This window comes from Streptomyces sp. NBC_01460, from assembly GCF_036227405.1.
GTDB lineage: Bacteria > Actinomycetota > Actinomycetes > Streptomycetales > Streptomycetaceae > Streptomyces.
The window spans coordinates 8,339,839-8,666,566 of the sequence record NZ_CP109473.1 but is presented as its reverse complement, the minus strand read 5'-3'; the positions used below and the strand labels follow the sequence as shown (position 1 = coordinate 8,666,566).

Genomic DNA, 326,728 nt, shown 5'->3' with positions numbered 1-326,728 from the left:
TCTTCAGTTGGGCCTGGCGGCCCAACCCCGGCCTGACGGCCGGATGGTGACGCGTCGTCATGCCTGGCGGCATGACTGTGGGTTGGGGTGGGTTGGGGCTTGCCCCTGGCGGGGCAAACGGGGTGGTGTTCGGGCCTGACGGCCCGATGGGTGGTGGGGTGTCATGCCTGGCGGCATGACTGGGGGTTGGGTGGGCTTGTTCCCCTTCCCTGGCGGTCGGGGGTGTTGAGGTTGGGCGCCTGTCGGCGCTGTTGATGTCATTTTGGTTTTTGGGCAGGGATTTGATTCGGTGTCTCCCCTGGCGGAGAGTCTGGGTGTGTCTTGTGAGCTGGGCGTTGTGTTGGTTGGCCTGACGGCCTGGATGAGTGGTGGTTGGGGTGGGTTGGGCCTGAGGGTGCGGGGCTACGCCCTCGCGGTAGTCGAACTGTCTGTCTTCCGGGCCTTCCTGGCGGGAGTTTGTGCGGGGCCGAGTATGACGCTCGGTCTTCTGCCCCTTCGTTGCCTTCGGCCCGGCCTGGGCATCCCGTGGGCAAATCCTCTTGATGTTCCTTGTCCTGCCGGACTGCCCGTGGATCGTGTCCTTCTGAGCTCCTCGCTACTCGGCGAACTGCCTATGAGGATGGCCGTCCGCTTCTCCCCCGTCCTACCGATCTAGGCGTACACGTCTCCCTTGGGTTACCTGGTGCGGGGGGGCGCAGTGGGGAGCTTCTCCGGCCCTCAGTCCTGCCACTTTCCTGCCCGCCATGTCGAACTCATGCCGGAGGCAGTACCGATGACCACCCGCCAAGCACCCGGGGCACCACCCGCGCCGATCGCCGCTACGCTGAACACGCCACCCTGGGCCAGGGCCGAAGCCCCACAGGGACGCGCTCACGCAGAGAGCCGCAGCAGGACCGCCGACCGCGCGGCGCACACCCCCGCGGACGACACCACGCAGGTGTCCGCTGTCCTCGATCCCTCTGCTCAAGGGAGCAGCATCATGACCCGGGACAACGATCCCGCGCGCGTCCAGCCGCCCAACCTCGCGCCCATCCCGCAGCAGCCCGCTGTCGGTGCCGGTGCCGGCCTGACCGCCGCGATGGCCCAGGGCGCCGCTCAGGGTGCCGCCCGTTCCATCACGGCTCGGCTGGTGGACAAGTGCCTCACTAACCCGCCCGACTGGCTCAGAGCCCTGTGGCACGCCCTACCGAGACCCTGGGAGTAGCCACTGCGGCCGGGCAGGACCACCTGCCCGGCCGCTCGGACATCAGGCGGTGCCGAATTCGTGGGCGGGGCCGCCGCGCCATTCCACCCACTGCGGTCGTCCAGAAGGGCCTCGGGATCAGTGAAGCCAATGCCCTCAAGGAACGTCCTTGCCCAAGAACAGCTCGTACCTCAAGGTGCTGGAAGACCTGCGCCTGCTGCCGCTTCTGATGCGCATTCGGTGGGAGGTGAATCTCGTTCCCGTTCCACCCCGTAAATCGGTGAGGAACCGGCCCAAGGCATACCGTCCCAGTGCCAGCCGCTACTGACAGCGGAGGCTTGCCCAGGGTCAACGCGAGCGGCGCGACGACGCGGAGTACTGGTGCGCCGTCAGAAGTTCATCGCTCTCCAGCGCTCGATCCCCTCGGCCTGCCAGTTCTTCACAGGCTGCCGTGGAGTCCCGTGGGCGGTCGCCGCCGTGTTGCCGTCGCCTTTGGGCTGGCCCGCGTCGGAGTCTTCGCTGGACGAAGCGGTCGCGCGTACGGAAGTAGTTGGATGGAGGAGCTGTCCTCCGAAGATGGTCTGCAAGCTTGAGGGGTCCGTGCCCTTGCCCAGCGGGAGCCACGCCTCGGGCGGTGAGGTCGTCGCAACCGATGGCGGCTCCGTTCCGACGGGAGCGAAGAACACCTGAGCAGGCTCTTCCCACACCGTCGACTTCAGGGCGACCTGCGCGTCGAAGACTTCCGGCCTGAGCCGCAGAACACCGTCCTTCCACAGAGCTTCGATGTAGGAGAGGAGCTCGATCGTCGCGACCATGGTCCAGGCGACCAGCCGGGAGGGAGTTTTGCGGTAACCGTCCCTACGGGCTGCAGGAGCTGGCCCGGCACGCCGGCTACAGCTTCTCCGGTGTGCGTACCGCGTACGGCGAGAAGGAAGTCGAGGCAGTTGCCGAGCAGATCGGGCGGGCACCAAACCGGCCAAGCCGCCACCACACCGCCGAGGAAACACGGGGATGACGATGACCCGGGCCTGTGTGACCGGGAGTGATGCGGCCGCTGGCGTCGGGGCGAGCGCTATGGTCCTTGGCCGTGGACGCTCCTGATCTTGACTACCGGGCCCGGACGAGGTCCGGCTGCATCCCGCCGGAGCTGGTCTCGCGGCTGCTCGAACGAGGCATAGCGACGTGGTGGAGTTGCAGGCCGGACGCAGGGAGTGGTTCTGCGCGCTGGCGTGGGCTCGGGTGCTGGGTGGTCAGGGCCGAGAGGCCGACGCGTGGGAGACGCTCGCCCCGTACGTGGCAACGCGCTGGTGGACGGCTGTTGTTGCCGCGGCCGAGTTACTGGAGGGCTGGGGCCGCATCGACGAGGCGATCGACCTCACCCGGACCGGCATGGAAGCCGGACACCCGATGGCTTTGGAGGCCTACACGAGGCTACTTGCCCGGCACGGCCGCGCCGGGGAGGCGTTCGACCTGCTCGTGCCGCACATCCATGACTGGGTGCTCGCCACCGCCTTGGTCGACGTCGCCTCCGTTGCCGGCCGCGACGAGTAGGCTGCCGCGCTGTTCGCCGACCGGATTCGGGCCGAGCTCACTGCTGCGAGGGCCCGTAGTGCTGCCGCGGCCTCGATCCCGACACAGTGCTCGGCCTGCTCGCGACGATCCGCGAGCGCCAGGGCCACATCGATGAAGCCATCGCCCTGCTCCGCCGCCGGCAGATCACCTCGGTCAACAGCCGAGACCAACTCGACGACCCGTTGGCCCGGCACGGCCGGATCGAGGAACTGCAGGCCTACGCCGCGCTGGACAGTCATGAGGAGGCCGTACAGCAGCTGGCGGAGGCCGGGCGCTTGCACGAAGCCGATACCGTCCTCCAGCAGCGGCTGGATCACAAGAACAGCCACGACCTCGCCGGCTCCCTCATCGACCTCGGCCGCGTGGAGGAGGCGCTGAGCACCCTCCCCACAGCCCCCGCCACCGCTCACGCCAACAACACACCTGTGGTCCGACAAGCCACCGTTCTGAAACCCTCACCACGTACGGGCGATGACAGCCCCTCATCCGCTGGCAGAGGAGGCGGCCATGCGGTTGACGGCAGCCCGCGGCTGGGCACTCAGGAACGTGGGGTGCCGCCTCGCAAGTCACCGGCCGGAGCCAACCTGAGGCAGCCACCGGCGCGGCCCGTCCAGTCGACGTACGAAGGGCCCCGGACGCGCCCCGCATCCACGATGCCTTCAGGTCACCACATAAAGGCGTGGCGTAGCCCGGGGCCCACCCGAACGCGTAGACCGCCATCAACTGATCACAAAGGCCAATCCTGGACAGCCGCGCTCGCCGCCCTCGGACTGGAATGGGCGGCCTGACGGACCAACACGGCGCCCTCTGGAGATTTCCTCGGCGGGGCCGTGCCGGTTCTGCTACCCGTGGCGGTTCGGCTGTGTCTGGGTGTCTGGGTGTCTGGGTGTCTGTGAAGTTCTCGTTGCCGGTTTGTTGTGTCGCGGGGTGGGGACTGCTGGCGCAGCAGGGATGGTGATGGAAGTTGCTGGGTCTGTGCCCTGTGGTGGGCTTCGGTGGTCCAGGGAGGTGGGCATGGTGGATGGGCATCGCGGTTGGCGCGGTGTTCGGCGCTGGGGAGGCTGACGTGGTTGGTGCTTCGTGTTCTGAGTGGATGCAGGCGGGTCGGAGGCAGTGGGTGATGCAGGCGGGTCGGAGGCAGTGGGTGATGCAGGCGGGTCGGAGGCAGTGGGTGATGCAGGCGGGTCGGAGGCAGTGGGTTCGGGAGTGCGCTTCGTATGCGTTTACTGAGGTGCAGCGGGCGGATGTGAAGGCGACGGTGCTGTGTGGGGTGGCCGGGGCTCTGTTGGGTGTGGGGGTTGTCGGTCTGACGGGTGCGTGGGGTGTTCGGTGGGTGTTGGCCTGTTCTCTGACGGTGGCGTGTGTGCTGCTGGGGTTGAGTGTCGGGGTTTCGCTGTGGGCCATAAGGCCAGTGATTCCTGCTGGGGGGTTTCAGCGTGAGTTGGCGGGGTGTGGGGGTGTGCGTGGTCTTGAGGAGTTTGTGGCTGCGGTGGGGCGTGGGGGTGCGGTCGATGAGCAGTGGTGGGAGGTGCGTCGGTTGTGGGTGCTGAGTGTGCTGGCTGGTCGTAAGTTGATGTGGGTGCGTCTAGGGGTTGATTTGGTCATTTCGGCTCTGGTTGTGGCTGGATTGGGTGTGTTGATCACCTACGTGTTGGGTTGAGACGATGCATGACGTGTGCTCGTGAGCAGGCGTGATGGGGGGCATGTGTATCAGTCGCATCTCGAACTGATTGGCGGATCTTTGTGGTCTGCGTTGCAGGGTCTGGCTCCGCAGCGTGTGCGGCCGGCCCGGAGTCTGTTGTTGCGGCAGGGGGATCCTGCAACGCACGTGATCATGCTTGATGCTGGCTCGACTCTGGTGACGCTGACTGGTCAGCGGGGTGAGCGTGCTCTGCTTGCGGTGCGGGGCGCTGGGGCTCTTCTGGGTGAGCTGGCTGTACTGGATGAGCAGCCGCGTACTGCTTCGGTCATCGCAGCTGAGGCGTGTCACGTTCGCATCGTTCCGGCCTCTGACTTTCTGGCGTTTGTCGAGGAGCATCATCTGCTGGCGCCGTTGCTGCGTCACGCCATTAATCGGGTGCGGGAGGGACAAGCGGTCCGGCTTGAGCTGTCGACGGCGTCGGTGCCGGTGCGTCTGGCGTCAGCTCTGGGGCGGCTGTCCGATGCAGCGTCTTCTGCGGCTACGGGCCTTGTCGTGCGTCTGACGCAGACGGAGCTTTCCCAGATGATCGGGGCCTCTCGCAACGCGGTGGGAAATGCTCTCCGGCCCTGGCGTGAGGAGGGGTGGGTGGCCACGGAATCGGGGGGCGGGCTCCTCATCCGCAACATTGGTGCCATCCAGTCACACGCCCATACACAAGCGTGATGAGGGGCACGCCGGTGGTGCCCCCTGGTGGGCACCACCAGCCTGACAGGGGGAACAGCATGAGGTCTTCGTGCACGCCTGTCCCCCTTTGGAGGGCCCCTCATGGCATCACCGATCCCTCAAGACCGTCTCGTGCCCGCGGAACACGCGCTGGTGGTCATCGACATGAAGGAGTACAGCAAGTTCCCTGAGGCGAAGATGGCCCCGGTCCGCTCCGATGTGGACGACATCCTGGCCACCGTGCTCGCTGAGTGCGGGCTCAAGGACCCTCGCGAGGAAGCGAATGCGTTCAAGGACCGTGGTGACGGCGCCATTTTGGTTTTTCCGGCCCCGTACCTGGCTCGGCTCGTCGATCCGCTGTTGGGACGTCTCAACGCAGCGCTGACGCGCTACGACCAGCAGCGGCTGAGTAGTGCCCCTGCTGTCTACCTCCGGGCCAGTGTGCACGTCGGGCCGCTGTCCCTGCCGGATCACCGGGGTGATGCCATCAATGACGCGTGCCGGCTGGTCGACAGCCAGGAGGTGCGCGGGGCGCTGGCCGCGGCGGTCGAGGGGGGTGCCTTTCTGGCAGTCGCGCTCTCCGAGACTGCATATCGGCGTACCGTGCGTGCCGGGCGGACACCGGGGCTGGACCGGCAGCATTTCCTTGAGACCCTCGCCCACGTCAGCGACAAGCCGCACTTCACGGAGCCGTGCCGCCTTCATGTGCCGGGGCTGACCGGCAAGGCGGTACTCCCCCACCTCGTCGAAGCTCCGCCACCGGCCTCGCAGCCGGCGAGCGCTCCCATCGCTGCGCCGGCCGCAGGCAGTGGCGGCATCTTCCAGTTCCACGAGCAGGTCGTCGACTCCACGATCGCCAACCACATCGGCAAGCTGCGGATCGACCGTCGCCCGCGCTGAGACGGCCCGTCTCTCATCGCCTCCTGCACCCTCGCGTCCACCTCACCCTGGAGTGCCCGCATGTCCGACACCCCCATCGATGCCTCACGGCCCGAGCCCCCAGCACCGGAAGATGAGTCCGGCCCCGGCGGCTGGTTGCGCAGGCTGCGCCCAGAAGGCCAGCCTCCCCAACCGGTGCGGGACACGCCGGGTGAGCGCTCTCACGCGCCTCTGACGGGGCCGGCCGGGTCGGTAGATCCGCACCACAACGCGCCGAGTCTGCTGCGCACCGACGGGGCGGCTACGCACCTATACGGGGAGGTCGGTGTGGTCGCCAACGTCGTCGAGGAACTGAACCTGCAGACGAGCACACATAAGCGGGATGTGCTCGAGGGTGTCGAGATCGACCGCGGACGGCTCCTGGATCAGCCGTTCGTCCGTGGCCCCCACTGGGACGCCGTCTGGACCCAGGCGCTGGATGCCGTCAGCGGCCGCCCGCAGCAACCCGTACTTGTCATCGTGGCGCCGCGCTCGTTCGGGTCGACGACGTTCGCCCTGCGGCTGCTGGCGCAGCACACCGATAGTCATGTGGGTCTCGTCAAACTGGATGCGGACTGGAGCTTTCCCACCAAGGGGCGCCTGCCGCTGGAGAAAGAGCATGCCTTCCAGCTCGACCTCAAGCACCCGGAGAACGACCAGCTGTCCTCGGACTTCCTGAACGCGCTGTCGTCGCACGCCTCCCAGCTTCGTGCGATCGGCTCCTATCTGGTGCTGACCGTGGCGCAGGAGTTGTGGCGCGATCACCGCCTGGGCGAGCGTGAGGGGGTCCATGTCGTTCATCTGCGGGAGGCGCCCGACGCCCAGAAGGTGGTCGAGGCGCATCTAGAAGCTTATGGCTATGAGCGGCTGATCACGTCTCTGCAGTCCTATTCCAAGGCACAAGCGTCCTTACGGGGGCTGACCGCTGTCGCCGCCGAGCGCGCAGCTCACACCATCGTGATGGTATGGCAGGAGCACTCCCATCTGGAGCAGTCGCCAATCCCGGCCCGCGTCGGTGAGCAGCCCGCGATGAGCCTGGAAGACCGTCTTACCGCGGCGCTGACCGACTGGCGCAGCGAACTCGACGCTCTGTTCGGCGAAATGACGCATTTGCATAGCCATGGCAATCCCTCGCTCACGGTGGAGGACCGCTGTCTGCTGCTGGCTCTCGCCGTGCAGCAGTCCGCGCCCATGCCCGATGTCGCGCGCGGCGCGCAGGAACTGCTGACACGGGCTGCCGGCCAGTCCTCCGCCTCGTCCGGTGCAGGCGGTGCGTTCGCTGCGGCCCCCAGCGCCCTTGCCGGTCGGGGGCTGCGCCGCCGCATCCTGGACGTGGGGGCCGATGTAGACGGTCAGGACAGGGTCGTCTTTGACCGACCCGCGTACGGGCGGGCGGTGCTGGAGTACGTCTGGGACAACTACGACACGATGCGTGAGCCGCTGCTGGCCTGGCTGGTCGATGCGGCGCAGACGCCCAGCCTTGAGGACCCGACGGTCAGTGCGCTGGCCGAACTCACTCTGCGGCACGGAACGATGGGCTACCTCACCGCGCTGGGAAAGACGGCGTGCGCCAAGAAGCCCGAGGTGCTGGGCGCGGTCATGGAAAGCGCGGTGCGCAACGAGCACATCGGCCGTCTGGCGTGGGAGGCGCTCTACCGGTGGGCGGAGCAGGACGAGTACGCGCCGGCGGTGATCGTGTTGTGCCGGCGCATCCTGGAGGACACGACCGTCGCTCCTTCCGTGGCGAAGCGGGCCATGGTGCGTCTGCGCCGGATCGCGCACACCACTGGTGAGAGTGCCAACCGTGAGTTGGTCCTGGCTGCCTATACCGAGCTCGCTCAGCAGCCCGTCGGTGCCGTGCGTCTGGCAGCTGAGGTCCGTGAGTGGCAGCAGAGCAAGGGCTCTGCCCGGGGCGGGAGTCTGGCTTTTCTGGCGCTGATGGCGGCCCAGGACGACGGCGCCCCGTGGCTGCTGGCGCAGTCTTCGCTGGATATCGACGTGTCGCGTGGGGTGCATGATCTGCTGGGCAACCCGCGTACGGTCGCGGAGATCATTCCGCGGCTATCCCATTGGATTCGCGCCAGCACCACCGATCCTGTGGCCTATGGCCGGCTGCGGGACCAGCTCCTTCCGGCGCTGCGCGGCCACAACATGTTCGAGGCCGGCATGAATCTCATGCGGGAATTGCGTGGCATCTCCACCGCCGAGGGCACCAGCGTGGCAGACGACTTCTACCACCACCTCGTGGACACCCGTCTGCACGCTGTCTTTCCGCTGCAGGACGGCGCATGAGGTGGCCGTGGCAGCGTGCTGCCCGCACCAGTGCATCGGCCCAGCCCCGGTTGCTGCCCAGCGTAAGCGAGGGGGTCTGTTTCGAGGCGGTCTACACCATCGTGTGGCGTCCGCGCTGGCGCGCCGGTCCCCAGGTGGAGGAGAGCGTGCGGGCCCATGTTCACGCGACGGCGATGGGTGCAGCGGCAGCCCAGCCGGTGGTCGATCTGCCTGCCGCCCAGGACCAGGTCAATGCCGCCTTCTGCCTCCCCCACCTCAGCCCGTACTACCGGCTGCTGAGTGCGCGGGCAGTGCTGGGCCTGCCTACTGGTGCCCAAGAACTGCTCGCTCAGCAGCAGGCCGACGAGCAGCGCATCCGGCGTCTGTGCTTCCTCAAGAAGAACCTCTACGACCGTCCCGACCTCGTCGTCCTGGACCAGATGGAGCGCCGCGCAACAGGGGCACTGGACGAGGAGCTGGTAGGTGAGCTCCAGCGCCTGGCCCGTCTGATCAGTTCCTGTGACCAATGGTGGTTTCCCCTGCTGCAGCAGTGGGAGCTAGTGGGCCAAGGCTTCAAGGATCCGGAGAAGCAGAAACAGGCTCTGATCCTGCTGACAGAATCGCTCACCGCTCTCAACGGTGGCACCTTGCCTGAGGCTCTCACGGGCACTCAGAGCGAGGCCGCTGCGCGAAGGGCCCATCCGTGAAACTCCTTCTGTGGCGGATGGTGCTCTCCCCCCTCACCTGTGTGCAGGCCTTACGCATACGCCAACGCAGCACCGTGTCCCTGTCGTTCGATGCTGCCTGGCGTCAAGCCCGTATGAACCGCCATCCCGACGAGATGGTCTACCGGCATCACGGACACCGGGCAACGGCTCCCCGCACGGGCCCGGATCAGAATCCGCACGACAGGTCTCCGTCAGCCCCTCTCTGAAGACGTCAAAAGCCTCGATACGCCGCTGCGAGGGCAGAGAATCCCCGGAATCCGCCAGGGAGAGCCGTCGCGTCCGCAACACGTCCCGTAGGCGGGCAGCCCGCCACAGGCGTACGTAGGTACCAGCCGCCAGCCCACCTACTGATCGCGGGAAAGTCCCAGCGGCGCACCGCCATCGGCACAGCCACGAAGTTGCTGAGCAGTGCCGAGCTGCCCAGGCCGCCCACGATGGAGGCAGCCGTCACGTTTGCACGAGGGGCTGCCCTATTCGCGTGTCAGCGACCTGCTGCGCAGGAGCTGTGCGAGCCGATCACTGGTGATTCTCGACGCGTGCACCAGCGGCAGCGCGCTCCCCGACTTCATCGATGCACGGGATGGGGAGCAGACGCCTTCCCGAGGTCCGAAGGAGGAGTACATCCTGACGGCGACAGGCCCCGACGGATGGGCGTTGGACCGCGACCCGGCCAACCCGAGCAGTCGCTACACGGCCTTCCTCCACGTCCCGAACGACAGGGGCGATGACACATCCCTGTCCCTAGACGTTCCCACGCTGCAGAGGTCGCTTACCCGTCGCCTCGCTCAGGACGCTCTACCGAAGCCACATCTGTTCGCACGAAACAGCAGTCCGCAGTCGTTCCCCCTCATCTTTCCCTGCAAGTCCGCCGACCACTTCCCTTCCAACAGTCCGGGGTTGGATCCGTGAACTGGCCGACTTACGGCAGGCTGGCGCCACTTCCCGGGCCGGGCACCCCGCACCGGGCGGATGGACCGTGGTGCTGCCCGTAGCGGCTGCTGAGGCTGGTCCCGGTGTCAGCCGCCCCGCCCCCCGGCCATCCTGTGATCCCACTGTCGTCGTGATGTTCGGCTCTGGTGGTTCTGTGGGCAACGGGCGCGCCCCTGCCTGGTTTGCGCGAGACTTGGCGCAGCACGCCCCCGCCTCTCGGTTGAAGCGAGCGACACGGCCGGGCCGGGGTCCTGGCCAGACAGCACAGGAACGTGAGGGGTGCGGCATGGTGACGATCAAAGGGGTGGGGCTTGAGGCGTTTTGTGAAGAAATGGATTGTGCGCGGCCCGCTCCTTCTGGGCGGGCTGGCCTTCCTCATATCGACAGTCCTGGAGGAGGGATGGAGCGAGGGCGACCAGGTCGCCAGCGTCTTGGGAGGCGCATTCCTACTGGTCTCGACGATATGGCCCAAGCTCAGCCCGGCAGCAGCGGCGGCTGGGCCTGCCGCACCTGGTCCCGTGACTGTCCCGGACGGGTGGGTGGAGCGGGCGGAAGCCCGCCAGGTGGTCGACGCCGTCCTGGCAGGCACCCGCGGACGCTGGCGCGGGGGCGGAGGTGCTGTGGCCATCACTGCTGGGCTGCATGGGCCGGGCGGTTTCGGCAAGACGACACTCGCCCGGTTTGCCGTTGCCCAGTCGAAGGTCCGCGAGAGATTCCCCGGCGGGATCTGGTTCATCACGATCGGCCGTGGCGTGAGGGGCAGAGCCGGGGTTGCGGCCAAGGTCGCAACGGAGATGGTGCGTATCACCGGGGTCGAGTGCACGGCCGGCGACGATCCGGAGCAGGCCGGCGTTCAGCTGGGCAAGCTCCTTGCCGCAATGCCGCAGACCCTGCTGGTGATTGACGACGTATGGGAGGCGGAGCAGCTGCGGCCGTTCCTCATGGGTGCAGAGCGGCGGTGCGTCCGGCTGATCACCACACGCAACGCGAGCGTGCTTCCCGCTCATGCCTCGCGGATCACTGTGGACCGCATGACGTACGCCCAGGCCCAGCTGGCCCTGACGAAGGGGTTGCCGCATGTGCCGGAACAGGTGGTGATCGACGACCTTGTCGAGGCGACCGGCCGGTGGGCGCTCTTGTTGCGGATCGCCAACCGTGTCCTGAGCGAGCAGTTGTCAACCGGGGCGGACGCGAATGAGGTCGGCCGACGCCTTCTCCACCGGCTGCGCGTACACGGGCCGGCGGCGAGCGACCCTCAGAAAGATTTCAACCTCGACGACACCGACGAGCGGAACCGGGCTGTGCGCGCCAGCCTCGCGGCCGCCACCGAACTCCTTCCCCCAGATGGGGGCGCAAGGTTCGCGGAACTTGGAGTCTTCGCCGAGGACGAGGCCGTCCCGATCACGCTGGTAGCCCGCCTGTGGGAGGGGGCGGCCGGTCTCGACGAGACCACTGCGCGCAGCCTGTGCAGGCAGATGGCCGACCTGTCCCTGCTCAGTCTCGACTCAAGCGTCCCAGGCGGGACCGTGGCCCTGCACGACGTGATCCGCGATCATCTCCGGGCAGAGCTGTCAGCCCGGCTGTGGGCAGTGAACAGAGCCTTTCTCGACACCCTCACCTCGGCCGGCGAGGGCGGGCCTGATTGGTGGACAACGCGCTGCGGGTACCTGCGGGACTTCCTCATCGCGCACCTGGTGGACGGGGACCGCACCCCTGATGCGGTCGCTCTGGCCACGGATTTCCGCTGGGTCAGCATGCGCCTGCACCACCACGGCCCCACCGCGCCTCTTCGGGACCTCGCCCTCGTCCCTCACGCTGATGCCGCCATTCTGGCTTCCCATCTGGAACGCGCCGCGCACCTCATGACCCCCACTACACCGCCCCAGGCCCTCGATGCCGTACTGCGCAGCCGCGTTCCTGGAGGTGCGGCATGGCTGGCGGCCGCCGATAGTGCTTTGTCGAGGCCAGCGCTCATCGACCGATGGTCCCCGCCTGATCTGCCCAGCTCTGCGCTCCTGCGGACCCTTACGCATCAGGCACCCGTTGAGGAGATGGCCTTCAGCCTTGACGGGACACGCCTCGCCACCATTGACATCAGTGGCCGAGTCCGGGTCTGGGATGCCTTGAGCGGGGCGCAGGTAGGGGAACTGCCGCGACACAGCCGAATGAAGGAACTGGCTTTCGGTAACGATGGAGCACATCTGCTCACCGTCGATGGCGATGGCATCGTCGACGGCTGGGATCTGACCACGGGCTCGGAGCTGAACCAGTTCTTTCCAGGCAAATGCCGTGCTGCCGCCTTCAGCGCTGACGGGTCTCGTCTCTTCACCGCACTGGAGGACGGCGTAGTTACGACCTGGGACACGGCTACCGGCGCCAGTCTCAATGAGTTTCAGACGCCTGTCAGTAGCTCAGGCCGGCTTCTGGTGAGTCAGGACGGCACGACGCTGGTCTTCTCAAGGCGTGGTGGCATGCGTTCCTACTACTGCGACGCCGACACCGGCAGCAACCTGAAAACTCTGCAGGGCCGACCTGTGGCGGTTACAGCGGACGGAGCTCACGTTGCCACAGTTCAGGGGGGAAGTGTCAGCATCTGGAGTACATCGTCCAGCGTTCGTCTGCAGGAGCTCCGCGACTGCCTCGACGTCACTGTGGCAGCGTTCAATGCCGACGGCACGGCACTTGCTACCGGGAACCACGAGGGCGTCGTGGAGGTGTGGGACCTCGCCACGAGGACACGGGCCCGTCGTTTCCACCATGGATCGCTGTGCTCATCGCTGGGCTTCAGCGCGGACGGTCTGAGGCTCACAAGCGCCAGCATGGACAAAACTGTCCGGATCTGGGACCTCGCCACTAGTTCGGTGCAGCCGCAGGAGGCCCCTGTCGGTGTCGCGGCGGTCTCCACTGATGGGTCCCGCATCGCCACCGTGAGCCGTGAGGGGTTCTCCGTCTGGGATTCCACGAGCGGTGTGCAAGTCCAACGCTTCGCAAGAGGCGATGGATCCGCCGGGCAGGAGCTGTGGTTCACCCCTCCCTTGTACGGAGACCCGGCCGATCTGCTCTCGGCAGCTTTTACGGCGACAGGCATCCACTTCGCCGCGGCCGCGGATCGCCAGACAGTTGGCGTGTGGGACGCCGCTGGGACGCTGCTTGTACAACTCGCCTGTGCCGGGCCGCTGGAGAAAGTGGAACTCAGCCCGCCAGGAGATCTTCTTGCCACGGTCGACCGGCAGGGAACTGTCGGTGTCTGGGACATCGCCAGCGGCATGCAGATACATCAGTTCCCTCACCACAGATCGCGCAGGATTGTGTTCAGCCCAGACGGATCCCGCCTCGCTACAGCCGGAACCCTCGTCTGGGACACTGCGTCAGGCGTACAGGTCTCGCATGTGGCGCACCACTCAGCGCGAGCGTGGGCCTTGGCATTCACTCCGGACAACGGTCGGCTTGCCGTCGTTGATGGCAGCGTCGGATTCCGGGTAGTGGACATCGCCACCGAATCCGTCATTCACAGGTTCCGCGGCACTAGGGTCAGGGCGGCAGCCTTCAGCTCCGACGGCAAGTACCTCGCTGGCGCGGGAGGCGACACAATCTTCGTATGGGACGCCACGACAGGTGAACTCCTCACCAGCATGCGGGCCGACAGCGACCTTGAATCCGTGATCTGGCATCCCGACAGTCGAGCCCTCTTTGCTGGCGGCCGTGGCCTCCTCGGCTACGAGTTCACCGTATAGGCCAACAGACTGCGCGGAGATGAGCACTGGCTCTCGGGCGGAGGTGGCGTGCGTTTGGCATGCCAATGCTGCCGCCCGTCCCGCGAGCAGCAGGAAGGGGGCCCAGCTTCGCTCTGGCCCCTTCCCGTCCCCGTGGCTCTCTCCCCCGCTGATTCCGGCCGAATGCGGGCGGGTTGCGGTGCGATGTCGGCACGGCGGCGTTCGCACAGCCAGCGATCACGGCCTGGCGCCAGCACGAAACGTCTCGCATGAACTCCCAGCCCGGCGTCGCGGCCTGGGCCGTCCACGAGGCTATCCCTCACGCTGTGCCTGAGGGCGAAGGTCCGTGGTCCGACACCCCTGCCAGTCTGGTCAGCCAACGACTGCAGAAGACACTTGAAGCCTGGCAACAGGGACTCGGGCCGGCAGGTGACCGGATCTTCCTCTCCACCGGGGATGGTCTGGCCCCGGCACGGTCGATGCCCGCCTGAAGGGCAACAAGCTCGCACTGCACATCCTGCGTCGCCATACCGACCACACTCCGGGACTCACTGCCCCAGTCGCCCATCGCTGGGCGGAGCCGCGTGGAAGCCGCCCCCTGACAACGTCGGTCGGGCCGGTTACGGCGGGCTATGCCGCCTGGCCGTGGCAGAAAACCCTGGGCATAGTCTCCTTCTACCTGCACACGCTGTGCGAACGCAGAGACTTTGACCTGGCCGACTGCGACGCCTACACCAAGGAGCGGCTGTGGTTGGCGAGCACCGGTCTGCTGCGACGTCCTCCCCACCGCCATACACCGCTACCGCGACGCGTCAGGTGATCAAGACGCTCGTCTGCCCCGCCACGCATGTTGCACGTGACCTGACGGCTCGAGCGCCGCTTTCTGCTCATGAGCGCCCCCGAGTCCAGCTGGTTCAATGCCTCCTACAACAACGACACGGGCGGTTCCTGTATCAAGATCGCACCCCTGCTCGACCAGGTCGGCTTCCGCGACTCCAAAAACAAGAAGGGCCCCGCCGTCGTTGTCCCGCAGGCCGCATGGAGTGCTTTCCTCGGCCCCGCCACCGAGTCGAACATCACGGTGTAGCGCTCCGAGTCGTAAGCCGCGGTGTAGAAATCCGCGGTGAACGCAACGGGTCCCCCTCAGAGGAATTGAGGGGGACCCATTTTGCGCTTGACCTGGGCCATCCTACGGCCGACTGCTCTTTGCCCGAAAGACAGTGGTCGTCATGGGCGTGGCCCCCTCCGGGCCTTGGTCGCGAATCACGTCGCAACTCAGCAACTCGAATCCGTACCCGTCCAGCAACTTCTCCCACACGGGCGTGTCGAGCACCCACCGCTGCATGGTGCTGGCGGTGCCGTCCGCGAGGCGGGCAGGAACATCAGCTGGCTGGCACTCGGTGGCCGGCGGAGTGCCGTTCTTGTAGTGGCCGAGCGTGGAGAAGACCAGTCGACCGCCCGGCCTGAGGGCCGCCGCGACCGCGGGGAGCAGCACGTGCGGATCGCAGAAGTCCACGGCGCCGAACAGCGAGTAGGCCACATCGAGAGTGCTTGGGCGATCGGACAGGTACGTCGCTGCGTCGGTGTGGACCAGCTCCAGGCGAGGGACGTCACCGTGCATGGCCGTGCTGCGGGCATGCTGCGCTTCGGAGCTGTCCAGTGCGATGACGCGAGCCGGTCCCATGGTCCGGGCCACGTACGCGGCCTGGCAGGCCGATCCAGCGCCGAGCTCGGCGACGTCGCGATCGACGACGTCGCCTAGGAGTTCTTCGCCTGGCCCCGTGCGCTGGTACCAGTCCCAGTGCAGCCTGGTGAGCGCTGGACGGTCCGGCGAGGCCGATGCCCCGTAGTGGTGCCAGAGGTCGGAAGCGGCCGTTGAGGTCGGTGAGGTTGGAGTCACGGGCACATACTGGCCCGCTCCTCATGATCGACGTTGTGGCCATGCATGATCTGCACTCGTCCGCGTGACGCCGGCCCCGCCCGGCCGGGAGCTCCGGGCGGGGCCGTGACCGATGGTCAGTGGCCGTCCTCGCCGGGTCGGCACGGCGTGCAGGCTGACGAGTCGGCTGCCCACAGGGGCCGGTCCACGTCCCAGCCGGCCGCAGCAAGGATGTCGGCCGTGCGGGCAACGGAGCCGTCGCCCTTCATCTCGACCTCGGGCACGTGGTGCATGTAGGCACCCCCGTTGAACCGCTCGCACAGGGCGAAGTACTCGACCGTGTCGAGCATGACCATGTGGACGCCGATGTCGACGATCTTGCCCGGCCCCATGCCGAGGCCGCGGCCCTTGTTCTCCATGGCCGTGATCAGGTAGGCGACGGCCTGGCCGAGGACGCGCTCGGCCATGACGGAGTCGAAGGGGTAGTCCCGCATGAGCAGGCCGACCAGCTTCGCCCACTGGGTGTCGCCGATGTAGTCATGCGGGCTGCGGGCGGGAGAGAGGGGGTCGGTGGTTCCACGGACGGGGGTCTCAAGGATCGCGGTCATCGTGGGTCTCCTTGGGCCGGCCCCCGGCTGGGGGCGTTGGTAAGAGGACACCGCGAACAGCTGGGTCGCGGGGGTCAACGCCCGTGGTGCGCAAGCCGTTTGCACGTCCTGCACACGCCGTATACGCGGGCCGGGAGAACGCCTACCGTGGGGAGACGGCTCTCCGTGACCGCTCGGCCGATGGAGGCGCGATGCGTACCGTTGAACCCTCGTGGGACTCGCCGCAGGTGAGCAGACTCGCCTCTGCCCGTGACCTCGGTGGACTCATCCGGCTGGGCCGGGACCGGTTGGGGTGGCGGCAGGCCGATCTCGGCAGACGGATCGGCTGCTCGGCCTCCACGGTCTCCCGGCTAGAACAGCGTGGGAGCCGCGCTGACCTGCGACTTCTCAAGCAGGCAGCCCTCATGGTCGGTATGCCTGCAAATGTCCTAGCGGAGTCTCTGGGGTTAACGGAACCTGCGACCACTAGAGTGACGGCGGTAGGTCCACGAGTGGAGGAGGACCCCATGCGCCGCCGTACCCTGCTCGCTGCGGCAGGCCTGGCCGCACCGGTCGGACTGCTCGCTGGGATGGACACAGCCCTGGCGAACACACCCGACCCCACCGGCTCGCCCGTCCCCCTCGACCAGCGCCTGGCCGCCGCCCGAGCCGCGTTCGACGCTGGGCGCAATGAACAGCTGCTGCGTACGCTCCCGGAACTCATCGGCGACGGCCACGACGGCGTTCGTCGAACCCGTTCCGCTCTGGCGTACGCGCGGCTCTCTTCCACCTACAGTCTCGCCTCGCAGGTGCTGGTGAAGGTCGGTCGCTACGACCAGGCCCGCCTCACCGCCGATCGGGCCACCGTCTACGCCGAGCTGTCCGATTCCCCTCTCGCCGCCGCAGCAGCGGCCCGTGAGCTGAGCATCGTGCTCCGCCATCAGGACCAGCCCGCAGCAGCGGAGCGCCTCATCCTCGACGCAGTCGCAAGGGTTGGAGCGACCGGGTTGAAGAGCGACGCGCAGGCCTCCGCATTCGCACAGATGCTCTGCACGACCTCCTACACCGCGGCGGTCGCCTGAGACCGGCCGCAGGCCCTCAGCCTGATTCAGGATGCCTCCAGGGCCGCCCGAGACCTGCCTGACGAGGCGCCGGCGGGACGGCTGTTCCCCGTCACTCCCGCATCCGTGGACCTGTACGCCGTCAGCGTGCACTGGGCCCTGGGTGATGCGGGCTCGGCACTCGAAGCGGGCCGGGGACTGAGGCCGGGACAGTTCAAGACCGCGGAGCGACGCGGCAGGATGCACACAGATCTTGCCCGGGCCTGGTGGCAGTGGGGCAAGCCCGAACAGACGGCTGCCGAGCTCCTCTCCGCAGCTCAGGTCTCTCTGAGCGAACTGCGCGACCGCCCCGCGATCCGACAGATCGCGGCCGAGGTCTACGGCCGCTACCCACGCACCGCCGGCGTCCGGGAGATGGCGGCGGCGGCCGGCCTGCGCACTGCCTGACCACCGCCGTACACCTCAGCCTGTCGCCCCGGCCTCCGCAACGGCCTGGTCAGCAGGCCCGCCGAGGCAGCACAAGTGGCAGGACCCAGGGGCGGGCGGCGAGCCAGTCCATCAGCTCGGAGACCACCCACACGATGGCGCTGACGCTGCGGAGCACCTCGCCGCCGGTGTAGGCCTGCTGTGCGTGGCCGAGGCTGTGCGCGTCCCCGGGCGGGGCGGCGGGCGGTCATCCGCTATTCCGGTCCCACGGGACCAGGTACGTCGCCCTGGACCGCGCTGGTCTTACCCGCTAAGAGCTGATCGGGCAGGGACACGTCTACCGCGGCCTGACGGAGGTCGTGTACGAACACGCTGCTGTTTACGGTGCCTACCACGCCCCGCCGTGCCTTCCGGTCCCGCACCGAGCTTAGCGGGAGTGCTCGGCGCGGCTGAGCAGCAGCGGACTCCGGCCGTAGATGGTCGGAGTGTGCTCCTGCCGGATTGAGTCTGCGGCCCCGCACGAAGTGTTCGCTGGCGTCGAGGTTGACGAAGCGGTGGTTCAGGGCGTGGTGAGGATAGCGGCGGTTGGCGGGGAGCAAGCGTTGCGTTGAAGAGTGGAGCAGGTGCGATGCCGATGCCGGAGTGGCCTATGCCGGGGCGGCGTCCGGCGCGGAGGTGCCAGAACTCTGTGGCACGGTCGTAACGTGAGTGCGTGGCGACGACCGGGCCACGGAGCGTGGCAGTGGCGAGTGCCGTGAAGAGGGTGGCGAAAGCGTCACGCGGTGCGGCCATCTGGAAGAGCAGCATGCTGTCCGCGGTGAACGGTTTGCCAGGGACGGCGGGGAGGTCCCCCCAGCCGAGGGTGTCGCCGCCGTCATGAACCACATGAACCCGTCTCTCGCGGCATAGGCGAGCGTCCCGGACGCGACCAGCGCCGACCAGGAGTACGCGATCAGCACCGCTCGGTTGTGGGAGTAGCCGATCTCCAGCAGGCGATGGTGCAGGTGTCCTCGGTCGACCGGGTACGACAACCTGTCCTTCCGCGTGCGGCGGACAATCATCAGCGCCAAGTCGGCGGCTTGAAACGCGATGATGAACAGCGGAAGCAGCAGCGGAAGACAAACCGGCAGCATTTCACGCACGGCTGCGTCCTCGGACCCAGCGAGTGACTTCAGTGTGCCCGGATCGACCTGCCCCGTCATCGAGATAGTGCCCGCGGCGAGCACCAGGCCGAGCAGCATCAAGCCGGAGTTGCCGAGGAAAATCCGCGCCGGGTGCGCATTATGCGGCAAGAAGCCCAGACACATTCCTATCAAGATGGCCGCGAACAGCATGGCCGGGGCGGCGGTCTCGATGCCGTTCGACGCCCGGACGCGGCAGGCGAACAAGAAGAACGCGACCGCCGTAAGGCACACCATGCCGGTCGCGAGACCGTCGAGACCGTCCACAAAGTTGACCGCGCTCTTCGAGACGGCAACCAGCAGCACCGTCAGGAGGGCGCCCTGCCACTGGGTCAGCTCGACCGTGCCGACGCCCGGGACTGGCAACCACAGAATCGTCATCCCCTGCATGACCATCGCGCCGGCAGCAGTTGTCTGGCCGCCCAGCATGATCAGGGAGCTGAGCTCGAACTTGTCGTCCAGCACGCCGCACAACCAGATCAGTGCTGCCCCTGAGAGCAAGGCCCGCGATTGATCGAATGTATCGAAGGCCGCGCCAAGACCAGTGAGGCGACCGGCAACCAGCAGGCCCGCGCACAGGCCGAGGAACATGGAGATCCCGCCGAGCCGCGGAGTGGGCTCCCGATGCACGTCACGTGCCCGGATCTCCGGCATCGCCCTCACCTTGATGGCGAACTTTCGTACCGGTCCTGTCAGCAGGTATGTTGCGGCAGCCGTCACGCACAGGACGAGGAGATAGTCACGCACGAGTGCCTCGCAAACGGCTCACGACGAATTGTCGTTGTCGTTCAATGGCTACCTCATGCACATAAAGTCCCCCGGCCAGCTGTCCGTCGGCGTAGGAACGCGGTCCCGCTGACGCGCAACACCATACTCACCTGCCGTGCGGCCCGGCCTGATCTTGATCAGTTCGTGCCTCCCAGTGAGGTTTACCCGGGCCTCCGAGACCGGCTCTACGGCCCCAGGTGATGGCGATCGAGTCGCCTGTGGGCGTCGACACCCCCTTCCAGGGCATCCGGCTACTGGCCCCACGCGCCCCTGCTGTCCTTCGACATCGCCCCGGCTCACTGGACCAGCATGTCTACTGGCGCCTTGCCGACCGGCAGCCGTTCACCGGGACCTGCGCGAGGCTCTGGCGAAGTTCTCCGTCGTCCTGGCCGAGCAGGTCCCGCTCAGGGGCCCCTCCTGCGACTTCGCTCTCTTACTCTCCGGCGGGCTGGACTCCTCGGTGGTGGCCTATCTGCTGCGGCCGCCGATCTGCGTCAACCGTCCGCTACCCCGGCCAGGAGCGACTCGACGAATCGCGGATCGCGGCCCGGCTCGCGGCGGACAATTGAGGTCGGCACCTGCGGGAGGCGCAGCAGGAAGACCGGCGAAGCCTCGAACCGTGGATGAGCCCCAGGCGGGCGCCCGAGGGGTGCCCACCAGGGGTTAGGGGCCTGTAAGGACGAGGGCGCTCCGTGGCGGAAATCCATGAGTTCGGCGTCGTAGCACCTTGCAATCCCAGACGTGGGGGCGCAGCGGTGCCTTCGATTGCCTGGCTTGCGTACTTCGCCCTGGGGGCTGGCGGACCTCAAAGGTCCCGCCTCGGTTGTCACCTGGGACTGCCGTGCACACATCACGGGACGTTCAACGGTTGCGGCGAGAGCCGGCCGACGGATCTGAACGGCATCCCGCTCCGCCGGCAAGGTGCGTCTACCAGCGCATGTCGAGAGCGTCGAGTGCGTGGACCCGGTCGGCGGGCAGGCGTTCCTTGCGGCGGCGGGTGTTGCTGATCCACTGTCCGAGTCGTACGGGTTCTCCGTCGAGGTGTTCGACGTGGCGCTGAGGAACCTCGAGGTGACCCTCCCGCTGGTGGAAGGCGCGGGCGGCGGCCAGGCCCTGGTCTGGCTTGCGGGCGGGTGGTTTGCGTTTCTTAGGGGACGGTCCGGTGTTCTGGGTCAGGCTGAGGCCGGCCAGGAGCTGTTGCTGGGTGGAGTGCAGGCGTTCGGGGTGCAGCCACTGGTGGTGGAGCCACTCCCCCAGGCGGTGCCCGTCTTCGGTGGTGTAGTTGCGGGGCACGTCGGTCAGCTGGTTTCCGGCTTCCTGGTGTCTGCGGGCAGCGTGGTAGGTGCGGTGCCAGGTCAGTGGCCAGGGCGGGTTCCAGTACGGGTCAAGGTCTTGGAGCGCCTGGGATCTGGCGGGGGTGAGGGTGTCGGCGCGTTTGCGTTGGGTGGCGAGCCAGCGGCCGAGGGCGAAGCCGTCCTGGTGGTGGTCGACGGGGGCGGCGAGGTGGCCGTGCACGGCGGCGTAGACGGTGGCGTGGACGAGGCCGCGGTCGAAGGCGTGCTGTTGAGGGTTCCAGATGATGCCGAGGCGTTCGAGGGCGTGGGTGCGGGCGGGGTCGAGGGCGCCGGTGGTGTGGAGGTGGCGTTGCCAGGTGAGCCAGCGGCCCAGGGGGTAGCCGTCGGGGTCTTCGTGGGTCTGGGGGGCGTCGAGGTGGTGGTGGGTGCGGTGGTAGCGGCGGGCTGCGGTGAGGCCGCGGCGCCATTCGGCGCTTTTGGGGTTGAGGACGCGCAGGGTGAGGGCGAGGGCGACTTCTTCTTGCTGGGTGGGGCGTTCGAAGTGGAGCCAGGCGCCTGGGTCTTCGGTGCCGAGGGTGGGGCGGTGGGTGCGGGGGTCGGCGAGGCGGGCGGTGAGGCGTTCGTCGTGGGCGCGCAGGGCTTGGACGGTGCGCCACAGGGGGGTGTAGGCGTCGGCGCCGAGGAGGTCGTCGGGGTCTTCGTCGGGGGTGAGGTAGACGGGCACGACGAGGGTGGCTTTTTTGCCGGCGCCGGGGGTCTGGCGCAGTGCGCGGCCGACGGCTTGGACGGTGTCGACGGGGCTGTTCTTGGGGTCGGCGAAGACGACGGCGTCGATGGCGGGGACGTCGATGCCTTCGCCCAGGACGCGGGCGTTGGACAGGACGGCGGGTTGTTCGGGGTGGGTATGGGTGGCGAAGTCGAGGAGGATGCGGCGGCGGGTGCGGGGCGGGTGGGTGCCGCTGATCCACTGGGACCACAGGCCCTGGGGCTGCAGATGGGTGGGGAGGGCGGCTGCGGTGTCGGGGAGGGTGGTGGCGAACGCGCGGGCGTCTTGGACGCGGTGGTGGAAGGTCAGGACGCGGCGTAGCTGGTGGTCGTGGATGGCTCTGAGGACGGCGACCTGGTGTCCGGCGAGACGTAGGCCGTCGGCGCCGGCGCCGGGGCTGGTAGCGAGCCAGTCGCGCAGGTCGGTGTTCTGGATGACGGGGACGAGGATCTGGTAGTCGGCGAGGAGGCCGAGGTCGATGGCGTCGGAGAGGGTGAGGCGCCAGGCGACGGGGCCGAAGAGCGTTTCGTCGTCCATGGACGCGACGGGGGTGTCGCTGTGGTCGGTGTCGGGGTCCCAGATGCGGGGGGTCGCGGTGAGGTAGAGGCGGCGGGTGGCGGGGACCTGGTCGTCGTGGTGGATCCCGGCCCAGGCTTTCCCGAGGCGGCCGGCGGTGCGGTGGGCTTCGTCGACGACGACGAGGTCCCAGGGCTGCAGGTGGTGGTCTCGGTGGGCGGCGATGACGGTGGGCAGGGAGGCGTAGGTGGCGTAGACGGTCACCGGGCCGGTGGGCGGTGCGAGTTCGGACAGCTCGGCGGGCTTCGTCGTCATGGGGAGGTTGCCGGCGGAGGGGTGTTCCATGGCCTGGCGGGCGGAGCAGACGGCTACCGCCGGGCCTTTGTGGCCGGCCGTGTGCCAGGAGCGCACCGTCTGGGAGAGCAGGTCCAGTGTCGGGACGAGGACCAGGACCCGCCCGCGGGGGGTGAGGCGGGCGGTGGTGCGGGCGGCGATCAGTGTTTTTCCGGTGCCGCATGCGGCGATCACGCTTGCCCGCGGATGGGTGCGCAGCGTTTTGACCGCGGCGGTGACGGCTTCTTTCTGGTGGGGGCGGAGTTCGATCGCGGTGCTCTGCATGCTCTCCTGGCCGGTTCTGGTTCGGGATGGTCTTCTTGCGTGCCGCGGGTGCGGCGGGGGTGCTGGTGGGTTTTCTGTGCGGTGGGTCTGACGTTACAGATCGGTGCTGATGAGCGGGCGGAGGGTGGAGCCGTTGCGGTTTTTCAGGACGTTGAGCTGGCTGGGGATTCGGCGGCTGAGTTCGGCGACGTGGCTGACGATGCCCACCGCGCGGTTCCCGGCGCGTAGTTGGTCCAGGACGTCCATGACTTCTTGCAGGTTCTGTTCGTCGAGGGTGCCGAAGCCTTCGTCGATGAAGAGGGTTCCCAGGGGGCGGCCGCTGGCTTCCTGGGTGACGACGTCGGCCAGGCCGAGGGCGAGGGCGAGGGAGGCGGTGAAGGTTTCGCCGCCGGAGAGGGTGGAGGTTTCGCGTTCGGTGCCGGTCCAGGTGTCGAGGATTCTCAGTCCCAGGCCGGACTTGAGGCGTCCGCGTCGGCCTTGGTCCTTGTCGGCGGTGTGCTGGAGGAGGTAGCGCTCCGAGGTCATGGCCTGGAGCCGGATGTTGGCTGCCTCGGCGATCTCTTCGAGTCGGGCGGCCAGGACGTAGGCCTCGAGTTCCATGCTGAGGGTGTTCGCGGTGGTGGTGGCGGAGGCGATGCCGGCCAGGCGATCAACTAGGGCGTGGCGGGCTTGCAGGGGTTCCAGGTCGTTGAGGCGGGCTGTGAGGGTGGAGATCAAATCGGTCAGAGCGGTGACCCGGTGGCCGGCCTGCTGGCGGGTGGCCGCAGTCTTCTTCATGCGATCTTCGGCCTCGAGCAGGGCTTTGGCGGCTGCTGGGAGGTCGGCGGGGGGCTGGAGGCCGGCTTCCTGCAGGTTCGGGGTTTTCAGGAGGTCGGTGACGACGGCGTCGTCCTTGCCCCACTGGTCGAGTTCCTGGCTCCACTGGTCCAGGAACTGCGGGTCCTTGAGGGCGGCGGTTGCCTCCTCGAGAGTCAGGAACCCCGCGTCGTGGGCGGTAGTGGTGGCGGTGGTCGTAGCGTCATGGTGGCGGGAGGTTGCGTCGGCTGCCTTCTGGGCGGCGTCGATCGCGCCGGACAGGATTTTGGCGGTGCGGGTGAGTTCGGTGATGCGCTCGCCGAGGGTGGTGGCGGTGCCGCGTGCTGCGGCAAGGGTGTCGGCGAGAGCGCTCTGCTGCTGGGCCAGGGTTTTGATGCGTGCCAGGCATTCGGTCACGCGGTCCTGGGCTTGTTGGCGCTGCTGGGTGCGGGTGTCGTGCTCTGTGCGGAGGTGGGTCAGGGTTTCCTGGGCTGCGGGCAGTGCGCCGGCGGCGTCGCATGCGGCCCGGTGGGCTGCCTTGGCCGATTTGAGCTGGGCCTTGAGCTCGTCGCTGGGAGTGGGGCCCGCTGCTCCGGCTGCTTCGGCATGCTGGGTGGCGAGCTCGTTGCGGCGACCGCCGGCCTGAGTGTGCAGCGTGTCGGCCTGCTCGTAAAGGGCGCGGGCCTTCTCCTCGTCCTGACGTGTGGGCTGGTCGGGAAGGAGTCGGGCCCGGTTCGGGTGGTCGGGCGAGCCGCAGACCGAGCACGGCGCACCGTCGATGAGTTCAGCGGCCAGCTCGCCGGCCATGCCCTCTAGGCGGCGTTCACGCAGGTCGAGCCACCGCGTTCTGGCTTCGAGGGCTTCAGCGGCACGATCGGTTTCCGCTTGTGCGGCCGAAGCGAGTTCGGTGGTGAGCGTGTCGCGGAGGCGTGCGGCTTTGAGGTGGGCGTTGAGTGTCTGGATGACCTGTTCGTGTTGCGGCACCTGGTCGGCGGCTTTGGTCATGTCGCCGAGGAGGCTGGTGTGTTCGGCCTCCAGGTCAGGCCATGCGGCCAGCCATTGCCCGGCTTCCTCGAGGTCGGCTTGCGCCTGCTCTGCCTCGGTGCCGAGCTCGGTGATCTGGGCACCGAGCTGTGCGTGGCGCTGCTCGTCCGGCAGCAGCCCTTCGACGCGGCCCCTGTCGGCGTGGTGCTGTTCCAGGGTGGCCTGCAGCTGGGGAATGCCGGTGCGACGGTCTTCTTCGGGCAGCTGGGTGCGGGCCTGGTCTTCGGCTGTCGTGGCCGTGTCCAGGGCACGTGAGGTGTGCTTCACGGCCTCCAGGAGGGGGCGCAGCGGTTCGGCGCGCCGGCCGTTGTCGAGTTCGTCGCGCAGGTGTGGGTGGTGGGCGGCCTTGTCGTCGAGTGCTGTACGGCGCGCTTGGGCTTGGGCGTGCTGGGTCTGCCGGCCTGCGAGTTCGTGCGTGTGCTGGTGTTCGGTCTTGGCGTGCTGGTGTTCGGTGTCGCTGCGTTCCTCGTCGGCCACCGCCTCGGTGTGGGCGTTGACGGCGAGGGTGCGCAGGTGCTGGGCCCGGGGCAGGAGGTCGGCGGGGTCCTGGGTGTCGGGTAGGGCGGCCTCGTCGGTGCTGGTGCCGTCTTGGTGGAGGAGGGGGCCGGCTTCCTGGTGGATGCGTTCGCTGAGGTGCTGCAGGGTGGCCGTGACGTCGTCGAGGTCCTTCTTGGTGGCTTTGCTCCGGTCGGTGAGCCACGCCTGGAGTTCCTGGAAGCGTCCGGTGTCGAAGAGGCGGCGCAGCAGCACGGTGCGGTCCTTGGCGTCGGACCGCAGGAAGGTGGCGAAGTCGCCTTGTGGCAGGAGGACGACCTGGCAGAACTGTTCTTTGGACAGCCCCAGGGATGCTTCGATCTCTCTGGCGGTGTCCTGGTGGTTAGCGCTGACCGGCTCCCACCCTGTGACGCCGTCGGTGTCACTCCACTGGTGGAGTTCGACGGTGGCTTCGGCGGTGGCGGTGCCGGTCTTGGCGCGTCTGCTGGGGTAGGTCTGCTTGGGCTTTCGTGTGATCCTGAGGCGGCGGCCTGCGGCGGTGAACTCCAGGATGACGTGGGTGCGTGTGTCGGTGGGGGCGTGGTCGCTGCGCAGGCGGTGGGTGGGGCGGATGCCGGGCACGGTGCCGTAGAGGGCGAAGCAGACGGCGTCCAGGATGCTGGTCTTGCCTGCGCCGGTGTCTCCGCGCAGGAGGAACAGGCCGTTGCTGGTCAGGGTGTCGAAGTCGACGGCTTCTGTGCGGGCGAAGGGTCCGAAGGCCTGGACGGTCAGGTGGTGGAGGTACATCAGCTGGCCTCTCGTGCGGCGGCTGCGGTACGGACGCTTTCGAGTCCGTCTTGCAGCAGGTTCTGCTCCGGGACGGTGGCGGGGACGCCGGTGACGTGGTCGAGGAACCCGAGTGTGATCTCGTGGTCGCTGCGGCCGTTGACGCGGGAGCGGTAGGACTGGGTGTCGTTGTCCCGCGGGTGGGAGAAGCTCAGCTTCAACGTGTGGGGGAACCGCTCTCGCAGACGTTCCATGGCCATGTGGGGCCGGTCGGTGTCGGTGAGCGTGATGTGCAGCCAGCAGTCCTCGTAGTCGGCGTGCTCGGGCTGGGTGAGGAGGTCGTTCAGCATGCCGGTCAGCTGGCGCAGGCGGCGGGGCACGGGGCACAGGATCTTGCGGGCCGTCAGGTCGGTGCCGGCGCCCAGGTCGATCAGCCAGGTGGCTTTGGGGTGGTCGGCTTCGGAGAAGGAGTAGGCCAGCGGGGAGCCGCTGTAGCGGACGCGTTGGCTGATCTGCTGGCATCGGTGCAGGTGCCCCAGTGCCACGTAGTCGACTCCGGTGAACACGGAGGCGCTGACCGAGGGGACGCCGCCGGCGGTGATGTCACGCTCGCTGTCGCTGGTGTCGGCTCCGGTCACGAAGGCGTGGGCCAGGACGACGGAGCGGGTGTCGGCCGGGCGGGCCGCAAGGTCGGTGCGGACCTTGTTCATCGCCGCGCTGAGCACAGCGTGATGGCTGGGCTTCTCGGCCCCGAGATGCGTGTGGACGAGGCCGGGCTCGAGGTAGGGCAGACCGTAGAAGGCGACCGGTCCGTGTTCGTCGTGCAGAACTGCGGGGCGGCCACAGTCCTCCACGCTGGTACGCAGGTGGATTCCCGCGCGCTCGATCAGCCGCGAGTTGACGCCCAGCCGGCGCGGTGAATCATGGTTCCCGCTGATCATGACCAGGGGAACCTGCAGGTCGGCCAGTTCTCCCAGGACCCAGTTGAACAGGTCGATCGCGTCCAGAGGGGGGATGGCACGGTCGAACACGTCGCCCGCCACGGCCACCGCCTCGACGCGCTCTTGGCGCACCGTGCCCAGCAGATGTTCGAGGAAGGCGCGCTGCTCCGAGAGGAGGGACACCCGATGCAGTTGACGGCCGAGATGCCAGTCCGAGGTGTGCAAGATCCGCATAGACGCAGACGGTAACCACCTGGACGGGTGTTACGGACGGCTTTCCCGATAAACGACCTTCGTCGTACCTCTGAACAGGTACGCGAAGCAAGACTCCCCTCCAGGTACCAGAAGAGAAGGCGCTCAAGGGCGCTGGCCGCGACCTCACAGTCACACCGGGCACACAAGGCTGACGTGGCGTTCGGCGTCGGCACGGACCGCCCGCCATAAGCGGCATGGCAGTCGCCTGGACCGTTGGCACCACCCAGGGCACCCTCATCGCCGGCGGTACGCCTGTGCGGCGTGGCCAATACCGCTCGCACTGTTCCCGCTGCTGGCAGAATCGATCAAGATTTCGACATCCGCGGGGGAACATGTCTGTTCAACGTGCTCAAGCACCCATGCAAGACCCAGAAGGAGACAAGGAGTTCAGAAGCGCAGTTTGGAAGCAAGGTTGCGTTGGGTTGCTGCTCCTTGCGGTTGGTCTCTGGCTCATGGGCAAGGGGGGCGTGGAGTTCTCCAGGACAGATGGCGAATACACGCTGTGGGCCGTTGCTCCGTTCCTCGGGCTGGCCATCGCACCTCTCGGGTGGACCTTTCTGCGCGATTTGGTCCGCGTCAGTCAAGCCCGTCGGCAACCAGAGATCAAACCGGCCCCTCCGGCCGCCGTGGTCATCACCCACTGGAGGGATGCCGAGTTCCTGGCCATGGCGCACATGCAGCTGATCGGCTATCCCGACGCCCGGGAGACAGGCCCCGGCAGCGATGGGGGCATCGATGTGCAAGCGACCAGAGGGGTCGCCCAGGTCAAGATGCTTGCACGGCCTGTAGGCCGTCCAGCGGTACAAATGCTCGTTGGGGCCGCCGGGCAGGGACGAGAGCGCGACCTGCTGTTCTACAGTAGGCGGGGATACACCAAACAAGCCGTGCAGTTCGCTGATGGTGAAGGAGTCATGCTCTTTCAGTTCAACGAGGCGTGCGATGTTTGGGCGGTAAACGGCGCCGCCCGAAACGCGCTTCGGGCCGTCGGATGAAGCTCGGCTCATAGCCTCGCTGCGGGTCGTGGTGGGGTGGTCGCACCCGCCGCTAACCTGCCGTAGTGAGTGGCCCGCCGGAAACTCACCACGCCCCGGGTCCACTCACCACGTGCGCGTCACGCTCACCACGGGATCTCACCACAGCAGGTGAGGCAGGTGCGGGTGCAGTTGGTGCTGACGCCCTGAACCCGCGCCTGCGCCCTGGCCCACCCTCCTGACGGGTAGTCGGCAGACTGCGCGGATCAGCCACCATGCCGGGTCCGCCCTACTGCCCTGCCTCCTCGAACTCGACTGTGGTGTCGGGGCAGTCCTTCGCCAGCTCGAGCAGGGCGCCTCGTTCGTTCTGATCGGCGCTCAGCTTCCATCGGAGCTTGGTGGCGGTCCAGTCAGCAGCATAAATACAACGGGCGCCCTGGGCCGGGGGCAGCCATTGGTCGGGGTCCTTGTCGCCCTTGGAGCGGTTGGTCTTCGCGGTGACGGCGCTAGGGACCGCTTGGAGCCGAGGTCGTTGGCATAGGCCTGGCGGCGTTCGGGGGTCCAGTTGCAGGCGGTGCTGGAAACACTGTTGCCGAAGGGTGCCAGGGCGGGGCGGCCACCGATCTGGCCTCGACGGCAACTGATCGACGGCATACGGTTCCGGGTCCGAACCGGAGTGCCGTGGCGATACATCCCGGTCGGATACGGACCGTGGAACCGGGTCTACGACCTGTTCCGCCGGTGGCAGCGGGACGGCACGTGGCACCGGATCCTCACCCGGCTCCAGTCCCTGGCCGACGCGAAAAGCGCGATCACGTGGGAACTGAGCGTCGACTCCACAGTGTGCCGCGCTCATCAGCATGCGGCCGGGGCCCGCAAGCAGGGTGATCTGCAGAAGGAACCACCGGGCGGTGTGTTCACCGAGCCAATGATCACGGGTTGGGACGCTCGCGCGGCGGGTTCACCACCAAGCTGCACCTGGCCGTCGAGCAAGGCCAGAAGCCCATGTCGATCGTGGTGACCGCCGGGCAGCGCGGGGACTCACCGCAGTTCGAACCCGTGCTGGAGAAGGTTCGCGTGCCTCGCATCGGGCCGGGCCGGCCACGCGACCGCCCCGATCACGTGCGGGCCGACAGGGCGTACGCCTCCCGCAAAAACCGCGCCTCCCTGCGCCGACGCGGGATCCGCTGCACCATCCCCGACAAGGCAGACCAGGCACGCAGCCGCCAGAAGCTCGGCTCCCGTGGCGGCCGGCCGCCGCATTTCGATCCGGCCGACTACCGCGAGCGCCACGCGGTCGAGTGCGGGATCAATCGCCTCAAGCGACACCGAGCCGTGGCCACGAGATACAACAAACCCGCCGTCCGCTACGAAGCCACTGTGCTGGTCGCGGCGATCAACAAATGGATATGAATGGCTCCGGCGTACTCGTAATCGCTAGCCTCACCGGCTATGAAGCAGCGCCGGCAGAAGAAGCTCTCCCGCCACCTCTTCGAAGCAGTCCTGGCAGGTGACGCCATGCGCACGAAGGCCCTGCTGCGCAGTGGAGCACGTCCAGAGAGACGGAACAGTGACGGCACCACTCCGCTGTACCTGGCTTCAGTGCAGGGCGAAGCCGAGATAGCTCGTTTGCTCATCGAAGCCGGGGCTTCTCCCGACACCGAAAGCAGCGGCCTCGGCTCTGAGGGCACACCGCTCTGCGCAGCCGCCTGCTGGGGGCACACCGAAACGGTCCGGCAGTTGCTGACGCATGGCGCCGATCCCAACCTTCGCGAAGACCACGGCACAGGCAAGTCCCCGCTGGACTGGGCGAACAGCGGCCCTCACCCTGACACTGCCGAGATCCTTCGGGCAGCAGGGGCACAACCGGCAACTCCCCCAACTCCGTAGCTAGCGCACCTCAGCACTCACTTTCGCAACAGGGCCCAGGAGGCCCTGCTTTCACGCGCGTAAGCCGCCGCAGTCACCCGATCAAGACTCCCGGACGATCGACAGCCTTCGAGATCGGTACGGGCAACAGACACTTACGTGTCGGGATGCTCCGGCAGGGCAAGCCAGTCCGACCAGGAGATCTCGCGGCCGAGGAAGCGAGGCTGCTCGAACGGCCAGTCGGCGGCGATCCACTGCGGCACCAGCGCGTCGAGGGCCTGCTCGACCTTGCTGCCCACCAGATCATCCACCACCCACCAGGAGATCTCGCCGTCCGCGCCGGCCCTCTCCGGTGGGTCGATGTAGACACAGCCGAGCAGAGCTGTCTCCGCCGCGTCGAACAGCGCGTAGTTGAAGGACTGGTGTGCGGCGATCTCCTTCTCGTGCCGCAACAGGTCGGCCTGGTCGGCCTCGTAGGTCATGGTGGCCGCGGGCCAGCCCCAGGCCGGGCCGAAGATGGTCCACAGCCGCTCGCGTGAACCCATCACAGCCGGATAGTCGAGCGGGGTGTCCGCCTCCCGGATCGGCCGCAGGTGATGGCCACCGCCCGGCAGCGGTACCAGGACGGGGTGGACGAAGTCATCGGGAAGCCAGCTCATGGCGCCCGACCGTAGCAGCGCGCGGCCGTCCCCTCCCCTGGATTTTCCCCGTATACCGCCAGGCCCTGCTCTCATGCCGGGCAGAGCCCGCGATCACCCGATCGAGACTCCCGTTCGATCGACAGACTCCATGATCGGTATGGCAACGGCTTTGCAGGCAAGCCGCGATGGTGGGCAGCGTCTTGTCGAAGACGGGGATCACGACCCGGAACCGAGACCAGGACAGCCACGCGCACCACAGAGATGTGCGGCGCCCGTTGAGACGTGGACCCTCGCCCCAGTCGAACTGCAGCCAGAGCGCCGGCTCTGGGAGCCAGGGCCTGTAGACCCGGTGGTGCTCCGTGCGCCACCGGGACTTGACCTCGGCGACGGTGCGGCGTGTGGTGCGCTCGACCCCGGCAAACCCCATCGCCGTGATCCGTCGGTGCACGATGCCCGCACGGATCCGGCCACGAGCCACAGCCACCAGTTCCTCGATCTTCTCAAGATAGGGGCCGATCGGGCGGGCCCTACGGGTTCGCCCGACAGGACGCTCACCTTGCTCACACGGCTGCACATAGCGGGCCACGGTTTGGTGGTCGCAGCCAGCCAGCTCGGCTGCCGCCCGATAGCTGCCGGTGAGGTCGTACGCCTCCACAATGTCCATGATCTACTTGCTGCTCTTCACTCTGCTGAACGCTCTCCGCGGCCCCGCCTCCCGTCCTCGTCCTGCCCCTGGCCCCGCCGGGCGGGCCCGCCACCCACGCCCCGTGCTCCCGTGACGTTCGCGAGAGCACGGCACCAGCGGGCTGCCCGCTGGTGCGGCGGCGGCCTCTCAAGCGAAACGTCGGTCAGACCACGCAGGGTAAACGCCCCGGCGAGGACCTCGTCCAGGACGTGGGCGAGCTTGAAGTGCGGAGAGTCTCCACGCTGCCCGGCTGTGACCACGATCGACATCAGTTTCTGGCCCTGCTCGACGGCCAAGTGCAGCTTGGTAGTGAATCCGCCGCGCGAACGTCCAAGTCCGTGATCACGAGGCTCGGTGAAGACACCGCCCGGCGGCTCCTTCTGCAGATCGCCCAGCTTCCGGGCCCCAGCCGCATGCTGATGGGCGCGACATACCGTGGAGTCAACGCTCAGGTCCCAGGTAATCGCACCTTTCAGGTCGGCCTGGGACTGAGGCTGGGTGAAGATCCGGTGCCAACTGCCGTCCCGCTGCCACCGGCGGAACAGGTCGTAAACCCGACCCCATGGCCCGTACTCGGTGGGTACGTCCCGCCACGGAACACCCGTCCGAACCCGGAACCTTATGCCGTCGATCAGCTGCCGCCGAGACCAAACAGGTGGCCGCCCCGCTCTCGTGCCCTTCGGCAACAACGGCTCCAGCACTGCCCACTTGCTCGTCCGTGAGATTTCCCCGCCCCATGCTCAGAGATCATCCGTCACTCAAGATCCACTTTCGATACACGGCCTAAAGGTTGTTGCAGAAGGTCTGGGATAGGGCATTCCTCTTGTATGGGTGGGGTGTTGCGGGCTGAGTCGTTGTGGGTGGAGACGTTCACTGGCTTGCGGATGGGCCGGTTCGAGAAGTTGGTGAAGGTAGTACGGGAGCGGGGCGGAAATGGTCCCGGTGGAGGGCGCCTGTGGTGCCTGCCTCTGGCGGACCGGGTCCTCCTGGTGGCCGTCTACTACCGGACCAACCTCACGATGCGCCAGCTCGCCCCGCTCTTCGGGATCTCCCCGGCCACCGTCTGCCGGGTCATCCATCGTCTGCGGCCGCTTCTTGCGCTGGAGCCGGCGCCGGCCCGTCGCGGATGTCGAACGGTTGTGGATCGTGGACGGAACCCTCGTCCCGGTCCGCGACCGCAAGGTCGCCGCGTCCTCCCGTAACTATCGGTTCTCGGCGAACGTGCAGGTCATCATCGATGCGGATAGCCGCCTGGTGATCGCCTCAGGCCGCCCGTCCCCGGGAACACGGCCGATGCCCACGCCTGGCGAGAAACGGACCTGCCCGCCGTCGCGGCCGGGACAACGGTCATCGCAGACGGCGCCTACCTGGCAACCGGCTTGATCGTCCCGCACCGCAGAAGAGCCGGACGCCCACTTCTGCGCGGCCAGGAGGAGGACAACGCCGAACACCGGCGCGTCCGCGCCCGCGTCGAGCACACCTTCGCCCGCATGAAGAACTGGAAAATCCTCCGCGACTGCCGCCAGAAAGGAGACGGACTCCACCACGCCGTACAAGCCGTCGCCACGATGCACAACCTCGCCATGACAGGCTGAACCAGCAGGTCAAACGCCATCCCGGCCCGCCCACACCCACCCTTCTGCAACAACCTTTAGGAGCTCTGGTGAGGCAGCAGGTCGGGGCACAGGCAACTGGGATCGGCTCAGCGGGGGCGCCAGGTGCGGATCTCCAAGTGGGTGATGTGTGCGCCAGGGTGGACACGGCCAGTGTCGAGGAGCCATTGGTGGATGGCTGCGGTGACGTCTCCGGCGCTCTGGTCGACTCGGCGGGCGAAGTCCGCAGCATCGAACCCGCCGGTGGCAGCGGATCCGTAGGAGCGCTCTTCGGTGTGGTCGGTGCGCTGGATGACGTCGCGGCGGATACCGGGCGAGTCGGTGCGGCTTCCGGAGGCGTGGACGTAGCCGCTCCTGGCAAGGCGCACAGTGAAGGCCAGGCGCAGGCCCTGACGGGCGGCTTCGGCGATCAGGGGGCGCAGTCGTGCGGATCCGGAGGCGATGGCCTGTGCTCCGGCGCGGCCGGTGCCGGTGCCGGTGGGCGTGATCAGGAGTGCTTTGGTGCGGACGCGGGCTTTGGTGCCGGCGGCAGTGGTGCGCCGGGTGATGTGCCCGGCGGCGATGGCCGCGAGTTCGGCGGTGTCGGTGATACCTGCGCTCTGGACAGCGGCGAGGACCTGGGTGAGGGCGGGGACGAAGGCTGCGCCTTTGTTCTTTGTGTAGAACTGGGAGACGAGGGAGGGGTCGCGGTTGATGATGTGGGCGATGTCGCGTTTGGTATAGCCGGCTGCCTGGAGCTGGTCGGCGAGCTGGGCTGCGTCGTTGAGTTGTGGTGCGGGGGCGCGTCGGCGGCGGGGCGGCATCAGGAGCCCTCGTTGTTACTCGCGGTCTGCGGTGTGGTGCGGCCCTTGTCGCGCAGGGTCAGGAGTTCGTCTTCGGTGGTGGGGGCGGTGAGGTGGCCGGTGAGGTGGCCCTTGTTCAGGTAGTCGCCGGGCTGGCCGTGGTAGGGCCAGGCCTGGGGCTGGGTGAGGTAGACGGCGTCGGTGCGGAAGGCGACGACGCTGCCGGGCGGGGCGTGGAGGGCTCCTGCGTAGGTGTTGTCGTCGCGGTGGCGCTGGGAGAGCAGGGCGGCTCGGGCGGAGGACCAGATGTGGGCGGCCCATTCAGGGTGGGCGTTGGGGTCGCGGGTGAAGCCGGTGGGGCGTTGCCAGGTGATGGTCTGGTCGTCGAAGCCGATGATCTCGGCATCGGTGGGGACGTCACGTTCTGCGGTGCGGGGGGTGGTGCCGGTGACGGTGCGGGGGCGTTGGGCGAAGGCGCCGATGCCGTAGAGGAGGATGGCGCGCACCGCCCGGGCTGCGAGGTGTGCGGCGGTGCGCTGGGCGGGATCGCCGTTGAGGTCGGCCTGGGCGGTGAGGGAGGACCAGGCTTCTTTGAGCTTCTTGGACCAGTCGTCCAGGGGCTTGCCGTCGTCGAAGAGGATGCCGTCGAGAATTTCGACCTTCCACGGGCTGCGTGGGTTGGACAGAGCGGTGTGGATTTCGGGCCCGCCCGCCCAGGTTGTGAACGTGGTGCCGGGGGTGGCGGGGTAGTGCCAGGCCCGGTCGCCGGGGGCGGGTGCGGGGAGAATGCCGACGTGGTCCCAGGTCTGGGGGACGGTGACGCGGACGTGCCAGTGCCCGCAGGCGAACAGCGCTTTGGCCTGTTCCTTTTCCGACCAGGCGGCGAACCTGGCGGCGGTGACACGGCGGGGGGTGCCGATGCCGGCTTTCCAGGTGTGCTTGGCGTAGGCGAAGGTCCGGTCGTACTCGACCAGGGCCGGGAGCTGCTCAGGGACACGGGGCGGGGTGATGAGTTCGGTGCGTCCCTGTCCGGCGGTCGCGTGGAAGAGGCCGCGCAGCTCTTCGGACAGGACGGGGTAGCCGTCGGTGTACTGGCCCTTGGTGGGGATGGTCCGGGTCCACAGGTCCCGGCCTGTCTGGGACGGTGAGCCCATCAGGACGGCGTCGGGCCAGTGGCGGCGCAGGGCTTTCCACAGCAGGACGAACGCGTCGCGGATGACGGCGGGCTCGGTGCCCTCGGTGTCGAACCACTCCCCCGCCGATCGGATCTCGACATGCTGTTCGCCGTGTTCGCGCTGGTAGCGGCCCACAGGGTTGCGGGGGTGGACGAAGTGGCCGGCCATGCGGTCCTTGCCGCGGCCGGTGTCCGTGCGCCAGCCGGGTGTGGGGGCGTTCAGCCAGGCTCCGACGGCGTCCTTGAGGAAGGAATACTGGTCGGCCTGGCGGTGCCAGGGGGCGCCCGCGGTGATGTAGATCCGCTCGACGCCGTCCGGCAGGGCGTGGAAGACGGCGTTCAGGATTTCTGCGGCGCTGGCGGTCGGCAGGTCGAGGCGGAACGTCTGGTCGCGGTGGACCAGCACACCGGCCTCGGTGTCGAAGAAGACGGTGCTGCGGGCCTGCTGGGTGAAGTTCGGGTGCGTGGAGGCCAGGTTCGCCGTGTGGGCGAACCAGCGGTCCCCGTCAGGGCCTTCCGGGATGCCGGGCAGGGTGCGCTGCGCCCCATGGGCCGCGAGAGGAGCGGCTGCGCCAGGGGCCGGCTCAGAAGGCGGCGCTGAAGGGGCTGCGGGCTGTTCGGATTCCGCTGCCGGTTCGGGGCTGGGGCGGGTCATGGCCGGGGCGGCCGTGCCCGCCTGGGGCGGGGTCTGTCCGTGTCCGGTCCCGCTGGGCGGTGCTGTCTCCCTGGCGGGCACTGGCGGTGAGACAGCTGCGGCGGTCTGGGCTGTTGGTGCAGCGTTGGTGAGCTGGTCGGGGGCAAGGATCGGGGCGATCGCCACGACGTCAGCGAGGCTGAGTCCGGCCGCGGGCGCGATGCGCTCCGCCTTCGCCTTCTCGTATCCGGCCAGCGCGGTGATCTGCCGGGCACGGTCGGTCTCGAGTTTGGCGAGGGTGGCCTGGGTCTTCTTGATGTCGTCGCGCAGGGCACGCAGCTCGGCCAGCTGTGCGGTGTAGGTCTTTGCGTCCATCACGATCCCTTGTGCCTGCAGGTCAGTTGGCGGAACTGCTACGAGTGGAGACGTACGCGATCGCGCCGCTCGACTGCGAGGGCAAGCGGCCCCCCAGAAGGAGATCCGCAATGTCCCGGTCATTTTGCTGCGGTGCGGTCAGGCGCTTTACAGGGGTGGCCAGGTCGGTGATGTGTCCGGCCAGGACTGCGTCCGGAAAGGCGTGCCGTCCCCCGTCGTCTTTCTCCCACCTGTCCAGGCCGGTAAGGACGGCCACCACGTAGCCCGACACTGTCACCGGCAGCACCCCCCCGGCTGCCACGCTCGCGGCGTCACAGCGCCACCAGCCCCTCAAGCCCTTGAGCAGGTCATCGGGGCCAAGACCTGCCGCGTAGCCGGCCCAGTTTCGGTCGTTGTCGTGGACCTGGCGTGCTGCGTCGACACGCAGGACCCCGAGCAGGCCGGCGTCCAGGCGGTCCACGAGTGCAGGGGCGCGTTTCTGCAGTGCCTGGACGACCCAAAGCGGCGTCATCACGCGAACACCACGCCGGGAAAGTTCGGGCAGTACGCCTGCCCTGATGAGACGCCGGTAAGTGGTGATCGCACAGCCCAGTTCCTCAGCGGCCTGGCCGGTGGTCAGCAGCATGGCCTGCCTCCTCGGATCTGGGCGTTGCCGCGCTTGGACGCTATCGGCACACCCACCACCCATGCAAGTCTGATCAGATAACTGAGCTTACCTGTTCGATGTGAGGAGTCGACCGCGAGCTCCATAGCCCCGCAGACCGAACAACCCGACTCCTAGCCGCAGCCACTCCGCCCGGGCCAGGCCGGGTCGGGCCGGGTCGGGCCGGGTCGCTGGACAGACCGCGAGGAGCCGCAGCGGATGCTCGTCGGGGTGGCGGCGTTGAAACGGCTGCTCCCTTCTTCACCACCTCGAAGGGCAGGCCGCTCGACCCCACCAACCTCACCCGCCGCTTTCGGCGCCTCCTCCACTGCGCGGAACTCCGGACGATCCGCTTCCACGATCTCCGGCACTCGACCGCGACCCTGCTCCTGGAGCAAGGCGTCGACCTCGTCGTCAGCAAGGAACTCCTCGGCCACGCCCACATCGGCGTCTACACCCACGTCCGACTCCGCCTCCAACGCCAGGCCATCGACACCCTCGGCACGACCGACGAGCCGCCCTCCGCAGCCGTCGTCCGCTGACGTTGCCGTCACCGTTGCCGTCAAACGGCACAGGGGCCCCGCTGGAACATTCCAGCGGGGCCCCTGTGATTTCACCCTCTATTCGCCTGGCGTCGAGTCCAGCCATTCCGGCGAGAACCGCTGAACTACTGGGTTATCGGCCAGTCCGGGGACATTCACGGTCAGACGATCATGTGCCTCTCGCAGGAAGTCGACGAAAGCACCAACGAGCTCTTCCTGTTCCACGAAGACCTGCCACTGATGCTTCGATGACGTGATTGCGACTAGATCAGCCTCGCGTCGCAAGCGCATTACTTCATCATCTTCCGTGAAGCCGATCGCCGTATCTTCTCCTGCCGAGAGACGGCTCAATGCGTGGCAAAGAGACAGGGCTAGATCGACGAGGGTCACATGCCCGTCGCTGGAGACGACCTCAACCTCGTCAACCACAAGTTCGACATTTACCCCGAAGTACTTGTAGCAGAGGTCTATCTCGCTGATGGCCTCCGGGTTGACCTGGAAAGCCCTGTCCCAGGTATCACGCCAGGCCGACTCAGCGTTCGGTACCTCGAAAGAGAAGCGAATCACAAATTCCTCAGATCGCCGTTACTCAAGGGTGCGTGGAGTAGCGGGCCTCGCGGAACAGAGCGGTGAGCGCGGCGGCGGCCGCCTCTGTGGGCAAGCCGCCGGCGACGGCCCGCTCCAGCAGGTCCTGCGGGCTGTCCGAGGCGCGCCGGGTTACGCCGGAGCCGGCGAGCGACTCCTCCATGGCGGCATAGCCGGCGATGACGGCCGCGCGGGCGTCGGTTCCGTCCAGCAGGGCATGGCGCCCGGAGTCTACGGCCTGAGCCAGGCGTTCCTGCTCGTCGTCGAGTGTGGCGTAACTCGCCGGGGCTTCGGGTGCCGGTGGCCGGGTCAGATACCGCCACAGATGCAGTCCGGCGATCATGACGACCACGACAAGCAGGGCGATGCCGAGACCGAGCAGAGTGCGCGTCAGCCCGAAGTGCATGCTGTGGCCAGCGTGTTCGGCATGCTGTGCGGGTGGCGGGGTGGGTAGCGGGTCTTGCTGCGGGCTGGGAGGTGGTAACGACTCGTGGTCGTCCCCGTGGCTGCTGCGGGGTGGACCGAACTGGTGCAGGACCATGATGAGCAGTGTCGCGGCCAGCAGGATGCGACTCACGCCGTCGGCCATCCGCTGTTCCACCGGGTTGAGTTCCCGGGCGGCCCCGACCTGCTCCCTGTACTTCCCGCGCAGCGCCAGGCCGCCAAGGAGTGACAGCAGGGCGAGGCCGACCACGAGGACGGCATTGGCGCCGAGTGGCCCGCGCCCCTTGGCCAACAGACTCGTATCGGGGCGCAGCAGCAGCGCTCCCAGGGCCGCTCCGCCCACCACCAGCACCGTCAACTCGGCCTGTACGGCGCCGATCGTGCTGTCCCGGCGCCGCCCGCCCGCCGCCTGCTGCAGCCTCACGCCACCCCCTCCCCTGTGATCGGACCGGCCATGCGCGCCGTCTCCGGTCACCTGTCGCTGATCCCCCAACTTGACGGAATCCTGAAACGGCGAGGCACGCCGCTTCATTGCCGCCTTCCGGCAATCCTTACGGACCTTTTCTGCCGTCTCTCGGTTACGGCCGGACGGGCCGGCAGCGGCGGTGCCCGGTGAGGTGTCGCTAATGGCTGACAATCAGGCGCGTGCGACCTGTGAGGCCAAGGGGGTCTTCACTCAGACATGAAAGTTCCCGCTCTCCGGCACGGCCTCGCCCGGATGCCATGACGTCTGTTCCTCGCTCATCTTCCCTGTGTACGACCACCCGCCGCAGGGCGCGGCGCGGGGACTTGCCCGACATGCTGCGATGGGGCCCGGCCGGTCCCTCCACCAGGTCGTCGGCCTGGTCACCGGTCCGGAGCCCGGCGACGGGCCGCGAGGCAGGGCGCAGCGCCGTCCCCGCCTTCCCCGAGACCACGCCCGCCCACCACCACCCCACCCCCAGAGCCAGGCAGCCAGGTAGAAGAGGGGAAGTCTGAGCACTCACGACGGAAAAACCGGGGCGTGACCTGCCGTTATGCAGAGGTCCGCTCCCCGGAGTTGTCGGCCGTAGGGCGTGTCCACTCACCACGGCTCACTGTGCTCACCGCGGAAACTCACCACCACAGATCAGCGGCTGGGACAGGGCAAAAGCGTTCGTCGAAGCCGCCAGCACGCACCTCAACGGCTCCGATGACTGTTGATCATCGCTGAACGGCGGCACATCTGCTTTCGGGCGACAGCAGATTGTCAGTCGCGGCGACATGAGAGGTGTCAATGGCGAGAGCTGTTGGTCGTGGCCTTTCGAAGGCCGTAGACGGCTGTCCCAAAGATGAGGACTGCGGCGCCGGAGATGACGGTGCTCAGGGGCAAGGCGAAGGCGAGGGCCGCGCAGCCGGCGAGGCCGATGATGAGGACGAGGCGGTTCGGTCGGCCCTCTTCTGGGGTGAGGGTCCAGGCGGAGGCATTGGCGATGGCGTAGTAGGCCAGGACGCCGAAGGAGGAGAAGCCGATCGTGCCGCGTACGTCGGAGGTTGCGGCGAGCAGGGCGACGATGGTGCCGACGGCGAGTTCGGCGCGGTGCGGGACACCGAAGCGGGGGTGGACGGCGGCCAGGGTGTGCGGCAGGTGCCGGTCGCGGGCCATGGCCAGGGTGGTGCGGGAGACCCCGAGGATCAGGGCGAGCAGTGAGCCCAGCGCGGCGATGGCGCCCCCTATCCGAACGACGGTTACGAGCCGGTCGGCGCCTGCGGCCCGTGCGGCGTCCGGCAGCGGAGCGGTGGCGTTCGCGAGCCCGGCCGGGCCGAGCACGGTCAGGACGGCCATGGCGATGGCGACGAGGGTGTAGACGGCGAGGGTGATGCCGAGCGCGATCGGGATGGCGCGCGGGATGGTGCGGGCCGGGTCGCGGACTTCCTCCCCGAGGGTTGCGATGCGGGCGTATCCGGCGAAGGCGAAGAACAGCAGACCCGCCGCCTGGAGAACGCCGCCGACGGTGGCGTTCGCGCCGATGTCCAGCCGCGCGGGGTCTACGGAAGCGGAGGTCAGGGCGGTGACGGCTACGGCGGCGAGCATGGCCAGGACGACCGCGACGATGGCGCGGGCCAGGAGCACGGACTTCTGCACCCCGGCGTAGTTGACCGCGGTCAGTGCCACTACTGCGGTCACCGCCACCGCGTGCGCCTGGCCGGGCCACAGGTATGCGCCGACGGTGAGGGCCATGGCCGCGCAGGAGGCGGTCTTGCCGACGACGAATGCCCAGCCGGCCAGGTAGCCCCAGAAGGGGGCCAGGCGTTCGCGGCCGTAGACGTAGGTGCCGCCGGACTGCGGGTAGAGGGCGGCCAGCCGTGCCGAGGACGTCGCGTTGCAGTAGGCGACGACCGCGGCCAGGCCCAGGGCGAGCAGGAGCCCGGAACCGGCGGCGCCGGCGGCCGGGCCGAGCGCCGCGAAGATCCCGGCCCCGACATCGAGCCCAGGCCGATCATCACTGCGTCGGACACCCCCAGCCGGTGCTTCATCGCGCCCGCGCCCATCGGGGCTCCCACCGTGTTCATCACAGATTCCTCTTCGCACCGGTCTTCGACTCGGCGCACCGTAGCCGAGGAAGATGTCGGGATGGGGTGGGCGCCGAAGCATCGACGCTGGTCGGTACGGGGCGGGGCGCTGCCCGATCCGGGGCAGCGCTCAGGACCACTCCCCGAGAGCTGTTCAGCACCGAACGGACACCGGGCCCCTGGGCGCTCCCGCCAGCTCGCCAGCCTCAACGCGCTCGGCGCTGCAGCTTCCCTCCCGCCGTCCCGGACGGCAGGGGCATCCTGCCCCGCACCGTCACGTACCGCTCGACCGCAGCAAGGGCACCATCTTCAGGAATGTCCATGCGCTGCGGGTGGCGGGCATTGCGGCGCCGTTGGAGAGCGACCCCGGCAGGGAGTCAGGGGCATCTTGTCAGTGCGCCAACCGGCAGCGAGCATGGGACGACTGACCTGCCGACCACGGAGAAGTGATGACGGATCTCCCCGCAACGGCCGTCGGCAGCCGATCCGCTGCCCCGTCCACCGAGCCGGAGGCGGCAGAGGACCAAGGGCCGCTCGGGGAGGTGGCAAATGCCCTCTGGGGCTCCCTCGTCGCACTAGCGGGTCTACTCACCGTCCTGGGCATGAACAGCGAGAGGCTCTTCGTCGCACTGAACAACCACACCTGGTTAACCCTGCTCGCGCCCGCGCTGGCCATCACTGCGGTCGCTCTGAGCTTCTACGCGTACTTCGCCAGGCAGAGAGTGCTGTTGCTCATCGGCAGTTCGGCCTACGTCGCCGGGCTCGTGGCCTCGTTGATCGTCGCCACGCTCGCGGCGGGGGGCAACGGCAGGCCCACCGTGACCAGTGTGAGCATCAAGGGCCAACGTCCCCATGTCTCGCTTGCTTTCACTGTCCGTGCGGTCGGCGTCGACCGCAACGACCACGTAGCCGCCTTCGCGCAGACCCTGTACACCAGTCACGGCGACCAAGGGACCACGGAACTCTATTCGGGTTCGCTCAGGCCAGACGACATGGGGCAGATAGACCAGACGGTCACCATCCCTCTGACGCTGAAGCAGGGCGAGACACACCTCACGATCAACGTCTCCAACAGCGGAGACAAGGGCAAGAGCCAGTGCACGACGCGCTCCCCGACTGCTCCTGCCTGCGTGACGGTCAGGCTGCCGTAGTCGGGGTACCAAGGCACAGCATGATCCAAACGAGAGGTTCTAGGCCGGTGACCTGCCCAACTCGGTGCAGGACACCGCGTGGGGCTGGCTGATCCCCGCCGACGACCTGCCCGCGGCCGGACTCCGGCTCCACGTGCCTCTCCTGCGGAGGCGGAGGCCTCTCCTGGGCCGGAGGGACACCCGGTGGCTGGGGAGCCGGGTAGCGCTGGTCCGTACGCACGGCGGGGACAAGCGGACGTGGGGCGGGCCGTCACCGGTGCCTGGGCTCTGTACGCCGCCGAGACCAGCTGGCAGCGGCCGGTTCGCAGTCGGAGTAGGACCATCACCGGGGGCGTTTCTTCAGGTCGGGGCTCCGGAGCTTCCGGAGCCGTCCTCTTCGCGAGGGGGCTGCGGAATCCCGACCCCCGCGGCCGGGGCTCCGCGCCCTGTTCTACGCTCCTGCCTGCACGGGCCGTTCGCGCCCGTGCCCCGTGCAAGGTCCCGAGGTGTCGTATGCGTTCCCGCTGGTCATTCCTGGTGCTCGTCCCCCTCGCGTTCTCTCTCGCCGCCTGCGGGAGGCTCGCCGTGCCACCGGTCCCCAAGGGCAAGCCGGTCGAACTGTCCCTGTCCCGGGCAGCTGTGACGTGGACCGACAAGAAAGGCGGCACGCTGGAGCTGAAGCCGGACGGAACGATCACCGCCACCCACGTCTGCAGCGACTACGACATCATCGACGGCACCGACGAACCCAGGTCGGGATCGGGCACGTGGCGCAACGAGTCCGGGCTGGCCGGGCAGGCCGGGACCGTGATCCACGTGGACTTCGAGACCAGCCAGGGTGAGGTGACCTCTTCCTACGACGCGCTGCAGAACGGCAGGACACTCAAGCTCTGGACCTACGTCGGCGACCCCGACGAAGGCAGCCCTCTCTGCATCCTGGCCGCCCCCGCGGGGTGAAACGCCCGCAGCGCATGACGACGCCGGCCCCCGGGAACGGCCGGCGTCGCACGGATGCTGTGGGTACCGCCTGGAGCTGCTGATCCGAGGATCAGAAGCCCCTCGAGACCACCGTTGCCGGCGATCTGCTGGAGCGGGGCCTCCAGCGCCAGCTTCACGGCGTTGGCGATCCCGCAACGCTTCGTCGGGCTCCGGGACCCCGCCCGTCCGGACTCAGCCGATCCGCGCGCACACGTCGTCGGCCCACCCGTGGACCAGGTGCACCGACTTGTGGCCGGTGGCACTGATGTCCATGGTGTACACGCCGTCGAGCACATACAGACCCCGTGCCAGGTTCCCGGCATTCGCGCCTACGCCCGCCAGCACCGGGCCGACGACGTACCACCTCTGCGAACCGTCCACGTGGTAGTCGACGATCGCGCTGCCGCTGACATCGGCGTCGTAGAAGGCCCCGGTGGCCGTGTTGGTCACCCGGACGACAAGGGCACCGCGGTAGGCGACCCGGGAGGGCGAGCCGTCCGGCCGCCGGTCCAGGACCCGCTGCACGACCTCGTCCACCACGGGCTCGGTATGGACCGGGACGTCGCAACGCGCTCCGGCCGGCAGGTCGTACGGGGGCGTCGGGGCCGGCTCCCACCCCTGTGACCCGGGCAACGCGGACGCGGGCGCCGTCCCGAGCACCAGGGTCACGAGAACGGTAGCGGCAAGGAACACACGTCGCATGGGACCTCCGTCAGGGAGGCACGGCCGGCACGGCAAACCCGCCTCCCCACCGGTCTGCCGCACAGCAGATTGTGCCGCGCCCAGCGCCGACTGTCAGCGGAGGTGGCAACCCTTCCCGAGCCGTCGCCCTGAAAGTCTCCGTGCCTGTGGCCAAGCCTGGCCACCCGGCGCAGGATTGCTCAAGGGGCGGTGGTGTCTGTGGCCTTCCACAGGTCGTCGAGGGCGTGGCCGAGGCGTTCGTCGACCGCTCGTAACGCGTACGGCGCCCATCAGTCACGGTGACGACCAGACGGCAGTCACGCAGGGACGCCAGATGATTGGACAGCCGGTGCCTCAGGTGGCGGTTGTCGTTTCAGCCTTGCAGCCCGGTCTCCAGGCCGGCAGACCTCGCACGGCTTCAGCTCGGGAGTGCTGGGCAGGTCGGCCGACCTGCTGAGCAGAGCCGGTCGGCGTGGGCTGCCGCATGCCGATCAGGACACCTGTGGCGACGATCAAGGCGCCGGGAACATCTGCAGGGCCCGCCTCGCCGAGTCCGAGTGCAATGGTGGTGACCAGTGCACCCACCGGGACGAGCCCGGCGAAGAGCCCGGCATGTGCGGCGCCCAGTCGGCGCAGGGCGTCGTACCAGAGGAAGAAGGCAGTGGCGGTGACGAGTACACCGAGGTAGCCGAAGGCGGCCGCTTCGGTGAGGGTGGGCAGGCGAAGGGAGTTCGTTCCGTCCAGGGTGATGCTGGCGGTAAGAAGTACGGGCACGGCCAGCGCCGCGGGGTAGGCAGCGACTCTTATGGGGCCGAGTTTGGGCAGCAGGGGAAGAGCGAGCAGCGAGAAGGCCACTTCTCCGCCGAGGGCGCCCAGCGAGAGCAGTACACCGCGCAGGCTGCCGCCGCCGAGCCCGGCGGCGACGGCAGCGCCCAGGGTGACGACAGCTGCGGCGCCGACGGTCCGCGCGGCTGGCCGGCGGCGTTCGGTCAGGGGTCCGACGAGTGCGAGGACGATGGGGATCGCTCCGACCACCGTGCCGATCATCGCGGGGCTCGCATGCCGCGTGGCTTCGACCAGGAAGATGTTGAAGCCCGCCAGGCCGGTGGCCGCCAGCGCCAGAAGAAGCAGATAGTCACGGGGGGTCAGGTGGGCGCGGGGTAAACGGCGGTGGCGTACCACGGCGAGGAGTATCGCCGCGGCGAGCGCGTAGCGCAGGGCCTGACCGTTGAGGACGGGGTAGTCGGCGATCGTCGCGGAGACGGCCGTCGAGGTACCGACGAGCAGCATCGCGGCGGCGGCGCCCGCGGCGGGGATTGTGGAGGAATTCATGCCGTGTACTCCTTCGACTGTGCGGTGGTGCCTGCGGGGCTGAGGACCTTGCGGGTGACCTGCTTGGCGATGGCGGCGACCAGGGTGCGCGGCCGGCGCGGCAGCAGGTGCGCGGCGAGGGAGTTGCCGAGTCCGGGGGTGACGTAGCCGCGGTCGCGGTCGAGTGCGCGCAGAGCGGCGCGGACAACCGGCCCTGGGGTGGTCATCGAGCCGTTGACGGCCGCCTTGCGGGTGCCGATGGCCTCGAAGAAAGGGGTGTCGACCGGGCCGGGGCACAGGGTGGTCACGCGAATGCCGCGCCCGCGGTACTCCTGGCGCAGGGCGAGGCCGAAGTTCAGCACGAAGCCCTTGGCCGCGCTGTAGACGGCGAAGTACGGGGAGGGCTGGAAGCCCGCGGTCGAAGCGACGTTCAGGACCGCGCCCGTGCCGCGCTTCAGCATGGCGGGGAGCAGGGCGTGGGTGAGGCCGACGAGCGTGACAACGTTGACCATCAGCTGGTCGTGGTCGCGGTCCGCGGCGATGTCCTCGAAGCGACCGCAGGTGCCGAATCCGGCGTTGTTGACCAGCAGGTCGACGCTCAGGCCGCGGGCAGTGAGGCCGTCGGCAATGCGTTGGGCCGCCTCGGGCTCGGCGAGGTCCTGGACCAGGACGTGGGCGCGGATTCCGTGCTCCGCGGCAAGGCGCTCGGCGAGGGCAGTGAGCCTGCCCTCGGAACGCGCCACCAGAACCAGGTCGTGTCCGCGGGCGGCAAGCTGCCTGGCGAACTCCGCCCCGAGTCCGGATGAGGCACCAGTGATAAGCGCTGCAGGGTGCACGAGATCTCCTCCGCTGATTGAAGAACTAAGGCAAGAGAGTACTCTTTTCTCTCTTAACTGCAACAGAGTTGATGCAGTTAAGCAGGGATTCGCCCAGAGGTGTATTGTTTAGAAGCTCAAGTGGATGAGCGGGAGGCGCCATGGGTGAGACAGCGGCACGGCCGTTGCGAGCGGACGCGGAGCGCAGTGTGCGCGCGATTCTGGAGGCAGCCGAACGCGTTCTGTCGGTGGATCCCGGCGCGTCGATGGAGCAGATCGCGACTGCCGCAGGGGTGGCCAGGACCACGATCCACCGGCGATTCGCCCATCGGCAGGCATTGATCGACGCCCTGGCCGTGTCAGCCGCCCAGCAGCTCGTCCTAGCCGTGGAGGACGGCAGGCCGGACACCGCCCCTCCCCTGGTGGCATTGCACCGGATCACGGCCAATGTGCTCGAGGTGAAAGGCGCCTGGGCGTTCGCCCTGGAACTTCCGGCCGCTCCCGGCAGCGAAGCGGCGGCCCTCCACGAAGACATCGGCCGACGCTGCATCACAGTGCTGGAACGGGCCCAGGCGGACAAGCTCATCGACGAGGCAGCCGACCTCCATTGGCTACGGCGGGTCTACTACGCGCTCCTCGGGGAGTCACTGCGCGGAAGCCCGGACGATGCCGGCATCGACACCGACGCCCTCGCCGCCCGCATCATCGACACCCTGCTGCACGGCGCGGGCCCACGCGCCTGAGCCGCCGCCTACCGGCAGACCGGATTAACGAACAGGGCTTCCAGGACCTCGCTGCGACACGCGAATGGGGCGTCCAAAAGCTCCTGGCCGTCGCTCTGCATGACATCGAAGGCGATGAAATGGGAGGGCATCTCGGCCGCCAGGACCCGGGCGTTGCGGCCGGCGGTCACGCGGCGTTGCAGGGCGGTGAAGCTGAGCTGGCCGTGGGGTCGAGGACGGCGAGCTCGCCGGCGAGGACGAGACCGGCCGGGAGACTTTGGGCGGCGGCGGCAAGGTCGTCGAAGCGGTCCTGGACCAAGGCCCCGCGCCTCATCTGCAACAGCATTGGGTCGCCGTCCCGGAGCGGAGTGAGGAGCCGGGCCCGGAACCCGTCGAATTTGGGTTGCACCGCCATGCGGCCGGGGCTGGTGCAGAGGGGTGGGAGGGTCTCGCGGGCCTGCGCGAGCATCGGCTCCACAGGTGGCTTGAGGACCACGCGGGCTCCCTCCCGGCTGGTCGGGCGCCGGTGTCAGGAGTCGGGGTGCGCGTCCGTCCGGAGCATCCACGCGGCCCCGGAGCATCCTGCCGAGAGGGGCGGGAAGCGGTGGCCTTTCACGTCGGTGCTCCAGTGGTGGCCCTCGCCGCAGTAGCACTCGTAGATCCCGCTCTCCGGCACGACTTCGCCCGGATGCCATGACCTCTGTTCCTAGTGCCGCATCAGACAACCTTCGCCCTGTTGTGCGGTTGTGACCTGTACGGTCCTCGGATCGGGAGAGTAGGTCCGACTTGTGGATCGAGTCCTAACTGCTGGTTCCGTAGGCGGCCATGAACATGTCCAGCAGTCCGTCGACCGCGTGCTCGTCGATGGGGCGGGTTGACAGCAGGCTGCGGTAGTACAGCGTGCCGCACAGCACCTCGGCGGCGAATTCCAGATTGGCTTCCGCGGTCAGTTCACCGGTGCGCTGGGCGCGGGTGATTCGGTCGAGGGTGCTCTGCTCGACGGTGACCAGGAATCGCTCGTGCAGGGTCGCCCGCAGCATTGAATCGGCCTGCGCCTCGGCGATGACTGCGCGGTAGACGGGGCCGATCGGCGGGCTGGAGAGGGCGAGGCCCGAGCGTAGGAACTGTTCGCGCAAATCCGCGCGGACGTCCCCGGTGTCGCGGTAGTCCAGGTCGCTGGTCCACACGCAGCTGAGCGCGTCGAGCAGCAGCGCCGACATGGACGGCCAGCGCCGGTAGATCGTGTGTTTTCCGACCCCGGCCCTTCGGCCGACCGCCTCGATGCTCAGGCCCGCGTATCCGACCTCCGCAGCCAGATCGAGGGTTACCTGCAGCAGCGCTTCGGTGCGCGCGGCGCCTCGGCGCCTCGGCGTGGCGGGCGTGTCGGTCATGCCGCCATCCTAACGGCACATGGCGTGCCGTTGACAATGTCGAGGGCTGCGCGCAGTATTCAGACTCGATCGGCACGCCGCGTGCCGATGTCGGATGTGGCGGCACGTCGCCACCCACGCGCCCAAGATCCAGCACATCAGACCCTCAAAGGGAGATCTGCCATGAGCAGCACCGAAAGCAGCACGCACGAGGGATTCACGGCCGAGGAGCGGGCCGCGATGAAGGACCACGCCCAAGAGCTGAAGACGGCAGCCCGCCGCAGCTCGCGCGCGGACAAGGCCGCGGAGGCGGAGCGGGACGTGCTCGCGAAGATCGCCGATATGCAGGACTCGGACCGGATCATGGCTGAGCGGGTCCATGCAGTCATCACAGCCAGCGCCCCGGCCCTCGCGCCGAAGCTCTGGTACGGGATGCCCGCCTACGCACTGGACGGCAAAGTCGTGTGCTTCTTCCAGAGCGCGGAGAAGTTCAAGGCGCGCTACGCGACGCTCGGGTTCAGCGACCAGGCGAAGCTGGACGAGGGCACGATGTGGGCGGCCGGTTTCGCCCTGACCGAGGTGACGGCCGAGGTGGAGGCGCGGATCGGTGCGCTCGTAAAGCAGGCGGTGAGCTAAGGCGCGCCCGGTGAACGGGCTGGGCCTGTGGCACCTTGGCGTGCTCGGCGGCCTGGCGCTGCTGGCACAGCATCTCCTGCGCGCCTTCACTGACGACGTCGAGGCGCCAGGCTGACCAGAGCAGGTGGCAAATCCTGCTGCTCAGTCGCAGATGTGACGCGCCGTCCGGGTGCCGCTTCGGACGGCGCGCGTGCGCCAGGCTGGGCCGATGGCAGAGCGAGTGCGGGTCCGCGAGATCGATGACGCCGAGGGCAGACGGCTGCTGCGGATCATCCGCAGGGGAATCGGGTCGGTGGTGACCTGGCGGCGGGCCCAGATGGTGCTGCTGTCCGCCCAGAGCATGCCCGTGGCGAAGATCGCCGAGGTCACGTTCACCAGCGCGGACCGGATCCGGGACGTGATCCACAACTTCAACACCGACGGCTTCGACTCGCTCTACCCCAAGTACAAGGGCGGGCGGCCCAAGACCTTCACCCTCTCGGAACGCCGCGAGATCAAGAAAATCGCCAAGTCCAAGCCGGCCGAACACGGCCTGCCGTTTTCGACCTGGAGCCTGGCCAAGCTGGCCGACTTCCTGGTCTCCGAGGGGGTGGTCGACGACATCAGCCACGAGGGCCTTCGAGTCCTGCTTCGTGAGGAGGGCGTCTCGTTTCAACGCGTGAAGACCTGGAAGACCTCCCGCGACCCCGACTATGCCGCCAAGAAGGCCCGCGTCGAGCACCTCTACGCGATCGCCGACCGCGAGGTCATACCCGAGGAAGGCGAGCCCGAAGTCATCTTCTGCATGGACGAGTTCGGCCCGCTCAACCTCCAACCCCACCAAGGGCGGCAGTGGGCCGAGCGCGGCGGCCGGCACAAGGACCCCGACCGGGAACCCCGGCCCCGCCGACGGGCGACCTACACCCGCCCGCACGGGGTCAGGCACCTGTTCGCCGCCTATGACCTGGCCCAGGACAAGCTCTACGGCCACATCAAGCCGAAGAAGAACCGCACGAGGTTCCTGGAGTTCTGCCGCTACCTGCGCAGTCTCCACCCGCCCAAGATCCGCATCGCGATCGTGCTCGACAACTTCTCCCCGCACCTGACCACCAAGAAGGACACCCGGGTCGGCGACTGGGCGGCAGCCAACAACGTCGAGTTCGCCTACACGCCGACCAACAGTTCCTGGCTCAACCGCATCGAGGCCCAGTTCACCGCCTTGCGCCACTTCACGCTGGACGGCACCGACCACGCCAGCCACAAGGAGCAGGGCAGCATGATCCGCCGCTACATCATCTGGCGGAACAAGCACGCCAAGGACGAGCGCCTACGCGCAGTCGTCGACAGGGCAAACGTTGCCTGACGCGGCACTAGCTCATGTCTCCGGTGTCCGACCACCCGCCCTGCGGCGCGACCCTGAGGCTCGCCCGGAACGCTGTGACCACCGGTCCGCTTGCGCCACCGAGGCGATCACGTGGCCGGTCATTGGCCGCTTGGTCTCGTCGGTGTCTCGGCCTTGCTCAGGCGGTCCGCGATGAAGGCGACCAGCAAGCCGATCAAGACTGCCCACAGCAGCACACCGGTTTTCGCGACAACCCAGCCGGCCCCCGCGGTCAGAACGAAGGCCACAGCACCGGCTATCAAAGCGGCGCGGTTTCGCAGGAACAGCCACTGCTGATGCGTGCTCCCCGGGTGCCGCACCTCTCCGACGAGGAGACGGAGCAGCAGCATGGCCAGAATTATCAAGGCGGGCAGCAGCACGGCACATCTCCGGGATGGATCGACGACAGAGCCGCCGACCAGGCTTCCCGGCACACCGCACACCCTCTCTGGTGTGTTCCCGCCACCCTACCCACCCACGCCCAGGTCTCAAGGCCCGCAATCGTGCCGGGGTTGACCGGCGCAGCGGGCAGGTGGGGCTTCCTGTTGCAGGTCCAGCAGCGCGGTGGCCGGGCACGCCAGTTCGCGGCGGCATGGAGGGTGGCGGAGCGGGTTTGCGGGTGCCGTCGGTTCAGTTCGTTGGTGGCTTTTGCGTGTGGGCGTGGCGGAGTTTTTCGATGGCTCGTTCGAGGTCGTCGAAGGCCCGTTGTTCCTCCAGAGGGAGGCCCGGGGGCCGAAGAGCAGGCCGCTTCGTGCTCCGCGGGCGCGGTTGTAGGCGTCGAAGCAGGACAGTAGGACCGACCAGCACCGCCGCCTGGCCGTCGGTCTCGTCGCCGGTCCGGAGCCCCTGCGACGGGCCGGAAGACGGGCCGGTGCAGCGCCGCCCGCCTTCCCCTAGACCGCGCCCAACACCAGCCACCACCCCATAGCCAGGCAGCCAGGTAGAAGAGGGGAAGTCTCAGAGGACATTCTGAACCGGTATGCCCGATTCCCGCAGTTGGCTTGGGCCAGACACCGTCCTGGCGGTCACGTGGCCCTTCGGCGGCTTCTACAGTGTCCCGAGGTAAAGGGGGCGGGCGAGGCCGGTGGATCGGAAGGGCTGACTCGAGAACGTGGTGCGGATCGAGCGATTGACGGACCTGAGGCCCGTCCACCAGCGTCAGGCTGCCGTCCTGGCCCTGTGGCGGTGGCGCGCGCCGATACTCGCGTTCGGATTGGATGCAGAGTGGGGCGTCGACCAGTCTGTGCTGGAGTCGCTGTTCCGACTGGCAGCATCACCCGCTGGTGAAGAGTCGGATCGCGCATACCGGCGAGCAATCGCCGAGCTGTGCACCGCCCCGCTCTTCACATCTGAAGTTGACCCGGACACGGTCCAGCTCTTTCAGTTGGAGACCATCAGCAACCTGCTGACCTTCGGCGAACTGCTGGACAAGTCTGGCGTGGACGAAGTCGAGCGAGTGGTCGAAGCCTCGGCCGGCCTGGCGAACTACCTCGACGGTCTCGTCGAGGGCTCCTTCTACTCTCACCCCTCGAAGAAAGCCCACCGCCAGTACCTCGCCGACCTGGCGGGCCGAGCGAGCGAGGGCTATTTCGCATCGCGCCACTTCGCTGTCGAGACCGCCTGCCACGGTGCTCTCGGGGTTCTCCCCGATTCAGCAGGGCTGCTCGACTCGTCCACCGGTCGCGAGTTGCTCGCGCTCTGCGAGGACTTCGGCGAAGAGCTCGTCACAACGATGCAGTGGCTCCGCATGACGGGTCACTAGCGATCGCAGCGTGAGCCGGATGGCAAGTGCGGCAGCTGTGACGGACGGGAAGACACCGCCAAGGCCCCATGCGGGGGCGACAGGATTCCGGAGGCTACTGCACCCGGAGAGCCGCGCGTCGAGGTTCTGCGAACTGCCCAGACTCCCTCGCCGCCTGCCACATAGAGGACGGTCACCACCAGCGGGGCGCAGAGACCCCCGAACGGCAACCGGCCCGAACCGGAATGACCCAGCCGGTCAGCGAACGCCTGGCACCGGCCGAAGCGAAGCCGGACGAGACGCAGTCGATTTCAAGCTCCTCCGCCCCGCACCCGCTGTCCACACCCAGGTCCTGGAGCCAGAGAAGGCGTGCTTCACCGAGCAGCTCCGCTTCACCCACTGGGTCGCCGCCCGCCCCGGCCAGCCCCGCCTGGCCGACCTGACCCTCGACGACTTCGGCGCGACGCGCTGCTACCTGCACGCCGTACTACCCGGCGAAGCCAGCCGCGAGGTCGCACAGAGCTCGGTCCGAATGCTCTACCGCTACCGCACCGTGCTGCCTGGCGACCGCATCACCGTTGATCCGCTGGACTGCGAGAACTGAGGCAACAGCACCCGCCGCACCCGCGCCGAGAACACCACCCAGCGCATCCCCGAACACGTCATGGGCCCGCTCCTGGCCTGGTGCCTGCGGATCATCGACGACCTGGCCCCCGACATCCTCATCGCACTCGACGCCTACCGCGTCCGACGGGAAACCGGCCGCCCCGGATGGCGCCACGCGGCTGGCCGGGTCGGTCGGTAGCGGGCTCAGCAGCGGAAGATGTCGCCGAGTTCGCCGCGTACGAAGGCCCGGATGATGTCGGCGACCTGGGAGGCTCCGACCTCGGTGGCCGGGGCGACGATCGGCGCGACGGGCGCCGGCGCCCTGTACTCGGCGAAGGCGAAGGCCCATCCGCCGTCGATGTAGATGTGGACCTCGATGTCGGCGTCGCCGTGGAAGCCTCCGCGCGGGGTGTCGGGGCCACGGTCGACGATGACGGGGCCGCTGATCCGGGCGGTGAGCCCGAACTCCTCCAGGGCGGTGATCAGGTGGCCCTGCAGGGAGACGGCTTTCGCCATGGTGCCCTCGGGATCCGAGAACCGCCCGTACTTCTTGGTGACGATGTTGCGCGCGACGACCGCGAGATTGACTACCGATGCCCAATCGGCCGGGGCAACGCCGCGGCGCGCGCCGGCGGCCCACAGGTCGGTCAGCAACTCGGCCGCTTCCGCCAGGACGATGGGCACGTAAAAGCCTTGGGATTCCACCGCCTTCTCGACTGCGGCGTATGCCTCGGCGGAATAGGTGAGCCCCTCGGCGGCGTCGGTGGTAGGCATGCTTTCCTCTCGTCATGAGCCCGGGGCCGGTTCCGGCGGCCCCGGGCTCATGCTGTCGTGCCGCACTGACAGTGAGAGCGGGTTCCAGGTTGTTCCTCCCGCTGGTGGCTCTGTCGATGACCGGACAGCCCCGGCTACACCCCCTGACAGGCCAAGCGTCTCGCCGGGTACCGGGCGCGGATCCTGGAGCTCACCACTCTTGTGATCACTCACCCGTACTGGGCGACCCTGTCGGGCCCGGACCGGGTGCAGGCCCGCACCGCCCTCACGCACGTTCACGACGCGGCCGGCCCCGAGGCGTAGCCAAATCTGACGCCGCCCCGCGCTCCGGCACCATCAGTGACCTGGAGGCGAACCGGGTCCTGCTCGACTGACTGCGTCGGCAGGCCGAACGCCGCGTCTATGAAATGGAGATCCAGGAAGCTCAGGCACAAGCACGGGCGCGCTGTGAGCGGGCGCGGGCGGAAGTTTCGCCGATCTGACCACCTCCTCCAGCCGGGCGGCCAGTTTCCGCAGTACCGGATCAACCTGGCTCGGCCCCTGCCCGGCCCCCTTTGGAGCAACGGCGGCCGGGGACACCTTCCTCGCACCGGCAGCGTGCTGGTGGGCTCGAACCGCTATCGAGTCCACCGAAACGTCCCTCCCCTCATCACGCTCCTGCCAGACCGCTTGATTGAGAGCGCGGGCGTAGGCGGCCGTCGGTGAGTGAAGGCCAGGAGCACACAGCAACTCGATGCTCTTCTCGGCTATTCGAAGACCGTCCATCGCGGGCCTGCCGCTTTACGACCGGGGCGGGATACCGACTTAGCACTTCAGCCGTACTTCGGCATTTCCCCTGGTCAACGGTTTGGCGGTGGGGAGTGTGGCGGGAGCACCGCGCCGCTCCCGACGAACGGCCGTACGAGCACGTCGAACTGCTCCGCAGTCAGGTTCCGACCCTTCAGTATCGCTCGGGCTGCCGTGAAGATCGCGGCACCAGCAGCGAAGTGCAATCCGGCTAGGTGCGCGTTGAGCTCGTCGGTGCGAGGGCGGAGGGCAGCACGGATCCGGTGGTCAAGTTCGGAGTTCTCGGCAGCGGACGGCACCGCCGCCCGGCTCGCTTCCTTGCCGCCCTTGGTGCGGAGGTCAACCATCCGGTCAAACGCCAAGGCGAGTGCTTCCGGCGACAGGGCGGTTGCCGCATCGACGAATTGCTTGGTCACTGCACTCAGCATGGGAACTCTCGATTCTGTGATTCTGCGATGAGCGTACCGTCCACAAGTTGAGCGGCTCGGAGTCCGGTCGGACTTCGGTGCATGTCCTGTTCAACAACATGAGCGTGGGGACTGCAGCGGGGTGCTGCCTCGTGCAGGCCGAGTTCGTCCGGCACGCACCGCGAAGGAGTGACCGCGCCGTGTGTAGTGACAGCGGCGGACCCGACCTGGTGCCGGCGGCGCTACCTTGACCAGTTCGTCGTGTGTTGTGGTTGTCCTGTCGATCAGGAGCGGGTGAGCAATCGCCAGTAGATAGTGGATCTCGGCCGGGGTGAAGCCCACGAAGTCGGGCGTACCGAAGTCCGGCTGGAGTACTAGTCCATCGGCTGCGTCGGCTCGGCCACCTCGTCAGTCGATCCGGCCTGTTCGCCGCCGAACACCTCATCGACGAGCCTCTCCATCGCCGTCAGGAACGCCCCGGCCAGGGACATCGCGGCGTCGTCCACATAGTTGAGCGAGGCGGTGAGGGTCTTGCTGCCGTCGGTCGTGCTGTACATCAGCGCCGCGTGGCCGGCGGCGCCGCCGTTGTGGAAGAGGAGGGTGCCGCCGTTGGGGCCCGCGTCCTGCACGCGCAGCCCCAGGCCGAAGCCGCTCTTGGGATGCGGCGTGCGCATCTCGGCCAGCAGCCCGGCCGGCAGGAGCTTGCCGCCCGCCAGTGCGGAGATGAAGGTGTGGAGGTCCTGGGTGGTGGAGATCATGTCTCCGCCGGCGGAGATCCAGGAGGGGTTCTGGCGAGTGATGTCGACCGTCTTCTGCTGGCCGGCTTCCTCATACCGGTAGTAGGCGTGGGCGTGCGGTTCGGGGATCTCCGGCGAGGTGTACGGCGTCACGGTGTCCGACATTCCGAGCGGCCCCAGGATCCGCTCCTGCGTCTCCTCGGCACACGAGCGGCCGGTGACCTTCTCGATCAGCAGCCTTGCCAGCACGTAGTTGGTGTTGGAGTAGCTCCAGTCCGTCCCCGGCTCGAATCGCGCCGGCTTGGACAACGCCAGCCGTACCAGCTCTTCCGGCGGGTAGGTCTTGAACCGGTTGTCCACCCACTCCTGGCCCGAGATGGTGGAGGGGATCCCCGCGACGACCGCCCCGTCCTCGAAGAGCTCGCCGGTGAAGTTGAACACCCCGCTGGTGTGCTGCAACAGCATTCGCACCGTTATCCGCCGATCAAGCCCGAAATCGGGGAGGTAGTCGGCCGCCGCAGTGTCCAGTTCGATCTTGCCTTCGGCCACCAGTTGCAGCACCAGAGTCGCGGTGAAGGTCTTGGTGTTGCTACCGATCCGGACGTACCCGTCGACCGGCGGCTCGGCAACCTTGTTTAGCTCGGCCACCCCGCCACTGCCGACCCACTCGCCCCGCTCATCGTTCACGCGCAGCGACACCCCGGCAATACCGGAATCCACGATCTCCTGGATGGCCTCCCGCAACTCCGGGCGATCCTGTCCGGCAGCGGAGTTCTCTGTGGTGTGGAGGGACTCGCTCATGGTCATTCCTCAATCTCGCGACAGTTGGCCTGGCGGCTACCGGCCCCTTCGAGGCGGCCTCGCGATGAGCGTGCACCCTGACCCAAGGTCAAGGTCAACCTCCATCGCGACCATGGGCTGACCCGCACCGATCATTGCGCGCTACCCTCGCCCCTGTGATCGCCCGCGACCCGTACCCCGAGGCCGCGGCCGCGGCCGCCCACGATCTGGAGGTGTGCTGAACCGATGACGAACGGGCTCACGATCGGTCAGGCGGCGGCGTTCGTCGGCATCACGATCAAGACGGTGCGGCACTATCACCGGCTCGGCCTGGTCGCCGAGCCGGACCGTGACAGTTCCGGCTACCGGCGGTACGGGTCGGCCGACCTGCTCCGGCTGATCCAGGTCAGGACCCTGGCCGGGGCCGGCGTACCGCTGGCCGAGATCAGCGGCCTGCTCGGCGCCGATCCCGAGCGGTTCGCCGCCGCCCTGGACGACGTCCATCGCCGCCTCACCGAACGGATCGAGGACCTGACCGCACGCCGCGACACGCTGCACCGGCTCGAACACAGCGACCGGACCCTGCTGCCCGACCGGGCCTGCGCGATCTTGGACCGACTCACCCAGCTCGGCTTCAGCACCGACTACATGGCCGTGCAACGCGAGGGACTGGTGCTGGCCCGGGCACTGATCCCGGAGATCTTCGACAGCTTCCTGACACACCTCGAGCACTCGCTCGCCGACCCCGAGTTCATCGCGCTGACCAAGCGCAGCTGGGACGCCAGATCTTGGGATCCCGACGACCCACGGATCGACGGGCTCGCCTCCGAGGTGGCCGCCAATCTGCTGACCAGCCGTGCGCTGCAGACGATGCCGACCGGGTTTCAGAGCCAGTCAGACGCCGCCGCCCGGTACGGACTGGTCAACCACCACCGGGAAGACCAGGGACCCTCCATCGCCCGATTGAACGCCCTGGTCGAAGCGAACCTGCGCGCGGCCGGCATCCACATCCCTCATCAGTAACGCCCTCTCAGCTTGAGAGCGCGTCAGGCGCTCGGAGTGATGAGCACCGCGCCTGCGGCCCGCCCGCAGCCCGATATCGGCCGCCAACGCGGTACCCAGGAGCTGCCAGAACTCGGCCGCGGTCGTAGGGTCGGTGATCGAGAGACACAGCGTCCACGGCGGCCCGAGCCGATGGTCGACGAACAGCTGCCACTGGCACCCCACCAGCGCCTCGTGGTGAGTGGCAGTAGACGTCGCTGATCTGCCGTGGTAGGTCGCCGACCGGAAACCCACCACGAACCCGAGAGCTTGCTCACCAAGGGTCCTGTCCACTCACCACGGCCCAACGCACTCACCACAGAACCTCACCACCGCAGGTCAGAGGTGCCGATTGCGCAAATTGCGCAATCGAGTTCGCCGTAGCCTCGACTGGAAGTACGGCCAGGCAGCTATGCGGCTACTGCGTCTCGCCGAACGGCGGAACGTCGACTTCGGCGGTATCCACGCGTAGGCGTTCGTAGCGCAGCGGGTGGCGTCACACGCCGTGGTCCTGTGACACGTCGGCACTGATCTCCGCGACGAGGACGGGTCGACGAGGACCGGTTCCAGGGGGGTGCGGCTGTTCCAGGAGGCGGTGAAGCGGATGCCGGTCCAGGGGTGGTCGGGGCCGGCCGCGGTGAGGTGGTCGGCGAGGTCCGGGCCGGGCCGGGCTTGAGCGGGGTTGTCTTGCCGACCAGTCGTAGGCGGCCGGTGGTGTCGTAGCGGCCCAGGAGCAGGACCTGAGGGCGGTGCAGAGTGCCGGTGACGGCGCCAATGAGTGCTTCGGTGGTGTTCCTGCGGCGGACCTTGGTTCAGCCCCGTACGCCGGGCCGGTAGCGGCCCGTCAGGCTCTTGGCTGCAACGCCTTCGACACCGGGTACGTCGGTCCAGTCATGCAGCCACTCGTCCGCGACCGATGGTCCGTGGTCGACGGGCACAGCGTCCAGGGCGGCCCGAGCCGGTGGTCGGCGAACAGCGCTTCCAGGACCTCGCGGCGGCGCGCGAACGGTTCGTCCAGGAGCTCCTGGCCGTCGTGCTGCAGGACGTCGAAGGCGATGAAGTGGGCGGGCATCTCGGCTGCCAGGGCGCGGTCGTTGTGGCAGGCGGTCGCACGTCGTTGCAGGGCGGTGCGGTGAAGCTGAGCTGCCCGTGGGGGTCGAGGACGGCGAGCTCGCCGTCGAGGACGAGACCGTCGGGAGGGTGCGGGCGGCGGCGGCAAGGTCGGGGAAGCGGTCCTGGACCAGGTCCCGCGCCTCGTCTACACCCCGCTCCGGGTCACCGTCCCGGAGCGGGGTGTAGAGCAGTGCCCGGAGGCCGTCGGACTTGGGCTGCACCGCCACCACGCCAGGGCCGGTGCCCAGGGGTGGGAGGGTTTCGCGGGCCTGCGCGAGCATCGGCTCCACAGGTGGCCTTTTATTTGGGGTGTTGGGGCGCGACGCAGCACCCGGTGCTCCCCTTGGTGCAGCACCCGGGCTTTGTCGCGCTTGGGGCAGGCTTTGACCTCGCGAGTCAGCTTTGAGTCCCACGAGCCCCAGTAGCCGCCGGGGAGGAACGCTCCGCCGGCCTCGTCCAAGTGGTCCTCGAGGTAGTGCGGGGAGGCGTCGCAGTCCTCACGCGTGTTGCTGTTCACCTCGAAGAAGCTGATGGTGGCCGGGTCGAGGTGGTAGCTGAAGGCCGGGTTGTAGGGCACCTTCTTCTTCACGATCCTTCCTCCGACGTGGGTCTCGCTCCGCTCGTCACCGCTCAGGACCTCGCGGACGTGGGCGATCAGGGCGTCATTGGTCAGTTCGAAGATGAACTCCTCACCTCGGCCGGGCGGCGCCTGGAAAGCGAAACGAGCGGTTGCCATGGAGATGCCCCTCATCGGAGTCGGCGGGTGCGCCGGGTTAGATCAGACCGAGCCATCATGACTCTAGGTATGGATCCCATGGCGCTGTGCATTCATTCGTCAGTGAGTCGGGCGGTCCAGATCACTCGTCACGGGGACACGCAGGGCTGTGGCGTCCATGGAAGGGCGTGGGGACGGGCAGGCTGGGCGTCTCCGGGCGTAAGAACGGTGCGGGGCAGGGGGGAGAGCCCGGGGAGGGCGTCCGGTGTCCCAGGAGCGCGCTCGGGCCGTCGAGATCGCCCTCGGCGAGCTGCGCCGGGCCGGCGGCAACGAGCGGGGCCTGGCCGCCCGGCTGGCCCGGACGCACGGGGCGGCACCCGGATGTGGCCACGGGCTGTCACCGACGCCCGGGCGAAGTACGCCACCGCGCTCGGCGCGGACGACGAGGCGCAGCGGCCGGCGGCGCAGCCGGAATGAGATCACCTGGGCGCTGCGGTTTCGGGCCGTGGTGCTGGTTCTCCATGGCTGCTTTACGGGCGGCGAGCGGGGGTGGTGGTGGGCCTGACGCGGGTGTGGCGGGGGCGGCACCCCGGCATGGGGGTGCCGCCCCACGTCAGACGGACGGGCGGTTGGGTGCCCCTCGATGGAGAGCGGGGTTGCCCGGTGCCCGGTGGGACATGTGGGTCAGACCGTCGCGGCCATCCAGCCGATGGTTTCGGTGGTGTGCTTGCCATCGCTCCTGGTGGTGCCGGCGTATATCTCGTTCAGGCGGATGAGGAAGCCGGTGTTGGTGACGTCGTGGATGCGGATGCCCGGCGTCTCGGGGCCGTTGAAGGTCTGGGTCAGCGGGAAGACGACGACCTCGGAGCCCGACGGGAACGGGGAGGGGAACGTGACCCGTGTGAAGGTCGAGGTGTTCCCGCCGCTCGTCTCGATCGCGTTGTCGGATCCCAGATTGATCTTGCCGGTCTGGATGAAGCTCATCGTCGATTTCCCTCGCTGAATTTTCCGGTTGCTCAGCCGTCCTCGACGGCCGTCTGGACTCTGGTCACGAAACGGTCCTTGCATGCCGAATTCCCACAAACGAGTGATCATCTTTCGGCCAGCACAGCCACATTTGTCTGGGCTGCACCGGAAACCCCGTACTGCTAGGAGATGTTCGGGCGTGGGAGCAGGCCCGGGTACGAACAGCCTGGGGGAGGTCACCCGGTGTCCGCGGAGCGCGCTCAGGCCGTCCAGGTCACGCTCGCCGAGCTGCGCCGGGCCGGTGGGCACCAGCGGGGCCTGGCCGGGCGGCTGGCCCGTACGCACGGCGTGAACGAGCGGACCTGGGCGCGGGCGGTCACCGACGCCAGGGCGATGTACGCAGCCGAGACCACCCAGGACAAGTGCGAGGCGCCGCCCCCCGGAGCAGGGCCAGCTGTGCAGGCCCGGCTGCAGGCTCCATTCAGAGGCGGGCTGCCCTCGGAGCGAAAGCTGACCCGAGGGCAGCCCGAAACCTGAACCTGCGGATCTGGGGCCAGTCCGACGAGTCGTGGCGGGGTGCACAGTCGCCAGTTCGGTCGATTGTTGTAGCCGGAATCCAACTCGCGATAGGTTTTGTTCGAACGGGGCTGGGGGCGTTCGGATGTGCCCGCTGTCCCGATGATGTCGCGCACGAGTGCAGTGCGCTGGGGGGGACTCTGATGATCGCTGCTTCGTTCTTCTTTTTCGTGGTCGCCGTCCTGGCCCTCTTGGTCCTCGGCTTGCCCTTCCTGTTGCAGGCTCCGTTGCGCAAGCGCGGGGTGCAGGTCATGGCTTCCGAGGTGAGCAGGACAATTCCTAGGGACGGCAAGATCGACGTGCAGTACGGGTATCTCGTAAAGGACGGGGGGCACCACACCGTGTGGCGCCGCGGGGTGTCCACGGAGCCGGCGGTGCTGACGGGGGTGGTCTACGACCCGAACAAGCCGAAGCGGGCCGACTTCAACGACCGCATGCCGGAGAACGTGCAGCGCAGGCGGATTGTTCTGCTCTGTCTGACAGCGGTGGCAGTCGTCATGCTGGTGCTGATGGCGGTGGGCACGCTGTCGTGATGGCTGAGGGATGCGCGACGCGGAAGGCGGCCGCGCGGACGACGCGATCGACTGCGCTCGTGTCTAACGACCTCGTGCACGATAAGCGCTGATTATCGCTGCAGGTCAAGGGCTCGGGCACCAAAACGCCACAAGCCCCTGACCTGCAGCGATTCTTATCGCGCACGAGGTCGTAAGGGTTGTCCCGTAAGTGATCTCCCTGCTGGCACGTGCCGCCCCGCCCTACAAAGTGCGGGTCCGCACCTGCAAGACTTGCGTGAAAGCAGGTTCGCTGAGTAGACGGGGTGGGCGCATAGAGCGCATCGGTGGATTGTTGACGGGCTGCGGGCCCTCGGTGTTGGAAGCGCTCAGGGCTGCCGGGTGGAGAGCAGGACGACGGATCGACACCGAGACCTGGACACAACGACTCGTGGCGGTGGGATTCGAGTTCAACGACGTGGCGATAGCGGTTTGGGCAGAGTTCGGCGAACTGACGATCAAGAGTTCTCCGGCTCGCGCCTCTTCCGCGTCGCTGCGCCTGGATCCCGTTGACGCCTGCATCGACGCGTCTGCGGAGGCTCAGAGGCTGAGGCGCCGCTACGGGGAGAATTACAGCCCTCTGGGTATGTGGTCAATCCAGTACAGGTCATACGTAGCGGCGAGCGGGCGTGTCATCGCCGTGGGACCGGGCTTCCTGTGGCAGCTGGGCACCAGCTTCGCAGAGGTACTGTCCTTCGTGGTGGATGGTGATGGCGGTCCCGATCGTACCGAGCGGGCACCCTGGCTGCGACCCCGTCACATACCGTCTCAGGAACGCTCCCACCAGGTGGGATGATCCTGCGATGTCTGGTGTGATCACGGCGTCGGAGCCGTCCTGGATTAGCCCCGTTCACCGGGCTGAGCCCGCGTGTCTTCGGCAACGACCTCGTGCATGGTTGGGGCGAGGGCGTGTGAGGTTGCGGTCGGCGTTTTGATCATGCGGGTGTGGCGGGCAGTGCGAGTGCCTTCGTGAGGGGTGGCTTGTTGGTCGGTCAGGAGTCCGGCGACGGCTCGGATGGTGTCGGGCAGGTTCTCTCGTCGGGTGTGATGCCGGGCGAGGGCCCTCCAGTTCTTGAGGTGGGCGATGCCGTGTTCGACGGGGATTCTGGCTGAGGGGTGGGCGAAGCGGGCGGCCTCGTGGTGTGCCATCAGCCATTGCAGGTGTTCGAGGTGTTTGCCGCGGCGTTTGCGTGGCGGGGTGACGACCTGGCCGTAGGTTTGCGCCGCGAGGCCTCGATAGCCGGCGTCGGCAAGGATCTGCAGGTCAATGGTGTCAGCGAGCAGGTCGACCAGGCCGGCGTCACGGGCTTGGGTGATGTCGGCGATGGATCCGGCCCGGACCTCGCCGCAGAACAGTGGTCGTCCGCGCTGGTCGGTGACGACGAGGGCTTTCATGGCGTTGATGCGGCTCTTGCCGGAGATGAACCGGCTGAGTCCGCCGCGATGTGCGCTTGGGCGACGGACTCGGACCTCGGTGGCGTCCATCAGTGCGGTCTGGCCGGTGGCGCCGAGATGGGCGATCACATCGGCAAGCGTGCGAAGTCGCAGACCACCCTCGATGCGACAGCCGCGGTCGGCCAGTAGAGGCCGGATCTCGCCGACCGCACGGGTGATGGTCGACCGGTCCACCTGGAACCAGCAGGCCAGCACGTCGTGGGTAACGCCGTGCCTCATGCCAGACCGGACTCAACTCCGCTACCAGATCGGCAATCACAGCCACTGGAAGGCCCGTGACCCGACGCACCGACATGATCAACCCACGCGCCTGCATCCCCACCACGAACGGCCTAACGAACCGGCAGGGCCAACGTCACCGCTAACCGTGCACGAGCTCGTAAGGGCTGCGGTGCGGTGGTCGTGGTCGGGTTCCCCTCGATGTCGTGGTGACTGCGGACGGACGCTGCCGAGAACTTTTGGGAGAGGCAGTCCCGCACCGGCACCTGAGGGGCCCGGCTCGTTGAGTCCGTATGGACACCCAGCCGCCCGAACCGGGCGTAGCCGACATGGCAACCGCCCGCGACCTTACCCGGCAGGCGTCAGACGCCCTTGACCAGGGCAGTCCGGATGCCGGCCGCGCGCTCGCGGATCTCGCCCTTGTCTACTTCCGCCTCGGATTCCCCGCCCGGCCCCGTCATCGCACCGGCCCCTGGCCCCACCCCGTTCCGGACACAGTCCCAGCAGACCTGGAGTCGGCCGCCAAGCCTCCGGCGGCCCTCTCCCAACCCCGCGGCACACAGGACTGGGACCAGCACCGGTCTGCCTCGACGACCACTGCGTTCCCGGCCGCGCCCGCGCACTCCGAAAAGAAGTGAGCCCGTAATAGCCCGGGCAGCGACTTGGCAAGGACGACGGCGCCGATCTGCTGCACCGATCCGGCTGCGGTGGTCACTGGGCCAACACAGCCCCTCGGAGCCAGCGCAGCGCCCTCGTTTCCCCGAGACCACGCCCAACACCGGCCACCACACCGCCACCCCATAGCCGGCAGCCGGGTAGAAGAGGGAAAGTCTGAGCACTCACCACGGGAAACCAGGGCCTGACCTGCCGTTATACAGGGGTCCGCTCCCGGGAGGTGTCGGTCATGTTGTCGGGATTGTTGTCGGGCCCCATGCCGGCCCCGCCAGGCATTCAGCGCGAGAGGTGAGCCAGGGCCGCGGTCAGGCCCGGCTGGACCTCGAGGACCCTCGCTGCGCCGGTGAGGGCGAAGCGACACTGGAGCTGGTCACTCGACGGACCCACCAGTATCAGTGTCCTTCGGAGACGGACAGCAAGCAGGTGCCCCAACAGGCGCGCATCGCAGAAAGCCAGCCCTGCCAGATCCACTATCACCGGGAGTTCTGAAGCGATGGCCTCGTCGAAAACGGCGTCCAGCCGCTCGCTCGTTTCCAGGTCGGTTCTCCCCCACATGGCCACCACGAACGCCCGGGGAAAGTCGAAACGGGTACTGATCACCATCAGTTCGTCAGGGGCTGGACAAGGGGAATGCACCCCTCCAGGATCCCACCCCAGCGCCTGCTCCAGACCAGGGGCCAGGACAGGACACTCATCCCGGTGATCGGCAGCGCCTCCCATAGGCAGACGACAGCCCCCGGGTACCGCCCCGCACCGACGGAAGACCGGCCGGTGGACCGGTGCCCGGGACCGGTCGGCAGCCGTAGCACGCCAGGCCCAGGCCCCGTCGGGTGGTGCGACAGCTCCTACCCACGCGGCACAGGACGCCTTCGTGGGTGCGAGCGGATGGGCAAAATAGCTGCGGCCGCTTCCAGCGCGGGCGTGAATTCTGCGGCTCCCAGCTGGTGCGCGCCTCGCCTCCCCGGCAGCCGCCCCGCTACCAGCCGACAGGGCCAGACGGGGCTTACAAGTGTCAGGTCGCTGCCGGGTTGGGGCGCGCAACTGCAGGAGGCCATCAATGCGGAGGGCAGCAAGACGGGGTTACAGCCCTGTCAGACCGCGGCTGTTGGTCCAGTCGGTTCGCCAGTGCGGCGGTGTTCGGCGTTGATGCGCTGCGCTTCCTCGAGCTGGTCCTCAAGGATGACGATGCGACAGGCCGCCTCGATCGGGGTACCGCCGTCGGCGAGTTCACGGGCGCGGGCGGCGATGCGCAGCTGGTAGCGGGAGTAGCGGCGGTGGCCGCCCGGGGAGCGTAGGGGTGTGATGAGGCGGGCTTCGCCGATGGCGCGGAGGAAGGCCTGGGTGGTACCGAGCATGTCTGCGGCTCGGCCCATGGTGTAGGCGGGGTAGTCGTCGTCGTCGAGACGGCCGAAGGAGACCTCTGCTGTCACTTGCACCTCTCTTGTGGAACACGCTGGAGGGGCCCCGGCGCCAATGGCACCGGGGCCCCGAAGGAACTGCTACACCATCTGCCGGCCCTGGTCCTGCGCCGGCCTTCTGTTTCCGCGAACCCGACCTGAATGCTGTGGTCGGGGGTGCGGGGATCGCGGTTGCTTGACCGGAGACCACCTCACTATCGATGTCCTGCGGTACCCGGACTCGCGTGGCGTCCGGGCGATCCTGATGGCGCTCTGTTCCTCCGTTCATCCCTCTGGGATCACTACTGCTACTGCTGGTACGGCGAACTGTGATGCGTACTACTCGGTGGCCTGTGACAGCGCCACGCTCTCCGGCAGCCAGCCCCGTCGCCCGTCCTGCGATCCACTCTGGCTCAGAACCCCACTGCCGAACTTCCCGGTGCGCGCGCCCGCAGCAGACGCCTTCACCGAGGTACTTCCTGATCACTGCTACTGCATTACTGCTCATGGCGGCCCCTGATCACTGCGGGCCGCCCGGCCCGGTCGCCAGTCCCGTCGCCCCAACAAACCTGGCTTCGAAACTCCACCACCGCACCGTCCTGCGAACTGCAACTACCTGTACTGCTGCCGGGCAGTTCGTCTCTGCCCGGCCCTGCTGTCCTTCTGGCTACGAGAGAAACCATAACCACACCACCACCCAATGTCTACTCCGCCCAGTACAGATTTTCACTCTCGTTCCAGCTAGGTAGTCGCCCGTCTCGCCAGCAGGAGCAGAGTTCTCCGCGCCAACAGCAGAACGTCGTTCGCGCCACCTCCGATCGCAGCCGCCGGCCCAGGGGGGCCACATCCGCCCGGCCCAGGCGGGGCGGATGTGTAAAACGGTTCAAGGGGCAGAAGAGGGGCCTCAACCGCTGCGATGAGGACGAGGGCGGCAAAGTGCTTTCAGTGGTAAGCGGAACCGAAGGCATGCCGGGCGCACCGACGAGCCATCGCCCTCCTCGAAGCCTTCCTCGCCGACCGAGAACGCATCATCGGCACCGAACACCCCGACACCCTCACCACCCGCGACAGCCTCGCAACCGCCTACCGGCGGGCGCAACGGTAGGTAGCGGCACGGTGCACCCTCGCGTGCCGTTCCAGCAGTGAACGTCCGCTTCGGCGGCGTCGAGGCGGAGCCGTTCATAGCGCAGCGGAGGGCGCCACACTCCGTGGCCCTGTGACACGTCGGCGCCGATATCCGCGACGAGGACGGGGTCGACGAGGACCGGCTCCAACAGGGTGCGACTGGTCCAGGACGCGGTGAAGCGGACATCGATCCACTGGTGGTCGGAGCCAACCGCCGCGCGATGGCCGGTTTCTGGCGTGAACCCCAGCACGTCTGCCCTCAAGGACGCTTTTCGGCCCTTTCATGGTGATCTCATCAGAACAATTTTCCGGGCCGGCCGCGGGCTTGGGCTGGCAAGATCTGGACCATGCCGATAAATCCGTTACTGGTCAGAGCGCGAGAGCTGTGGGAGGACCTGGCCCGGGTGCCGGTTTCGTTCCCGCCGGTGGGTGGTGTCAGCGTGGCCGTCTCGCCGGAATCGGGATTGTGCCCGGTCGGCTGGATCGGCGTTGTGACTCTGGGCGGGTCGGCGATCGCCACCGCGCCGAGCAAGGATGCGGCTCTGGTCGTTCGGGACGAGCTGGCGGCCCTGCCGGTGGCAGCTTTCGCGGATGCCGAAGCGGTCCGAGAAGTGCTGTCGGTGGCTCGGGTGCTCGGTCCGGCAGCGTTGTCGTATGTCTCCACGGCGGGCTTCCGCCCGGTGGAGCACGGTGCACTGACGGGAGAACAACTGCCGGGCAGTCATCCCGACCTGCTGAGTCTGGAACGACTGGCAAGCCATGAAGACGCGGCCGAGGCCGCGCTGCAGGAGATCGGCTCACCCGCATTCGTGTTCCGCGAGCACGGTCAAGTAGTTGCCGCAGCCGGATACGAGATCTGGCCGAGTCGAACCGCCCACATCAGCGTGCTGACCGCTCCCGAGGCGCGAGGGCGAGGGCTGGCCCGGTTGACCGCTTCGGCGGCGGTAGCGGCCGCTCTCGCGGCCGGGCTGCTGCCACAGTGGCGCGCTCGCCCACCTGCCTCCCGGCGCGTCGCGGCAGCCCTGGGGTTCGAGGAACTGGGTACGCAGCTCAGTATCGACATCACCCAAGACATTGAGGGCGCGCCAGGCAGCACCTCCTCCGGCACCGGACTGTAATGACCCTTCTTCAGGTGAACCGTGGTCGTCGACGACCAAGAACACCACGCGAAACTCAGTGTGCTCCTCACGATTCCCAAGACACGGAGAGCAAAGCTCGCCGCCCTCGGCCTGGAGCCGGCGGCCTGACAGACCACGCCTTCACGTCTGCTCGGCCCCGCCTGGAACGCCTGCGTCGTCCCATCGCAGTGGACTGCATCACGCTCACGCAATCCCGCGGGATCCCCCTCAGCCCGGTCGAACCACAACAGGCCCGGCCGAGAACTGCAACGGCACCACCGTCACGTACGAGCCCGCACCGTAGTCCTCCACCACACAGGAGACCTGCACAGGTCACGCCCCGCCCCCTCGGCAGACCATGCCGAGGGGGCGGGGCGTGGGGCTACGGCCAGGGTCAGGCGGTGGGTCAGGCGAGGCGGAACGAATCGTCCGTGCAGGGTAACGCCGCATCGTCGGGACTTCGTCGGGCGTGTGGCCGAACGGGCCGCCTTCACGTGTGGTCATGAGCGGCGTCTCACACAGCGCGAGTGGTCCGCACCGCTCCTTTCCGGCCCTCTCTTAATGACAGGTGCATGATAAGTGCGGAGCGATGGGCATAGTTCTGAGGCCCCCGGAGAACCTGCGCCCGGCCACTCCGCCTGTCGCGGCACCTCTCCGCTCTCGGTTCGGAGCGAGCCGAGTCCCCCACGAGTGAAGGGACAGCAATGCCGCACTCCTCATGGCTGAAGGCGGCCGGCGCCGCCTTCGCGGTCGCCCTGGCCACAGCAACAGCAGCCCACGCCGCACCCGCACCCGCACCCGCACCCGCACCGGAGTTGACCGCAGTAACAAGCGTGGCTGCCGTGGTGACACTCCACTACGACGACAGCCGCGCAGGCGGCTGGGAAGCGGCGATCGCCGCCGGAGTCGCCTCGTGGAACCGGAACGTCAGCAACGTCAGGCTCGTCGAAGCCGCACCCGGCACCCGGGCAGAAATCCAGATCGTCGCCACCAGTGGCTGGCCTCAGGCAACACTCGGACCGGTGCGCCCGGGTGGCCAGGTGCGTGTCGAACTCGGCAGCCAGGCGGTGTCCCAGGGCTATGACAAGACCCGCATCGCCACTCACGAGATGGGGCACAGCCTGGGCCTGCCCGACACCAAGCCCGGCCCGTGCTCCCAGCTGATGTCAGGATCGGCCGCGGGCACCAGTTGCACGAACGCGGTTCCGAACGCGACTGAACGATCCCGCGTCGAGTCCGCCTACGCCGGTGGCCTCGCCTCGCTCGTTCCCGCCGACGGCCGCACTCTGGTCGACGCGCCTTAGCCGGCGGGACGACCATCGCGCGTGAGGTGTCCGGCCCACTTCGTGCGGCCGGACACCTCGCGCGCGTCGGATCACACCGCTGTCGCCCGATCCGGGTCGTCAAGGGGGGTGTTGACCCTCAGCCACCGGTAGCCGTACGGGTCCAGCGCGACATCGACGAGGCCGGCGGCCGCCGACTTGAGGGTGTCACCGGTGAAGACATCGGTGAGCAGCCGGCCGCCCCTCAGTCCCGGGACCTCGACGGAGGCGGTGACGGACCGCTCGGAGAAATTGTGCAGCACGAGCACCGCGCCGCCCTCCAGCGAACTGAGGTGGACCAGCACGCCCGGATCGTCCGCGTCGATGACCCGGTAGTCGCCCCAGGCCAGCTCGGGGGTCTCCCGGTAGCGTTCGATCAGCGTCCGCATCCGTCCCAGCGGCGAAGCCGGGTCGTGCGCCTGGTCGTGCGCGTTGACCTTGGTCGGGCCGAACGCACCCGTCACGACGGGATTGGGCAGCTCCACTCCCTCCCCCGCGGTGAAACCGCCACTCTTGTCGGACGTCCACTGCATCGGGGTGCGGACAGCCTGCCGGCCCTCGGCGGCGAGGTTCTCGCCCATGCCGATCTCCTCGCCGTAGAACAGCACCGGTGTGCCGGGCAGGGAGAAGAGCAGGCTGTACGCCAGGTCCACGCGCCGCCGGTCGCCGTCGACCATCGGCGGCAGGCGGCGGCGCAGGCCCCGGTCGTAGAGCTGCATGTCCTTGTCGGGGCCGAAGGCGGCGAAGACCTCGGCGCGCTCGTCGTCGTCGAGTTTGTCGAGCGTGAGCTCGTCGTGGTTGCGGACGAACGTGGCCCAGTGCGCGTCTCGGGGCGCCGCGGGGCGCTCCCGGAGAGCCGCCGCCAGAGGGGCCGCCTCGCCCCGCGCCATCGACAGGTACATCTGCTGCATACCGATGAAGTCGAAGCACATGGTCAGCTCGTCACCGCGGGAGGACTCCGAGTCGCCGAAGAACTTCGCGGTGTCCGGGTAGGGCAGGTTCACCTCGCCCAGCAGCACCGCGTCACCGCTGCGACGTCCGAGGAAGGCCCGCAGGTCGGCGAGGTACTCGTGCGGGTCGGGCAGCTGGTCCGCGTCCTCCTGGCCGTCGGTCTCCAGCAGGAACGGCACCGCGTCGACCCGGAACCCCGACAGTCCGAGCTGCGTCCAGAAGCCCATGATGCGCGCTATCTCGTCACGGACCGCCGGGTTGGCGACGTTGAGGTCGGGCTGCTGCTTGTAGAACCGGTGCAGGTAGTACTGCTCGGTGGTCTCGTCGTACTCCCAGACGCTGTTCTCGACGTCGGGGAAGACCACACCCTCGGGGCCGTCCTCCGGCGGGCTGTCGCACCAGACGTACCAGTCGCGGTGCTTCGACGTGCGGCTGGAGCGGGCGTCCTGGAACCACGGATGCTGGTCGGAGGTGTGGTTGACGACCAGGTCGGCGATGACCCGGATGCCCCGGTCGCGGGCGGTGCGCACGAACTCGGTGAAGTCGCCCAGCGTGCCGAGCCGGGGATCGACGGCGTAGAAGTCGGTGATGTCGTAGCCGTCGTCGCGCTCCCGCGTCGGGTAGAACGGCATCAGCCACACGCAGGTGACGCCGAGGCGCACCAGGTGGTCGATCCGCTGGGTCAGGCCCGCGAAGTCGCCGGTGCCGTCGCCGTCGGAGTCCTGGTACGTCTCCACGTCCAGGCAGTAGACGACCGCGTTCTTCCACCACAGGTCGGAGGTGCGGGTCAGCCTCATCGGACACCCTCCGCGACCGCGGCCGGGGGCCGGGTGACATCCAGCTGCGGCAGCACCTTCGCGCCGAACGCGTCGATGAAGGCACTCTGCTCCTTGCCGACATGATGCAGCATGACGGCGTCGAAGCCGAGGTCGGCGTAGTCCTGGAGCCAGGCCGCGTGCCGGCCGAGATCGTCGGAGATGTTGACGGACTCCGCGACCCTGTCCGGGGAGACGTGCTCGCTGACGTTGTCGAACAGCTCGGCAGAGTCGAGGTCCCAGCTCGCCGGAGGCCCGTGCACGTTGGTACGCCACTGGTCGTGGGCGAGTTCCTGGGCGGTTTCCAGGTCGGCGGCCCAGCTGAGGTGCACCTGGAGGTGCAGCCGGCCGACGCCGCCCGCCGAACGGTAGGCGTCCACGATCCGGCGCAGTGTCTCGCGCGGCGCGTTCACCGTGATCAGGCCGTCCGCCCACTCCGCGCACCACCGCGCGGTCGCCTCGCTGCACGCGGCCCCCACCAACGGTGGCACCGTCTCCGGACGGGTCCACAACCTGGCCCGGTCCACGGTCACCAGCCCGTCGTGGCTCACCTCCTCGCCGCGCAGCAGCGCCCGGATGATGTCGACGCACTCGCGCAGCCTCGCGTTCCGGACGTCCTTACGCGGCCAACGGTCGCCGGTTATGTGCTCGTTGGACGCCTCACCGCTTCCCAGCGCCGCCCAGAAGCGGCCTGGGTACATCGCGGCGAGGCTGCCGATCGCCTGCGCGACGACCGCCGGATGGTAGCGCTGGCCCGGGGCGTTCACCACTCCGAAGGGGATCCTGTCGGTGGCCTGGAGCGCCGCGCCGAGCCAGGACCAGGCGAAGCCGGACTCCCCCTGCCTGACGCTCCACGGTGAGAAGTGGTCCGAGCACATCGCGGCGGTGAAGCCCGCGCCTTCCGCGCGCACGACGGCTGCCAGCAGGTCGGCGGGAGGTACTTGTTCATGGGAGGCGTGGAATCCATAGACGGTCATGGGATCCGCGTACCCGGCACAAGAGGGATCATCGGTCGCCGTCCCCGCCCGCTCGGCTCAGTCGTCGCGCCGGTGCACCCGCGCCTCCCACGGGGCGAGCACCAGGCGGCCGGACCGCGGGGGGACCGACGGACCGTTGCCCATGACGAGTTCGGCGTCGTCCCATCCGGCGGGCATCACGGCGGAGGCCGTGTCGCCGGTGAAGTTCCCGACGACCAGGAGCACCGTGCGGCCGTACCGGCGGGTGAACGCGTAGATCCGCTCGTCGTCCGGCAGCAGCATCGTGAAGTCGCCGTGCACGACGGCCGGTTCCTGGTGCCGGAGGGCGATCAGCCGACGGTAGTGGTGGTAGACGGAGTCGGGATCCGCGAGGGCCGCTTCGGCGTTGACCTCGGTGTGGTCCGGGTTGACGGGGATCCACGGGGTGCCTGTGGTGAACCCCGCATGCGGGGACGCGTCCCACTGCATGGGTGTACGGGCGTTGTCGCGGCCCATCGCCCGTAGTCCCGGGAGGACGTCTTCGGGTTCCGCCCCCGCGCGCAGTGCCTCCGTGTAGTGGTTCAGGGACTCGATGTCCCTGAAGTCCTCGATGGTACGCAAGGGCGCGTTGGCCATGCCGAGTTCCTCGCCCTGGTAGACGTACGGCGTGCCCCGGTGCAGGTGGAGCACGGTCGCGAGCATCGTCGCGGACCGGGTCCGGTGGCTCGGTCGGTCGTCACCGAACCGGGAGACCACCCGGGGCTGGTCGTGGTTGTTCCAGTACAGGCTGTTCCACCCGACGTCGGCGAGGCCGGACTGCCAGCGGCCGAGCGAGGCCTTGAGGTCGGTGAGCCGCAGCGGGCGGGGATCGAACTTGCCCCGCCCGTGGTCGAGCCCCACGTGCTCGAACTGGAAGACCATGTCGAGCTCGGCACGCACCGGGTCGGTGAACAGGCGGGCCTGCTCGACCGTCACCCCGGGCATCTCCCCGACGGTCAGCAGCCGGCCCGGGTAGCGGGCGATCACCTCGCGGTGCATCTCCTGGAGGTAGTCGTGTATGCGGGGTCCGCAGACGAAGTAGGGCGAGCCGTCACCGTACGGCCCCTGTCCGTGCACCTCGCCGTCGGGCAGGGCGGGGTCCTTGGAGATGAGGTTGACGACGTCCATCCGGAAGCCGTCCACTCCCCGGTCCAGCCACCAGCGCATCATCGCGTACACGGCCCGACGCATCCGAGGGTTCTCCCAGTTGAGGTCGGGCTGCTTCGGCGAGAAGAGATGGAGGTAGTACGCGTCGCTCGCCGCGTCCAGCTCCCAGGCGGAACCGGAGAAGAAGGAGCCCCAGTTGTTGGGTTCGCGTCCCTCACATGGCGGACGCCACCAGTACCAGTCGCGCTTCGGGCTCGCCGGGTCGCGTGACTCCTGGAACCACGGATGCTCGTCGGAGGTGTGGTTGACGACCAGGTCCATGACGAGTTTCATCCCGCGCTCGTGCACGGCGCCCAGCAGCCGGTCGAAGGCCGCCAGGTCACCGAAGACGGGGTCGATGTCCTGGTAGTCGCTGATGTCGTACCCGTTGTCGGCCTGCGGGGACGGGTTGACGGGTGACAGCCAGAGCACGTCGACGCCGAGCCCGGACAGATGGTCCAGGCGTCCGGTGAGGCCGTCCAGGTCGCCGACGCCGTCACCGTCGGAGTCGGCGAAGCTGCGCGGATAGACCTGGTAGACCACCGCGGACCGCCACCACGCTTCCTCGGCGTGCTCCATGTCGTCGGCTGCCATCGGTGGACTCCTCTCGCCCGGGGTGGGGAATGTCAGTCTCCTTTCCCCGGGGGCTGAGGTCATACCGGTCAGGGCGGCACCGTCGGCCGGGCGCCCCGACTCCCCCGGGACGAACCGACCCGCTGGGCCCGTCCCCGCACGCACCGGCCGGCGCCTTCTCGGTGCCGCCGACCGCGCCGCGTGCCCTTTCGTCGCGGGGTGCCCGCAGGCCACACGTGTTGCTCCACACGGCCCCGCGGGCGCCGCTTGCTCGGGGAACGGGGCGGGGCATGAACGGGGGGCCACAATCGGCGGCCACGGTCTACGCGGCCGCACTTCGTGAGGCACCCAAGCCGTGCAGGGACGGCGGCCCGGACCCAGGCCGCCCTCGCGTCGAACTGCTACGTGTCCCGTGCGGCGATGTCTCGGCACCTGAGCGGCGAGCGCCTGGTCGAGCGGTTCTTCGTGGCCCGACTCCGTGAGGTCCTCGCCGACCAGGGCCATCCGCTGACCGCCGCGGAGTGCGAGCGGCTGATCGAACTGTGCGGTGACAGCCACCGGGCGAGCGGATCGCCCTCGGTGCAGCTCGCGCAGCTCCGTGAGGAACTCACGGAGCTCAAGCAGGCGCAGGACTTGAGCGGGAGGCGGCTGGCAGCGGTCGAGGAAGAGGCCGCCGGCCTCTTCCAGGAGTTGTTCCAGGCACGTGAGCGAGCCCAGGCCTCGGAAAGCAGGGAAAGTGAACTGGCCGAGTTGGCCGCCTGCCAGCGCGACCAGCTCCGCCAGACGCAGAAGTACACCCGGCAGCCTGAAGCCGAACTCACCGAGCAGACCGAACAAGCAGCCATGCTGCTCCGGGAAGTCAGTGTGCTGCGTGCGCAGAACACGAAGCTGCTCGACAGCACGACTCCGGCGGTGTCGCTCATGGACACCAGCGTCGACGCCACCCTCGCCCGACGCGCGGCCCGCCTCAAAGGGACGGCTGTGACCGGGGCTCCAGCGGCCCCGACAAGATCCCTGGTGCCGTCACTCCCGCCCGAACCTCCCCGACCGCTGCCAAGACCCCCGGCAAGAAGGACCGCCCCGCCGAACAATCCGCGCCAGCACCTTCTGCCCCTCCTGCTCAGGACACCGCGGCCCGGATCGTCGGCCGGTACGTCGTGATAGGCGTGCCCCTCGCATGGACCTTCATCATGACGGGCGTCATAGGAGTCACCGCAGCAGCGGGGTTGCTGATCCCGGGTCCCGCTTGCGCGGTTCCGGCCCGCCCCGAGGTCAGCGCCTGTCAGGGGGACGGGCGGCCGGTGCTGTGCGCAGGCGCGCGGCGATGGGCTGGAATCGCTGGACGAAGCCAGGGCTCTTCATCTGCTCGGGCTCGGGCTCGGGCAGCTGCTTGTGCGGGAGGGGCCGGCGCCCGGCGAGCGACCAGCCCAAGGGCGCAGCCGGGCGCGGTTCATGTCCCGGTCGACGCCCTCAAGGCAGTCCGCGTCGACGGGCAGCACCCACTCGATTGCCGGATCACCCCGTCCAGAGCGATGAGGAGGTGAGGGAAACCGAAGAGGAACCCCAGACAGCACTCGCGCCGAACCGCCTCGCTCTGCTCGGGGCTCACCGCAACACCCTTCTCTTCGCCTCCGGGGCCCGGGGAGCACGATCCTGCAGTCGGTGTCCGGGAAGATGTCGATCTCACCGAGAGCGACGTGCACCGTCGCGATCTCACGGTCGGGGCAGGACGCGTACCTCGAGGAAGGACGATCACGTCGTGGGCGCCGATGACATCGGCCACCCGCCGCCGCGAGCGGGCTGCGGTCGGTGGGGTGATGACGCCACGGTTACTGTCCTGCGCGGCGGGTCTCCCACATGCACGTGTGGCGGGTCAGGAGGCCGGGACCGTCCGGTGAGGACCACAGCGTGCTGAGGCCAGTGCATGCGGCTCAGGCGCTGCCCAACCCGTACGAGTACGCCCAAGGCCCGCACCATGGTTGGTGCGGGCCTTGGGCGCGCTCAGGCACCGGCAAGTTCGACTACCGCAGTCCGACGGATCCCGAGTTCGAGCCGTTCTCCATCGAGGCTGACGCCGGAGCCCGGCTTCCACCTGATTGATTGCGCCGAGTGCGGCCCGATTGCCCGCCCGGCGCCCGGCGCCCGGCGCCCGGAATAACGGTCTGGCAGAGAGCTACCTGAGGCCGCCAACGCCTCCTGGTCGCCCTGGCGCCGTCCGGCACCACCTGTTCGGTAAGAGCCCCTCTGGCCGCTCCTTCACAGAACCCTCGCGCCCGGCCCAGGCTCAGACGGTGTGCCAGCTACCGAGATAGATGGTCAGGTCTCCATTCTGCTGGATGAGGCGCACTTTGGTGATGACCACACCAGTCGGAGCAGTACCCGAGCCGCATCCGGCCGAAGCTCCGTTACCGTCGCTGATAATCCCGCTCTTACCGTCGGACCGCTGGTACGCCGTCCGGAACCCCAGCCCGTCCGCCTCTTCGTCGCACACCTTCAGAGTTCGGTGGCTGTTACTTATGTAGGCGGTCCCACAGTTCTGCGCAACAGCGCCGCAGGCATACCATTGGAATTTGGTGTCATGAGCCTGAGCCGCAGTCCCGCCCCCCAAGGTAAAGGCAACTGCAGCAAGCCCGATGGCGGCAATTGAACGCTTTCGCAACGCATCCCCCTAGAAGGTCTCAGGATCGAACGCACCTGGCGTGCCGCCAGCATGGGTGCCCTACGTCGCCGTCGTACTCGGCCCCGTAGCGCACCGCGTGCGCCGCTTGAGAACGAGCATCGCTGACGCGAGCACGACCAGCGAGGCCTTTGCGCCCTGGCGCAGAAACGCAGGTCAGGCCCGGAACGCCGGTGTCTACGGCGAAGGGAACTTTCCGGGATCCCTGAACACCTCCGCTCGACGGCACTCTGGACGCGAGGACTGAGCCGTCCCGGTACGCCGCCTCCCTCACGCGAGCTGTGGCCGAGGACATCGGGGCGGGCGCGCTCGGCACTGTGCAGTTACCGCCTCTCACCGAGCAGCAGAACATCGGCTTCGGCCACGTCCAGGCGGAGCCGTTCGTAGCGCAGCGGGTGGCGCCACACGCCGCGGTCTCCTGTAACACGTCGGCGCCGATCTCCGCGACGAGGATGCGGTGAAGCGGATGCCGGCCATGGGTGGTCGGGGCCGGCTGCGGTGAGGTGGTCGGCGAGCTCGCGGGCCGTGCCGGGTCTCAGCAGGGTGGTCTTGCCCACCATGGTTAGGCGGCCGGTGGTGTCGTAGCGGCCCAGGAGCAGAACCTGGGGGCACCCACACCCTCGTCCCGCATCGCGTCGACGAACGAGACCGCCTCGGCCACCCCGTCGGCCCACGCCCCGTCCTCCCCCGGCGCGCCCAGGCCACCGAAGAACACCGCGACGTCGACGGTGCGCTCGGTCGACTTCCACCGCGGTACCGCGCTGTCCGCCGTCACCCCTCCGGAGCAGCCGCCGATGCCCACCGCCTCACACACGTGAGATTCCGGATCCACTTGCCGAGGCGCGGGGCGCCGGCCCCGCGGATCCTTCCCTTGTGTGCGGTAGCGGCCTCTTCTCCAGCTCTCCCGTCACCGGTGTAGCGCCGCGGTGAGCATCGGCAGTGCGTGGCGCAGTTCTCTGTAGCCGTAGGTGCCGGTGTGCCCGCCTGGATAGATGTGGGTGGTCACGGGTGCACCCAGAGCTGTGAGACGGTCGCTGAGCATCCGTGTCTCCTCGCCACATACGGCCTCGGTGACGGATACGACGCCCTTGTCGGCGAGCGCGACCCATTTCTCGGTGCCCGGGATGTGGGGGTCGGGCTCGTCGCCGTCGAGGGGACCGGGCGTTCCGTCACCGGAGGCGAGGTAGACGGGCGTGTGGCGTAGGCCCTGGGCGTGATGGTACGGATCCCAGTCGAGCCACGTCTTCCACTGCTTCCACGGATCGCCGAAGATCGCGTAGCTGTCCACTCCGACGAACCTGGCACCTGAAAGCCACATCTCCGAGTGCCGGACCGGGTGTACGGGTGCCCCGAAAGCGGCGACGGCGCTGAACAGTCCCGAGACACGGGCGGCGAGTCCCAGGGCGCCGAATCCGCCCTGGGACTCGCCGGCCGCCGCTCTTTCGGGCCCGGCGCCGTAAGCCTTTTCCACCAGGGGCAGGACCTCTCGGAGGAAATAGGTACGCACCTGGGGCGCGCCGCCCTTGCCGTGGTTCCACCAGTCGGTCCAGAAGCCGAAGAGTGGCATGGCCGGCATCACCACCAGGACATCACGCAGTTCCGCCAGGTCCTGCACTTTGAACAGGCTTGTCCAGGTCGTATGGTCGCCGTCTCCGCCCGCGAACAGATAGAGCGTGGGCCAGCGGTCGCCGGGGCGGCGCCGATCCCAGCCGCGTGGCGTCAGCAGCGCCACCGTGCTCCGGCCGCCGAGGGCCGGGGAGTCCATGGTCAGTTCGACCAACCGGTCGTTCAGGCGGCGTTCCGCGAGAACTCTGCCGGTATCGCCGGTCGGAGCGGCGGCGCCCAGCAGGGCCCCGGCACCCAGAAGGGCCCCAGCCGTGAGAACGGTACGGCGTGTGCGCGACATGACCGAGTAATCGGCCAGAGTCTCGCCGACCTTTAACCCACAGCTCACGCCGTACGCGGAGTACGCATAGATCCCTCGCGGCAGACGGCCCCGGGAAGCCCCGGGGATGGCGTGTCGCCGGTAGTGGCGCCGGCCTCCACAGTCTTCGGACGCAGCAGGAGGCTGATGCCTTCGGGCCGCACACCGCATCGCGGACGCAGTCACTTCACCCGATGTGGGCGTCGCAGCGGTTGAGGTAGGCGGCGGCCAGTTCCGCGAGGGCGGGACCGCTGCCTTCGTAGGCCAGAGGGGAGAAGTCCGGCGGAGGGACGTATCCCTCGGGCATGGCCGCGTAGGTGCGGTCCATCAGGCTCTGATAGGCGTCAGTCAGTGTTCGGGGCCAGATTCCGGTCAGGGGAGGGCGCATCCGGGCTTCGGCTGCGAGTGCCGCGTGGTGCGCTGCGGCCTCGGCGGCTGCCTCTTTGATGGTCAGGTCGGTGATCAGGGGGCGGCCGGGAGGCTGCTGCCGGAGGCGATGGGCCAGCCGGAGGGCGCCTGGCGCCATGTGATCCTGCGGACCCGGCCGGTGGTGCGCGAGTCGGCCTGAACCGCCCTCGCGCACCCGGCCGGTGGCCGGCGGACCGGCTCGGTGTGGAGGCGCCGCAGCTCCCAGGGCGGCACGCATGGGGAGCGCTCCCAAAGTCGCGCGGCTCAACCACTGCCCCTGACCTGCCCCTTCGGAATCCGTTTGCCGCATTCCGTCCCGATAGGTTGTCAGGGACACATCGACGCTCCTACAGTCCCCTACGAACCTCGGGTGGGAGCGCTCCCAGTTCACGACGGCTGGGCGCTCCCGATTCCCTGATCGCCCCACCCGGTCATCCCTCCTGGAGAGGCCCCGCATGCGAGCGTCACCGCACGGCCCCAGAACCTCGCGCAGCCTGCTCGGCGCGCTGCTCCTCGCTCTCGCCACCGTGGCGGCCTTCCTGGCCGCTGCTCCGGCGGCCCACGCGGACACCCTGATCTGCGAACAGTACGGCTCGACGACGATCCAGGGCCGCTACGTGGTCCAGAACAACCGCTGGGGCACCAGCGCCCCCCAGTGCGTCACCGCTACCGACAGCGGCTTCAGGGTGACCCAGGCCGACGGCTCCGTCCCCACGAACGGCGCCCCGAAGTCCTATCCCTCGGTCTTCAACGGCTGTCACTACACCAACTGTTCGCCCGGGACGAACCTCCCGGCGCAGGTCAGCGGTATCGCCAGCGCCCCCAGCAGCATCTCCTACGGCTATGTCGGCGACGCCGTGTACAACGCGTCGTACGACATCTGGCTGGACCCCACGCCCAAGAAGGACGGGGTGAGCCGCACCGAGATCATGATCTGGTTCAACAAGGTCGGCCCGATCCAGCCGATCGGCTCGCAGGTCGGCACCGCCTCCGTGGGTGGGCGCACCTGGCAGGTGTGGACGGGCAGCAACGGCTCCAACGACGTCATCTCCTTCGTCGCCCCGTCGGCCGTCGCCGGGTGGAGCTTCGACGTCATGGACTTCGTCCGGAACACCGTCTCCCGCGGCATGGCCCAGAACAACTGGTATCTCACCAGCGTCCAGGCCGGCTTCGAGCCATGGCAGAACGGTGCCGGGCTCGCGGTGAACTCCTTCTCCTCGGCCGTGAACCTCGGGACTCCGGGCACCGGCGATCCGGGTGGGCCCGGGGACCCGGTGACGGCCTGCAAGGTCACCTACGCGACGAACGTCTGGACCGGCGGCTTCACCGCCGACGTCACGGTCGCCAACACCGGTTCGATGCCCGTCGACTCCTGGAAGCTGTCCTTCACCCTGCCCTCCGGGCAACGCGTCACCAACGCGTGGAACGCCACCGTCAGCGGAGCGTCCGGAGCGGTGACGGCGACCGGCCTCGCGCACAGCGCCCGGATAGCGGCCGGAGCCAGCCAGACGTTCGGTTTCCAGGGAACCTACAGCGGCACGTTCTCGCAGCCGTCCGGATTCAGCCTCAACGGCGCCCGCTGCGCCTGAGTCCGGCGCACGACCACGGCCCGCCCTCTCACCGTCCCGCACGTACAGGGCGGGCCCCGCGCTCCCCGCTCGCCTCGCCGCCGAGCCGCCCCGGGCCCACCGCCTCCCCGGTCCGTGCACGGCATCCCCAGATCCCTCGCCCGTCAAGGCGACGCCTTCCCCACAGGGCGAGAGTTCCCTCACCGGACGGTGACAGAAGGAGACAGGCGCAATCGGAAGAAGTCCCCACACAGGCACAGGAGACACCATGGCTCGACGCAAGAGACAACTTGTTTCCCTGGCGGCGGTGTTCGCCACCCTGCTCGGCGGAATCGCCCTGACCCTGCTGGGCCAGGGCAACGCCCAGGCTCACGGCGTGACGATGACTCCGGGCTCGCGTACCTACCTCTGCTGGCTGGACGCCAGGACCAGCACCGGTTCCCTGGACCCGACCAACCCGGCGTGCAAGGCCGCGCTCAGCGAGAGCGGCTCGACGGCGCTGTACAACTGGTTCGCCGTGCTCGACTCCAACGCGGGCGGACGAGGGGCCGGTTACGTCCCGGACGGAAAGCTGTGCAGCGCCGGCGACCGGTCGCCGTACAATTTCACCGGATACAACGCCGCCCGCTCCGACTGGCCCCGGACTCACCTGACGGCCGGCCGGACGATCCAGGTCAAGCACAGCAACTGGGCCGCGCACCCGGGCTCCTTCCGGGTGTACCTGTCCAAGCCCGGCTACTCGCCCAGCACCGAGCTGGGCTGGGACGACCTGGACCTGATCGAGACCGTCACCAACCCGCCCCAGACGGGCTCCCCGGGCACGGACGGCGGCCACTACTACTGGGATCTGGCCCTGCCCTCGGGCCGCTCGGGTGACGCGGTGATGTTCATCCAGTGGGTGCGCTCGGACAGCCAGGAGAACTTCTTCTCCTGCTCCGACGTCGTCTTCGACGGCGGCAACGGCGAGGTCACCGGCATCCGGGGCTCGGGCAGCACCCCGAACCCGACGCCCACGCCGACCCCGGACCCGACCCCCACGCCGACCGACCCGCACAGCGGGTGCATGGCCGTCTACCAGGTGACCAACTACTGGAGCGGTGGATTCCAGGGGTCCGTCGAGGTCATGAACCACGGCACGACGGCGCGTGACGGCTGGGCGGTGAAGTGGACGCCCGGCGCCGGAGCCAAGGTCAGCAGTGTGTGGAACGGCGCGCTGACCTCCGGGTCCGACGGCACGGTCACGGTCAGGAGTCTCGACTACAACCGGTCCATCCCACCGGACGGAAGCGTCACCTTCGGATTCACAGCGACATCGACCGGCAACAACCTCCCGGTCGGCTCGATCGGCTGCGTCAACCCGTAGCCGCTGACGGAGGCAGCGCCGGCTCCCGCCTTCCGGGGGCCGGCGCTGTCGTGCTTCCCTGCTGACAGGCCCACCGTGGCGGCGGCATGCGGGCGGCACAGCCGCTGCCGCCGGTCAACGTGCGTGAAGCTCCTGGTGGACCCCGTACGTGCCTTCCCGAGGGGTGAGGTCGCCGGTTGCGATACTGCGCACGACCTTCGGGTCGCCCGCGGTGAGACTGCCGGGGTGCGCGCGCTCACCGAAGTGGATCTCTCCGCTGAACTCCCAGGTGGTGCGGTCGTCGCTGCGAACCGGAAACGGCGTTGCGCCACCGACACGGGAGCCCTGGATGCACCGGCCTGGCCCTCCGCTCGCTCGGCCCCTGTCTTGAGGGCCTGCGCCTCGGCCGTCGTAGCGTGCCTGGCTCTTGAACTGCACGTCGCAGTCGACGTTCGCGTTCCGTCACTGATCGGAGGCGAAGCCGAGGTCCGCGAGCCGTTCGACGGCCGAGGTCCGCGAGTCGTTCGACGAGAGCACGGGCGCTTCCGGATCCGGAGGCGGGTGACCGACCGGCATGTCCGCTTCCTCTTCGGCTACGCGGGCTCCTTCACCGCCGGGTACCTCGACGCAGTCGGCAGCGGACTCCGCTCCGGCCTGCGGCCCGTCCGCGAGGAGGCCCGCGCGTGAGCGCGTCCGGCGGGGCCACTCGTCTCGAACTCCTCGAAGGGGCGCTGCGCACCCTGGCCGAACAGGGCATCGCCACGACCTCGGCCCGCTCGATCGCGACCGCTGCCGGGGTCAACCAGGCACTGATCTTCTACCACTTCGGTTCCGTCGACGAGCTCCTCGCCGCTGCCCGCGTCCACGGCGCCGAAAGGCGCGTCTCCCGCTTCCGCGAGCGATTCGCCGCCCTGGACTCCCTCACGTCCTCCTGACCTTCGCCCGCGCGATGCACGCCGAGGAACGGGCCGTCGGCCCGGGGGCCGCCCTCGGCCAGCTGCTGGCCGCCGGCCAGACCGCGCCCGCCCTCGCGGCCGCGACCTCCGCCGGGCCGGCCCGTGCTGCGGCCGCCTCCTACGCTCTCGCCACCGCGGCCGACCCCGACCACACGGTCGAACGCGCCTTCGCCATCCGATTCGACTTCGACAAGGAACAGGATCTCGTGGCCCTGGCTGCCTTGGTCCTCGCCACCGCAGAGAGCACCCGCGCCTACCCGCACAGGCCGGACGCCGCATGGGTCCGGGCGCTGTGGCAGGACCGGACACAGGCCCCCGGAGTCGCCTTGCCGCTGCGATCGGCTGGCTCTGCCTCACCAACGAACCCGTCCCCGACGCCCTGCACACCACGGTCGACGCCCTGGGCACCCAAGAGCGCGCTCGCGCCATGGACACGGTGCCCTGGATGACCGCCGCCGGCTGCGGCGAACCAGGGCTCCTGCGCTGCGTCCACCGCATACTCCACTCGGAAGAGCCCGAACCATGTGACGCCCCCTGGGCCCCACTGCCCTGAACGACGACCGGCATCCCTCGACCAGTCGCTCGTGCACCCGTCCGCCTTCTTATGCATTGCATCTGTCTACTGGGGCAACTGTCGCGCTCAGTCACACGCGGCACCAGGCGCCTCGGATGAACCCGAGCGAGGAACGGGCGGGGCGTACGGCAGAATCACGCTATGACGTCCGTGGGGGTCCTGGCCGAGCTGGAAGCCGGCATGGCAGAACTGTCCACGCCGATGCGGGTCTTCGTAGCGGCGGGGCGGTTCACCGAGCCGGAACCCGACCTGCCGCAGTTGGCAGCCCGAATCCGCATGCTTCTGGCCTCGGCCACGGCGGACGAGGCCTGGCGGCGCTTCCTGCCCAAGTACGCCCCACCGTCTGTTCCGGAGGTCTGCGCCGCTCTGGAAGCGGTGGAGACGCACGCAGCTGCCTCGCTCCTGGCCCAGGTCGCAACCGTCGACCTGGTCTGGCCGAGCCACCGACACCTGCCTGTCGAGACCGCCGAGCGCACGGCGGCCCGGGTGGTCTCCCTGCTCGGACCAGCGGCCACATGGTGGACCAACCACGACAGCGAATGCGGCGCTGTGAATGGACTCACCCCACTGTTCGACAGTCTGCTCGCAGGGACGGATGGCGAGCACTTCACGCTGGCCCTCCAGATCGCCGACGACTGAGCGCCTTGCCCCGCAGGGGCTAACCATCAGTGTCTCTGCGTGCGGGCGGGCCCGGTGTCTCCGCAGACGTCGCCCGCCTGGGGCGGTGACAGCCACGTCCGCAAGCTTGTGACTTCACGGGGCTTCGCCGAACTGTGGTTCGCCCGCGAAGCCGCCGAAGCTGCCGGGGGTGAGGCGATGCGGCGGCGGGCCTTGGCAGCACAGTGTCGAACAGTTTCGAGGATTGCCGGCACAGGTTACACAGGACGAACCCGGAGTCGGTCGGCCCGAGCTGGCTGAACAGTTCCCCGTCATCGTCTCGTTGACCGACCTGGGCGAGCAGGGAGATCGCGCCTTGAGGCGGTGGGGGTAAGCAGACCGATTCCTGACAGATGACGGGGCCCGTGTGCGTGGTTGACGTGGGTCGTGTCGGGTGCCGGGTCCGGTCGTTGATCAAGAGACGGGTGCTAATGCCAGACAGGGCAGGCTCCATCCCCGGATACAGGAGTTGACGATGAGCAGGGAAACGCGGAGCAGTGGTGTGCGGGCCGTGGTGCTGGGGGCGGTCGCCGGGGCGGCGCTGCTTCCCTCCGGGACTGCTGAGGCGAACGTCGTCGGGATCGGGAACGCGGCCTTCGGCAACACGTGTGCGAACCAGGGCGGTGCGCGCGCCGAAGGTGCCACGGTTGCCGGGAGCGGCCTGGGCGGTGGTAACCATGCCGGGCTGCCTCTGAGCCTGACGCGCAATCACTGCGGCAACAGCGGAATCATCTGCACGGCTCTGTTCAGGGCCGCATACTGATGCGCACTGCGGGCGGACCGGCGATGGTGGGCCCGGGACGGTGACGGGCGCGGTGGCGGCTGACGTGCCGGTCGGTGAGCGGGCGGTGGCAGAGTTTCTGGCCCTCAGCGGGGAGACGCTGCCCCTGCTGCGGAGGTGGGTGGCCGAGGATCCCGGTTGCGGTCTGGCTCGAGGCCTCCTGACTCTCGCGACATCCGAACGGATGAACGACACGCTCCTCAAGCAACAGTTGGTCACCGCCCACCGAGACGCGCAGAGCGCCGGTGAGCGGGAAGCGAGTCTGGTGTACGGGGTGTACCTGCACACCCACCGCCAGTACCGGCTGACCGCAGATCACCTGGTGGCGCACTTCGAGCGCTGGCCCGCCGACGAGGTCGCGGCACTCATGCTCGACGCCTTCCCCGCCAGCGGAGACGCCGCCTACCGCGCACACGGAGACGCACTGGTGGAACAGCAGGCCACGCTTGCGGGGCCGGACAGCTGGCCGTGGACGAGCTGCCTCGCCTCGGCCAGGGCGGAGCAGGGCAGGGTGCGCGAAGCGCGCCGGCTCGCCGAACAGGCGCTGTCCCTCAACCGCCGCTCAGGAGTGGCCGTGCATGCCCTGGCCCATGCCGAGCACGAACTCGGTGCGGGCCCGGCATCCACCCGGATGCTGGACGAGTGGCTGGCGGACGACTCCCAAGCGGTGCAGTCGGGGCATCTGAACTGGCACGCCGCTCTGCAGTCCATCGCCTGCGGAGACTTCGCTGATGCCCGCCACCGGGCCGATTCGGCGTTGCGGCGTGAGGACGTGGGCATGCGGGCGGCGACGAACTGGCGCCTGATGCTCGTCGGACAGGAGCCGGCCGGCCGCAGCGACCCGGATCACGTAGGGGAGCTGCTGGAAGCGCCGGGGGGATGGCGGAAGTCTTCCACACCTTCAACCTGGCCCTGGCCCTCGCCGTGGAGGCCGCGACCGAGGACCTGGAACAACTGGCCGGCCGGGCTGCCGCCGACCCGCGCCCCGACTATCACGAGGTCCTGGCCCCCGTCCTCCGGGCACTGGCCCACCTCACAGCCGGCCGCCCCCGCGCCGCGGCTGACACGCTCGCCGCCCTCGGCGACCAGGCCGAACGCATCGGAGGAGTACGCGTGGAACGAGAGATCATCCAAGACACCCTGGCCCGCGCCCTCATCGAATCCGGATACCCCGCCCGCGCGGCCGCTCTTCTCCACCACCGCACCACCACCCGCCGCCACCACCACTACGAGGACCTCCTTCTGCGGAGCGGTCCAGGCACAGTCCGGTGCCCTGGCGAACCAGCACTTCCGGTCTGACAGGGACCGGCTGCCGGACGCCCGTTTGCGGTGCTGGGGATTTCGCCCGATGTGGGGCTGTATGCCGTCTCCGAAGATGGGCACGTCGGCTGCGGTCATGTCTCGGCGGAGCCGCACGTATGCCCGATCGCATGGAAGCGGCCCAGGAGGAGGACTTCGAGTACGGCCAGTTCGCCGTCGTGGATCAGGCCCCGGAGCAGCTGGGGCGGCCGCGGCAACCAGATCGGGGAAGCGCGGCTGGTACATCGAGCCGCGCCGCGTCTGCAGCACCACTGCCTGTCCGTCTGTGGCTTCTGATCGCGCCGGTCCGACCGCGCAGTCGGGTGATCGGTTCCTGTCCTCCGGCAACGGAAAGGTCAGCCGTTCTGGCTCCGGCGGTGGAGCCCTCGATCCGCCGCGTGGACCGTCAGTGGACGGCGTCGAGCCGGGCTCGCTGATCGTCTGTCAGCTCCAGGTCCACCGCGGCCAGGTTCTCCTCCAGTTGCACCAGGGACGACGCCCCGGCCAGCGGGACGACCGGCAGCTCGCCGCCCATCTGCCAGGCGAGGACGACCTGGTTGACGGTGGCGCCGGTCTCCCGGGCGACGGAACGCAACTCGGCGAGCCGGGCCGGGGTGCCCGGGTGGTCGTAGTCCGGCGGCAGAGGCTTGTCCTCGCGTACGTACGCGCCGGCGAGCAGCGGGGAGTAGGCGACCAGGGTCAGGGCGGGCTCGGCCCGCAGGTAGCCGAGCAGTTCGGGGCCGGCGTGGCCGAGGCTCCCGTCCGGGAAGAGGTCGCTCGGCACGTCGAACCGGGGGCGCAGGTGGCTGTGCTGGTACTGGAGCACCTCGTATCCGGGCAGTCCGGCCGCCGCGGCCAGCGCCCGGGCCCGTTCGACCCGCCACATCGCCTGGTTGCTGACGCCGAGGAGTCCGACCGTGCCCTCCGCGACGAGTGCGCCGAACCCCTCGACGGTCTCCTGCTGCGGTACGGAGTGGTCGTCGATGTGTGCGTACAGCAGGTCCAGTCTGTCGACGCCGAGTCGTTCCCGGCTGGCCTCGGCGGCTTCGCGGATCACCTTGGCCGACAGGCCCTCCGGGTTGTCGACGAAGCCGGTTCCGGGAGCCAGGGGGCGGGCGCCGAGCTTGGTGGCGATGACGATCTCGTCACCGACGCCCCGGCTGCGCCGCCACCGGCCGAGGACGGTCTCGCTGTGGCCGCCCTGTCCCCCGTCGGTCCAGAAGGCGTAGTTGTCGGACGTGTCGACGAAGTTCCCGCCCGCTTCGGCGTAGCGGTCGAGAAGGTCGAAAGAGGTCTTCTCGTCGGTGAGCGAACCGAACAGCATCGCGCCGAGCGCGAGCACGCTCACCTCGCGCCGGTGGGCGGGGTCGGTGCCTATGGTGCGGTACTTCATGGTGTTCTTCCTCCCCTTCGGCCCGGTCGTCCGGGCTCGAAGGTGAGTCTGCATTTTGAAGTGCACTCCAGGTCAAGCGTTGCCGGGGCGTCCCAGGGACGGAATCCCCGGGGCGCCCGTCGACGGATGTCGGCCTGCCGCCGCCGATTGCCTGGCAGGTGTCAGGTGCTGAAGGCACGGTAGGTGCCGGTGGTGAGGCCGGAGAAGGTGATGAGCTGTCGGGGCTTGAGACCGGTGAACGCGGTGTGCACGGCGATGCCGACTGCCACTGCGTACGCCATCGTCCGCGGGACAAGGAGCGCTGGGGCAGGGCGACCTCCGCCGCGATGGCGGCGGCCGAGGCCAGACGCCAGAGGCGGATGTCCCGTGCGGTGAGGTTGCCGGTGAAGGTGGCGGACGAAACCGGGGACGGCGTGCTGGCGGCGGTGGGGCAGTCGGTCCTTGACCTGGACGTGGACGTGAATCCACTGGGTGAGGCAGAGTCCGGTCCGGAACTGGGGCGAGCGGAGTTCTGCCAGGCGCTGTTCCAGTAGAGGTCGGCGGTGCTGGGCTGGTGCTCGATGTGGAGGCCGGAGCGGAGGTCGCCGGTCAGCAGGAGGCAGGTGCCGGTCAGCAGGGTGAAGCGCACCGCGTTCGGGCTCTTGAGGTACAGGAGTTCCATGGCGGCGCCTGTCAGGACCAGGACCAGGACGAGGACGAGGACGAGGGACAGCCGGGGCATGCGGCATGCGGCATGCCGCATGCGGCAAGGGTGACGGCGGCGGCTGTACGGATGATCAGTGCGGGCCGGTAGGGGCGGGCCAGGATGCGAGCCCGGGTGGCGCCGAAGCGCTGTTCTGCACGGTGGGTGCTGAGCGAGTCGGGGGGGGGAAGCAATCCCAGCCGCCGTGACCGCAGGACGGGCGAAGCGCGAGGTGGCGGGGAGGAGCAGGTAGCGACGAGGGCGCCGAGGCCGGCCAGACCGCCGAGGATTGCCGGGTGGGCACCCATGGCGGTAGCGAGACGGGTGGTCGGGTCGTCACGAGCTGGCCACCCGGGCCCAGGACGCGGCCCAGCTCGGCCACCGCCTGGTCGCGGTCCCTCGCACGGCCGAGAGCGCCGATGCAGACGATGCCGTGGGTGGCGGAGGTGGGCAAGGCGGTGTTCTGCAAGTCGGCGACGCGGAAGGTGGCGCGGGTGTGGGCACTGGCGAGGAAATGGGCGGCGCGGGGCGGCCTGGTCGACAGCGACCGGGGAGAGGCCGAAGCCGTCCAGGCGCAGGGCCAGGGCACGGGCCGGCCGGAGGCCGATGCCCCGGTTCCGCAGCCGGCGTCGACGAGGAGCTGCCCCGGTCGCATGCTCAGCCGCTCGGTGATGAGCCCCGGCAGGGGCCAGTCGCGGCAGCTCGAAGCGCCGATCTCCACCGGGCAGTCGGCGCCCGTCTCCGCGGCGTACATCCGGGCGACGAGATCGGCGCGGGAGCGGGCGGTGTGGAAGGCGTCGCACTGGGCGGAACCCGGCAGCGCGGGCACGAGGCGTGCGCGGCGCTTGGCCGGGCAAAGCTTCCCAGGGAACCGTTCCGGCGCGGTTTCTCGAGCAGCCGCCGAACGGAACAATCAGGCGTCAGCAGGGAAAAGCGCGAGGAGACGCTCCCGCTGGCGGGTTCCGAGCCCTTGAACGCGACGGGTCTCCGAGATGCCGAACTCGTTGAGGATCTGGCCGGCACGAATCTTTCCGATGCCAGGCAGTGCCTCCAGGAGGCGGCGCACGGGAGTCCTGGCAACGACAGGATCGTCCCGTCGCAGGACGTCCTGCAGCGTTACCTCGCCGTTCTTGATGTCGACGAGGAGATCGGCGCGCTCTTGTCTCATAGCGAGAGCCTTCTTCAGCGCACTGTTTCGGGCCTCGGCTGTCAGGTTGGGCAGAGTCATGAACATCGCTCCTGTTCATCTCGTGTCCGGACGCGGAATCAGCGTCGACACGTCCTTGGTCTGGTGCTTTGACTAGTGCCCTCGCGGGGCGGCCGTATGACTAGGTGGCCGTTTTCCATCATCAGCGGCTACCGGGTGTCCGCCCGGCGTGGGGTCTCCGGTGAGGGGAGGCGGTGTCTGTCAAGGGCGTTGCCTCACTCCGTATCGGTAGCATCAGCTGCCAGAGGATTTTCAGCCACAACGAGAGGCCGGGATTGCATGTCCAAAACCCCTGATACGTCCACCATCAGTGCGGATTACGCCCAAAGGATCACTGATGATCTTTCAACGAACCGGCGTGAGCAGGAGCGGGTACGCACTGAGCTGACCCGACTGCAGGGCGAGCTCCTCCAACTGGAGGAGGGTGAACAGGTTCTGGTCAAGATGCAGGAAGTCCTGGGTGACAGCGGTAAGCCAGCTGCCCGTCAGGGCAAGGGCCGCACGACAGCGTCCGTTCCCACTGCCCGTCGCCCTCGGAGCAAAACGACGCCGCAGAAGCGGAGTCGGACGTCCAAGCCTCAGACCCCCACTGATACGGAGGCTCCCGCAAGCGGGGCCACAAGGGCGAAGGGATCCAGCGAGCCGACGTGGCGTGAGCTGGTCACCGCATACCTGAACGATCAGCGAGAACCGAAGTCCGCAGCTGAAGTGACCGCGGCCCTGACCGAATCGAACCCTCAGCGCAGGACCCAGGTCACGGTGGTACGCAACACCCTCGAGCAAGGTGTCGCCCACGGGCTGTTGGAGCGCTCCAAGCAAGGACGCTCCGTCTACTACAGCCCCGTCTCGACGCCCACTGCAGCCACCTCAGTGACACCTGCGGAATCGGCCCAGTAAGCCCGGCTTCGAGATCTGGCAGGGCGTACCCATCGCGCGCGAACCGCCCGTGCAGGGCTCGTTCCGACCCGCGATCGGTGCAGGGAGTCAGCTGCCTCGGTACGCCCGGTGACGGGCTCTCCCGCGATTGGTGTTGAGGCGCATTGGCCTAGGGTTGGGCTGGCGGGTGATTCAGCAGGTCACCAGCAACCTCCGTGCCGGCACCCTCGTCCTGCTCGCCCTCCCCGTACCCGACCTCGGCCTGCGCCTCGTGTGGCGCAAGGACCGTGAGGCCCTGCCCGAACTGCGCGACGTCCTCCATGCGGCCGCCCGCACCTGAACAGCCTCGGTGAGTGTTCTCGAAACGTGGCCGTGGTGGTTCTGGTGCCGGTGCAGTAGGAAGCGAGGAACTGGGATTCAGGGGCGTCCCGCGGCGCGCTTCGAGATGTGGGAGTTCCTTCGCGTGTGGAAAGCAGAGCGAGCACCGTCGGAGGGTCCCGAAACTCCATCGAGGAGACCCGTGAGCAGGCGGATCGTGCTGGTGCCGATGCCAAGGAAAGGGAGCACATCCGGGTGGTCGCGCTGTCCCATGCGGAGGACGCGCGTCTCCCTGACGGTTTGCGGAAGCAGCGGGCCAGCTGTCGCTTCAGGCCAACGCCCGCGTGCACGGCGACAGCTCGTGGGACCAGGCGCGAATGGCCACGCCCCTGATACCCCGTCATGAGCACGCCCGGGGGGGGTGATGAGCAGCTCCGGCGCGAGCGGAGCGCCGTCGGCGCCGGCGCCGGCGCTCCGCTCGCGGGGTGAGATGTGCTGACGGGAGATCAGGTCGACTCGCGCACGACGAGTTCGTTCGGCATGATCACCGGCACTGTGGGGCCGCCGTCGATCAGGCCGAGGAGCAGGTGGACCGCGGCGGTCGCCTGGTCGGCCATCGGGCTGCGCACCGAGGTGAGCGCGGGGCTGGTGTAGGACGCGGCTTCTATGTCGTCGAAGCCGATGACCGCCACGTCTTCGGGGACACGTCGGCCCGCCTGATGGAGGGTGCGCAGGGCCCCGATCGCCATCAGGTCGTTGGCTGCGAACACCGCATCGAGGTCGGGATCGTCCTCCAGGAGCTGTCGCATGGCTTCGGCGCCGGAGGCTCTGGTGAAGTCGCCCAGGGCCACGATGGAGCGACGGCCGGTGTCACGCAGCGTCTGACGGTAGCCATCGAGACGCTCACGCGCCTCGTACAGTTCGAGCGGCCCGGTGATGGTGGCGATCCGGCGCCGGCCGCGCTCCAGGAGATGACGCACGGCCAGCGCCGCTCCACCGGCGTTGTCCAGCGCCACGTACGGGACGTCCTGTGCGGAGGTGCGGTTGAAGGACACGACAGGCAGGCCCTGCCGGGCCAGTGCGGCCGGCAGCGGATCCGTGCCGTGCAGGGCGACCAGGAGCACGCCGTCCACATGCCCGCCGGCGATGTACTGCACGACTCTGGTCCGGCTCCGGTCCGATTCCGCGAGCATGAGCACGAGCCGTTTGCCCGCCGTCTCGAGCTCTCTGCTGACGGCGCGGACCACGGCGGAGAAGAGGGGATCGTCGGATACGACTCCTTGAGGCGGGTCGGAGACCACCACGGCGAGGGTGTCCGTGCGGCGCGTGACGAGATTGCGTGCCGCACCGTTGGGCACGTAGCCCAATTCGTTCACGGCGCGCATGACGACGTCTCGGATCTGCGGGGCGACAGTCGTCTCACCGTTGATGACCCGGGAGACACTCGATTTGGACACGCCCGCTCGGGCGGCCACCACATCGAGAGTGGGGCGTTTCATACCTGTCCGTCCCCTGTGCGGCCGCCCAGGTCCGTGCGCGGGGCGGGTTTTCTCATCAGGGCGACCTCCGGCTCTGCGTCATGGCGATGCGAGCAGCGTATCCGCAGGCCGGGGCGACATGAGCGTGCTCGGAAAGGCGTCTCCCTCAGCGCCGTCCCCGGGGCTGTCGGCGCGCCGCGTAGGCCATGAGAGACCGCTCCCTCCATACGTCAGAGCTGTTACGTCCCTGTTTTATCGAGGTGAAAGAGCTCTTGACAGCCTTCACCAGCCCCTCCATCCTCCCTCTCAGGGAGCGCTCCCTGACCTCCCCCACATGAGGAGTCGCCCATGCAAGCGCCGCTGCGTCGCTTCAGCTTATTTCTGGCCCTCGCGGCCGCACTGCTCGGTTTCATCGCTCTCCCCACCCCTTCCGCGCAGGCGGCGGAGGTGCTGCTCTCTCAGGGAAGGCCCGCCACCTCCTCGAGTACCGAGGGACCCTTCAACGCTCGGAGCGCCGTCGACGGCGACCCCGGGACGCGCTGGTCCAGCGCCTTCGCCGACCCGCAGTGGATTCAGGTCGACCTCGGGACAAGTGCCGGGATCAGCCGAGTCGTCCTCAGCTGGGAAGCCGCGTACGGCACGGCGTTCAGGATCGAGGTGTCGAGCGACGCGGAGAAGTGGACCGTCGTCCACCAGACGGCCACGGGCACGGGCGGCACCCAGAGCCTGGCCGTCTCCGGCACCGGCCGATATGTGCGCATGTACGGAACGCAGCGCGCCACTTCTTACGGCTACTCGCTGTGGGAGTTCCAGGTGTACGGCACCGCCGGTGGTCCCGGCGGTGACGCCGCCAAGCTGCTCTCCTACGGCAGGCCGGGCGCGGCTTCCTCATCCCAGAGTGACCAGAACTGCTGGGAATGCACGCCGGCCAGGGCTTTCGACCGGGATCCGGCCTCCCGCTGGTCCACAAGCTCCACCACGGGATGGACCGATCCAGGCTGGATCTCCGTCGACCTCGGGGCGACGGCGCAGATCGACAAGGTCGTCCTGCAGTGGGATCCCGCCTACGCCAAGTCCTTCCAGATCCAGGTCTCGTCGAACGGAGCCGACTGGACGCCGATCTACTCGACGACGTCCGGCACGGGCTTCAAGCAGACACTGGCCGTCTCCGGCACCGGCCGCTATGTGCGCATGTACGGGACCCAGCGCGCCACCCCGTACGGCTACTCGCTCTGGGAGTTCCAGGTGTACGGCACCGGTGGCGCTCCGATCCAGGCTCCGCCCTTGCCGAGTGACCCTGCGAACCCGCCGCGGCTGGTGTGGAGCGACGAGTTCGACGGCGTCGCGGGCAGCAGACCCGACTCCTCGAAGTGGAGGGCCGACCCGGGCACCGGGCCGAACAACGAGCTGGAGAACTACACCGACCACCGCAACGCCGCGCTGGACGGGGCCGGACACCTGGTGATGGAAGCACGCAAGGAGGTCACGGCCGGATCGTCGTGCCCACGTGACCCGCTGAGCGGCAGCACCACATGCCAGTACACCTCGGCGCGGATGAACACCGGCGCGACGTTCCAGTTCACCTACGGGCGCGTCGAAGCACGCATCAAGGTACCCAAGGGCAACGGTCTGTGGCCCGCCTTCTGGATGATGGGCGGCGACTTCCTGACGGGCCGGCCGTGGCCGTACAACGGCGAGATCGACATCATGGAAATCCTCGGCAAGGACGTGAAGACCGCGTACTCGACCGTCCACGCGCCCGCCTACAACGGCGGGGGTGGAATCGGCGCGCCGTACACACTGCCCGGGAACGCCGATTTCTCCGACGACTTCCACACCTGGGTCGCCGACTGGAACAGCAAGGGCATCACCTACAGCCTGGACGGCCGGACCGTTCTGACTCTCGACAAGGAGCAGGTTGAGCAGACACGCGGACCGTGGATCTTCGACCACCCTCACTACCTGATCCTCAACCTGGCGGTCGGAGGCGACTGGCCGGGCCCGACAGACGCCGGCACCCCCTTCCCCGCCAAGATGCTCGTCGACCACGTGCGCGTCTACCAGTAACCCCTGGCCGCCCGGTGCCCGCGAGGTCCCGGGCGGCCCGCCCGCCCCCTGTGGGCGGCTCCCCGAGACACCCGGACTCCCCCGCGGGCGCACACCGCTGTCCGCCTTCTGCTCTCCCCTCGCCGCACTTCGGCGAGCAGACCCGTCGCCCCTGATGCCCGTAAGGAAGTGAAATGCGCAGATATCCCGTCCATCTGTACACACTGTTGGCGAGCACGCTGGCGGTCGTGCTGGCCGCCGCCCTCAGCTTGACCGTATCGACCCAGCAGGCCCAGGCCGCGACGGTCACCGTCCAGGCCGAGTCCTACGCAGCCCAGTCGGGTGTCGTGTCGGAGACGACCGGGGACATCGGGGGCGGCCAGAACGCCGCGTTCCTCGCCGCCGGCGACTGGATGCGCTTCGACAACGTCGACCTCGGCGCAGCCGGCCGGCTGACGGTGTCGGCCCGGATCGCGTCCGCCGTCGGCGCGGGCACGGTGGAATTCCGCACCGGCAGCCTGACCGGACCACTGCTCGCCGTCATACCGGTCTCCCCGACCGGCGGTTGGCAGACCTGGGCGACCCAGGCCACCGACGTCACCACCCATCCCACCGGCCCACAGACGGTGTTCACCGTGCTCCGCAGCACCGCCACCGGTGACTTCGTCAACATCAACTGGTTCTCCTTCGTCGGCGCGGGCGACAGCCCGGCAGCCGGATGGGTCCCCATCGACCAGGCCAAGTGGGACGCCCAGTTGGCGCAGTTCCGTGCGATGACGCCCGCCGCGGTGCCCGCCGGCATCGTCCGGGTCCCGGAGTTCAACGCCACCTGCTCCTACAGCCACTCCAAGCCGGACGACCCCATCGTCCTGCCGGGCCTGCCCGGCGCGTCCCACATGCACAGCTTCTTCGGCAACAAGAGCACCGACGCGTTCTCCACACCCCAGTCGCTGCTGACCAACACACCCACCAGTTGCACCCCTGCCAACGACCTCTCGGCGTACTGGATCCCGACGCTGTACGAAGGCGACAAGGCCGTCGAGGCCGAGGGCATGATCGTGTACTACGGTTCCCGGCTCGTCGACCCCTCGGCGACCGTGCCCTTCCCACAGGGGTTCCGCATGATCGCGGGCAACGCCAAGACCCAGACGCCCACCCCGGCCGGCTCGCCGGGCCAGTACTGGTGCGCGGGCGAGGGCGGTGAGATCGGCCGCAGCGCCGACGGCAACTGGCCCCGCTGCGCCCCGCAGGCTCATCTCACCCACCAACTCGTCTTCCCCGACTGCTGGGACGGCAAGAACCTCGACAGTCCCGACCACAAGTCGCACGTGGCGACCACCTACGACGGCAAGTGCAGCGGCGCCTACCCTGTCGCCATCCCCAACCTCTCCTTCGTCGTCAGCTATCCGACCAGCGGCAGCGCCGCGGGTTTCCGGCTGGCCTCGGGCATGGCATCGTCCATCCACGGCGACTTCTTCAACGCCTGGGACAACGCCGGTCTCGGGCACCGCGTGAAGGACTGCATCACCCAGAAGGCCAAGTGCAACTCCGCCGGCACGTTCTGACCCTGTGGTCGGCATGCGCCATGCTGGTGGCGCTGCCGGCCGTCGGCTGCACCTCGCAGCCGACGGCCGGCGCGTCGCCGGGACCGGCCTTCAACACCACCGACACCGCTTGGATCCTGTTGATGATCCCCATGGCCGAGCGTGCACGACTCCTGACCGATCTGGCTCCCTCCCGCACGGCGGACCCGAGCCTGGCCGAGCTGGCGGCGAAGACGGGATCGACACTGCGCGGAGACCTCCGCAGACTGCGCGCGGTGCTGCGTCTCGCAGGCGTCCCCGACACCCGCCCCCACGACGGGCACGACATGCCGGGCATGGTGAGTCTCGGCACCCTCGAGAAGGCGGCAGCCACGAACGGCCAGGCGTTCGACCGGATTCTCACCGACGCGCTGCGTGCAGGCTTCACGCAGTACCGGTTGCTCTGCGCCGGCGAACAGGCCCATGGCCAGGCCGACGAGGCGACGGAACTGGCCGCAGCCATCGCGAGGAGGACGGCCGAGCAGGCCTCCCGGCTGGAAAAGCTGCGAGCAGCACAGCCTGCCGGACGCGCACGCCGGGGTGGAATCCGGACGGCTGGTCACCTCATCACAACACAAGCGTCCCTGACGCGGCGCTAGCCGAGGTCCAGAACCTCATCGTCCGCGTGTGTGCCGAACTCGGCTACGCGCACCTCCGCGATGCGCTCGTACCGGCTGATCCGGTCGGTCCACTCCGCGTCCACGCCGAACGCCACCTGCGCGAAGCCCACCCGCCCGACAGCCTCGGTCAGGCCCGGATCGCCAGGGGCCAGCAGCCGCACCGGCTCATCGAGCGCCACGGTGTGGGGCGGTACGAAGTACCCCTCCGGCAGGACGGTGCGCGCATGGACGAGCGCGCCGACAGCGACAACCGAGCCGGCCCCCAGCCGTGCGCACTGCAGGACCGTGGCCGCGGTCGCCACATAGACGCATCTGCCGACCTCGCAGCCCAGCAGCGTGGCGTGCGGCCCCACGAAAACGTGGTCGCCGACAATCACCGGCTGATCGCCGGCGATCGCGGACCCGCGCAACACCGCGTTCTCGCAGATCACCGCCGCCTCCCCGACCTCGATCCGGGCCCCCTCGGCATCGAGCACCGCGCCGTACATCACCCGCGCCCTCGGCCCCACGTGGACATCACCGACGAGCGTGGCTGTCGGGGCGACATAGGCGGTGGGATGGACCTGCGGTTCATGCCCACGGTGACGGATGCGGATTCCCTGCGCTTCAGCGGTCATGAGCGGATTCTCGCCCGACCGACCAGGAACGTGCTGGCGGATTTCCGACATCGCGTTCGCTGGACCATGTGTCATCCGCGATCCGGGGTCTGTTCGAAAACTCGGGCGACGCAGTAGCTCGGGCCCGGTGATCGCGGGTCCGCGGGGCCTGCGGTTGCAGGCAAAATGGTCCGTGGAGGTAAGGAAGGGGGCCGGGCATGGACACCAGGGGGACAGCGCGGCTGCTGCTCCGCAACGGTGGTGAGGCTGCGCTCGAGCTGACCGTGGAGCCCTGGGCGCAAACGCAACGGATTCCGCCGAAGCAGACGTGGGCGGTTGTCACCCACTTGCCCGCAGCGGATGGATCATGGTCAGGGACGCTGCGCGGGGACGAGCCGTTCCAGGTCGACCATCGGCCCGCATCGGTCACGGTGTGGGTCAACGGCGACTGCTTCCACCTCAGCGACAGGGACGGGAACTTGGTCGACTCGGCCGACTGGCACTGCCCTGTTCAGGGTTCTGACTTCTGACCTGATCAGGAGTCGCGCCCGTGCGGTGTGGACTCATGGGCGAGCCGTCGGCTCGTGAGGTCGACCATCGCGTCCTTGATCATGGCGTCGGAGCGGTGGGGGGTGACTCTCGTAGTCGCGGGCGAGGCGGCGGTGCACGAGCCGGCGGAAGGTCCGCTCGACAACCCAGCCTCGCGAAATCGCCTTGAAGCGGAATCACCTTGAAGCCGAGTCCCACGGATGGCCCGCGGGCCCGGACATCCGCAGCCCTTCGACCAGCGCCCCGCCGTGCCCGATCACCTCGGCTGCCCGCCGCTGCAAGCCGGATCTCCTCGTACGCCGTCGGCCGTGACGTGTTGGGAGTGTCCTCGGCGGAAGCCTCGAACGTGGGGTGCGCCGTGCGGTAGAGACGTCGGGCGTTGGGCGTAGGCATCGAGCCGTTTGAGTCTCCGGTCAACCCTTCAGCGGCCCCTTCGCGGTCTCGGGCAGGACCAGGTAGAAGCAAGCCGATACGAGGCAAAGTCCTGCCACGTACCAGGGAAACCCTCCGGCGTGGCCGGCTTCCTTGAACCAGGTGCCGACATACGGGGCTGTACCGCCGAACAAGGCCACAGTCAGCGAGTAGGGAAAGCCGATCCCTGCGGCCCGTACGCGTGCGGGAAAGATCTCGGCGTTCACGGCCGCTGCCACGGAGGTGTAGCCGGTGAGCAGGACCATCCCCGCACACTGCACCAGAAGCAGGGAGGCGAAAGCGTCGGTGACCGAGTCGAGCAGGGGAACGACGAGCGCCGCGAATCCGAGCGCGAAGAAGAGCAGGAGCGGCTTACGGCCGATCCGGTCGGACAGCATGCCGCCCAGGGGCTGGAGCAGCGCGAAGAAGGCGAGGGAGATGGTACTGACGACCAGCGCGTCTCCCTTGTCGAAGTTCGCGTTCACCTGGGCGTAGGTGGGCAGGTAAGTCGTCCACGTGTAGTAGGCGATGGTGCCGCCCGCAGTGATGCCGCAGATCAGGAGAGACTCGCGGGGATGGCATCGCAGGGCCTCGAAGAGACCGGGGCGGGGGCCGGACCTCTGTTCCGCGGGACGGGTCTCGTGGGCTCCTCTGCGGATCCAGAGGCCGACGAGGCTGAAGAGCGCGCCGATCAGGAAGGGAACGCGCCAGCCCCATTCGTTCATCCGGTCGTTGGTGAGGAGAAGCACGAGAAGCGCGGCGACGCCGGATGCGATGAGCTGGCCGATGGTGGTGGAGACGTACTGGAAGCTGGAGAAGAGTCCGCGCCTTCCAGGACCGGCCGATTCGACGAGGAAGGTCGTCGAGGCGGCGAACTCGCCGCCCACCGAAAGCCCCTGTACCAGCCGTGCGATGACAAGAACGACAGGAGCGAGGACGCCGACGGCATGGTAAGTGGGGGTCAGGGCGACGAGAAGGCTGCCGGCACCCATCAGCAGGATGGTCGCGGTGAGGGCAGCGCGCCGGCCATGGCGGTCGGCTACGGCTCCCATGAGCAGGCCGCCGATGGGCCGCATGAAGAAGCCGACGGCGAAGACGGCGAAGGTGGCAAGCAGAGGGACCAGGGAGTTGCTCGTGCTTTCCGGAAAGACCTGGTCAGCGATGTAGACGGCGAGGAAGGAGTAGGCGTACCAGTCGTACCATTCGGCCGCGTTGCCGATGGAGGCAGCAGCCAGCTGACGGGCCGACGAGCCTGGTGGCGCCCCTGGGGGCCGGCTGTGACCGTTCGCGACATGATCGGTACTCGTCATGATCCGCTACTCCCCCGACGCAGCGGTCCACTAACCCGACAGTTCGTGGACGACACGAGGACGAAGCACTTCTGGAGTTGGCGGGCGGCCCGTCCCAACGACTCATGAACGAAGTCGCGTTCGCCCTCCATCCCCTCATCGGCAGCGGCCTCACGCCGGTCCGGGTTGGATCTTCCAGCGCCGGAAGGTGTTGTCGTCCGCAGCGCCGTCGACATGCAGATGGACCATCACGCAGAGCGCGAAGAGAAGACAGATCGGGGCAGTCACCGCGTAGAGCAGCCATGCGTATCAGGTGCCGACCGGACCTGTTGCGAGCGGCGCACGTCGTGCACCTGCTGCCGGACGCCGCAGGTGGCGAGTACCAGGAGGACGTGCTGGACGTGCTGCTGGTGGTCCTCGCGGGCTGCCGGGCCTGCTCACGGGCGGCGCCGTCCTGGACCTCGCCCCGACCACGGTCACCTGTCTGCCGCGCACCTCCCGCCGCACCCTGGAGGCGGGTCCCGTCCGTGCTGGATCCGGTCTGCCCGGAACGCGAACGGCTCTCAGCGGACCGGACCCCAGGTTCCGCGGTGCCCGTGGGGGGGGCGTACCCGGAGCGTTGACCGCCGTCCGGGTACGACTCCCGGGCTCAGGCGATCGCGCCGGCGATCTCGGTCGCGCCCGACTCCGTGCCGTCCGCGTACACGACGGTGAAACGGTAGAAGAGCGTGGTCGACTTCGGCTGGTCGGCGTCGTGCCACGACATGAAGCCGGAGATCTCGCCCGTGCCGAGGAGGTCGAACGTCCCTGTCGCCGGGTTCCAGCGGCGGACGTGGAACCCGGTGGCCTCGCTGCCGTTCTCGTTCGTGGTGTCTTCGAGGTACAGGTTGAAGTCTCTCGGCCCGTTGGGGCGGATCCAGGTGAACGGCGAGCCGGTGGCGGGCGGGGCGGTCGGACGGAGGTCCAGCTCGGTGACGCCGGTGACGGTCGCGCCGGTGTCCGGGGTGAGCTGGTTGCCGTACTGGTCGACGCCGACGACGGCGTAGCGCACCTGCTCACCGTCGGCGGGTGTCACGTCGTGCCAGGTCGTGCCGGTGAGCCACGGGCGCTCGTTGGTGCGGTCGCCCACCGGGGTCCAGTCCCATTTCCCGTCGACGGACGTGCCGCGCAGCACCCGGTAGTGGTCGAGGGACGGGTCGCCGCTCGCCTTCCAGGAGACAGTGACACCGTTCGCCTTGGGGACCGTGGTGACGCCCTGGATCGCGGCGGGCGCGGTCGTGTTGCCCGCGACGGTGACCGGGAGGTCGGTGGACGAGGTGCCCGGGTTGCCCTCCCAGTCCTTGGCGACCACCCAGTAGTAGTAGGTGGTGCCGGGCTTCACGGTGTTGTCGACGAACTTGGTGGTGCCCCTCAGCCCTTGGGCGACCTCCCACACCGTGATTCCGGAGGCGCGCGGCTTGAGCGACCGGAAGACCGACCAGCCCGCGAAGTCGGTGCTGGTCCCTTCCGAGGCGTCCCAGGTGACGGTGACGCCGGTCTCGCCCTCCGTGACCCGGGTGCCGAGCGGGGTGTCGACCGGGCCGGTCAGGTCGTCGCTGTAGTACTCGGCGGAGCCCGAGGCCGGGGACTCGTTGCCGTGCGTGTCGACGGCGGTGACGACGTAGTAATAGGTGTCACCGGTCTGCGGCAGCGGTCCGCTGTAGCCGCCGCCCGAGGAAGCCAGGCGGTTGGCGGGGGTGAGGGCGACCGGCAGGGAGGTCGAGCGGTAGACGCGGTACTCGGCGAGGTCGGGCTCGGTGTTGCTGTCCCAGTAGAGCGTGATCCTGGTGGGGTTGCCGATGGCCCAGTTGTCCTCGACGCCCTTCGGGGCGGCGGGGGCGGTGCGGTCGACGGTGGTGATGCCGAGGTCCGCGGTGCCGGAGGAGGTGTTGCCGGCCTTGTCGTAGGCGCGGACCTCGTAGTAGTAGACGTTGCCGTCCTTCGGGACGGTCGTGTCGGTCCACGAGGTCGCCGTCGTGGTCGCGAGCGGCTTCGTGGGGTAGTCGGCGCCCTTCAGCCGGCGGTACACGCGGTACCCGGCGAAGTCCATCTCCTTGTTCGCCGCCCAGCTGACCTTCGTGGACGTGGTCGCCGTGCTGTAGGCGACGGTGGTCCCGGTGGGCACGAGCGGCTTGACCTTGTCGACGGTCGCCGTGGTGCGCGGCGTGTACGCGAACGTGACGTTCGCGGCGCCCGTCCAGTTGACGAAGTCGACGCGGAGACTGTGCTTGCCCGACGGGATGGTCAGGTTGACGGTCTTGGAGACGGTGTCGGCGACGTTCTTCCACAGGTCGACCTTGCGGACGCCGTCGACGTACACACGGATGCCGTCGCGGGAGGACGCGGTGAAGGTGAAGGGCCCGCCGGAGCCGAAGTCTCGGCTCATGGACCAGCGGACGCCGAAGTCGTTGGCGGGCATCCCCTTGTAACCGGGCGCGCCCGTGCCCCAGTTCTGGTCGATCACGGAGTCGCAGTCCGTGCCCTTGGGGGTCCCGGTGAAGGTGGTGTTCGCGTAGAACGTCCGCGTGAAGACGGGCGATGCACAGGTCACGGCGGCGGACGCGGGGGCTGCCGCGGTGAGCAGGCTGCCCGCGGTGGCGAGTACGACGGCGCTCGCGGTGGAGACCGTCGTTCCTCTGGGTCGGTTCATGCGTTCCTTCGGTCTTGATCGTGCGGGGCAGCGTGCGACTGCCTCGGAAGATCAAGACTCTTGACGACCACGCTTGGTTGTAGGCCACAGGGAACCGGCGCTCCGGACCTGCCGACCCCGCGGACGCCCGCCGCACGCAGGTCCACGAACTCGCCCGGGTGACCGACGGCAGGTGACATGCCGCCGATGGCGCAATGGGGCCCCTGGACTGCCTGGCTGGGTCACGCTGTGGGCGTTCGGCCGCTGTCACGTCGGGATCCCGCGGGTGTCCGGTGCGGCAGGTTTCGCCGGACCGCTGTTGCACAAGAGGCGAAGGGCGTCGTGAAGCACTCCGGAATCGACTACGAGGCGGTTTTCCAGGCCTTGCCGGCCGCGGCGGCCCTGCTCACCACCGACCTGGTGTACGCAGACGTCAACGAGGCGTATCTGCGCGCGTCGGGGCGCACCCGTGGCCAGATCGTCGGCCGCTACATGTTCGATGTGTTCCCGGACAACCCCAACGATCCCGCCGCGACCGGCACGCGCAACCTCCAGGCGTCGCTGCTGCGGGTGGCGGCCACCGGGGAGCGCGACGCCATGGCGCTGCAGCGCTACGACGTCGAGGACCCCGACCGGCCCGGCCGGTGGGAGAAGCGGTACTGGAGCCCGGTCAACGCCCCGGTCGTCGACGCGGACGGACGGGTGGCGCTGGTGCTGCACCGGGTGGAGGAGGTCACCGAACTGCTCCGCGCCCGTGGCGGGCGCTCCGGCGGGGACCGGACCAGGGCCCTGGAGGCCGAGCTGTACACCCGCGCCCGGGAGCTCCAGGAGGTCAACGAGCGGCTGCGCCGGGCCCACGCCCGCGAACGCGAGGTCGCCCTGAGCCTGCAGTCCGCGATGCTCCCCGCGCCCGGACCGCTGGGCCGCCACCGTGGCGCTGTGCGCTATCAGCCCTCAGTCGGGTCGCTGAACGTGTGCGGCGACTGGTACGACCTGGCCGAACTGTCCGGCGGCTGCTTCGCCGTCGCGGTGGGCGACGTCGTCGGCCACGGCCTCACCGCGGCGGGCGTCATGGGTCAGCTCCGCAGTGCGCTCAGCGCAGCCGTCCGGGTGGCCGACGGCCCCGCGGCGGCGCTCGACGCACTCGGCCTCTACGCCCGCTCGGTGGAGGGCGCCGAGTCCACCACCGCTCTGCAGACGGTGATCGACTGTGACCGCCGCACCGTGACCTACAGCAGCGCCGGCCACCCCCCGCCCGTCCTGCTGCACGCCGACGGGACAGTCGAGTTCCTCGACCGGGCCACCGACCCGCCGCTCGGCGCCCGCTTCGAGCACGTTCCGAGAATCCAGGCCGAAGCGGCCTTCTCCGAGGGCGCAACTCTCGTTCTCTACACCGACGGCCTCATCGAACGCCGCTACGAGGACATCGACACCGGTCTGAACCGGCTCGCCGACTGCCTCGGCCGTCACGGACAGGCGGATGCGGACACCCTGGCGGACACCCTGCTGGCGGAACTGATCCCCCAGGGTGGCAACACGGACGACACCGCGCTGGTCGTCGTCCGCCTGTGACCGAGCCGCGCGGCAGCGTCCCGGACCCGCCCGCACACGCCGTGACGTGCCCTCGCACGACAGGCTTCGGGCGAGGCCCTCGTCATTCGTCAGCAGTTGCCCGTCGACCCACTGCCCCGACGACGACTGCGCCGAGCAAGGTGCCGAGTACGGCGTGACGGTAGCCGACATGATGTCCCTCCGGGCTGGATGCTCGGGCGGTGTCAGGGCCGGTGTGTGCTGTTCGCCGCGAGGAGCACACGGGCTTCGGCGGTAGCTGCCTCGCTGGTGAGGTGTCGCGCGTCGCCCTGGGCGCCGTCCTTGTCCTCGGCGGACCAGCGCCACGTTTCGGCAGTCCGTGCCGAAGCCTCCGTCGGTCACTCTGAGCCGTCAGCCCTCACGCACGGACACCACGTCGTAGACGAGGGCGGAGCTCTCCTCCGGCCCACGGCAGGTCAGCCGAAGCTGCGGCGTGCGCCGGGCCCGAACCACTACGTCAAGCGCTCTTCCGTGCGACGGCCCTCCGCTGACCTTGACGTTCCACGCGTCCTTGCCGCGAACCGTGCCGACGACGGTGTAGTCGTGTTGACCTGCGGGACCGAAGCGCTTGAGCACCGCCACCACCGCTGCCTGCTGCGGCGGGTACAGGGTCGTGAAGCCTCGAAGGTGATCAGCACGGATACGGCCGGCCAGATGCTCCTCCACCACCGTCAGCGAAGAGGCGGCGTCGAGACCGCCGTAGTAGACCCCATCAGGTACGACGATGACGTTGGCAGCGAACCTGTCCCCACCCACATGCGTACACTCCCACACCAGGTCGGGCCAGCGCTCGCTGAGGACCCGGGCCACGGGCCGCCCGCGCACAGCACAACAGGCATCGTGCAGGCCATGGGCGCAGACGAGGACGACGGGTGGTCCGTCCCGCTCCCCCGGGGATTGCAGAGCGTTCATGATCTGGGCCAGGTCCTGGTCCAGTCGCCAACTGCCCCACTGCTGCCGCAGGGCACCGGAGTCGTCGTGGCGCAGCACCGCCCAGCGGCCACTTCCGTCGGGGCGGCGGCGGCCGGGACGCCTGACCAGAAGCACTCGGGCCCGGCTCGCCTGGGCCGCCGAGAACACGAGCGCCTTGATCTCAGGGTCGAGGTCGAGGCCGTCGAAGCCGTTGACCGGCCAACCGCGCCTGTATTCGATGAGTACCCAGACACGACCGTACGGAGCTGTTCCCCCGAACGCATCGCCTCGTGCGCGGGCGGCGTCGGCGCAGAAGAATCGCGCTCCCTCGGTCACCGGTTGCCGGGCAGCAGCACCCCGGCGCGCAGCAGCCGCCCGGCGAGGGGGAGCCCGAGTTCACCGGCCGTGCGAACGTGGCCGTCGAGCAGTCGAGTCACGGATTCGAGGTCGGATTCCGGCAGGTCGACGTAGCCCACCCGGGTGAACAGCCGTGTCCCTGCCAGCCGTGCCTCCAGCGCCTCCCGCAGCCGTACCGGTGACGTCGGGCGCAGGCCGTTCACGGCGGACAGCTGGGCCAGGGGTCCCAGCGGTGCGGGGCGGCCCTGGGCCCGTCGGGCGCGCTCGAACGACGGAGCGGGGTCGGCCTCCGCCAGGGCAGCCAGCAGACGCTCACGGATCAGTTCCCGCTCGCCTTGTGGGCCGCTGCGCCCCAGGGGCAGGGAACGGCGCATCGGCGCGTCTTCGCGCAGCGAAGCAAGGGCGGCCCGGGTCATTTCCTCGGCCAAGGCGTAGCGGGTCCAGGTGTGGACGCCGAGGGTCAGGTGAATCGACACCTCTCCCCGCGCCTGTGCGGAGTGCAGCCAGCCACGCGGCAGGTAGAGCACATCACCAGGGCCGAGCACCGTGTCCAGATGAGGCTTGTCGTGTGCTGCCTTGTCGGCAACGGCCGATCGGTGATCAGTCCATGGTTGATCACGCAACGGGTCGGGCAGCACGGGCTCATGGATGGTCCACCGCTTCGTCCCTTCGATCTGGAGGACGAAGACGTCGTGGACGTCGTAGTGGGCGTCGAATCCGCGGTTCTGCGGAGGCGTCACATAGGCGTTGGCCTGCACAGGATGGCCCAGTTCCGTGCTGAGATCGGATACGAGGTCCGCAACTGGTTCCCAGGTGCGGTGAAGGGCCTGAAGAACGAGCGTGGCCCCGTCGGCGAAGGCGCGCCACAGAGCGGTGTCATCGAGTTGGTCGGCGATGGTGGCACCGACTCCTGCGGGCGCGGTGAACGACGACGGGGGGTGTGTCGAGCCGCCCTTGGCCACACGCAGGAAAGGAGTGCGCAAGCCACGACGAGAGATCAACTCGTCCACGGCGGAGGGAGAGAACACGTCCGAGAAATCACTCGCACCCCGGGTGAGCGCCGTGGTCCGCGCCCAGACATCACGGGCGAACTCCTCCCGGCTCAGCTCGGTCAGGCGGGATTCCAGGACGCCGACGCCCCGCTCGGCGCCGACGTCCTGGATGTGGGTCCGGAGCACGCTCAAGAGCCGCTGCCGGCGCCGCCATCGGCTCCGCCGTCGTGGACACCGGGAGTACCAGCCGCACCGCCGTCCGCAGGACCCTCGGCCCCGCCATCGGCCCCACCGTCAGCGCCGCCGTCGGCACCTCCGTCGGCGCCGCCATCGGCTCCGCCGTCGTGGACACCGGGAGTACCAGCCGCACCGCCGTCCGCGGGACCCTCAGCACCCCCGTCGGCGCCGCCGTCGTGGACACCCGGAGCGCCGTCCGCACCGCCGTCCGCAGGACCTTCGTTCTCGTTCGCGTCGTGCTCGGGGTGGGCCATCGTTCCTCCTGTGGTCGCGCCGTGCAGCAAGGTTTCCGGTATGCGGAAGCCAGATCGCCATAAATACACATTCGAGCCGATATGAACCTCGACCACCGTATCCCCGTAGCCGGGAAACCTCGATTCGTGGCCGGCATGCTCGTCGTGCCCGCGGACATCACTGCCCGGGACCGGGCGCACGTGGTCGGCGATGTCGATGCCCTGGGAGCTGGTGAGTAGGGGTCTGCAACGGAGCGGTGTTGGTCGGACGTGGACCGGTTGCTCCTCGCCGTGACCGCCACCAGGGACCTCTCGGCACTGAGGTCGCAGGCGTGGGCCATGCGCAGCTCGGCAGTCCAGTCATAGGCGCCGGCCGGCGGGGAGCGTCATCGAAGCGTGCGGTATCCCCCGCTTCCCTGGCGGCTGACCGGCCAGGGCGGTGGTGTCAGCGGCCGTCGCGGCGCCACCCGTATCGCCACATCGATGCGCGTTCCGGTCAGCCGGTGCCCACCGGTACGGCCGCCCGCTCGGCGATCATGCGGAGGATCTCCTGCTGGTGCGCGACGAGGTAGAAGTGGCCGCCTCCGAAGACGCGGAACTCGAAGGCCTGTTCCGTGTGCCGTGACCAGGCCCGTGCCTCGTCGAGGGAGACCTTGGGGTCGTTGTCGCCCACGAGGCTCCACACCGGGCAGTGCAGCGGCGGGCCCGGCTCGTAGACGTAGGTCTCGGCGGCGCGGTAGTCGGCGCGGATCGCCGGGAGGGCCATGCGGATCAGTTCAGGGTCGTCGAGGATGGCCGAGTCGGTACCGCTCAGAAGCCTCATCTCCTCGACGATGCCGTCGTCGTCCCGCAGGTGAACGGTCTCCGTGCGCGGCGCGGCGGGGGCCCGGCGCGCGGAGGCGAACAGGGCGTGCGGCACGACGCCGTGGTCGCGCTCGAGGCGACGCGCGACCTCGAAACCGAGGGTCGCTCCCATGCTGTGCCCGAACAGGACCAACGGGCGGTCCGTCCACTCCAGGAGTACGGCGGTCACCTGGTCGGCCAGTTCGGCGATCGTGGCGACGCAGGGTTCGGCCCGCCGGTCCTGGCGCCCCGGATACTGCACGGCGAGCACGTCCGTGTCGGCGGGCAGGCCCGCCGACACGGGCCGGTAGAAGCTCGCCGAGCCGCCCGCGTGCGGCAGGCACACCACCCTGACCGCCGCGTCCGGGCGGGGGTGGTAGCGGCGTATCCACAGGCGGTTGAGCTCGGCCGACGTGGTCATGGGGTGCGGTTCCCTTCGTGGCGGCGGCGCGGACCGGCCGCGCCGGGCGTGCCCCAGCAGTCTCACCGTCCGGGCGCGCGGGCCACACCCCTACCGCCCCCAGGCCCGGGGGCGGCGGGCGGGACTCAGGCGTTGAGGTAGGCCAGGACCGCCAGGACGCGGCGGTTGCTGTCGCTCGACGGGGGGAGCATCAGTTTGGAGAAGATGTTCGAGATGTGCTTGGCCGCCGCGCCCTCGGAGACGGTCAGCCGTTGGGCGATGGCGGTGTTGGAGCATCCCTCCGCCATGAGTTCCAGCACTTCGCGTTCCCGGGCGGTCAGCGCGGACAGCGGCTCGTCGCGGGAGTGGGAGGTCATCAGCTGGGCCACGACCGTGGGGTCCATGGCCATGCCGCCGGCCGCGACCCGGCGGACGGCGTCGATGAACTGCCCGTCGTCGAGGACGCTGTCCTTCAGCAGATAGCCGATGCCGCCGGTGCCGTCGGCCAGCAGTTCGCGGGCGTACATCTGCTCGACGTGCTGGGAGAGGACGAGGATCGGCAGACCGGGCTGCTCGCGGCGGGCGAGCAGCGCCGCCTCCAGGCCCTCGGTGGTGAACGTCGGTGGTAAGCGGACGTCCACCACGGCCACGTCGGGGTGGTGTTCCGCGATGGCCTGTCTCAGATCCGTGCCGTTGTCCACGGCGGCGACCACCTCGCAGTCGTAGGCCTCCAGCAGCTGGATGATTCCCTGCCTCAGGAGGAAGAGGTCTTCGGCGAGGACGACACGCACGGCAGCTCCATTTTCATGACGGTCGGACCGCCCGGGGGACTGTTGATCTCCAGGACGCCGTCAAAGGATGCCAGCCGCCGCCGGATGCCCTCCAGACCGCTCCCGGCCGACATCTCGGCGCCCCCTCGGCCGTCGTCGGTGACCTGCCCGTGCAGGGCGCCGTCCGCGTACCGGAGAGCCACCTCGACCTGTCGGGCATCGGCGTGCTTGAGCGCGTTGGTCAGCAGCTCCGACACCGAGAAGTAGACCGCGGACTCCACCGGATCGGGCAGCTTCCCCGGCAGGTCCGCCGTGACCGTGACAGGCAGCGGGCTGGCCAGGCCCAGAGCCCTCACGGCGTCGGCGAGTCCACGCTCGGCCAGCACCGGGGGGTGGATGCCCCGGACCAGGCCGCGCAGCTCACGCAGCGCCTGTACGGAGGAGCTGCGTGCGTCGTGCAGCAGGCGGCGGGCCTCTTCGGTGTTCCGGTCCAGCTGCCGGTCGACGGCTCCGAGGGTGAGGCCGAGGCTGACCAGCCGGGCCTGGGCGCCGTCGTGCAGATCGCGTTCGATGCGGCGCAGTTCGGCGGCCTGGATGTCGAGCGCACCGGACCGCGTCTCCGCCAGGTGCCGCACCCGGGAGGCCAGACGCCCGCGCTGGGTCGGGCCCAGCAGGAACAGGGCGAAGTAGGCGTAGCCCTTCAGCACCCAGGGGCTGAGGTGGAGCCAGGCGGCGAATACGACGAGTGCCGCCAGGGCCGCGGCGACGGCGGCAGGCCAGCTGTCGACGGTGATGAACGCGTACCAGCGGCCCACACCGTCGGCGGCGACGGGGCGCCACAGCCCGCAGGCCAGCGCCAGCCCCTCCCCCGCGTAGTACAGCATCGCGGCCGGCGCGCAGCCGAGCAGCAGGCCGACACCGCTGTTGAGGAGCAGCCACAGCAGGTCCCGCCAGGTCGCCGGGTCGGCCAGGATCCACTTGCAGCGGCGCACCCAGCCGACGATGTCCCGTTCGATCTCCTCGGGTTCCGGCCGGTACGGCCGTTCCACCGGGACTCCGGAGCGGGCGGCGGCACGCCGGTTCAGGTCGCAGACCCAGCGCACCGCGGTGGTCAGGTGGGGCAGGGCGAGGAAGCCGATCCCGATGAGGCACAGGACGACGAAGTACGTGGTCGTGACGAACAGGGCGATCGAGGCGAGTGCTCCGGCGGCGATCAGCGCGCCGACCACGGTGTCCTGGGCGGACCGGACCAGCCGCGTGCGTCCGCCCTCCCACCTGCGGGGAAGGGCGGGGGAAGGGCCGTCCCCGTTCGGGGGTGCCGGGGACGGCCCGGTTCGGATACGGCTCACGCGGCCTTCACCGTGTCGACGGCGGGCGTGCGCATGCCGCGCCACGAGGGCAGGAGCGTGGCGCCGAAGACCAGCACCAGGGACCCGCCGACGATGGCGAGGTAGATGCCGGGGGATCCGGCGGGCAGATACGAGTCGGACTTCACCATGCTGTAGGGCACGATGGTGGTCGCGGCGGCGATCGTGCCGAGGACGGTGGCGATGATTCCGATGAGTACGCCCTCGACGGTCAGCATGCCGAGCACCTGACGGCGCGTGGCCCCCGTCAGTTGCTGGAGGCCGAACTCGGCGCGGCGCTTGCGCGTCACCGCCACGAGGGTGTTGACGACGGTGATGGCGGCGTATCCGACGATCATGGCCACGATCGTATAGTTCGCGGCGACCAGGATCTGCTGGATCTGGTTGTTCCGGCCGGCCAGTGAGTCGCCGTCGTCCAGCTCGGTGCCCGGCACGCTCGCCGCCAGCCCGGCCAGTGCGTCGCGGACTCCGTCCGGGCCACCCGGTCCGGAGCGGACCAGGATCTGGAGCGGGAGCCCTTCGCTCGTGTGCGGAGCCAGGGTCGCCACGGGCAGGGTCACGTACTGCTGCTTGGGGTTGTCGGCGTAGAGAGCGACGACGGTGGGGCGTACGGCGGTGCCGTCGCCGAGGCGCAGCGGCAGCGGGTCACCGATCCCCACGCCGTATTCCTCGGCCTTCTTGTCGGAGAGCGCGACGGTGTCGCCGCGCAGAGCGGACAGCGACCCGGCGACGGGCCGCAGATCGAGGCTCTGCCGCACGCCGTCGGCGGACACGCCCCGCAGTTCGGTGTCGGCCGGCCCGTCGGGGGCGTCGACGAATCCGCGGCTGGTGACGAACTCGGAGGCCGCGGCCACGCCGGGGGTCGCCCGGACCCGGTCGACGACGCCGGGGGCGAATCCGCCCGTGGTGGAGTCGAGGACGTAGTCGGCCAGGACGTTCTGGTCGTAGGAGCTCTGGGAGACGTGGTCCTCGGTCGCCTGCATGTAGAGGGTCCCGGTGGCGATGCCGATGAGGAGGACGATGGGCGCGACGGCCCCCGCCATACGGACGTTGGCCGTGGTGGCGTTGCGCAGGGCGAGCATCCCGGGGATGCCGGAGAAGGCGCGCACCGGGAGCTTCAGCAGGAAGACCATCGCCTTGGTGATCCCGGGGGCGAGCAGCGCCAGGCCGATGCAGAACAGTACGGAGGCGGGCCCCGCGGTACTGGCGAGCGTGGGGCCGTCCTCCATCACCGTGGCGGTGGCGACGGCGAGGCCGATGCCGTTCGCGAGGAAGAACAGGGCGATCAGCAGCCGCGGAACGCTGAACCAGCGGGTGCCCACGGCGCTCTCGGCCAGGGCGGCGACCGGCTCGGTGCGGGCGGCGCGGCGGCCGGCGAAGCGGGTGGCCCCGGCTGCGGCAAGCACGGTGACGACGGCGCCGACGGCCATCGGCATCCAGCCGGCGTGGTAGACGATCGCCGGCGAGACGACGCCACTGGAGGTGAGCACGCCGAAGAGCAGCCGGCCGAGCAGATATCCCGGGTACAGGGCGAGCAGTACCGAGCCCACCGAGAGCACCGCCGTCTCGGTGAGGATCATGCGGCGCAGTTGCTGAGGGGTGGAGCCCACAGCCCTCAGGAGGGCCATCTCCCGGGTGCGCTGCTGGAGCGACAGCCCGAGGGTGGAGGCGACGCCGAACATCACGATCAGCACCACGGACGAGCCGAAGATGGCCGCCAGGATCACGACGGTGCGCTGGCTGGAGAGGGTGCCGGGCAGTTCCGCCAGGCCCCGCCGCTCGCCGGTGAGCACCTCGGCCCGGTCGCCGACGGCGGACCGCACCGCGTCGGCGACCACCGCCGTGTCCGCGCCCTTCTCCGGCAGTACGCCGATCGAGTCGATCCGGCCGCCGGCCAGGGTGCGGGCCTGCTCGTCGCTGAAGAACACCGCGGCGTCCGGGTTGTCGTCGCCGCGTTGGCCGGCGACACCACTGACCGTGAACCGCCGGGTGTCGCCGTTGACGACGATCCGGACGGCCGAGCCCGGGCGTGCACCGGCGCGCTCGGCGAGTCCGGAGTCGAGGACGACCTCGCCGCCGGCAACGGGGGATTCACCGGCGGCGAGGGTATAGGGGGTGAGCCGGGCACCGGCCCAGCCATGGCCGTACGAGGCTTCCTCGCCGGTCAGCGCCTTGCCGTCCTTGAGGACGGTGGCGGGGAAGGACACGTCGCCGACGGCCTCGCGGACGCCCTTGGCCCGGGCCACCTCATCGACCAGCGCGGGGTCGATACGGTGCCGTTCCGTCAGGGCGGCGCCCTCGTAGGACTGTTCGCCGGTCACCACGACCGGGGCCCCGTTCAGGCGCAGCGGGTCGGCGGCCATCCGGACGCCGGTCTCCATCAGGCCCCCGCAGCCGATGACGATCGCGGCGCCGAGGAACATCGCGAGGAAGGTCGCGACGAAGCTGGTCCGCCGGAACTTCAGGGTGCGCAGGGCGAGCCGCCACATCAGTACATCCCTCCGGACGTCATCGGTGCGGCCTGCGCGCGGTTCTCGTCCTCCCAGGCGCCGAGCCGTGTCATCCGTGCCGCGACGGCGTCGGCCGTCGGCCGGTGCAGTTCGCCGGCGAGGGCGCCGTCGGCGAGGAAGACCACGTGGTCGGCGTACGAGGCGGCCACCGGGTCGTGGGTGACCATGACCAGGGTCTGGCCGGCCGTGTCGACGGACTCGCGCAGCAGGGAGAGCACGGCCGCCGCGGTGCGGGTGTCCAGGGCACCGGTGGGCTCGTCGGCGAAGACCACCGCGGGCCGGGTGACCAGGGCGCGCGCGATGGCGACGCGCTGCTGCTGGCCGCCGGACAACTCGGAGGGCAGGTGGCCGAGGCGGTCGGCGAGGCCCACGCGCTGCACGACGTTCTGGATCAGCTTCTTGTCTGGCCGCTTCCCGGCGAGTTGCAGCGGGAGGGTGATGTTCTGCATCACCGTCAGCGCGGGCAGCAGGTTGAACGACTGGAAGATGAAGCCGATCCGGTCGCGGCGGAGCATGGTCAGCTGGGTGTCGTCCAGGCCGGCGAGATCGGTGCCGCCGACGGTGACGGTTCCGGAGGTGGGCCGGACCAGGCCTGCGGCGCAGTGCAGGAAGGTGCTCTTGCCGGAGCCGGAAGGTCCCATCACCGCGGTGAAGGTGGCGTTGGCGAAGCTCATGGAAAGTTCCCGGAGCGCGGCCACCTGACTGTCGGCTCGTCCGTAGATCTTCGACACGGTGTCCAGCCGTACCGCCTCCGACCGGCGGAGGTCATGTGATGTGTGCATCGGGCTCTCCAATGAAATGACGCGCTTCGAACGCGGTGTCTGCGGATCAGATTAGGAGGATCGGGACCGCCGCACATTGGCCTTGTACCGCCGATTCGAGGTAGAGGTTTCTCTACCCCCGCACCACATGTATGTGGAGTCGTGCGACGGTTTTATGTCATGGCGCATAGTGCGTGGTGTTGCCGGTGGCGAGCCGGATGCAGGTGTCCCCGCACTGCGGATGAGTCGGTCCGGCCGGGCCCCGGCGGCGGGAGGAATCCGTCGCCGGTGGGCCCTGACCTGGTGTTGACGGACCAGGAGGCATTCGGTCGGCTACAGCGGGAGGTCGTGGGAATCCCGCCCGCCCGCGACGGACACAGGTCGGAAAAATTACGGTGCAGCGCATTTCTTCGAGAATATTGCTACTGCTCTGTCAAGGTGGCAGAAATACCCGTAGGACAGTACATCTGGCGGCCCCCTGTCCGAATCGTTTACCCCACCGTAAAAATGCGGTCACCGCCAGTGCCACGGTGTGGATGAACGGGTAACGTCGAAGTATCCGAAAAACCGTCGAGGGATGGGATTCTCTGTGTCCAGGACAGCCGGCCTCCCCACGGCCGAGAGGCATTACGGCACCGCACACACCGCACACGCAAGGTCGGTGCGGCATGGGGCGTGACCACGGGCTGATCGCCAGCGTGCAGCCCGACGGGTACCTGGAACTCTTCGTACCGCTCACCGGAAAACGCCACAGATGCGGCCCTCGCGGCACGACGATGTGGCTCGCCCTGCAGCGCAGTGATTGGCAGACGGAAGTGGCCGCGGAGGAAATCGCCGTGCGATTGGGTGTGGATCCGGACAGTATCCGCTGCGATATCGAAGCATGGATGTCGCATTTCCGTGAGGCGGGTGAGTGACCGAGCCGCGGGGCGGCGGCCTTTCGGCCGCCGCGTCCCGCGGCGGGTCCGGTGGCTGGTGCCTGCGGCACGGCCCACGGTCGCCTTCCGGCGCCGTCCGTGTCAGGGCGCCGCGATGCCGGACAGCCACTTCTCCACCGCTCCGGCGGTGGACTCGGCTCTGTCCTCCATGATCGTGAAGTGTGTGCCGGGCACCTCGGCGAGTTCGTGCGTGCCGTCCCAGACCGCCTGCCAGCCGTCGAGGCCGGGTGCGAAGGGCTCCTCGGGCCGGACGAAGAGCACCGGAGACGTCAGCGCGCCCGGCAGGCAGTGCGTGATCAGACCGCTGTAGCGGCTCATCGCGGCGAGGCGCGCGGTACCGAAGCCGCCCACCGACGATTCCCGGTCGAGCATCCCGTTGAACATCTCGCGCCGGAGCTGTTCGGTGCCGTCGTCGGCGAGCAGATAGGTGTCCAGCAGCACCACGCCGGAAGCCGGCCGGCCGGCCTTCTCCATCGCCTCGGCCGCCGCGTGGGCGAACTGCCCGCCGGAGGAGTAGCCGAGGAGCACGTAGGGCCGCCCGTCGGCGCAGGCCCGCTGGATGCCCTCGACCACGACCTCCACGACCGCCTCGACGGAGCGCGGCAGCGGCTCCCCGGGGACGAAGCCGGGCACGTCCGGTACGAGGACGTCGCGTCGGCCGTGGAAGTGCCGGGCGAACCGCACGTACTGGTGGGCTCCGCCCAGCGCCATCGGGGAGGGCAGGCAGAGCAGGCGGGGCCCCTCGTCTCCCGTGGACAGGCGGACGGGATCGCTCACGTCGCCGAACTCGGCCGCCGACGAGAAGCCCGGCAGGATGTCCGCGGCGCTGTGCAGCAGCGTCATGGCTCGTTCCCAGGTGCCCCCGGCCGCCGCGCGCCGCACCAGCCCGCTGACCGATTCGATGTCGTCGTCCGCCGGCTCGGGGGCGCCTCCCCCGGCGAGGTGCGCGCGCAGGTGGCCGGCGAGCGCGACGGGCGTGCGGTGGTCGAAGACGGCCCCGGCCGCGACGGTGACGCCGAGTGCCTTGCCGAGGGCTCCGCGCAGTTCGGCCGCGGAGACCGAGTCCATGCCGATCTCCAGGAAGGCGTCGTCGGGTTCGACGGCCTCCGGCCCCTCGTGTCCGAGGATCGCGGCGGTCTGGGCGCGCACCAGGTCGGCCAGCAGGGCCTCCTGCTCGGTCTCCGGAGCCGCCGCCAGCCGCTCCCGCAGACTCTGCGCGTCCGGGGCCGCGGCGGGTGCGGCGGGTCCGCCGGGATGCGCGGCGGCCGGCTGCGGGGTGGGCCGGTCCAAGGTGAGGGGGACATCGGCGTTCAGCCAGAACCGTTCGTGCCGGAACGCGTAGGTGGGGAGCTCGGCGCGTGCCGTACCGGGGAAGAGCGCCGCCCAGTCCAGGGGCAGGCCGTCGGCGTGCAGCCGGGCGAGCCCGGACAGCAGGGCCGTCGGTTCGGCGCCGTGGCGCCGGCCCAGGGCCACGAAGGCCGCGTCGCCCTCGCCGACGCACTCCCGGACGAGCCCGGTCAGGACGGCGTCGGGACCGACCTCGACGTAGCGGGTGACCCCTGACCCGGCGAGGGCGGCGACGGCGTCGGCGAAGCGGACGGTGCCGCGCACGTGCCGTACCCAGTAACGCGGGTCGCGCAGCTGGTCCCCGGTGGCGGGGCGTCCGGTGAGCGCCGAGACCACGTCGACGCGGGGTTCGTGGAAGGTCAGCCGCTCGACGACCGCGAGGAAGTCGTCGAGCATGCCGTCCATCAACGGGGAGTGGAAGGCGTGCGAGACGCTGAGCCGCCTGGTCTTCTCGAACGTCGCGGCGGCGGAGAGGACGGCCTCGCGCTCGCCGGACAGGACGACCGCCGCAGGTCCGTTGACCGCCGCCAGGCCCACCCGTTCGTCCAGCAGCGGGCGGACCTCGTCCTCGCCCGCCCGCACGGCCACCATCGCGCCGCCCTCGGGGAGGGCCTGCATGAGCCGGCCGCGTGCGGCGACCAGGGTGCAGGCGTCGGCCAGGTCCAGCACTCCGGCGACGTGGGCGGCGGCGATCTCGCCGACGGAGTGCCCGGCCAGCACATCGGGCCGTACCCCCCAGGACTCCAGCAGCCGGAAGAGGGCCACCTCGTAGGCGAAGAGGGCGGTCTGGGCGTACTGGGTGCGGTGCACCGCCTCGGTGTCGTCGCCGCTCAGCACGCCCGCCAGGTCCAGGCCGAGGTGCGCGTCGATCGCGTCGAACGTCTCGGCGAACACCGGGTAGCGGGCGCGCAGTTCGAGCCCCATGCCGGGACGCTGCGCTCCCTGCCCGGTGAACAGGAAGGCCGTGCGGCCACCGGTGCGGGCCCGGCCGGTGACGGCGGCGGCCGACGGACGTCCGGTGGCGAGGGCGTCCAGGCCGGCCCGGAGCTGGTCCCGGTCCCCACCGACGACGGCGGCGCGGTGGCCGAACGCCGCGCGCCGGGTGCCCAGGGCTCTCGCGACGGCGGACAACGGCAATTCGGGGCGGGCGTCGAGGAAGTCACGCAGCCGCTCGGCCTGTGCGGGGAGGGCGCGCGCGGAACGGGCGGAGAGAGGCAGTAGCACGGCCGGTGCTGCGGGTTCGGGCTCCGTGTGGGGGCCGGTGTCGTCGGTGGGGGCCTCCTCCAGGATCACGTGTGCATTGGTCCCACTGATCCCGAACGACGACACCCCCGCACGACGCACCCGCTCACCCCGCACCCACGGACGCTCCACCTCCAGCAACCGAACCCGCCCCGCACCCCACTCCACCTTCCGCGACGGCACACCCACACCCAACGTCCGCGGCAACACCCCCTCCCCCAACGCCAACACCATCTTCATCACACCCGCCACACCCGCAGCCGCCTGCGCATGACCGATATTCGACTTCACCGACCCCAACCACAACGGACGATCCCCCGACCGATCCCGCCCATACACAGCCAACAACGCCTGAGCCTCGATCGGATCACCCAACTCCGTCCCCGTCCCATGCGCCTCCACCACATCCACCTCAGCAGCCGACACCCCCGCCGACACCAACGCCTGCCGCACCACCCGCTGCTGAGACGGACCATTCGGCGCCGTCAGACCATTCGACGCACCATCCTGATTCACCGCACTCCCCCGCACCACCGCCAACACCCGATGCCCCGACCGCCGAGCATCCGACAACCGCTCCAACACCAGCACACCGAGGCCTTCGGAGAACCCGGTGCCGTTCGCGTCGTCGGAGAAGGACCGGCACCGGCCGTCCGGGGAGAGGGCACCCTGCCTGCTGAACTCGACATAGGTGCCGGGTGAGGCCATGACCGTCACTCCGCCGGCCAGCGCGAGGGTGCACTCGCCCTGGCGCAGTGCCTGCGCGGCGAGGTGGAGTGTGACCAGTGACGAGGAGCAGGCCGTGTCGACCGTCAGGGCGGGACCCTCCAGACCGAGCGTGTAGGCGACCCGGCCCGAGACGACGCTGCCGGAGCCGAAACTGCCGAAGTAGTCGTGGTACATGACACCCGCGAACACCCCTGTGGGGCTGCCGCGCAGCGACGTCGGGTCGATGCCGGCGTGCTCCAGCGCCTCCCAGGACCCTTCCAGCAGGAGCCGCTGCTGCGGGTCCATCACCAGTGCCTCGTGCGGGGAGATACCGAAGAAGGCGGCGTCGAAGTCCCCGGCGTCGTAAAGGAATCCTCCCTCACCCGTGGAGGAGCGGCCCGGGGTGCCGGGCACCGGGTCGTACAGGTCCGGATCCCAGCCGCGGTCCTCGGGGAACGTGCCGATGCCGTCGCGGCCCTCGGCGACGAGACGCCACAGGTCCTCGGGCGAGCGGACTCCACCCGGGTAGCGGCACGCCATGCCCACGATCGCGATGGGTTCCCGGGCCGCGGCGGTCTGAGCCCTGTTGCGCTCCCGCAGCCGCTCGATCTCCTTGAGCGAGGCGCGCAGCGCCTCGACCATCCTGGTGTCCGGCTTCTCGGACTCGGCCATGGTCCTCTTCCTTCTCACAGGGCGTCGTCGTCGCCGACGAGGTCGTCGAGCGCCAGGGTGATCAGGCTCTCGGCGTCCATCGCGTCGATCGCGGGGCGGCTGGGCGCATCGTTCGCGGACTGCTCCCGCGCGGGCCGCAGCCCAGCGAGTTCGAGCAGGCTGTCCAGCAGTCCGGCTTCGCGGAGCCTGGCCACCGGGAGGGCCGCCAGGGCGGCGCGGACGGTGTCCTCCTCGCGCGGGCCGTCGACGGCCGCCGGCGTCAGCTCCGCGGCGAGGTGATCGGTGAGGGCGGCCGGACTCGGGTGGTCGAAGACGAGCGTGGCGGACAGCCGCAGCCCGGTCGCCTCGTTGAGCCGGTTGCGGAACTCGACGGCGGTCAGTGAGTCGAAGCCGAGGTCCTTGAAGGGCAGCTCCGCCTCGAACTCCTCGCTCCCGAGCACCTGCCGGGCCTCGTCCCGCACCAGTTCGAGCAGCAGCGCGGTCCGTTGCTCCGGCGTGCGGGCGGCCAGGTCGCGGCGGAGCGCCGCCGAGGCCACGGACGCGGTGGCACCGGTGCGTCGGGGCGTGCGCACCAGGCCGCGCAGCAGCGGGGCGATACGGCCGGCGTCCCGCGGGGCGCCCAGGTCCAGGCGGGCCGGCAGCAGGACCGGCTCCTCCCGTCCCACGGCGGTGTCGAACAGCTCCAGACCCGCAGCCGTGTCGAGGGGGAGCACTCCCCCGGAGGCCATGCGCCGCGTGTCGGTGTCGCTGAGACGGTCGGCCATGCCTCCGCCGCCCGCCCAGGCGCCCCAGGCGAGCGAGACGGCGGGCAGCCCCAGGGAGTGCCGGTGCGTGGCGAGGGCGTCGAGGAAGGTGTTGCCCGCGGCGTAGGCGGCCTGGCCCGGACTTCCGAGGAGTCCGGCCGCGGACGAGAACAGCACGAACGCGGTCAGCGGACGGTCCGCGGTGAGTTCGTGCAGATGCAGGGCGGCGTCCAGCTTGGGCCGCAGCACGGTGTCCAGTTGCCCGGGCGTGAGTGAGGTGAGGACGGCGTCGGCGAGGACACCTGCGGTGTGCACCACCGCGGTGACGGGGTGCTCGTCCAGGACGCGGGCGAGGGCGGCGCGGTCGGAGGCGTCGCAGGCGGCGAGGGTGATCCGCGCGCCGAGGGTGGTCAGTTCCTCCCGCAATTCCGCGGCGCCGGGGGCGTCGGCTCCGCCTCGGCTGAGCAGGACGAGCCGCGTGGCGCCGTGTCGGGTGATCAGGTGGCGGGCCACCTCCCGGCCGAGAGCGCCGGTTCCACCGGTGATCAGCACGGTGCCCGTCCAGTCGGCCGGGGTGTGCCCGTCCCGGCGCGGGGCTCGGATGAGCCGGGGGGCGGCCACCGTTCCCACACGGAGCACCAGTTGGGGTTCGCCGGAGGCGACGGCGGAGGGCAGCAGGCGTCGGGACGCGTCGGTGTCGTCGAGGTCGGCGAGGACGAGCCGGTCGGGGTGCTCGGACTGGGCCGAGCGGATCAGGCCCCACGCGGCGGCGGCACCGGGGTCGGTGACCGCGGCGGCATCGGGGCCGGCGGCCCCCCGGGTGGTGACGACGAGGCCGGTGCCGGCGAACCTCTCGTCGGCCAGCCAGTCGCGGACCACGGCGAGCAGCCGCCGGGCCCCCGCCCGGATCTCCTCGGGGCTCCGTCCGCCGGGGTGCGGGACGACCAGCGTGTCGGGCACCTGGGCGGCTGCCTCCGGCAGTCCGGTGACGGTCGTGACCTCGGCCACCTCCCCGGCGAGCACGGCGGCCAGTTCGTCGTGGCCGGAGCCGAGGACGGCCCACCGGCCGGCCTGGGGGGCGGGGGGCACGGTGACGGGAACCCAGTCCAGGGTGAACAGGTCCTCGTGCCCGCCGGCGGCCGCCGCGGCGATCCGCGCGGGGTCGACCTCCCGCAACGTCAGTGACGCGACCCGGGCCACGGGCCGGCCGTCGGCGTCGGCGGCGTCGATGCGTACGGCGCCGGAGTCCAGCGGCGCGATCCGCACGCGCAGGGCGGTCGCTCCCGTGGCGTGCAGTTCGACGCCGTTCCAGGCGAACGGCAGCGCCATCCGCTCCGGGGTTCCGGCGCGCAGTCCGATGGCGTGCAGCGCGGAGTCGAGCAGCGCCGGGTGCAGTCCGAACGCGACGCCGTCGGTGTCGACGGCGACCTCGGCGTACACCTCGTCGCCGAGGCGCCAGGCCGCACGCAGGCCCTGGAAGCGGGGCCCGTACTCGGCGCCGAGTGCGGCGAGCCGTCCGTAGACGTCGTCCAGGTCGACGGGTTCGGCTCCGGGCGGCGGCCAGGACGTCAGGTCGTGGGCGGGTGCCGGGTCGGCGGGGCGCAGCGCACCGGTGGCGTGGGTGGTCCACGGGTCGTCGTCGGCCGTCGCGGCGTACACGGTGAATGCCCGGACGCCGCCGGCGTCCGGTTCGCCGACGGTGCACTGGAGGCGGACGCTGCCGTGCGCGGGCAGCACCAGCGGTTCGGCGACGGTCAGTTCCTCCACCACGGGGCAGTCCAGCCCGGCACCGGCGGCGAGGGCCATCTCGACGAACGCCGTGCCCGGCAGGAGCGGCACACCGCCGACGGCGTGGTCGGCCAGCCACGGCTGGGCGGAGAGCGAGAGCCGGCCGGTGTGCAGGGCCGCGTCCGCGTCGGCACGTTCGACCGCGGCGCCCAGCAGCGGATGGCCGACTGCGGGCCCGGGCTGCCCCGGGTCGCCGGTCATCCAGTAACGGTCGCGCTGGAAGGCGTAGGTGGGCAGGTCCGAGCCGTCGCGGTGGGGCAGCAGGTCCGTCCAGTCGACGGTGACGCCGTGCACGTGCAGCGCGGCGAGCCCGGTCACCAGTGCCTCGGTCTCCTCGCGGTCCCTGCGCTGGAGCGCGACGACGGCGGCCGTGTCCTCGGGCAGGCAGTCACCGGCGGCGGCGGTGAGCGCGCTGCCGGGACCGACCTCGGCGAAGTGCCGGGCGCCCGCGTCGTGCAGGGCGGACACGGCGTCGGCGAAGCGGACCGCCTCGCGGGCGTGCCGCACCCAGTACTCCGGGGTGGACAGTTCGTCGGCGACCGCGGGGGCGCCGGTGAGGGTGGAGACCAGCGGGATGCGCAGCGGCCCGTAGGACAGTGACTCGGCGACCTCGCGGAACTCCTGGAGCATCGGTTCCATCAGGGCCGAGTGGAAGGCGTGGCTGACGGCCAGTTCCTTGCTCCGGTCGAAGCGGGCGGCGAGGGCGCGGGCCGGGCCGGCCGGGCCCGAGACCACCACGGACCCGGGTCCGTTGACTGCGGCGAGGCCGACCCCGTCCCCGAGCAGCGGCGTGACCTCGTCCTCCGCCGCGCGTACGGCGATCATGACGCCGCCGGTGGGGAGAGCCTGCATCAGCCGGCCCCGGGCGGCGACGAGCCGGCAGGCGTCCTGGAGGCCGAGGACGCCCGCCACGTGGGCGGCGGCGAACTCGCCGACGGAGTGGCCCGCAAGGAGGTCGGGCCTGACGCCGAACGACTCCAGCAGCCGGAACAGGGCCACTTCGAAGGCGAACAGGGCGGGCTGGGTGTACTCGGTGCGCTCCAGCAGTTCGGCGGAGCCGAGTACGTCGCCGAGCGGCCGGTCCAGCAGCGGGTCCAGGTGCGCGCTGACCTCGTCGAAGGCGGCGGCGAAAGCGGGGAACACGGCGCTGAGCCGGGCCCCCATGCCGGGCAGTTGGGAGCCCTGGCCGGAGAAGAGCAGGGCCAGCTTGCCGTCGGTCGCCGGGCCGGCCGTGCCGACGGGAGGTGTGCGGCCCTCGGCCAGCGCCCGCAGCCCGGCGGTCAGGTCCTCGTCGGTGTGCCCGACGACGGCGGCTCGGTGGCCGAGTGCGGTACGGGCGTGGGCGAGGGCTCCGGCGATCCGGTGCGGGTCGGCGCCCGGGTGGCCGGTCAGGTGGTCCAGGAGCCGGCCGGCCTGGGCCCGCAGCGCCTGGGGTGTGTGGCCGGACAGCAGCCACGGCACGACGCCCACCGCGGGCCCCGCGGGCGGCGCGGCGGGGGCGGACGGCGCGGCGGGCGGCGCCTCCACGATCACGTGGGCGTTGGTGCCGGAGATCCCGAAGGAGGAGATGCCCGCGCGGCGCGGCCGGCCCGGGTCCGGCCAGGGCAGGGACTCGGTCAGCGGACGGACGTTGCCGCCCTCCCACTCCACGTGCCGGGAGGGCTGGTCGATGCCGAGGGTGGCAGGCAGGGTCTCGTGGTGGATCGCCTGGACCATCTTGATGACGCCGGCGACACCGGCGGCGGCCTGGGTGTGGCCCAGGTTGGACTTGACCGAGCCGAGCCACAGCGGGCGTTCCTCGGTGTGCTCCGCGCCGTAGGTGGCGATCAGGGCCTGGGCCTCGATGGGGTCACCGAGGGTGGTGCCGGTGCCGTGGGCCTCGACCACGTCGACGTCGGCCGCGCCGACGCCCGCCGCCTCCAGGGCGCGGCGGATGACGCGCTGCTGGGCGGGGCCGTTGGGGGCGGTGATGCCGTTGGAGGCACCGTCCTGGTTGACGGCGGTGCCGCGGAGCACGGCGAGGATCGTCCGGCCGTTGCGGCGGGCGTCACTGAGCCGCTCCAGCAGCAGCACGCCGGCTCCCTCGCCGAACCCGGTGCCGTCCGCGGCGTCGGCGAAGGGACGGCAGCGGCCGTCACCGGAGAGGCCGCGGTGCCGGCTGAACTCCACGAATGTGCCGGGGGTGGCCATGACGGTCACTCCCCCGGCCAGGGCCAGGGAGCACTCGCCCTGGCGCAGTGCCTGAGCGGCCAGGTGCAGGGCCACCAGTGAGGAGGAGCAGGCGGTGTCGACGGACAGGGTCGGCCCTTCCAGGCCCAGGGTGTAGGCGACCCGGCCGGAGACGACGCTGCCGGAGCCGAAGCTGCCGAAGTAGTCGTGATACATGACACCCGCGAAGACACCGGTGTCCGATCCGCGCAGGGTGGCCGGGTCGATGGAGGCCCGCTCCAGGGCCTCCCAGGAGGTCTCCAGCAGCAGCCGCTGCTGGGGGTCGGTGACGAGGGCTTCCTCCTCGTCCATGGCGAAGAAGGCCGGGTCGAAGTCGGCCGCTCCGTACAGGAAGGCGCCGTGCCGGGTGTAGCTGGTGCCCGGCCGGTCCAGGGTCGGGTCGTGGAGGGTCTCGACGTCCCAGCCCCGGTCCGCGGGGAACTCCCCCACGGCGTCGCGGCCTTCGGCCACGAGGCGCCACAGTTCCTCCGGAGAGGAGATGTCGCCGGGGAAGCGGCAGCCGATGCCGACGATCGCGATGGGCTCGTCGGCGCCGGCCCGTGCCGGGGTGGCGGGCGCCGCCCGGTCGAGTGCGCCGGTCAGTTCGCCCAGAAGGTACCGGGCGAGTTCGGCCGGGGTCGGGTGGTCGAAGACCAGGGTGGCGGGCAGGCGCAGTCCGGTCGCGGCGGCGAGCCCGTTGCGCAGTTCGACCGCGGCCAGTGAGTCGAAGCCGAGTTCCCGGAAGGGCAGCGTGCGGCCGACGTCCTGGGCGGAGCGGTACCCGAGGATGGTGGCGACCCGGCTCCGCACGAGTTCGGTGAGGAACGGTTCGCGCTCCGGCTCCAGCAGCCCGGCGAGCCGGTCGCGCAGCGAGTCGGCGCCGCCCGCGGCCGCCTGGCCGGCGGTGGCGCGGCGTACGGGGACCAGGCCGCGGAAGAGCGGGGCCAGGGCATCCGCCTGGCCACGCAGCGCCGCGGTGTCCAGCCTGACCGGGAGGACGACGGGTTCGGTGCCGCGCAGGGCGGCGTCGAACAGGGCGAGTCCCTCCTCGGTCGGCAGCGGGGCGACACCGCCGCGGGCGATGCGTGCCCGGTCGGATTCGTCGAGGGTTCCGGTCATGCCGCTCGCCTGGGCCCACAGGCCCCAGGCCAGGGAGTGCGCGGGCAGGCCGAGGGAGTGGCGGTGGGCGGCGAGGGCGTCGAGGTAGGCGTTGGCGGCGGCGTAGTTGCCCTGGCCCGGGGAGCCGAGGGTGGCGGCCGAGGAGGAGAAGAGCACGAACGCCGACAGGCCGAGGTCCGCGGTGAGTTCGTGCAGGTTCCAGGCGGCGTCGACCTTGGGCCGGAAGACCGTGTCGACACGTTCGGGGGTGAGGGACGCGAGCACACCGTCGGCGAGGACGCCGGCCGCGTGGATCACGGCGGTCAGCGGCCGGTCGGCGGGGATCCCGGCCAGCACCCCGGCGAGGGCCTCGCGGTCGGCGGCGTCGCAAGCGACGCCGGTGACCTCGGCGCCCAGCTCGGTCAGCTCGGTGATCAGGTCGTCGTCGGGGCCGCTCCGGCTGAGCAGCAGCAGGTCGCGCACGCCGAGGCGGCCGGCCAGGTGGCGGGCGATGATCCCACCGAGGGCGCCGGTCGCGCCGGTGAGCAGGACGGTGCCGGTGCCCAGACCGACGCCGGCGCCGGCGCCGGTGCCGGTGCCGGTGCCGGAGTCGGCGTCCGGGGCGGCGGCCTCGGCTGCGGGCGCCGTGTCCGGGACACGGGCCAGCCGCGGCACGTACCAGGCTCCGTCGCGCAGCGCGAGGTGCGGTTCGCCGCTCGCGACGGCCTCGGCGATCCGGTCCGGGCCGGGGTCCGTCCCGCTCTCGACCAGGACGATGCGGCCGGGGTTCTCGGACTGGGCCGAGCGGACCAGCCCGCCTGCCGCGGCGCCGGCCGGATCGGGCCCGGCGAGGACGACAAGAGTGCTGTCGTCGGCGAGCCGGTCGCGCAGCGCGTCGAGGACGGTGGCCACGGCCTCGCGCGTCTCGGCGGCACCGATGCCCGCAGGGGCGCGCAGCACGTCTCCGTGCTGCGGTGTGAGCGCGGTCTCCGCCGGCGCGGGTGCGGGGATCCAGTCGACGCGGTGCAGCGCGCCGGACCGGGAGGTCCTGGCTGCCGCGTCCACCAGGTCGGTGCGCAACGGGCGCAGGGTGAGGGAGTCGACCGTGGCGACGGGGGCTCCGGCAGGGTCGGCCAGTGTGAGGGCGACGGTGCCCTCGCCGGTGGCGCGGACCTTCACGCGCAGCGCGGTGGCCCCGCTCGCGTGCAGTCGCACCCCGGACCAGGCGAACGGCAGCAGCGCCTGGTCGCCGGCGGCGTCGGTGAGGCCGACGGTGTGCAGGGCGGCGTCGGAGAGGGCCGGGTGCAGTCCGAAGCCGTCGACCGGTGCGTCGGTCTCCACCTCGGCGTACACGGCGTCCTGAGTGCGCCAGGCGGCGCGCAGGCCCTGGAACAGCGGCCCGTAGCCGAGTCCGAGGGCGGCGAGTTCGTCGTAGAGGCCGTCGAGAGGAATCGGTTCGGCATCGCGCGGCGGCCACGACGTGAGGGGTTCCACGACGGCCGGGAGAGATCCGGTCGGAGCGAGCAGGCCGTCGGCGTGCCGCGTCCAGGGAAGGTCCTCGTCGGTGCTCTCGGGACGGGACCACAGGGTCAGCGGGCGGGTCCCCCCGTCGGGCGGGCCGACGACGGCCTGGAGCTGGACGGCCCCGTGGTCGGGCAGGACCAGCGGGGCGTGGAGGGTGAGTTCGGCCAGGTCGCCGCAGCCGACCTGGTCGCCCGCGCGCAGGGCGAGTTCGAGGTGTCCGGTGCCGGGGAACAGCAGCCGGTCCCCGACCCGGTGGTCGTTCAGCCAGGGGTGCGTGCTCGCGGAGAGCCGGCCGGTGAGGACGGCCTCCTCGCTGCCGGCCCGTGCCATGGCGGCGCCGAGCAGGGAGTGGTCGGTGGCCGCGAGGCCGGCGGCCGTGACGTCGGCGCCGGTGGTGGTGCTGTCGAGCCAGTACCACTCGCGCTGGAAGGCGTACGCCGGCAGGGGGACGAGGCGGGTGCGACGGCCCTCCGCGACCGCGGCCCAGTCGACACCCGCGCCGTGGGTGAAGGCCTCACCCAGACCGACGAGCAGCCGGTCCCGGCCGCCCTCGTCACGGCGCAGCGAGCCGATGGCGGCGACCGCGTCGTCGGTCTCCTGGATACCGACGGTCAGCACCGGGTGGGGGCTGGACTCCACGAACAGGGTGTGGCCGCCGGCGACGGCGCCGCGTACGGCCTGCTCGAACAGCACGGTGCTGCGGAGGTTGGTGTACCAGTAGTCGGCACCGAGTTCGGCCGTGTCGATCGGGGCACCGGTGACGGTGGAGTAGAACGGCACGTCGGTGCTGCGCGGCTCGATGCCCGCGAGGTCCTCGGCGAGGCGTTCACGCAGGGACTCCACGTGGGCGCTGTGCGAGGCGTAGTCGACGGGCAGCCGTTTGGCGCGTACCTTCTCGGCGCGCAGCCGCAGGAGGAGTTCGTCGAGGGCGTCGGAGTCCCCGGAGACGACGGTGGAGGCGGAGCCGTTGACCGCGGCGACCGAGAGCCGGCCGTCCCAGGCCGTGAGCCGGTCACGGACCGCGTCGGCGCCCTCGCCCACGGACATCATGCCGCCGGAGCCGGACAGCAGTTCGGCGATGGCCTGGGAGCGCAGGGCGACCACGCGCGCGCCGTCCGTCAGGGAGAGCGCGCCGACGGCGCAGGCGGCGGCGATCTCGCCCTGGGAGTGGCCGATGACAGCGGCCGGGGTGACGCCGTAGCCGCTCCAGGTGTGCGCCAGGGACACCATCACCGCCCACAGCAGGGGCTGGACGACGTCGACCCGGTCGAGCCCGCCGCGCAGTTCGGTGGCGAAGTCCCAGTCGACGTAGGGTTCCAGGGCGGCGGCGCACTCGGCCATGCGGGCCGCGAACACCGGTGATGCGTCGAGGAGTTCCGTGGCCATGCCGGACCACTGCGAACCCTGGCCGGGGAAGACGAAGACGGGGCGGGCCCGTCCGGTGGCGGTGCCCACGGCGAGGTTGCGGGCGGTGCCGCCGTCGGCCAGTGCGGCGAGCGCCCCGCGCAGTCCGGCGGGGTCGGTGCCGGTGACGGCGGCACGGTACGCGAAGTGGGCGCGGCCGGTCGCCAGTGACCAGCCGACGTCGCGGGGGTCGAGATCGGGATGCGCGTCGAGGTGGCCGAGCAGCGCGGCGGCCTGTCCGGCGAGCGCGGCGGGCGACTTCGCCGACAGCAGCCACGGGACCGGTGTCTCCGGGGTGACGCCGTCGTCCGGCGCCGCGGCGGGCTCCGGGGCCGAGGGGACCTGTTCGAGGATGACGTGGGCGTTGGTGCCGCTGATCCCGAAGGACGACACCCCGGCGCGGCGCGGTCGGCCTGCCTGGGGCCAGGACCGCTCCTCGGTCAGCAGGCGCACCTGCCCCGCCTCCCAGTCGACCTTGCCGGACGGCTCGTCGACGTGCAGGGTCCTGGGCAGGCTGCCGTACCGCATCGCCATGACCATCTTGATCACACCGGCGACACCGGCCGCGGCCTGGGTGTGCCCGATGTTGGACTTGACCGACCCCAGCCACAGCGGCCGGTCCTCGGGCCGGTCCTGCCCGTAGGTGGCCAGCAGGGCCTGCGCCTCGATCGGGTCGCCGAGGGTCGTACCGGTGCCGTGCGCCTCCACCGCGTCGACATCGGCGGTGGTGAGGCGGGCGTTCTCCAGGGCCTGGAGGATGACGCGTTCCTGGGACGGGCCGTTGGGCGCGGTCAGGCCGTTGGAGGCACCGTCCTGGTTGACGGCGGTGCCTCGGACGACCGCGAGGACCGGGTGGCCGTTGCGGCGGGCGTCCGAGAGACGCTCGACCACGAGGACGCCGACGCCCTCGCCCCACACGGTGCCGCCGGCCGCGTCGGCGAACGCGCGGGTGCGGGCGTCGGGGGCGAGGGCGCCCTGCCGACTGAACTCGATGAAGGTCTCCGGCGTGGCCATGACGGCGACGCCCCCGACCAGCGCGAGTGAGGACTCACCCTGGCGCAGTGACTGCCCGGCCAGGTGCAGCGCCACCAGCGACGAGGAGCAGGCGGTGTCGACGGACAGCGAGGGGCCCTCCAGGCCGAGGGTGTAGGCGACCCGGCCGGAGATGATGCTGCCGGAGCCGAAGCTGCCGAAGTAGTCGTGGTACTGCACACCCGCGAACACGCCCGTCGGACTGCCCTTGAGGGAGTGCGGGTCGATGCCGGCGTGCTCCAGTGCCTCCCAGGAGGCCTCCAGCAGCAGTCGCTGCTGCGGGTCGGTGACGAGCGCCTCCTTGGGGCTGATGCCGAAGAACGCGGCGTCGAACTCGCCCGCGTCGTAGAGGAACCCGCCCTCGCCGACGTAGGAGGTGTCGGGGCGCTGCCGCGTGGGGTCGACGACGCGGTCGACGTCCCAGCCGCGGTTGACGGGGAACGGGGCGATGGCGTCCGTCCCGTCGGCGACCAACCGCCAGAGGTCCTGCGGCGTGCGTACGCCGCCCGGGTAGCGGCAGGCCATGCCGACGATCGCCAGCGGCTCGTCGGCGCGGACGCGCCCGGTGCGCCGGGTACGGCGTACGGCGCCGCCCGCTCCGGCGACCAGGGTGCCGAGGTGGAGGGCGAGCGCCTCGGGTGAGGGGTGGTCGAAGACGAGTGTGGCGGGCAGCCGCTGGCCCGTCTCGGCGGACAGGGAGTTACGCAGTTCGATCGCGGCGAGCGAGTCGAAGCCGAGGTCCTTGAAGGCCCGGTCGGTCTCCACGGCGTCCGGTCCGGCGTGTCCGAGGACGGCGGCCACATGGGCGCGGACGGTGTGCAGCAGCGCCTCGGCCCGCTCCGTCCCGCCGAGGGCGGCCATGCGCTCCGCGAAACCGGACCCGGTGCCCTCGGCGGCGGCCTCCCGGCGCGCCGGGCGCCCGGCCAAAGCACGGAGAACGGGGGCGAGTTCGCCCCCCTGGGCGCGCAGCGCGGACAGGTCGAGCCGTACGGGGGCCACCGCGGGGCGGCCGGTGCGCAGCGCCCGGTCGAAGAGGGCGGTGCCCTCCTCGGCGGACAGGGGGATCATGCCGCCGCGGGACAGGCGGGCGAGGTCGGCCTCGTCCAGGGCGCCGGTCATGCCGCCGGTCGGGGCCCAGGGGCCCCAGGCCAGGGCAAGGGAGGGCGATCCGTTCGCGCTGCGGTGGAAGGCGAGCGCGTCGAGGCAGGCGTTGGCGGCGGCGTAGTTGCCCTGTCCGGGCGCGCCGACGGTGCCGGCGACGGAGGAGAACAGCACGAAGGCGGAGAGGCCGTGATCCCGGGTCAGTTCGTGCAGGTGCAGGGCGCCGAGTGCCTTGGGGGCGAGGACGGTGTCGAGGCGCTCGGGCGTCAGGGAGGACACCACTCCGTCGTCGAGGACACCCGCGGCGTGCACGACCGCGGTGAGCGGACGGTCCGGTCCGATGCCGTCGATGAGGGCGGCGAGGGCGTCGCGGTCGGCGACGTCGCAGGCGTACGCGGTGGCGCTCGCGCCGAGAGCGGCGAGTTCGGCGACCAGTTCGTCGGCGTGGCCGCGGCGGCTGACCAGGGCGAGGTGGCGTACGCCGTGGGTGGTGACCAGATGCCGGGCCAGTACGGGGCCGAGCCCTCCGGTGGCACCGGTCAGCAGCACGGTGCCCTCCGGGTCGAGGACGGGGGCAGCCGCGTCGTCGAGCGGCTCGGCGCGTACCAGCCGGGCCGCGCGGGCGGCGCCGGAGCGGACGGCGACCTGCGGTTCGCCGGAGGCGAGAACGGCGGGCAGCAGGGTGCCGGGGTCGGTGCCGGGTTCGAGGTCGAGCAGGACGCACCGGCCGGGGTTCTCCGACTGCGCGGAGCGCGCCAGTCCCCACACGGCGGCGCCGGCCAGGCCGGGCACGTCCTCACCGGAGGTGGAGACGGCGCCCCGGGTGACGACGGCCAGCGGCCGGGGGTCGTCGTCCTGGAGGGCGGCGAGGGCGGTGTGGAGCGCCGCGCGTACCGCCCCGGCGTCCGAGGCGGACGGGATCTCCAGCAGGCGGTGGTCGGCGGCGGGGGCATCGGTGTCGAGCGCCAGCGGCTGCCAGTCGAGGGCGAACAGGGCCTCGGTGGCGGTGTCCTGCCCGGTCGTCAGCCGGGTCAGCGGACGGGAGGCCAGCGAGTCGACGGTGGCGACGGGGGCACCTGTGGCGTCGGCCAGGTCGACGGCGAAGGTGTGGTCGCCGGCGGGTGTCATGCGGGCCCGCAGGACCGAGGCGCCGACGGCGTGCAGGGTGACGCCGGCGAACATGAACGGCAGCCGGGCGGTGTCGTCTCCGGATCCGTCGCCGAGCAGGGCCAGGGAGTGCAGGGCGGCGTCGAAGGCGGCGGGATGGAGGCCGAAGCGGGGGGCGTCCGTGGCAGGCCCCTCCGGAAGGCGCACCTCGGCGAGGACCGCGTCCCCGTCCCGCCAGGCGGCGGTCAGGGCGCGGAAGGCGGGCCCGTAGTCCAGGCCGGCGGCGGCGTGCCGCTCGTACAGGCCGGTGAGGTCGAGCTCCTCGGCGTCCCGCGGCGGCCAGACGTCCAGCCGGGCGCCGGGGGGTGCCGTGCCGTCGGTGAGCAGACCGGAGGCGTGCAGGGTCCAGGGTCCGTCGGCGGGCGTGTCCTCGGCGCGCGCGTAGATCTGGACCGTGCGGGCCCCGGCCGGATCGGGGGTACCGACGGCGACCTGGACACGGACGCCGTCGGCGGGCGGCAGCACCAGCGGTATCTCCAGGGCCAGTTCCTCCAGCCGGCCGCAGCCGACCTGGTCGCCCGCGCGGACCGCGAGTTCCACCATGGCGGTGCCGGGCACGACGACGGAGCCGCCGACGACGTGGTCGGCGAGCCAGGGGTGGGTACGCACGGACAGCCGGCCGGTCAGGACCGCGCCGTCGGAGCCGGCGAGCACGGTGGCGGCACCGAGCAACGGGTGGTCGGCGGAGTCCAGTCCGACGGAGCCGACGTCGCCGGCCGGGGCGGTCGTCTCGGGCCAGAACCGCTCCCGCTGGAAGGCCGTGGTGGGCAGGTCGACGGTGCGGGCCCCGGTGAACAGCGCCTCCCAGCGCGGTCCGGCGCCGCCGGCGTGCAGCTGGGCCAACGCGGTGAGCAGGGTCTCGGTCTCGTCCCGTCCACGGCGGGTGGCTGCGGCCAGGACGGCGCCACCGCCGGCGGTCTCGTCCTCCGTGGCGGCCAGGCACTCGCGGGCCATGGCGGTCAGTACCGCGTCGGGGCCGATCTCCAGGAACCGGGTCACGCCCTCGTCGGCGAGGGTGCGGATCCCGTCGTGGAAGCGGACGGCCTCGCGCGCGTGCCGGACCCAGTACCCGGGGGTGCCGATGTCCTGGGTGGCGAGCCGGCCGGTGACGCCGGACACCAGGGGCAGAGTCGCGCGGCGGAAGGTCAGGGACGACACCACGGACCGGAACTCGGCCAGCATCGGTTCCATCAGGGGCGAGTGGAAGGCGTGCGACACCGTCAGCCGGCGGCTCTTCTCGAAGTGCGCGGCGACCGCCTCGGCCTCGGCGGCGTCGCCGGAGATCACGACGGAGTCCGGCCCGTTGACGGCGGCGACGTCGACCCCGGAGGTCAGCAGGGGGCGCACGGCCTCCTCGGAGGCGCGCAGGGCGATCATGGCCCCGCCCTCGGGGAGCGCCTGCATGAGCCGGCCGCGCGCGGCCACCAGCGTGGTGGCGTCCGGCAGGTCCAGTACGCCCGCGACGTGGGCGGCGGCGATCTCGCCGATGGAGTGGCCCGCGAGGTAGTCGGGTGCGAGGCCCCAGGACTCCACCAGCCGGTACAGCGCCACCTCGAAGGCGAACAGCGCGGTCTGGGTACGGGCCGTACGGTTCAGCGGCTCGGGATCGTCGCCGAGCACCAGCTCCCGCAGGCCTCCGTCGCCGGACAGCCCGCAGATCTCGTCGAAGGCCCGCGCGAAGACCGGGAAGTGGGCGCGCAGTTCGCGGCCCATGCCGGGGCGCTGGGAGCCCTGGCCGGTGAACAGGAAAGCGGTCTGGCCCTTGCGGACGCGGCCGAACGCGGTGGCCCGGCCGCCCTCGGCGACCTGGGTCACGGCGTCGAGCAGGGTGTCCCGGTCGGAGCCGAGGACAACGGCCCGGTACGGATGGGCGGTGCGGGTGACGGCCAGCGAGTGCGCCACGTCCACGGGGTCGGCCTCGGTCACGGCCGCCGCCAGGCGGGCGGCCTGCTCGCGCAGGGCCCGCTCGCTGCGGCCGGAGAGCACCCACGGCACCAGCGCCGGCGCGGTGCGCGGCGCGGGTTCCTCCGCGGGTTCGTCCGCGGGCGCCTCTTCCAGGATGGTGTGGGCGTTGGTTCCGCTGGCGCCGAAGGAGGAGACCGCGGCCCGACGCGGGCGCCCGGGATCCGCCCAGGGGCGGTTGGCGGTGAGCAGGCGGACGTTGCCCTGGCTCCAGTCGACCTTGGCGGACGGCTCCTCGGCGTGCAGGCTCCGGGGCAGCACGCCGTGCCGCATCGCCATGACGACCTTGATGATGCCGGCCACGCCCGCGGCGGCCTGGGTGTGACCGATGTTGGACTTCACCGATCCCAGCCACAGCGGTGCGTCCTGCGGCCGGTCCTGCCCGTAGGTGGCGAGCAGGGCCTGCGCCTCGATCGGGTCACCGAGCGTGGTGCCGGTGCCGTGCGCCTCCAGCAGGTCGACGTCGGCCGCGGTGAGGTGCGCGCCCGCCAGCGCGGCGCGCACGACCCGCTGCTGGGACGGGCCGTTGGGGGCGGTCAGACCGTTGGAGGCGCCGTCCTGGTTGACGGCCGAGCCCCGGATGACGGCGAGGACCTCGTGTCCGTTACGGCGGGCGTCGCTCAGCCGCTCCAGCAGCAGCATGCCTGCGCCCTCGCCCCAGCCGGTGCCGTCGGCCGAGTCCGCGAAGGACTTGCACCGGCCGTCGGGGGCGAGGCCCCTCTGGCGGCTGAAGGCGACGAACGAGTTGGGGGTGGACATGACCGTGGCGCCGCCCGCCAGGGCGAGGGTGCACTCCTTGCCGCGCAGGGCCTGGACGGCGAGGTGCACCGCCACGAGCGCCGACGAGCAGGCGGTGTCGATGGTGACGGCCGGGCCCTCCAGCCCGAGGGCGTAGGAGATCCTGCCGGAGATCACGGCTGCCAGGGCGCCGGTGCCGAGCGCCGCCTCGGAGTCCTGCGGCATCCGGGCCAGCAGGTCCCGGTAGTCCTGGCCGTTGGTGCCGGCGAACACCCCGACCCGGGCGCCGTGCACCGAGTCGGGGGCGATACGGGCGCGTTCGAGCGCCTCCCACGACACCTCCAGCAGCAAGCGCTGCTGGGGGTCCATCGCGACGGCCTCCCGCGGGCTGATGCCGAAGAAGTCCGGCTCGAACCCCGCGGCGTCGCTCAGGAAGCCGCCGCGCGTGGAGTACGTCTTCCCCGTGGCGTCCGGGTCCGGGTCGTACAGCGCGTCGACGTCCCAGCCGCGGTCACCGGGGAAGTCCCCGATGGTGTCGGTGCCCTCGTGGACCAGCCGCCAGAACTCCTCGGGGGTGGTGACCCCGCCGGGGAAGCGGCAGCTCATTCCGACGATGGCGACGGGTTCCCGGTCCTGGGTCTCCACCTCGCGCAGCCGTTGGCGGGTCTGGTGCAGATCGGCGGAGACCCGCTTGAGGTAGGAGAGCAGCTTTTCGTCGTTGGTCATCGGGTGTCGCCACTCCTGTGCGAAGAGGTGGGCCGCGGGCGGGCCGGGGTGTCGTGGGAGTGCGGGGTCACGCCGAGCCGAGTTCGTTGTCGATGAACGCGAAGACGTCGTCGGCGGAGGCCTCTTCCAGGCGGCCGGTGACGGCTGCCGCATCCTGGCCGAGGGTTTTGTCCAGGTCGTTGAGCAGGGTCTGCAGGCGGGTGGTGACCCTGCTCTGTTCCAGGTCCTCGGCGGTGAGGTCGCCGAGCCGGGCGGCGACCCGTTCGAATTCGGCGACCACGGCGTCCACGGAGGTGCCCGCGCCGGCGAGTTCGGTGCCCAGGTACGTGGCGAGGGCGGCGGGGGTGGCGTAGTCGAAGATGAGTGTGGCCGGCAGCGGCACCCCGGCGGCGCCGCTGATCCGGTTGCGCAGGTCGACCGAGGTGAGCGAGTCGAAGCCCAGGTCGCGGAAGGCACTGGTCGGTTCGACGGCTCCGGCGTCGCCGTATCCGAGGACGGTGGCCGCCTGGCCGCAGACCAGGTCCCGCAGGGCGCGCTCGCGTTCCCCTCCGGTGAGTCCCGCGAGCTTCTCCGCGAAGCCGTCAGCCGCGTTCGCGCCGTCCGTCCCGGTGGTGCGCCGGGCCTCCGGGAGTGCGGAGAAGAGCGGGCTGGGCCGGGTCGCGGTGAACGCGGGGGCGAACACCGACCAGTCGACGTCGGCGACGGTGACCGTGGTGTCGCCGCCGTCCAGGGCGCGGCGCAGCGCGGTGAGGGCGGTGTCCGGGTCGAGCAGGGACATGCCCATCGCACGGGCCGAGGAGCGCACCGTGTCGTGCGCCGCCATGCCGTCGCCGCCCCAGGGTCCCCAGGCGACGGAGGTGGCGGGGAGTCCGGCCGCGTCGCGGTGTTCGGCCAGGGCGTCCAGGTAGGCGTTGGCGGCGGCGTAGTTGGCCTGGCCGGCGCCGCCGACGGTGGCGGTCAGGGAGGAGAAGAGCACGAACGCCGACAGGCCGAGGCCGGCCGTCAGTTCGTGCAGATGACGGGCGGCGTCCGCCTTGGGGCCGAGGACGCGGGCGAACCGGCCTGTGTCCAGGGCGTCCAGGACGCCGTCGTCGAGGGCGCCGGCCAGGTGCACGACGGCCGTCAGGGGCTGCTGCGCCGGTACGGAGTCCAGCAGGCCGGCCAGTGCCGACCGGTCGGCGACGTCGCAGGCGGTCAGGGTGACGCCGGTGCCGGTGGCGGTGAGTTCACGGACCAGGTCGGCGGCGCCGGGCGCGTCCGGACCGCGGCGGGAGGCGAGCAGCAGGTGTTCGGCGCCCTCGGCGGCGAGCAGGCGGGCGACCGCTGCGCCGACCGCGCCGGTGGCACCGGTGACCAGCACGGTGCCGGACGGCTGCCAGGGGGCGCCCGCGCGGGCCGGGGCACGCTCCAGCCGGCGTCCGTAGGCGCCGGATTCCCGGATCACGACCTGGTCCTCGCCTCCGGCGTCGCCGAGCAGCGCGGCGAGGCGGGCCACGGTCCGCGGACCGGCCTCGGCGGGCAGGTCGACGAGGCCGCCCCACCGGTCGGGGTGCTCCAGGGCGGCGACCCGGCCGAGGCCCCACAGGGCGGCCTGGGCGAAGCCGGTGACGGTGGCTCCGGCACCGTGCGCGACGGCGTCCCGGGTGGCGCACCACAGCGGGGCGTCGGCGCCGGTGTCCCCGAGTGCCTGGACGAGGGTGGCCAGGGCGTCCGGCCGCGTCTTTGGGGCGGGCAGGTACAGGATGCCGTCGACCGTGGTCCGGCCGGTGAGTGCGGCGGCCAGAGCGGCGCGGTCGGCGGTGTCCCGCACGGTCAGGGTGTCGAGGTCCAGCCCGTGGCCGGCCAGTCCCTCGGTCAGGCCGGTGGCCCACGGCGCGTCGGCGACGGACTCGGGGACGACGGCCAGCCAGGTCTGGCCGAGCACCGGGGTGGCGGAAGGCGCCAGCGGTTCCCAGGTGACGCGGTAGCGCAGTCCGTCCGCCGCGGCGGACGCCTGCCGCCGCCCGTGCCAGGTGGCGAGGGCGGGGACGACGGCGGCGACGGATCGCTCGTCGTCGAGACCGAGGGTGGCGGCGACGGCGCTCACGTCCTGCTCGCGCACCAGGTCCCAGAACGGGTCGCCGGCGTCGCCGGCGGAGCCGGCCGCGGCCTGACGCTCGGCCTGCAGGATGGGGGCGTCCTCCCAGTGCCGGTCCCGCCGGAACGGATACGTCGGCAGGTCGACGGTGCGGCCGCCGGTGAAGACCGTGCGCCAGTCGGGCCCGGTGCCGGTGAGGTGGAGGCGGCAGAGGGCGTCGACGAGGGCGGCGTCCTCGGCACGGTCGCGCCGCTGGGTGCCGATGGCGTCGGGGACCACGTCCTGCGCCATGGTGCTGAGCACCGAGTCGGGGCCGATCTCCAGGAAGCGGGTGGCACCCTCGGCGGCGAGCGTGGTGACCCCGTCGTGGAAGCGGACGGCCTCGCGGACGTGCCGTACCCAGTAGTCGGCGCCGGCCAGGCCGTCGGCGATCCGGCCGGTGACGTTCGAGACGACCGGGAGCGCGGGCTCGCGGAAGGTGAGGCCGGCCAGTACCTCGCGGAAGGATTCGAGCATCGGGTCCATGCGGTGCGAGTGGAAGGCGTGCGAGACCTTCAGCCGGGTGCTCTTCTCGGCCCGGGCGGCGACGGCGAGGACGGCCTCCTCGTCGCCGGAGACCACGACGGAGCGCGGGCCGTTGACGGCGGCGATGTCGACACCGCCGGTGAGGAGTGCGGTGACGTCGGCCTCGGTGGCGCGCAGGGACACCATCGCTCCCCCGGCCGGCAGGTCCTGCATGAGGCGGCCCCTGGCGGCGACCAGGGTGACCGCGTCCTTCAGGTCGAGCACGCCGGCGACATGGGCCGCGACGATCTCGCCGATGGAGTGTCCGGCGAGGAGGTCGGGACGGACGCCCCAGTGCTCCAGCAGCCGGTAGAGGGCGGTCTCGAAGGTGAACAGCGCCGCCTGGGTGTAGACGGTGCGGTGCAGCGGCGCGTCGGCGCCGTCGGCGTCCTCGTCGAACATGACGTCGGCCAGCGGCCGGTCGAGATGAGTGTCGAACGCGGCGCAGATCTCGTCGAAGGCGGCGGCGAACACCGGGAAGGCGGCGTGCAGGGTGCGGCCCATGCCGGGGCGCTGCGAGCCCTGGCCGGAGAAGAGCACGGCGAGGCGGCCGGGCTCGGGGGCCACGACGGGCGTGCGGGTGCCCGCGGCGACCTCGCGCAGGGCCGCCAGCAGTTCGTCCCGGTCACGGCCGGTCACGGCGGCGCGGTGGCTGAACAGGGAGCGGGTGGTGGCCAGCGAGTGGCCCACGTCGTACGGGTCGAGGTCTCCGGCGACCGCCAGCAGCCGTTCCGCCTGCCGCCGCACGGCGTCGGCGCCCTTGCCGGAGAGCAGCCAGGGCACGACGGGCAGCTCGGCGCGGTCGGGGGTGCTCTCGCCCGTCCCTGCGGGCGGGGCCTCCTCCAGGACGGTGTGCGCGTTGGTGCCGGAGATGCCGAAGGAGGAGACGGCGGCGCGGCGCGGCCGGCCGTCGCCGTCCCAGGGGCGGGGTTCGGTGAGGAGTTCGACGTCTCCCGCGTTCCAGTCGACAGCGGTGCTGGGGGTGCCGACGTGCAGCGTCCTGGGGAGAGTGCCGTGGCGCATGGCCATGACCATCTTGATGACGGCGCCGACTCCGGCGGCCGCCTGGGCGTGGCCCATGTTGGACTTGATGGAGCCCAGCCACAGCGGCCGGCCCTCGGGGCGGTCCTGCCCGTAGGCGGCGATGACGGCCTGGGCCTCGATGGGATCGCCGAGCGTGGTGCCGGTGCCGTGGGCCTCCACCGCGTCGATGTGGTGCGGGGCCAGCTGGGCGTCGGCGAGCGCCTGCCGGATGACACGGACCTGGGCCGGTCCGCTGGGCGCGGTGAGGCCGTTGGAGGCACCGTCCTGGTTGACGGCGCTGCCGCGGACGACGGCGAGCACCGTGTGGCCGTTGCGGCGGGCGTCGGACAGCCGCTCGACGAGGAGCATGCCCGCGCCCTCGGCCCAGGCGGCGCCGGCGGCGTCGTCGGAGAAGGAGTGGCAGCGGCCGTCGGGAGACAGCGCGCGGCGCTCGCTGAACTCGACGAACATCTCGGGGCTGGCCATGACGGCGGCCCCGCCCGCCAGCGCGAGGGAGCACTCGCCCTTGCGCAGCGACTGGATCGCCGAGTGGAGGGCGACCAGCGAGGAGGAGCAGGCGGTGTCCATCGTGACCGCCGGGCCCTCCAGTCCGAGGGTGTAGGCGATCCGGCCGGAGACGATGCTGCCGGAGATGGTACCGCCGAGGTAGTCGTGGTGCATCAGGCCGACGAAGACACCGGTCTGCGTGCCCTTCACGGCCGTGGGGTCGATGCCGGCCCGCTCGAAGGCCTCCCAGGTGACCTCCAGCAGCATGCGCTGCTGGGGGTCGGTGCCGGGCGCGTCCTTGGGGCTGATGCCGAAGAAGGCGGGGTCGCACTCGGCGGCGTCGTACAGGAAACCGCCGTGGCGCACGTAGGACTTGCCCGGGGCCCCGGGCTCGGGGTCGTAGAGGGCGTCGACGTCCCAGCCACGGTCGGTGGGGAAGTCGGAGACGACGTCGATGCCCTCGTCGACGATGCGCCACAGGTCCTCGGGGGTGCGTATCCCGCCGGGGTAGCGGCAGCCCATACCGATGATGGCGACGGGTTCGTGGTCCTGCTCCTCCAGCTCCCGTACGCGGCGCCGGCTGCGCTCCAGCTCGGTCGTGGCCCGCTTCAGGTAGTCGCGGAGCTTGTCGGCCGTTGCCGGGTCTTCCATCACAGGGCTCCCAGTTCGTTGTCGATCGTCGCGAAGAGTTCTGCGTCGCTTGCCTCGCCGAAGTCCTGCGGCGTCGCGGGCGCGGCGTCGCCGCCGCGGGCGTCCTGCCAGCCGCGGAGCAGTGCTTCGAGGCGCGCGGTGACACGGGCGTGGCTGCCGTCCTGGTCGGGCAGGCCGAGCAGGGCGGCCTCGAGCCGGTCCACGTCGGCCAGGGCGGACCGGGCGAGGTCGGCCGGTCCCGGGACGAGTGCGGTCCTGAGGTGGGCGGCGAGTGTGCGGGGCGAGGGCTGGTCGAAGACCAGCGTCGCCGGGAGGGTGAGGCCGGTCGCGCCCGCCAGGAGGTTCCGCAGCTCGACGGCAGCGAGCGAGTCGAAGCCCATCTCCTGGAAGGCGCGTCCGGGGTCCACCGACTGCGGTGAGGGGTGTCCGAGCACGCCGGCGACATGGGTGCGGACCAGGTCCAGCAGGACACGGTCGCGTTCGGTGTCGGGCAGGGCGGCGAGCCGCTCGCCCCAGGAGACGGACGAGGGGCTGTCCGCGGTGTCGGCGCCGGGCCTGCGGGCCGCGGGGCGGACGAGTCCGCGCAGCAGCGCGGGGACGCCGTCCGGCCGGGCCCGTACGGCCGCCCCGTCCAGCCGGACGGGAACCACGAGGGCGTCCTCGGTGCCGAGGGCCGCGTCGAACATGCGCAGTGCCTGGGCCGGGGCCAGGGGCGGCAGGCCGAGGCGGCGCAGCCGCTCCAGGTCGGCCGATTCGATGCCCGCGCTCATGCCGCCGCCCGATGCCCACAGGCCGTAGGCCAGCGAGACGGCGGGCAGGCCGAGGGAGCGGCGGTGGGCAGCGAGGCCGTCGAGGAAGGTGTTGGCGGCCGCGTAGTTGGCCTGGCCGGCGCCTACGAGCAGACCCGCGGTGGAGGACAGCAGGACGAACGCGGACAGGTCCGAGTCCCGCGTCAGGTCGTGCAGGTGCCAGGCGGCGTCCACCTTGGGCCGCAGGACCCGTTCGACGCGGTCGGCGTCGAGGGTGGCCAGGACCCCGTTGTCGACGACGCCTGCGGCGTGCACCACGGCGCGGACCGGGTGCCGGCCGAGCAGTGCGGCGAGGTCGGCGCGGTCCGCGACGTCGCAGCGGGCGAGGGTGACCTCGGCGCCGAGGGCGGCGAGTTCGTCACGGAGGCCTGCCGCGCCGGGGGCGTCCGCGCCGCGCCGCCCGGCGAGCAGCAGGCGGCGTACGCCGTGCTCGGTGACCAGGTGGCGGGCGATCAGGGCACCCAGGCCGCCGGTCCCGCCGGTGATGAGCACGGTGCCGTCAGGGTCCCAGGCGAGGGTAGCGCCGGGCTTGGCGCGGGCCAGGCGCGGCACGCGTACCTCTCCGTCCCGTACGGCGATCTCCGGCTCGTCGGAGGCCAGCGCGGTGGCGAGGGCGGTGTCCGGGGCGGCGCTGCCGTCGGTGCCGATCAGCAGGAAGCGGCCGGGGTTCTCGGCCGTCGCGGCGCGCACGAGGCCGAACAGCGGGCTGTGCGCGAGCTGGTCGCCGCGCAGCAGTACGGCGAGCCGACTGCCGGTGAAGCGTTCGTCGTCGAGCCAGTGGCGCAGGGTGTCCAGGGTGGTGCCGACCAGGTCCCGTGCCCGCTCCGGCAGGCCGGTGCCGCCGGCGGGGTCGGCGGGTACGGCCAGGACGACCGTGCCGGGCACTTCGCCCGCGTCCGCCAGTGCGGCGAGGTCGCGGTGCCGGGGCGCGTCGAGGCCGGCGTCGGCGCCGCACACGGCCAGGGCGGACGGGACCGGGTGCGCCGCGCCCGGGGCCGGGACGAGGTCGACCCGGTACAGGGGGTCGTCGGCGTCCGCGGTGAGCTGGTCGGCCGTGACGGGGCGGGCCACGAGGCCGCGGACGGTGGCGACGGGTGTGCCGTCCCCGTCTGCCAGGTCGAGGCGTACGGCGTCGTTGCCCGCCGGGGACAGACACAGGCGCAGGCGGTCGGTGCCCGCCCGGTGCAGGGTGACGCCGCTCCAGGCGAACGGCAGAACGGCCTGTCCGCCGGCCAGGTCCAGCAGGTTGACGTGCAGGGCGGCGTCCAGCAGGGCCGGGTGGAGGCCGAACGCGCCGGCGGTGGTGCGTGCCACCTCCGGCAGGGCGGCTTCGGCGTACAGTTCCTCGCCCCGGCGCCACATGGCGCGCAGGCCCTGGAAGACCTCGCCGTAGCCGTATCCGGTGCGGGCCAGTTGCGTGTAGAGCCCGTCCAGGCCGACGGGTTCCGCGCCGGCGGGGGGCCAGGCGGCGGGGTCGGTGTGCGGTGCCCCGTCGGTGGGCGCGGTGGTCAGGACGCCCCCGGCGTTACGGGTCCACGGGGTGTCCGGGGTGTCGGTGCGGCGGGACCAGACGGTGAGTTCGCGGCGTCCGTCCCGTTCCGCGTCGACGGCGACCTGTACGGCCACGGAGCCGTGTTCGGGCAGGGTGAGGGGAGCGTGCAGGGTGAGTTCCCCGACAGTGGCGCAGCCGGTCTGCGCGGCGGCCCGCAGCGCCATCTCGACGAAGGCGGTGCCGGGCAGCAGGACGGTGCCGTGGACGGCGTGGTCGCCGAGCCAGGGGTGGGAGGACAGGGACAGCCGCCCGGTGAGGACCGCGCCCTGGGTGTCGGGCAGTTCGGTCGCGGCGGTCAGCAACGGATGACCGGTGGCCTGCTGTCCGAGCCCGTCGGCGTCGCCTGTGCCGCCGACTGCGGCCTCGAGCCACAGGCGGGTCCGCCGGAAGGCGTAGGTGGGGAGGTCGGTGACCCGGGCGTGGTGGGGGGCGTGGAACGCCTCCCAGTCGACGGTCCCCCCGGCGGCGTGGAGCCGGGCGACCGCGCTGACGAAGTCGTGCGTCTCGTCACCGTCGCGGCGCATGACGGGCAGGCACACGCTGTCAGGGGGGAGGCACTCGGCTGCCAGGGCGGTGAGCGCCGCGTCCGGGCCGACCTCGAGGAACGCCCGGACGCCCAGGTCGTGCAGGGTGTCGAGAGCGGGGGCGAAACGGACGGTGCGGCGGACATGGTCCACCCAGTAGCCGGGGGTGGTGAGCTCGCCGGGGCCGGCGAGGGCGCCGGAGAGGGCGGAGACCAACGGGATCCGGGGCTCCTGGTAGTCGCACCGGGAGGCGGCCTCGGCGAAGGCTTCCAGCATCGGGTCCATCAGCGGTGAGTGGAAGGCGTGGGAGACCTTGAGCCGCTTGCCGCCTCCGAAGCGGGCGGAGAGTGCGTCGACGGCCTCCTCGGTTCCCGAGACCACCACGGAGCGGGGGCCGTTGACGGCGGCGAGACCGACCCGCCCGTCGAGGTACGGGGCGACCTCCTCCTCGGTCGCCCGCAGCGCGGCCATGGCACCGCCGGCCGGGAGGCCTGCCATCAGGCCGCCGCGGGCGAGGACGAGGGAGACCGCGTCCGGCAGCGAGAACACCCCGGCGACATGGGCGGCCGCAAGTTCACCGACGGAGTGACCGGCCAGGTGGTCCGGCACCACGCCCCAGGACTCCAGCAGCCGGTACATGGCCACCTCGGTGGCGAAGATCGCGATCTGCGCGTGATCGGTGCGGGTGAGCGGCGAGGAGTCACCGTCGATCACCTCGCCGAGCGGGCGCTCCAGACGGGGATCGGCGAGCGCGCACACCGCGTCGAACGCCTCGGCGTAGACGGGGTAGGCGCGGTGCAGGGCGCGGCCCATGCCGGGGCGTTGGACGCCCTGCCCGGTGAACAGGAACGCCGTCCTGCCGCCGACCGGGGTGAGCGGCTTCGCGGTGGCCAGGGCGTCGAGCAGTGCGCCGGTGTCGCTGCCGACGGCGACGGCTCGGTGTGCGAAGTGGGTGCGGGTGGTGGCCAACGACAGCGCGATGTCCGCCGGAGCGGCGTCGTCGTGTCCGGTGAGGTGATCGCGCAGGCGGGCGATCTGGCCGGTGAGTGCCTCGGAGCTCCGGCCGGTGACGATCCAGGGCACGGGCGTGGCGGCGGGAACGCTCGCACGGGGTTCGGCCACCGTCGCGGCGGGTGTCTCCTGGGTGCCGGGGGCGGCCGCGGGTCCCTCTTCGACGGGGGCCTGTTCCAGCACGACGTGGGCGTTGGTGCCGCTGATGCCGAAGGAGGAGACGGCCGCGCGGCGCGGACCGCCGCTGTCGGGCCAGGGGCTCCGCTCCAGGGCCAGTTCGACGGCTCCCGCGTCCCAGTCCACCTGGTCCGTGGGGGCGTCGACGTGGAGGGTGGGCGGTACCTCTCCGTGGCGCATGGCCATGACCATCTTGACGACCCCGGCGACGCCTGCGGCGGCCTGGGTGTGACCGAGGTTGGACTTGACGGAGCCCAGCAGCAACGGCCGGTCCGCGGGGTGCTCGCGGCCGTACGTCGCCAGCAGCGCCTGTGCCTCGATCGGGTCGCCGAGTGAGGTTCCGGTGCCGTGCGCCTCGACCACGTCGACGTCGGCGGCGGTGAGTCCGGCGCCGGCCAGCGCCTGGCGGATGACTCGTTGCTGGGAGGGGCCGTTGGGCGCGGTCAGCCGGCTGCTGGCGCCGTCGGAGTTGACGGCGCTGCCACGGACCACGGCGAGCACCGGGTGTCCGTTGCGCCGGGCGTCGGCCAGACGTTCGACGAGCAGCATGCCGGCACCCTCGCCCCAGCCGGTGCCGTCGGCGGCGGTCGAGAAGGCCTTGCACCGGCCGTCGGGGGCGAGGCCGCGCTGCCTGCTGAAGTCGACGAACGTCTCAGGGGTGGACATCACGGTGACCCCGCCCGCCAGCGCGAGGGAGCACTCGCCGGCCTGCAGCGCGCGCACCGCCCAGTGCAGGGCGACCAGCGAGGAGGAACAGGCGGTGTCGACGGTGACGACCGGGCCCTCCAGGCCGAACGTGTAGGCGATGCGCCCGGAGGCGATGCTCGCGGCGCTGCCGTTGGCGAGGTAGCCGTCGAGGTCGTCGGGGACGGTGTCGAGGCGGGTGGCGTAGTCGTTGTACATCACACCGGCGAAGACGCCGGTGCGGGTCCCGCGCAGGGAGGCCGGGACGATGCCAGCCCGCTCGAATGCCTCGAAGGACGTCTCCAGCAGCAGGCGTTGCTGCGGGTCCATGGCGAGGGCCTCACGGGGGCTGATGCCGAAGAAGTCGTAGTCGAAGTCGGGGGCGTCGTGCAGGAAACCGCCCGTGCGTGCGTAGGTCGTGCCGGGCCGGTCCGGGTCGGGGTCGTACAGGGCGTCCACGTCCCAGCCGCGGTCGCCGGGGAACTCCGACACGGCGTCGGTTCCCGTCGCCACCAGGTTCCACAGGTCCTCGGGCGAAGTGACACCACCCGGGTAGCGGCAGCCGATGCCGACGATGGCCACCGGGCCGTGTGCGCGTTGTTCGTTCTCGCGCAGCCGGCGCCGTGCCTCCCGGAGATCCGCCGTCGTACGCCTGAGGTAGTCGAGCAGCTGCTCTTCGTTGTTCACCAGCGCGCCATCCGATCGGGATCGAAAGTGGGGCCTCGGTCCTGCGGACTGTCTCCGGACGGGATCCCGGTCCGCTTCCCCCTCCGTTGACGGAGGCTAGGTAGGGGACGGTGGCGCTTGATACCCCTACGGCCCCCAGGGGCCCGTGAGCCGGTACAGGGGGCGGTCGGACGGAGTGCCCGAACGGGCAGGTGCGATGCGGGAAACGTGACCGGTTTCATGCGCGTCGCGGCCCGATTCCTTTCTTTACTTCCCGGTAAATCAATCGGCCGGGAAAGCCGTCCCGCCAGGCATCATGAACGGGAAGTAACTTCCGGAAGGGCCTGGTTGACAACGTTGACAACGACCTATAGCCTCGCTATTCATTTGATTGAGCAGCTCTTTTCCTTCCCTCCGGAAAGGATTGCCGAACCGATCGAATCGCGCCACACAAAAGAATGACACTTTCCTACCGCTCTCATATTCGGAACCGTCGTAGGGTTGGACCGCGGCCCCGACGGGCCGCCACCGCAACGACGCAGTGGCGACCCTCGGCAGCGGAACGCGGGCAGAGCAAGGGACTCGGACCGGTCCCCTATCGCCGCATTTCATCCCAGATGGGCGCGAATCCATGGGAGTTACTGGACACAGGGGGGACACCATGCGCCTTTTCGACCGCTCCAAAGAATTACACATACTTAACGAGGCGTTTACCGAATGCACTCGAAGATCCGGGCGGCTGGTGATAGTCACGGGCGGCCCCGGTTCCGGGAAGACCCAGCTCCTGCACGAATTCCTGGCCGCTCCGGACAGATCGGGCGCACGCATACTCCACGGCACGGCGCACCCTGCCCAGCGAGACCGGCCGATGAGTCTGCTGCGGCAATTACTGCGCAACGGTGAGGTGCAGCCCCTTCCGTTGAACCCCACGCAACGGGTCGGCATACACGCAGAGGCATTCTCCCGGCATTCGGAGTACCGAGCCGGAACGGGCTTCGAAGGTCCGGAGCCGGACACCACAGAGGCGCTGCTGAGGCTCGCGGAGGGCGACGGCCCCCTGGTGGTGGCCGTGGACGACGCCCACCTCATGGACGAGGCATCCCTGTGCGCCGTCGTCCATCTGCTGGGCAGGAGCCGCTTCCGGCCCGTCCTCGTGGTGTGCACCACATCCGGCCATTCCGGCACCGGCCGGTGCTCGGCCGCTCACGCCGAACTCATCCGCCGACCGCACCGCCGGGCCCGTCTCGGTCCGCTGTCGGAGCGGGGCGTCGGCGAACTCCTCGACGCGCAGTCGGGTGCCGCCCTGCCGGCCGGGGTGGGCCGCGCCTTCCACCGGGCCACAGCCGGCAACCCCCTGCTGGTGCACGCCCTGCTGGACGACAGCACCCGCTTCGGCCACGACATCGACCGGCCCATCGCCGGCACCGCCTACCGCCAGGCGGTGCTGTCGCTCGTGCACCGCGGTGAGCCGCGCCACCTACGGGTGGTCCGGACGCTCGCCGCCCTCGGCGCACCCGCCTCCTCCGGCACCCTGAGCGATCTGGCCGACACCTCGCCCACCGGGGTCGAGGAGGCCGTCGAGGCTCTCAACTCCGTGGGGCTGCTCGACGGTCACATCTTCCGGCTGCCGGCCGCGGCGACCGCGGTGCTCGACGACATGGACGCTCCCGCGCGCACCACCCTTCACGAACGCATCGCCGACCTGCTGTACCGCTGCGGCGCGCCCGCCGGTGACATGGCCCGGCACCTGCGCGCCGCGGACCGGGTCCCGTACCCGTGGGGCCCTGGCGTGCTGCGTGCCGCCGCCGAGCAGGCCCTGGCCGCGGACGACGTGGAGCTGTGCAGCAGTTACCTGGACCTGGTGCTGCGCGACTGCACCGACCCGCAGGAGCGCAACGCCCTGTCGGCCGCCCTGGCCCGGGCGGAGTGGCGCGTGAACCCGGCCGCGGCGGGCGCCCACCTGGAGCCGCTGCGCCGGCCAGCGCTGGAAGGTGCGCTGAACATGCGCGACACCGCCACCGTCATGAGACACATGCTGTGGCAGGGCGACACCGAACTGGCCGCCGAGACCGTGGCCACGCTGGTGCCCGCGCGCTCCCCCGGTGACGCGCAGATCCTCGTCGAGGTCGAGTTCGTGCGGCAGTGGTTCTACGGCGTCGGGCTGCCCGCCAGGAGCCCGCAGGGCACGGCCGGCGGCGACCTGCACCGGCGGGCCCCCGACGTCCGTGACGGCGGACTGGCCGCGCAGGTGGCGATACTGGTCGGCGGTGTCGCCACGGACGACTCCGCGGCGGCCGTGGCCCAGGCCCTGCAGGGCAGCAAACTCGACCACCTCAACCTGGAGCTGGTGGCGATGGCGCTCCTCGCGATCGCCCACGCCGACCGGCCCGCGGTCGCCGCCGAGGCGTGCGATGCCCTGCTGGAGTCCGCGGTGGAGCGCCGGGCGACCACCTGGCAGGCGTTGCTCGGCAGCGTACGGGCGGAGATCGCGCTGCTGCGCGGGGACATGACGAAGGCGGCCGAAGGGGCCGACACCGCGCTGAGCAGCCTGCACGACGGGAGCTGGGGAGTCCTCGCCGGGCTTCCGATGTCGACGGCGATCTTCGCCCACACCGCGATGGGTGCCTACGACGAGGCCGAGCGGGTGCTCAAGCGGGACGTGCCCGAGCCGATGTTCCGCACCGTCTTCGGGATCCAGTACCTGCGGGCCCGGGGGCACCACTACCTCGTCACCGACCGGCCGTTCGCCGCGCTCAACGACTTCGAGACGTGCAGCCGGCTGATGCGGCAGGGAAACTCCAGCCTGCAGAAGGGCATCCCCTGGCGGTCCGACCTGGCCCTGGCGAATCTACGGATCGGCAAGGCCCGCACCGCCCGGGAGTGCGCCGAGGAGCAGCTGCGACTGCCCGGCGGTCACAGTTCCCGAGCGCGGGCGATGGCGTTGCGGATGCTGGCCGCCACCAGCAAGCCCCACCGCAGGGCCTCGCTGCTGCGTGAGGCGATCGACCTGCTCAAGCTCTGCGGCGACCAGCACACCCTTGCCCAGGCCTACGCCGATCTGTCAGCGGCCCACTACGAACTGGGCGAGTACGCCCGCGCCCGGCTGGTCGCCCGCCAGGCGGCCCGTGAGGCGGAGGCGTGCAGCGTCGAATCGCCGGTCGACGCGCACCTGCTGGAGGATCCGGGGCAGTCCGAGGGGTCCGAGGCCGAGGGCACGGCCATCCTGAGCGACGCGGAGTGCCGGGTCGCGGGCCTGGCCGCGCTGGGGTACACCAACCGCGAGATCAGCGGGCGGCTGCATGTCACGATCAGCACGGTGGAACAGCACCTCACCCGGGTCTACCGCAAGCTGAACGTGGCCAGCCGGTCCGAGCTGCCGCCGAAGATGCTGGAGCACCGCATCCCGAAACTGTCCGACCGCTGGGCCGCCACCCACTCCTCCGCGGGCTGACCTCCGACCCTGCTCGCCCGGTCCACCCTGCTCCCGTGACGACGGAATGCCGCGTCCGACCGCACCGCACGGCCCTCTTCGCAAGCCCCCAGAGGCTCCGGAGGGGGCCTTTCGGCTGAGCGGGCCAGGTCACCGACGGCGGCCGTGCGGCCCGTGCGGCTCCTCGGTGCAGGCCCGGCAACCCGGGCCGGGGGCACGAGACGGGTCAAGCAACAGGGGTCACGAGACGGGGGAGGCCCGGGGCGTTTGTCCCACGCCCCGGGCCTCACCCGTCCCACCGTCCCGCCCGTCGTCGTCGGGTCAGCCGAAGCTGCCGAGTTCGTCGTCGAGGATGCCGAAGAGCTCGTCGGCCGTGGCCGCCTCCAGCCCCTTCTCGCCGGCGTCGTCGGCCTTTCCGGGTTCCCGCCACTGCCCCGAGCCGTCCCAGTGGGCGGTGAGGGCCCGGAGGCGCACGGCCACCCGGGCGCGCCGCTCGTCGTCGAGCCCGTCGGAGTCCAGCGCGGCACCCAGCAGTGTCTCCAGGCGTACCACTTCGGCCTCGACATCGACGAGTTCCTCGTCGGCCCCGGCCCCGCCCATTTCCTCGAACAGGTGCTCGGCGAGGGCGTCGGACGTCGGGTAGTCGAAGGTGAGCGTGGTGGACAGCCGCAGCCCTGTCGCGGCGCCGAGGCGGTTGCGCAGCTCCAGTGCGGCGAGCGAGTCCACACCGAGGTCGCCCAGCGGGCGTTCGGGGTCGACGGCACTGCCGGAGCCGTGTCCGAGGACATCGGCCACGTGGCCGCAGACCAGGTCGGCCAGCAGCCGCCTGCCGTCCACGGCTCCGAGCGCGGCCAACCGCCGGGACAACGGCTCCGCCGCCTCCGGGGCGGCCTCCACCGCCCGGGCTGCCCGGCGGGCCGGCGCCGGCGTCCGTGCCAGCGCACGGACGAGGGCCGGTGCGTCCTCGGTGACCTGGACGCGCATCGGCAGCAGCAGCGGGCCCTCGGTGGTCAGGGCCTGGTCGAACAGGGACAGCGCCCGGTCGGTGGGCAGTGGCAGGATGCCGTCGCGGGCCAGCCTGCGCATCTCGGCCTCCCCGAGCCCGGCCGCCATGCCGTCGCCGGTGTCCCACAGACCCCAGCCCAGCGACAGCGCGGGCAGCCCCTCCGCCCGCCGCCGCGCGGCGAGGGCGTCGAGGAAGGCGTTGCCTGCCGCGTAGTTGGCCTGGCCCGCCGCTCCCAGGGTGCCGGCGGCTGAGGAGAAGAGGACGAAGGCGTCCAGGTCCAGGTGTCCGGTGAGCTCGTGCAGGTGCCAGGCCGCGTCGGTCTTGGGCCGCATCACCGTCTCCGTGCGCGCGGCCGTGAGGTCGGTGAGCAGACCGTCGTCCAGGACGCCCGCGGCGTGCACGACAGCGGTCAGCGGATGGGCTTCCGGTACGGAGGCCAGCAGTTCGGCCAGGGCTGCGCGGTCGGTGGTGTCGCAGGCGGCGACCCTGACCCGCGCTCCGGGGGCGACGGGATCCTCGTACCCCTCCGCGTCCGGTGTCCGGCCGCCGCGGCCGACCAGAAGCAGGTGCCGGGCGCCGTGGTGCTCGGCCAGGTGCCGGGCGAGCAGGCGGCCGAGGCTGCCGGTTCCGCCGGTGATGAGGACGGTGCCCTCCGGGTCCAGTGGGATGGCGGGCGTCGTCCCCGGCCGGCCGGCCGGCGTCAGCCCCGGTGTGTACACCGTGCCGCCGCGCAGGGCGAGTTCGGGCACGCCGGTCGCGACGGCGGCCGGCAGGACCGCGGCAGAGGCGGCGTCACCGTCGGTGTCGGCCAGCACGAACCGTCCGGGGTGCTCGACGGCGGCCGACCGCACCATGCCCCAGATGACGGCCTGGGCCGGGTCCGGCGCCCCGTCGGGGGTGACGGCGACCGCGGACCGGGTGACGACGACCAGGGGGGTGCCGTCCGCAGGTCCGGCCAGGTGCTCCTGGAGCGCGGCGAGGGTGCGTACGGCGGTCTCGCGGGCCCGGGCCGGCAGGTCGGCGTCCGAGGCGTCGTCCAGGGTCACGGTCAGGGTGCGGGGCTCGGCCGCCGCCCCGTCGGTGGTCACCTCCGCCGGGGTCCAGCGCACGCTGAACAGGTCACCGGGGGCGGAGGCCGAGGCGTTCAGCTGCTCGGCCGTCACCTGGCGGATGCGCAGCGACGCCGCCTCGGCGACCGGCGCGCCCGAGGCGTCGTACAGGGCCAGGGTCATGTGGTCGGTGCCGTGCGGGGTGAGCCGCAGCCGCAGGGCGGTGGCGCCGGTGGCGTGCAGGGTGACGCCCTCCCAGGCGAAGGGCAAGGTCATGACGGTCGGGTCCTGGCCGTCGAGCAGGTCGATGGCGTGGAGCGCGGAGTCGAGGAGCGCCGGGTGCAGTCCGAAGCCGTCGGCCGCGTCGGCTTCGGGGAGGGCGAGTTCGGCGAAGACCTCGTCCCCGAGCCGCCAGGCGGCGCGCAGGCAGCGGAACAGCGGGCCGTAGCCGTACCCCTGCTCGGCGAGGTGGCCGTACAGACCGCTCACCTCGACGGGGACGGCTCCCTCGGGCGGCCACACGGCGACGGGGGCCGGTTCGGGAGCGGTCTGCGGGGCGAGGACTCCGGTGGCGTGCCGGGTCCAGTCGTCGTCGGTGCCCTCGGGCCGGGCGTGCACGGCCAGTTGCCTGCGTCCGTCGGTGCCGGGAGCCGCGGCGGTCACCTGGAGGTGCACGGAACCGTGGCGGGGAAGTACCAGCGGCCGCTCCAGGGTGAGTTCCTCCACGTGCGGGCAGCCTGCGCGGTCGCCGGCCTGGAGGGCGAGTTCCACGAAGGCGCTGCCGGGGACCAGGACGACCCCCGCGACGGCGTGGTCGGCCAGCCAGGGATGGGTGGCCAGGGAGAGGCGGCCGGTCAGCGCGACGGTGTCGGCGGCGGCGAGGGTGAGGGCGGCGCCGAGCATCGGGTGCCCGGCGGGCGACTGGCCGAGCCCGCTTGCGTCGGTGGCCGTCCCGGGCCCGTCCGTCAGCCAGAGCCGCTGTCGCTGGAAGGCGTACGTCGGCAGGTCGACGCGGCGGGCGTCGGTCCCGGCGTGAGCTCCCGGCCAGTCGATGGGCAGACCGCGGACGTGGGCGGCGGCGACGAGCCCGGCGAGCGTCACCTCCTCGTCACGCTCACGGCGCAGGGCCGGCACGAACACCGACCGCTCCGGGTCGGCGAGGGCGTGCGCGCCCATCGCCGACAGGACGGCGTCGGGGCCGAGTTCGAGGAAGGTGCGGACGCCGTCGTCCTCCAGGGCGCGGATCGCGTCCCCGAAGCGGACCGTCTCCCGGACGTGACGCACCCAGTACTCGGGCGAGCACAGCTCGTCCTCGGTGGCGTACGTGCCGGTGACGTCGGAGACGACGGGGATCGTGGGCGCGGCGTAACTCAGTTCGCGAGCGGCCTTCTCGAACTCGGCCAGCATCGGGTCCATGAGGGGCGAGTGGAAGGCGTGGCTGACGCGCAGCCGCTTGGTGCGGCGGTCGGCGAAGGCGGCGGCGACCGCCTCAACCGCCGCCCGCGTACCGGAGACCACGACCGCGCGCGGGCCGTTGACGGCGGCCAAGGACAGGTCGGGGCCGAGGTGCGGCAGCACCTCGGCCTCGGCCGCGTCCACGGCGAGCATGGCGCCGCCCTCGGGCAGGGCCTGCATGAGCCGGCCGCGCGCGGTGACCAGCCGGGCCGCGTCCGCGAGGTCCCAGACACCGGCGACGTGGGCCGCGGTCAGTTCGCCGATGGAGTGGCCGGCCAGCCGGTCCGGGCGGATGCCGTAGGACTCCAGCAGGCGGTACAGGGCCGTCTCCACCGCGAACAGGGCGCTCTGGGTGTAGAGCGTGGAATCGAGCGACCCGGCCGCGTCGCTACCCGGTTCGGCCCACATGACCTCGCGCAGCGGGCGGTCCAGGTGGGCGTCCAGTGCCTCGCACACCTCGTCCAGTGCCCGCCGGAAAGCGGGGTGGGCGTCGTACAGGCCACGGCCCATGCCTGCCCGCTGGGCGCCCTGCCCGGTGAACAGGAAGGCGGTGCGGCCGGCGACGGGGCGGCCGCGCACGACGGTGTCGCTGGTGGCGCCGTCGGCCAGCGCGGTCAGGCCGGCCAGCAGTTCGTCCCGGTCACGGGCGACGACCGCGCCCCGGTGGGTGAGGGCGGCACGGCCCGTGGACAGGGAGTGGACGAGGTCGGTGATCCGCTCGTCGGCGACGGCGCGCAGCCGGTCGGCCTGGTCGGCCAGTGCCCCCGGGGTGGCGCCGGAGAGGACCACGGGCAGCAGGGGGGCCTGGATCCCGGCCTCGGTGTGGGGGCCGGTGTCGTCGTCGGGGGCCTCCTCCAGGATCACGTGTGCATTGGTCCCACTGATCCCGAACGACGACACCCCCGCACGACGCACCCGCTCACCCCGCACCCACGGACGCTCCACCTCCAGCAACCGAACCCGCCCCGCACCCCACTCCACCTTCCGCGACGGCACACCCACACCCAACGTCCGCGGCAACACCCCCTCCCCCAACGCCAACACCATCTTCATCACACCCGCCACACCCGCAGCCGCCTGCGCATGACCGATGTTCGACTTCACCGACCCCAACCACAACGGACGATCCCCCGACCGATCCCGCCCATACACAGCCAACAACGCCTGAGCCTCGATCGGATCACCCAACTCCGTCCCCGTCCCATGCGCCTCCACCACATCCACCTCAGCAGCCGACACCCCCGCCGACACCAACGCCTGCCGCACCACCCGCTGCTGAGACGGACCATTCGGCGCCGTCAGACCATTCGACGCACCATCCTGATTCACCGCACTCCCCCGCACCACCGCCAACACCCGATGCCCCGACCGCCGAGCATCCGACAACCGCTCCAACACCAGCACACCGACGCCCTCCGACAGGGCCGTGCCGTCCGCCTCCTCGGCGAAGGACTTGACGCGGCCGTCCGCGGCGAGATTGCGCTGTCTGCTGAAGTCGACGAACGTGTCGACGGTCGACATCACGGAGACTCCGCCCGCCATCGCCAGGGTGCACTCGCCCCGTCGTAGCGCCTGCGCGGCCAGGTGCAGCGCCACCAGCGACGAGGAGCAGGCCGTGTCGACGGTGAGGGCGGGGCCCTCCAGGCCGAGGGCGTAGGCGACCCGGCCCGAGACGACGCTGCCGAGGCTTCCGTTGCCGAGGTAGTCGCGGACGGCCTCGGGGACGTCGCGCAGTCGGCTGCCGTAGTCGTGGTACATCACGCCGGCGAACACCCCGGTGCGGCTGCCGCGCACGCTGTGCGGGTCGATGCCGGCGCGCTCCAGTGCCTCCCAGGAGGTTTCCAGCAGCAGCCGCTGCTGCGGGTCCATGGCGAGGGCCTCGCGGGGGCCGATGCCGAAGAAGTCGTGGTCGAAGTCGGCGGCGTCGTACAGGAATCCGCCCGAGCGGGTGCTGCAGTGGCCCGGCTTACCGGGCTCCGGGTCGTACAGGGTGTCCAGGTCCCATCCCCGGTCGTCCGGGAAGTCGCCGATGCCGTCCCCGCCGTCGGCGAGCAGCCGCCAGAGCTCCTCGGGGGTGGTGACACCACCGGGGTAGCGGCAGGCCATGCCGACGATCGCCACGGGTTCGTCCGCCGCGTAGGCCGTCTCCGGTGCCGCGGTGCCGGGGGCGTCCGCGGCGTCGCCGAGGAGTTCCGTCCTCAGGTATCGCACCAGGGCGTCGGCGTCGGGGTGGTCGAAGACGAGGGTGGCGGGCAGCCGCAGGCCGACGGCGCCGCCCAGCCGGTTGCGCAGCTCGACCGCGGTCAGCGAGTCGAACCCGGCCTCGCGGAAGGAGCGGCGCGGGTCGAGCACCATGTCGGTCCCGTGACCGAGGACCGCGGCCACCTGGGTGCGGATCAGTTCCATCAGCTCCGCGTCCCGTTCGGCGGGGCCCAGAGCGGCCAGCCGGTCGGCCAGGGAGGCGCCGGCTGCCCTTGCGGCAGCGGCCCGGCGGGCGGGGGCGGGCACCAGACCGCGCAGCAGGGCCGGGACACCGTCGGCGCCGCGCAGGGCACGCAGGTCCAGGCCGATGGGCAGCAGCAGCGGTTCGTCGGCGGCGAGCGCGGTGTCGAGCAGCCGCAGTCCCTCCTCGGTGGGCAGGGGCCGGACTCCCGCGCGCGTCATGCGCTCGACGTCGGTGTCGGTGAGGTGGGCGGTCATGCCGGTGCGCTGTTCCCAGAAGCCCCAGGCCAGCGAGAGCGCCGGCAGCCCCAGGGAGGCCCGGTGCGCGGCGAGGGCGTCGAGGAACGCGTTGGCGGCGGCGTATCCGGACTGTCCGGCTCCGTCGACGGTGCCGGCGGCCGAGGAGAACAGCACGAACGCCGCGAGATCCATGTCCCGGGTGAGCTCGTGCAGGTTCCAGGCGGCGTCCGCCTTGGGCCGCAGCACGGCGTCCAGGCGCTCGGGGGTCTGGTCGGTGACCAGTCCGTCGTCGAGGACGCCCGCGAGGTGCACCACGGCGGTCAGGGGATGCGCCGCGGGTACGCCGGCCAGGAGCGCGGCCAGCTCGTCGTGTTCGGCGGCGTCGCAGCGGGCGACGACGACCTGGACGCCCTGCTCGGCGAGGTCGGCGAAGTCGTCGGCGGCGGTGCCGCTGCGCCCGGCCAGGACCAGCCGGCGCACGCCGTGGCCGGTGGCCAGGTGCCGGGCGACCACGGCGCCGAGCACGCCGGTGCCGCCGGTGATCAGTACGGTGCCGTCGGGGTCGAGCGGGGCGGCGCTCCCCCGTACGACGGCGCGGGCCAGCCGGGGCACCCGGACAGTGCCTGCGCGCAGGGCCAGCTGCGGTTCGCCGCTCGCCGCGGCGGCGCGGACGGCGTCGGCGATCCGGTCGCCGTCGTCGCTGCCCGCCGTGCCAGGGGCGCCGTCCACGAGGACGATGCGGTCCGGGTGCTCGCCCTGGGCGGCGCGGACGAGGCCCCACACGGCGGCGCCCGCCAGGTCGACGGCGCCCTCGTCGCCGGTGGTGACCGCGCCACCGGTGAGGACCAGGAGGCGGGCCTCCGCGGTCCGTTCGTCCGCCAGCCAGTCCTTCAGGGCGGTCAGGACCCGTTCGGTCGCCTCGCGCACCGATGCCACCGGGTCGTCGCCGCCGGCCACCGGCAGGACCACCCAGTCGGGCAGCGGTGCGAGCGCGGCCGCGCCCCTCCCGTCCAGTACGGCGTGGGCGGGAGTCGCCGCATCCGGTACGGGTACCAGGGGCCAGTCCAGCCGGTACAGGTCGTCGGCGCGGACCGGGGAGGCCAGCGCCCGGCCGTCGACCGGGCGGGAGACCAGGGCCTCGACGGAGGCGACCGGGGCGCCGGTGGGGTCGGCCAGTTCCAGGGAGAGCGTGTCGCCGCCGCGGAGGCGGACCCGCAGGGCGGTGGCCCCTGCCGCGTACAGCGACACACCGGTCCAGGCGAAGGGCAGCCGGGCCGTCCCCTGGCCGTGCGCGTCGAGGCCGTCGGCGTGCAGGGCGGCGTCGAACAGGGCCGGGTGGAGGCCGAAGCCGGCTTCCTCGCCTGGCAGTTCGACCTCGGCGTACGTCTCGTCGCCGCGCCGCCAGGCCGCGCGCAGGCCCTGGAAGGCCGGCCCGTAGTCGTACCCGAGAGCCGCCAGCCGGGCGTAGGCGTCGTCCACCGGGACCGGTTCGGCGCCGTGGGGCGGCCAGGCCGCGAGGTCGAAGGCGGGCGGCGCGGTCTGCGGGGCGAGCAGGCCCGAGGCGTTCAGGGCCCAGGCTGCCTCGTCGGTGCCCTCGGGGCGGGAGTGGACGGTCACCGCGCGGAGCCCGTGGTCGCCGGCAGGGGCCACATGCAGCTGGAGCTGGACGGCGCCCCGCTCGGGCAGCAGCAGGGGTGCCTGCAGGGTGAGTTCGGTGACGTGTCCGCAACCGAGGCCGTGGCCGGCGCTCAGCGCCAGTTCGACCAGTGCGGTGCCGGGCAGCAGGGTGGTGCCGGAGACCGCGTGGTCGGCCAGCCAGGGCGTGGTGGACAGCGAGAGCCGGCCGGTGAACAGCGTGCCACCACCGGCGACCGGGACGGCCGCGCCCAGCAGCGGGTGGCCGGCGATCTGGAGCCCGGCGGCGGTGACGTCGCCGGCGGCCGCGGACCGGCCGAGCCAGTAGCGCTCGCGCTGGAAGGCGTAGGTGGGCAGGTCCGCCGGCCGCACCGGCATCCCGGCGAACGCCGGGGACCAGTCGACCGGGACGCCCGCCACGAACGCCTCGCCCAGCGAGGTGAGCAGGCGTTCGGCGCCTCCGTCGTCGCGGCGCAGCGAGCCGAGACCGGTGACGACCGCGTCCGCGGCGTGGGCGGTCTCCTCGATGCTGTTGAGCAGGACGGGGTGCGGGCTGCACTCGACGAACACCCCGTAGCCGGCGTCCAGCAGGGACCGGGTGGTCGGCTCGAACAGGACGCTCCGGCGCAGGTTGGTGTACCAGTAGCCGGCGTCCAGCGTGGTGGTGTCCAGGACGCCGTTGGTGACGGTGGAGTAGAACGGCACGTCCGAGGCGCGCGCCCGTACGTCCGCGAGGTCGGTGAGGAGCCGTTCGCGGATCGACTCGACGTGGGCGCAGTGCGAGGCGTAGTCCACCGGCAGCCGCTTGGCGCGACCGCCGTCGGCGACGATCGTCTCGCGCAGGGCGTCGAGGGCGTCGGCGTCGCCGGAGAGCACCACGGAGGAGGCGCCGTTGACCGCGGCCACGGAGACCCGCCCGTCGTGGGCGGCGACGAGTTCGCGTGCCCGGGACTCGGGCAGGGCCACCGACATCATGCCGCCGCGGCCGGAGAGCGCCTCGGCGATGGCCTGGCTGCGCAGGGCCACGACGCGGGCGCCGTCGGGCAGGCTGAGCGCGCCAGCCACGCAGGCGGCGGCGATCTCCCCCTGGGAGTGGCCGATGACGGCGGCGGGGCGCACCCCGTGGGCGCGCCACACCTCGGCCAGCGACACCATGATCGCCCACAGCGCTGGCTGTACGACGTCCACCCGTTCCAGCGGGCGGCGTTCGCGCACGGTCTCGACGAGATCCCAGTCGGTGAAGGGGGCGAGCGCCTCGGCGCAGTCGGCCATGGTGGCGGCGAACACCGGAGAGGCGTCCAGGAGATCGGCTGCCATGCCGGCCCACTGGGAGCCCTGCCCGGGGAAGACGAACGCGATGCGGGACTCCCCCGTCGGCGTGCCGCGCACCACGCCGGACGCGGGGTCGCTCTCGGCCAGGGCGGTGAGGCCGGCGGTCACGGCGCTCAGATCCGCGCCGACGACGACGGCCCGCCGGTCCAGGGCGGCGCGGGCGGTGGCCAGGGCGTGGGCGACGTCGGGCACGGGATCCGTGCCGGTCGCGAGGTGGTCCAGGAGGCGGCGGGCCTGCGCGGCCAGTCCCGGCTCGTCACGGGCGGACAGCACCAGGGGCAGCGGCCGGTCCCAGACCGGCTCCTCGGCGCGCGGCTCGGGGTCGGGGGCCGCCTCGACGATGACGTGGGCGTTGGTGCCGCTGATCCCGAAGGAGGACACGGCGCCGCGGCGGGGCTCGCCGGTGGCGGGCCACTCGCGCGGTTCGGCGAGCAGCTGGACGGCGCCGGCCTCCCAGTCGACCTGGGAGGTGGGCCGTTCGGCGTGCAGGGTCCGGGGCAGCCGGCCGTGGCGCATGGCCATCACCATCTTGATGACGCCGGCGACCCCGGCGGCGGCCTGCGTGTGCCCGATGTTGGACTTCACCGAGCCCAGCCAGAGCGGTTCCCCGCGGTCCTGGCCGTAGGCGGCCATGAGGGCCTGCGCCTCGATCGGGTCGCCGAGCGGGGTGCCGGTGCCGTGCGCCTCCACGGCGTGCACCTGGTGCGGTTCCAGGCGGGCGTTGGCGAGGGCGGCGCGTATGACGCGCTGCTGGGAGGGGCCGTTGGGGGCGGTCAGGCCGTTGGAGGCGCCGTCCTGGTTGACGGCGGTGCCCCGCACCAGGGCGAGCACGCGGTGGCCGTTGCGGCGGGCGTCGCTCAGCCGCTCCAGCAGCAGCATGCCCACGCCCTCGCCCCAGCCGGTGCCGTCCGCGCCCTCCGCGAAGGACTTGCAGCGGCCGTCCAGGGCGAGGCCGCGCTGGCGGGAGAAGTCGATGAACGTGTCCGGGGTGGACATGACGGTCACCCCGCCGGCCAGGGCGAGACCGCACTCTCCGGTGCGCAGGGCCTGGACGGCCAGGTGGAGGGCGACCAGTGAGGAGGAGCAGGCGGTGTCGACGGTGACGGCCGGGCCCTCCAGGCCGAGGGTGTAGGACACCCGGCCGGAGGCGACGCTGCCGAGGTTGCCGTTGCCGAGGTAGCCCTCGACGCCCTCGGGAACATCCGTGAGCCAGCTGCCGTAGTCGTGGTACATGACGCCCGCGTAGATGCCGGTGCGGCTGCCGCGCAGGGTGTGCGGGTCGATGCCGGCGCGTTCGAACGCCTCCCAGGCGGTCTCCAGCAGCAGCCGCTGCTGCGGGTCCATGGCGACGGCCTCGCGCGGGCTGATACCGAAGAACCCCGGGTCGAACCGCGGCGCGTCGTGGAGGAATCCGCCCTCGCGCACATGGGTGCGGCCGGGAGCGTCGGGGTCGGGGTCGTAGATGGCGTCGACGTCCCAGTCGCGGTCGGCGGGGAAGTCGCCCACGGCGTCCGCTCCGGCGTCGACCAGCTGCCACAGCTGTTCGGGTGTGCTGACGCCGCCGGGGTAGCGGCAGCTCATGGCGACGACGGCGACGGGCTCGTGCGCGGCTTCGGAGATCCGGTCGTTGTGCCGGCGGAGCCGCTCGTTCTCGAGCATGGCCTCGCGCAGCGCCTCGACGATCTGCTCGACGGATGTGTCCACGGTCGGTGTCGCTCCCTGCTGACTCGACGGCGCTGATGATGCGATGGGGGTGCGGTGGAGCTGCGCCGGGCGCGGATCGCCGGTGCCGGACGCGGCGCGTCGTCCGGCACCGCGGCGGGTCACCGGGGACTGCTGCGGTTGAGGGCGGCGCGCACCAGGTCGGCCACGGCCATGGACTTGATGTCCATGACCGGCTCGGCGGCGGCCTCGGCCGGCGCGGGTCCGGACAGCTTCAGCAGTCCGTCGAGCAGTCCTGCCTCGCGCATCCTCGCGACCGGGATCCTGGCGATGAGGTCCCGCACCTCGTCGTCGGGCCGGTGCTCGGCCGGTTCCGGGCCGGAGTCCGGTGCGAGCCGGTCGAGCAGGTGGTCCGCCAGGGCCGTCGGGGTGGCGTAGTCGAAGATGAGGGTGGAGGGCAGGCGCAGTCCGCTGACGGCGTTGAGCCGGTTGCGCAGTTCGACCGCGGCGAGTGAGTCGAAGCCCAGTTCGGTGAAGGCGCGCCGGGGGTCGACGGCCGCGGGACCGTCGTGGCCGAGTACCGCGGCGACCTCGGTGCGGACCGCTTCGAGCACGGTGTGCCCGTGGTCGGCCTCCGGCAGCCCGGCCAGGCGCTCCCCGAGGGTGCGGGTCCGGTCGTCCTGGGCGACGCGGGCGGTGACACCGGCCAGGGTGCGCAGAACGGGGGGTACGTCGTCGCCGCGGCGGCGCAGGGCGGCGTTGTCCAGCCGGACCGGCACCAGGGCGGGGATCCCGGACTCCAGGGCCGCGTCGAACAGTTCCAGTCCCTCGGCCGGGTCGAGCGCGCCGATACCGGACCGTTCGATGCGCTGTACGTCGTCCCGGTCGAGGCCGGCTCCCATGCCGCCGCCGGACCACAGGCCCCAGGCGAGTGAGGTGGCCGGCAGGTTCCGGGCGGCGCGGTGGACGGCCAGGGCGTCGAGGAACGTGTTGGCGGCGGCGTAGTTGCCCTGGCCCGCGGCGTCGATGGTGCCGGCGGCCGAGGAGAACAGCACGAAGTGGGACAGGTCCCGGTCCAGGGTGAGCTGGTGCAGGTGCCAGGCGGCGTCCGCCTTGGGCCGGAGCACGGTGTCCAGGCGCTCGGGGGTGAGGGAGGGCACCAGCCCGTCGTCGAGGACGCCGGCGGTGTGCACGACGCTGTCGACGGGGTGGGCGGCCAGCAGTGCGGCGAGTGCGGCCCGGTCGGCGACGTCGCAGGCGACGAGGTCGGTTCGGGCGCCCAGGGCGGCCAGTTCCTGGGCCAGTCCGGCGGCGCCGGGGGCGGAGGGTCCTCGCCGGCCGGCGAGGACCAGGCGGGTGACGCCGTGCCGGGTGACGAGGTGACGGGCCACCAGGGCGCCGAGTCCTCCGGTGCCGCCGGTGACGAGGACGGTGCCCCAGGGGCGGGCGGGACGCGGTGTGTCCGGATCCGCGGCGCGCGTCAGGCGCGGGGCGTGGGCCCGGCCGTCCCGCCACACCACCTCAGGCTCACCGGAGTCGAGGACGGCGGCCAGCGCGGCACGGTCGGGTACGGGACTGTCGGGCCCGGTCCGGCCGACGAGGACGATCCGGCCCGGGTCCTCGGCCTGCGCGGCCCGCACGAGTCCGTGCACCGCGGCGTCGGTGAGGGTGCCGGCGGTGAGCACCATCAGCACCGAGCCGGCCCACCGCTCGTCGCCCAGCCACTCCTGGACGGTCGCGAGCGTCGCGTCCAGCGTGGTGCGCAGGTCCAGCGGCAGTTGCTCCCCGTCGGTGTGCGGGGCGCGCACCGGGAGGACGACGACCTCGGGCGCGGAACCCTCGATCGCGGTCAGGCCCGGGTGGGCGGGGACGCCGAGGCCGGCGTCGTCCGGGCCGAGCACGGCCCAGGTGCGGCGCTCGGGCCGCCCGGCGGACTCCGGCAGCGGTTCGTCCTCGGTGACGTAGAGGGAACGCGCGCGTCCGGTGAGCCGGTCCGCGGTGACCGGGCGGGTGACGTAGGACTCGACGGTGGCCAGCGGCCTGCCCTCGGTGTCCGTCAGGTCGAGCCGGGTGCCGTCCTCGCCCCGGGTGACGCGGACGCGGGCGGTGAGCGTCCCCCGGCCGTGCGCGGTGACACCGGTCCAGGCGAAGGGGAGGGCGATCGTGCCGGCGGGCGTGTCGTCGCCGGGGCCCTCCTCGGCGAGGGACGTGGCGTGCAGGGCGGAGTCCAGCAGCGCGGGGTGCAGGGTGTGCCGGGCGGCGTCATGCCGTGCGTCTGCGGGCAGTTCCAGCTCGGCCAGGACGGTGTCGCCGAGCCGCCAGGCGGCCCGCACGCCGCGGAAGACGGGGCCGTAGTCGTAGCCCGCGCCGTGCAGGCCGGGATAGAGGCCGTCGGTGTCGAGCGGAACGGCTCCCGGTGGCGGCCAGGCGGCTGCCACGCCGGTTTCGGTGCCGGTGAGAGCGCCGGTGCCGGTGAGGGTGCCGGTCGCGTGCCGCGTCCAGTCCTCGTCCTCGGGGGCGTTCTCGGGCCGGGAGTGGATCTCCACGGAGCCGTCGGGCCGCGCGGCGACCTGGAGGCGTACGGCGCCGTCCCCGGGCAGCGCCAGCGGGGCCTGGAGGGTGAGTTCCTCCAGGACGGGCCGGCCGGTCAGCCGGCCGGCGTGCAGGGCGAGGTCGACCAGGGCGGCGCCGGGTACCAGCACCGAGCCGAGCACGGCGTGCTGGGTGAGCACCGGATGGGTGGCGGTGGAGATCCGTCCCGTGAGCAGCAGTCCGGCGTCACCGGGCAGGTCCAGGCGGGCGCTGACGTACGGGTGGTCGGCGGCGGCGAGACCGTGCCCGGCGGCGTCGCCCCGGGCGGCGGTGGTCGGCAGCCAGTAATGGCGGTGCTCGAAGGCGTAGGTGGGGAGTTCGGTGCGGCGTCCCGTGTATCCGTCGTACAGGACCGACCAGTCGACGTCCGTGCCCCGCGTGTGCACGGCGGCGAGGGCGGCCAGCAGGCCGGGGACCTGGGCGGTGTCCTTGCGGGCCGTGGGGACGAACGCGGTGCCCTCGGCGTCGGCGAGGCAGTCCGGGCCCATGGCCGACAGGACGGGTGCGGCGCCCAGTTCGAGGAAGGTGTCGACGCCCTGTGCGGCCAGCGTCCGGACGGCGTCCGCGAAGCGCACGGTCTGCCGTACGTGCCGCACCCAGTAGTCGGCGGAGCCGAGTTCGGCGGCCGTGGCCTGGACGCCGGTGAGGGTGGAGACGATCGGCAGGGCCGGTTCCGCGGCCGGGAGGGCCGCCATGACCCGGCGGAACTCCTCCAGCATGGGCTCCATGCGGGGCGAGTGGAAGGCGTGCGAGACGCGCAGCCGCCGGGTGGTGGTGAAGTGCGCGGCGACGGCGGTGACGGCGTCCTCCTCCCCGGAGACGACCACGGCGCGCGGGCCGTTGACCGCGGCGATGCCGCACCGTTCGTCCAGCAGCGGCGCCACCTCCTCCTCCGAGGCCTGTACGGCGATCATCGCCCCGCCCGTGGGCAGCGCCTGCATGAGCCGCCCGCGTGCGGCGACGGCGGCCACGGCGTCCTGCAGCGACCAGACCCCTGCGACGTGCGCGGCGGCGAACTCGCCGACGGAGTGGCCGGCCAGCCAGGCGGGCCGGACCCCGAAGGACTCCAGCAGGCGGTAGAGGGCGACCTGAGTGGTGAACAGGGCTGCCTGGGTGTAGGCGGTCTGCTCCAGTACGTCGGGGTGGTCGCCGAGGACCACCTCGGCGAGCGGCCGTTCCAGGTGCTTGGCGAAGAGTTCGGCCACGCGGTCGAAGTGTTCGGCGTAGACCGGGTAGGTGTCGTACCAGTCGCGGCCCATGCCGGTCCGCTGGGCGCCCTGTCCGGAGAACAGGTGGGCGAGGGTGCCGTCGGTGGCGGCTCCGGTGACGAGCAGGCCGGGCGCCTCGTGTCCGCGGGCCAGGGCCTCCAGGGCTTCGGCGGTCCGCAGCTCGTCGGCGGCCAGGACGACCGCGCGGTGCGGGTGGGTGCCGCGGGTGGTGGCGAGGGCCAGGCCGAGGTCCGCGGGCGCCGTGCCGGTCAGGTCGCGCAGCCGGGCGGCCTGGCCGCGCAGTGCCTCCGGCGAGCGTGCGGAGACCGCGAGGGCGAGTACGGGCGGCACGGTGGCCGGGCCGGGCTCCTCGGTCTCCGGATCGCCGTCGGTGAACTCCTCAAGGATGACGTGGGCGTTGGTGCCGCTGATCCCGAAGGAGGAGACCCCGGCGCGGCGCGGACGGTCCGGGGCCCTCCAGGGCCGCTCGTCGGTGAGGAGCCGCACCGCGCCCGCCGTCCAGTCCACCTGGGGCGAGGGCGCGTCGACGTGGAGGGTGCGCGGCAGGGTGCCGTGCCGCATCGCCATGACCATCTTGATGATGCCGGCCACCCCTGCGGCGGCCTGGGTGTGGCCCATGTTGGACTTGACGGAGCCCAGCCACAGCGGCTGGTCGTCGGGCCGCTCCTGTCCGTAGGTGGCCAGCAGGGCCTGGGCCTCGATCGGGTCGCCGAGCGTGGTGCCGGTGCCGTGCGCCTCGACCGCGTCGACGTCGGCGGGGGTGAGCCCGGCGGCGCTCAGCGCGGCCCGGATCACGCGCTGCTGGGAGGGGCCGTTGGGAGCGGTCAGCCCGTTGGAGGCCCCGTCGGAGTTGACGGCGGAGCCGCGCACCGTGGCCAGGACCCGGTGGCCGTTGCGGCGGGCGTCCGAGAGGCGCTCGACGACGAGCATGCCGACGCCCTCGCCCCAGCCGGTGCCGTCGGCGGCCGCGGCGAACGACTTGCAGCGGCCGTCGGCGGCCAGGCCGCGCTGCCGGGCGAAGTCGACGAAGGTGTCGGGGGTCGACATGACGGTGACGCCGCCCACCAGGGCGAGATCGCACTCTCCCTGCCGCAGGGCCTGCGCGGCCAGGTGCAGGGTGACCAGCGAGGAGGAGCAGGCGGTGTCGACGGTGACGGCCGGGCCCTCCAGGCCGAGCGCGTAGGCGACCCGGCCGGAGACGACGCTGCCCAGACTGCCGTTGCCGAGGTAGGCGGCGAGGTCGTCGGGGACCTCGGTCAGCCAGGTCCCGTAGTCGTGGTACATGACGCCCGCGAACACGCCGGTGCGTGAGCCGCGCAGAGCCGCCGGGTCGATGGCGGAGCGCTCCAGGGCCTCCCAGGAGACCTCGAGGAGCAGGCGCTGCTGCGGGTCCATGGCGGTGGCCTCGCGCGGGCCGATGCCGAAGAAGCCGGGGTCGAAGTCGGCCGCGTCGTAGAGGAAGGCGCCCTCGCGGGTGTAGGTGCGGCCGGGGGTGCCGGGCTCGGGATCGTACAGGCTGTCGGTGTCCCAGCCACGGTCGGAGGGGAAGTCCCCGACCGTGTCGACGCCTTCGGCGACCAGCCGCCACAGGTCCTCCGGGGAGCGGACGCCGCCGGGGTAGCGGCAGCCCATGCCGACGATGACGACGGGGTCGTCGCCGTCGGCGGGGCGCGGTCCGGCGGCGGGCTCGCCGGCCGGCCGCGAGGCGCCGAACAGGGCGTCCCGGATGTGCTGGGCGAGAGCGTGCGAGGTGGGGTGGTCGAAGACGAGGGTGGCGGGCAGACGCAGTCCGGTGACGGTGTTGAGCCGGTTGCGCAGTTCGACGGCCGCCAGGGAGTCGAAGCCCAGCTCGGTGAAGGCCCGCCCGGGGTCGATGGCGGACGGGGAGTCGTGACGCAGGACCGCGGCCACCTCGGTGCGGACCAGGTCCAGCAGGGCGCGTTCCCGGTCGGCGGCGGGCAGTTGCGCCGCCCCGCGCTCCTGGTGGGGCGCCGTGTGGGCGGCGGCCCGGCGGGTGACGGGACGGACGAGAGCACTGAGCAGCGGCGGAGGGCCGTCGGGGCGGCGGCGTACGGCGGCGGCGTCGATCTCCACGGGGACGAGGTGGGGGCTGCCGGAACGGACGGCGGCATCGAAGAGCCGCAGGGAGTGCTCGGCGGACAGCCCGGGGACGCCGTACGCGGCCACTCGTTCCAGGGCGGCGGCGTCCAGCGAGGCGCCCATACCGGTGCCGGTCGCCCACAGGCTCCAGGCGAGGGCCGTGGCGGGCAGTCCGTGCGCCTCCCGGTGTGCGGCGAGGGCGTCCAGATAGGCGTTGGCGGCGGCGTAGTTGCCCTGGCCCGGTCCGTCGAGGACGGCGGCGAGCGAGGAGAACAGCACGAAGTGGGACAGGTTCCGGTCGAGGGTGAGTTCGTGCAGGTGCCAGGCGCCGGCGGCCTTGGCGTGGAAGACCTCGTCGATCATGTCCTCGGTGAGGCTCTCGACGATGCCGTCGCGCACGGTGCCCGCGGCGTGGACGACGGAGTCGACCGGGTGCCGGGCAAGCAGGTCGCGCAGCGCCTCCCGGTCGCCGACGTCGCAGGCGGCGACGGTCACGTCGGCGCCCAGCCCGGTCAGCTCGGCGTGCAGTTCGGGAGCGTGCCCCCGGCGGCCGGCGAGGACCAGCCGGCGCACGCCGTGGGCGCGCACCAGGTGGCGGGCGAGCAGGGCTCCGATCCCACCGGTGCCGCCGGTGATCAGGACCGTGCCCCAGTCGGCGGCCGGCCGGGGTGCGGTGGTCGCTTCGGCGGTCAGCCGCGGCACGGCGAACCGGCCTTCGGCGAGGGAGATTTCGGGTTCCCCGGTGGCGAGCACCTGGCGCAGCTCGGCCTCGGAGGGCAGGCCGTCGTGCTCGACGAGGACGTAGCGGCCGGGGTTCTCGGCCTGTGCCGAGCGGACCAGGCCGCGTACCGCGGCGTGGGCGGGGCTGCCTGGTCCGGTGACGAGGACGAGGCGGGTGCCGGCCGCCCGTTCGTCCGACTGCCAGCTCTGCAGCAGGCGCAGGGTGCCCAGGACGTGGGCGCGCGCGTCGGCGGCGTCGGGGCCCGCCGGGCCGGCCGGGCGGTACACCACGGCGTCCGGCGCGGGGGCGGCGAGCAGCGCGCCCACGGCACGGGCGAGGGGGTCCTCGGCGGGATCGGCGTGCGGCGGTCCTTCCGGGCGGGGGACGCCGTCGAGGACGGCGGTGCGCAGGGGCGCGGTGGTCAGCGGCCTGGGGTACGACGACCAGCGCACGGAGTACAGGACGTCGTCGTCCGGTACGGGCAGGGAGGTCATGGCCTCGATGTCGGCGACGGGGGCGCCAGCGGTGTCCGCGAGGTGCAGACCGATGGTGTCCCCGTCGCCACGGGTGATCCGTACGCGCAGGGCCGAGGCGCCGGTGGTGTGCAGGCGGACACCGGTCCAGGCGAACGGCAGGAGCACCTCTCCGCGCGGCGGGGCGTCGAGGTCGGCGGCGTGCAGCGCGGCGTCCAGCAGCGCGGGGTGGAGCCCGAAGCGCGCGGCGTCGGCGGTGGCGTCCTCGGGCAGGGCGACCTCGGCGAGGACGTGCTCGCCGTGCCGCCAGGCGGCGCGCAGGCCCTGGAAGACGGGGCCGTAGGCGTAGCCCTGGCCGGCGAGGTCCGCGTAGACCTCCGTGGTGTCCAGGGGTTCGGCGTCCGGCGGCGGCCATGCGCCCGGCTCGGTGCGGGCGGCCGGCGGGGCGGTGTCGGTGAGCACCCCGGCCGCGTGCCGGGTCCAGGGCGCGTCCTCGTCGGCGCGCGAGTGGACGGTGACGGTACGGCGACCGGTGTCGTCGGGTTCCCCGACGGCCACCTGGACGGCGACATCCTCGTCCGGGGCGAGCACCAGCGGGGAGCCGAGGGTGAGTTCCTCCAGGTCGGTGGCGCCGACGTGGTCGCCGGCCCGCAGGGCGAGTTCGACGAAGGCGGTCCCCGGCATCAGCACGCGGCCCGCGATCACATGGTCCGCGAGCCAGGGGTGGGTACGGGTGGAGAGGCGCCCGGTCAGGACGACGCCCTCCGCGCCGACCGCGACCACGGCCGCCAGCAGCGGGTGTCCGGCCGCGATCTGCCCTAGGCCGGACGCGTCGGCGGAGGTGCCGGGTTCCAGCCAGAAGCGGCGCCGCTGGAAGGGGTAGCCGGGCAGCTCGACGCGGCGGGCGTCCTGGCCGGCGTGGTGCCGTGCCCAGTCGACGGGGACGCCTCGGGCGTGGGCCGTGGCGAGCGCGCTGACGGCCTCGCGGGCCTCGGGCCGCCCACGCCGCAGCACCGGCAGGAAGGCGGTGCCGGGCGCGTCCGTGCAGTCCGGTCCCATGGCGGTCAGCACCGCGTCGGGGCCGATCTCCAGGAACGTCCGGACGCCGGCGTCGGCGAGCCACCGCACGGCGTCGTGGAAGCGGACCCTGGCGCGGACGTGTTCCACCCAGTACTCGGGGTCGCACAGTTCACGGCCGACGGGGCCGCCCGTCACGGTGGACACGATCGGCACGGTGGGTTCGGCGTAGTCCAGCACGTGTGCGACCCGGCGGAACTCGGCCAGCATCGGTTCCATCAGCGGTGAGTGGAAGGCGTGGCTGACGCGCAGGCGCTTGGTGTCGTGCCCGCGGGCGGAGAGTTCGCCGGCGACGCGCTCCACGTCGTCCAGGTCACCGGAGATCACGACGGAGGCGGGGCCGTTCACGGCGGCGATGCCGGTGTGCTCGGTGAGCAGCGGCGCGACGTCGCTCTCACCGGCGCGGACCGCAACCATGGCACCGCCCTCGGGCAGCGCCTGCATGAGCCGGCCGCGGGCGGCCACGAGGATCGTGGCGTCCTGCAGAGTGAGAACCCCGGCGACGTGCGCGGCGGCGATCTCGCCGACGGAGTGCCCGGCCAGGTGGTCGGGGCGCATCCCCCAGCTCTCCAGCAGGCGGTGGAGGGCGACTTCGACGGCGAACAGAGCCGGCTGCGCGTACTCGGTGCGGTGCAGCAGTTCCGCGTCGGGTGTGCCCGGCGCGGCGAACAGGACGCTCTTGAGGGGCTGGGGGAGCTGGAGGTCGAAGTGGGCGCAGACGTCGTCGAGTGCGTCGGCGAACGCGGGGTACGCGGCGGCGAGTTCGCGGCCCATGCCGGGGCGCTGACTGCCCTGCCCGGTGAACAGGAAGCCGAGTTCGCCGCCCGCCCGCCCGGTGGCGGGGGTGCTGCCCGAGGCCACGCCGGTGAGCGCCTCCCGCAGCTCGGCCCGGTCGGCGGCGACGAGGACGGCCCGGTCGGGCAGGGCCGCCCGGGTGGTGGCCAGGGCGTGGGCGAGGTCGGCCGGTTCCGTGGCGTCGGCGAGGGACAGCAGGTCGGCCGCGCGGGCCCGCAGGGCGGCTTCACCGCGGGCGGACAGCGGGAAGACGAGCGGGACCGTGGCGGCTCCGGGGGCGTGGGTGGCCTCCCTCCCGGGGGTGGTGCGCGCTGCCTCCGTGTCCGGGTCCCGGACACCGTCCGCGTCCTCGGCCCGGTCCCCCGCGTCCGGCTGTTCCAGGATGACGTGTGCGTTGGTGCCGCTGACCCCGAAGGAGGAGACGCCCGCCCGGCGGGGGCGGCCGGTCCGCGGCCAGGGCCTCGGCTCGGTGACGAGTTCCACGCTGCCGGACGCCCAGTCGGCGTGCGGGGTGGGGGCGTCGACGTGCAGGGTCGCGGGCACCTGACCGTGACGCATGGCGAGGACGGCCTTGATCACGCCGGCCACACCCGCGGCGGCCTGGGTGTGACCCAGGTTGGACTTGACCGAGCCGAGCAGCAGAGGTGCCCCGGCGGGGCGGCCCTGCCCGTAGGTGGCCAGGAGCGCGGTCGCCTCGATGGGGTCGCCGAGGCGGGTGCCCGTTCCGTGCGCCTCCACCACGTCGACGTCGGCGGGACCGAGCCCGGCGACGGCCAGCGCCCGGCGGATCAGCTTCTGCTGCGCCGTTCCGCTGGGAGCGGTGAGCCCGTTGGAGGCACCGTCCTGGTTGACGGCGGAGGACCGGACGACGGCGAGCACCTGATGGCCGTTGCGGCGGGCCTCGGAGAGCCGCTCCAGGACGAGGACGCCGACGCCCTCCGCGAAGCCCGTGCCGTCCGCGGCGGCGGAGAACGCCTTGCAGCGGCCGTCCGCGGACAGCCCCCGCTGCCTGCTGAAGGCGGTGAAGACGCCCGGCCCGCCCATCACGGCCACCCCGCCGGCCAGCGCCAGCGACGACTCGCCCTGCAGCAGCGAGCGGCATGCCAGGTGGACGGCGACCAGGGAGGCGGAGCAGGCGGTGTCGACGGTGACCGCCGGTCCCTCGGTGCCCAGCACGTAGGCCACCCGGCCGGAGATGACGCTGGAGGCGTTGCCTGCCAGCAGGTGGGCGTCGAGTCCGTCCGGCGCGTCGTGCAGACGCGGACCGTACTCCTGCACCTCGGCCCCGAAGAACATGCCGGCCGCGGTGCGTCGCAGCGTGGTGGGGTCGATGCCGGCGTCCTCCAGGGCCAGCCAGGAGGTCTCCAGTACCAGCCGCTGCTGGGGGTCCATGGCCAGCGACTCACGCGGGCTGATGCCGAAGAACTCGGCATCGAACTCGGTGGCCGTGTCCAGGAACCCGCCGGTGCGGGCGTAGGAGCTGCCGGGGACGTCCGGGTCCTCGTCGAAGAGCTGCTTCAGGTCCCAGCCACGGTCCTGGGGGAAGCCCGAGAGCACCTCGCCGCCGTCGGCGAGCAGACGCCACAGGTCGGCCGGCGTCTCGATGCCGCCGGGGAAGCGGCAGCCGATGCCGACGATCGCCACGGGCTCGTCGGCGGGGCCGTCACCGGCCGGCTCCGGCGGAGCGTCGTCCGCGGCCCGGTTCCCCGCCAGCAGCCGGTCGGCCAGGTCCCGCACGGTGGGGCAGTCGTAGGCGAGGCCGACCGGCAGGTCGAGGCCCGTCCGCTCGGTCAGCCTCCGGTGCAGGTCCACCGCCGCGAGCGAGTCGAGTCCCTGGTCCGCCAGCGGTGCGGAGGGGTCCAGGGTCTGCGAGGTGCCCGGCCGGGCCGCATCGACCGCCTCGGTCACGGCGGTGCGCACCAGATCCGTCACCAGCCTGCGGTGCTGCGTCGGTGCGGCCTCGGCGAGCAGTCGCGCCAGGGCTGATTCGGATCCGGGCCCGTTCATCCACGCATCTCCACTTTCGACCGACACCGTTTCCCACCTTTTTTTCTCACCGTAATGACGACCCCGGAAAGGCCACACCCTTAGGCACCCCTAGGGGCCGGGCCGGGCGAATCACCCGCCTGCGCGGGGGCGTTGCGGTCGAACGAACGCCGGACGAAGGACAGGGAATCCAGCAGTTCCGTCGAGGTGACCGTGTGGGCCGGACGGGCGTCGGTGACGCCGGCCAGCGGCATCTTTCCCACGTCCGACCAGCGCAGCCGGCCGTCCTCGGCGATGTAACTCCGGCTCAGTCCGGCGTTGTCCGGATGCAGGCAGTAGGGCACGTCCAGCCGGCCCTCGGCGAACGCCTTCAGCAGTGCGGTGCCGAGGTCGTCGTCCATGTTCAGCACCCCGTCGACCAGCGCGTACGCCTCGGCGTACGTCTCTGTCCCGACGCCCTCCAAAGGGTCCGGCTCGGTGCGCGCGGCGACCACGGCGGCGTACTCCAGTGCGGCCACGTTCTCGGCCACCGACGGGATGCGCCGGGATTCCGCGACGGTTTTCACGATGAGGCGCTCGGAACCGCTCTCGACCGCCAGTTCGGCGGCCTGCGCGAGCAGTCGACGGGCGCCGTACTCGGTTTCCGGGAACAATCCCATGTAGGCATAGACGACCACGTGCCATTCGGTGTCCGCGAGGAACCGCGCGCACAGACTGCGCAACGCGGCGACCGCTTCGGAGTCCTGACGCCGATTCGTCTGCTGGGCGTAACTCACCGAAATGCTCCGGATTCCGTGCCGGCGGAAGAACAGCGCCTCGAGCACGCTGACCGCCACCAGCAGGCCGGGCGGGCAGAGCTGGCCGAGCAGACACCCCCCGAAGGTCTCCAGGTGCGGTTCGGTGCCGGTCGCGCGGAGCGCGGCGAGCAGTTCGCAGGATTCCGTCCAGTGGGCGACGGACTCCCGCAGAGGAACCCTGCCGTAGGGGAGGCAGTAGGAGACGGGCCCGCCCTCCGAGGCGTCGAGCCCCACGGACAACAGCGCCCGGAAGATGTGCTGGGGCGCTGCCGAACCGTGCCGCACCTGCACCGGGAACCCCGGGCCGTGGATCCGGTCGAGGACCCGGCGGGTGGTGGCCGTCTCGTGACTCACCAGCGGATAGCCGTTGAGGTCGGCTCCCTCGAGGACGGCGAGCTGAGCGGACTCCAGGTCACCGACCCGGGTGTAGCTGTCCAGGGTGAGGGTCCCGACGGTCGTCGCGTCGGCGTCCCGGGTGGCGAGCAGCCCCGCCCGCATGCGCTGCGGGCTGCTCATCCCCATCCGGGGCTGCACCACCAGCCGGCCGGCGTCGTGGGCCCGGCGCACGAACCCTCCGAACCCGGCACCGGTCACACCAGGGCCCGCTGGGGCAGCGCGTCGAGCATCCGCCGGAAGGTGGCGACGCCTTCGGAGGTGTCGTCGAACACCGCGTCGTAGCCGGCGGCACGCAGCGCGGCCGACTCCTTCTCACCGCAGGGTCCGGCGACCCCGAGCTTGCCGCCGATGACGGCGGGCACGGCGGTGAGGCCGGGGTGTTCGCGCATCCGGGTGACCGTGCGCATGCCGTCGTGGTAACCGTGCCCGTTGACGCTGCTGATCACGATGAGCGCGGGGTCCTGTGCCAGGGCCGCGCCCATCAGCAGGTCCTCGGGCACGCAGGGGCCGAGGTTGACCACACGGTGGCCGTGTTCCTCGATGAGGAGCTGGAGGTAGACCAGGTTCCAGGTGTGCGAGTCGGAGATGCCGCCCGCCACGAGCACGGGCTGCTCGCCGGGGGTGGGGGTGAGGCGGTTGCTCATCACAGGGCCTGTCCGTGTTCGTAGGTTCGGGTGTGTTCGATGCGGGAGACGGAGACGAGTTCCTCGCCGCGGACGACGATCTCCGCGGGGGCGGGCCTGCCGAGGAACATCAGGAGGCTGGCGGTGGGCCCGTACGACCCGGCGTTGGGGACGGTCAGCAGGTCGCCGGGGGCCGGGTCGGACAGCGGAACCTGCCGTCCGAGCAGGTCGCCGGGCGTGCACAGCGGTCCGGCGAGGTGGGCCGGCACGCCGTCCGTGCCGACGGACTCGTGCGGTTCGACGGAGACCGGCAGGATGCGGCCGAGACCGGACATGCCGCCGAAGGTGTTGATGCCCGCGTCCAGGACGACGTAGCGGGTGCCACGGCTGTCCTTGACGTTGACGACGGAGGTGAGCAGGGTGCCGCTGTCGGAGACCAGGTACCGTCCCGACTCGCAGGCGATGCGCGGGGCGCCGTCCCGCCAGCCGGGGAAGTGCTCGTCGAGCGACGTGGCCAGGGCGTCGCGCAGTTCGCCGTAGACAGGCCGCCGTCCCTGGACCGCGTACGGTGCGGCGAAGCCGCCGCCGAGGTCGACGATGCGGAAGGTGACGCCCAGTTCCCGCTGGAGGGCGGCGGCGGTGGCGATGGTGTGCAGGAACTCGGCGATGAGGCTCGCCTCGTCCTTGGCGTTGCTCAGCGGGAAGAAGTGCAGTCCCGCCAGGTTGGTGCCGGGTACGTCCCGCAGTTCGGCGGCGAGGCCGGGCAGGGTCTCGCCGTCGAACCCGAACTGCGAGGGCACCCCGGTCATACGGATGCTGGTGGCCGCGGCTCCCGTGGCGTTGTTGACCCGGATCAGGCAGTCGGCGGTGATGCCGAGCCGGACGGCGGCCTCACCGACGTGCCGCAGATCGCCGGGCGACTCCACGGAGAAGGTCCGCACGCCCCGGGTCATGGCCTCGGCCAGCTCCTCGGCCGTCTTGCCGGGGCCGGTGTACAGGATCTCGGTGCCCTGGAAGCCGGCCCGCAGGACGGCGTCGAGTTCCCCGACGGAGCTGATCTCCGCGTGGCAGACGCGGGGGCCGCCCGCCCGCATCTCGCGCAGGATCTCGGGGTGCGGGTTGGCCTTGGCCGCGTAGTACACGGCGATCTCGTCGGGCAGCGCGGCGAACAGTTCGTCCCGCGCCGCCGCAACCCGGTCCAGGTCGTAGACGTACGAGGGGGTGCCGAAGCGCCGGGCGAGGTCGGTGGTGCCGGTCACGGCGTGGTTCCTTCCAGAAGGCTGACGAGCTGCTTGCGGTCGTGCTTGCCGTGCGCGGTCAGCGGCAGTTCGCCGACGACACGGCTGACGCCCGGCACCTTGGCGGGCTCCAGCCGGAGGGACAGCTCCCTGAGAAGCACGTGCGGGTCGATGTCGCCCTCGGCGAACACCGCGAGGTCGCGGCCGGGGGCGGGCGGCAGGACCGCGGCGGCGCGGACACCGGGTACGTCCGCGGCCGCGGCCTCGATCTCGGTGGTGCTCATACGAACGCCCTTGTGCTTGAACATGTCGTCCCGCCGGCCCTCGTAGTAGAGGAACCCGTCCTCGTCGACGTGTCCGAAGTCGCCGGTGTGCAGCCGCAGTCCGCCGTCGGGAGCGGGGCGGAAGGCGCGTGCGGTCTGCTCCGGCGCGCGCCAGTAGCCGGGCATGACATGGGGGCCCTCGACGACGATCTCCCCGGTCTGCCGGGGCGGCAGCCGGTTGCCCTCGACGTCCACGGCGAAGGCCCTGGTGCCGGGCAGCGGGCGGCCGACCGACTCGGGCCGGGCGTCCTGCTGGTCGGGCGGCAGGACGGAGACGCGCTTGCACTCGGTCTGGCCGAACTGGATGACCACCTCGGATCCGGGGAAGGCCGCGCGGAGCCCGTCGGCGGTGGCCTTCGGCAGCGCGGCCCCGGTGTTGGTGAACATGCGGACGGTGGAGTCCTGCCGCGGTTCGCGTGCGGCCAGCGCGCAGATCATGGTGGCCAGGGACGGCACGACGGGGACGACGGTGGCCCCGGTCTCCCGGATGCGGCGCAGCAGCACCAGGTCGGAATCGCCGTCGGCGAGCACGAGTTCGCTGCGGCCGGCCGCCGTGAGCAGCACCTTGTAGAGGCCGTAGTCCCACGAGATGGGGAAGCGGCAGAAGACCACGTCGTCGGGTCGGTAGCCGAGTTCGAGGTTGATGGCCTCGGTCGCGAAGACCATCCGGCCGTGCGGGCAGACGACGGCCTTGGGGGCCGCCGTGGAGCCGGAGGTGTAGACGAGGACGGCGAGGTCGTCGCTGTGGACGGGGGCGCCGTCGCCCCGGGCCTCCTTGTCGCGCAGGTCGGTGACCGCCTGCCACACCTCTTCCAGACCGAGGACGGGGACCGGATCGGCGAGCGCGGAGATACGGGAGACGGCGGGATCGGCGACGATGACCAGCGACGGCTCCGCGTTCCCGACGACGGCCTCGAGGTGAAAGTCCTTCATACCGGTGTTGACGGGGACGAGGACGGCCCCGCGGCGCGCGGTGCCGTACAGCAGCGCCACCAGCTCGCGGGTGCTGGCCAGTTGCACCAGGACCCGGTCACCGTGGCCGACGCCCTGGGCCTGGAGCCACGCGTCGACGGCGTGGCTCCAGGCGGTGAGCTCCTGGTAGGTCCATCGCCCGATGCCGTCGGCGACCGCCGGCGCGTCAGGGTGCTCGGCGGTGGCCTCGTCGAGCAGGTCGTGCACCCGGGCATCGGTGCGGGCCTGTGTTGTCGGTCGACCGTTCACTGCGACTCCTGCCGTCCTTCGGTCCTGCTCCCGGCTCCGGCGTACTGCTCACGCAGGGTCGTGGCGCGGGAGGTGAGCTTCCTGCGGTCGGTCTTACGGTTGGGATTGAGCGGGAGCGCGCTCAGGTGGTGGTAGGCCCGGGGGACGACCGCGGCCGGCAACAGTTCCCGCAGATGACGGGCGAGCCGGGCGGGCGGCACCGGGTCGCCGGTGTGGAAGACGGCGAGCTCGACCGTGCCGTCCACGGGGACGGCGACGGTCGCGGCGTCCTCCACGCCGGGGCACGCGCGCACCGCTGCGTCGACCTCGGCCAGTTCCATCCGTATGCCGTGCACCTGGACCTGGGCGTCCTGGCGGCCGAGGTACAGCCAGGCGTCGCCTCCGGCGCGGCGGACCCGGTCCCCGGTGCGGTAGTAGCGCAGGCCGTCCCGCTCCAGGAAGCGTCCGGTGTCGTCGGCCGGGTCGAGGTAGCCGGGGGTCAGCTGTGGTCCGGCGATGCACAGTTCGCCCTCGCCGGTGGTGCTCGGCGAGCCCGCGTCGTCCAGCAGCAGCACCGGGTGGCCGTCGTGCACGGCCCCGATCGGCACCATGCCGTGCAGGTGCCGGCTCCCCGGCACCCAGCGGTGGGCGGTGATGGTGACGGTCAGCTCGGTCGGCCCGTACAGGTTCTCCAGCACCGTGCCGGGAGCCGCCACCGTCCAGTCGTCGGCGTCCCGGCAGCTGAGCGCTTCCCCCGCGAAGAAGCTCCGGCGCAGCGAGGACAGCGCACCGGGTGCGAGTCCGCCGGTGCGCCGCACCAGGGTGATCGCGCTGGGTGTGGAGAACCACACGGTCACACCCTGCTCCGCCACGAACTCGGGCAGGCGCGCGTACGCCCGCGCCGGGACCGGCACGACGGTGGCTCCGGCGCCCCAGGCGCAGAACAGGTCGAACACGGCGCAGTCGAAGTTGAGGTCGAAGGTCTGCGAGAAGACGTCCTCGGGACCGAAGTCGTACCGCTCGTCGAGCAGGGAGAAGTAGTACGCGGTGTTGGCGTGGGTGACCGGCACACCCTTGGGGCGCCCGGTGGAGCCGGAGGTGAACAGCACGTAGGCGATGCCGTCCGGGCGGGCGGGCATCGGCGCCTTCAGCACACTGTCGGGGTCGACGGTGAGCGCCGGCATCGGCTGGCCGCCGGGGGCGAACAGGGTGGGCAGGGTGACGCCGTTCTCGTGCAGCGCGGTCAGCGCCGGCAGGGCGTCGTCGTCGGCGAGCAGGGCTCCCACACCGGCGGCCTCGATCATCTGCCTGGTGCGGGCGGCGGGAAAGGCCGGCTGCAGGGGGACGACGGTGACCCCGCTGTAGAGGCCTGCCAGCAGGCTCGTGTACGCCGACGGGCCCTTGCCGGCGAGCACGCCCACGGCGGGCGGCCGGTCGGGGAACCCGGCCAGCAGGGAGCCGGCGAGCAGGAGGGCCCGCTCGTGGAGCTCGCGGTAGGTGAGGGCGGCGCCGTCGGCCCGCAGCGCGGGCCGGTCGGGCGCCAGGGCCAGCCCGCGCAGGAACCGTCCGGACAGGGCTCCGTCCATGGTGAGGTCCAAGGGATCCGTCCCGTCAGCTCTTGGCGCGCAGGCGCATGCCCTCGACGGTCTCCCACAGCACTCCCGCGCTGCGGAAGGTGTCCATGGTCAGCGCGCTGTCACGGAAGCGCACCTGGTACGCCTCCTCCAGCGTGCCGAGCAGCTGGACCGTGCCCAGCGAGTCCAGACCGAGGTCCTTCAGCTCGACGTCGGCGGTCAGCGGTTCCTGCGGGGGCAGGAACGGCAGGAAGGTGCGGAGTATTTCTTCGAACTGTTCGTCCCACATGGGGGTGCCTCCTGCGGTCAGGGCGGATGGACGGGTCAGGCGGCGCGCGGACGGCGCCGGGGGGTCATCGCCAGGCGGGGATGCGCGGCGACGACCTCGAAGGTGCGGATGGTGCGGGGAACCCGGCCGAAGAGGCTGTCGGGTCCGGCGACGCACATCCGCCGGACTCCGGCGTCACGCAACGCCGTGGTGACGCTCGGCCAGTTCATGGGGTGGTCGAAGCTGTCGAGGAGCATGGTGCGCAGTTCCTCACCGGTGTGCAGCAGCCTGCCGTCCTGGTCGGCGACGACCGGCAGTGCGGGATCGGCGAAGGTGTAGCGGGAGATGACCTCGCGTTCCGCCTTGGCGCGCAGCGGCGCGAACGCCGACGCGTGCATGGGCGGCCGCATGGTGTAGAGGGGAAGGCTGCCGATGCCGCGCAGCCGCTCCCTCATCCACTCCACACGGCGTTCGGCCAGGGAGACCATCCAGAAGCCGTCGTCGATGTGGCAGGAGATCTCGTGCCACTCCCCGGCGTCGTCGAGTTCGGCGAGGATCGCGTCCAGCTCCTCGCGCGGGGCGCGGACGAAGGACAGGGTGACGATGTCCCGGTGGTGGTCGGCGAAGTACTCCTCGAGGCACCGCGCGATCCCGGCGGTGAGCCGGATCGCGTCGGGCAGGTCGAGGGCGCCGGTGTAGGCGAGGGCCGCCTTCTCCCCGAAGCTGGGGCCGGCCACGACGTCGGGGGCGATGTCCAGGTGCTCGCGGGCCCAGTAGGCACTGGCCAGGCAGTTCACGAAGAACGCGACCTGGGCGGCCTCCGAGTAGTCGCCCTCGGCGCTCCGGTAGGTGTCCACCAGCGAGTAGCCGAGGACGTCGTCGGCGACGGCGACCAGCTCCCGGGCCCGGGGGCTGGCGACCATGAAGCGGCCCACCTCGGCGAACGGGACGGGTCCCATACCGGGGAAGACGAGAGCGGTGTCGTACGCCATGGCGGTGTCCCCGCCCCCTTTCACAGTGGTGCGCGACGCCCGTGCGGCGGCGCGGAGTGTCACAGGCCGGCGAGGAAGTCGGTGAGCACCTCGAAGAACCGGTCAGGTTCCTCCAGGTGCGGCAGGTGGCTGGACTCCTCGAAGATCTCCCAGCGGGCCCCGGGGACGCGGTCCATGTAGGGCTGGACGACGGCCGGGGTGGCCTCGTCATGGCGTCCGCTCAGGAGCAGGGTGGGCGTGCGGATGGTGTCCAGCTCGTCGACGATCGACCAGTCCTTGAGGGAGCCGATCACGTGGAACTCGGTGGGCCCGTTCATCGCGTAGTAGACCGTCGGGTCGTTGTAGATCTCCATGAAGGAGGAGAGGAAGTCCCGGGGCCACGGGGTGAGGCGGCACACGTGGCGGTCGTAGAAGACACGCATCGCGGCCAGGTACTCCTCGGTGTCGTACGTGCCGGCCGTCTCGTGCCGCACCAGGGTCTCCTGCACGTCCGGCGGCAGGGAGGCCCGCAGCCGGGCCATCTCCTCCAGCCAGATGGGGTACGAGGCGGGCGCGTTGGCGACGACCAGGCCGCGCAGACCCGGCGGACGGCCCATCGCGTGCCGGGCACACAGCGGGCCGCCCCAGGACTGGCCGAACAGGACGTAGTCCTCCGCGATGCCCAGTTCCCTCACGAGGTTGTCGAGTTCGTCGAGGAACAGGTCGACCGTCCAGAAGTCCGGTGCGCTGTCCGGCAGATGGGTGGAGCCGCCGTTGCCCAACTGGTCGTAGTGGACGACCGGCCAGCCGTCCTCGGCCAGGCCGGCCAGCGGCAGCAGGTAGTCGTGCGTGCTGCCGGGTCCCCCGTGTACGACGACGACCGCAGGGCGGCCCGTACCGAGTTCGCCGGTCACCCGGTACCAGGTCCGGTACTCCCCGAAGGGAACGGTGCCCTTGACACTGGGTACGAGACCCTGCGCACGGGGTTTCGGGGCCACGCTGATCACCTCTACTCGGCTGCGGAGTGGGGCGGCCGTCCGGTCAGGGAGATCCGGCCGGGACCGCGGAGCGTGGTGGCGCCGGGCGACAACGGTGCTTCCGCCGTGGTCCGCAGCCGACGCTAACCGTCGCCCTGACGTTCGACGGACCCCTAACCGCCCCTAGTGGTAGGGGGAGTGACGAGGGCCACGGCCGCACCCCACAGGGGCCCGTGCCGCTAGGGGCGCGTAGGGGTGGGCCGCCCCCTGCCGCGCTCCCTAGCGTGCGGGAAACGGCCGGCGGACCGCGCCGGCGCCGAGCCCGGGGCCTCCCCCGGGTGAACGGCGCGTCCCGCTCCCTCCCGTGCGAAGAGGACACCATGACTGCACCTGCCGAAGCGGCCGACCAGAGCGCCCTACCGGAGTTCCCGATGCGCCGGGCCTGCCCCTTCAGTCCGCCCGCCGCCTACACCGGACTGCGCGAGAACGAACCGGTCTCGCGGGCGCGGCTGAAGGTGAACGGCAAGCCGACCTGGCTGGTCACCCGCCACGACCTGTACAAGAAGCTGCTCGGCGACCCGCGGGTGAGCGCCAACCTGAAGCTGCCCGGCTACCCGCTCCAGGTGCCGGTGCCGGAGGAGACGCTCCAGTCGGTTCCGCTCACCTTCCTGTCCATGGACCCGCCCGACCACACGGTGCAACGTCGCATGCTGGCGCCGGAGTTCAGCGTGCGCCGCATGCGCGAACTGCGCGCCCGGGTGCAGCAGCTCGTGGACCAGCAGATCGACGACATGCTCGCCAAGGGCTGCGACAGTCCGGTGGATCTCGTCACGGCCCTCGCGCTGCCGGTGCCGTCCCTGGTGATCTGCGAACTGCTCGGCGTCCCCTACGAGGACCACGCCCGGTTCGAGCAGTGGGCGTGGGCCATCATGAACCACGAGGTCAGCGACGAGGAACGGGGCATCGCCCACTACGAACTGGACCGCTACGTCGACGGGCTGGTCACCGCCAAGGAGAGCGAGCCCGGCGACGACATGATCAGCCGGCTGATCGAGTTCAACCGGGAGACCCCGGCGGTGGAGCACTCGGACATCGTCAGCATGTCCAAGCTGATGCTGGTCACCGGTCACGAGACCACCGCGAACATGATCGCACTGGGTGTGCTGGCCCTGCTGGAGCACCCGGACCAGCTCGCCGACGTGCGCGAGGATCCCGGCCTGATGCCGCGCGCGGTCGAGGAACTGCTGCGGCTGTTCTCCATCTCGGACGCCGGCACGGCACGCGTGGCCATGGAGGACATCGAGCTGGGGGATGTCACCATCCGCGCGGGTGACGGCATCCTGCCGCTGAACAACGCCGCCAACCACGACGAGGCCGTCTTCCCCGACGCGGACCGGCTGGACGTGCGCCGAGAGGCCCGCAGCCATGTGGCCTTCGGGTACGGCGTCCATCAGTGCGTCGGCCAGAACCTGGCCCGGATGGAGCTCGACGTCGTCTACTCCACGCTGCTGCGCCGGGTGCCGACGCTGCGGCTGGCCACGCCGGCCGAGGAACTGCGGTTCAAGGACGACGCCATCGTCTGGGGCCTGTACGAGCTGCCCGTCACCTGGTGACGCCGCACACCCGGCCGCGCACCCCTTTCCCCACCGTTCCGTCCGAGAGGCAGCCATGACCCAGTCCGCCGACCCGGCGCCCGACACGGCCTCGCCGCATCCCCAGTTCCCGATGCGACGTGCCTGCCCGTTCAGCGAGCCGGGCGAGTACGCCGAACTGCGCGCGAAGGAGCCCGTGTCCCGCGCCTCGCTCAAGGTGAACGGCAAGCCGACCTGGCTGGTGACCCGGCACGAGCACGTCAAGCAGGTGCTCGGCGATCCGCGGGTGAGCAGCAACCTCAAGCGTCCCGGCTACCCGCACCAGTTCCACATCTCCGAGGAGATGCTGGCCCATGTCCGGCTGATGATGCTGTCCATGGACCCGCCGGACCACACCGCGCAACGCCGCATGTTGATAACGGAGTTCACGGCGCGGCGGGTCAAGGAGATGCGACCGCGGATCCAGCAGATCGTCGACGAGCGCATCGACGCCATGCTGGCCGCGGACGGCCCGGTGGACCTGGTCGCGGCCCTCGCCCTGCCGGTGCCGTCCCTTACCATCTGCGAACTGCTCGGCGTCCCCTACGAGGACCACGCCCGGTTCGAGGAGTGGTCGGCGGCCATGATGAACCACGACCTCGGCCCCGAGGAGTACGGGGCGGCGGTGCAGGCCCTGGACATGTACCTCGACGAGCTGGTCACTCTCAAGGAGACCGAGCCGGGCGACGACCTGATCAGCCGGTTCCTGGAGAAGAACCGCGCCGAGCAGGCCGCCGACCACACCGACGTGGTGACCATGGCCCGGATGATGCTGGTGGGCGGCCACGAGACGACGGCCAACATGATCGCGCTCGGGGTGCTGGCGCTGCTGGAACACCCGGACCACCTGGCGGAGCTGCGGGCGGACGACACCTTGCTGCCGAACGCGATCGAGGAGCTGCTGCGCGTCTTCTCCATCTCGGACTCGGGAACCGCCCGTGTCGCCGTCGAGGACATCGAGGTGGGCGGTGTCACCATCCGCGCCGGTGAGGGCATCCTCGCGCTGAACAACGCCGCCGACCACGACGAGGCGGTCTTCGCGGACCCCGGCACCCTCGACTTCCACCGCAAGGAGGCGCGCGGTCACCTCGCCTTCGGGTACGGGATCCACCAGTGCATGGGCGCCAACCTCGCCCGGGCGGAGCTGGAGATCGTGTACGGCACCCTGCTGCGCCGCGTCCCGGGCCTCCGGCTGGCCGTGCCGGCGGAGGAACTCCGTTTCAAGGACGACGCCATGGTCTACGGCGTCTACGAACTGCCCGTCACCTGGTGACGGCCGAACCGATCGGAATCCCTGTCATGCGTATCACCACGGACCACGACCGGTGCGTGGGCGCCGGCCAGTGCGCGATGCTCAGCCCGGAGGTCTTCGACCAGGACGACGACGGTCTCGTCGTCGTCCTCCAGGACAGGCCCGCGGCGGAGCTGCTGGACGACGTGCACCGTGCGGCGGAACTGTGCCCGTCACGGTCCATCCACGTCACCGGCTGAACCGTCCGCGCTCGCGGCCCCTCCCGTACGGGCCGGGCGCCCGGGCCAACGTACGGGAGGGGCGGCGTCGTCCACCCCCGCACGACGACGACAACGGAGGACGTGAACCCGTGGTGACGAACCGACCTCGCTCCTCCGAATCCGGACTGCCCATCGAACCGGTCCACGGGCCCGGCGCCCGGGCGGGCTGGGACCCGGCCGAGAAGCTGGGCGCCCCGGGTGCCTACCCCTTCACGCGCGGCGTGTACCCCTCGATGTACACGGGCCGGCCGTGGACGATGCGGCAGTACGCCGGTTTCGGTACCGCCACCGAGTCCAACGCCCGCTACAAGCAGCTGATCGCCAACGGCACCACGGGCCTGTCCGTCGCGTTCGACCTGCCGACCCAGATGGGGCACGACTCGGACGCCCCCATCGCCTCCGGCGAGGTCGGCAAGGTCGGTGTGGCGATCGACTCGATCGACGACATGCGCGTCCTGTTCGGCGGGATCCCGCTGGGCGAGGTCTCGACCTCGATGACCATCAACGCCCCCGCCGCGCTCCTCCTGCTCCTCTACCAACTGGTCGCCGAGGAGCAGGGCGTGCCGGCGGAGAGGCTGACGGGCACGATCCAGAACGACGTGCTCAAGGAGTACATCGCCCGGGGCACGTACATCTTCCCGCCCAAGCCCTCGCTGCGGCTGATCGCCGACATCTTCAAGTACTGCCGGGCCGAGATCCCGAAGTGGAACACCATCTCGATCTCCGGCTACCACATGGCGGAGGCGGGGGCCTCGCCCGCGCAGGAGATCGCGTTCACCCTCGCGGACGGCATCGAGTACGTGCGCACCGCCGTGGCGGCCGGCATGGACGTGGACGACTTCGCGCCGCGGCTCTCCTTCTTCTTCGTCGCCCGTACGACGATCCTCGAAGAGGTCGCCAAGTTCCGTGCCGCGCGCCGGATCTGGGCCCGGGTGATGAAGGAGGAGTTCGGAGCGGAGAACCCCAAGTCGCTGATGCTGCGCTTCCACACCCAGACCGCCGGCGTCCAGCTGACCGCCCAGCAGCCGGAGGTCAACCTGGTCCGGGTCGCCGTCCAGGGACTGGGCGCGGTCCTCGGGGGCACCCAGTCGCTCCACACCAACTCCTTCGACGAGGCCATCGCCCTGCCGACCGACAAGTCGGCCCGGCTCGCACTGCGGACCCAGCAGGTCCTGGCGTACGAGACGGACGTGACGGCCACCGTCGACCCCTTCGCGGGGTCCTATGCCATCGAGAGGATGACCGACGACGTCGAAGGCGCGGCCCTGGAACTGATGCGGAAGATCGAGGACCTCGGTGGGGCCGTCGGGGCCATCGAGCACGGCTTCCAGAAGCGGGAGATCGAGGACAACGCCTACCGCATCGCGAAGGAGACCGACTCAGGCGAGCGGGTAGTCGTCGGTGTCAACCGCTTCCAGCTCGACGAGGAGGAGCCCTACGAACCACTCCGCGTCGACCCTTCCATCGAGACCCAGCAGGCGGAACGCCTCGCCAAACTCCGCGCCTGGCGGGACCAGGACCGGGTGGACCGCCACCTGGCCGACGTGCAGAAGGCCGCGGCCGGGGACGACAGCGTGCTGTACCCGATGAAGGAAGCGCTGTCCGTCGGGGCGACCGTGGGCGAGGTGTGCGACGCGTTGCGCGAGATCTGGGGCACCTACACTCCCGGCGACCTCTTCTGACCGGCCCATCGGCCGGACCGCCCCCGGATCAGCTCGCCGGCGCCACCGGCCCGGAGGGCACCTTCACCTCCGGGCCGTCTCCGGCCGGGGGCCTGCGAGGGACTCGGCTTGCTGAAGCAAGAGGGGGAACCTCTGCTCATAGGGATCCTGCTTCCTTGAGTCGATCAGCAACGAACCACCCCGACGGGCGTCTACGAGGCGTTCACCGCACCTCCGCGACAGGTACTGCGGCAACCTTCTGATCCGGCATCAAGATGATCTTATTCATGAGGAGATCATCTCGAAGGATCCGGCGAACCTCCCGGTCGCAAACCTGGGCACTGCTTCATGGATCTGCTGGCGTGAGGGAGGTGTGGGGGCCAGCTTGGCTTCAATGAACGCCCCAGGCCGCTGGGGGGCAGGGGCGGCGGGGCGGCGCAATCAGGTCGAGATCAGGGCCTTGCGGACGGCGGCTCCCAAAGCAGGGGCCGGAGCTCGCTCGGCCGCAGCTGGTACTGAACGCGTCGGAGTCACCCGCTGAGGTGGCTGAGGCGCTCGCTGCCCATCACCGATGCTCAGAATCGACCGATGGCGACGCCCGGAATTCGCCGCGTCTGAGGGACGATCTGCTCTTTCAGTATCCCCAGCTGGCGTAGATGGTGACGTTCTCGCCGGCGTCCCTGGCTCCGACGCACACGTCACGCCAGTCGAGGAGCCAGCCGCTGGAGCGGCAGCTCTCATGCTGGAGGCCCAGTTGGCGGATGATCTGCGGGTGGGACAGGCCGTCCTCACTGGTGACGGTCGCGACGCGATAGCAGCCCCCGGAACCGCAGCTGGTGCCTTCTTCAACCATGGTGATGCCTGGCGGCAATGAAGGGAGGGTCTTGGACGACGGGGCGTCCGAGCCTTCGCTGATCATCAGGGCGTACAGGAGGCCGACCGCGAGGGTGAGGGCGAACTGCGTTCCCAGGAAGCCGATCGCTCCGTTGCGGCGGGAGATCCATTCTTCGGGAGGGGAGTCCTCGTGCCGTCCTTCCAGTCCCGCGCCACAGGCGATGAGCAGGGGCGCGAGAGCCATGAACACGAGATGGGCGTCGGGCCTGGGAGCGTCGATCCAGTTCTGCTGGACGCTGATCAGCAGACCGGCACCGGCGAGCAGCGCGCCGCCGATCGCGAGACCGACGGAACGGGTGCGGGTGATCGTCAGCCAGACGACGGCGGGCGCGACGGCGAAGAGTATCCCCAGGATGGTCAACATGCACGGGAGACGTACGGCCCCGAGCGCTCGGTTCCCGCGGCTGGGACTCCTCAGGGTGACCGAAAGAGCGCTTTGTCCTGACACGAGTGTTTGAGAACGTAGCGCTGTCATGGATGATTGCGGGGTGTTGGTGCAAGTGGAAGCGGTGGGGCAGGCCGCAGACGGGCGCGCGACGGTTCGGGTGCGCGCGGAGGTGGGTGCCGCCGCAGCGTTCTGGTGCGGCGATCCGACGGCAGTGGGGCGCGAGCATCATGTGGAGTGGGCTGTTGAAGAGGACATCGCCTGGGGCGGCAACACTCGACCGGCCTTTTCGCTCTCGCCGAGGGTGCATGAGGAGGAAGGCAGGCGGATCGTCTTTCGGGGACGGCTGGGCCTGATGGGCGATGGCGGGGCCATGCTGGAAGTAGCTGGAACCGGCATCCTGTTCGACCTCGCCGACCCGCCGCCATCGACTGCTGTCGATGGAACGTGGGTCGAGGTTCGTGTGGAGCGGAACAGTGTCAGCCTGTGGCCCTCCCTCCTGTGATTCACCGAAGTCCGACTCTGCCGACGTTCAGCTGTCGCGCCAGTTGCGGGTTGATTCGTCGGGTGAGTCTGCGGGTCATGAGGTCGATCATCGCTATGTTGATCATGGCTTCGGAGCGGTGTGGGTGGGTTTCGTAGTCGCGGGCGAGGCGGCGGCGGTGCACGAGCCAGCCGAAGGTCCGCTCGACGGCCCGGCGTCGCTGGATCACCTTGAAGCCATTCTTGGCGGAGTCGCGCCGGGTGACTTCGACATCGACGCCCAGGCGGGCGCCGTGGTCGATGGCCTTGATGCGGGATCCGCTGTCAGCCCGGGCTTTCGTGACGCGGGGATGGCCTTCGGCGATGTTCGAGAGCAGACGGATTCCGCCAGCGTTGTCGGAGACGCTGGCGGCGCTTCGCGCTCTCCCCCGCGCTGGATCTCTCCTTGCTGCTGCGCTCGCTCATCGGCCAGGGCCGGCCGCTGCCGCGAGCTTGGGCCGCCCGGCTCCTTCCGGCCTTTGAACGGCTGCGCCGCGAGACCGAATTGGACGCCGCGCTCGCTCTGCAGGCCCCGCACGGCGGACCGAACTTCGTCGCCCCGCCCCCGCGCGGTCTCAACCAGACCTGGGAAGACGACCTGGCCATGATCAGGGCCACGCCGCCGGAAGTGGCCAGCCGCGAATTCGCGACCTCCGCGACCGGCCCGTCCACCCGTGACCCCGCGTACGCGCGGTGCTGGATTCGACGGACGCCGTCTCGAGGATCGCCGAGGCGATGGACCAGGCGTGGCACGAGCTGCTCGCCGCGGACCGGCCGCAACTGCGCGCGATCTGTGAGCGTGATGTCGTGCACCGGGTGGGCGTGATCGGCGAACACGGATGGGCCGCGACCATCGAGAGCCTGCACCCGGGCATCGCCTGGCACGCAGGCGGTATCGAGATCGACTTCTTCCGAGGCGGAACAGTCCGCCTCGCCGGCGACGGTCTCGTGCTGATCCCTTCGGTCGTCGTCGGGCATATCGCAGCCCACCTGGAAGACCCCTGGCCCAGGACCTTGGTCTATCGTGCACGCGGCACCGCCGCCCTGTGGGGCGAGCAGGAGACCGTCCCCCAGCCGGACGCGCTGACCGCTCTGGTGGGCCGGGCCCGAGCCCGGTTGCTGTTGGCGCTGGACTCCCCGGCCAGTACCAGCCACCTCGCCCGAAGCCTCGCCATGGCGCCCGGCGCGGTAGGAGACCACCTCGCCATCCTGCGAGGCGCGGGGCTGCTCGTCCGCGCTCGGTCCGGACGGTCGGTGCTCTACCGGCGCACCCCACTCTGCGAGGCACTGGTCGCCGGTTCGGTCTGAGGGTTCAGCGACGGCCCCATGGTTGCCGGGGCGATGAGCGCCGTGGGGTCGCCGAGGCCGGGGTGTGCGCGATGGGTGTACCAGCAGGGCCGCTGCCCCCTGACCGAGCCGCCCGCCGGCCTCACTGCTGACCTGGATGGACCGGTGGAGGGTCAGTGAACGGCGCCGGCCTTGACCGCTTTCGTGGCGAAGTAGCCGGAGAGCCAGCCTGCGGTGGCCTCCGAGTGGTGCGGCGCCTCGGCGAAGCCGGTGATGGCGAAGCCCGCCGCGATCTGCCCGCCGAGCTGCTCGGTGAGCGTGTGGCTGTACTCCACCGGCGCGTCGAGGCCCCACATCCGTTCCCGCTCGGCGGGCTCCAGGTGGGTGAGGTCGCTGTAGGGCAGACGGTGGCGCACCTTCAGCTCGCCGCGCGCCTCCAAGGACTCGGCGTCGAAGAGGTAGACGTCCGGGTTGAGGAAGCCGGACAGCAGCGTCCCGCCGGGACGCAGCACGCGGTGGCACTCCCGCCAGACCGGTGCCGGCTCCGGGATGAACAGGTTGGAGACGGGGTGGACGACAAGGTCGAACGAGGCGTCCGGGAACGGGCTCAGGTCACGCGCGTCACCGAGCACGGTGCGTAGGTCGAGCCCTTCCCGCGCCGCGACCATCTCGTCCTGCGCCAGCTGGCGGGGCGAGTTGTCGAAGACGGTCACCCGCGCGCCCGCCGCGGCCAGCACCGGCCCCTGCTGCCCGCCGCCGGAGGCGAGGCAGAGCACGTCGCGACCGGCGATCTCCGGCGGGAACCAGGTCGGGTCGACCGGCTCGTACCCGATCAGGACGATGGACCACCGGCCGGCCCGCGCCTTCGCGATCACGTCGGGGCCGACCGGGCGTGACCACTCGTTGCCCTTTTCCACCTCGCGGTCCCAGGCGAGGCGGTTGTGTGCGACGGGGTCGACGGGCGTCTGGCTCATACTCCGCACCCTATGTGCTGCACCGCACCAGTTCCGCCGATGGCTCCGGGGCGTTGATCGCGGCAAGGCAGTCCGCGTTCTCGGGGCTGATGGGCTCCCTGTCGGATCGGGCTTCTGAACGTACCCGGTTTCCCAAGGGCGTCTTCTCGCCCTCTATAGCACTGCAGGGCGTTTCGGTGAAGAGACGTTCCTTCGTTGGGGTGGTCCCGCACGGGACTTCCTGTGCCCGGAGCCTGTGCGCGGTGATCGTGGCTGAAGGCAGCTGTCTGGCTTCCTTCACCGTCATGGAGCGGTGATCGTCAAGAACGGTGGGAGGGTCTCGGTGCCGGTGGATGTGGTGCGCGAGTCAGCAGTGGCGGGGCGGGTGGTGCTGTGGGAGGAATCGGCTCGGGACGGCGCCCAGGCCAAGACCCTGATGTCGGCGAGGGCCCGGGTGCGGCTGGCGGTGGAGACAGGCCGGGTCTTCGGTGGGGAGGGGGTGCGGCATGTGGTGTTCGCCGCCGGGTTTCCCGCGGTGTGTGCGGAGGAGTTCGAGGCCGTGCGCCAGGTCGCCGTCGAGGCGGAGGGCGCGGTGAGTGTGGCGGCGGTGTGCCGTGGCGCCGTGCGGGATGTGGAGCAGGCGGTGGCGTCGGTGCGGGGCAGCCGGCATGCGCGGGTGATGGTGGTGGTGCCGGCGTCGGAGGCGATGGCACGGGTGATGGTCCACCGTGCGGCTGCCGAAGCCCTCCAGGCGGGGGTTGATCTGGTGAAGCGGGCCCGCGACCTGGACGAGGAGGTGGCGGTGGATGTGTGCCTGGCCGATGCCTCCCGCGCCGACCACGCACTGATGGGCTCCTTCGCCGGGGAGCTGACCGCCGCCGGCGCCGGACTGGTCGTCCTGGCGGACACCGTCGGTGCCCAGTTGCCCGACGCCTGCCGGAAGATGTTCATAGCGGTCGGAGCGGCGGCGGGCGGGGACACAGTGCTCGCCTCGCACCTGCACAACGATCTCGGCCTGGGCTTGGCCAACAGTCTGCAGGCCTTGGCCGCCGGGGTGCGGGTGATCTCCTCCTCCTGGCTGGGCATCGCGGAGCGCGCCGGGCTGGTTGCCACCGAGCAGTTGCTGTTCCTCCTCGCCCGGCACGCACCCGAACTCCTCGGCTCAGAGGCTGAGCCGTGGTGGACCGAGCCGGACCTGACCCGGCTGCCGGGCATCGCGCGGATGGTGGCCCAGGAGACCGGGGTGCCGCTGTCGGTGACCACGCCGATCGTCGGTACCGGAGTGGGCACCATCTCCACCGGTACGCCCTTCGTCCACCCCGAACTGTTCCAGCCCTTCGACCCCCATCAGGTCCTGGGCATCGAGCCGCGCGCGGTGCTGACCCAGTTGGCCAGCGCCCGGGTGGTCACCGCCGTCGCCGCCCGCCTCGGCCACACTCTCGATGGGGACCAGGTGCGGGCGGCGATGGCGTGGGTCAAGAGACGGGCCTTAGCCACCGGGCGGTCCGTCATCGACGACGCCGCGTTCGCCATGTACCTCGACGGCCTCACCCATACCGCTGCTGCTGCTGGGAGCAAGCCGTGACCTCCGACGCCCACCCCACATACCGGCGCCCGGCCGGTTTCACCAGCGTGCGCGAATCTCTCGCCGCAGGCGAAGCGGTCGTCCTGCCCAACCCGGCGCCCCTGACCCATGTCGTCACCGCCACCCGCCCCCGCGCCGTCAACCAGGTCAAAGGACGAGACGCCGACCAGCCGGTCGCCCTGTGGGCCCATCACTCCGACACCCTGGACACGCTCGACCGGCTGTGGGACCTCACGCCGAAGGACAGGCTGCTGGCGCGGCTGCTGCTCGGGGATGCGCACCTCACAGTCCTTCTGCCGCTCAGGCCTGGCGCGGGAGGTCCGGCCTGGCTGGCCCCGGCGCAGAAGGATGGCTGGGTGCTGCTGTTCGGTGCTCGCTGGCAGCCTCTGCGGTCTCTGCTGAACGAGCATCCGGTGCTGTACGTCTCCAGCGCCAACCGCACCGGACACCAACCCGCCGCCACCACCGAGGAAGCACTGGCCATGTTCCCCACCACCGTCCCCGTGCTGCAGACACCGGCCTCCACGGACACCACCGCCGCGGTCAGGACGACTGCGCGGCAGGCAACCACCACCGTGCGCCTGCGCCCTGACAGCCGGATCGAACTCCACCGGAGCGGAGCGCAGGACCAGAACTACAGCGGCGCCGACGCCTACCTGGGCCACCTGCGGGCCCGATACAGGGACACCGCCGGGTGAGCGGCACCTTGATACAAGGGACATACGGCCGGGCAGGAACGGCGCAGCGCAGAGACCCTTGCGCTGCGCCGCCACCCGCGCCACGCTCCACGCGGCGGTGCTCGAGAACCAGGCGCGGCCGCAGCTCGGCCCCCACCCCGGGCGCCGCAGCCTTCAACGTGCCGGGGTCACGGAAGCCGGGACAGGGGACGGGTCTCCGGCACCAGCGACGGACCTCCCGCTCCGGGCGCCGGACAGGCCCGGAACGCCCAGGGGCGGACCCGTTGCCGCACACGGGCCGGACCACACCGAAGGACCCCTGCGGGGATCCAGGCCCTCGCGCGGCAGCCCTACGACCGACGCGACGTCACAGGCACATGGGAGCAATCCCTACTTGAGGGAGAAACCGGTTACAGGGGCGCGGGCGTGGCGCTCACCATCCAGCGGACCGAAGGAGTGACCGCCGTCAGCCTCATTCGATGTGCCGGATTCAGGATGATCCGTGGCGGAAACGTTGCGGGACGCGGCCGAGGGGACCCATGGAAGTCGATACGCTCCCCCTTGGCTTCGCGGCTTCGGCAGGGGCCGACCTGCCGTAAACAGGGGATGATCAATCATGAGCAACACACCTTCTGCCAACCTTTTCAAGCCGCTCGGGGAGAGCGATCCGGTGGTTGTGGGCGGATATCGCCTGGCTGCCGTGCTCGGTTCCGGGGGTATGGGCAAGGTGTATCTCTCCTACACGCCGGGCGGCCGTCCCCTCGCGCTCAAGGTGATCCGGCCCGAGTTCAGCGAGGACCCCGAGTTCCGGCGCCGGTTCACGCAGGAGGTCCGAGCCGCGCAACGGGTGCAGGGGCTGTACACGGCGCCGGTCATCGACTCCGACACCGACGGTGCTCAGCCCTGGCTCGCCACCGCCTATGTGCCGGGCCCTTCCCTCGCGCACGCCGTGGCCCAGCACGGTGGACTGCCCCTGCGCAGCGTACTGTTGCTGACCGTGGGGGTGGCCGAAGCGCTCCATGTGATCCATGGAGCGGGCATCGTCCACCGGGATCTGAAGCCCGCCAACGTGCTCCTGGCCTCCGACGGCCCTCGCGTGATCGACTTCGGCATCGCCCGCGCGGCTGACGCCACCTCGCTGACGGGCACCGGCGTCAGCGTGGGCACCCCGGCGTTCATGGCTCCCGAACAGGCATCGGCCGGCACGATCACTCCGGCCACCGACATCTTCGCCCTGGGACAGATCACGGCCTTCGCGGCGCTCGGGTCTCCCGCTTACGGCGACGGGCCGTCGCACGCGGTGCTCTACCGCATCGTCCACGAGGATCCCGACCTCAGCCAGTTGCCCGCAGAGCTGCTGCCGCTGGTGTCCCGTTGCCTCGTCCGCGACCCGGCCGGCAGGCCGAGCCTGACCGAGATCATCGAGCTGTGCCACGAGTTGTCACCCGTCCCTCTGCGCCAGGGTGAGGACTGGCTGCCGCAGGCGGTCGCCGGATCGATCACCGAGAGGCTTCGGCTGCCGGACCCGGCGAAGACCCCGCCGCCACCCGCCGCCGCTCCGACGCCGACCGAGTTCTCCCCGCCGGGCGCCCCGTACACACCGACCGGTTCCACCGTGTCCTCCGCCCCGACGCAGAGCGCGCCCGGTGTACCGGGGCCGGTGCCTCCGCCGGGACACCCGATGCACCCCGGCTACCCCACCCCGGCACCCGGTTCCCCGACGTACTCCCCGCCCGGGCCGGGGTATCACACACCGCACCCCATCACTCCGGCTCCCTACTTGACACCGGCACCTCGGAAGCCGAAGAAGCGGACCGGGCTCATCGTGGCCGCGTCCGTCGTGGGCGCCCTAGTCGTCCTGGGAGTCATCAGGTCCCTACTGCCTGACGGAAGCAGCAACGACAAGGGCAGCGGAGCGAACTCGCCGCGTGGCACCAGCAGTAGCGGATCGGGGGACGGCGCGTCCTCAGGCGGGAAACAGCCCACGGCAGACCCGGAGCCGGTGTCGTACAACGGCATCGACGTGCCGGAAGGCTACAAGATCATGCTCGCCGACAGCCCGCCCCGCCCGCTCGAGAGCGAGGACGCCGCCTACGACGACGGAGATCTCTACTTCGGCGTCGTGCGCTTCCTGGACGAAGCATCGATCGGCACCGCCAACGGCGAACTGGTCCTGTTGCACAACACGCAGAAGGGTTCCCTGGAGACCTGCCGCACCGAGACGCGCTACGCCAAGAAGATCGGCCTGGATCAGCTGAGCAACGGTTCGGAGATCTGCGTGCTCAGTGATGCCGGCCATGTGGCGGTGGCCACCTACCGAGGGCGGTCGGGCGAGAGCGACCCAGGCTCGTACGTCACCATCGACGTGCGCATCTGGCGCAACGCGGCGGAAGCCGAGGGCGACGAGTAGTACATCGTCCGGTCTTGGGCTCGTTCGGCGTGCGGCACGGCGGGTCCCTTGCGGGGTGGGACTCAGTCGCGGGGTCGGGGGCCGGTTCGTGAAAATCGTCCGGCGATGGCGACACGACCGCTCCGTCCACGCAAGGGCGCTCGGACACCGCCTTCACGCTCTGCGTATCCACCGGCACCCGCGACTTCGACGCCGCCTCGGTCGCCGCGTGCCATCAGCTACCTGGCGCACACCCCTGGCTTGCTCCTTGGCCTGGGGGGCACGGACGGGGTTCCATCGACTTCCTCGTTCGTTGTTTCGCGGAGCCTGGTTCGCCGGCCGTGCACGTCGTGGCGTGGGATGGGCGGATGTTCTCGCTTACGGCCGGCCCGGTCCGGGGCGGGAGGCTTTCGGTCTCCGGCCGGGCAGTCGGTCTTCGGGCGGAGGCGCCGAGAGGCACGGCGGACGCGGGCAGGGGTCAACGAGGTCGAAGAACAAGCTCAGGCAGCCCAGCCGATCGAGGAGACGTTGCTGTACGCGTCGTACTCGGAGCCGAGGTCTTGGATGATGTCGTCCCAGATGGCGTCGAGTTCGTCGACGTCGTCGTTCACCCAGGCGTCGACGGCGCGGTCCCAGACGCCGCGCACGCTGATGCTGCGGCTGGAAAGGTCCCGTTGGTGCCTGCTCTCTACGCGGGACTGGTCGACGGGGTTGATCTCGACACGGGTTCCGCGGCCGTGGTTGTTGAGCCGCTTCTTCAGATCGGCGGCCACGTTGCGGCGCCGCAGATCCCAGTACGCGGCATCCAGCCGGGACCGGTTCGCCTTGTTCGGGATCCGCTCCTCGGCGAGCCAGGCCATCAGGGTGCGGGGAGAGATGTGGATGCCGGCGCGGTCCATCGCTTCGTATCCGGCATCCGTCCTGGTGAGGTAGTTCAGCCGGGCCGCGAGGCCGCGCTCACTGTCGACGGGCGAGGCGATGCCGGTCACCATCTGCTCGATCGCGATGCCGAGCGCGTCCGCGCCCGCCAGGCCCCGGGCGTTGTACATGCCCAGGTCCATCCAGCGGCCGGCCATCAGTGGCCCACCGTACCGACGGTGTACTCACCGGAGGCCTTGGCGTCACCGTGCTTGATCTTCATCTGGGAGACGCCCCGGCCCTCGGTGAACACCTGGCGCCAGTCGCCGGTGACGTGGAGTTCGTCGGTGCCCATCATCGCGACCACATCCAGACCGGCCAGGTGCGCCTTGTAGGCCTTGCCCCACAGGTTGGCGTACGCCTGGGAGTGGATGATGTGCATCCAGTCGGGGCGCACCATCTCGCGGTTGTGGATGGACTCCCCCATCGTCGAGATGAACTTGCTGTACATCGCCTTGACGTACTCCAGGGTCAGCGTGTCCCGGTTCTCGATCGCCTCGTCACGGGCGGCGGACAGCAGCTTGCGCAACACGTCCAGGAAGTTCTCCGTCGCGCCGGAGGTCCACGACTCGTGGATGACCGGGGCGTCGGTGAGGCCGTACTTGGGGCCGGAGAGGCGCTGGAGCAGCCGCAGTGTGCTGTTGGTGATCCAGAGGGCTCCGGGTCGTCGCGATCGCCGATCGGGTCCGGCAGATGAACACCCCGTGAAACTCGGAGTGTTCCTCACGAACAACAAAACCCGCCGCACCAAACTCCCCAGCCACAGACTCGCCGCGCTCGCCGCACTCGGACTGGAATGGGCTGCATGACGTGCTTCCAGGGATCGCCAGGTATCCCACGCGCTTGAGCGGACATAATCACCTGGTGACGTTGTCCGACCGCTTTCGTTCCCGTCCCGCGCCGCCGCCGGTGCTCGCGCCCCAGGGGGAGTTCGATCTGAACACCCTCGCTCCCCTGGAGGCGGAGATCGAGGTGGCAATAGCCCAGCGCTGCGGTGTCGTTCTGGACGCCAGCAACATCACCTTCGCCGACTCCACGTTCCTGCGCCTGGTCCTCGCCACCCATCACCGCACCGACCTGCGGATCGCCGCTCCCTCCCCCGCGGTGAGCAGGCTGTTCCACATCGTCGGTGCCAACGCCGTACTACGGCTCTTTCCCACCCTCGAGGACGCTCTCGCGCACTAGGACCTGTCTGATGATTGATCGTGTGGCAGGTCGTGGCGAGCTGACGGATGTGGCGTGGGAGCGGATAGGGCCCCTGTTGCCGGGTGTTGATGGTCGTGGGCGGCCGTGGCGAATCACCGGCAGGTGATCAACGGGGTGTTGTGGCGGTTGCGGACCGGTGCCCCGTCGCGAGCCCTGCCGGAACGCTACGGGCTGTGGCAGACGGCTTATGAACGGTTCGCCCGCTGGGAGGCGAACGGCACTTGGACCCGTCTGCTCGAACAGGTCCAGGTCCGCGATGACTCGGTCGGAGCCGTGGAGTGGACGGTGTCGGTGGACTCCACGATCAACCGGGCCCATGAGCACGCTGCCGGCGCCCGAAGAAAGGGGCCGCGGCGGGGGACGAACTGGAGGATCCGGCACGCATGTCGGCTGGCCAGGCACTGGGCCGGTCCCGCGGCGGGCTGACCACGAAGATCCATCTCGCCTGCGATGGCCGGGGCCTGCCCTTGGCCGTCGTAGTCACGCCCGGCAACGTGAACGATTCCACCGTCTTCGACACGGTTATGGACGAGCTGAGGGTGCCCCGGACCGGTGCCGGGCGGTCCCGACGCAGACCCGACGCGGTCATCGCGGACAAGGCGTACTCGTCCCAGGCGATCCGCCAGGGCCTGCGCGGGCGAGGTATCCAGGCCGTGATCCCGGAACGGGCCGACCAGAAGGCCAACAGCCTGCGGCTAGGGGCGAGGGGCGGCAGACCGACAGCCTTCGACCGTGCGCTCCACAAAACCCGCAACGTGGTCGAACGCTGCTTCGCCCGGCTCAAGCAGTTCCGGGCGATCGCGACCCGCTTCGACAAGCTCGCCGCTCGCTACCACGCGGGGCTTCACCTCGCCTCACTCATCCTCTGGCTTCGCGAGCCGTAACGCAGCCCCGGAGGCTCTCGACGACTGGTTGAATGCTCACCAGTGCCACTGCAAAACTGGGGAGCTTTGAGGGTGCAGGACACGATCGCTTACGACGGCGTCGCAATATTTCTACTGCTGGTCGTGGTCTGGCAGATGCGGCGACGCCTGACGCTTCGCTCCCGGGGCGTCGAGGTCATCGCTCGGTGCTTCGATCGTGATTGGCGTGGGAAAGGCGGCCCGCAGTTCCTTCTGAGGTACACGACACCAGACGGTGTCACGCGGATACACAGTGCAGGTGGAAACCACGTCCCCGCCGGCACCCGAGAAGGGGACAGCGTTGCAGTCCTCTATGACCCTATGTCCCCTGGACGCGCGGAGACGGCACTCGCTTCCCGCAAACCATTCTGGAAGCACTACGACATGGCGGGCCTGGTGGGAGTTGCCCTCTGTGTCGTGCTGATGGTGCACGTCTTCTAGAGCGGCCGCCACGCATCGAAACGGTCCGAGCCCGCCCTCACACAACGGGGCCGGCGCACATCAGATACATCAGAGCCCTCTCACTCACGCAGCACTTGTCAGACACGGCCGAGGGCGAGCTGCGGCGGCTCGCCCCGGAGCGGAACCAGCTCGCGCAGCGCCTTCCTCAACGGCCGGTCATCGGTCAAGCGCCCGACCGCCGCTGAACTCGGCTTCGACCAACCGACTGTGGATGCGCAGGGAATCGACGCCATCGACGCCTCAGGACTGAGCGTGCCGATCGGGCAGGTCGGCTGCACCAGCGTCACCGTGCACTGCACCGTGACGTTCTCCGATCTGCTGCTGCCTGGCACCCTGGGGCCAAGACGCTCTCCAACAGATTCAGTTCAGTGGCCGACGCCTATCGATCCGGGGAGGGCTGAGATGCCGAGAGGACTCCTCGTCCGGTTGAGCCGGCGCGTCGCGTTCTCGAGCCGGACGCGGTGTGATGACGGCGGGGTCGCCGTGTACGTCGCGGTCTGTGCGGTCACGTTGCTCGGCAACGTCGGGCTGGTGGGGCAAGCTCCGCGCCGCCGGGCGTGCGGATGCTGTCGCGTTCGAAGCCGCCCGGGCCGGCGGTCAGCCCCTGCACCAGGGTGCGGCTGTCAGCGGTGATGCGATCCGTGTCGGCGGCGGGCGCTTCGGCGTCGCGCCCGCCACCGTCACCGGCCCGATCTCCCGGCCGGTTTCGTCGGGGCCGTCTTCAGCGGAGCCAACGAAGTCAAGCGGGTGCTCACTCGGGGAGAACTCACCTCACACCCACGCCTGGAGACCATCCTCGTCGTGCGCGTACACGTCCGGTTTCCCTGCAGCCTTGGTGGTGCCCACGGCGGCGAGCAAGGGGCAGCCGAGCGTCGTGAGGGGTCGGGGGAGTCTCCTGTACACGCGCATCCTCCGTGTGGTGAAGGGTGAGGTCTGGAGCACAGGCGCACGCCGTCGGGCCGAGGTGCTCCGGAGGAGGCGTTCCGCCCTTGTCGTTCGGTACAAGGCAGGAAGCTATTAGGTTTTTCACGCGTCAGATACCCCTTTGACGCACATGGCCGTAACTTTCTCCAGCAGAGGGACAAAGCGGCCGGATGGGCCCCGGAGTAATGATCCGCATCTGCCTCTGTGATCCCAAGGCGGTTTCGTGGAAGAAAAGTTCATGAAGTGTGCCGAGAACTTTGTGCTCGCGCGTGACAAAGTATGGACGCGCCCAGGAGAAGTCCCTACTGTGTGCGACGCGGCGATGAGGCGACGGAACGTGCCTCACGGATCGCCTTCCGCATATCCGTAACTCTCCGTATCCGGAACGACGGCGCGCTCCGGCGGCGGTGGATTCTGCACCTTGCCCATCTACGTTCCCCGGCCTCGGGGGACCTGCAGGAGGTCACGTGTATCCACGGCTGTTCTCCCACCGACTCGGCAGACGTCTGGCCGTCACACTCACCGTTCCGTTACTGGCCCTCGGCCTGTCGCTCCCCGCGAGCGGGGCCGCCCCGGAGGCCGCGGCTCTTCCTCCGCAGGAGCCCGGTGTGACGCTCCGCGTCTTCGACGTGCAGGCGTCGCTGAAGACGATCTGTACCCTCAAGCCCGGGCAGACGCCGAACATCGACAAGAAGATGTCGGTGATCAATTGGACTACCGACGCAGACTTCGGGCTTGCGTCCAACTTCGTCACCCAGGTCACCGGGAATCTCAATGTCGCCGTGGCCGGCAGTCACACCTTCCGGCTGGCCAGCGATGACGGCTCCCGCCTCTATGTCGATGACAAGCTGGTCATCGACCACGACGGGCTGCACGGTTCCGACCTGCCCGAGGACGGCACGGTCTCGCTGACGGCCGGCTACCACTCCCTGCGGATCGAGCACTTCGAGGCGGGTGGTGGCCAGCAGATCACGCTCTCCTGGAAACCCCCGGGCGCTTCCGGCTTCAGCGTCGTCCCGAACTCCGTGCTGAGCACCGACGCCGGCGTCGTACGCGTCACATCGCCTGGCCGCAAGGAGTGCGAAGGTGCCCTCGACACGCCCGGTGACGGCCTCCCCCTGACCGGGGTGCACCCGAACTACACCCTGACGAACCTACGGCCGGCCGGCTTCGAACCGCAGGTCTCCGCCATGGACTGGCTGCCCGACGGCCGCCTCGCGGTGACCACCTGGGGCGGCACGGACAACAGCACGGGCGAGGTGTACCTGCTGAGCAACGTCACCGGGGCCACCGGACCCGACAAGGTGACGTACAAGAAGATCGCGAGTGGGTTGAAGGAGCCCATGGGCGTCAAGTTCGTGGACGGCAAACTCTACGTCTCGCAGAAGCACGAGCTGACCGAACTGAACGACACCAACGGCGACGACGTCACCGACCAGTACAAGCGGATCGCCACCTGGCCGTTCGGCAACAACTTCCACGAGTTCGCCTTCGGCCTGCTGTACAAGGACGGGTTCTTCTACCTGAACCTGTCGGTGTCGATCAACTACGGCGGCGCCACCACGGACCCGCAGCCGGCACCGAACCGCGGCACCACGATCAAGGTGAACAAGGCGAACGGAGCGGTCAGTTACGTCGCTGGCGGTCTGCGCACCCCCAACGGCATCGGGTGGGGCCCCGACGGAGACATGTTCGTCACCGACAATCAGGGCGGCTGGCTGCCCTCCTCGAAGCTGGTGCACATCAAGCAAGACCGCTTCTTCAACCACCGCATGAACCCGGCCGGGCCCTTCGACTCCCGGCCGGTGACCAAACCGGTGCTTTGGCTTCCGCAGAACGAGATCGCCAACTCGCCGAGTACACCTCTTCAGTTGAAGGAAGGCCCCTTCGCCGGCCAGATGCTGTTCGGCGACGTGACGTACGGCGGCATCCAGCGCGCGTTCCTGGAGAAGGTCGGCGGCGAGTACCAGGGCGCGGTCTTCCGCCTCACACAGGGGCTGGAGGCCGGTGTCACCCGGATCAGCGTCGGCCCGGACGGCGCCCTCTACGCAGGCGGACTCGGTGCGGGCGGAAACTGGGGCCAGGAGGGCAAGCTGAGCTACGGTCTGCAGAAGCTGACACCGAACGGGACCGACGCGTTCGACATCCGCGCCATGCGCGCGGTGCCGGGCGGCTTCGAGCTGGAGTACACCCAGCCAGTGTCGACGGAGACCGCAGCCAGCCTGGTCGGACACTACAGGATCAAGCAGTGGCGCTACGTGCCGACCGCGGCGTACGGCGGCCCCAAGGTCGACGAGGAGAGTCTCACCGCCCAGTCGGCCACCCTCTCCGCCGACCGTCGGACGGTCACGCTGACGCTCCCCGGGCTCAAGGCCGACCGAGTCGTCCATGTGCGCTCGGCCCGCCCCTTCAGCGCGACGGACGGCAAACAGCTCTGGAGCACCGAGGCCTGGTACACGATGAACCAGCTGCCCGGAGCGACTTCCCGGACCGGCGAGGTGCAGGGGGTCAACGGCAAGTGCCTGGACGTGGACAACAGCAGCACAGCCGACGGTACGAAGGTCCAGCTGTGGAACTGCAACGGCACCGCAGCCCAGAAATGGACGGTTTCCGGTGACGAAACCGTGCGCGCCCTGGGCAAGTGCCTGGACATCGACAACGGCGGCACTGCCGACGGCACAAAGGTGCAGCTCTACGGCTGCAACGGCAGTGCGGCCCAGACCTGGCAGCCCCAGGCCGACGGCACTCTACGCAACCCGCAGTCCGGCAAGTGCCTCGACGCGTCCGGGGGCGTCTGGAACGACGGCACACCGATCCATCTGTGGGCCTGCCACACCGGTCCCAACCAGAAGTGGGCACTGCCGTAGCACAGCGGGCCGATGCATCTGAACAGTGAGACGCGACCCCTGGGGCGGGGGCCGGAGCGCACATCGCCGGCCTCCGCTTCAAGTGGCGCCCTCGGCCGTTGATTCGACGCTGGTGGCAGGCCCCGTTCGTCTCCACCAGCGAGGTGGTGCAGGGTCTGCGGCCCCGAGACAGCAGGTCCAGGAGGCCCCTGCACTTGGCCGTATCGTTCGGATCGTGTCGCTGGGTTCTCCCGCCGCCCTGTTCCCACCCGCCGGACGGCAGGATGGGCAGATGTCGATGAGCGAGACGGAGCTGCTGGCCCTCCTGCGTGAACTCGACGATCCCGAGCGGCTGGAGTGGCCGCTGAACTACGACCGCGCCACGGTCAGCCTCGCGCTCGGCGGGCTGGTGCGCCGGCTCGAAACAGACTTCGGGGGTCCAGTGCGAGTTCGAGCAGGACACGCAGCTCTCCAGCGAGTACGGGCGTGTCCGCGTGCCGGCCGAGGCAACAGTCCGCGGGACACGGATCGTGGTCTGCGTCAGCAGGTTCGGCTCCCTCGCCGAGTCCTGCGCCGATGACCCGGGGGCCTTCCTCGGTACGAGAGAGGCCCGTGAGGAGGGGGTACTGGACCTCGCCGACCTCACCACTGTGGAGCGGGCACTGGCCGAACTCGGCTTCGAAGCCCGGCCCACGTGGTGGACGCGGTACTTCGGCTCTATGTGATCCCGCCTGCCCGGCGGGGCCTCGCAGCACGATCCGAAGAAGACCGACTCAGACCGTCCCAAAAAATGGTCTCGGCGTCGAGTGCGGAGCGGTCTGAAGAGCTGGCGAGGTGCTCACCCGGTGGATGGTGAGGTGTCCAGGCACTGGGCGAAGTCGGCGAGCGTGCGGAAGTCGCTCTCCCGTAGGCCGATCCGCGGGTTGACGTGGTGGAGGAGCGCGGGTCCTGGGTGGTGGGCAGTCACGTAGGTCTGATCCAGCTCGCTCTGCTCGTCGTCCACCCAGGCGAAAGGACGGCCGCACGCGTAGTCCACCAGCAGTCGGGTCTTCCAGTGGACTCCATCAGGGCGTTCTTGGAGCAGGGCGTCGCCGAAGTCGACAAAGGGAAGGTCCGGGAGGTCGATAACCGGTGCGATCCACCGGTTGGCGTCGTCCATCCATGTGGTGGCCCAGCACAGCTCGAAGCCGAGCTGGAGCAGCATTCGCCCGTGCCCTGGGTTGAGCCAGACACGCAGGGGGCGTCGTCGGGACGACCGGACCGTGCCGTCCTGATGGGCGTCGTTCCGGGGAACTCTGAGGGTGGTGCAGCCGTCGGGACGTCTCTCCGGCTGGGCTGCGTAGGGGTTGAGTGGCCCGTCCACGTCGAGGAACAGCAGTGGTCGGTTCACGGTTTCCCCCGGTCTTGCGCACAGTGGACTGCCCTGATCAGCGTAGCTGTGGGACTCTCTCGGCATGGAGCCGGCCTGAGTGATGATCATGATGTGGGTGTCCTCCTGCGGAGTTCGGATCTTGGAAGGACGCCTACAGCCGACTACGGGTGGAGGCATTCACCCCTGCGGGTCGGAGCGACAAGTGCGTGCTCGCGAGCCAGCGCAGCGGCGGACGCGGATACTTCCTCAGCCTTGCTGCTGGTCATGCCCCCGGATCCTCCGTCAGGGGCAGGCACTCGGCGAGCAGGTCGACGACATCGCGCCATGCTCGCTGTGCGTGCTGTGGGTGGTAGCCGACCCCGGGGACCGTGGGGTGGTCGACCGGCGGGTGGTGGAAAGCGTGCAAGGCGCCGCCGTAGACCGCGAGGCGCCAGTCGACGCCCGCGGCCTGCATCTCGGCGGTGAACGCGTTCCGTTGCACAGGCGGCATGATCGGGTCTTCCGACCCGACCCCTGCCCACACCGGGCAGCGAATGCGCGCTGCCTCGCCCGGTCGGCCCGTGATCAATGCGTTGACTGTCCCGATCGCGCGCAGGTCGACGCCGTCGCGGCCGAGTTCAAGCCCGACGGCGCCCCCGGTGCCGTAGCCGACGGCGGCGATCCGGTCGGGGTCGGTCCGCGGTTCGGCGCGCAACACGTCGAGCGCCGCATGGCCGATCCCCCGCATCCGGTCGGGGTCGGCGAGCAGCGGCATGCAACGGGCCAGCATCTCCTCGGGGTCGCCCAAATAGCGCCCGCCGTGAAGGTCGAAGGCCAGCGCTACGTATCCCAGCTCGGCGAGAGCATCGGCCCGGCGGCGCTCGACGTCGCTGAGCCCCATGCCCTCCGGCCCGAGCAGCACTGCGGGCCGGCGGTCGACACCGGCCGGGAGCGCGAGGTGCCCGATCATCGTCAAACCGTCCGCCGGGTACTCGACCGTACGCGTCGTGATCGTCGTCATGAGACTGGACTGTAGTGACCGTCGAGCCCGGTCCGGTCGGTGTTCTGCAGCTGGCAGAACAGCGTGGGTGTCTCTCGTGTCCCTCTGAAATACGAGGGCCGAGCGCTCAGGGCTTCAAAATCATCCCGTTGCCCCTTCGGCGCGCAGCTCGGTCACACCGCTACTCACCACGGCCCACGCGACTCACCACGAGCAGGTGCCAGACCGTGACCCCGAAGGGAGGTGAGCGAACCGGTGAGCACCCCACCCGTTCAGTACGTGAGCGCCCACTGTGCACCCATCACCCGCCGAAGGTAGGCACTCCCATGGCCCCACCTCCCCCAGCGCCAGATCACCAAGGAGTTTGCCGGCGCGCTCCTGTCCACGGCCAGCCCCGTCATCGGCGTCGCCGCCGTCCGAGCCGCCTGGATCCTCACCCCCGGGTCACCGCCGACGAGACGGCGTTCTGAGCGCGACCCGATCTGACGGCCTGGGTGCCGTCCCCGGCCCGAGCACAGCGCCGGGGACAGTGCGCAAGACCGACACCCGGCCCCCGCCGGACGAAGAGACCAGCCCTTGATCGTGATTGCCCCGTACACCGACGTCCAGCATCACCACGCCGACGAAACGAACCCGTCCTATGGATCGGCTCCACCGGCGCAGGGGGGCAGCCATCGACGCGGGTGCTCACTGCGGACGCCGTACTCATCACCGCGTTGCCCAGCCCTCTCAGCCTCTCCAGCACACCGCTGGCCTGAGGTTTGGCCCCAGTGCGCACAGAACAGCGGGGCGGAGTATTACCTCGAAGCCATGCACTCACCGAATGGAGAGTGCTCGGCGGGGTCAGACGCGTCCTCGCTGCGTCAGATTTCGATGCGACGGTGCCACCAGTGCAGATGCTCTGGGGCGAACGGGTCGTTTACCGTCCGGTCAAGGGCGCGGGCGTCGACAGGGGCCAGTGCGGCTCGCAGCTCACGTCGCGCACGCGCCCGCAGGTTCCATGCCGCCACTTCCAGCAGTGTTCGGATGTGCCCGGTCGGGACGTCTGACCATCCGTAGTGCCTCTCTTCAGCATCACGGGGGCGACCGGCCCGCAGGGTCCAGCGTCGGAATGCGATCGCGACGTCACCTCTGGAGAGGCCGCGCTCGCGTTCGAACTGGAAAATCTGTCGGTTCGCCGATGCGGACAGACCCGGTATGACGGTGCGTCTGACGTGCCTTGTGTCCCGAAGTGGCAGCTGAGACCTGATCTCGCCCGGTGTTCGACGAGGCATGTCGACTTCCTGAAGGTGCGCTGGCTGGATCCCGAACGCTAGCCCGGCGGCCGACGATCCTCAAGGTGACTCCGTGGCAGACCGCTCTCCTCGCGCCGCGTTGCGCGAGTGTCGGCACGGCCGGGTCCTGAGGGTCCTCCAGCTGAATCGGCCCACAGGTAGTGACCCCGGGCAGCCGCCTTGCTTGCCGGCCGACGGCCGCCGACCGGGGCAGGCGCCCTCTCCAAGCGAGCGGAGGCGGCGGGTCGATGTCCTCGATGAGGAACGACTCCTTCCGCGCGGGCGACGCGCGGATCCCGATACGGATCCTCGGCCAGGCCGCCGACATCGCCGAAGCCGGCAGCGTGTGAATCCTCCGGCCTCCGGCCTCCGCGATCCCGCACCGGTAGGGGGCGGGGGCCCACATCTGAGTACGTTGCAGCAGCTGAAAGTCCGTGGCGGTGAAGTGGTGGGTCCGGCATCATCCCCATGTGATGGTGACGCAACCCGTTCTGGAGAACTCCGCTGCCGACGACTTCGCGCTCCGGCCGGTTGGCGAGCACGAATCGTACGGCTGTCTCGTGCTGAACGGGGAGCTCAGTCCGGCGAAGGTGGGTACGGCTGTTACGCAGATCGCCGCCTGCAACCACTTCGAGCCGGAGGTGGAGCACGGGACGTGCCCGAAAGGCCCGCTCAGCGCGTTTCTGAACGGGCTGATCACCATGTGGGCTCTGTTCGCCGCCGCAGGGTTCCGGGTGAGTGACAACACCACTGGAACCGTCTTCGTCGAGCCGGGCTGCTGCAACGGTCCGGAGACTTGGCGGGACTGGCTGGAGATACTCGAAGGCACCGGTTTCTCCTACCTCGGCCACGATCCGTCCTCGGTGGCCGAACGCGTCGGCGACGTCGTCCGGCGGCTGACGCTCGACGCCTACACAACGGACGGCAGCCCGGTGATCGAGTTGCCTGTTGATCAGGTACGCATGCTCGTTGCCGACGGTCAGAAGGACCTGCGGGATTACCTCAGCCTTGCCGGAGCTTGGGCTCAACCACACCGGCCGGCACATGCTGCAGCCGTCACTGCCGCCCTGGCACGGGCGTGGGAACCGGCGCTCACACCATGACCAGCTTCCTGACCCACCGAGCACGCGTCCACGACGCTCGGCTCCCCCTCTACCGGCGGCACAGCGCGCTGCGCACCTGTCTCACCGTTTTCGCTCCTTACGGCTTGCGGGCGACATACCACCACCTCACGCTCAGCGCCGCGATCCCCCGCCGGTTGGAGGCGGACCCGGACGCGCTGGCGCGCGCTGTGGAGGAACTGCACGAGGCGCGGGAGCTGTGGCTCGTGCGAGCAGACGAGTACGCCGCGCAGCGCCGGGCGGAGAAGCAGGCTGGGCGGCGGGCCATCCCAAACCCTCGGCCATGGTGGCTGCGGAGCTGGTGGGAAAGCCCTGAACGTGCCTGGTTCGAAGACCCGTTTCGCCACCCGTCGCTGCGATTGTCCGAGTACGTCCGGCGGCAGAACGCGATTCTGGACGGTGCCGAGCCGCCAGGCTGCCCGGCTTGCGGGGATGACGGGCCGCGAGTGCTGAGCTCGACCGGGCACGGCTGGGTCGAACTGTGCCGTGGGTGCGCTTGGGTGCTGGCACCATGTCCGTGCGGGCAGATGCACAGGTTCGTACCGGAGACCCCGATCAACTGGAAAGGGATCTGGCAGCGGGCGCACATGAGCGATGACGGCACGCCGAACCCACATTGGCCTGCGGGCTGGCCGGTTGGCTACGGCACGGCGAACGCTCGGAAATCAGATCCCACCAGCTAAGCCGGAACCCGCGCGCGGGACCGCCGACGCTGACCTTCCCTGCTTGCCTCGCCACTCGCGGAGCTCGTCCCGGCGACGAGCTCCGCGTCACCGAGCACCTGCAGCAGCCTCCCCCGTCAACTGGACAGCCGATGTGCCTCTACGTCCTCACGCTGAAGACCATCGGGCGGTGGCAGAAGCCTGCGGAGACGATGAGCTCGTTGGTGGTTGACCGCGCTCGACAACAAGGGATCCACGGCATGCCTGCTGGCTGGGTGGGACACGCCTGATGATCGCGGTCAGGTCTTGCTCGGCTTGGAGGGGATGGTCTGAGCATGCAGACGGTCGCGCCGGTAGTCGGCAGTCGGTTGGCGACGATGCCGTGGTGCGTCAGCTCCGCGGTGTACGCCCCGACGCACTGACGCCCCGCCACAAGCCGCGACGACCATCGATCGCCGACTGCCGCGGGGTCACCGGTTCTGGCCGTGTCATCCACGGTGCTCAGTTCTCCCGGTCCCAGGTCTGGAGGACCGCCAAGGCGTACGCGAGGCGGATGTCCAGGCTCGGGGTGGCGTAGCGGTAGGTCTTGCTGACGCCTCGGTAGTCCAGGACCGTGCCCGCGCCTGCGATGCGCCAGCGCGTTCGGGCCGGGCTCCGGAAGGTGTTGTCGTCCGCGGTGCCGTCGAACAGCGAATAGACCATCACGCAGAGCGTGAAGAGGAGCAAGAGCGGTGCGGTCACCACATAGAGAAGCCATGCGTACCAGGTGCCGACCGAACCTGTCACGGACTGTTGCGATCCGGTGAGCCGCGCCGACCACCGGACGCGCCGGGGCCAGCACAGGATGCGGGCGGCGCGGCGGTCGATGCGTGCTGTGGAGGTGCCATCTGTCGCGCAGAGCTCGTAGACGTCTTGGGCGACGGGTCGGACCGAGCACCACAGAGTGTCATCCGGTCCGTGGTGTATCCAGAACGGCGGGGCCGACGACCGGCGGCCGGAGCGCTCTTCGGCGCGGGAGGTGAAGACCCGGGCGACCGGGGTGTGCTCGGGGCGCCGTGCCGCGGAGAGGCGGATTGTTGCGGTCATGTCTGCGTCGGGGGGCAGGTGGGCCGGTCGCGGTTCTGGCACGGGAACGGGGTTGACCCTGGAGACCAGGAGCGTGTGCGGCGTGTTGTCCACGGTGTCATCCAAACGGGTTGGCGTCGGAGAGGTTGCCGAGCACGTCGCCGGCCTTTTCCCGTGCTTGATCGATCTGTTCGTGGATCTTCTCCGATCCGTACTCGATCGGGTCGGAGGCCAAGCGCACGCCTTCCTTGTACAGGTTTTTGGCGCCGGTGACCGCCACGTAGCCGCGTGCCGTCCAGGAGCGGGGATCTGTGTAGCGGCCGACTGTCTCACCTGCGTCGTCCACGATCGGACGGACGGACTCCGCGAGCGCGGGTATGCGTCCCAGCGGAGTGCTTTCGATCGCTGTTACCCCCGGACGCATATACGTTCACAGGCCACTTATCCTGACACGCGGCAACCAATCCGAGCCCACTTCATCCCTAGGCGCGCCAAGAGCGTCCGGCACCGGCGTCGCAGAGACGACTGGCCGAGCCGCGTACGGCCGGAGAAACGTGGCGACCCGTCATGGATGCCCCGGTGGTCGTGCGCTGTGCACAATCGCCGTTTCAGTACGGAGGCACTGCTGGCCAGGCACTTCCACGGCGAACCATGCACACTCACCCTCCTCACCGACCGCGCCGCCGCCGGCTTTCACGAAGCCACCCGTTTCGTCGCGCTCCAGTGGCTGACCCGATTGTCTCCGCGTTCGGCCCGCCGCCGGCCATGTGCAGAAGAGGCGGCCAGGCCCTGCCGTCTCCAAGACTGTCCTGCAACTGCTGGACTGCTGTTCAGGAGTGAGATGATCTTGTGGTGTCCGGTGTGCTCACTGCGTCGCATCCCTCCTGGACAGCCCCGTTCAGCGGGCTCAGCCCGCATCAGCACGCCCCGCCTCGGCGCCCTGGACATGGTCGACGGTGTGGGTGGGGGTTTGGGCGACGGTGTCGGCATCGGCGGCCGGCCCGCCAGGACACGGTCCGCCCGACGACCCGGCGGTGGCGATCGAGCCGGGTGGAGGACTTGTTGTCCACGCCGTACCAAGGCGTTCCCCGGCGGGAGGAGCACCAGGTGGTGGTATGTCCTGGAGCGGCCGAGCGTGCACGGGTCGGCCAGAGCTTGAATCTGGGTCTGCAGAGGGCTTCTGGATCTTGCATACCCGGAGGCCCTGCGTGACGGGAATACTGCATCCGTGCTTGCGGGGGTTCCGCTGTACTGCACCATCCGGGGACGATGGCGTCATGAGAAGAGTGATCCGCCGTAGCGCCGTCCTGTTCACTGCAGCTCTGCCTTTGCTGGGGGGCTGCACCCTGGACTCTGGAACCACCAGGGACCACTCCACCGAGCCCCCGCGGCCGAACGCCACCGCCACAGTCGCCCCCGGCCCCGCCATGCAGCTTGCCGACCGTTTCCGAAAGGCGAGCGGGAACAAGGATGTGTACGGCATCCAGCGCGCCGACGGCCCTGATGGCGTTCCGTTACTGACTGTGTGGACACGCAACGCGGACGAGGACGCTGCCCCCTTCGACCGCCTGAAGGTCTCGCTCACCAACTACCTGAAACGCGAAGAGAACGTGGATCTGAGAGAGGGGTACCTCATGGACGTGTTCGGACCGGACGGAGGCATTCAGCACCGCCTCGACGCACGCCCCTAGGATGCGGATTCGTACGGTGGGAGTCGAGGGAACCTGATCGCAGTCGCCCAAGTACGGCCGGGTTGACCCACTTCGAGCAAGGGTTGTACAGCCCGGTCCTTCACCCCCGCTCGTCGTATCAGCCGGACACTGCCGTCCCCGCAAGGGCTTCCCCCAACTCCACCGCGTCGTCGTCACGCTCGATCGCACGCCACGTCGGCTGCTGCTGCTGCTGCCGAAGCCTCCTGCTACGTCTCGGCTCGGCCTTTGGCCGTCAGGGCAGCCAGGCGCAAGAGGCCTGGCTGCCCTGGGTCCGGTTACAGGCCGGGGGTACGAAGGTAGTGCCAGGTGGTCGGCCCGACTATGCCGTCGGCCGTGATCCCTCTGGAACTCTGAAAACGCTTCACCGCGGATTCTGTGGCGGAGCCGAACTGACCGTCCACGCCGGTGGAGCCTACGGAGAAGCCTTTGAAGATCAGCAGTGCCTGGAGCTCCTGGACCTTCGCACCCGAGTTGCCGCGGTCCGCACGGGTGTTACTGAGGTGGTAGCCGCAGTAGTACCCGATGAAGTCCAAGAGCCTGCAGGACACAGCGGCCGAAGCCTGGGACGCTGCGGGCGCTGCGGGTGCGGCCGTCGAGACGCCGACCGCTGGTACGGAGAGCATCCCGACCAGCCCGAGTGTCACTACCGTCTTTCCCCACCGCATGAGCGGCTCCTTTCGATCGATGGTCGATACGCCACCCACTATCGAGGGGCGAGCGAGGCGTGTGTGCCTGAACGGGCAGAAAGAGTCCCGTGGTTCACAGGCGCGTTCGGCGATAGCGTCACGAGCACGTCGGAAAAGGACTGTTCGACAGCAGTGAGCATGTCGCGCAGCGCAGCCGACATGTTGCGTACGGTGGCGAATCGAAGTCGGCGAGATCCTCGGCGTCGACACTCGCCCCGTACTGCGCGCCCTGGACGCGGCTGAGACGTTCAACCGGGCTGTCTCACTCACCCACCGCACCGCACCGCACCCGTGAAGATCCCGCGCCTCGCCGGCGTCCAAGACCTCGCGGCCGGAGGCACCCAGGGTCGCCCGTCGCCGCTGACTACATCTTCACCTGGGCCACAACAGCGCGGACCGGCGCGACACCGGCACACACCGCCCCGCTTCGAATACGTGAGAGTCCTCGCCGGGAAGACCGCCGGCAAGGGGGTAGCCGCCCCCCTTTAGAGTGGGCTTCTGTGCTTTACGGAAGATCTGCGGAAATCAGCGCGCTCGACGAGGTGATCGCACAGGCCCGCCGTGGCTGCGGCGGGGCGGTGGTGCTCCTGGGTGAGGCCGGCGCGGGCAAGACCGCTCTGCTCGACGCGATGGCCGCGCGGGGTGAGGCGATGAAGGTGCTGCGGACCAGCGGCGTCGAGTCCGAGTCCGACCTGGCGTTCGCGGCGCTGCACCAACTGCTGCGGCCGGTGACCGGATTGCTCGACGCTCTGCCCGGTCCGCAGCGCGACGCCGTGCGGGCGGCCTTGGGGCACGCCGCCGGCGCCGCGGGCGACCAATTTCTCCTGGGCGCCGGCGTACTGTCGTTGCTGGTCGAGGCCGCCGGCCCGGAGGGCCTGATCTGCGTGGTCGACGACTTCCAATGGGCCGACCGTGCGTCGGCCGATGCGTTGCTGTTCGCCGCCAGGCGGCTGGATGCCGAACGGATCGCGCTCTTGTTCGGCGTCCGCGGCGACGCTCCTGTCAAAGGCCTGTCGTCGACCGTGGACGTGGGCGGCCTGCCGGAGGACGCCGCAACAGCCTTGTTGGAGTCCCGGCACGGGCGGCTGGCTGCCCCGGTGACACGGGAACTCATCACGCTGACAGGGGCGAACCCCCTGGCCCTGAACGAGATCGCCGCGCTGCTGGCGCCCCCGCAACTCGCCGGCCGCGAACCGCTGCCCGACCCGCTGCCCGGTGGCGCCCGGCTCTTCGGCGACCGGGTGAGGCGGTTGTCGGCCCCCGCCCGGCTGGTCGCCCTGCTCGCCGCCGTCGACACCGACCTTGAGGTGGTCCTGAGTGCCGCCGAGCGGATGGGGGCGGGATCGGGGGCGGTCGCCTTCGCCGAGTTGGAGGAGAGCGGGCTGGCCGAGGTGTCAGGCACCCGCGTGCGCTTCCGTCACCCGCTCATGCGATCCGCGATCCACGAGGCAGCCGCCCCCGCCGAGGTCCGCCATGTGCACGCTGTCCTGGCGGAGCTGACCGCGGGCGACCGTAGGGCCTGGCACCTGGCCGGAGCGGCTCTCAGCCAGGCCGAGCCGGTCGCCCTCGCGCTGGCGGAGGCCGCCGAGCGGGCTCGCGACCGCGGCGGGTACGGCGCCGCCGCCAGCGCCCTGACCAGGGCCGCCGAGCTGACCCCCGAGCCGCACGTCCGGGCCGTCCGGCTCAAGGACGCCGCCGTGGCGGCCTGGCTCGCCGGCCGGCCGGGACAGGCCGAATCGCTGCTGGCCGAGGCGCGCGAAGGGGCCAACGGGGACATCACGCTCGTGATGGAGAACGCTCAGCTCAGGGGGCGGTTCGAGCTGAACTCGGGCAACGCGGCCGAGGCCGTGCGGATCCTCGCGGCGGGCGACAGTCTGGACATGCTGGCCGACGCCGTGGAGGCGGCCTCGTACGTCGGCGACACGAGGGCCATGGTCGAGCTCGGCCGACGGGCGGCGGCGCACCCCGAGGGATTCTTGCGGGACGCGGTCGCCGGGATCGGGCTGACTCTGAACGGCGATGCCGCCGGGCCGGGCTTGCTGCGGCGGGCACTGGCGCGGGCGGGCGAGCTGGAGGATGCGGCGGGCTACCTGTGGGCGACGGCAGCGGCCAGCGCTCTGGGCGAGTCGGATGTGGCGACCGAGATGGCCGAGCGGGCCGGGCGAGTGGCCAGGGTGTCGGGGATGACCGGGCAGCTGCCCGTCGTACTGCAGTTCGTGGCGACCGCCGAGCGCCTCGCCGGGCGGCTCGCACGCAGCCAATCCGTCTCCGAGGAGGGCCTGGCGCTGGCGCGGGAGGCCGGGTACGAGAACACGGTGGCCGCGCACCTGGCCAATCTGGCGGTCCTGGCGGCTCTGCGCGGCAAGGAGGAGCCCTGCGAACGGCTGGCCCGCGAGGCGCTGGCCATCGCGCTGCCCCATCGGGTAGGACTGCACGCGGGGGTGGCCGCGTACGCGTTGGCAACGCTTGACCTGTGCCTGGGCCGCTACGCGGCGGCGTACGACCGTTTCCGGGCGATCGCGGTGGCGGGGCCGGGTGCAGGGCATCCGACCGTGGCCTGGCGGACGATGCCGGACAGGGTGGAGGCGGCGGTGGGCGCGGGCGACGAGGCCGGTGCCCGCGAGGCGCTTGCGGCCTACGAGCGATCGGCCGAGAACGCCACGACGTCCGAGTCGCGCGCGTTGCTGGCCCGCTGCCGAGGCCTGGCCGAATCGGCCGAGGAGGCCTTCGACGAGGCGCTGAGGCTGCACACGAACCCGTTCGAGGCGGCCAGGACGGCCCTGCTGCTGGGTGAGCGTCTGCGCCGCGCGCAGCGGCCAGGTCCGGCGCGGGCGCATCTGCGGATGGCGTGGGAGATTTTCGAGCAGGCCGGTGCCCACCCGTGGGCGCGGCGCGCGCAGGAGGAGCTGCGGGCGGCGGGCGAGAACGCCGGCGCCCCGCCCTCCAGCGTGCTCGAAGCGCTGACCCCGCAGGAACTGCGCATCGCGGGCCTGGTCGCCGACGGGTTGTCGAGCAAGGAGATCGCCGGCCAGCTCTTCCTGAGCCCGCGCACGGTCGAGTACCACCTGTACAAGGTCTATCCGAAGCTGGGCATCAGCTCGCGTACGGATCTGGCGCGGCTAGTAGTTCTACGGAAGGCACCCGCAGCCGCGGAGGACATGCTTTGAGGCATGCCAAACGTGACCATCTGGAGTGAAGAGTTCGGCGCCGAGACGGACGCGCCGATCCTGTTGATCATGGGTTCGATGTCGCAGGGCATCCTGTGGCCCGACGAGTTCGTCGGCCGACTGGCCGCCGGAGGCCGCCGGGTGATCCGGTACGACCACCGTGACACCGGCATGTCGGGCACCGTCGACTTCGCGACCGATCCGTACACCTGGGACGACATCAAGAACGATGTCTACCGTGTACTGGCGGCCCACGGCCTGGACAGCGCCCATCTGGTGGGCCACTCGGCGGGCGGGCTGCTCGGCCAGCTCATCGCCGTGGAGGCGCCGGAGCGGGTGCGGTCGCTGACCGTCATCGCCTCCTCGCCGCTCGGTGGCGGCGAGGGCCAGGTGCTCCTGCGGGCACTGATGGGTCAGCCGCAGCCCCAGGGCAGCCTGCCGGAGCCGGAGCCGGAGTTCGTGGAATTCTTCCGTGCGCTGATGGCCGCCCCGCCCGACCAGGACCACCGCGCCCTGATCGACAGCATGATCGCCGAGCAGCGCGTGTTGCACGGCACCGGTCTGCCTTTCGACGAGGACGCGGCGCGCCGACTGCAGGAACGCGTCCACGGCCGGGCCCGCGACCTGTCGGCGGCGGCCAACCACCGTCTGGCCGCAGGGGCCGGCCCCGACTTCGAGCCGGTGGATGAGCTGCACCGGGTCCAGGCTCCCACGCTGGTCATCGAGGGCAGCCACGAGCCGGTGAAACCGGGGCACGGCGCGATCATCGCCGAGCAGATCCCGGGGGCGCGGCTGATGACCGTGGCGGGCATGGGGCACACGCTGCCGCTGGAGACCCACCAGGAGCTGGCCGACGCGATCCTCACGCACACGGCCGAGTGAGGAGAGGTGTTGCAGAATCCCTGGGCTCTCGCCATCGGAGTGGCGGACCATATGCCTCCGGCTCCGTCCGAGGCGAGAGGCATACGGGTATGTCCTGCACGACGAAGGCCGCGGCCACGCAGGGCGGCGCCGGGGCCCAGGAGTCTGCGGCACGCTGCCGGCCGTAGCGACGGGTTCGCGCTGCGGACAGGGGTCGGTGACCTGCCAGGTCATCGACCCCGGCGCACCTGGATGCCACGATCACCTGCGTATGCATCCCTACCGACCGGAAGGACGTCATGACCGCCTATGCCATAGCTCACCTGCAAGAGGCCGCTCCACACCCGGAGATCATCGAGTACATCGAGCGCATACCCGCCACCTTCGAGCCGTACGGCGGCCACTTCCTCGTGCACGCCACGCAGCACGAGGTGAAGGAGGGCAACTGGCCCGGGCACGCCGTGCTGATCGGCTTCCCCGGGGTCGAGGAGGCGCGCGCCTGGTGGGACTCCCCCGCCTACCAGGAGATCGCACCGCTGCGCTCACGGCACATCGAGGGCGACATCATCCTGGTCGAAGGTGTCCCGAAGGACTACGACCCGACTTCCACCGCGAAAGCCATGCGGGAGGCCCTGCCTGCCGATTGAGCCCGGGCCCGGGCCCCGGGGCCTTCTCTCCGTGGCCTCACAGACACGCTCGCACGCGTGCGGCCTCACCATCGACACGTCGCGGGGTGGGGGCAGGAGCAGCTCCGGCGGGAACGAGGAGATGGCAGCTGCCGGCGCGTGGGTGGGTGCGAGGCGTGGACGGTGGGGGTGGTGCTGATGACCGCGATATCCCTGGGCCCACCCCGGTCCGGCGCGAGGTCCTCCCCCAGCGCGTACGGCCTCTCGTAAGCGTTGGACGGGCACTTCGAGGGCGGCGGACGAAGGCCGGAGGGTTGTGTGGGCGGAGAAGGCAGTTCGGTAACTGTCTGACGCACTCTTGATCACGCCGCCTCCCCCCGAACGCCGTCCGATCTCCGGGGGCGGACAGGATGAGGTCACCACCCACCTGCGGCCCGGGTGTTTCCCGCTCGGGCTCGGTTTTCGGAGGATCCACCTGTGTCTCATCGCCGGACAGCACCCCTGACTCTGGTGCTCTTGGGGCTGATGCTCTCCGCATGCTCCGCGAGCCAGCCCGCATCACCGAAGGGCGACCCGCAGGCGGCGCGCGATCGGCTGGCCGCAGCCGGCGATGCCCCCTACTCGGCCGCGCTGAGGGCTGTCACGAAGTCGGGGCCCCGGCGCCTCCAGCTCATGGAGGGGCGGGTCAACCTCAACGCGCCGTTCACCGGGCGCACGACGGAGACGACCGAGCAGTACACCGAGGACGTCGTGATCACCAATCAGAAGGTGTACCGGCGCGCCACCGGAACTCACGGACCGTGGCAGGAGTTCCCCGCGTCGGCGGCAAAGGGGGGTGTACCCACGGACCGGCTCCCGCAGTACGTGCGACTCATGCTCGGTCACGGTGCCTCCGTGCAGCAGGACGGCGAACCCATGCGCGTATCGGCCCGCCTCACCCCGAAGGACATCGAATCGGTGGACAGGGCCGTCGGGCGCAACCTGCGACCCGCCACCGCAATCGACGCAGACGCGTGGGTCGACAACGAGGGCCGAGTCGTGCGCGTACGTCAGAAGATCCACTTCGCGTCCGACCCCGACATCGAAGCGACGATCACGTTCACCGACTTCAAGAACGCCGTTCCGGTCGACGCACCCGCCGCGTCCTGAGCATCAGCCACGCCGCTGCGCGGCCTGCTGCGCCAGGTGGCCATGGTCACGGCAAGACTGAGTACCTGTCAGGCAGGACTGGCCACGCCCAGTTCAGCGCCGAGCACACTGTTCGCAGGAAGCTGCGTGGGTGGGCGTGCGCCCGTTCACGACGACATCAGCAGCCGCCGTTCGGCGTCCGGCAGCACGCCGCGTGCACAACCACAGGAAGGGTACTGATCAATTCGCTGGGCCCCGACAAGCGGCGTCCGTAGGGTTCCAGCATGACGGATGAGAGTGAGCGGGCCGTGCAAGCGGCCATTGACGGGGAGATGCGGCTTCTCGATCCCGAGGTACGGGCTTCGCCGGACCGTGTTCTCGAGCTCCTGGATCCGGAGTGGACCGAGATCGGGGCTTCCGGGCGCCGGTGGGATGTGGGGACCGTTCTCACGGTGACGAGTGGCGGCTCCGTGTCCGCGGAGTCTCCGGTGGAGGTCAGCGAAATGTCTGGAGTCGTCCTGGCTCCGGGGGTTGTTCATCTGAAGTACTTCTCCGACAACCAGGGCCGTCGGGCATGGCGGAGCTCTTTGTGGCGTCTGACGGAGACAGGCTGGCGCATGTACTTCCATCAGGGCACGTCGACCGGCTGAGCACGGCGGGATCGGAGGTGAGAGCGAGGCCGAGGGCAGCCGGTGCGATGAGGTGTGACGGACAGCTGCCAGGCGCAATGACACGTGCCTCCTCGTACGGGGCGTCTGCCGCCCTCGCCGGAGCCGACCGCTCTGCTGCCCTCCCCTCCGCCGCAGCGCCGACGGGGCAGGGCGGATCGGTGCTACGAGCTTCGCGCTGCAGACCATGACAGCGGGAAGCGGTGCACGACACGCGCCGGGTTTCTCCGGCTCGCGGCCTGTGCAGGCCGCGTACCGCAGGCCGCACGGTTGCAGGTCAGCACCGGATTCCGCCGACTCCCCCTGGACGCAAGGACGGTGATGCGCCTTGGCCGGCTCCGGCTCCTCGGCCGCACGGTGCGGCTGCCGGACCGGGCTCGTCGTTCGGCCGAGGCAGGCACACGCTAAGCGGCGGGCGGCCAGCAGCCCTCATGCGGATACGGGGCGTCCGGGGCCGGGCGGCCCAGGAAGGTCGCCAGTCGGGCGTAGGGGGCGGGAAGGGACGGGTCGAGGATCAGCAAGGAGTCCGGACGGCCGCTGAACAGGGCACGGACCTCGGCCAGATGTCGGCGATGGACGTGCCGGAAGCGGTCTTCGTCGAACGAGTGGCAGCCGTAGACCGCTGCCCGTAGGAAGAGCTGCAGCTCGGGGTAGAGCTCCCCGTACTCGGTCTTGTGGTGGGGAGGGCGGTCCCAGTGGCGGGCGCAGGACCGCAGCCACAGGTCCTCGTCGCGGATGGTGAGAATGAACTTGGCGTCCGGCCACATCCGGTCGAGTTGGGCGACGTAGGGAACGGTCGTGATGTCGGTGATCCCGTCGTGATGGGCGAGCAGCGGGAAGCGGGCGTCTCCGCGCAGCAGCGTCCGGTACGTGTCCTCGTCCGCCGGGTAGTGCACGATGTCGTAGCCCAGGGTGCGCAGAGCGGCGGTCAGCGACTGGGTGCCGGTGCGTGAGAGGCCGATACCGAAGACCTTGCCGCAGGGTGTCTCCCCCGCGTTCACCGGTGGCCTCGCAGCGCGTGCCGGAGTCCGGCGGGCGTCAGCCGGGAACGCAGCGGGGCCAGTGGGGACAGGCGCGTGCCGAGCAGCCGCTGGTCGAGGTACGGGACCCATCCGGTGGCCCGGCGAGGGTAGCGCGGGGGGCCTGCCGAGAAGCGTTTGGTCACGACGAAACGGGTCTGGTCCGTGGTGTTGGGCTGCGAGGCGTGCAGGTGGTCGCCGGCGAAGAGGAGGATGTCGCCGGGGTCGAGGGTCAGGTCGACCGGGTCGCCGGTGTCCTGACCGGGAAGCAGTGTGTGCCCGTCGTGGCGCAGGGGGCTGCGGAACACGTCCGGGTAGAGGACCAGGCCGTTGCCGCGGCGTACGGGGGTGACGGCCATCCAGAGGTTGACGGAATTCAGGGCGGTGTTGAACCAGGAGTCGACGTGCGCGTCCCGAGGTGTCAGGAATCCGTCCAGGGAACGCAGCTCGTGGCGGTCGGTGACCGTGCCGAGCGGCGGCATGATGCGGATGCCGAGGTGCTCGCTGAGGTAGAGGCGGGGCTCACGCGGGGTGAGGGCTGTGGTCATGTCGTGCAGGACACGTCGCCCCACCGGGCGCAGCCGGGTTTCGAGGTCGGTACGGATCGCCTCGACGGCGCGGGTGTCGGCGTACCGGTGCAGCTCGTGGAGGGGCGCGTCCACGGCGGGGCTGCCGGGCAGCCGGTGGGCGACCGCGGCGCGGGCGAGCCGTTCGATGTCCGGTAGATGGCCGAGGTGGCGGAGCCCGTGGGAAAGGACGACGAGGTCCCCGGCGAGTACGCGGCGCAGCGCGACGGGGAACCCTGCGGGGGTGGGTTCCACCCGGAGCAGCGTGGCGGCCCGGGCGGGGGTGGCGCGGGAGGAACGGGGGGAAGGCGTGTTCACCGGTCGTCTCCTGTCCGCGCACGACGGCGCCTGTCCGGCGGGGCTGCGGGTGCTGCGGCCACTGGGACGCCGGTGCGGCCGAGCGGCGGGGCGGAGGGCGGGTCGGCCTCCCGCGCCATGGCCGTCAGGCCTTCCGCGAGCTCGGTGCGGGGCCGGAATCCGAAGGCGGCGCGGGCACGGCCGATGTCCGCGCCTGTGTGGCGGGCGTCGCCCGGGACGGCCGGGTGACGGGTCAACAGCACCGGTCCGACGAGGCGTGCGAAGGCGGCGACGGCCGTGTTCATGGAGACGGGGCTGCCGCCACCGATGTTGGCGACGCCGGTGAACGGGCTGCGGGCCGCGGCGCGCATGGCCGTCACGACGTCGGTGACGTACGTGAAGTCGCGGGTCTGCTCGCCGTCGCCGTAGAGGCGGAACGCAGGTCCTCCGCTCGCCGCGGCGAGCAGGCGTGCCAGTGCCATGTCGGGGCGCTGCCGCGGCCCGTAGACCGTGAACAGGCGTAGCGCGACCGTGGGCAGTCCGTGCACCGTGCGGTACAGCTCGCAGAGGTGCTCGCCGGCGAGTTTGGTGACGCCGTACGGGGAGACCGGCTGCGGGTGGGTGGTCTCCGGGGTGGGGCGCCCCAGCGCGTTTCCGTACACCGAGGAGCTGGAGGCGTAGACGAACTTGGCGGGCGGCCTGGCGCGCGCGGCCTCCAGCAGGCGCTGCGTGGCGAGCACGTTGCGGTCGCTGTAGAGGGCGAAATGGGCCCCCCAGGACGGCCGGACGCCTGGCTGGCCGGCCAGGTGGTACACGACGTCCGCACCGGTGATCAGATGGGCCGGGTCGGTGCTCAGCAGGTCCTCGTGGTGGAAGGTGAAGCGAGGGTTCGTCAGTGCGGTGGCCAGGTTGCGGCGTTTGACCGCGGGGTCGTAGTGCTCGGTGAGGCTGTCGACGCCCACGACCTCGTCGCCCGCCGCGAGAAGGTGCTCGCACAGATGCGAACCGATGAAACCGGCCGCGCCGGTGACCACCGCGCGCATCAGCGCTTCCCAGGACGGGCGAGGGGGGCGGGGCGCGGCACGGCGAACGGTGCCAGCACACGGTCGGCGCGATGCCGCCAGGTGTACGTGGTCAGTAGCTGGTCGCGGGCCGTTGCCCCCAGCGCGGTCCGCAGGTCCGGGTCGGTGGCGAGCCGTCGGATGGCCTGTTCCCAGCCGTCGACGTCGTCGGGGGGTACGAGAAGGCAGTTGACGCCGTCGGTCATGACTTCACGCAGTACGGGCAGGTCGGAGGCCACGACGGGCAGCCCGTGGGACATGTATTCGAACAGCTTCATGGGCGAGACCCATCGGCTGATATCCCCGATGCCTTGCGCGCAGGCCACGCGCTGTTGGTAGGGGGCCAGCACGATGTCGAACGCCCGGTAGTACGGGTGGAGGCCGGCGGGCGGACGGTGGCCGTGGAAGTACAGGTGGGGTTGGTCGGCGCGTTGTCTCCAGTACTTCAGATCGGCTTCGGTGCCGCCGACGACGTGGAAGTCGGCCTCCGGTATCCGGTCGGCGAGCGCGAGGATGATGTCGGTACCCCGGCCCGGGTACAGGTGGCCGACGTAGCCGATCCTGAGGGCGCCCGGCCTCCCTGGGAGTTCGGTGGCCGGTCCGGGTGGGGGCGGATCGGCGCAGTCGGAGGCGGTGATCCGCACCGGTCCGTCGGAGGTGCGGAACACGGGAAACGCGCGCGCGTAGTCGTCGGCGAGTGCCTGCGAGACGAACACGACACCGCGCAGTGACCGGCTGCGCAGGAGCAGGCGCTCGACCGCCCGTTCCAGGCGGCTGTCCCACAGGAGGTGGGTCTCGTAGACGCTCGGTGCCAGGCCGCCGGCAGCCAGGAGTGCGCGCAGGTCGCGGCCGTACACGACGTCCGGCACTCCGTCACGGCGGACCGCGCGGCGCACCTTCCACGCGCGCAGCCAGGGGCCGAGCAACGGCAGCCGGGGCATCGGGAAGGTGCGCACGGGGAATCGGTTGCGGGTGCCGTAGTAGGCGTGGGCGTCGTCGTTGGTCATCTCGCCGCGCAGGGCGTAGAGGCGCACGTCGTGGCCGGCGTCGGCCAGCGCGTCGCACATGCGCATGACGTGGACGCCGTTGGCGTACACCGACGGGATGCTGCCGGAGTGCAGGTAGGCGATGCGCATGCGACGGACCTCCGGGCGGTGGGTGGCGGTGTCACGGGCGGGCGGAGCCGGCGGGCTTGGAGGCGCGCAGGGAGAACGACAGCGGCATCGCGGGGAGTGTGCCGGGCAGCCTCCACCAGCCGTCCCGGTCGCGTTCCATGAAGGGCAGCAGACGCCATCCCACGAAAGGCCATTCGTGCAGGAAGTCCACGCGCAGCCCCGCATCGGCGAGGGCGGTGATCAGATCGCCCATGGTGTGTCCCCAGACGTACTCGACGTCCGGGATGCGGGCCTCGGGTACGGAGGTGGGGCTCCGGTACTCGAAGGACAGCGGGGCGGGTTCACCGAAGTACGAGTAGCGGAGACGCAGTTCGGGGTCTTCGGTGTCGGTGTCGAGCATCCAGGCGGACGGATGGAACTCGAAGAGGTAGAGGAAGCCTCCGGGGACCAGGAAGTGCGCGACGACACGGGCCCAGGTGCGCAGGTCGGGCAGCCAGCCCAGGACCCCGTTGGAGGTGTAGACGATGTCGTAGCTGCCGGTGAGGACGTCGGGCAGGGTGAGGACGTCGGCTTCGACGAAACGGGCGTCCGGCGCGACGTCGGCGGCCAGGCCGGTGGCGATCTCCACGGCGTGGGAGGAGAAGTCCACCCCGGTGACGCGGGCGCCGAGGCGGGCCCAGGACAGGGTGTCGAGGCCCACGTGGCTCTGGAGGTGGAGCAGGGACCGGCCGTCGACGGGGCCCACCTCGTCCCGCTCCAGTGGGCGCATCCGGTTGCCGCCCCTGCGGAAGCCGTCCAGGTCGTAGTCGTCGGAGGCTGCCTTGAGCGGAACCCACTGCTGCCAGAGCCGGTGGTTGTCCGCGATGTAGCGCCCGGGGTCGCGCGACGCGTTCGCGGCGGTCATGCGGGAAGCTCGTACACGGAGACGTGGTGGGTGCAGGCGTCGGTCAGCGGCCGTCCGGACCAGCCGCCGGTACGCCGTACGAGCCGCAGGCCCGACGCCTCCGCCATCAGGTCGAGTTCGCCGGGGGTGAAGTAGCGGAAGGAGACGCGTACGTGGCGCATCCGGCCGCCGTCGAGCACCGCGTAGTCGGAGGTGTACTGCTGGCGGGCCGGGTGCAGCGTGCGGGTGCGGAGGACGAAGCCCCCACCGGGGGTGTCCACCGGCTGGGTGCCGCTGCCGAGAGTGGCGAGCGCCTCCGGCAGATGCGCGTCGAGCACGAACCGTCCGCCGGGCCTCAGCCGCCGGGCGACCGAGGTGAGACAGCGGCGCTGGGCCTCCTGGGTGTCGAGTTCGGCGAAAGTGCCCCCGGCCGCGTAGACGAGCGCGTATCTTCCGGTGTCCTCAGGGCCGGGGGGCGCCGAGAAGTCGCCGAGCGTCACTCTGAGCATGCCGCCGCCGGGCTTCGCGTGCAGTTGTGCCGTCATCTCGGGGGAGGCGTCGAGCCCCTCGACGGTCAGGCCCAGCGCGGCCAGCGGCAGGACCACTCTGCCGGTTCCACTGCCCAGTTCGAGCAGCGGGCCGGGCGGGCCCTCCTTGGCGAGGGCCGCCAGGAAGCCGACGGTGGAGTCGGTGGTCGACGCGGCGAACCATTCGTCGTACCGGTCGGCGAACAGTGCGGCGTAGCGCGGTGGCGCTGTCGCGTCGTGCGGGAGCGCGGACATGGAATCCTCCGGTGCAGGAGTGGGCAGAGTGTTCGCGGTCGGGCGGGGACGCGGCAGAGCTGTTCCGCAGGCGCCGTGCCGGGGATCAGCCGAACGGGTGTGGAGGTACACCGGGTACGGGGCGGGCCGGCAGGGGTGATGCTCCCGGGGCGATCAGCCGGACGACGGCCAGGCCTTCGTCCGCCGGAGGGCCCGCGCAGCGGTCGACGGCGATCACCTCGCGACCGGTGTGCGCGGCCAGCACGGCGAGCGGGCTCGCGTCCCGGATGGTGCACGGGGCTGGTCGAGGCGGGTCGCGGAGGGAGGTGGCCGGTCCGATCCAGTGCTTCAGCGCGTCCTGGGCGTGGAACGTCCACAGGGCGTGGTCCAGCCCGGTGCGTGGGATACCGGTGCGGGAGAGACGGTCCCAGGCGCGGACCGCGACCGGTGCGGACATGCTCCAGCGGACCATGAGCGCCTCCCAGCAGGCTCGTGCCACCGTCCGCGGAAAGTCGTGTGCGGGGCCGCAGCCGGCACCGAACGTCTGATGTGCGCGATCCGCCCCGTGCACGGAGACTGCGACGGCCTCGGCCCCTGACGGGGACGGAAGGGCGAGCGCGGTGGCCCTCAGGCTCTCGCGGTCGAGCAGGTCCCGCAGTTCGCCGGCACCGGACGGCAGCGCGCCGCGGGCGTCGAACGGCACGGGGGGATGGCGGACCGGGTCGCACCAGCTGCGGCGGACCAGATCGCGCTCCAGGATCTCCCAGGCGGCGTGCTCCGCCGCAGCGTCCGGGCCCCCGTGGGCGGCGACGCCGGTCGATCCCGCCCGATGGGTCGCCGCGCAGCCGGGTGGCGGGCGGTGCTGCAGGAACGCGGCGCCCGCAGGCACCCAGACGTCCTCACCTGATTCCGTTACCCGGCCGGGGCACCAGAGTTGCCGTACCTCGCGTGCCGGGGTACCGCGGTGTGCCGCGTCGACGGGGCCGGTGGCGGGGTCGCCGGGATCGACGGCGGGGACGCCGTCGCGGCGCAGCGTGAACCAGTCGCATGTCCGGACGGGACCGACGCTCGACGCCGGCGGGCGGGGGCGGCCCGCTCCGGCTCTCGCCCCGGCCTCGGCTTCAGCGGTCCGTCCGGCGAGCACGTTGCCCATGCGCTCCATCAGTTCGCCACGTGCGCGCCGGCCGACGTCAGTGGTGTCCACTCCCGCGGCGCTGCCGATCAGGACCGAGGCGCCGCCTCCGGCACCGGTCGCGTCGAAGGCGGTCGACCGGGCGGCGACGCGGGCCAGCAGCGCACCGGGGGTGTGCGGCCACGGAGCGAAGACTTCCGGGGCCCACGCCCTCGATGTGGAGACGCTCACGCATGCCCTCCCGGCAGTCGCCCGGGGCGCGTTCCTTCCCGCGCGTCCTCCTCCGCCAGCAGGCCGGCCGCCTCGATACGGACGGCCTCACCAACGGGGGTGAGGGTGACGCGGTGACGGCCGAGCGTGTCGAGGCCCTGTGACGCTTGCTCCATCAAGCGGGCCCGGCGGGCGGCCACGGCTTCCCGCTGCGGGTCCGACAGTGGCGCCTCCTGGTGGATCAGCCGGTACAGGACCGTCTGGCGCACCAGGACGACGGTCTGCTGGAAGAGCCCGGCCAGCGGTCGGGGATCCGGCCGCAGCGGGGTCATGACCGAAGTTCCGGGCCCTGTGGCAGCCATGAGGAACGGGGTGCTGAAGGCGGCGGCGTTGCACCGTGTGTGGGTACCTTCGTGGACCAGGGCATCCGCCAGCCGGACCCAGCCGGGCAGACCGGTGCGCCCCACGGTCAGCCGGGCCGCGTTCACGAACACGGCGCCATGCGTGGTGAAGTCGGTGAAGCCGTCGATGGCGCGTCCGCACAGCAGGGCGATCTGGCGTACCCCCTCACGCAGTTCGGCCAGCATCGCCGGCCATACCTGGTCCAGCCGCTCGGCTGTCTCCCCCAGTACCGTGGCTTCCTCGGCCTTCCAGGCTCGTAGGACGACGCCCGGCCCCTCCGTGTCCGTCGTGGTCCCGCGGCCCTGCGGGATCGAGGCGAGCGCCCGGCCGACGGCAGCGTCGAGGTGGGGTGCCGGGGCTGCGAGGTCGACCGCCCAGCGGCCGGCGGCCGGACGCGGCAGCGGGACGGTTCGCGGACCGTCGCCGACCGGGCCCTCGCGGTCCGGTGGCCCGGTCAGGGGCAGCGGTTCCGTGCGGGCCTGATGTGCGGCGGCCTTGCGGGCCGGGTGCCGCGGCGGTGTGACCTCACCCGCTCCTGTTCTGCGCAGGACCGCGTCGGTGGCGCACCAGAGGGCGTCCTCGGCACGGCGGGCGGCCGCGGTGTCAGGGGTCACGAGCACGTTCCGGCCTCCGTCATCGTTCGGTCGGGGAGTGCATGGGGAGGGAGGTGCGTGGCGGACGGACCGCCACGCACCCAGGCGCTGTCCTGCGGACGAGTCGAGCGCCTCAGTCCTCGCTCGGGATGTCGATCATCAGGCCGAACTCCGGCAGTTCCTCGGTGACCTGTTCGATCTCCGGCTGCTCCATGGGGTCTCCTTCGATGGGTTCATCGTGGTGACGGGCGGCTCTCGCCACCGGTCGGACAGGAGGTACCCAACGAACACCGCGTCGAAGGAGAGGGATTCGGGAAGCTGCAGCGAAAGCGCCACCGTTAAAAAGTTCCCGATCCACACACCGGCGCGCAGAATAGTGCCGAAGTCTGTCGGAAAATCATCCACGAATGTGGTGGATGTGACGGGGACGCACGGCTGAGGCGTGCGCCGGGGGCCGCGATAGCCCTCCCCCACGTAATCCGCCGTACAAAGCTGTCCTGATCGTCACCATGGGAATTCGTCGTGTCACGCACGAGGGGAAGTCGGTCCGCGGCAGCGTGGACACCGATGCCGCCCCAGCCGTCCGCGGCCCTGTTGCCACCCGGCGGTGTGGGCGGAGACAATGCCGAGCTGTGACTCCTCACAACACGGCACCGACACCGCGGAGTTCTCCAACAGTCGATACGGACGGGGAGATCTACGTCATCTCGTTCCCCAAATGCGGCCGCACCTGGCTGCGGGTCCTGCTGGCCCGCGCCATCTCCGAGAGCCGCCGGCTTCCGATGGAGCTGTGCCGGGACCTGGATCTGACACATTTCACTGCGACCGACCCCGGTGTCCCCCGGATCGTCTTCTGGCACGACGACCGTGTGGCGTGGAGGGCGCCCGGCGACCTGTCGTCGGACAAAGGGTTCTACCGCGACCGCAAGGTCGTACTTCTGGTACGGGACATCCGGGACGTGGCTGTCTCTCACTATTTCCAGCGCACACGGCGGGAGGGAAATCCCTACACCGGGACCCTCGGCGAGTTCATATCCGAGGACATCGGCAGCGTACGCACGTGTCTGGAATTCTGGAACATCTGGCAGTCCCAGCAGAACACACCGGCGGCCTTTCTGATCTCCTCCTACGAACGTCTGAGCGCGGACACCACCGGCGAGCTCGCCCGCATCCTGGACTTCTGCGGGCTGCCCGACGCCAAGGAACCGGCAACGCTACGGGTGGCGGCGGAGTACGCCAGTTTCGACTCGATGCGGGCCATGGAACGCGATGACGCACTGCGCTCGGAGAAGCTGCGGCCGTCCGTCCCCGGCGACCCGGAGTCCTACAAGACGCGCCGCGGTGTCGTCGGCGGATACCGGGGCTACCTGACCACGGAGCAGGTCGACTACATCGACGGCCTGGTCCGGGACGTACTGGCCCCTCCATGGCAGCCCCTGGCACGCGCCGCGGACGGTTGGCCACCCCTCCGGCCGGCCGAAGGGCGACGACCGAGCTGACCTCTCCTCAGCCGCAGTGGCTGCCCGCGAGCGGATGCTCCTCAACAGGAAGCAGGGCACGAACCACGACAACCATGTCGGCCGCCGGCCGGCCCCACCATCCCCATGGGGCTGCCGACGAGCCCGCACGATGCGGCACCGCCTCGCCATGGCCCCCACGCCATCGTTGCGATCCGCCTCAAGGGGACGGGCGCGGTGCAGCTCGCTGAGATCGCTCAGCGGTGGAGAAGGAATCGTGGGCGTTCGTCCTCACCACCACACTCCTGCCCGCAAGACGGAGGGCTGCCACCCATCGGCCAACCAGGCCTCGCCCTCGCACGGTTACTGTCCCCTGACAGGCGGCCCTCCCCCATGGGCTCACAGGTCCCGCCCCGGCAGAGTGACCCCGTGGGCCACGAACACCTCGGTGAGTGAGACGTACTGCTCGGGGGTCAGGGTGTCGCGTCTCCAGATCGCCTGCGCGGTGAGCGTCGTACAGGAGATGGCTGCGCGCAGCCCTCCCGGGCGTCCGCTGCGCAGCTCCTCCGCACGCGCGGCAAAGGCATCACGCACCTGCTTCCTCAGCGTGCTGAACTCCGATGCGGACAGGGTCGGCACGGTGGAGGGATCGTAGAGGTCCGACGCCACTGCCAGGGCAGTCGCGCTCCGGATCTCGTCGAGCACCGCCGACGTCAGGCGTGATGCCTGAGTGACAAAGGCAGCCACCTCGAGAGGAACAGTGGACATTCCGGCCATCCTCCATGGTCTGAGCGGACGGCCACCTGCCCGGCCGACGGCCCCACGCTACCGACAGCATCGACCACTCGGACTGCGGCGCCGCTCGGCCCGTCCCTGCTGCCGCTCCTGAATTCCGGCGTCCGGGACCCCTGAAGTCCGCAACTCCGGTATGACAGAAATTACTTCAGGGGGCCCTGCGACGAGACGCGCGCGTCCGACCGATCCCCACGCCAGGCCGGATCGGGCACAGCCGGGCAACGACTGACCGACCCTCCACTGCCGTGAGCCAGGGCCCTCCCGGAGCTTCCCAGCGAGACGCGGCAACTGTCACGCCGCAGCACGAGTGGCGCCTCGCGCACCTCCCGCCGGACACCGGACCGCTGGTGATCCCGCAACCAACTCCTCCGACGTCGCCGCACCAGCCTCAGCGACCATCACGAAGCGAGAGCCCAGTGACCCTGCCCCGCCGGCGAGGCTCGACCGAGCAGGCCGCCGATGCCGCGATGGACACCGCCTGCCGCCAGCTGCGGCTGCCCTCGATCGGCAACGAGATCGCCGAGCGGACGGCCAGGGACCAGATGACCAGCCTGTCCTGGCCACACACCGGCAACAGCAGACAACGTTGTCAGCTCCAAGCGGAGAGCCTCCGACCGTAGAGTGAACTGGCTTCATGGGAACACTCCCGAAACATCTTGGTTCCACGATGAGGGCGCACTGCCGACTACAGGAGAGCGCTCTCCGAAAGTAGCCACACATCATGGCCGCGTCAACGCATGGGGCCGTACCGGCCAACTGGACGTCGTGCTGCCGGGCTTATTGACAGGCTCCGCGAGAGGACGGTCTGATGTGGTTGCTTTCAAGGGGCCAGGTTCAGCTGTGCCGTTGTCGCTGCCGGAAGGAGGGGCACGCTCTCGAACACGGAACGGCCGGCCTGCCGGTCGGTTCCTCATGCTCGCGAAGCTCCGAACCGACGACAGCGGCGGACGCGCCAGCGGCGTGGCCGCCGACCTCGGCGAGAAGGTCGAAGCGACAACGCCGGAGGTCGGCGTGCCTCGTCCGACCCTGTGGACGGCACCCGGACGCGCCTCCCCGGAACAGTTCGACTCCTTCTCCGGCATCCGCAGCCCCGCGCCGGCCGGAGTGGGGCAGCTACCGCACGATTCCGTGCCCGCCTCGCACCAACTGAACGTCGGACCGCCCTACCCCATGGCGCCCGGCTGACACGAACGGCTGTCGGTCGCCGGCCTCACACTCTTGCCCGGGCCGGAACTTCGGGCGCCCCACCTCCCCACGATCATTGGAGCCGCGACGATGAAACGATGGCGCATCCCTCTGACGTTCTGCCTCATGCTTCTCGGGTTGACCGCACCGGCTGCCATCGCCGAGGCAGCGCCCGTGTCCGACCCGGCATCGTTGGTCAACCCACTTCTGGGCACCTCGAACGAAGGCAACACCTTCCCCGGTGCCGACGCCCCGTTCGGGATGGTGCAGTGGAGCCCCGACACGCCGTCGCGCCCTCCCGGTGGCTTCTACGCCTACTCCGACAACGTTGTCACAGGCTTCAGCCTGAACCATCTGTCCGGCCCGGGATGTGGTGCCCTCGGTGACATCCCGATCCTCCCCACCACGGGCGCCATCGACGGCAATGCGACGGTGGGCTTCTCGCACGCCAACGAAACGGCGAACGCGGGAGCGTACTCGGTCGCACTCGACAACGGCGTCAAGACCGAGTTGACGGCCACACTCCGCTCCGGCATGGCGCGCTTCACGTTCCCCTCCACCACACAGGCGAACCTGCTGTTCAAGATGGGGTCGGGCAAGGGCAGCGACATCCACTTCGACCGGGTGAGCAGCACCGAGGTCAGCGGGTCGCTCACCAATGGCTTCTTCTGTGCGTCCAGTCCGACCTACACCGTCCACTTCAACATGGTCTTCGACCGGCCGATGAGCGGAAACGGGACGTTCAACGGCGGGAACTCGGTCACGTTCGACACGACGAGCAACCGGGTGGTCCACGCGAAGGTCGGCCTGTCCTACGTCTCGGTCAACGGGGCGAAGGGGAACCGGACGGACGAGAACCCCGGGTGGAATTTCGACGCCACCCGCAGCGCAACCCACGCGTCGTGGAACGACGTGCTGGGAAAGGTCGCGATCACAGGCGGGACCGCGGACCAGCAGAAGGTGTTCTACACCGCCCTGTACCACTCCCTGCTGCATCCCAACCTGCTCAGCGACAGCGACGGCAGGTACTGGGGCTTCGACAAGAAGGTCCACACCGTAAGCGGCAACCAGAAGGCGCAGTACGGCACCTTCTCCGGTTGGGACATCTACCGGACCCAGGCACAACTTCACGCGCTGGTCGCGCCCCAACAGGCGAGCGACAGCGCCCAGTCCCTGGTGAACGACTACGCACAGGGTGGATTCCTGCCCAAGTGGTCGCTGAACTCGGCCGAGACCCAGGTCATGAACGGTGACCCCGGTCCAGCCATCATCGCGGACTACCACGCCTTCGGCGCGCGGAACTTCGACACGGCGGCGGCCAAGAACGCGATGGTCAGGCAGGGCACGACCTCGAACCCCATCCGGATGGGGCTCGACCTCCAGACCAAGCACGGGTACCTGCCCGCAGACGGTACGTATCCCCGCGACTTCTACGGTTCGGTGGCGACCCTGCTGGAGTACAGCGCTCAGGACTTCGCGACGTCGGCGTTCGCCGGCGCCCTGGGCGACACGACCACACGGGACCAGTTCGCCAACCGGGCACAGGACTGGCGCAACGTCTTCAACCCCGCGAGCGGATTCATGCAGCCGAAGCTGGCGAACGGCTCCTGGCGGCCGGGCTTCAGCCCTACCAGTAGTGACCAGTTCGTCGAAGGCACCTCGTGGCAGTACACGGGCGCGGTCCCTCACGACGTCCGCGGCCTGGCCGACGCCATGGGCGGCAATGCGAAGCTGGGTACGTACCTGGACAACGTGTTGTCCGATATTCGCGGGGCCGGCGGCTCGCACGCCGATATGCGTAACGAACCGTCCATCGAACTGCCCTGGGAGTACGACTACATCGGGCAGCCCTGGAAGACCCAGCGGATCGTCCGCCAGGTCCAGAACGAGCTGTGGACGAACTCGCCCGCCAACTGGGGTGTGGGAAATGACGATCTCGGCACGATGAGCGCTTGGTACGTCTGGTCCGCCATGGGCTTCTACCCCCAGACGCCCGGGACCGCCGACCTGGCTCTGGGCAGCCCGCTGTTCAGCAATGTCACAGTCACCCTCGGCAACGGCAACAAGATGGTCGTCAACGCCCCGAAGGCCGCGACCAACGCGCCCTACGTCCAGAGTGCCACCCTCAACGGCTCGAACTGGAACAACGCCTACCTTCCTCCGTCCTTCGTGGCCAACGGTGGAACCCTGAGCCTCGACCTGGGCACCGGCGCGAACACCGGTTGGGCTACTGCTCCGTCCTCCGCTCCCCCGTCCTACGGTGGCAACGACGGCCCCAAGCCGCCGGGTCCGCAGCCGCTGCCCACCGGTCCGGTGAGGTCCGGCCTCGCCGGAAAGTGCCTGGACATCGACCATGGTTCCGCTGCCGACGGAACGAGGATCCAGATCTGGTCGTGCAACGACTCCACCGCTCAGCAGTTCGCCCTGGCGGCCGACGGCAGTCTGCAGGCCCTCGGCAAGTGTGCGGACATCACCGGTGGCGGTACCGAGAACCACAGCCTGGTGGCACTCTGGAACTGCAATGGGGGCACCAACCAGAAGTGGGTCTACAACACCTCCACCAAGGCGCTGGTGAATCCGCGGTCCGGCCGCTGCCTCGACGTCCCGGAGTCCAGTGACCGCGACGGCACCCAGCTCCAGATCTTCGACTGCAACACCACTGCGGCCCAACAGTGGACGCTGCCTTCCTGATTCCCCATGGCCTCGCCGGTGCTGAACCGGTGAGGCCATGGGCCCCTCCGATCGGTGCCACCGATAGGGCGATGGCGACCGGGTGAACGGTGTAGGTTCGCCGCGACCCGCGCCCTCGTCCAGTTCGCTGTTCCGTGTCTGTTCATCCTGCTTGGGCCAGGTGCTGTGCGAGTCGGCTCGCACAGCACCGGCTGGGAGAGTGGATCCTCACGAGAGCGGGGTGGGCCTGCGGGGAGGAGGCACTGCTCGCAGGAGCTCCCAGAGCGGACGTGAGCCTGCGGCCCATGCAGCCAACGTGTGCCGGTCGACCAGGTGCAAGCGCTGGGACCTGGCGAAGTCGGCGGCCGGCCTGGTGAAGCGGCCGTTGGTGACCAGCACGATGACGTCGCCCTTGTGTACGGGGCGTCCGGTGCCGTTCAGGACGTGCAGGTCCGGTGTTCCGACGGCTGCTCCTGCGAGGCCGGCGCGGCGGTGTTTGCACTGGATGACCCAGCGGCGGCCGTAGGGGTCGGTGGCCTTGACGTCCGCGCCGTTGTCGCCGGCGCCGCCGACCTGGACGGCATCCGGGCAGCCGTCGCGAAGCATGAGGTCACGTATCGCGTGCTCGAACTGTCTGTGATGCAGCTGGTCCAGACGCGCCATCGGATAACGCAGGGTTCTCATCCGCGCCTGCCGTTGCCGCTCCTTCTGAACGCGGATGCGGAACCAGAGGAAAGCTCCGCCTGCAGCCGTCAGCAGGACAAGAAGAAGGACCCAGGGGTGAGCGGCGAGCCAGTCCATCAGCCCGGAGACCACCCACACGATGACGACGGCGCCGACGAGCACCTCGCCGACGGTGTAAGCCTGCTTACGCTGACGCAACTGAGGACGTCCACGTCGCCGGAGGGGCCGGCGGGCGTTCACCGCCCACTCCGATCCCACGGAATCGGATACGTCACCGTGGACCGCGGCGCCGGCCGCGCCGGGGCTTTCCGCGTCCCGGGGAACCTGATCGGGTACGAGACCGTGGGCCGAGGCCTCGGGCGGGTCGTCGACTTCTGCGTCCCTGGGAACTCGACCGGGTACACCGCCTTCGACCCCGGTCGGGGGGCCTTGTCCTGGCTGTCGGCCGAAGTCGATGGATTACCGAGCACGACAACCGCAAGCCCGACCATGACCACCACGGACATCTCCCGGCGGCCCCCCGCGGCCCACCGGGAATAGCCCTTCACCCTCGTTCCGTCCCTGCGCACGTACGGTCTCACCCACGGCACGACGAACCCCCTCCCCGACCAGCCGCGCCCCCTTGGGCAGCCGGTTCCATCAAAGCAGCCACCACTGACAATCCGTCACCGGAAGATCACTTCTGGTCATACGGCCTGAACGAGACCACAGGGGGATCCACCGACCGGCATGCGGTGCGCAGACATGGGAAAGCCCCAGGCTGGTCCGGGATGCCGGCAAGAGCCGAAGGGAGTGTGAGTGTGTGTGGGGCGGTCGCTCGGACCCTCTCGTTTGGATCACCAGCGACGCCTACTATCGCTCTTCAGGATTGAGGGAGGCCATACAGCATGGGTTGGTTCAGCAGGAAGCCCACCCGGCAGCGGGTACCCCCGCCAGGACTGGTCGATGAGGCCAGGGCCAATCCAGGGGGCTGGGTGTACGAGATCGACGGTGACATGGTCGATGATCCTGCCAACCGGCTGATCTCCACGCGGCTCGCAGCGCAGGCGGAGCCGAAGGGATCCTCCGCAACGGGCTTCGAGGACCCCTTCTACAGACGACGTTGCGGTGGTGTGATCATGGCGGGCTGGTCGGCCACAAGTGGCCTGTGAGACCTGGACTTCAATCCGGCAGGCAGGAGCGAAATCTGCGCAGCAGCTCAAGTGCGGCAGGGCTCTCCGCGTCGAAGCTCTGGCCTCGGTGTTCGACAGACAGGCCCGGCCCCCATATGCGGGCACCGTGACAGCGGAAGCAGAACGCGATCTCGAAGAGCTGATCGGTGGCGATGTACGCCCGGATTCCCCAGCCCGGGAGGAAACAACGGGTCAGCTCACTGCCTGGTAGTTCGGCGATCAGAGACAGGGCCTGCTGGGCTTGGTCGCCCTCCCAGAGCGCGGCGGTGTCGCCCGCCAGGTCTTCCGAACCGAGGTGCCTCGCAGGATCGGTGATGCGGATGACCTCGATGAGTTCGGTCTTCCGATGGGTGAGCGGCAGCAGCATGCCCTCAGCCTCTCCGATCACGACTTCGCTGACCAGTACGGTCAGAGAGCAAGATTCCCGTAGCCTCAGGTGGGGAGCTGTCGACAGCAGATGAGGGCTGCTGCGATTCCGGCGAAAGCGAGGAAGTGCTCGGGTCTGCGTTCGTGGCGCCGCTGCAGACGGCGGAATCCGCCCAGCCAGCTCACGGTCCGTTCAATGGTCCACCGGTGCTGCCCCAGCAGGGCCGACGACTCGATGCCCCTGCGGGCAATGCGCGGAACGGATGGCCAGATCGGAGCCGATGCAGCAGGTGGCCGTAGTCGTAGGCCTTGTCCACATGGAGCTTGACGGGCCGATGCCGCTGGGGGTCTCGGCGGGATCGGATCGGCAGAATCCCGCCTACCAGGGGTTCAAGTCCCAGACGCTCGTGGGTGTGAGCGGCGGAGTTCCGTCCCGTAACTGACGGTGTGCCGTCTCAGTGAGGTTCAGCCGATGCCGTTGAGAGCGAGCGGGCGCTGAGCGACAAAACCAGTTCGACGTAGGTCAGTGCGGTACACGATCATGCGTTCATGCCCCTGAGAGAGACACTCGCCCGAGTCGATGCAGACCTGGCCGCCGGCCGGGTTCCCGTCGCGCGCCAGCGCCTGCGCGGTCTCATCTCGTCCTTCCCGCACGACCTGACACTCCGCCGTCGTCTGGCCGGGGTGTACCGGCTCTACGGCGACGCCGCCGAGGCTGGACGCTGGATGTACCTCGAAGAGGACCGGAACGCCGACGAGACCGCCGCCTTCGAGGCGCGATACAGGTCTCCCGGGTGGCGGATGAAGGCCCTCGCCTGGCACGGCCTCGAGACGAAGGCCGCCACCGCCTTCTCGGAGGGACAGCTGGTCGCCGTGCGGACCGCCTGCGCCGAAAAGCTGGGACACCCCGTCGACTGGGACGACCCCACCTCCTACGGGGACGACCTGGAAGGGCGGTACGAGGCGCCCTCCGAGCCGTGGACGGTCGGCGGTGTGCTGGCGGGCGTCGGCTGTCTGGCGGCGGCCCTTGTGTTCCTCGGGATCTGGGTGAACGGACTCGTTGCCCTCTTCGACTGACTCAGGTCACCGGAGCCTGTGAGGAACGTCGCTCAGGGTTCGGTGATAGCGTCCGGAGCTGCCGTGAACGGGGACGCCCGGTGACGGGTGAAATGATCTCCCGGTGTCGGGTGTGTCCACGGCTTCCGAACCGTTCTGGACAGCCCCTTTCTCCGGGCTGAGCCCTCGCCCGTCCGGTAAGCTGGTGCCGTATCAGGCAACGTCGGCCCTGTCGACGACGGCGCGTAGGCGCTGGTCGTCGGCGTAGCGGTTTCGCCAGATGATGTAGCGGCGGTCCATACTGCTCTGCTCTTTGTGGTCGGCGTGGTCCGTGCCGTCGAGGGTGAGATAGCGCAGGGCGGTGAACTGGGCCTCGATGCGGTTGAGCCAGGAGCTGTTCGTCGGCGTGCAGGCCATCTCGACGTTGTTCGCCGCCGCCCATGTACCGACGCGTTGGCACTTCTTCGTGGTATGCACGACCGGCATGCCCCTGAGCAGACAGCAGCACCATGTGCGCGCGCCGCCAGGTCACCACGGAGCCCGTGCCCCTGCGGACTGTCCGCAGTAGCCGCCGGCCCTCGTCGTCATCGATCTCGCGAACGCGCACTCGTTCTGCCACCCGCATGGCCGACGGCCCCGATGCCGCTGGAGGGTCAGGTTCAGGAGGAATCGTTGGAGTCGGCCGCGAGCGTCTTGCCTTCGACCCCGGACCGTGTGACACCGTCGACGGCCACACAGATACCGAAGACACGATCGTGGCTGGTCCAGCCATTGATGTGGCCTCGGTTATTGCTGATCTGCACCCGTTTCCTGGCCGGGTCCACGGACGACACCAAGTGCAAGTAGACCGTCCCGGCGACACGAGCGAGGACGATGTCCCCGACCTCCAGCTTCGACGGGTCGACCGGAGCAACGACCACTTGCTGCCGACTGCGTATCAGCGGGACCATGGAGGAGCCACTGGGCCGGAACGCCACGGTGGCGCCGTCAGCAACCCTGCCTGCCACTGTGTCCAATGCACCCATCCGGTGATCGTGGCAGATTCTCCTGCATCACCCCACCGATTTACTTCTCCGTGTCCACAGGCGAGGCGAACGTTGCCATCTGCGGCACTGCTTACCGTACTGCGGCGCGAGGGTGCGGATGCGGCTCCGCCACCGCGTGGTCCCGGGGTGGGACCACTCCGGCTCTCAGCACGTTTCCGACATCCTCAACGGCCGCAGGAACGTCGCATCACGCCGGCGGAGCTGAGCGCTCTGCTCTTCCACGCACGTCGCGCCGACTGAGCAGCTGCACCCTTTCCCCGTCCGGGAACCCCGCGTGCTCCGGCGACTGGCGCCGAGCGGCAAGAACCACCAGGCCTCCAATGACCGCGAGGCTCATGAGGACCACTCCGAACACTGTGGCACCGCCGGTCAGGCCCACCGCGTCGCTGAGGTAGCCGGCGGAAACGGGCAGGGCGCCGGCAAGGACGTAACCTCCCACGTTGAACGCGGCGTTGGCCTCAGCGAGCCGCTGGGGAGGGACGCTGGAATTGAGCAGCGACAGGCCGCCGAGTTGCCCCATTCCCTGGCCGGCCCCGGCAAGCAGCGCCGAGGTGACGAGGACGGGTACCGACGAGGCGTGCACGGCGATGATCAGCATGATCATGCTCACGGTGGTGCTGATGGCGCCGGTCGTGAGGATGATGCGCCGGCGCAGATGCTGGACGGCGAACTGCACTCCGGTGGCAGCGAGGAACATGGCGAATGCCATGACGCCGGCGATGATCCGGCTGGTGGTGCCCAGCAGTCCCGAGAGAAGCGAGGGGCCGAGCGAAAGCACGAAGGAGGTAGCGGTGATACCGGGCGCGAACACGGCGACACCCTGGATGAGTTGGCGGCCATTTCCTCGCGGCACGGCGGGTACGCGCACCCAGGCGCCCTTCACGGGCGTGGCAGGCCGCCGAACCGGCATGCGGAGCACTGCGAGCACCGCGGTGACGAGCAGTGCGGCCTCGACGACGAAGACGGTGACGGTCGGCGCGGGCAGGGTCTCGGAGAGAACGCCGGCCAGGAACGGGCCGAGACCGGCACCGAAGACCATTGCGCACGAGGCAAACAGGGCGGCGATCCGCTTGCGTTCCGGACCGGCTACGTCGGTCACGGCAGCCATACCGGCCGAGACCACGGCGCCGACAGCGATGCCGGTGAAGAGCCGGGCCACGGTCAGCGCGGCCACGCTGGCAGCAGTCGCGAAGATCAGGCACGCGACCAGGGCGAGCGCCATGGCGGGCAGCAGCACGGGCTTGCGCCCGATCCGGTCGGAGACCACACCCGAGACGAGGAGCGAGCCGAGGAGACCGACGATGTAGAACGCGAACACGACAGTCAGGGTGCCTTTGGAGAAGCCGATGTCCCTCTGCCACAACACGTACAGCGGGGTGGCCGCGTTCGAAAGAATGAAGACGGCCGTGACCGGCCACGCGGCCAGCCATACCCACCACAGCGGAGCGGCAGCCCGCCCGCCTCCTTGAACGGTGTCTCCCTGCCGCCCACCGCCGACGGCATGGACGGATGTGGTCCGAGTCTCGGACATGACTGCTCCTCCCGGCTTCCTGCAGTACGAGTCAAGTCGAACTTAGCATGCAGTACGATATAACTCGTACAAAGGAATCGGCGTCATGAGGAGCTACCAGTGCCACCGACCACGGACACCGGGTCCACCTTCGGCAAGGCTTTCCCGGAACCGGCCGGCGCGCCTGAACCGCTGCCGGAGCCGGCGATCGAAGACCTTCGCCTGGAAACGGTTCTCGCCGGGCTCAGCGACCCCTTGAGACTGACAATCGTCCGTAAACTCCTCCTGGAATCTGCGCAGTTCGACCATCCATGCGGCTGGTTCGGCTTCGACCGGCCCAAGTCCTCTCTCACGCACCACTTCAAAGCGCTACGGGAAGCAGGGATCACACGCCAGCGCCAGTACGGCCTCGAGCGGCGCAGTCACGTACGCGTCGACGACCTCAACGCCCGCTTCCCAGGCCTCCTCGACCTGGTCGCGGCCTGGACTCCCCAAGCATGACGAAGCGCCCCCACTCCCCCTTCTCCTCACCCCACAGTTGAGCCCAGACACAGCTTCCGTAGTCCGAAGCCGTGCTGGAGGGTCCGCGTGCCCCGCATCGGGCCTGGCCGGCCGCGTGTCCGCCCCACCGCGTGCGCACCGGCAAGGCACACGCTTGGGGGCGGGGGCATGATGATGCTCTTTCTCCAGGTGGAGGCTGGGCACGGCACGCTCCGCAGGCGGATCGGATCAGCTACCAGTCGCCCCGTCAGGTCGACGTCCTGACCTCAATCACGGCTCGATCCGTTACCTCCCTCTCCGATTCCGAGCGGGGGGTACGGACCAGGAGGCGACGTCACCGGCATGGCCTGCGCGCCGCTGAGGCACAGGAACGGACGGTGGACCCGGGCGACTGCCGCCGGGAGCACCTCGCTGGGTTCTGCGCTGCTTCCGGGCCCCGCTCAGTCATGCCGCCCTGGCGATCCAGCCGATCGCGCGATAGCCCACGAGAAGCGGCAATGACCGGCTTGGCCCGCACGCCGGCGGCTGGGGCGGCTTGCGCCGCCCTTGGTGGCCTCCCCTTGAGAGAGGGGGAGGCCACCAAGGGCGGCAGGTCAGGTGCTCAGCGGTTGGTCCACAGGTTCCACACCCACGGCCAGGCGGAGCCCTCGGCGCACTGGTAGCGGTCCCAGTGCCCGCGGTCGATGCCCTGCTGGCCGGCCGTCTGGCAGCCGTTCAGGGTCATGAACTTCTCGCGGTGGACGTCGAGGCTCTCGGCTGCCTGCACCGCGGCCACCCGGTGGGACGTCGAGGCGGATGCCGCGATGGCCGGAGCGACCATGCTGAGGCCGAGCCCGGCCACCGTGATCGCGGTGAAAGCGGACAGTGCGATGCGTACACGCATGATGTAGATCCTTTTCGGTAGGGGTGTGAGGCCTGGCCCCTGCGGGGTCCGCCGGCAAGGCCACGATCACCGGCACGCTCACCCCTGGGGGTGATCTGCTCTCGGCCGGTACGCAGAGTTTGCACAGGAAACGGCACCTTGACGACCATGTCCCGCTTGCTTCACCGATGTCGGGATAATTACAGTCCTGACCTGCTGGGACGTAGCCGTCCCGGGACATGGGACGCCGACGGGACGCCGTTCCCCCGCTCTGTGAGAGGCCCCTTACTCCGATGACCGGCCAACAACCCGACCCTCGTGCGGCAGCACGAGAACTGGGAGCAGCGCTGCGGAGCCTGCAGCAGCAGTCAGGGCGTCCTCTGCGCAGCCTCGAAGATGAGGTCCGTATCAGCGACTCGTCGCTGTCCCGCTACTTCCGCGGCGAAACCGTGCCGCCCTGGCCCGCGGTCAGGGACCTGTGCCGGGCGTTGAAGGCGGACCCCGTTCCGTACCGGGTCCTCTGGGAGGCAACGGAGAGCACCACGCCCGACGAACCAGACGCTGCGGCGAACACCAGCACCGCGCCCCTGGCTGCCGCCGGTGGCGTCGATCCGTCACCCGTGGGCGGTCCGGCGTGGTGGCGTCGGTGGCGCGGACTGCCTGGACTCCGCGGACGCCTGACCGGCCGTGGGGCTGTCGCCACGGTCGGCGTCGCGGGCGCACTGGTGACCGCCGGCCTCCTGGTGCTCCTGTTCCCCCCGCGGACCGCGCCCGGTGCCGCGCCTGCCGCGCAAAGCGCCCAGGAACGTGGGGCAGGCGGGAGCGCCCACGCCGGTGTCCTCGTCCACAATGTCGAAAGGGCATGTCAGAGACCCCGCACGACGCTGTGCGCGCTGTCCCTGGCCTACAACCCCTACCGCCCCTACAACACCGCCAACTCCGCCGGCCGGGTCTGGCACCACGACCTGCTCCGGGCTGTCTGCACCATCGCCAACGGCGTCAGCGTCACCGACGAGAACCTCAAGCACACCAGCATCTGGATCCAGATCACGCACAACGGGGAACGGCTCTGGCTCCCCGGAATCCGCGTCCACCCCGACCACCTGATCCAGCTCACCACCGTCCTGCCCGCCTGCACCCCGTGAACGACGGCCACATCACGTACGTTCCTCGCCAACCTTCCTGGGTATAACGGGAGTTGGCGTGATCCAGGAAGGTGTGCCCATGCTGGGGATCCTGTTCGCCGGACGCCGCATGCGATTACCCGACGGGCGATCCGCGACGGCCGGCCGGACATCGGTCGCTGTCCGCAACGCTCTCGCATCCGAGCGTGGACAGCCGACGCCGGCCGTTGTCGCTGACCGTGACGCCGGGCCGGCTGGGCCGACCGCTCCCGGTTCGTCCCCGTCCTGGAGGACATCCGCGCGCCTCGCCCCAGGCCGGGCAGGCCACGCAAGAAGCCGAACAGCATCGCCGCCGATAAGTGGCTGTTGCTGTTCCGGACTTGAGGAGTGCTGGTGGAACGGGAGTCACCTGAACTCCCGACCCGACCGGTGGTCGAGCGGCAGCACGACCGCGCGAACCGGATGGACGTCACTTCGCCGAGGTGCCCGGCCGCACGGCGAGGCCGGAGCACCCACAGGCACGATGCCTGGCGTACCGCCAACACCAGCGTGCTCTCAGCAGTGCGCGTCTTTCACCCGAGCGGTGGGAGACGAGGACGTCCGCCATGGCCAACCGGCGGTGACTGCGAAAATCGCTGTCCGATCACCGGAGCACGGTGATAGACATCCGGCGTGGAAAAGAATCTTGAGTTCCCTGACCTGTTGCGACTGATCGATGAACGGTCGACCGCCTTCCGCGCCGTGGTAGCCGCCGCACCCGGTCTCGACGCGCAGATACCGACCTGCCCCGGGTGGACGCTGTTCGATCTGGTGAAGCACCTGGGTGGGGGAGACCGTTTCTGGGCCGCCATAGTCGGCGCGGGGACTGCCGACGCTCCCCCGGCCGAGGCCGTCGCCGCGCGCGCCGCGCTGGAAGTGCCGCAGGAGCGTGAGGCCCTGCTGGCCTGGCTGGACGCGTCGACGCAGCTTCTGCTGGGCGCCCTGCGCGCGGCGGGACCGGAGAGCGGTTGCTGGACGTGGTGGCCCGCGTCGCAGTCACCGCAGACCGCCGGCGGCACCGCCCGGCACCGGGTCCAGGAGACCGCGGTGCACACCTACGACGCCCAGCTCGCCGGGGGCTCCCCGCAGCCGCTGCCGCTCGAGCTGGCACTCGACGGTGTGGAGGAGTTCCTGTTCACCGTCTGCGCAACACCGAGTGCCTGGCCGCACAAGCCCACGGCCTTCGACTTCCACGCCGCCGAGGGCCGCTCCTGGCGCCTCACCGTCGACGGCGACGGAGCACGTATCACCCGCATCCCCGCGCCCACCGCCGCGACCGGCGATGGCTCGGACGCAGCCGGCGCCTCCGTCCACGGCACGGCCAGTGAGCTGGTCCTCTACCTGTACGACCGGATCAAGGCCGACTCCTTGCACGTTGGCGGAGACGCAGGGCTGCTCGACCTGCTCCGCGCCTGGGAGCCGGAGGAGAAGTAGGACGTAGCGGTTCGCTCGTCAGGGCATGTCGTTGAGTCATGCTCAGTGGGCGCGGATCGAGCCGTTGCTGCCGGATCGGACGCGGAAGCGGGGCGGGCGGTGGAGGGATCACCGGCAGATAATCGACGTGATCGCGCGTTCAAGCACCGCACAGGGGTTCCCTGTATGGGCCTGCCTGGGCGCAGGACGCGCCGGCCGGTCCGCTCCACTCCCCCACACGCCACCGCAGGCCCGTCGGAGAAGCCGGGGTCGGCCCGGACCGCCTGTGTCCCACACCCGGTCCGCCATGCATTCGATCACCGAGCCGGGACGGCTTCGTCCGCCCGAGCGGGCGGCCTGTGCCCTGACCGGTCCTCAGGCCGGCGGCCTCCCGGGAGTGCGTTCCACGTGAACCGCGCACACCCCGCAACCCGGCAAGTGGCTGTCCCCGACCTGCTCACAAGGCCGGACCGACGTCGGTCACCGCAGATTCGACCGCCCCGCCCTCTGCCGTCGTACCGGCGCTGCTGCCGTGCCGTGTCACCTGCCGTCAGACGGAATTGCGGCGAGCGATGGCGGAGTTCAGAGCGGTGGCGAACACACACCAGCCGGCATACGGAAGCAGAACACGCGCGGCAACGGGGTCGACACGGTTGGTACGACGGATCAACTCGGCGTTGCTCACGTCCAGCAGAAGAGTACCGAGCACACCGGCCTTGAGGCTGCGACGGCCGAAGAACGCCCAGTTCCACGCCGCGTTCAGCGTCAGGTTGGCCGCCAGGCTGAGGGCCACTCCGCGCCCTGCGCGCCCTCGCGCCCGGTTCAGAGCACGTCCGCCGGACCAGGCAACCGAGGCGTACAAGGGTGTCCACACCGCGCCGAAGGCCCAGGACGGTGGCTGCCACGGCGGCTTGTCCAGCGCGCGATACCACACGCTGTCCGCGTCCACTGCCTTCGCGCCCACCACCGCGCACGCCGTCACCGCGGCCGCAGTGAGCGCGTACGTCTGCCACGCGCCGGTGGACCGGACGTTGTCACACGTGCTGGTCAGCATCATGAGTGCCCTTCTTCCCCTCCGACCGGCGGGCTACCCGGCCGGAGGGCACGTTCACCGCCGTGCGGTAATCCGCCGATGCAGGTGAACCCGGGCCGGAATGGTGCTGCGGCGGTACCCCTCGCGACCGCATCGCAGTCCTACGGGCTTGCTCCGTGACGCGCTTGCAGGCGGTCATCAGAGCGATGAATCCGAAATTCCGTTTGCCCGGAGCGTCGCACAGGCAGAACGAGAAGCATGGGTGACTACGATAATTCGATCACGGTGGCGGTAGGGCCCGAGCGGCTCTTCTCCTACCTCGCCGACGTGCAGAACCTGCCCGCATACATGCCCCGGCTGACCTCTGTACGTCCCCATGGCGGAGACCGGGTCACGGTCACCGCCCACATCGACCCGCCGGACGCACCCGACCACGACGTCACCAGCGAGGCCTGGATCCGAGTCGTCGAGGAAGGTAAGAGTCTTGAGTGGGGCGCGCCCGGACCGCACGACTACCGAGGCCGCCTCCATGTCGCTCCCGGCAACAGCCCGGACAGTTCCCGCCTCACCGTCGAACTGCACACCCAGGCCACCGAAGGCGATCACATCGACCACGGTCTTCAAGAGGCCCTGAACGGCATCAGGAACGCGGTCGAGAGCGCCGAACAGTGATCCACCCCGGCGCGTCCACGCCCAGCGGGCTGCCGGCCCAAAGCCAGCCCGGAATCCGCGGCGAACACTCCGACAGCGACGGGTTCGTCTCCCAGGCGCATGGGAGACGGTCCGGACGGGCGGCTTCGCCGATGGATCGGCGAAGCCGCCTTCCCCGCCCTCGGGCCCGGCTGGTGCCTTCGCTGTGACAGTGCGGTGCCATAGGCTCGCCGCATGCGACGAAGGACAGGACTGGCCATGGCTGGGGCTGGGGCTGCGGCCCTGGCCTGGGGCGAGTGGGTGAACTGGCGCTGGTCCCGATCCCTCGTAGGAGGCAGCGAGGGTGCGTCCGAAGCTGTGGTCGTGTTGGGCTACCGGAACCCCCAGCCGACGGCGAACTTCATCAACCGCTGGCGAGTACGTGCTGGGGTTCGCTCCGTTGCCGCTGACCACACGCGGGACACCCGCGTGATCTTCTGTGGTGGTGAGACCAGTGGCGGCAGTGCGGAAGCCCAGCTGATGGCTGACTACGCGAGGTCGGTACTGGAGTTCGACGGCACGGTACTCCTCGAAGACCGCAGTGCGACGACATGGGAGAACATCACGAACGTGATCCCGTTGATCGAGGACGTCGACCGCATCAAGATCGCCTCTCAGCCGGCTCACGCGCTCAAGGCCCGGGCCTACGTCCGGCGACAGCGCCCTGATCTGGCTGAGAAGCTCGTGCGCGCGGATGACTACCGACCTGGCGAGTGGATGTTCGCCAAACCCCTGCTGGCCCTGTACGGACTTTGGACACTGCGCGGTCTCAAGGCCGACGAACGGAAGGTCTCGCCGTGCACAGCTGCGTCCGCACAGACGTCACATACACGGCTCTCTTGAACCGACGCCTCGGTATGACGTTCCACCTCCGGCGGGAACGGCTCGACCACCGCTCACAGCTCCTCGTCGAGAGTTTCAGGGCTTCGGCCGAGCCGTCCCACTCCCCCCGACCTTCATTCCCGGAGTGGTCCTCACCTCGAGGACCAAGGTGAGAGGTGCAGGTCGCGCGCCAGATGGGTGGGTGCACGTCAGATGGGCTTCGGGGCGCAGCTGCTCGCCTGGCCCGAGGACTTCTGCCGGGCACTGGCAGACCGTGGCAGATACGTGATCCGGTACGACAACCGCGACTGCGGACTGTCCACCAAGTTCGACGATCACCCGGTGGACATGGGCGAGTTCATCGCCACCGTCAGCGCGGGTGACATCGCCGCCGCCCTCAGCCGCTCGGTCCCGGGTCGGCCGGGGCAACGCCGGCAACGTGGCATGAGGCCACGCCCGAGGACGTGGAACACGGCGCAGGCCTCGGGGGGTCGCGAGGGCGCGGGTGGACATCCCCGACGGCGCTCCGTTCAACCGCGGACGAGGGAGTCGTCCAGGGTTCGTGCGCCGGGCAGTTGGTGGCGGGCGGCGATCAGAGCGGCGTCGACGTCCCGGGTTCCGGTGGCCACACAGAGCGTGTAGGCGATGTCGTCCATCCGCTGCTGCACCTCTGCGCCGCCGTTCTGCGCCTGCAGTATGCGCAGGGTGTCGTACTGCTCGACAAGATTCCGCAGCACCGCGGGGTGGGCCATCAGCACCGGAAACTCCCTCACATCGTCGCTCACGAGACTTACGCTGCCCCGCCTACCCCGGCCCCTCACCGTTATTCCGCCCACACAGGTGCACGAGCGCGCACGCCTGAGTCGCGACGGCGGAACAGCTCAGGGGCAGCGTCGGCCGCCGGAGGACCGATGGATCGGGAACCGGCCGATGCGCAGCATTCCGCCGTCCACCACCCACGACGTCCCCGGTCGGTCAGGACGACTCCGGGTCGGCCCGGAAGGCGACGGCGGAGGCCGTTCGTGGGATGCCCGGCCGGGTTCGGTATCGGCATCAGCGGCACGCTCGGCGGTCGGTCCACCGATGCCGCGACGGCGGAGGAAGGCCGTCGAGGGAGCGCGTGGGCCCAATCGATTCCCCTGCGGTCGTCGCGGGGTCGGGTTGATGGTGCGGGATCGGGCCGCTGGGCAAGCCGTCGGCCTCCGGGGTCTGTTGTACGCCGATGTGTTGCCCGTACCCTCCCACCAGCCGTCGGCGTGGGCGGGGACGTGCCGCTCGGAGAGATTCCGTTCTCCAGGTGTACCGCGTGGCGTCACGGACCCGCCCCCGTCCGGTACCCCGGGACCGCTGTCCTTGGGGCGCCCCTGACACTCCCCCACCACCCAGAGGTCGTCACCCATGACAGAGCTCGACCGTCGCAGGTTCCTGCAGATCGCCGGAGGCACCGCGGCCTTCACGATGCTGAACGAAAGCATCGCCCGGGCCGCCGCCATCCCGGCCCAGGGCAGTACGGGAACGATCCAGGACATCGAGCACATCGTCGTCCTGATGCAGGAGAACCGTTCCTTCGACCACTACTTCGGCACGATGAAGGGGGTGCGAGGCTTCGGGGATCCCCGGCCGCTGCTCCAGGACAACGGCAAGCCCGTCTTCCACCAGTCCGACGGAACGAAGGACGTCCTGCCCTTCAATCCGCAGGTGACCGACCTCGGGATGCAGTTCCTGGAGGGTCTCGACCACGACTGGGCCGGCGGCCACAAGGCTTACAACAACGGCAAGTACGACACGTGGGTGCCGGCCAAGACGGCCACGACCATGTCGTACATGACGCGCAAGGACATCCCGTTCCACTACGCCCTCGCCGACGCCTTCACCGTGTGCGACGCCTACCACTGCTCCTTCATCGGAGCCACCGACCCCAATCGCTACTACCTCTGGTCGGGCCACACCGGTAACGACGGCACGGGCGGCGGCCCGGTCCTCGGCAACCAGGAGGCCGGCTACAGCTGGAAGACGTACCCCGAGCGGCTCGAATCGGCCGGGGTCTCGTGGAAGGTCTACCAGGACATCGGCGACGGTCTGGACGCCGCCGGGTCCTGGGGCTGGATCAGCGACGCCTTCCGCGGCAACTACGGTGACAACTCGCTGCTGTACTTCAACAGTTACCGCAACGCCCAGCCCGGCAGCGCTCTGTACGAGAAGGCCCGCACCGGTACCGACGTCAGGGCGGGCGGCACGTACTTCGACCGCCTGCGCGCGGATGTGACCGGCGGAACCCTCCCGAAGGTCTCCTGGATCGCCGCTCCCGAGGCCTTCAGCGAGCACGCGAACTGGCCCACGAACTTCGGCGCCTGGTACATCTCGCAGGTCCTGGACGCTCTGACGGCGAACCCGGCCGTGTGGGCGAAGACCGCCCTGTTCGTCACGTACGACGAGAACGACGGCTTCTTCGACCACGTGATCCCGCCGTATCCCCCGGCCTCCTCCGCCTGGGGCCTCTCCACGGCTGACGTGTCGAAGGACCTGTACCCGGGCGGCGGAGGGTACGCGGCGGGACCGTACGGGCTCGGTCCGCGTGTGCCGATGATCGTGGTCTCTCCGTGGAGCAAGGGCGGCTACGTCTGCTCCGAGACCTTCGACCACACCTCGGTCATCCGCTTCATGGAGAAGCGCTTCGGGGTGGGGGAACCCAACATCTCGCCGTGGCGCCGAGCAGTCTGCGGGGATCTGACCTCGGCCTTCGACTTCACTCGGGCGGACGCGGCCCCCGCCTCGCTGCCCTCCACGGCGCGATACCTGCCGCCGGACAAGAACCGCCATCCGTCGTACCACCCGACCCCGCCGGCCTCGGGCTCCCTCCCGAAGCAGGAAGCGGGCTCCAAGCCGGCCCGCGCGCTCGGCTACAGCCCGTACGTGGACGGCCGGGCCACCACCTCCACCGGCCAGTTCACCCTGACCTTCGCCGGCGGCCCCACCCTGGGTGCCCACTTCCACAGCACCTCGGGCAACCGTACGGACGGCCCCTGGCCCTACACCGTCGAGGCGGGCAAGACCCTCTCGGACACGTGGAACACCAGCAGCTCCACCGGGAACCGGATCGATCTGACGGTGTGGGGCCCGAACGGCTTCCTGCGCACCTGGCGGGGCCCGGCCAGGAAGACCGGTCCCGAGGTCACCGCACGTCATGTGGCGGCCGGCGGCAATCTGAAGCTCAGCATGACCAACTCCGCCTCGCTCGCGGTCAACCTGACGGTGACCAATGCCTACGGCGGCGCGGCTCAGACCTTCAAGGTCAATCCCGGTGCGACCGTCTCCCACACGGTGGACCTGCGCACGACGGCGCGCTGGTACGACGTCAAGGTCGTCTCCGACGCCGACGCCACCTTCCTGCGCCGCTTCGCCGGTCATGTGGAGACCGGCGCGCCAGGCGTCTCCGACCCGGCCATCAGGACCGTCTGACGCGGTCCGCCCGCCATACCCGGCAGCCGCCGTCCCGGGACCGTCAGGTCCACGGGGACGGCGGCTGCGGCCGTAGCGCGGCAGGTGTCCCACGCCGGGTGTCCGCGATCCAGCGCCGCTCTTCGCGTCTTCGCGCCGGGAGGACCGGCCCTCGAAAGCTACCCCGGAAAGCCCTTCACTACGCAGCCGCACACGACTCGTTGATTCAATTTGTTCGTAACGCACTTCTTTCGAGCATCTATTGACATGCAACTGGCGTCACGGCCAGAGTCGTCCCCGCCAGTGCTGCCGGTCACGCATCGAGGAGTGTCTCGCCATGCCCGAAATCCCCGCCGTCTCACGCCGCTTGTTGCTCGGAGGAACCCTGGCCACCGGAGCGGTCGCAGCCGGCCTCGGATCGGCCACCGGCACGGCGGCGGCCACCGGCACGACGCCGTCGTCGACGGCAGCAGCGGAGGGGACGGCCACTCCCCCGGCTCGCCGCTCCGGACAGAAGTCGATGGTCAACGTGCCCTTCGAGCCGCACAAGACCGTGCGCGTCGGGGTGATCGGACTGGGCAATCGGGGCTCCGGCATGACCACGGGCTGGTCCGTCGTCCCCGGCTGCGTCGTCACCGCCGTCTGCGACATCCGCGCCGACCGCGCCAAGCGCACGGCCGACGCACTGGTGGCCGCCGGAAAGCCCCGCCCCTCGGAGTACGGCGGGTCGGCGGACGCCTACGGAAAAATGCTGCGGCGCGACGACGTCGACCTCGTCTACATCGCCACACCGTGGGAATTCCACTACGAGCAGGGCAAGGCGGCGCTCCTCTCCGGCAAGCACGTCGTCGTCGAACTGCCCATCGCGACCGAGCTCCGCGAGCTCTGGGACCTCGTGGACACCTCGGAGCGCACCCGCAGGAATCTGATGCTGTCGGAGAACTGCAGCTACGGCCGCAACGAACTGGCCATGCTCAAGATGGCCCATGAGGGCCTGTTCGGGGACGTCACGAACGGCCACGGCGGGTACCTCCACGACCTGCGCGAGCTCCTCTTCTCCGACACGTACTACACCGATGCGTGGCGAAGGCTCTGGCACACCCGCAGCACCGCGTCCTTCTACGCCATGCACGGCCTGGCGCCGATCGCCGCCGCCATGGACATCAACCGCGGCGACCGCATGACGACGCTGAAGGCCACCGCGACGGCGCCGAAGGGGCTCGCCGACTACCGGGAGCGTTTCGTGCCCAAGTCGCACCCCTCCTGGCGCGAGACGTACATCAACGGCGACCTGGTGAGCTGTGCGATCGAGACGGCCAAGGGACGGACCATCAGGGCCGAGCACGATGTGAGTTCGCCCCGCCCGTACAGCCGCATCAACACGCTCGCGGGCAGCCGGGGCATCTTCGAGGACTACGCCGGTACGTCGACGACAGGCGGACGCATCTACGTCGAGCCCGACCACGGCGGACACTCCTGGCGGGACTTCGACGCCTACCGCAAGGAATTCGACCACTGGCTGTGGAAGAAGATCGGCGACGACGCCGCGAACAACGGCGGCCACGGCGGCATGGACTACGTCCTCCAGTGGCGCACGGTGCAACTGATGCGCGCGGGGCTGGTACCCGACATCGATGTGTACGACTCGGCCTCCTGGTGTGCTCCCGTTCCGCTGAGTGTCATGTCCCTGGAGAACAAGGGGCGTCAGGTCGCCTTCCCCGACTTCACGCGGGGCAGTTGGGTCAACCTGCGCTCCGGCCTCGACTCGCGCAGCACGGACATGCCACCGGTCGCCTGACCTCATGAGGGCCCCGACCGGCCACCCCACGTCCCCAGCGGTTCGGCATTTCGGCATTCGAAGGAGTACGAGTTGAGATCAGTACAGCGGATCGGTTCGCTCAGAACCCTGGCCGTGGCGGTCGCCACGGCCGGTGCGACCGTTCTCATCCCCGCCCCGGCGACGGCGGCCGCGTCCGAGGCCCAGGCGGCGGCGACCGAGGTCAGCATCTCCCCCGTGGACCTCGACGGTCCAGCGATCTCCGCCGTGAAGGTCACCGTCAAGAACGGCGGACCTCAACGGCTTCGTTCACTCAAGGTCAGGTTCGCCGGACCGACGGGCTGGGCCGTACAGCCGTCCGTACAGGACGTGTCCGGCTCCCTCACGACCGGTGAGTCAGCGGACGCGACGTTCCGGATCCAGGTCCCGGAGAGGCGCCCCGGCTTCGTCATCCGGACGTTCACGGCGACAGCGACCTACCAGGGCGGGGATGGCCGGGGCACGGCCGCCGGGACGCGCACCGAACGCTCCGGGTCCCCGCAGGAGAACCTGGAGGCGGCGTACAACAACGTCGCCATCACCGACGAGTCGGCGACCGGTCCGGGTGACTACGACGGCGAGGGCAACAGTTTCTCCGCGCAGCGGCTGGCGGCGGCCGGCCTGCCCCGCGGGGCAGCGGTCGAAGCGCTGGGCGCCGAGCTGACCTGGCCCGACGTGGCAGCCGGGACCAAGGACAACGTGGCGAGTTCGGGGCAGGCGGTGAAGCTCTCCGGGAAGGGCAGCAAGCTGGTGTTCCTCGGCTCGGGTGTCACGAGCGGCGCCACAGGGAGCGCTACGGCCTACTACACGGACGGAACGGCCAGCAGCGGCACGTTCGGCTTTCCCAACTGGTCCTTCGATCCGGCCGAGGCCCACGGCGCGACGCTGGTGAAGTCGACGGACGGCCGCAACCGGCCCGACGGCTACGGCAACGCCACGGTGCAGTACCGGGTCTTCGCCCATTCGATCCCGCTCGACCCGGCCAGGACGGTCGAGTTCGTGGTTCTCCCCGCGAATGCCGACATCCACATCTTCGCCATGGCGACGGCGCCATGACCGCGTAGCACGTGGGTGCCCGGGTTCACTCGTGGGTCTTCGCGCGAAAAGTGCCGCCCCGCCGGTGACGGCGGGGCGGCACCAGGCACCCAGGCGGTGTCACCAGTTCTTGTGCTGGACCTCACCGAGGGTGCAGAAGGTGCAGGTGGTACCCAGGAAGTCCTGTGTACGCCGGAATTCCTCGTCGGCGAGGTGCCAGCGCAGCCAGGCGGTGATGACGTGCTGCCCGTTGCGGGTCGCCATGACGTGGTCGGTGCCGTCGAGGACGTTGAACCACACCGGTACGTCGGTGTTGCCGTAGTCGCGCTCCACGTTGGGGGTCGCGAAGTCCTCGTCGCCGCCGAGGTAGAGGGCCGGGTTCCGCAAGGTGTCGGGGCCGTTGCCGTCGAAGGAACCTCCCGCCACGTGGACGGTGGTCGCCAGCCGCGGATCGTCGGCCACGTCGAACGTGCCGATCGACCCACGGGAGTGGCCGCCGAAGGCGACCTCGGAGGTGTCGAGGTCCTGGTACAGCGGGTCGGCCGGGTCGGCGTTCCGGTCCTCGAGCCAGTCGAGGGCGTCGGCCATGTAGTCGCCGCTGCTGGAGGAGACCTCGCTGTAGACGACGAAGCCGTGCGACGCCCACTGCCGCAGCATGTCCTCGTAGTCGGCGGGGTCGGATCCGGCACCCGGACCCCACACGAAGATCGGGTGGTCGACGCCGTCCTGGCCGGCGTCGGTCGGGTGGACCAGCCAGCCGTCGCCACCGGGTCCGGCGGAACTGTCGACGGTCACCGCGTACGGTCCCGGTCCACTGACGTCCTCCACGGGCGGCAACGACCCGGTGGGCGGGTCGGTCGGGCCTCCGCCACCCTCTGCCTGGACGAGCACGTCGTCCACGGTCAGGGTCTCCAGAGCGCTGTTGGCGTCGAGGGAGAACCTCAGGCGCAGGGTGCGGTTCTCCGCCGAGGCCGGCAGACGGAAGGACGTACTGCCGGTGGCGGTGCGTGCCGTCTCCAGCGGGGTGAAGGCGCCGCCGTCCACCGCGTAGGCAGCGGTGAAGGACTCACCGAGGTCGAGGCCGGAGGTGATCCGTGTGTACGACACCGTGACGTCGCGACGGCCGGCCAGGCTGAGCGGCGCGGAGGTGAGGGTCGGATCGGTGCGGAGGGATCCGCTCAGCCTGGCGGCGGCTGTGGCGGCGCTGACGGAACCGGTGGCGGTGAAGGTGCCGAGTCCGGCCGAGAAGTCCTCGCCGTAGACCGGGGTGGCGGCGGAGGCGGGACGCGCGGTGGAGCCGATGGTGACGGCGGTCAGGATGCCGAGGGCTGCCGCGCTGAGTAATCGAAGGTGCCGACTGGTACGGGTCATGTCCGGGGGTCTCCTTCTGGGCTGTGCGGGCCGGCTGTCCGTTCGCTCCGTCGCGGCACGTGCGCTCGTGGTGGGCGGACGCGTGTGTGGCGGGGCGGAGAGGATTCTGCGTATCGAGCGTGGAGCGGCATGGCGCGGTTCGAGCGTCGAGTGCGATTCAACCGGGATCCGGGGCCGGGGAGATCCGTGAAATCACCGGCGTTCCATGGCCTTTCAGCCGTGGGCACACGCCGTGGGCGCGACAGGAACTGAGCGCCTCGGGTCGCGTACGAGCCCGGGTCGGCGCACTCGTACGTCCTCCGGGACGGGTGCCGGCCACCGCACAACCGGATCGGCCCCAGCGCTTCCGGGAGGTGTGGGAGTGGTGCACGACGATTCCGATGGAGTGGCCGGTGCCGGACGAACTGTGCGCCTCCTGTGCCGGGGCCGTGTGCACGGTCCTGGCGCCGACCAGTCCCGACGATCATGGTTGTTAGCCTTTCGGGATGACTGTGACCTTTGACGATGCCGTCCGCGCCCGGTTGCTGGCCCCCAACATCTGGTATGTGGGGACCGTGTTCGCCGATGGAGCACCGCAGGTCAGCCCGATGTGGGTGGACCTGGAAGGAGACGGGGAGCTGACGTTCAACACCTCGGTGGGCCGGGTGAAGGAGGAGAACCTGCGCGGCGACCCCCGCGTCTATCTCTCCCACGCGGACGCCGCCGATCCCTTCGACCGCGTGCAGATCAGTGGTGTGGTGTCCCGCTTCATCGAAGGCGAGGAAGCACATACCCGGATGGACAGCCTGGCCCGCAAGTATCTGGGCAGCGAACGCTTCGAGTGGACCATGCCGGGAGAGCAGCGCGTCGCGGTGGTCGTGCGCCCGGTCAAGGTACGGCACATCGTCGGGGTGGAGCGGTTCCGGCCCGGTGGCCCTGTCCCCGCTCCCTGAGCAGCGCGGAGCTCTCCTTCTCTCCCGACGGACTCCCACAGCCTGTGGAGCTCCGGGACCGGTTGCGACGTGATGACCGGCGCGGCTGACCGGACGGCGGCTGCGGGCCGTCCGCCCGGTCGGCAGCGTCGATCCAGGCGATCGATGATCGCTGTCGACCGTGTGCCGGAACGAGGCCCAGCTTTTGTCACCCGCCCCGCGCGCCCGGCCTCAGGACGATGGATACCACCGGACCTCGTCGAGGCCCGGTTCGCCCTACCGGGCCCGGGCGGCTCGCCCCGGCGCTACCGTGGTGGGAACGACGCCAGATGACAGCCAGGAGCCCCGGATGAGCCAGCAGCCGGCCACCTCGCCCGACCGCCAGCCGCTCGACGAGCCCGCCGCCGAGTCGGTTCGCGCGTACGCGGCCGCCGAGCGGGCCAAGGCAGACCTTCTTGCCACGGTGCTGGAGGACATCGCCGCGAACGGCTACCCGGCCCCGGAGACGGGGGTCCCGTGGGAGGCGGCCCGTGACGCGCACCTCGCCCGCCTGGCGGACGAGCAGCCACGTGTCGCCTGAGCACGGGCCGCGCCGCTCGCGCGTGGTCACGGTGGAGCCCGCGCTCACTCAGTTGTCCAAGCTGACCGCTTCCGAGACGCACCGCCTGGACCGTGCGATCGTCGCGATCAGCGTCAGTCCCCAGTTGGGCACACCGGTGCCCGGCACCCTGCTGCGGGACTACTCCGACGAGATCGACGGCGTCCGGATCATCTACTACGTGACCGCCATGCAGACGATCACGATCGTGGCGTACGTGGAGGCATAGCTTCCACGTGGCTCCGCAGAGCTCTGCACGGCTCCAGGTGCTTCTGCGCGGCGGAGACGCTGTCCGCCCTGGCCCGTCGTCGCCGGCGACAACAGGTGTGGGCGGTGGTTCCGTACCCTGGGGGCATGCGTATGCGCCCCACCCTGAGCTGGACCCCCGATGAGGACCTCCCGCCGGGCACCACGGATCTGGAGCCTCTCGCGGATGCGCTGGGCTCCGGTGGCGTCCTGGTGCTCAGCGGTGCGGGCATCTCCACCGAGTCGGGCATCCCCGACTACCGGGGCGAGGGCGGGAGCCTGAGCCGGCACACCCCGATGACCTACCAGGACTTCACCGCGGACGCCCAGGCCAGGCGTCGGTACTGGGCGCGCAGCCACTTGGGCTGGCGCACGTTCGGCCGGGCGCGCCCCAATGCCGGGCACCGGGCCGTCGCCGCGTTCGGGCGCCACGGCCTGCTCTCCGGCGTGATCACCCAGAACGTGGACGGCCTGCACCAGGGCGCCGGCAGTGACGGCGTCGTGGAGCTCCACGGAAGCCTGGACCGGGTCGTCTGCCTTTCGTGCGGAACGTCCAGCCCACGCCGCGAGCTCGCACGGCGGCTCGAGGAGGCCAATGCGGGCTTCGCTCCGGTGGCCGCCGCCATGAACCCGGACGGTGACGCCGATCTCACCGATGACCAGGTCGGGGACTTCACCGTGGTGCCCTGCACGGTCTGCGGCGGCATCCTCAAACCGGACGTGGTCTTCTTCGGCGAAGCCGTGCCCCCGTCACGAGTCGAGCTCTGCCGGAGTCTGGTCCGCGAGGCTGCCTCACTGCTGGTCCTGGGATCGTCGCTCACCGTGATGTCCGGGCTCAGGTTCGTCCGCCAGGCGGAGAAGGCCGGAACGCCGGTTCTCATCGTCAACCGGGACCCGACCCGGGGTGACCGCCATGCCCTCACCCGCGTCGCGCTCCCTCTGGGAACGGCACTCACCACCGTGGCCGCACGGCTGGGCGTCCCCGTCGGTGACGGGACGGCAGGGCCCCGGTGAGAGGCGGCACGCCTCCGGAGTCCCTCCCGGCGGGGGATCGGTCCGGCCGTCCGGCACCGGCGCGAGCCCGAACCGACGGGACACGTTCCGGCGCGGCGCGGGTCGATGCGGTTAGGGACGGAGCTCCACGGTGATGTGCGGGGACAGCGCGCGGAGGAAGTCGGGGGCGTCGAAGATCTCTCCTGCGGAGACGACGCCCACGGCCTTCGACCGTCCGGTGAGGACGCGGTCGACCGCTTCCACCACGAGTGGCGCGGTGACGGCGTAGATGTCCTGCCCGCGGGCCACCGCGCGCCGTTCGTCGTCGCCCGAGCGTACGACGACGTCGACGAGGAAGGTCTGGGAGGACCGCCCCTGGTCGTCCACCGCGGCCGGCGTCGGTGTGTCCGGCGCGGCGATGTCCTGGGCGGCCTCGACCGTCATGTAGGTGCGGACCTCGGGGACGGACAGATGGCTGGGTACGGTCACGACGTCGGCCATCGTGAACTCCCCGATGACCGCCCGCGCGCCCATCGGATCGGGGAAGGCCCACTCCAGGGTCGGCGGGGCGTCTTCGCGGTGTTGCAGCCGCCCGCCGGTGAAGACGATGCGCCGGCCGCCTCGCCGCTGCCGGGACACCGCGCCCGCCGAGCGGGTCCCGGCCGTGGGGTGCCAGCTGTTCAGCCCGTACGCGATGTGCGCCTCGTCGGCCTCCGTCCAGTCGCCCATCGCGGCGGTGGTCAGCAGGTCGCCGAAGCCGCCGAAGAACGCCATGGCGGGGACGATCACCGCTCCCGCGTCCCGCGCCCGTCCGGCGAAGTGCGCGAAGGTGTCGACGTTGGCCTCGATCTCGGCCGCCACGTCCAGATACGGGATCCCGGCCCGCAGGGCCGCCTCGATCACGGGGCCGGCCGTCGTGGCGAAGGGGCCGGCGCAGTTGATCACGGCAGCCGCACCGGCCAGCGCGCGGTCGAGGGCGGAAGGGTCGTCGACCGACGCGGAGCGGGCCTCCCACCCGGTCTCGTAGGTCAGTGACTTCAGCTTCTCGGCGTCGCGGCCCGTGAGGACCGGGAGGAACCCACGCTCCGCCAGCTCCGCCACCACGAACCGCCCGGTGTGCCCGTATGCGCCGAACACCGCCACCGTCTGGCCCGATCTCATGAACTTCCCCCTGTACGCGAATGATCCGCTGTGGTCTGTCAGGAACAGACTGGCAAAGCCTGCATCCCTTCACCACTGTCCGGAACGCCATGCCCCGTACAATTTCCGACATGACCACTGTCGGGCTGGCCGTCACCGACGGCATGCTGCACTTCGAACTCGCCCTCGCCTGCGAGGTCTTCGGAGGCAATCCTCCGAACGGCGTGACAGGCCCGTGGTATCGGCTCTCACTCTGCGGGCCGGGCCCGGTGCGCGTCGGCCGCTTCTCCATGGAACCCGACCACGGACTCGACCACCTCTCGCGCGTCGACACCGTGATCGTCCCCGGCTGGGCGGAGATCGGCCAGGATCCGCCGGCCGAGCTGGTGGACGCGGTGCGCACGGCCCACGAGGCGGGCGCACGGGTGGCCTCCCTCTGCACGGGCGCCTTCGTGCTCGCCGCCGCCGGCCTTCTGGACGGCCACCGGGCGACCACGCACTGGGCACACACCCAGGAGCTGACCGAGCGTCACCCCCGGGTGCGGGTGGACCCCGACGTCCTCTACGTGGACAACGGCAGCGTGCTCACATCGGCCGGAAAGGCCGCCGCCATGGACCTGTGCCTGCATCTCGTCCGTCTCGATCACGGTTCGTCGATCGCCAACACGCTGGCCCGCCGCCTGGTCGTGCCACCTCACCGGGACGGAGGCCAGGCCCAGTTCGTCACCACCCCGGTCCCCGCCCCGGGCAGTCACCCGCTCGCCGGGCTCTTCCCGTGGGTGCTCCAGCGGCTTGACCAGCCGCTCACCGTCGAGGACCTGGCGCGCGAGGCGCGGATGAGTTCGCGTCACCTGGGCCGCCACTTCAGGTCGGTGACCGGCACCACCCCACTGCAGTGGCTGCACACCCAACGGATCCGTCACGCCCAGGAGTTGTTGGAGACCACCGACGACACGGTGGACACCATCGCGTCGGCCACCGGCATGGGCACCGCGACGACCCTGCGCCGGCACTTCCACCGGACGGTCGGTGTGCCGCCCGACGCCTACCGCCGTACGTTCCGCTCACGGTCCTTGCCGGGCCCGGAGGGCGGCGACGGGTACGAAACGCTGATGCCTTGAGCCGGGAGGCGCAGGGCTGCGGCGGCCGAGCACCCGCCTGAAGGGCGGGTGCTCCGGAGCGCGCCGGGGCGGATGTCCCGCCCCCGCCTCGGTGTCGGTCAGGGGGCGAGGGTGCGGCGGAGTGCCGCGAGTCCGTCGCTGTAGATGGTGTGGAAGAGAGCGATCGCCTCGTCGTCGGCGATCCCGTCGGGCGTGAAGGTGCCGCTCCAGTCGACGCGGGACCAGGCGGCGTCCGGGTCCCGATGCACGGCGATGGTGGAGAGGTAGCCGGTGACCGGGAACGGCGCCCGCAGTATGGAGTAGCTGTAGGTGCGGGCCTTGTCGTCGAAGGTCTCGAGGCGCTCCACGATCACACCGCCTTCGTCATTGGTGAGGCTGCGGACGCGGCCCCCTTCGCCGAGCTGGCTCGTGGGGATGTACGGCAGCCAGTCGGGCAGGGCGTCGAACCCGCCGATGAGCTGCCAGACGCGGTCGGGCGGTACGGGAAGACGGATGGATGCGGTGGTGGTGGCCATGGGGGGTCTCCTTGCGTGTGGGCGGAAGTCAGCGGGATTCGGGACGGGACGTCAGCGGGTGCCCGGTACGGGGGCGTCGGCGGCGATCAGCTGCTCGTCGCGCAGCGCCGTCCAGAAGTCCTCCGGGATCCGTTCGCCGAGTGCGGCGACGTCCTCCGCGATGCGGCTGGGCCTGGTGGCGCCGGGTATGACGGCCGCGGTGGCACGGTGAGCCAGGGAGAACTGCAGTGCGGCGGCCTTGATGCCGACGCCGTGCTGTTCGGCGAGGGTCTTGATCCGCTCCACCCTGTCGATGATCTCGGCGGGCGCGTCCTGGTACTCGAAGTGGCGTCCGCCGGCCAGGATCCCCGAGCTGTAGGGTCCGCCGACGACGATGTCGACGTTCTGCTCAGCGGCGGCGGGCAGCAGGCGCTGGAGGGCCCGGCTGTGGTCGAGGAGGGTGTAGCGGCCCGCGAGGAGGAAGGCGTCGGGTGTGGGCTCGTCGAGGCCGAGGGTGAGCTCGAGCGGCTCCACCCTGTTCACGCCCAGGCCCCACGCCTTGATCACGCCTTCGTCCCGGAGCTTCTCCAGGGTGCGGAAGGCGCCGGTACGGGCGGTCTCGTACTGGGCGAGCCACTCGTCGCCGTAGAAGTCCTGCGCGACGTCGTGGACCCAGACGATGTCGAGGCGGTCGGTCTTCAACCGGTCGAGGCTGTCCTGGATGGAGCGCATCGTCGCGTCGGCCGTGTAGTCGTTGACCATCTTGTTGGGACGCCCGTGTTCGAAGAGGCCGCCCTTCTCACCGAGGTCACGGGTGGCAGGGTCTTCGGCTTCGTCCTGGATGACACGGCCGACCTTGGTGCTGAGGACGTACGCGTCACGCGGGTGAGCGGCGAGGACCTCGCCCAGACGGATCTCCGCGAGCCCGGCACCGTAGAAGGGTGCGGTGTCGAAGTAGCGGATGCCGTGGTCCCAGGCCGCCTCGACGGTGGCAGCCGCTTCCTCGTCAGGGATGGCGCGGAACATGTTGCCCAGGGGCGCTGTGCCGAAGCCGAGCGGTCCCGGCAGGAGGGGGGTGATGGCCATGAGGGGGTTCTCCTTGCGAGAGGGAGGGGGACGTGCGAGACGTCGTTTTCGTGAGGATGACGACGTCTGTCCGGTGGACTTCTTCGAGGTTAGGATCAACACTTGAGACTGTCCAAGACTCGCTTGGACTGAGTTGAGTCCCCCGAGGTCTTACATGCTTGACCTGCGACAACTGCGCTACTTCATCGCCGTGGCCGAGACGGAACACGTCGGCCGGGCCGCCGAGGAACTGCACATCTCCCAGTCCCCCCTCAGCCGGCAGATCGCCCAGCTGGAGAAGAACCTGGGCCTCACCCTTTTCGAGCGCACCCAGCAGCGCATCCGCCTGACCGCCGACGGGCGGGTCTTCCTCACCGAGGCGCGGGCGCTGCTGCGGCACGCCGACCGGCTGGAGAACCTCGGCCGCCGCCTGGGGCGCGGAGAGGAAGGGGGGCTGTGCATCGGGTACGTCACCGACGCCATGCACACCGGCGTCCTTCCGGCGGCGCTGCGCACCCTGCAGGAGGATCGGCCCGGTATCCATGTGGCGCTCTACAGCCTGGCCCCGGAGGAGCAGTTCGTCGGCCTGCGGCAGCGGAGCCTCGACATCGCCCTCGTCCAGCGGCCTCCCGCCGAGGACGATCCGGATCTGCTGGCGGCCCCCCTGCTGGAGGACCCGCTGCTCCTCGCCCTGCCGGCCGGCCACGAGCTCGCGGGCCGTGACGTCATCACGGCGCAGGATCTGGACGGCCGGCCATGGATCGCTGTCGACAGTTCCCACGAGCCGGCCACCCGGGACGCGTTCATCGCCGCGTGTGTGGCATCGGGCTTCACACCGGACATCCGGCTCGACGCACCGGAACCCCTCACGGCACTGGGACTGGTCGCCTCGGGCCTGGGACTCGCACTCGTCCAGAGGAGCATGGTCCGCGGAACCACCGAAGGCGTCGAGATCCGGGAACTGCCCTGGCACCAGGCATCGGTACACCTGTGGGCCGCCTGGCACCGCACCGATCTGCGGCCCGTGGTCGCCTCGTTCCGCGAAACGGTCCTCAGCCACCGCACCTCGTGACCGCGGGCGGTTGAACACACCGCGGAACGCCGCCCTGGCCCGTCAACTCCGGCCGGGGCCGCAGGCGCGTGCCCACACGTGTGCGGCGCCGACGTGGTCGACACCGTACGCGGGCAGCGCCGTGGGGTCGGAGCCGGGTTTCAGCAGGCGCGCGACCTGTGCGGGACGTAGGCGGTGACGGTCCACCGCCCTCCGTCCCCGCGCTCCAACTCCGCCGTGGCCCTGTGGCGCGGCGGCTGGTCTCCGGGGAGGGGAAGGGGCCAGCCCGTGGTGGTGTCCAGCGGCTGCCACTTCGACAGGTCCACGCAGTCCTGCACCGTCGCGCGCGAGGGCTTCGCCCCGGCATCGAGCACGCTCACCTCTGGCTCGTGGCCGACCTCGCCGCGCATCACCATGCCGTCCTTCTTCAACTGGGCCAGCTCTTCCTCGAACACCCTCAGGATGCCGGGCGCCACGTACCGCTCCAGATCGGTATCCTCCGCCGACGCCATCTGCAACGCCTTCATCCGCTCCGACCACATGGCCCCGTACACCTCCCGCACCGCCCCGGCCGGGTCCTCCGGCGACTCGGACACGGGCGGTGGAGCGGAGGGCACCACCGCGGCCGCGTCGGCCGGCGCCTTCCCGTCCGCCGTGTCCCGGCCGCAGCCGGTCACGGCACAACAGAGAAGAACCGCTCCGCACAGCGCCACCGCACCCACTCCAGGCCGCACCTGTCGATCCGACACCTCAGGCTCCACGTCACTCGCAGTCCGACACCGGTCAACAAGCCAACGAGCCCCGGACCACGACGTCACCGGACATCACCCGTCTCCCCCGGATCCGTCTGCGGGAGTGTGTCTCCGGCCTCCGTGAGCAGCGCGGCGAGATCCGGCCTGTGACGTGCGGCCGCACCGCACCACGAGGATCAGTAAGGTCACCGTCATGCATGGCGCGCGGGTGGTGCTGATCGGGGGAACGTCGAATGTCGGCAAGTCGACGGTGGCCCGAGCGGTTGCGGACAGGCTCGGATTCACCTGCCTGTCGACGGACGGCTTGGCCCGTCATCCAGGACGGCCCTGGCGAACGCCCGAGTGGGAGGTACCGGCGCATGTCGCCGAGCACTACGGGTCGCTCACGGTCGACGAGCTGATCACGTCCGTCCTCGGCCACTACGAGCGACTCTGGCCGCGCGTGGAGGAACTGATCACCTCTTCCGCGCGCGCGGACGTCGAGGGGCCTGGCCTCGTCCTGGAGGGATCCGCGCTCTGGCCGGCCAGGGTCGCGGAACTGACCGCCCCGCACACCGCGGCCGTCTGGCTCGTGGCGGACGATGATCTCCTTCGGACCCGGATGTACGCAGCCGCCCGCTACGAACAGGCGACAGACCATGAGCGTCACCTGACGGACACGTTCCTGGCCCGTTCCGAGCGCTACCAGGCGTTGATGCTGGATGCCCTCGCCGAGCGGGGCCTGGATCGCGTGGACGTGGGCGGCGGTCGGCCCGTCGCGGAATTGGCCGACGCGGTGCTCGCGGCCGTGGAGTCTCAGCGTTCGGTGGGACGGTCGTCCGCCGGTGCGTGATCAGCTCGCGTCCGCAGCTGCTGCACCAGAGTGAAGGCCGTCATCCGGCCGTGCGCCTCCGATGTCGAGAACGACCCGCCGGCCACGTCCCCGGGGCAGGAGCGCCACAGACATGGCGCTCGAAGGCTCGACGGAGGAGCGATCACCATGCACACGGACCAGATCACGGAGATCCTGAAGCGACCGGTCAGCCAGGAGCTGCTGGGCCGCGACATCACCCGTCTGGCCTACGTCGCCGAGGACGACACTCCACGCAGCATCCCGATCGCGTTCACCTGGAACGGCTCGGAGATCGTCCTGTGCACCACGAAGAACGCCCCGAAACTACCCGCCCTGCGCAAGAACCCGGTGGTAGCCCTGACCATCGACACCGAGGTCCACCCGCCGAGGATCCTGCTCCTCCGCGGACGGGCCGAACTGGACGTCGTCGACGGCATCCCGGACGAATATCTCCAGATGAACGGCAGTTACGAGATGCCCCCTGAGCAGCGCATCGAGTGGGAGGCAGAGGTCTCCTCGCTCTACGACGGCATGGTCCGGATCGTCATCACCCCGATCTGGGCGAAACTCATCGACTTCGAAACCTCGCTGCCCACCGCGATCGAGGAGCTGATCCGACAACGGGCCGAACGTCAGAACGCTTGAGGTGACATGCAATCGGAATGCCTCTGCCCACCCCGAGGGGGGCTGTCCCCTCCTGACGTTCATCCGGCAAGGGGCCTCGGTGATATTTTGACCGGAATCGTGGGAGGGGCGGGCGAATCCGTGGACAGTGACCTGCGGCGTGCGGTCGTCGTGACGCTTGGAGAACTCGGGCGAAGCGATGACTGGCGTGACCGGGCGGATGCGGGGCACAGCCTGGCAGGGTTCGCCGAGATGCCGGAGGCCGTAGAGCTGCTGCAGGGCCTTCTGCTCGACCGTGGTGACACCTTCGTCACCCGGCGGACCGCAGAGAGCTTGCTTCGGCGAAAGGACAGGGTCGGACTGACGGCAGTCGCGTCCGCACTGGCGGTCGCCGACGACAACCACGCCGACTACATCCACACCGCGATCGTCGATGCCTTCGGCATCTTCTCGGGCGATCTGGACGAGGCGCTACGGATCTGCGACGAGATGTCGGGCGAGGTCGACGATCGTGTTGCCCGGGGGGCCCGTCGGCTGCACGAGAGCCTGGCAGAGATCGATCCCGTTCTCCGCCCGGCATAGCGACGGTCCGATCCCCGCCACCTTCCACAACGCCCGCTCCTGACCGGCAGGAACGGCCGCAACCGCTCCCCTCGGCATCACTGAGATCGCCCCGCCGCATGGCCACAGGTCGTTGAGAGTGCGGGAAGGTGCCTCGTTCTGCGAGGAAATGGACAGGCATGGGTGCTACCTGTTGCAGTACAACGATCTGTATGAGCTGGGTGGCGAACGTGATGCTGTCGGTGGACGTTGCCGACAACGCGAAGGTACAGGTGTTGAGCGAGTGGCTGCGAAAGGATGCCCCTCGTCGCACTCAACCGCAGGCCCATGGGGTCGGCTTCTTGAAGCTGCTGACCAGTCCTGAGACGAACGAATGGGGAGGCTGGAAGCACCCTGAGTGCGAAGTATGGGCGGGTGCCTTGAACCATGCCGACCTCGACGTCCTCAGACAGCGAGTGTTTGGGACGGCCTGGCGCGAACCGAACCTGGTGCAGCTCCTGGTGATGGATCAGGAGGAAGGGTTCTTCCGCATGTGGATGATCCGGGACAACGAACTACGGCAGTATGCACCGCTTCAGCCGAATGAGGATGACGACGGTTTCTACCTGGACTGACCGGCTGGGCGCCCGTGCCTCACGCCGACTTTCTCGCCGTATCTCTTGGGCCGCAGCTCTCTTACTCGACGATCAAGGAGCCGTCCGGCCGATCATGTGACCGACTGCTCATCGGGTCGCCGTTGTGGGTGTGGGTGCAAGTGGGCGTGGTGAGTTGTCGGATGCCGAGTGGGAACGGCTGCGGCCGTTGCTGCCGGTGAGTAATGGTCGGTGCGGGCGTTGGCGCGACCATCGGCCCGTGATCGACGGGATCCTGCACCGGGTACGGACCGATGTGCACTGGCGAGATCTCTCGGAGCGGTACGGTCCCTGGAAACCGCCCACGAGGGCCACCGGCAGTGGTCGTCGGCCGACGGTACTTGGGAGCGTCTTCTGCAGCAGGTCCAGGCCGAGGCTCACTCAGCCGGCGAAATCGACTGGGGCATCTCGGTGGATTCCACCAGCGTGGGCGCGCATCAGCACGCGGCTGGCGCGCGAATCGCTGCACCACCCACCCTGACGCAGTCCAAGGGGCCAGGGTCATCGACCCATTCCCTGCCAGGGCCCGACATCCCTCCGCCTGCCATTTCCCTTCACTCCCACGTCATCGACCGGACAGCTCCAGATGGCTATGACCCTGCCTCGCGCGTCATCACATAAGTGTTGCCGCTGTCGGGATCGCCGTAGAAGAAGAACAGCTTCAACTCGTCGCGCTGATCGCGGTCCACATACAAGGACCATGCGTATGTCGACGGCGGTTCAGGAGTGGAGGTGTCAGTGGCCGTCGAGGGGGAACGGCTCTCCACACGGGTCCGGGCTGTGACCGCGAGTCGGACGACCTGTCCGCCGTCGTCTTCGGTCAGTCGCCAGGTTCCCTTGCCGGAGAGGCGCCAGCCGTCATCGAAGTCGAAGTCCTGCCCGTCGAGCTTTTCGAAAAGAGCCGTCCCGTCTTCGCGAAGCACCACGCGGGTCTCCTCGACGTTTTCCCATCCCCCGACGACTTCGGCCGCCGTGGCGTCATGGATGCCTGTCCCCTCGTAGTACTGATAGGGGTTGGCACACGCCGTCAGAGTAGGCAGAACCACCATCAAGCCACCGAGAGTCGCCCTCCACGCACGCACCCTGCTTCCGCCCTTCACCAGGGCCTCCCACCCTCGGCCCGCATCGGCCAACTGATTGGAGCGACCATGGGAGATACCCTGCCAGACCTGTTAAACGCGTTCGACTCTCGGCCTGGAGAGGAGACGCATACCGCCCCGGGCTCGTCCGTCCAGAGCTGACGGCGAAGAACCCATGCCCGAGGCCGATGACTGGGTTACGAGCCGCCGCGATACCTGACCTCCGAACGCATGCGGCCGGCCGTCGCGAAGCTGAGCCAGCTGACCTACGACGATCTGATACACGGCGTCGATCGCGCCGAACTCGCCGCTGCTGAGATCTGTCCTCAGGTCTGGGACTCACCGGCATCGCTGGAATGGGGCCGCGACCTGTTCCCCTCTCTGGCGGAGTTCTTCCAAGCCGCCGGCTCCGCGGATCACACCATGGTGAACTGGCTCGACTGACGTCGCCCGCGTACGGGATGTTGAACGACAAGCTCAAAGAGCGTTCTGTTCCGGCGGAGGTGCCCGTCCTCCAGGGCCGGCCCCCCGCAGACGCAACAGCCGCCCGGGGCCGGCCCTGAGGCCGGGGTCACTTCCGCCAGAACACGTGGTGTGTCACGCCGCTCGGGCTGGGCACGACGTCCAGGTGGAAGCGGTCGAGCAGCTCATCGGGCCTCTCCCAGAGTCGTACGCCGGATCCCAGTTCCACCGGCGAGACCACCACGTGCATCGCGTCGACGAGGTCGGCGTCGAGGAACTGCCGGACGGTGGTCACCCCGCCGCCCAGACGGACATCCTTGCCCTGCGCCGCCTCCCGCGCCTGCGCCAGGACGGTGGCCGGGTCTCCGTCGACGAAGTGGAACGTGGTGTCGGAGAGCGTGAACGACGGGCGCCCATGGTGGGTCATGACGAACACCGGGGTGTGGAACGGCGGCTCCTCACCCCACCAGCCGCGCCATTCGTCGTCCTTCCAGGGCCCGCGTTGCGGTCCGAACTTGTTCCGGCCCATGATCTCGGCACCGATGTTGCGTGCGTAGTCCCGCGTGAAGTAGTCGTCGAGGCCCCGGCTTCCTCCGGGATCCGTACGCATGGGCCAGCTCGCCGTGGCACCGGCCCAGGCGAACAGCCTCTCGGGGTCCACGTGGCCGAACGGCCGCTCGAAGCTCTGGTCCTCGCCGGCACCGATGCCGTCACTCGAGACGTTCAGATTCTGGACTCTCAGCAGCTGAGTCACACGTTCCTCCTGTGCTGTCGACAACAGAGGTGAGACTGTCCGGGCCCGGGAAACTCATCGCCGTTCCCGTGCCCGACCCGCAAGGGCCACGGCCCCGGACACGGTCATCATGTGACGCCGCCCGCACCCCCGGCGGGAGCGACAGCCGGAGTCACCGGGACGGTCACGACTCCACAGGGACGGTCCACCCCTCCACGAAACGGTGCCGGGTCCCGTCATCGGCCGGCAGGAACGTCTCCAGGTGCAGCCCTTCCAGGGCCGCGTCGGTGGCCGTGCTGAGCGTGGCTGAGGTGCTGAAGAATCGCAACGGGTACCCGTCGACGTCGATTTCGAGGGTGACCACCGGTCCCGTGAGGGCGGTGGCGGCACCGGCGCCGCCCAGGTACCCGGCGATCTCCGCGGCGAGCTCGCTGTGGCGCCGGTCATGGGTCCGCTCGGCGCGGTGGCGCACCTGCTGCAGCAGATGGGTGCCCCACTCCTCCCGGTTACGGATCCGGTCGGCCAGCCCGTCCGGGTGCAGGCAGACCCGGACCACGTTGACCGGTGGTTCCAGCAACTCCGGCGCACACCCGGTCAGCAGTCGGTCAACGGCGGCGTTGGCGTCGACGATGTCCCAGTGGTCGTCCAACAGCAGTGCGGGGTAGGGCAGGTGGGCGTCGAGAAGGCGGCGCAGGCCGTCCATCACCACGGAGATCGACGCGTCGTCCCATCCGTGGTCCTGGTAGCGCGGTGCATAGCCTGCTGCCAGCAGGAGCTGGTTGCGTTCCCGCAGAGGCACGTCCAGGTTGTCGGAGAGGTGGATGATCATCTCCGGTGTGGGGTGTGCCCTGCCCGTCTCCACTCGGCTGAGATGGCGGGTGGAGACCGTCGACCGGTTGGACAGCTCCTGTTGGCTGAACCGACGCCGTTCACGCCAGGTCCTCAACAGCTCTCCGACCGGCGGGACTTCGAGTACAACGCTCATGCACATGAGGCTAGGGGCATCGTGTCCGGGTGACCATGACCTGGGAGGTCATGGATGGGCGGCCGGTCACGGACCAGGATTCTCGGCACCAACCGGTCGAGACGAGCGAGGGAAGTCAATGATCGACAAGGGCATCGTTCAGCAGTACCTGGCCACCTGGAACGCCACCGGCGCCGAGCGGGCGGCGTTGATCTCCGAGCACTGGTCACCCGAGGTGACCTACACCGACCCGATGGCCGAGGTCTCCGGCCACGACGGGATCGCCGCGGTCGTCGACGGCGTCCACGCGCAGTTTCCGGGGTTCGTGTTCACGCAGGTCGGCGACGTGGACGCCCACCACCGCCAGGTGCGCTTCCGCTGGGGCCTGGGTGCGGAGGGAGCCGAGCCGCTGGTGATCGGATTCGACGTCCTGGTGACGGACGACTCGGGCCGCATCCGGGATGTGCGCGGCTTCCTGGACCAACTGCCCACGTGACGGCCCGCCGACGGTGGTTGCCGCCGTCGTCACGGCGCGCGCCGACGCAGCCTCGTCGATCTGCGGGAGCAGGCCGGCGGGGCCGGTGCGTTCGTCGACGCGACGGGGATACGTCACGGCGGGGAGGCGAAGGGCGGGATGGGTCCCGGGCGGGCCCGGGAATCCTCCGAGGGCTGCGTTCCGCACGCGCCCGGCCGGCCGCCGCGTGCCCGGCGTCAACCTGGCGCCTGTCGAGCGTGCATCCTTTCGCGGTCGCGGTCGCCGTCGTCCCGGCGCTCCGGACACGTCACCCGATCCGAGGACGGTCCCCGTAGGCCCGGGTCCTCGACGATCACCACGACTCGGACGCTCCCACGGAGAAGCACGCTTCCGGGCAGGATCCTGCCGCCTCCACCCCTACCCTGATGTGCGAGTCACTGGAGAGCTGTCGGGGGCACGGGCGGTGACCGGCCACGGACCCCGGCATGGCGGGAAGGGGAACCGGATGACCACCTGGATGCCGCGTGAGGAGTGGGTCAAGACACTCCCTCAGGCGATCGCCGCTTCATGTGTCGTCCTGCTGGACGGCGAAGGGCGCGTCCTGCTCCTGCGGTACGGCCCCGGCGGGCCCGTAGCCGGGACGTGGTGGCTTCCGGGCGGAATGCTCGATCCGGGGGAGGATCCGCTCGCCGCCGCGCGGCGGGAGGTATGGGAGGAAACGGGATTCACCCTGGACGGTCCTCTCGCCTTCCTCGGCACGGACTACCGGCTGGACGTCGAAGGCACCGGCCCCGTGATCGACTTCTTCTTCGGGGCCCGAGCCCTCGCCTCACACGCGGACGTCAGACTGAGTCCTGAACACGACCGCTTCGCCTGGATGCACCTGGACGAACTGGAGGCGGCGATGTTCACCGCTGATCCGGCCATTCTCACCACCCTGTGCCGCATGGCATCGAGCGGCGACAGCGCTGTCTACCTCAATGAGGGAAAACAGGCCTGACCGCCGGTACGATACGAGGTCGGCCGCCTCAGGCGTCTTCCGGGCGGGTTCAGGAAGGGCCACCGAGCGCGCTGGCGAGGAAGTGCGCCTCGTTGCGCCCGAGTCGGGTCGCGATCACCGCTTCACCGCCCGTGATCGACTCGACGACCCCGACCGAGACCAGCAGGCGGTCGTCACCCTGGACGATCGCCAACGAGTCCGTGGGCGAAGCCCGGCCCGCCACGTCACCTGTCAGCTCGGCGAACGCCTCGGCGTCCTTGTCGCCGAACACGACCCTCACCGACCATCCGCCCTGGCCTCCCTGCTCACGGTCCTCAAAGGCCGTGACCTCCTCGAACCTGTTCACCGTCATGCCGGGCGCGGTGGAGACGACGACGCACCGCTTGCGGTCGTCGGAGGTGAAACCCCGGCCGGAGGGGACTGCGGGCCGGGGGCTCACCGGATCGATGTCGGACGCCTTGCCGTCAGGGCATATCCCGGGCTGCTCCTCGGACACTTCGAGGATGCGCACCGGCTGGTCGGGGGCGCCCGCCCGGGCCGCGTCACCTCCCTCCCAGGGCCTGAGCACGAACACCACGACGCTCGCGCCGACCACGACCGCTCCCGCCGCGAGGGTCCACCACCGCCGGCCCGGACGCGGCAACCTGGTCCGCGGTTCGGCCAGGTGCGCGGTCGGGTGCACCCCGAAGGCTCGTGTCGGTTCGTCCGGCCCCGCCCGGCGGCGGGCGGACACACTTTCGCCGGTGTCGTCGACGTCACGGATCGCGACGCGCAGGGCATCGGTGCGCTCGGCCCGGTGACGCTCGATGGAGGCGGTCCAGCGGGTGTCCAGTACGGTCCCGTCGGCATGGCCCGCCTGCCTGCCTCCGAGGTGGTCCGCACAGAGGGCCACGACCTCGCCCGGCGCGGGCCGCCTCCGCGGATCCCGTTCGAGGCACGGGAGAACAAGGGCGTCCAGCGTCGGCGGCAGCCCCGAGACGTCGGTCTCTCCGTTGGCCGCCCTCACCAGGAGCTCCAAGGCGGAGAGTTCTTCCAGGTCCGCATAGGGAGGACGACCGGTCGCCAGGTAGAAGAGGGTCGCTCCGAGGGAGAACACGTCGGAGGCTTCCGTCGTCGGCTCCCCCCGGGCCTGTTCGGGTGCGGCATAGGCGACGGTGCCGAGCGCCGACTGGGTCCGGGTCAGGTCGTGCGCCTGCGAGATGCCGAAGTCGATCAGGCGCGGTCCTTCGACGGGCAGCAGAACGTTCGAGGGTTTGACGTCCCGGTGCACGAGGCCTGCGGTGTGGAGCGAGGCCAGCGCCTCCGCCATTCCGGCGGCCACCCAGTGCAGCGCGTCAGCTCCCAGCGGGCCGCAGCTCTCCACCAGGTCCTTCAACGAGGGCGCGGGCACGTACTCCTGCGCCATCCACGGCACCCGCGCCGCGGGGTCCGCGTCGACGACGCTCGCCGTGTAGACGCCGCGTACCCGCTTCGCGCACTCGATCTCACGGGCGAACCGTCTTCGGTCGTCCGCGCTGTCCGTGATCAGTGTCTTCAGCGCGACCGTGCGTCCCGCGGGCGAACGCGCCAGGTACACCCGGCCCATCCCTCCGCTCGCCAGCTCGGTCAGAACCGTGAAGCGTCCGATCCGCTGCCCCGGACGTATCGCCCCTGCTCCGCCCCACTCCATGCCCTGCCCCTTGTCCCATGACGACGCGGGAGGCGCCCCCCGGCGGCCGCTCCCCGTGCACCGCACTGCATCGTCGCGCACCGGACGGTGGGCCCGCATGCAGTTGCCCGAGCCGGGACGACCTTGTCACGGGAGGCCGTCTCCACCCCGCGTCAGGCAGCCGGATCATCGCGGCCCCTCCGGAATGCGCGGCGCCGTCGCTCCCCCCACCGGCACCCGACCTGCCACCACGGCGGACCATGGACACGAAAGCCCGGGCGGGCAGGCACGGGCACACAAGGACGGTGCGCAGGGCGGCCGTTAGGGTGCGACCATGGACGCCGCCGTACTCGACCGCCGGACCCGCATGCACGACGAGTGCATACCGCCGGACCTCGTCGACCGTCTCCTCGGCCTCGGTCATGTCGGCGTGGTGCGCGCCGAGGCCCTGGCGGAGGACGGTGACTGGTTCTGCGCCCGCGCCTGGGCACGCCTGCTGGCCGGCCGGGGCGAGTTGGAGGAGGCTTTCGACGTGCTGGCCCCGTACGTGGGGACGGGCTGGTGGACAGCGGCCGCAGAGGCAGCCCGTCTGCTGGACGCGGGGGGCCGCGGCGAGGAGGCCATCTCCCTCGTCCGCCCCTTCACACGGGGCGGGGAGCCGCCCGCGCTGCACGACCTGGCCCTGCTCCTGGCCCGGAACGGGCGCGGCGAGGAGGCCTACGCACTGCTTCTGCCGCACGTCGCGGACTGGTCCCTCGCCGAGACCCTGGTGGAGGTGGGTGTCGGGCTGGGCCGGGGCGAGGAGGTCGCGGCGTTGCTGACGGCCCGGATTGCCCCGGGGTGCCTGTGCCCGCGATGCGGCAGCCCGGAGTGCGGCAGGCCGTACCCCGAGCCGTTCAACGCGGTGAACCTGCTGGCATCCGTCCGTGAGGCGCAGGGCCGGCCCGACGAGGCGCTCGAGGTGCTGCGCACCTACGGCTCCACGCCCGTCAACAGCCGTGACCCGCTGGCCGAACTGCTGGAACGGCAGGGCCGGATCGACGAGCTGCGCGCTTACGCGGCGGTCGAGGGACAGCAGGTGGCCGCCGGCCACTTGGCGGAACTGCTGGAGGCCCGCGGCGACGTGTCGGGCGCGGTCGAGGTGTACCGGCTGGAGGCGGAGCACGACCGCTGTCACGCGTCGACAGAGCTGGCCCAGTTGCTCGCCCGGCACGGGCGGGGCGCCGAGGCCGTCGAGGTGGTGCGCGGGCTGGACAGCGCCGAGGACTGGGTCGTCGACCTGCTGTGCAGGCTGTTCGCCGCAGAGGGCCGCGCTGAGGAGGGCCTCGCTCACCTGGACGCTCTCAAGGCCCGGCGAGGCAAGGAGGAGTGGGAGCTGTTCCGGCTGCGGGGCCCGCTCCTGGCCGCCTGCGGACGGCTGGACGAGGCGGTGGAGGAGGCCAGGGCACACCCCGAGGGCGGCAGTCCGTTTGCGGTGGCGAGCTTGGCCGGCCTGTTGGCTGACGCCGGGCGCCCGGAGGAGGGTGTCGCCCTCCTCGACGTGGACCGCCCGGACCACCGACGCATTCTGGGTCCGCTGCTGGTGAGGCTGGGCCGGGTCGAGGAGGCCGTGGCGCTGCTGCGGACGCCGCGCCCCACCGCGCCGAGGCCGACGCCTGCCAGCTACAGCGACTGTCCGCCCTTCTAGGGACGACACCGCAGGCGCCCTGCCACCTGACCACTGCAGCCGGGCCGAACTGCTCGGCCGTACGCGCCCTCTCGACGAAGGTGTTCAACGGCGGGCTGCACCTGCCTGTGGATACATGACACGGCAGAACCGGAGCAGTCTGACGACCGCCCTCTTCGCCGAGGCCGGGGTGATGCGGACATCCGCGCCGCGAGCAGGGTTCCGGGCCCGGCCGAGTCGGCCTCCAACGCCGGGCGGACGGCGACTTCACGGGGTGCGCCGAGTGGAGGGAAGCATGTCGGGGGTGCCACCGCCCACCGCGTCACAGCACCCGGGCGTACACTCGGCTCGGCGCGGATGGGGGCGGACGAGATGACGGCCGAAGCAGTGCGGAGGTGGGGGTCGACCCTCGATTCTGTGGTGGTGTACGGACAGGGGGCGCTCTGCCGTCGCCTGGCACGGGGCTGCGTGCCACCGGACGGTGAGGTGCGGGTGACGGGGCTTCCCCGGTCTCTCGACCCGGGGTCGCTGAGGGCCCGCGTGCTGGGCACCGCAGGAGTGCGCGTCAGCGAGGCCCGGGTGGAGGTCGATGCCGAGCCGCTCGGCGGTACCGAGCCCGAGGGGCTGCGGCACGAGGTCGAGCGGCTGACCGAGGAGCTCGCAGCGGCGCGTTGTCGCCAGGACCACCTGGTTCGCCTGATCGGCGAGGTCGGCACTCTGCGTCCGGTGCCGCCGGCCCGCAGGCGCGACGATCCTCACCGGCGTACCCCGGTCGACGCGTGGCTGGAGCTCGCCGGCTTCGTGGACGAGCGGCTGGCAGGGCTGCACACCCGTCTCGCCGAGGTGGAGGAGGTGCTGAGGCTGACGGAGCACGCACTCGACATCGCCGTGGACGCGTTCGCCCGCGCCTCCACCGACGCGCCCGCGGCGCACGTGGCGACCACGGTCTCGGCTCTCCTGACCGTCGACACCTCAGGTTCCGGGGCGCCGGATGCCGACGCGGAGGTCGGGATCGAGCTGGAATACGGGGTGCCGGGGGCCGTCTGGGTTCCCGCCTACCGTCTCGGTTTCCGTCACGGGGACAGCAGCGGCCGGCTGGTGCTGCGTGCCTCGGTCGCCCAGCGCACCGGCGAGGACTGGACCGGCGTGTCCGTCGGACTGGCCACGGCCGACCTGCGGCGCGGGACCGAACTCCCGAAGCTCCGGTCGATGCGCATCGGACGCCGTCAGCCGGCCCCCGCCCCGTCCGGCTGGCGTGAGCCGCCAGCGGGTCTCGCGGGACTGTTCAGGGGATACGACGCGGCGGGCCCCCGCCCTGCCACCTCGAACGCCGTGCCCGTGGCCGGGGCGGCCCTGCCCGTGGCCGCAGCGTCCCGGCCGACTCCACCGCCACCCCCCGCACCTCAGGGTTACGGCGGGCCGCCCGGCCCACCCCCGGCGCCGGGTGGGTCCGCCCCCGAGTCCTTCACCGGCGCGCCCGCGCCGCAGGCCCGTGCCCGTACGGGTGGCGGGCGAAGGCCTGCTGACGGACCGTTCGCAGCTGCCCCCGCCCCGATGGCGCCCGCTCCCCCCGGCGCAGCAGCACCGCCACCGGCCTCAGCGGCACCGCCGTCCGGCCCGCCACGGCCGAGCGGCGCCGAGCTCGACTACGCGGACCTCGTCCTGTGCGGCCCCGAGGATCAGGGCGGTCGCCGGGGCAGGCTGTTCCCCGGCTCCTCCTCCGACGCGGTGGCCACCGAGTACCGTCGCCGCGCCGAGTCGATGGCCGCGCTGCCGCTGCCGGGGCACGCCGTTCGGCCCCGGGAGTCGGCCGGCTCCTTCGATCACCGCTTCGACACCGCAGCCCGCGTCGACATCCCGTCGGACGGCACCTGGCACACCGTCACCGTCGGTGAGATCGCGGTCGGCACGCACACCGAGTACCTCTGCGCACCCTCGGTGGAGCAGACCGTGTACGCGACGTCGGTGCTCTCCAACACCACCGATCAGGCTCTGCTCGCCGGCCCGGTGGAAGTCACCGTCGACGGCGACTTCCTGCTGACCGCGGCGCTCCCCACGCTCGCCCCCGGGGCGGTCCGGCGGGTCGGGCTCGGACCGGCCGAGGGTGTCCGGGTCACTCGCCGGACGAATCAGCGCGAGTCCACATCGGGTCTCCGCAACAACGTCACCGTGCTGGAGCACCAGGTCCACATCGAGCTGGCCAACCACCTCACCGGGCCCGTCACGGTCGAAGTCCGTGAGCGGGTGCCCGTCAGTTCCGAGACGGATGTCCGGATCGAGGAACGGGCCGGCTGGACCACGCCGGAGGACGGTCAGGGACTCGATCACCATGCCCCCGGCACGCGTGTCCGGCGGGTCGATCTGCCCGCGGGCGGCACCGCCGTGCTCGACGGTGGCTACGAGATCCGCTTGCCGGCCGGCAAGGCCCTCGTCGGCGGCAACCGCAGGAGCTGAGACACATCATGAGCACACCCCTGGAGCCGATAGCCCTTCCTGTCACCGCTGTGGCCTGTCTGGAGGATCGCGCCCACGTCGAGCGTGCCGTCGTACTCGACCTGAAGGCAGGGGTGCAGCGGCTGCGTCTCGGGCCGGTCAGCGCGCTGGCCGTCGACCGGTCCCTCCACGCGGAACTGACCGCCGATCACCCGGCGACCGTGCTCGACGTGCGCATCACCCGCAGCTGGACTCCGCGAGGACCGTTGCCGCACGCCGATGACGACTCGGCTCTGCGTCTGCGGGCCCATGCCCTGGCGGGGGAACGACTCGCCGTGGAGCGGCGGCGCGACCGGCTGCACGCCCGCCGGGACCTGCTCGGTGTGCTCGCCGCCGACCTGTTGCGGGAGGTCGCCGAGGGGGCCGGCTCCGGGGAGACCGACAGGTCGCGCTGGGCCGATGAGCTGGACCGGGTCGACGACGAACGCGCGGAGTGCGGGGAGCAGCTGCGCTCCGTGGAAGCCGGGCTGTCCGCACTCCACGACGAACTCCGGCAGATCGAGACCGCGCTTCACGCTTCCGAGGAGGAGCCCGCCGAGCTCGTCGGCCACGTGGAACTGACGGTGGAAGCCGCGGCCGCCGGGCCGGCCGGGCTGCGTCTGAGCCACCTCGTCCCGTGCGCGCTGTGGCGCCCCGCCTACCGGGCCGTGCTCGACGGGGACTCCCTGACGCTGGAGACCGACGCCATGGTCTGGCAGCGCACCGGTGAGGAGTGGCGCGACGTACGGCTGACGCTGTCGACGGCCCGCTCGGCGCTCGCCACGGATCCGCCACATCTGGAGGAGGACCGGCTGACGCTCACGGACCGCACAGCGGCAGAGCGCCGGGCGGTCGACGTCGAGCTGCGCGAGGAGGAGATCCGGAGCCTCGGCCCGGCCCCGGTTCTCGGTCTCCCGGGGGTGGAGGACGGTGGTGAGGCACGGGTCCTGCGGGCCCCGGCGCAGGTCTCCGTCCCGAGTGACGGCCGCGCGCACCGCGTACCGCTCTCCACGTGCACCACGACCGCCCGCACCGAGTACGCCTGCTCGCCCGAACTCTCCCCCCTCGTGACCCGACTCGTGCGGTTCGACGGTCCGGCGGGCCACGCCCTGCTCGCCGGGCCGGTGGACCTGGTCCGCGCCGGCGGGTTCAGCGGGCGCGGCACCGTGGACTTCACCGCCCCGGGCGCCCCCGTCGAGCTCGCCTTCGGCAGCTGCGACGACCAGCGGGTGGTGCGGCACGTCGAGGAGACGCGGGAGACCGGCGGGATCACCCAGCGGACCCTCATCACCCGCACGGTCACGCTCCGCCTGTCCCGGTTCTCCGCTCCCGGAGAGCAGGGCGACCGGATCGTCACCGTTCGGGAGCGCGTCCCGGTCTCCGAGGTCTCGGCGGTGGAGACACGTCTGCGGAAGGACCTCTGCTCCCCCGCCCCTGACGCGGTCGACACCGAAGGCATCGTCCGCTGGGACGTCGCTCTTCCGCCCGACGGCCGACGGACGCTCACCCTGGTCCACGAACTGTCCGCGACGGCCAAGGTCACCGGGCTCTGAGGGGTACCGCTTCCTTCCGGGGACCGATCGCCCTACGCGCCCATGGGCGCCGGCCTCGGCAGTAGTTCACCGTCCACGTACAGGTCGACGTGCTCGTTGTAGAACGCGACCAGGCCGGCGATGCGGTTGACGTGGACCGTCGGGAAGTCGTACGCCCAGGCGATGTCCTGGTGGGCGGCCGCATCGCTGTCGAAGGACCAGTAACCGCTGGTCGTGCCCTTGTACGGGCATCGGGTCACCGTGTCCGAGTGACGCAGCCCCGCCAGGTCGACGTGCACGCGGTCCAGGTAGTAGCGGGTCGGCAGGCCGGTCTCGAACAGCTTGACGCAGTGGGGCGCGTCCGCCAGTACGACGCCGTCGATCTCCACGCGGACACTGCTGGAGGAACGCAGTGCGTCCACCCGGGAGTAGGGGCTCCTCGGGTGGACGAACACCGGCTCGTCCTCCTCGTACCAGGAGTCCAACGCGTCCCAGTCGAATCGGACGGTTCCGTGAAGGGAAGCCGGAGCACCGTCGTCCCACACCCATGCCGCGCCCTCGCGGACCTCGGAGCCGACCCTCAGCGTGTGGCGTCGCGCAGGCCCGGCGCCCCTCTGCTCCACATGGCCGTCGTCGGTCAGTACTCCCTCGGCCACGTCCTCGACCGGGATGCCGAACTGGGGGTAGGCGGGCCACTCCCACACGTACAGCGCACGCCGGGTGTCGAGGACGGACTGACCGCCGAGCGTCGCCCGCACGCGGCGCGGCACGGGCTCGACGTGCCCCACCGGGACGATGAGGCCGGGGTACTGAACGCTTTCGTCCGCCATCGGTGGCCACCTCTGTCCGCTCGTCGTCCGTACGCCCGGCGTCTTCGGGCGGATGCCCTTGCCTCGGATCCTTCACCGTTTCGTCCCGAATGCTACAGAATGCACGACGGGTCACGCATGGATACGGCAACCCGTGGCGCTGCGGCGCCGGATGACAGGCGCTCAGGTGTCCCGGGCCTCGGGCGCCCGTGACCCGTGTGACCGCCGGAGCGACGACCGCGCCGCTGAGGCCTCGATCCTGGCGAACTGGTCACGGAGGCTCGTCATCCACACCTCCAGGTCGACGGACAGGGACGCAGGGGACCAGACGTTCGGGCCCGGCGCGGAGGGCGGACCGGATCTCCGCGGGCCGGCCCCCGTGAACAGGTGGGCGATCCGGTTCGCATCCGCGTCGAGTCCGGTCGCGGCGGCGCGGGCCCAGGTCGCGGCCGGGCCCGAGGGGCCGGAGCTCGGGCGGAGACCGAAGCGGGGCAGCCGGTGCGCGCCCTGGAGGACGTGGTTGGCGACCATGAGCACCGCGTGCCAGTCGGGCTCGGCGCTCCCCGGGGTGGTCCGCGCCTCGGTGCGGTACTGGGCGTAGGCCGCCTCGGCGAGGCGCAGCCGGTGGAGGGTCGGCAGGGTCCCCGGCACGGCCCTCGATCCGGGCACGGGGTTCACCAGCACCTCCGCGGTCGGCGGTACCAGCCCTCCGCAGGCGCGCAGCAGCGCGGCCATCGCGCGGCGGACCTCGCGCCTCGCCCCGGCCGGCCAGGCAAGGAGCCCGCACAGCAGTCCGATGGCGCTGCCGGTGGCGACGTCGATGATCCGCGCCTCCGACAGTCGCCAGGTGGCGGGAGCGATCTGGGCGAACGCGGTGGCGACGACGAGGGTGAACAGCCCTTGCGTGCAGGCGATCCCCAGCATGGGCCCCACGGAGAATCCCACCAGCATCGCCGGGGCGAGAAGTGCGGCGTACACGTCGGTGTGCGGTCCGATCCCCGTCAGGAGCGCCCCTGCCACCAGGGCCCCGACCGCGTTGCCGGCCACCGCTCGGCGTACCGCCTGCCAGGTCTCGCCCACGGTCGTGCGCCCGAGGGTCAGGACGGCCAGCAGCACCCAGAAGCCGTGGTCGAGGTCGAGCGATCCGGCCACCAGCCGGGCGGCCGCCAGGCCGAGTGCGGTCCGCACGGCGTTCTGGAAGAGCACCGACCTGAGGGTCACGTTCCCGAGGGCGCGCCGTGCCCACAGCCGGGGCGTGGAGAGTTCCGCGTACCAGAACAGTTCGGCCGGGGCGGGTGGTTCCCCGGGCCGTCCGTTCGCGGCGATGTCGACGGTGACTTCCACGATCCGCGCCGATTCGGCCAGCGCCAGCACCCGGGACTGCCGTCGGAGCACGGCTTTCGACGGAGTGGGACCGGCCGCTCCGGAGCGGGTCCGGGCGCGTCGTTCCGTCTGGAAGTGCCGCATCGCCCGCTCCAGCTCCCCCGGCGCGGGCGGGCGGCAGCCGGTGCGCAGGGAGTGCGCGCAGGAGTCGCACGTCTCGGCGACCTTGCGGATGAGGGTGGTGGACACCGGGTCGGGGGACACCGGTGACGCCTCGGAGAGGGTTGCCAGCTGATCCAGAAGGCGTCTGACGGAACGGCCGCCCTGTTCCAGCGCACGGTCCGCCCTGCCCGCACCGGCCGGGCGCTCGGACGGCGGGATGTGGGAGAGGCGCATTCTCGATCCGGATTCGCGCAGGTGCTCCGGTGAGACCTCGCCGGCGGCGGCCGCACGGGATGCCGTGCCGAGTGCGTTCGCGAGCCGTTCCCGGTAGGAGGCGACGGACGGGTCGGGCAGCAGGACCTCGCCGGCCGCGAGGAGCAGCATCCCCAGGACCAGCCCCGCGAGGCGCTCCCCCAGCGTCTCCGGTGCGTACGGCGGGAAACAGGCGAGGATGTAGAAGAGCTGCAGACCGGGGGCGGCGCCGGCCGGACGAGGGCCGGCCACGGTGGCGAAGGCCAGCAGGAACCCGACCACGAGCATGCCGCCGGTCGCCGCCCAGGTGTCCACGGCGACCAGGGTCCCCAGCGTCGCGAGGACCAGGGCCGGAGGGAGCGCGCGGAGCGTCACGAAGGCTTGCTGACGTCCGGATCCGGGGATGGCGGAGAGCAGGCCGACGGCGATGGGCGCGAAGAGGGCGTACAGGGCGGCGACCGGCAGATCGGCGGCGTAGCGAAGCGGGTAGAAGCCGGCGCTCGCCGCGAGCGTCACCCGCAGGGATCTGCGCAGGACCGCCGCCCGCCCGGGCCCGGCGCTCATGTCCGCGTCCCCTGGGTGCGGCTCGTGGAGGTGGCCGCCCGGGTACGGGAGGGGCGCCGGTCCTCGTCGACCGGTGGCGGCTCGGCGCCCATGTGCCGCACACCTCTCGCTCGACGGAGGCCACAGGGGTCCGTTCCTGCCGCCTGGCGCCATTGTCGACCGACGCCGTTCCGCCCGCTCGCGGTGGCGGCCGTCGGGCGCCCGGCCCGCGGACCCGGCGTCCCGCTTCGTACGGGCCGGATTCCCGGCCGGCGAGGGTCCCGGATTCCGGCGCACCGGACTCCTTGTCAATATCCAGAATCCTGTTTACTGTTTGATTCGTGAACGACCTGGATGACCGCTTCCTCACCCGTAACGGCCTCGCCGCACGGCAGCTCGCCGCTCTGCTCCTGCACCACGAGCCGGAGACGCGCCTGCCTCGCGTGCGGGACTTCGCCGAACAGCTCGGCTGCGGGAACGGCACCGTCCAGGCCGCCCTCCAACTGCTGGAGCAGTCCGGGGCGATCGCCACGACCGCGCGCGGCCACCTCGGCACGTTCCTCGTCCGCTCCGACCGCACCGTCCTGTGGCGGCTGTCCGGGCTGGGCACCCTGCTCGCGGCCATGCCGCTCCCCTACTCCCGGCGATACGAGGGCCTGGCGACGGGTCTGCGCGGCGCCTTCGAGGAGGCGGGCGCACCGTTCGCCGTCACGTTCATGCGGGGCGCGGGGGCCCGGACGGCGGCGCTGCTGGAGGGCAAGGTGGATCTGGTCGTACTGTCGCGGTTCGCCGCCGACCAGCTGATCGCCGAGCACCCGGTGGAGCTGGTGGCGGACCTCGGCCCGGCCACCTACGTCGGCGCCCACGGCATGCTCGTGCGCCGTGGCACCGACCTGGACGCACCGGGTCTGCGGGTGGCCGTCGACCACACCTCGGAGGATCTGCGGATGCTCGTGGAACGGGTCTTCGCCGGACGGCAGGACATCCGGTGGCGGGAGGCCTCGTACATGCAGTTGCCCGACCTGTTCGCCCGTGACGAGGTGGACGCGACCGTCTGGAATCTCGACGAGGCCCAGGACCGGATCGGACTCGGTGTCGAGGTGCTCCCCCTCGGCGACGAGGTCACCCGCGAGCTGGCCCTGCGCAATTCCAGCGCCGCGGTGATCTGCCGGACCGAGGGGGCGAAGGCCCTGGCCGCGGTCCGCGCCTCGCTCGACCTCTCCCTGGTGACGCGGCTGCAGGGCGAGGTCCTGAGGGGGGAGCGCATCCCGTCCTACTGACCCGCGGGCGGGGTGACGGGAATCTCGCATCTCCGGAGCGTCGCCCGCCCTCAAAATACAGAATCCTGGTTACTGTTGTTTTCTGGAGGATCACCATGGACGACCAGCTCGCACTGCGGCTCCAGCTCTTCCGCGAGGGCGGTCAGGTCCGGCCCGAGGTGGCCGATTTCGTCACCGCCGAACTGGCCGCGCTGGAGTCCGAGGGTCTCACCGTCACCGAGGCGACGGCCGGGATGCTCACCAGCCATCTGATGATGGCACTCGGCCGGCTGGTGGACGGGGAACCGATCGACCAGTACCTCACCGACGACCAGGTGGCCGCGGAGCTGGCCGGGCACCCTGGTGCCGTCGCCCGCGCCCGCGCCGTCTCGGCCCGCGCCGAGAAGGAGCTGGGGTCCGCGCTCCCCGAGTCCGAGGTCAACTTCCTCGGCATGCACCTGGCCGTACTGGCCCAGCAGCCCACTCCCCCACCCGCGTCCTGACCGGCCACGGCCGACGGCGCGGAGTCACCGCCGCGGGGACGGACCCGCCGCGTGGACGAACCGACACAAGGAGAAGAACAGCCATGACGAAGATCCTCACGGGCGGAGTCGGCAAGGTCGAGGTCACCCGGACCGTCGGCGCCCTCGGCATCGACGGACTCGACATCGCCCCGTCCAGCGACATGGACGCCGCGATGAAGCTCCGGGTGGGCCAGGCCGACTACTACCTGGGCACCTGCCACACCGGCGCCGGCGCCTCCCTGGGTGTGCTCGTCGGCCTGATGGGAAGCGCCGCCTGCCACACCTTCGGGCGCGGTGTGCCCACGGAGGAGGAGGTCACCGCCCTGCTCGCCGACGGCAAGAAGGTCTTCGGGTTCTCGATGGACCAGATCGACACCATCGCCCCTCTCATGGCGCGCGCCATCGCCGCCCGCGGCTGACCACAGCCTCTTCGCATCATCCCGGGCACGAAGGAGTGACTCGTGAGCACCACACTCGCCGCCGGAACCAGCCTTGATTTCACGCTGGCCCAGCAGCTGACCGTCATAGCCCTCTGCGCGCTGACGGCCTACATCTCGCACATGGCCCTGGCCGTCTTCAACGACGGGGTACGTCCCTTCCTGCTGGACTTCATCCAGGGGCGCACCACCCGCAGCGCGACGACGGCCGTCTCCTTCGGTCTCTCCGCGGGCTTCATCTTCGGGCTCGGTGCCCCGATGGCCCTGTCCACCGGGGTGCTGAACCCCTGGCTGGTCTTCCTGCCCACGGACATCCTCGGGATGCTGGCGCCCAGGAAGTGGCTCGCCCCGATCCTCGGCGCGGCCTGGGGCGCCGTGGTCGTCTTCGGTCTGAACGGCGCGAACAACGTCGCCCACGACCTCCCGGTCGACTTCCTGACCGCGATGCAGCAGATGTCGACGCCGATCCTGTTCCTCTTCACGCTGTTTCCGGTGCTGGCCATCACGAAGCAGTTCGGCCGCGGGTGGGGCGGCATCGCGGGTGTCCTCGAACTGGTCCTCGTCGTCATGACGATGAAGCTGTGGCCCGACATGTTCGCGGGAGCACTGGCCATGGCGGTCGGTGTGCTGATGCTGATCGGGCTGGCCGTCTCCAAGGACGTCAGGCAGCGCCGGGCCGACCGTGCGGCGGGGGTCACCGACGACGTCCTGCCGGACGACGACCCGATGGCGTCCCTCTTCAGTGCCAGTGCCGCCCGCCTCCGCAGGTACCTCCCCCTGTTCATGGTGCTCGGCGCCGGGGTCTGTGTGCTCGCCCAGATGCACATATTCGGCGGCGGCGAGGCGACGAGCTTCCTGATCGCCAAGGGGCAGTACTCCGAGGCCGCCCAGGTCGACTTCTACCGGGTGTTCGGCTTCATCCCGCTGATCGCGACGACCGCGCTGGCCTCCGGCGCCTACGGGATCGCCGGATTCACGCTGGTGTACCCCATCGGCTACCTGATGCCGAACCCGTTCGTGGCTGCGGTGGTCGGTGCCCTCGTGTTCGCCGTGGAGGTGCTGGCCCTCTCCTGGATCGGCAAGCTGCTCGGCAAGCTGCCCAGCGTCCGGGACTCCTCCGAGCATTTGCGCAGCGCCATCGGGGACACCCTCCAGCTGGCGATCCTCTTCGGGTCGTTGATGGCCGCCAACGCCATGGGGGGCGGCCTCGGGATCCTCGTCGTCGGCGGTCTCTACCTGCTGAACGAGGCCATGGGCCGGCCGGTCGTGAGGATGGCCGCCGCCCCGGCGGCCGTGATCGTCGGCGGAATCCTGCTGAACATCCTGTACTGGCTCGACCTGTTCACCCCGATCAAGGGCTGACGCCTCAACCGATCGGACCGGGCCGTACGCGAAAGAAAGACCCCACCATGAACCGCCCCGCACCACGCACCCTGCGCACCGTCACCGGGGAGCTGCCCGCCGGCTCCGTACACGGTCCCGTCCTGGCCCACGAGCACCTCGCCCTCGACCTGGACCGCCGGGGCGACGGTGCGGCCGTCCTCCACCCGGAGGTCCACGCCGCAGCCGTGACAGCCGAGCTGGCCACGCTGCGGGAGGAGTCCGGGCTCGCCCTCGTCGTCGAGCTGACCTGCCGGGGCATGGGACGCGACGCCGACACCCTGGCGAGGATCTCCCGGGAGTCCGGGGTCGCCGTCGTCGCGGCGACCGGCTGGTACTACGAGCCGTTCCACACGCCGGAGATCGACGCGGGAGATGTGGAACAGCTGACCGGGGTCCTCGTCCACGAGATCGAGGACGGCGTCGACGGGACCGGTATCCGGCCCGGTGTCCTCGGTGAGATCGGCAGTCACGGCGACGTCCCGACCGCTTCCGAGGCCAAGGTGCTCCGGGCCGGTGCGCGTGCCGCGCTGGCCACAGGCCTCTCCGTCGCCACCCACGCACAGCTGGGCCGGGGCGGCCTCGCCCAGCTGGACCTGCTCACCGGTGAGGGGCTGCCCGCCCATCGCGTGGGCATCGGCCACCAGGACCTGCTCGACGACCCGGGCGTCCACCGGGAACTCGCGGCCCGAGGGGCGTACGTCGCCTTCGACACCGTGGGCAAGTCGTCCTACCAGGACGACCGGACCCGGCTGAGGCTGCTGCTCGCCCTCGTGGAGGCCGGCCACGCCGACCGCGCCCTGCTCAGCTGCGACATCTCCCGCCACGGCTACCTCCTGGACGAAGGGGGCCAGGGCTACGGGCACCTCTTCCGGAGCTTCCTGCCACGCCTCCGGGCGGAGGGCGCCGATGACGACCTGGTCGACCTGCTGACCCGCCGCAATCCGCTGCGCTTCCTGACCGGCGCGAGCGAGGAGGACCACTGACATGAACCCCGTACTTCCCCCCACCTTCCCGCTGGCGACGGTCGGCCTGGACGACGCCGTCGCGAAGCAGTTCCGGCTGCTGGAGGCCACAGCCGCCCACTTCGAGGGGGACCAGCTCTTCTCGGCCGACGCCGGCGTCGTCCCGGGCCTCGGCCGTCCCCGCACCACCGCCCGCGTCGAGGCCGTACTCGCCGACTACTTCGGAGCCGAGGACGCCGCCTTCGTCCAGGGCGCGGGAACCGGCGCGATCCGGGCCGCCCTGAACGCCGCCGTCCGGGCGGGCGACCCGCTGCTCATCCACCGGGCCCCGGTCTACCGCACGACCGAGGTCACCCTGCGGGGCCTCGGGGTGCGGACCGTCCAAGCCGACTTCAACGACCCCTCCGAACTGCGCGAAGCACTGGCGTCGGGGCAGTTCAGGTGGGCGTACGTCCAGCACACCAGACAACGGCTCGCCGACTCCTACGATCCGGCCGAGGTCCTCGCGGCCTGCCGCGCCGCCGGGGTCCGCACCCTCGTCGACGACAACTACGCCGTCATGCGCACCCCGGCCGCCGGGGTGGAACTGGGCGCCGACGCCTCGTGCTTCTCCCTCTTCAAGCTGCACGGACCCGAGGGCGTCGGACTCGTCGTCGGCGCCCGCGACCTCGTGACGCACATCCGCCGGGACAACTACTCCGGTGGTGGGCAGGTGCAGGGCCACCAGGCACTCGACGCCCTCCGCGCGCTCACCCACGTCCCCGTCATGTGGTCCGTGCAGTCCCGGGTGGGCGCCGAGGTCGCGGAGCGCCTCACGGCCGGGGAGGTGGACGGTGTGGCGGAGGTGCGCATCGCCAACGCCCAGGACCGCTGTCTGCTGGTCCGTCTGGACCGGCCCGTCGCCCGGGACCTGCCCTCCGCCGCAGCGCGCCTCGGAGCCGCCCCGTACCCGGTCGGTTCGAACTCCCGCTACGAGATCGCCCCGCTCTTCTACCGCATGTCCAGCTCGGCGCTGGACGACTCCCCCGAGCTCGCCGACTGGACCGTCCGCATCAACCCGATGCGTGCAGGGGCCGACCTCGTCGTCGACATCCTGCGCGGCTCGCTCGCCGCCCTGGACGACCCTAAGGACGACTGACCGTGTTTCTCGACACCCTGCTCACCCTCAATCCCGGGCTCGTCGACGCCGCGGCCGCCCTGCACCGGGATGGCGAGATCCCGCCCGACACCTACGTCATGGACCTGGACGCGGTCGAGGCCAACGCCGCGCTGCTGGCGGCCGAGGCCGGGCGGCTCGGCATCAGCCTCTGGTTCGTCGTCAAGCAACTGGGCCGCAACCCCGAGCTGATCCGGGCCATCGCCCGGCACATCCCCCGTTCCGCCGCCATCGACCCGGCCGAGGCCCGCACCCTGCACGCCGCCGGAGCACTGCCCGGCAACGTCGGCCACCTCGTCCAGATCCCGCGGCGCACCCTGCCCGAGGTCCTGGCCCGCCGCCCGGAGACCGTCACCGTCTTCGACCTGGCCAACGCCCGCGCCGTCTCCGACGCCGCGCGTGAGCTGGGCGTCGTCCAGGACATCCTGATCCGGCTGGAAGGTGCCGGCGGTTCCGTCTATCCGGGCCAGGAGGGCGGCGTACCGCTCGACCGGCTGGACGTCTTCGCCGAGGCGGCGGAAGCGCTGGACGGCATCCGGATCGGAGGCGTCACGGCCTTCCCCTGCGTCCTGTGCGACCCGGCGACAGGCGCACCGGCAGCCACCCCCAACTTCTCTCTCGCTCTCAAGGCACGCGAGCTCCTCGTCTCGCGCGGGCACCACGGCCTCCGGCTCAGTGCGCCGAGCGCCACCTCGATGGCCTCACTCCCCCTGCTCGCCGAACTCGGCGCCACCCACGGCGAGCCGGGCCACGCCCTCACCGGAACCACCCCGCTGCACGCCGTCGATCCGACGCAGCCCGAGAAGCCCGCGTACGTGTACGTCAGCGAGGTCGCCCACACCCTCGACGACGGACGTCCGGCGGTGTACGGCGGCGGGTTCTACGCCCGGTCCCACATCCGCGGCGCTCTCCTGCCCCGTACCGGTACACGTCTGGGCGTGCAGGACGCGCCCGCCGAGAACATCGACTACTACCGGCTGCTCGAGGCGCCCGCCCGGGGTACGGACGTGGCGATCGGCGACACCGCGCTGTTCGCCTTCCGCACCCAGATCTTCGTCACCCGTTCGACCGTCGCCGTCGTCTCCGGACTCGCCTCCGGCTCCCCCCGGCTGAACGGCCTGTACGACGCCCAGGGCCGCGCCCTGTAAGGAACTCAAGGAGCACCTCATGGCCAAGACCGTCATCGTCGTCATCGACGGATTCGGAGTCGGCGCCATGCCCGACGCGGGCGCCCTGCGTCCCGGCGACCTCTCCGCCGACACCTGCGGGCATGTCCTCGACCACGCGCGCACCGCGTTCGGCCGGCCCCTGCGGCTGCCGGTTCTCGGGGCTCTGGGACTCGGGCTCGTCCATCCGCATCCGGATCTGGCGCGCCGCACGCATCTGCCCGTGGCCGCGGGAAGGGCCGCCCTCGGCTATCCGGGCGCGGACACCTTCGCCGGCCACCAGACCATGATGGGCGCGGACTTCAGCCGGGTGACGGTGGCCAGGCTCGCCGACCACCTCGACGAGGTGACCGAGGCCCTGGAGGCCGCGGGCCACCGGGCCGAACCGGTCGACGGAAAGCCCCTGCTCGTCGTCGACGGGGCGGTCCTCGTCCACGACAACCTGGAGGCCGACCCCGGGATCAACTGGAACGCGTCGGGCCGCCTCGACGACCTCCCCTTCGACGGTCCCGGCGGGATCCTCTCCATCGCCCGGACCGTGCGAACCGTCGCTCCCGTCGCGCGGGTCATCGCCGTCGGCGGCCACGCGGACGGGCCGCTCGCCACCTTCGTCCGCGCGGGAGACGGGGGGACGACGGGGCTCGACACCCCGGCCAGCGGGTTCTACCGCAACGGCGGGCTCCAGGTGCAGCACCTGGGCGCCCCGCTCGACCACACCCGTCAGCTTCCCGAGCTGGCGGCCCGTGCCGGCATCCCGGTCACCCTGGTGGGCAAGGCCGCCGACATCCTGGTGTGCGACACAGCCGAACGTCATCCGGCCGTGGCCACCGCCGACGTCCTGTCGCACACCCTGGAGGCCGTGCGCACCGCCGGGGACGCCCTCGTCGTCGCGAACGTGCAGGAGACGGATCTGGCGGGGCACGAACAGGACACCGAACGGTACGGGCGCCTGCTGGAGCAGGTGGACGCCGGCCTCGCCGGGCTCGTCGCGCTGCTCGCGGACCCCGGCGACCGGCTGATCGTCACCGGCGACCACGGCAACGACCCCACGATCGGCCACGCGCACCACACCCGGGAGTACGTGCCGGTCCTGATCCACCGGCCCGGCGCGGACGGGGTGGAGCTGCTGCCGGACGCGCACAGCCTGGCGGACGTGGGCGCCACCGCCGCGGCGTCGCTGGCCCTGGATCCCGAGGCGCTGGCCGGCGGCACGCCGCTCCACGCGGGCCGCCGTGCGGCGTGAGGAGGCCTGGCGGCACGCGGGTGTGACCGCGGTACGCGGCAAGGGGGCAGAATCAGTCGTGATCGGAGAGCCCGGGGGCGTGCTGCTGCCACTGCCCCAACTCCCCCCATCGCTGCCGGACCTGGCCGTGTCCACCCCAGCGGTCGGTCAACTGGTGACGGTCCTCGCCTTGCCCCGGCCGAACGAGAGCCGGTGACTGCCGGCGTCACCGTCCGCCCGTTCGATCCAAGATCATCCCGTTGCCCCTTCGGCGCGCGTACGGAGGTGGTCCGGGCAGGAGCTCCTGCCCGGACCACCTCCGGCTCGGGACACAGGCCGGCTCCGCAGCTGCAGCTGGAGGGGAGGCGCCTGTCACCCGCGTGAGCGCGTGGCGGACGAAGGTGCGGTTTCAGCGGATCTCGGTGACCCTCTGCTCCTTCAGAGCCGCGCAGTTGGAGTTCTCCACCGAGACGTACACGTTGCTGATGTGGCCGCCCCAGCTCACGCAGTAGCCCTTGCCGTAGACGTAGCCGGGACCCGCGTACGACGTGAAGTTCCCGTCGTCACCGGCCCACTCGTCGGTGGCCGGCACGTAGATGTACGCCGACATGGGCTTCGCCGACCCGGGGTTGGCACGGATGGTCGCGACGCAGTTCTTGCCGTTGGCGGAGTTGTACGTCAGGTAGACGGTGCCGAGCGAGCCGACCGGCACGGAGTTCACGGTCTTGTAGGCCTTGCCGCAGACGCCCTGCGGTGTGACGTTCGGTGCGGCGGAGGCCGTCGTGCTGAATGCGGCCGTGCCGGCCACCGCGAGTGCGGTGAACGCGCCGAGGGCCGCGACATTACGCGCGATTCTCATATTTCCCCCTTGTGTCCCTGAGAGCTGTTTGCTCCTGCTTGATGTGACCCTCGAAAGGGCGGGATGGTTGCACGGGAGTTACGCAGAGGTGCCGAACGATCACACAGGCACGTGACGACCGGACGGTTCGCCCGGCTCCAGGATTTGATCGAGGCGGCCCGTCGTTCGACCGCCACCCTGCACGCCGGCGCACCTGAGCAGGCACGACCGTGATGTTCGGCTTACCTGCCGTGCCGTTCGGTGGGGACCGCTCCCCAGGAGCAGCGACGGGCCGCCCCGGCGGCAACAGAACGCCCCGGCCGATGCCGCGGCCGGCCACGGGGGTGCCGGCAGCACGCCGGGCATACCGGCACCGTCACATGCCAGGCGAGCTCGAACCGGCTCCGGAAGACGCCGTAATCCCCCGGCGTCTCCACGCAGGCGGCATGGCGGGCGAGGAGATCGGACAGGTCGATCCCGAGTTGCTCCGCCAGCACGTCGGCACCGGTCCTGAAAGCCCGAGAGGGATCATCTACCTCTCGGCAGTGCGCGGTGGCGCCGCGTAGACCGACGACTACGTACTCCACGCGCCCACCCGAACCGAGCCCTCATTTCTCGTGGATCCGCCGGTGCCGGGCATCCTCGACCTGCCCACAGAGCCCGCAGCGTACGTCGTCCCGGGTTGCGTCCATGACAGGCATCGTGCGACTTCGCCGCACGCGCGCCGCATGCGCTTCCTCGGGGCGGACGGACGACGACTTCACGGATGGCGACCGAGAGTTCGCACGCATCATCGGATCACTTTGCGGAACCTTTACCCGTACCTGCCCGTTGGCAGGGTGAGCGCACGGGCTCGTGACCGAAAATTCAGACGAAGACCGAGGTGACCTCCATGGCAGTGTGGGACCGGCTCAAGGATCAGGCCAGGACTCTGCAGCAGTCTCAGGGCGGGCGCGGGCCGACCGCCGGCAGGAGCGGCGGGCAGGGTTCCGGAGGTGGTTCGCGCGCGCAGCTGGTCAGCGCGCTGAAATCACAGCTCACCTCCCTCAAGACGGAGCTGAAGAGCGGCGCCTACCGGGACGCGAGCATGGCGATGTGCGCGCTGGTCGCCGCCGCGGACGGGCATGTGGACCCTGCCGAGCGCCAGCACGTGGAGTCGATGATCCTCGGTAACGACGTCCTGCAGAACTTCCCGCCGGAGCAACTGCGCCAGCGGTTCAACAAGCACGTGGACCAGCTGAGCCTGAACTTCCAGCAGGGCAAGGCGGACGCACTGCAGGAGATCGTCAAGACGGCCAAGAAGCCGACGGAGGCGAGGGCCGTGCTCCAGACCGGCATCGTCGTCGCCGGCGCCGACGGCACCTTCTCCCAGGCCGAGCACATGATCCTCCGGGAGGCCTGCACGGCACTGGGGCTGTCCCCCGCGGAATTCCAGCTCTGATCCGAACGGAAGGCCGGCCGCCCCTGGTGGGGCGGCCGGCCCGGTCTCACGTGTGCGAGGAAGTTGCCCCAGGCGGCGCAGTCCTGCGGTCCGCGGGAAGGGCGCAGGCGGGCGTACCGCCCGGCATCCGTTGCCTGTTGTTCGCGATGAGCCGGTACACCCCGTGTGCGATCCATCGGAGGGGTGGCACGGTGAGCAGCGCTCCGGGGACGGCCCAGCCTCTTCCCGCGCTCAGCAACAGCTTGGCGACGGCCTGGGCACCACCGTGGGCCACTCCGGCCGGGGTGACCCACAACAGCTCGTACTCCGCCCGCTCGCTGGTGATACCGAGGGAGTCGAGGTCCGCGAACTGCCACGGCGTGATCTCGCAGCGCGGCCCGACATGGCGTTCGACGAACAGGACGGAGGAGGTGCAGAAGGCGCAGTCCCCGTCGTAAATGAGTACAGGTAGCGTCCGCATACCCTCATCATGCCGCACAGGGCACATCGCGCGATCACCCCCTCAGGGTGAGGACACCGGTCGCGGTGCCGGGGCCCGCAGATCTGTTCGGACGGGTGAAGGGGTGGTGAGGGTGAGCACCGTACAACCGCCTGCCGGGATCCGACTTCCTGAGGGGAACTGGTGGGACTGGGACGTGGTCGCCTGGGACCCCGGGCAGCTGCGGCTCGCCGCTGGCCATGACCTGTCCTACTCCCACGGCCTGGAGCTGGTGTTCGACGATCCGCTTTTCGTGAGCTGCCCGTCGAGCTTCTACGATCCGACGTTCCGTGCCCCGTCGACCGACGAACTGCGGAGGGTTTCCCGTCAGCTGGGTGAGGAACCACCTGTCGTGGTCGCTTTCGAGGCCGACGCCGGCGGGCAGGAGAACATCTCGTGTCTCATCGCCGCTGAGCGGCTCGAGATCGTCCGGGAAACGGTCTTGAGGTATTGGCGTGAGGACGCTGCACCTGGCCTGCGCTTCGCTCCCCGGGTGCGGCCACCGGGCCGGTGACGAACGCCCTCGGTCCGGACCTGCCGACTTGGTGACGGTCCATGCGCCTGTGCCGGGCTGACGGGTGCGGATGGTTGGGCGGTTGGGCGGTTGGGGACGCCAGGCGCTACAGAGCGGCCCCCGGGGGCATCAGGCGGTGGGCCCGGGGGCGGAGGCCCGCCTCGTGGTGTCCCGCCGGGTGAGGGCCTCGGCGACCTCTCTCGTGGCGGTGCGAAGCAGGTCGCCGTAGGGGCCTTCGGGAAGACTGGGTGCGTGCGCCTCGGCTGCGCGGATGTGCTCGGCGGCAGCGTCGAAGGACCCCAGCCGTCGGTAGTTGTCGGCGATGTTGAGGTGCAGCGAGGAGTAGAACCCGGCGATGTGCAGACCGGCGTGATGGTCCTGCACACGCTGGTCGGTCAGGGCGTCGGCCGCGTCGAGGGCGCGGACGTCCCAGGCCAGTGCCTGGGCGGGGTCCTCGTGGAGATCTGCCATGTGGTGCGCCAGGGTGCAGCGGTGGAGCGGATCCCCCGTGACACCGATGGAGGACCAGAGGTCCAGAAGGTCCGTGCGCGCGGACGTGACGTCCCCGGCACGGCCCGCGGTGAGGGCTCGGCCGATGGCTTCCATGGTCGGGTCGGGGCTGGTGCCGGCGGGAGTGGCGGTCATACGGAATGCTCCTTCTGGTCCGTGGTCAGGTGGAGTGATCGGGCTTGACAGGCATGGCGAGAGTGGTGAGATCGCCCCGGTCCGCGGAGCGGATCGTGACGGGCTGTGCGTCTCCCCTCAGGTCGAGCATCACGTCAGGGCCGATGGCGGTGCTCACGGCGGGATAGAGGGTGGTCAGCTCGAACCAGATCCGGAGGGCCTGCCCCCTTCCGGTGGCCGGGAGCCGATGTTCGACGTCGCCGTCGCATGTGGGCAGGAGGCTGAGCGAGCAGTCGGTGACGTGCAGACCGATCGGGTCACCGGGATGTTCCTCAAGGGCCCGCAGGAGCAGGTCCTTGGACACCGTCGCACGCGTGGTGACCTCGCCGAGCGCTGCGAGCATCTGCCGGTGGTCGGGGAACTCCTCCTCGATCAGCAACCGGCAGTACTGGTCCTCGAGGTGTGCCACGCGTAGCCGGATCCCGTGCGGCATCGCCTCCATCCGTACGGTGGCGCCCCGGCGGATCGCCGCCGCCGCGGTCCGAAGCTCGTCGCCGTCGACCGTTCCCGCCCATGTCCGCAGGGGTGGTTCGGCCGGCACCAGGGTGCGCGTCGAGAGTCGGTAGCGGTCCGTCGCGGTCAGACTGACCGCTTCCCGGGTCACCTCGACGTGCACACCCGCGAGCACTGGCATACCGCGCTCCCGTACGGTCGCGGTCAGGACCTGTTCCACCGCGTCGGCCAGCACCGGGCCCTTCAGCACCGCGATGGGCAGAGCGGGCACACCGGCGAGCGAGGCCTTGACCACGGCAGCTGCGCGTCGTGCCACGGCCGCCTCCCGGAGGACCCCTGCGACATGCTCGTCGACCAGCCTGGACGCCTCGTCGGATCCGGCAGCGAGAACCGCTTCGACGCCCGGGAGCGGCATGGCCATCTCACGCAGCCGGCGAAGCGCGGTCGCCGGTGCCACCTGGGCGGCGCTGTAGTAGCGGTACCCCGTGACCGGATCGATCGCGGCGGGTACGAGCAGCGCGGAGTCCGCGTAGAACCGCAGCGCGCTGGGGGTCAATCCGCTCCGTCGGGCGAAGACGCCGATCGGCATCAGTTCAGAATCTGGCACCCCGGCATCATCGAGCCTCAACCAACTCGAAGGTCAACTTCGGCCACCCGAAGTGCAACGCATCCGTACCCGGATCGGGGACGCGAGGAAGGGCTACGTGTGCTCCGTGCTCCGCGAACCGTGGTCCGCAGTCCGTGGTCCGCAGTCCGTGGTCAAGAAGCTTCACCAGGCGTAGACGGGGCGGATACGGGGGCGACTTCCTGAGACTTCCGGCGACACCACCGCCCGCACCCTGCCGCCGCCGCAGGGCCGTTCACGGTTGCCCTTGGGGCAAAACTTAGCTTAGGGTTACCTAACTTTTACTGAGGCATGGGCCGCCGACGGTCATCGCGCGCTGGAAGAACATCACCACGCACGCGTTCCCGACCGTTGATTCCGAGCGCCTCGGGCAGCCGACCGACAGTGGACAGAAGGGCGCGGTCCGACCCCCGCCCGATACCGCGTGCGCCTCGACGGAGGCGCGCGTCCAGGGAGATCACACACATGGCCACGCTCAATCGCCGTGTCCGCCGCGCAGCCGCGACTGCCGTGGCGCTCGCCTTCGGCAGCGCTCTCGCACTGACCGGGGCCGGGACCGCCACAGCCGGCACCAGCAGCGGCGTCGGCACTCCGGACGGCTCGCATGTCACGTCCCGGCCCCTCGCACAGGGCTTGTACCAGTCCGCGTACTCCGAGCGCAACGACGTACTCTGGGCCACCGCCTCCGTGGGGCAGCCCCCCGCCCCCGTCACGGGATCGCAGTTGCTGCGGATCGACCCCGACACCCTGGAGGTGGAAGCGGCCTACACGCCTCCCGCCCACGGCACGTTCGAAGCTGTCTACGGCATCGACGTGGACGACGAGCACAACACCGTCTGGGTCACCAACACCCGGAGCAACTCGGTCGCCGTCTACAGCCAGAGGACCGGCAGACACATCGCCACCCGCCCGGACGTGAACCACTCCCGCGAGGTCGTGGTGGACGAGAAGCGCGACATCGTGTGGGCCAGTTCGTTCGGTGACGGCGCCCTCGTGGCCTTCGACAGCCGTACCTTCAAGGAGATCAGGCGTGTCACCGTCGAGGGGAGCGGGCCGACGGGACTTGCGGTGAACGAACGGACCGGGACGGTCTACGCCGCCGACCACACCAACAGCCGGATCATCGAGGTCGCTCCTGGTTCCAGGACGCCGCGCCTCGTCCCCACGGGCGGCGGACCGCTCTCGCTCGCGCTCTCCGCCGACGGGCGCACCGCCTACACCGCCGACCAGACCTCGGGAACCCTCTCGGTCGTCGATCTGCGGAAGGGCAGCGTCGCTCGGTCCGTGGCGACGGGTGAGGGCGCGAAGTCCGTTGCTGTAGAGCCGTGTTCGGGCCGGGTGCTGGTCGTCAACCGGCTGGCCGGCAGCGTGTCGGTGGTCGATCCCCGTGCGGGAAGGGTCGTGGAGACCGTGGCCACCGGAGCACTGCCCAACCACGTCAAGGCGACCGGTGACGGCACCGCCTTCGTCCTCGACAAGTCCGGCTCCGGTCCTGCGGGAGAGGACGGGCTGACGCGGATACGCCTGAGCCCTGAGGCTCCTCTCCGTCACGAACCGGCCGGACGGCGTCCCGGCTGCTGATCCGAGCCGTTCGCCACCGGCACGGCGACCAGGGCCGCCGCAGGAAGGCGGAGAAGCGCGCAGGGGGCGGCCGCAAGTGCACCCGGGGGCCCGTACGTCCCGGCGACACGGCCCGGTAGGGCGGCCGGTCGAGGGGCGCCCGCCCTACCCTGGAGGGGTCAGGTCGCCGACAGCCGCGCGCACCCGACCGCCCGCGCCGTCCGGGGCGATCAGCGGGCGGCTGCGCGGCAGGCACCTTCGGACTCAGGAAGTCGCCGCCTCGTGCCCTCACCCCTCCCGCGCCGCGCGGCGTTCACCACGCTGGCCGGTCTCGCAGCTCTTCCCCTTACCGGGTGCGGCACGGCCGCACCGGCCGCCGCTCCGGCCCCCTCCGGGGCAGCGTCCGCCCGGCCTCAGGAGACGGATCCGCGTACGCTGAGCGCGTTCGCGGACCTGGAGCGGACGTTCGACGCGCGGCTCGGCGTGTACGCGGTGGACACCGGGAGCGGCGGGTCCGTCGTCCACCGCGCCGACGAACGGTTCGCCTACGCCTCGACCTGCAAGGCTTTGCTGGCAGGCGCCATGCTCGACGGATACACGCTCCGGCAGCTCGACCGGCGCGTCCGGTACGGCGCCGTTGATCTCGTCGCCAACTCCCCGGTCACCGAACAGCACGTGGACGCCGGCCTCACGCTGCGCGAACTGTGCGACGCTGCCGTCCGGCACAGCGACAACACCGCGGCCAATCTCCTCTTCCGCGAGCTCGGTGGCCCCCGAGGGCTGCAGGACGCGCTCGCCGTCCTCGGCGACCGCACCACCCGGTGCGACCGCTTCGAGCCCGATCTCAGCGAAGCCGCGCCCGGCGACCTCCGCGACACCAGCACGCCCCGCGCACTGGCGACCGGTCTGCGCGCCTACGCGCTCGGCGACGTCCTCGGCCGGGAAGAGCGGTCCCTGCTGACCGACTGGCTCGACCGGAACACCACCGGCGACGCTCTGATCCGCGCGGGCACCCCGGCCGGATGGGCGGTCGGCGACAAGACCGGCACCGGTGGCTACGGCACCCGCAACGACATCGCCGTCGTCAGGCCACCGGGCTCCGCGCCCGTCGTCATCGCCGTGTTGTCCCGTCGCGACAGCCAGGGAGCGAAGCCGCAGGACGCTCTCGTCGCACAGGCGGCCCGCGTCACGTTCGCCGCTCTCGTCCGGGACGGTCAGGGACGGTAGCGCAGCGGATGCTCCGCGGGCACCTCGGTCAGTACGATGCGGTGGCCGTCGGGGTCGGCGATCCACATCTCGATCAGCCCCCAGGGTTCCTGGAGGGGCGGGCGCAGGACACGCGCCCCTCGCCCTGCCACCTCCTCGTGCGCCGCCGCGCAGTCGTCCACCTGCATCCAGAGCTGCAGCGTCTCGGTCGGCCGGAGCTCCGAACGCCCCGAGACCTCGAGGAAGCCGCCGCCGAGGAAGTACACCGTCCCCCGCTCCGGTCCCGTGCCGAACTCCCGGTAGATCGGCAGTCCCAGCGTCCGGCCGTAGAAGTCCCTTGAGGCCTCCGGGTCACCGGGCCTCAGCAATACCCTGCTGCTCAGTACATGCACCATGGTCCGACCCTACGCGGACCGGCACGACGGAACGGGGCCCCTCGCCCGTCCGGGGCCCGTGCGGCTCAGGACGCTTCCACCGCGGCCTTGATCCGTCGACCGAAGTCCGGGGCGTCCTTCCGTGCAGCGGCGACGGCGAGCCCGACCAGGAGCTTGCCCACGCGGTGACCCTCCAGATCATTGAAGATCCGCACACGCGTTCGGCCGTCCGCCAGGGACTCGAGGTCGTAGCCGCCTTCCCGTGCCGTGACGAGGTTGGTGGACAGCTCGTTCCAGCGGATGCGCGTCGGGGCGACGAGTTCGCTGATCCGGAATTCACGCCGGGTGGTCATACCGGCGTCCTTCACCGTGCTTCGGAACACTGTGCCCACCACGGTCGGACCGGCCGGCGTCCTGGCGATGCCCTGGACACGCGGGCTGAACTTCCTGTCGTTCTCACCGTCCGCCAGGAAAGCGAACACCTCTGCGACAGGACGATCGATGTCGACCGTCGCCTCGAACCGGGGCATGAGGTCTCCTCTTCTACGACGGGCGCGGCGCACGGCGCGGCGCACCCGTGGTGACACTGCCTCTCAGGATCCGTGTTCCGCACCCGGTCGGCAGCCGGACGGGCCCATCAGCGAGGCAATCGGGTGCCTGCGACCGTTGCCCGGCCGAAGCCGGATGCCCGCCTTCCGTATCGGGACGGTCCACCCGGGACCCAGGCGTCCGCGTACGCCGGCAGTCGGACGACAGAGCCCCGCGCGCTCCTCTTCCGCTCGCCTCCATCGACCCACCCTGCACCGAACCGGATCGGAAATACGGTGACCTGGGGCAGAGGACATGCAAGTAGCGTGCAGAAGAGCCGATTTCAGACCTTCCGCAGGTACGGCGAGGCCACGGGCGGTTGGGCACGGACGGGAGCAGCGCTCCTGACGTGCTCCGGATGCCCTTTTCGGCGCCTGGGGGTCAATGAGCGATGGAGTCGATCAGCTCACGAGCGCCCTGACGCAGCAGGGTGACGGCCACGGAGGTTCCGAGCGTGGCGGGGTCGAGCGGACCTGCCCACTCGTGCGCGTTGAGCACGGTCTTGCCATCAGGGGTGAACACGCAGGCGCGCAGGGAGAGGTCTCCGTTGCGGTGGGCCGTGGCGTAGCCGGCGATCGGAGAGTTGCAGTGGCCCTGGAGCACATGGAGGAACATGCGTTCGGCCGTGGTCTCCCGGTACGTCCCCGGGTGATTGAGCACGCTCACGGCGTCGATGGTCGCGGTGTCGTCCTCACGGCACTGCAGGGCGAGGACGCCCGCGCCGATCGGCGGGCACATCGTCTCCGGGGCGAGGACCTCGCTGATCACGTCGGGGCGGCCGATGCGGTGGAGGCCCGCGACGGCCAGGAGGAGCGCGTCCGCCTCCCCGGCGGCGAGCTTCGCGAGCCGTCGGTTGGCGTTCCCGCGGAACGGGACGCAGTTCAGATGGGGGTGCGAGGCGGCGAGTTGCGCGACCCTGCGGACCGACGACGTGCCGACGCGCGCTCCGTCGGGCAGCTGGTCGAGCGTGAGCCCGTCCGGGTGGACCAGGGCGTCGCGGATGTCGTCGCGCTCGAGGAACGCGGCGAACGTCGTGCCGGCGGGCAGCGGCCGGTCGGCGGGGATGTCCTTGACGCAGTGGACGGCCAGGTCCGCCTCCCCGGCGAGCAGGGCGGCGTCGACCTCCTTCGTGAAGGCTCCCTTGCCTTCGACCTGCGAGAGGTCTCCCATCCACTTGTCGCCCGTGGTCCGGACGGGGACGACCTCGGTGACGGTGGCGGGGTGGTGGGCCGCCAGTTGGGCCCTGACACGCGCGACCTGGGCGAGGGCCATGGGTGAGTCGCGCGAGACGATACGGATCAGCTCAGGGGCGGACATGGCACCCACGATAGACCGCCGCACTCGGGCGGCGGACGTCCGACGCGGTTCCGGCCGCACGCTACCGACATCGCGGCTCAGGGTCCCGAGGGCGGACACCCGCGATATCCAGCCGCGTTGGACTCTCGCTCGGGGGCTCTCATCCGCAGGTTTCACGCTCTTCTCCTGACATGACAATCACTCCTCTACCAGCGTGAGTTGACGTACAGGCACTCGCATTCCGGCACGCCGGTGCGCTCCGGCCGCGCGCCGCCACATCCTGCCGTCGCCCCCTGTGGCCGAATGTCGCGCCCGCGATCCGGCCTCACTCCCCCGAGGGCTGTCAGCCACCCGTTGAGATCCATAGCATGACCCCTCAGGGACTTTGATTTCACTCTCTCCGAACCGCGAGGACTGGATGAGCAACGGGGACACCTCCATTCCGAAGAACATCGATGTGAACGTGCCGAGCGTCGCGCGGATGTACGACTACTACCTGGGCGGCAAGGACAACTACCCGGCCGACAGGGTCGCGTGCGAGCAACTCCTGGAGGTCGTGCCGAGCACCAAGGTCCTGGCGGTCAACAACAGGCGGTTCCTCCGGCGCGTCGTGCACCACCTCGCGGCCGAGTACGGGATCCGCCAGTTCATCGACCACGGATCCGGCCTGCCGACCCAGGACAACGTCCACCAGGTCGCGCAGTCGGTGGATCCCGGCGCCAGGGTCGTCTACATAGACAACGACCCCATCGTCCTGGCCCACGGCAAGGCCATACTCGAGGAGAACGACAGGACCGCCGTCATCCAGGCGGACATGCGGGACACCGACGGGATCCTCGGTCACCCGGAGGTGACCCGGCTCATCGACTTCGACGAGCCGGTGGCCGCCCTGTTCGTGTCCGTGCTGCACTGCATCCCGGACGAGGACGACCCGGCGGGACTGGTGCGCAGGGTCGCGGCCCGCCTGGCACCGGGCAGCTTCCTGGTGGTGTGCCAGCTGGTGAGCGAGGACGCGGCCACCCGCGACTTCGTCACGGACTTCATGGCGAAGAGCACCGGGAACCAGTGGGGGCGGGTCCGCCGGCAGGAGGACGTGCACGGCTTCCTGGACGGCCTCGACGTGCTCGAGCCCGGCCTGGTGGAGGTGTCGACCTGGCGGCCCGACTCCGATCTGGCGCCGAAGCAGGCGACTCAGGAGTGGATCGAGTACGGCGGCGTCGGCCGAAAGTGGTGAGGGGGCACCGTACGGCGTGACGTACGCCGAGGGGGCCGGCGCTCAGCGGTAACGCTTGAGCGCCTCCCTCAGCATGCCCCTGCTGTCGGCCGGACTCGGCGACTGCGCGCTGAGCGAGTCCAGGATCCAGCGGTACTCGTCCGTGCTCTCCTGCTTGTTCACGGACGTGGCGTTGGTCAGGTGCTCGATGTACGCCACGTCGGGAAGCCCTTCCATGGCGAACCGCAGATAGGTGATGGCGTTGCCCGGAGACGTGTGGGCGGTCACCTCGAAAGGGGCCACCTGCACGATCACGTGCGGCAGCTCGGTCATCTCCAGCAGGTGGGCGAGCTGATCCCCCATTACCCGGGCGCCGCCCGTCGGACGCATCAGCACCGCCTCGTCCAGCAGTACCCAGAGCTTGGGCGCGTCCGGACGCTTTAGCAACTCCTGCCGCCTGATGCGCAGTTCGACGCGACGCCGGGTGATCTCCTCCGATTCGAGGGAGTGTCCGGAACGCACCACCGCATGGGCGTAGTCAGCCGTCTGCAGGAGGCCGGGAACGTAATGCCCCTCGTAGGTCCGGATGGAGGCAGCGGCCTCCTCCAGTCCGACCAGGGGCTCGAACCAGTCCGGAAGGACATCGGCGTAGTTGCGCCACCATCCGCGCCGCCCGGACCTGCGCACGAGATCGATGAACTCGGCCGTCCTGGCGTCGTCGGTCACCCCGTAGAGGGCGAGCAGGTCAGTGGCGTCGCGCTCCTTGCACGGCGAGTGCCCGGTCTCCATCCTGCTGATCTTGGCCGTCGAGCACCGGATACGGTCCGCTGCGACGTCCGGGGTGATACCCGCCTCCCCGCGCATGCGCCGCAGCTGGGCCCCCAGAACCAGGCGCAGCGCCGTGGGACTGGCCTCTGCGGCCGGGGCGAGCGTCGGCTTCACTGACTGCCGAAGCGGTTCGATGCCGGGCATGCGGACTCCTGAGGACGGGCGTCGTGACGCCAGTGTGCCATCAGGAGCCCCATGGGTGCCCGGCACATGCGGGAGTGCCGCGCCTTTTCGGCCTGTCCTCAGGCGAGTTCAGCCGGTCATGGTGTCGAAATCGCCGTCCCTGACACCCGCGAGGAAGGCGCGCACTTCATCCCTGGTGTACACGAGGGCGGGCCCTTCGGGGTGCCTGGAGTTGCGTACGGCCACGCTCCCGCCGGGCAGCATCGCCATCTCCACGCAGTTTCCACTGGGGTTGCTGTGCTGGCTCTTCTTCCACTCCACGCCCGTCAGGGAGTTGGCCGGTACACCGTTGTCGAACTGCTGCATGCGTCCCGTTCCTTGTCGTCGCGCCGGCACATCCTGGTGTGCCACCCAGGTCCGCACCAGGAGAACAGATGTCCCCTGCTCACACCACCGGCTGCAATTCCGGATGCAATTGCAGCCGATGAGCGGACGGCGGTGATACTAGTGGCCATCCAGGATCCACGGCACCACGAACCGGCCTTCAGCGAAGGGTGATCAGCACTCATGCACGCGGAGAGACCACCACGTGACGAAGCGGCAGCCCTGCTCCCCGGACCGGCGGGAACAGGCGCGGATCCGCACGAGGATCTGGCGCGCGAGCTCGGCATCGGAACACCGGGATTCACCACGCGTGGACTGGGCGCGGATGCCGAGAGCCTCCGGCAGGCACGGTCGTTCGTCCGCGACGCTCTCGACCGGTGGGGCCTGCACTCCTGCGCGGACGATGTCGCCCTGGTCGCGGGCGAACTGGTGAGCAACGCGGTCTGCCACGGCCTGCGGCCCGCCGGCCGGCACGCGGTGCGGTGCGCGGCCCGCCTCGGCCTGGCGCACCAGGACGGCACACTGGTGTGCGCGGTGAACGACCCCAGCCCGTACGTGCCCGTACTGCGCCGGCCCGACGAGTGTCTCGAGCGGGGGCGTGGCCTGCGCATCATCGACGCGCTGAGCAGCTCCTGGGGGTGGTCCCGGACCACGGGGAGGGGGAAGACCGTCTGGGCCAGGATTCCCGTCCGGCCGGCCTCCGTGTGCTAAAGCCCGGCCAGCGCGGTCCAGGCCTCCGCCAGGAGCGCGTGACCCAGCGGGGTGGGGTGGACTCCGTCGCCCGCGATGTGCTCGGCTCCGCCGGCGGCGCGCGCCGCCTGGTTGAGCAGGCCGTCCGCCGCCAGGAGGGCGGTGTCGAACTCCTCGGACAGCCGCCGAACCGTCTGGATCCTGGGGTCGAGGTCCTCACGCCAGGCCCATTGCTCGGCCCGCACCGGCACGAGGAAGGGCTCGATGAGGATCAGCTGGGCGTCCAGCTCGTCCCTGACCTGCGTGAGGATGGCACGGTAGCCGTCCTCGTAGGCGCGGGCCGAGGTGACGACGCCGGAGTCGTAGCGGCGCCAGGTGTCGTTCACACCGATCAGGATCGACACCACGTCCGGTTCGAGATCGATGGCGTCCTCACGCCAGCGGGCCCGCAGGTCCGAGATCCCGTCTCCGCTGATCCCCCGGTTGACGAACGTGATGCCGCTGTCCGGCCGCCCGGACCGTAGGCGGTCGGCCGCCAGCCGGGCGTACCCGTTCCCCAGGGGGCTGTCCGGTTCCACCAGCCGGCCCACATCGGTGATGCTGTCGCCCTGGAACAGGACGGTTGCTGAGTGGTGCAGGCTGATGGTCACGCGGTGCTCCGTACGGTGAGGATCCATGGGACGCCGGAGATGATCCTGCCCACACTGACGCCCGGCATGATCCGACCGGGCCCGTGGGCTTCCGGCGCCGCCTCCGGGCCCGCCTAACGGGCGGCAGCCGGGGCGCGCACCGCGCTGAAGTCCATCACGCTCTCCACCTCCAGCAGGGTCGCCTCGGCCACCCGTCGCACCTCGGCCGGAACGTCGCCCTGCTCCTCCACCAGACCGGCGTAGATCGGCGCGTCGGATGCCTCTGCGAAACTCACGTGAACTGCCTAACGATCGGTTATGCCCGCCAATCAGCGGAAACGGGAGCCGAGTGTACGCGTTCACCTCGGGCCGCCCGTGGGCGGACCCGCGGATACGCCCGTGGGCGGCGGAATGCCGGTGCCGACCCGACGCCCCGCGTGATCGGTTCCCCGCCCGCGGCCGGGCGGGGAACCCGGTCCGCTATTCGATGACGAGCTCGACGTCGATGTTGCCGCGCGTGGCCTTGGAGTAGGGGCAGTAGGCGTGTGTCGCCTCGACGAGGCGACGACCCGCCTCCCCTTCGAGCGCCTCGGGCAGCTCGACGCGCATGACGACCGCGAGGCCGAAGCCCGTGTCGTCCTTGCCGATCGAGACCTCGGCCGTCACGGAGACGTCCTTGGTGTCGACCTTCATCTCGCGGGCGACCGAGCTCATCGCGCTGGCGAAGCACGCGGCGTAACCGGCGGCGAAGAGCTGTTCCGGATTGGTGCCCTCCCCGTTGCCCCCGAGGGCCGGCGGCAGCGCGAGCGCGAGGTCGATCTGTCCGTCCGAGCTCACTGCCCGGCCTTCACGGCCGTTCGCGGTGGCGGCGGCGGTGTACAGCGCGTCCATGGGGTGACCTTCTCTCGTCGACCGTGACCGCGGACCGGCCACACCAAAGAGAATTACACACAATCAAATTGTGCACAACTGAATCATGGGCGGCACGCTACCCTGGATCCATGACGTCACCACCGACCCCGGCCCCGGCCCCCGACCTCGCCGGCCTGCCTGACACCGAGCTGCTCAAGCTGGACCACCAGGTCTGCTTCTCCCTGCAGGCGGCGTCCCGCGCCTTCGGCGGCGTCTACCGTGAAGCGCTCCGGGACCTCGGCCTCACCTACCCGCAGTACCTGGCGATGATGGTCCTGTGGGAGCACGGCCCGCTGCCCGTCAAGACGATCGGCGAGCGATTGCACCTGGATTCGGGAACCCTGTCCCCGCTGCTCAAGCGCCTGGAGTCGGCCGGACTCGTCAGGCGCGAGCGCAGTCCGGAGGACGAGCGGTCGGTCACCGTCCACCTCACCGGCGCCGGGACCGCGCTGCGCGAGCGCGCCCTGCCCGTACCCCGCTCGATCCTGCGGGCCACGGGCATGTCGGTCCAGGAGGTGCTCGCCCTCCAGGAGACCCTGGGGCGGCTCACCTGGTCCCTCGGGCGCGCCGGCTGATCTCCCTCGGCCCGGTGGCCGGGAAGGAGTCCGGCTCGGACGGCACAGCACTCGCCGGAGTCCGGACGCCGAAATATGATGCAGGAACTATCGCAACGCGGAGCGGCCCATGAACCGGCGTCGAACTCCCCGGTCGGCGAGCGCCGAGGACCTGCTCAGCACCTTGCAGCACCTGACTGCCCGAGCACGGCAGGAGGTGGAGCTGCACCAGGCTCGCGTGGAACTGGCCCAGGCCCTGCAGCGCAAGATGTTGCCGGCGACGCTGCCCGCCTTTCCGGGCCTGCAGACCGCCGCACGGTACGCTCCCGCACGCGACGGGCTGGACATCGGCGGCGACTGGTACGACGGCTTCGTGCTCCCGGACGGATCACTCGGCCTGGCCATCGGCGATGTCCAGGGGCATGACGTGGAGGCCGCCGCCTTCATGGGGCAGATCCGGATCGCCATGCGCGCGATCGCCAGCTCGGCCGCCGACCCGGGCGAGGTGATGGGCCGCACGAACGATCTGATCCTGTCGATGGATTCCACCCTCTTCGCCACGTGCTCCTTCCTCCGGCTGGATCCGCGGACTCGGCAACTGTGGAGCGCACGCGCGGGTCACGTCGCCTCCGTGTGGGCGACCGCCGACGGACGCTCGGGCATCACCGCCGACGCCGGGGGCCTTCCGCTCGGCATCGAGCTCCGTCAGCACTACCCCGTCACCCGCCGTGATCTGGACGTCGACGGCGCGTTCGTCATGCTCACCGACGGAGTCATCGAAGGGCCGTCGCTGTGCATCGACGACGGACTGGACCGGATACGGCGCCTGGTGAGCGCCTACGCCGGCGCCGATGCCGAGGAACTCGCCGACCGGGTGCTCCACGCCGCGGTCCTCACCGGCCACGAGGACGACGCGGCCGTGCTCGTCCTGCGCCACGACGGCACCGCCTCCGGCCCCGGGTGAGGACGAACCCCGCCGCGCGTGTCACCCACGGCGGGGCCGCCATGCGCGGTGTCTTATGAGATGCGTGATCCGCAGCGAGCAAACCAGACGCCGAACCATGATCGTTCTGCAGATGCTGGGCATCGCCGCCGCCTACTACGTGTCAGGACTGATCGGTCTCCGCAGACAGGTCGAGGTGGAGGGAACGATCGTCACCCCGCTCTGGCCGCCGTCCGGGATCGCCCTCGCGTCACTGTTCTACCTGGGTCTCCGCATCTGGCCCGGTATCGCACTCGGCTCCCTGTGCACCGTCATCTGGATGAGCGACGGTTTCTCCCTCTGGGGCCTCGCCGTCGCGACGGGCAGTGTCGTGGCACCGGTCTGTTCCTACCTGGCCCTGCGAGCGGTGGGATTCCGCATCGAGCTGGACCGCCTTCGGGACGGGGTCGCCCTGGTGTTCCTGGGCGCCCTGGCCGGCATGGTCATCAGCGCCACCACGGGCACCGGCGTCCAGTTCCTGAGCGGGGCGCTCCCCGCGGGAGACTTCTGGCAGGTGTGGTCCGCCTGGTGGGCGGGGGACGCGATGGGCGTACTGATGGTCACTCCGCTGCTGTTCGTCCTGCGGAGGGCCCGCCTGCCACGGCTCGACGACCGGTGGGCGGAGGCTCTGGCCCTCGCGGTCGTCACCGTGGTGGTGGCGATCCTGGCGACCAGGAGCCCGCTGTCGATGATCTATCTCATCTTCCCGGTCCTGGTCTGGGCGGCTCTCCGCTTCCAGCTGGCCGGCAGCGCGCCGTGCGCTCTTTTCATGTCCGTCATGGCGATCATCGCCGGCACCGACGAGGTGGGCCCGTTCGACGGCCACTCGGTGCTCGAGGTGACGCTCAACCTCTGCATCCTCAACGGCTGTGTGGCGCTCACCGCGCTCCTGCTCGCGGCGATCGTGACCGAGCACAACAACATCCGCCACGAGACGGAGGTGGCCTGCGAGGAGCTGGCCGCCCTGGTGGAGGAGCTCGCCCCGCGGCCGTCGGCGGGGGGCTCCTCCGACGGACCACTGGGCTGACCCCCTCCGACCGGACCGCACCCGGGCGAGCGGTCCGCCCTCAGTCCGTACGGGGGAAGTGCCGCGCCAGGAAGTCGTTCCGGAAGGTGCCTGCGGGGTCGAGCCGGGCGGCCAGCCGCTCGAAGTCGGCATGGTGGCCGTACAGCTCCCGCAGGGTGCCCGGCGGAGTGGTGAAGACCTTGCCCCAGTGCGGCCTGGCTCCGAACGGGGCAAGAGCCTCCTCGATCGCACCGAGGACGGGCGTGACAGCTGCGGTGTCGGGCACCCAGGTGAAGTGGAACGCCACGGAATCCCTGCCCTGGGCCGGGCTGAGCCACAGGTCGTCGCCGGCCACGGTGCGGATCTCACCGATCTGGAGCAGGGGCGCGATCCGCTGCCGGATCCGGTCCAGCGCCCGGTAGGCCGCGACGGCGTCGCGCCGGGCGACGAAGTACTCCGACTGCAGTTCCTCCCCGTTGCTCGGGGTGAACTCGAGGCGGAAGTGGGGCAGCCTGGCGTGCCAGGGGCCCGGGAGGCCCTGCTGCTGCGTGCAGTGCTCGGCCGCCACACCGGGCACGGGGTGCCTCGGCCCTTCCGCGAGCGTGGCGCCGTGCCACCGGTGCGGGGCGGTGCCGGGTCCGTCGGCCCCCACCCGCTGCTTGAGCCATACCTGGTCGACCGGGCCGCCGTGCCAGCCGGTGAAGAGACTCACGCTGTAGGCCTCGGACATGATCTCGTCGAAGCGGTCGAGCAGCGGCTCCTGCGGAAGCCCCTCGTACACCCATTGCTGGATCTCGAACGCCGGCACGAGGTCCAGGGTCAGCCGGGTGACCACCCCCAGCGCGCCCAGGGAGACCACCGCACCGGCGAAGTCGGTGTCACCGCGCTCCAGCCGCTCCAGCCGGCCGTCCGCGGTGACGAGCTCCAGCGCCCTGACGGCACCGGCCAGCGAGCGGTTTCCCACACCGGATCCGTGCGTGCCGGTGGCGCAGGCACCCGCGACGGAGATGTGAGGGAGTGAGCCCAGGTTGTGCAGAGCGAACCCGCTGCGGTGCAGCGTGCCGGTCAGCTCCCCGAAACGCAGCCCGGCGCTCACCGTCGCCGTGCCGGCCTCCCGGTCGATCTCGACGGAGCGGGGCAGGCCGGCGACGGATATGAGGTCGCCCTGGGTGTCGGCGACGGTGTTGAAGGAGTGGCCGGTGCCCAGTGCCCTCACGGCCGTGCTCGCGGACACGATGTCCTGGAGCTCGGCGACCGAGGTGGGGGCGTGGAACTGCTTCGCGCCGAAGGTGATGTTGCCCGCCCAGTTCGTCCGGCGGGCGGACGGGGCGTGCGGGGAATGATCGATCATGCCTCCGGAGCTTACGCCCCGGCCGACCGCAGGATCAGGGCTTGCGTCCCACACCGCCCACGGCCGGGCTCGACGGTCCGCCCCGTCCGCTCCCGCCGGGTCCGGGACGCCAGTCCGATGTTCTGACGACTCCGGGTTCGACCAGTTCCAGCCCGTCGAAGAAAGCGGCGATCCGGGCCGGGCCGCGCAGGTGGTACGCGCTCGGCGCATGCGCGTTGTACGCCTCGATCGCGCGGTTCAGCGTGTCGCTGGTGTCCGTCCCGTCGGTGAGGGCGAGGTGGCTTCCGGACGGGAGCGCCGTCATCAGCTGCCCGACCAGTGTCCACGGGTCCTCGTCGTCGGGCAGCTGTCCCATGATCCCGAGGAGCATCAGACCGACGGGTCGCCGGAGATCGAGGGTCCGGGCGGCCTCCTCGATGACGCGGCCGGTGTCACGCACATCCGCGTCGACGTACGCGCACGCGCCCTCCGGGGTGCTGGTCAGCAGGGCGCGGGCGTGCGTCAGCACCAAGGGGTCGTTGTCGACGTAGACGATCCGGGAATCCGGTGCCGTCCGCTGCGCTACCTCGTGCGTGTTGTCGGCCGTGGGCAGTCCGGTACCGATGTCGAGGAACTGCGTGATCCCCGCCTCGCCCGTCAGGAAACCGACGGCGCGGGCGAGGAAGGCTCGCTGGTCACGCGCGATGTTCGCGATGTCCGGGAAGACATGGACGATCATCTCGCCCGCCTCGGCGTCGGCGGGGTAGTTGTCCTTGCCTCCGAGCAGGTAGTTCCAGACCCGGGCGGAGTGCGGCACGTCCGTCCGCAGCCGGTCGGCCGGTGGCTGTCGGTGATCGCTCATGTCGGAAGCCTCACACCCCCGAAGCCTCACACCCCGTTCGGACGGAGCGGTGCGTGCCCGGGGGTCAGTACGGCAGAGGGCGCCCGGACGGCGTTCGCAGGTCGAGCGGGGGCGGCCCCGTGGGGGGCTGCGGACGGCGGACGATCTGGATGCGGCCCACGGCCACCACCTCCTCCTGGTAACCCGGTATCTGCCCACCCAGGAGCCCTTCACACGTCCGGGCACCGACCGGCCCGCCGGGGCCCGCTCGGGGATGCGGACCCGGCGATGTGCGGTGACCCTGGACGGGTGGGGGAACCCGAGGGCGAGGAGGATCCGTCATGTCCGCGCTGGACAAGATCAAGAAGATGCTGAAGGGCCACGAGGACCAGGCCGGGAAGGGCGTCGACAAGGCCGGCGACATGGTCGACGGCCGGACGCAGGGCAAGTACGCCAAGCATGTCGACACCGGTCAGGACAAGCTCAAGCAGCAGCTCGGCTCGGACCGGGACCCGGACAACCCGCCCCGTTCCTGATCACCCGACGCGCCGGCCCGTCCGGTCCCACGGGTGCCCGGACCCGGTGGCGGAATGCCCGCCACCGGGTCCGGCACGTTCGCCCGGGGCTCCCGGATCCGGGAGCGGAGATCGAGCACACGGCCGGATTCCTGTTATCGTCCCCGCCGCACAGCGTCTCCCGAGTGTGGGAAGTGACGGAACAGGACCCCGGAAGAGTGAGCAGAGCATGGGCGAGGCACGCGAGACGGCGTTGATCAAGGCCGCGCAGAAGGGTGACACCGAGGCGCAGGACCACCTCGTCGCGTCCTACCTGCCGTTGGTCTACAACATCGTCGGCAGGGCTCTCAACGGCCATGCCGACGTCGACGACGTGGTCCAGGACAGCGTGCTGCGCATGCTCCGCGGCCTGCCCACGCTGCGCACCCCGAAGAGCTTCAGGTCCTGGTTCGTGGCCATCACCATGAACGAGATACGCGGGCACTGGCGTGAGCGCAGGACCGGGGAGATGTCCGCGGACCGGATGGACGACGCGTACGACGTCGTCGACCCCGCCGCCGATTTCGTCGAGCTGACGATCGTCCGGCTGGGTCTGACCGGCCAGCGCAGGGAAGCCGCCGAGGCCACCCGCTGGCTGGACGACGAGGACCGCGAACTGGTGTCGCTGTGGTGGCTGGAGACGGCGGGCGAACTCTCCCGCGCCGAGGTCGCGAGCGCCCTGGACCTGTCACCCCAGCACACCGCGGTGCGCGTCCAGCGGATGAAGGAACGGCTGGAGGCGGCCCGGGTGGTGGTACGCGCCCTGGCGGCGGACCCGCGCTGCGTCCTGCTCGAGGACCTGACCGCCCGATGGGACGGGATGCCGTCCGCCCTCTGGCGCAAGCGGCTGGCCCGCCACGCGCGTGAGTGCACGGTGTGCGCGGGCCACCGCTCGGGCCTGGTTCCCGCGGAGGGCCTTCTGGTGGGGCTCGCCCTGGTGCCGGTGGCGGCATCCGTGGCCGGCCCGGCGGCGGACATCCTGCCGACGGCGTTCCTGCCCGCGGCCGGCGGCGTCGTGTCCGGTGCGGGCCGTGCCGAGCGGCGCCGCGAGGGCGCGCGGCGGCGGCGCCGCACCACGGTCGTCGCCGGGCTGGCCGCGGTCGCGGTGCTGGGAGGCGGCGGGGCCGCCGTACACCTCTACACGGACGACACGGGCGAGGATCCCGCGACCGCCGTCAAGCCTCTGACCGGGCCGTCGGCCCCTGTGGACACGTCGTCGTCCCCGTCGGCGTCCCCCTCCTCCGCCTCGCCGTCGTCTTCGTCCGCCTCGCCGAAACCTTCCGCGAGCGCCTCTCCGTCCGCCTCCAGAAGCCGCACGGCGTCCCCCACCCCCAAGCCGACGCCGAAGCCTCGCACACCGTCCTCGAAGCCGGCTGCCGCGCCGAAGCCCTCGTCGGCCCCGTCGGCGGCCGACGAGGTCATCGCGCTGGTCAACTCCGAGCGGGCCAAGGAAGGGTGCGGCCCGGTGAGCGGCAACAGCCTGCTGACGACAGCTGCTTCACGCCACTCCGCGGACATGGTGGCGCGGGACTACTTCTCCCACACCTCACCCGACGGCACGGACCCCGGCGCACGCATCACCGCCGTCGGGTACCGGTGGAGCACGTACGGCGAGAACATAGCGAAGGGCCAGCAGACCGCCGAGTCGGTGATGGACGCCTGGATGAACAGCGAGGGACACCGGGCGAACATCCTCAACTGCGCCTTCCAGGAGATCGGCGTCGGCAGGGAGGACTCGTCCGGGGGGCCCGTGTGGACCCAGAACTTCGGCACCGCCCTCTGACCCCCGGGGTCCGGAACACCGTCATACGGCGGAAACGATCAGGTAGCACCCCCTCCATGCAAAGGATCTAGGCTGGGCCCGAGCCCAGGCCGAAGGCGTCCGCCGGCGACAACGACGTCTTCCCCCGCGGACAGGAGCATGGTGACCACGCCTTCTCTTCTCGTCGATCGGCTTCCCCCGTGGCTCGCCCACGTGCTCCGCGCCCAGCGCGGACCGGTCCCGTGGAACGCCGTCCTGCGCGGGGCGCTGGCCGCCGCGCCGCTCCTCGTGACCGTGCTCGCCGAACGGCCGACCGCAGGGGTTCCCGCGGCACTCGGCGCGATGCTTGCCGGCATCAACGACCGGCCCGGCAGCCGCCGCGCCTCGGTCACGAGGCTGGGGGTTCCCGCCCTGGCGGGCTCGGCGGGTCTGCTGCTGGGCACGGTGATCGCGGCTGCTGCGGGCGGTGGCCGGTCCCTGGTCGTCCTACCGGCCGTGGTCGGAGCGCTGGGTCTGCTGGCGGGTGCGCTCAGCTCCACGGGGCCCGTCGCGTCGGCGTGCGGCACCCAGGTGCTGGTAGCGGTCGTGATCGGGGCCGGCATGCCGCTGCCGGAGTCCGGCCCGGTGCGTGCGCTGCTGTTCCTGGCCGGTGCGGGATGGCTCCTCCTTCTCCGGCTGCTCCTGCCGTCTCCGGGTGGCCTCGGCAACGGGCCGTACAGGCTCGACGGGGAGAGGGAGGCCGTCGCCGCGGTCTACGAAGCCGTGGCGGGGCTCCTGCTCGCTGCGGGCGGCCCCCGGGCCCGGGCAGGGCGGGCCGCGCTGAGTGCGGCGCTCGACCACGCCCAGGACGCTCTTGCGGGCCCACGGCTGCGGCGCCGTGCGAGCTCCTCGGCGGAGCGGCGGCTGCACGCCCAGTACGCTGCGGCATTTCCCCTGGCGGAGGCCGCGACCGCGCTGGCCTGGGCCGGTGTCTCGCTGCCCGCCAGGATCGCGGAGGGACCTCGCGGGCTGGCAGCCGCCGTACGGTCCGGCGGTTCCTGCGGACCACTGCCGGCGCCGGCCCGGACGGACGCCGGACTGCGGGCTCTGGACGACGCCCTGCTGCGTGCCGCCGCGGTGTTCGACCGTCCCGCCGGAGTGGCCCCGGGCAGGCACACAGGGCAGTCGGGCGCGTCCGCCCTGCGCCGGGCCTGGAGCGCGGCGGGGCTCGAATACGGCCTCCGGGTCGCGGTGTGCTGCGCGACGAGTACGGTCCTGGCGCAGTGGCTGCATCACGAGCACTGGTACTGGCTGCCCGCCACCACCGTCTTCCTGGTCAAGCCCGATCTCGGTCCGCTCGTCTCGCGGGTGGTGTGCCGGGCTGTGGGGACCGTGGCGGGCGCCGCGGTCTTCGGTGTCCTGGGCGTCCTGGTGTCCGGCCCGGCTCCCCTGGTCGCGACGGTGGCGCTCTGCGGCGCGCTCCTTCCGGTGGCGACCCGTCACTTCGCGGTGCAGACGGCGGTGGTCACCGTACTCGTCCTGTCCCTCGTCCTGCTCGGCGGTGAGCCGCCCGCCTCCTGGGGCCGGGTCGTGGAATCCCTCCTCGCCTGCGGGACGGTGCTGTTGGTCGGGCACCTGCCGATGCCGGGCCGGCGGGGCCACGGTGTGAGGGCGGCTCTGGACACGGCGGTGGGGGCGGCACACCGCTACCTGGGGCACGTCCTGGACGCCCCGGAGGACCACGCCCTGAGAGGAGCGCTCCGCCGCGACGCCTACAGGTCGCTGGCCAGAGCCCGTACGGCCATCGATCTGTCGGCGGCCGAACTCCCTCCGGTGTCCAGGCATTCCGCTGGCTCCGAGGGGGTCGCGGGCGCGCTGGAACAACTCATCGACACGACGACGGCGTGTGCGGTCCAGATGGACCAGCGTGCCGCCGAACTGTCCCCGGCGCACGCCGAACTCCTCGCCGCGCACCTGTCCGAACTCGACCGGGCACGGGCGGTTCCCGCCGGCTGACAGCGTCCCGGATCCGGCAGATCACGGACTCAGCACTCGCCGGACAGGCCCTGGCTAGGATGCGGTGCATGATCGCTGAACTGCAGTGTGTGGTGCTGGACTGCGCCGACCCGGCCGGTCTGGCCCGGTTCTATGCGGCCGTGCTGGGCGGCGAGACCGACCGGCCCGACGGACGCTGGGCACTCGGTGACGACTGGGCGACGGTGCACACTCCGGCCGGGCCGGTGCTCTGCTTCCAGCGTGTCGCGGAGTACCTCCCTCCGCTGTGGCCGGATCCCGCTCGCCCGCAGCAGTTCCACCTGGACTTCGCCGTCCCTGATCTCGACGGTGCCCACGAGCAGGTGGTCGCGCTCGGAGCGACCGTGCTGGACGAGGGCTCCGGCACCCGGAGCTGGCGTGTGTTCGCGGATCCCGCCGGACATCCGTTCTGCCTGGTACGCCACTGACCCCGGGCACGCGGAGGACGCTCCAGGTGCCCGGGGCCGGGGTCAGCGGCTGATCAGGGCCAGGGCGGCGCAGGCCCCGCCCACCGTGCCGACGGTCAGGACGGACACAGCGACACAGCGGGCCCTCAGCCGGTCGTACCGTGCGGTGTACTCACCCCGTAGTTCCACGGCCCGGCCCGCGATCCTGGTGAGCGTCTCCCGGCAGATCTCCACCCTGTCCGCGACGTAGACGCGCTCGACGTCGTCCCGTTGGGCTGTGGTGAGCCAGGGCAGGGCCTCGGTGAAGCGGCGGGCCTGTCGGCGGGCCTGCTCGACCTCGGCGTTCCAGAGCAGGTAGCCCTCGACCTGGGCCAGGCCCCGGGTGCTCTCCTTGTCCGGATCCACACGGTCCTCCTCTCCTCGAGCCGTCGTCCCGGGCCTATTCCTGCTTGTCCCCGGGCGCCACCGTGACGGATTCGTGAGGACGGTTCGTCGCGTCCTCGAGCGCGCGGATCGAGGGGTAGTGCAGGTCGAACGCCGGGGATTCGGAGCGGATCCGCGGAAGCGTCAGGAAGTTGTGACGCGGGGGCGGGCAGGACGTCGCCCATTCGAGCGAACGGCCGTAGCCCCACGGGTCGTCGACCTCGATCTTCTTGCCGTACTTGGCCGTCTTCCACACGTTGTACAGGAACGGGAGCATGGACAGGCCGAGCACGAAGGAGGCGATCGTCGAGATCGTGTTCAGGGCGGTGAAGCCGTCTGCCGCGAGGTAGTCCGCGTAACGACGCGGCATGCCCTCGGCACCCAGCCAGTGCTGCACCAGGAACGTGCCGTGGAAGCCGATGAACAGCGTCCAGAACGTCATCTTCCCGAGCCGCTCGTCCAGCATCTTGCCGGTGAACTTCGGCCACCAGAAATGGAATCCGGCGAACATCGCGAAGACCACGGTGCCGAAGACGACGTAGTGGAAGTGCGCGACGACGAAGTACGAGTCGGAGACGTGGAAGTCCAGCGGCGGCGAGGCCAGAAGGACTCCGGTGAGCCCTCCGAAGAGGAAGGTGACGAGGAATCCGATGGACCAGAGCATCGGTGTCTCGAAGGACAAGGAGCCCTTCCACATCGTGCCGATCCAGTTGAAGAACTTCACACCGGTGGGCACCGCGATGAGGAACGTCATGAAGGAGAAGAACGGCAGCAGCACACCGCCGGTGACGTACATGTGGTGCGCCCACACCGTCACCGAGAGGCCGGCGATGGCGATCGTCGCGCTGATGAGACCGACATAGCCGAAGATCGGCTTCCTGCTGAACACGGGGAAGACCTCGGTGACGATCCCGAAGAACGGCAGAGCGATGATGTACACCTCTGGATGGCCGAAGAACCAGAAGAGGTGTTGCCAGAGCAATGCGCCACCATTGGCCGCGTCGAAGACGTGGGCGCCGAATTTCCGGTCGGCCTCGAGCGCGAAGAGCGCGGCGGCCAGGACCGGGAAGGCCAGCAGGACCAGGACACCGGTCAGCAGGACGTTCCAGGTGAAGATCGGCATGCGGAACATCGTCATGCCGGGGGCGCGCATGCAGATGATCGTGGTGATGAAGTTGACCGAGCCGAGGATCGTGCCGAAGCCGGAGAAGGCCAGGCCCATGATCCACAGGTCGCCACCGACGCCGGGCGAGCGGACCGCGTCGGTGAGCGGGGAGTAGGCGAACCAGCCGAAGTCGGCCGCACCCTGCGGGGTGAGGAAGCCGGACACCGCGATCAGCGACCCGAAGAGGTACAGCCAGTACGCGAACATGTTCAGCCGCGGGAACGCCACGTCGGGCGCGCCGATCTGCAGCGGCATGATCCAGTTCGCGAAACCCGCGAACAGCGGCGTCGCGAACATCAGCAGCATGATCGTGCCGTGCATCGTGAACGCCTGGTTGTACTGCTCGTTGGAGATGATCTGGTCACCCGGACGGCCCAGTTCGGCACGCATGACGAGCGCCAGGACGCCACCGACGATGAAGAAGGCGAACGAGGTCATCAGGTACATCGTGCCGATGGTCTTGTGGTCGGTGGTGGTCAGCCACCTGATGACCACGTTCCCCGGCTGCCGACGCCGTACAGGCAGTTCGTCCTGATAGGCGGCATCGGCTTCCGCCGATACTGAGGGACCCCTCGTCGTCACTGCGGCACTCCTTCGGTCGACGGCCGGTTGCGGACTCGGCGACCAGGATGGACTCCCTGCGGCGGAACCGCAGGTCATCTCCGTGCGCACTGCACCAGTGGCTGGCAAAGGACACTCCACTGGCCGATGGTCGCGGTGTCCGTGTTGACGACCGCACCGCTCCCTCAGGAGCGCGTTCCCTCCCTCAGAAGCACATGTCCTCTCTCAGGAGCGCGTCCCCTCCCTCAGGCCGTGGCCCAGGCGCGCAGCGCCTTGCGTGAGGGGAAGTCGGCCACGTTCTTGTCGATCGGGTCGTCGGTGTACTGGTGGATGCGCCAGGCCGCGTCGATCCGGGGCTCCGCCGCCTTGCCGTAGTCGGCGATCCAGAGTCCGTCGCCGTCGTACGCACTCGTGTCGTGGTTGATCCAGAACGAACGGTTGCAGTAGAGAAGGACTCGGTGGTGCGGCCGCAGCCTTTTCACCTCCCGGATGAAGCGGTCCTTGTCCGCACTGCTCGCGCGGGTCCCGTCCCCCGTCCGTTCCCAGTCGACGGCGAGGAGGTCACCCTCCTTCTCCGGCGTGTTCTCGAGAAAGTAGTGGGCTTGTTCCTTCGCGTGCCCGGGCCAGAGAAAGTGGTAGAAGCCGACGACGCATTCCGCGTCCCTGGCACGTTTCACCTGATTCTTCAGCTTCGGATTGACGTAGGAACGGCCCTCGGTCGCCTTGACGAAGACGAAGTCCAGGCCGTCCGTGTCGAAGTCCGTCTGGTAGGTGCTGACATCGACACCGTGCAACACGGGCGCCACCTCCAAGTGGGGCATTGTGGTTCCGCTTGTCTCCCCGATACGTGCCCAGAGGGAACAGCCTCATCCACGCTGGGGAAGCTGAACCGTTTCGGCAGACCCGGAACAGATCCTGATCTCCCGGGGTTGGTGATCCGGCGAGACCCTTTACTCCAGCACTCGGCATCGGAAGGTCGGATTTCCATGAAGATCGGCATCATCGGCGCAGGGAACATCGGCGGCAATCTCGCGCGGCGGCTCACCGCGCTGGGGCACGACGTCTCCGTCGCGAACTCCCGGGGGCCCGAGACACTCGAGGCGCTGGCCGAGGAGACCGGCGCCACCGCGGTGACGTCGGTGGAGGCCGCGCGAGGGGCGCGCGTCGTCGTGGTGACCGTTCCGCTCAAGGCGGTCCCCGACCTTCCCTCGGGAATCCTCGAAGGCGCGGCGGACGACGTCACCGTCATCGACACGGGCAACTACTACCCGCAGCGGGACGGGCGTATCGACGCCATCGAGGACGGGCTGACGGAGAGCCGGTGGACCGAGCGGCAGATCGGGCACCCGGTGATCAAGGCGTTCAACGGCACGTACGCCCAGGACATCCTCGACAAGGGCCTCCCCCAGGGGGCACCCGCGCGCCAGGCCCTTCCCGTAGCGGGCGACGACGGGGCGGCCAAGCAGGTGGTCCGGGATCTGATCGACGAGCTGGGCTTCGACACCGTCGACGCGGGCGGAATCGACGAATCCTGGCGCCAGCAGCCGGGCACACCGGTGTACGGGAACCGCGGCGACGCCGATGCCATCACGAAGGCACTCGGCGAGGCTTCCCCGGAGCGCACCGCCGAGTGGCGCGCCTGACCCCACCGCGGCCATCTCCTTGCCGCGTCCCCGGCCGGGGACGCGGCGCGGCCGCCGTCCTACGGGCCGGCCGTCGGGCCGGACGACGAGGTGTTGATGTCGACATCCTCGGGCCGGCCGAGGGCCCCACACGGCGGAGCCGACGATCTGATTCGCCGTCGGCAGCAGACCGTCGGAACGGCTGCCGAGGCCGTTCAAGAAGGGCGCCCGCCTCGCCCCTCCCCTTGGGGCGAGTGCTGTCGGCCAGGCCGGTGACCTGCCGGAGGCTCAGAGCCGGGCGATGCCCGTGACCTCGCAGACGGTCTCGACGAAGGCGCGTACCCGGGCCGTCTCGCCGGACGTCGGCCAGAGAAATCGGTACTCGACGGGAGGGGCGTCGCTGAAGGGGACCCAGGCCACGTCAGGGCGGGCGTAGTAGCGCTGCGCGCCCTCGCATGCGGGCGAGACGCCCTTGCCCCGGCCGACGAGGTTCAGCACCTCGGTCCAGTAGGTGGAGGGATGGCCGTGCGGGACCGGCCTCCCCCGTGGGGTCTGCCGGGGGAAGTGGTGGTCCAGCCAGCTCTGCGGCACGGGCCCGGCGAAGGCGAGGAGTGTCGACTCCGCGAGATCCTCCAGCGATACGGACGGACGCCGGGCGAAGGGATGCCCGGTGGGGACCATCAGCATGCGGAGCTCGGAGAGCACGACCGGGCCTGGTGTGAGATCGGGTTCGTCCAACGGGCCTTCGCTGATCTGGAGATGCAGCTCACCGCTCCTGATCCGGCCGAGTGGATCGGAGATCTGCACCTCGTGGATCTCGATCTCGCAGTCCGGGTAGCGGGAGCGGAAGGTCTCGACGGCCTTCAGGAGGATCTCGGCGACCATGGGACTCGAGTACCCGACGTGGAGCACCCCCGTGATGCCGCGTCCCGTGGCCACCGCGCGGTCCACGGCGCGCTGGAGTTGCTGACGGACCGGGAGCAGGTCCTCGCGCAGCTGCTGCCCGACCGGGGTCAGGGCGACACGGCGGCTGGTGCGTTCGAACAGCGGCACGCCGATCCGGCGCTCCAGTTTCTTGATGGTCTGGCTGACGCGCCCCTGGGCCAACCCGAGCCGCTCGGAGGTACGCCTGAAGTGCAGCTCCTCGGCCAGCGTCAGGAACGCCTCGATCTCGTGTCGCTCCATCGCCGTCCTCCATTGGTGAGTCTGGGTCACCGATCGTAGAGGGATGGGAGCTTGTTCAGCCCGTCGGACCGTTCGAGAGTGGATCCCGCCCACGCACCCTTTCGTCTCCGCCGCTCCGGTGGGGGCGCCCGCCACGATGGGACGATCACCATGACCGACGTCTTCCGCCCCACCCGACTCGGCACGCTGCGCCTGCCGAACCGCTTGGTGATGGCCCCGATGACCCGCAACCGCGCCGCCGACGACGGTGTCCCGACCTCGATCATGGCCACCTACTACGCGCAGCGCGCCTCCGCGGGACTGATCATCGCCGAAGCCTCGACGCCGAACGCCGTGGGGCAGACGTACCCGAACATCACCGCGATCCACAACGAGGCGCACGTGGCCGGCTGGCGTCGCGTCACCGAGGCGGTGAGCGCCGCGGGTGGCCGGATGTTCCTGCAACTGCAGCACGGCGGCCGGATCGGCCACCCCGACAACAGCGGGGGATTGTGGCCGGTCGCGCCGTCACCGGTCGCGCTCCCCGACACGATCTTCACGCCTGGCGGTCATCGATCCGCCGTCGTCCCGCGCGAGATGGCCCTCGACGACATACGCTCCACCGTGACCGACTTCGCCGCCGCCGCCCGCAGAGCGGTCGCCGCCGGCTTTGCCGGGGTGGAGGTGCACGGTGGCAACGGCTATCTGCTGCACCAGTTCCTGGCGTCCGGAACCAACCACCGCTCCGACGCCTACGGCGCCTCGGTGGCCGGCCGCATCAGGTTCGTGCTGGAGGTGGTCCACGCCGTCGGCGAGGCGATCGGCCCCGAACGGGTCGGCCTGCGTATCGCCCCCGGCGTCACGGCCAACGGCATGCACGAGGACGACATCGAGAGCGCCTACCCGGCTCTTGTCGACGCGCTCTCCGACACCGGCCTCGCCTACCTGCACGTCGTCTTCGCCGACCCGGACCAGCCCCTCTTCCAGCACATCCGCAAGCGCTGGGCGGGCACTCTGATAGCCAATCCGGCGCTGCCGTGGCCGGGACCGCTCCCCCTCGACGGCGGCAGGCACGAGGCCGAGCGTCTCCTGGCCGCGGGTGCCGATCTGGTCTCCCTCGGCCGTGCCTTCCTGGCCAACCCCGACCTGGTCGAACGGCTGCGCCTGGGCGCACCGCTCAATCCTGTCCGGGACGAGGGGCTGATGTACGTGGGCGGAGAGGCCGGGTACACCGACTACCCCGTGCTGGATGAGACCCACCATCGGACCGGAGAACCCGCGCGGGCCACCTCCTGACCATCCCGAGCCGGGCGGCAGCCCGTTGGCCGCCGCCCGGCCGGCCTTCCCACCACCGGCCGACACCCCGTCACGCCGCCGTCGGGCAGCGGTTGCATCACTTGGGGCACGCTCCAGGCCGGGGAACGCTGTCGCACGGGCCGGACGCCGGCTCACCGGCTCACCGGTCGGAAGGAAGGCTGTCCATGAACGAACTGACGGAGAAGACGGCGCGTCCGGGGCCCGCCGGACCGTATCCGGGCGGTGAGGACAGGCCGTACTCCTCCATGGCCGAGCGATAGGCGTCGAGCAGCCTGATGTGGTACTCCAGCGGTGCCCCGTCGGGGTTGGTCTTCCCCAGGGGCGTCGTGGGCTCGGGGCACCAGGTGGTGAAGCGCGGGGTGATGCCGTGCGACATGAAGAAGCGCAGGCCTTCGGTGGTCGAAGCGATGGCCTCGTCCACGGTCGTGAAGCCGAAGGGCTCGGCCATCTCCACACCGGCGACGAAGTTGGGGATCACGTTGCGGGCGCCGAACACCTCTGCGGAGTCCAGGATGCGACGGTGCCATTCGTCGCGGCCCACATAACGCTCCTTGCCCGGGCAGTACAGCTCGAACAGGCGGCGGTCCCATACCTCGTAGTTGGGGTGGTAGATCTGGACCCCGTAGTCGCGGAAGCGCTGGACGTCGGCCTTCGGGAGGGCCTGGGCGACGACCTTGCCCGTCCAGCGGCCGGGGAAGCGTTCCTCGATGGCCTTGGCGTACTGCCCGTAGAAATCGGCCTCGTCCCGCCCTTGGAGGTGGGAGGTGATCGCTCCACCGGTGAGCGTGTACGCGGTGGTCGTCCTCGCCGTGTCGTGGCGGTCGATGATCTCGAGGGCCTCCAGGACCTCCTCGACGTCCTTCACGCCCGTGTACGGGCGGCCCGCCGCCTTGTGCTGGCGCCAGTTGTGGTTGATGTCGCAGTACTGGCACTCCTCCTTGGCGCCGAAGTACTGGCAGACACGGAAGACCGTGAGGTAGATCAGATAACCCCATTGGATGGTGGGCGCCACCTCCATGACGGACTTTCCGTTGGAGAGTTTCTGACGGTAGTAGTCCGGCATCGGGGGCAGGCCCACATCGGAGATGCGGATGCCGTCGAGGTAGAGCCCGAGTGCGCCGTCCGGCCCGGCCGCCACGCGGTACGGCGAGGCCGGATTGACACGGACCGACACCACCGTACGGCGGAGGTCGTAGGGGCCGCCGGTGAGCACGATCTCCTCGGGCGGGCGGCGCAGGGCGGCGGCGCCCAGTTCGGGCAGGGTGCCGTGGTCGAAGGAGAAGATGAAGTACGACTTGGGCTTGATGTCCCCGTGCTCGTTGTCGCTGAGGGCGGAGTCGTCGAACCCCATACCCCCGCGCAGCAGGTCCTCCTTGAGGACGGCCTCTCTCGGCACGTGGGGGAACTGCTCCATGAGCCGCTCGACCAGGCGCGTCCGCTCGCCGGTGGCGGGGGCACGGGTGAGGCCGGGTTCGCTGGGGCTTGGCATGTGCGGGCTCCTCGGGTCCGGTGTTCTGGACGCTGTTGCGTGTACGCCACACTGTCCAACGAACCAGACCCGCCAACCGTTCGCACATGATCCGTCCGGTTTCCGCGCGATGCCCCGGCCGGCCGAGGACGAGGAGTACGTCTCATGCCCCGCACCATGTCCGTATCGGACACGATCCTGATCCGGGCGGCACCGTCCGCCGTGTACGAGCAGGTGAGCGATCCCACCGCGATGGGGCGCTGGAGCCCGGAGAACCGGGGAGCGACGGTGCTCGGGGAGAACCGCCGCGCCCATGTCGGCATGGTCTTCGAGGGCCGTAACAAGCGCGGCTCCTTCCGCTGGACGACGAGGTGCACGGTGACGGCCGCCGACGCGGGTCAACGGTTCGCCTTTCGCGTGCACGCGATCGGGGTGCGCCGCCCACGGCTTCCGGGCGCCATCGCGCTGTGGGAGTACCGCTTCGAGGCGGTGGACGGCTGCACCCGCGTCACGGAGACGTGGACGGACAACCGGCGGGCATGGCCCGACTTTCTCGCCAACGCCTTCGACCGTGTGGCGACGCGCGGGCACACGTTCGCCGAATTCCAGCGCGGAAACATCCGTACGACGTTGGAGCGTCTCAAGGCAGCGCTGGAGCAGGACGGCTCGGTGGAGAACGACCCTGCGGCGGACGGCCCACGAAATGGGTGAGGCCTGGGTCCGGCTGGAGTTGGACGTGCGGACGTTCGACGCCGTGAGATGGGCGCCGTACGCCGACCGGTGCCGAGCCTCGGGGATCCGGCTGACCACGTTCGCCGACCTGGGCGACGTTCCGGCCCACCGCCGCCGGCTGTACGAGCTCAACAAGGAGTGTGCTGCCGACATCCCCGGCCGGGGACCGTTCTACTCGTACGACGCGTACGTGCGCGAACGCGTCGACGTGCCGTCCTTCGACCCGCGCGGGGTGGTCCTGGCGCTGGTCGGTGACACGTGGGTGGGGATGGCCGCCACCTCCGACCGTCGCGCTCGGGGATGCGTGTTCAACGAGATGACCGGGGTACGGCGTGGCCATCGGGGCGCGGGGGTGGCCGTCGCCATGAAGGTGTACGGCATGGGCTTCGCCGGGCTGTGCGGGGTGCACCTCGTCCGCACCGTCCACCATGCCGCGAACGCGCCGGTCATCGCCCTGAACCGCATGCTCGGCTACACGGACGCCGCGTGGGACGAATCCGCCCTCTGATGCCCGGCGTTCAGGCCGGGCGGGAAGCATCCACCGTCCGGCGCGAGGGCCGGGTCAGGGGCTCCGGCAGCCGCGTGGCGGCGTTGACCTTCGCCGCGTTTCAGCTGGGCCCGGTCCGGAGAAGCCTTCCGGGCGCAGGCGACCGTGCATGCCGCAACGGAAGTCGTCCGCCGGGCAGCGGGCAGGGCGGCCTCGCCGGTGGGCGGAGTTGTTCTGTCAGTGGGCGGGCGCACACTTGGCTGGAGTGGGCACCGGCGGAGGAGGCGGTAGATGAGTGCGTCGCAGGACAAGGGGTTCGAGCCGGCTACCGGTGACGGTCCCGCGCCCCCCGATGCCGCGGGTGTGCGTGCCGCGGACGTGCGGACCGCCTTCGAAGGGATGGTGCAGATCAGGCGGGTGACGCGCCCGGACCACCCGGATCCCGAGAGCGTGCCGGCCTCCTGGGAGCTGCGACGGCCCTTGCGGGCGGTGGCATTGGCCCTCGAGGCTGCCGGAACAGCAGCGTCCGCGATCGGCCCCTCCGGGGAGCGGACTGCCACGGGCTATCGCGTGTGCGAAGGAACGGCTCCGGGATCGGTGCGGGTCGAGTGGGCCGGCCCGCCGGGCAGCGGAGCGGCCCACAGCGAGGAGGAGGCACTCGCCGGGTGTGCCACGGTACTTCGGCGGCTGGGCTGGACTGCGCTGCTCTACCGCGGGCCGCGCCGTCGGCGCTTCCTCGAGGTCGAAGGGCCGCCGGGTCCCCCGTCCTGAGCACCTCTCTCCGACGGCCCGGAAGGCGTTGAAGCCCTCATAGATCGTCAAGTCGGGCAGCGAGGTCCATAGGATGCGCTCGTGGCTCGGTTCGGTGAGGTCAAGGCGACGTTCTGGGGCGAGGGCCTGTACGGAGTTCAGCCACCGCTGTCCGACGCGGTCGTTCAGGATGCCGAGCGCCGGCTCGGTGTCCGTCTGCCGGCCTCGTTGCTGGAGCTCTTGAGGGTCCGGAACGGGGGGCCGGTGGCGGAGAAGTGGAACGCGTTCCCGACCGATGTGCCGACGTCGTGGAGCGAGAACCACGTGCCGCTCGACGACATGATGGGCATCGGCCGTCACGACGGCCGGCTGTCGTTGCTGGACTCGGGTTACCTGGTCGAGGAATGGGGTCTCCCTTCACCTCTCGTTCTGCTCTCCGGTGATGGCCACTGCTGGATCGCCCTCGACTACCGGACATGCAAAGAGCAGGGGGAGCCGTCCGTGACGTGGTTCGACGTGGAAACCGACACGGAGCTCCCGCTGGCAACGGACTTCCAGACGCTCGTCGAGCGGCTGGCCGCGGCCGCGTCGCTCGATGACGCGGACGGCAGCCGGTCGGCATCATGATCCGGCTCCGCCCGCGCCCGCCGTGTTCAGGATGCCTGTGCTCCTGAGGTGCCTGTAGACCTCGCGGGCGACGAACCTCCTGAGGCACCGCATGATGTCCTTGGCGGACATGCCCTTGGTGGTGCGTCTTGCGACGTGGTCCCGGGTCCGTTGGTCGTGCCGCATGCGGACCAGGACGATGGTGTAGAGGGCAGTGTCGGCGTTGAGGTCCCCGCCGCGGTTGACGCGGTGAGGGTTGGTGCGGTGAGGGTTGGTGCGGTGAGGGTTGGTGCGGTGAGGGTTGGTGCGGTGAGGGTTGGTGCGGCCCGACGAGGCCGGGACCGGGGCCGCGGCACACAGGCGGGCGAAGGACGCTTCGGATCTGAGCCGGTCGGGGTTGTCTCCTGCGGTGATCAGCGGCTGCCAGCCGTCTCGGTCCCCACTCCGGGCAGGGCGACGCGACTGGGTGCCACCCATGTCACCAGGGGAGCGAGGTCCGCGTCGGCCTCTTCAATCTCCTGCTGAAGGGTCTGGTAGCGCCGGGCCAGGCGGCGAAGTGACGTCTTGGCCGCGCAGGACGGGTCCGCGAGATCACCGGTCGGCCGGGTCCGCGCGAGGGTGTCGATCAGCAGGCCGGTGGGCAGTCCACGCAGCTTGTCCAGCAGGGCGGCGGAGGGAGCGGTGACCATCAGAGCGCGGATCTGGTTGATCGTCTGCGCCCTTGCCGTGACCGCGCTCCTGCGGACCCCGCGCAGAGCAGGGATCGCTTCCACGACCCCATCACGGCTCTTCCGAGTTCCGCTCGCCCGGCCGGACAGGACCGCGGTGGCCGCGGCGTAGGCCTCAGTCGGATCGGACTTGCCGTGAGCCCGCCGGGCCTTGCGGTCCGGTCGGTCGACCTCGACGACCGTGATACCGCTGGCCGTGAGGAACCGGGCGAGTTCGGCACCGTAGGCGCCGGTGCTCTCCATCCCGACCGCGATGACCTCGCCCTGGGCACGTAGCCAGGCCAACAGTGGTTCGTAGCCGCTTGGGTTCGTGTCGAACGGCTGCGTGTCCCGGTGACGGCCGACCGAGTCGATCACTGCGGCCTGGTGGACGTCGGTGTGGGTGTAGATTCCACCGATCACCGCCATCTCGGGTGCTGTCATGCTCGGATCTGCCGTCCTTCCGAGGGAGTACCGGTCAGCGTGTGCTGCCCGGGCTGACGGACAAGCTCCTATGAGGTCACGGACGCCCGCGAGCACACGCGGCAGGCATTCCCCGAAGGCCGACGAGTCGACGGGCGGGCAGCCGAAGCGCCGGTCAGACCCGGCGTCAGGCCCCCGAGCGATGTTGCCTACACCCTCACTGTCAGACCCATGAGGGATGCTTGACGGTCCGACACCTCTGACCGGGAGATGCTGAGATGCTCCAAGCCGAAATCGCCGCGGCCCAGGCGTACATCCGTCTACTGGCAGCCACACGCGCCGCGCTCGCCGACCAGGATGACACCCCGTTGTACATGCCGCTGCTCGCCTCTCCGATCGAGGAGGCCGACGAGGCGTTGCGGAGTGCGGGACTCGCGGGAAACGAGGACAGGTTCTTCGCGCTCGTGCGGCAGCTCCAGCCGAGCCTGACGGGCTCCGGTCGCTGACGGCTTCCGGTCGCGGTGGACGCCAACGGCCGGTGAAGAGGCCGCCGAGCGCAGGCGGGCACTCGCCCGTGGTGTCCACCGCGGCAGACCGTCACCTACCGGCCGCCGTACAGCTCCTCGCCGGCTCCCTCGCGCGGTCCGTCGTGGGTGACGGTCAGTCGGCAGGAGTCGCCGACGGGTTCGATCTCCCAGGTGACCCGGGTCGGTCCCTCACTCCTCACCTCGTCGTTCCAGAGCGCGACCATGCTCTGGACGAGCCTGCGCGGCGGGCCCACGTCCAGGTTCTGCCCCTCGCCGAGCGGGCCGGGAGCGCCGGGAGCGCTCATCTCGAAGCGTGAGCCCTGGCTCCAGTCCGAGGACGCGGGCGCAGAAGTTGTACGTGCTTCGGATCCCGGGATCGGTGATCGCCTCCCCGAGGCGCTCCGGAGTGGTACGGATGTAGATCTCGAAGACCTTCTCCCATGGGATTCTCCGGTCGGCTCTTGAGGTCGCCGAGCCCGGCTGCCCAGGGCTCCGCGTCCTTGCTCACCCATCGGTCGTGGACGAGCCGGATGGGCACCAGGCAGAAAGTGGAGCTTCTCCCACCCCCGCCGCCGCGTGACGGCCAGGCCTGCCGCCTCCAGCAGCTTGAGGCGCTTCATCACGGCGAACCGAGTGATCTCGAAGCGGGCCTCCGGCGCACCCGGTGTCCGCCCGTCCTCGAACGGAACGCCCCGGTCGACGGGCACCCCCCGGCAGACTGGATGAATTGATTCAAACTCTCAGAAGATTGACTGACTCCTTGACTAGCAGCAGTGCCAAAACCTAGCGTACGGTCCGGATGAAACGATTCACATCCCCGATCCTGACTGGTCGCCGGATGACTCTGCTTACGAGGTGTTCATGTCTGATGTGTCGGCCGTCAAGGCAGCTCTGAAGTCTCAGGTCATCGAGACGCCCTCCTGGGGATACGGCAACTCCGGGACCCGTTTCAAGGTCTTCACCCAGCCCGGTGTCCCGCGCGACCCCTTCGAGAAGCTGGCGGACGCGGCTCAGGTGCACGCGTACACCGGGGTTGCCCCGAAGGTGTCCCTGCACATTCCCTGGGACCGGGTGGAGGACTACGCGGCGCTGACCCGGTACGCCGGGGAGCTCGGGCTGCGGATCGGCGCGATCAACTCCAACGTCTTCCAGGACGACGACTTCAAGCTGGGCTCGGTCACCCACCCGGACCCGAAGGTCCGCCGCAAGGCGACCGACCATCTGCTCGAGTGTGTCGACATCATGGACGCCACCGGCTCGCCGGATCTCAAGCTGTGGTTCTCGGACGGCACCAACTACCCCGGCCAGGACGACATCGCGGGCCGCCAGGACCGTCTGGCCGAGGCGCTCGCCGAGGTCTACGAGCGCCTCGGCGACGACCAGCGGATGCTGCTGGAGTACAAGCTCTTCGAGCCCGCCTTCTACACCACCGACGTCCCGGACTGGGGCACCTCGTACGCCCACTGCCTCAAGCTCGGCCCGAAGGCCCAGGTCGTCGTCGACACCGGACACCACGCGCCGGGAACCAACATCGAGTTCATCGTGGCGTTCCTGCTGCGCGAGGGGAAGCTCGGCGCGTTCGACTTCAACTCCCGCTTCTACGCGGACGACGACCTGATGGCGGGCGCGGCCGACCCGTTCCAGCTGTTCCGGATCATGCACGAGGTGGTCAAGAACGGCGGTATGAAGCCCGAGACCAACGTGAACTTCATGCTCGACCAGTGCCACAACATCGAGGCGAAGATCCCGGCTGTCATCCGCTCGGTCACCAACGTCCAGGAGGCGACCGCGAAGGCGTTGCTCATCGACACCGAGGCGCTGGCCGAGGCTCAGCGTTCCGGTGATGTCCTCGCCTCCAACGGAGTGCTGATGGACGCGTTCAACACGGACGTGAGGCCGCTGCTCGCGGAGGTCCGCGAGGAGCTGGGCCTGGGGCGCGACCCGTTCGCGGCCTACCTCGCCTCCGGCAACCAGGAGCGTATCGCCGCCGACCGCGTCGGTGGGGAGCAGGCGGGCTGGGGCGCCTGAGCGCCGCTCCCCCGACTCCGCGCCCGCAGCCTCACTCCGCCCGACACCTCTTCCCGAAGGAACCCTCATGACGTCCGCGACGCACGCCGAAGTCGCCGCGCTCCTGGAGCGCGCCCACCGGATCGGCTCCGACCCCCGCAACACCAACTACGCCGGTGGCAACGCCTCGGCCAAGGCGACGGAGACCGATCCGGTCACCGGTGGCGAGGCCGAACTGCTCTGGGTGAAGGGCTCGGGCGGCGACCTCGGCACGCTGACCGAGGCGGGTCTCGCCGTGCTCCGGCTGGACCGCGTGCGCGCGCTCAAGGACGTGTACCCGGGGGTGGAGCGCGAGGACGAGATGGTCCCTGCGTTCGACTACTGCCTGCACGGCAAGGGAGGCGCGGCTCCCTCGATCGACACCGCGATGCACGCACTGGTCGAGGCCGCGCACGTCGACCACCTGCACCCGGACTCCGGAATCGCGCTGGCCTGCGCGGCCGACGGCGAGAAGCTGACCGCCGAGTGCTTCGGCGACAAGGTGGCCTGGGTGGGATGGCGTCGGCCCGGCTTCCAGCTCGGGCTCGACATCGCGGCCGTCAAGGAGGCGAACCCGCAGGCCGTCGGCGTGGTCCTGGGCGGTCACGGCATCACGGCCTGGGGCGACACCTCCGAGGAGTGTGAGCGCAACGCCCTCTGGATGATCCGCACCGCCGAGACGTTCCTCGTGGAGCACGGCCGGAAGGAGCCCTTCGGGCCGGTGCTCCCCGGCCGGGAGGCCCTGGAGGAGGGGGCGCGCCGGGAGCGGGCCGCCGCGCTCGCCCCGGTGATCCGCGGGCTGGCGTCCACGGACCGGCCCCAGGTGGGGCACTTCACCGACGCGGCGCCCGTGCTGGACTTCCTGTCGCGTGCCGAGCACCCCCGTCTCGCCGCACTCGGCACGTCCTGCCCCGACCACTTCCTGCGCACGAAGGTCAGCCCGCTGGTCCTCGACCTGCCGGCCGACGTGCCGCTGGAGGAGGCGGTGGCCCGGCTCCAGGTGCTCCACGAGGAGTACAGGGAGGCGTACCGCGCGTACTACGAGCGCCACGCGGTCCCCGGCTCGCCGGCGATGCGCGGGGCGGATCCGGCGATCGTGCTGGTCCCCGGTGTGGGCATGTTCTCGTTCGGCAAGGACAAGCAGACCGCCCGGGTCGCCGGGGAGTTCTATCTCAACGCCGTCAACGTGATGCGCGGCGCCGAAGCGGTCTCCACGTACGCGCCGATCGAGGAGTCCGAGAAGTTCCGCATCGAGTACTGGGAGCTGGAGGAGGCGAAGCTCCGCAGGATGCCGAAGGCGAAGGCGCTGGCCACGCGGGTCGCGCTCGTCACCGGCGCCGGATCGGGCATCGGAAAGGCCATCGCGCACCGGCTCGTGGCGGAGGGCGCCTGTGTCGTCGTCGCCGATCTGAACGCCGAGAACGCCGCGGCTGTCGCCGAGGATCTCGGCGGGCCGGACAAGGCCGTGGCAGTGACCGTGGACGTCACGTCCGAGGAGCAGATCACCGAGGCGTTCAAGGCCGCCGCGCTCGCCTTCGGCGGTGTCGACCTGGTCGTGAACAACGCGGGGATCTCCATCTCCAAGCCGCTGCTCGAGACCACGGCCCGGGACTGGGACCTGCAGCACGACATCATGGCGCGGGGTTCGTTCCTGGTGTCCCGTGAGGCTGCGCGGGTGATGCGGGCCCAGAACCTCGGCGGCGACATCGTCTACATCGCCTCCAAGAACGCCGTGTTCGCGGGCCCGAACAACATCGCGTACTCGGCGACCAAGGCCGACCAGGCGCACCAGGTGCGCCTGCTGGCGGCCGAGCTCGGCGAGCACGGCATCCGGGTCAACGGGGTCAACCCGGACGGCGTGGTGCGCGGCTCGGGAATCTTCGCGGCCGGCTGGGGGGCCCAGCGCGCGGCGACGTACGGCATCGAGGAGGAGAAGCTCGGCGAGTTCTACGCCCAGCGCACCATCCTCAAGCGCGAGGTGCTCCCGGAGCATGTCGCCAACGCCGTCTTCGCGCTGACCGGTGGGGATCTCACCCACACCACGGGCCTCCACATTCCCGTCGACGCCGGTGTGGCGGCGGCGTTCCTGCGCTGACCACGTGCCACCCGCCGCGCCCCGGATCCTTTTACGCACAGGCCCCGGGGCGCGGCTCAGCCCTGATCGGATGAGAACTTCCATGTCTGCGACTTCACGACACGACCCGGTGTTCGCCGCGGTGGACCTGGGCGCCACCAGCGGCCGGGTCATCACCGGCAGGGTCGGGCCCGACGAACTGGTGCTGACCGAGGCCCACCGCTTCGCCAACACGCCGGTCCGGCTCCCCGACGGGCTCCGCTGGGACGTACTCGCCCTCTACCAGGGCATGCTGGACGGTCTGCGCGCGGCGGCGCGCACCGGCCCTGTCGCCTCTGTGGGCATCGACACCTGGGCGGTCGACTACGGGGTCCTGGACTCCGACGGATCGCTCCTCGGCCTGCCGTTCCACTACCGCGACGGGCGCAACACCGAGGCGGCCGAGGAGGTACTCCGCCACTTCGAGCCACAGGAGCTGTATGCCGTCGGCGGACTGCAGCATCTGCCGTTCAACACGGTCTTCCAGCTGGCCGCCCACCGCTCGACCGCTCAGTGGGAGGCGGCCCGGACGCTTCTGCTGATGCCCGATCTGCTGGTGTACTGGCTGACGGGGGCGGTGGGGGCGGAAGCGACGAACGCGTCGACCACCGGACTGTTCGACGCGCGCACGGGCCGCTGGTCCGACGCGTTGATCGAGCGGATGGGGCTGGAGCGTTCGCTCTTCCCCGCCCTGCGCGAACCCGGGGAGCGCGCGGGCATCCTGCTCCCGCATGTGGCCGCGTTCACCGGACTCCCGGCGGACACGCCGGTGACGACCGTCGCCTCGCACGACACCGCCTCGGCCGTGGCCGCGGTGCCGGCCACCGAGCCGGGGTTCGCGTACGTGTCGTGCGGCACCTGGTCGCTGGCCGGGCTCGAACTCGACGCGCCGGTGCTGACCGAGGAGTCGAGGGCCGCCAATTTCACCAATGAGCGCGGGGTGGACGGCACGGTGCGCTACCTCCGCAACATCATGGGGATGTGGCTGCTGGAGGAGTGCCGCCGGACCTGGGAGAGCGACGGTACGCCGACGGGGCTCGCGGATCTCCTCGCGGAAGCGGCGCGGGCCCGGCCGTTCGCCGCCGTGGTCGACCCGGACGATCCGGTGTTCCTGCCACCCGGTGACATGCCGTCGCGGATCGACGCCGCTCTCGCCCGGACGGGACAGGCCGTGCCGGAGGGCGCGGGTGGATATGTGCGGTGCGTCCTGGAGAGTCTGGCGCTGGCCCACCGCAGGACGCTGCGCGAGGCAGCCGCCCTGGCCGGGCGCGAGCTGAGGCGGATCCATCTGGTCGGCGGTGGCTCGCGCAACGAACTGCTGTGCCAGTGGACGGCGGACGCGACCGGTCTTCCGGTCACCGCGGGGCCTGCCGAGGCGACCGCGCTGGGCAACGTGCTGCTCCAGGCGCGGGCCCACGGCCTGGTGGGCGGGCTGACGGAGATGCGCGGGCTCGTCGCACGCACCCAGCAGGTGCGCCACTACTCCCCGCAGGGTGATTCCGGGGCATGGGACCGGGCGGCGGACCGGCTGACAGCACATGTGTGAGCGGGCGCCCGGCCCGCCGGCACGAGAGACGGCGCTCAGGGGTCCTCCCGGACCCGGGCGACGGCATCCGCCGACCGGCCGGGCCCGAGGACGGCGGTCAGACGGAGGCCAGGCCCAGCTCCTGGTCGCCGAGCGGCTCGAAGTGGCGGGCCACCTCGGCGGCGGTGACCCCGCCGGCATCGGCCGGGCTCCAGCGCGGGGTGCGGTCCTTGTCGATGATCCGGGCGCGTACCCCTTCCACCAGGTCGTGCCCGGTGAATACCCGGCAGGAGACGCGGAACTCCTGGTCCAGGACCGCTTCGAGGCTGCCGAGCCCCTTGGCCCGGCGCACCGAGGCCAGGGTGACCTTGAGCGCGGTGGGTGACAGCCCGAGGAGCTCGGTGGCGGTCTCCTTCGCGGCGGCCAGTCCGCTGTCGACCAGCCGGTCGATGATCTCCTCGACGGTGTCGGCGGCGTAGCAGTCGTCGATCCACCCTCGGTGTGCGGCGAGTTCCCCCTCCGGGGCCACGGTCGCGTACCGACGCACGATGTCCCTCACCCCGGCGGGTTCCGCGTTTCGGGAGAGCTCGTCGGTGAGGTCGGCCAGGCGGTGCGACGGGACGACGTGGTCGGCGAGTCCGCACAGAACGGCGTCGGCCGCGCCGACGGCCCGGCCGGTCAGTGCGAGATGCGTGCCGAGCTCGCCCGGTGCCGCGGCCAGCAGGTGGGTGCCCCCGACGTCGGGAACAAAGCCGATGGCGGTCTCGGGCATCGCGACGCGTGAGCGCTCGGTGACGATGCGCACGTCACCGTGGGCGGACACACCCACCCCGCCGCCCATCACGATGCCGTCCATGAGCGCCACGTACGGTTTCGGGAACCTCGCGATCCGGGCGTTGAGACGGTATTCGTCACGCCAGAAGTCCACGGAGGCACGGCGGCCGGCCCGGGCGTCCTCGTAGATCGACCGGATGTCCCCTCCCGCGCAGAGGCCCCGCTCGCCGGCTCCGCCGATCACTACGGCGGCGACCGCGTCGTCGTCGGCCGCCAGGGTGAGCGCTTCCCCGATGCGGCGCACCATGGTGTGCGTGAGGGCGTTCAAGGCCCGGGGACGGTTGAGGGTGATGTGCAGGATGTGACCCTCGGTGTGCAACAGGACGGGTTCGTCGTCGTTCATCGTGTGCGCTCCGGTCAGCCGTGGACGATCTCTGCCTGCCATTCTGCGACGGCCACCGCAGGCTCCTGGCGCCGGGTCCGCAGCGATCCCGCTGTGGCACCAGCGCATCGCGGGCTCGACAATGGGGATCGACGGGCCGCGACGTCCAGCAGCCCCGCCGGACGACCTCCGGAGCAGGCATGACCGACTCTTCACGGCGAGACGACGACCCAGCGTCGTGGCTCCGGCTCGAACGGCGACTCGCCGGTGAGACGGGGACCGCGGAGCGCCTTGCCATGAACCGGACCGGCAGCTTCGAGTGGGACCTGGACGCCAGGACCGTGGACGTCGACGAGGCAGGGCTGATGGTGTTCGGCCTGGACGCTGAAGCCTTGGAGGACTCCCCCTCGGCCGTGATCGACCGCCTGGACGCGGCCGACCGGGCACGCCTGGAAACCACCATCGACGAGGCGATCTCCGACGGGAGCGATTCGTACAGCGTTCACTTCCAGGTGCCCATGGAGGACGGCAGCCGCCAGTGGACCCATGTCCAGGCGCGAATCCTCCGGTCCGAGGACGGACGGGCGCACCGCGTCATCGGTGTGGTGCGGGACGCGACGGCCGAGGTCACCCGTTCGGCCTTCGCGCTGGATCTGGAAAAGCGTCGGCGCCGCCACACCGACATCGTCGAACGCACCACCGCTGCGATGTCACGGGCTGTGACCGTGGACGACGTCACCGCCGCGCTCACCGGTCCGGGCGGCCTCGTCGGGATCGGCGCGGACGGACTGGCCCTCGGTCTGGTGGAGAACTCGGCACTGAGGATCATCGCGCTGAGCGGGGAGTCGGTGGAGGTCCTCGAAGGCCTGGGTTCCGGGCGGCTCGACGCGACGCTTCCGCTCGGCGACACCATCCTCAGCGGACGTCCCCGGTTCATCAGCTCGCTCGATGCCTTGACCAGGCGCTATCCCGTGCTCGCACCGCACATCGGCCAACTCGATTTCCGCTCCGCGGCCTATCTGCCACTGATAGCCCAGGCTCGGTCGCTGGGCGGACTGGCGCTCTTCTACCGGGAACGCACGGCGTTCAGCGCGGACGAGAGGATCCTCTGCCTGGGGCTGGCCGCCATCGTGGCCCAGTCCCTGCAACGGGCGATCCTCTTCGACGAGGAGCGTGAATTCGCCACCGGGCTCCAGTCGGCCATGCTCCCGCGGCGGATCCAGGAGATCGAGGGTGGTGAGATCGCGGTCCGCTACCACGCAGCGTGGAGCGGGCGCGAGGTCGGCGGCGACTGGTACGACGTGATCACCCTCCCCAGGGACCGGATCGGCATCGTGGTGGGCGATGTGCAGGGGCACGACACGCACGCCGCGGCCATCATGGGCCAGCTCCGCATCGCCCTGCGCGCCTACGCCGCCGAGGGGCATCCCCCGGCCACCGTTCTGGCGCGGGCCTCCCGCTTCCTCGCCGAGCTGGACACCGACCGGTTCGCGACGTCGACGTACGCGCAGGTGGACCTCGCGACGGGGGCGGTGCGGGTGGCGCGTGCCGGACACTTCGGACCGCTGATCAGGCACACGGACGGGCGGGTCGGGGTCCCGCAGGTGCGCGGGGGTCTGCCGCTGGGCATCTCCACGGATTTCCGCGACGAGGAGTATCCGGAGACCCGTCTGGACCTTGTGCCCGGCGAGACCCTGGTCCTGTACACGGACGGGCTCGTCGAGGAGCCGGGAGCCGACGTGGACGAGGGTGTCGCGGCCCTGATCCACGAGGTGAGTGACGGACCCGACGGTGCCGAGGCGCTGGCCGACCATCTGTCGGACCGGCTGTGGGAGCGGTGGGGCTCGGGCGACGACGTGGCGCTGCTGGTCCTGCGTCGCAGCCCGGACCTCGGGTCGCCGCGCGCTCCCCGCCTGCACCAGTACATCCACCAGGCGGATCCGCAGGGGCTCTCGGAGGCCCGGTCGATCGTGCGTCAGGCCCTGACGGACTGGGACCTGGCCGGTCTGGCGGACGACGCGGAGCTGGTCACCGGGGAGTTGCTGGTCAATGTGCTGCTGCACACCGAGGGCGGGGCGGTGCTGACGTTGGAGGTGCTGCCGGAGCCCGTTCGGCGCATCAGGCTGTCGGTCCAGGACCGCTCCAGTGTCTGGCCGCGACGCCGCACTCCGGGGGAGACGTCGACCTCGGGGCGCGGTCTGCTGCTTCTCGACGCGGTCGCCGAGAGCTGGGGCATCGAGCCCCGTGGGGAGGGTAAGGCCGTCTGGTGCGAAATCGGCCCCACGGCCTGATCCGGGGGTACGTGCCGGAGGCATACGGCGGGGCGAACGCCACGGGGGCGTACCGCGACGAAGTCGCCGCGGTACGCCCCCGCCCGGCCGGCCGGTGTTCGGTCACCCGTCCGCCGGAGAGTCCGGACGCGTCAGTGCTGCGTGCTGCGGCGCTTGCGAACGGACCACAGGATGCCACCGCCGGCGAGGAGAACCGCGAGAGCGGCCCCACCGATGACGGGCGTGGCGGACGACGAACCGGTCTCCGCCAGGTCCGGCGCGCTGCTGCTCGGCTCGGCCGGAGCGGGCGCGGCCTCCGTGGCGGTCTCGCTCGGCGTCTCGCTCGGCTCGGGGGCCGAGGTCGGCGGCTCGGTGCTCGGAGCCTCCGAAGGCGTCTCCTCGGTCGGGGTGGGCGACGGGGTGTCGTCCTCGCAGACCGGAGCCGTCTTCGTGTCCTTGAAGGAGTACTTGTCGTCGTCCCCGGCCTTGACGACGAGGCGGACGGTCAGCTCCTTGTCGTGCTTCGGGAGCTGGAGCGGCTCCTTCGTGCTGAATTCCCGGCCGAACTGGGTCGTCGGAAGCAGCTCGGCGCCGCCCTCGACGGAGACCGTCACCTCGTTGGTGGCGTTACCCGAGTAGGCCGTCAGGTTGAGCGTCACTTCGGAGCAGGTCACGGCCCAGGTGGGGGTGTGAGCTGCGGCCGGACCGGCGGAGATGACCCCGCCCGCCAGGCCGACGATCGCGGCGGCCGCGAATGCTCCCGCGCCACGCCACGATCTCCTGGGTATGGTCATGGATTCTTCCTCCATATGAGTTCACCGCTGGAAGGGCGGTGGGGCGCACAGTACTGCCCCCTGCCCCAGGGGGCGCACTCGCCCCACGCCTCAGCGATGCGCCAACCATGCCCAGATCGCCTCTACTTGTGACATGCCGGACACATCAGGATGGCCGGAAGCCACTGTCCTCACCGACGCTCCGGGCGGCTGTGAGGTGTCTTCAGAGAGGCTTGTGCATGATGTGCAGGCCTACATAGCCCTCGGTGGGATGGTTGAACCCCTCGGGCAGGGTCCCGATGACTTCGAAGCCGAGGGACTTGTACAGCCGCACGGCATGGGTGTTCGTCTCCACCACAGCGTTGAACTGCATGGCGCGATACCCCGCCGTACGCGCCCAGTTCACGGTGTACTCGCACAGCGCCCGGCCCACGCCCCTGCCGGAGTGCTCGGGAGCGACCATGTAACTGGCGCTGGCGATGTGCGAGCCGTTGCCCATGTGGTTCTTGTTCATCTTGGCGGTGCCGAGCACCGTCCCGGTGTCGTCGACCGCCACGACCGTGCGGTCCGGCTCCTGGAGGAGCCACCAGCCTGGGGCCACGTCCTCACCGAGCTCCACCGGATAGGTGAAGGTCTCGCCCGCGGCGACGATTTCATGGAAGAAAGGCCAGATGGCGGGCCAGTCCTCAGCGGTGGCTTCTCTGATCAGCATGGCCCCAAGATGCCCCGTGGCACCCCACCACGCAATGCTTTAATGATCTCCGCGCCCGGGCCTGCGCAGTCCGATCCGGGCCAGCAGCCCCCGCCTCGGGCCGGGCCGCGCTCCAGGGCGGACGGCCACGCGGTCCGGCACCCGGACGTTCCTCCCGGAGGCAGACGCCGGTCCGCCCGGCACCGCTCCTC

The 326,728-nt window shown here is 70.4% G+C and carries 246 protein-coding genes and 22 pseudogenes (1 of these 268 cut by a window edge); 134 read left to right on the top strand and 134 right to left on the bottom strand.

What is annotated here, in order from left to right:
- Nucleotides 1–979: 979 nt before the first annotated feature.
- Nucleotides 980–1,204 carry a hypothetical protein gene (locus OG488_RS38575; protein ID WP_329224656.1) on the top strand — a complete coding sequence of 75 codons (225 nt, stop codon included), beginning with the start codon at nt 980–982 and terminating at the stop codon, nt 1,202–1,204.
- 148 nt (nt 1,205–1,352) lie between these two features.
- The gene (locus tag OG488_RS38570) at nt 1,353–1,511 is read left to right on the top strand and encodes a hypothetical protein (protein WP_329224658.1); all 159 of its coding nucleotides are present in this window, start codon (nt 1,353–1,355) and stop codon (nt 1,509–1,511) included.
- A gap of 61 nt (nt 1,512–1,572) precedes the next feature.
- On the opposite strand, the gene OG488_RS38565 is transcribed toward OG488_RS38570, so the two are convergent.
- Nucleotides 1,573–1,998, bottom strand: coding sequence for a hypothetical protein (locus OG488_RS38565; RefSeq protein WP_329224660.1), 426 nt, complete (start codon nt 1,996–1,998; stop codon nt 1,573–1,575).
- 367 nt (nt 1,999–2,365) lie between these two features.
- Here OG488_RS38565 and OG488_RS38560 point away from each other — a divergent pair, with 367 nt between their 5' ends.
- The 9 genes from OG488_RS38560 to OG488_RS38525 all read left to right on the top strand — a co-directional run bounded on the left by OG488_RS38560 (nt 2,366) and on the right by OG488_RS38525 (nt 14,767).
- On the top strand, nt 2,366–2,734 hold the full coding sequence (locus OG488_RS38560; protein WP_329224662.1) for a hypothetical protein: 369 nt from the start codon (nt 2,366–2,368) through the stop codon (nt 2,732–2,734).
- 86 nt (nt 2,735–2,820) lie between these two features.
- Entirely contained in the window at nt 2,821–3,543 is a 723-nt protein-coding gene (locus OG488_RS38555) for a hypothetical protein (RefSeq protein ID WP_329224664.1), read from the top strand.
- A 233-nt stretch (nt 3,544–3,776) separates the two neighbouring features.
- Nucleotides 3,777–4,415 (top strand): Pycsar system effector family protein, encoded by a 639-nt coding sequence (locus OG488_RS39400; protein ID WP_443074268.1) that lies wholly within the window; start codon nt 3,777–3,779, stop codon nt 4,413–4,415.
- Nucleotides 4,416–4,460: 45 nt separating this feature from the next.
- Nucleotides 4,461–5,120 (top strand): Crp/Fnr family transcriptional regulator, encoded by a 660-nt coding sequence (locus OG488_RS38550; protein ID WP_250294422.1) that lies wholly within the window; start codon nt 4,461–4,463, stop codon nt 5,118–5,120.
- A gap of 102 nt (nt 5,121–5,222) precedes the next feature.
- Nucleotides 5,223–6,020 carry a hypothetical protein gene (locus tag OG488_RS38545; protein WP_329224668.1) on the top strand — a complete coding sequence of 266 codons (798 nt, stop codon included), beginning with the start codon at nt 5,223–5,225 and terminating at the stop codon, nt 6,018–6,020.
- 306 nt (nt 6,021–6,326) lie between these two features.
- The gene (locus tag OG488_RS38540; RefSeq protein WP_329224671.1) at nt 6,327–8,330 is read left to right on the top strand and encodes a hypothetical protein; all 2,004 of its coding nucleotides are present in this window, start codon (nt 6,327–6,329) and stop codon (nt 8,328–8,330) included.
- Entirely contained in the window at nt 8,327–9,016 is a 690-nt protein-coding gene (locus OG488_RS38535; protein ID WP_329224673.1) for a hypothetical protein, read from the top strand. Before OG488_RS38540 ends, OG488_RS38535 begins: the two co-directional genes overlap by 4 nt.
- Before the next feature lie 1,571 nt (nt 9,017–10,587).
- Entirely contained in the window at nt 10,588–13,701 is a 3,114-nt protein-coding gene (locus OG488_RS38530; protein WP_329224675.1) for an NB-ARC domain-containing protein, read from the top strand.
- Nucleotides 13,702–14,569: 868 nt separating this feature from the next.
- On the top strand, nt 14,570–14,767 hold the full coding sequence (locus tag OG488_RS38525; RefSeq protein ID WP_329224676.1) for a DUF397 domain-containing protein: 198 nt from the start codon (nt 14,570–14,572) through the stop codon (nt 14,765–14,767).
- Between the two features lie 102 nt (nt 14,768–14,869).
- Here OG488_RS38525 and OG488_RS38520 read toward each other — a convergent pair whose 3' ends face one another.
- Both OG488_RS38520 and OG488_RS38515 read right to left on the bottom strand, forming a co-directional pair.
- Nucleotides 14,870–15,586 (bottom strand): class I SAM-dependent methyltransferase, encoded by a 717-nt coding sequence (locus OG488_RS38520; RefSeq protein WP_329224677.1) that lies wholly within the window; start codon nt 15,584–15,586, stop codon nt 14,870–14,872.
- Between the two features lie 110 nt (nt 15,587–15,696).
- On the bottom strand, nt 15,697–16,167 hold the full coding sequence (locus tag OG488_RS38515; RefSeq protein ID WP_329224679.1) for a hypothetical protein: 471 nt from the start codon (nt 16,165–16,167) through the stop codon (nt 15,697–15,699).
- 191 nt (nt 16,168–16,358) lie between these two features.
- Between OG488_RS38515 and OG488_RS38510 the strand changes: the two are divergent.
- The 3 genes and pseudogenes from OG488_RS38510 to OG488_RS38500 all read left to right on the top strand — a co-directional run.
- A pseudogene (locus OG488_RS38510) lies at nt 16,359–16,583 on the top strand (helix-turn-helix domain-containing protein); the annotation flags it as partial.
- Between the two features lie 90 nt (nt 16,584–16,673).
- A complete protein-coding gene (locus tag OG488_RS38505; protein ID WP_329239314.1) occupies nt 16,674–17,228 on the top strand; it encodes a hypothetical protein in 555 nt (184 codons plus the stop codon).
- Nucleotides 17,229–17,333: 105 nt separating this feature from the next.
- Nucleotides 17,334–17,654 carry a hypothetical protein gene (locus OG488_RS38500; RefSeq protein WP_329224681.1) on the top strand — a complete coding sequence of 107 codons (321 nt, stop codon included), beginning with the start codon at nt 17,334–17,336 and terminating at the stop codon, nt 17,652–17,654.
- Between the two features lie 626 nt (nt 17,655–18,280).
- Here OG488_RS38500 and OG488_RS38495 read toward each other — a convergent pair.
- The 4 genes from OG488_RS38495 to OG488_RS38480 form a co-directional block, all read right to left on the bottom strand.
- Nucleotides 18,281–19,561, bottom strand: a complete 1,281-nt coding sequence (locus tag OG488_RS38495; protein ID WP_329224683.1) for a glycosyltransferase family 4 protein — start codon at nt 19,559–19,561, stop codon at nt 18,281–18,283.
- Nucleotides 19,562–20,509: 948 nt separating this feature from the next.
- The gene (locus OG488_RS38490) at nt 20,510–22,777 is read right to left on the bottom strand and encodes a DEAD/DEAH box helicase (RefSeq protein ID WP_329224685.1); all 2,268 of its coding nucleotides are present in this window, start codon (nt 22,775–22,777) and stop codon (nt 20,510–20,512) included.
- Between the two features lie 93 nt (nt 22,778–22,870).
- A complete protein-coding gene (locus tag OG488_RS38485; protein WP_329224687.1) occupies nt 22,871–25,897 on the bottom strand; it encodes an SMC family ATPase in 3,027 nt (1,008 codons plus the stop codon).
- Nucleotides 25,897–27,051: an exonuclease SbcCD subunit D gene (locus OG488_RS38480; protein WP_329224688.1), complete on the bottom strand. Its 1,155-nt coding sequence runs from the start codon at nt 27,049–27,051 to the stop codon at nt 25,897–25,899. Before OG488_RS38480 ends, OG488_RS38485 begins: the two co-directional genes overlap by 1 nt.
- Before the next feature lie 443 nt (nt 27,052–27,494).
- On the opposite strand from OG488_RS38480, the gene OG488_RS38475 reads away from it, so the two are divergent.
- Nucleotides 27,495–28,064, top strand: coding sequence for a restriction endonuclease (locus OG488_RS38475; protein ID WP_329238302.1), 570 nt, complete (start codon nt 27,495–27,497; stop codon nt 28,062–28,064).
- A 268-nt stretch (nt 28,065–28,332) separates the two neighbouring features.
- On the opposite strand, the pseudogene OG488_RS38470 reads toward OG488_RS38475, so the two are convergent.
- Nucleotides 28,333–28,616, bottom strand: a pseudogene (locus tag OG488_RS38470) (HNH endonuclease); the annotation flags it as partial.
- On the opposite strand from OG488_RS38470, the gene OG488_RS38465 reads away from it, so the two are divergent.
- Together OG488_RS38465 and OG488_RS38460 are read left to right on the top strand one after the other, a co-directional pair.
- Nucleotides 28,609–29,456 (top strand): IS5 family transposase gene (locus OG488_RS38465; protein ID WP_329238299.1). Its coding sequence is split into 2 segments (ribosomal slippage): nt 28,609–28,930 and nt 28,930–29,456, totalling 849 coding nucleotides; the frame shifts between segments, so codons are not numbered across the junction. The pseudogene OG488_RS38470 and the gene OG488_RS38465 overlap by 8 nt on opposite strands.
- A gap of 39 nt (nt 29,457–29,495) precedes the next feature.
- Nucleotides 29,496–29,933 carry an ankyrin repeat domain-containing protein gene (locus tag OG488_RS38460; RefSeq protein WP_329238296.1) on the top strand — a complete coding sequence of 146 codons (438 nt, stop codon included), beginning with the start codon at nt 29,496–29,498 and terminating at the stop codon, nt 29,931–29,933.
- A 134-nt stretch (nt 29,934–30,067) separates the two neighbouring features.
- On the opposite strand, the gene OG488_RS38455 is transcribed toward OG488_RS38460, so the two are convergent.
- From OG488_RS38455 to OG488_RS38445, 3 genes and pseudogenes are all read right to left on the bottom strand, one after another.
- Nucleotides 30,068–30,571, bottom strand: coding sequence for an N-acetyltransferase (locus OG488_RS38455; RefSeq protein ID WP_329238294.1), 504 nt, complete (start codon nt 30,569–30,571; stop codon nt 30,068–30,070).
- Nucleotides 30,572–30,719: 148 nt separating this feature from the next.
- Nucleotides 30,720–31,217: pseudogene (locus OG488_RS38450) on the bottom strand (IS21 family transposase); the annotation flags it as partial.
- Between the two features lie 239 nt (nt 31,218–31,456).
- Nucleotides 31,457–31,976, bottom strand: a pseudogene (locus OG488_RS38445) (IS5 family transposase); the annotation flags it as partial.
- 89 nt (nt 31,977–32,065) lie between these two features.
- On the opposite strand from OG488_RS38445, the pseudogene OG488_RS38440 reads away from it, so the two are divergent.
- Nucleotides 32,066–32,833: pseudogene (locus OG488_RS38440) on the top strand (transposase family protein).
- 107 nt (nt 32,834–32,940) lie between these two features.
- On the opposite strand, the gene OG488_RS38435 reads toward OG488_RS38440, so the two are convergent.
- Genes OG488_RS38435 through OG488_RS38425 form a run of 3 tightly spaced genes read right to left on the bottom strand, consistent with a single transcriptional unit; the run spans nt 32,941 to nt 36,441 of the window.
- Nucleotides 32,941–33,654 (bottom strand): helix-turn-helix domain containing protein, encoded by a 714-nt coding sequence (locus OG488_RS38435; protein ID WP_329238288.1) that lies wholly within the window; start codon nt 33,652–33,654, stop codon nt 32,941–32,943.
- Nucleotides 33,654–35,816, bottom strand: coding sequence for a hypothetical protein (locus OG488_RS38430; RefSeq protein WP_329238286.1), 2,163 nt, complete (start codon nt 35,814–35,816; stop codon nt 33,654–33,656). Before OG488_RS38430 ends, OG488_RS38435 begins: the two co-directional genes overlap by 1 nt.
- A 22-nt stretch (nt 35,817–35,838) precedes the next feature.
- The gene (locus OG488_RS38425; RefSeq protein ID WP_329238283.1) at nt 35,839–36,441 is read right to left on the bottom strand and encodes a DNA-binding protein; all 603 of its coding nucleotides are present in this window, start codon (nt 36,439–36,441) and stop codon (nt 35,839–35,841) included.
- A 278-nt stretch (nt 36,442–36,719) separates the two neighbouring features.
- On the opposite strand from OG488_RS38425, the pseudogene OG488_RS38420 reads away from it, so the two are divergent.
- Nucleotides 36,720–37,001 (top strand): annotated as a pseudogene (locus OG488_RS38420) (tyrosine-type recombinase/integrase); the annotation flags it as partial.
- Between the two features lie 78 nt (nt 37,002–37,079).
- Here OG488_RS38420 and OG488_RS38415 read toward each other — a convergent pair.
- From OG488_RS38415 to OG488_RS38405, 3 genes and pseudogenes are all read right to left on the bottom strand, one after another.
- The gene (locus OG488_RS38415) at nt 37,080–37,568 is read right to left on the bottom strand and encodes a hypothetical protein (protein ID WP_329238281.1); all 489 of its coding nucleotides are present in this window, start codon (nt 37,566–37,568) and stop codon (nt 37,080–37,082) included.
- A 22-nt stretch (nt 37,569–37,590) separates the two neighbouring features.
- Entirely contained in the window at nt 37,591–38,454 is an 864-nt protein-coding gene (locus OG488_RS38410) for a DUF4129 domain-containing protein (RefSeq protein ID WP_329238278.1), read from the bottom strand.
- Nucleotides 38,455–39,282: 828 nt separating this feature from the next.
- Nucleotides 39,283–40,562 (bottom strand): annotated as a pseudogene (locus tag OG488_RS38405) (APC family permease).
- A gap of 602 nt (nt 40,563–41,164) precedes the next feature.
- On the opposite strand from OG488_RS38405, the gene OG488_RS38400 reads away from it, so the two are divergent.
- Both OG488_RS38400 and OG488_RS38395 read left to right on the top strand, forming a co-directional pair.
- Nucleotides 41,165–41,713 (top strand): hypothetical protein, encoded by a 549-nt coding sequence (locus OG488_RS38400; RefSeq protein ID WP_329238275.1) that lies wholly within the window; start codon nt 41,165–41,167, stop codon nt 41,711–41,713.
- Nucleotides 41,714–42,205: 492 nt separating this feature from the next.
- Nucleotides 42,206–42,649, top strand: coding sequence for a hypothetical protein (locus OG488_RS38395; protein ID WP_329238272.1), 444 nt, complete (start codon nt 42,206–42,208; stop codon nt 42,647–42,649).
- Between the two features lie 213 nt (nt 42,650–42,862).
- Here the strand turns inward: OG488_RS38395 and OG488_RS38390 are convergent, their stop codons facing one another.
- The 4 genes and pseudogenes from OG488_RS38390 to OG488_RS38375 all read right to left on the bottom strand — a co-directional run bounded on the left by OG488_RS38390 (nt 42,863) and on the right by OG488_RS38375 (nt 45,498).
- Nucleotides 42,863–43,372: a hypothetical protein gene (locus OG488_RS38390; protein WP_329238270.1), complete on the bottom strand. Its 510-nt coding sequence runs from the start codon at nt 43,370–43,372 to the stop codon at nt 42,863–42,865.
- 179 nt (nt 43,373–43,551) lie between these two features.
- A pseudogene (locus OG488_RS38385) lies at nt 43,552–43,706 on the bottom strand (helix-turn-helix domain-containing protein); the annotation flags it as partial.
- Entirely contained in the window at nt 43,706–44,683 is a 978-nt protein-coding gene (locus tag OG488_RS38380; protein WP_329238267.1) for a DMT family transporter, read from the bottom strand. The gene OG488_RS38380 and the pseudogene OG488_RS38385, both read right to left, overlap by 1 nt.
- Nucleotides 44,680–45,498: an SDR family NAD(P)-dependent oxidoreductase gene (locus tag OG488_RS38375; RefSeq protein WP_329238264.1), complete on the bottom strand. Its 819-nt coding sequence runs from the start codon at nt 45,496–45,498 to the stop codon at nt 44,680–44,682. Before OG488_RS38375 ends, OG488_RS38380 begins: the two co-directional genes overlap by 4 nt.
- Nucleotides 45,499–45,638: 140 nt before the next feature.
- Between OG488_RS38375 and OG488_RS38370 the strand changes: the two genes are divergently transcribed.
- Entirely contained in the window at nt 45,639–46,220 is a 582-nt protein-coding gene (locus tag OG488_RS38370) for a TetR/AcrR family transcriptional regulator (RefSeq protein ID WP_329238261.1), read from the top strand.
- Nucleotides 46,221–46,386: 166 nt separating this feature from the next.
- Here the strand turns inward: OG488_RS38370 and OG488_RS38365 are convergent, their stop codons facing one another.
- Nucleotides 46,387–46,695 carry a hypothetical protein gene (locus OG488_RS38365; RefSeq protein WP_329238258.1) on the bottom strand — a complete coding sequence of 103 codons (309 nt, stop codon included), beginning with the start codon at nt 46,693–46,695 and terminating at the stop codon, nt 46,387–46,389.
- Nucleotides 46,696–46,999: 304 nt separating this feature from the next.
- On the bottom strand, nt 47,000–47,590 hold the full coding sequence (locus OG488_RS38360) for a TetR/AcrR family transcriptional regulator (protein WP_329238255.1): 591 nt from the start codon (nt 47,588–47,590) through the stop codon (nt 47,000–47,002).
- Between the two features lie 162 nt (nt 47,591–47,752).
- Here OG488_RS38360 and OG488_RS38355 point away from each other — a divergent pair, with 162 nt between their 5' ends.
- Together OG488_RS38355 and OG488_RS38350 are read left to right on the top strand one after the other, a co-directional pair.
- Nucleotides 47,753–48,205: an iron chaperone gene (locus OG488_RS38355; RefSeq protein WP_329238252.1), complete on the top strand. Its 453-nt coding sequence runs from the start codon at nt 47,753–47,755 to the stop codon at nt 48,203–48,205.
- 208 nt (nt 48,206–48,413) lie between these two features.
- On the top strand, nt 48,414–49,547 hold the full coding sequence (locus OG488_RS38350) for an IS630 family transposase (RefSeq protein ID WP_329238250.1): 1,134 nt from the start codon (nt 48,414–48,416) through the stop codon (nt 49,545–49,547).
- Nucleotides 49,548–49,666: 119 nt separating this feature from the next.
- Here the strand turns inward: OG488_RS38350 and OG488_RS38345 are convergent, their stop codons facing one another.
- Entirely contained in the window at nt 49,667–49,945 is a 279-nt protein-coding gene (locus OG488_RS38345) for a hypothetical protein (RefSeq protein WP_329238247.1), read from the bottom strand.
- A gap of 731 nt (nt 49,946–50,676) precedes the next feature.
- Here OG488_RS38345 and OG488_RS38340 point away from each other — a divergent pair.
- Nucleotides 50,677–51,327 (top strand): hypothetical protein, encoded by a 651-nt coding sequence (locus OG488_RS38340; RefSeq protein WP_329238243.1) that lies wholly within the window; start codon nt 50,677–50,679, stop codon nt 51,325–51,327.
- A gap of 789 nt (nt 51,328–52,116) precedes the next feature.
- On the opposite strand, the gene OG488_RS38335 is transcribed toward OG488_RS38340, so the two are convergent.
- From OG488_RS38335 to OG488_RS38325, 3 genes are all read right to left on the bottom strand, one after another.
- The gene (locus OG488_RS38335; protein ID WP_329238241.1) at nt 52,117–52,686 is read right to left on the bottom strand and encodes a hypothetical protein; all 570 of its coding nucleotides are present in this window, start codon (nt 52,684–52,686) and stop codon (nt 52,117–52,119) included.
- Between the two features lie 839 nt (nt 52,687–53,525).
- Entirely contained in the window at nt 53,526–53,888 is a 363-nt protein-coding gene (locus OG488_RS38330; RefSeq protein WP_329238238.1) for a hypothetical protein, read from the bottom strand.
- 365 nt (nt 53,889–54,253) lie between these two features.
- Nucleotides 54,254–55,417, bottom strand: coding sequence for a serine hydrolase domain-containing protein (locus OG488_RS38325; protein WP_329238235.1), 1,164 nt, complete (start codon nt 55,415–55,417; stop codon nt 54,254–54,256).
- A gap of 225 nt (nt 55,418–55,642) precedes the next feature.
- Between OG488_RS38325 and OG488_RS38320 the strand changes: the two genes are divergently transcribed.
- The gene (locus OG488_RS38320) at nt 55,643–56,419 is read left to right on the top strand and encodes a MerR family transcriptional regulator (protein ID WP_329238232.1); all 777 of its coding nucleotides are present in this window, start codon (nt 55,643–55,645) and stop codon (nt 56,417–56,419) included.
- Between the two features lie 862 nt (nt 56,420–57,281).
- Here the strand turns inward: OG488_RS38320 and OG488_RS38315 are convergent.
- The 3 genes from OG488_RS38315 to OG488_RS38305 form a co-directional block, all read right to left on the bottom strand.
- On the bottom strand, nt 57,282–57,656 hold the full coding sequence (locus tag OG488_RS38315) for an ATP-dependent DNA ligase (protein ID WP_329238230.1): 375 nt from the start codon (nt 57,654–57,656) through the stop codon (nt 57,282–57,284).
- Nucleotides 57,657–57,695: 39 nt separating this feature from the next.
- Nucleotides 57,696–58,286, bottom strand: a complete 591-nt coding sequence (locus OG488_RS38310) for a BP74-related protein (RefSeq protein WP_329238228.1) — start codon at nt 58,284–58,286, stop codon at nt 57,696–57,698.
- Nucleotides 58,287–58,949: 663 nt separating this feature from the next.
- Entirely contained in the window at nt 58,950–59,249 is a 300-nt protein-coding gene (locus OG488_RS38305) for a hypothetical protein (protein WP_329238224.1), read from the bottom strand.
- A 225-nt stretch (nt 59,250–59,474) separates the two neighbouring features.
- On the opposite strand from OG488_RS38305, the gene OG488_RS38300 reads away from it, so the two are divergent.
- The 3 genes from OG488_RS38300 to OG488_RS39395 all read left to right on the top strand — a co-directional run bounded on the left by OG488_RS38300 (nt 59,475) and on the right by OG488_RS39395 (nt 61,154).
- The gene (locus tag OG488_RS38300) at nt 59,475–59,768 is read left to right on the top strand and encodes a hypothetical protein (protein ID WP_329238222.1); all 294 of its coding nucleotides are present in this window, start codon (nt 59,475–59,477) and stop codon (nt 59,766–59,768) included.
- Nucleotides 59,769–59,950: 182 nt separating this feature from the next.
- Nucleotides 59,951–60,340 (top strand): hypothetical protein, encoded by a 390-nt coding sequence (locus OG488_RS38295; RefSeq protein WP_329238219.1) that lies wholly within the window; start codon nt 59,951–59,953, stop codon nt 60,338–60,340.
- Nucleotides 60,341–60,530: 190 nt separating this feature from the next.
- A complete protein-coding gene (locus OG488_RS39395; protein ID WP_443074267.1) occupies nt 60,531–61,154 on the top strand; it encodes an SUKH-3 domain-containing protein in 624 nt (207 codons plus the stop codon).
- 44 nt (nt 61,155–61,198) lie between these two features.
- On the opposite strand, the gene OG488_RS38290 is transcribed toward OG488_RS39395, so the two are convergent.
- From OG488_RS38290 to OG488_RS38280, 3 genes are all read right to left on the bottom strand, one after another.
- Nucleotides 61,199–62,032 carry a transposase family protein gene (locus OG488_RS38290; RefSeq protein ID WP_329238217.1) on the bottom strand — a complete coding sequence of 278 codons (834 nt, stop codon included), beginning with the start codon at nt 62,030–62,032 and terminating at the stop codon, nt 61,199–61,201.
- A gap of 951 nt (nt 62,033–62,983) precedes the next feature.
- Complete coding sequence (locus OG488_RS38285; RefSeq protein WP_329238214.1) at nt 62,984–63,310, bottom strand: hypothetical protein; 327 nt, start codon at nt 63,308–63,310, stop codon at nt 62,984–62,986.
- A 488-nt stretch (nt 63,311–63,798) separates the two neighbouring features.
- Nucleotides 63,799–64,137, bottom strand: a complete 339-nt coding sequence (locus tag OG488_RS38280) for a helix-turn-helix domain-containing protein (protein WP_329238211.1) — start codon at nt 64,135–64,137, stop codon at nt 63,799–63,801.
- A 1,439-nt stretch (nt 64,138–65,576) separates the two neighbouring features.
- Between OG488_RS38280 and OG488_RS38275 the strand changes: the two genes are divergently transcribed.
- Both OG488_RS38275 and OG488_RS38270 read left to right on the top strand, forming a co-directional pair.
- A complete protein-coding gene (locus OG488_RS38275) occupies nt 65,577–66,347 on the top strand; it encodes a GNAT family N-acetyltransferase (RefSeq protein WP_329238208.1) in 771 nt (256 codons plus the stop codon).
- 704 nt (nt 66,348–67,051) lie between these two features.
- Nucleotides 67,052–67,651, top strand: a complete 600-nt coding sequence (locus tag OG488_RS38270) for a snapalysin family zinc-dependent metalloprotease (protein WP_329238205.1) — start codon at nt 67,052–67,054, stop codon at nt 67,649–67,651.
- Between the two features lie 71 nt (nt 67,652–67,722).
- Here OG488_RS38270 and OG488_RS38265 read toward each other — a convergent pair whose 3' ends face one another.
- Genes OG488_RS38265 through OG488_RS38255 form a run of 3 tightly spaced genes read right to left on the bottom strand, consistent with a single transcriptional unit; the run spans nt 67,723 to nt 72,170 of the window.
- Nucleotides 67,723–69,417: an alpha-amylase family protein gene (locus OG488_RS38265; RefSeq protein WP_329238203.1), complete on the bottom strand. Its 1,695-nt coding sequence runs from the start codon at nt 69,415–69,417 to the stop codon at nt 67,723–67,725.
- Nucleotides 69,414–70,412 (bottom strand): TIGR03885 family FMN-dependent LLM class oxidoreductase, encoded by a 999-nt coding sequence (locus OG488_RS38260; protein ID WP_329238201.1) that lies wholly within the window; start codon nt 70,410–70,412, stop codon nt 69,414–69,416. Before OG488_RS38260 ends, OG488_RS38265 begins: the two co-directional genes overlap by 4 nt.
- 57 nt (nt 70,413–70,469) lie before the next feature.
- Nucleotides 70,470–72,170, bottom strand: coding sequence for a glycoside hydrolase family 13 protein (locus OG488_RS38255; protein WP_329238199.1), 1,701 nt, complete (start codon nt 72,168–72,170; stop codon nt 70,470–70,472).
- 399 nt (nt 72,171–72,569) lie between these two features.
- On the opposite strand from OG488_RS38255, the gene OG488_RS38250 reads away from it, so the two are divergent.
- Nucleotides 72,570–73,310 (top strand): hypothetical protein, encoded by a 741-nt coding sequence (locus tag OG488_RS38250; protein ID WP_329238196.1) that lies wholly within the window; start codon nt 72,570–72,572, stop codon nt 73,308–73,310.
- A gap of 2,078 nt (nt 73,311–75,388) precedes the next feature.
- Here the strand turns inward: OG488_RS38250 and OG488_RS38245 are convergent.
- From OG488_RS38245 to OG488_RS38235, 3 genes are all read right to left on the bottom strand, one after another.
- Nucleotides 75,389–75,640, bottom strand: a complete 252-nt coding sequence (locus tag OG488_RS38245) for a hypothetical protein (protein WP_329238194.1) — start codon at nt 75,638–75,640, stop codon at nt 75,389–75,391.
- A gap of 93 nt (nt 75,641–75,733) precedes the next feature.
- Nucleotides 75,734–76,732: an alpha/beta hydrolase gene (locus OG488_RS38240; protein ID WP_329238191.1), complete on the bottom strand. Its 999-nt coding sequence runs from the start codon at nt 76,730–76,732 to the stop codon at nt 75,734–75,736.
- Nucleotides 76,733–76,937: 205 nt separating this feature from the next.
- Nucleotides 76,938–77,276: a hypothetical protein gene (locus tag OG488_RS38235; RefSeq protein ID WP_329238188.1), complete on the bottom strand. Its 339-nt coding sequence runs from the start codon at nt 77,274–77,276 to the stop codon at nt 76,938–76,940.
- Between the two features lie 337 nt (nt 77,277–77,613).
- On the opposite strand from OG488_RS38235, the gene OG488_RS38230 reads away from it, so the two are divergent.
- The 7 genes and pseudogenes from OG488_RS38230 (at nt 77,614) to OG488_RS38200 (ending at nt 84,335) form a co-directional block, all read left to right on the top strand.
- Nucleotides 77,614–78,747, top strand: coding sequence for a GH12 family glycosyl hydrolase domain-containing protein (locus OG488_RS38230; protein ID WP_329238185.1), 1,134 nt, complete (start codon nt 77,614–77,616; stop codon nt 78,745–78,747).
- A gap of 247 nt (nt 78,748–78,994) precedes the next feature.
- Nucleotides 78,995–80,089, top strand: coding sequence for a lytic polysaccharide monooxygenase (locus tag OG488_RS38225; protein ID WP_329238182.1), 1,095 nt, complete (start codon nt 78,995–78,997; stop codon nt 80,087–80,089).
- Nucleotides 80,090–80,515: 426 nt separating this feature from the next.
- Nucleotides 80,516–80,755 (top strand): annotated as a pseudogene (locus tag OG488_RS38220) (hypothetical protein); the annotation flags it as partial.
- Nucleotides 80,752–81,119 (top strand): annotated as a pseudogene (locus OG488_RS38215) (TetR family transcriptional regulator); the annotation flags it as partial. The pseudogenes OG488_RS38220 and OG488_RS38215, both read left to right, overlap by 4 nt.
- Nucleotides 81,120–81,739: 620 nt before the next feature.
- Nucleotides 81,740–82,237 (top strand): hypothetical protein, encoded by a 498-nt coding sequence (locus OG488_RS38210; RefSeq protein ID WP_329238180.1) that lies wholly within the window; start codon nt 81,740–81,742, stop codon nt 82,235–82,237.
- A gap of 493 nt (nt 82,238–82,730) precedes the next feature.
- Nucleotides 82,731–83,018, top strand: coding sequence for a chaplin family protein (locus OG488_RS38205; protein ID WP_329238177.1), 288 nt, complete (start codon nt 82,731–82,733; stop codon nt 83,016–83,018).
- 897 nt (nt 83,019–83,915) lie between these two features.
- Nucleotides 83,916–84,335, top strand: coding sequence for a hypothetical protein (locus OG488_RS38200; protein ID WP_329238174.1), 420 nt, complete (start codon nt 83,916–83,918; stop codon nt 84,333–84,335).
- 406 nt (nt 84,336–84,741) lie between these two features.
- Here the strand turns inward: OG488_RS38200 and OG488_RS38195 are convergent, their stop codons facing one another.
- The gene (locus tag OG488_RS38195) at nt 84,742–85,728 is read right to left on the bottom strand and encodes an aldo/keto reductase (RefSeq protein WP_329238171.1); all 987 of its coding nucleotides are present in this window, start codon (nt 85,726–85,728) and stop codon (nt 84,742–84,744) included.
- 389 nt (nt 85,729–86,117) lie between these two features.
- Between OG488_RS38195 and OG488_RS38190 the strand changes: the two genes are divergently transcribed.
- A complete protein-coding gene (locus OG488_RS38190) occupies nt 86,118–86,261 on the top strand; it encodes a hypothetical protein (protein WP_329238169.1) in 144 nt (47 codons plus the stop codon).
- A gap of 243 nt (nt 86,262–86,504) precedes the next feature.
- Here OG488_RS38190 and OG488_RS39390 read toward each other — a convergent pair whose 3' ends face one another.
- Together OG488_RS39390 and mihF are read right to left on the bottom strand one after the other, a co-directional pair.
- The gene (locus tag OG488_RS39390) at nt 86,505–87,065 is read right to left on the bottom strand and encodes a class I SAM-dependent methyltransferase (protein WP_443074286.1); all 561 of its coding nucleotides are present in this window, start codon (nt 87,063–87,065) and stop codon (nt 86,505–86,507) included.
- A 258-nt stretch (nt 87,066–87,323) separates the two neighbouring features.
- Nucleotides 87,324–87,638, bottom strand: a complete 315-nt coding sequence (gene mihF / locus OG488_RS38185) for an integration host factor, actinobacterial type (protein WP_329238166.1) — start codon at nt 87,636–87,638, stop codon at nt 87,324–87,326.
- A 1,042-nt stretch (nt 87,639–88,680) separates the two neighbouring features.
- Between mihF and OG488_RS38180 the strand changes: the two genes are divergently transcribed.
- On the top strand, nt 88,681–88,833 hold the full coding sequence (locus tag OG488_RS38180; protein ID WP_329238163.1) for a hypothetical protein: 153 nt from the start codon (nt 88,681–88,683) through the stop codon (nt 88,831–88,833).
- Between the two features lie 484 nt (nt 88,834–89,317).
- Here the strand turns inward: OG488_RS38180 and OG488_RS38175 are convergent, their stop codons facing one another.
- Nucleotides 89,318–90,310 (bottom strand): LacI family DNA-binding transcriptional regulator, encoded by a 993-nt coding sequence (locus tag OG488_RS38175; RefSeq protein WP_329238160.1) that lies wholly within the window; start codon nt 90,308–90,310, stop codon nt 89,318–89,320.
- 327 nt (nt 90,311–90,637) lie between these two features.
- Here OG488_RS38175 and OG488_RS38170 point away from each other — a divergent pair, with 327 nt between their 5' ends.
- From OG488_RS38170 to OG488_RS38160, 3 genes are all read left to right on the top strand, one after another.
- Entirely contained in the window at nt 90,638–92,356 is a 1,719-nt protein-coding gene (locus OG488_RS38170; protein WP_329238158.1) for a discoidin domain-containing protein, read from the top strand.
- A 173-nt stretch (nt 92,357–92,529) separates the two neighbouring features.
- Entirely contained in the window at nt 92,530–93,900 is a 1,371-nt protein-coding gene (locus OG488_RS38165) for a DUF1996 domain-containing protein (RefSeq protein ID WP_329238155.1), read from the top strand.
- Nucleotides 93,876–94,517, top strand: a complete 642-nt coding sequence (locus tag OG488_RS38160) for a DUF305 domain-containing protein (protein WP_329238152.1) — start codon at nt 93,876–93,878, stop codon at nt 94,515–94,517. Before OG488_RS38165 ends, OG488_RS38160 begins: the two co-directional genes overlap by 25 nt.
- Here OG488_RS38160 and OG488_RS38155 read toward each other — a convergent pair.
- On the bottom strand, nt 94,514–95,155 hold the full coding sequence (locus OG488_RS38155; protein WP_329238150.1) for a gamma carbonic anhydrase family protein: 642 nt from the start codon (nt 95,153–95,155) through the stop codon (nt 94,514–94,516). The genes OG488_RS38160 and OG488_RS38155 overlap by 4 nt on opposite strands.
- Before the next feature lie 197 nt (nt 95,156–95,352).
- Here OG488_RS38155 and OG488_RS38150 point away from each other — a divergent pair, with 197 nt between their 5' ends.
- The gene (locus tag OG488_RS38150; RefSeq protein WP_329238147.1) at nt 95,353–95,664 is read left to right on the top strand and encodes a hypothetical protein; all 312 of its coding nucleotides are present in this window, start codon (nt 95,353–95,355) and stop codon (nt 95,662–95,664) included.
- Nucleotides 95,665–95,669: 5 nt separating this feature from the next.
- Here the strand turns inward: OG488_RS38150 and OG488_RS38145 are convergent.
- The 3 genes and pseudogenes from OG488_RS38145 to OG488_RS38130 all read right to left on the bottom strand — a co-directional run.
- A pseudogene (locus OG488_RS38145) lies at nt 95,670–95,838 on the bottom strand (IS5 family transposase); the annotation flags it as partial.
- A 258-nt stretch (nt 95,839–96,096) separates the two neighbouring features.
- Complete coding sequence (locus tag OG488_RS38140) at nt 96,097–97,404, bottom strand: MFS transporter (protein WP_329238144.1); 1,308 nt, start codon at nt 97,402–97,404, stop codon at nt 96,097–96,099.
- 628 nt (nt 97,405–98,032) lie between these two features.
- On the bottom strand, nt 98,033–100,072 hold the full coding sequence (locus OG488_RS38130; RefSeq protein ID WP_329238141.1) for a PA14 domain-containing protein: 2,040 nt from the start codon (nt 100,070–100,072) through the stop codon (nt 98,033–98,035).
- Between the two features lie 321 nt (nt 100,073–100,393).
- Between OG488_RS38130 and OG488_RS38125 the strand changes: the two genes are divergently transcribed.
- Entirely contained in the window at nt 100,394–101,623 is a 1,230-nt protein-coding gene (locus OG488_RS38125; RefSeq protein ID WP_329238138.1) for a PP2C family protein-serine/threonine phosphatase, read from the top strand.
- A gap of 369 nt (nt 101,624–101,992) precedes the next feature.
- Here the strand turns inward: OG488_RS38125 and OG488_RS38120 are convergent, their stop codons facing one another.
- The 8 genes from OG488_RS38120 to OG488_RS38080 all read right to left on the bottom strand — a co-directional run bounded on the left by OG488_RS38120 (nt 101,993) and on the right by OG488_RS38080 (nt 111,044).
- On the bottom strand, nt 101,993–102,889 hold the full coding sequence (locus OG488_RS38120) for a sucrase ferredoxin (RefSeq protein WP_329238137.1): 897 nt from the start codon (nt 102,887–102,889) through the stop codon (nt 101,993–101,995).
- Nucleotides 102,886–104,094: a cupin domain-containing protein gene (locus OG488_RS38115; RefSeq protein ID WP_329238134.1), complete on the bottom strand. Its 1,209-nt coding sequence runs from the start codon at nt 104,092–104,094 to the stop codon at nt 102,886–102,888. The genes OG488_RS38120 and OG488_RS38115 overlap by 4 nt, the downstream gene beginning before the upstream one ends.
- On the bottom strand, nt 104,091–104,393 hold the full coding sequence (locus tag OG488_RS38110) for a hypothetical protein (protein ID WP_329238131.1): 303 nt from the start codon (nt 104,391–104,393) through the stop codon (nt 104,091–104,093). Before OG488_RS38110 ends, OG488_RS38115 begins: the two co-directional genes overlap by 4 nt.
- Nucleotides 104,394–104,868: 475 nt before the next feature.
- Nucleotides 104,869–105,636, bottom strand: coding sequence for a thioesterase II family protein (locus tag OG488_RS38100; RefSeq protein ID WP_329238128.1), 768 nt, complete (start codon nt 105,634–105,636; stop codon nt 104,869–104,871).
- Nucleotides 105,637–105,761: 125 nt separating this feature from the next.
- Nucleotides 105,762–106,406 (bottom strand): response regulator transcription factor, encoded by a 645-nt coding sequence (locus OG488_RS38095; RefSeq protein WP_329238126.1) that lies wholly within the window; start codon nt 106,404–106,406, stop codon nt 105,762–105,764.
- Nucleotides 106,370–107,638, bottom strand: a complete 1,269-nt coding sequence (locus tag OG488_RS38090; protein WP_329239311.1) for a sensor histidine kinase — start codon at nt 107,636–107,638, stop codon at nt 106,370–106,372. The genes OG488_RS38095 and OG488_RS38090 overlap by 37 nt, the downstream gene beginning before the upstream one ends.
- A 92-nt stretch (nt 107,639–107,730) precedes the next feature.
- Nucleotides 107,731–110,241, bottom strand: coding sequence for an FtsX-like permease family protein (locus OG488_RS38085; RefSeq protein ID WP_329238124.1), 2,511 nt, complete (start codon nt 110,239–110,241; stop codon nt 107,731–107,733).
- Nucleotides 110,241–111,044 (bottom strand): ABC transporter ATP-binding protein, encoded by an 804-nt coding sequence (locus tag OG488_RS38080; protein WP_329238121.1) that lies wholly within the window; start codon nt 111,042–111,044, stop codon nt 110,241–110,243. Before OG488_RS38080 ends, OG488_RS38085 begins: the two co-directional genes overlap by 1 nt.
- A gap of 647 nt (nt 111,045–111,691) precedes the next feature.
- Between OG488_RS38080 and OG488_RS38075 the strand changes: the two genes are divergently transcribed.
- Nucleotides 111,692–111,940, top strand: coding sequence for a hypothetical protein (locus OG488_RS38075; RefSeq protein ID WP_203183467.1), 249 nt, complete (start codon nt 111,692–111,694; stop codon nt 111,938–111,940).
- A gap of 102 nt (nt 111,941–112,042) precedes the next feature.
- On the opposite strand, the gene OG488_RS38070 is transcribed toward OG488_RS38075, so the two are convergent.
- The 4 genes from OG488_RS38070 to OG488_RS38055 all read right to left on the bottom strand — a co-directional run bounded on the left by OG488_RS38070 (nt 112,043) and on the right by OG488_RS38055 (nt 141,687).
- Complete coding sequence (locus OG488_RS38070) at nt 112,043–115,948, bottom strand: type I polyketide synthase (RefSeq protein WP_443074266.1); 3,906 nt, start codon at nt 115,946–115,948, stop codon at nt 112,043–112,045.
- Nucleotides 115,945–131,421, bottom strand: coding sequence for a type I polyketide synthase (locus OG488_RS38065; RefSeq protein WP_329238113.1), 15,477 nt, complete (start codon nt 131,419–131,421; stop codon nt 115,945–115,947). The genes OG488_RS38070 and OG488_RS38065 overlap by 4 nt, the downstream gene beginning before the upstream one ends.
- Before the next feature lie 67 nt (nt 131,422–131,488).
- Complete coding sequence (locus OG488_RS38060) at nt 131,489–136,246, bottom strand: type I polyketide synthase (protein WP_443074265.1); 4,758 nt, start codon at nt 136,244–136,246, stop codon at nt 131,489–131,491.
- The gene (locus OG488_RS38055; protein ID WP_329238108.1) at nt 136,243–141,687 is read right to left on the bottom strand and encodes an SDR family NAD(P)-dependent oxidoreductase; all 5,445 of its coding nucleotides are present in this window, start codon (nt 141,685–141,687) and stop codon (nt 136,243–136,245) included. The genes OG488_RS38060 and OG488_RS38055 overlap by 4 nt, the downstream gene beginning before the upstream one ends.
- A 640-nt stretch (nt 141,688–142,327) precedes the next feature.
- Between OG488_RS38055 and OG488_RS38050 the strand changes: the two genes are divergently transcribed.
- Nucleotides 142,328–145,117, top strand: coding sequence for a helix-turn-helix transcriptional regulator (locus OG488_RS38050; RefSeq protein WP_329238104.1), 2,790 nt, complete (start codon nt 142,328–142,330; stop codon nt 145,115–145,117).
- A 300-nt stretch (nt 145,118–145,417) separates the two neighbouring features.
- Here the strand turns inward: OG488_RS38050 and OG488_RS38045 are convergent, their stop codons facing one another.
- The 10 genes from OG488_RS38045 to OG488_RS38000 form a co-directional block, all read right to left on the bottom strand.
- Nucleotides 145,418–156,004 carry an SDR family NAD(P)-dependent oxidoreductase gene (locus OG488_RS38045; protein WP_443074285.1) on the bottom strand — a complete coding sequence of 3,529 codons (10,587 nt, stop codon included), beginning with the start codon at nt 156,002–156,004 and terminating at the stop codon, nt 145,418–145,420.
- Nucleotides 156,005–156,078: 74 nt separating this feature from the next.
- Nucleotides 156,079–166,911 carry a type I polyketide synthase gene (locus OG488_RS38040; protein WP_329238099.1) on the bottom strand — a complete coding sequence of 3,611 codons (10,833 nt, stop codon included), beginning with the start codon at nt 166,909–166,911 and terminating at the stop codon, nt 156,079–156,081.
- Nucleotides 166,912–166,991: 80 nt separating this feature from the next.
- A complete protein-coding gene (locus tag OG488_RS38035) occupies nt 166,992–168,281 on the bottom strand; it encodes a methylaspartate mutase (protein ID WP_329238096.1) in 1,290 nt (429 codons plus the stop codon).
- A complete protein-coding gene (locus OG488_RS38030; protein WP_329238093.1) occupies nt 168,278–168,727 on the bottom strand; it encodes a cobalamin B12-binding domain-containing protein in 450 nt (149 codons plus the stop codon). The genes OG488_RS38035 and OG488_RS38030 overlap by 4 nt, the downstream gene beginning before the upstream one ends.
- Nucleotides 168,727–169,965, bottom strand: a complete 1,239-nt coding sequence (locus tag OG488_RS38025) for a type III PLP-dependent enzyme (protein WP_329238091.1) — start codon at nt 169,963–169,965, stop codon at nt 168,727–168,729. The genes OG488_RS38030 and OG488_RS38025 overlap by 1 nt, the downstream gene beginning before the upstream one ends.
- Nucleotides 169,962–171,488: an AMP-binding protein gene (locus OG488_RS38020; RefSeq protein WP_329238088.1), complete on the bottom strand. Its 1,527-nt coding sequence runs from the start codon at nt 171,486–171,488 to the stop codon at nt 169,962–169,964. The genes OG488_RS38025 and OG488_RS38020 overlap by 4 nt, the downstream gene beginning before the upstream one ends.
- A complete protein-coding gene (locus tag OG488_RS38015) occupies nt 171,485–173,053 on the bottom strand; it encodes an AMP-binding protein (RefSeq protein ID WP_329238085.1) in 1,569 nt (522 codons plus the stop codon). The genes OG488_RS38020 and OG488_RS38015 overlap by 4 nt, the downstream gene beginning before the upstream one ends.
- A 25-nt stretch (nt 173,054–173,078) precedes the next feature.
- Nucleotides 173,079–173,330, bottom strand: coding sequence for a phosphopantetheine-binding protein (locus OG488_RS38010; RefSeq protein WP_329238082.1), 252 nt, complete (start codon nt 173,328–173,330; stop codon nt 173,079–173,081).
- Nucleotides 173,331–173,365: 35 nt separating this feature from the next.
- Nucleotides 173,366–174,301, bottom strand: a complete 936-nt coding sequence (locus OG488_RS38005; RefSeq protein ID WP_329238079.1) for an ACP S-malonyltransferase — start codon at nt 174,299–174,301, stop codon at nt 173,366–173,368.
- A gap of 59 nt (nt 174,302–174,360) precedes the next feature.
- Nucleotides 174,361–175,278: a proline iminopeptidase-family hydrolase gene (locus tag OG488_RS38000; RefSeq protein WP_329238076.1), complete on the bottom strand. Its 918-nt coding sequence runs from the start codon at nt 175,276–175,278 to the stop codon at nt 174,361–174,363.
- Between the two features lie 359 nt (nt 175,279–175,637).
- On the opposite strand from OG488_RS38000, the gene OG488_RS37995 reads away from it, so the two are divergent.
- From OG488_RS37995 to OG488_RS37980, 4 genes are all read left to right on the top strand, one after another.
- Nucleotides 175,638–176,870 carry a cytochrome P450 gene (locus OG488_RS37995; RefSeq protein WP_329238073.1) on the top strand — a complete coding sequence of 411 codons (1,233 nt, stop codon included), beginning with the start codon at nt 175,638–175,640 and terminating at the stop codon, nt 176,868–176,870.
- A gap of 55 nt (nt 176,871–176,925) precedes the next feature.
- The gene (locus tag OG488_RS37990) at nt 176,926–178,161 is read left to right on the top strand and encodes a cytochrome P450 (RefSeq protein ID WP_329238071.1); all 1,236 of its coding nucleotides are present in this window, start codon (nt 176,926–176,928) and stop codon (nt 178,159–178,161) included.
- A gap of 26 nt (nt 178,162–178,187) precedes the next feature.
- Complete coding sequence (locus tag OG488_RS37985; protein ID WP_329238069.1) at nt 178,188–178,379, top strand: ferredoxin; 192 nt, start codon at nt 178,188–178,190, stop codon at nt 178,377–178,379.
- 110 nt (nt 178,380–178,489) lie between these two features.
- Nucleotides 178,490–180,082, top strand: coding sequence for an acyl-CoA mutase large subunit family protein (locus OG488_RS37980; protein WP_405689535.1), 1,593 nt, complete (start codon nt 178,490–178,492; stop codon nt 180,080–180,082).
- Between the two features lie 613 nt (nt 180,083–180,695).
- On the opposite strand, the gene OG488_RS37975 is transcribed toward OG488_RS37980, so the two are convergent.
- Entirely contained in the window at nt 180,696–181,319 is a 624-nt protein-coding gene (locus tag OG488_RS37975) for a hypothetical protein (RefSeq protein WP_329238064.1), read from the bottom strand.
- A 124-nt stretch (nt 181,320–181,443) separates the two neighbouring features.
- On the opposite strand from OG488_RS37975, the gene OG488_RS37970 reads away from it, so the two are divergent.
- Nucleotides 181,444–181,845: a hypothetical protein gene (locus tag OG488_RS37970; RefSeq protein ID WP_329238062.1), complete on the top strand. Its 402-nt coding sequence runs from the start codon at nt 181,444–181,446 to the stop codon at nt 181,843–181,845.
- 27 nt (nt 181,846–181,872) lie between these two features.
- Here OG488_RS37970 and OG488_RS37965 read toward each other — a convergent pair.
- A pseudogene (locus tag OG488_RS37965) lies at nt 181,873–182,239 on the bottom strand (transposase); the annotation flags it as partial.
- Between OG488_RS37965 and OG488_RS37960 the strand changes: the two are divergent.
- Nucleotides 182,236–183,170, top strand: a pseudogene (locus OG488_RS37960) (winged helix-turn-helix domain-containing protein); the annotation flags it as partial. The pseudogenes OG488_RS37965 and OG488_RS37960 sit on opposite strands and share 4 nt — an antisense overlap.
- A 152-nt stretch (nt 183,171–183,322) precedes the next feature.
- On the opposite strand, the gene OG488_RS37955 reads toward OG488_RS37960, so the two are convergent.
- Nucleotides 183,323–184,123: a class I SAM-dependent methyltransferase gene (locus tag OG488_RS37955; RefSeq protein ID WP_329238058.1), complete on the bottom strand. Its 801-nt coding sequence runs from the start codon at nt 184,121–184,123 to the stop codon at nt 183,323–183,325.
- Nucleotides 184,124–184,415: 292 nt separating this feature from the next.
- Between OG488_RS37955 and OG488_RS37950 the strand changes: the two genes are divergently transcribed.
- The 4 genes and pseudogenes from OG488_RS37950 to OG488_RS37935 all read left to right on the top strand — a co-directional run.
- The gene (locus tag OG488_RS37950; protein WP_329238055.1) at nt 184,416–185,687 is read left to right on the top strand and encodes a 2-isopropylmalate synthase; all 1,272 of its coding nucleotides are present in this window, start codon (nt 184,416–184,418) and stop codon (nt 185,685–185,687) included.
- Complete coding sequence (locus OG488_RS37945; RefSeq protein ID WP_329238053.1) at nt 185,684–186,385, top strand: Sua5/YciO/YrdC/YwlC family protein; 702 nt, start codon at nt 185,684–185,686, stop codon at nt 186,383–186,385. The genes OG488_RS37950 and OG488_RS37945 overlap by 4 nt, the downstream gene beginning before the upstream one ends.
- A 595-nt stretch (nt 186,386–186,980) precedes the next feature.
- Nucleotides 186,981–188,774, top strand: a complete 1,794-nt coding sequence (locus tag OG488_RS37940; RefSeq protein ID WP_329238050.1) for a serine/threonine-protein kinase — start codon at nt 186,981–186,983, stop codon at nt 188,772–188,774.
- Between the two features lie 98 nt (nt 188,775–188,872).
- Nucleotides 188,873–189,010, top strand: a pseudogene (locus OG488_RS37935) (DUF5133 domain-containing protein); the annotation flags it as partial.
- Nucleotides 189,011–189,253: 243 nt separating this feature from the next.
- On the opposite strand, the gene OG488_RS37930 reads toward OG488_RS37935, so the two are convergent.
- Nucleotides 189,254–189,829, bottom strand: a complete 576-nt coding sequence (locus OG488_RS37930; protein WP_329238047.1) for a transcriptional regulator — start codon at nt 189,827–189,829, stop codon at nt 189,254–189,256.
- Nucleotides 189,829–190,367 (bottom strand): annotated as a pseudogene (locus tag OG488_RS37925) (DNA-binding protein); the annotation flags it as partial. The pseudogene OG488_RS37925 and the gene OG488_RS37930, both read right to left, overlap by 1 nt.
- Before the next feature lie 168 nt (nt 190,368–190,535).
- Here OG488_RS37925 and OG488_RS37920 point away from each other — a divergent pair.
- The 4 genes and pseudogenes from OG488_RS37920 (at nt 190,536) to OG488_RS37900 (ending at nt 196,736) form a co-directional block, all read left to right on the top strand.
- The gene (locus tag OG488_RS37920; RefSeq protein ID WP_329238045.1) at nt 190,536–190,856 is read left to right on the top strand and encodes an STAS domain-containing protein; all 321 of its coding nucleotides are present in this window, start codon (nt 190,536–190,538) and stop codon (nt 190,854–190,856) included.
- A 22-nt stretch (nt 190,857–190,878) separates the two neighbouring features.
- A pseudogene (locus OG488_RS37915) lies at nt 190,879–191,761 on the top strand (IS5 family transposase).
- Between the two features lie 1,871 nt (nt 191,762–193,632).
- Nucleotides 193,633–196,032 (top strand): ricin-type beta-trefoil lectin domain protein, encoded by a 2,400-nt coding sequence (locus OG488_RS37905; RefSeq protein WP_443074264.1) that lies wholly within the window; start codon nt 193,633–193,635, stop codon nt 196,030–196,032.
- 509 nt (nt 196,033–196,541) lie between these two features.
- Complete coding sequence (locus OG488_RS37900) at nt 196,542–196,736, top strand: hypothetical protein (protein ID WP_329238043.1); 195 nt, start codon at nt 196,542–196,544, stop codon at nt 196,734–196,736.
- A 113-nt stretch (nt 196,737–196,849) separates the two neighbouring features.
- Here the strand turns inward: OG488_RS37900 and OG488_RS37895 are convergent, their stop codons facing one another.
- Both OG488_RS37895 and OG488_RS37890 read right to left on the bottom strand, forming a co-directional pair.
- On the bottom strand, nt 196,850–197,401 hold the full coding sequence (locus OG488_RS37895) for a hypothetical protein (RefSeq protein ID WP_329238040.1): 552 nt from the start codon (nt 197,399–197,401) through the stop codon (nt 196,850–196,852).
- 244 nt (nt 197,402–197,645) lie between these two features.
- A complete protein-coding gene (locus OG488_RS37890; protein WP_329238037.1) occupies nt 197,646–198,383 on the bottom strand; it encodes a dienelactone hydrolase family protein in 738 nt (245 codons plus the stop codon).
- A gap of 1,726 nt (nt 198,384–200,109) precedes the next feature.
- On the opposite strand from OG488_RS37890, the gene OG488_RS37885 reads away from it, so the two are divergent.
- Nucleotides 200,110–200,739 (top strand): hypothetical protein, encoded by a 630-nt coding sequence (locus OG488_RS37885; RefSeq protein WP_329238034.1) that lies wholly within the window; start codon nt 200,110–200,112, stop codon nt 200,737–200,739.
- Nucleotides 200,740–201,920: 1,181 nt separating this feature from the next.
- Here the strand turns inward: OG488_RS37885 and OG488_RS37880 are convergent.
- The gene (locus tag OG488_RS37880) at nt 201,921–202,505 is read right to left on the bottom strand and encodes a hypothetical protein (RefSeq protein ID WP_329238032.1); all 585 of its coding nucleotides are present in this window, start codon (nt 202,503–202,505) and stop codon (nt 201,921–201,923) included.
- Nucleotides 202,506–202,602: 97 nt separating this feature from the next.
- The gene (locus OG488_RS37875) at nt 202,603–202,830 is read right to left on the bottom strand and encodes a hypothetical protein (RefSeq protein WP_329238030.1); all 228 of its coding nucleotides are present in this window, start codon (nt 202,828–202,830) and stop codon (nt 202,603–202,605) included.
- A 931-nt stretch (nt 202,831–203,761) separates the two neighbouring features.
- Between OG488_RS37875 and OG488_RS37870 the strand changes: the two genes are divergently transcribed.
- The gene (locus OG488_RS37870; RefSeq protein WP_329238027.1) at nt 203,762–204,175 is read left to right on the top strand and encodes a hypothetical protein; all 414 of its coding nucleotides are present in this window, start codon (nt 203,762–203,764) and stop codon (nt 204,173–204,175) included.
- Nucleotides 204,176–204,471: 296 nt separating this feature from the next.
- On the opposite strand, the gene OG488_RS37865 is transcribed toward OG488_RS37870, so the two are convergent.
- Nucleotides 204,472–204,861: a peptidoglycan-binding domain-containing protein gene (locus OG488_RS37865; protein WP_329238024.1), complete on the bottom strand. Its 390-nt coding sequence runs from the start codon at nt 204,859–204,861 to the stop codon at nt 204,472–204,474.
- Nucleotides 204,862–205,382: 521 nt separating this feature from the next.
- Here OG488_RS37865 and OG488_RS37860 point away from each other — a divergent pair.
- The 5 genes from OG488_RS37860 to OG488_RS37840 all read left to right on the top strand — a co-directional run bounded on the left by OG488_RS37860 (nt 205,383) and on the right by OG488_RS37840 (nt 211,314).
- Nucleotides 205,383–208,049 carry a helix-turn-helix transcriptional regulator gene (locus OG488_RS37860; protein ID WP_329238020.1) on the top strand — a complete coding sequence of 889 codons (2,667 nt, stop codon included), beginning with the start codon at nt 205,383–205,385 and terminating at the stop codon, nt 208,047–208,049.
- Between the two features lie 3 nt (nt 208,050–208,052).
- Complete coding sequence (locus OG488_RS37855; RefSeq protein ID WP_329238017.1) at nt 208,053–208,931, top strand: alpha/beta fold hydrolase; 879 nt, start codon at nt 208,053–208,055, stop codon at nt 208,929–208,931.
- A 278-nt stretch (nt 208,932–209,209) separates the two neighbouring features.
- Complete coding sequence (locus OG488_RS37850) at nt 209,210–209,557, top strand: DUF1330 domain-containing protein (RefSeq protein ID WP_329238014.1); 348 nt, start codon at nt 209,210–209,212, stop codon at nt 209,555–209,557.
- A 456-nt stretch (nt 209,558–210,013) separates the two neighbouring features.
- The gene (locus tag OG488_RS37845) at nt 210,014–210,685 is read left to right on the top strand and encodes a hypothetical protein (RefSeq protein WP_329238012.1); all 672 of its coding nucleotides are present in this window, start codon (nt 210,014–210,016) and stop codon (nt 210,683–210,685) included.
- Between the two features lie 263 nt (nt 210,686–210,948).
- Nucleotides 210,949–211,314 (top strand): nuclear transport factor 2 family protein, encoded by a 366-nt coding sequence (locus OG488_RS37840; protein ID WP_329238009.1) that lies wholly within the window; start codon nt 210,949–210,951, stop codon nt 211,312–211,314.
- Between the two features lie 422 nt (nt 211,315–211,736).
- Here OG488_RS37840 and OG488_RS37835 read toward each other — a convergent pair whose 3' ends face one another.
- The 9 genes from OG488_RS37835 to OG488_RS37795 form a co-directional block, all read right to left on the bottom strand.
- A complete protein-coding gene (locus OG488_RS37835; RefSeq protein WP_329238006.1) occupies nt 211,737–212,333 on the bottom strand; it encodes a sulfotransferase family protein in 597 nt (198 codons plus the stop codon).
- Entirely contained in the window at nt 212,330–213,235 is a 906-nt protein-coding gene (locus OG488_RS37830; RefSeq protein ID WP_329238003.1) for a phytanoyl-CoA dioxygenase family protein, read from the bottom strand. The genes OG488_RS37835 and OG488_RS37830 overlap by 4 nt, the downstream gene beginning before the upstream one ends.
- Complete coding sequence (locus tag OG488_RS37825) at nt 213,232–214,257, bottom strand: NAD-dependent epimerase/dehydratase family protein (protein ID WP_329238000.1); 1,026 nt, start codon at nt 214,255–214,257, stop codon at nt 213,232–213,234. The genes OG488_RS37830 and OG488_RS37825 overlap by 4 nt, the downstream gene beginning before the upstream one ends.
- On the bottom strand, nt 214,257–215,411 hold the full coding sequence (locus tag OG488_RS37820) for a glycosyltransferase family 4 protein (RefSeq protein WP_329237998.1): 1,155 nt from the start codon (nt 215,409–215,411) through the stop codon (nt 214,257–214,259). The genes OG488_RS37825 and OG488_RS37820 overlap by 1 nt, the downstream gene beginning before the upstream one ends.
- A gap of 31 nt (nt 215,412–215,442) precedes the next feature.
- Nucleotides 215,443–216,294 carry a class I SAM-dependent methyltransferase gene (locus OG488_RS37815; protein ID WP_329237995.1) on the bottom strand — a complete coding sequence of 284 codons (852 nt, stop codon included), beginning with the start codon at nt 216,292–216,294 and terminating at the stop codon, nt 215,443–215,445.
- Nucleotides 216,291–217,055 carry a class I SAM-dependent DNA methyltransferase gene (locus OG488_RS37810; RefSeq protein ID WP_329237992.1) on the bottom strand — a complete coding sequence of 255 codons (765 nt, stop codon included), beginning with the start codon at nt 217,053–217,055 and terminating at the stop codon, nt 216,291–216,293. The genes OG488_RS37815 and OG488_RS37810 overlap by 4 nt, the downstream gene beginning before the upstream one ends.
- Before the next feature lie 85 nt (nt 217,056–217,140).
- Entirely contained in the window at nt 217,141–218,397 is a 1,257-nt protein-coding gene (locus OG488_RS37805; protein WP_329237989.1) for a YcaO-like family protein, read from the bottom strand.
- Nucleotides 218,394–219,398 (bottom strand): aKG-HExxH-type peptide beta-hydroxylase, encoded by a 1,005-nt coding sequence (locus tag OG488_RS37800; protein ID WP_329237986.1) that lies wholly within the window; start codon nt 219,396–219,398, stop codon nt 218,394–218,396. Before OG488_RS37800 ends, OG488_RS37805 begins: the two co-directional genes overlap by 4 nt.
- A gap of 106 nt (nt 219,399–219,504) precedes the next feature.
- Nucleotides 219,505–219,633, bottom strand: coding sequence for a hypothetical protein (locus OG488_RS37795; RefSeq protein ID WP_329237983.1), 129 nt, complete (start codon nt 219,631–219,633; stop codon nt 219,505–219,507).
- 370 nt (nt 219,634–220,003) lie between these two features.
- On the opposite strand from OG488_RS37795, the gene OG488_RS37790 reads away from it, so the two are divergent.
- Nucleotides 220,004–220,870, top strand: coding sequence for a sulfotransferase domain-containing protein (locus tag OG488_RS37790; RefSeq protein ID WP_329237980.1), 867 nt, complete (start codon nt 220,004–220,006; stop codon nt 220,868–220,870).
- Between the two features lie 357 nt (nt 220,871–221,227).
- Here OG488_RS37790 and OG488_RS37785 read toward each other — a convergent pair whose 3' ends face one another.
- The gene (locus tag OG488_RS37785) at nt 221,228–221,596 is read right to left on the bottom strand and encodes a hypothetical protein (RefSeq protein ID WP_329237977.1); all 369 of its coding nucleotides are present in this window, start codon (nt 221,594–221,596) and stop codon (nt 221,228–221,230) included.
- A gap of 443 nt (nt 221,597–222,039) precedes the next feature.
- Here OG488_RS37785 and OG488_RS39385 point away from each other — a divergent pair, with 443 nt between their 5' ends.
- From OG488_RS39385 to OG488_RS37770, 3 genes are all read left to right on the top strand, one after another.
- Nucleotides 222,040–222,243 carry a hypothetical protein gene (locus tag OG488_RS39385; RefSeq protein WP_406466169.1) on the top strand — a complete coding sequence of 68 codons (204 nt, stop codon included), beginning with the start codon at nt 222,040–222,042 and terminating at the stop codon, nt 222,241–222,243.
- A gap of 292 nt (nt 222,244–222,535) precedes the next feature.
- A complete protein-coding gene (locus OG488_RS37775; RefSeq protein ID WP_329237975.1) occupies nt 222,536–222,808 on the top strand; it encodes a hypothetical protein in 273 nt (90 codons plus the stop codon).
- A gap of 90 nt (nt 222,809–222,898) precedes the next feature.
- A complete protein-coding gene (locus OG488_RS37770; protein WP_329237972.1) occupies nt 222,899–225,499 on the top strand; it encodes a lectin in 2,601 nt (866 codons plus the stop codon).
- Between the two features lie 207 nt (nt 225,500–225,706).
- Here OG488_RS37770 and OG488_RS37765 read toward each other — a convergent pair whose 3' ends face one another.
- Nucleotides 225,707–226,402: a restriction endonuclease gene (locus OG488_RS37765; RefSeq protein WP_443074263.1), complete on the bottom strand. Its 696-nt coding sequence runs from the start codon at nt 226,400–226,402 to the stop codon at nt 225,707–225,709.
- A 734-nt stretch (nt 226,403–227,136) separates the two neighbouring features.
- Between OG488_RS37765 and OG488_RS37760 the strand changes: the two genes are divergently transcribed.
- Entirely contained in the window at nt 227,137–227,313 is a 177-nt protein-coding gene (locus OG488_RS37760; RefSeq protein WP_329237966.1) for a hypothetical protein, read from the top strand.
- A 10-nt stretch (nt 227,314–227,323) separates the two neighbouring features.
- On the opposite strand, the gene OG488_RS37755 is transcribed toward OG488_RS37760, so the two are convergent.
- Nucleotides 227,324–227,701, bottom strand: coding sequence for a hypothetical protein (locus OG488_RS37755; protein WP_329237963.1), 378 nt, complete (start codon nt 227,699–227,701; stop codon nt 227,324–227,326).
- Nucleotides 227,702–227,766: 65 nt separating this feature from the next.
- Nucleotides 227,767–228,125: pseudogene (locus OG488_RS37750) on the bottom strand (transposase); the annotation flags it as partial.
- A 124-nt stretch (nt 228,126–228,249) separates the two neighbouring features.
- Here OG488_RS37750 and OG488_RS37745 point away from each other — a divergent pair.
- Both OG488_RS37745 and OG488_RS37740 read left to right on the top strand, forming a co-directional pair.
- Nucleotides 228,250–228,777, top strand: a complete 528-nt coding sequence (locus OG488_RS37745) for a DUF6584 family protein (RefSeq protein WP_329237960.1) — start codon at nt 228,250–228,252, stop codon at nt 228,775–228,777.
- A gap of 103 nt (nt 228,778–228,880) precedes the next feature.
- Nucleotides 228,881–228,964, top strand: a pseudogene (locus OG488_RS37740) (IS5/IS1182 family transposase); the annotation flags it as partial.
- A gap of 5 nt (nt 228,965–228,969) precedes the next feature.
- On the opposite strand, the pseudogene OG488_RS37735 reads toward OG488_RS37740, so the two are convergent.
- The 3 genes and pseudogenes from OG488_RS37735 to OG488_RS37725 all read right to left on the bottom strand — a co-directional run.
- A pseudogene (locus OG488_RS37735) lies at nt 228,970–229,227 on the bottom strand (IS630 family transposase); the annotation flags it as partial.
- A gap of 188 nt (nt 229,228–229,415) precedes the next feature.
- Nucleotides 229,416–229,781 (bottom strand): S24/S26 family peptidase, encoded by a 366-nt coding sequence (locus OG488_RS37730; protein WP_329237958.1) that lies wholly within the window; start codon nt 229,779–229,781, stop codon nt 229,416–229,418.
- A gap of 208 nt (nt 229,782–229,989) precedes the next feature.
- Nucleotides 229,990–231,333 carry an MFS transporter gene (locus tag OG488_RS37725; RefSeq protein WP_329237955.1) on the bottom strand — a complete coding sequence of 448 codons (1,344 nt, stop codon included), beginning with the start codon at nt 231,331–231,333 and terminating at the stop codon, nt 229,990–229,992.
- Between the two features lie 99 nt (nt 231,334–231,432).
- Here OG488_RS37725 and OG488_RS37720 point away from each other — a divergent pair, with 99 nt between their 5' ends.
- Nucleotides 231,433–231,813: a helix-turn-helix transcriptional regulator gene (locus tag OG488_RS37720; RefSeq protein WP_329237952.1), complete on the top strand. Its 381-nt coding sequence runs from the start codon at nt 231,433–231,435 to the stop codon at nt 231,811–231,813.
- A 601-nt stretch (nt 231,814–232,414) separates the two neighbouring features.
- On the opposite strand, the gene OG488_RS37715 is transcribed toward OG488_RS37720, so the two are convergent.
- Nucleotides 232,415–232,696, bottom strand: coding sequence for a hypothetical protein (locus OG488_RS37715; protein ID WP_329237950.1), 282 nt, complete (start codon nt 232,694–232,696; stop codon nt 232,415–232,417).
- Nucleotides 232,697–232,968: 272 nt separating this feature from the next.
- Here OG488_RS37715 and OG488_RS37710 point away from each other — a divergent pair, with 272 nt between their 5' ends.
- Nucleotides 232,969–233,820, top strand: coding sequence for a helix-turn-helix domain-containing protein (locus OG488_RS37710; protein WP_329237947.1), 852 nt, complete (start codon nt 232,969–232,971; stop codon nt 233,818–233,820).
- A 651-nt stretch (nt 233,821–234,471) separates the two neighbouring features.
- On the top strand, nt 234,472–235,272 hold the full coding sequence (locus OG488_RS37705; RefSeq protein ID WP_329237944.1) for a maleylpyruvate isomerase family mycothiol-dependent enzyme: 801 nt from the start codon (nt 234,472–234,474) through the stop codon (nt 235,270–235,272).
- Nucleotides 235,273–235,801: 529 nt separating this feature from the next.
- Here OG488_RS37705 and OG488_RS37700 read toward each other — a convergent pair.
- Entirely contained in the window at nt 235,802–236,308 is a 507-nt protein-coding gene (locus OG488_RS37700; protein WP_329237941.1) for a TspO/MBR family protein, read from the bottom strand.
- A gap of 234 nt (nt 236,309–236,542) precedes the next feature.
- On the opposite strand from OG488_RS37700, the gene OG488_RS37695 reads away from it, so the two are divergent.
- The 3 genes and pseudogenes from OG488_RS37695 to OG488_RS37685 form a co-directional block, all read left to right on the top strand.
- The gene (locus OG488_RS37695; RefSeq protein WP_329237938.1) at nt 236,543–236,956 is read left to right on the top strand and encodes an SRPBCC family protein; all 414 of its coding nucleotides are present in this window, start codon (nt 236,543–236,545) and stop codon (nt 236,954–236,956) included.
- Nucleotides 236,957–237,169: 213 nt separating this feature from the next.
- The gene (locus OG488_RS37690) at nt 237,170–237,817 is read left to right on the top strand and encodes a YdcF family protein (RefSeq protein ID WP_329237936.1); all 648 of its coding nucleotides are present in this window, start codon (nt 237,170–237,172) and stop codon (nt 237,815–237,817) included.
- 192 nt (nt 237,818–238,009) lie between these two features.
- Nucleotides 238,010–238,198: pseudogene (locus OG488_RS37685) on the top strand (alpha/beta hydrolase); the annotation flags it as partial.
- 128 nt (nt 238,199–238,326) lie between these two features.
- Here the strand turns inward: OG488_RS37685 and OG488_RS37680 are convergent.
- Nucleotides 238,327–238,554, bottom strand: a complete 228-nt coding sequence (locus tag OG488_RS37680; protein WP_329239302.1) for a DUF5133 domain-containing protein — start codon at nt 238,552–238,554, stop codon at nt 238,327–238,329.
- A 640-nt stretch (nt 238,555–239,194) separates the two neighbouring features.
- On the opposite strand from OG488_RS37680, the gene OG488_RS37675 reads away from it, so the two are divergent.
- The 3 genes from OG488_RS37675 (at nt 239,195) to OG488_RS37665 (ending at nt 244,106) form a co-directional block, all read left to right on the top strand.
- Nucleotides 239,195–241,255, top strand: coding sequence for a phosphocholine-specific phospholipase C (locus OG488_RS37675; protein ID WP_329237933.1), 2,061 nt, complete (start codon nt 239,195–239,197; stop codon nt 241,253–241,255).
- A gap of 316 nt (nt 241,256–241,571) precedes the next feature.
- Nucleotides 241,572–243,032, top strand: coding sequence for a Gfo/Idh/MocA family protein (locus tag OG488_RS37670; RefSeq protein ID WP_329237930.1), 1,461 nt, complete (start codon nt 241,572–241,574; stop codon nt 243,030–243,032).
- Between the two features lie 72 nt (nt 243,033–243,104).
- A complete protein-coding gene (locus OG488_RS37665) occupies nt 243,105–244,106 on the top strand; it encodes an NEW3 domain-containing protein (protein ID WP_329237927.1) in 1,002 nt (333 codons plus the stop codon).
- 99 nt (nt 244,107–244,205) lie between these two features.
- Here OG488_RS37665 and OG488_RS37660 read toward each other — a convergent pair whose 3' ends face one another.
- Nucleotides 244,206–245,456 carry a poly(ethylene terephthalate) hydrolase family protein gene (locus tag OG488_RS37660; RefSeq protein ID WP_329237924.1) on the bottom strand — a complete coding sequence of 417 codons (1,251 nt, stop codon included), beginning with the start codon at nt 245,454–245,456 and terminating at the stop codon, nt 244,206–244,208.
- 485 nt (nt 245,457–245,941) lie between these two features.
- Here OG488_RS37660 and OG488_RS37655 point away from each other — a divergent pair, with 485 nt between their 5' ends.
- The 4 genes from OG488_RS37655 (at nt 245,942) to OG488_RS37640 (ending at nt 248,225) form a co-directional block, all read left to right on the top strand.
- Entirely contained in the window at nt 245,942–246,388 is a 447-nt protein-coding gene (locus tag OG488_RS37655) for a TIGR03618 family F420-dependent PPOX class oxidoreductase (RefSeq protein ID WP_329237920.1), read from the top strand.
- 328 nt (nt 246,389–246,716) lie between these two features.
- Nucleotides 246,717–246,947, top strand: coding sequence for a hypothetical protein (locus OG488_RS37650; protein WP_329237917.1), 231 nt, complete (start codon nt 246,717–246,719; stop codon nt 246,945–246,947).
- Complete coding sequence (locus OG488_RS37645) at nt 246,937–247,194, top strand: hypothetical protein (RefSeq protein WP_329237914.1); 258 nt, start codon at nt 246,937–246,939, stop codon at nt 247,192–247,194. Before OG488_RS37650 ends, OG488_RS37645 begins: the two co-directional genes overlap by 11 nt.
- Nucleotides 247,195–247,319: 125 nt before the next feature.
- A complete protein-coding gene (locus OG488_RS37640; RefSeq protein WP_329237910.1) occupies nt 247,320–248,225 on the top strand; it encodes an NAD-dependent protein deacetylase in 906 nt (301 codons plus the stop codon).
- 111 nt (nt 248,226–248,336) lie between these two features.
- Here OG488_RS37640 and OG488_RS37635 read toward each other — a convergent pair whose 3' ends face one another.
- Nucleotides 248,337–249,365 carry a saccharopine dehydrogenase family protein gene (locus tag OG488_RS37635; protein WP_329237908.1) on the bottom strand — a complete coding sequence of 343 codons (1,029 nt, stop codon included), beginning with the start codon at nt 249,363–249,365 and terminating at the stop codon, nt 248,337–248,339.
- 110 nt (nt 249,366–249,475) lie between these two features.
- Here OG488_RS37635 and OG488_RS37630 point away from each other — a divergent pair, with 110 nt between their 5' ends.
- Complete coding sequence (locus OG488_RS37630; RefSeq protein WP_329237905.1) at nt 249,476–250,465, top strand: GlxA family transcriptional regulator; 990 nt, start codon at nt 249,476–249,478, stop codon at nt 250,463–250,465.
- 98 nt (nt 250,466–250,563) lie between these two features.
- Here OG488_RS37630 and OG488_RS37625 read toward each other — a convergent pair whose 3' ends face one another.
- Both OG488_RS37625 and OG488_RS37620 read right to left on the bottom strand, forming a co-directional pair.
- Nucleotides 250,564–250,980 carry an SRPBCC family protein gene (locus tag OG488_RS37625; RefSeq protein WP_329237902.1) on the bottom strand — a complete coding sequence of 139 codons (417 nt, stop codon included), beginning with the start codon at nt 250,978–250,980 and terminating at the stop codon, nt 250,564–250,566.
- Between the two features lie 51 nt (nt 250,981–251,031).
- A complete protein-coding gene (locus OG488_RS37620; RefSeq protein ID WP_329237899.1) occupies nt 251,032–252,045 on the bottom strand; it encodes an aldo/keto reductase in 1,014 nt (337 codons plus the stop codon).
- 154 nt (nt 252,046–252,199) lie between these two features.
- Here OG488_RS37620 and OG488_RS37615 point away from each other — a divergent pair, with 154 nt between their 5' ends.
- On the top strand, nt 252,200–253,096 hold the full coding sequence (locus OG488_RS37615) for a LysR substrate-binding domain-containing protein (RefSeq protein ID WP_329237896.1): 897 nt from the start codon (nt 252,200–252,202) through the stop codon (nt 253,094–253,096).
- A gap of 140 nt (nt 253,097–253,236) precedes the next feature.
- On the opposite strand, the gene OG488_RS37610 is transcribed toward OG488_RS37615, so the two are convergent.
- The gene (locus tag OG488_RS37610) at nt 253,237–253,824 is read right to left on the bottom strand and encodes a hypothetical protein (RefSeq protein ID WP_329237893.1); all 588 of its coding nucleotides are present in this window, start codon (nt 253,822–253,824) and stop codon (nt 253,237–253,239) included.
- Between the two features lie 196 nt (nt 253,825–254,020).
- On the opposite strand from OG488_RS37610, the gene OG488_RS37605 reads away from it, so the two are divergent.
- From OG488_RS37605 to OG488_RS37585, 5 genes and pseudogenes are all read left to right on the top strand, one after another.
- Nucleotides 254,021–254,659: a hypothetical protein gene (locus OG488_RS37605; protein WP_329237891.1), complete on the top strand. Its 639-nt coding sequence runs from the start codon at nt 254,021–254,023 to the stop codon at nt 254,657–254,659.
- A 147-nt stretch (nt 254,660–254,806) separates the two neighbouring features.
- Nucleotides 254,807–255,304 carry a pyridoxamine 5'-phosphate oxidase family protein gene (locus OG488_RS37600; RefSeq protein WP_329237888.1) on the top strand — a complete coding sequence of 166 codons (498 nt, stop codon included), beginning with the start codon at nt 254,807–254,809 and terminating at the stop codon, nt 255,302–255,304.
- Between the two features lie 120 nt (nt 255,305–255,424).
- Nucleotides 255,425–255,865, top strand: coding sequence for a hypothetical protein (locus OG488_RS37595; RefSeq protein ID WP_329237885.1), 441 nt, complete (start codon nt 255,425–255,427; stop codon nt 255,863–255,865).
- A 191-nt stretch (nt 255,866–256,056) separates the two neighbouring features.
- The gene (locus tag OG488_RS37590; protein ID WP_329237883.1) at nt 256,057–256,458 is read left to right on the top strand and encodes a squamosa promoter-binding protein 15; all 402 of its coding nucleotides are present in this window, start codon (nt 256,057–256,059) and stop codon (nt 256,456–256,458) included.
- 130 nt (nt 256,459–256,588) lie between these two features.
- Nucleotides 256,589–256,935: pseudogene (locus tag OG488_RS37585) on the top strand (transposase); the annotation flags it as partial.
- 131 nt (nt 256,936–257,066) lie between these two features.
- Here OG488_RS37585 and OG488_RS37580 read toward each other — a convergent pair.
- The gene (locus OG488_RS37580) at nt 257,067–257,525 is read right to left on the bottom strand and encodes a hypothetical protein (protein WP_329239300.1); all 459 of its coding nucleotides are present in this window, start codon (nt 257,523–257,525) and stop codon (nt 257,067–257,069) included.
- 222 nt (nt 257,526–257,747) lie between these two features.
- Here OG488_RS37580 and OG488_RS37575 point away from each other — a divergent pair, with 222 nt between their 5' ends.
- Nucleotides 257,748–257,999, top strand: coding sequence for a DUF1877 family protein (locus tag OG488_RS37575; RefSeq protein WP_329239297.1), 252 nt, complete (start codon nt 257,748–257,750; stop codon nt 257,997–257,999).
- 127 nt (nt 258,000–258,126) lie between these two features.
- On the opposite strand, the gene OG488_RS37570 is transcribed toward OG488_RS37575, so the two are convergent.
- Nucleotides 258,127–258,771 carry a dihydrofolate reductase family protein gene (locus tag OG488_RS37570; RefSeq protein ID WP_329237880.1) on the bottom strand — a complete coding sequence of 215 codons (645 nt, stop codon included), beginning with the start codon at nt 258,769–258,771 and terminating at the stop codon, nt 258,127–258,129.
- A 163-nt stretch (nt 258,772–258,934) separates the two neighbouring features.
- Nucleotides 258,935–259,735: a helix-turn-helix domain-containing protein gene (locus OG488_RS37565; protein WP_329237877.1), complete on the bottom strand. Its 801-nt coding sequence runs from the start codon at nt 259,733–259,735 to the stop codon at nt 258,935–258,937.
- 118 nt (nt 259,736–259,853) lie between these two features.
- On the opposite strand from OG488_RS37565, the gene OG488_RS37560 reads away from it, so the two are divergent.
- Together OG488_RS37560 and OG488_RS37555 are read left to right on the top strand one after the other, a co-directional pair.
- Nucleotides 259,854–260,210: a nuclear transport factor 2 family protein gene (locus OG488_RS37560; RefSeq protein WP_329237874.1), complete on the top strand. Its 357-nt coding sequence runs from the start codon at nt 259,854–259,856 to the stop codon at nt 260,208–260,210.
- 484 nt (nt 260,211–260,694) lie between these two features.
- Nucleotides 260,695–261,189, top strand: a complete 495-nt coding sequence (locus tag OG488_RS37555) for an NUDIX hydrolase (RefSeq protein ID WP_329237871.1) — start codon at nt 260,695–260,697, stop codon at nt 261,187–261,189.
- Between the two features lie 49 nt (nt 261,190–261,238).
- Here the strand turns inward: OG488_RS37555 and OG488_RS37550 are convergent, their stop codons facing one another.
- On the bottom strand, nt 261,239–262,858 hold the full coding sequence (locus OG488_RS37550) for a protein kinase domain-containing protein (protein ID WP_329237868.1): 1,620 nt from the start codon (nt 262,856–262,858) through the stop codon (nt 261,239–261,241).
- 313 nt (nt 262,859–263,171) lie between these two features.
- Here OG488_RS37550 and OG488_RS37545 point away from each other — a divergent pair, with 313 nt between their 5' ends.
- The 3 genes from OG488_RS37545 (at nt 263,172) to OG488_RS37535 (ending at nt 268,528) form a co-directional block, all read left to right on the top strand.
- Nucleotides 263,172–264,524, top strand: a complete 1,353-nt coding sequence (locus OG488_RS37545) for a tetratricopeptide repeat protein (RefSeq protein ID WP_329237865.1) — start codon at nt 263,172–263,174, stop codon at nt 264,522–264,524.
- 351 nt (nt 264,525–264,875) lie between these two features.
- A complete protein-coding gene (locus OG488_RS37540) occupies nt 264,876–266,957 on the top strand; it encodes a DUF4139 domain-containing protein (RefSeq protein WP_329237860.1) in 2,082 nt (693 codons plus the stop codon).
- Nucleotides 266,958–266,965: 8 nt separating this feature from the next.
- On the top strand, nt 266,966–268,528 hold the full coding sequence (locus OG488_RS37535; RefSeq protein ID WP_329237857.1) for a mucoidy inhibitor MuiA family protein: 1,563 nt from the start codon (nt 266,966–266,968) through the stop codon (nt 268,526–268,528).
- 32 nt (nt 268,529–268,560) lie between these two features.
- Here OG488_RS37535 and OG488_RS37530 read toward each other — a convergent pair whose 3' ends face one another.
- Both OG488_RS37530 and OG488_RS37525 read right to left on the bottom strand, forming a co-directional pair.
- Nucleotides 268,561–269,337, bottom strand: coding sequence for a DUF427 domain-containing protein (locus tag OG488_RS37530; RefSeq protein WP_329237853.1), 777 nt, complete (start codon nt 269,335–269,337; stop codon nt 268,561–268,563).
- A gap of 162 nt (nt 269,338–269,499) precedes the next feature.
- Nucleotides 269,500–271,617 carry an FUSC family protein gene (locus OG488_RS37525; RefSeq protein WP_329237850.1) on the bottom strand — a complete coding sequence of 706 codons (2,118 nt, stop codon included), beginning with the start codon at nt 271,615–271,617 and terminating at the stop codon, nt 269,500–269,502.
- Nucleotides 271,618–271,937: 320 nt separating this feature from the next.
- Here OG488_RS37525 and yhfZ point away from each other — a divergent pair, with 320 nt between their 5' ends.
- From yhfZ to OG488_RS37485, 8 genes are all read left to right on the top strand, one after another.
- Entirely contained in the window at nt 271,938–272,876 is a 939-nt protein-coding gene (yhfZ, locus tag OG488_RS37520; RefSeq protein WP_329237848.1) for a GntR family transcriptional regulator YhfZ, read from the top strand.
- Nucleotides 272,877–272,971: 95 nt separating this feature from the next.
- Complete coding sequence (locus tag OG488_RS37515; protein ID WP_329237846.1) at nt 272,972–273,358, top strand: transcriptional antiterminator; 387 nt, start codon at nt 272,972–272,974, stop codon at nt 273,356–273,358.
- 83 nt (nt 273,359–273,441) lie between these two features.
- Nucleotides 273,442–273,798 carry a DUF2620 domain-containing protein gene (locus OG488_RS37510; RefSeq protein ID WP_329237843.1) on the top strand — a complete coding sequence of 119 codons (357 nt, stop codon included), beginning with the start codon at nt 273,442–273,444 and terminating at the stop codon, nt 273,796–273,798.
- Nucleotides 273,799–273,840: 42 nt separating this feature from the next.
- Nucleotides 273,841–275,178, top strand: a complete 1,338-nt coding sequence (locus OG488_RS37505) for a YhfT family protein (protein ID WP_329237840.1) — start codon at nt 273,841–273,843, stop codon at nt 275,176–275,178.
- A gap of 47 nt (nt 275,179–275,225) precedes the next feature.
- Entirely contained in the window at nt 275,226–276,182 is a 957-nt protein-coding gene (locus OG488_RS37500; RefSeq protein ID WP_329237837.1) for a phosphotriesterase family protein, read from the top strand.
- A 1-nt stretch (nt 276,183) separates the two neighbouring features.
- Nucleotides 276,184–277,299, top strand: a complete 1,116-nt coding sequence (locus tag OG488_RS37495; RefSeq protein WP_329237834.1) for an aminotransferase class V-fold PLP-dependent enzyme — start codon at nt 276,184–276,186, stop codon at nt 277,297–277,299.
- Between the two features lie 2 nt (nt 277,300–277,301).
- A complete protein-coding gene (locus OG488_RS37490) occupies nt 277,302–278,465 on the top strand; it encodes an alanine racemase (protein ID WP_329237831.1) in 1,164 nt (387 codons plus the stop codon).
- Nucleotides 278,466–278,484: 19 nt separating this feature from the next.
- Entirely contained in the window at nt 278,485–279,726 is a 1,242-nt protein-coding gene (locus tag OG488_RS37485; RefSeq protein ID WP_329237828.1) for a phosphopentomutase, read from the top strand.
- A 388-nt stretch (nt 279,727–280,114) separates the two neighbouring features.
- Here the strand turns inward: OG488_RS37485 and OG488_RS37480 are convergent, their stop codons facing one another.
- Nucleotides 280,115–280,564: a spore-associated protein gene (locus OG488_RS37480; protein ID WP_329237826.1), complete on the bottom strand. Its 450-nt coding sequence runs from the start codon at nt 280,562–280,564 to the stop codon at nt 280,115–280,117.
- A gap of 871 nt (nt 280,565–281,435) precedes the next feature.
- On the opposite strand from OG488_RS37480, the gene OG488_RS37475 reads away from it, so the two are divergent.
- Nucleotides 281,436–281,984, top strand: coding sequence for a tellurite resistance TerB family protein (locus OG488_RS37475; protein ID WP_329237823.1), 549 nt, complete (start codon nt 281,436–281,438; stop codon nt 281,982–281,984).
- A gap of 46 nt (nt 281,985–282,030) precedes the next feature.
- Here the strand turns inward: OG488_RS37475 and OG488_RS37470 are convergent, their stop codons facing one another.
- Complete coding sequence (locus OG488_RS37470; protein ID WP_329237821.1) at nt 282,031–282,444, bottom strand: thiol-disulfide oxidoreductase DCC family protein; 414 nt, start codon at nt 282,442–282,444, stop codon at nt 282,031–282,033.
- A gap of 112 nt (nt 282,445–282,556) precedes the next feature.
- Between OG488_RS37470 and OG488_RS37465 the strand changes: the two genes are divergently transcribed.
- Nucleotides 282,557–282,976, top strand: coding sequence for a hypothetical protein (locus tag OG488_RS37465; protein WP_329237818.1), 420 nt, complete (start codon nt 282,557–282,559; stop codon nt 282,974–282,976).
- 129 nt (nt 282,977–283,105) lie between these two features.
- Here the strand turns inward: OG488_RS37465 and OG488_RS37460 are convergent, their stop codons facing one another.
- Complete coding sequence (locus OG488_RS37460) at nt 283,106–283,621, bottom strand: hypothetical protein (RefSeq protein WP_329237815.1); 516 nt, start codon at nt 283,619–283,621, stop codon at nt 283,106–283,108.
- 25 nt (nt 283,622–283,646) lie between these two features.
- Entirely contained in the window at nt 283,647–284,720 is a 1,074-nt protein-coding gene (locus OG488_RS37455) for a DNA polymerase III subunit beta family protein (protein ID WP_329237813.1), read from the bottom strand.
- 483 nt (nt 284,721–285,203) lie between these two features.
- Between OG488_RS37455 and OG488_RS37450 the strand changes: the two genes are divergently transcribed.
- Together OG488_RS37450 and bla are read left to right on the top strand one after the other, a co-directional pair.
- Entirely contained in the window at nt 285,204–286,319 is a 1,116-nt protein-coding gene (locus OG488_RS37450; protein ID WP_329237810.1) for a YncE family protein, read from the top strand.
- Nucleotides 286,320–286,580: 261 nt separating this feature from the next.
- Entirely contained in the window at nt 286,581–287,525 is a 945-nt protein-coding gene (bla, locus tag OG488_RS37445) for a class A beta-lactamase (RefSeq protein ID WP_329237808.1), read from the top strand.
- Here the strand turns inward: bla and OG488_RS37440 are convergent.
- The 3 genes from OG488_RS37440 to hemC all read right to left on the bottom strand — a co-directional run bounded on the left by OG488_RS37440 (nt 287,513) and on the right by hemC (nt 289,783).
- Nucleotides 287,513–287,899, bottom strand: coding sequence for a VOC family protein (locus OG488_RS37440; RefSeq protein WP_329237805.1), 387 nt, complete (start codon nt 287,897–287,899; stop codon nt 287,513–287,515). The two genes, bla and OG488_RS37440, sit on opposite strands and share 13 nt — an antisense overlap.
- Nucleotides 287,900–287,964: 65 nt before the next feature.
- Nucleotides 287,965–288,408 carry an SRPBCC family protein gene (locus tag OG488_RS37435; RefSeq protein ID WP_329237803.1) on the bottom strand — a complete coding sequence of 148 codons (444 nt, stop codon included), beginning with the start codon at nt 288,406–288,408 and terminating at the stop codon, nt 287,965–287,967.
- Between the two features lie 439 nt (nt 288,409–288,847).
- Nucleotides 288,848–289,783, bottom strand: coding sequence for a hydroxymethylbilane synthase (gene hemC, locus OG488_RS37430; protein WP_329237800.1), 936 nt, complete (start codon nt 289,781–289,783; stop codon nt 288,848–288,850).
- Between the two features lie 397 nt (nt 289,784–290,180).
- Between hemC and OG488_RS37425 the strand changes: the two genes are divergently transcribed.
- Complete coding sequence (locus OG488_RS37425; RefSeq protein WP_329237798.1) at nt 290,181–290,996, top strand: SAM-dependent methyltransferase; 816 nt, start codon at nt 290,181–290,183, stop codon at nt 290,994–290,996.
- 42 nt (nt 290,997–291,038) lie between these two features.
- Here the strand turns inward: OG488_RS37425 and OG488_RS37420 are convergent, their stop codons facing one another.
- Both OG488_RS37420 and OG488_RS37415 read right to left on the bottom strand, forming a co-directional pair.
- Nucleotides 291,039–291,947 carry a helix-turn-helix domain-containing protein gene (locus OG488_RS37420; protein ID WP_329237796.1) on the bottom strand — a complete coding sequence of 303 codons (909 nt, stop codon included), beginning with the start codon at nt 291,945–291,947 and terminating at the stop codon, nt 291,039–291,041.
- A gap of 108 nt (nt 291,948–292,055) precedes the next feature.
- On the bottom strand, nt 292,056–292,292 hold the full coding sequence (locus OG488_RS37415; protein ID WP_329237793.1) for a DUF397 domain-containing protein: 237 nt from the start codon (nt 292,290–292,292) through the stop codon (nt 292,056–292,058).
- A 201-nt stretch (nt 292,293–292,493) separates the two neighbouring features.
- On the opposite strand from OG488_RS37415, the gene OG488_RS37410 reads away from it, so the two are divergent.
- Entirely contained in the window at nt 292,494–293,021 is a 528-nt protein-coding gene (locus OG488_RS37410) for an ATP-binding protein (protein ID WP_329237790.1), read from the top strand.
- Here OG488_RS37410 and OG488_RS37405 read toward each other — a convergent pair.
- The 3 genes from OG488_RS37405 to OG488_RS37395 all read right to left on the bottom strand — a co-directional run bounded on the left by OG488_RS37405 (nt 293,018) and on the right by OG488_RS37395 (nt 294,520).
- Nucleotides 293,018–293,650, bottom strand: a complete 633-nt coding sequence (locus tag OG488_RS37405) for an SGNH/GDSL hydrolase family protein (protein ID WP_329237788.1) — start codon at nt 293,648–293,650, stop codon at nt 293,018–293,020. The two genes, OG488_RS37410 and OG488_RS37405, sit on opposite strands and share 4 nt — an antisense overlap.
- 113 nt (nt 293,651–293,763) lie before the next feature.
- Nucleotides 293,764–293,925, bottom strand: a complete 162-nt coding sequence (locus OG488_RS37400; RefSeq protein WP_329237785.1) for a hypothetical protein — start codon at nt 293,923–293,925, stop codon at nt 293,764–293,766.
- A gap of 184 nt (nt 293,926–294,109) precedes the next feature.
- The gene (locus OG488_RS37395; protein ID WP_329237782.1) at nt 294,110–294,520 is read right to left on the bottom strand and encodes an organic hydroperoxide resistance protein; all 411 of its coding nucleotides are present in this window, start codon (nt 294,518–294,520) and stop codon (nt 294,110–294,112) included.
- A gap of 110 nt (nt 294,521–294,630) precedes the next feature.
- Here OG488_RS37395 and OG488_RS37390 point away from each other — a divergent pair, with 110 nt between their 5' ends.
- From OG488_RS37390 to OG488_RS37380, 3 genes are all read left to right on the top strand, one after another.
- The gene (locus OG488_RS37390; RefSeq protein ID WP_329237779.1) at nt 294,631–295,116 is read left to right on the top strand and encodes a MarR family winged helix-turn-helix transcriptional regulator; all 486 of its coding nucleotides are present in this window, start codon (nt 294,631–294,633) and stop codon (nt 295,114–295,116) included.
- Nucleotides 295,117–295,225: 109 nt separating this feature from the next.
- On the top strand, nt 295,226–296,059 hold the full coding sequence (locus OG488_RS37385) for a PP2C family protein-serine/threonine phosphatase (protein ID WP_329237776.1): 834 nt from the start codon (nt 295,226–295,228) through the stop codon (nt 296,057–296,059).
- Nucleotides 296,060–296,123: 64 nt separating this feature from the next.
- Nucleotides 296,124–297,104, top strand: coding sequence for an MASE1 domain-containing protein (locus tag OG488_RS37380; protein WP_329237773.1), 981 nt, complete (start codon nt 296,124–296,126; stop codon nt 297,102–297,104).
- Between the two features lie 40 nt (nt 297,105–297,144).
- On the opposite strand, the gene OG488_RS37375 is transcribed toward OG488_RS37380, so the two are convergent.
- Both OG488_RS37375 and OG488_RS37370 read right to left on the bottom strand, forming a co-directional pair.
- Nucleotides 297,145–298,434, bottom strand: a complete 1,290-nt coding sequence (locus tag OG488_RS37375) for an FAD-binding protein (RefSeq protein WP_329237771.1) — start codon at nt 298,432–298,434, stop codon at nt 297,145–297,147.
- A gap of 34 nt (nt 298,435–298,468) precedes the next feature.
- Nucleotides 298,469–299,275, bottom strand: coding sequence for an SAM-dependent methyltransferase (locus tag OG488_RS37370; protein ID WP_329237769.1), 807 nt, complete (start codon nt 299,273–299,275; stop codon nt 298,469–298,471).
- Nucleotides 299,276–299,595: 320 nt separating this feature from the next.
- Between OG488_RS37370 and OG488_RS37365 the strand changes: the two genes are divergently transcribed.
- The 4 genes from OG488_RS37365 to OG488_RS37350 all read left to right on the top strand — a co-directional run bounded on the left by OG488_RS37365 (nt 299,596) and on the right by OG488_RS37350 (nt 304,011).
- Nucleotides 299,596–299,790 carry an antitoxin gene (locus OG488_RS37365; protein WP_329237767.1) on the top strand — a complete coding sequence of 65 codons (195 nt, stop codon included), beginning with the start codon at nt 299,596–299,598 and terminating at the stop codon, nt 299,788–299,790.
- A 208-nt stretch (nt 299,791–299,998) separates the two neighbouring features.
- A complete protein-coding gene (locus tag OG488_RS37360) occupies nt 299,999–301,591 on the top strand; it encodes a sigma-70 family RNA polymerase sigma factor (RefSeq protein ID WP_329237765.1) in 1,593 nt (530 codons plus the stop codon).
- Nucleotides 301,592–301,729: 138 nt separating this feature from the next.
- Nucleotides 301,730–303,565, top strand: a complete 1,836-nt coding sequence (locus OG488_RS37355) for an FUSC family protein (protein WP_329237762.1) — start codon at nt 301,730–301,732, stop codon at nt 303,563–303,565.
- 68 nt (nt 303,566–303,633) lie between these two features.
- On the top strand, nt 303,634–304,011 hold the full coding sequence (locus tag OG488_RS37350; RefSeq protein ID WP_329237759.1) for a VOC family protein: 378 nt from the start codon (nt 303,634–303,636) through the stop codon (nt 304,009–304,011).
- 42 nt (nt 304,012–304,053) lie between these two features.
- Here the strand turns inward: OG488_RS37350 and OG488_RS37345 are convergent, their stop codons facing one another.
- From OG488_RS37345 to OG488_RS37335, 3 genes are all read right to left on the bottom strand, one after another.
- Nucleotides 304,054–304,395 carry a hypothetical protein gene (locus tag OG488_RS37345; protein ID WP_329237755.1) on the bottom strand — a complete coding sequence of 114 codons (342 nt, stop codon included), beginning with the start codon at nt 304,393–304,395 and terminating at the stop codon, nt 304,054–304,056.
- A 34-nt stretch (nt 304,396–304,429) separates the two neighbouring features.
- Nucleotides 304,430–306,160: an aa3-type cytochrome oxidase subunit I gene (ctaD, locus tag OG488_RS37340; RefSeq protein ID WP_329237752.1), complete on the bottom strand. Its 1,731-nt coding sequence runs from the start codon at nt 306,158–306,160 to the stop codon at nt 304,430–304,432.
- Between the two features lie 224 nt (nt 306,161–306,384).
- Entirely contained in the window at nt 306,385–306,936 is a 552-nt protein-coding gene (locus tag OG488_RS37335; protein WP_329239295.1) for a GH25 family lysozyme, read from the bottom strand.
- A 189-nt stretch (nt 306,937–307,125) separates the two neighbouring features.
- Between OG488_RS37335 and OG488_RS37330 the strand changes: the two genes are divergently transcribed.
- Entirely contained in the window at nt 307,126–307,782 is a 657-nt protein-coding gene (locus tag OG488_RS37330) for an NADPH-dependent F420 reductase (protein WP_329237750.1), read from the top strand.
- A 267-nt stretch (nt 307,783–308,049) separates the two neighbouring features.
- On the opposite strand, the gene OG488_RS37325 is transcribed toward OG488_RS37330, so the two are convergent.
- Nucleotides 308,050–308,946, bottom strand: a complete 897-nt coding sequence (locus OG488_RS37325; RefSeq protein WP_329237747.1) for a LysR family transcriptional regulator — start codon at nt 308,944–308,946, stop codon at nt 308,050–308,052.
- Nucleotides 308,947–309,096: 150 nt separating this feature from the next.
- Here OG488_RS37325 and OG488_RS37320 point away from each other — a divergent pair, with 150 nt between their 5' ends.
- Entirely contained in the window at nt 309,097–310,221 is a 1,125-nt protein-coding gene (locus tag OG488_RS37320) for an alkene reductase (protein WP_329237744.1), read from the top strand.
- 160 nt (nt 310,222–310,381) lie between these two features.
- Here OG488_RS37320 and OG488_RS37315 read toward each other — a convergent pair whose 3' ends face one another.
- The gene (locus tag OG488_RS37315) at nt 310,382–311,731 is read right to left on the bottom strand and encodes a radical SAM protein (RefSeq protein ID WP_329237741.1); all 1,350 of its coding nucleotides are present in this window, start codon (nt 311,729–311,731) and stop codon (nt 310,382–310,384) included.
- A gap of 144 nt (nt 311,732–311,875) precedes the next feature.
- Here OG488_RS37315 and OG488_RS37310 point away from each other — a divergent pair, with 144 nt between their 5' ends.
- The 4 genes from OG488_RS37310 to OG488_RS37295 all read left to right on the top strand — a co-directional run bounded on the left by OG488_RS37310 (nt 311,876) and on the right by OG488_RS37295 (nt 314,306).
- A complete protein-coding gene (locus tag OG488_RS37310) occupies nt 311,876–312,421 on the top strand; it encodes an SRPBCC family protein (protein ID WP_329237737.1) in 546 nt (181 codons plus the stop codon).
- Nucleotides 312,414–312,950, top strand: coding sequence for a GNAT family N-acetyltransferase (locus OG488_RS37305; protein ID WP_329237734.1), 537 nt, complete (start codon nt 312,414–312,416; stop codon nt 312,948–312,950). The genes OG488_RS37310 and OG488_RS37305 overlap by 8 nt, the downstream gene beginning before the upstream one ends.
- Nucleotides 312,951–313,220: 270 nt before the next feature.
- Nucleotides 313,221–313,700 (top strand): hypothetical protein, encoded by a 480-nt coding sequence (locus OG488_RS37300; protein ID WP_329237731.1) that lies wholly within the window; start codon nt 313,221–313,223, stop codon nt 313,698–313,700.
- Nucleotides 313,701–313,781: 81 nt separating this feature from the next.
- The gene (locus OG488_RS37295) at nt 313,782–314,306 is read left to right on the top strand and encodes an SMI1/KNR4 family protein (protein WP_329237728.1); all 525 of its coding nucleotides are present in this window, start codon (nt 313,782–313,784) and stop codon (nt 314,304–314,306) included.
- Here the strand turns inward: OG488_RS37295 and OG488_RS39380 are convergent.
- A pseudogene (locus tag OG488_RS39380) lies at nt 314,301–315,436 on the bottom strand (IS110 family transposase). The gene OG488_RS37295 and the pseudogene OG488_RS39380 overlap by 6 nt on opposite strands.
- Nucleotides 315,437–315,693: 257 nt before the next feature.
- Here OG488_RS39380 and OG488_RS37285 point away from each other — a divergent pair.
- A complete protein-coding gene (locus OG488_RS37285; protein ID WP_329237723.1) occupies nt 315,694–315,921 on the top strand; it encodes a hypothetical protein in 228 nt (75 codons plus the stop codon).
- Nucleotides 315,922–316,016: 95 nt separating this feature from the next.
- Here OG488_RS37285 and OG488_RS37280 read toward each other — a convergent pair whose 3' ends face one another.
- The gene (locus OG488_RS37280; protein ID WP_329239292.1) at nt 316,017–316,454 is read right to left on the bottom strand and encodes an SRPBCC domain-containing protein; all 438 of its coding nucleotides are present in this window, start codon (nt 316,452–316,454) and stop codon (nt 316,017–316,019) included.
- Nucleotides 316,455–316,803: 349 nt separating this feature from the next.
- Between OG488_RS37280 and rhaI the strand changes: the two genes are divergently transcribed.
- The 3 genes from rhaI (at nt 316,804) to OG488_RS37265 (ending at nt 321,647) form a co-directional block, all read left to right on the top strand.
- A complete protein-coding gene (gene rhaI / locus OG488_RS37275) occupies nt 316,804–317,970 on the top strand; it encodes an L-rhamnose isomerase (protein ID WP_329237721.1) in 1,167 nt (388 codons plus the stop codon).
- Nucleotides 317,971–318,037: 67 nt separating this feature from the next.
- On the top strand, nt 318,038–320,083 hold the full coding sequence (locus OG488_RS37270) for a bifunctional aldolase/short-chain dehydrogenase (RefSeq protein WP_329237719.1): 2,046 nt from the start codon (nt 318,038–318,040) through the stop codon (nt 320,081–320,083).
- Between the two features lie 82 nt (nt 320,084–320,165).
- On the top strand, nt 320,166–321,647 hold the full coding sequence (locus OG488_RS37265; protein WP_329237716.1) for a rhamnulokinase: 1,482 nt from the start codon (nt 320,166–320,168) through the stop codon (nt 321,645–321,647).
- A 97-nt stretch (nt 321,648–321,744) separates the two neighbouring features.
- Here OG488_RS37265 and OG488_RS37260 read toward each other — a convergent pair whose 3' ends face one another.
- Nucleotides 321,745–322,803: an enoyl-CoA hydratase/isomerase family protein gene (locus OG488_RS37260; protein ID WP_329237713.1), complete on the bottom strand. Its 1,059-nt coding sequence runs from the start codon at nt 322,801–322,803 to the stop codon at nt 321,745–321,747.
- Between the two features lie 179 nt (nt 322,804–322,982).
- On the opposite strand from OG488_RS37260, the gene OG488_RS37255 reads away from it, so the two are divergent.
- Nucleotides 322,983–325,073, top strand: coding sequence for a SpoIIE family protein phosphatase (locus OG488_RS37255; protein WP_329237710.1), 2,091 nt, complete (start codon nt 322,983–322,985; stop codon nt 325,071–325,073).
- 131 nt (nt 325,074–325,204) lie between these two features.
- On the opposite strand, the gene OG488_RS37250 is transcribed toward OG488_RS37255, so the two are convergent.
- The 3 genes from OG488_RS37250 to OG488_RS37240 all read right to left on the bottom strand — a co-directional run.
- Nucleotides 325,205–325,846, bottom strand: coding sequence for an LAETG motif-containing sortase-dependent surface protein (locus OG488_RS37250; RefSeq protein ID WP_329237707.1), 642 nt, complete (start codon nt 325,844–325,846; stop codon nt 325,205–325,207).
- A gap of 202 nt (nt 325,847–326,048) precedes the next feature.
- Complete coding sequence (locus OG488_RS37245; RefSeq protein ID WP_329237705.1) at nt 326,049–326,537, bottom strand: GNAT family N-acetyltransferase; 489 nt, start codon at nt 326,535–326,537, stop codon at nt 326,049–326,051.
- Nucleotides 326,538–326,576: 39 nt separating this feature from the next.
- A protein-coding gene (locus OG488_RS37240) for a DUF6397 family protein (RefSeq protein ID WP_329237702.1) crosses the window boundary here: on the bottom strand, nt 326,577–326,728 show its 3' portion. Its footprint extends 823 nt past the window's final position; only the last 152 of its 975 coding nucleotides appear in the window; its start codon lies off the right edge, out of view — the gene reads right to left on this strand; its stop codon occupies nt 326,577–326,579.

Excerpts from the sequence above, each read along its gene's own strand:
- OG488_RS38030 (WP_329238093.1), bottom strand. The coding sequence starts at position 168,727 with ATGAGCAACCGCCTCACCCCCACCCCCGGCGAGCAGCCCGTGCTCGTG.
- mihF (WP_329238166.1), bottom strand. The coding sequence starts at position 87,638 with ATGACTCTGCCCAACCTGACAGCCGAGGCCCGAAACAGTGCGCTGAAG.
- OG488_RS37470 (WP_329237821.1), bottom strand. The coding sequence starts at position 282,444 with ATGCGGACGCTACCTGTACTCATTTACGACGGGGACTGCGCCTTCTGC.
- OG488_RS37365 (WP_329237767.1), top strand. The coding sequence starts at position 299,596 with ATGTCCGCGCTGGACAAGATCAAGAAGATGCTGAAGGGCCACGAGGAC.
- OG488_RS37360 (WP_329237765.1), top strand. The coding sequence starts at position 299,999 with ATGGGCGAGGCACGCGAGACGGCGTTGATCAAGGCCGCGCAGAAGGGT.
- OG488_RS37635 (WP_329237908.1), bottom strand. The coding sequence starts at position 249,365 with ATGAGATCGGGCCAGACGGTGGCGGTGTTCGGCGCATACGGGCACACC.
- OG488_RS37440 (WP_329237805.1), bottom strand. The coding sequence starts at position 287,899 with ATGGTGCATGTACTGAGCAGCAGGGTATTGCTGAGGCCCGGTGACCCG.
- OG488_RS37650 (WP_329237917.1), top strand. The coding sequence starts at position 246,717 with ATGAGCCAGCAGCCGGCCACCTCGCCCGACCGCCAGCCGCTCGACGAG.
- OG488_RS38370 (WP_329238261.1), top strand. The coding sequence starts at position 45,639 with ATGGGTGAGACAGCGGCACGGCCGTTGCGAGCGGACGCGGAGCGCAGT.
- OG488_RS37930 (WP_329238047.1), bottom strand. The coding sequence starts at position 189,829 with ATGGCCGGCCGCTGGATGGACCTGGGCATGTACAACGCCCGGGGCCTG.
- OG488_RS37655 (WP_329237920.1), top strand. The coding sequence starts at position 245,942 with ATGACTGTGACCTTTGACGATGCCGTCCGCGCCCGGTTGCTGGCCCCC.
- OG488_RS37770 (WP_329237972.1), top strand. The coding sequence starts at position 222,899 with ATGAAACGATGGCGCATCCCTCTGACGTTCTGCCTCATGCTTCTCGGG.
- OG488_RS37715 (WP_329237950.1), bottom strand. The coding sequence starts at position 232,696 with ATGCGTGTACGCATCGCACTGTCCGCTTTCACCGCGATCACGGTGGCC.
- OG488_RS37310 (WP_329237737.1), top strand. The coding sequence starts at position 311,876 with ATGCCCCGCACCATGTCCGTATCGGACACGATCCTGATCCGGGCGGCA.
- OG488_RS37285 (WP_329237723.1), top strand. The coding sequence starts at position 315,694 with ATGCTCCAAGCCGAAATCGCCGCGGCCCAGGCGTACATCCGTCTACTG.
- OG488_RS38155 (WP_329238150.1), bottom strand. The coding sequence starts at position 95,155 with ATGACCGCTGAAGCGCAGGGAATCCGCATCCGTCACCGTGGGCATGAA.
- OG488_RS37825 (WP_329238000.1), bottom strand. The coding sequence starts at position 214,257 with ATGCGCGCGGTGGTCACCGGCGCGGCCGGTTTCATCGGTTCGCATCTG.
- OG488_RS37840 (WP_329238009.1), top strand. The coding sequence starts at position 210,949 with ATGACGGATGAGAGTGAGCGGGCCGTGCAAGCGGCCATTGACGGGGAG.
- OG488_RS37330 (WP_329237750.1), top strand. The coding sequence starts at position 307,126 with ATGAAGATCGGCATCATCGGCGCAGGGAACATCGGCGGCAATCTCGCG.
- OG488_RS37250 (WP_329237707.1), bottom strand. The coding sequence starts at position 325,846 with ATGACCATACCCAGGAGATCGTGGCGTGGCGCGGGAGCATTCGCGGCC.
- OG488_RS37710 (WP_329237947.1), top strand. The coding sequence starts at position 232,969 with ATGACCGGCCAACAACCCGACCCTCGTGCGGCAGCACGAGAACTGGGA.
- OG488_RS38270 (WP_329238205.1), top strand. The coding sequence starts at position 67,052 with ATGCCGCACTCCTCATGGCTGAAGGCGGCCGGCGCCGCCTTCGCGGTC.
- OG488_RS37990 (WP_329238071.1), top strand. The coding sequence starts at position 176,926 with ATGACCCAGTCCGCCGACCCGGCGCCCGACACGGCCTCGCCGCATCCC.
- OG488_RS37540 (WP_329237860.1), top strand. The coding sequence starts at position 264,876 with ATGACGGCCGAAGCAGTGCGGAGGTGGGGGTCGACCCTCGATTCTGTG.
- OG488_RS37280 (WP_329239292.1), bottom strand. The coding sequence starts at position 316,454 with ATGGGTGAGCAAGGACGCGGAGCCCTGGGCAGCCGGGCTCGGCGACCT.
- OG488_RS37460 (WP_329237815.1), bottom strand. The coding sequence starts at position 283,621 with ATGACCGCCACTCCCGCCGGCACCAGCCCCGACCCGACCATGGAAGCC.
- OG488_RS38425 (WP_329238283.1), bottom strand. The coding sequence starts at position 36,441 with ATGCTGCTGACCACCGGCCAGGCCGCTGAGGAACTGGGCTGTGCGATC.
- OG488_RS37955 (WP_329238058.1), bottom strand. The coding sequence starts at position 184,123 with ATGAGCCAGACGCCCGTCGACCCCGTCGCACACAACCGCCTCGCCTGG.
- OG488_RS38310 (WP_329238228.1), bottom strand. The coding sequence starts at position 58,286 with ATGGCAACCGCTCGTTTCGCTTTCCAGGCGCCGCCCGGCCGAGGTGAG.
- OG488_RS37660 (WP_329237924.1), bottom strand. The coding sequence starts at position 245,456 with ATGACCCGTACCAGTCGGCACCTTCGATTACTCAGCGCGGCAGCCCTC.
- OG488_RS37870 (WP_329238027.1), top strand. The coding sequence starts at position 203,762 with ATGAGAAGAGTGATCCGCCGTAGCGCCGTCCTGTTCACTGCAGCTCTG.
- OG488_RS38545 (WP_329224668.1), top strand. The coding sequence starts at position 5,223 with ATGGCATCACCGATCCCTCAAGACCGTCTCGTGCCCGCGGAACACGCG.
- OG488_RS37940 (WP_329238050.1), top strand. The coding sequence starts at position 186,981 with ATGAGCAACACACCTTCTGCCAACCTTTTCAAGCCGCTCGGGGAGAGC.
- OG488_RS38050 (WP_329238104.1), top strand. The coding sequence starts at position 142,328 with ATGCGCCTTTTCGACCGCTCCAAAGAATTACACATACTTAACGAGGCG.
- OG488_RS37425 (WP_329237798.1), top strand. The coding sequence starts at position 290,181 with ATGAGCAACGGGGACACCTCCATTCCGAAGAACATCGATGTGAACGTG.
- OG488_RS38240 (WP_329238191.1), bottom strand. The coding sequence starts at position 76,732 with ATGTCGCGCACACGCCGTACCGTTCTCACGGCTGGGGCCCTTCTGGGT.
- OG488_RS38380 (WP_329238267.1), bottom strand. The coding sequence starts at position 44,683 with ATGAATTCCTCCACAATCCCCGCCGCGGGCGCCGCCGCCGCGATGCTG.
- OG488_RS37855 (WP_329238017.1), top strand. The coding sequence starts at position 208,053 with ATGCCAAACGTGACCATCTGGAGTGAAGAGTTCGGCGCCGAGACGGAC.
- OG488_RS37270 (WP_329237719.1), top strand. The coding sequence starts at position 318,038 with ATGACGTCCGCGACGCACGCCGAAGTCGCCGCGCTCCTGGAGCGCGCC.
- OG488_RS37975 (WP_329238064.1), bottom strand. The coding sequence starts at position 181,319 with ATGTTGACCATCCTGGGGATACTCTTCGCCGTCGCGCCCGCCGTCGTC.
- OG488_RS38080 (WP_329238121.1), bottom strand. The coding sequence starts at position 111,044 with ATGCACACATCACATGACCTCCGCCGGTCGGAGGCGGTACGGCTGGAC.
- OG488_RS37700 (WP_329237941.1), bottom strand. The coding sequence starts at position 236,308 with ATGATGCTGACCAGCACGTGTGACAACGTCCGGTCCACCGGCGCGTGG.
- OG488_RS38400 (WP_329238275.1), top strand. The coding sequence starts at position 41,165 with ATGAACAGCGAGAGGCTCTTCGTCGCACTGAACAACCACACCTGGTTA.
- OG488_RS37730 (WP_329237958.1), bottom strand. The coding sequence starts at position 229,781 with ATGGGTGCATTGGACACAGTGGCAGGCAGGGTTGCTGACGGCGCCACC.
- OG488_RS37775 (WP_329237975.1), top strand. The coding sequence starts at position 222,536 with ATGCTCGCGAAGCTCCGAACCGACGACAGCGGCGGACGCGCCAGCGGC.
- OG488_RS37630 (WP_329237905.1), top strand. The coding sequence starts at position 249,476 with ATGACCACTGTCGGGCTGGCCGTCACCGACGGCATGCTGCACTTCGAA.
- OG488_RS37745 (WP_329237960.1), top strand. The coding sequence starts at position 228,250 with ATGCCCCTGAGAGAGACACTCGCCCGAGTCGATGCAGACCTGGCCGCC.
- OG488_RS38255 (WP_329238199.1), bottom strand. The coding sequence starts at position 72,170 with ATGGCAGCCGACGACATGGAGCACGCCGAGGAAGCGTGGTGGCGGTCC.
- OG488_RS38295 (WP_329238219.1), top strand. The coding sequence starts at position 59,951 with ATGATCGCTGCTTCGTTCTTCTTTTTCGTGGTCGCCGTCCTGGCCCTC.
- OG488_RS37640 (WP_329237910.1), top strand. The coding sequence starts at position 247,320 with ATGCGTATGCGCCCCACCCTGAGCTGGACCCCCGATGAGGACCTCCCG.
- OG488_RS38505 (WP_329239314.1), top strand. The coding sequence starts at position 16,674 with ATGCGCCGCCGTACCCTGCTCGCTGCGGCAGGCCTGGCCGCACCGGTC.
- OG488_RS38140 (WP_329238144.1), bottom strand. The coding sequence starts at position 97,404 with ATGACGAGTACCGATCATGTCGCGAACGGTCACAGCCGGCCCCCAGGG.
- OG488_RS38320 (WP_329238232.1), top strand. The coding sequence starts at position 55,643 with ATGACGAACGGGCTCACGATCGGTCAGGCGGCGGCGTTCGTCGGCATC.
- OG488_RS38230 (WP_329238185.1), top strand. The coding sequence starts at position 77,614 with ATGCGAGCGTCACCGCACGGCCCCAGAACCTCGCGCAGCCTGCTCGGC.
- OG488_RS38170 (WP_329238158.1), top strand. The coding sequence starts at position 90,638 with ATGCAAGCGCCGCTGCGTCGCTTCAGCTTATTTCTGGCCCTCGCGGCC.
- OG488_RS38455 (WP_329238294.1), bottom strand. The coding sequence starts at position 30,571 with ATGAGCTGGCTTCCCGATGACTTCGTCCACCCCGTCCTGGTACCGCTG.
- OG488_RS38535 (WP_329224673.1), top strand. The coding sequence starts at position 8,327 with ATGAGGTGGCCGTGGCAGCGTGCTGCCCGCACCAGTGCATCGGCCCAG.
- OG488_RS37565 (WP_329237877.1), bottom strand. The coding sequence starts at position 259,735 with ATGAGCGTTGTACTCGAAGTCCCGCCGGTCGGAGAGCTGTTGAGGACC.
- OG488_RS38175 (WP_329238160.1), bottom strand. The coding sequence starts at position 90,310 with ATGAAACGCCCCACTCTCGATGTGGTGGCCGCCCGAGCGGGCGTGTCC.
- OG488_RS38250 (WP_329238196.1), top strand. The coding sequence starts at position 72,570 with ATGTCTCGGCACCTGAGCGGCGAGCGCCTGGTCGAGCGGTTCTTCGTG.
- OG488_RS37510 (WP_329237843.1), top strand. The coding sequence starts at position 273,442 with ATGACGAAGATCCTCACGGGCGGAGTCGGCAAGGTCGAGGTCACCCGG.
- OG488_RS37535 (WP_329237857.1), top strand. The coding sequence starts at position 266,966 with ATGAGCACACCCCTGGAGCCGATAGCCCTTCCTGTCACCGCTGTGGCC.
- OG488_RS37515 (WP_329237846.1), top strand. The coding sequence starts at position 272,972 with ATGGACGACCAGCTCGCACTGCGGCTCCAGCTCTTCCGCGAGGGCGGT.
- OG488_RS38130 (WP_329238141.1), bottom strand. The coding sequence starts at position 100,072 with ATGAACCGACCCAGAGGAACGACGGTCTCCACCGCGAGCGCCGTCGTA.
- OG488_RS37350 (WP_329237759.1), top strand. The coding sequence starts at position 303,634 with ATGATCGCTGAACTGCAGTGTGTGGTGCTGGACTGCGCCGACCCGGCC.
- OG488_RS37670 (WP_329237930.1), top strand. The coding sequence starts at position 241,572 with ATGCCCGAAATCCCCGCCGTCTCACGCCGCTTGTTGCTCGGAGGAACC.
- OG488_RS38435 (WP_329238288.1), bottom strand. The coding sequence starts at position 33,654 with ATGCCGCCCCGCCGCCGACGCGCCCCCGCACCACAACTCAACGACGCA.
- OG488_RS37620 (WP_329237899.1), bottom strand. The coding sequence starts at position 252,045 with ATGGCCATCACCCCCCTCCTGCCGGGACCGCTCGGCTTCGGCACAGCG.
- OG488_RS37725 (WP_329237955.1), bottom strand. The coding sequence starts at position 231,333 with ATGTCCGAGACTCGGACCACATCCGTCCATGCCGTCGGCGGTGGGCGG.
- OG488_RS37755 (WP_329237963.1), bottom strand. The coding sequence starts at position 227,701 with ATGCTGCTGCCGCTCACCCATCGGAAGACCGAACTCATCGAGGTCATC.
- OG488_RS38205 (WP_329238177.1), top strand. The coding sequence starts at position 82,731 with ATGAGCAGGGAAACGCGGAGCAGTGGTGTGCGGGCCGTGGTGCTGGGG.
- OG488_RS38335 (WP_329238241.1), bottom strand. The coding sequence starts at position 52,686 with ATGCCTACCACCGACGCCGCCGAGGGGCTCACCTATTCCGCCGAGGCA.
- OG488_RS37395 (WP_329237782.1), bottom strand. The coding sequence starts at position 294,520 with ATGGACGCGCTGTACACCGCCGCCGCCACCGCGAACGGCCGTGAAGGC.
- OG488_RS38085 (WP_329238124.1), bottom strand. The coding sequence starts at position 110,241 with ATGTGGCGGCTCGCCCTGCGCACCCTGAAGTTCCGGCGGACCAGCTTC.
- OG488_RS37260 (WP_329237713.1), bottom strand. The coding sequence starts at position 322,803 with ATGAACGACGACGAACCCGTCCTGTTGCACACCGAGGGTCACATCCTG.
- OG488_RS37810 (WP_329237992.1), bottom strand. The coding sequence starts at position 217,055 with ATGTCCGCGCTCCCGCACGACGCGACAGCGCCACCGCGCTACGCCGCA.
- OG488_RS38235 (WP_329238188.1), bottom strand. The coding sequence starts at position 77,276 with ATGGCGCCAGGCGCCCTCCGGCTGGCCCATCGCCTCCGGCAGCAGCCT.
- OG488_RS39390 (WP_443074286.1), bottom strand. The coding sequence starts at position 87,065 with ATGCGACCGGGGCAGCTCCTCGTCGACGCCGGCTGCGGAACCGGGGCA.
- OG488_RS37480 (WP_329237826.1), bottom strand. The coding sequence starts at position 280,564 with ATGAGAATCGCGCGTAATGTCGCGGCCCTCGGCGCGTTCACCGCACTC.
- OG488_RS38110 (WP_329238131.1), bottom strand. The coding sequence starts at position 104,393 with ATGGCCCACCCCGAGCACGACGCGAACGAGAACGAAGGTCCTGCGGAC.
- OG488_RS37390 (WP_329237779.1), top strand. The coding sequence starts at position 294,631 with ATGACGTCACCACCGACCCCGGCCCCGGCCCCCGACCTCGCCGGCCTG.
- OG488_RS37355 (WP_329237762.1), top strand. The coding sequence starts at position 301,730 with ATGGTGACCACGCCTTCTCTTCTCGTCGATCGGCTTCCCCCGTGGCTC.
- OG488_RS38065 (WP_329238113.1), bottom strand. The coding sequence starts at position 131,421 with ATGACCAACGACGAAAAGCTGCTCTCCTACCTCAAGCGGGTCTCCGCC.
- OG488_RS38075 (WP_203183467.1), top strand. The coding sequence starts at position 111,692 with ATGGGGCGTGACCACGGGCTGATCGCCAGCGTGCAGCCCGACGGGTAC.
- OG488_RS39400 (WP_443074268.1), top strand. The coding sequence starts at position 3,777 with ATGGGCATCGCGGTTGGCGCGGTGTTCGGCGCTGGGGAGGCTGACGTG.
- OG488_RS38430 (WP_329238286.1), bottom strand. The coding sequence starts at position 35,816 with ATGGACGCAAAGACCTACACCGCACAGCTGGCCGAGCTGCGTGCCCTG.
- OG488_RS38325 (WP_329238235.1), bottom strand. The coding sequence starts at position 55,417 with ATGAGCGAGTCCCTCCACACCACAGAGAACTCCGCTGCCGGACAGGAT.
- OG488_RS37485 (WP_329237828.1), top strand. The coding sequence starts at position 278,485 with ATGGCCAAGACCGTCATCGTCGTCATCGACGGATTCGGAGTCGGCGCC.
- hemC (WP_329237800.1), bottom strand. The coding sequence starts at position 289,783 with ATGTCCGCCCCTGAGCTGATCCGTATCGTCTCGCGCGACTCACCCATG.
- OG488_RS37555 (WP_329237871.1), top strand. The coding sequence starts at position 260,695 with ATGACCACCTGGATGCCGCGTGAGGAGTGGGTCAAGACACTCCCTCAG.
- OG488_RS38150 (WP_329238147.1), top strand. The coding sequence starts at position 95,353 with ATGGACACCAGGGGGACAGCGCGGCTGCTGCTCCGCAACGGTGGTGAG.
- OG488_RS37500 (WP_329237837.1), top strand. The coding sequence starts at position 275,226 with ATGAACCGCCCCGCACCACGCACCCTGCGCACCGTCACCGGGGAGCTG.
- OG488_RS37550 (WP_329237868.1), bottom strand. The coding sequence starts at position 262,858 with ATGGAGTGGGGCGGAGCAGGGGCGATACGTCCGGGGCAGCGGATCGGA.
- OG488_RS38285 (WP_329238214.1), bottom strand. The coding sequence starts at position 63,310 with ATGGTGATCAGTACCCGTTTCGACTTTCCCCGGGCGTTCGTGGTGGCC.
- OG488_RS37435 (WP_329237803.1), bottom strand. The coding sequence starts at position 288,408 with ATGCCCCGGTTCGAGGCGACGGTCGACATCGATCGTCCTGTCGCAGAG.
- OG488_RS38040 (WP_329238099.1), bottom strand. The coding sequence starts at position 166,911 with ATGAACGGGCCCGGATCCGAATCAGCCCTGGCGCGACTGCTCGCCGAG.
- OG488_RS37325 (WP_329237747.1), bottom strand. The coding sequence starts at position 308,946 with ATGGAGCGACACGAGATCGAGGCGTTCCTGACGCTGGCCGAGGAGCTG.
- OG488_RS37545 (WP_329237865.1), top strand. The coding sequence starts at position 263,172 with ATGGACGCCGCCGTACTCGACCGCCGGACCCGCATGCACGACGAGTGC.
- OG488_RS37605 (WP_329237891.1), top strand. The coding sequence starts at position 254,021 with ATGCATGGCGCGCGGGTGGTGCTGATCGGGGGAACGTCGAATGTCGGC.
- OG488_RS37525 (WP_329237850.1), bottom strand. The coding sequence starts at position 271,617 with ATGAGCGCCGGGCCCGGGCGGGCGGCGGTCCTGCGCAGATCCCTGCGG.
- OG488_RS37590 (WP_329237883.1), top strand. The coding sequence starts at position 256,057 with ATGAGCTGGGTGGCGAACGTGATGCTGTCGGTGGACGTTGCCGACAAC.
- OG488_RS37785 (WP_329237977.1), bottom strand. The coding sequence starts at position 221,596 with ATGTCCACTGTTCCTCTCGAGGTGGCTGCCTTTGTCACTCAGGCATCA.
- OG488_RS38360 (WP_329238255.1), bottom strand. The coding sequence starts at position 47,590 with ATGACCGACACGCCCGCCACGCCGAGGCGCCGAGGCGCCGCGCGCACC.
- OG488_RS37890 (WP_329238037.1), bottom strand. The coding sequence starts at position 198,383 with ATGACGACGATCACGACGCGTACGGTCGAGTACCCGGCGGACGGTTTG.
- OG488_RS37320 (WP_329237744.1), top strand. The coding sequence starts at position 309,097 with ATGACCGACGTCTTCCGCCCCACCCGACTCGGCACGCTGCGCCTGCCG.
- OG488_RS38100 (WP_329238128.1), bottom strand. The coding sequence starts at position 105,636 with ATGACCACGTCGGCCGAGCTCAACCGCCTGTGGATACGCCGCTACCAC.
- OG488_RS37385 (WP_329237776.1), top strand. The coding sequence starts at position 295,226 with ATGAACCGGCGTCGAACTCCCCGGTCGGCGAGCGCCGAGGACCTGCTC.
- OG488_RS37375 (WP_329237771.1), bottom strand. The coding sequence starts at position 298,434 with ATGATCGATCATTCCCCGCACGCCCCGTCCGCCCGCCGGACGAACTGG.
- OG488_RS37600 (WP_329237888.1), top strand. The coding sequence starts at position 254,807 with ATGCACACGGACCAGATCACGGAGATCCTGAAGCGACCGGTCAGCCAG.
- OG488_RS38005 (WP_329238079.1), bottom strand. The coding sequence starts at position 174,301 with ATGGCGTACGACACCGCTCTCGTCTTCCCCGGTATGGGACCCGTCCCG.
- OG488_RS38565 (WP_329224660.1), bottom strand. The coding sequence starts at position 1,998 with ATGGTCGCGACGATCGAGCTCCTCTCCTACATCGAAGCTCTGTGGAAG.
- OG488_RS37625 (WP_329237902.1), bottom strand. The coding sequence starts at position 250,980 with ATGGCCACCACCACCGCATCCATCCGTCTTCCCGTACCGCCCGACCGC.
- OG488_RS38195 (WP_329238171.1), bottom strand. The coding sequence starts at position 85,728 with ATGAAGTACCGCACCATAGGCACCGACCCCGCCCACCGGCGCGAGGTG.
- OG488_RS37820 (WP_329237998.1), bottom strand. The coding sequence starts at position 215,411 with ATGCGCATCGCCTACCTGCACTCCGGCAGCATCCCGTCGGTGTACGCC.
- OG488_RS37410 (WP_329237790.1), top strand. The coding sequence starts at position 292,494 with ATGCACGCGGAGAGACCACCACGTGACGAAGCGGCAGCCCTGCTCCCC.
- OG488_RS38485 (WP_329224687.1), bottom strand. The coding sequence starts at position 25,897 with ATGTACCTCCACCACCTGACCGTCCAGGCCTTCGGACCCTTCGCCCGC.
- OG488_RS38010 (WP_329238082.1), bottom strand. The coding sequence starts at position 173,330 with ATGTGGGACGAACAGTTCGAAGAAATACTCCGCACCTTCCTGCCGTTC.
- OG488_RS37265 (WP_329237716.1), top strand. The coding sequence starts at position 320,166 with ATGTCTGCGACTTCACGACACGACCCGGTGTTCGCCGCGGTGGACCTG.
- OG488_RS38015 (WP_329238085.1), bottom strand. The coding sequence starts at position 173,053 with ATGGACGGAGCCCTGTCCGGACGGTTCCTGCGCGGGCTGGCCCTGGCG.
- OG488_RS38290 (WP_329238217.1), bottom strand. The coding sequence starts at position 62,032 with ATGAGGCACGGCGTTACCCACGACGTGCTGGCCTGCTGGTTCCAGGTG.
- OG488_RS38210 (WP_329238180.1), top strand. The coding sequence starts at position 81,740 with ATGACGTCCGTGGGGGTCCTGGCCGAGCTGGAAGCCGGCATGGCAGAA.
- OG488_RS37885 (WP_329238034.1), top strand. The coding sequence starts at position 200,110 with ATGGTGACGCAACCCGTTCTGGAGAACTCCGCTGCCGACGACTTCGCG.
- OG488_RS37880 (WP_329238032.1), bottom strand. The coding sequence starts at position 202,505 with ATGACCGCAACAATCCGCCTCTCCGCGGCACGGCGCCCCGAGCACACC.
- OG488_RS37675 (WP_329237933.1), top strand. The coding sequence starts at position 239,195 with ATGACAGAGCTCGACCGTCGCAGGTTCCTGCAGATCGCCGGAGGCACC.
- OG488_RS37690 (WP_329237936.1), top strand. The coding sequence starts at position 237,170 with ATGCGACGAAGGACAGGACTGGCCATGGCTGGGGCTGGGGCTGCGGCC.
- OG488_RS37420 (WP_329237796.1), bottom strand. The coding sequence starts at position 291,947 with ATGCCCGGCATCGAACCGCTTCGGCAGTCAGTGAAGCCGACGCTCGCC.
- OG488_RS38165 (WP_329238155.1), top strand. The coding sequence starts at position 92,530 with ATGCGCAGATATCCCGTCCATCTGTACACACTGTTGGCGAGCACGCTG.
- OG488_RS37695 (WP_329237938.1), top strand. The coding sequence starts at position 236,543 with ATGGGTGACTACGATAATTCGATCACGGTGGCGGTAGGGCCCGAGCGG.
- OG488_RS38395 (WP_329238272.1), top strand. The coding sequence starts at position 42,206 with ATGCGTTCCCGCTGGTCATTCCTGGTGCTCGTCCCCCTCGCGTTCTCT.
- OG488_RS37475 (WP_329237823.1), top strand. The coding sequence starts at position 281,436 with ATGGCAGTGTGGGACCGGCTCAAGGATCAGGCCAGGACTCTGCAGCAG.
- OG488_RS37850 (WP_329238014.1), top strand. The coding sequence starts at position 209,210 with ATGACCGCCTATGCCATAGCTCACCTGCAAGAGGCCGCTCCACACCCG.
- OG488_RS37415 (WP_329237793.1), bottom strand. The coding sequence starts at position 292,292 with ATGCAGCAGTTCGACAACGGTGTACCGGCCAACTCCCTGACGGGCGTG.
- OG488_RS38350 (WP_329238250.1), top strand. The coding sequence starts at position 48,414 with ATGGCAGAGCGAGTGCGGGTCCGCGAGATCGATGACGCCGAGGGCAGA.
- OG488_RS37305 (WP_329237734.1), top strand. The coding sequence starts at position 312,414 with ATGGGTGAGGCCTGGGTCCGGCTGGAGTTGGACGTGCGGACGTTCGAC.
- OG488_RS38390 (WP_329238270.1), bottom strand. The coding sequence starts at position 43,372 with ATGCGACGTGTGTTCCTTGCCGCTACCGTTCTCGTGACCCTGGTGCTC.
- OG488_RS38275 (WP_329238208.1), top strand. The coding sequence starts at position 65,577 with ATGCCGATAAATCCGTTACTGGTCAGAGCGCGAGAGCTGTGGGAGGAC.
- OG488_RS37985 (WP_329238069.1), top strand. The coding sequence starts at position 178,188 with ATGCGTATCACCACGGACCACGACCGGTGCGTGGGCGCCGGCCAGTGC.
- OG488_RS38200 (WP_329238174.1), top strand. The coding sequence starts at position 83,916 with ATGGCGGAAGTCTTCCACACCTTCAACCTGGCCCTGGCCCTCGCCGTG.
- OG488_RS38575 (WP_329224656.1), top strand. The coding sequence starts at position 980 with ATGACCCGGGACAACGATCCCGCGCGCGTCCAGCCGCCCAACCTCGCG.
- OG488_RS38265 (WP_329238203.1), bottom strand. The coding sequence starts at position 69,417 with ATGAGGCTGACCCGCACCTCCGACCTGTGGTGGAAGAACGCGGTCGTC.
- OG488_RS38355 (WP_329238252.1), top strand. The coding sequence starts at position 47,753 with ATGAGCAGCACCGAAAGCAGCACGCACGAGGGATTCACGGCCGAGGAG.
- OG488_RS37245 (WP_329237705.1), bottom strand. The coding sequence starts at position 326,537 with ATGCTGATCAGAGAAGCCACCGCTGAGGACTGGCCCGCCATCTGGCCT.
- rhaI (WP_329237721.1), top strand. The coding sequence starts at position 316,804 with ATGTCTGATGTGTCGGCCGTCAAGGCAGCTCTGAAGTCTCAGGTCATC.
- OG488_RS38225 (WP_329238182.1), top strand. The coding sequence starts at position 78,995 with ATGGCTCGACGCAAGAGACAACTTGTTTCCCTGGCGGCGGTGTTCGCC.
- OG488_RS38490 (WP_329224685.1), bottom strand. The coding sequence starts at position 22,777 with ATGCAGAGCACCGCGATCGAACTCCGCCCCCACCAGAAAGAAGCCGTC.
- OG488_RS37370 (WP_329237769.1), bottom strand. The coding sequence starts at position 299,275 with ATGAGCGATCACCGACAGCCACCGGCCGACCGGCTGCGGACGGACGTG.
- OG488_RS38515 (WP_329224679.1), bottom strand. The coding sequence starts at position 16,167 with ATGACCGCGATCCTTGAGACCCCCGTCCGTGGAACCACCGACCCCCTC.
- OG488_RS38460 (WP_329238296.1), top strand. The coding sequence starts at position 29,496 with ATGAAGCAGCGCCGGCAGAAGAAGCTCTCCCGCCACCTCTTCGAAGCA.
- OG488_RS37580 (WP_329239300.1), bottom strand. The coding sequence starts at position 257,525 with ATGGTGGTTCTGCCTACTCTGACGGCGTGTGCCAACCCCTATCAGTAC.
- OG488_RS38525 (WP_329224676.1), top strand. The coding sequence starts at position 14,570 with ATGAGCGCCCCCGAGTCCAGCTGGTTCAATGCCTCCTACAACAACGAC.
- OG488_RS37865 (WP_329238024.1), bottom strand. The coding sequence starts at position 204,861 with ATGCGGTGGGGAAAGACGGTAGTGACACTCGGGCTGGTCGGGATGCTC.
- OG488_RS37300 (WP_329237731.1), top strand. The coding sequence starts at position 313,221 with ATGAGTGCGTCGCAGGACAAGGGGTTCGAGCCGGCTACCGGTGACGGT.
- OG488_RS37995 (WP_329238073.1), top strand. The coding sequence starts at position 175,638 with ATGACTGCACCTGCCGAAGCGGCCGACCAGAGCGCCCTACCGGAGTTC.
- OG488_RS38305 (WP_329238224.1), bottom strand. The coding sequence starts at position 59,249 with ATGAGCTTCATCCAGACCGGCAAGATCAATCTGGGATCCGACAACGCG.
- OG488_RS37560 (WP_329237874.1), top strand. The coding sequence starts at position 259,854 with ATGATCGACAAGGGCATCGTTCAGCAGTACCTGGCCACCTGGAACGCC.
- OG488_RS37815 (WP_329237995.1), bottom strand. The coding sequence starts at position 216,294 with ATGACCGCCGCGAACGCGTCGCGCGACCCCGGGCGCTACATCGCGGAC.
- OG488_RS37255 (WP_329237710.1), top strand. The coding sequence starts at position 322,983 with ATGACCGACTCTTCACGGCGAGACGACGACCCAGCGTCGTGGCTCCGG.
- OG488_RS38480 (WP_329224688.1), bottom strand. The coding sequence starts at position 27,051 with ATGCGGATCTTGCACACCTCGGACTGGCATCTCGGCCGTCAACTGCAT.
- OG488_RS38260 (WP_329238201.1), bottom strand. The coding sequence starts at position 70,412 with ATGACCGTCTATGGATTCCACGCCTCCCATGAACAAGTACCTCCCGCC.
- OG488_RS37615 (WP_329237896.1), top strand. The coding sequence starts at position 252,200 with ATGCTTGACCTGCGACAACTGCGCTACTTCATCGCCGTGGCCGAGACG.
- OG488_RS37530 (WP_329237853.1), bottom strand. The coding sequence starts at position 269,337 with ATGGCGGACGAAAGCGTTCAGTACCCCGGCCTCATCGTCCCGGTGGGG.
- OG488_RS37495 (WP_329237834.1), top strand. The coding sequence starts at position 276,184 with ATGAACCCCGTACTTCCCCCCACCTTCCCGCTGGCGACGGTCGGCCTG.
- OG488_RS37450 (WP_329237810.1), top strand. The coding sequence starts at position 285,204 with ATGGCCACGCTCAATCGCCGTGTCCGCCGCGCAGCCGCGACTGCCGTG.
- OG488_RS37315 (WP_329237741.1), bottom strand. The coding sequence starts at position 311,731 with ATGCCAAGCCCCAGCGAACCCGGCCTCACCCGTGCCCCCGCCACCGGC.